The sequence below is a fragment of the Sulfitobacter alexandrii genome (assembly GCF_001886735.1).
Taxonomy (GTDB): domain Bacteria; phylum Pseudomonadota; class Alphaproteobacteria; order Rhodobacterales; family Rhodobacteraceae; genus Sulfitobacter; species Sulfitobacter alexandrii.
In genome coordinates, this window is record NZ_CP018076.1 from 3264352 (window position 1) to 3723974 (window position 459623).

General features: G+C 64.0%; 426 protein-coding genes, 4 tRNA genes, 3 rRNA genes, 7 pseudogenes and 1 riboswitch (2 of these 441 only partly in view). Of the genes and pseudogenes, 196 read left to right on the plus strand and 244 right to left on the minus strand.

Annotated features, from left to right (window positions below; all coding sequences use genetic code 11):
* From mrdA to BOO69_RS15990, 3 genes and pseudogenes are all read left to right on the plus strand, one after another.
* Positions 1-1354, plus strand: the 3' portion of a protein-coding gene (gene mrdA, locus BOO69_RS15980; RefSeq protein ID WP_071973071.1) for a penicillin-binding protein 2. Its footprint begins 590 nt before the window's first position; only the last 1354 of its 1944 coding nucleotides appear in the window; its start codon lies off the left edge, out of view; it ends in the stop codon at positions 1352-1354.
* On the plus strand, positions 1351-2490 hold the full coding sequence (gene rodA / locus BOO69_RS15985; RefSeq protein WP_071973072.1) for a rod shape-determining protein RodA: 1140 nt from the start codon (positions 1351-1353) through the stop codon (positions 2488-2490). The genes mrdA and rodA overlap by 4 nt, the downstream gene beginning before the upstream one ends.
* A gap of 3 nt (positions 2491-2493) precedes the next feature.
* Positions 2494-3425: pseudogene (locus BOO69_RS15990) on the plus strand (2-hydroxyacid dehydrogenase).
* 41 nt (positions 3426-3466) lie between these two features.
* On the opposite strand, the gene BOO69_RS15995 reads toward BOO69_RS15990, so the two are convergent.
* The 5 genes from BOO69_RS15995 to BOO69_RS16015 all read right to left on the minus strand — a co-directional run bounded on the left by BOO69_RS15995 (position 3467) and on the right by BOO69_RS16015 (position 9210).
* On the minus strand, positions 3467-5482 hold the full coding sequence (locus tag BOO69_RS15995; protein WP_071973073.1) for a M3 family metallopeptidase: 2016 nt from the start codon (positions 5480-5482) through the stop codon (positions 3467-3469).
* A gap of 59 nt (positions 5483-5541) precedes the next feature.
* Positions 5542-6594 (minus strand): HesA/MoeB/ThiF family protein, encoded by a 1053-nt coding sequence (locus BOO69_RS16000; protein WP_071973074.1) that lies wholly within the window; start codon positions 6592-6594, stop codon positions 5542-5544.
* Entirely contained in the window at positions 6594-7046 is a 453-nt protein-coding gene (gene dut, locus BOO69_RS16005) for a dUTP diphosphatase (protein ID WP_071973075.1), read from the minus strand. Before dut ends, BOO69_RS16000 begins: the two co-directional genes overlap by 1 nt.
* 8 nt (positions 7047-7054) lie before the next feature.
* Positions 7055-8248 carry a bifunctional phosphopantothenoylcysteine decarboxylase/phosphopantothenate--cysteine ligase CoaBC gene (gene coaBC / locus BOO69_RS16010; RefSeq protein WP_071973076.1) on the minus strand — a complete coding sequence of 398 codons (1194 nt, stop codon included), beginning with the start codon at positions 8246-8248 and terminating at the stop codon, positions 7055-7057.
* A gap of 83 nt (positions 8249-8331) precedes the next feature.
* Complete coding sequence (locus tag BOO69_RS16015) at positions 8332-9210, minus strand: RNA polymerase factor sigma-32 (protein WP_071973077.1); 879 nt, start codon at positions 9208-9210, stop codon at positions 8332-8334.
* A 96-nt stretch (positions 9211-9306) separates the two neighbouring features.
* Between BOO69_RS16015 and cobU the strand changes: the two genes are divergently transcribed.
* Genes cobU through BOO69_RS16035 form a run of 4 tightly spaced genes read left to right on the plus strand, consistent with a single transcriptional unit; the run spans position 9307 to position 12728 of the window.
* A complete protein-coding gene (gene cobU, locus BOO69_RS16020; protein ID WP_071973078.1) occupies positions 9307-9828 on the plus strand; it encodes a bifunctional adenosylcobinamide kinase/adenosylcobinamide-phosphate guanylyltransferase in 522 nt (173 codons plus the stop codon).
* Positions 9825-10406: a histidine phosphatase family protein gene (locus BOO69_RS16025; RefSeq protein WP_071973079.1), complete on the plus strand. Its 582-nt coding sequence runs from the start codon at positions 9825-9827 to the stop codon at positions 10404-10406. The genes cobU and BOO69_RS16025 overlap by 4 nt, the downstream gene beginning before the upstream one ends.
* A 58-nt stretch (positions 10407-10464) precedes the next feature.
* The gene (locus tag BOO69_RS16030; protein WP_071973080.1) at positions 10465-11157 is read left to right on the plus strand and encodes a glutathione S-transferase; all 693 of its coding nucleotides are present in this window, start codon (positions 10465-10467) and stop codon (positions 11155-11157) included.
* Between the two features lie 56 nt (positions 11158-11213).
* Positions 11214-12728 carry a YifB family Mg chelatase-like AAA ATPase gene (locus BOO69_RS16035; protein WP_071973081.1) on the plus strand — a complete coding sequence of 505 codons (1515 nt, stop codon included), beginning with the start codon at positions 11214-11216 and terminating at the stop codon, positions 12726-12728.
* Here the strand turns inward: BOO69_RS16035 and BOO69_RS16040 are convergent.
* From BOO69_RS16040 to rsmI, 4 genes are read right to left on the minus strand one after another with little or no spacing between them, the layout of a single operon-like run.
* Positions 12694-13620 (minus strand): alpha/beta hydrolase, encoded by a 927-nt coding sequence (locus tag BOO69_RS16040; RefSeq protein WP_071973082.1) that lies wholly within the window; start codon positions 13618-13620, stop codon positions 12694-12696. The genes BOO69_RS16035 and BOO69_RS16040 overlap by 35 nt on opposite strands.
* The gene (gshB, locus tag BOO69_RS16045) at positions 13617-14552 is read right to left on the minus strand and encodes a glutathione synthase (protein WP_071973083.1); all 936 of its coding nucleotides are present in this window, start codon (positions 14550-14552) and stop codon (positions 13617-13619) included. The genes BOO69_RS16040 and gshB overlap by 4 nt, the downstream gene beginning before the upstream one ends.
* A gap of 58 nt (positions 14553-14610) precedes the next feature.
* A complete protein-coding gene (locus BOO69_RS16050) occupies positions 14611-14988 on the minus strand; it encodes a YraN family protein (protein WP_071973084.1) in 378 nt (125 codons plus the stop codon).
* The gene (gene rsmI, locus BOO69_RS16055) at positions 14985-15848 is read right to left on the minus strand and encodes a 16S rRNA (cytidine(1402)-2'-O)-methyltransferase (protein WP_071973085.1); all 864 of its coding nucleotides are present in this window, start codon (positions 15846-15848) and stop codon (positions 14985-14987) included. The genes BOO69_RS16050 and rsmI overlap by 4 nt, the downstream gene beginning before the upstream one ends.
* 89 nt (positions 15849-15937) lie before the next feature.
* On the opposite strand from rsmI, the gene BOO69_RS16060 reads away from it, so the two are divergent.
* The 3 genes from BOO69_RS16060 (at position 15938) to murJ (ending at position 21572) form a co-directional block, all read left to right on the plus strand.
* Positions 15938-17122, plus strand: coding sequence for a penicillin-binding protein activator (locus BOO69_RS16060; RefSeq protein ID WP_071973086.1), 1185 nt, complete (start codon positions 15938-15940; stop codon positions 17120-17122).
* 13 nt (positions 17123-17135) lie between these two features.
* Positions 17136-19910 (plus strand): [protein-PII] uridylyltransferase, encoded by a 2775-nt coding sequence (locus BOO69_RS16065; RefSeq protein ID WP_071973872.1) that lies wholly within the window; start codon positions 17136-17138, stop codon positions 19908-19910.
* Between the two features lie 120 nt (positions 19911-20030).
* Positions 20031-21572: a murein biosynthesis integral membrane protein MurJ gene (gene murJ / locus BOO69_RS16070; RefSeq protein WP_071973087.1), complete on the plus strand. Its 1542-nt coding sequence runs from the start codon at positions 20031-20033 to the stop codon at positions 21570-21572.
* Between the two features lie 51 nt (positions 21573-21623).
* On the opposite strand, the gene BOO69_RS16075 is transcribed toward murJ, so the two are convergent.
* Complete coding sequence (locus BOO69_RS16075; protein ID WP_071973088.1) at positions 21624-22310, minus strand: rhomboid family intramembrane serine protease; 687 nt, start codon at positions 22308-22310, stop codon at positions 21624-21626.
* 73 nt (positions 22311-22383) lie between these two features.
* Here BOO69_RS16075 and trpS point away from each other — a divergent pair, with 73 nt between their 5' ends.
* Positions 22384-23403 carry a tryptophan--tRNA ligase gene (gene trpS, locus BOO69_RS16080; RefSeq protein ID WP_071973089.1) on the plus strand — a complete coding sequence of 340 codons (1020 nt, stop codon included), beginning with the start codon at positions 22384-22386 and terminating at the stop codon, positions 23401-23403.
* An 88-nt stretch (positions 23404-23491) separates the two neighbouring features.
* Positions 23492-25630, plus strand: a complete 2139-nt coding sequence (locus BOO69_RS16085; RefSeq protein ID WP_071973090.1) for a matrixin family metalloprotease — start codon at positions 23492-23494, stop codon at positions 25628-25630.
* Between the two features lie 9 nt (positions 25631-25639).
* On the opposite strand, the gene BOO69_RS16090 is transcribed toward BOO69_RS16085, so the two are convergent.
* The gene (locus tag BOO69_RS16090; protein ID WP_156874952.1) at positions 25640-27217 is read right to left on the minus strand and encodes a hypothetical protein; all 1578 of its coding nucleotides are present in this window, start codon (positions 27215-27217) and stop codon (positions 25640-25642) included.
* 144 nt (positions 27218-27361) lie between these two features.
* On the opposite strand from BOO69_RS16090, the gene BOO69_RS16095 reads away from it, so the two are divergent.
* Positions 27362-28552 (plus strand): phosphatase PAP2 family protein, encoded by a 1191-nt coding sequence (locus tag BOO69_RS16095; protein WP_071973092.1) that lies wholly within the window; start codon positions 27362-27364, stop codon positions 28550-28552.
* 7 nt (positions 28553-28559) lie between these two features.
* Here the strand turns inward: BOO69_RS16095 and BOO69_RS16100 are convergent, their stop codons facing one another.
* Positions 28560-30554 carry a S8 family serine peptidase gene (locus BOO69_RS16100; protein WP_071973093.1) on the minus strand — a complete coding sequence of 665 codons (1995 nt, stop codon included), beginning with the start codon at positions 30552-30554 and terminating at the stop codon, positions 28560-28562.
* 674 nt (positions 30555-31228) lie between these two features.
* On the opposite strand from BOO69_RS16100, the gene aspS reads away from it, so the two are divergent.
* Positions 31229-33082, plus strand: coding sequence for an aspartate--tRNA ligase (gene aspS / locus BOO69_RS16105; protein WP_071973094.1), 1854 nt, complete (start codon positions 31229-31231; stop codon positions 33080-33082).
* Between the two features lie 118 nt (positions 33083-33200).
* On the opposite strand, the gene BOO69_RS16110 is transcribed toward aspS, so the two are convergent.
* Positions 33201-33677 carry a hemerythrin domain-containing protein gene (locus BOO69_RS16110; RefSeq protein WP_071973095.1) on the minus strand — a complete coding sequence of 159 codons (477 nt, stop codon included), beginning with the start codon at positions 33675-33677 and terminating at the stop codon, positions 33201-33203.
* 142 nt (positions 33678-33819) lie between these two features.
* Here BOO69_RS16110 and BOO69_RS16115 point away from each other — a divergent pair, with 142 nt between their 5' ends.
* Both BOO69_RS16115 and BOO69_RS16120 read left to right on the plus strand, forming a co-directional pair.
* A complete protein-coding gene (locus BOO69_RS16115) occupies positions 33820-35205 on the plus strand; it encodes a DUF1800 domain-containing protein (RefSeq protein WP_071973096.1) in 1386 nt (461 codons plus the stop codon).
* 11 nt (positions 35206-35216) lie between these two features.
* Positions 35217-36380 carry a DUF1501 domain-containing protein gene (locus BOO69_RS16120; RefSeq protein ID WP_071973097.1) on the plus strand — a complete coding sequence of 388 codons (1164 nt, stop codon included), beginning with the start codon at positions 35217-35219 and terminating at the stop codon, positions 36378-36380.
* On the opposite strand, the gene BOO69_RS16125 is transcribed toward BOO69_RS16120, so the two are convergent.
* On the minus strand, positions 36377-36559 hold the full coding sequence (locus tag BOO69_RS16125) for a hypothetical protein (RefSeq protein WP_071973098.1): 183 nt from the start codon (positions 36557-36559) through the stop codon (positions 36377-36379). The genes BOO69_RS16120 and BOO69_RS16125 overlap by 4 nt on opposite strands.
* Positions 36560-36733: 174 nt before the next feature.
* On the opposite strand from BOO69_RS16125, the gene BOO69_RS16130 reads away from it, so the two are divergent.
* A complete protein-coding gene (locus tag BOO69_RS16130) occupies positions 36734-37459 on the plus strand; it encodes a GNAT family N-acetyltransferase (protein ID WP_071973873.1) in 726 nt (241 codons plus the stop codon).
* Positions 37460-37490: 31 nt separating this feature from the next.
* On the opposite strand, the gene BOO69_RS16135 is transcribed toward BOO69_RS16130, so the two are convergent.
* The gene (locus tag BOO69_RS16135; protein WP_071973099.1) at positions 37491-38210 is read right to left on the minus strand and encodes a response regulator; all 720 of its coding nucleotides are present in this window, start codon (positions 38208-38210) and stop codon (positions 37491-37493) included.
* 147 nt (positions 38211-38357) lie between these two features.
* Between BOO69_RS16135 and mce the strand changes: the two genes are divergently transcribed.
* Complete coding sequence (gene mce / locus BOO69_RS16140; protein ID WP_071973100.1) at positions 38358-38762, plus strand: methylmalonyl-CoA epimerase; 405 nt, start codon at positions 38358-38360, stop codon at positions 38760-38762.
* A gap of 3 nt (positions 38763-38765) precedes the next feature.
* A complete protein-coding gene (locus BOO69_RS16145) occupies positions 38766-39059 on the plus strand; it encodes a DUF1467 family protein (RefSeq protein ID WP_071973101.1) in 294 nt (97 codons plus the stop codon).
* Here BOO69_RS16145 and BOO69_RS16150 read toward each other — a convergent pair.
* The 5 genes from BOO69_RS16150 to BOO69_RS16170 form a co-directional block, all read right to left on the minus strand.
* Positions 39019-39726 carry an EI24 domain-containing protein gene (locus tag BOO69_RS16150; RefSeq protein ID WP_071973102.1) on the minus strand — a complete coding sequence of 236 codons (708 nt, stop codon included), beginning with the start codon at positions 39724-39726 and terminating at the stop codon, positions 39019-39021. The two genes, BOO69_RS16145 and BOO69_RS16150, sit on opposite strands and share 41 nt — an antisense overlap.
* A complete protein-coding gene (locus BOO69_RS16155) occupies positions 39711-40289 on the minus strand; it encodes a nitroreductase family protein (RefSeq protein ID WP_071973103.1) in 579 nt (192 codons plus the stop codon). Before BOO69_RS16155 ends, BOO69_RS16150 begins: the two co-directional genes overlap by 16 nt.
* Before the next feature lie 9 nt (positions 40290-40298).
* The gene (locus tag BOO69_RS16160) at positions 40299-41405 is read right to left on the minus strand and encodes a class II histone deacetylase (protein ID WP_071973104.1); all 1107 of its coding nucleotides are present in this window, start codon (positions 41403-41405) and stop codon (positions 40299-40301) included.
* Positions 41406-41486: 81 nt separating this feature from the next.
* Entirely contained in the window at positions 41487-41960 is a 474-nt protein-coding gene (locus BOO69_RS16165) for a VOC family protein (RefSeq protein ID WP_071973105.1), read from the minus strand.
* A gap of 149 nt (positions 41961-42109) precedes the next feature.
* Positions 42110-42186, minus strand: a tRNA-Met gene (locus tag BOO69_RS16170).
* Between the two features lie 412 nt (positions 42187-42598).
* On the opposite strand from BOO69_RS16170, the pseudogene BOO69_RS16180 reads away from it, so the two are divergent.
* Positions 42599-43461 (plus strand): annotated as a pseudogene (locus BOO69_RS16180) (IS3 family transposase); the annotation flags it as partial.
* A gap of 193 nt (positions 43462-43654) precedes the next feature.
* Here BOO69_RS16180 and rrf read toward each other — a convergent pair.
* The 7 genes from rrf to msrP form a co-directional block, all read right to left on the minus strand.
* Positions 43655-43769: ribosomal RNA gene (gene rrf, locus BOO69_RS16185) — 5S ribosomal RNA — on the minus strand.
* A 90-nt stretch (positions 43770-43859) separates the two neighbouring features.
* Positions 43860-46693: ribosomal RNA gene (locus BOO69_RS16190) — 23S ribosomal RNA — on the minus strand.
* Between the two features lie 417 nt (positions 46694-47110).
* Positions 47111-47187, minus strand: a tRNA-Ile gene (locus BOO69_RS16195).
* A gap of 22 nt (positions 47188-47209) precedes the next feature.
* A tRNA-Ala gene (locus tag BOO69_RS16200) sits at positions 47210-47285 on the minus strand.
* Positions 47286-47457: 172 nt separating this feature from the next.
* Positions 47458-48917: ribosomal RNA gene (locus tag BOO69_RS16205) — 16S ribosomal RNA — on the minus strand.
* Together the 16S, 23S and 5S rRNA genes with 2 tRNA genes alongside form the textbook arrangement of a ribosomal RNA operon.
* An 857-nt stretch (positions 48918-49774) precedes the next feature.
* Positions 49775-50389 (minus strand): protein-methionine-sulfoxide reductase heme-binding subunit MsrQ, encoded by a 615-nt coding sequence (gene msrQ / locus BOO69_RS16210; protein ID WP_156874953.1) that lies wholly within the window; start codon positions 50387-50389, stop codon positions 49775-49777.
* A gap of 70 nt (positions 50390-50459) precedes the next feature.
* Positions 50460-51368: a protein-methionine-sulfoxide reductase catalytic subunit MsrP gene (gene msrP / locus BOO69_RS16215; RefSeq protein ID WP_071973107.1), complete on the minus strand. Its 909-nt coding sequence runs from the start codon at positions 51366-51368 to the stop codon at positions 50460-50462.
* A gap of 346 nt (positions 51369-51714) precedes the next feature.
* Between msrP and BOO69_RS16220 the strand changes: the two genes are divergently transcribed.
* Entirely contained in the window at positions 51715-52194 is a 480-nt protein-coding gene (locus tag BOO69_RS16220; RefSeq protein ID WP_071973108.1) for a fasciclin domain-containing protein, read from the plus strand.
* A gap of 96 nt (positions 52195-52290) precedes the next feature.
* Here BOO69_RS16220 and clpB read toward each other — a convergent pair whose 3' ends face one another.
* Positions 52291-54906, minus strand: a complete 2616-nt coding sequence (gene clpB, locus BOO69_RS16225; protein ID WP_071973109.1) for an ATP-dependent chaperone ClpB — start codon at positions 54904-54906, stop codon at positions 52291-52293.
* A 373-nt stretch (positions 54907-55279) separates the two neighbouring features.
* Here clpB and BOO69_RS16230 point away from each other — a divergent pair, with 373 nt between their 5' ends.
* Complete coding sequence (locus BOO69_RS16230; protein ID WP_237267501.1) at positions 55280-55618, plus strand: orotidine 5-phosphate decarboxylase; 339 nt, start codon at positions 55280-55282, stop codon at positions 55616-55618.
* A 263-nt stretch (positions 55619-55881) separates the two neighbouring features.
* On the plus strand, positions 55882-56604 hold the full coding sequence (gene pyrF, locus BOO69_RS16235; protein WP_071973110.1) for an orotidine-5'-phosphate decarboxylase: 723 nt from the start codon (positions 55882-55884) through the stop codon (positions 56602-56604).
* 223 nt (positions 56605-56827) lie between these two features.
* Here the strand turns inward: pyrF and BOO69_RS16240 are convergent, their stop codons facing one another.
* Entirely contained in the window at positions 56828-57256 is a 429-nt protein-coding gene (locus BOO69_RS16240; protein ID WP_071973111.1) for an NUDIX hydrolase, read from the minus strand.
* A gap of 59 nt (positions 57257-57315) precedes the next feature.
* Between BOO69_RS16240 and BOO69_RS16245 the strand changes: the two genes are divergently transcribed.
* Positions 57316-58569, plus strand: a complete 1254-nt coding sequence (locus BOO69_RS16245) for a DNA polymerase IV (protein WP_071973112.1) — start codon at positions 57316-57318, stop codon at positions 58567-58569.
* A gap of 50 nt (positions 58570-58619) precedes the next feature.
* On the opposite strand, the gene BOO69_RS16250 is transcribed toward BOO69_RS16245, so the two are convergent.
* The gene (locus BOO69_RS16250; protein WP_071973876.1) at positions 58620-59480 is read right to left on the minus strand and encodes an N-formylglutamate amidohydrolase; all 861 of its coding nucleotides are present in this window, start codon (positions 59478-59480) and stop codon (positions 58620-58622) included.
* A 150-nt stretch (positions 59481-59630) separates the two neighbouring features.
* On the opposite strand from BOO69_RS16250, the gene BOO69_RS16255 reads away from it, so the two are divergent.
* Together BOO69_RS16255 and ykgO are read left to right on the plus strand one after the other, a co-directional pair.
* Positions 59631-59705: transfer RNA gene (locus BOO69_RS16255), tRNA-Val, on the plus strand.
* A gap of 89 nt (positions 59706-59794) precedes the next feature.
* The gene (gene ykgO, locus BOO69_RS23710) at positions 59795-59920 is read left to right on the plus strand and encodes a type B 50S ribosomal protein L36 (protein WP_005850168.1); all 126 of its coding nucleotides are present in this window, start codon (positions 59795-59797) and stop codon (positions 59918-59920) included.
* A 57-nt stretch (positions 59921-59977) separates the two neighbouring features.
* Here the strand turns inward: ykgO and BOO69_RS16265 are convergent, their stop codons facing one another.
* Entirely contained in the window at positions 59978-60556 is a 579-nt protein-coding gene (locus BOO69_RS16265) for a hypothetical protein (protein ID WP_083545549.1), read from the minus strand.
* 98 nt (positions 60557-60654) lie between these two features.
* Here BOO69_RS16265 and yghU point away from each other — a divergent pair, with 98 nt between their 5' ends.
* Positions 60655-61524, plus strand: coding sequence for a glutathione-dependent disulfide-bond oxidoreductase (gene yghU, locus BOO69_RS16270; protein ID WP_071973114.1), 870 nt, complete (start codon positions 60655-60657; stop codon positions 61522-61524).
* A gap of 34 nt (positions 61525-61558) precedes the next feature.
* Here the strand turns inward: yghU and BOO69_RS16275 are convergent, their stop codons facing one another.
* On the minus strand, positions 61559-63178 hold the full coding sequence (locus BOO69_RS16275) for an ABC transporter permease (protein WP_071973878.1): 1620 nt from the start codon (positions 63176-63178) through the stop codon (positions 61559-61561).
* 142 nt (positions 63179-63320) lie between these two features.
* Between BOO69_RS16275 and BOO69_RS16280 the strand changes: the two genes are divergently transcribed.
* Complete coding sequence (locus tag BOO69_RS16280) at positions 63321-64079, plus strand: glutaredoxin family protein (protein ID WP_071973879.1); 759 nt, start codon at positions 63321-63323, stop codon at positions 64077-64079.
* Between the two features lies 1 nt (position 64080).
* Here BOO69_RS16280 and BOO69_RS16285 read toward each other — a convergent pair whose 3' ends face one another.
* The 10 genes from BOO69_RS16285 to BOO69_RS16330 form a co-directional block, all read right to left on the minus strand.
* Positions 64081-65283: a phenylacetate--CoA ligase family protein gene (locus BOO69_RS16285; RefSeq protein WP_071973115.1), complete on the minus strand. Its 1203-nt coding sequence runs from the start codon at positions 65281-65283 to the stop codon at positions 64081-64083.
* An 83-nt stretch (positions 65284-65366) separates the two neighbouring features.
* Positions 65367-66203, minus strand: a complete 837-nt coding sequence (locus BOO69_RS16290) for an ABC transporter ATP-binding protein (RefSeq protein ID WP_071973116.1) — start codon at positions 66201-66203, stop codon at positions 65367-65369.
* A 69-nt stretch (positions 66204-66272) separates the two neighbouring features.
* Positions 66273-67556: an ABC transporter substrate-binding protein gene (locus BOO69_RS16295; protein WP_071973117.1), complete on the minus strand. Its 1284-nt coding sequence runs from the start codon at positions 67554-67556 to the stop codon at positions 66273-66275.
* A gap of 76 nt (positions 67557-67632) precedes the next feature.
* A complete protein-coding gene (locus BOO69_RS16300) occupies positions 67633-68709 on the minus strand; it encodes a branched-chain amino acid ABC transporter permease (RefSeq protein WP_071973118.1) in 1077 nt (358 codons plus the stop codon).
* A complete protein-coding gene (locus BOO69_RS16305) occupies positions 68709-69077 on the minus strand; it encodes a hypothetical protein (RefSeq protein WP_071973119.1) in 369 nt (122 codons plus the stop codon). Before BOO69_RS16305 ends, BOO69_RS16300 begins: the two co-directional genes overlap by 1 nt.
* A 28-nt stretch (positions 69078-69105) precedes the next feature.
* Complete coding sequence (locus BOO69_RS16310; RefSeq protein ID WP_071973120.1) at positions 69106-70113, minus strand: branched-chain amino acid ABC transporter permease; 1008 nt, start codon at positions 70111-70113, stop codon at positions 69106-69108.
* Positions 70113-70685, minus strand: coding sequence for a hypothetical protein (locus tag BOO69_RS16315; protein ID WP_071973121.1), 573 nt, complete (start codon positions 70683-70685; stop codon positions 70113-70115). Before BOO69_RS16315 ends, BOO69_RS16310 begins: the two co-directional genes overlap by 1 nt.
* Entirely contained in the window at positions 70678-71496 is an 819-nt protein-coding gene (locus tag BOO69_RS16320) for an ABC transporter ATP-binding protein (protein WP_071973122.1), read from the minus strand. The genes BOO69_RS16315 and BOO69_RS16320 overlap by 8 nt, the downstream gene beginning before the upstream one ends.
* Positions 71496-72023 carry a hypothetical protein gene (locus BOO69_RS16325; RefSeq protein ID WP_071973123.1) on the minus strand — a complete coding sequence of 176 codons (528 nt, stop codon included), beginning with the start codon at positions 72021-72023 and terminating at the stop codon, positions 71496-71498. Before BOO69_RS16325 ends, BOO69_RS16320 begins: the two co-directional genes overlap by 1 nt.
* Positions 72023-73999, minus strand: coding sequence for an AMP-binding protein (locus BOO69_RS16330; protein ID WP_071973880.1), 1977 nt, complete (start codon positions 73997-73999; stop codon positions 72023-72025). Before BOO69_RS16330 ends, BOO69_RS16325 begins: the two co-directional genes overlap by 1 nt.
* Before the next feature lie 193 nt (positions 74000-74192).
* Here BOO69_RS16330 and BOO69_RS16335 point away from each other — a divergent pair, with 193 nt between their 5' ends.
* From BOO69_RS16335 to BOO69_RS16345, 3 genes are read left to right on the plus strand one after another with little or no spacing between them, the layout of a single operon-like run.
* Positions 74193-76103, plus strand: a complete 1911-nt coding sequence (locus tag BOO69_RS16335) for a PAS-domain containing protein (RefSeq protein WP_071973124.1) — start codon at positions 74193-74195, stop codon at positions 76101-76103.
* Positions 76104-76105: 2 nt separating this feature from the next.
* A complete protein-coding gene (locus BOO69_RS16340) occupies positions 76106-76816 on the plus strand; it encodes a response regulator transcription factor (protein ID WP_071973881.1) in 711 nt (236 codons plus the stop codon).
* Positions 76807-77280: a GNAT family N-acetyltransferase gene (locus BOO69_RS16345; protein ID WP_071973125.1), complete on the plus strand. Its 474-nt coding sequence runs from the start codon at positions 76807-76809 to the stop codon at positions 77278-77280. Before BOO69_RS16340 ends, BOO69_RS16345 begins: the two co-directional genes overlap by 10 nt.
* Positions 77281-77283: 3 nt before the next feature.
* Here BOO69_RS16345 and BOO69_RS16350 read toward each other — a convergent pair whose 3' ends face one another.
* Positions 77284-78480, minus strand: coding sequence for a Zn-dependent hydrolase (locus tag BOO69_RS16350; RefSeq protein WP_071973126.1), 1197 nt, complete (start codon positions 78478-78480; stop codon positions 77284-77286).
* Between the two features lie 126 nt (positions 78481-78606).
* Positions 78607-81374, minus strand: a pseudogene (gene fdhF / locus BOO69_RS16355) (formate dehydrogenase subunit alpha).
* Between the two features lie 205 nt (positions 81375-81579).
* Between fdhF and BOO69_RS16360 the strand changes: the two are divergent.
* Both BOO69_RS16360 and BOO69_RS16365 read left to right on the plus strand, forming a co-directional pair.
* A complete protein-coding gene (locus tag BOO69_RS16360) occupies positions 81580-82233 on the plus strand; it encodes a histidine phosphatase family protein (protein WP_071973127.1) in 654 nt (217 codons plus the stop codon).
* A gap of 12 nt (positions 82234-82245) precedes the next feature.
* On the plus strand, positions 82246-82866 hold the full coding sequence (locus tag BOO69_RS16365) for a glutathione S-transferase family protein (RefSeq protein ID WP_083545553.1): 621 nt from the start codon (positions 82246-82248) through the stop codon (positions 82864-82866).
* A gap of 9 nt (positions 82867-82875) precedes the next feature.
* On the opposite strand, the gene BOO69_RS16370 is transcribed toward BOO69_RS16365, so the two are convergent.
* From BOO69_RS16370 to puuE, 11 genes are all read right to left on the minus strand, one after another.
* On the minus strand, positions 82876-83607 hold the full coding sequence (locus BOO69_RS16370) for an SDR family NAD(P)-dependent oxidoreductase (RefSeq protein ID WP_071973128.1): 732 nt from the start codon (positions 83605-83607) through the stop codon (positions 82876-82878).
* 2 nt (positions 83608-83609) lie between these two features.
* Positions 83610-84167 (minus strand): DUF3833 family protein, encoded by a 558-nt coding sequence (locus BOO69_RS16375; RefSeq protein ID WP_156874954.1) that lies wholly within the window; start codon positions 84165-84167, stop codon positions 83610-83612.
* The gene (locus BOO69_RS16380; RefSeq protein WP_418361296.1) at positions 84167-85393 is read right to left on the minus strand and encodes an MFS transporter; all 1227 of its coding nucleotides are present in this window, start codon (positions 85391-85393) and stop codon (positions 84167-84169) included. The genes BOO69_RS16375 and BOO69_RS16380 overlap by 1 nt, the downstream gene beginning before the upstream one ends.
* An 8-nt stretch (positions 85394-85401) precedes the next feature.
* Positions 85402-86160 carry a DUF1365 domain-containing protein gene (locus tag BOO69_RS16385; protein WP_071973131.1) on the minus strand — a complete coding sequence of 253 codons (759 nt, stop codon included), beginning with the start codon at positions 86158-86160 and terminating at the stop codon, positions 85402-85404.
* Positions 86157-87479 carry an NAD(P)/FAD-dependent oxidoreductase gene (locus BOO69_RS16390; RefSeq protein WP_071973132.1) on the minus strand — a complete coding sequence of 441 codons (1323 nt, stop codon included), beginning with the start codon at positions 87477-87479 and terminating at the stop codon, positions 86157-86159. Before BOO69_RS16390 ends, BOO69_RS16385 begins: the two co-directional genes overlap by 4 nt.
* Before the next feature lie 227 nt (positions 87480-87706).
* The gene (locus tag BOO69_RS16395; protein WP_071973133.1) at positions 87707-88942 is read right to left on the minus strand and encodes a DNA recombination protein RmuC; all 1236 of its coding nucleotides are present in this window, start codon (positions 88940-88942) and stop codon (positions 87707-87709) included.
* Entirely contained in the window at positions 88939-90783 is a 1845-nt protein-coding gene (gene mutL, locus BOO69_RS16400; protein ID WP_071973134.1) for a DNA mismatch repair endonuclease MutL, read from the minus strand. Before mutL ends, BOO69_RS16395 begins: the two co-directional genes overlap by 4 nt.
* Before the next feature lie 52 nt (positions 90784-90835).
* Positions 90836-92062, minus strand: a complete 1227-nt coding sequence (locus tag BOO69_RS16405) for a urate hydroxylase PuuD (RefSeq protein ID WP_071973135.1) — start codon at positions 92060-92062, stop codon at positions 90836-90838.
* 93 nt (positions 92063-92155) lie between these two features.
* Positions 92156-92659 (minus strand): ureidoglycolate lyase, encoded by a 504-nt coding sequence (locus tag BOO69_RS16410; RefSeq protein ID WP_071973136.1) that lies wholly within the window; start codon positions 92657-92659, stop codon positions 92156-92158.
* Positions 92656-93465 (minus strand): bifunctional allantoicase/(S)-ureidoglycine aminohydrolase, encoded by an 810-nt coding sequence (locus BOO69_RS16415; protein ID WP_071973137.1) that lies wholly within the window; start codon positions 93463-93465, stop codon positions 92656-92658. The genes BOO69_RS16410 and BOO69_RS16415 overlap by 4 nt, the downstream gene beginning before the upstream one ends.
* Positions 93462-94877, minus strand: coding sequence for an allantoinase PuuE (puuE, locus tag BOO69_RS16420; RefSeq protein ID WP_071973138.1), 1416 nt, complete (start codon positions 94875-94877; stop codon positions 93462-93464). The genes BOO69_RS16415 and puuE overlap by 4 nt, the downstream gene beginning before the upstream one ends.
* A gap of 494 nt (positions 94878-95371) precedes the next feature.
* Here puuE and uraH point away from each other — a divergent pair, with 494 nt between their 5' ends.
* On the plus strand, positions 95372-95731 hold the full coding sequence (gene uraH, locus BOO69_RS16425; RefSeq protein ID WP_071973139.1) for a hydroxyisourate hydrolase: 360 nt from the start codon (positions 95372-95374) through the stop codon (positions 95729-95731).
* Here the strand turns inward: uraH and BOO69_RS16430 are convergent.
* The 7 genes from BOO69_RS16430 to BOO69_RS16460 form a co-directional block, all read right to left on the minus strand.
* Entirely contained in the window at positions 95711-96640 is a 930-nt protein-coding gene (locus BOO69_RS16430) for a metal ABC transporter permease (RefSeq protein ID WP_071973140.1), read from the minus strand. The genes uraH and BOO69_RS16430 overlap by 21 nt on opposite strands.
* The gene (locus BOO69_RS16435; protein WP_071973141.1) at positions 96637-97839 is read right to left on the minus strand and encodes a metal ABC transporter permease; all 1203 of its coding nucleotides are present in this window, start codon (positions 97837-97839) and stop codon (positions 96637-96639) included. The genes BOO69_RS16430 and BOO69_RS16435 overlap by 4 nt, the downstream gene beginning before the upstream one ends.
* Positions 97836-98636 (minus strand): metal ABC transporter ATP-binding protein, encoded by an 801-nt coding sequence (locus BOO69_RS16440; protein WP_071973142.1) that lies wholly within the window; start codon positions 98634-98636, stop codon positions 97836-97838. The genes BOO69_RS16435 and BOO69_RS16440 overlap by 4 nt, the downstream gene beginning before the upstream one ends.
* A 3-nt stretch (positions 98637-98639) precedes the next feature.
* Positions 98640-99620, minus strand: coding sequence for a metal ABC transporter solute-binding protein, Zn/Mn family (locus BOO69_RS16445; RefSeq protein WP_071973143.1), 981 nt, complete (start codon positions 99618-99620; stop codon positions 98640-98642).
* Between the two features lie 70 nt (positions 99621-99690).
* Positions 99691-100629: a sensor histidine kinase gene (locus tag BOO69_RS16450; RefSeq protein ID WP_071973144.1), complete on the minus strand. Its 939-nt coding sequence runs from the start codon at positions 100627-100629 to the stop codon at positions 99691-99693.
* The gene (locus BOO69_RS16455; RefSeq protein WP_071973145.1) at positions 100614-101309 is read right to left on the minus strand and encodes a response regulator transcription factor; all 696 of its coding nucleotides are present in this window, start codon (positions 101307-101309) and stop codon (positions 100614-100616) included. Before BOO69_RS16455 ends, BOO69_RS16450 begins: the two co-directional genes overlap by 16 nt.
* Entirely contained in the window at positions 101306-102787 is a 1482-nt protein-coding gene (locus tag BOO69_RS16460) for a DUF4153 domain-containing protein (RefSeq protein WP_071973146.1), read from the minus strand. Before BOO69_RS16460 ends, BOO69_RS16455 begins: the two co-directional genes overlap by 4 nt.
* Positions 102788-102956: 169 nt before the next feature.
* Between BOO69_RS16460 and deoC the strand changes: the two genes are divergently transcribed.
* Positions 102957-103970 (plus strand): deoxyribose-phosphate aldolase, encoded by a 1014-nt coding sequence (gene deoC, locus BOO69_RS16465; RefSeq protein ID WP_071973147.1) that lies wholly within the window; start codon positions 102957-102959, stop codon positions 103968-103970.
* A gap of 59 nt (positions 103971-104029) precedes the next feature.
* The gene (locus BOO69_RS16470) at positions 104030-106375 is read left to right on the plus strand and encodes an aldehyde dehydrogenase family protein (RefSeq protein ID WP_071973883.1); all 2346 of its coding nucleotides are present in this window, start codon (positions 104030-104032) and stop codon (positions 106373-106375) included.
* 55 nt (positions 106376-106430) lie between these two features.
* On the opposite strand, the gene BOO69_RS16475 is transcribed toward BOO69_RS16470, so the two are convergent.
* The 6 genes from BOO69_RS16475 to BOO69_RS16500 all read right to left on the minus strand — a co-directional run bounded on the left by BOO69_RS16475 (position 106431) and on the right by BOO69_RS16500 (position 113636).
* The gene (locus BOO69_RS16475; RefSeq protein WP_071973148.1) at positions 106431-107747 is read right to left on the minus strand and encodes a M16 family metallopeptidase; all 1317 of its coding nucleotides are present in this window, start codon (positions 107745-107747) and stop codon (positions 106431-106433) included.
* Positions 107744-109084 carry a M16 family metallopeptidase gene (locus BOO69_RS16480; protein ID WP_071973149.1) on the minus strand — a complete coding sequence of 447 codons (1341 nt, stop codon included), beginning with the start codon at positions 109082-109084 and terminating at the stop codon, positions 107744-107746. The genes BOO69_RS16475 and BOO69_RS16480 overlap by 4 nt, the downstream gene beginning before the upstream one ends.
* 100 nt (positions 109085-109184) lie before the next feature.
* Positions 109185-109706, minus strand: a complete 522-nt coding sequence (locus BOO69_RS16485; protein WP_071973150.1) for a DUF3035 domain-containing protein — start codon at positions 109704-109706, stop codon at positions 109185-109187.
* A 51-nt stretch (positions 109707-109757) separates the two neighbouring features.
* Positions 109758-110255, minus strand: a complete 498-nt coding sequence (gene lspA / locus BOO69_RS16490; RefSeq protein ID WP_071973151.1) for a signal peptidase II — start codon at positions 110253-110255, stop codon at positions 109758-109760.
* Positions 110256-110268: 13 nt separating this feature from the next.
* Entirely contained in the window at positions 110269-111855 is a 1587-nt protein-coding gene (gene purH / locus BOO69_RS16495; protein ID WP_071973152.1) for a bifunctional phosphoribosylaminoimidazolecarboxamide formyltransferase/IMP cyclohydrolase, read from the minus strand.
* Between the two features lie 11 nt (positions 111856-111866).
* Positions 111867-113636, minus strand: coding sequence for a heparinase II/III family protein (locus tag BOO69_RS16500; protein ID WP_071973153.1), 1770 nt, complete (start codon positions 113634-113636; stop codon positions 111867-111869).
* 125 nt (positions 113637-113761) lie between these two features.
* Here BOO69_RS16500 and BOO69_RS16505 point away from each other — a divergent pair, with 125 nt between their 5' ends.
* Complete coding sequence (locus BOO69_RS16505; protein WP_237267503.1) at positions 113762-114541, plus strand: phosphate/phosphite/phosphonate ABC transporter substrate-binding protein; 780 nt, start codon at positions 113762-113764, stop codon at positions 114539-114541.
* 43 nt (positions 114542-114584) lie between these two features.
* On the opposite strand, the gene BOO69_RS16510 is transcribed toward BOO69_RS16505, so the two are convergent.
* Entirely contained in the window at positions 114585-115859 is a 1275-nt protein-coding gene (locus tag BOO69_RS16510; RefSeq protein WP_071973154.1) for an RsmB/NOP family class I SAM-dependent RNA methyltransferase, read from the minus strand.
* A gap of 179 nt (positions 115860-116038) precedes the next feature.
* On the opposite strand from BOO69_RS16510, the gene BOO69_RS16515 reads away from it, so the two are divergent.
* Positions 116039-116233, plus strand: coding sequence for a DUF1674 domain-containing protein (locus BOO69_RS16515; protein ID WP_071973885.1), 195 nt, complete (start codon positions 116039-116041; stop codon positions 116231-116233).
* A 9-nt stretch (positions 116234-116242) separates the two neighbouring features.
* Here the strand turns inward: BOO69_RS16515 and BOO69_RS16520 are convergent, their stop codons facing one another.
* Both BOO69_RS16520 and dapB read right to left on the minus strand, forming a co-directional pair.
* Positions 116243-116599 carry a dihydrodipicolinate reductase gene (locus BOO69_RS16520; RefSeq protein ID WP_071973155.1) on the minus strand — a complete coding sequence of 119 codons (357 nt, stop codon included), beginning with the start codon at positions 116597-116599 and terminating at the stop codon, positions 116243-116245.
* Positions 116600-116677: 78 nt separating this feature from the next.
* On the minus strand, positions 116678-117499 hold the full coding sequence (dapB, locus tag BOO69_RS16525; RefSeq protein ID WP_071973156.1) for a 4-hydroxy-tetrahydrodipicolinate reductase: 822 nt from the start codon (positions 117497-117499) through the stop codon (positions 116678-116680).
* An 81-nt stretch (positions 117500-117580) separates the two neighbouring features.
* On the opposite strand from dapB, the gene rbfA reads away from it, so the two are divergent.
* The 7 genes from rbfA (at position 117581) to BOO69_RS16560 (ending at position 122199) form a co-directional block, all read left to right on the plus strand.
* The gene (gene rbfA / locus BOO69_RS16530) at positions 117581-117988 is read left to right on the plus strand and encodes a 30S ribosome-binding factor RbfA (RefSeq protein ID WP_071973157.1); all 408 of its coding nucleotides are present in this window, start codon (positions 117581-117583) and stop codon (positions 117986-117988) included.
* Positions 117985-118719 (plus strand): phosphodiester glycosidase family protein, encoded by a 735-nt coding sequence (locus BOO69_RS16535; RefSeq protein WP_071973158.1) that lies wholly within the window; start codon positions 117985-117987, stop codon positions 118717-118719. Before rbfA ends, BOO69_RS16535 begins: the two co-directional genes overlap by 4 nt.
* An 80-nt stretch (positions 118720-118799) precedes the next feature.
* Positions 118800-119723: a tRNA pseudouridine(55) synthase TruB gene (gene truB / locus BOO69_RS16540; protein WP_071973159.1), complete on the plus strand. Its 924-nt coding sequence runs from the start codon at positions 118800-118802 to the stop codon at positions 119721-119723.
* 17 nt (positions 119724-119740) lie between these two features.
* Entirely contained in the window at positions 119741-120274 is a 534-nt protein-coding gene (locus tag BOO69_RS16545; RefSeq protein WP_071973160.1) for a DUF1643 domain-containing protein, read from the plus strand.
* Between the two features lie 98 nt (positions 120275-120372).
* Complete coding sequence (locus tag BOO69_RS16550; protein WP_071973161.1) at positions 120373-121281, plus strand: calcium-binding protein; 909 nt, start codon at positions 120373-120375, stop codon at positions 121279-121281.
* Positions 121282-121445: 164 nt separating this feature from the next.
* Positions 121446-121715 carry a 30S ribosomal protein S15 gene (gene rpsO, locus BOO69_RS16555; protein WP_071973162.1) on the plus strand — a complete coding sequence of 90 codons (270 nt, stop codon included), beginning with the start codon at positions 121446-121448 and terminating at the stop codon, positions 121713-121715.
* A 133-nt stretch (positions 121716-121848) separates the two neighbouring features.
* The gene (locus tag BOO69_RS16560) at positions 121849-122199 is read left to right on the plus strand and encodes a hypothetical protein (RefSeq protein WP_071973163.1); all 351 of its coding nucleotides are present in this window, start codon (positions 121849-121851) and stop codon (positions 122197-122199) included.
* A 6-nt stretch (positions 122200-122205) separates the two neighbouring features.
* Here BOO69_RS16560 and BOO69_RS16565 read toward each other — a convergent pair whose 3' ends face one another.
* A complete protein-coding gene (locus BOO69_RS16565; RefSeq protein ID WP_071973164.1) occupies positions 122206-122415 on the minus strand; it encodes a hypothetical protein in 210 nt (69 codons plus the stop codon).
* Between the two features lie 329 nt (positions 122416-122744).
* Between BOO69_RS16565 and pnp the strand changes: the two genes are divergently transcribed.
* The 3 genes from pnp to BOO69_RS16580 all read left to right on the plus strand — a co-directional run bounded on the left by pnp (position 122745) and on the right by BOO69_RS16580 (position 126328).
* Positions 122745-124880, plus strand: a complete 2136-nt coding sequence (gene pnp / locus BOO69_RS16570) for a polyribonucleotide nucleotidyltransferase (RefSeq protein WP_071973165.1) — start codon at positions 122745-122747, stop codon at positions 124878-124880.
* 159 nt (positions 124881-125039) lie between these two features.
* Positions 125040-125600 (plus strand): L,D-transpeptidase, encoded by a 561-nt coding sequence (locus tag BOO69_RS16575; RefSeq protein ID WP_237267505.1) that lies wholly within the window; start codon positions 125040-125042, stop codon positions 125598-125600.
* 20 nt (positions 125601-125620) lie between these two features.
* A complete protein-coding gene (locus BOO69_RS16580; RefSeq protein WP_071973166.1) occupies positions 125621-126328 on the plus strand; it encodes a glycosyltransferase family 25 protein in 708 nt (235 codons plus the stop codon).
* 12 nt (positions 126329-126340) lie between these two features.
* Here BOO69_RS16580 and BOO69_RS16585 read toward each other — a convergent pair whose 3' ends face one another.
* A complete protein-coding gene (locus tag BOO69_RS16585; RefSeq protein WP_071973167.1) occupies positions 126341-126751 on the minus strand; it encodes a nuclear transport factor 2 family protein in 411 nt (136 codons plus the stop codon).
* 60 nt (positions 126752-126811) lie between these two features.
* On the opposite strand from BOO69_RS16585, the gene BOO69_RS16590 reads away from it, so the two are divergent.
* A complete protein-coding gene (locus BOO69_RS16590; protein WP_071973168.1) occupies positions 126812-127459 on the plus strand; it encodes a pseudouridine synthase in 648 nt (215 codons plus the stop codon).
* A gap of 25 nt (positions 127460-127484) precedes the next feature.
* Here the strand turns inward: BOO69_RS16590 and BOO69_RS16595 are convergent, their stop codons facing one another.
* Complete coding sequence (locus BOO69_RS16595; protein WP_071973169.1) at positions 127485-128327, minus strand: alpha-1,2-fucosyltransferase; 843 nt, start codon at positions 128325-128327, stop codon at positions 127485-127487.
* 77 nt (positions 128328-128404) lie between these two features.
* Between BOO69_RS16595 and BOO69_RS16600 the strand changes: the two genes are divergently transcribed.
* Positions 128405-129070 carry an FkbM family methyltransferase gene (locus tag BOO69_RS16600; RefSeq protein WP_071973170.1) on the plus strand — a complete coding sequence of 222 codons (666 nt, stop codon included), beginning with the start codon at positions 128405-128407 and terminating at the stop codon, positions 129068-129070.
* A gap of 61 nt (positions 129071-129131) precedes the next feature.
* Here the strand turns inward: BOO69_RS16600 and BOO69_RS16605 are convergent, their stop codons facing one another.
* Positions 129132-130571, minus strand: coding sequence for an aldehyde dehydrogenase family protein (locus BOO69_RS16605; RefSeq protein WP_071973171.1), 1440 nt, complete (start codon positions 130569-130571; stop codon positions 129132-129134).
* Positions 130572-130723: 152 nt separating this feature from the next.
* On the opposite strand from BOO69_RS16605, the gene BOO69_RS16610 reads away from it, so the two are divergent.
* The gene (locus BOO69_RS16610; RefSeq protein ID WP_071973172.1) at positions 130724-131377 is read left to right on the plus strand and encodes a peroxiredoxin; all 654 of its coding nucleotides are present in this window, start codon (positions 130724-130726) and stop codon (positions 131375-131377) included.
* Positions 131378-131446: 69 nt separating this feature from the next.
* Here BOO69_RS16610 and rarD read toward each other — a convergent pair whose 3' ends face one another.
* The 11 genes from rarD to BOO69_RS16665 all read right to left on the minus strand — a co-directional run bounded on the left by rarD (position 131447) and on the right by BOO69_RS16665 (position 143970).
* Positions 131447-132367: an EamA family transporter RarD gene (gene rarD, locus BOO69_RS16615; protein ID WP_071973173.1), complete on the minus strand. Its 921-nt coding sequence runs from the start codon at positions 132365-132367 to the stop codon at positions 131447-131449.
* Between the two features lie 67 nt (positions 132368-132434).
* Positions 132435-134879, minus strand: coding sequence for a GcvT family protein (locus BOO69_RS16620; protein ID WP_071973174.1), 2445 nt, complete (start codon positions 134877-134879; stop codon positions 132435-132437).
* A complete protein-coding gene (locus BOO69_RS16625; protein ID WP_071973175.1) occupies positions 134876-135451 on the minus strand; it encodes a hypothetical protein in 576 nt (191 codons plus the stop codon). Before BOO69_RS16625 ends, BOO69_RS16620 begins: the two co-directional genes overlap by 4 nt.
* Positions 135452-135592: 141 nt before the next feature.
* Positions 135593-138043, minus strand: coding sequence for a GcvT family protein (locus BOO69_RS16630; protein WP_071973176.1), 2451 nt, complete (start codon positions 138041-138043; stop codon positions 135593-135595).
* A complete protein-coding gene (locus BOO69_RS16635) occupies positions 138036-138419 on the minus strand; it encodes a GFA family protein (protein ID WP_071973177.1) in 384 nt (127 codons plus the stop codon). Before BOO69_RS16635 ends, BOO69_RS16630 begins: the two co-directional genes overlap by 8 nt.
* Before the next feature lie 2 nt (positions 138420-138421).
* The gene (locus BOO69_RS16640) at positions 138422-139042 is read right to left on the minus strand and encodes a LysE family translocator (protein WP_071973178.1); all 621 of its coding nucleotides are present in this window, start codon (positions 139040-139042) and stop codon (positions 138422-138424) included.
* Positions 139043-139050: 8 nt separating this feature from the next.
* A complete protein-coding gene (locus tag BOO69_RS16645) occupies positions 139051-139623 on the minus strand; it encodes a helix-turn-helix domain-containing protein (protein ID WP_071973179.1) in 573 nt (190 codons plus the stop codon).
* Between the two features lie 64 nt (positions 139624-139687).
* Complete coding sequence (locus BOO69_RS16650) at positions 139688-140182, minus strand: GAF domain-containing protein (RefSeq protein WP_071973180.1); 495 nt, start codon at positions 140180-140182, stop codon at positions 139688-139690.
* On the minus strand, positions 140172-141731 hold the full coding sequence (locus BOO69_RS16655; protein ID WP_071973181.1) for a GTPase family protein: 1560 nt from the start codon (positions 141729-141731) through the stop codon (positions 140172-140174). Before BOO69_RS16655 ends, BOO69_RS16650 begins: the two co-directional genes overlap by 11 nt.
* Entirely contained in the window at positions 141715-142785 is a 1071-nt protein-coding gene (locus BOO69_RS16660; RefSeq protein WP_083545559.1) for a YcjF family protein, read from the minus strand. The genes BOO69_RS16655 and BOO69_RS16660 overlap by 17 nt, the downstream gene beginning before the upstream one ends.
* A gap of 12 nt (positions 142786-142797) precedes the next feature.
* On the minus strand, positions 142798-143970 hold the full coding sequence (locus BOO69_RS16665) for a thiolase family protein (RefSeq protein WP_071973887.1): 1173 nt from the start codon (positions 143968-143970) through the stop codon (positions 142798-142800).
* A gap of 88 nt (positions 143971-144058) precedes the next feature.
* On the opposite strand from BOO69_RS16665, the gene BOO69_RS16670 reads away from it, so the two are divergent.
* The 3 genes from BOO69_RS16670 to ggt all read left to right on the plus strand — a co-directional run bounded on the left by BOO69_RS16670 (position 144059) and on the right by ggt (position 146760).
* Positions 144059-144397 (plus strand): STAS domain-containing protein, encoded by a 339-nt coding sequence (locus BOO69_RS16670; RefSeq protein WP_071973183.1) that lies wholly within the window; start codon positions 144059-144061, stop codon positions 144395-144397.
* Positions 144398-144407: 10 nt separating this feature from the next.
* Complete coding sequence (locus BOO69_RS16675; protein WP_083545720.1) at positions 144408-144911, plus strand: ATP-binding protein; 504 nt, start codon at positions 144408-144410, stop codon at positions 144909-144911.
* 271 nt (positions 144912-145182) lie between these two features.
* Entirely contained in the window at positions 145183-146760 is a 1578-nt protein-coding gene (gene ggt / locus BOO69_RS16680; protein WP_071973185.1) for a gamma-glutamyltransferase, read from the plus strand.
* Positions 146761-146854: 94 nt separating this feature from the next.
* Here the strand turns inward: ggt and hspQ are convergent, their stop codons facing one another.
* Positions 146855-147181 (minus strand): heat shock protein HspQ, encoded by a 327-nt coding sequence (gene hspQ / locus BOO69_RS16685; RefSeq protein WP_071973186.1) that lies wholly within the window; start codon positions 147179-147181, stop codon positions 146855-146857.
* A gap of 85 nt (positions 147182-147266) precedes the next feature.
* Between hspQ and BOO69_RS16690 the strand changes: the two genes are divergently transcribed.
* Positions 147267-148148 (plus strand): AEC family transporter, encoded by an 882-nt coding sequence (locus BOO69_RS16690; RefSeq protein ID WP_071973187.1) that lies wholly within the window; start codon positions 147267-147269, stop codon positions 148146-148148.
* Between the two features lie 74 nt (positions 148149-148222).
* Positions 148223-148807 (plus strand): transglycosylase SLT domain-containing protein, encoded by a 585-nt coding sequence (locus BOO69_RS16695; protein WP_071973188.1) that lies wholly within the window; start codon positions 148223-148225, stop codon positions 148805-148807.
* 42 nt (positions 148808-148849) lie between these two features.
* On the opposite strand, the gene BOO69_RS16700 is transcribed toward BOO69_RS16695, so the two are convergent.
* From BOO69_RS16700 to BOO69_RS16720, 5 genes are all read right to left on the minus strand, one after another.
* Positions 148850-149449, minus strand: a complete 600-nt coding sequence (locus tag BOO69_RS16700; RefSeq protein WP_172839553.1) for a LolA family protein — start codon at positions 149447-149449, stop codon at positions 148850-148852.
* 80 nt (positions 149450-149529) lie between these two features.
* Positions 149530-150114, minus strand: coding sequence for an exopolysaccharide biosynthesis protein (locus BOO69_RS16705; RefSeq protein ID WP_071973189.1), 585 nt, complete (start codon positions 150112-150114; stop codon positions 149530-149532).
* Positions 150115-150246: 132 nt separating this feature from the next.
* A complete protein-coding gene (locus tag BOO69_RS16710) occupies positions 150247-153225 on the minus strand; it encodes a DNA translocase FtsK (RefSeq protein ID WP_071973190.1) in 2979 nt (992 codons plus the stop codon).
* Between the two features lie 17 nt (positions 153226-153242).
* The gene (locus BOO69_RS16715; RefSeq protein ID WP_071973191.1) at positions 153243-154430 is read right to left on the minus strand and encodes an aminotransferase class I/II-fold pyridoxal phosphate-dependent enzyme; all 1188 of its coding nucleotides are present in this window, start codon (positions 154428-154430) and stop codon (positions 153243-153245) included.
* Between the two features lie 117 nt (positions 154431-154547).
* A complete protein-coding gene (locus tag BOO69_RS16720) occupies positions 154548-155876 on the minus strand; it encodes an amidase (protein ID WP_071973192.1) in 1329 nt (442 codons plus the stop codon).
* Positions 155877-155955: 79 nt separating this feature from the next.
* Here BOO69_RS16720 and BOO69_RS16725 point away from each other — a divergent pair, with 79 nt between their 5' ends.
* Positions 155956-157182 (plus strand): FAD-dependent monooxygenase, encoded by a 1227-nt coding sequence (locus tag BOO69_RS16725; RefSeq protein WP_083545561.1) that lies wholly within the window; start codon positions 155956-155958, stop codon positions 157180-157182.
* Between the two features lie 37 nt (positions 157183-157219).
* On the opposite strand, the gene BOO69_RS16730 is transcribed toward BOO69_RS16725, so the two are convergent.
* The 5 genes from BOO69_RS16730 to BOO69_RS16750 all read right to left on the minus strand — a co-directional run bounded on the left by BOO69_RS16730 (position 157220) and on the right by BOO69_RS16750 (position 160779).
* Positions 157220-157402: a Trm112 family protein gene (locus BOO69_RS16730; protein WP_071973194.1), complete on the minus strand. Its 183-nt coding sequence runs from the start codon at positions 157400-157402 to the stop codon at positions 157220-157222.
* On the minus strand, positions 157399-158043 hold the full coding sequence (locus BOO69_RS16735; protein ID WP_071973195.1) for an LON peptidase substrate-binding domain-containing protein: 645 nt from the start codon (positions 158041-158043) through the stop codon (positions 157399-157401). The genes BOO69_RS16730 and BOO69_RS16735 overlap by 4 nt, the downstream gene beginning before the upstream one ends.
* Positions 158044-158070: 27 nt before the next feature.
* The gene (locus BOO69_RS16740) at positions 158071-158985 is read right to left on the minus strand and encodes a thioredoxin family protein (RefSeq protein ID WP_071973196.1); all 915 of its coding nucleotides are present in this window, start codon (positions 158983-158985) and stop codon (positions 158071-158073) included.
* 55 nt (positions 158986-159040) lie between these two features.
* On the minus strand, positions 159041-159829 hold the full coding sequence (locus BOO69_RS16745; protein WP_071973197.1) for an exodeoxyribonuclease III: 789 nt from the start codon (positions 159827-159829) through the stop codon (positions 159041-159043).
* Between the two features lie 263 nt (positions 159830-160092).
* Positions 160093-160779 carry a response regulator transcription factor gene (locus BOO69_RS16750; protein WP_071973198.1) on the minus strand — a complete coding sequence of 229 codons (687 nt, stop codon included), beginning with the start codon at positions 160777-160779 and terminating at the stop codon, positions 160093-160095.
* Positions 160780-160943: 164 nt separating this feature from the next.
* Between BOO69_RS16750 and ribA the strand changes: the two genes are divergently transcribed.
* Positions 160944-162032 carry a GTP cyclohydrolase II gene (gene ribA / locus BOO69_RS16755; protein WP_071973199.1) on the plus strand — a complete coding sequence of 363 codons (1089 nt, stop codon included), beginning with the start codon at positions 160944-160946 and terminating at the stop codon, positions 162030-162032.
* Complete coding sequence (locus BOO69_RS16760; RefSeq protein ID WP_071973200.1) at positions 162029-162523, plus strand: L,D-transpeptidase family protein; 495 nt, start codon at positions 162029-162031, stop codon at positions 162521-162523. The genes ribA and BOO69_RS16760 overlap by 4 nt, the downstream gene beginning before the upstream one ends.
* Before the next feature lie 10 nt (positions 162524-162533).
* Here the strand turns inward: BOO69_RS16760 and BOO69_RS16765 are convergent, their stop codons facing one another.
* Positions 162534-163187, minus strand: a complete 654-nt coding sequence (locus BOO69_RS16765) for a YggS family pyridoxal phosphate-dependent enzyme (RefSeq protein WP_071973201.1) — start codon at positions 163185-163187, stop codon at positions 162534-162536.
* Between the two features lie 103 nt (positions 163188-163290).
* Positions 163291-164265 carry a porin gene (locus BOO69_RS16770; RefSeq protein ID WP_071973202.1) on the minus strand — a complete coding sequence of 325 codons (975 nt, stop codon included), beginning with the start codon at positions 164263-164265 and terminating at the stop codon, positions 163291-163293.
* A 289-nt stretch (positions 164266-164554) separates the two neighbouring features.
* Here BOO69_RS16770 and BOO69_RS16775 point away from each other — a divergent pair, with 289 nt between their 5' ends.
* The 5 genes from BOO69_RS16775 to BOO69_RS16795 all read left to right on the plus strand — a co-directional run bounded on the left by BOO69_RS16775 (position 164555) and on the right by BOO69_RS16795 (position 169747).
* Positions 164555-165046 carry a DUF3576 domain-containing protein gene (locus BOO69_RS16775; protein ID WP_071973203.1) on the plus strand — a complete coding sequence of 164 codons (492 nt, stop codon included), beginning with the start codon at positions 164555-164557 and terminating at the stop codon, positions 165044-165046.
* A gap of 85 nt (positions 165047-165131) precedes the next feature.
* The gene (gene leuS, locus BOO69_RS16780; protein ID WP_071973204.1) at positions 165132-167678 is read left to right on the plus strand and encodes a leucine--tRNA ligase; all 2547 of its coding nucleotides are present in this window, start codon (positions 165132-165134) and stop codon (positions 167676-167678) included.
* On the plus strand, positions 167665-168147 hold the full coding sequence (lptE, locus tag BOO69_RS16785; RefSeq protein WP_071973205.1) for an LPS assembly lipoprotein LptE: 483 nt from the start codon (positions 167665-167667) through the stop codon (positions 168145-168147). Before leuS ends, lptE begins: the two co-directional genes overlap by 14 nt.
* Complete coding sequence (gene holA, locus BOO69_RS16790; protein WP_071973206.1) at positions 168144-169142, plus strand: DNA polymerase III subunit delta; 999 nt, start codon at positions 168144-168146, stop codon at positions 169140-169142. Before lptE ends, holA begins: the two co-directional genes overlap by 4 nt.
* 11 nt (positions 169143-169153) lie before the next feature.
* Positions 169154-169747 carry a glutathione S-transferase family protein gene (locus tag BOO69_RS16795; RefSeq protein ID WP_071973207.1) on the plus strand — a complete coding sequence of 198 codons (594 nt, stop codon included), beginning with the start codon at positions 169154-169156 and terminating at the stop codon, positions 169745-169747.
* 46 nt (positions 169748-169793) lie between these two features.
* On the opposite strand, the gene BOO69_RS16800 is transcribed toward BOO69_RS16795, so the two are convergent.
* Positions 169794-171002 (minus strand): TIGR03862 family flavoprotein, encoded by a 1209-nt coding sequence (locus BOO69_RS16800; RefSeq protein ID WP_071973208.1) that lies wholly within the window; start codon positions 171000-171002, stop codon positions 169794-169796.
* A gap of 147 nt (positions 171003-171149) precedes the next feature.
* Between BOO69_RS16800 and BOO69_RS23120 the strand changes: the two are divergent.
* From BOO69_RS23120 to BOO69_RS16815, 3 genes and pseudogenes are all read left to right on the plus strand, one after another.
* Positions 171150-171314: pseudogene (locus tag BOO69_RS23120) on the plus strand (IS1595 family transposase); the annotation flags it as partial.
* A gap of 224 nt (positions 171315-171538) precedes the next feature.
* Positions 171539-171814 (plus strand): hypothetical protein, encoded by a 276-nt coding sequence (locus tag BOO69_RS23125; protein WP_156874955.1) that lies wholly within the window; start codon positions 171539-171541, stop codon positions 171812-171814.
* A gap of 296 nt (positions 171815-172110) precedes the next feature.
* The gene (locus BOO69_RS16815; RefSeq protein WP_071973211.1) at positions 172111-172416 is read left to right on the plus strand and encodes an HNH endonuclease; all 306 of its coding nucleotides are present in this window, start codon (positions 172111-172113) and stop codon (positions 172414-172416) included.
* Between the two features lie 123 nt (positions 172417-172539).
* Here BOO69_RS16815 and BOO69_RS16820 read toward each other — a convergent pair whose 3' ends face one another.
* Positions 172540-173151: an enoyl-CoA hydratase/isomerase family protein gene (locus tag BOO69_RS16820; protein WP_071973212.1), complete on the minus strand. Its 612-nt coding sequence runs from the start codon at positions 173149-173151 to the stop codon at positions 172540-172542.
* Positions 173148-173897, minus strand: coding sequence for an SDR family oxidoreductase (locus BOO69_RS16825; protein ID WP_071973213.1), 750 nt, complete (start codon positions 173895-173897; stop codon positions 173148-173150). The genes BOO69_RS16820 and BOO69_RS16825 overlap by 4 nt, the downstream gene beginning before the upstream one ends.
* A 148-nt stretch (positions 173898-174045) precedes the next feature.
* Here BOO69_RS16825 and BOO69_RS16830 point away from each other — a divergent pair, with 148 nt between their 5' ends.
* From BOO69_RS16830 to lpxK, 6 genes are all read left to right on the plus strand, one after another.
* The gene (locus BOO69_RS16830) at positions 174046-175572 is read left to right on the plus strand and encodes a hypothetical protein (protein WP_071973214.1); all 1527 of its coding nucleotides are present in this window, start codon (positions 174046-174048) and stop codon (positions 175570-175572) included.
* A gap of 155 nt (positions 175573-175727) precedes the next feature.
* Positions 175728-177074 carry a TldD/PmbA family protein gene (locus BOO69_RS16835; protein ID WP_071973215.1) on the plus strand — a complete coding sequence of 449 codons (1347 nt, stop codon included), beginning with the start codon at positions 175728-175730 and terminating at the stop codon, positions 177072-177074.
* The gene (locus BOO69_RS16840) at positions 177061-177837 is read left to right on the plus strand and encodes a 3'(2'),5'-bisphosphate nucleotidase CysQ (RefSeq protein WP_071973216.1); all 777 of its coding nucleotides are present in this window, start codon (positions 177061-177063) and stop codon (positions 177835-177837) included. The genes BOO69_RS16835 and BOO69_RS16840 overlap by 14 nt, the downstream gene beginning before the upstream one ends.
* Positions 177838-177888: 51 nt before the next feature.
* Positions 177889-178131: a DUF4170 domain-containing protein gene (locus BOO69_RS16845; RefSeq protein ID WP_071973217.1), complete on the plus strand. Its 243-nt coding sequence runs from the start codon at positions 177889-177891 to the stop codon at positions 178129-178131.
* A 7-nt stretch (positions 178132-178138) separates the two neighbouring features.
* A complete protein-coding gene (locus tag BOO69_RS16850; protein ID WP_071973218.1) occupies positions 178139-179365 on the plus strand; it encodes a 3-deoxy-D-manno-octulosonic acid transferase in 1227 nt (408 codons plus the stop codon).
* The gene (gene lpxK / locus BOO69_RS16855) at positions 179365-180354 is read left to right on the plus strand and encodes a tetraacyldisaccharide 4'-kinase (RefSeq protein WP_172839554.1); all 990 of its coding nucleotides are present in this window, start codon (positions 179365-179367) and stop codon (positions 180352-180354) included. The genes BOO69_RS16850 and lpxK overlap by 1 nt, the downstream gene beginning before the upstream one ends.
* A gap of 16 nt (positions 180355-180370) precedes the next feature.
* Here the strand turns inward: lpxK and BOO69_RS16860 are convergent, their stop codons facing one another.
* The 3 genes from BOO69_RS16860 to BOO69_RS16870 are packed head-to-tail and all read right to left on the minus strand — an operon-like array spanning position 180371 to position 182681.
* Positions 180371-181483: a CaiB/BaiF CoA transferase family protein gene (locus BOO69_RS16860; protein WP_071973219.1), complete on the minus strand. Its 1113-nt coding sequence runs from the start codon at positions 181481-181483 to the stop codon at positions 180371-180373.
* The gene (locus BOO69_RS16865) at positions 181483-182154 is read right to left on the minus strand and encodes a DsbA family protein (protein WP_071973220.1); all 672 of its coding nucleotides are present in this window, start codon (positions 182152-182154) and stop codon (positions 181483-181485) included. Before BOO69_RS16865 ends, BOO69_RS16860 begins: the two co-directional genes overlap by 1 nt.
* A 20-nt stretch (positions 182155-182174) precedes the next feature.
* Positions 182175-182681, minus strand: a complete 507-nt coding sequence (locus BOO69_RS16870; protein WP_071973221.1) for a DUF721 domain-containing protein — start codon at positions 182679-182681, stop codon at positions 182175-182177.
* Positions 182682-182765: 84 nt separating this feature from the next.
* Here BOO69_RS16870 and mutY point away from each other — a divergent pair, with 84 nt between their 5' ends.
* From mutY to BOO69_RS16885, 3 genes are all read left to right on the plus strand, one after another.
* Positions 182766-183851 carry an A/G-specific adenine glycosylase gene (gene mutY, locus BOO69_RS16875; RefSeq protein ID WP_071973222.1) on the plus strand — a complete coding sequence of 362 codons (1086 nt, stop codon included), beginning with the start codon at positions 182766-182768 and terminating at the stop codon, positions 183849-183851.
* Positions 183852-183904: 53 nt separating this feature from the next.
* On the plus strand, positions 183905-185056 hold the full coding sequence (locus BOO69_RS16880) for an alkane 1-monooxygenase (protein ID WP_071973223.1): 1152 nt from the start codon (positions 183905-183907) through the stop codon (positions 185054-185056).
* An 86-nt stretch (positions 185057-185142) separates the two neighbouring features.
* The gene (locus tag BOO69_RS16885) at positions 185143-185961 is read left to right on the plus strand and encodes a DUF1194 domain-containing protein (RefSeq protein ID WP_071973224.1); all 819 of its coding nucleotides are present in this window, start codon (positions 185143-185145) and stop codon (positions 185959-185961) included.
* Between the two features lie 118 nt (positions 185962-186079).
* Here BOO69_RS16885 and BOO69_RS16890 read toward each other — a convergent pair whose 3' ends face one another.
* From BOO69_RS16890 to BOO69_RS16900, 3 genes are all read right to left on the minus strand, one after another.
* Positions 186080-187180 carry a site-specific DNA-methyltransferase gene (locus tag BOO69_RS16890; RefSeq protein ID WP_071973225.1) on the minus strand — a complete coding sequence of 367 codons (1101 nt, stop codon included), beginning with the start codon at positions 187178-187180 and terminating at the stop codon, positions 186080-186082.
* Between the two features lie 113 nt (positions 187181-187293).
* Positions 187294-187899, minus strand: a complete 606-nt coding sequence (locus BOO69_RS16895; protein WP_071973226.1) for a ribonuclease HII — start codon at positions 187897-187899, stop codon at positions 187294-187296.
* 151 nt (positions 187900-188050) lie between these two features.
* Entirely contained in the window at positions 188051-188575 is a 525-nt protein-coding gene (locus tag BOO69_RS16900; RefSeq protein WP_071973227.1) for a hypothetical protein, read from the minus strand.
* 165 nt (positions 188576-188740) lie between these two features.
* Between BOO69_RS16900 and BOO69_RS16905 the strand changes: the two genes are divergently transcribed.
* From BOO69_RS16905 to BOO69_RS16920, 4 genes are all read left to right on the plus strand, one after another.
* Positions 188741-189031, plus strand: a complete 291-nt coding sequence (locus tag BOO69_RS16905; protein ID WP_071973228.1) for a hypothetical protein — start codon at positions 188741-188743, stop codon at positions 189029-189031.
* A 1-nt stretch (position 189032) separates the two neighbouring features.
* Positions 189033-189707 (plus strand): winged helix-turn-helix domain-containing protein, encoded by a 675-nt coding sequence (locus tag BOO69_RS16910; protein ID WP_071973229.1) that lies wholly within the window; start codon positions 189033-189035, stop codon positions 189705-189707.
* Positions 189708-189779: 72 nt separating this feature from the next.
* Positions 189780-190556 (plus strand): HpcH/HpaI aldolase family protein, encoded by a 777-nt coding sequence (locus BOO69_RS16915; protein ID WP_071973230.1) that lies wholly within the window; start codon positions 189780-189782, stop codon positions 190554-190556.
* Positions 190553-191728, plus strand: coding sequence for an MFS transporter (locus BOO69_RS16920; protein WP_071973231.1), 1176 nt, complete (start codon positions 190553-190555; stop codon positions 191726-191728). Before BOO69_RS16915 ends, BOO69_RS16920 begins: the two co-directional genes overlap by 4 nt.
* On the opposite strand, the gene BOO69_RS16925 is transcribed toward BOO69_RS16920, so the two are convergent.
* Positions 191720-192868: a DUF3095 domain-containing protein gene (locus tag BOO69_RS16925; protein WP_071973232.1), complete on the minus strand. Its 1149-nt coding sequence runs from the start codon at positions 192866-192868 to the stop codon at positions 191720-191722. The genes BOO69_RS16920 and BOO69_RS16925 overlap by 9 nt on opposite strands.
* Positions 192869-193004: 136 nt before the next feature.
* On the opposite strand from BOO69_RS16925, the gene BOO69_RS16930 reads away from it, so the two are divergent.
* The gene (locus tag BOO69_RS16930) at positions 193005-194027 is read left to right on the plus strand and encodes an aspartate-semialdehyde dehydrogenase (RefSeq protein ID WP_071973233.1); all 1023 of its coding nucleotides are present in this window, start codon (positions 193005-193007) and stop codon (positions 194025-194027) included.
* 102 nt (positions 194028-194129) lie between these two features.
* Complete coding sequence (locus tag BOO69_RS16935; RefSeq protein WP_071973234.1) at positions 194130-195752, plus strand: DUF4139 domain-containing protein; 1623 nt, start codon at positions 194130-194132, stop codon at positions 195750-195752.
* Positions 195753-195786: 34 nt separating this feature from the next.
* On the opposite strand, the gene BOO69_RS16940 is transcribed toward BOO69_RS16935, so the two are convergent.
* Entirely contained in the window at positions 195787-196437 is a 651-nt protein-coding gene (locus BOO69_RS16940) for a carbonic anhydrase (RefSeq protein WP_071973235.1), read from the minus strand.
* Between the two features lie 147 nt (positions 196438-196584).
* On the opposite strand from BOO69_RS16940, the gene BOO69_RS16945 reads away from it, so the two are divergent.
* The 3 genes from BOO69_RS16945 to BOO69_RS16955 all read left to right on the plus strand — a co-directional run bounded on the left by BOO69_RS16945 (position 196585) and on the right by BOO69_RS16955 (position 199199).
* Positions 196585-196965 carry a hypothetical protein gene (locus tag BOO69_RS16945; RefSeq protein ID WP_071973236.1) on the plus strand — a complete coding sequence of 127 codons (381 nt, stop codon included), beginning with the start codon at positions 196585-196587 and terminating at the stop codon, positions 196963-196965.
* Positions 196966-197028: 63 nt separating this feature from the next.
* Positions 197029-198411, plus strand: coding sequence for a leucyl aminopeptidase family protein (locus tag BOO69_RS16950; RefSeq protein WP_071973237.1), 1383 nt, complete (start codon positions 197029-197031; stop codon positions 198409-198411).
* Entirely contained in the window at positions 198408-199199 is a 792-nt protein-coding gene (locus tag BOO69_RS16955; RefSeq protein ID WP_071973238.1) for a C40 family peptidase, read from the plus strand. Before BOO69_RS16950 ends, BOO69_RS16955 begins: the two co-directional genes overlap by 4 nt.
* A gap of 16 nt (positions 199200-199215) precedes the next feature.
* Here BOO69_RS16955 and BOO69_RS16960 read toward each other — a convergent pair whose 3' ends face one another.
* On the minus strand, positions 199216-199563 hold the full coding sequence (locus BOO69_RS16960; RefSeq protein ID WP_071973239.1) for a DUF2794 domain-containing protein: 348 nt from the start codon (positions 199561-199563) through the stop codon (positions 199216-199218).
* A 117-nt stretch (positions 199564-199680) separates the two neighbouring features.
* Between BOO69_RS16960 and paaI the strand changes: the two genes are divergently transcribed.
* Positions 199681-200121: a hydroxyphenylacetyl-CoA thioesterase PaaI gene (gene paaI / locus BOO69_RS16965; protein ID WP_071973240.1), complete on the plus strand. Its 441-nt coding sequence runs from the start codon at positions 199681-199683 to the stop codon at positions 200119-200121.
* Positions 200118-201428, plus strand: coding sequence for a phenylacetate--CoA ligase PaaK (gene paaK / locus BOO69_RS16970; RefSeq protein WP_071973241.1), 1311 nt, complete (start codon positions 200118-200120; stop codon positions 201426-201428). Before paaI ends, paaK begins: the two co-directional genes overlap by 4 nt.
* Positions 201429-201443: 15 nt before the next feature.
* Here paaK and BOO69_RS16975 read toward each other — a convergent pair whose 3' ends face one another.
* Positions 201444-201725, minus strand: coding sequence for an I78 family peptidase inhibitor (locus BOO69_RS16975; RefSeq protein ID WP_071973242.1), 282 nt, complete (start codon positions 201723-201725; stop codon positions 201444-201446).
* A 120-nt stretch (positions 201726-201845) separates the two neighbouring features.
* A complete protein-coding gene (locus BOO69_RS16980) occupies positions 201846-202463 on the minus strand; it encodes a TetR/AcrR family transcriptional regulator (RefSeq protein WP_071973243.1) in 618 nt (205 codons plus the stop codon).
* A gap of 113 nt (positions 202464-202576) precedes the next feature.
* On the opposite strand from BOO69_RS16980, the pseudogene BOO69_RS16985 reads away from it, so the two are divergent.
* The 6 genes and pseudogenes from BOO69_RS16985 (at position 202577) to BOO69_RS17010 (ending at position 207339) form a co-directional block, all read left to right on the plus strand.
* Positions 202577-203505: pseudogene (locus BOO69_RS16985) on the plus strand (AEC family transporter).
* Positions 203506-203550: 45 nt separating this feature from the next.
* Positions 203551-204384, plus strand: coding sequence for an S-formylglutathione hydrolase (gene fghA / locus BOO69_RS16990; protein ID WP_071973244.1), 834 nt, complete (start codon positions 203551-203553; stop codon positions 204382-204384).
* The gene (locus BOO69_RS16995; RefSeq protein ID WP_071973245.1) at positions 204381-204845 is read left to right on the plus strand and encodes a YaiI/YqxD family protein; all 465 of its coding nucleotides are present in this window, start codon (positions 204381-204383) and stop codon (positions 204843-204845) included. Before fghA ends, BOO69_RS16995 begins: the two co-directional genes overlap by 4 nt.
* 48 nt (positions 204846-204893) lie before the next feature.
* Positions 204894-205514 carry an HAD family hydrolase gene (locus tag BOO69_RS17000; protein WP_071973246.1) on the plus strand — a complete coding sequence of 207 codons (621 nt, stop codon included), beginning with the start codon at positions 204894-204896 and terminating at the stop codon, positions 205512-205514.
* Positions 205511-206431 carry an ornithine cyclodeaminase family protein gene (locus tag BOO69_RS17005; RefSeq protein WP_071973247.1) on the plus strand — a complete coding sequence of 307 codons (921 nt, stop codon included), beginning with the start codon at positions 205511-205513 and terminating at the stop codon, positions 206429-206431. Before BOO69_RS17000 ends, BOO69_RS17005 begins: the two co-directional genes overlap by 4 nt.
* Positions 206428-207339 carry an alpha/beta fold hydrolase gene (locus BOO69_RS17010; protein ID WP_071973248.1) on the plus strand — a complete coding sequence of 304 codons (912 nt, stop codon included), beginning with the start codon at positions 206428-206430 and terminating at the stop codon, positions 207337-207339. Before BOO69_RS17005 ends, BOO69_RS17010 begins: the two co-directional genes overlap by 4 nt.
* A 10-nt stretch (positions 207340-207349) precedes the next feature.
* Here the strand turns inward: BOO69_RS17010 and BOO69_RS17015 are convergent, their stop codons facing one another.
* Positions 207350-208591: an MFS transporter gene (locus BOO69_RS17015; RefSeq protein ID WP_071973249.1), complete on the minus strand. Its 1242-nt coding sequence runs from the start codon at positions 208589-208591 to the stop codon at positions 207350-207352.
* Between the two features lie 150 nt (positions 208592-208741).
* Here BOO69_RS17015 and zapE point away from each other — a divergent pair, with 150 nt between their 5' ends.
* On the plus strand, positions 208742-209800 hold the full coding sequence (gene zapE, locus BOO69_RS17020; RefSeq protein ID WP_071973250.1) for a cell division protein ZapE: 1059 nt from the start codon (positions 208742-208744) through the stop codon (positions 209798-209800).
* Positions 209801-209815: 15 nt separating this feature from the next.
* Here the strand turns inward: zapE and BOO69_RS17025 are convergent, their stop codons facing one another.
* The 6 genes from BOO69_RS17025 to BOO69_RS17050 all read right to left on the minus strand — a co-directional run bounded on the left by BOO69_RS17025 (position 209816) and on the right by BOO69_RS17050 (position 217003).
* Positions 209816-210004, minus strand: a complete 189-nt coding sequence (locus BOO69_RS17025) for a hypothetical protein (protein WP_071973251.1) — start codon at positions 210002-210004, stop codon at positions 209816-209818.
* 107 nt (positions 210005-210111) lie between these two features.
* Entirely contained in the window at positions 210112-211386 is a 1275-nt protein-coding gene (locus BOO69_RS17030) for a bifunctional folylpolyglutamate synthase/dihydrofolate synthase (protein ID WP_071973252.1), read from the minus strand.
* Positions 211383-212357 (minus strand): acetyl-CoA carboxylase, carboxyltransferase subunit beta, encoded by a 975-nt coding sequence (gene accD / locus BOO69_RS17035; protein WP_071973253.1) that lies wholly within the window; start codon positions 212355-212357, stop codon positions 211383-211385. Before accD ends, BOO69_RS17030 begins: the two co-directional genes overlap by 4 nt.
* 58 nt (positions 212358-212415) lie before the next feature.
* Positions 212416-213309, minus strand: a complete 894-nt coding sequence (locus BOO69_RS17040; protein WP_071973254.1) for a CPBP family intramembrane glutamic endopeptidase — start codon at positions 213307-213309, stop codon at positions 212416-212418.
* Entirely contained in the window at positions 213306-216413 is a 3108-nt protein-coding gene (locus BOO69_RS17045; RefSeq protein WP_071973255.1) for an ABC transporter transmembrane domain-containing protein, read from the minus strand. Before BOO69_RS17045 ends, BOO69_RS17040 begins: the two co-directional genes overlap by 4 nt.
* Before the next feature lie 191 nt (positions 216414-216604).
* Positions 216605-217003, minus strand: a complete 399-nt coding sequence (locus BOO69_RS17050; RefSeq protein ID WP_237267507.1) for a RidA family protein — start codon at positions 217001-217003, stop codon at positions 216605-216607.
* A gap of 86 nt (positions 217004-217089) precedes the next feature.
* Here BOO69_RS17050 and BOO69_RS17055 point away from each other — a divergent pair, with 86 nt between their 5' ends.
* The 5 genes from BOO69_RS17055 to BOO69_RS17075 all read left to right on the plus strand — a co-directional run bounded on the left by BOO69_RS17055 (position 217090) and on the right by BOO69_RS17075 (position 221490).
* Positions 217090-217809, plus strand: coding sequence for a helix-turn-helix transcriptional regulator (locus tag BOO69_RS17055; RefSeq protein WP_071973256.1), 720 nt, complete (start codon positions 217090-217092; stop codon positions 217807-217809).
* 89 nt (positions 217810-217898) lie between these two features.
* Positions 217899-219665, plus strand: a complete 1767-nt coding sequence (gene ilvD, locus BOO69_RS17060) for a dihydroxy-acid dehydratase (RefSeq protein WP_071973257.1) — start codon at positions 217899-217901, stop codon at positions 219663-219665.
* On the plus strand, positions 219646-220224 hold the full coding sequence (locus BOO69_RS17065) for a hypothetical protein (RefSeq protein ID WP_071973258.1): 579 nt from the start codon (positions 219646-219648) through the stop codon (positions 220222-220224). The genes ilvD and BOO69_RS17065 overlap by 20 nt, the downstream gene beginning before the upstream one ends.
* Before the next feature lie 109 nt (positions 220225-220333).
* Entirely contained in the window at positions 220334-221107 is a 774-nt protein-coding gene (locus BOO69_RS17070; RefSeq protein WP_071973259.1) for a DUF6478 family protein, read from the plus strand.
* A gap of 11 nt (positions 221108-221118) precedes the next feature.
* A complete protein-coding gene (locus BOO69_RS17075; RefSeq protein ID WP_071973260.1) occupies positions 221119-221490 on the plus strand; it encodes a hypothetical protein in 372 nt (123 codons plus the stop codon).
* 79 nt (positions 221491-221569) lie between these two features.
* Here the strand turns inward: BOO69_RS17075 and BOO69_RS17080 are convergent, their stop codons facing one another.
* Genes BOO69_RS17080 through gpmI form a run of 3 tightly spaced genes read right to left on the minus strand, consistent with a single transcriptional unit; the run spans position 221570 to position 225567 of the window.
* Complete coding sequence (locus tag BOO69_RS17080; RefSeq protein ID WP_071973261.1) at positions 221570-222907, minus strand: S41 family peptidase; 1338 nt, start codon at positions 222905-222907, stop codon at positions 221570-221572.
* A gap of 3 nt (positions 222908-222910) precedes the next feature.
* Positions 222911-224053: a murein hydrolase activator EnvC family protein gene (locus tag BOO69_RS17085; protein WP_071973262.1), complete on the minus strand. Its 1143-nt coding sequence runs from the start codon at positions 224051-224053 to the stop codon at positions 222911-222913.
* Complete coding sequence (gene gpmI / locus BOO69_RS17090; protein WP_071973263.1) at positions 224050-225567, minus strand: 2,3-bisphosphoglycerate-independent phosphoglycerate mutase; 1518 nt, start codon at positions 225565-225567, stop codon at positions 224050-224052. Before gpmI ends, BOO69_RS17085 begins: the two co-directional genes overlap by 4 nt.
* A gap of 302 nt (positions 225568-225869) precedes the next feature.
* Between gpmI and BOO69_RS17095 the strand changes: the two genes are divergently transcribed.
* The 4 genes from BOO69_RS17095 (at position 225870) to BOO69_RS17110 (ending at position 231071) form a co-directional block, all read left to right on the plus strand.
* Positions 225870-226049 carry a zinc-finger domain-containing protein gene (locus BOO69_RS17095; RefSeq protein WP_071973264.1) on the plus strand — a complete coding sequence of 60 codons (180 nt, stop codon included), beginning with the start codon at positions 225870-225872 and terminating at the stop codon, positions 226047-226049.
* A 27-nt stretch (positions 226050-226076) separates the two neighbouring features.
* Complete coding sequence (locus tag BOO69_RS17100) at positions 226077-226571, plus strand: hypothetical protein (RefSeq protein ID WP_071973265.1); 495 nt, start codon at positions 226077-226079, stop codon at positions 226569-226571.
* A 154-nt stretch (positions 226572-226725) separates the two neighbouring features.
* Positions 226726-229539 carry a DNA polymerase I gene (gene polA / locus BOO69_RS17105; protein ID WP_071973266.1) on the plus strand — a complete coding sequence of 938 codons (2814 nt, stop codon included), beginning with the start codon at positions 226726-226728 and terminating at the stop codon, positions 229537-229539.
* Positions 229540-229553: 14 nt separating this feature from the next.
* Positions 229554-231071, plus strand: a complete 1518-nt coding sequence (locus tag BOO69_RS17110; protein WP_156874956.1) for a fused MFS/spermidine synthase — start codon at positions 229554-229556, stop codon at positions 231069-231071.
* A 14-nt stretch (positions 231072-231085) separates the two neighbouring features.
* On the opposite strand, the gene BOO69_RS17115 is transcribed toward BOO69_RS17110, so the two are convergent.
* From BOO69_RS17115 to BOO69_RS17125, 3 genes are read right to left on the minus strand one after another with little or no spacing between them, the layout of a single operon-like run.
* Positions 231086-231313 carry a DUF2798 domain-containing protein gene (locus BOO69_RS17115; protein ID WP_071973267.1) on the minus strand — a complete coding sequence of 76 codons (228 nt, stop codon included), beginning with the start codon at positions 231311-231313 and terminating at the stop codon, positions 231086-231088.
* Positions 231310-232065, minus strand: coding sequence for a hydroxypyruvate isomerase family protein (locus BOO69_RS17120; RefSeq protein ID WP_071973268.1), 756 nt, complete (start codon positions 232063-232065; stop codon positions 231310-231312). The genes BOO69_RS17115 and BOO69_RS17120 overlap by 4 nt, the downstream gene beginning before the upstream one ends.
* 9 nt (positions 232066-232074) lie before the next feature.
* Positions 232075-232659 carry a DUF1285 domain-containing protein gene (locus BOO69_RS17125; RefSeq protein WP_071973269.1) on the minus strand — a complete coding sequence of 195 codons (585 nt, stop codon included), beginning with the start codon at positions 232657-232659 and terminating at the stop codon, positions 232075-232077.
* Positions 232660-232729: 70 nt separating this feature from the next.
* Between BOO69_RS17125 and BOO69_RS17130 the strand changes: the two genes are divergently transcribed.
* From BOO69_RS17130 to BOO69_RS17145, 4 genes are read left to right on the plus strand one after another with little or no spacing between them, the layout of a single operon-like run.
* Complete coding sequence (locus tag BOO69_RS17130; RefSeq protein ID WP_071973270.1) at positions 232730-233737, plus strand: AAA family ATPase; 1008 nt, start codon at positions 232730-232732, stop codon at positions 233735-233737.
* The gene (locus tag BOO69_RS17135) at positions 233734-234642 is read left to right on the plus strand and encodes a DUF58 domain-containing protein (RefSeq protein WP_237267509.1); all 909 of its coding nucleotides are present in this window, start codon (positions 233734-233736) and stop codon (positions 234640-234642) included. The genes BOO69_RS17130 and BOO69_RS17135 overlap by 4 nt, the downstream gene beginning before the upstream one ends.
* Positions 234639-237413: a DUF4159 domain-containing protein gene (locus tag BOO69_RS17140; protein ID WP_071973271.1), complete on the plus strand. Its 2775-nt coding sequence runs from the start codon at positions 234639-234641 to the stop codon at positions 237411-237413. The genes BOO69_RS17135 and BOO69_RS17140 overlap by 4 nt, the downstream gene beginning before the upstream one ends.
* Positions 237410-239455 (plus strand): hypothetical protein, encoded by a 2046-nt coding sequence (locus BOO69_RS17145; RefSeq protein WP_071973272.1) that lies wholly within the window; start codon positions 237410-237412, stop codon positions 239453-239455. Before BOO69_RS17140 ends, BOO69_RS17145 begins: the two co-directional genes overlap by 4 nt.
* Here BOO69_RS17145 and BOO69_RS17150 read toward each other — a convergent pair.
* The 4 genes from BOO69_RS17150 to BOO69_RS17165 form a co-directional block, all read right to left on the minus strand.
* Complete coding sequence (locus BOO69_RS17150; RefSeq protein WP_071973273.1) at positions 239452-240381, minus strand: nickel/cobalt transporter; 930 nt, start codon at positions 240379-240381, stop codon at positions 239452-239454. The genes BOO69_RS17145 and BOO69_RS17150 overlap by 4 nt on opposite strands.
* Complete coding sequence (locus tag BOO69_RS17155) at positions 240366-241016, minus strand: DUF1007 family protein (protein ID WP_071973274.1); 651 nt, start codon at positions 241014-241016, stop codon at positions 240366-240368. The genes BOO69_RS17150 and BOO69_RS17155 overlap by 16 nt, the downstream gene beginning before the upstream one ends.
* An 81-nt stretch (positions 241017-241097) precedes the next feature.
* Complete coding sequence (gene pbpC / locus BOO69_RS17160) at positions 241098-243122, minus strand: penicillin-binding protein 1C (protein ID WP_071973275.1); 2025 nt, start codon at positions 243120-243122, stop codon at positions 241098-241100.
* The gene (locus BOO69_RS17165) at positions 243119-248557 is read right to left on the minus strand and encodes an alpha-2-macroglobulin family protein (protein ID WP_071973893.1); all 5439 of its coding nucleotides are present in this window, start codon (positions 248555-248557) and stop codon (positions 243119-243121) included. The genes pbpC and BOO69_RS17165 overlap by 4 nt, the downstream gene beginning before the upstream one ends.
* Before the next feature lie 134 nt (positions 248558-248691).
* On the opposite strand from BOO69_RS17165, the gene BOO69_RS17170 reads away from it, so the two are divergent.
* Positions 248692-250857 (plus strand): response regulator, encoded by a 2166-nt coding sequence (locus tag BOO69_RS17170; protein WP_071973276.1) that lies wholly within the window; start codon positions 248692-248694, stop codon positions 250855-250857.
* On the opposite strand, the gene yaaA is transcribed toward BOO69_RS17170, so the two are convergent.
* On the minus strand, positions 250842-251621 hold the full coding sequence (yaaA, locus tag BOO69_RS17175) for a peroxide stress protein YaaA (RefSeq protein WP_071973277.1): 780 nt from the start codon (positions 251619-251621) through the stop codon (positions 250842-250844). The two genes, BOO69_RS17170 and yaaA, sit on opposite strands and share 16 nt — an antisense overlap.
* 157 nt (positions 251622-251778) lie before the next feature.
* On the opposite strand from yaaA, the gene BOO69_RS17180 reads away from it, so the two are divergent.
* Positions 251779-252396, plus strand: coding sequence for a glutathione S-transferase family protein (locus BOO69_RS17180; protein ID WP_071973278.1), 618 nt, complete (start codon positions 251779-251781; stop codon positions 252394-252396).
* Positions 252397-252402: 6 nt separating this feature from the next.
* On the opposite strand, the gene recQ is transcribed toward BOO69_RS17180, so the two are convergent.
* The 4 genes from recQ to BOO69_RS17200 all read right to left on the minus strand — a co-directional run bounded on the left by recQ (position 252403) and on the right by BOO69_RS17200 (position 256621).
* Entirely contained in the window at positions 252403-254457 is a 2055-nt protein-coding gene (gene recQ / locus BOO69_RS17185; protein WP_071973279.1) for a DNA helicase RecQ, read from the minus strand.
* Between the two features lie 75 nt (positions 254458-254532).
* Positions 254533-255546: a hypothetical protein gene (locus BOO69_RS17190; protein WP_071973280.1), complete on the minus strand. Its 1014-nt coding sequence runs from the start codon at positions 255544-255546 to the stop codon at positions 254533-254535.
* A gap of 31 nt (positions 255547-255577) precedes the next feature.
* Positions 255578-256195 carry a sulfotransferase domain-containing protein gene (locus BOO69_RS17195; protein ID WP_156874957.1) on the minus strand — a complete coding sequence of 206 codons (618 nt, stop codon included), beginning with the start codon at positions 256193-256195 and terminating at the stop codon, positions 255578-255580.
* A 138-nt stretch (positions 256196-256333) separates the two neighbouring features.
* Positions 256334-256621: a YggT family protein gene (locus BOO69_RS17200; RefSeq protein WP_071973282.1), complete on the minus strand. Its 288-nt coding sequence runs from the start codon at positions 256619-256621 to the stop codon at positions 256334-256336.
* Positions 256622-256744: 123 nt separating this feature from the next.
* Between BOO69_RS17200 and BOO69_RS17205 the strand changes: the two genes are divergently transcribed.
* Complete coding sequence (locus tag BOO69_RS17205) at positions 256745-257317, plus strand: acyl-CoA thioesterase (protein WP_071973283.1); 573 nt, start codon at positions 256745-256747, stop codon at positions 257315-257317.
* Here BOO69_RS17205 and BOO69_RS17210 read toward each other — a convergent pair.
* A complete protein-coding gene (locus BOO69_RS17210) occupies positions 257288-257614 on the minus strand; it encodes a BLUF domain-containing protein (protein ID WP_071973284.1) in 327 nt (108 codons plus the stop codon). The two genes, BOO69_RS17205 and BOO69_RS17210, sit on opposite strands and share 30 nt — an antisense overlap.
* A 167-nt stretch (positions 257615-257781) precedes the next feature.
* Between BOO69_RS17210 and BOO69_RS17215 the strand changes: the two genes are divergently transcribed.
* The 5 genes from BOO69_RS17215 (at position 257782) to arfB (ending at position 262475) form a co-directional block, all read left to right on the plus strand.
* On the plus strand, positions 257782-259155 hold the full coding sequence (locus BOO69_RS17215) for an MFS transporter (RefSeq protein WP_071973285.1): 1374 nt from the start codon (positions 257782-257784) through the stop codon (positions 259153-259155).
* Positions 259152-260090, plus strand: a complete 939-nt coding sequence (gene mepA, locus BOO69_RS17220) for a penicillin-insensitive murein endopeptidase (RefSeq protein ID WP_071973286.1) — start codon at positions 259152-259154, stop codon at positions 260088-260090. Before BOO69_RS17215 ends, mepA begins: the two co-directional genes overlap by 4 nt.
* A gap of 17 nt (positions 260091-260107) precedes the next feature.
* Entirely contained in the window at positions 260108-260950 is an 843-nt protein-coding gene (locus tag BOO69_RS17225) for an esterase-like activity of phytase family protein (RefSeq protein ID WP_172839555.1), read from the plus strand.
* Between the two features lie 93 nt (positions 260951-261043).
* Complete coding sequence (locus BOO69_RS17230) at positions 261044-261664, plus strand: queuosine precursor transporter (RefSeq protein ID WP_071973287.1); 621 nt, start codon at positions 261044-261046, stop codon at positions 261662-261664.
* Between the two features lie 388 nt (positions 261665-262052).
* On the plus strand, positions 262053-262475 hold the full coding sequence (arfB, locus tag BOO69_RS17235) for an alternative ribosome rescue aminoacyl-tRNA hydrolase ArfB (protein WP_071973288.1): 423 nt from the start codon (positions 262053-262055) through the stop codon (positions 262473-262475).
* Here the strand turns inward: arfB and cobF are convergent.
* From cobF to cbiE, 7 genes are read right to left on the minus strand one after another with little or no spacing between them, the layout of a single operon-like run.
* Positions 262472-263221 carry a precorrin-6A synthase (deacetylating) gene (gene cobF, locus BOO69_RS17240; protein WP_071973289.1) on the minus strand — a complete coding sequence of 250 codons (750 nt, stop codon included), beginning with the start codon at positions 263219-263221 and terminating at the stop codon, positions 262472-262474. The genes arfB and cobF overlap by 4 nt on opposite strands.
* The gene (locus tag BOO69_RS17245) at positions 263218-263520 is read right to left on the minus strand and encodes a DUF1636 family protein (protein WP_071973290.1); all 303 of its coding nucleotides are present in this window, start codon (positions 263518-263520) and stop codon (positions 263218-263220) included. Before BOO69_RS17245 ends, cobF begins: the two co-directional genes overlap by 4 nt.
* Positions 263517-264242 carry a uroporphyrinogen-III C-methyltransferase gene (cobA, locus tag BOO69_RS17250; protein WP_071973895.1) on the minus strand — a complete coding sequence of 242 codons (726 nt, stop codon included), beginning with the start codon at positions 264240-264242 and terminating at the stop codon, positions 263517-263519. Before cobA ends, BOO69_RS17245 begins: the two co-directional genes overlap by 4 nt.
* A complete protein-coding gene (locus tag BOO69_RS17255) occupies positions 264242-265564 on the minus strand; it encodes a cobyrinate a,c-diamide synthase (RefSeq protein WP_071973291.1) in 1323 nt (440 codons plus the stop codon). Before BOO69_RS17255 ends, cobA begins: the two co-directional genes overlap by 1 nt.
* Positions 265561-266346, minus strand: a complete 786-nt coding sequence (cobM, locus tag BOO69_RS17260) for a precorrin-4 C(11)-methyltransferase (protein ID WP_071973292.1) — start codon at positions 266344-266346, stop codon at positions 265561-265563. Before cobM ends, BOO69_RS17255 begins: the two co-directional genes overlap by 4 nt.
* A gap of 10 nt (positions 266347-266356) precedes the next feature.
* Complete coding sequence (locus BOO69_RS17265) at positions 266357-266740, minus strand: cobalamin biosynthesis protein (RefSeq protein ID WP_335743926.1); 384 nt, start codon at positions 266738-266740, stop codon at positions 266357-266359.
* Positions 266722-267903: a precorrin-6y C5,15-methyltransferase (decarboxylating) subunit CbiE gene (gene cbiE, locus BOO69_RS17270; protein WP_071973294.1), complete on the minus strand. Its 1182-nt coding sequence runs from the start codon at positions 267901-267903 to the stop codon at positions 266722-266724. The genes BOO69_RS17265 and cbiE overlap by 19 nt, the downstream gene beginning before the upstream one ends.
* A 1-nt stretch (position 267904) precedes the next feature.
* On the opposite strand from cbiE, the gene BOO69_RS17275 reads away from it, so the two are divergent.
* Positions 267905-268651, plus strand: coding sequence for a cobalt-precorrin-6A reductase (locus BOO69_RS17275; protein WP_071973295.1), 747 nt, complete (start codon positions 267905-267907; stop codon positions 268649-268651).
* Here BOO69_RS17275 and cobJ read toward each other — a convergent pair.
* The 18 genes from cobJ to BOO69_RS17365 all read right to left on the minus strand — a co-directional run bounded on the left by cobJ (position 268627) and on the right by BOO69_RS17365 (position 287605).
* Entirely contained in the window at positions 268627-269361 is a 735-nt protein-coding gene (gene cobJ / locus BOO69_RS17280) for a precorrin-3B C(17)-methyltransferase (RefSeq protein ID WP_071973296.1), read from the minus strand. The two genes, BOO69_RS17275 and cobJ, sit on opposite strands and share 25 nt — an antisense overlap.
* Positions 269358-270095, minus strand: coding sequence for a precorrin-2 C(20)-methyltransferase (locus tag BOO69_RS17285; RefSeq protein WP_071973297.1), 738 nt, complete (start codon positions 270093-270095; stop codon positions 269358-269360). The genes cobJ and BOO69_RS17285 overlap by 4 nt, the downstream gene beginning before the upstream one ends.
* 2 nt (positions 270096-270097) lie before the next feature.
* Positions 270098-270727, minus strand: a complete 630-nt coding sequence (locus BOO69_RS17290) for a precorrin-8X methylmutase (protein WP_071973298.1) — start codon at positions 270725-270727, stop codon at positions 270098-270100.
* On the minus strand, positions 270728-271855 hold the full coding sequence (gene cobG / locus BOO69_RS17295) for a precorrin-3B synthase (RefSeq protein ID WP_071973299.1): 1128 nt from the start codon (positions 271853-271855) through the stop codon (positions 270728-270730).
* Positions 271852-275094, minus strand: coding sequence for a cobaltochelatase subunit CobN (gene cobN / locus BOO69_RS17300; protein WP_071973300.1), 3243 nt, complete (start codon positions 275092-275094; stop codon positions 271852-271854). The genes cobG and cobN overlap by 4 nt, the downstream gene beginning before the upstream one ends.
* Positions 275095-275098: 4 nt before the next feature.
* Complete coding sequence (cobW, locus tag BOO69_RS17305; protein WP_071973301.1) at positions 275099-276133, minus strand: cobalamin biosynthesis protein CobW; 1035 nt, start codon at positions 276131-276133, stop codon at positions 275099-275101.
* Positions 276130-276504 (minus strand): DUF1636 family protein, encoded by a 375-nt coding sequence (locus tag BOO69_RS17310; RefSeq protein ID WP_071973302.1) that lies wholly within the window; start codon positions 276502-276504, stop codon positions 276130-276132. The genes cobW and BOO69_RS17310 overlap by 4 nt, the downstream gene beginning before the upstream one ends.
* Complete coding sequence (locus BOO69_RS17315) at positions 276501-276998, minus strand: hypothetical protein (protein WP_071973896.1); 498 nt, start codon at positions 276996-276998, stop codon at positions 276501-276503. Before BOO69_RS17315 ends, BOO69_RS17310 begins: the two co-directional genes overlap by 4 nt.
* 7 nt (positions 276999-277005) lie before the next feature.
* Positions 277006-277698 (minus strand): CbtA family protein, encoded by a 693-nt coding sequence (locus BOO69_RS17320; protein ID WP_071973303.1) that lies wholly within the window; start codon positions 277696-277698, stop codon positions 277006-277008.
* 182 nt (positions 277699-277880) lie between these two features.
* Positions 277881-278048, minus strand: coding sequence for a CbtB domain-containing protein (locus BOO69_RS17325; RefSeq protein ID WP_071973304.1), 168 nt, complete (start codon positions 278046-278048; stop codon positions 277881-277883).
* A 34-nt stretch (positions 278049-278082) separates the two neighbouring features.
* A riboswitch (cobalamin riboswitch) is annotated at positions 278083-278299 on the minus strand.
* Positions 278300-278411: 112 nt separating this feature from the next.
* A complete protein-coding gene (locus BOO69_RS17330) occupies positions 278412-279113 on the minus strand; it encodes a hypothetical protein (protein WP_156874958.1) in 702 nt (233 codons plus the stop codon).
* 190 nt (positions 279114-279303) lie between these two features.
* Positions 279304-280971, minus strand: coding sequence for a sulfatase-like hydrolase/transferase (locus BOO69_RS17335; RefSeq protein WP_071973306.1), 1668 nt, complete (start codon positions 280969-280971; stop codon positions 279304-279306).
* Between the two features lie 254 nt (positions 280972-281225).
* Complete coding sequence (locus BOO69_RS17340) at positions 281226-282890, minus strand: class I adenylate-forming enzyme family protein (RefSeq protein ID WP_071973307.1); 1665 nt, start codon at positions 282888-282890, stop codon at positions 281226-281228.
* A gap of 15 nt (positions 282891-282905) precedes the next feature.
* Entirely contained in the window at positions 282906-283694 is a 789-nt protein-coding gene (locus tag BOO69_RS17345) for an enoyl-CoA hydratase/isomerase family protein (RefSeq protein ID WP_071973308.1), read from the minus strand.
* 24 nt (positions 283695-283718) lie between these two features.
* Complete coding sequence (locus BOO69_RS17350; protein ID WP_156874959.1) at positions 283719-284513, minus strand: ABC transporter permease; 795 nt, start codon at positions 284511-284513, stop codon at positions 283719-283721.
* 1 nt (position 284514) lies between these two features.
* Positions 284515-285348, minus strand: coding sequence for an ABC transporter permease (locus BOO69_RS17355; RefSeq protein ID WP_071973309.1), 834 nt, complete (start codon positions 285346-285348; stop codon positions 284515-284517).
* A gap of 109 nt (positions 285349-285457) precedes the next feature.
* Complete coding sequence (locus BOO69_RS17360) at positions 285458-286513, minus strand: ABC transporter substrate-binding protein (RefSeq protein WP_071973310.1); 1056 nt, start codon at positions 286511-286513, stop codon at positions 285458-285460.
* 21 nt (positions 286514-286534) lie between these two features.
* The gene (locus BOO69_RS17365; protein WP_071973311.1) at positions 286535-287605 is read right to left on the minus strand and encodes an ABC transporter ATP-binding protein; all 1071 of its coding nucleotides are present in this window, start codon (positions 287603-287605) and stop codon (positions 286535-286537) included.
* Positions 287606-287640: 35 nt separating this feature from the next.
* On the opposite strand from BOO69_RS17365, the gene BOO69_RS17370 reads away from it, so the two are divergent.
* On the plus strand, positions 287641-288426 hold the full coding sequence (locus tag BOO69_RS17370; RefSeq protein ID WP_216636990.1) for a TetR/AcrR family transcriptional regulator: 786 nt from the start codon (positions 287641-287643) through the stop codon (positions 288424-288426).
* Between the two features lie 152 nt (positions 288427-288578).
* On the opposite strand, the gene BOO69_RS17375 is transcribed toward BOO69_RS17370, so the two are convergent.
* The 10 genes from BOO69_RS17375 to BOO69_RS17420 all read right to left on the minus strand — a co-directional run bounded on the left by BOO69_RS17375 (position 288579) and on the right by BOO69_RS17420 (position 300373).
* Positions 288579-289883 (minus strand): TRAP transporter large permease, encoded by a 1305-nt coding sequence (locus tag BOO69_RS17375; protein WP_071973313.1) that lies wholly within the window; start codon positions 289881-289883, stop codon positions 288579-288581.
* Positions 289884-289887: 4 nt separating this feature from the next.
* Positions 289888-290397 (minus strand): TRAP transporter small permease, encoded by a 510-nt coding sequence (locus BOO69_RS17380; protein ID WP_083545567.1) that lies wholly within the window; start codon positions 290395-290397, stop codon positions 289888-289890.
* A gap of 67 nt (positions 290398-290464) precedes the next feature.
* Positions 290465-291448, minus strand: coding sequence for a TRAP transporter substrate-binding protein (locus BOO69_RS17385; protein WP_083545569.1), 984 nt, complete (start codon positions 291446-291448; stop codon positions 290465-290467).
* Between the two features lie 65 nt (positions 291449-291513).
* Positions 291514-292353 carry an NAD-dependent epimerase/dehydratase family protein gene (locus BOO69_RS17390; protein WP_071973314.1) on the minus strand — a complete coding sequence of 280 codons (840 nt, stop codon included), beginning with the start codon at positions 292351-292353 and terminating at the stop codon, positions 291514-291516.
* Positions 292350-293564 (minus strand): pyridoxal phosphate-dependent aminotransferase, encoded by a 1215-nt coding sequence (locus tag BOO69_RS17395; protein ID WP_071973315.1) that lies wholly within the window; start codon positions 293562-293564, stop codon positions 292350-292352. Before BOO69_RS17395 ends, BOO69_RS17390 begins: the two co-directional genes overlap by 4 nt.
* Entirely contained in the window at positions 293561-294334 is a 774-nt protein-coding gene (locus BOO69_RS17400) for an HpcH/HpaI aldolase family protein (protein WP_071973316.1), read from the minus strand. The genes BOO69_RS17395 and BOO69_RS17400 overlap by 4 nt, the downstream gene beginning before the upstream one ends.
* Positions 294334-295542 (minus strand): NAD(P)/FAD-dependent oxidoreductase, encoded by a 1209-nt coding sequence (locus tag BOO69_RS17405; protein WP_071973317.1) that lies wholly within the window; start codon positions 295540-295542, stop codon positions 294334-294336. Before BOO69_RS17405 ends, BOO69_RS17400 begins: the two co-directional genes overlap by 1 nt.
* Entirely contained in the window at positions 295542-297251 is a 1710-nt protein-coding gene (locus BOO69_RS17410) for a hydantoinase B/oxoprolinase family protein (protein WP_071973318.1), read from the minus strand. Before BOO69_RS17410 ends, BOO69_RS17405 begins: the two co-directional genes overlap by 1 nt.
* A gap of 11 nt (positions 297252-297262) precedes the next feature.
* Positions 297263-299341: a hydantoinase/oxoprolinase family protein gene (locus tag BOO69_RS17415; RefSeq protein WP_071973319.1), complete on the minus strand. Its 2079-nt coding sequence runs from the start codon at positions 299339-299341 to the stop codon at positions 297263-297265.
* 138 nt (positions 299342-299479) lie between these two features.
* Positions 299480-300373, minus strand: coding sequence for a LysR family transcriptional regulator (locus tag BOO69_RS17420; RefSeq protein WP_172839556.1), 894 nt, complete (start codon positions 300371-300373; stop codon positions 299480-299482).
* A gap of 290 nt (positions 300374-300663) precedes the next feature.
* On the opposite strand from BOO69_RS17420, the gene BOO69_RS17425 reads away from it, so the two are divergent.
* Positions 300664-301569, plus strand: a complete 906-nt coding sequence (locus tag BOO69_RS17425) for a DMT family transporter (protein WP_237267511.1) — start codon at positions 300664-300666, stop codon at positions 301567-301569.
* Between the two features lie 9 nt (positions 301570-301578).
* Here BOO69_RS17425 and pncB read toward each other — a convergent pair whose 3' ends face one another.
* Entirely contained in the window at positions 301579-302871 is a 1293-nt protein-coding gene (gene pncB, locus BOO69_RS17430; RefSeq protein ID WP_071973321.1) for a nicotinate phosphoribosyltransferase, read from the minus strand.
* A gap of 80 nt (positions 302872-302951) precedes the next feature.
* Here pncB and BOO69_RS17435 point away from each other — a divergent pair, with 80 nt between their 5' ends.
* Together BOO69_RS17435 and BOO69_RS17440 are read left to right on the plus strand one after the other, a co-directional pair.
* The gene (locus BOO69_RS17435; protein ID WP_083545571.1) at positions 302952-303626 is read left to right on the plus strand and encodes an NYN domain-containing protein; all 675 of its coding nucleotides are present in this window, start codon (positions 302952-302954) and stop codon (positions 303624-303626) included.
* Positions 303627-303714: 88 nt separating this feature from the next.
* On the plus strand, positions 303715-304362 hold the full coding sequence (locus BOO69_RS17440) for a MarC family protein (protein ID WP_071973323.1): 648 nt from the start codon (positions 303715-303717) through the stop codon (positions 304360-304362).
* Positions 304363-304364: 2 nt separating this feature from the next.
* On the opposite strand, the gene pncA is transcribed toward BOO69_RS17440, so the two are convergent.
* Positions 304365-304958 (minus strand): bifunctional nicotinamidase/pyrazinamidase, encoded by a 594-nt coding sequence (pncA, locus tag BOO69_RS17445; RefSeq protein ID WP_083545573.1) that lies wholly within the window; start codon positions 304956-304958, stop codon positions 304365-304367.
* 88 nt (positions 304959-305046) lie between these two features.
* Between pncA and trhO the strand changes: the two genes are divergently transcribed.
* A complete protein-coding gene (gene trhO / locus BOO69_RS17450) occupies positions 305047-305937 on the plus strand; it encodes an oxygen-dependent tRNA uridine(34) hydroxylase TrhO (protein WP_071973325.1) in 891 nt (296 codons plus the stop codon).
* A gap of 99 nt (positions 305938-306036) precedes the next feature.
* Positions 306037-306144: pseudogene (locus BOO69_RS23450) on the plus strand (chemotaxis protein MotB); the annotation flags it as partial.
* A gap of 216 nt (positions 306145-306360) precedes the next feature.
* On the opposite strand, the gene BOO69_RS17460 reads toward BOO69_RS23450, so the two are convergent.
* Together BOO69_RS17460 and BOO69_RS23455 are read right to left on the minus strand one after the other, a co-directional pair.
* Complete coding sequence (locus BOO69_RS17460) at positions 306361-306720, minus strand: hypothetical protein (RefSeq protein WP_071973327.1); 360 nt, start codon at positions 306718-306720, stop codon at positions 306361-306363.
* Positions 306717-306983, minus strand: coding sequence for a rod-binding protein (locus tag BOO69_RS23455; RefSeq protein ID WP_418361310.1), 267 nt, complete (start codon positions 306981-306983; stop codon positions 306717-306719). The genes BOO69_RS17460 and BOO69_RS23455 overlap by 4 nt, the downstream gene beginning before the upstream one ends.
* Positions 306984-307057: 74 nt before the next feature.
* Between BOO69_RS23455 and BOO69_RS22875 the strand changes: the two genes are divergently transcribed.
* Both BOO69_RS22875 and BOO69_RS17480 read left to right on the plus strand, forming a co-directional pair.
* Positions 307058-309070, plus strand: a complete 2013-nt coding sequence (locus BOO69_RS22875) for a flagellar hook-length control protein FliK (protein WP_083545574.1) — start codon at positions 307058-307060, stop codon at positions 309068-309070.
* 12 nt (positions 309071-309082) lie between these two features.
* The gene (locus tag BOO69_RS17480) at positions 309083-309751 is read left to right on the plus strand and encodes a flagellar hook capping FlgD N-terminal domain-containing protein (RefSeq protein ID WP_071973330.1); all 669 of its coding nucleotides are present in this window, start codon (positions 309083-309085) and stop codon (positions 309749-309751) included.
* A gap of 31 nt (positions 309752-309782) precedes the next feature.
* On the opposite strand, the gene BOO69_RS17485 is transcribed toward BOO69_RS17480, so the two are convergent.
* The 5 genes from BOO69_RS17485 to BOO69_RS17505 form a co-directional block, all read right to left on the minus strand.
* The gene (locus BOO69_RS17485; RefSeq protein ID WP_071973331.1) at positions 309783-311111 is read right to left on the minus strand and encodes an NAD(P)/FAD-dependent oxidoreductase; all 1329 of its coding nucleotides are present in this window, start codon (positions 311109-311111) and stop codon (positions 309783-309785) included.
* Positions 311108-311929 carry an ABC transporter permease gene (locus BOO69_RS17490; RefSeq protein WP_071973332.1) on the minus strand — a complete coding sequence of 274 codons (822 nt, stop codon included), beginning with the start codon at positions 311927-311929 and terminating at the stop codon, positions 311108-311110. The genes BOO69_RS17485 and BOO69_RS17490 overlap by 4 nt, the downstream gene beginning before the upstream one ends.
* A complete protein-coding gene (locus BOO69_RS17495; RefSeq protein ID WP_071973333.1) occupies positions 311926-312801 on the minus strand; it encodes an ABC transporter permease subunit in 876 nt (291 codons plus the stop codon). Before BOO69_RS17495 ends, BOO69_RS17490 begins: the two co-directional genes overlap by 4 nt.
* Position 312802: 1 nt before the next feature.
* Positions 312803-313930, minus strand: a complete 1128-nt coding sequence (locus BOO69_RS17500) for an ABC transporter ATP-binding protein (protein WP_071973334.1) — start codon at positions 313928-313930, stop codon at positions 312803-312805.
* Between the two features lie 70 nt (positions 313931-314000).
* The gene (locus BOO69_RS17505) at positions 314001-315086 is read right to left on the minus strand and encodes a polyamine ABC transporter substrate-binding protein (protein WP_071973335.1); all 1086 of its coding nucleotides are present in this window, start codon (positions 315084-315086) and stop codon (positions 314001-314003) included.
* A 144-nt stretch (positions 315087-315230) separates the two neighbouring features.
* Between BOO69_RS17505 and BOO69_RS17510 the strand changes: the two genes are divergently transcribed.
* Positions 315231-315920 (plus strand): GntR family transcriptional regulator, encoded by a 690-nt coding sequence (locus BOO69_RS17510; protein WP_071973336.1) that lies wholly within the window; start codon positions 315231-315233, stop codon positions 315918-315920.
* An 84-nt stretch (positions 315921-316004) separates the two neighbouring features.
* Positions 316005-317402: an aspartate aminotransferase family protein gene (locus BOO69_RS17515; RefSeq protein WP_071973337.1), complete on the plus strand. Its 1398-nt coding sequence runs from the start codon at positions 316005-316007 to the stop codon at positions 317400-317402.
* 57 nt (positions 317403-317459) lie between these two features.
* Here BOO69_RS17515 and BOO69_RS17520 read toward each other — a convergent pair whose 3' ends face one another.
* The 6 genes from BOO69_RS17520 to dapE all read right to left on the minus strand — a co-directional run bounded on the left by BOO69_RS17520 (position 317460) and on the right by dapE (position 323991).
* The gene (locus BOO69_RS17520) at positions 317460-318629 is read right to left on the minus strand and encodes a lytic murein transglycosylase (RefSeq protein ID WP_237267514.1); all 1170 of its coding nucleotides are present in this window, start codon (positions 318627-318629) and stop codon (positions 317460-317462) included.
* Between the two features lie 169 nt (positions 318630-318798).
* The gene (locus BOO69_RS17525; protein ID WP_071973339.1) at positions 318799-319509 is read right to left on the minus strand and encodes a helix-turn-helix transcriptional regulator; all 711 of its coding nucleotides are present in this window, start codon (positions 319507-319509) and stop codon (positions 318799-318801) included.
* Positions 319510-319569: 60 nt separating this feature from the next.
* Entirely contained in the window at positions 319570-321831 is a 2262-nt protein-coding gene (gene rnr, locus BOO69_RS17530) for a ribonuclease R (RefSeq protein WP_071973340.1), read from the minus strand.
* The gene (locus BOO69_RS17535; protein WP_156874962.1) at positions 321828-322436 is read right to left on the minus strand and encodes a TIGR04282 family arsenosugar biosynthesis glycosyltransferase; all 609 of its coding nucleotides are present in this window, start codon (positions 322434-322436) and stop codon (positions 321828-321830) included. The genes rnr and BOO69_RS17535 overlap by 4 nt, the downstream gene beginning before the upstream one ends.
* The gene (locus tag BOO69_RS17540; RefSeq protein ID WP_071973341.1) at positions 322433-322849 is read right to left on the minus strand and encodes a GNAT family N-acetyltransferase; all 417 of its coding nucleotides are present in this window, start codon (positions 322847-322849) and stop codon (positions 322433-322435) included. The genes BOO69_RS17535 and BOO69_RS17540 overlap by 4 nt, the downstream gene beginning before the upstream one ends.
* On the minus strand, positions 322846-323991 hold the full coding sequence (gene dapE / locus BOO69_RS17545; protein WP_071973342.1) for a succinyl-diaminopimelate desuccinylase: 1146 nt from the start codon (positions 323989-323991) through the stop codon (positions 322846-322848). Before dapE ends, BOO69_RS17540 begins: the two co-directional genes overlap by 4 nt.
* Before the next feature lie 336 nt (positions 323992-324327).
* On the opposite strand from dapE, the gene BOO69_RS17550 reads away from it, so the two are divergent.
* Both BOO69_RS17550 and BOO69_RS17555 read left to right on the plus strand, forming a co-directional pair.
* Positions 324328-325848 (plus strand): Hint domain-containing protein, encoded by a 1521-nt coding sequence (locus tag BOO69_RS17550; protein WP_083545576.1) that lies wholly within the window; start codon positions 324328-324330, stop codon positions 325846-325848.
* A 1-nt stretch (position 325849) separates the two neighbouring features.
* Entirely contained in the window at positions 325850-326944 is a 1095-nt protein-coding gene (locus BOO69_RS17555) for a Hint domain-containing protein (protein WP_071973344.1), read from the plus strand.
* 12 nt (positions 326945-326956) lie between these two features.
* Here the strand turns inward: BOO69_RS17555 and BOO69_RS17560 are convergent, their stop codons facing one another.
* The 4 genes from BOO69_RS17560 to dapD all read right to left on the minus strand — a co-directional run bounded on the left by BOO69_RS17560 (position 326957) and on the right by dapD (position 329558).
* Entirely contained in the window at positions 326957-327283 is a 327-nt protein-coding gene (locus BOO69_RS17560; RefSeq protein ID WP_071973345.1) for a hypothetical protein, read from the minus strand.
* 45 nt (positions 327284-327328) lie between these two features.
* Positions 327329-328357, minus strand: coding sequence for a sodium:calcium antiporter (locus BOO69_RS17565; RefSeq protein WP_071973346.1), 1029 nt, complete (start codon positions 328355-328357; stop codon positions 327329-327331).
* A gap of 57 nt (positions 328358-328414) precedes the next feature.
* Positions 328415-328669, minus strand: a complete 255-nt coding sequence (locus tag BOO69_RS17570) for a GlsB/YeaQ/YmgE family stress response membrane protein (RefSeq protein WP_071973347.1) — start codon at positions 328667-328669, stop codon at positions 328415-328417.
* A 61-nt stretch (positions 328670-328730) separates the two neighbouring features.
* Entirely contained in the window at positions 328731-329558 is an 828-nt protein-coding gene (gene dapD, locus BOO69_RS17575) for a 2,3,4,5-tetrahydropyridine-2,6-dicarboxylate N-succinyltransferase (protein WP_071973348.1), read from the minus strand.
* A gap of 166 nt (positions 329559-329724) precedes the next feature.
* Between dapD and BOO69_RS17580 the strand changes: the two genes are divergently transcribed.
* Positions 329725-330570, plus strand: a complete 846-nt coding sequence (locus tag BOO69_RS17580; RefSeq protein ID WP_071973349.1) for an LOG family protein — start codon at positions 329725-329727, stop codon at positions 330568-330570.
* 25 nt (positions 330571-330595) lie between these two features.
* Positions 330596-331483: a DMT family transporter gene (locus BOO69_RS17585; RefSeq protein ID WP_071973350.1), complete on the plus strand. Its 888-nt coding sequence runs from the start codon at positions 330596-330598 to the stop codon at positions 331481-331483.
* On the opposite strand, the gene BOO69_RS17590 is transcribed toward BOO69_RS17585, so the two are convergent.
* On the minus strand, positions 331480-331692 hold the full coding sequence (locus BOO69_RS17590) for a hypothetical protein (RefSeq protein ID WP_071973351.1): 213 nt from the start codon (positions 331690-331692) through the stop codon (positions 331480-331482). The genes BOO69_RS17585 and BOO69_RS17590 overlap by 4 nt on opposite strands.
* A 204-nt stretch (positions 331693-331896) precedes the next feature.
* Between BOO69_RS17590 and BOO69_RS17595 the strand changes: the two genes are divergently transcribed.
* Positions 331897-332562, plus strand: coding sequence for a DUF4396 domain-containing protein (locus BOO69_RS17595; RefSeq protein ID WP_071973352.1), 666 nt, complete (start codon positions 331897-331899; stop codon positions 332560-332562).
* On the opposite strand, the gene rlmN is transcribed toward BOO69_RS17595, so the two are convergent.
* Complete coding sequence (gene rlmN / locus BOO69_RS17600) at positions 332552-333733, minus strand: dual-specificity RNA methyltransferase RlmN (RefSeq protein WP_071973353.1); 1182 nt, start codon at positions 333731-333733, stop codon at positions 332552-332554. The genes BOO69_RS17595 and rlmN overlap by 11 nt on opposite strands.
* Positions 333734-333945: 212 nt before the next feature.
* Here rlmN and BOO69_RS17605 point away from each other — a divergent pair, with 212 nt between their 5' ends.
* Complete coding sequence (locus BOO69_RS17605) at positions 333946-334281, plus strand: hypothetical protein (RefSeq protein WP_071973354.1); 336 nt, start codon at positions 333946-333948, stop codon at positions 334279-334281.
* 15 nt (positions 334282-334296) lie between these two features.
* Here BOO69_RS17605 and BOO69_RS17610 read toward each other — a convergent pair whose 3' ends face one another.
* Positions 334297-334824, minus strand: a complete 528-nt coding sequence (locus tag BOO69_RS17610) for an invasion associated locus B family protein (RefSeq protein ID WP_418361297.1) — start codon at positions 334822-334824, stop codon at positions 334297-334299.
* A 182-nt stretch (positions 334825-335006) separates the two neighbouring features.
* On the opposite strand from BOO69_RS17610, the gene BOO69_RS17615 reads away from it, so the two are divergent.
* Positions 335007-335987, plus strand: coding sequence for an asparaginase (locus BOO69_RS17615; RefSeq protein ID WP_071973356.1), 981 nt, complete (start codon positions 335007-335009; stop codon positions 335985-335987).
* Positions 335988-336057: 70 nt separating this feature from the next.
* On the opposite strand, the gene serB is transcribed toward BOO69_RS17615, so the two are convergent.
* Complete coding sequence (gene serB, locus BOO69_RS17620; protein ID WP_071973357.1) at positions 336058-336933, minus strand: phosphoserine phosphatase SerB; 876 nt, start codon at positions 336931-336933, stop codon at positions 336058-336060.
* A gap of 156 nt (positions 336934-337089) precedes the next feature.
* Here serB and BOO69_RS17625 point away from each other — a divergent pair, with 156 nt between their 5' ends.
* Together BOO69_RS17625 and serA are read left to right on the plus strand one after the other, a co-directional pair.
* Positions 337090-338229, plus strand: a complete 1140-nt coding sequence (locus BOO69_RS17625; protein ID WP_071973358.1) for a phosphoserine transaminase — start codon at positions 337090-337092, stop codon at positions 338227-338229.
* A 91-nt stretch (positions 338230-338320) separates the two neighbouring features.
* Entirely contained in the window at positions 338321-339916 is a 1596-nt protein-coding gene (serA, locus tag BOO69_RS17630; protein ID WP_071973359.1) for a phosphoglycerate dehydrogenase, read from the plus strand.
* A 42-nt stretch (positions 339917-339958) separates the two neighbouring features.
* On the opposite strand, the gene BOO69_RS17635 is transcribed toward serA, so the two are convergent.
* Positions 339959-340327, minus strand: a complete 369-nt coding sequence (locus BOO69_RS17635; protein WP_071973360.1) for a hypothetical protein — start codon at positions 340325-340327, stop codon at positions 339959-339961.
* Positions 340328-340512: 185 nt separating this feature from the next.
* Here BOO69_RS17635 and BOO69_RS17640 point away from each other — a divergent pair, with 185 nt between their 5' ends.
* Together BOO69_RS17640 and BOO69_RS17645 are read left to right on the plus strand one after the other, a co-directional pair.
* Positions 340513-341466 (plus strand): LysR family transcriptional regulator, encoded by a 954-nt coding sequence (locus BOO69_RS17640; protein WP_071973361.1) that lies wholly within the window; start codon positions 340513-340515, stop codon positions 341464-341466.
* Positions 341467-341504: 38 nt separating this feature from the next.
* Entirely contained in the window at positions 341505-342233 is a 729-nt protein-coding gene (locus BOO69_RS17645) for a metallophosphoesterase family protein (RefSeq protein ID WP_071973903.1), read from the plus strand.
* A gap of 14 nt (positions 342234-342247) precedes the next feature.
* Here BOO69_RS17645 and BOO69_RS17650 read toward each other — a convergent pair whose 3' ends face one another.
* From BOO69_RS17650 to BOO69_RS17665, 4 genes are all read right to left on the minus strand, one after another.
* On the minus strand, positions 342248-343243 hold the full coding sequence (locus BOO69_RS17650) for a phosphatase domain-containing protein (protein WP_071973362.1): 996 nt from the start codon (positions 343241-343243) through the stop codon (positions 342248-342250).
* A gap of 73 nt (positions 343244-343316) precedes the next feature.
* Positions 343317-344369 carry an L-threonine 3-dehydrogenase gene (gene tdh / locus BOO69_RS17655; RefSeq protein ID WP_071973363.1) on the minus strand — a complete coding sequence of 351 codons (1053 nt, stop codon included), beginning with the start codon at positions 344367-344369 and terminating at the stop codon, positions 343317-343319.
* A complete protein-coding gene (locus BOO69_RS17660) occupies positions 344366-345553 on the minus strand; it encodes a glycine C-acetyltransferase (RefSeq protein WP_071973364.1) in 1188 nt (395 codons plus the stop codon). The genes tdh and BOO69_RS17660 overlap by 4 nt, the downstream gene beginning before the upstream one ends.
* A 101-nt stretch (positions 345554-345654) precedes the next feature.
* Positions 345655-346221 carry a helix-turn-helix domain-containing protein gene (locus BOO69_RS17665; RefSeq protein ID WP_071973904.1) on the minus strand — a complete coding sequence of 189 codons (567 nt, stop codon included), beginning with the start codon at positions 346219-346221 and terminating at the stop codon, positions 345655-345657.
* 122 nt (positions 346222-346343) lie between these two features.
* Between BOO69_RS17665 and BOO69_RS17670 the strand changes: the two genes are divergently transcribed.
* Positions 346344-347525 (plus strand): acetyl-CoA C-acyltransferase family protein, encoded by a 1182-nt coding sequence (locus BOO69_RS17670; protein ID WP_071973365.1) that lies wholly within the window; start codon positions 346344-346346, stop codon positions 347523-347525.
* A 9-nt stretch (positions 347526-347534) separates the two neighbouring features.
* Here BOO69_RS17670 and BOO69_RS17675 read toward each other — a convergent pair.
* From BOO69_RS17675 to BOO69_RS17685, 3 genes and pseudogenes are all read right to left on the minus strand, one after another.
* Positions 347535-348649 (minus strand): annotated as a pseudogene (locus BOO69_RS17675) (acetoin utilization protein AcuC).
* A 116-nt stretch (positions 348650-348765) separates the two neighbouring features.
* Complete coding sequence (locus tag BOO69_RS17680; protein WP_237267515.1) at positions 348766-349215, minus strand: hypothetical protein; 450 nt, start codon at positions 349213-349215, stop codon at positions 348766-348768.
* 98 nt (positions 349216-349313) lie between these two features.
* Entirely contained in the window at positions 349314-349724 is a 411-nt protein-coding gene (locus BOO69_RS17685) for an HdeA/HdeB family chaperone (RefSeq protein ID WP_071973367.1), read from the minus strand.
* Positions 349725-349996: 272 nt separating this feature from the next.
* Here BOO69_RS17685 and BOO69_RS17690 point away from each other — a divergent pair, with 272 nt between their 5' ends.
* The 7 genes from BOO69_RS17690 (at position 349997) to BOO69_RS17720 (ending at position 356476) form a co-directional block, all read left to right on the plus strand.
* Positions 349997-350944, plus strand: a complete 948-nt coding sequence (locus BOO69_RS17690; RefSeq protein ID WP_071973368.1) for an ABC transporter permease — start codon at positions 349997-349999, stop codon at positions 350942-350944.
* Positions 350941-351756, plus strand: coding sequence for an ABC transporter permease (locus tag BOO69_RS17695; RefSeq protein WP_071973369.1), 816 nt, complete (start codon positions 350941-350943; stop codon positions 351754-351756). The genes BOO69_RS17690 and BOO69_RS17695 overlap by 4 nt, the downstream gene beginning before the upstream one ends.
* Positions 351753-353351 (plus strand): ABC transporter ATP-binding protein, encoded by a 1599-nt coding sequence (locus BOO69_RS17700; RefSeq protein WP_071973370.1) that lies wholly within the window; start codon positions 351753-351755, stop codon positions 353349-353351. The genes BOO69_RS17695 and BOO69_RS17700 overlap by 4 nt, the downstream gene beginning before the upstream one ends.
* Positions 353348-353815 carry a GNAT family N-acetyltransferase gene (locus tag BOO69_RS17705; protein ID WP_071973371.1) on the plus strand — a complete coding sequence of 156 codons (468 nt, stop codon included), beginning with the start codon at positions 353348-353350 and terminating at the stop codon, positions 353813-353815. The genes BOO69_RS17700 and BOO69_RS17705 overlap by 4 nt, the downstream gene beginning before the upstream one ends.
* A 65-nt stretch (positions 353816-353880) precedes the next feature.
* Entirely contained in the window at positions 353881-354627 is a 747-nt protein-coding gene (locus tag BOO69_RS17710; protein WP_071973372.1) for an SDR family oxidoreductase, read from the plus strand.
* Positions 354628-354687: 60 nt separating this feature from the next.
* On the plus strand, positions 354688-355677 hold the full coding sequence (locus BOO69_RS17715; RefSeq protein WP_071973905.1) for a P1 family peptidase: 990 nt from the start codon (positions 354688-354690) through the stop codon (positions 355675-355677).
* Positions 355670-356476, plus strand: coding sequence for an alpha/beta fold hydrolase (locus tag BOO69_RS17720; RefSeq protein WP_071973373.1), 807 nt, complete (start codon positions 355670-355672; stop codon positions 356474-356476). The genes BOO69_RS17715 and BOO69_RS17720 overlap by 8 nt, the downstream gene beginning before the upstream one ends.
* Here BOO69_RS17720 and maiA read toward each other — a convergent pair.
* Positions 356469-357116 (minus strand): maleylacetoacetate isomerase, encoded by a 648-nt coding sequence (gene maiA, locus BOO69_RS17725; protein WP_071973374.1) that lies wholly within the window; start codon positions 357114-357116, stop codon positions 356469-356471. The two genes, BOO69_RS17720 and maiA, sit on opposite strands and share 8 nt — an antisense overlap.
* Positions 357113-357805, minus strand: coding sequence for a fumarylacetoacetate hydrolase family protein (locus tag BOO69_RS17730; protein WP_071973375.1), 693 nt, complete (start codon positions 357803-357805; stop codon positions 357113-357115). The genes maiA and BOO69_RS17730 overlap by 4 nt, the downstream gene beginning before the upstream one ends.
* 119 nt (positions 357806-357924) lie before the next feature.
* On the opposite strand from BOO69_RS17730, the gene gmd reads away from it, so the two are divergent.
* The 4 genes from gmd to BOO69_RS17750 all read left to right on the plus strand — a co-directional run bounded on the left by gmd (position 357925) and on the right by BOO69_RS17750 (position 362755).
* Positions 357925-359043: a GDP-mannose 4,6-dehydratase gene (gene gmd, locus BOO69_RS17735; RefSeq protein ID WP_071973376.1), complete on the plus strand. Its 1119-nt coding sequence runs from the start codon at positions 357925-357927 to the stop codon at positions 359041-359043.
* A 3-nt stretch (positions 359044-359046) separates the two neighbouring features.
* Complete coding sequence (locus BOO69_RS17740; RefSeq protein ID WP_071973378.1) at positions 359047-359976, plus strand: GDP-L-fucose synthase family protein; 930 nt, start codon at positions 359047-359049, stop codon at positions 359974-359976.
* Positions 359973-361139, plus strand: coding sequence for a DegT/DnrJ/EryC1/StrS family aminotransferase (locus BOO69_RS17745; RefSeq protein ID WP_071973379.1), 1167 nt, complete (start codon positions 359973-359975; stop codon positions 361137-361139). Before BOO69_RS17740 ends, BOO69_RS17745 begins: the two co-directional genes overlap by 4 nt.
* 176 nt (positions 361140-361315) lie before the next feature.
* Complete coding sequence (locus tag BOO69_RS17750; RefSeq protein ID WP_071973380.1) at positions 361316-362755, plus strand: mannose-1-phosphate guanylyltransferase/mannose-6-phosphate isomerase; 1440 nt, start codon at positions 361316-361318, stop codon at positions 362753-362755.
* Positions 362756-362781: 26 nt separating this feature from the next.
* Here the strand turns inward: BOO69_RS17750 and rfbA are convergent, their stop codons facing one another.
* The 5 genes from rfbA to BOO69_RS17775 form a co-directional block, all read right to left on the minus strand.
* Entirely contained in the window at positions 362782-363654 is an 873-nt protein-coding gene (gene rfbA, locus BOO69_RS17755) for a glucose-1-phosphate thymidylyltransferase RfbA (RefSeq protein ID WP_071973381.1), read from the minus strand.
* Complete coding sequence (gene rfbD / locus BOO69_RS17760; RefSeq protein ID WP_071973382.1) at positions 363651-364502, minus strand: dTDP-4-dehydrorhamnose reductase; 852 nt, start codon at positions 364500-364502, stop codon at positions 363651-363653. The genes rfbA and rfbD overlap by 4 nt, the downstream gene beginning before the upstream one ends.
* Positions 364503-364525: 23 nt before the next feature.
* The gene (gene rfbB, locus BOO69_RS17765) at positions 364526-365566 is read right to left on the minus strand and encodes a dTDP-glucose 4,6-dehydratase (RefSeq protein ID WP_071973383.1); all 1041 of its coding nucleotides are present in this window, start codon (positions 365564-365566) and stop codon (positions 364526-364528) included.
* Positions 365563-366132, minus strand: coding sequence for a dTDP-4-dehydrorhamnose 3,5-epimerase (gene rfbC, locus BOO69_RS17770; RefSeq protein WP_172839557.1), 570 nt, complete (start codon positions 366130-366132; stop codon positions 365563-365565). The genes rfbB and rfbC overlap by 4 nt, the downstream gene beginning before the upstream one ends.
* A 110-nt stretch (positions 366133-366242) precedes the next feature.
* Positions 366243-367274 carry a DUF2793 domain-containing protein gene (locus BOO69_RS17775; protein WP_071973384.1) on the minus strand — a complete coding sequence of 344 codons (1032 nt, stop codon included), beginning with the start codon at positions 367272-367274 and terminating at the stop codon, positions 366243-366245.
* Positions 367275-367525: 251 nt separating this feature from the next.
* On the opposite strand from BOO69_RS17775, the gene BOO69_RS17780 reads away from it, so the two are divergent.
* The gene (locus tag BOO69_RS17780; RefSeq protein ID WP_172839558.1) at positions 367526-370216 is read left to right on the plus strand and encodes a calcium-binding protein; all 2691 of its coding nucleotides are present in this window, start codon (positions 367526-367528) and stop codon (positions 370214-370216) included.
* Here BOO69_RS17780 and BOO69_RS17785 read toward each other — a convergent pair.
* Together BOO69_RS17785 and BOO69_RS17790 are read right to left on the minus strand one after the other, a co-directional pair.
* Positions 370206-371429, minus strand: a complete 1224-nt coding sequence (locus BOO69_RS17785) for a glycosyltransferase (RefSeq protein WP_071973386.1) — start codon at positions 371427-371429, stop codon at positions 370206-370208. The two genes, BOO69_RS17780 and BOO69_RS17785, sit on opposite strands and share 11 nt — an antisense overlap.
* Complete coding sequence (locus tag BOO69_RS17790) at positions 371426-372739, minus strand: glycosyltransferase (protein ID WP_156874963.1); 1314 nt, start codon at positions 372737-372739, stop codon at positions 371426-371428. The genes BOO69_RS17785 and BOO69_RS17790 overlap by 4 nt, the downstream gene beginning before the upstream one ends.
* 97 nt (positions 372740-372836) lie before the next feature.
* On the opposite strand from BOO69_RS17790, the gene BOO69_RS17795 reads away from it, so the two are divergent.
* Entirely contained in the window at positions 372837-373784 is a 948-nt protein-coding gene (locus tag BOO69_RS17795) for a glycosyltransferase (protein ID WP_071973388.1), read from the plus strand.
* Positions 373771-374916, plus strand: a complete 1146-nt coding sequence (locus BOO69_RS17800; protein ID WP_216636991.1) for a glycosyltransferase family 4 protein — start codon at positions 373771-373773, stop codon at positions 374914-374916. The genes BOO69_RS17795 and BOO69_RS17800 overlap by 14 nt, the downstream gene beginning before the upstream one ends.
* Here BOO69_RS17800 and BOO69_RS17805 read toward each other — a convergent pair whose 3' ends face one another.
* Positions 374917-375588, minus strand: coding sequence for an ABC transporter ATP-binding protein (locus tag BOO69_RS17805; protein ID WP_071973390.1), 672 nt, complete (start codon positions 375586-375588; stop codon positions 374917-374919).
* A 9-nt stretch (positions 375589-375597) separates the two neighbouring features.
* Positions 375598-376689, minus strand: coding sequence for a KpsE/RkpR family capsule polysaccharide export protein (locus BOO69_RS17810; RefSeq protein WP_216636992.1), 1092 nt, complete (start codon positions 376687-376689; stop codon positions 375598-375600).
* Between the two features lie 620 nt (positions 376690-377309).
* Between BOO69_RS17810 and BOO69_RS17815 the strand changes: the two genes are divergently transcribed.
* The gene (locus BOO69_RS17815; RefSeq protein ID WP_071973391.1) at positions 377310-378113 is read left to right on the plus strand and encodes an ABC transporter permease; all 804 of its coding nucleotides are present in this window, start codon (positions 377310-377312) and stop codon (positions 378111-378113) included.
* Positions 378114-378212: 99 nt separating this feature from the next.
* Here the strand turns inward: BOO69_RS17815 and BOO69_RS17820 are convergent, their stop codons facing one another.
* Positions 378213-379127, minus strand: a complete 915-nt coding sequence (locus tag BOO69_RS17820) for a helix-turn-helix domain-containing protein (RefSeq protein ID WP_237267517.1) — start codon at positions 379125-379127, stop codon at positions 378213-378215.
* Positions 379128-379145: 18 nt separating this feature from the next.
* Here BOO69_RS17820 and BOO69_RS17825 point away from each other — a divergent pair, with 18 nt between their 5' ends.
* From BOO69_RS17825 to BOO69_RS17845, 5 genes are read left to right on the plus strand one after another with little or no spacing between them, the layout of a single operon-like run.
* Positions 379146-380699, plus strand: a complete 1554-nt coding sequence (locus BOO69_RS17825) for an ABC transporter substrate-binding protein (RefSeq protein WP_071973393.1) — start codon at positions 379146-379148, stop codon at positions 380697-380699.
* Between the two features lie 45 nt (positions 380700-380744).
* Positions 380745-381689, plus strand: a complete 945-nt coding sequence (locus BOO69_RS17830) for an ABC transporter permease (RefSeq protein WP_071973394.1) — start codon at positions 380745-380747, stop codon at positions 381687-381689.
* Positions 381679-382578, plus strand: coding sequence for an ABC transporter permease (locus BOO69_RS17835; RefSeq protein WP_083545582.1), 900 nt, complete (start codon positions 381679-381681; stop codon positions 382576-382578). Before BOO69_RS17830 ends, BOO69_RS17835 begins: the two co-directional genes overlap by 11 nt.
* Positions 382578-384617 (plus strand): dipeptide ABC transporter ATP-binding protein, encoded by a 2040-nt coding sequence (locus BOO69_RS17840; RefSeq protein WP_071973395.1) that lies wholly within the window; start codon positions 382578-382580, stop codon positions 384615-384617. Before BOO69_RS17835 ends, BOO69_RS17840 begins: the two co-directional genes overlap by 1 nt.
* Before the next feature lie 14 nt (positions 384618-384631).
* The gene (locus tag BOO69_RS17845) at positions 384632-386059 is read left to right on the plus strand and encodes a C69 family dipeptidase (RefSeq protein ID WP_071973396.1); all 1428 of its coding nucleotides are present in this window, start codon (positions 384632-384634) and stop codon (positions 386057-386059) included.
* Between the two features lie 32 nt (positions 386060-386091).
* Here the strand turns inward: BOO69_RS17845 and BOO69_RS17850 are convergent, their stop codons facing one another.
* The 5 genes from BOO69_RS17850 to BOO69_RS17870 all read right to left on the minus strand — a co-directional run bounded on the left by BOO69_RS17850 (position 386092) and on the right by BOO69_RS17870 (position 392944).
* The gene (locus tag BOO69_RS17850) at positions 386092-386949 is read right to left on the minus strand and encodes a sulfotransferase family protein (protein ID WP_071973397.1); all 858 of its coding nucleotides are present in this window, start codon (positions 386947-386949) and stop codon (positions 386092-386094) included.
* A 34-nt stretch (positions 386950-386983) separates the two neighbouring features.
* The gene (locus BOO69_RS17855) at positions 386984-388750 is read right to left on the minus strand and encodes a hypothetical protein (protein ID WP_071973398.1); all 1767 of its coding nucleotides are present in this window, start codon (positions 388748-388750) and stop codon (positions 386984-386986) included.
* 21 nt (positions 388751-388771) lie between these two features.
* Complete coding sequence (locus BOO69_RS17860) at positions 388772-389413, minus strand: CmcI family methyltransferase (RefSeq protein ID WP_071973399.1); 642 nt, start codon at positions 389411-389413, stop codon at positions 388772-388774.
* Between the two features lie 109 nt (positions 389414-389522).
* The gene (locus BOO69_RS17865) at positions 389523-391841 is read right to left on the minus strand and encodes a pre-peptidase C-terminal domain-containing protein (protein WP_071973400.1); all 2319 of its coding nucleotides are present in this window, start codon (positions 391839-391841) and stop codon (positions 389523-389525) included.
* A gap of 140 nt (positions 391842-391981) precedes the next feature.
* Positions 391982-392944, minus strand: coding sequence for a GlxA family transcriptional regulator (locus tag BOO69_RS17870; RefSeq protein WP_071973401.1), 963 nt, complete (start codon positions 392942-392944; stop codon positions 391982-391984).
* A gap of 81 nt (positions 392945-393025) precedes the next feature.
* Here BOO69_RS17870 and BOO69_RS17875 point away from each other — a divergent pair, with 81 nt between their 5' ends.
* The 3 genes from BOO69_RS17875 to BOO69_RS17885 are packed head-to-tail and all read left to right on the plus strand — an operon-like array spanning position 393026 to position 397010.
* Positions 393026-394186, plus strand: coding sequence for an acyl-CoA dehydrogenase family protein (locus tag BOO69_RS17875; protein WP_071973402.1), 1161 nt, complete (start codon positions 393026-393028; stop codon positions 394184-394186).
* Positions 394183-396222 carry an acetate--CoA ligase family protein gene (locus BOO69_RS17880; protein WP_071973403.1) on the plus strand — a complete coding sequence of 680 codons (2040 nt, stop codon included), beginning with the start codon at positions 394183-394185 and terminating at the stop codon, positions 396220-396222. The genes BOO69_RS17875 and BOO69_RS17880 overlap by 4 nt, the downstream gene beginning before the upstream one ends.
* A gap of 2 nt (positions 396223-396224) precedes the next feature.
* Complete coding sequence (locus tag BOO69_RS17885) at positions 396225-397010, plus strand: carnitinyl-CoA dehydratase (RefSeq protein ID WP_071973404.1); 786 nt, start codon at positions 396225-396227, stop codon at positions 397008-397010.
* 39 nt (positions 397011-397049) lie between these two features.
* Here BOO69_RS17885 and BOO69_RS17890 read toward each other — a convergent pair whose 3' ends face one another.
* The 4 genes from BOO69_RS17890 to BOO69_RS17905 all read right to left on the minus strand — a co-directional run bounded on the left by BOO69_RS17890 (position 397050) and on the right by BOO69_RS17905 (position 404054).
* Positions 397050-400211 carry a calcium-binding protein gene (locus BOO69_RS17890; RefSeq protein ID WP_071973405.1) on the minus strand — a complete coding sequence of 1054 codons (3162 nt, stop codon included), beginning with the start codon at positions 400209-400211 and terminating at the stop codon, positions 397050-397052.
* Positions 400212-400418: 207 nt separating this feature from the next.
* Entirely contained in the window at positions 400419-401912 is a 1494-nt protein-coding gene (locus tag BOO69_RS17895) for a heme biosynthesis protein HemY (RefSeq protein ID WP_071973406.1), read from the minus strand.
* A gap of 13 nt (positions 401913-401925) precedes the next feature.
* Positions 401926-403230: a COG4223 family protein gene (locus BOO69_RS22880; RefSeq protein WP_156874964.1), complete on the minus strand. Its 1305-nt coding sequence runs from the start codon at positions 403228-403230 to the stop codon at positions 401926-401928.
* 125 nt (positions 403231-403355) lie between these two features.
* Positions 403356-404054 carry a uroporphyrinogen-III synthase gene (locus BOO69_RS17905; RefSeq protein WP_172839560.1) on the minus strand — a complete coding sequence of 233 codons (699 nt, stop codon included), beginning with the start codon at positions 404052-404054 and terminating at the stop codon, positions 403356-403358.
* A 73-nt stretch (positions 404055-404127) separates the two neighbouring features.
* On the opposite strand from BOO69_RS17905, the gene tsaD reads away from it, so the two are divergent.
* The 4 genes from tsaD to BOO69_RS17925 are packed head-to-tail and all read left to right on the plus strand — an operon-like array spanning position 404128 to position 406853.
* Positions 404128-405210, plus strand: coding sequence for a tRNA (adenosine(37)-N6)-threonylcarbamoyltransferase complex transferase subunit TsaD (gene tsaD / locus BOO69_RS17910; RefSeq protein ID WP_071973408.1), 1083 nt, complete (start codon positions 404128-404130; stop codon positions 405208-405210).
* Positions 405207-406160, plus strand: a complete 954-nt coding sequence (locus tag BOO69_RS17915) for an NAD(P)H-dependent glycerol-3-phosphate dehydrogenase (RefSeq protein WP_071973409.1) — start codon at positions 405207-405209, stop codon at positions 406158-406160. The genes tsaD and BOO69_RS17915 overlap by 4 nt, the downstream gene beginning before the upstream one ends.
* 1 nt (position 406161) lies before the next feature.
* On the plus strand, positions 406162-406434 hold the full coding sequence (locus BOO69_RS17920; protein ID WP_071973410.1) for a YciI family protein: 273 nt from the start codon (positions 406162-406164) through the stop codon (positions 406432-406434).
* On the plus strand, positions 406434-406853 hold the full coding sequence (locus BOO69_RS17925; protein ID WP_071973411.1) for an EVE domain-containing protein: 420 nt from the start codon (positions 406434-406436) through the stop codon (positions 406851-406853). The genes BOO69_RS17920 and BOO69_RS17925 overlap by 1 nt, the downstream gene beginning before the upstream one ends.
* A gap of 358 nt (positions 406854-407211) precedes the next feature.
* Here BOO69_RS17925 and BOO69_RS17930 read toward each other — a convergent pair whose 3' ends face one another.
* The 4 genes from BOO69_RS17930 to BOO69_RS17945 form a co-directional block, all read right to left on the minus strand.
* Positions 407212-407553, minus strand: coding sequence for a DUF2853 family protein (locus BOO69_RS17930; RefSeq protein WP_071973412.1), 342 nt, complete (start codon positions 407551-407553; stop codon positions 407212-407214).
* A 163-nt stretch (positions 407554-407716) separates the two neighbouring features.
* Positions 407717-408466, minus strand: a complete 750-nt coding sequence (locus tag BOO69_RS17935; protein ID WP_156874965.1) for a PRC-barrel domain-containing protein — start codon at positions 408464-408466, stop codon at positions 407717-407719.
* Positions 408467-408626: 160 nt separating this feature from the next.
* Positions 408627-410015 (minus strand): adenosylhomocysteinase, encoded by a 1389-nt coding sequence (gene ahcY, locus BOO69_RS17940; protein WP_071973414.1) that lies wholly within the window; start codon positions 410013-410015, stop codon positions 408627-408629.
* A gap of 75 nt (positions 410016-410090) precedes the next feature.
* Positions 410091-410408, minus strand: coding sequence for an S-adenosyl-L-homocysteine hydrolase (locus BOO69_RS17945; RefSeq protein ID WP_156874966.1), 318 nt, complete (start codon positions 410406-410408; stop codon positions 410091-410093).
* 76 nt (positions 410409-410484) lie between these two features.
* Between BOO69_RS17945 and BOO69_RS17950 the strand changes: the two genes are divergently transcribed.
* Both BOO69_RS17950 and BOO69_RS17955 read left to right on the plus strand, forming a co-directional pair.
* A complete protein-coding gene (locus tag BOO69_RS17950) occupies positions 410485-411078 on the plus strand; it encodes an HD domain-containing protein (protein WP_071973909.1) in 594 nt (197 codons plus the stop codon).
* A 12-nt stretch (positions 411079-411090) separates the two neighbouring features.
* Positions 411091-411582, plus strand: a complete 492-nt coding sequence (locus BOO69_RS17955; RefSeq protein ID WP_071973416.1) for a GNAT family N-acetyltransferase — start codon at positions 411091-411093, stop codon at positions 411580-411582.
* 9 nt (positions 411583-411591) lie between these two features.
* Here the strand turns inward: BOO69_RS17955 and BOO69_RS17960 are convergent, their stop codons facing one another.
* Together BOO69_RS17960 and BOO69_RS17965 are read right to left on the minus strand one after the other, a co-directional pair.
* A complete protein-coding gene (locus BOO69_RS17960) occupies positions 411592-412143 on the minus strand; it encodes an ActR/PrrA/RegA family redox response regulator transcription factor (protein WP_071973417.1) in 552 nt (183 codons plus the stop codon).
* Positions 412144-412205: 62 nt separating this feature from the next.
* Positions 412206-412817: an SCO family protein gene (locus tag BOO69_RS17965; protein ID WP_172839561.1), complete on the minus strand. Its 612-nt coding sequence runs from the start codon at positions 412815-412817 to the stop codon at positions 412206-412208.
* Positions 412818-412916: 99 nt separating this feature from the next.
* On the opposite strand from BOO69_RS17965, the gene regB reads away from it, so the two are divergent.
* The 8 genes from regB to trxA all read left to right on the plus strand — a co-directional run bounded on the left by regB (position 412917) and on the right by trxA (position 424717).
* A complete protein-coding gene (regB, locus tag BOO69_RS17970; RefSeq protein ID WP_071973418.1) occupies positions 412917-414290 on the plus strand; it encodes a sensor histidine kinase RegB in 1374 nt (457 codons plus the stop codon).
* 73 nt (positions 414291-414363) lie between these two features.
* Positions 414364-415863, plus strand: coding sequence for a PAS-domain containing protein (locus BOO69_RS17975; RefSeq protein ID WP_083545591.1), 1500 nt, complete (start codon positions 414364-414366; stop codon positions 415861-415863).
* Positions 415864-415910: 47 nt separating this feature from the next.
* Positions 415911-416378: a tRNA (adenosine(37)-N6)-threonylcarbamoyltransferase complex ATPase subunit type 1 TsaE gene (tsaE, locus tag BOO69_RS17980; protein WP_071973419.1), complete on the plus strand. Its 468-nt coding sequence runs from the start codon at positions 415911-415913 to the stop codon at positions 416376-416378.
* Positions 416351-417367 carry an aminoglycoside phosphotransferase family protein gene (locus tag BOO69_RS17985; protein WP_237267519.1) on the plus strand — a complete coding sequence of 339 codons (1017 nt, stop codon included), beginning with the start codon at positions 416351-416353 and terminating at the stop codon, positions 417365-417367. Before tsaE ends, BOO69_RS17985 begins: the two co-directional genes overlap by 28 nt.
* The gene (locus tag BOO69_RS17990; RefSeq protein ID WP_071973421.1) at positions 417364-418050 is read left to right on the plus strand and encodes a nucleotidyltransferase family protein; all 687 of its coding nucleotides are present in this window, start codon (positions 417364-417366) and stop codon (positions 418048-418050) included. Before BOO69_RS17985 ends, BOO69_RS17990 begins: the two co-directional genes overlap by 4 nt.
* Complete coding sequence (gene addB, locus BOO69_RS17995; RefSeq protein ID WP_071973422.1) at positions 418043-420994, plus strand: double-strand break repair protein AddB; 2952 nt, start codon at positions 418043-418045, stop codon at positions 420992-420994. Before BOO69_RS17990 ends, addB begins: the two co-directional genes overlap by 8 nt.
* On the plus strand, positions 420952-424359 hold the full coding sequence (gene addA / locus BOO69_RS18000; RefSeq protein ID WP_071973423.1) for a double-strand break repair helicase AddA: 3408 nt from the start codon (positions 420952-420954) through the stop codon (positions 424357-424359). Before addB ends, addA begins: the two co-directional genes overlap by 43 nt.
* 37 nt (positions 424360-424396) lie before the next feature.
* Entirely contained in the window at positions 424397-424717 is a 321-nt protein-coding gene (gene trxA / locus BOO69_RS18005; protein WP_071973424.1) for a thioredoxin, read from the plus strand.
* Positions 424718-424762: 45 nt separating this feature from the next.
* On the opposite strand, the gene BOO69_RS18010 is transcribed toward trxA, so the two are convergent.
* Positions 424763-425668, minus strand: a complete 906-nt coding sequence (locus BOO69_RS18010) for a hypothetical protein (protein ID WP_071973425.1) — start codon at positions 425666-425668, stop codon at positions 424763-424765.
* Positions 425669-425763: 95 nt separating this feature from the next.
* On the opposite strand from BOO69_RS18010, the gene hslV reads away from it, so the two are divergent.
* On the plus strand, positions 425764-426327 hold the full coding sequence (gene hslV / locus BOO69_RS18015; protein ID WP_071973426.1) for an ATP-dependent protease subunit HslV: 564 nt from the start codon (positions 425764-425766) through the stop codon (positions 426325-426327).
* A 3-nt stretch (positions 426328-426330) separates the two neighbouring features.
* Here the strand turns inward: hslV and BOO69_RS18020 are convergent, their stop codons facing one another.
* Positions 426331-427494, minus strand: coding sequence for a patatin-like phospholipase family protein (locus BOO69_RS18020; protein ID WP_071973427.1), 1164 nt, complete (start codon positions 427492-427494; stop codon positions 426331-426333).
* Positions 427495-427589: 95 nt separating this feature from the next.
* Here BOO69_RS18020 and hslU point away from each other — a divergent pair, with 95 nt between their 5' ends.
* Complete coding sequence (gene hslU / locus BOO69_RS18025) at positions 427590-428897, plus strand: ATP-dependent protease ATPase subunit HslU (protein WP_071973428.1); 1308 nt, start codon at positions 427590-427592, stop codon at positions 428895-428897.
* Positions 428898-428945: 48 nt separating this feature from the next.
* Positions 428946-430163 (plus strand): MFS transporter, encoded by a 1218-nt coding sequence (locus tag BOO69_RS18030; protein WP_071973429.1) that lies wholly within the window; start codon positions 428946-428948, stop codon positions 430161-430163.
* Here the strand turns inward: BOO69_RS18030 and BOO69_RS18035 are convergent.
* From BOO69_RS18035 to BOO69_RS18045, 3 genes are all read right to left on the minus strand, one after another.
* Entirely contained in the window at positions 430160-430753 is a 594-nt protein-coding gene (locus BOO69_RS18035) for a Smr/MutS family protein (RefSeq protein WP_071973430.1), read from the minus strand. The genes BOO69_RS18030 and BOO69_RS18035 overlap by 4 nt on opposite strands.
* On the minus strand, positions 430750-431703 hold the full coding sequence (mltA, locus tag BOO69_RS18040) for a murein transglycosylase A (protein ID WP_156875001.1): 954 nt from the start codon (positions 431701-431703) through the stop codon (positions 430750-430752). The genes BOO69_RS18035 and mltA overlap by 4 nt, the downstream gene beginning before the upstream one ends.
* An 80-nt stretch (positions 431704-431783) precedes the next feature.
* The gene (locus BOO69_RS18045) at positions 431784-432443 is read right to left on the minus strand and encodes a Tim44/TimA family putative adaptor protein (protein ID WP_071973431.1); all 660 of its coding nucleotides are present in this window, start codon (positions 432441-432443) and stop codon (positions 431784-431786) included.
* 104 nt (positions 432444-432547) lie between these two features.
* Here BOO69_RS18045 and BOO69_RS18050 point away from each other — a divergent pair, with 104 nt between their 5' ends.
* Both BOO69_RS18050 and secB read left to right on the plus strand, forming a co-directional pair.
* Positions 432548-433051, plus strand: a complete 504-nt coding sequence (locus BOO69_RS18050; RefSeq protein ID WP_071973432.1) for an FxsA family protein — start codon at positions 432548-432550, stop codon at positions 433049-433051.
* A gap of 69 nt (positions 433052-433120) precedes the next feature.
* Positions 433121-433606, plus strand: coding sequence for a protein-export chaperone SecB (secB, locus tag BOO69_RS18055; RefSeq protein WP_071973433.1), 486 nt, complete (start codon positions 433121-433123; stop codon positions 433604-433606).
* Here secB and dnaQ read toward each other — a convergent pair.
* The 4 genes from dnaQ to BOO69_RS18075 are packed head-to-tail and all read right to left on the minus strand — an operon-like array spanning position 433603 to position 436301.
* Entirely contained in the window at positions 433603-434289 is a 687-nt protein-coding gene (dnaQ, locus tag BOO69_RS18060) for a DNA polymerase III subunit epsilon (RefSeq protein WP_071973434.1), read from the minus strand. The genes secB and dnaQ overlap by 4 nt on opposite strands.
* A complete protein-coding gene (coaE, locus tag BOO69_RS18065) occupies positions 434282-434875 on the minus strand; it encodes a dephospho-CoA kinase (protein WP_071973435.1) in 594 nt (197 codons plus the stop codon). The genes dnaQ and coaE overlap by 8 nt, the downstream gene beginning before the upstream one ends.
* On the minus strand, positions 434872-435705 hold the full coding sequence (locus BOO69_RS18070; protein ID WP_071973436.1) for a shikimate dehydrogenase: 834 nt from the start codon (positions 435703-435705) through the stop codon (positions 434872-434874). Before BOO69_RS18070 ends, coaE begins: the two co-directional genes overlap by 4 nt.
* A complete protein-coding gene (locus tag BOO69_RS18075) occupies positions 435702-436301 on the minus strand; it encodes a Maf family protein (RefSeq protein WP_071973437.1) in 600 nt (199 codons plus the stop codon). The genes BOO69_RS18070 and BOO69_RS18075 overlap by 4 nt, the downstream gene beginning before the upstream one ends.
* A gap of 405 nt (positions 436302-436706) precedes the next feature.
* Between BOO69_RS18075 and BOO69_RS18080 the strand changes: the two genes are divergently transcribed.
* The 7 genes from BOO69_RS18080 (at position 436707) to BOO69_RS18110 (ending at position 444057) form a co-directional block, all read left to right on the plus strand.
* Positions 436707-437156, plus strand: a complete 450-nt coding sequence (locus tag BOO69_RS18080) for a CopD family protein (protein WP_071973438.1) — start codon at positions 436707-436709, stop codon at positions 437154-437156.
* 129 nt (positions 437157-437285) lie between these two features.
* On the plus strand, positions 437286-438557 hold the full coding sequence (rho, locus tag BOO69_RS18085) for a transcription termination factor Rho (protein ID WP_071973439.1): 1272 nt from the start codon (positions 437286-437288) through the stop codon (positions 438555-438557).
* Positions 438558-438587: 30 nt separating this feature from the next.
* On the plus strand, positions 438588-439874 hold the full coding sequence (mnmE, locus tag BOO69_RS18090; protein ID WP_071973440.1) for a tRNA uridine-5-carboxymethylaminomethyl(34) synthesis GTPase MnmE: 1287 nt from the start codon (positions 438588-438590) through the stop codon (positions 439872-439874).
* Positions 439875-439887: 13 nt separating this feature from the next.
* Positions 439888-441750, plus strand: coding sequence for a tRNA uridine-5-carboxymethylaminomethyl(34) synthesis enzyme MnmG (gene mnmG, locus BOO69_RS18095; protein WP_071973913.1), 1863 nt, complete (start codon positions 439888-439890; stop codon positions 441748-441750).
* The gene (rsmG, locus tag BOO69_RS18100) at positions 441750-442355 is read left to right on the plus strand and encodes a 16S rRNA (guanine(527)-N(7))-methyltransferase RsmG (protein WP_071973441.1); all 606 of its coding nucleotides are present in this window, start codon (positions 441750-441752) and stop codon (positions 442353-442355) included. Before mnmG ends, rsmG begins: the two co-directional genes overlap by 1 nt.
* Entirely contained in the window at positions 442348-443148 is an 801-nt protein-coding gene (locus BOO69_RS18105; RefSeq protein ID WP_071973442.1) for a ParA family protein, read from the plus strand. The genes rsmG and BOO69_RS18105 overlap by 8 nt, the downstream gene beginning before the upstream one ends.
* Before the next feature lie 9 nt (positions 443149-443157).
* On the plus strand, positions 443158-444057 hold the full coding sequence (locus BOO69_RS18110; RefSeq protein ID WP_071973443.1) for a ParB/RepB/Spo0J family partition protein: 900 nt from the start codon (positions 443158-443160) through the stop codon (positions 444055-444057).
* Here the strand turns inward: BOO69_RS18110 and hemW are convergent.
* From hemW to rph, 3 genes are read right to left on the minus strand one after another with little or no spacing between them, the layout of a single operon-like run.
* Complete coding sequence (gene hemW / locus BOO69_RS18115; RefSeq protein WP_156874968.1) at positions 444054-445241, minus strand: radical SAM family heme chaperone HemW; 1188 nt, start codon at positions 445239-445241, stop codon at positions 444054-444056. The genes BOO69_RS18110 and hemW overlap by 4 nt on opposite strands.
* Entirely contained in the window at positions 445204-445815 is a 612-nt protein-coding gene (gene rdgB / locus BOO69_RS18120; RefSeq protein WP_071973445.1) for an RdgB/HAM1 family non-canonical purine NTP pyrophosphatase, read from the minus strand. Before rdgB ends, hemW begins: the two co-directional genes overlap by 38 nt.
* Positions 445812-446525: a ribonuclease PH gene (gene rph, locus BOO69_RS18125; protein ID WP_071973446.1), complete on the minus strand. Its 714-nt coding sequence runs from the start codon at positions 446523-446525 to the stop codon at positions 445812-445814. The genes rdgB and rph overlap by 4 nt, the downstream gene beginning before the upstream one ends.
* 126 nt (positions 446526-446651) lie before the next feature.
* Between rph and hrcA the strand changes: the two genes are divergently transcribed.
* Positions 446652-447686 carry a heat-inducible transcriptional repressor HrcA gene (gene hrcA, locus BOO69_RS18130; RefSeq protein ID WP_418361311.1) on the plus strand — a complete coding sequence of 345 codons (1035 nt, stop codon included), beginning with the start codon at positions 446652-446654 and terminating at the stop codon, positions 447684-447686.
* 9 nt (positions 447687-447695) lie between these two features.
* Positions 447696-448259, plus strand: a complete 564-nt coding sequence (locus BOO69_RS18135; protein WP_071973448.1) for a nucleotide exchange factor GrpE — start codon at positions 447696-447698, stop codon at positions 448257-448259.
* 47 nt (positions 448260-448306) lie between these two features.
* On the opposite strand, the gene mutS is transcribed toward BOO69_RS18135, so the two are convergent.
* Positions 448307-450958, minus strand: a complete 2652-nt coding sequence (gene mutS, locus BOO69_RS18140; protein ID WP_071973449.1) for a DNA mismatch repair protein MutS — start codon at positions 450956-450958, stop codon at positions 448307-448309.
* A gap of 98 nt (positions 450959-451056) precedes the next feature.
* On the opposite strand from mutS, the gene BOO69_RS18145 reads away from it, so the two are divergent.
* From BOO69_RS18145 to BOO69_RS18155, 3 genes are all read left to right on the plus strand, one after another.
* A complete protein-coding gene (locus tag BOO69_RS18145) occupies positions 451057-452823 on the plus strand; it encodes a glycosyltransferase family 61 protein (protein WP_083545593.1) in 1767 nt (588 codons plus the stop codon).
* Between the two features lie 75 nt (positions 452824-452898).
* Positions 452899-455157, plus strand: a complete 2259-nt coding sequence (locus BOO69_RS18150; RefSeq protein ID WP_071973451.1) for an NADP-dependent malic enzyme — start codon at positions 452899-452901, stop codon at positions 455155-455157.
* Positions 455154-456029: a ribokinase gene (locus BOO69_RS18155; RefSeq protein WP_071973452.1), complete on the plus strand. Its 876-nt coding sequence runs from the start codon at positions 455154-455156 to the stop codon at positions 456027-456029. The genes BOO69_RS18150 and BOO69_RS18155 overlap by 4 nt, the downstream gene beginning before the upstream one ends.
* A 1-nt stretch (position 456030) precedes the next feature.
* Here the strand turns inward: BOO69_RS18155 and msrA are convergent, their stop codons facing one another.
* Both msrA and pcaQ read right to left on the minus strand, forming a co-directional pair.
* Positions 456031-456696 (minus strand): peptide-methionine (S)-S-oxide reductase MsrA, encoded by a 666-nt coding sequence (gene msrA, locus BOO69_RS18160; protein WP_071973453.1) that lies wholly within the window; start codon positions 456694-456696, stop codon positions 456031-456033.
* 77 nt (positions 456697-456773) lie between these two features.
* Positions 456774-457739, minus strand: coding sequence for a pca operon transcription factor PcaQ (pcaQ, locus tag BOO69_RS18165; RefSeq protein ID WP_071973454.1), 966 nt, complete (start codon positions 457737-457739; stop codon positions 456774-456776).
* An 83-nt stretch (positions 457740-457822) separates the two neighbouring features.
* Between pcaQ and pcaC the strand changes: the two genes are divergently transcribed.
* The 4 genes in view from pcaC to BOO69_RS18185 are tightly spaced (at most 8 nt apart) and all read left to right on the plus strand, a layout consistent with a single transcriptional unit that may run on beyond the window.
* Positions 457823-458203 carry a 4-carboxymuconolactone decarboxylase gene (gene pcaC / locus BOO69_RS18170; protein ID WP_071973455.1) on the plus strand — a complete coding sequence of 127 codons (381 nt, stop codon included), beginning with the start codon at positions 457823-457825 and terminating at the stop codon, positions 458201-458203.
* Positions 458200-458943: a protocatechuate 3,4-dioxygenase subunit beta gene (gene pcaH / locus BOO69_RS18175; RefSeq protein WP_071973456.1), complete on the plus strand. Its 744-nt coding sequence runs from the start codon at positions 458200-458202 to the stop codon at positions 458941-458943. The genes pcaC and pcaH overlap by 4 nt, the downstream gene beginning before the upstream one ends.
* Before the next feature lie 2 nt (positions 458944-458945).
* Positions 458946-459560: a protocatechuate 3,4-dioxygenase subunit alpha gene (pcaG, locus tag BOO69_RS18180; RefSeq protein WP_071973457.1), complete on the plus strand. Its 615-nt coding sequence runs from the start codon at positions 458946-458948 to the stop codon at positions 459558-459560.
* Positions 459561-459568: 8 nt separating this feature from the next.
* A protein-coding gene (locus BOO69_RS18185) for a 3-oxoadipate:acetyl-CoA acetyltransferase (RefSeq protein WP_071973458.1) crosses the window boundary here: on the plus strand, positions 459569-459623 show its 5' end (the start). 782 nt of this gene lie beyond the right edge of the window; 55 of the gene's 837 nt are visible here — the first part of the coding sequence; its start codon is at positions 459569-459571; its stop codon lies beyond the right edge, outside the window.

Here is a 459623-nt window from a genome sequence, read left to right on the forward strand (position 1 = left end):
CCCGCGGTTCCAGATCGGCAAGATCAACGTTGAGGCCCGGCGCGAGGACATCCTGCGCGGCAAGGCGGGCACCAAGCAGGTGGAGGTCAACGCCACCGGACGGGTCATGCGGGAACTGTCCCGCCGCGAAGGGGAATCCGGCAAGGACATCCAGCTGACCGTGGATGCCAACCTGCAACGCTACGTGCAGGCCCGCCTGAGCGAGGAAAGCGCGGCGGTCGTCGTGATCGACTGCGAGAACGGCGATCTGGCCGCCATCGCCTCGGCCCCCTCCTACGATCCGAACCTGTTCATCGGCGGCATCTCCTCCAAGGATTACAACCCGTTGCTGGAGTCGAAATACCGCCCGCTGGTCAACAAGACGGTGCAGGGCACGTACCCGCCGGGATCGACCTTCAAGATGATGGTGGCGATGGCGGCCATCGAGGAAGGGATCATCGGCCCGGACGAGACCGTCTATTGCCCCGGCCATCTCGAGGTGGCGGGCCGGCGGTTCCACTGCTGGAAGCGCGCGGGGCATGGCTGGGTGGACCTCGAGAACTCGCTCAAGCAGTCCTGCGACGTGTACTACTACGACCTCGCCCTCAAGGTCGGGATCGAAAAGATCTCTGCCATGGCCAACCGCTTCGGCCTTGGCATCAAGCACGACCTCGCGCTGTCCTCCGTGGCGTCGGGGCTGACGCCGACGAAGGAATGGAAGCGCGCCACCCGCGGAGCGGACTGGGTGATCGGCGATACGGTCAACGCCTCCATCGGGCAGGGCTTCATGCTCGCCTCTCCGCTTCAGCTTGCCGTGATGAGCGCACGCATCGCCACGGGCCGTGCCGTGATGCCGCGCCTGGTCAAGACGATCGATGGCGTCGAACAGCCCAGCGGGGCCGGCGAGCCGCTGAACATGAACGAGAACAACCTGCGCAAGATGCGCAATGCGATGTTCGAGGTGGTCAACAACCGACGGGGGACCGCCTACCGGTCGCGGATCATCGCGGAGGAATTCCGGATGGCGGGCAAGACCGGGACAAGCCAGGTCCGCAACATCACCGCCGCCGAACGCGCCCGTGGCGTCAGCCGCAACGAGGACCTGCCGTGGGAACGGCGCGATCACGCGCTGTTCGTCAGCTTTGCCCCCTTCGACAAGCCGCGTTACGCCATATCGGTTCTGGTGGAACACGGCGGCGGCGGGTCGACCGCGGCAGCGCCCATCGCGCGTGACGTGATCCTTCAGGCGCTGGCGGGGGGCGATCCGCCGCTCGAAGCCTACCCGACCGCCGACCGCGGCCGGATCAAGACCCAGCAGCGCAAGCTGCGCGAGATGCAGCCCCAGGCGGCCCTGGACGGAAACGATCAGGCATGAGCTATCTCGAGTACACGGTCAAATCCGTCCCCACCGGCTTTCGCAAGATCCTGCACCTGAACTGGCCGCTTACCCTGCTCCTCGCATCGGTCTGCGGCATCGGCTTCCTGATGCTCTACTCCGTCGCGGGCGGATCCTTCAGCCCCTGGGCAGAGCCGCAGATGGAGCGTTTCGCGCTGGGTTTCGCGCTGATGCTGACCGTGGCGCTGATCCCGATCTGGCTGTGGCGCAACCTGTCCGGCCTGGCCTATGGCGTTTCACTCGTGCTGCTGATCGCGGTGGCCCTGATCGGTGACGAACGCAAGGGCTCGCAGCGGTGGATCGACCTCGGCTTCATGGATCTTCAGCCTTCGGAATTGATGAAGATCACGCTGGTGATGTTCCTGGCGGCCTATTACGACTGGCTGCCGGCCAAGAAGGTCTCGCGCCCCTTCTGGGTGCTGCTGCCGGTGCTGATCATCATGGTGCCGACCGCGCTGGTTCTGCGTCAGCCCGATCTCGGGACGGCGATCCTGCTGCTTACGGCGGGGGGCGGGCTGATGTTCCTGGCCGGGGTGCACTGGGCCTATTTCGCCGCCGTCATCGCCTCGGCCACCGGGCTGATCACCGCGGTATTCCAGTCGCGCGGGACGACGTGGCAACTGCTGAACGACTATCAGTACCGGCGCATCGACACGTTTCTCGACCCTGCGGCCGATCCGCTGGGCGCAGGCTATCACATCACGCAGTCCAAGATCGCGCTGGGGTCCGGTGGCTGGACCGGTCGCGGCTTCATGCAGGGCACGCAATCGCGGCTCAACTTCCTGCCGGAAAAGCATACGGACTTCATCTTCACCACCCTGGCCGAGGAGTTCGGATTCGTCGGCGGCTTCAGTCTGCTGGGCCTTTACGCGATGATCCTGCTGTTCTGCGTGGTCACCGCGGTCCTGAACAAGGACCGGTTCTCTTCCCTTCTGACGCTGGGCATCGCGCTGAACTTCTTTCTGTTCTTCGCCGTGAACATGTCGATGGTAATGGGGCTCGCACCGGTTGTCGGGGTGCCCCTTCCGCTTGTCAGCTATGGCGGTTCGGCCATGCTGGTCCTGCTGCTGGCTTTCGGGCTGGTCCAATCCGCCCATATCCACAGACCGAGGTAATCCATGACCGTGAATGTCCTGTTCGCCGCCAAGCAAGAGCGGTGGGAAACCTATGAGCAACCGCTGCGCAAGGCGCTGGCCGACGCCGGTGTCGACGCCCGGCTGGGCACCGACATCCCGCCTGCCGAGGTCGATTACATCGTCTATGCCCCAACAGCGATCTGCAGGATTTCACCCCTTATACGCGCGCCAAGGCCGTGCTGAACCTCTGGGCCGGCGTCGAGAACGTGGTGGGCAACGAGACACTGAAGATTCCGCTGGCCCGCATGGTGGACCCCGGCCTGACCCGGGGCATGGTGGAATGGGTCACGGGCCACGTGATGCGGTATCACCTCGGGCTGGACACGGACATCACCCGCACGGACGCCCGGTGGGAACCGCGCACGCCCCCGCTGGCGCCGGAACGCAAGGTGGTGATGCTGGGCATGGGGGCGCTCGGCAGTGCCGCGGCGGACGTTCTGAAAGACATCGGCTTTGATGTCTTCGGCTGGTCGCGCAGCCCCAAGGACGTGTCCGGTGTCACCTGCCTGCACGGCGAGGACGGACTGAAACAGGCCCTGTCCAAGGCCGAGATCGCCGTGCTGCTGCTGCCCGATACCCCGGCGACAGAGAACACGCTGAATGCCGAGACGCTCGCGCTGATGCCGAAGGGCGCCTGCATCATCAATCCGGGACGCGGCCCGCTGATCGACGATGATGCGCTGCTGGCCGCGCTCGACAGCGGCCAGATCGGCCACGCCACGCTGGACGTGTTCCGCACGGAACCGCTGCCGTCCGACCATCCCTACTGGGCCCACCCCAAGGTGACGGTGACGCCGCATATCGCCGCGGCCACCCGTGCGCGCACGGCATCCGAATCCATCGCCGAGAACGTGCGCCGGGGCGAGGCGGGAGAGGCGTTCCTGAACCTCGTCGACCGCGGCCTCGGATACTGAGCAGGCGCGCCTCGGTACGGTAACCGAAGCGCAGCGCCCGTTCAGGCCGCGATGAGCCCCCGCCCCCGCAGCAGGGCCTCGACCCCCGGCAACCGGCCGCGGAAGGCAGTGTAGAGCTCTGCCGCATCGCGACTGCCGCCGCTGGAGAGGATGTGCCGCTCCAGCGCCGCCGCCGTGTGGGGATCGAAGGCACCGCCGGCTTCCTCGAATGCCTCGAAGGCATCCGCGTCCATGACCTCCGACCACATGTAGCTGTAGTAGCCGCTGGAATATCCGTCGCCCGAAAAGACATGGGCGAACTGCGGGGTCGCGTGACGCATCCGGATCGCTTCGGGCATCCCGATTTCCGTCAGGATCTCGGCCTGCCGCGCCATCGGGTCCGCGGGCGCGGTGCCGTCGTGAAACGCGAGGTCCACCAAAGCGGAGGCGACGTATTCCACCGTCTGGAAGCCCATGTCGAACGTGCCTGCCGCCAGCACCTTGTCCAGCATGTCCCTCGGCATCGGTTCGCCCGTGCGGGCGTGGGTCGCGAATTCGGCCAGCACTTCGGGCACCTCGAGCCAGTGCTCGTACAGCTGGCTGGGCAGTTCCACGAAATCACGGGCGACAGAGGTGCCGCTGACGCTTTCATAGGTCACGTCGGAAAGCATCTGGTGCAGCGCGTGGCCGAATTCGTGAAACAGCGTGCACGCGTCGTCGTAGGACAACAACGCCGGATCGGACTTGGCAAAATTGCAGACGTTGATGACCACGGGGCGCTGTTCCTTGGGGAACTTCGCCTGGCCGCGCATGGCCGAACACCACGCGCCCGAACGCTTCGATCCGCGGGCGAAGTAATCTCCGATGAACACGGCGACATGCTCGCCATTTCGCGTCACGTCCCAAGCCCGGCAATCCGGGTGGTAGAGCGGCACGTCCAGAGGTGCGAATTCGAGCCCGAACAGGCGATTGGCACAGTCGAAGGCCGCGTCGATCATGCGGTCGAGCTGGAAGTAGGGCTTCATCGCGGCCTCGTCGAGGTCATGCTCCGCCGCGCGCCGCTTCTCCGCGTAGTAACGCCAGTCCCACGGGGCGAGATCGCCATTCACGCCATCGGCGTGCATCATGCCGGTCAGCACCTCCGCATCGGCCTCGGCCTGTGTTTTCGCAGGCGTCCAGACTTCCATCAGCAGGTCGCGCACGGCCTGCGGCGTCTTGGCCATTTCGGTTTCCAGCTTGTAGGTTGCGAAGGTCTCATACCCCAGCAGCTTGGCGCGCTCCTCGCGCAGGGCGAGGATCTCGGCCGCGATGGCGCGGTTGTCGGTCTCACCTCCACCAGCGCCCCGCGCCTCCCAGGCACGAAAGGCCCGCTCGCGCAGGTCGCGGCGGGGCGAGAACTGCAGGAACGGAACGATCAGCGACCGCGACAGGGTGACCACGGGGCCGTCGACGCCTTTTTCTTCGCCAGCGGCACGGGCGGCATCGACCACGAAGTCGGGCAGCCCTGTCAGGTCATCCTCGGTCAGTTCCATGTACCAGTTGCGCTCGTCGGCCAGCAGGTTCTGGGTAAACTGGGTGCCAAGCACCGCAAGCCGCCCCTTGATCTCCTTCATGCGGGCCGCCTCCTGTCCGTCCAGCGCGGCCCCTGCGCGCACGAAGCCACGGTGGGTCAGCATCAGCACGCGCGCCTGTTCATCCGTCAGGTCCAGATCGTCACGCTTTTCCCATACCTCGGCCACGCGGGCGAACAGCGCCTTGTTCGCCGAAATCTCCGAGAAATGGGCCGCCAGCTTGGGCGAGAAGTCCCGCTGAAGCTTTTCCCGCGCCGGGGTGCTGTCGGCCCCGGCGACGGTAAAGAACACGCCCAGCACCTTGTCCAGGGCGCGGCCCGCCGATTCCAGTGCCTCGATCGTGTTGGCGAAGTCGGCCGGATCGGGGTTTTCCGCGATTGCCGCGATTTCCGCGTTGTGCGCGGTCAGGGCCTCTTCCAGCGCGGGGGCGAAATCATCGTCGGAAATCCGGTCGAAAGGCGCGATGTCGAAGGGGGTTTGCCAGTCTTGCAGCAGCGGGTTTGTCATGGGGAACTCCTTTGTCCCCAAGCTAGGTCGCGGCGCGGCCAGTTACAATGCGCCCCGCATCAGGTGCCGGCCGTCCCGCCGCAGGTCGGGCAATCGGCCCGGCGCGTGATGGTGATGCTGCGGCTCTCTCCGAAAAGCGCGTCGTAGATCAGCATCTGCCCCCGCGCCGGTGTGCCCGCGCCAGTCAGCAGCTTGATCGCCTCGACCGCCATCATGGACCCGACGACGCCGGGCAGCGGCCCGATCACCCCGGCCTCGGCGCAGGACGGCGCGAGGTGCGGCGCGGGCGGCACATCGAAGACGCATTGGTAGCAGGGTGCACCCTGCGCCGGATCGAACACGGAAAGCTGGCCTTCCCACTGGCTCAATGCACCCGAGACCAGCGGCTTGCCCGCACGCACACAGGCCGCGTTGACAAGGTAGCGGGTATCGAAGTTGTCACAGCCATCAAGAACCAGATCGTAGTCCGAAACGAGGTCGTCCGCGATCTCGACCGTCATGCGGCGGTGGTAGGGCCGCAGCGTGACGAAGGGATTCTGCGCCTCCACCGCCTGCTGCGCGGAAAAGACCTTTGGCATCCCGATCGAGGAGTCGCGGTGGATCACCTGCCGCTGAAGGTTGGCGTTCTCGACGGTGTCATCATCAATGACACCGATGGTGCCGACACCCGCCGCGGCGAGGTATTGCAGGGCCGGTGAACCCAGCCCGCCCGCGCCGATCACCAGCACGCGCCCGTTCTTCAGCGCCTTCTGGCCCGCGCCGCCGACTTCGCGCAGGACGATGTGGCGCGCGTACCGGTTGAGTTCCGCGTCGGAAAACGCGCCGCGCCGGACCGGTCCGGCGTCTTCCGCCGCGCCGCCCGCCCGTCTGCGCAGGGCACGGATCAGGGCCCGGTAGGCCAGAAAGAGCGCCACCGCACCCCCCAGAAGCAGCCAGGGCGCCGCGCTGCCGCCGGTGTTGATCACCAGCGGATGGGTTGCGGGAAAGGTGACCTGTATGCCGAGCACCGCAAGGTAGAGCACGCCGAGCAGCGTCAGCCGCACCTGCCTCGGCGCCCCGATCAGCCCGCCCCCAAACCAGATGGCCGCGGCCATGACGGCGACCAGCAACATCAGGTGACCCCCGTCGAGCCGAACCCCCCGCTGCCGCGGGCGGTGTCGTCGAGATCCGTCGCGAGGGCAAATTCCGCCTGCACCACCGGCGCGACCACCATCTGGGCGATGCGCATCCCGTGCGTCACCTCGAACGGTTCCGCGCCGGTGTTCAGCAGAATGACACCGACAACGCCGCGATAGTCCGCGTCGATGGTGCCGGGACTGTTGGGCAGGGTCAGCCCGTGTTTCAGCGCGAGCCCGGATCGCGGCCTGATCTGCACCTCGAAGCCGGGCGGGATCGCCATGTGCAACCCGGTGGAGACCAGCGCGCGGCCTCCCTGCGGCACGATCACCGGGCCTTCGGGCAGGTTGGCGCGCAGATCCGCACCGGCGGCCTGATCGGTTTCATAGGACGGCAGGCCGATCGTATCGTCGGCGCCCTCGGCCCAGCGCATGCTGATCGTCACCATGCCCTGCCCTATCCCAGCGCCTGCGCGATGCGGCGCGCCAGTTTGCGCGCGACCTCGTCCTTGCCCGCGCGGTCCCATTTTTCCGCCCCGGCGTCCGTGATCAGGACCACCGCGTTCTCGGTCCCGCCCATGATACCCGTGGCCGGGGAAACATCGTTCGCGACGATCCAATCGCATCCCTTGCGCGCCCGCTTGGCGGTGGCGTTGTCGACCACGTCGTTGGTTTCGGCGGCAAATCCCACGACGAGGCCGGGCCGACCCTGCGTCATTTCGCTGACGGTCCTGAGGATGTCCGGGTTCTCGGCGAATGTCAGTTGGGGCAGACCATCGCTGGATTTCTTCAGCTTGCGGTCACTGGTCGAACTCACGCGCCAATCGGCCACCGCGGCGGCGAAGACAGCCGCATCCGCAGGCAGGGCGGCCTGCACCGCGTCGAGCATCTCCCGCGCCGTTTCGACGCGCTCCACCTCGACCCCCTCTGGCGGGGGGACGTCGGCGGGGCCGGTGACAAAGACGACCTCGGCTCCCAGTGCCGCCAGCGCCCGGCCCAGCGCGGCGCCCTGCGCGCCGGACGACCGGTTGGCGATATAGCGCACGGGGTCGATCGGCTCGTGCGTCGGGCCGGAGGTCACGAGGATGCGTTTGCCCTTGAGCGGTCCGTCGGCCAGCCGCATCTCTATCGCGGTCAGGATTTCCATCGGTTCGGCCATGCGTCCCGGGCCGAACTCCCCACAGGCCATGCCGCCTTCGTTCGGGCCGACCATGGCGATGCCGTCGCCTTTCAGCGTCGCGATGTTGCGTTGGGTGGCGGGGTGTTGCCACATGCGCACATTCATCGCCGGCGCCAGCAGCACCGGCGTATCGGTGGCCAGCAGAAGGGTGGAGGCGAGATCGTTCGCCAGACCATGCGCCATCTTTGCCATGAGATCTGCCGTCGCAGGGGCGACCACCACGAGGTCGGCCACGCGGCTTAGCTGGATATGGCCCATCTCGGCCTCGTCGTTCAGATCGAAGAGGCGCTGGAAAACCGGTTTGCCCGCCAACGCCGACACCGACAGGGGCGTGACGAATTCCGAGCCGGCGTCGGTCAGCACCGGTGTCACCTCGGCCCCCCGCTCGCGCAGGCGGCGGATCAGGTCGAGCGACTTGAAGGCGGCGATGCCGCCGCCGATGATCAGCAGAATATGTTTGCCTGCAAGCATAAGAATGTCCCCGCAAGGTCGCGCCTTGCCGGGACCATAAGCGGCGGGGCGGCGATGTGCCAGCCCCGGCCTGCCAGGTCATGTCAGGTCAGGAAATGCAGCACTTCGCGCGACTGGCCTTCGAGAGACTTGCGCATCTTGACGAACGCCGCCGCCTCAAGCTGGCGGACGCGCTCCTTCGACAGGCTCAGTTCCTCGCCCAGGCTTTCCAGCGTGCGGGGCTGGTCGCGCAGCTTGCGCTCCCGCACGATGAACTGTTCACGTTCGTTCAGTTCCTGCATCGCGGCGACGAGCCAGATGCGCAGCTGCTTGGTGTCGTGGCTGTCCTCGACCCTTTCGGCGGCCTGCATGCTGTCGTCCACCAGCGCGTCGATCCATTCGCGGCCTTCGTCCTCGGCCGACTGGGTCGCGTTCAATGAGTAGTCGGAGCCCGACAGGCGCCCTTCCATCATTTCCACGTCGTGCAGCGGCACCCCGATCTCGGTGGAGATCATCTGACGGAGCTGGTGGCGGTCCAGCGTCACTCCCGAGGCGGAAGCCTCACGCTCAAGCCGGGCCTGAACGCGCCTCATGTTGAAGAACAGTGACTTCTGCGAGGAGGTCGACCCGGTGCGGACCATGGACCAGTTGCGCATCACGTGGTCCTGAATGGACGCCTTGATCCACCAGACGGCGTAGGTGGAGAACCGGACCCCGCGATCGGGGTCGAACTTGTCCGCCGCCTTCATCAGTCCAAGGCCCGCTTCTTGAATGAGGTCGTTCATGGGCGCGCCGTAGCGCTTGAATTTTCCGGCCATCGATATGGCAAGCCGCATGTAGGCGGTGATGAGCCGATGCAGGGCTGCCTCGTCCCGGTTGTCCCGCCACGCGTAGGCCAGTTCAAGCTCCGTGTCGGCATCCAAAAGTTCCGCTTTCATCGCGGTTCGCGTAAGTGAAAATTCCCTGGCCGTTTGCATCGTCATAATCAAATACCCCCTGAAAGCATCGCACGTCTTGAGACCAACCTGTGACGAGGATACGCATGACCCGCCGCGTTGGTTCCGAATGAGGACAGAAAAATGTTGACCCGATCTGCACTTGTCCTAGGAGGCGCCGCTTCCGGAAAATCGGCCTGGGCCGAGGAAGTTCTGAAAAATGTCGGACAGCCAATGGTTTACGTCGCCACCGGGAGGATATTCGACGACGAGGTGGCACAAAAGGTCGCAGTCCACAAAAAGCGCCGGGACGCGCGGTGGCGCACCATCGAGGCCCCCCTGGACGTGGGGCCGGCGCTGGAATCCGTAGCGGCAGACGACAGCGTCCTGATCGACTGCGCGACCATGTGGCTGACCAACCACATGATGGACGGCAACGACCTGACAGCGGCGCAGGATGCGCTGCTGGCGGCGCTGCGGGCCTGTCCCGCGCGCTGGATCATCGTCTCGAACGAGGTCGGACAGGGGATCGTGCCCAATAACGCGCTTTCCCGGCGATTCCGCGAAGCGCAGGGCCGGCTCAACATCGTACTCGCGCGGGAGGCGGAAACGGTGGTCCAGGTGACCGCCGGACTGCCGCTTGCCCTGAAAGGACAGCTTCCATGACCACCTGGCACTGGGTCCGGCATGGCCCCACGCACGAAAAGACCTTCGTCGGCTGGCGCGATGTTCCGGCGGACCTCTCCGATGCGGCGCGCCTTGCGCGCCTGACCGGTTTCCTGCCCGATACCGCCCTGATCGTCTCGTCCGACCTCAGCCGGTCGATCACCACGGCGGATGCGCTCGAGGCGCCGCGCCGGCACCGCCTGCCACACCGGCATGACCTGCGGGAGCTTCATTTCGGCGACTGGGACGGCAAACATTTCACCGAGATCGAAAGGACGCATCCCGAACTGTCCCGGACCTATTGGGAAAGCCCCGGCGACGTGGCCGCGCCCGGCGGCGAAAGCTGGAACGAGGCCGCCGCGCGTGTCAGCGCCGCCGTCGACGCCCTGAACAGCCGTCACCCGGACGCCCATATCATCGCGGTGGCGCATTTCGGCGTGATCCTGACCCAGGTGCAACGCGCGCTCGGTGTGTCGGCGACCGAAGCGATGGCGCACAAGATCGACAACCTGTCCGTGACAGAGCTTCATCACCGGGCGGGAACCTGGCAGGTGCAGCGCATCAATCACCTCCCGTGATGGCCCAGCGCGCAATTTGGCGATTGCGCGGATTCTCGAAACAGGGCTAGCTGCGGTCATGACATACGACCTTTTCATCGGCGATCGCACCTTCTCAAGCTGGTCTCTCAGGGGCTGGCTGATGCTGGAAAAATTCAAGCTGCCTTACCGGACACACATGGTGGGGCTCTACTCGGGCACGATGGGCGCGGACCTTGCACCGCTGGCACCCGCCACGCTGGTCCCGGTCCTGCGATGCCCCGACGGCACCGTGGTAGGCGAAACCCTCGCCATGGCGGAAACCCTTGCGGAACGGCACCCGGACGCGGGCATGTGGCCGGAAGACCCCGCCGCCCGCGCGACGGCGCGTTGGCTGTGCGCCGCGATGACGTCGGGTTTCGGCGCGCTGCGGGGCAGCTGCCCCATGCAGCTTCAGCACGTCAACAAGGGCTTTGCCGTGACCGACGCCGTCCGCTCCGACCTCGACCGGGTCGAAGCACTGTGGACCCATGCGATGAACAACGCGCCGCTGCGGGGCCAGTGGCTGTTCGGCGCCTATTCGCTGGCGGATGTGTTCTATGCGCCGGTCGCGGCGCGGATCGTCGGGTATGACCTGCCGGTTTCCGACGCCGCCCGCCGTTACTGCGAGACGACGATCGGGGATCCCGCGTTCCGCGCATGGCGGGCAGAGGGCCTGAAAACCACCTATGACCCCTTCCCCTACGACCTGGGCACGGACACCGCGCCATGGCCGGACGACGCGCGGCGTTAACCATTCTTAAACCACCGCTGACTATCCCTTGACCAGTTTTTCCGAAGGGATGACAGATGGTCTCGCGCGCCTATACCGTTGCGTTTCAGGGCGTCGAGGCGCGCATGGTCGAGGTGCAGTGCGCCGTGACGGCGGGCCTGCCCGCCTTTTCCATCGTGGGCCTGCCGGACAAGGCCGTTTCCGAAGCGCGCGACCGGGTGCGCACGGCCCTGACGTCGATGGCCATCGCCCTGCCGTCCAAACGGATCACGGTGAATCTCAGCCCTGCGGATCTGCCGAAGGAAGGCAGCCATTTCGATCTGCCGATCGCCCTGTCGCTTCTGGCGGCGCTGGACATCCTGCCCGACGACGTCGTGCAGAACGTGGTCGCGCTCGGAGAACTGTCGCTCGACGGCTCGCTGGTTCCCGTGGTGGGGGCGCTGCCCGCCGCGATGGCGGCGGCGGAACAGGACCGCAGCCTGCTCTGCCCTGCCGGATCGGGCGCCGAGGCGGCATGGGTCGGCAACACCCAGGTGATCGCGGCCGGTTCGCTGGGCGATGTCGTGCGGCACTACACCGGGCAGGCCCCGCTTGCACCAGCCGAACCCGGAGAGGTGTCCGAACCGCCGCAGGGCCGTGACCTGCGCGACGTGAAGGGGCAGGAACGCGCGAAACGGGCTCTGGAAATCGCGGCCGCCGGGCGCCATCACCTGATGTTCGTGGGCACGCCGGGGTCGGGAAAGAGCATGCTGGCCGCGCGGCTGCCTTCCATCCTGCCACCGCTGACCCCGGCGGAGGCGCTGGAGACCTCGATGATCCATTCCCTCGCCGGCCTGCTGGACGAGGGCGGCATTTCCCGCGCCCGCCCTTTTCGCGAACCCCATCACACCGCGTCGATGGCGGCGATCATCGGTGGCGGGCGGCAGGCGCGGCCGGGCGAAGTCTCCCTCGCGCACAACGGCGTGCTGTTCATGGATGAGTTCCCCGAGTTTCCCCGAACGGTGCTGGAAACCCTGCGCCAGCCGATCGAAACCGGCGAAGTGATGATCGCGCGGGCCAACGCCCATGTGAAGTATCCTTGCCGTTTCATGCTGGTGGCCGCCGCGAACCCCTGCAAATGCGGATACCTCAGCGACCCCGCCCGCGCCTGCGCGCGGGTGCCCCAGTGCGGTGAAGACTACATGGGCCGCATTTCGGGCCCGCTGATGGACAGGTTCGACCTGCGGGTGGACGTGCCGCCGGTCGCCTTCAGCGACCTCGACCTGCCCGGCGGCGGCGAACGCTCCGCCGATGTGGCGGCACGTGTCGCCGCCGCCCGCGCGCTTCAGGCGGAACGGTTCGGGGATCACCCCGGCATGCTCGTGAACGCGGACGCGGAAGGCGACGTGCTGGAACGTGTCGCGACACCGGATGCCGAGGGCCGCGCCCTGCTGACCAAGGTCGCGGAACGGTTCCACCTGTCGGCCCGGGGTTATCACCGGGTGATCCGGGTCGCCCGCACCATCGCGGACCTCGACGGCTCGGAAACCGTGGGAAGACCCCATATCGCCGAATCCGTCAGCTTTCGCCTCGCGTCTCCAGCCGTTGCCTGATCCATCCCGCCACGTCGCGCAGGGATGCCCGCGCTTCGGGAAGGGTATTGTGGAAGATGGGCCAGACGTGCGGCAGGTCGTGCGCCTCGGCAAAGTCGACGTCGACCCCCTGCGCGCGCAGGTGCGCGGCCATGCGGCGGGAATCGTCCCGCAGGATCTCGGTGTCCGCCACTGTCAGCCAGACCGGCGCGGCGCCGGAGAAATCCGCGAACAGCGGGCTGACCGCGGGATCGTCAGGCTGGCAGCCCGCCAGATACATCTCGGCCAGTTCAGGGGCACGACCGGCGACGAGGATCGCCTCCGACCGGGCGTTCCGGCGGAAACTCTCACCGGAATAGGTCATGTCGGTGAGCGGCGAAAAGCAGAATGCACCGGCGGGGCGCGGCCCCCCTTCGCGCGCGAGGCTTGCCAGCAGGCCCAGCGCGAGGGTGCCGCCCGCGCTGTCCCCGCCCAGCACCACGCGGGACGGATCGGCGCCGGCGGCGATCAGCCCGTCCCAAGCGGCGCGCACGTCCTCGGCGGCGGCGGGAAAGGGTGCTTCGGGTGCCAGCCTGTAGCGCGGCAGGACGGCGCGTGCCCCCGACAGTGCCGCGATCCGTCCCAGCATCGCGGCGTGGGTCTGCGGACTGCCAAAGACGAAACCGCCGCCGTGGATATAGAGGATGATCGCGTCGGAGGAGACGGCGGGCGGCACCACTTCCAGCGCATCGATCCGGTGCTGCGCGAACTCCAGCACCAACCAGTGCTGGCGGGTACCGCGCGGGGCGTGGAAGAAGAAGCGCGCCTGCCGCTCCAGCGTCCCGCGCATCTGCTGGGGCTGTCGCACCCGCGCGAGGCGGGGTTTCTCGACCAGCCGCAGATAGGCGTTCAGAAAGGAGCGCCGCAGGCTCACCCGCGCCGCGCCTCCACCGCCTCCCAGATCTTGCCGGCGATGTTCACGCCGTCAAAACGTTCCAGTTCCTGAATGCCGGTGGGAGAGGTCACGTTGATCTCGGTCAGGTAGTCGCCGATCACGTCGATGCCGACAAAGACCTGGCCCTTTTCCCTGAGCAGCGGGCCGATCGCCGCGCAGATTTCCCGGTCACGGTCGGTCAGGCCGACCTTTTCGGGGCGTCCGCCGACGTGCATGTTCGACCGTGTCTCACCCTCTGCCGGGACCCGGTTGATGGCGCCCACGGCTTCCCCGTCGACGAGGATGACGCGTTTGTCGCCTTTCGACACGGCGGGCAGGAATTTCTGCACGATCAGCGGCTCGCGGGAGAATCCGGTGAACAGTTCGTGCAGCGAGCTCAGGTTGCGGTCGTTTTCGTCGAGGCGGAACACGCCCGCCCCGCCGTTGCCGTAGAGCGGTTTCAGGATGATGTCGCCATGCTTGGCCCGGAAGGCCTTGATGGTGTCGAGGTCGCGGGCGACGGTCGTCGGCGGGGTGAGCTGCGGGAAATCGAGCACCAGAAGCTTCTCGGGATAGTTGCGCACCCAGAAGGGATCGTTGACCACCAGCGTCGTGCCCTTCAGCCGGTCCAGCAGGTGAGTCGACGTGATGTAGTGCATGTCGAACGGGGGATCCTGACGCAGCCAGACCACGTCGAAGTCCGCGAGGTCCACCTCGCGGCGGGGACCGAACTGCGCATGATCGCCCTGAACCCGCTGGACGGTGAAATCATGCCCCCGTGCGGTGATCCGGCCTTCCTGGTAGGCCAGATGATCCGGTTCGTAGAAGAACAGCTCGTGGCCCCGCGCCTGGGCTTCCTCGGCCAGTCGGAAACTGCTGTCCGCGTTGATGTTCACATCCCCGATGGGGTCCATCTGAAAGGCTATTTTCATCGATCCGTCCCTGCTGCCTGCCCCTTAGATGGCGCAGCGGAACCGCGGGCGCAATGGGTCAGCCGTACCCGAAGGCGTTTTCGATGATCCGGGTCCGGCCCTGCCCGTCCACAAGCGCCACGTCGAAGCGCGCCGGTGTCAGGCTGCCCGCGGGCTCGGTGCCGAGGAATTCCTCTGCCGCGAGGCAGATGCGCTGCATCTGGCTGGACGAAAGGCTGGCCGCCGCGCGATCGAAGTCCCGCGCCTGTTTCACCTCGACAAAGACGATTCCGGCAGCGTCACGCAGGATCAGGTCGATTTCACCGCCCTTTCCGCGCCATCGCCTGCGCGCCAGGGTGAAACCACGGCGTTCGTAATCCTGTGCGATGCGGTTTTCCGCGGCGATACCCGCATGGTGGGCCATCGCCCCACTGTGGGTCCGGTCGGTGCCCGTCATCCATCGTCCTTTCCCAGTGCCAGCGCGGCCTGGTAGACCTTGCGCCGCGGCAGCGCGTGCGCCTGTGACACCATGTCGACCGCGTCACGCATGGACATGTCGCCCAGCGCCTTCCTGAGCTCCGTTTCTAGGTCGATCTCCTTAACAGTGTCTGAACGCAGGCGGTCTATCAGCACCACGATCTCGCCTCTTGCGGGGTGGGCCGCATGGCGATCGGCCAGATTTTCGAGCGTCTCGCGCTGAACTTCCTCGAATTTCTTGGTCAGTTCGCGACAGACCGCCGCCTGCCGGTCCGGGCCCAGCACTTCGGCCGCATCGCGCAGCATGGCGCCCAGCCGCTTGGGTGATTCGTAGAAGACCAGTGTTCCGGGCACCTCGCGCAGGGTTTCCAGTGCGGATTTGCGCGCCGCGGTGGCGTTCGGCAGGAAACCCGCGAAAAAGAAGGCGTCGGTGGGCAGCCCGCCCAGCGCCAGCGCGGTCGGCAGGGCCGAGGGGCCGGGCGCGCAGGTCAGGGGCAGATCGGCCGCGGCCACGGCGCGCGCCAGTTCGAAACCCGGATCGGCGATCAGCGGCATCCCGGCTTCCGACGCATAGGCCACGGACCGCCCCGACCGGATGTCTTCGACAAGCCGTCCCGTGACTCCCGTGCCGCTATGATCGTGCATCGCGATGATTCGGCGACTGCCGAGGGGGACGCCGTGAATATCCATCAGGCGCCTGAGGCTGCGGGTATCCTCTGCCGCCAGCACATCCGCGCTCGCCAGCACGTCGAGCGCCCTCAGGGTGATGTCGCGGGCCGTGCCGATGGGTACGCCGACGAAGTACAATCCCGCCGACAGGGGCACCTTCTCATAATTCACGCTGGACCCGCCTTTCCCACACTCTATGATCCCGCAGGACACACACCGGCGCCGCGACGCCGTCAGAACACCCGGGGAGTGAGTTCGACATGATTGCTTTTTTCGATGCAGGCCGCAAGAAGCTGCGGCTGCTGTTGCTGCCGCTGTTTGCCTTGATCCTCGCCGCCTGCGAGCCGATCGCCATGGGCGGCATCGCCAACAGCGGCGGGCCGAAGGTGGACACCAGTGCGCCGATCCCCGTGGCGCTGCTGGTGCCCCGAGGCGGGTCCGCCAGCGACAATCTGCTGGCGCAGAACCTCGAGAATGCGGCCCGGCTCGCCATTCGCGACCTTGACGGTGTGCAGGTGGACCTGCGGGTCTACGGCACCGCGGGCAATGCGGGCACTGCCGCCAGCATGGCCGCTCAGGCCGTGAACGAAGGGGCCAAGATCATCCTTGGCCCGGTCTATGCGGAATCCGCCAACGCGGCGGGTGTCGCCGTCGCATCTCAGGGGGTGAACGTGCTGTCGTTCTCCAACAACCCGACCATCGCCGGCGGCAACGTCTTCGTTCTCGGGCCGACCTTCGACACGACGGCGAACCGTCTGGTGGGCTATGCCAAGCGCACCGGGAAGGACCGCATCGTGGTCGTCAGCGGGCAGGACGTGGCGGGCCAACTGGGCCGCACCGCCATCGAGCGGGCCATCGCCGCCAACGGCGCAACCCTCGCAGGCAGCGTCGACTATGCGCTGAGCCAGGAATCGGTGATCGCGTCGATCCCGCGGGTCAAGGCCGCGGTCGAAGGCGGCAATGCCAATGCCGTGTTCCTCACGACCTCGTCCGCCAGTGCCCTGCCGTTGTTCGCGCAGCTCCTGCCCGAGGCCGGCATCCAGGGCCCCGCTACCCAGTACATCGGCCTGACCCGCTGGGACATCCCGCCGGCCACGCTGGCACTGCCCGGCGTTCAGGGCGGCTGGTTTGCGCTGCCCGACCCCGGCGCCACGGGCGTTTTCCGGCAGAAGTACAGCGCGGCCTACGGGTCGGAGCCGCATCCGCTGGCCGGGCTCGCCTTTGACGGCATCGCGGCGATCGGCGCATTGGCCAAGACCGGCAAGTCGTCGGCCCTGTCCGGCGCGTCGCTGACGCAAGGGGCCGGGTTCCGGGGCGCTTCGGGCATCTTCCGTCTGAACCGCGACGGCACCAACGACCGCGGGCTGGCCGTGGCCACCATCCGCAACCAGCAGGTCGTCGTGATCGACGCCGCGCCGCAGGCCTTCGGCGGCGCAGGTTTCTGACCCCGAAGTGTCCGTGACACTGACTGCACCAGCCACGGGCGCGGACACCGATCCGCGCCTGATCTGCGCGCCGGAACTGATCTTCGACGCCCCTGCCGTGCGCGCGGCGCTGGAAGACGTCTGCGCGTCGGCGGAGCCAGCCGCACGCCGGGCCGCCGCCGTCGACGTGCTGCGCAAGGCACAGGATCGCGGCCGGGCAGAAATCGCGCAGGGGTTCGCGGCCGCCCCGTTCGATGCGCGGGGCATGACACGCGCCTACACCTACCTGACGGACCACCTCGTGACCGCCGCGCTGGATGTCGCGACCCGCTATCTGCACCCCAATCCGAACCCGACCGATGGCGAACGCCTGTCGGTCATCGGGGTCGGAGGCTACGGACGCGGCGAGATGGCGCCCTTCTCGGACGTCGACCTGCTTTTCCTCATTCCCTACAAGGCCACGGCCTGGACCGAGAGCGTGGTGGAAAGCATGCTCTACATCCTCTGGGACATGAAGATGAAGGTGGGGCACGCCACACGGACCGTGCGCGACTGCATCCGGCTGGGGGCGGAGGATTTTACCATCCAGACCGCCCTTCTGGAACACCGCCACGTGGCCGGAGACCCCACGTTGGCAGCAACGCTGGACGAGAAACTGTCGAGCGAGCTTTTTACCGGCAAGGGGCGCGATTTCATCGAGGCCAAGCTGGAAGAGCGCGACAAGCGGCACCTCAAGCAGGGCCAGCGGTACGTGGTGGAGCCCAACGTCAAGGAAGGCAAAGGCGGCTTGCGCGATCTTCATTCGCTCTTCTGGATCGCCAAGCTGATCTACCACGTCGACCGGGTGTCGGACCTCGTCGACAGGGGCGTCTTTCGTCCGGACGAGTACAAGACCTTCCGCGAGGCGGAGGATTTTCTCTGGGCGGTGCGTGGGCATCTGCACCTGCTGGCAGGCCGCGCGACCGAGCAGCTGACCTTCGACGTCCAGGTGCAGGTGGCGGAGGCGATGGGATACCAGGACACGAGCGGCCGACGCGGGGTCGAGGTGTTCATGCAGGCGTATTTCCGTCATGCCACGGCCGTTGGCGATCTCACACGCATCTTCCTGTCGAGCCTCGAGGCGATCCACGTCAAGGCGGAGCCGCTGCTGGAGCGGTTCTTTCGCCGCCGTCCCAAGATCAAGGAAGGCTACGAGGTGGTGCACAACCGGATCGCCATCTCCGATGACAAGGCGTTCCTTTCCGACAAGCTGAACATGCTGCGCATCTTCGAGGAGGGGCTGCGCACCGGGATGCTCATCCACCCGGACGCCATGCGCCTGATCAAGGCAAATCTGCATCTCATCGACGACGAGCTGCGCGAGACGCCCGAGGCACAGCGGATCTTCTTCGACCTGCTGCTGAAGCACGGCAACCCCGAACGCGCGCTGCGGCGGATGAACGAACTGGGTGTTCTTGCCGCGTTCATTCCCGAGTTCGAACCGATCGTCGCGATGATGCAGTTCAACATGTATCACAGCTACACCGTGGACGAGCACACGATCCAGTGCATCGCCAACCTCGCCCGGATCGAGAAACAGGAACTGGTCGAGGAGCTTCCCGTCGCGTCCTCCATCCTCAAGCGAGGGGTGAACCGCAAGGTGATCTACACCGCCCTGCTGCTTCATGACATCGCCAAGGGCCGGCCGGAGGATCACTCCGTCCTCGGAGCCAAGATGGCGCGCAAGATCGCGCCCCGGCTGGGCCTGTCGCGCGCGGACGTGGACACCGTCGAATGGCTGGTACGCTATCACCTGCTGATGTCGGACATGGCGCAGAAGCGCGACATCGCTGATCCCCGTACCGTGCGTGACTTTGCCAAGGCGGTCCAGACGGTGCGCCGGCTGGATCTGCTGTGCGTGCTCACGGTCTGCGACATTCGCGGGGTCGGGCCGAACACCTGGAACAACTGGAAGGCGGTGCTGATCCGGGCCCTCTACCGGCAGACCAAGCGCGGCCTTCAGACGGGGCTGGAGGACATCAATCGCGAAAACCGGGGGGCCGAGGCCCGCAAGGCGTTGTCCGAGGCGCTGTCGGACTGGCCCGCGAAGGATCTGAAAGCCGAAAAGGCGCGCCATTATCCCCCGTACTGGCAGGGGCTGCACGTGACCGCCCACGTGGCATTCGCGAACATGCTCCGTGACATCGACGACGGCGAGGTGCGCATCGACCTGCATCCCGACGAAGACCGCGACGCCACCCGCGCCTGTTTCGTCATGGCGGACCATCCGGGCATCTTCTCGCGGTTGGCCGGTGCGCTTGCGCTGGTCGGGGCCAACGTGGTGGACGCGCGCAGCTACACCACGAAGGACGGTTTCGTGACAGATGCCTTCTGGATCCAGGATGCCGATGGCAATGCCTACGAGGCGGCCAAGCTGCCACGGCTTCGCCAGATGATCGCCAAGACCCTGCGGGGCGAGGTCGTCGCCCGCGATGCGCTGAAATCCCGCGACAAGGTCAAGAAACGGGAAAAGGCGTTCCGCGTACCTACCTCGATAACCTTCGACAACGAAGGCTCGGAAATCTACACGATCATCGAGGTCGACACCCGCGACCGGCCGGGCCTGCTCTATGATCTGACGCGAACCCTTGCCGCGGCCAATGTCTACATCGCCAATGCCGTGATCGCGACCTACGGGGCGCAGGTGGTCGACACCTTCTACGTCAAGGATATGTTCGGCCTGAAATACCACACGGTTTCAAAGCAGAAGATGCTTGAAAAGCGTCTGCGCGAGGCGATCGCGGACGGCGCGGAACGCGCGGACAAATAGCACCGCGACCGGGCGGCGGAGCGCCTGCGGAAAATCTGCACGACTGCTGCACGAGCGGCCCCATTGCGCGGTGGGCCTGCAGGGGATAGGCAGCGTGCAGCGCAATTCTCCGAGGCCAACATGAAACCCATCCGCCTTATGTCCGGCTTCTTTACCGTGGGGGTGTGGACCCTGCTCAGCCGCATTCTGGGGTTCCTGCGCGAGGTGCTGCTGCTGTCCCTGATCGGTCCGGGTCCGGTCATGGATGCCTTTGTCGCCGCCTTCCGCCTGCCCAACATGTTCCGACGGTTCTTTGCCGAAGGCGCCTTCAACGCGGCCTTCGTGCCCATGTTCGCCAAGAAGCTGGAAGGAGAGGAAGGCGCGGGGCGGTTTGCCCGCGATGCCTTCAACGGGTTGGGCATGGTGGTCCTGATCCTTACCGGACTGGGCATGGTCTTCATGCCCGCGCTGGTCTGGGCAACGGCCGAAGGTTTCACCGGCGATTCCCGTTTCGACATGACGGTGGATTTCGGCCGGATCGTCTTTCCCTACATCCTGTGCATGTCGCTTTCGGCGCTGTTCTCGGGCATCCTGAACGCCACGGGGCGTTTCGCCGTGGCGGCGGCGGCGCCGGTCCTGTTGAACATCTTCGTCATCGCGGCGATGACCACCGCCGCCGCGATCGGCGGCACGGTCGTGAACTGGCTGGTCTGGTCCATCCCGGTCGCGGGGATCGCCCAGCTTGCCCTGACGTGGCGGGCGGCCGCGCAGGCCGGCTTCGCGCTTGGGCCCGCTTGGCCCAGATGGACCCCCGACATGCGCAACATGATCGTCATCGCCCTGCCGGCCGCGCTGGCCTCGGGTGTCATGCAGATCAACCTCGTGGTCGGCCAGCTGGTGGCCAGCCAATACGACAGCGCGGTTTCATGGCTCTTCGCCGCCGACCGGCTGTACCAGCTGCCGCTTGGCGTGGTGGGCATCGCCGTGGGCGTCGTCCTGCTGCCCGACCTGTCGCGCCGCCTGCGGGCCGGGGATGACGCGGGCGCGCGCGGTGCGCTCAGCCGCGCGGCCGAGATCTCGCTCGCGCTAACCATCCCGTCCGCCGTAGCGCTCGTGGTCGTGCCGCTGGCGCTGGTCACGGTGCTGTTCCAGCGCGGCGCGTCCGACGTGGACGACAGCGCCGCCATCGCCACGGCGGTGACGATCTACGGGCTCGGCCTGCCCGCCTTCGTCCTGCAGAAGATCCTGCAGCCGATCTACTTCGCCCGCGAAGATACCCGGCGGCCTTTCTATTTCGCCCTCGTGGCAATGGTGGTGAACGCCGTTCTCGCGATCGGGCTTGCGCCACTGGTCGGATGGATCTCGCCGGCCATCGCGGCCACGGTCGCGGGTTGGGTGATGTTCGCCTGTCTGGCCATCGGGGTCCGCAGCTACGGCGAGGCGGCGAAATTCGACAGCCGCTTCCACGGCAGGATCTGGCGGATACTGGCGGCGTCGGCGGTGATGGGGGTGTGCCTCTGGGCCGCGAACGTCGCGTTCCAGCCGTTTCTCGGCATTCCGTGGTGGCGCGGTCTGACGCTGGTGGTCCTGATCCTCGTGGGCATCGTCAGCTACTTCGGCATCGGCCACCTGATCGGCGCCTTCAGGCTCTCGGAATTCAGACGTGCCCTGCGCCGCGGGTGAGCAGCCCCCGCTTCTTTATGCCAAAAATACTCCAATCCGGAGGTGCAGCCCTCACCGCCGCCTGAGACCAGCGCGCATCCGCGCCCATTCGCCCGGCGCCAACAGGAAACACAGGGCGAAACCGCAGAAAAACCCGGCAAGCTCGGCCACCCAGAGCATCCCGACCTCGAAGAAGACCCCCCAGATCAGTTGCAGCCCCATCAGCATTCCGATGAGAGAGAACGCCCGCGCCTGCTGTGCGCCGGTTCCCGCCAGCGACCGCCACAACACGAAGGAATAGGCCCCGATCAGCCCGTAGACATTGGGATAGGCGCCGGTCAGCCACATCGGGTCGTTTAGGAGCAGTCCATAGACGATCGCGCCACCGACCCCGGAAAGCACGAAGATGACGGCGAAAGCGGCCTGCCCCATCACCTCGGCCACCATCTTGCCCAGCGCGAGAAGCAGCACGACGGCAAAGATGCCGTGCGTGAAGCTGAGATGGACGAACGGATAACTGACCAGCCGAACCAGTTCGGACGGCGGGAACCTTCCGTTCGCGACCATCCAGTCGAATATCTGCCCGGAAAAGCCGTAGTCACGGATCAGACCCAGCCGCCAGCCCACCGCACCGGGACCGCCGATCAGTCCGGCCTCGCCAAGGCTCAGGCCCGCCTCGATGCCGGCGATGGCAAGAAAGAACAGGATCACGACCGGGGGCATCGGGTTTACCGGGGGCTGGAAATCGGGTGCGGACATGGGCGCTCCTTGACGGCATTGGCCCCCATGAGTAAGCCGTGGCCACCGCCATTTCCAGCCCCGGAGGTCATCCATGTCCCAGACAAGCTTTGCGCCGCGCGTATTTTCCGGGATCCAGCCGTCGGGCGGCCTGACGCTGGGCAACTACCTCGGTGCGATCAAGCGGTTCGTGTCGATGCAGGACGAGGCCTACGAGACGATCTACTGCATGGTGGACCTGCACGCGATCACGGCAAAATTCCTCGAGCCGGACGTGCTGCGCCGCAACACCCGCGAGCTGGCGGCGGGCTTCATCGCAAGCGGCATCTCGCCCGAGAAATCCATCCTGATCAACCAGTCGCAGGTGCCTGAACACGCGCAGCTGGCCTGGATCTTCAACTGCGTGGCGCGGATGGGCTGGATGGGTCGCATGACGCAGTGGAAGGACAAGGCCGGCAAGAACGCGGAAGCCGCGTCGCTGGGCCTGTTCGCCTACCCCGCGCTGATGGCCGCCGACATCCTGATCTACCACGCGACGCACGTGCCCGTTGGCGAGGACCAGAAGCAGCACCTCGAGCTGACACGCGACATCGCGGCCAAGTTCAACCACGACTATGGCGTCGATTTCTTTCCGCTGACCGAACCGGTGATCGAAGGCGCGGCCACCCGGGTCATGTCGCTGCGCGATGGCTCCAAGAAAATGAGCAAATCCGATCCCTCGGATGCGAGCCGTATCAACATGACCGACGACGCCGACGCGATCGCCAAGAAGATCCGCAAGGCCAAGACGGACCCGGACGCCCTGCCCTCCGATCCCGAAGGTCTGAAGGACCGCCCCGAAGCCCGCAACCTCGTCAACATCTACGCCGGCCTGTCGGAGCAGACGGTGGCGGAGGTCCTGTCAGAGGTCGGCGGTCAGCAATTCGGCACCTTCAAGCCGCGGCTTGCCGATCTTGCCGTGGCCAAGCTGGCGCCCATCTCTTCGGAGATGGCGCGATTGATGGGCGAACCGGACGAGATCGACCGCATTCTTGCACGCGGTGCCGAACAGGCCCGCGAGATCACCGCACCCATCCTCAAGAAGACGTACGACATCATCGGCATGGTGGGCTGACATTTCTGCCGTGGATCAAACCCAAGGTTCCTTAAATTGATCCACGGTGTTAGCCTCTCGCGGTAGCAAGTCATCTCCGGGAGCAGCCATGCCGACGATCGTCAGTGATTACACCGCCATCCTGTCAGATTCGAGCTGGTCGGGGGAACCGGGCACGCCCACCGTGGTCACCTATTCGTTCGAGGCGGTCGCACAGGATTACCTGGCTGGGGCAGGCTATTCGCAGGAATATCTCGACAGTTTCCAGCAGTTCACGAACGCGCAGCGGGCACTGACGCAATCCGCGCTTAATGCATGGGCGGAGGCCTCTGGCATCGTCTTTGTCGAGGTCGCGCCGGGCGAAGGCGAGATGCGCTTTGCCAACTACGATTTCACGCACGATCCGAACAATGGCGGCTTCAGCGGCTACGGCTACTATCCCGGCCGCTTCATTGGCCAGTACGGCGCCTTCGAGTCTGATCTGGGCGGCGACATCTTCATCAACACCAGCCGTATCGCCAACATGAGCTGGGGCCTCATCGCGCACGAGATCGGACACGCCATCGGGATGGAACACCCGTTCGACGGCGATCTGATCCTCGATGCGCCCTTCGACAACGGGGCCTACACGATCATGAGCTACAACCGGGGCTCGGTCAGCAGTCTTGGCACTTTCGATGTGCAGGCGGTTCAGCATCTCTACGGCACGCCCGACTTCACCCCTTCCACCACCGGCGGGATCACGAGTTTCAACGTCGATGCGGCGGCCCTGCGCGTGACCCAAAGCTGGGGCAACGCCGGATCGGGGATCGCCGGAACCGCACTGGCTGACGTGATCGACGCGGGCGGCGGGGATGACACGGTCGGCGGTTTCGGGGGCGACGACAACCTGTCGGGCGCCGGCGGAAACGATCTGATCAGCGGTGGCGGCGGCAACGACCGGATCGACGGCGGTGCCGGCGAAGACAGCATCCGGGCCGGAGAAGGCACGGACACGGTGATCGGCGGTGCCGACAACGACACCCTGATCGGCGGCGATGACAGCGCGGATTTCAGCGGGTCGGATGTGCTTGACTATACCGAGACCCGCAATGGGATCTTTGTCGATCTGGACCGGTTCACGGGCGGCACCTTCATCGCAGGTTTCGCGGAGGGCGCCGAGATCGGGACGGATCAAATCTACGGGTTTTCCAATATCCTCGGGGGATCGGGCAACGACACCCTTGAGGGCACGCGTTTCGACAACCTCATCGAGGGGCGGAACGGCGACGACGAGATCGAGGGCGGCAACGGAAGCGACACGCTGCGCGGTGGCATCGGGAACGACCTGATCCTGGGCGGGGAAATGGCCGACACCCTTCTGGGCGATGGCGGTTTCGACACGCTTCAGGGCGACGAAGGCAACGACCTGATCAACGGCGGCGCCGGTGCGGACCTGCTGCGCGGCGGCGCGGGCGACGACTTCATCATCGGTGAAGACGGGTTCGACAACATCTACGGCGATGCCGGGAACGACACGCTTTATGCCGGAAGCAGCGCCGACCGGGTCTTTGGCGGCGACGGAGACGACCTGATCCGCGGCGGCATCAATATCGGCGGTTCAGTGGATGGGCTTCAGGGGGATGCCGGAAATGACACGATCTACGGCGAAGGCGGCTTCGACCTGCTGAACGGCGGGACCGGCGACGACCTGCTGGACGGGGGCAATCAGGCCGACAATCTCTATGGCGAGGCGGGCAACGACACGCTGCTGGGCGGCAACGGTTTCGATCGGCTGTTCGGGGGCGACGGCGACGACCTGCTGGACGGCGGTACCGCCGGTGATGCGCTCTTGGGCGGCACCGGGCATGACACCATGCGGGGCGGCGACGGCAACGACAGGCTGCTCGGCGGAAGCGGCAACGACGACATCGAAGGCGGTATCGGTAACGATTCCCTTTATGGCAACGCGGGCTTCGACACGCTGACCGGCGGCGCGGGCGATGATCTGTTGCGCGGCGACTTCAACGGCGACACCTTCGTTTTCGCGGATGGGCACGGGCACGACACCATTATAGATTTCGACGCCCTGAGTGCGCTCGAGGTGATCGACTTTTCCGGGATCGGATCGTTCCGCGCCTTCATCGACATCATGCGCGTCGCGACGCAAGTCGGCACTTCGGTCGAGATCGCGACGGGCGCCGACAGTTCCGTCACCCTGTTGGGCGTCAACCGGGCCGATCTGGACGCGGGCGATTTCCTGTACTGACGCGCCGACTTATTTCCGCCCCGCCAGTGTCTGCCGCGCGCGGTCCAGATAGCCGGACTTGCGCAGGGTATTGGACGGGTAGCTGCGGTCGAAGAGATAGCGTTCCATGTCGAAGTCGGTCTCGATCGTCCTGAGCTCGTTCATCAGCCTGATGCTTTCGGCGGGCTTGTCCTGCGCCGCGTGCAGGCCGATCAGTTGCCGCCGCGGGGCGCGGTAGGCGGGCGACCGTTCCGCCGCCACGTTCGAGCTTGCCACCGCCTCTTCCGTCCGCTGAAGCGAAATGCACAGCAGCGAATGGTGCAGGTTGCACATGGCTTCGAACTTGGACAGGGCCGAGATGAATTTGCTCTGCCGTGACAGGGCGTAGGCCTGTTCCAGCTCGCCGCGCGCGGCGCGGCCCACCGACAAGGCTTGCAGGGCGAAGAGATTGTTCGGGTTCTCTCGCAGGGCGCGGCGGGCCAGGCCGATGGCACTTTCGTGACGCTCGAAAAGGATCGCCTGCACGTTCGCGCTGACGGCTGCCATCATGGGATCGCCCGGCGACAGCTCCTCCGCCCGCGCAAGCAGCGCCGAGATCTCCTCCAGCGTGGTCGCATCCTCGACGAGGAAGCCCTCCATGATCATCGAGGTCATCGCCCAGGCCTTGAGCGCGAGGTAAAGCCCCGCGTCCATCTCGTCATTCGCGAGGTCGAGAACCTCGAGACTGGACCGCATCTCGGCCGCGTCGAATGTCAGCACCTTGCGCAATGCCTTCTGGACATGGCCCGACCGGATGATCAGGGGGTCCTGTTCCCGCCGCAGTCCCGGCAGTTTTTCCAGTGTCAGGTCCGCCACGTTCCAGCAAAAGCGGCCGAGCACTTCCTGACTGTGCAGAAACGTGCTCAGGTCTTCGACAAAGCAGTGATCCGCATGCACGATCTCGTCTTTCACCGGGTCGATGATCTGCACGAGGATCGTGGCGCCATTCTCCTCTTCCTCGATGCTCGTCCGGATCACGAGATCGGCGGCGGTTTCGGAAATCGTCCTGCGCGAGACGGCGATGAAGTCGGTGATGATCTTGCCGATCTGGTCATTGACGATCTGCGGCTTGACGCGATCGGCGGTCGCAAGGTTCCACGGCTCGCCGCACTGGATGGTGACACGCCTCGGCATGTCCGCGTCGGGCCGGTTCGTCCCGCTTGGCCGTCCCAGCGTCATGCGCTTTTGCAACAGCCAGTCGGTGAACTCTGGATCGGCGATCACCAGCCCCTCGAGAAACTCCCGGCTTGCGTCGCCGCTGTGCAAGTCCGTTTCGATCAGGCCCGGTTCGAGCCAGACCGATGATCTGTCGGCCCCGAGGATTGTCGCGTGGGCGCCCAGACTGCGGCGGATGTCCACCAATGTCGTGCGCAGACTGCCGCGCGCCTGGTCGCTGGCGCGGTCGCTCCACAATTTTTCTTCCAGCCATCGGCGTGTGCGGGTGTGGTTGTCACTGGCCGCGAGCATGGCAAGAAGGCCCTTGGCCTTTTTCCCCCTCGGGGTCAGCGCCTCTCCCGTGGGCGCATGGATGCGGAAATCGCCCCGCAGTGTGAAACGTACCAGCGTCATGATCTTGTCCCGGGCCAAGTGCCCCGCGTGCAACCCCTTCAGGACCCGTGATTAAACCGTCAGGAACGGTCTCTCGCCGTGGTGCCTGTTGACCCGAGCCTAAGGGCAGGCTGTAGTTAACACAACGGTTCTCGGAGGGGTGGCATGACGGGTCTGGGCGCGCTCAACGGTCGGAATGGACGAAACGGCAGGAACGGCCGGAACGGTCGCAATGGCCGGAATGGACGGAATGGACGGGACGGCATCTTCTTTGCCGGAGGAGAGACCAGCGGCCAGCTCAGCACGGCGCTGATGACCACGTTCGAGGGGATCACGCGGCTTTGGGATTCCGCCTTGCACCGTCCCCGGACCAGCGCGCCGACCGCGGATCTGCCGGCCCTGTCGCCCGACCTTGCCGCGTTCGAACGTCACGAGGCATTTTTCCGCAACCATATCGTCGATTACAATCTCGACCGCCTGTTCGCCCCGCTGGTTCTGAATGCCCCGACGAACGTGGTTCTGAAAGAGGCAGGTGCGCAGACGCCATTGTTCACCCTGCCGCTGCCGCAGGGAACGCAGACCCACTGGCGCGAGACGCTGAACGCCTATCTCCGCGGCCAGATGCGGTTCGTCAAAAGCGCCGCAGCCTTGCGCGACGAGCGGTTCGACGAGATTCACGCCCAGCAGACGGACACGCTCAGTTTCTTCGGGGCGTTGATGTCGCTGGACGACAACCGGACGCCCTGGACACTCATGCTGCTGGACGCGCTCCTGCGGTTCGGCACCTACATCGAGATGCCGGTCAAGCTCCATCTCTCCGCCGCCCGACCGAACGAGATGTCGGGGTTCGTCCAGCCGATCATCCAGCCCCCCAGCCATGCCAGCTTTCCCAGCGGCCATTCAGTCGAGGCCTTTGCGGTCGCGACGGTGCTGCATGCCTTGTCCACCGACGTGCCCGGCGGCGGCCCCTACTCGGCGCAGTCCGCCTTTGCCGCGCAGCCCGCCCCGACCGAGGCCAGCCTGCTGATGCGGCTGGCGGCGCGCATCGCCGAAAACCGCACCGTCGCGGGCGTGCATTTTCCGGCCGACAGCTTTGCCGGGGCCGCCATGGGCATGGCGATTGGCGAATACGTCGTGAACGCGCTGAGCGGCGCGGGCGCGACCGGCGCCTACCGCCTTGAAACAGCGGGCATCGCTGCGCGGGACTTCAACTTTGACACCCTGGCCTTTTCCGGGCCCGACAAGGCGTTCGATCATGCGCCGGGGACGGTGGCGGTGGATGCGACGATCGTCTCGCCGCTTCTGCAGGACATCTGGGCGCGCGCGCGGGCAGAAATACGGATCGCGGACTTCTGATCCGATTTCAGCCGGATGGCGTTTGGGGTCGGACAAGCTCCCTGCTGAGGCGGGCGGCGGCACCGCTCGAGCCGGACAAACGCGTACCCGTGCCGGAATAGGTGCCCGACGCCCGCACGCCGTAGGTAAAGACCTGATCGACAACGCGGTGGTGCGTGGCCGCACCCGCGCCCGCCCATGGCGCACCGCGCGCGGCATAGGTCGCCTCGGTGATCTCGCCCAACACGTCCTTCTGCGCCCCGACCGCGTGGATGCGCGGATGGGTCGCGCAGGCGAAGGCGCTGCAGGTTCCCTCGTTGGTCAGCGGTTCCAGCACATCGCGACCGGGGTGGCCATCGATCACGACCGGCACGCCGATGCCCTCGAAGTAGGACTGCCGCCCGCCGATCGCGAACCCGGGCGCGATGTCTCCGCGCTGGATCTGCAACACCAGATCGACAGTATCGTCGGTGGTGTTGGTGATGCTCAGGCGCCAGTCTCCTGCCGGGGCGACCGGCAAGTTACTGTCGATGCGCCGGGTCGGCGCAATGGCGAGGTTGTAGAAGCCCAAGGTGTCCGCCCGCCCCGCGAAGGCCCTTTCGGGCGCGTGGTAGAGTCGTGCCGCCGCGCCCGTCCGATGCGGGCCGAGAGGCGGCACCGCTGCGCCGGGCGGCGGCGAGGCGCGGATCGCCTCACGACCATCGGGAGACAGCAGCGTCACTTCCAGCCCCTCGGGAAGGCTGGCAAGACGCGGCACGCCGGTGTTTCGCAGGGCGCGGATCTCGAGGAAATTCGGGACCGGGTCGTCCGGTTGCACCACCCAGACCAGCGGTTCGGAAGCGGCCCCCGGAGGCACGCTCAACCGCGCGACCTGCTGGCTGTTCAGGCTGTTGCCGTAGGCATAGACCACGTGCACTTCCTGGCCCAGCGCCTCGGCCAGGGAGACCTCGCGCGCCACCTGTGCTTCGAGGAACTTGCCGCCATCCTTCTGCCCCGCCAGCACGCCGTAACTGATGTTGATGACAAGGCGGGACCGGGGCGCGCGCCTGCGCGCCTCGGCGCAAAGCCAGCGCACCCCCTGGACGATAAAGCTTTCGCTGTAGCTTCCGGTGGTATCGACAGCCGCTTCGGGGGGCAGCTGAACCGCCATCAACGGTACGGAACACCCGTCGGGCGTGGCACAGTTGTCCTGCCCGAAGGCCAGATCCGCCACGGCCGTGCCGTGGGTGTGCGCGGGCGGAGCGCGCCGAAACGGATCCCAGACGTGCAGCGCCTCGTTGATGTCCTGATAGATCCGCATCTCGTCGCGCGGATCGTCCCGGATCATCGCGTCGATCTCCGGCTTCCGCAGGAACCGGCCCAGCTGGACCGCGTTCACGGGGGGAAACGGTGTGCTCGCCAGACATTCCCGAGACTGGAGCCAGATCGCCTCGAACCGGGTTTCGCCGGCGTTCGGGCCGGCGCGGTGGCGGAACGTGCTGTTCAGAAATCCGATATCGTTGTCGATGACTGCGCCGATCACGGGCGAATCGAGCGTATCCGCCCGCGACGCCTGACCGGCTTGCATGAAAGGCGCCGGACCGTTGCGCAGCAACACTGGCGCACCCACGTCGATCACCTCGAACAGGGCGTCGTGCCGGTGGTGGGCCGCCATGCTGCGGGCGATGGGCCGGTAGAGAAAGAACTCCAACGGTGCGTTCGCCACCAGCGCATGTTCGAGACCGATGAGCAGGTCGTCCAGGTCGAAGGCGAGGTCGGAGCCGGAAAGGAAACCGACCTCCGGCAGGGCCAGTATGCCTGCACTGTCGCATGGGACGGCGCCCTGCTGCATCTCGGCGACCCTTCCTTTCGAGGCACTCAGAAGCGGCCTGCGCAGCCGCACGAATACAGGTTCGTAGACCGCCATCGGCGTCCCGGATGCCACCCGACCAAGAGAGGGCGCAGGCCCGTCCACGGCCTCGTCCATCAGGTCGGCCCAGTGCAGATACCCGTCCCAGAAGTAGTCCTGCGTGTTTTCAACCATCGTCCACCGTCCTGGCCCCGGCAGGTGCCGGGTTTCGTCCGCAAGTCTGGGCGCGGCCGCCGCCTGCGGTCAAGCGGGTAGACCGCCGGGGCAAATGATTAACGGTTTACTGACGCGCGAAATCTCTGCCGTCAGGTAAACTGGCGTCGGCTGTCTAGGCTGGTGTTCGTGGCCCGAATGGAGGCAACACCGTCGTCCTGTTCCGGGCAGCGCAAAATGTCCGGGACAGGCTCGCGGCGGGGGCGCTTCATATTTCAATCCACGCGGGACATGTTCGCCTGGCGCACGCGGGATGCATTACATCTTGCGTGTGCCACCTCCCCACAGGGGATGACGGGGCGGTCGGGTCGAAACCCGGCGGCTGTCGTATGGTCGCGGCAATTTCGCCCTGCGGCCTGATGCCGGGTCCGACCGCGCATCGTTAAAGAGTTGGCATCACGATCCGTGGTGATTGAGACACGGAAGCGATGCCCCCCGACACCTCCCCGTCGGGGACGGCCGGGTCGGTCCAGAACGGACCGGCCCGGACCTTTTGCCGCCGCGCGGCACCGCGGCTGCGCGCCGCGACACCCGCCCCATGCAAAAAGGGAACTGCGTCGGCCCCCCGCACTTGACTTCCCCTGCGCCAAAAGGTGTACCTGCGCCAATTCATTCAGCCCTGAGGGGGACCGCACATGCACGCCTACCGCAGCCATACCTGCGCCGATCTGAACCTTGCCAACAAGGGCGAGGAGGTTCGTCTTGCCGGATGGGTTCACCGGGTGCGAGATCACGGCGGCGTCCTGTTCATCGACCTGCGCGATCACTACGGCATGACGCAGGTGCTGTGCGACCCCGACAGCCCGGTGTTCGCCGAGGTCGAGAAGGTGCGCGCCGAATGGTGCATCCGTATCGACGGGGTGGTCAAGGCGCGAGCCGAAGGGCTGGTGAACCCCAAGATCCCGACCGGCGAGATCGAAGTCTACATCCGCGGCATCGAGGTGCTTGGCCGTGTGAACGGCGACCTGCCCCTGCAGGTATTCGGGGATCAGGAATATCCCGAGGAAACGCGCCTACGCTATCGCTACCTCGACCTGCGCCGCGAAAAGATGCAGAACAACATGGTCCTGCGGTCGGACGTGGTGGCCTCCTTGCGCAAGCGCATGTGGGATCAGGGCTTCAAGGAATTCCAGACCCCGATCATCACCGCGTCGAGCCCCGAGGGCGCGCGCGATTTTCTGGTGCCCTCGCGCCTGCATCCGGGCAAGTTCTATGCCCTGCCGCAGGCCCCGCAGCAGTTCAAGCAGCTGCTGATGGTCTCCGGTTTCGACAAGTATTTCCAGATCGCGCCCTGCTTTCGTGACGAGGACCCCCGCGCCGACCGGTCGCCCACCGATTTCTACCAGCTCGACATGGAGATGTCCTTTGTCGAGCAGCAGGATGTGTTCGACACGATCCAGCCGGTCATCGCCGGCGTTTTCGAGGAATTCGGCGGCGGCAAGAAGGTGGACCAGACGTGGGAGCAGATATCCTACAAGGATGCCGCTCTCTGGTACGGGTCGGACAAGCCGGATCTGCGCAACCCCATCCGGATGCAGGTGGTGAGCGAACATTTCGCCGGGTCCGGTTTCGCCATCTTCGCCAAGCTTCTGGAACAGGAAGGCACCGAGGTTCGCGCCATTCCCGCGCCCACCGGCGGGTCGCGCAAGTTCTGCGACCGGATGAACGCCTTTGCCCAGAAGGAAGGGCTGCCCGGCATGGGCTATATCTTCTGGCGGGAAAAGACTGCCGACGCGGTCGCGCAGGAAATGGGCATCAGCGTCAAGGAAGCGCAGGCCAAGCTGAAATCGGGCGAAGTCGAAGGCGGCATGGAAGCCGCCGGACCGCTGGCCAAGAACATCGGACCGGAGCGGACCGAGGCGATCCGCCAGCAGCTTGGACTGGGGATCGGGGACGCGGCATTCTTCCTTGGCGGAAAGCCCAAGACGTTCGAACCGATTGCCGGGCGCGCCCGCAACATCATCGGCGAAGAACTCGGCCTGACGGAAAAGAACCGCTTCGCCTTTGCGTGGATCGTCGATTTCCCGATCTACGAGAAGGACGAGGAAACCGGCAAGATCGACTTTGAACACAATCCCTTCTCCATGCCGCAGGGCGGGATGGAGGCGTTGCAGGGCGATCCGCTGGACGTGCTCGGCTTCCAGTACGATCTGGCATGCAACGGCTACGAGCTGGTGTCGGGCGCCATCCGGAACCACCGGCCCGAGATCATGTTCAAGGCCTTCGAGATTGCAGGTTATGGCGAAGAGGAAGTGCGCAAGCGTTTCGGCGGCATGGTCAACGCGTTCCAGTACGGGGCACCCCCGCACGGCGGCTGCGCGGCCGGGATCGACCGCATCGTCATGCTGCTGGCCGAGGAACAGAACATCCGCGAGGTGATCCTGTTCCCCATGAACCAGCGCGCGGAAGACCTGATGATGAACGCGCCGAGCGAGCCCACGAGCGACCAGCTGATGGAGCTGGGACTTCGGGTGATTCCGCAGGATTGATGCCTCAGGGCACTGCTTGCCGCCTCCTTTTTCGGCGGCAAGCAGGGGCAGATCCCTGCGCAGGCCGTTTCCAGATCCATATAGACTGGATCAAGACGCGCCGTCGCCAGTGGCGTCGTCAGTCCTCCAGCGAATCTTCCTTCTTCTCGTCGATCAGATCGCGCTCTTCCTTCTTGCGCGCTTCGAAGCGTGCGCCGTAGCCTTCGATCTCTTTCTCGTCGATCACTTCCTTGGCGCGGGCAAAGACTTCGTCTTCCTCCTCGTCCATGTGATGTTCGTAATCGTGCTTGAGCGTCTTGAACTTCGTCAGCCACCCGGACGAAGACATGTCCATCTCGTTCAGCTCTTCCATCAGATCGTCTAGTTGCTGATGTTCGTGCACCGAATGGCGCGCGGCATCCTGGCCCCAGGTCTTTGAAATGAGCTTGGAATAGAAGGTCTCTTCCTCTGCCGCGGCGTGCGATTTCACATCGTGGTAGAATGAGTTCCAGGCGTTCTGACGCGCGGTGCTGTCCCCGCTTGTCTCGCCGATCTCTTTCAGAAGGGTGCGGTGCTGGTCGTGATCGGCTTTGATTGCGTCATAGATCGTGGGCATTGGACGTCCTTTCGTTCGATCCTGCCTAACGCGCTGGCGCACGGGCTGGTTCCCGGCCAAAAACGGCCTGCCCCCGAACAGGCCGGATGCAATTGGCCCCGCGACGCATTATTATGCGCGCAAGGTCGGCTCAGGAGATCACATGGGCTTTTCACCACATCTTGCCGAAAGGCGGTTCGGCTACGGGAGGTCGCCGGTCATCCCGGCGCCTGAGAGCACCGCGGCAATGCTCGACACCCTGCGCGGGCCCGACCTGATGGCAGAGCGTTTTCCGGTGCCCGGCTTTCGCCCGATCCAGGACGCCCACATCGTCAAGAGCCGGTTCGACTCCTTTGCCAAGAAGCCGACGACCCCGGCCGATCAGGCCGAGGACGCGCGGCGGAAATCGGATGCGATCGTGCATGACTTCCTCCGGCAGCGGTTCGACACCTTCGGCCAGCTTGAGCTGCGGCGCATTCATGGGCGCGACAGTTTCCGCGAAAGGCTGATCGCCTTCTGGGCAGATCACTTCACGGCACAGGGCAAGGCGGGACTGTTCAAGCTGGCGATCCCCGCCTACGTCGAAGAAGCGGTGCGGCCCCATGTGAACGGTCATTTTTCCGACCTTCTTGCCGCCTGCATCATGCATCCCGTGATGCTGGAATATCTGGACCAGAGCACCTCGATCGGCCCGAACAGCAAGCGCGGCCAACGCAAGGGCAACCGCCGGGGGCTGAACGAAAACCTCGCCCGCGAGCTTCTGGAGCTGCATACCCTGGGCGTCGGCGCGGCGTATTCGCAGGCGGACGTGCGCGAGATGGCGGAGCTGCTTACCGGCCTGTCACGGACGCGGGACTACAGCTTTGCCTTTCGCAAGGGCTGGGCCGAGCCGGGCAGTGAGACCATCCTCGGCAAATCCTATGATGGCCGGCCGGGTCTGGCACCTATCCGCGATGCGCTGCGCGATCTGGCTCTGCATCCGGACACGGCGGCGCACCTCGCGCGCAAGCTGGCGGTTCACTTCATTTCCGACAACCCGCCGGAGCGGACCATCGCGCGGCTGACGCAGGCCTACCTCGACAGCGAGGGGGATCTGATGGCCCTCTACGAGGCGCTGCTGACCGACCCCGCGTCATGGGATGCGCCCTTTACGAACATCCGCCCGCCCCAGGAATACATGAGCACCGCCCTGCGTGCGCTGGCGGTGCAGGCTGACCGGTTCGCGACACTGGAACCGAAAGAGACACGCCGATGGTTCCTGCGTCCGCTCAAGATCATGGGACAGGATTGGGACCGCGTTTCCGGGCCGGACGGCTGGCCCGAGGCGGACAGCGCGTGGGTCACGCCCCAAGGCGTCGCCGCGCGGCTCGACTGGGCCGTGAACGTCCCGGCCCGCCTTCTGCCGGAACTGCCGGATCCGCAGACCTTGCTGGAGGACGTCATCGGTCCGGACGTGACCGAGCCGCTCGAATTCGCCGCGACGGCCGCGGAAACCCGCGCGGTGGGGGTCGGGCTGATCCTCGCGTCCCCCGCCCTGCAGCGTCGGTAGGAGAGAGCCACGTGACGAGAAACGGATATTCCCGCAGACAATTCCTGACCCGTGCCGGCGTGATCGGGTGTTCGATCGCCGCCAGCCCGCTTTTCACGCCGATGAGCTTTGCGCAGGCGCCCTGGGACAAGCGCCTTGTCGTCATCATCCTGCGTGGCGGCATGGATGGTCTGGACGTTGTGCGCCCGGTCGGAGACCCCGCCTATGCCGCGCTGCGTCCAGGGATTGCGACGGCGGGCGCGCAAGACCTCGATGGATACTATGCGCTTCACCCGGCACTGTCGGGGCTGTTGCCGCTGTGGCAGCGCGGAGAGCTTGGGTTCGTACATGCCGTGTCCACCCCCTACCGGGACAAGCGCAGCCATTTCGATGGTCAGGACCTGCTCGAAGCCGGGACGGCCGACCTGGGGCAGGGTGTGCGGGACGGATGGCTCAACAGATTGCTTCAGGAAATCCCCGGCGTGGAGCGGGATACGGCCTATGCCATCGGCACCACGCCCCTGCCGGTGCTTGACGGGCCCGCCCCCGTGGCGAACTGGGCCCCGGAGGCCGACCTGCAGATCAGCCCGCAGGCGATGCGACTGGCCGAAATGGTGATGGAGGAAGACCCCGCCCTTCACGCGGCACTGGCCGAGGCACAGCTTCTGGCGGAGAACGGGCGCGACGGTAAGGGAGGCCGCGCCCATCGTCAGATCGCCCACTACGCGGCGGGCCGGTTGAAGGCCGACGCCCGTATCGCCGCGTTTTCGCTGGGCGGTTGGGATACGCACCGGGCGCAGCACCGCGTGCTGCCGCGCAGCTTAGCGACCCTGCAGGAGTCGATCCTTGCGCTGCGCGACGGGCTGGGCGCAGACATCTGGGGCAAGACGACCGTTCTTGCCATGACGGAATTCGGCCGCACGGCACGGGAAAACGGCGCGGGCGGAACGGACCACGGCACAGGCGGTCTGGCGATCCTCGCCGGTGGCGCCATCCGGGGCGGGCAGGTCAGCGGCCGCTGGCCCGGCCTCGAAGAGGGCGATCTCTATCAGCGGCGCGACCTGATGCCGACGGGCGACGTGCGCGCCGTTGCGGCCTGGCTGATAAGGGGCATGACGGGTGTGGACAGGGCCACGCTGGAGAACAGGGTATTTCCCGGCCTTGAGATGGGGAACGATCCCAAGCTGCTGGCCTAGAAGGACACAGAGCTGGTCATGTAGCTGCCGAGGTAGGCGACGAGCCCTGCCTCGCCGGCCTGGATCGACGCGGCGAGAACGATCAGAATGCCGATCAGCGACACGGTCAGAACGATCCAGTCCACCTGTCGTGGATCCGGATCCGTCTTCTTCCGAGTGATGCGGGTGATCCGTGACATCGGTCGGCCCTGGCTGGTGCTGCATTACCCACATCTGAGCAAAGGAATAAGGCGGAAATGAGCCTGGATGATGCCGGTTCGACGGCGAGCGCCCGGTATCCGTCGATCCCATCTGCCGCGCTGATCGTGCGATATGCTCTTCCCGAACGGCGTGGGCGCGCCTATCGTGCTGCCATGAATGGCCCATCATCCGACGCGCGTCCCGTGGGCGCGCCCCTCGCAAACTGGACACCGCCGCCCCGCCCCTCCGGCGAGGTTCTGACGGGGGCCTATGCGCGCCTTGCGCCCCTGTCGGCCGAGGGTCACGCGGCACTTCTGCACCGCGCCTTTGTCGAAAGCGACGCGGTCTGGGATTATTTGCCTTACGGGCCGTTCTCTTCGGCGGCCCAGTACTACCGCTGGGCGCGCGAACATGAAGGCCGGTCCGACCCGTTTTTCTACGCCATCAAGAACCTCGAAACCGGTGCCTGGGAGGGCGTTGCAAGCTTTTTGAACGTCGTACCGGGCGGAGGATCGATCGAGGTCGGCCACATCAACTTCAGCCCGGCACTTCAACGTACCCGAGCCGCCACCGACGCGATGTACCTGATGATGAAATGGGCCTTCGAGGCGGGGTATCGGCGGTACGAATGGAAATGCGATGCCCTGAACCGGCCGTCCCGGCGCGCTGCACAGCGTCTGGGGCTGAGCTACGAGGGCGTGTTCCGACAGGCGACAGTGGTCAAGGGGCGGAACCGAGACACCGCATGGTTCGCGGCCATCGATTCAGAATGGCCCGCGCTGAAAGAGGCCTTCGAAGCGTGGCTTGCCCCGGCCAACTTCGATGCGGACGGATCACAGAGAGAACGGCTTGCCGATCTGACCGGGCTGGTGCGCGCGGCAAGCGATCCGGCGCTTTGACACGGGCCGCAAAGGTTTTGTCCCGCGTTCGCTAGATTGCAACCTTTTCCGACATACGCTCTTGCAGCATCCCCGCCAGCGTTGCGGTTTCTGAGCGGGCAGCCTCGCCCAAAGCACGCTTTGCCGCGAGAGCGACCGCTGCGTCCTCCAGCTTCTTGTCGCCCGCCAGCCGTGCCACGCCGGTCAGGAACTGGGTGGCGTAATCCAGCGATCGGGGATCGGGCCATCGCTCGAGCACTTCGGCGATATGGGCGATATCATCCTGAAAGGCCATGCGGTCGGGCGTGACACCGGAGGTGTCGAGCAGGCGCGGCCCCGGGGGCTGACGATCATCCGGCAACAGCGATAGAAGCTTTGACTGGAAAGTGGCGATTGACAGGATCGGCTTGGCGAGGAAACCATCCGCGCCGGCGGCGAGCGCGTCCGCCTCGAGATGCGCATCCCCCGACACGGCCAGAAGCGCCTCGATGCGCGGGGTACCGCTTGCCAGTTCCGAAATCAGGTCGATACCGCTGCCGTCGGGCAGGCCCAGGTCGATCACGACGACGGAGGGCCGATAGACCTGCAGGTGGCGCCGGGCCGAGCGCAGGCAATCCGCCCGCCGGATGCGTGCGCCGGACCGCAGGCACAGAAGGCGCATCGCCTCGCAGGCGTACCTGCTGTCCTCGATCACCAGAACGGTGAGGCCAAGAAGTGGTCGCGCGCCGGTGGGTTGCGGAAGCTGCGCGGAAAAAGGATCGGTATCGTCCATTGTCGTCTCCCCTGCGGTGGCGAGTCGGACCGTAGCCAAGGATGCCTAACGCGCCGTTAATCCGATCCGGAACCGCGCGCGCAGGTGTCACATTGCCCTCGGAGAAGGGAGGAGTCATAACGCGGTGACACATCGGAAGGAGTCATCATGATCGGACGTTTGAACCACGTGGCCATCGCTGTTCCGGACCTCGAGGCCGCGGCGGAGCAGTACCGCAACGCATTGGGTGCCAACGTGGGCCCGGCGCAGGACGAGCCCGACCACGGCGTGACGGTAATTTTCATCGAGCTGCCGAACACCAAGATCGAGCTGCTTTATCCACTGGGCGAGAACTCCCCGATCCAGGGTTTCCTCGACAAGAATCCCTCGGGCGGCATCCACCATATCTGCTACGAGGTCGACGACATCATCGCCGCCCGCGATCACCTGAAATCCACGGGCGCGCGCGTGCTTGGCACAGGCGAGCCCAAGATCGGCGCGCATGGCAAGCCCGTCCTGTTCCTTCACCCGAAGGATTTCAACGGCGCGCTGGTCGAACTGGAACAGGTCTGAACCATGGGTATCGTATCGGGCCTTGTGCTCTATGCCGTGATCTGGTCGCTGACCTTCCTGATCGCCCTGCCGATCCGGGTTCAGACCCAGGGCGACCTGCAGGACATCGTGCCGGGCACCCATGCCGGAGCGCCGGAGCACCATCACCTGAAGAAGAAGGCGCTTTGGACCACCCTTGTGGCCGCCGTGATCTGGGCCATGGCCGCCACTGTGATCCTGTCGGATTGGATCAGCGTGGACGACGTGGAAAGCTGGTTCAGGGCCGGTGCCTGGTCAGGCCGTGGTACAGATGGGTGAACGTCGCGGCCCCCAGTATCGGGATCACCAGGTTCAGGAGCGGCACGGATAGAGGCACCGCCATAAGCGTGCCGGCAACCCAGATCGTGGCAAGATGCTCTCTCCGCAGGGCACGCGCCTCGACCCGCCCGACCCAACGGATCGCGACCATCGTGAAATATTCGCGCCCCAGCAGGAAGCCGTTCATCGCCCAGAAGATCACGGGAGCCAGCGGCGGGAACATCACGTAGAGAACGATCGCGAAGATATTCGCGACCAGCAACACGCCGAGAAAGTTGATCGTATCGAGCAATGCCTCGCCGAAAGAGGCCGATTCCGCCGGGGGGAGATCGGGATAGTGCCGCGCCTCCACCGCGTCTGCCACCTCGTCCAGAAACAGCGACGTGATGGCCGAGGCAACCGGGATCATCAGGAACACCGAAAGCCCCAGCAGCAGGAACGCCGCCCCCCAGGACAGCAGGTCATCGATCCACTGCACATCGCCCAGTATCGGAAGCCAGACCTCGTCGGGGGTGTATGTCTCGATCAGCCAGGTGAAACCCGCCGTGAACCCGATCAGCAGGACGAGCGACAACACCACCCCCAGAAGGAAAACCCGACGGAACCGGGGGTCGCCGATTTGCCCGATGGCGCGAAAGAAAGCGTCGAAAATCAGTCCGATGGCCATGTCGTGATGCTTTCGATGTCGGGGCGCGGGCGGTCCGGCGGGGTAGCTTTTTCGGTTCCGATATGGATTATTCCCGCGATCCGTTCGTGGTCCTCCAGCCCCAGCCCCTCGCGCATGAACCCGCGATCATGGGACGGCCAGCCGGAAAGCCAGTTGGCGCCCCAGCCACTCGCCAGGGCGGCGTTCAGAAGTGCGAGGCAGACCGCGCCGGCAGAATAGGTCTGTTCTATCGCCGGGATCTTGTCCGACGGCTTTTGAACCTCGATGACCGCGACCGCCAGCTGCCCCTCGTCGAACTGGCTGCGTCCCTTGGCGATCTCCTCCGCCGGCAGGTCCAGCGCGGCGCCCCGTACATCGACCACGGAAGACAGCCTTTCCATCGCTCGCCGGTCGAGCACGATGAATCGCCAGGGCTCCAGCTTGCCATGATCCGGCGTCCGTGCCGCGGCCGTCAGCAACGGCACGAGGCTGGCCCGGTCAGGAACCGGCTGACCAAGCGTCTTGGCCGGTCGAGACCGGCGGGTCTGCAGGAACTTCACCGCTTCGGGATTGGCGTCTGGCATGTTCGCTCCTCAAAGTCCGAGTTTGGCAGCCATGTCATCGATGGACCGGCGCAGGAAGGCATCGAAGGCTGGCGAAGGCTGGCGGATGTCGAATGATGGCAACATCGGATCGGGTGCCGCAACGGCACTGCCCGCGAGTGTCGCGATCGTGGCATGGCCGCAGAACGGCACGTAGGCTTCGGAATAACCGCCTTCGTGGACCAGCACCAGCCGCCCCTGGCAGAGGCGGTCCGCCGCATCCTTGATCCTTTGGGTCATGCCCGCGTAGGTCGCCGAGGTGGCCTGCATCCGCGCGAGGGGGTCCACCATGGACGCGTCGAAGCCGCAGGCGACGATGATGATGTCGGGTCTGAAAGCCTCCAGCGCGGGAATGGCGACCCGCTCCACCGCGTGCAGGTAGGCCGTGTGCCCGGAACCCGCGTGCATCGGCAAGTTGATGTTGGCGCCCTCACCCGCACCTTTTCCCCGATCCTCGATGCCGCCCGACGTTGGGGGATAGTTCCCTTCCTGATGGAACGAGATGGTGAGGACGTCGTCCCGGTCGTAGAAGATCTTTTCCGTCCCGTTGCCGTGGTGCACGTCCCAGTCCAGCACCGCGACCCGCTTGACCAGATTGTCCGCAAGCGCGGCCTCAATCGCGATGGCGATATTGGCCAGCAGACAGAACCCCATCGGCGCGGCGGGCTCGCAGTGATGGCCCGGTGGTCGGGTCAGCGCATAGGCGTTGGCCAGCGTACCCTTCGCGACGTCATGGACAGCGGCGCAGGCAAGCCCGGCGGACAGCGCGGCAATTTCGAAGCCGCCCCGGCCGAAGGGGGCGTGATGACCGATCTCTCCCCCGTGGGCTTCGGACAGGTCCTTGAACGCGTCGAGATATGACGCGGGGTGCACGCGCTCCAGCGTTTCCCGATCCGCCGGGGCGGCGCTGCGCTGGTCCAGCTCCGCGCTGAGCCCCGTGACATCCATCAGGTTCTTGAGACGTCGCTTGGTTTCCGGGCTTTCGGGCAAACCGCCGCTGACCTGTGGTTGCACCAGGCCCCCAACGGGAAGGGTCAGGGCATAATTGCCGCCTGCGTGCCAGAAACAGCGTTCATCCCAGTAAAATCCTGTTGCCATGGTGTTCCTCCGTCTCGCGCTTTGCGCAGAACCTGACGCAGCCCGCCATGATTGTCCATTGCAGGAAAGACGTTGCCCGGCTCAGGACGCCTCTTTCAGCAAGGCGTCGAGATCCAACCTGTCGTTGACCATCCGCAAGGCCCCGTCAGCATCCCGGGGCCAATCCCCTTCGGGCCGGTCGCGGTAGATCTCGACCCCGTTGTCGTCCGGGTCGCGCAGATAGATCGCTTCGCTCACCCCGTGGTCGGCCGCCCCTTCGAGCGGAATGCCGGCCAGCACGATCCGCTTCAGGACCACCGCAAGGCTACGCCGATCGGGATAGATGAATGCAGCATGGTACAGGCCCGTATGACCCGGCGGCGGCGCGGACGCCCCCCTGCTTTCCCAGGTGTTGAGCCCGATATGGTGGTGATAACCGCCCGCGGACAGAAACGCGGCCTGGTTTCCGTACTTCTGGGTCACCTCAAACCCCAGAATGTCGCGGTAGAACGCGATGGCGCGATCGAGGTCGCTGACCCGAAGGTGAACGTGACCGATGGTGGCATGATCCGGCATATTGGCCCCTTTCCTGTGTCCAAGAAAGGTAGGACGGGAACGCCGGAACCACGAGTCCCCGAAATGCAGGGACACCGTGCAAAAATGCGCCACCGCACCCCGGGCGCCGCAGGACCGGGGTAGCGTTGCGAGGTGTTCGGTGATTGTCTTGGTTGCGGGAGTAGGATTTGAACCTACGACCTTCAGGTTATGAGCCTGACGAGCTACCGGGCTGCTCCATCCCGCGCCAAGAACCGTTGTCTACGCCGGATTCGGCGGAACAGCAAGGGGGCAGCGGTGAAAAATTAGGATTTTTTTCTTCTCAAAATCAGTTGCTTGTGGAGAGCCCCCCAGATCGGACCGACGAGCCGGCAACTGCCGGGCCATTCGGGCTCACTGGCGGCGGTAGCGGTCTAAACGGAAGGGATACCGGAGGCGTGGATGGTCGCCGGCGACTCAACGCGTCACCAGAACGGGGTCGCAATGGGATCAATTTAAATGAGATTGCGGGGCATTCCTCCCCGGATCACTCGTTGAGACGAGGGGGGCTTTCGCGTGATGTCCTTTCACGCGCCTATGGCTGCGCCCTGCGGGTGACCTGCTCCCCTGAAAAGTCCGCGGTTTGAAGTTAGCCTGTTCTTCTAACGAGGAGACAGACGATGAAGAGAAGCCGGTTCAGCGAAGAGCAGATCATTGGCATCCTGAAGGAGCATCAGGCCGGGCTGGGCGCGAAGGAGCTGTGCCGCAAGCACGGCATCAGCGACGCAACCTTCTACAAGTGGCGCTCGAGATATGGCGGCATGGAGGTGTCGTACGCCCGGCGGCTGAAGGCGCTGGAGGCCGAGAACGCGAAACTGAAGAAGATGCTGGCAGAGCAGATGCTCGATGTCGCGGCGCTGAAGGAGATGCTGGGAAAAAACTTCTGAGGCCCGGTTCGAGGCGGCGTGCCGCGGATTGGGCCATCAAGGAAAAGAGCTATTCGCAGCGGCGGGCCTGTGCCCTGGCCGGGATCGACCCGCGCGTGTATCGGCGGCAGCCGACCAGGCCGGAGGACCGAGAGTTGCGCGAGCGGCTGCGGGAACTGTCCGGCGAGAGGCGAAGGTTTGGCTATCGGCGTCTGCACATCCTGTTGCGGCGGGAAGGCTGGGCGCTGAACTGGAAGAAGCTCTACCGGCTCTACCGGGAAGAAGGCCTAACAGTCCGTAAACGGGGCGGTCGCAAGCGGGCATTGGCAACCAGGGCGCCAATGGCGATCCCCCAAGGGCCGAACCAGCGCTGGTCTCTGGACTTCGTCTCGGACAGTCTGAGCGATGGCCGCCGCTTCGGCATCCTGTGCGTGATCGACGACTTCAGCCGCGAATGCCTGGCGACCGTCGTCGACACCTCGCTCTCCGGCCACCGCCTCGCCCGAGAGCTGGACCGGATCGCCGAGGTCAGAGGTCATCCCTGCATGGTGGTCAGCGACAACGGGACTGAGCTGACTTCGAATGCCATCCTGACGTGGCAGGAGGACCGTAAGGTCAAGGGTCTCGAGCCCGCCGCCGGTCGAGGGCATCCCTTATATTCTGCCCCACGCGGCATCTGCCTGATCGCAGAACCGGGTCAGCGGATACGCTTGGCGAGCAGCTGCGCCGACGGGTCTGTACTTGGGGTGCGGTGTTGTGAGGAGGTATGGGGTGTCATCGAAGAGAGATACGGATCAGAGGACTTGTTAGGTTTGGCGATGACCTACTCTCCCACGTCTTGAGACGCAGTACCATCGGCGCTACGGCACTTAACGGCTGGGTTCGGGATGGGACCAGGTGTTTTGCTCGCGCTATGATCACCAAACCAAACAAATCCTCTGAGTGTCCAAGTCATGCACAGTAACATGATGTGTATGCTTTTGATTGATAAGCAGAAGTCTCGCTTCTACTGGATCAAATCAAGCCTATCGAGCAATTAGTACCAGTCAACTGAACGTGTTACCACGCTTACATCTCTGGCCTATCGACGAGGTGGTCTACCTCGGCTCTCAGGGATACCTTGTTTTGAGGGGGGCTTCCCGCTTAGATGCCTTCAGCGGTTATCCTGTCCGATCATAGCTACCCTGCACTGCTGCTGGCGCAACAACAGGTCCACCAGTGGATCGTTCACCCCGGTCCTCTCGTACTAGGGGCAACTCCTCTCAAGTATCCTACACCCACGGAAGATAGGGACCGAACTGTCTCACGACGTTCTAAACCCAGCTCACGTACCTCTTTAAACGGCGAACAGCCGTACCCTTGGGACCTGCTCCAGCCCCAGGATGAGATGAGCCGACATCGAGGTGCCAAACACTGCCGTCGATATGGACTCTTGGGCAGTATCAGCCTGTTATCCCCGGCGTACCTTTTATCCGTTGAGCGATGGCCCTCCCACTTGGGACCACCGGATCACTATGGCCGTCTTTCGACTCTGCTCGACTTGTCAGTCTCGCAGTCAGGCTGGCTTCTGCCATTGCACTCAACGAGCGATTTCCGACCGCTCTGAGCCAACCTTCGCGCGCCTCCGTTACGATTTAGGAGGCGACCGCCCCAGTCAAACTACCCGCCACACAGGGTCCCGGATCCGGATAACGGACCGCGGTTAGACATCAAGCAGAACAAGGGTGGTATCTCAAGGGAGGCTCCACCGAGACTGGCGTCCCGGTTTCAAAGCCCACCACCTATCCTGCACATGTTCGGCCTAATGCCAGTGTGAAGCTGTAGTAAAGGTGCACGGGGTCTTTCCGTCTAACCGCGGGAAACCTGCATCTTGACAGGTAATTCAATTTCGCTGAGTCTATGTTGGAGACAGCGGGGAAGTCGTTACGCCATTCGTGCAGGTCGGAACTTACCCGACAAGGAATTTCGCTACCTTAGGACCGTTATAGTTACGGCCGCCGTTTACCTGGGCTTCAATTCAGAGCTCTCACCCCTCCTTTTAACCTTCAGGCACCGGGCAGGCGTCAGACCCTATACGTCGTCTTGCGACTTCGCAGAGCCCTGTGTTTTTAATAAACAGTCGCCACCCCCTGGTTTGTGCCCCCAGCCCCTAGTTGCCTAGGAACCGGGCCTCCTTCTCGCGAACTTACGGAGGTATTTTGCCGAGTTCCTTCAACATAGTTCTCTCAAGCGCCTTGGTATTCTCTACCAGTCCACCTGTGTCGGTTTAGGGTACGATCTAGCGATGGAGCTATTTCCAGGGACCTCTAAGCAGCCCATTCAATCCAGTAAGGATGAACTACCCTCGAGATCCGTCACTTCCATCTGGCCCAGGAATATTAACCTGGTTCCCATCGACTACGCCTTTCGGCCTCGCCTTAGGGGTCGGCTTACCCTGCTCAGATTAGCTTTAAGCAGGAACCCTTGGACTTTCGGCGAGAGTGTCTCTCACACTCTTTGTCGCTACTCATGTCATCATTCTCACTAGTGATCTCTCCACCGGATCGCTCACGCGCCGGCTTCACAGAAAACTCCGCGTCTCCAATATCCCCGAGGGGAGTAAGGAGACATGGAATTATGTCACACTACGCTCTGCTACCATGCAACTAGTGCATCCTCAGCTTCGGCTCATGGCTTGAGCCCCGTTACATCTTCGCCGCAAGACAGCTTGATTAGACCAGTGAGCTGTTACGCTATCTTTAAAGGATGGCTGCTTCTAAGCCAACCTCCTGGTTGTTTTGGCCGTCTCACCTGCTTTCCCACTTAGCCATGAATTAGGGGCCTTAGCTGGAGGTCAGGGTTGTTTCCCTCTTCACGACGGACGTTAGCATTCGCCGTGTGTCTGCCATCTAGTACTCCTCGGTATTCGGAGTTTGGTTAGGATCAGTAAGCCTGTGGGGCCCCATTACCCATCCAGTGCTCTACCCCCGAGGGTATTCGGATGACGCTCTACCTAAATAGATTTCGCAGAGAACCAGCTATCTCCGAGTTTGATTGGCCTTTCACCCCTAGGCACAGCTCATCCCGATCCTTTTCAACGGATGTGGGTTCGGTCCTCCAATAAGTGTTACCTCATCTTCAACCTGGCCATGCCTAGATCACTCGGTTTCGGGTCTGATCCCACGAACTCGACGCCCTATTAAGACTCGCTTTCGCTGCGCCTACACCTAACGGCTTAAGCTTGCTCGTGAGACCAAGTCGATGACCCATTATACAAAAGGTACGCTGTCAGGGCGTAAAGCCCCTCCAACTGATTGTAGGCGTTCGGTTTCAGGTACTGTTTCACTCCCCTCGTCGGGGTGCTTTTCACCTTTCCCTCACGGTACTGGTTCGCTATCGGTCAGTAAGGAGTACTTAGCCTTCGAAGGTGGTCCTCCGATCTTCAGACAGGATTTCACGTGTCCCGCCCTACTTAATACGTCCAATCATGCTTCTTATACGGGACTATCACCCACTCTGGTTGCGCATTCCAACGCATTCTAACCACACTCATGGCTCGGCTGGTCCCCGTTCGCTCGCCGCTACTAGGGGAGTATCAATTGATTTCCTTTCCTCCGGGTACTTAGATGTTTCAGTTCCCCGGGTTTGCTTTTCTAAACCTATGTATTCAGTCTAGAAATACCTGTTTCACCGCATTATTGATCGCCGCCGAAGCGGGTGACAATAACACAGTATCAGGTGGGTTGCCCCATTCAGAGATCCATGGATCAAGGCCTATTCTCGGCTCCCCATGGCTTATCGCAGAGTATCACGTCTTTCATCGCCTCTTACTGCCAAGGCATTCACCAAACGCCCTTTTCGCGCTTGATTTGATCCAGAAAAAGCAAGACTTGCGTCCTGCGCGACGGTCAGAAGCTGGTAAGAAACTGACCCTCCTTATCCTGGTTCAAAAGCATACTTTCCCGCCCGGGCGTGCGCCCGGACAATGAGACACGCTGATAGCCGCAGCCCGTGCAGGGTGCAGCGTCATGCCTCTGGTTAGTGTACTTGACTTGGACAACACGTTCGTTTCGGCAGGCATACGTCCGGTCGGCCGAGGAAACAGCCTTGCAAACGCTCGCTCCGGACCGAAGCCCGCAGCACCAAACCGAGGTCATTCCCTTACTCGGGACAACCAAACAGTGTTGTTATTGTATCTCTCTTTACGATGTCAATTCGTCCAGATTGGACGCGTAAGAACGCCTGAGCGTTCTTACGGATCTAATCCGTGTCATTTCTGCCAAGTGATGGTGGGTCGAGGAGGACTTGAACCTCCGACCTCACGCTTATCAGGCGTGCGCTCTAACCACCTGAGCTACCGACCCATCTTTCGGGGACCAGGCTAAGTGGTGGAGCCTAGGAGGATCGAACTCCTGACCTCCTGAATGCAAATCAGGCGCTCTCCCAGCTGAGCTAAGGCCCCATGCTTTGGAACCCAGCGCTTGTTGCGCGGGACCTAGTTTTCTGAAGAGATATGAGGACGGCTCGGTCCTGAGGGACATCTGTTGATGCCCTGATATGGACAGTTTTGATTACTGTCCTGCTAAGTTTTCCACGATCATGAGCGAGCTCGATGATGCCAGGAAAATCCTTAGAAAGGAGGTGATCCAGCCGCAGGTTCCCCTACGGCTACCTTGTTACGACTTCACCCCAGTCGCTGATCCTACCGTGGCCGCCTGCCTCCCGAAGGTTAGCGCAGCGTCGTCGGGTAGAACCAACTCCCATGGTGTGACGGGCGGTGTGTACAAGGCCCGGGAACGTATTCACCGCGTCATGCTGTTACGCGATTACTAGCGATTCCGACTTCATGGGGTCGAGTTGCAGACCCCAATCCGAACTGAGATAGCTTTTTGGGATTAACCCATTGTCACTACCATTGTAGCACGTGTGTAGCCCAACCCGTAAGGGCCATGAGGACTTGACGTCATCCACACCTTCCTCCCGCTTATCACGGGCAGTTTCTTTAGAGTGCCCAGCCGAACTGCTGGCAACTAAAGATGTGGGTTGCGCTCGTTGCCGGACTTAACCGAACATCTCACGACACGAGCTGACGACAGCCATGCAGCACCTGTCACTGCGTCCCCGAAGGGAACGTCCGATCTCTCGGAGTGGCACAGGATGTCAAGGGTTGGTAAGGTTCTGCGCGTTGCTTCGAATTAAACCACATGCTCCACCGCTTGTGCGGGCCCCCGTCAATTCCTTTGAGTTTTAATCTTGCGACCGTACTCCCCAGGCGGAATGCTTAATCCGTTAGGTGTGTCACCGAACAGTATACTGCCCGACGACTGGCATTCATCGTTTACGGTGTGGACTACCAGGGTATCTAATCCTGTTTGCTCCCCACACTTTCGCACCTCAGCGTCAGTATCGAGCCAGTGAGCCGCCTTCGCCACTGGTGTTCCTCCAAATATCTACGAATTTCACCTCTACACTTGGAATTCCACTCACCTCTCTCGAACTCTAGACCAGGAGTTTTGAAGGCAGTTCCAGGGTTGAGCCCTGGGATTTCACCCCCAACTTTCTGATCCGCCTACGTGCGCTTTACGCCCAGTAATTCCGAACAACGCTAACCCCCTCCGTATTACCGCGGCTGCTGGCACGGAGTTAGCCGGGGTTTCTTTACCAGGTACTGTCATTATCATCCCTGGCGAAAGTGCTTTACGACCCTAGGGCCTTCATCACACACGCGGCATGGCTAGATCAGGCTTTCGCCCATTGTCTAAGATTCCCCACTGCTGCCTCCCGTAGGAGTCTGGGCCGTGTCTCAGTCCCAGTGTTGCTGATCATCCTCTAAAACCAGCTATAGATCGTAGACTTGGTAGGCCATTACCCCACCAACTATCTAATCTAACGCGGGCCGATCCTTCTCCGATAAATCTTTCCCCCGAAGGGCGTATACGGTATTACTCATCGTTTCCAATGGCTATTCCGTAGAGAAGGGTACGTTCCCACGCGTTACTAACCCGTCCGCCGCTCACCCGAAGGTGCGCTCGACTTGCATGTGTTAGGCCTGCCGCCAGCGTTCGTTCTGAGCCAGGATCAAACTCTCAAGTTGAAATGCTGTTACCAGCATATCCTTGACGTCGAACCTCTGCACATCGTCCTGCATCCATTACTGAAAGATGCAGAACAGTCTCTGTTTGCGTGCTTCAGCTACAAAGTAGCGAAAGCCGTACAAACAGTGAAGCTGACACTCCATCATCGGCCGAAGCCTAAGAGCGCGATATACAGACGTTGATCCATCGAATGAACCAAACCGCCCACATATCTCTTCAGATACTATCAATTTCAAAGAGCGTAGAGACAAAACGAAATGAGATGCGCCCTAACTTCATGGCGCGCCCCGCCTCGCTTACCTCTGATTTTCTTATCCGCCTCGTTACCCTCCGACCGCGTCTCCGCTTCCGTCCGGCCCGTCTGGCGCCCCGTCGGTGCATCTCAGCGCCGCCGGTGAGGGGGGTTCTACGGTTAGTAGCGGGTACCCGCAACCCCTTTTTTCAGGAAATACGAATTTTTTGCGACAGGCCCGCACTTTTCAATGATTTCATAGGCTTGCATCAACAAAATTTCGGGAACCCGGCTTTTTGCGCAGCTTTTTTGCGCTGCCCATGGGTCAACTTTGGCAACCTATTTCCCACATATAGCGTTATCCACAGCGTTACCCCCAACCGGGGCCGAGACTCACGCCGTTTGCGCCAACATTTTCGCCGCTGATTCCGCGATTCACGCCACCACATGCGCGACTCCGCTGCCAAGTCGGGTGCGATTCACCGGAATCGCGGGTCCGACTCGCCGATTCCGGGGGAGGCTTTTTCGCAGAATGTCCGACCGAAGTGCGTTGAGCCCGTTCCAAAGCCGCAGCTGGACCCGGATTCGCCGCGTCCGCGAACCGAGCCCTTGGTGAATCGCCGTTCAGCTGCGGGACGCTCGCCTGCTTGCCAGAATCGGAAGGCGCAGACCGAGGAGCGCCATTATCACCGCCATGTAGACCAGCGGCTCCAGCTGGATGCCCTTCACCAGCCAGATGTAATGTACGCCGCCCAGAACCACGGCGGCATAGGTGAGCTTGTGCAGTTGCCGCCACCGGGGGCCGAGCTTGCGCACCGACCAGTTGTTCGAGGTGGCCGCCAACGGCACCAGCAGAACAAAGGCCGCCATCCCGATGGTGATGTAGGGCCGCTTTATGATGTCTTCTGCCACCCGCGACAGGGTCTGCACATCCAGAAAGGCCCACGTCAGCAGGTGCAGCGTGACGTAGGTGAACGCCAAAAGCCCGATGGCACGGCGAAACCGGATCAGGTTCACCCCGACGAACCGGCGCAGGGGCGTGATGCAGAGGCCGATGATGAGAAGCTGGAGCGCGATCTCTCCCAGCTCGTGCTCCAGCGCCTTGACCGGGTCGGGGCCGAGCCCCCCCGTTACCCCCTGGTAGAACAACCAGACCGCGGGGAGGAGATACACACTATATACAACCCAAGTCGGGATGCGCCGTGCAAGGCCGTTGATCCTGTCGACGATCCCGCTCACAGGGGCGCTCCGCAGTCCGTCCGCGCAGCGCGCCCGCCGCGCCCGCAGTTTATCTCCCCTTGCCCGGACATCAGAAGAACTTCGCCAGGTCCATGCCTTCGTACAGGCTGGCAACCTCGTCGCCGTAGCCGTTGAACATCAAGGTGTCCTTCCTGCCGGCAAAGAGCCCCCCACCCAACGGCCGCTCGGTGGCCTGAGACCATCGCGGATGGCTGACCTCGGGGTTCACGTTGCTGTAGAACCCGTATTCGCGCGGATTGGCCTTGTTCCAGGCCGTTGGCGGTTCGCTGTCCGTCAGCGAGATCCGGACGATCGACTTGATCGACTTGAAGCCGTACTTCCACGGCACCACCAGCCGCAGCGGTGCGCCGTTCTGGTTCGGGATGTCCTTGCCATAGATGCCGGTCGCCATGATGGTCAGCGGATGCATCGCCTCGTCAAGGCGCAGTCCTTCGACGTAGGGCCAATCGAGCACCGGGAACTTCACGCCCGGCATCTCGTCGGGGCGCAATGCCGTTTCAAAGGCAACGAACTTCGCCCCCGACTGTACGCCGGCCATGTCGAGCAGGTCCGCCAGTTCAAAACCGTTCCAGGGAACGACCATCGACCAAGCTTCCACGCAGCGGAACCGATAGATACGCTCCTCGACCGTCATCGCCTTCATGATGTCCTCGAAGGCATAGTCGCCCGGCTTGTCCACCAGGCCGTCGATCTTCACCGACCAGGGTTCAGTGGTCAGGGCATCCGCGTATCGGGCGGGGTCGCCCTTTCCGGTGCCGAATTCATAGTAGTTGTTGTAGCTCGTGATGTCTTCGAAGCTGTTCGGTTCCAGCGCGTCCTGCGCCATCGCGCGATGGCCGCCGATCCCGGCCAGACCGACACCCGCCACGGCACTCGCCATCAACTGTCTTCGGTTCAGGTATACCTTCTCCGGAGTGACGTCGCTTTCCTTCAGTGTGTTCTTCCACCGATGGGCCATTGGGGTCTCCTCAACTCGTTCCGTTACGCAATAGGTAGGCTTGCTGCCTGCCTGGACCAAAGACTTTCCCCTTCATTTCAGGCGAAACACCAAATTGTCACCTTGCGCAGCAGCGCCACTTGCCCGCCGCCGGTCACGGCACATTCACGAAAATCCGGTCGTTTCTCACTTTGATTTGAGTGGTCGCGGCAAAACCATCGGGCTTAGTTCCCGCGACGCTTCGGTCAATGCGCGGCAGTATCGCACAGGCGGGATTCCCCCGCCTTTTCCCGCAGCAGGCAAGCCTCATCTTGGGCGTCATTAGCGTTGCAGTGACACCAGCAACGACACCAGAGAGGAGAACGAAATGCTACGCAGAACCGTACTGACACTGACCGCCGCAGCCGCACTGGCCGGCACGACCACCTTCGCCTCGGCCCAGGACATGGATCTCGTGGATACCGCGTCGGACGCCGGCAACTTCACGACGCTGCTCGCAGCAGCAGAGGCCGCGGGCCTCGTGGAAACGCTGAAAGGTGAAGGCCCCTATACCGTGTTCGCCCCGACGGACGAGGCATTTGCCGCGCTTGAAGACGGTACGGTGGATTCCCTGCTGCTGCCCGAGAACAAGGACATGCTGACCAGCGTCCTGACCTACCACGTCGTGCCGGGCAAGGTCATGTCCACCGATCTGGAAAACGGGATGGAAGCGGAAACGGTCGAAGGTTCGACCGTCACCATCAACCTCGACAACGGCGTGATGGTGAATGACGCCACCGTCACGACCCCGGACATCGAGGCATCGAACGGCGTGATCCACGTGATCGACAAGGTGCTGATGCCCTGAACGGGCGCGAAACACTCCCGCCTGCCCGGCGGGAGGTGCCAAAACGAAAGGCCGGGGAAACCCCCGGCCTTTTTTCTTGCGCATATACAGTCCGGATCAGTGAACCGTGGCGTCGTTCGGCTTGGGCCGGTTGCTGGCCGCCACGCGGTCCCCGATGATCAGGCCATCAGCGCCCGCGGTCACGGTGATGGTGTCACCGTCCCGGATGTCGCCGGCAAGGATCATCTCGGCCAGCGGATCCTGCAGCGTGCGCTGGATGACCCGCTTGAGAGGTCTCGCCCCGAAGACGGGGTCGTACCCCTCGTCGCCCAGCCATTTCTTGGCGCCCTCATCGAGGTCGAGCACGATCTTGCGCCCAGCCAGCCGCTTGAGCAGACGCTGAAGCTGCACGTCCACGATCCCGGTCATGTTTTCCCGGCTCAAACGGTCGAAGATGATCGTTTCATCCAGCCGGTTCAGGAACTCGGGGCGGAAGTGCGCCCGGACGGCATCCATCACGTCACGCTTGGCCCGCGCCATGTCGCCGCCCTCGGGCAGCTGACTGAGCGCCTGCGCACCCAGGTTCGACGTCAGAACGATCAGCGTCTGCTTGAAGTCGACCCGGTGACCCTGTCCGTCGGTCAGAACACCGTCGTCCAGCACCTGAAGCAGAACGTTGAACACGTCCGGATGCGCCTTTTCGACCTCGTCGAAGAGCACGACCTGATAGGGCCGGCGCCGCACCGCTTCGGTCAGAACGCCACCCTCGTCATATCCGACATAGCCCGGAGGCGCACCGATCAGACGCGCGACGGAGTGTTTCTCCATGAACTCCGACATGTCGATGCGCACCATCGCGTTGTCGTCGTCGAACAGGAACTCCGCCACGGCCTTGGTCAGTTCGGTCTTGCCCACACCGGTCGGCCCGAGGAACAGGAAGCTGCCCAGAGGACGGTTTTCGTCGTTCAGACCCGCGCGCGCACGGCGTACCGCATTCGCGACCGCCTTCACGGCCGAGTCCTGGCCGATCACGCGGGCATGAAGCTGTTCTTCCATGCGCAGCAGCTTGTCGCGTTCGCCTTCCAGCATCTTGCCTGCGGGCACACCGGTCCAGCGTTCGACCACGCTTGCGATCTGCTCGGGGCGCACGGCCTCTTCGACCATCATCCCGTCCTCACGGGATTCGGCAGCCTCCAGTTCCTTTTCCAGCTGCGGGATCACGCCATAGGAAAGCTCACCCGCCTTGGCGAGATTGCCCTCCCGCTTGGCGATGTCGAGATCCGCGCGGGCACGGTCCAGCTTTTCCTTGAGGTCGCGGGCACCCGCCAGCTTGTCGCGCTCCGCCTGCCAGGCGGCAGTCATTTCTGCCGCACGTTCCTGCAGATCGGAAAGGTCCTTCTGCAGCGTGGCAAGCCGATCTTTCGACGCCTGGTCGTCTTCCAGCTTCAGTGCTTCCTCTTCGATCTGAAGCTGAAGAACCTGACGGTCCAGCGCATCGAGCTCCTCGGGCTTGCTGTCGACTTCCATGCGCAGACGGCTTGCAGCCTCGTCCATCAGGTCGATCGCCTTGTCCGGCAGGAACCGGTCGGTGATGTACCGATTGCTGAGCGTCGCCGCTGCCACGAGGGCGGAGTCGCTGATCCGAACGCCGTGATGCAGCTCGTACTTCTCCTTGATGCCCCGCAGGATCGACACGGTGTCCTCCACCGTCGGCTCCTGCACCATGACCGGCTGGAAGCGACGGGCCAGGGCCGCGTCCTTTTCCACGTACTTGCGGTATTCATCCAGGGTGGTCGCACCGACGCAGTGCAGCTCGCCCCGTGCAAGCGCAGGTTTCAACAGGTTGGAGGCATCCATCGCGCCATCGGTCTTGCCCGCGCCCACCAGCGTGTGCATCTCGTCGATGAAGAGGATGATCTCGCCCGCAGCTTCGGTCACCTCGGTCAGCACAGCCTTCAGCCGCTCCTCGAACTCGCCGCGGTACTTGGCGCCAGCGATCAGCGCGCCCATGTCGAGCGCAAGCAGCCGCTTGTTGCGCAGGCTCTCAGGCACGTCGCCGTCGACGATCCGCAAGGCAAGGCCTTCGGCGATGGCCGTCTTGCCGACGCCGGGCTCACCGATCAGCACCGGGTTGTTCTTCGTCCGACGGGACAGCACCTGCATCGCGCGACGAATTTCCTCGTCCCGCCCGATGATCGGGTCGATCCGGCCTTCCTCGGCCCGCTGGGTCAGGTCGGTGCTGTACTTCTTGAGGGCTTCGTAACCGTCCTCTGCGCTGGCCGTGTCGGCAGTACGCCCCTTGCGCACATCGTTGATGGCCGCATTCAGGGCCTGCGCGCTCACCTGCCCCGCCTCGAGCGCGGTTTTCGCAGGCGACTTCACCATGCAAAGCGCCATCAGCAGTCGCTCCACAGGGACGAAACTGTCGCCCGCCTTCTTGGCAAGCGCCTCGGCTTCGGCCAGCACCTTGGCGGTGGTATTGTCCAGATAGACCTGCGCGGCATCGCCGGTGACCTTCGGCAGTTTGCCCAAAGCCAGTGCAAGGTTCTCAGTCACGCGGCGCGCGTTCCCGCCGGCAGCCAAAATCAGGTTCGACGCGAACCCCTGCTCGTCGTCCAGCAATGCTTTCAGGATGTGTTCGGGGGCCAGCCGCTGATGACTTTCGCGAATGGCAATCGTCTGCGCCGCCTGAACGAAGCCGCGCGATCTTTCCGTGAACTTGCTCAAGTCCATGGGTCTCTCCTTTTGTAAAGCGTCCGTGGGCGGACGTGCCCGGCTTGGCGGCACACGTCCTGTCGGACCTCGATCTGAATTTGGGGAGACCGAACCGGTATTCAAGAGGTCAGACCCTGAATTACCACCCCGTCGCCACCACAACATGTTGGGGCAAAGCTGGACTGCATCCACTACCGGAACAGGCTGACTTCGTTGCACAATCCGGCGGTTATCAGCAAAACCGAGTTCTGCAAGAAAAATTTAATACCTGTCTACTTGACTGAAATCACGAAATAAATTATGTTTACCAACAAGGGAAAGCGAAAAATATGAAACCATTTCGCAACACAATCGTTGTTCATGAAAGCAAGAAAGACTTCATGCCATAACGATGATGACCCTTGAGGTGATAACCATGCAGAATTCGAGCATCCAACTTGCAGACGTGATCTATAACCCGGCCGAACAGACGTTCGAGGCATTGGTGACCGTGAACCGCGACGGCGTAACAAGGACATATCCCTGCGCAATCAACGCACCCATCACCATGACTTTCGAGCAGGCGGCCCAAGGGCTGCGCAAGCAGGCGGAGCGCCGTGACGCCAAAGGCGGCGGTATGTATTCCGAGCAAGTGCTTCGCGCCGCCAAGCAGCGTGCCGGCCGTCCCCGCTTTGACCCGCGTCGCTGGCTTGAAAGCCTTGTGGCCCTGCCGGGCAACCGCGCCGCCTGATCTGACACATAGTTTTTCGCGCGTCACCTGCCTGACCGCGAATGCAGGGTGCTGCATCTCTGTCCCGTAGCCACCCTGCCCTCAGAGACCAATGCCTGCCTGCACTGTCTCTGATACACTGGCCCGGATACCGTACATGCGGATCCGGGCCTTTTTTGTGCCGCGCCCGCCTGCTGGAAGAAGACGTGCCGCTTTTCACTGGACACGCGCCGTACAAAGGGACTACGACCCGGGCGTTTGTCCAAGCCAGAGAGGAATGCCAGATGACCGATGACCGTCTCATCGTCGCGCTCGACGTACCCGATGCGCTTTCGGGTCTATCCTTGGCGGAAAAGCTTGGCGACGCTGTCGGTTTCTACAAGATCGGCCTCGGCATGCTGACGGGCGGCGGGCTTGCCCTCGCGAACGAGCTCAAGCAGGAACACGGCAAGCGCATCTTTCTGGACATGAAACTGTTCGACATCGGCGCGACCGTCGAAGCGGCGGTGCGCGGACTTGCCCAGTTCGACCTCGACTTCCTGACCGTTCACGGTGATCCCTACGTCGTCTCGGCTGCCCGCGAAGGTGCAGCGGCACGCGAAACGAAGATCCTTGCGGTGACCATCCTCACCTCGCTGGACCGGGCCGACCTCGACGGCGCGCTCATGCGCGAAGGCGCCATCGCGGATATCGTTCAGGCCAGGGCCGGCCGCGCGTTCGAAGCCGGCGCCGACGGGATCATCTGTTCCCCGCACGAGGCGGCGCTGGTGCGCGGGCTGCCGGAAGCGGCTGGCAAACTGATCGTGACACCGGGGGTCCGGCCCGTCGGGAGCGACGCGGGAGACCAGAAACGCATCATGACGCCCGCCCAGGCCATCGCCTCAGGCGCGGACCACGTCGTCGTGGGCCGGCCGGTCTGGAAGGCCGCCGATCCACGCCAGGCGGTGGAGGACATTCTTGCCGAGATGCAAAGCCCCCAGGCTTCCCATCCAAACGGCAGGACCTAGCCGCGTGAATCCGAAGCGCAGGCTGCACAGATTTCAACCGCAGACTGTAACATAAATGACAACAACGGGCCGGCGGGCGGCAGGTCGGGAATTCCCGACTATGTGCAACCCTCCGCTTCATGGTACCTTGGGGAAGGTGATACTCCCCGACGAACTGGTTCTTCCTGAAGTTCGTCAACTCCCCCCCGCTTGGATGAGCGGGGGGCTTTCTTGAAAAGGATGGTCAGGCCTTTTCACTCCTGTTCCGCCCCAGAAACAGACGAAGCCGCGCCTGGAAGGCGGGAACCGCCTTGGGGTGCGCCAGAAACTCTTCCGGCGTCATCAGCGTCCACCGCTGCCCCTCATCGCCAAAGACGATATCCCCTGCGACCGCCGCGGGCTGCTCCGCCACGAAAAACCACTTCACCTGCCTGTCCTCGTGGAACGCCTGCCGCCAGATGACCGCCGTTTCCGGTACTTGCAGGCCAAGCTCCTCCCGGCATTCCCGCAAGGCGCAGCCGAGCGGAGTCTCCGCCCCCTCGCGACCGCCTCCGGGCAAATCCCAATACCCTGCAAAAGGCAGCCCCGGAATGTCGTCCCGCAAGATCACGACCAGTTTCGCACCGATGAAAAGCGCGAGCTTGGCACCGTCAAAGGCGTCTTCCTGCCCCATGTTCTTTCCTTTGCCCACACGCTACATTGGCAGATAACCCTTCTTATCCGTGTGCCAAGATGGCGAGCCTCTGTCGTGATTGCCTGAAAGAAATTCCTGCCGTGGCGCGGTGCACCGCCTGCGGCAGTCCGCGCATCCTGTCCCACCCGGAATTGATGGAACTGACCATCGCCCACATGGATTGCGACGCCTTCTACGCATCGGTCGAGAAGCGCGACAACCCGGCCCTTGCCGGCAAGCCGGTCATCATCGGCGGCGGTCGGCGCGGCGTGGTGTCCACCGCCTGCTACGTGGCCCGCATCAGGGGCGTGCGCTCTGCCATGCCGATGTTCAAGGCACTTCAACTCTGCCCCGAGGCCGTCATCATCAAGCCTCGCATGGACGCCTATGTCGAAGCCTCCCGCGCCATTCGCGCCATGATGGAGGATCTGACACCGGCGATCGAACCGCTCTCGCTGGATGAGGCCTTTCTTGACATGACCGGCACCACCCGGCTGCACGGCGCCGCCCCCGCCGTGATGCTGGCCAGACTGGTGCGCCGGATGAAGACCGAACTGGGCCTGACAGGTTCCATCGGACTGAGCCACAACAAGTTCCTGGCCAAGGTGGCATCCGACCTCGACAAGCCGCATGGCTTTTCCGTGATCGGGCGCGCCGAAACCGGTGCCTTTCTGCGGAACAAGCCCGTCAGCATGATCTGGGGCGTCGGTGCCGTCACCCAGGCGGCGCTGGAAAAGGCCGGTGTACGCACCTTCGCGGACCTTCTGCGCTGGGAAAAGGACGACCTGATCCTGCGCTTCGGCGGCATGGGGGAGCGCCTGTGGCACCTCGCCCGCGGACAGGACCACCGCCGGGTCTCCGCCCACGAACCGGTCAAGTCCATCTCAAAGGAAACGACCTTCGGAGAGGATACCGGCAATCCGGACATCCTCGACGGGCATATCTGGCGGTTGTCGGTACAGGTCGCGGACCGCGCCAAGGCGAAGGGAATGGCAGGCCGTATCGTGACGCTGAAGCTGAAGCGCGCGAACTTCAAGACGCTGACCCGGCGGGTGTCCCTGCCGGACCATACCCAGCTTGCGGACCGGATCTATCGCCACGCCCGCGCGCTGTTCGATCAGCTGGGCGATCCGGGGCCCTTCCGGCTGATCGGGGTCGGCATTTCCGACCTCGGAACGCCGGATGGCGCGGACCTTGCGGGCGATCTGCTCGACCCGCAGGCCAGCCAGCGCAGCCGCGCCGAACGCGCCACCGACAGCATCCGCAACCGATTCGGGGAACAGGCCATCGTCAAGGGACGCGCGCTGCGCTAAGCGGTTGCCATGCCCGGCTGGTGCGCAGGGACGGCACCTGTTCCGGACGGCTACTCCGCCGCCAGGGGCATCCGGCCCTGGCCGATCTGGGCAATCTCGCTCACGACCTGTCGCAATGCCGCGCGGATGGCTTCGAAATCGCCGTTCGGCCGGATCAGGTCTTCGTTCATGTAAAGAGAGCGGTCGATTTCCACCTGCACGGTGTGCTGCCCCCGCGAAGGTCTTCCGTAGGCCTGCGTGATATAGGCACCGGCAAACGGCGTGTTTCGCGTGACAACGAAACCGGCGGCGACAAAGGCCGCCTCGATCCTGTCCACGACCTCGGCCGTGGCGGAGGCGCCAAAGCGGTCGCCCAGGACAACGTCGGGCCGCCGCATGCCCGACCGCGCCACGCCGTCCATCGCCTCGTGCGGCATCGAATGGCAATCCAGAAGGACCGCCTGCCCGTGTCGCTGGTGCGCGGCATCCAGAAGCTTCTGCAGCATGTCGTGATAGGGCTGCCAGTACCGGTCGATGCGCCGCTGCGCTTCTTGCAGCGTGATCTTGCCCCGATAGATCGCCCGCCCGTTGGCAACCACGCGGGGCACGACCCCCAGCCCGGAGGCGACACGCGGGTTATGCCCCTGCCGACGCACGCCTTCTATCAGGGCGGGATCCAGTTCGTCCGAGGATCGGTTCAGATCGACGAAGGCACGCGGCGCCCCGGCCTTGATGAAGGCAGCCCCGAAACGCGGGGCGCAATCGAACAGCATATCCACGAAAGCGTCTTCCGAGGACCGGATTGCGTGTTCGTCCAGCACCGTGTTGCGCAGAAAGGACCAGGGATAGTCGCGCCCGGAATGGGGCGAGGCAAAGACCACGCAGGACCGGTTGCGATCCGGATGCAGAACTTCGTAGGCGGACTTTGGCATGGCAGCCCCTTTCGGTTCGAACATAGCGCAGAAACTTGAGATGCCAAAAGCCCTTGATCATGTGTCCGACTCCTTTTATAGCACCCCACACGGCGCGGGTTCTCGCGCCCCATTTTGTTTTGGGGCCGTACGTATCCCGTGTTTCAGTGTGGGTGATTAGCTCAGCGGTAGAGCACTTCGTTGACATCGAAGGGGTCACTGGTTCGATCCCAGTATCGCCCACCACCGAAATTCACCGGCCCGACCGCCCCGGCGTGTCTGGCTGCCCCGCAACCCGGCGCTGGTTCGCGCCAGACAGAAAGATGGAGATGGACATGAAAGTTCGCAACTCGCTCCGCTCGCTCAAGAACCGGCACCGTGATTGCCGCGTTGTGCGTCGCAAAGGCCGCGTTTACGTGATCAACAAGACGCAGCGCCGGTTCAAAGCCCGCCAGGGCTGAACTCAGTCAGCAATTGCATTTCAAGGCTGTCCTTCGGGGCAGCCTTTTTCTTTGGGGTCAGCACAGGCGCGGGCGCACCTCGTAGCGCGGGATGCGGTCGTCCGGTCCGTCCGGGTACGGGCCCGGCACGCTGAGCCACCGATCCTCCGGCGCCAGACGCAGCGTCTGGCACAGGCCCTGCGGCGCCGTGCGTATCGCCTCTGCATCCTCCAGGGCCTGGCGCAGGTCGATGACGTGACCCTGCCGCCGGCTGAGGCCCCTGATCCTGAACGTCAGCGGCGTTTCAAGGTCGAAGACCCGTGTTTCCGGCCCGAAAAGGCGCTTCTCCCCCTGCCATTCCCGGCCCGCTGCGATCGAGACGTTGAAGGTGCCGGGCGGCACCAGCACGCGAAAGAACTCTCCACCGTGCGCGTAGGCTGCAAGCGCCGCCGCATCGTCATCGACCGGGGTCAGCATCACGCGATAGTCCAGTCCCGGCGGTGTGCGCAGTTGCAGCGGAAAGACCGCCGGCAGACCGGTCCGGTTCCACATCAGCCCCGGTTCGGGTGCAGCGCGCGACGACGCCGCCAGAAGGGCGACCATCACGGTCAGAAGAACGCGGCACGCGGTGAGGTATCGGCAAAAAGGCATCGGCATCGTGATCTCGCAGCGCGTTGAAGGGTTTCGCCCGGCCTTGCCACCGGGGCGACAAGGAATAGGGTGCCAGAATAGCTGCAAACAGGAAAGGTCATCGCATGACAACCTACACGCCACCCGAGGTCTGGACACAGGACGAAGCAAGCGGCGGCCGCTTCGCATCCATCAACCGTCCTGTCGCGGGGCCTACTCATGACAAGGAGCTGCCGGTCGGCAAGCACCCCTTTCAGCTCTACTCGCTCGCCACGCCCAACGGGGTAAAGGTAACCGTCCTGTTCGAAGAGCTTCTTGCCGCGGGACATGCAGGTGCGGAATACGACGCCTGGATCATCGACATTTCCGAAGGCAACCAGTTCGGCTCCGGCTTCGTCGATGTGAACCCGAATTCCAAGATCCCGGCGCTGATGGATCATTCCGGCGACACGCCGCAACGCGTCTTCGAATCGGCGTCGATCATGATGCACCTCGCCGAGAAGTTCGGTGCCTTCGTCCCCGAGAACCCGTCGGACCGGACCGAGATGTTCAGCTGGCTTTTCTGGCAGATGGGCAGTGCGCCCTACCTCGGCGGCGGCTTTGGTCACTTCTATGCCTATGCGCCGGAAAAATGGAAGTATCCCATCGACCGCTTCACCATGGAAACCAAGCGCCAGCTCGACGTTCTGGACCGTCATCTGGCGGACAAGGAGTGGATGGCGGGCAGCTATTCCATCGCCGACATGGCGATCTGGGCATGGTACGGGCAGCTCGTTCTGGGGCGCCTGTATGACGCGGCGACGTTCCTCGACGTCAAATCGTACAAGAACGTCATGCGCTGGGCCGAGGCGATCGACGCGCGCCCGGCGGTCAAGCGGGGCCGCATGGTCAATCGTGCCTTCGGCGACGACCTGTCGATGCAATTGCATGAACGACATGACGCCAGCGACTTCGAGAACCGGACGCAGGACAAGCTGCAGGACGACAAGGGCTAAAAACTTCGAAAAAGGGTCTGGGCCGCAGCGCGCCTCAGACCCGCCTGCCCCGCCCGACCTGGCGGCAGATCAGGATCACCGGCAACAGCCCCATCGCGACGATCACGAGGCTGGGTACGGCAGCCCCGCCCAGCCGTTCATCGCTCGCCAGCCGATAGGCCTGAACGGCCAGCGTGTCGTAGTTGAACGGCCGCATGATGAGCGTCGCCGGAAGCTCCTTCATCACGTCCACGAAGACGATCAGCAGCGCCGTCAGCAGGCTTGGCGCGAGGATCGGCAGGTGAACCCGCCGCAGCGTGCCCATCGGCCCCTCGCCAAGCGATCGCGCGGCGGCGTCCATGTTGGCATGAACCATCGCCTGCCCGCCTTCGTAGGCCCCGAGTGCAGCAGCCATGAAGCGCACCATGTAGGCCGCCACCAGCAGCCAGATCGAGCCTGTGATCAACAGGCCGGTGGACACGTCGAAGGTGGCGCGCATCCAGGCGTCCAGCGCGTTGTCGAAGGCGGCAAAGGGCACCATCAGTCCCACCGCGATCACACCGCCCGGCACGGCGTACCCCAGCCGTGCGACATAGGCCGCGCCTCGGGACAGGCGGCCGGGCTGCAGCCTGCGAAAGAAGCCGACGCAGATTGCCGCAATCACGGTGACCACCGCTGCGACGCCCGCAAGCGTGACCGAGTTCCGGACAAAACCCAGGTAACGGGGGCTCAGCAGATCCTGCTCGGATCCGAGGCCCATGGTGAGAAGGATTACGATCGGCAGCACCGCGCCGAACGCGACGGGAATCCCGCACAGCACCACCGCCGCAAGGCTCGACCAGCCGCCAAGCTCGATCGGCGGCATGCTGGGCGCTCGGCGGGCGGGATCGTGGTACTTCGCCTTGCCGCGCTGAACCCGTTCCAGCATCGCAAGCAGCAGCGCAACCGACAGCAGGCACAGCGCCAGTTGTGCCGCGCCAGCCCGATCGTAAAGCGAGAACCAGGACGTATAGATGCCGGTGGCGAACGTCTGTACGCCGAAATAGGCCACGGTGCCGAAATCGGCGATGGTCTCCATCACCGCCAGCAAGACGCCGCCCGCGATCGCGGGCCGTGCAAGCGGGAGGCTGACCTTGAAAAAGGCGGCAAAGGCCGATGATCCCAGCGCCCGCGCGGCAAGGAAGGTCGTGCCGCTTTGCTGCAGGAACGCGGCGCGCGCCAGCAGGTACACATAGGGATAGAGGACGAGGATCAGCATGATCGCCGCCCCGCCGAGCGACCGCACATCCGGAAACCAGTATTCCCGGGGGCCCCAGCCCGTCATCTCGCGCAGGGTGGTTTGCACGATACCGGGGTGATCAAGGATGTAGGTGTAGGCATAGGCGAGCACGTAGGCCGGAAAGGCCAGCGGCAGCACCAGAACGATCTCGAAGAACCGCACGCCGGGAAAGCGTGTCATCGTCACCAGCCAGGCCGCACCGACGCCCACGGCAAAGGTTCCCAGCGCCACCAGCACCACCAGCTTGAACGTTGTCCAGGTATAGGCGCCCAGAACGGTCGAAACGAGGTGCCTCACCGTGTCGGTGCCGCCACTGAGCGCCGCGATCAGCACCGCGATCATGGGCAGCGCACAGGTCACCGCGACAAGCAACGCCACGGTCGCCAGCCCCCGCATCCGGTCCGTCCGGGCGGGGCGCTTTTGCACGGTCTGGGCAGGGGCATGGGTCATGCCCCTATTTCGATGATTTCAGTCAGGAATGCCAGACCTCCGCACCCGCCCAATGGAACAATTCAATCGGCTGGGTGGTTTCCCGGACATGAAGGATGATCGCCAGACCGACAGACAGACCGCCACGCTTTACCGCATGGTGATGCCCGATCACCTGTGTCCCTTCGGCCTCAAGGCGAAGGATCTGCTTGAGCGCGAAGGTTTCGAGGTCGAGGACCATCATCTGGAAACGCGCGAAGAGACCGACCGTTTCAAGGACCGCGAGAACGTCGAGACCACACCGCAGGTCTATATCGGCGGCCAACGGATCGGCGGATACGTCGAACTGCGGGTTCATCTGGGGCATGACGATGCCGAAGACGACGGCAAGAGCTACCGGCCGGTCATCGCGCTGTTCGCGATGGCTTTCGCCATGAGCATGGCGCTGTGCCTGCTGTCTTTCGGTACGGTGCTGACCATCATGGTTCTGCCCAAGTTCGTCGCCACCGCGATGTGCCTGCTGGCGCTGCAGAAACTGCAGGACGTGGAAAGTTTCTCCACCATGTTCCTCAACTACGACCTGCTGGCCCGCCGCTGGGTACGCTACGGCAAGATCTATCCCTACGCCGAAGGGCTGGCAGGGGTGCTCATGCTGGCCGGCGTTGCGACATGGCTTTCCGCGCCGGTTGCGTTTTTCATCGGCACGGTGGGGGCCGTATCGGTCTTCAAGGCGGTCTACATCGACAAGCGGGAATTGAAATGCGCCTGCGTCGGTGGAGACAGCAACGTGCCGCTTGGGTTCATTTCCCTTACCGAGAACCTCATGATGGTCGCCATGGCGATCTGGATGACCGCCACGGCACTGTAACTCAGTCGTAGCTGCGCTGATCCTCGATCACCAGGCCGTCCTTGGGCAGGGTGCCCGGATCGACGATCACGACCTCTCCTTTCAGCTTGAGCAGGCTGGCCACCGATTGCGCGTAAAGCGTCGCATCGCCCCCCGAAGCCTCGATGTGGACTGTCATCACGTCCTTCTCGCCGGCGCGGCTGGCGACCACGCGCGCCTTGTTGATCTCGTCGTGCTGGGCCACCAGCGCCGCCACCTGCTCGGGCCGGACGAACATCCCCTTGATCTTCGTCGTCTGGTCCGCGCGGCCCATCCAGCCCTTGATCCGGGTGTTGGTGCGTCCGCAGGGGCTTTGCCCCGGCATCAGGGCAGACAGATCCCCGGTGGCAAACCGGATCAGCGGATAGTCCGGATTCAGCGACGTCACGACAACCTCGCCCACCTCGCCCGGCGGAACGGGATCACCGGTGCCGGGCGTCACGATCTCGACGATCACCCCCTCGTCGACGATCATCCCCTCCATCGCTGCGCTTTCATACGCGACATTGCCCAGATCGGCGGTGGCGTAACACTGCAGGCAGGAAATGCCACGATCCGCGTAGTACTGGCGCAAGCTGGGAAACAGCGCACCGCCGCCGACCGCCGCCTTGGTGATGCCAAGGCTCACGCCCATCTCGTCCGCCTTCTCGAGGATGACCTTCAGATAGTCCGGCGTTCCGGCATAGGCTGTCGTGCCCACGTCGCGGGCAGCGGTGACCTGCAGTTCGGTTTGCCCGACGCCAGCGGGCAGCACCATCGCCCCCACCGCCCGCGCGCCGCTTTCGAACATATGGCCCGCCGGGGTCAGATGGTATCCAAAGCAATTCTGCACGATGTCATCGGGCCCCAGCCCCGCCGCGTGCAGGAACCGCCCCATCCTGAACCAGTCCGCGCTGCTGCCGCCGGGTTCATAGATCGGGCCCGGCGACTGGAACACGTGCGTGGCGTTGCGCACCGCCATCCCGCCGAAGGGAGGCGCCGCCTTCTGCCGGCCGGAGAGGTCGGATTTGCGCAGCACCGGCAGTTTCGGCAGATCCTCGGGCCCCGTCACGCGCGCAGCCGCTTCCCGCCAGGCGTCGTCGGCATCGCCGAGACCTGCAAGAACCTGCCGCAACTGCCCGGCCTGCGCCGTCGCCCGTTCATCCGCGCTGCGGGTTTCCAGTTCATCGAAATAGGATGCGGACATGATTTCGACCCTCGTGTTCCTTGAAAGAAGGGCATCGCGCCCGATTGACACTCGTTCGTCCCGGCGAGGCGTCTGCCTGCCGCTCAGGAAAGCCATCTCTTGCGGCGGCGGTAGCTGCGCACGTCGCGGTAGCTCTTGCGGCCCTCGTCGGACAAACCGAGGTAGAATTCCTTCACATCCTGATTCTCGCGCAGGTCGGCAGCCGGCCCGTCCATGACCACGCGCCCCGATTCGAGGATGTAGCCGTAATGCGCAAACCGGAGCGCCACATTGGTGTTCTGTTCGGCCAGAAGAAAGGTCACCCCCTCCTTCTCGTTGATCGTCTTCACGATCTCGAAGATCTGTTCGACCAGCTGCGGTGCGAGCCCCATCGATGGCTCGTCGAGCAGGATCGTCTCGGGCCGGGACATGAGCGCACGGCCCACGGCGCACATCTGCTGCTCTCCGCCCGAGGTATAGCCGGCCTGGCTCCGGCGGCGCTCCTTCAGGCGCGGAAAGTAATCATAAACCATTTCGAGGTCGGCGTTGATCTGCGCCGTGCCGTCGGTCCGCGTGTAGGCCCCCGTCAGCAGGTTCTCCTCGATCGTCAGGTGTTCAAAGCAATGGCGGCCTTCCATCACCTGCACGACACCCTTCTTCACCGTTTCCGCGGGGTCCGCATGGTGGATCGGTGCGCCGCGGTACTTGATCGACCCTTTCGTCACTTCCCCGCGTTCGGAGGCCAGCAATCCTGAAATCGCCTTGAGCGTGGTGGTCTTGCCTGCCCCGTTGCCGCCGAGCAGAGCGGTGATACCCCCCTTCGGCACGTTCAGGCTCACGCCTTTCAGCACGAGGATCACGTGGTTGTAGATCACCTCGATGTTGTTGACCTCCAGCACGTTGTCCACGGCCACATCGGTGGTATCAGTGTGATCCAGCATGATTTTCGTCTTTCAAACAGGGTCGGGTGGGTGCCCGGCCCGCGCCACTGCGCGGACCGGGCTGTCAGCTCAGTTGCAGCCGGGCTCGATGTTGTTCTCCGCGGCATAGGCGGCCGAATCTTCCTCGATCAGCGGCCCCACCACCTCGGCATCCGTTTCCGAGAAGTCGGAGATCAGCGTCCACTCCTTCGCTTCGGCATCCCACTGGGTCACACCGACGAGGCCGTTGCCGCCATGGTTCTCGCAGCTCACCTTGAAGGTCGGGCCAAAGCCCGGCAGGCCGAGTTCGGTCATCTTTTCCTCGGTGATGTCGAGGGCTTCCATGCCGTCACGCATCATCGCGGGCGTGATGTCCTTGGTGCCGTGGATTTCCATCGCGTTCTTGGCAGCCTCGGCGGCCAGCATCGCGGCGTAAAGCCCACGGTTGTAGAGCACCGTACCGATCTGGTCGCCAGCACCCGCGGCAAGCCCCTTGTCCACGACATGCGTCTTGATGTCGTCGAACACCGGGAAGTCGCTTCCCACGCCATGGAAGGTCAGCGCCTTGTAGCCGTCCGCGGCAGCACCGGCCGCCAGCACGTCGTTCTCCGAGCCGGACCACCAGATGCCGATGAAGTTCTCCATCGGGAACCGGATGTTCGCCGCTTCCTGAACGGCGACCTGGTTCATCACGCCCCAGCCGTACATGATGACGTAATCCGGCTTGTCACGGCGAATCTGAAGCCACTGTGACTTCTGCTCCTGACCCGGATGGTCCACCGGCACCTCGACGAATTCGAATCCATGCTTCTTGGACAGCTCCTGCAGCGTGCGGATCGGTTCCTTGCCGTAGGCGGAGTTGTGATAGACCAGCGCGATCTTCTTGCCGCTGAGGTCGCCACCGTTTTCCTTCAGCAGGTAGCTGATCGCCGCAGAGGCGCCATCCCAGTAGTTTGCGGGATAGTTGAAGGTATGCGTGAAGACGGCGCCGTTCTTGGCCGAGGTCCGACCGTAGCCCATGGTGTGCATCGGGATATCGTCGGCGGTGGTTTTCGGAATCAGCTGGTAGGTGATCCCCGTCGACAGTGGCTGATACACGAGGCCGCCGCTGTCCTTGAGGGATTCGTAGCACTCCACGCCCTTCTCGGTGTTATAGGCGGTCTCGCATTCCGGCACGCTGGTCATCACGCCGTTGATGCCACCGTCACGCTCGTTCAGCATGGTGAAGTAGTCGGCATAGCCATCCGCAAAGGGAATCCCGCCCGCGGCGTATGGGCCGGTCCGGTAGCTCAGCGACGGAAAGACGAGATCCGCCATCGCCGGGGCGGCGGCCATCATGCCCGCGACCGCCAGTGTTGCCAGTTTCAGTTTCATCGGTGTTTCCTCCCTTGGATTTTGTCCGACTTTCTTCTGCATTGGGTACGAGTTCTTTTTCGCACCATGGCCGCCCCTAGTGCGGGAAGGGCCACAATCTGAGTTTTTCCTTGGCCACCCGCCAAAGCTGGGCGATGCCGTGCGGCTCCGCGATCAGGAACAGGATGATGAGCGCCCCCACGATCACCAGCTGCAGGTGTGCCACGATATCCGTGGGCCAGCCCAGCCAATCCACGCCGACAACCTTCAGAAGGACCGGCAGCAGCACCAGGAAAGCCGCCCCCGCGAAGGAGCCGAAGATGCTGCCCAGCCCGCCGATGATGATCATGAACAAAACGAGGAAAGACTTCTGGATGCCGAAAGCCTCACCCACTTCGACCGCGCCAAGGTAAATGGCAAAGAACAGCGCCCCGGAAATCCCGATGAAGAACGACGAAATTGCAAAGGCGGTCAGCTTGGCTCGCAGCGGATTCACACCGATGATTTCCGCCGCAATGTCCATGTCACGGATCGCCATCCACTTGCGCCCCACAGACCCCCGGGTCAGGTTACGCGCCACCAGCGCGCTGAAGATGGTGAAGATCAGGCAGAAAACGTAGGTCGCCCAGGCCTCGGCATTGGGGCCGGTGATGACGATCCCGAACACGTCACGCTCGGGCGCGTTGATCTGGCCGGAGGCAGAGTAATTGTAGAACCACGGAAACCGGTTGAAGAGCCAGACGAGGAAGAACTGCGCCGCCAGTGTCGCCACCGCCAAGTAGAACCCCTTGATCCGCAGCGACGGCAGGCCGAACAGCACACCGACCCCCGCGGTGATCGCACCGGCAAGGATGACGTGAATGAACATGCTGACTTCGGGCATCGCGGTCATCAGCTTGTAGCAGGCATAGGCCCCCACGGCCATGAAACCGCCTGTCCCGAGGCTCACCTGTCCGCAGTATCCCACGAGGATGTTCAGTCCGATCGCGGCAATGGCGTAGATCAGAAAGGGCAGCAGCAGCGAATTCGCCCAGTAGTCATTGATGACGAAAGGGACCACCACGATCGCGACAAAGAGCACGATGTAGTAGCGGTACCGGTCGAACCGGATCGGAAAGGTCTGCTGATCCTCGGCATATGTCGTGCGAAAATCGCCCGCTTCACGGTAGAACATCAGCGTGCCCTTTCTTCAGATAGTGCTTCAAACCAGATCATTAGCAAGCACACTCCGGTAACGCCGGGTAAGGAATAGAGCACGAAGTCACCACTATCAGAGACCGAAAGAAGAACGCTGACGATCAGGAGAAGTGCGCCTATTCCAAGGGCGGCAAAGGTGAATAGACCCTTCAGAGGCGGATCGACCGAACGAGAAACAAACAAGGCGAGCACTGCGATTCCAAGGATAACCGTGCTGGCCGGCAGAGCGGCGGATGCCACCACAGAGTCCGGATTGTACGAAAGCGCCACACTCCATCCCAGATAGGCCATGACCATTGTCGCAAGTGTCGTAATCATGCCGACTGCGGCAGCAAGAGCGTACATCAGGAACCTCCTTGCGCTTTCCGAAACTTCAAACCCGCTCAATGATCCGCTCCCCGAACAGGCCCTGCGGCCGGAATACCAGGAACAGCAGTGCCAGCATGTAGGCAAACCAGTTCTCCGTCGCCCCGCCGAGGTAGGGCGCGCCGATCAGGAACTCGAACAGCTTCTCGCCCACCCCGATGATCAGCCCGCCCACGATCGCGCCGGGGATCGACGTGAACCCGCCCAGCATCAGCACCGGCAATGCCTTGAGCGCGATCAGCGACAGCGAGAACTGCACGCCGGACTTGGCCCCCCACATGATCCCCGCGACCAGAGCCACGAAACCGGCCAGCGACCAGACCAGCACCCAGATGAAGTTCAGCGACACGCCCACCGACAGCGCCGCCTGGTGGTCGTCGGCCACGGCACGCATGGCGCGGCCCTGCTTGGTGTACTGCGCGAACATCACGAGGCCGATCACCAGCACCGCCGCCACGATCGACGCGACGATATCCAGGTTGTCGATGAAGACGCCGGTGCCAAGGGCCTCGAACGTGGTCTCGTCCAGCCACATGTTCATGCCCTGCGGCAGGCAGGCCCCCTCGGCCGCGCAGACGTCCAGCGCCTTCAGCTCGGACCCCCACATCAGGTCCGCCACCCCTTCGAGGAAATAGGCCAGCCCGATGGTGGCCATGAACAGGATGATCGGCTCCTGCCCGACAAGGTGCCGGAAAACGAACTTCTGCACCGCCCAGGCGAGCACGATCATCACCACCACCGTCAGCAGGATCGCGACGAAACTGTGCACGGTCCAGCCAAAGCCGTGTACGTCCGTGCCGAAGACGGCGTTGATGAGGTGCGCAAAGGGCACCTGCCCGTTCTGGATGCCGACCAGCGTCATCGCGGCGAAAAGCGCCATGACGCCCTGCGCATAGTTGAAAATTCCCGAAGCCTTGTAGATCAGGACGAACCCGAGAGCCACGAGCGCGTAGAGCACCCCGGCCATCAGCCCGTTCAGCAGCACCTCGATGGTGTAGACCAGTTGTTCAGGCATCAGCTCATATCCCTTTCGCATCGCGTTGAGCCACTGCCGGACAGCAGCGCCATGAATACGGGTCCGCGCGTCTGGTCCAGCAGAAGCGTCACGTTGTAGTGCTGTCCGTTCCAGCCGCAGCCAAGATAGGTGGCTTGCGTGTCAGTCTGTAGGAAAGGCTCTCCCAACCGCTTGTCCGCGACCTGTGTCTCGGCCCAGGCCCGCAACGTGCCGAATGCCGCATCGCCAAAGCGGCCCGGGGTCGCATTGCCGCAGGCGACGAAATCCGGGGTGTCCGACACGGCGCCCATCGGTGCCGATATGCGCAGCAATACGGGCAGCTCCCCCTCCGGCGTCTCACCGGCCAGAAATACATCCGGGTTGCCGCACAGGCCGCTGTCGCACTCCACGACGGCGCCATCCTCGCCAACCTCTACCGGGGTCAAACCGTCGAGTTCGGCAAGCCGGCCGGTTTCGAGGTAGCGCAGGCAACCGTCCAGCATTGCCACCGCACCGTCCGCCCGCGCCACGGCCCCCCCGAGCAGGGCCGCGCCGACGATTCCGGCGATCCAGAGAGCGCAAAACCTACTCATGCGCCACCCCAAGGTAGGCGTCGATCACGTCCTGGTTGTTGCGTACCTCTGCCGGGGTGCCGTCGCCTATCTTCTTGCCGTAATCCATCACCACGACCCGGTCGGAGAGGTCCATGACCACGCCCATGTCATGTTCGATCAGCGCGATTGTGGTGCCGAATTCGTCGTTCACGTCGAGGATGAAGCGGCTCATGTCCTCCTTCTCCTCCACGTTCATGCCCGCCATCGGCTCGTCCAGCAGCAGGATCGACGGCTCCGCCGCCAGCGCCCGCGCCAGTTCGACCCGCTTTTTCAGGCCATAGGGCAGCCGCGCCACCGGCGTCTTGCGGATCGCCTGGATCTCGAGAAAGTCGATGATCTTTTCCGCGACTTCCCGGTTCTCGATCTCCTCGCGCTCCGCCTTTCCCTTCCAGATCGACTGCGCGAACATTCCGGTACTCATGTGCGGCAGGCGGCCGGTCATCACGTTGTCCAGCACGCTCATCCCCTCGAACAACGCGATGTTCTGGAACGTGCGGGCAATCCCCTGCTGCGCCACCTGGAACGGCTTCATCGTCGGGCGGCGCGCGCCCTTGTACCAGACCTCGCCCTCCTGCGGGACATAGAACCCGGAAATCACGTTCAGCATAGAGGATTTGCCGGCGCCGTTCGGCCCGATGATCGCGCGGATCTCTCCCTCGCGGATGTCGAAGGAAATATCCTTGATCGCCTCCACCCCGCCGAACCGCAGCGTGATGTTCTTCATCTCCATCACGACGCCGCCGATCTTGCGGCCATCGGCAGTGACGTAGCCTTCGGTCTGGTCAAGCATCACGACATCTCCGTTTCGCAAGGTACAAGTTCGTCCTTCCGCGCCAATCCGGCGTTCATGGCGGCGATGGGAAACGACGGCAGCCCCCAGACCACGGCCGACACGGCCCGTTCTTCGTCTATGGATTTTCGCAGCACCAGATTGAGCTCTTCGTCCTGGTTCGCCTGATCGGCGCAGACTTCATAGCCCCGCCCCTGCATCTTCTCGACAAGGCCCGGCATATCCGCCGTCATCGCCTCGGCCTTGCTGCGACGGCCTGCCCGTTCCTCGGCGCGCCGGTCGTCAGGCAGGACGTAATCGTCGCGAAATGCGACGATGCAGGAAACACCCCCCGCCGCGAGAGTCCTCCAGCGCAGGACATGTGTATCGGTTACAAGCCGCTCGCTTTCGGGCGGGTTTGCTCCTTCTTCAATCACCGGGAGGCACTCGTCGAGAAAGGCCTGCATGGCTTCATCCATGTCCGCGAACGCAGGGCCGGCAAAAACGGCTGCCAGTACGCCCATCACGGCGTTTCGGCTTGCGGCCATCACTCTGCCGCCTCCAGCACCGGCGCATCCGCGGCCTGGACCTCGGCATCCACGATCTTCAGCGTCGCCTTGATCGAGCCCTTGCGCCCGTCCTCGTAGGTCACTTCCGTCACCGTGCTGACCGTCTCTGACCCGTCATACAGCGCCGCGATGATGTCGTCGTATTTCTCACCGATGATCTTGCGGCGCACCTTGCGGGTGCGTGTCAGTTCGCCATCGTCCGCGTCCAGTTCCTTGTGCAGCACGACGAAGCGGTGCACCTGGCATCCCGACAGCATTTCGTCACTGGCGATGGAGGCGTTGACCTCCTCGACGTGGCTCTGGATCGTGGCCAGCACCTGCGGATGTTGTGCCAGCTCCTGGTAGGAGGCGTAGCCGATGTTGTTGCGCTCGGCCCAGTTGCCCACGGCCGACAGGTCGATATTGATGAACGCGGTGCATTCGTCGCGCCCATTGCCGAATACGACGGCTTCGAGGATGTTCGGATAGAACTTCAGCTTGTTCTCGACGTACTTGGGGGCGAACAGGGATCCATCCGCCATCTTGCCCACATCCTTGGCACGGTCGATGATGCGCAGGTGACCCGTGTCTTCCTCGATGAAACCGGCGTCACCCGTGGCGACCCAGCCCTCCGCATCCTTGGTCTCGGCCGTGCTTTCCGGGTTCTTGTAGTATTCCACGAACACCCCCGGCGACCGGTAGAAGACCTCGCCGTTTTCGGCGATCTTCAGTTCCACGCCGGGACAGCTCACCCCCACCGTGTCCGAACGCACCTCGCCATCGGGCTGCGCGGTGATGAATACCGTGGCCTCGGTCTGGCCATAGAGCTGCTTCAGGTTGATGCCCAGCGCGCGGTAGAAATCGAATATCTCCGGCCCGATCGCCTCGCCCGCGGTATAGCCCACGCGCACCCTGCTCAGGCCCAGCGTATTCTTGAGCGGCCCATAGATCATCACCTCGCCCAGCCGGTATTTCAGGCGGTCAAGGGTTCCGACCTTGCGGCCATCGAGGATCGCGGGGCCGACCTTGCGGGCATGGGCGAGGAACGTGTCGAACAGCCACTTCTTGAACCGGCCCGCGTCTTCCATCCGGATCATGACGTTGGTCAGCTGCGTCTCGAACACGCGGGGCGGCGCAAAGTAATAGGTGGGACCGATCTCGCGCAGGTCCACCTGCATCGTATCGGCGGACTCGGGACAGTTGGTGCAGAACCCGGTCCACAGTGCCTGCCCCACGGAAAAGATGAAATCGCCCACCCAGGCCATGGGCAGATAGGCCAGAATATCGTCGGTCTGCCGCAGCCCGTCGAACTGGGACGAGGATTTCGCCGTTTCAATGATATTGCGGTTCGACAGCACAACCCCCTTGGGCTTGCCGGTCGTACCGGACGTATAGAGCATCACGCCGGTGCTGTCGTAAGCGAGCTTGGCCTGCCGCGCCTCCATCTCCTTGATGTGCTTTTCCCGGTTTTCCCGCCCGATCTCCTGCACCCGGCTGTACTGGGCCAGGGCGGAATGATCGTATTTCCGCAACCCCCGCGGATCGAGATAGATCATCTGCTCGAAAGCGGGCAGCCGGTCCTGCACCTCGATGATCTTGTCCACCTGCTCCTGATCGCCCACCACCGCGAACCGCGCGCCGCAATGGTCCATCACGTAGGCCATCTCCTCGGCATTCGAATCCTGGTAAAGCGGGACCGGAATCGCCCCGACCATCTGCGCCGCCATCATCGCCCAGTAGAGGTAGGGGCGATTGCGCCCGATGATGGCGATGAAATCGCCCTCCCGGGCGCCCATTTCCATCAGACCCAGCGCCAGGGCCTCGACCTCGTCACGGGTCTGCGACCACGTCCAGCTCTGCCAGATGCCGTATTCCTTTTCACGGTAGGCAGGCGAATCCGCAAACTTCTCGGCGTTGCGGTGCAAAAGCGCCGGAACGGAAGCGGGTCCGTCGGCGCGCGTCAGCGGCTTGGCCAAATTTCGTTCCTCCCAGTGCCGCATTCCCGCGGCGCGATCACTTTGCGCGATTCTTTCACCCGTCAAAGGTGATGATCCGATGCTGTCGGTCAACTTTTTCCCGATGATTTCCAAATCCTTTCGAATTGTAACAGCGCCGAATTGCGCTTGGCGCAGGGGCGATGCCGGTGCTACCTCCACTCGGGGAGGGGCCATGCAGATCACCAACGACCAGACCAAGGCGATGACGACCGCGGGGCTGAACCTGATCGCCCAGGCGCTCACGATCTACGATTCGAACCTGCGCCTGGCCGTCTGCAACGCCCGTTTCCAGCAGATGTTCGACCTGCCGGACCGGCTGGTCACACCCGGCGCGACCTTCCGCGAAACGATCCATCACCTGGCGACCGAAGGCGAATACGGCGAGGTCGCCGACATAGACGCCTTCGTGCAGGAACGTGTCGAGCAGGCGCGTGCGTTCGAGCCGCACTACATGGAACGCACCCGTTCCAACGGGCACACCATCTCTGTCGAGGGGTCGCCCCTGCCGCAGGGCGGCTGGGTCACGGTCTATACCGACATCACCGCCGCAAAGAAACAGGAAACGCTGCTGCGGGCCCGTGCCGGTGCGCTGTCCAACCAGCTGCTCGCCCACGCCGAGCAACTGTCGCAGACCAACCGCGAACGTGCCGCGATGATCGCAGCGCTGGAGGAGACAAAGCGTCAGCTGACCGAAAGCGAGGCGCGCACCCGGCTCACGACAGAGATGATGCCCGCCCACATCGCCCACGTCGATGCCGGCGCACGCTATACCTATTCCAACCGCCGCCTCAGCAGCGTGATGCCGGGGCGGCCCCGCAACATCGTCGGCCTGCACATCTCCGAGGCGCTCGGCCCGCGCGCCTTTTCCCGGATCAAGCCGGCGCTGAACCGCGCGCTCGGCGGGGAACACGCCACCGTCGAATTCACCGACCCCGAAAGCGCGCGGCGCATCCGCGGCTCGTTCACCCCGGACGGGCAAAACGGCGCCTACGTGATGTCGATGGACATCACGGAAGAGACGCAGACCCGCGAGGCGCTGCAACAGACGCGCAAGCGGGAGCTGGCCGCACAGATGATCTCCGGCCTCGCGCACGACTTCTCGAACCTGCTGACCATCATCATGGGGCTGCAGGCGCGGCTCGCCCGGCTTCCCGGCATTCCGGCCGACGGCAGCACACTGATCGACGGCACGCTCGCCGCGGCGCGCCGGGGCGGGGCGCTGTTGTCCACCATCGCGGACATGACCGGGCCGGGCACCCTGCGGCCGACCCCTGTCGACCTCGACAGCCTGATCGGCGACCTACATACGCTGGCAGCCCCCACGCTGCCCGCACGTGTGAGGCTCTTCATCACCAACGAGGCGCCGGGCATCACGGCGCTGCTGGACCGCGGCCGCCTGAACGACAGCCTGCTGAACCTGATCCTGAATGCGCGCGATGCCATCGGGACCAGCGGCACGATCACGCTGACACAGCGGCTCGTGCACGACACCTGGATCGAATGGGTCGTGACCGACAGCGGGCCGGGTTTCTCGCCCTCCGCCCTCGAAAGGGGGCTGGACCCCTTCTTCACCACCAAGGGCAGCGAAGGCTCGGGCCTCGGACTGCCGATGGTCTACGACATGACGAAGTCGGCGGGGGGCGACCTGCGCCTTTCCAATGCCCCCGACGGCGGCGCGCAGGTGACACTTCGGCTGCCCTACCGCCTGGCGATCCCCGCAACCGGCGGCCTGGTGCTTCTGGTCGAGGACCACGACGATATTCGCGCCTCTGTCCGCGACATGCTGACCGGTCTGGGGCATTCGGTGATCGAAGCCACCAGCGCCGACGAGGCGACAGCCCTCCTGGCGGACCTGCCCGACATCGCCTTTGTCCTCTCGGACATCCAGCTCATGGGCGAAGCGACGGGGCTCGATCTCGCCCGGCGGATCGACGGCACGACACCGATCTGCCTGATGACCTCTCTTCCCGGAGATCACGAGATGTTCACCGAGGCACAGCGCCTTGCCCCCGTGCTGCGCAAACCCTTTGCCGAACAGGATCTGGCCGCGCTGATCCAGCCGGCCCTCCAACAGGGCAGATGAAGATGACCGCCAACGACCGCCCCCTCGTCACCATCCTCGACGACGAGCCTGAAATCCGCACCATGCTGGCCGAAGCGCTCGAGGAATCGGGTTTCGACACCCTCAGTTTCGGCCGTGCCCGCGCGTTCGAAGCCGCCCTCGCCCGGCACCGGCCCGATGTCTGCCTGGTGGACCTCAGCCTGCCCGACACCGACGGCCTGACGCTCGTGCACCGGCTGGCGCTGGAACAGGGCGCGATCGTCATCATCATCTCGGGCCGGGCCGAGGTGCAGGACAGGGTCACGGGCCTCGAGCTGGGAGCGGACGACTACATCATCAAGCCTTTCGAACCGGCCGAGGTGGTCGCGCGGATCCGCGCCCGCCTGCGCGGCGCCCGCCCCACGCCGCAATCCGGCAGCACCGCCCGCTTCAACGGGTGGACCGCCCACTTCGACCGCTACGTGCTGGAAAACGCCGAAGGCGAGGAAACGCCCTTTTCCCACGCCGAAGGCGAAGTCCTGCGCCTGTTTCTCGACAGCCCCAAACGGCTGATCAGCCGGGCGCAGATGCAGGAAAGCCTCGGCGGGGCAGCCTCCGAAAGTTTCGACCGCGCCATGGACGTGCGCATCTCGCGCCTGCGTACCAAGCTCAGCGAAGACCCGAAGAACCCGCAGCTCATCAAGACGATCTACGGCGCGGGCTACATCTTCCTTGGCGATGTGACATGGAACTGACACCCCGCAGGCTTCGGGCCCAAGACCCGGATCTGCCCGCGATCCTCGCCCTGATCCGACGCGCCTTCGCGCCGATGGAAGGGCGCATTGACCCGCCGTCATCCATGCTGCGCATGACGCTGGAGACCCTGCGCGCGGAAGCCGAAACGGCCGAGGTGTGGTCGCTGGGCGCGCCGCCGCTGGCCTGCGTGATCCTGACACCGAAACCGGCCGCCCTTTACCTCGGCAAGCTTGCCGTGGACCCGGACGCCCGGCGCCTCGGACTGGCCCGGCATCTGATCGACCACGCCGAACGGCGCGCAAGGGCGCTGCGCCTGCCGGCCGTCGAACTGCAGTGTCGCGTCGAACTGGTTGAAAACCACGCGCTCTTTGCCGCCTGCGGCTACGCGGAAACCGACCGCACCGCGCATCCCGGCTTCGACCGGCCGACCTCGATCACCTTTGCAAGGACCATCGGCAACTGACAGTCAGCCCAATACCGCCACGGCCCTGGCCAGCACCTCCACCCCGGCGACGAGATCCTCCTCGGCGGTGTCTTCCTCGAAAGCATGGCTGATCCCGTCGATCGATGGCACGAACAGCATCGCCACCGGCATCAGCCGCGACACGTTGGTCGCGTCGTGCAAAGCCCCCGACGGCATGGTCCGCCACTTGCCCGGGGCGACCGTCTCGGCCGCTTCCTCCAGTGCGCCGCGCAGGCGTCCGTCCATCCTGACCGGCTCCAGTCCCAAAAGCGGCCCGAAGGACATGTCCATCCCGCGGCTTTCCGCGACTTCCTGCGCCGTGTCGCGGATGATCGCTTCCATCCGCGCGAGCCGGTCCGGGTCGCCGTCGCGCCACTGCATGGAGAAGACGGCCCGCCCCGGCACGATGGAGGACGCGTTGGGATGCAGCGACAGGTGTCCGATCGTCCAGACCGTCGCGGGGGTCACCACGTTCCGGAACCGCTCGGCCAGCAGCGTGTTGAACGCCGACACCGCCTGGAAGGCATCCTTGCGCAGATGCATCGGGGTGGTTCCCGCGTGGTTCTGCTGGCCCCCGAAGGTGATCTTCATGTCGCGAATGCCCACGATGTCCGACACGACACCGATCTGTTCCCCGGCACTGTCCAGCGCCGGACCCTGCTCGATATGCATCTCGATGAAACCGGTGAACCGCGCGGGATCGACCGGACCGGTGACCATTTCAGACAATGCGGCCCGCGCGTCGGCCAGCGTGACGCCCGCGTGATCGGTCAGCCCGTCTGCCTCGGGCTGCGCCAGGTGCCCCGACCAGACGGCGGAACCGGTGGTGACGCCGAACCGCCCTTCCTCGTCCTGGAACGACACCACGGAAATCGCGGGCCCGCCCGCTTCCCGGCTGGCCCGCGCGACCTCCAGCGCCGCGATCACGCCCAGTGCACCGTCCAGCCAGCCCCCCTCGGGCTGGCTGTCGGAATGCGACCCCATCAGCAGGGATTGCCCCCCGGCCAGACCGAACAGGTTTCCCATCCCGTCGACCGCAACTTCCAGCCCGGCGTCCTCGAACCGCCCGGCGAGCCAGCGCCGTGCCGCGACGTCGCTCTCCGTATACGCAGGCCGCACCACGCCCTTGCCGACACCCGCCGCACCTATGGCCCGCAAGGCATGAAGGTCCGCCAGGAATCTGTCCCCATCGATCTGCATGACGCACCCCTTCTTTTTGCCCGAAATACTCCGGGGAGTTTGAGGGGCAGCGCCCCTCATCGGCAAGGATAAAATGGAATGCGCGCCCCAGGGGGCGCGCACCGGCAGATCACGCCTGCAAGCCGCTCACTCCGCCGCGACGGCATCCTCGACCGCTTCGACCCGCACGGCCGAGAACTTGAACTCCGGGATCTTGCCGTAGGGATCGACCGCCGGATTGGTCAGGATGTTCGCCGCCGCCTCGACGTAGGCGAACGGCAGGAATACCATGTCGGGCGACACGGCCCGATCCTCGCGTGCCATGATCTCGATGCTGCCGCGCTTGGTGCTCAGCCGCACGTGCTGGCCCGGGGTCACCCCCAACTTGCGCAGGGTGCTGGGATGCAGGGAACAGTTCGCCTCGGGCTCCAGGCCGTCCAGCACGCTGGACCGGCGCGTCATGGATCCGGTGTGCCAGTGTTCCAGCTGCCGCCCCGTCGTCAGGATCATCGGGAATTCGGCGTCCGGCACGTCATCCGGCGGAATGATCGACGCGGGCGTGAACCTTGCCCGGCCGTCAGGGCGCGGGAACCCCTCGGCAAAGACAATGGCCTGACCGGGATCGGTCTCGCTCAATGACGGGTAGGTCACGGCGTTCTCGCGCTCCAGCCGGGTCCAGGTGATGTTGTTGAGCGACCGCATGTTCAGCTTCATCTCGGCAAAGACATCCGCCGGGCTCTCGTAGGTCCAGCCGAGCCCCAGACGCTTGGCCAGTTCCACCTCGATCCACCAGTCCTCGCGCGCCTCGCCCGGAGGCGCCACCGCCGCACGGCCCATCTGGACCTGCCGGTTAGTGTTCGTCACCGTGCCCGATTTCTCGGCAAAGGCACTGGCAGGCAGGATCACGTCGGCGTAGTTCGCCGTTTCGGTGATGAATATGTCCTGCACCACGAGATGGTCCAACTTGGCCAGCGCGTCCCGCGCATGTTCGACATCCGGGTCGGACATCGCCGGGTTCTCCCCCAGTACGTACATGCCGCGGATGCTGCCCTCGTGGACCGCGTCCATGATCTCGGTCACCGTCAGGCCCTTCTCGGCGGAAAAATCCTCCGACTGCCAGACCTCGGTAAAGGCCGACCGCACGCCGTCGTCCATCACCGACTGATAGTCCGGCAGGAACATCGGGATCAGCCCCGCGTCCGACGCGCCCTGCACGTTGTTCTGCCCCCTGAGCGGGTGCAGTCCCGCGCCGGGCCGCCCGACCTGCCCGGTCATCAACGCAAGGCTGATCAGGCAACGGGAATTGTCGGTGCCATGGATGTGCTGACTGACGCCCATGCCCCAGAAGATCATCGCGGCCTTCGCGCCGGCAAAGGTCCGCGCCACATCGCGCAGGGTCTCGGCGTCGATGCCACAGATCGGTGCCATCTTCTCGGGGGGAAATCCTTGAGGTGTTCCTTCTCGGCTTCCCAGTTCTCGGTGTAGGCTTCGATGTACTGCTGGTCGTAGAGTCCTTCCTCCACGATCACGTGCATGATCGCGTTGAGCATGGACACGTCTGTGCCGGGCCGGAACTGGAGCATGTGGCTCGAGAACCGCTTGAGCGCCTGGCCGCGCGGGTCCATCACGATCAGTTTGCCGCCGCGCTTGGTGAACTGCTTGAAGTAGGTCGCGGCGACGGGGTGGTTCTCGATCGGGTTGCAGCCGATGGCGATGGCCACGTCGGCGTTCTCGATCTGATTGAACGTGGCGGTCACGGCCCCGCTTCCGACGTTTTCCATCAGGGCGGCAACCGATGACGCATGGCAAAGCCGGGTGCAGTGGTCGACGTTGTTGTGGCCGAAACCCTGCCGGATGAGCTTCTGGAACAGGTAGGCTTCCTCGTTCGTGCACTTGGCCGATCCGAAGCCAGCGACGCCCTTGCCGCCGATGTCCCTGAGCCCCTTGGCGGCGGCATCCAGCGCCTCGTCCCAGCTCGCTTCGCGAAAGAACTCGGACCAGTTCGCCGGGTCGACGTTCAGCCCCTTCGCCGGGGCGTCCTCACGCCGGATCAGCGGCTTGGTGAGACGATGAGGATGGTGGATGTAGTCGAAACCGAACCGCCCCTTCACGCACAGACGACCCTCGTTCGCCGGTCCGTTGATGCCTTCGACGTATTTGACCTTGCCGTCCTTGACCTTGAGCGAGATCTGGCAGCCCACGCCGCAGAAGGGGCAGATGCTGTCCACTTCGGAGTCGTAATCGGCTGAATCGCCGACCTGGTTTTCATCCACGACGGTCGCTTCCATCAACGCGCCGGTCGGGCACGCCTGAACGCATTCGCCGCAGGCCACGCAGGTAGAGGCCCCCATCGGATCGGCCATGTCGAACGTCGGATAGGCGTCGTGGCCCCGGCCCGACATGCCGATCACGTCGTTGACCTGCACCTCGCGGCACGCGCGCACGCACAGCCCGCACTGGATGCAGGCGTCAAGGTTGACCCGCATCGCGACATGGCTGTCGTCCAGCAGGGGAATGCGGCCTTCCTCCAGCTTCGGAAAGCGGCTGGCCTCGACGCCGTTCATCGCGGCCATGTCCCACATGTGGCTCGACTTGTCGTGACTGACCTCCCGCGCGGGATGGTCCGCCATCAGCAATTCCACGACCATCTTGCGCGCGCTCTCCGCGCGGGCGCTGTTCGTGGTGACAACCATGCCTTCCTGCGGTTCGCGGATGCAGCTTGCCGCCAGCACGCGCTCGCCCTCGATCTCGACCATGCAGGCGCGGCAGTTGCCGTCGGGACGGTAGCCGGGGGCGGGCTTGTGGCACAAATGCGGGATCTTCAGCCCGCGCCCGTTCGCGACCTCCCAGATTGTCAGGCCGGCCTCTGCCTCCACGGTTTCACCGTCGAGCGTGAATGTGATCTTCTCAGCCATGGCCGTCTCCTCGCATCTGCATCCGACGTATATCGAAAACCGCGCCCCCGCAGGAGTCCCAATCCCGACACACCCACCCGGTTTTGCGCCACGCGACGTTTCCGATAGGGGTCACGGTTTCACGCTCCCGGACGATCGCGGGTGAATACCGCACTTTCCCCCCGCTGCCGCGTCGCCTATCAAGACGGAAAAGATCAGGTGCCGCATGTCCCACATCACGCTTATCCGTCACGGTCAGGCGAATTCCCACGCCAAGGACGAACTGAGCTACGACAAGCTGAGTCCGCTGGGCCACGAACAGGCGGCATGGCTGGGCGCCTACCTGCGCCAGACCGAGGCACATCACACAAGGCTTTATACGGGTACGCTGACCCGGCACATCGAAACAGCCGAAGGCATGGACACCGGCCTCGAGCCGGTGCGCGATCCGCGGCTGAACGAGCTGGAATACTTCACGCTTGCCTCCCTGCTCGAGGCCCAGCACGGCATCGCCTTTCCCACCGAACAGGGCGCCTTTACCGCGCATCTGCCGTCGGTCTTCCAGCACTGGCAGGATGGCATGATCGAAGAAGCGCCGGAAACCTGGGACAATTTCCACAGCCGCATCGAGGACGCGCTGAGGGAAATCGCCGCCGGTCCGGGGCCCGCGCTGGTCGTCACCTCGGGCGGCCTGATCTCGATGGCGATGGCGCAGGCCATGGGGCTGGGCATCCCGGCGATGGCGCGCATCGCGCTGGCAATCATGCACACCTCCATGCACCGGCTGTTCCCGATCGGCGGGCACTGGTCGCCGGTGCTGTTCAATGCGGTGCCCCACCTCGACCGGCCCGACCGCCGCAGCGCGCAGACCCACATCTGAAAGGAAAGACGGATGCTGAAACTCTATTATACCCCCGGCACGATCTCCATCGCCGTGGCCATCACGCTCGAGGAAGCGGGCCTGGCCTACGAAACCGTCAAGGTCGACTTCGCAAGCGCCGAACAGACCAAGCCCGCCTACCTGGCCGTGAATCCTAAGGGACGCGTACCGGCCATGACGTCCGATGACGGCCGGATCATGACCGAAACCGGCGCATTGCTCGAATACGTCGCCGCCCTCGCCCCCGATGCCGGCCTCTTGCCTGCAGATGCGGTCACGGCTGTCCACATGCGCGGGGTGATGTACTACATCGCCTCCACCATGCATGTCGCCCACGCCCACAAGATGCGCGGCCATCGCTGGGCGGACGCGCAGGCCAGCTTCGACGACATGAAGGCGAAAGTTCCCCAAACGATGCGCGCCTGCGCCGAGTACGTCGAGGCCGAATGCCTGCGCGGCGACTATGTCTGCGGGGATGCGCTGACCATCGCCGACCCCTACCTGTTCATCGTCTGCAACTGGCTCAAGGGCGACGATGTCGTCCTGTCCGACTTCCCCCGCATCGAAGGATTCCTTGCACGGATGGAAGCGCGCGCCAGCGTCAGGAAGATGCGCGACACCGGGATGCTCTGACCCGCCGCGTCACGAGAAGATGCGGAAATAGAGCCAGTCCGGCAGGAACTGGCTGATGCGGAACACCAGCGAGAAGAGCCACGGAAAGCTCTTCTTGAAAGTGTCGGAGCCCATGTGCTCGATCACCTCCTGCGCGGCGTCTTCCGGTTCCATGATGAAGGGCATCCGGAAGTCGTTCTTGTCGGTCAGCTGCGTCTTGATGAAACCGGGGTTGATGACCTGCACCTGCACGCCCGTCTTTCGCAGGTCGGCGTGCATGCATTCGGCAAGCGACATGGTCCCGGCCTTGGACGCCGTGTAACCGATGGAACCGGGCAGACCGCGAAACCCCGTCAGGCTGGACGTGATGACGATATGGCCCCTGTCACGCGCCACCATCGCGGGCACCACCTGCCCCATGACCCGCATGAGCCCGGTGAAGTTCACGTCGGCCATGATCGTCGCCTGCTCGGCATTCCATTCCCGCGCGCTGAACGGCCAGTAGGCCCCGGCGAGGTAGACGATCCCGTCGATTTCGCCCACCGCCTCGGCCGCGGTCTTGACGCTGTCGTCATCCGAAACGTCGATCAGCTGGTAGCTGGCCTTGCCCGGCAGGTCCTTCACCAGCGCGGCCAGCTTGTCCTCCGACCGGGCCGACAGGATCACCTCGGCGCCGGCACGGCTCAGCTTGTGGGCCAGAGCGGCGCCCAGACCATCGCTGGCACCGACCAGCCAGTACCGTTTTGCCTGAAAGCTCTTCATGGTCACTCCTTCGGTCGTATCGTGGCGATCAGCTCCGCCACCTTGATTCCATACTTCCGGAACTGGCTGCGGTTCACGATGGTTCCTTGAGGCGTCAGGTACATCCAGTCCACGGTCTGCAGCCGGTGTCCGCCGCTCTCCGGCGGCAGGATGATCTCGTAGCGCAACTGCGCGGCGGATCCCGACAGGTGGCCGTGCCCCTCGCCGGGCACATCGTCGGCACGCACGGTGAACGCCCCGTCGGTGCCCAGCGCGATGCGCCATTCCCTGTCCTGAACCGACCCGTCGTTGTAGCGGAACCGCTCCGACATCACGCCATTGTCACCGGCCCACGAAATGTCGAAATCCGCGACGAAAGAACTGGTCACCCGGCCCATCGGTCCGAATATCACGCCCTCGCAGACCATTTGGCCGTTCAGGTGTGTCTTGAGGTCGAAGCCGGGGAAGCCCTCGCTGTAGTCGTCCGGGGTCTGGCCGGGAAATTCGGCAAAGCGGCGGCGCACCAGCACGACGAGGATCCCCAATACGATCCCGAGCGCTAGGAAAACAAACGCATCCATCAGGTTTCCTCAGTTGTCTTCACGCGACTCAGCAACCCGATCGCAAGCACCTTCAGCAGGCAGGGCACCCCTGCGTAGAAGATAATCAGCAAGCTGACAGCCTGCGGCGGGCTCTCTTCTGCGCCGCTGCGCAGTCCGGCCGCCTCAAGCAGGGGAAGTAGGGCGACCGCCGCGAATGCCAACGTGAATTTGGACACAAACGACCAAAGGCCGAACCCCTCTGCGGCCGAAGGCGAGATCCGCGCCATGCGCGTGGCGAACATGGCGGGCAAAAGGGTCAGATCCGCGCCAAGGACAGCCCCCGAGGCGACGCAGACGACGGCGAAGATCCAGACATCGCCCGGCCCCAGGAACAAGGCACCGCCGAAAGACAGGATTCCCAGAACCATCGCGGCCAGCAGAACCCGCTTCCCGCCGAACCGCTCGGCCATCATCCCCCAGAACGGCGCGGCCCCCGCGGCGGACAGAAAGAACAGCAACAGCAGCGGCCCCTCCCATCCCTGTGCCTCGAGCGCGATCTCGACATAGAAAAGGAAAAGCGTCGATGTCACGGCAACGGGCGCGGCGTTGAACAGAGCGATCAGCAGCAGTTGCCGCGCCTCCGGGTCGCGCAGCACGGTCCCGAACCCGGTGGCCGGGGGCAGCCCCGCGTCCCGCCATTCGCCTGCCATGGCCACCACACTGGCCAGCGCCAGCACCGCAAAGCCCGCCGCGAACCCGGCAAAGGGCGCGCCCATCACCGCGCCAAGGCCCACCGGCGCAACGGAGGCCACGCAGACACCCAGCAGCGCACCCGTCTCGCGCCAGCGGGCGAGCGACAGATGGCCCCGCCCCGGCAGGCTGTCCGCCTTGGAGACGCCCTGCGCATAAAAGCAGATGGTCAAGAAACTAAAGCCGGAGAATACCAGCGTCAGCATCAGGGCGAACCACGCAATCGGCAGAAAGGGCGGCGGCACCGCGAACAGCCCCAGCATGGCGGCGGCCATCACGCCGGCGCCGACCGTCACCGCCATGCCCCGATGGGCATGCAGGCGTTCGGACAACCGCCCCAGCAGGGGGTCCTGCACAACGTCGAGCAGGCGCAACCCGAAGAGCACCGCGCCCAATGCCGCAAGGGATACCCCGTACTCGTCCACGTAGAACTTCGGCGCGTGAATGTAGATCGGCAGACCGGCAGCCGACAGCAGGGCCGCGAACAGCGCATAGGCAGGCAGCCGCTGCGCCATGACCCGCATCAGCGGCTGACTTCGTTTTCGGGTGGCAGGGGGCGCGCACGGAACGCCGCGCCCTTCCACCAAAGCTTGACCGCCTGCCAGTGGATCAGCGCCAATACCCGCCGCGCCCCCAAGGGGCGCCGCAGCATCGCGCGCAGGATACCCGCGTTCGTCAGCGGCTTGCGCTTGCCGGTCAGCGTGGCGATCAGCCCGCCATTCCCGGCGGTGTAGTCGATCCAGATACCGATCCGGTCCGCCCGGATATCGAACCGAAAGGTATAGGATCCTTCGATCGGCTGGAACGGCGACACATGGAAGATCTTAGTCGCCGTCAGGTGATCTTCGGCTGTGATCGGCCGCAGGTCATCGTGATGGCAAAGATAGCAGTGGCGGTCGCCATAGGTGTTGGTCACCTCGGAAATCACGCAGGTCAGCGCGCCCTTTCCGTCGCGGCAAAGCCAGAAGCTCACGGGGTTGAAGACGAAGCCCAACACCCTTGGCTGCGCCAGAAGCTCGACGGTCGCGACGCCCGCGATCCCATGCGCCGCAAGCACCTCGCGCACCCATGCGGCCCCCCGCCCGTGGTGGGGGGCGCCGCCGTGATCCCGGTCCAGCAGGGACGTCAGCCCCGACCGGTTCCGCCGGAAAAGCAGCGGCGTCTTCGGCGCCTCCTCCGCATCGCACAAGACGTAGTCGATGGAATAGCGAAAGGCATTGTCGACCTCGCCCTTGCGCCCGTGAAAGGTATGGCCGGCGATATGATCGACCGTCCCGGTCATTCAGCGGCGATGGGCAGCGCCGCGGTACGCTCGATCATCCGGGCGACCTCCAGCGCGCTAGCAAGGCCGTCCTCGTGGAAACCGTTGCGCATCCAGGCCCCGCAGAACCACGTGTTGCGGTTGCCGTTCAGTGCCGCGATCCGCTTCTGCGCGTGCAGCGCCGGCAGGTCGTAGACCGGATGCCGCAGGGTCACCTGATCGTAGATCAGTTCTTCGCGGATCGTGCGCTTGGTGTTCAGCGTCACGAAATGCGGGTCGTCCATCGGAATCGGCTGAAGCGAATTCATCCAGTAGGTCAGGTCGATCCTGTCCGACTTCGAATCACGGTCCTCGGTATAGACCCACGAGGCCCAGGTGGATCGCCGTTTCGGCATCATCCGGTCGTCGGCATGCAGGGTGATGTCATTGGGCTGATATCGGATCGCCCCGAGGTTGGCGCGTTCCGCGGCGTCGGCGTCTGACAGCAGGGCCAGCGTGTCATCCGAATGGGTGGCAAAGACCACCTCGTCGAACCGTTCCCAGTCGCCGCCGGGTGATTTCACGTCGACACCGGGCAGCAGCCGGCGAACGGCCTGAACCGGCGCATTCAACCGGATGTCGACGCCCCGCGCGCGCATCGCGGTCTCCAGCCGGTCGACATAGCTGATGGAGCCGCCCTGCACCGTGTACCACTGATGCTGGCCGGAATAGCCCAGCAGGGCATGGTTCCGGAAGAAGTCCACCATCGCGTAGGCGGGAAAATCCATGATCTTTTCCGTCGGCGTGGACCAGATCGCCCCCGAGAGCGGCGACAGGTAATAGTCCTTGAAGTACCGCCCGGTGCCCAGCACCGACAGGAATTCTCCGATGGTGCGGTTCTGGTCCTCGTCAGCGAGCCGGGTCGCATGCTTGTTGAACCTGAAGATGTCCCGCAGCATCGCGATGAACCGCGGGTTCAGCATGTTCCGACGCTGGGCAAAGACCGCGTTGAGGTTGGTCAGCGCATATTCGATCCGCCCCCCGTCGATGGAGGCGCCGAAGCTCATGTTCGACTTCACCACCGGAACGTCCAGTTCCGCGAACAGCGCCGCAAGGTTGGGATAGTTCGCATAATTGAAAACGATGAACCCGGTATCGACCGGCTGGTCCCCGTTCCTGCCCGCCATCACCGTGCGGGCGTGGCCGCCCAGCCGCGAACCGCTTTCGAACAGAACGACGTCGTGCCGTTCGGCCAGACTGTGCGCCGCGCCCATGCCCGAAATTCCCGCGCCGATCACGGCAATTCTGCGCCGGGGCCGCGTGCCTTGCCTCGGCTCGATTGCTACAGCTTCAAATGGCATGTGGTGTTTTGATCCTGTCTTTCATTTCATCTGGCCGTTCTCCCCCGTAACTACGAGGGCGGAAGACCAAGAGTTGCAAAAAATCCCGCCGGGCGCAAAGCTCATCTGCCCGTGCTGTCGACACCCCGACAGGATCGCCCTTGTTTCACGCTTCTGGAATTAGACCGGATGTCGCGGGTTCAAGTTTCTGACGCACTTGTGACAGGTCCGTGTTCAGCCTGCCGGCGCTACTTCTTCTCCAGTGGCACGGCCATGCGCGGCGCCTCGTCCTTGGCCAGTTCCTCGAAATCGAAGTTGTGCAGGCGCCCGGCACGTTTCGCCGCCTTCTCCGAACTTATCATGATCTCGTCCACGTCCTTGCGCGCCTGTCCGAAGTGACGGTCAAGGTTGCCGACCCGTGTCACCAGCCGCTCGACATCGCCATGCAGGGCGCCAAGCTCCTTGCGGATGGCACCGGCCTGTTCGCGCATCCGCGCATCCTTGAGGATCGCGCGCATGGTGTTCAGCGTGGCCATGCAGGTGGTGGGCGACACGATCCAGACCCGCGCGGCGAACCCCTCGCGGATCAGTTCGGGAAAGTTTGCATGCAGTTCGGCATAGACGGCTTCGGACGGCAGGAACATCAGCGCACCGTCCGCAGTCTCACCCTCGACGATATACTTTTCCGAAATGTCGCGGATGTGCTTCTTGACCGCGACCTTCATCGAAGAGACCGCGTTCTTGAGATCCCAGTCGGTCTTGGCGTTGCGCAGCGCCTCGTAGGCTTCAAGCGGGAACTTGCTGTCGATCACGATGGGGCCCGGCGGATTGGGCAGGTGAATCAGGCAATCCGCCCGCTTGCCGTTGGGCAGCGTATGCTGAAGGCTGTAGCTGTCCGACGGCAGTTGCTTGGACACGATATCCCGCAGCTGGATCTCGCCGAAGGCGCCGCGTGTCTGCTTGTTGCTCAGGATATCCTGCAACGACAGCACGTCGCCCGACAGCTTGGTGATGTTGTCCTGCGCCTTGTCGATGGCGGCCAGCCGCTCCTGCAGTTGCGTCAGGCTGGTGGTCGTCTGCTTGGCCGAACCATGCAGGGTCTGGTTCATCCTCTCCTGCATCTCGGTCAAGGCCCTCTGGGACCGGGCGGCGTTGTCCGCCAGCCGTTCCTGCATCTGCAACTGGACGGTGTTCAGCCGCGTCTCGACCGACTGGATCAGCTGGCTTTGCGCATTGGCCTGTGTGTCCGAGACCATCTGCAATCCGCCGCGGAGCTGCTCCTGCCCCGCGCCAAGCTGCTGCACGTGGCCGCCCAGAACCTGTATCTGCTGCGACAGCGGTGCCGCGAGACGCGCTGTCCGCCCCGCTGCGCGCACCGCCGCGATCAGCAGGATCACGATCAGCACGACCAGCGCGGCCGCCCCAAGGACAGCCAGCCCAAGTGGATCATTCCACTGGTAGATTGTGCCGCCGATCTCGATCATGTGCGCCCGAACAGCCGTTCGATATCGGCCAGCTTGAGTTCCACGTAGGTGGGCCGCCCGTGGTTGCACTGGCCGGAATGGGGCGTCTCCTCCATCTCGCGCAGCAGGGCATTCATTTCTTCCGCCCGCATCCAGCGGCCCGACCGGATCGAACCGTGGCAGGCGATGCGGCTCAGGATCGCCTCGATCCGCGCCTGCAGGAGGGTGCTGTCGCTCTGGTCGGCCAGTTCGTCCAGAATATCCAGCAGCATCGCGCGCGCATCGACGGTCCCCAGGATCGCGGGCGTCTCGCGCACCGCAACGGCATTCCCGCCGAACGCCTCGATCCCCAGACCCAGCCGCGCCAGATCGTCGGCCACCTCCAGCAGGCGCGCGCAATCGCCCGCCGACAGTTCCACGATCTCGGGGATCAGCAGCGCCTGCGCCGCCACGCCATTCTCAGCCATCTGGCGCTTGAGCCTTTCATAGACCAGCCGTTCATGCGCGGCATGCTGATCTACGATGACCATGCCCGTCGCGGTCTGCGCGATGATATAATTCTCGTGCACCTGCCCGCGCGCGGTGCCCAGCGGATAGTCCGACGCAGGCGCGGCAGGCTCGGTCACCGGCTCGGCAGGGGTTTCCACCCGGCCCCACATGCCCGCGGTTTCGGCAAATCCGGCAGGGGCCTGCGCCTGATGCGCCGCCCCCCGTGCGCCAAGGCTGGGCCGGTCCATCTGGTAGACCCGCGCACCCGTGGGTTCCGGGCGCATGGCGCCAAGGGTCGCGCCCGCGACCGTGGTCGAGGCGCGGTGTCCCGCCTCCGCCAGCGCATGGCGCAGGGCGGATACGATCAGCCCGCGCGCCAGCCCCGGATCGCGGAAACGTACCTCGGACTTCGCCGGATGCACGTTGACGTCCACAAGCATCGGGTCGCAGTCGATGAACAGCGCCGCCGCCGGGTGCCGGTCTCGGCTCAGGAAATCGTGGTAGGCGCCGCGCAGCGCGCCGATCAGCAGCTTGTCCCGCACCGGGCGGCCATTGACGAAAAGATACTGCGCCACCGCCGAGCCCCTCGAATAGGTCGGCAGCGCCGCGAAACCGGTCAGATGCAGCCCCTCGCGCTGCGCGTCGACCGGCAGCGCGTTGTCGGCAAATTCGCGGCCCAGCACCTGCGCCAGACGGCCATGCAGCGCCTCGAACAAGTCTCCCTGTTCGGCATCGGCGCGAAAGACCTCGCGGCCCGGTCCGTCGCCGGACACGTCCCGCAGCGTGAAGCGGACAAAAGGTTCGGCCATGGCGAGCCGCTTGACCACATCGCCAATCGCCTGTGCCTCCGCCCGGTCGGTCCGCAGGAATTTCAGCCGCGCGGGCGTCGCATGGAAAAGGTCGCGCAGTACAACGATCGTACCGCCGTTCAACGCTGCCGGGCGCACGTCACCGTGCCGGCCGCCGCTGACGGTGATCTCGGCGCCCTCTTGCCCGGCGGCGCGGCTGCTGATCGACAGTCGGCCCACCGCCCCCAGCGATGGCAACGCTTCGCCTCTGAACCCGAAGGTGCGGATGTTCAGAAGATCCGAGCCGTCGATCTTGGACGTCGCATGACGCGACAGCGCCAGCACCAGATCGTCCGGGGTCATGCCGCAGCCGTCGTCGGTGACACGGATCAGGGTCTTGCCGCCGTCGGCATATTCCACCGTGATCCGCCGCGCGCCCGCGTCGATCGCGTTTTCGACCAGTTCCTTGACGGCCGACGCCGGCCGCTCCACCACCTCGCCCGCGGCGATGCGGTTGATCGCGGCGTCGTCCAGCTGCCGGATGACGGGGCGAATATCGGCTATTTTGGGGTTGGCGAATGACATAGCCCAAGACCTAGCATGGCACCGCGCGATTCTGCCAGTGGGAAACCGGACGTCAGCGGGCCGTCGCGGCCTCGTACCAAGCGACGATCTCTGCCCGCTCTACGGGCTGCATATAGCTGAGATTCGCAGGCGGCATGGCGTGTGTCAGACCCGCCTGAAGGTAGATCTGCCTCGCCGCCATCGCGATCTGGTGCTCCGTCTCCAGCCGCACGCCTTTGGGCGGCCAGTGCAGCCCCTCCCACGAAGGCTCCGCCGCGTGGCACATCGAACAGCGGCCCGTCACGATGTCCTGCACCCGGTCGAACCCGTCCGCCTGCGCGAACCGTTGCGCCGCCGGGCCGGTCGCCTCTGTCGGTTCATCCCCCCGGAACATCGGCGCGGTGGACAGCCACATGATCGCGATGAAAAGCAGTGCCGTGGCCAGCCAGGTCCAGATCGGGTCGCCCGTGCGGGCGTGCTTGCTGTTGAAATAGTGCCGGATCGTGACCCCCATCAGGAACACGAGGGACGCGATCAGCCAGTTCGCCTCGGACGCGAAGGCGAGCGGATAATGGTTCGACAGCATGAGGAAGATGACCGGCAGCGTCAGGTAATTGTTGTGCGTGCTGCGCTGCTTGGCGATCTTGCCGTATTTCGGATCGGGTTTCCGCCCCGCCTTGAGGTCCGCGACCACGATCCGCTGGTTCGGCATGATGATGAAGAACACGTTGGCCGACATGATCGTCGCGGTGAACGCTCCCAGGTGCAGCAGCGCGGCCCGCCCCGAGAAAACCGAGGTGTAGAACCACGCCATCCCGACGAGGATCACGTAAAGCAGGATCATCAGCCGCGTGTTGTCCTCGCCAAAGCGGCTTTTGCAGATGAGGTCATAGGCGATCCACCCGAAGGCGAGCGACGCGAGCGAGATCGCGACCGCCTGGAACGTCGACAGGTCCATGACCGCCGGATCGATCAGGTAGAACTCGGCCCCGAGATAGTAGACCAGCACCAGCAGGGCAAAACCGCTGAGCCAGGTGGAGTAACTTTCCCACTTGAACCACACCAGGTCGTCCGGCATCCGCTCGGGCGCGACAAGGTATTTCTGCACGTGGTAGAAACCGCCGCCATGCACCTGCCATTCCTCGCCGTCGGCGCCGGAAGCAAGGTCGCGGTCGCGATGCAGCCCGAGGTCCAGCGCGATGAAGTAGAAGGACGACCCGATCCAGGCAATGCCCACGATCACGTGGGTCCAGCGGACCGCGAACTCGATCCAGGCGGACATGGCGGCAAGGTCGTACATGGGTGTCCCCTTGGAAAAAAGGTGCCGGTTGCACCGTTGCGTCTGGATGTCCGGACCCGGAAGGAAGCTGGGCCGTCGCGCGGTCCGCGTGGCCTAGCCGGGGTGCGCGCGGATCACATAGGGCGGGTCGAGCGGCCATTCGTCAAGGTTCGGTGTATCGCCGATCCGGTCGACGACGGCGAACAGTCCGGGGGCGGCAAGCGGCGTCAGGACCCCGTGCCATGTGCCCCGGTGCAGGTTGATCCCCTGGTGCGGTGCGGTGAGAAAGGCACGGGGCACACCGGGCCGGTCTCCCTGGTCCGGGGCCACGATCACCAGGAATGGATGCGAGGTCATCGGCAGGAAGGCCTGCGAGCCGTCGGGATGCCGTTCGAGCAGGTCGAGGGTATAGGGCAGGCTGCGCGGCTCCGCGTCGAAGATGCTGATGCCCGCGCGGCCGTCGGGGCCGAAATCGAGCGCGGCGCGATCGTGGTGACGCCCGCACAGACCCGCGTTGATCAGCCGGTCGGGGGTGCCGGCGGCGTCCAGCACATCTCCGAAAGGGGCGAACGCCGCCGCCGACAGCTTCTGTGCGATGATCTCCTGCGCGTCGGTCATAGCGGCATGTGCCGGTTCACGTCCTTGTAGAGCAGATACCTGAAGGGGCCGTCGCCGGTGGCGATGCAGGCCTGCGGGCAGAACGCGCGCAACCACATGAAATCGCCGGGCCCGACGCCGACCCAATCCTTGTTCAACAGGTAATCCGCGGTGCCCTCCAGAACGTAGAGCCCGTGTTCCATCACGTGCGTCTCGGCAAAGGGGATGCGCCCGCCGTGCCGGAACGTCACGATGTTCACGTGCATGTCATGCCGCAGGTCCGAAGGATCGACGAACCGCGTGGTTGACCAGACCCCGTCGCAGTCCGGCATCTCGATCGGTGCCACCTCCTTGTCCGAGGTAACGAAAGCCTCCGGCGTATCCACGCCCTCGGCAGGCTTATAGCGTTTCCTGATCCAGTGAAATTGCGCCACGGACTCGCCGTCGTTCCAGACGGTCCAGACGGCATCGGGCGGGATGTAGGCGTAGCCGCCCGGCGCCATGATGTGCCGCTGCCCGTCGATGTTCAGCGTCACCTGTCCCTGCGCCACGAAGATCACCGACTGCGCCTCCGGGTCCGTTTCGGGCGCGTCTGACCCGCCACCGGGCCGCAATTCCACCGCGTATTGCGAAAAGGTCTCGGCGAAACCCGACAACGGCCGGGCCAGCACCCACATCCGCATGTCGCGCCAGCCGGGCAGGTAGCTGGTGACGATATCGCGCTGCGTCACGGCGGGAAGCACCGCATAGGCGGGGGTGAACACCGCCGTCCCTTCCGGATCGACCGACTGGTCCGGCAATCCGCCGGGGGGAAACGCGTAACTCATGACATGTCCTCCAACCGCAGCCGCGCGATGCGCTCCACCTGCCCGCAGGCGGTGGCGAATTCGGTCGCGGTGTCCTGTGCGATCCGCGTCTCGAAGGCGCGCAGGATTCCGGCCTTGTCATGGTCGCGGACCGCGATGATGAACGGAAAGCCGTGCTTGGCCACGTAATCGGCATTCAGCGCCTCGAACTTTGCCCGCTCGGCATCGGTCAGGGCATCCAGCCCCGCGCTGGCCTGCTCCGCCGTGCTTGCCTCGGTCAGGCGTTTGGCGTTCGCCAGCTTGCCCGCGAGGTCGGGGTGCGCCTGCAGGACATCCAGACGCTCCGCCTCACTGGCGGAACGGAACATCCGCGCCAGCGCGTTGTGCAGCCCTGCCGGACAATCATGGGCGGGGCCCAGTTCCAGCGCATGGGCCCTTTCGGCGATCCAGGGGGAATGCTCGAAGATGCCGCCGTAGGCCTCGACAAAGGCGTCACGGTCCATCTGGCTGGGCCGCACCCGATCCGGCTGCGGCGGATGCTCGGCGCGCCAATGATCCGCGATGTCGATGCGGCGGGGCGTCCAGACCCCTTCGAACCCCTTGATGTATTCCACGAACCGTTTCAGTGCCTGGATCCGGCCGGGCCGCCCCACCAGCCGGCAATGCAGACCGACCGACATCATCTTGGCCGCGCCTTGCGTGCCTTCGGCGTAGAGCGCATCGAAAGTATCGCGCAGGTAGGCATAGAACTGGTCACCGGAATTGAACCCCTGCGGCGTGGCGAAACGCATGTCGTTGCAGTCCAGCGTGTAGGGAATGATGAGCTGATCGCGCGGACCCACCCGCATCCAGTAGGGCAGATCGTCATCGTAGGTGTCGGAGACGTAGTCGAACAGACCCGTGCGCGCGGCCAGCGCCACGGTATTGACCGAGGTGCGCCCGCAGTACCACCCGCGTGGCGCTTCGCCCACCACCTCGGTGTGCAGCCGGATGGCCTCGTCCATGTCGGCCTGTTCCGCCTCGGCGGTATGGTCTTTGTAATCGATCCATTTCAGCCCGTGGCTGGCGATCTCCCAACCGGCGTCCCGCATCGCCTCCACCTGCCCGGGGGCGCGGGCGAGCGCGCTGGCCACGCCATAGACGGTCACCGGGATGCCGGCATCGGTGAACAGCCTGTGCAGCCGCCAGAACCCTGCCCGCGCGCCGTAATCATAGATGCTTTCCATGTTCCAGTGCCGCTGCCCCGGCCAGGGCTGCGCGCCGACGATCTCCGACAGGAAGGCTTCCGAGGCGGCATCGCCATGCAGCAGGCAGTTCTCGCCGCCCTCCTCGTAGTTCACCACGAATTGCACCGCGATACGCGCGCCTCCGGGCCATCGGGCATCGGGGGGCGTGGGGCCGTAGCCGTGGAAATCGCGGGGATAGCGGTTCATGTCGGATGTCCTTGTCTTGCGCGGCCCACACTGCACAAATCGCGGGGGAGGCGCAATTTTCCTTCTGCCGCAAACAGCGGTCGGGCTGCATCCGCAGGGGATGCAGCCCGATGCCAGATTGACTGCTGCGGCCTGTGTTTATGGATTAGACTGGGATTATTAGGCGCGGGCCAACCTGAGTGACTGCCGGGGCATGACGCGTTTCGCGAGACATTGCTGAATACATGGAGCTGACAAAAATCAACGTGGCGTCCCCCCAGACGACATATCGGAACCCCGATCATGCACGTATGGCGTGCAGATTGCGGGGTTGGACCCATATATAGGCAAAGGATGATTCGCAGGTCAAAGGAAAACGAATCACTTCGACCGGAAAATGCGAATCACCCGCGTTCATGGCCGGATTCGCGGCGTGCCCGCACCGACCCGGCATTGACGCCGAGGGGTGCGGCCTTATCCTGTGATGCGTTCCCGACCCTGCGCAGGAGACCTTGATGGCCGACGGATACCTGACGACCCATGTTCTGGATACCGCGATGGGCCAGCCCGCCCGCGCGCTGGCGGTGACGCTCTACCGGATCGAGGGCGACGCGCGGATCAGGCTGGCGGATATGCAGACCAATGCCGATGGGCGCACGGACACGCCGATCCTCCCGCGGGAGGGGTTCGCGCCCGGCACCTACGAACTGGTCTTTGCGGTCGGTGCCTACTTGGACCGGGTCGGCAGCCCGGCCGAAAGCCCGCGGTTCCTCGATGAGGTGCCGATCCGTTTCGGCATCTCCGACGCCACGGCGCACTACCACGTGCCGCTGCTGTTGTCGCCCTACGGGTATTCAACCTACCGGGGCAGCTGAGCCGCGCCGCCGGTGCGGTCCGCCCAGCGCCGCCAGCGCGAGGATCAGGCCGGATACCGTCGCGATCATCCCCGCGGCCGACACGCTGTCCTGCAGGCCGATCCACAGCGGGCCGTAGCCCGCCAGCACGTAGCCCAGGATCGCCGATAGGGTGGCAAAGCCGACGGACCAGGCGATCTGATGCTCCAGCCGGTTGGTCATCAGCCGGGCGGCGGCGGACGGACAGATGAACATCGCGATCACGATGATGCTGCCGACCGCGTCAAACGCGGCCACCGCGGCAATCGCGGATATGATGACGAGGGCCAGTCCCAGTGCCCCGGTGCGCAACCCGATGGTGCGCGCGAACCCCTCGTCGAACGTGCTGATCTTGAGAGGCCGCCAGAACAGCGCGATGAAAGCCGCCACGAGAACCAGCGTCGCCGCCATGCGCGGCAGTTCCACCGGGAGGGCACCCAGCGCCTGCGGGTCGAGCAACGAGCCCCAGCCCGTCGCGTCCAGCCAGATCAGGCTTTCGAGGTTGCCGTAAAGCGCGTGCTCCACGTCCAGATGCACGGAGGACGTGTCGGATTGCTCCAGCAGGAGCACGCCTGCCGCGAACATCGTGGTAAAGACGACCCCCATGGCCGCGCCGGTTTCGATCCCGCCAAGGCGGCGTACCGCCTCGATCGCACCCACGGCCAGCACCGCCGCCCCCGCGGCCCCCAGAAGCATCGGCAGGGTGCCGACCGAGCCGCCGATCAGAAAGGCGACGACGATTCCCGGCAAGACGACGTGGCTGATCGCATCGCCGATCAACGCTTGTCGCCGCAGCACGAGGAAATTGCCCGGCAGGGCGCAGGCCACGGCCACGCAGATACCCGTCAGCAACGGCACAAGGCTCAACGGAACGAATTCCTCACCGCTCATGCCGGCATCCCCACCTTGGGAAGGCGCGCGTCCACCTCGGCAAGCTGATCGGCGGTCAGCACCGTTTCGATGTCCGTCAGCCCGTCGTCCTGCGCCGCGGCGGCCTCGAACGCGGGGTCGCTACGGATCACCTGCCAGCGGCTTTCGTCACGCAGGGCGCGCGCGGCGCGGGCGCGTCCCCGGTCGGTCGGCACCCCGTCGGGCAACGCGAGCCCCCGCGCCTGCAAGAGCCGCAGCGTCATCCTTTCGTAGATCGGCTGGCCATGCGCCAATGCCAGCAGACCCTGACGCAGGTGCACCCGGCGCTGGTGCGCGCGGTGCCGGACAAGCGCGGACACGACCCCGCGCCCCGGCGCCGCCAGCAGCGAAAGTGCGAAAAGGGCAAACCCGACCAGAACGATGATCGGTCCGGTCGGCAGATCGGGGATGGCGGCGGACAGTGCCGCGCCGACATAGGCCGACACGCCGCCCACCGCCCCCGAGATCACGACGACCCGGTCGGTCCGTTCGGTCCAGAACCGCGCGGTGACCGGCGGTATGATGAGCAATGCCACGATCAGGATCAGGCCGACCAGCTTGAGCCCCACCACCGTCACCGCGAGGACCAGCCCCATCATCGCAAGGTCCGTGCGGGGCACGTTCTGGCCGATCGACGTCGCGTACTCCGGATCGAACGAGGCCAGCGTCAGCGGCCGGCGCATCAGGACCACCAGCGCGAGGGTCAGCGCGGCGGAAACGGCGATGATCAGCGCATCGCTGCGCAACATCCCCGCGGTGGAGCCGAGCAGGAAACCTTCCAGTCCGGCCTGCCGGCCCGAGGACATGGTCTGTATCACCGTCAGCAGCACGATACCGAAACCGAAGAAGACGGACAGCACCGACCCGATCGCGGCATCCTCGGCAAGTCGGGTCCGGCCGGAGAGCCAGGACACCAGCAGCAGACCTGCCACCGCAGACAGCGCCGCGCCCGACAAGAGCCCCACCAGATTGCGGCCGTCGCCGCCCAGCGTCACCATCACCATGAAGGCCAGCGCCACACCCGGCAGGGTCGCGTGGCTTATGGCATCGCTGACCAGTGCGCGCTTGCGCAGGAACAGAAAGGTGCCCCCGACGCCCGCCGCCATCCCCAGCAACGTCGCCCCCAGTGTCACGAGAGTGGCGTTGTAGCCCAGTTGCAGCAGCAGCGCTTCCGCGATCATGACAGGGCCAGCGCCTCCATCTGCGCGCCGGCCAGCCGTCCGCCGTAAGCGTTCTGCAGGTTCGCGGTGACAAAGGTGGTCGCCACCGGCCCTTCCGCGATCCGCCGGGTGTTGATGAGAAAGACGTTGTCGAAATAGTCCGTGACCGTTGACAGGTCATGGTGAACCGCCACCACCGTCTTGCCCGCGTCCCGCAGCGACTTGAGCACGCCGATGATCGCCTTTTCCGTCGCCGCATCGACCCCGGCGAAAGGTTCGTCCAGCAGGTAGAGATCCGCATCCTGCGCCAGCGCCCGCGCGAGGAAGACACGCTGCTGCTGCCCGCCGGACAACTGGCCGATCTGCCGGTCCGCGAAATCCTCCATCCCGACCCGCGCAAGGCAGTCCCCGGCCCGCGCACGGTGGGTGGGGCGAATGCGCCCCAGCAGACCCAGTTGCGGATAGAGCCCCATCAGCACGACGTCGATCACGCGCGTCGGGAAATCCCAGTCCACGCTGGCCCGTTGCGGCACGTAGGCGATGCGATGGCGCTGTTTTTCCACCGGCTTGCCGTAGACGGTCGCGGCGCCCGCCAGCGGCGTCAGGATGCCCAGCGCCGCCTTCAGCAGGGTGGACTTGCCCGCGCCGTTGGGGCCAATGATGGCCGTCATCCGCCCCGGTTCGACCGTCATGTCGACGGAGAAGATCGCGGGTTTCTGGCCGTAGGATACCGTCATACCACGCACCGCGAGCGGGCTGGAGTCGCGGTGATTCGCATCGGTTTCCGGCGGTCGTTCGGTGGCGAGCCTGAGGGACATGGATCAGCTTGCCCCGGACAGCTTGCCCGCCATGCCGCCGGCGGACAGATCCGCGCCCAGCGCCCGGGCGATGGTGGTGACGTTGTGGTCGATCATCCCGATGTAGGTTCCCTCGTAGGTACCCTCCTGCCCCATCGCATCCGAGTAGAGCGATCCGCCGATCACCACCTCGTGCCCCCGCGCGGCGGCGCCTTCGATGAGCGCGCGCATGTTGCGATCCGAGACCGATGTCTCGACGAAGACAGCGCCGATCCGGCGCTCCACCAGCAGGTCCACCAGTTCGGAGATCCGGTTCAGCCCCGCCTCGGAATTCGTGGAAATCCCTTGGATGCCGATCACCTCGAACCCGTATTCCCGGCCGAAATAGCTGAATGCGTCATGCGCCGTGACCAGCACGCGGGCCTCTTCGGGCACGCGGGCCAGCGCGTCGCGGGCATAGCCCGACAGCGTGGCAAGCTCGCGCCGGTAGTCCTGCGCGTTGGCGGCAAAGGTTTCGGCCATGTCGGGGCGCACGTCCGTGAGGGCGACAGCGATCTCGGTCACCACGTCGGACCAGATTTCGGGCGTCATCCAGACGTGCGGATCGTAGCGGCCCGCGTAGTCGGGATGTTCCAGCAGCCTGCCCTTGTCCAGCGCCTCGGCGACCGCCACGACACTGCGCTTGCCGCCCAGCTCCTCGAAGAACCGTTCCATCTGCGCCTCGAGGAAGAGACCGTGCCACAGGGTCAGGTCGGCCCGCGTCATCGCCACGATGTCGCTGCGGGTCTGGCGGTAGCCGTGCGGGTCGACGCCCGGTCCCATCAGGGCCCGGACTTCCACCGCGTCCCCGCCGACCCGGCGCGCGCCGTCGGCGATCATGCCAGTGGTCGCCACCACGTTCAGCACGGGCGCCGCGCGCAGCGCGCTCGCCGTCGCCAGCAGCGACAGGCCGCCCAGAAGGGTGGCGCGGCGGGTAAGGTTCAGGGTCCGGGGATCAATGCTCATGCCGCATATATGAGCGTGCTTTCGCGTTCCGTCAATGCAATTGCGAATTATTCGCAATATTGATCGAGCGTCAAAATGATATCTCGAACACCGCGCCACCCGGGGCGGGAAGGTGCGCGATGGTCCCCCCGTGCGCCCCGATCAGCGCCCGCACGATGGCCAGCCCCATGCCGGTGCCGCCCTGCGCGCGCGTGGTCGTGAAGAACGGATCGAAAAGGCGCGCCCGGTCGCCCTCGGCGACGCCGCGCCCGTTGTCGGACACCCTGAGCCTGCCTCCCGCCCAATCGAGCGTGATGCGGTCCGCACCGTGGCCCGCCGCGTTCTGCGACAGCTGCCGAAGTACCGCGACGAGGTCGTCCTCCGGCATCGGCACCTTGCCGTCGCGGCCCAGCGCGACCGACAACCCGGTGATCTGTGCGGCGGCGACGGACAGCAGCACCTCTCCGCCCTCGCGTGCGAGACCCGCCGCCGCGTGGCGGCGCAGGTCGCTCAGCAGCTGATCCATCCGCGCCGCGGAGTCCGCGATGGTCGCGGCCAAGGCACGGCGCTCATCGTCGGTCGCGTCCTCCAGCAGCTCCGCCGCCCCGGCGATGGCGGTGAGCGGCGATTTCATCTCGTGGGTGACGTGGTCGGCATAGGCCCTCATCGTGGCCGCCCGGTTCTGCAGGGTCGCCCCCATGTCGATCACGCTCTGCCCGAGTTCGGAGAATTCCGGGGTGCCGAAATGGGCGGGTGGCGGGCCGGCGCGCCCGGCCTTCATGTCACGGGCGTGTGCCGTCAGCGCGGTCACCGGGCGCAGCACCAGTCGCCACAGCAGAAACCCGAGGATCGCGGCCGAGACCACCGCCAGCCAGAGGATCAGCCATGCCGTTTCCGCCCAGCCGAGCACGTTGCCGGCGACCCGGAAATAGGTCAGCCCCAGCACGGGCACCGCGACGATGCCCGCCATGGCACCGGTCACGATCAGCGCCAGCGGCGGCCGCCACTTGCGTGTCACCTCCCCCGGCATGGACCCATCCTGATCCCGACGCCGTGAACCGTTTCGATGGCATCGGCGCAGCCTGCCTCGGCCAGCTTGGCGCGCAGGTTGCGCAGGTGGCTGTCGAGCGTGCGATCGGAGACGTGAACGTGCGCGCCGTAGACCGCATCGGTCAGCGTGGGCCGCGGCATCACCTGGTCGGGTCGGGTCATGAGATGAGACAGGATCTTCATCTCGCGTGCCGTGAGGGCCACGGCCTGCCCGTCCACGGCACACCCGTGACGCCCGGTATCCAGAACCAGCACACCCCGCGACAGCCCGGGTTCCTCCGCCGTCCGCCCACCGGCGCTGCGCCGCAGGATCGCGCCGATCCGCGCCGTGAGTTCACGCGGAGAGAAGGGCTTGCTCACGTAGTCGTCGCCGCCCAGTTCGAAGCCGAGCACCCGGTCGATCTCGTCGTCCCGCGCGGTCAGGAACAGCACCGGCGTCTGGTCCGTGCGTCGCAGCGCCCGGCACAGGGCGAGGCCATCCATTTGCGGCAGACCGATATCGAGCACGATCAGGTCATAACGCCCCGACTGCGCCTTGCTCAGGCCTTCGGCCCCGTCGCCGGCCTCGTCGCTTTTCATCCCGGCCTTGTCCAGCGCCATGCGGAGCACGGTACGGATCTGCGGGTCGTCGTCTACGATCAGGATATGCGGGGCGGTCATCGGCGGGCCTTCGACTGGATGACCGCAAGGCTATTGCGGGCGCGTGCGGTACGAAAGCCCCATTCGCGCCAGTCGCGCGGCGCGGCAATACGGTGGCCGCCGGGGCACAGCCGATGCCCCCGCGCGACTTCCGCCGCCGCGATCACCGGCCGGGCGGAAGGGCCCAGGCCGCAGAGATAGGAGTGGTCCTGCGTCACCGGGTGCGAGAGGTTGAAGCGCGCGATGACGGCGTCGAAGCTGACGAAGGCGCAGGCGTAGACCACGGCGAGCGCCATGCCGCCGCCGCGGACCATCAGCCACTGGTTGTCCCGGGACCCGCAGACCTGCCAGAAGATCAGCATGAGCCCCGCGGCCGTGAGCGCCATCCAGATCCCGGCGGCAAGACGCAGGTGGGTCAAGCCGTAGACACCGACGTAGAGGTCCAGCCGCACCAGCGACGACACGACAAGCGCCACGTTCTGCGCGACCCAGACCAGCAGTAGCGCCCGAAGCAGCCTGTCATGCGTGGCCCAGCGCCGTGTCAGCAAGGCGAACCCGCCTGCCAGAAGGCCGGTCACCACGAGCGGATAGGCGCCCCGGTGCGCATATTCGGCATAGGTGATCCCGTCGGGCAGTCCGACCCCGCCGTAGAGATAGACAAGGTCCAGCACGGTCTGCACCGCGAATACGGCATTGAACAGGACCAGCGCCCGCGCGGTGGAGGCGGGGTTGATGAGCCCCTCGCGCCGGGGGGTGGCGGGCCGCGCGCCGGGGGCGGCCGCCAGCCTTTCGCGCAGCGCGGTCAGGCGCAGGGCGGTCCAGACCAACGGCACGAGGCACAGCCAGAAGCCCAGCCGCTCTGCCTGCGGGAGTGCGGGATCGACGGCGGCGATGTCGGCCAACCAGCGGTCGGCCACCGGGTTGGCCATGAGCAGGAGGGCGATGAACACCAGTCCCAGCAGGATCGGCACCAGCCAATGCCGAATCGCCTGCCGTGCCCATCCCGCCATCCGTGCCCCGTCGGCGGTGCCGACGGCGTCGGTCGCATCGCGTATCGATTGCTGCAGGCCCAGCGGCCAAAGCCGAAGCACGGCGCGCGGCACCTGCGCCGGTATCAGCCCCGCGATCACCGCCAGCACCGCGGACCCGCCCGCCACGGCGATGGCGAACGACAGCGGTTGAACCAGTTCGACCAGCGGCAGAAAGGACAGCAGGCTGCCCGCTGCCGCGACCCGGAGGCGCCCGGGCTCCACGCGGCCCGCCGCGACCATCGCCACAAGGACCATCGCGACCCCGAACACCGCCAGCGACAGTCCAGGCGTCACCTGCCACACCATCGCGTCGCCGAGCGCGATCAGCGCCACCAGAAGCCCCGCGCGCCAGCCGGGGAGCCTCGACGCAGGGGTTCTGCCCCGCGCCGACGGCGGCGGTGGCGCGTTCAGCCACCAGCCGTCCTGCTGCATCGACAGGGGCACGCCCCGGATCAGGAATGTCTTCATCTTCTGGCCCTCGTTTCATTTCTTGCAACGCCCGTTCTGCCAGCCCGCCGTGCAGACTACCGGAGCCGTTCGTGCAGTTTTCGCGCAGGGGACGTGGCGGCAGCGCCGCTTGCCAAAGGGGCCGCGGGCATGGCACCTTCGTCTCCTGACCTCGAAGCGGAGAGACCCGATGGCACAGTCGCCAGCCCAGGCCCAGACAGACCTCGCCCGGACCGAGCGGACCCACCTGCCGCAGGTCGCCCTGCCCCGTAATCCGGGCATGCCGCTGGACCTGAACTGGGTACTGGGTGCGCGGGCGAACACCTCGGCGATCGAGCGGCGCGCGGCGGCCCTGCCCGCCCGCCGGTCGGTCAAGAAGGCGCATCAGGCGGCATGGCTGCTGCGCGCGGTCACCTGCATCGACCTGACCACGCTGTCGGGGGACGATACCGCGCGGCGTGTGGGACGGCTGTGCGCCAAGGCGCGGCAGCCGGTTTCCCCCGCGCTGCTGGACGCGCTGGGCATGGGGCCGATTACCACGGGCGCCGTCTGCGTCTACCACGAGATGATCGCGCCGGCGGTGGCCGCGCTCGACGGTACGGGGATTCCCGTCGCCGCTGTCTCCACCGGGTTTCCGGCGGGGCTTTCGCCGTTTGAACTGCGCCTCAAGGAGATCGAGATGAGCGTCGCCGCCGGGGCCAGTGAGATCGACATCGTGATCTCGCGCCGTCACGTGCTGTCGGGCGACTGGCAGGCATTGTACGACGAGATGCGCGCGATGCGCGAAGCCTGCGGCGAGGCGCACGTCAAGGCGATCCTTGCCACGGGCGAACTGGGATCGCTGCGGAATGTCGCGCGCGCCAGCCTCGTGTGCATGATGGCGGGCGCGGATTTCATCAAGACCTCGACCGGCAAGGAAAGCGTCAACGCCACCCTGCCCGTCAGCCTTGTGATGATCCGGGCGATCCGCGATTACCACGACCGCACCGGTATCCGCGTCGGCTACAAGCCAGCGGGCGGAATTTCCAAGGCCAAGGACGCGATCACCTACCTCGCGCTGATGAAGGAGGAGCTGGGCGACCGCTGGCTCAAGCCCGACCTCTTCCGCTTCGGCGCGTCATCGCTGCTGAACGACATCGAGCGGCAGCTGGAGCATCACGTCACCGGGCATTATTCGGCGGGCTACCGCCATGGGACCAGCTAGGCCTGTCCGCGGACAAGGTGATGAAATCGTTTACGAATAACCAACGGGAAAGCGCGCAGATGACCGTCTCCGAGATCTTCGACACCATGGACTACGGCCCCGCCCCCGAAAGCGCCGCGGATGCGCTGGCGTGGCTGGTCGACCAGGGCAGCCGCTTCGGCCATTTCATAGACGGGGAGTTCACGAAACCCGGCGAAGGCTTTGACAGCACCAACCCGGCGACCGGCGAGGTGCTGGCGACGCTGACGCAAGCGACGCAAGCCGACGTGGACGCCGCCGTGAAGGCTGCGCGCCGCGCGCAGCCCAAGTGGGAAAAGCTGGGGGGCCATGGCCGGGCGCGTCATCTCTACGCGCTGGCGCGGCTGTTGCAAAAGCACGCCCGGCTGTTCGCGGTGCTGGAAGTCCTCGACAACGGCAAGCCGATCCGGGAGGCGCGCGACATCGACGTGCCGCTGGCGCAACGCCACTTCTACTACCACGCCGGCATGGCGCAACTGATGGAGGCCGAGCTGCCCGACGCGCAGGCGCTGGGGGTCTGCGGGCAGATCATTCCGTGGAACTTCCCGCTGCTGATGCTGGCCTGGAAGGTCGCGCCCGCACTGGCGATGGGCAACACCGTGGTGCTGAAACCGGCGGAATATACCTCGCTGACGGCGCTACTGTTCGCCGACATATGCCGGCAGGCGGGGCTGCCGAAGGGTGTCGTGAACATCGTCACCGGCGACGGCGCGGTGGGCGAGATGATCGTCGGCCACGACGACATCGACAAGATCGCCTTTACCGGTTCCACCGCCGTGGGGCGCCGCATCCGCGAGGCGACGGCCGGCAGCGGCAAGGCGCTGACGCTCGAGCTCGGGGGCAAGTCGCCCTACATCGTCTTCGACGACGCCGACCTCGACAGCGCGGTCGAGGGGCTGGTGGATGCGATCTGGTTCAACCAGGGGCAGGTCTGCTGCGCGGGGTCGCGGCTGCTGGTGCATGAACCGGTGGCCGACGGCTTCTACGCCAAGCTGCGCGCGCGCATGGGCAAGCTGCGGGTCGGCGACCCGCTGGACAAGAGCGTGGACGTGGGTACGCTGGTGGACCCGGTGCAGCTGCGGATGGTCAGCGAGATGGTCGAGGCCAACAGCGCGGGCGAACGCTACGTGGCGGAGACCGACATGCCCGAGGGGGGCTGTTTCTACCCACCGACGCTGATCACCGGGCTGAACCCGGCGGACACGCTGATGCAGGAGGAGATCTTCGGCCCGGTGCTCGTCTCCACCACCTTCCGCACACCGTCGGAGGCGGTCAGCCTTGCCAACAACACGCGCTACGGGCTGGCGGCGACCGTCTGGTCCGAGAACATCAACCTCGCGCTGGACATCGCGCCGCAACTCGCGGCGGGCATCGTCTGGATCAACGGGACCAACCTGATGGATGCCGCCGCCGGTTTCGGCGGCGTGCGCGAAAGCGGTTTCGGGCGCGAGGGCGGGTGGGAAGGGCTGGCCGCCTACACCCGGCCCCGGACAACACCGAAACCGCTGAAGGCGATCGAGCCCTTCACCGGCGAAGGCGCACCGCAGGATCCCATCGACCGAACCGCGAAGCTGTACATCGGCGGCAAGCAGACGCGGCCCGACGGCGGCTATTCGGCGCCCGTCTGGGGCAAGTCCGGTGCGCTGCTGGGGCATGCGAGCCTCGCCAACCGCAAGGACGTGCGCAACGCGGTGGAGGCGGCGCAGGCGGCGAAGGGCTGGAGCAGAAGCACCGGCCACCTGCGGGCACAGATCATCTATTACCTGGCCGAGAACCTCGCGGCGCGGGCGGAGGAGTTCGCGCATCGCCTGGATACCCTGCAAGGCGGCAAGTCGGGCGCCAAGGAGGTGGAGGCCAGCATTCGGCGGCTCTTTACCTACGCCGCATGGGCCGACAAGTACGACGGGCAGGTGCATGGCGTTCCGATCCGGGGCGTGGCGCTGGCGATGAAGGAGCCCGTGGGCGTCATCGGCGCGCTTTGCCCTGCCGAGGCGCCGCTGCTCGGCCTCGTGTCGGTCATGGCGCCGGCCATCGCGATGGGGAACCGCGTGATCCTCGCGGCGTCCGAACCCTACCCGCTGGCGGCCACCGATTTCGTGCAGGTGCTGGAAACGTCGGATGTGCCCGCCGGGGTGGTGAACATCCTGACCGGACCCCATGCCGACCTTGCCGACACGCTGGCCCGGCACCTCGACATCGACGCGGTCTGGTCCTTCGGCGCGGCCGAGTTCAGCGCGACCGTGGAGAAGGGATCGGCATCGAACCTCAAGCGGACCTGGGTCAACAACGGCCAGGCCCGCGACTGGATGGGGCCGGAAGGCGAGGGCCACGCCTTCCTCAGGGCCGCGACCGAGGTGAAGAACATCTGGGTGCCGTACGGGGAGTGACGCCGCGGCGCGGGCCGGAGGATTCATCACCTCCTTCCCGGTCCTTCGCAGCCGGTCAGTTGCTGGTGGCGGAGTCCAGACCTTCGGGCTGTCCTACCACCACGAAGTGCAGGCCGTCGGGGTCCAGCAACTCTCCCGCGACACGCTTCACATCGTCCAGCGTCACCGCCTCCACCTTGTCGTTGCGGGTCGCGACATAATCGATCGGCAGGCCCAGCAATTGCATGCCGACAAGGATGTTCGCGATCGGCGCGTTGCCGTCGAACCGAAGCGGATAGGCGCCGGTGATATATGTCTTGGCCGCGTCGAGCTCTTCCTGCGTGACGCCGTCCGCCGCCGCCTTGGCCCATTCATCGCGGATCACCTCGATGGCGTCGGCGATGCGGTCGTTCGAGGAACTGACAGACCCCATGTAGACCTCGGCGAGGTCGCGGGACACGAGGTAGGAATACACACCGTAGGTCAGGCCGCGTTTCTCGCGCACCTCGTCCATCAGGCGGCTTTCGAAAGACCCTCCGCCCAGAACGTGATTGAGCAGCAACGCCGCGAAGAAATCCGGGTCATCCTGCGCGATACCCTTCTGACCGAAGACGGCGACGGACTGTGGCGTGGGGAAATCCACGACGGTCACGCCGCCGGGGATCGTCACGTCAGCACGCGGGGGCATCGGGGCCCCGGTCTCCGGCAGGTCGCCGAGCAGATCGTCGACCAGCTTGCCCAGTTCCTCGGGGGTTATGTCGCCCACCGCCCCGATATAGACGCGGTCGCGCGCCAGCACATCGTTCTTGGCCGTGACCAGATCGTCGCGGGTCAGGCCCGCCACGCTCTCCAGCGTTCCGTTCAGCGAAGTTGCGTAGGGATGGTCGCCAAAGGCGATCTGGTCGAAGGTGTCGCCGGCGATGTCGTCAGGATCCTTGGCATCCGACTGGATGATGGACAGGACCTGCCCGCGCACCCGGTCGATCGAAGACTGGTCGAACGTCGGTTCCTGAAGCGCCGCCCGCAGGAGCGCGACGGAGGCGTCCCGGTTTTCCGTCAGAAAGCGCGCGGAGACCGACACGTCGTCACGCGACGCGTCGAAGCCGAAAGAGGTCGCCAGCGCCTCGGACGCCTTGGAGAATTCGCGCGCATCCATGTCACCCGCGCCCTCTTCGAGCAGGGCGGTCATCAGGTTCACCGCACCCCGCTTGCCGGGCCGGTCCAGCGACGCGCCCCCCCGAAAGCGCAGCTCGAGCGCCACGAAGGGAATCGAATGGTCCTCGACCAGCCACGCGGTCAGGCCGCCGGGGCTTTCGACGGACTGTATGTTGACCTCTGCCCGCGCGGGCAGGGCGAGGATGATCGCGACGATCAGGCCGTAGAACAGTCTCATTGTGTGACCTCCGGTTTCATCAGCCAGCCGGTGACCGACCGTTTCCTGTCAAAGACGTCCCGCGCTGCGGCCATGATGTCGTCCGCGGTCACGGCTTCCAGCACGTCCGGCCAGTTCTGCACGTCCTCGACGCTCAGCCCGGTGGCCAGCGCCTGACCGTACCGGTTCGCGACGGAATCGGCGTCGTCGCGGGCATAGATCTGGCTGGCGCGGATCTGGAGCTTGATCCGGTCCAGCTGTTCGGCATCCACGCCCGTCTGCATGAAATCGGCCAATGCCGCGTCCATCGCGTCTTCGGCCTGTTGCAGACTGACCCCCGCGGCGGGCACCACGGCAAGGTCGAAGGTCGTGTCGTCAAGCGAGACCCCCCGGTAGAAGGCACCGGAATAGGTGACGAGCTGCTGGTCGAACTGCAGTTTCTCGGCAAGGAAGGACGTGGTGCCCCCGCCGAGGATCTCGGCCAGCAGGGTCAGGGCGGCGGCCTCCTTCTGGTCGCCGGGATCGCGTTCGGGCGCAAGGTAGGACCGGCTGACATAGGGCTGGGCGACGCGTTCGTCGCGGAAAATCAGCCGCCGCTCGGCGGTCTGGGGCGGCTCCTGCGTGCGCACCCGTTCCGGCAGGTCGGGGTTCGCGGGGATCACGCCGTAGTATTTCTCGGCCAGGCGGCGGACCTCGTCGGGCTGCACGTCACCGGAGACGACCAGGATGGCGTTGTTCGGCGAATAATAGGTCTGGTAGAAAGACAGCGCATCCTCGAGGTCCAGCGCTTCCATCTCGTGCATCCAGCCGATCACGGGGCTGCCGTAGCGGTGGTTGAGGTACTGCGCCGCGTTCATCTGTTCGCTCATCAGCGCGCCGGGGCTGTTTTCGGTCCGCTGCTTGCGTTCCTCGATGATCACGTCGCGTTCGGTGCTGATGTTTTCCGGGGTCAGGCGGATGTTGCGCATCCGATCGCTTTCCATCTCCATCATCAGTTCCAGCCGGTCGGCCGCCACGCGCTGGTAGTAAGCGGTGTAATCGTAGCTGGTGAAGGCGTTGTCGCGTCCGCCGTTGGCCGCGACCGTCGCCGAGAACTCTCCGGCTTCCATCTTGTCTGTGGCCTTGAACAGCAGGTGTTCGAGAAAGTGCGCCACCCCCGAAGATCCCTTGGGTTCGTCGGCAGAGCCGGCCCTGTACCAGACCATCTGCTGCACGACCGGCGCGCGATGGTCTTCGACGACGACGACATCCATGCCGTTGTCCAGGGTAAAGGTCGTCACCGCCTCGTTGTCCTTGGCCTGCGCCGCGACGGGCATGACAAGCGCAAGGACAGCGCCGAGAATGTGCAGTCTATTCATGGCCGCTCCTATAAGTCCGACAGGGACAGAGGTACGCATGCCGCCCGCATAATCAAGGCAACTCACAGATAAATGAGACAGGCGCGGCAGTCGCCCCGGCTCAGCCCGGATTGAAGCGGCGGTCGCGCGGCGGCGCGGAGGGGGTCCGCGCCCCGGCACGGCGCCACCGTTCCGCTTCGGCGGCGGGGTCGAGGGCCTGCCGGCGGTAGGCCTGGGCGTAGCGGTCCACCGGCACCAGCCGGATCTGGGTGAAGCGCCCCTTCCGGCGGCGGAAGTCCGCGTCGGCCTCGGCGAGGATCGCACGGATGCCCGGGGTCACGCCACGACGGCTGGCGTGGTTGACCAGCGCGCCGTCGCGCGCGTCGATGCCGCCCTGCTTCGCCTGCGGGTTGCCGCCGAAGGCGGTGATGCCCTCGTTCACGGCGGAACGATCGGTCAGGTTCGCCTGGCCCGGTGTCGGAGGCGGCAGCGTGTTGTAGCTGGCCGGCTCCTGCAGCGGCGCGGAGGGGGTGATCATGAATTCGTCCGGTCCCTTGGAGTCGGTCCGGAGGTCGCGCAATCCCTGGTTGGCGCAGGCCGAGAGAGCCAGCGGTATCAGGATCATGAGGACGGTACGGCGCATGGTGCGTCTCCTTTGGGTCTGCCCCTCAATATCGCAGGGGGGCGGGCAATGTCACTTAGGTTTTTTCCGCGGCTGCCGGGCGGCGGATTTCCCGTCGCTGCTGAAGAAGATCAGGCCCAGTGCGCCCGCGAAGATGAACACGTCGGCGATGTTGAACACGAAGGGATTGTCGATGCCGCAACAGGACATGTTCAGAAAGTCCAACACGTATCCGTAGAGCAGCCGGTCCAGCACGTTTGCCAGCGCGCCGCCCACCAGCAGGCCGCCGCTGATCCGGGCCAGCCGGGGTTGGGCGGACCGCATCAGCCAGACGGTGACGGCGACGCAGATTACCACGGCCAGCGCGATCAGGATCCACCGGCTGGATTCCGATCCGCCACCGAACAGCCCGAAATTGATGCCCCGGTTCTCGCCGTAGCGGAAGTTGACCAGCGGCGGCAGCACGTCGATCGACCGGATACGTGCCAATTCCATCGTGTGGATGACCAGGTACTTGCTGAGCTGGTCGATCACGAAGGCGAGAATGCCGGAGACGAGAAAGCTGCGCATGATCCCCTGCGCCTCAGTGCCGGAAGTGGCGCATGCCGGTGAATACCATGGCGAGACCGGCCTCGTCCGCCGCGGCGATCACCTCGTCGTCGCGCATCGACCCGCCCGGCTGGATGAGCGCGGTGGCCCCTGCCGCCGCCGCCGTCACCAGCCCGTCCGCGAAGGGGAAGAAGGCGTCGGACGCCACGACCGATCCCTGCGTCAGCGGCGCGGGCAGGCCCATTGCCTCGGCCATGTCCTGCGCCTTGCGCGCCGCGATCCGGGTGCTGTCCACGCGGCTCATCTGCCCAGCCCCTACGCCGACCGTCGCGCCATCCTTGACGTAGATGATCGCGTTCGACTTCACGTGTTTCGCCACGGTCCAGGCGAACAGCATGTCCGCCAGTTCCTGCTCCGAGGGTTGGCGCCTGGTGACCACCTTCAGATCGTCGCGCGTGATGCGGCCGATGTCCTTGTCCTGCACCAGCCAGCCGCCCGATACCTGCCGCACCGCCAGCGCCGCCGCGTCGTGCCGCGCAAGCCCGTCGGTCGTGAGCAGACGCAGGTTTTTCTTTTTGCCAAAAATACTCATGGCGTCTTCGTCGGCACCCGGCGCGATCACCACTTCGGTGAAAATCCCGCTGATGGCCTCGGCGGTTTCACCGTCCAGCGGCTGGTTCAGGGCGATGATGCCGCCGAAGGCCGAGGTGCGGTCGCAGTCGAAGGCGCGGGTGTAGGCCTCCACCATGGTCGCGCCGGTCGCCACGCCACAGGGGTTGGCATGCTTGATGATGGCGCAGGCGGGTCCGTTCTCGGGAGCGAATTCGCTGACCAGTTCAAAGGCGGCGTCCGTGTCGTTGATGTTGTTGTAGCTCAGTTCCTTGCCCTGGTGCTGACGCGCGGTCGCCACGCCCGCGGCGCCCGACCCGTCCGTGTAGAAGGCCGCGGCCTGGTGGGGGTTCTCGCCATAACGGAGTGTTTGCGACAGCGTGCCGCCAAAGGTGCGGCGGCGTGGCGTGCCCCCGACCTGCGCGGCCATCCAGGTGCTGACGGCGGTGTCGTAGGCGGCCGTGCGGGCATAGGCCGTCTGCGCGAGCCGCTGGCGCAGGGCGTAGGTCGTCTGCCCGCTGTTGGCTTCAAGCTCGTCGATCACGGCGGCGTAGTCCTCGGTATCCACCACGACGGTCACGAAGCCGTGGTTCTTGGCCGCGGAGCGGATCATCGCGGGACCGCCGATGTCGATGTTCTCGATCACCTCGTCATAGGCCGCCCCCTTGGCCACCGTCGCCTCGAAGGGATAGAGGTTGACCACCACGAGGTCGATGCCGCCGATGCCGTGTTCCTGCATCGCCGCGACATGGTCGTCCTTGTCGCGCAGTGCCAGCAGGCCGCCGTGGACCACCGGGTGCAGCGTCTTGACCCGACCGTCCATCATCTCGGGAAAGCCGGTCACCTCGGCCACGTCCTTCACGTCCAGCCCCGCATCGCGCAGCGCCCGGGCGGTGCCGCCAGTGGACAGGAGTTCGACCCCGTGGGCGGCAAGCGCCTGGCCGAGCTCCACCAGGCCGGTCTTGTCGGATACGGAAAGAAGGGCGCGTTTGACGGGGGAAAGATCGGGCATCTGGCAGGGTCCTATTGTTCGTCCGGGTCAGTATGATCCGCCAATGGATCGTCCATCGAGAGATCACGCACGCCAATCGCAGTTTCCTGCGCCTTGGACAAGGACCACCTGACCCGCGTGGCATAGGTAAAGGCCATCCCGGACAGCACGATCTGCTGCGTGGCGCGGGGTTTGAGACGCGTGGTTTCGAGGTAGGCGCCCGGTTCGAGCGAGAGATTATGCGTACCGTCGTGCCGGAACACCCAGATTTCCCCGCTCTTGAGCGCCATGGACACCGCCGCGCCGCCGAGATCCAGCGTCGCATCCACGTCGGGGTGCAGGTGAAAGCGGATGTCGAAGCGCAGGCCCTTGAGCTTCGCCGCGTCGAGCGCCTTGTCGAAACGGCGTTTCTCGGCATCCTCCAGCGCCAGCAACATGTCCTCGCCGGCCAGTCCCCGCCCGTCGAGCGTGAGTTCGAGGGTCCGCGCATGAGTCAGCCCGTGAGAGCGCACGTATCCGTTGTGCCCGCCCTGAAAGCGGATCCCGTCGCCGGCGGAACTGATCTCGACCGGGACATGGGTCGGCCCGTCGATCAAGGCTTCCCGGCCCGTGATGCGGTCGGGCTCCGCCAGCCGCGCGCTGGAGTAGCCCCCGAGGCACAGGGCGGAATGCGACGGTGTTGCCCGCCCCGCGCGGCGCCACTCCACGCCGAAGGACGCCCCCGATCCGCAATTGACGATCAGCGGGCGCCGTCCCGATGTGAGCTCGAAAGCCAGGGTGGAGGCATGGGCATTGCCCGAAGCCGGCCCGCCGGGCGGCGAGGCCGCGTCGATGACCACCGATGTCCGGCCGCCCGACAGCCGGGCATAGCCCATCGACAGCCCACCTGCCGGGGCCGCGCGCACCCTCGATGCCGCCAGGGCGTGGTCCAGCCACCCCTCGACCCCGCGGCCACCGCCGTGGAACCGGGCCAGCCCGCCGTCCGCGTGGCGCAGCGCGCGCAGGGTCGGCGCGATGCGGGCGATGGCGGCCAGGTGATCCTTTGGCGTGCCGCGTCCCGCATCGCTGAGCGCGGCCGCCGCCCATGTGAGCAGGGTGAAGACGGCCAGCAGTTCCTCGGGATTGCGGGTGGGCAGGCCGCCCTGCATGTCGATCTGGCTGCGGCATTCGCGCGACAGCGCCTTGATCGCGGGGTCGGCCAGCGCTTCCTGCCCCTCGAGCGCGAGGCCCGCGTAGATCAGGCCCGTCAACGCCTCGAAGCGCGGCAGGCCCGGTGCCGCGCCGTGCCAGCGCCGGGACAGGAATTGCGTCTGCTGGTCGAGAGACGTGTAGAACGCCCGGCTGTGTTCAGATTCCTGCCCCCGCAGGCAGAAGATCGCGTGGTTGATCCAGCGGATCAGCCGCCGGCCCGTCAGGTCCGGTGTCCACCCGGGGCCGCGCCCCTTGCCGAAGCGGTCGATCCAGTCCCAGAGCCAGTGCTGCGCGACCTGGCGCGCCGTGATGTCCCCCACCGCCGCGAGGTCGTCCAGCCAGGCGAAGCCGTGCAGCTCGGCGGCATAGGCGGCATCCGGTACGTCCAGTTCCCACAGCGTGTGGCCGGGCGCGTTGATGAGCGTGCCCGCGAAGAGGTAGTTGCCGCCGATCAGTTGCCGCCCCCGCGCATAGGAGCCGATGGTCCGCGGTTCGGGAGAGGAAACGAACCCCCGGACGTGGTTCTGCGCGCGCGGACGGGTCGCGGCACGGGCGTGCCACCTGTCGAGGAACCGCGCCCGTTGCGCGGTCAGGCCGGGGATGCTGAACATGTTTTGCTGCCCTTGACGCTCTGCTGGCGTTTGCGGGCAGCATAGCGTCTGACCCGTCGGGTGTCACCGCTTTTTGCCCCGCCGTTCCGGCACCGGCGTGAAAGGTCGCAAACGGGCTGTTCCCGATGCTGCGTCCTGCCTATCGTGGCGGCATGATCGCAAGCCTGATGATGTACCTCAGACCGGAGACGGAGGCGGCGCACCTGCGCTACTGGGACGCGCTGCGCCGCGCCTTGCGCGCGCGCGGCGTTCCGGCCCCCGCCGAGATGTGCAACGCGGCGGAAGCCTTCTCGGTCTGGACCGCGCCGGACCTTGTCTTGAGCCAGACCTGCGGGATGCCCTTCCGGACCCGTCTGCACGACCGGGTCACCCTTGTCGGCACACCGGATTTCGGCGTCGATGGCTGCCCGCCGGGATATTACCGCAGTGCCGTCGTCGTGCGGGCCGACGACGCGCGCCCGTCCCTGCGCGATTTTGCCGATGCGCGGTTCGCCTTCAACGATGCGGGATCGCAATCGGGCCTGGCCGCCATGCATGCCGTGGCCCTGGCGGAGGGTTTCTGGTTCGGCGACCGGCGGCAGACGGGCGGACACCGCGCCTCGGCCCTTGCGGTAGCCGAAGGCGAGGCGGACATCGCGGCGCTGGATGCGGTGACATGGCGGCTGATCCGGCGGTACGACCCTTTTGCGGCAGGGTTGCGGGTATTGACCTGGACCCCCCCGACGCCCGGCCTGCCCTATATCACGGGGCCGGGCATGGACCGTGCGCAGGTGTTCGACGCGGTGGTCGAGGCGATCGAACATCTGACGGAGGCCGATCGGGATGTGCTCGGCCTGCTGGGGCTGGTGGATATTCCGGCACGCGATTACCTTGCGATCCGCAATCCGCCACCCGGCGACCTGTGACAGCACGATGCGCCCCCCGCGCGGGAGCGCCGGTTGGCTTTCCTCAGCCCTGCTTGCGCAGGCAAGCGACGTAGAATCCGTCCATGCCGCCGATGTCCGCCCAGTAATCGGGGCGCAGGCGCAGACCGCCTTCGGCTGTCAGCCAGCCGCTGTCCACCCCCGGCACCATCGCCGCGTCGCGATCCACCTGCATGTCGGGGTGCCGCTGAAGTGCTTCGTCCACCTGGACCTCGCCCTCGTCCGGCAGCAGGCTGCAGGTGCAGAACACCATCCTGCCGCCCGGTTTCAGCAGGGACCATGCGTGGTCGATCAGCTCGGACTGGAGATCGATCAAATCGCCGAACTCGGACCCGTCCTTGGCATAGGGCAGGTCCGGATGGCGGCGCAGTGTCCCGGTGGCGGAACAGGGCGCATCCAGCAGGATGCCATCGTAAGTGCCGGTCACCGCGCGGGCGTCCTGGGTCAGCAGATCGGCCTTCAGCCTGGTCCGGTCCAGGTTCTCGCGCACACGCGCCATGCGACCTGCCGAGGTATCGACAGCCGTGACGGCCGCCCCCGCGGCGGCGAGTTGCATGGTCTTGCCGCCCGGCGCCGCGCAGAGGTCCAGTATCGTCTCGCCCGGTCGCGGCGCGAGAACCCGCACCGGCAGCGCGGCTGCAGCGTCCTGCACCCACCAGTCGCCCGCGGCGAACCCGGGCATCGCGGAGACCTGCCCCGCGTCCGTCACGCGGACGGAGCCGGTGGGCAGCAGCGTGCCGCCCGTCACCTCGGCCAGGGCCGCGGGGTCGCCCTTGGCCGTGATATCCAGCGGGGCCCCGGCGAAATGGGCCTGTTCCATCGCGGCGATGGCCTCGGCGCCCCAGGCCTCGACCAAGGGGCCGCGCAGCCATTTGGGCAGGCGCGGCGCGCGCAGCGCGGGCCACGCCTCCGGACCCTCGGCGGCGATCTTGCGCAGGACAGCGTTGGTCAGCCCCTTCAGGTGCCCCAGACTGCGGTGGCCGGACACGAGGTTCACCATCGTGTTGACGACGCCATGCGCAGCCCCACCCTGGCACAATTCGACCGTCCCGACCCGCAGGACGTTGCGCACCGTCAGCGGCGGCTGCTTGCGCAGGTGCTTTTGCAGCAGCCGGTCGGCGCGTTCGAGCCCGCGCAGGGTATCCTGCGCCAGCCGCTGCGCGCGGGCCCGGTCGTCGGGCGGCAGCCTGTCCAGGGTTCCGGCGGCCAGCAGTTCCGACATCAGGCGCGGCTCTTCCCCCAGGATCTGGTCGAGAAGGTAAACCGCGCTCCTGCGCGCCTCTGCGCCGGTGTCTGCCATGCCATCGCCTCTTGTGGTGGGGGGACCGGGTTGTCCTGCCCTCGGGGCGGCGTATATCAAAGGCATCAGCCGCTCAAGAGGATGCCATGTCAGAGCCCGTCGATATTCCGAACCCCGCACCGGCGCCCAAGCCGATCCCGGACACGCCGAACGATCCGACACCGACGCCCGAGCCGGACCTGCCCCCGCAGCCGCAGCCCGATCCCGCGCCGCGCCCTATTCCGCCTGCCGCGCAGCGCGCGCTGGCCGAGGCGGAGGCCCGCCGCCGCGAGGCCGCCGACCTGCGCCTGCCGCCCGAACTGGGTGGCCGCGACGGGCCCGAACCCGTCCGTTACGGTGACTGGGAGAAGAAGGGGATCGCGGTCGATTTCTGACGCCGCGCGTCAGCGCAGGCTGAAATCCGCGGAACGTCCCGTGCCCTTGTCCGAGGTGATGCGCATGTTGTTGCCATCCACCTTGACCTCCTGGCAGTTGTAGCCAAGGTCGTCGCCGCCCCATTCGAGACTGCGGCACAGGTACTCACCCTGCCATTCCCATTGGCCCGTGACCTCCCACGCGGCGCCTGTCCCCGCGATCTGGCCATCGGGCAGCACCTGAATCTTGACCAGCGGACGGGTCAGCGTCTTGCCCCCGACCAGCGCCATGAAATCGTCGCGGGTGGTGACCTTCTGGAAATCCGCCAGAGCGGGCAGCGCCGACGCGGTAAGCGCGGCGGCAAGTGTGATCGCAAGGGGTCGCATCGAACTCTCCTTTCAGCGTGAATTGCACTATACACGCCGAAAGAGGGCCCAAAGTTTCACAATAGCGTCAGCAGGCGGTCAGCCCGCGTCGCCGAGACCCAGCACATCCAGCATGTCGTATGCGCCCGGTGCCCGGCCGATGCCCCAAAGCGCGGCCTTGAGCGCGCCGCGGGCAAAGACCGATCTGTCGGAGGCGACGTGGCGCAAGATGATGCGCTCTCCGTCGGCGGCGAACATCACGTCGTGTTCGCCCACGATGTCGCCCCCCCGGATTGCCGTAAACCCGATGTCGCCGCGACGCCGTGCGCCGGTCATGCCGTCGCGCCCGCGATCCGAAACTTCGGCGAGGGACACGCCGCGCCCCGCCGCCGCAGCCTCGCCCAGCATCAGGGCGGTGCCGGAGGGTGCATCGACCTTCCTGTTGTGATGTGCCTCGATGATCTCGATGTCGAAGTCGGCGTCCAGCGCCGCGGCCACCCGGCGGGTAAGCTGGGTCAGCAGGTTGACGCCGAGGCTCATGTTGCCGGCGCGGACGATGACGGTCTTTTCCGCGAAGGGTGCCAGCTGCGCGATTTCCGCGTCGGTCATGCCGGTGGTCCCGATGACATGGACCGCCCCGGCGGCGGCGGCATGGGCCGCGAAATCCAGCGTTGCGGCGGGCGCGGTGAAATCGATCACGGCGTCGGCCGCGGAAATGGCGGCCTTCGCGTCGTCGGTCACACGGATCCCGATGTCGCCACCGCCCATGGCTGCCCCGACGTCCTGGCCCACCCAGGCGTGATCCGGCCGTTCCACCGCGCCGACAAGCCGCAGGCGGTCGGAGGCCTGCACCTGTCTGATCAGCATCTGGCCCATGCGCCCGGAAGCGCCGGTAATGGTTACGCCGGGAAGTTCTGCCATCTTGTGCACTCCTTTGCCGGGGCCGGTGTACCGCGCAATCGCCGCCTTGGCAAAACACTTGCAAGGGCTTAGATGAGGCCCATGGCCAGAAACAAGTTTCACGAGGGCACGGGCCCGTCCCAGCGCCAGTTGCGCGTCGGCGAAACGATTCGCCGCGCTCTGTCGGACGTTCTGGCGCGCGGCGACGTGCATGATGTCGATCTCAACCGGATGTCGGTGACCGTGGGCGAGGTGCGGGTCTCTCCCGATCTCAAGATCGCGACCGCCTATGTCCTGCCGCTTGGCGGTCAGGGCCAGGACGAGCTGATCGACCTGCTGGCACGGAACAAGGGCGAATTGCGCCGTCAGGTCGCCAAGAAGCTGACGCTCAAGTTCGCGCCGGACCTGCGATTCCGGCTGGACCAGACCTTTGACCAGATGGACGAGACGCGTCGCATGCTCAATCAGGATGTCGTACGGCGGGATGCCGACGCGGACAGCGACGAATGAAATTCCTGCTTTGGCTTGGCCTGGTCCTGGCCGCGGGGGGCGCGATGGCAACGGAATGCCGGCAGGAAGAATACGCCGGCAACCGCTATTCGATCTGCGAGGTGGACCTGACCCGCGAGCGGCTGGAGCTTTTCCTCGCCGACGAGGCAGGCAGCGTCTATGGCCATTTCGGCACCCTCGACAAGGCGCTTGCGGCGCGGGGGCAGAGGCTGGGCTTTGCCATGAACGCAGGCATGTATCACGACAACCGCGCGCCGGTCGGCTACTTCGTGGAAAACGGGCGTGTCGTGCAGGATGTGATCCAAAGCGAGGGGCCGGGCAATTTCGGTCTGCTGCCCAACGGCATCTTCTGCATCGGCGAGGGCCGCGCGGACGTGTTGGAAACCAAGGCGTTCCTCAGGTCGGAACCCGCCTGCCGCTATGCCACGCAATCGGGGCCCATGCTGGTGATCGACGGCGAGCTGCACCCCCGTTTCCTGAAGAACAGCACGTCCCGCTACATCCGCAACGGGGTCGGGACCACGGCGGACGGCACCCGGGCGATCTTTGTCATTTCCGACAACACGGTAACCTTTCACGAGTTCGGAAGCTATTTCCGGGATCGGCTGCAACTGCGCAACGCGCTCTATTTCGACGGCAACGTGTCACGCCTGAGAGCCCCCGCGCTGGGGCGCGACGATGCGGGTTTCACGACGATCGGTCCGATCGTCGGTGTGGTCGAAAGCGACTGACCGGACGCGCGGCCAGATAATTGCTGGGCACCGGCGGCGCCTGTCTGTATAGGCTCCCACGCGAAACAGACAGGTGAGACATGGCGCGCAAACGCAAGGGCAGAGATATTTCCGGATGGCTGGTGGTGGACAAGCCCGCCGGCCCCACCTCGACCGCCGTGGTCAACAAGGTCCGCTGGGCGCTCGACGCCCGCAAGGCCGGCCACGCCGGGACGCTCGACCCCGAGGCGACGGGCGTGCTGGCGGTGGCCCTTGGCGAGGCGACCAAGACGGTTCCCTACATCACCGACGCGCTGAAGGCCTATGAATTCACCGTGCGCCTTGGCATCGCCACCAACACCGACGATGCCGAGGGCGAAGAACTGGGCACCTCCGACCTGCGCCCCGACGACGCCGCGATCAAGGCGGCACTGTCCGATTTCGTGGGCGACATCGAACAGGTGCCGCCACAGTTCTCGGCCGTGAAGATCGACGGGCAGCGCGCCTACCAGCGTGCGCGCGACGGCGAATCGATGGACATCGCGGCACGTCCGCTGTTCGTGGAAAGCCTGCTGCTGATCGACCGGCCCGATGCGGACCACGTGACGCTCGAGATGGTCTGCGGCAAGGGCGGGTACGTGCGGTCCATCGCGCGCGACCTGGGCCAGAAGCTGGGATGTCTGGGCCACGTCCGCGACCTGCGACGGGTCTGGTCCGGCCCGTTCGACGCGGCCGACGGGCTGACACTGGCGCGGATCGAGGAACTGGCGCGCACACCAGAACTGGACGCGCATCTGCAGCCGCTGGAGGCCGGCCTCGACGACCTGCCGGAGGTCAAGGCGACCGCCGAGGGCGCCACCCGGCTGCGCAACGGCAACCCCGGCATGGTGATCGCGAGCGACATCGACTACGGCGAGGAATGCTGGGCCTCCTTCGAGGGGCGGGCGGTGGCCGTGGGGCGTTTCAAGGCAGGCGAGCTCCACCCCTCCCGCGTCTTCAACCTGCCCCAGGGCAGCGCCGACTGACGCCGCCGCACCCCCGCATGATCACCCGAAGCCACACCAAGGGCGACGCGCCCTCGACCGCCGTCTATTCCGACTGCGAGGGCTACCGCTACAGCCTCACGCGGACGTGGGACGCAAGCGCGCGGAAGGTCATGTTCGTAATGCTCAACCCTTCCACCGCGACGGAGGTCCAGAACGACCCGACCGTTGAGCGGTGCGAGCGGCGCGCGCGGCACCTCGGGTACGGCGGTTTCCGGGTGACCAACATCTTTGCCTGGCGCGCCACCGATCCGCGCGACATGCGCGCCGCCGCCGATCCGGTGGGGCCGGAGAACGACGCGACGCTGGCCGCAGGGTGCCTTTGGGCCGATCACGTGATCGCCGCGTGGGGCGTGCACGGGGCGCATATGGGACGGGGTCCGCTGGTTGCCGCCCGCCTGATGGCCAGCGGCAGGCCGCTCTTTCACCTCGGTCTTTCCAAAGAAGGGCATCCGCGCCACCCCCTCTACCTGCCCTACGCACGCACGCCGGTGCGCTGGCACGCACCCGGCACGCCTGAAACCGCGCGTTAACCACGCCGCCGGTTTGATTTTGACCGGTCGGCGGTTCTGTGGATGATGGCGCCGGGGTGGTGCGTGGTGCGCCCCTTGTGGTTCGGCGGTGTGCGGCGATGCTTTTTCTTGCGGGCTTGATGGGTCTGATGGCGGTAAGTGCCGTCGTGTACGTGGATATCGGCGGCGCGTCCGAGGGCGAAATCCTGTCCGGTACAGACGGGGATGATACGCTGACCGGCGGAGATGGCGACGACCAGATCGGGGCCTACGACGGCGACGACCTGGTTCATGCGGGCGCGGGAAACGACGATCTGCACGGCTCCGGCGGCAATGATACGATGGACGGCGGCACGGGCGACGACACCTTGCACGGCGACGACGGGGCGGACGACATCCTGGGCGGGGCCGACAACGACAGCATCGCCGGGCACAACGACGACGACGTGATCCACGGCGAGGCGGGTGACGACAGCCTGATCGGATCGGCCGGGGACGACGTGATCTATGGCGGCGCGGGCGACGACGCGCTCTTGGGCGGGCTGGACGACGATTTTCTGCACGGGGGCACGGGCCAGGACACCCTTTTCGGTGGCTGGGGCGACGACACGCTGTCGGGCATCGTGGACGACCCGCAGACTTTCGAGGTCGAGGACGGCGATGCCGGCGACTTTCTGAACGGCGGCGGCGGCGACGACGTGATCATAGCCGGCGAGGACGACATCGTGACCGCCGGCGACGGCGCCGACCAGGTGGTGCTGGGCGACTGGATGGACGGCGACGGCCCCGCGCAATTGCTGGATTTCGACCGGCAGGAGGATTCGCTGCTCTTTGTTTGGGACGACAGCGCGGAGGACGCGGAGGAGCCTCCGGTTGCCGTGATGCCCGATCCCGAGGATTCCGACTGGCTGCAGATCGTCATGGGCGACAGGGTGCTGGCCACCGTTGCCGCCGACACAGGGCTCACCCCCGGCGACATCGCGCTGATCCCCTACAGCACGGCGCAGGATCTGGGTTTCCTGCGCTGATCCCGGCCCGAAGGGCGAATAACCCTTTGCCAAAGCGCGGCGATTTTCCTATACGCCCCCATCGGCGCCGAATCCCTTTCGGTGTCGGTATCTCCATGGGCCTGAGCTGGACGACATCCCGGCCTGTGCCATTCCGATCAACCCTTTCAACGAAGGAGCCCCCGATGTCGATCACTGCAGAAGAAAAGACACGCCTGATCAAGGAATTCGGCGCCAAGGAAGGCGACACCGGTTCGCCCGAGGTGCAGGTTGCCGTACTCAGCTCGCGGATCGCGACGCTGACCGAGCACTTCAAGACCCACAAGAAGGACAACCACGGCCGCCGTGGCCTGCTCAAGATGGTGGCCACGCGCCGCAAGCTGCTGGACTACGTCAAGAGCAAGGATGAGGCACGCTATCAGGACCTGATCAAACGGCTGGGCCTGCGCCGCTAAACGCCGCGCCGCCGTTCGTCATGCCAAGGCCGCACCTTTCGGGGTGCGGCCTTTTGCTTGACCGCAGTGCTTCGTTGCGAAACGGGCCATGTTTTGCCACACTCATCCAAGGGCCTGAAAAGGGCGACTCGCGATGGAATACGCTTTGGACAGGGAAGAACGCATATACCTGGCCGGGGAATTCGCCCTCGGGCTTCTCGACGGTGACGAGAAGCAACGCTTCCTGCGCCTGATGCGAACCGACCCGGACCTGCGGGCGGAAGTTGGATTCTGGCAGGAATCGATGCCGCGCATGATCCCCGACACGGACGAACGCCCCTCGCCCCATGTGTTGCGCAGGTTGAAGACAGAGCTGTTCGGTGAACCCGAAAGGTCGCTCTGGCAGGATCTGATCGCCCCGGAGAACAGGGGACTGCTGGTCGGAATTGTCGCGCTGAAAGCCGCCGTGATCGCCGCCGTGCTCTGGCTGATCCTCGGCGGCTGAGGTCGCTCAGGCTTGGATGTAGTCCTGCCGCAGCGCCCGGCCCAGGTAGCCGGTCAGCAATACCGCGGTGACGACTGTGGCGCCCAACGCCGCCCCCAGTACAAGGCCGTCACCCTCGAACCCGTTAGCGCCCATGATGACACCAAGGGTCAGCAAAGGAATGTGCGACAGGGCAAAGCAGACCAACTGGATACGCCTAACGGAATTCTCTGACACTTTATCGCTCCCTCCGTCGGGTGGATCGTGAACGAAACACCGGCCCGAGGCCGATATTTCTGGCCGCAAGAATCGCAAACTCTAGCGTGTATTGCAACTGCCCTTTCCCGCACGCGCCGGATTTTGCGCGGGGTCCGGCCGCTTCGGATCGGTGGTTTCGTGACACGGAATCGCAGGACAGCTCTTGCTTCCATTCCCGCGCGAAACCTTGTAAGGGCGACAAATCTGAAAGCCGGCGCCCGGACTCCAGCGCCTGACAAAGAAGATACCGGAGTCAGAGGGAATTCGCCCTCTATGCAATGGCCCGCGGGCCAACACAGGATACGTAGATGTTTAACGTAACGACGAAATCAATGCAGTGGGGCGAGGAAACGCTCACGCTCGAAACTGGAAAGGTGGCCCGCCAGGCGGACGGGTCCGTGATTGCCACGCTGGGCGAAACCAGCGTGATGGCCAACGTGACTTTTGCACGCCAGCAGAAGCCCGGTCAGGATTTCTTTCCGCTGACCGTCCACTACCAGGAAAAATACTATGCCGCCGGCAAGGTGCCGGGTGGCTTCTTCAAGCGCGAAGCGCGTCCGACCGAAAAGGAAACGCTGACCGCGCGCCTGATCGACCGTCCGATCCGCCCGCTGTTCGTCCCCGGCTTCAAGAACGAAGTGCTGGTGATGTGCACCGTGCTCTCGCACGATCTGGTGAACGACCCCGACATGGTGGCGATGATCGCGGCCTCGGCTGCTCTGACGCTGTCCGGCGCGCCCTTCATGGGTCCGATCGCAGGGTGCCGCGTGGGCTTTGAGGATGGCGAATACGTCCTCAACCCCACCGTGGACGACATGCAGGATCTGCGCCTGAACCCCGACCAGCGCCTCGACCTCGTGGTCGCCGGCACCAAGGAAGCGGTGATGATGGTCGAATCCGAAGCTTACGAGCTGTCGGAAGAGGAAATGCTGGGCGCGGTGAAGTTCGCTCACGAGCAGATCCAGCCGGTGATCGACCTGATCATCGACCTTGCGGAAGAGGCCGCCAAGGAACCCTTCGATTTCCAGCCGGTCGACTACTCAGACCTCTACGAAGCCGTGAAATCGGCGGGTGAGACCGAGATGCGCGCGGCGTTCGCCATTGCCGACAAGCAGGAACGCACCGCGGCCGTCGCCGTCGCGCGCGAGACGATCAAGGAAAAGCTCACCGAAGAGCAGCTGGAAGACGGGAACCTCGGTTCTGCCATGAAGAAGCTCGAAGCTTCGATCCTGCGCGGTGACGTGGTCAAGACCGGCAAGCGTATCGACGGGCGCCGCACGGACGAGATCCGTGACATCGCGGCCGAAACCGGCGTCCTGCCGCGGACCCACGGGTCGGCGCTGTTCACGCGCGGCGAGACCCAGGGCCTGGTCATCACCACGCTGGGCACCGGCGACGACGAACAGTTCATCGACGCGCTGCACGGCAACTTCAAATCGAACTTCCTGCTGCACTACAACTTCCCGCCCTATTCGGTTGGTGAAGTCGGGCGTGTGGGCCCTCCGGGACGTCGCGAGATCGGTCACGGCAAGCTGGCATGGCGTGCCCTGCAGGCGGTTCTGCCCGCGGCGACCGACTTCCCCTATACCATCCGTGTCGTGTCCGAGATCACGGAATCGAACGGCTCGTCCTCGATGGCGTCGGTCTGCGGCGGTTCGCTGTCGATGATGGACGCGGGCGTTCCGCTGAAATCGGCCGTGGCCGGTGTGGCGATGGGCCTGATCCTGGAAGAGGACGGTTCCTACGCGATCCTGTCCGACATTCTGGGTGACGAGGACCACCTCGGCGACATGGACTTCAAGGTCGCGGGTACCGAAAACGGCATCACCTCGCTGCAGATGGACATCAAGGTCGCGGGCATCACGCCCGAGATCATGGAGAAGGCCCTCGCGCAGGCGAAAGATGGCCGGATCCACATCCTTGGCGAGATGAACAAGGCACTTTCGGGTGCGGCGGACTTCTCGGTTCACGCGCCGCGTATCGAGACGATGCAGATCCCGACCGACAAGATCCGTGAAGTGATCGGATCGGGCGGCAAGGTCATCCGCGAAATCGTCGAAGTGTCGGGCGCGAAGGTCGACATCAACGACGAGGGCATCATCAAGATCGCAAGCCCGAACGGCGACGCGATCAAGAAGGCCTATGACATGATCCATTCCATCGTGGCCGAGCCCGAAGAGGGTGCGGTTTATACCGGAACCGTGGTCAAGATCGTCGACTTCGGCGCCTTCGTGAACTTCTTCGGGAAGCGTGACGGTCTGGTGCACGTCAGCCAGATCGAGAACCGCCGCCTGAACCATCCGTCGGATGTTCTGAAGGAAGGCCAGGAAGTGAAGGTCAAGCTGTTGGGCTTCGACGATCGTGGCAAGGTCCGCCTGTCGATGAAAGTCGTCGACCAGGAGACCGGCGAAGAGATCAAGAAGGAAGAGAAGGTCGAGGACTGATCCTCCATTCCTCCTGAAAAGACCGAAGGCCCCTGCGCGATGCGCGGGGGCCTTTTGCGTTGCGGTACGCCGCGCCCCGAGACCGGGATTTCCGCATTTGCCCTGTGGCCCGGTCGGGTTATGTTGAGCGGAAATATGGACCGCGCGTGAGGACGACACATGGCATTGATGAACCGCCGCCACCTACTGATGACCGGCGCCGCCGCGCTTCTGGCCCCGTCGGCCGTTGCAGCCGCCGAAGGTTACCAGATTCCCAAGCACATGCAGGCACGGATCGTGCGCATCCGCGACGGTTTCGCCCCCGGCGAGATCCACGTCGATCCCGGTCAGTTCGCGCTTTACTGGACGCTCGATGGCGGCAAGGCGATCCGCTATCCCGTCGGTATCGGCAAGGAGGGGCGTTATTACTCGGGCACGTTCCGCGTGGGCCGGAAGGCGGAATGGCCGCGCTGGACGCCGACGAAGAACATGATCCGCCGGGAGCCTCATATCTACGCCAAGCATGCCGCCGGGATGCCGGGCGGAGGACCGAACCCGCTGGGGGCGCGCGCGCTGTACCTTTACAACGGGGGGCGCGATTCCCTGCTGCGCATCCACGGCACCCCGCAGCCGGAGAACGTCGGGCGCGCGGTGTCGAACGGCTGCGTCAGGATGATCAATGCCCATGTGATCGACCTGGCCAATCGCGTGCCGAACGGCACCCGCGTGGTGTTGCACTGACCCGCGGGGGTCTGCCCCGGATGCAATCGCTGATCATCCACATGGCCGGGCCGGGCGCGCGGGCCGACAACGTAGCACGCCTGTGCGAGGTCTTGCCGTCTGCCCGCATCGTGCCGGCCGTGAACGGACGCGAGGCGCTGGCGCAGGGCGGTGTCGCGGTCCACAGCGGCGACCGGCACGCGCCACGCTACCCCTTTCCCCTGTCGCCGGGAGAAGTGGGGTGCTTCCTCAGCCACCGCAAATGCTGGCAGGAGATCGCGGACGGGTCGGAGCCTTTCTCGCTGATTGCCGAGGACGATCTAGTAATCGACCGGCCGGTTTGGGACCGGGCGCTGGCGTTGATCGAGGCGGAAGCGACCGAGGACAGCTTCATCCGCCTCCCGGCGAAGAACCGCGAGACACCTGCTGCGGTGCTTGCCGAGGACACGGGGACCGCGCTGTTCCTGCCACGGGAGGTCGGCCTCCAGACGGTCTGCCAGGTGGTCGGGCGCGCGGCGGCGCGACGGTTGCTGGCCGCGACGGACGAGATGGATCGTCCGGTCGATACGACGCTGCAGATGCACTGGATCACCCGACAGCCGGTACACAGCGTCTGGCCCAGCGGCGTCGGCGAGATGCCGGGTGCGTCGACCATCCAGAAACGAACCGGTGCAGGCGGCAAGCTTGCGCGGGAATTGCGGCGCGCGATCTACCGGGCGCGGATCAGGGCACGACCGCAGCAGGCCTGAACGGCGGCGAGGTCAGGACAGCGCGTCCTTGAACTTCAGAAAGGCAGGATCCCGTGCGACACGGGCGTTCATCGCGTCCCGCAGCGCGCCCACCGACTTATGAGGGCGCATCACCACTTCGAAATGTGCGATCAGTCCGGCCTCATCGAGGGTGACGAGGTCGACCCCCACCGCGTCGAACTCCCCGATCTTGCACTGGAATTCCAATGCCCAATCCCGGCCCTCGCCCATGATGCGGCGATAGCGGAAGTCGGTGAACACCTGTCCCACATGGCCCAGCACAGCAGCGACGGCATCACGGCCGGTCCATGTCTTCCAGTAGGTCGGCGGCAGGAAGGTCACGTCGGTCGCCAGCAAAGGGGCGATGGCGTCGTGATCGCCCGAGGCGACGACGGTCTGCATTTTCTCGATCGTGGGGTGCATTCGCGGGGCTCGCTACGACGGGTGGGTTGAAAACGCAGTCTACATCTGAGACGGGAAGGAATGGAAACGGAATATGACCCGCCACAGGCGCCGCTGGCGATCCTGCACGAAGATGCGGAAGTGCTGCTGGTGGACAAGCCAAGCGGCCTGCTGAGCGTGCCGGGCAAGGGCCCGCATCTGGCCGATTGCCTGCTCGGACGGGTGCAGCAGGTGTTTCCCGACGCGCTGCTGGTGCACCGGCTGGACCGGGACACGTCGGGCGTGATGATCTTTGCCCTCACGCCCCATGCTCAGCGGCACCTCGGCCTCCAGTTCGAGAAACGCATGACGCGCAAGACCTACGTGGCGCGGGTCTGGGGCGTGCCGGAGGACACCTCCGGCAGAATCGACCTGCCTCTCATCGTCGATTGGCCGAACCGCCCGCGCCAGAAGGTCTGTCACGACACCGGCAAGCCCGCGTTGACCGAGTGGAAGCGGATCGGGGACGATGGCGAAACCGCCCGCATCCGGCTTTTCCCGAAGACGGGCCGCAGTCACCAGTTGCGGGTGCACATGTTGAGCATCGGGCACCCGATCCTGGGGGATCCCTTCTACGCCACCGGTCCGGCGCGCGACTATCCCCGGCTGATGCTGCACTCGGAGGAATTGCGCTTCAACCACCCGCAGGGCGGGCGGTCCACCAAGGTACGGTCAAAGGCGCCTTTCTAGCGCCGTTTGCCGGACATCCGGTGTGTCAGCCGATGGGAATCCAGTCGTCCGGCAGGATGTCGGGATTGCGCTGGTGATCGTTGGCGAACCAGCGGGCGGGCGCAGCGACCCGCCGGCCCGCGTGGGGGTTCAGCCACGCAGACCACCAGCTGAAGGTGGAATTGGCGATGACGTTGTGCTGGCACAGCGACATCAGGCGCATGTCCTCGTGCGCGGTGGCCCGTCCGTTGAGGTCGACCACCACCTTCTCGAACGGGATGGAGAGATTGTCGCGCGCCCAGTCGGGATCGTCCGAAAAGACGAAGACCGTCGGCGACACAGACAAGCCCTCGGTCACGGCGGCCAAGGCCGCGTCATAGTAAGCCTGGTCGCAGACGGCGGTCGCCCCGAGCGCCACGTAGTCGCCCCGCCGGACGTGCAGAGCGACGGAGGGACCGCTGGCAATCCGGTCCGCCATCGCCGCGTTGGCGGGCGACATCTGCGGCACCATGGTAAAGACGTCGCGCAGGTGATCCTTGATCCCGGCGAAGTATGTTTCGCTTTGCCAGTAGCCGTGAAGGTAGCTTTCGTCTCCCCATGTTTCGAAATCGGGATCGTATCCCAGCCCCTTTTCGCGCCGAAGACGCGGGGTTCCGCCAAGGTAGCGCCACAGGGTATAGGCGACCGGCCGGCGGCGGCGGTCTGGCGGCAGGTGGGCGGGCGCCACCACCGGCAGGTTGAAAATGCTGGTCAGATTGCCCTGGCCCTTCTCTTCTGCCCGGCGCGGATCCAGCGCAACCGGCACCTTCAGGCGAGCGGCCAACTGCGCCGCCGCGGCGTACTGGAACATCTGATTGCCGAGAAAGCCGTGCAGCCGGGTATAGATCATGGGTGCCTTTCGCCATTGCCTTGGGGCTTTCTATGCGAAAGATTGCGCCTTGCGCCAGATGCAAAGGAACCCCGGCCATGTCGATCTCGAGCGAACTGCACAAGATTTGGAAGCTCGCCACGGATCCGGAGTTCCGCGCCTACAAGCGTCAGGTGCGCGCCTTTTATGCCGCGCAGGGGCGGGGTACGCCGGAACGGTACCAAGGGTTGAAGCCCGGTGACACCGTGCTTGACGTGGGTGCCTATCGGGGCGACTGGGCCGAACGGATGACGACGCTCTACGGTGTGCGGGTCCATTGCTTCGAGCCGCATCCAAGGTTCGCGCGGCATCTTCATGACCGTTTCCGGGAACGGGAGGACGTAGCGGTCGAGGGTTATGCGATGGGCCGGTCGGCAGGCGTGCTCAAGCTGTCGGACGACGAGAACGCCTCCTCTGCCCTGGTCACCTCGGGCGACCCGGTCGAAGGCGAGGTCCGCCCGGCATCGGAGGTTTTCGACACGCTGGGCCTCGATCGCGTCGCCTGTATCAAGATGAACATCGAAGGCGGGGAATACGATCTGCTGCCGGCGATGATCGACGCGGGGCTGATGCCGCGCGTCGACCGGTTGACGGTGCAGTTCCACCGCTACGGACCCGAACAGGAAGCGCAACGCGACGCCATTCGCGCCGACCTGGCCCGAACGCACCGTTGTGCGTGGGAATACCCCTTCATATGGGAGGAATGGGTGCGTCTAGACGCCTGATCGCGCCCCGGCATGAAAAGGGCCGCCCCGGGGGCGGCCCTTTCGTCGGATGTGAGCGGGCTTATTCGGCGGCCCAGCCGGACACGGCCTTGATCTCGGTGAAATCCTCGATCCCGTAGAGACCGCCTTCGCGCCCGTTACCGGACCGCTTCATGCCGCCGAAGGGCGACCCGGCCGCACGGCTCTGGCCGTTCATCTCGACCATGCCCGAGCGCAGCCGGCGCGCCAGACGGTTGCGGCGCTCGCCATCCCCGCTCTGGACGTAGTTTGTCAGCCCGTAGACGGTGTCGTTGGCGATCTCGACCGCCTGTTCCTCGGTCTCGAACTTCATGATCGACAGGACCGGGCCGAAGATCTCCTCGCGTGCGATGGTCATGTCGGGTGTCACGTCGGCAAAGACGGTCGGCTTGACGAAGAAGCCGCGGTTCAGCCCGTCAGGCCGCCCGGTGCCTCCGGCCACCAGCCGCGCGCCTTCGTCGATGCCCTTCTGGATCAGGTCCTGGATCTTGTTGAACTGTACTTCGTTCACCACCGGACCGATGTGCCGGCCTTCTTCGGACGCGGGGCCGACGGTAACCTTGCCGGCCACTTCGCCCGCCTCCTCGACCGTCTTGTCGTAGATGCTTGCTTCGACCAGCATCCGGCTGGGCGCGTTGCAGGACTGGCCGGTGTTCTGCATCATGTGCATCACGCCGCGCTTGACCGCCTTCTCGTCCGCGTCCGCGAAGATGATGTTGGCGCCCTTGCCGCCCAGTTCCAGGTGGACCTTCTTGAGCGTGTCCGCCGCGTTCTTGGAAATCGCGGTGCCGGCACGTGTCGAACCGGTGAAGCTGATCATGTCCACGTCCTCATGTGCCGACAGCTGCGTGCCGACGCCGGCGCCGTCACCGTTCACCAGGTTGAAGACGCCCTTGGGGAAGCCGGCTTCGTGCATCAGCTCGGCAAAGATCATCGCGTCCAGCGGGCTTTCCTCGGAGGGCTTCAGCACCATGGTGCATCCCGCCACGACAGCGGCGCCGACCTTGAGCGTGATCTGGTTCATCGGCCAGTTCCAGGGCGTGATCAGACCGGCAACGCCGACCGCCTCGCGGATGATGCGGTCATTGGGGGCGTGATCGCCAAGGGGTGCCTCGAACTTGAAGTCCTTTGCAGCCTTGATGAAATTGTCGAGATGGTAGGTACCGGCGCCGACCTGGCTGGAGCGCGACATGTCGATGGGCGCGCCCATTTCCGTGCTCATCGCCTTGGCGAGGTCTTCGGCCCGCGTCTTGTAGACCTCGAGCAGCTTTTCGAGCAGCGCGATACGCTCTTCGGGCGGGGTCGCCATCCAGCCGGGCAGTGCCGCCTTGGCCGCGGCGACGGCCTTGTCGGTGTCTTCCTGTCCGCCGAGAGAGATCACCGCGCAGGGTTCCTCGGTGGAGGGGTCGATGACATGGTGATCGTTCTTCTTGGCGGGGGCGACCCATTCGCCGTTGATGTAGAATTCACGTTTCTCGAGCATTGGAAAACTCCTTGTTGTTCTGGCGGTCAGGGTGACCCTGCCCGGTTCGGCGCTACTCTGTCAGGGCCTGCGGGGGCCTGCAAGAGAGGGGATGGAAACTCCTGATTTAATCCTTACCTTAGGGGAAAGCAGAAATTCACCCGGAGGATATCATGGGCTTGCGCATCAACGACACGATTCCCGATCTGACCGTCGAAACCGATCAGGGCACCCTTTCGCTGCACGAATTCGTCGGTGACAACTGGATGGTCCTGTTCTCCCACCCGAAGGACTTTACCCCTGTCTGCACGACCGAGTTCGGTGCGGTCGCAAAGCTTGCCGACGAGTGGGAAAAGCGCGGCACCAAGGTGCTGGGCGTCAGCGTCGACGGGGTCGAGGACCACAAGAAGTGGAAAGGCGACATCGAGAAGGTCGGCGGCGCCAAGGCGGGCTTTCCGATCATCGCGGACGAGGGGCTGGAAGTGTCCAAGGCCTTCGACATGCTGCCCGCCGAAGCCTACATGCCCGATGGCCGCACGCCGAATGACAGCGCAACCGTGCGATCCGTCTTCATCATCGGGCCGGACAAGAAGCTCAAGCTGTCGATGACCTACCCGATGACAGTGGGCCGCAATTTCGCCGAGGTGCTGCGCGCGCTCGACGGGCTCCAGACCTCGACCGGAAAGGGCGTGGCGACGCCGGCCAACTGGAACGTGGGCGACGACGTCATCATCCCGACGTCGGTATCGGACGAGGATGCCAAGGCGAAGTTCGGCGAGTTCACGACCGTCCTCCCCTACCTGCGCACCACGAAGCTGTCGGGCTGACACCCGGCCCGCATCGCGCACAAGACGACAGCCCCCGGCTCCCGCGCGATCCGGGGGTTTTCGCTTGCGTCACCCCGCGCGGGCCGACCGCATTTGCCGCCACATCACGGTGGAATAGATCACCAGCGCCGCCCAGATCATCGGAAAGGCGATGGCGCGGGCCCGGCCGAACGGTTCCTCGAACACCAGCACGGCGCAAAGAAAGATCATCGTCGGCGCGATGTATTGCAGGATGCCGATGGTGGACAGGCGCAACAGCTTGGCGCCGTTGGCATAGATCATCAGCGGCACCGCCGTGACCACGCCACAGCCGATCAGAAGCCAGAAGTCGCGCCCCCCGTCAAAGCGGAAATGCGCGGTCCCCGTCGCGGCGAGGTAGCCGAGGTAGCCCACGGCAGGCGCGAGCAGGATCAGCACTTCGAGCAGGAAACCCTGGTTCGGCCCTATGGGCAGGCTTTTCTTGCACAGGGCATAGAACCCCCAGGAAACGGTCAGCCCCAGCGCCGCCCAGGGCATCCGCCCCGCGTCGACCGCCAGAACCAGGACCGCGCAGCCGGCCAGCGCGATGGCGACCATCTGCGCCCGGTTCAGGCGTTCCCCCAACAGCATCGACGCCAGGAAGATGCTGAACAGGGGATTGATGTAGTATCCCAGCGCCGCGTCGAGCGCGTGGCCCGAATTGATCGCCCAGACATAGATGCCCCAGTTGATCGAGATCAGCGCGGCGGTGACGCAGCCCATGGCCAGCATCCGCGGCGTGCGAAGCGCCTCGCGCAGGGTGTCGGTCCGGCGCAGCACGATCAGCACGGCTGCGGCGATCGGCACCGACCACAGGATACGGTGCGCGACCACCTCGGCCGCCGGAATGTGGGACAGCAGCTTCATGTAAAGCGGCAAGAAGCCCCAAAGCCCGTAGGCGGTGATCGCAAGGGCCAGACCCTGCGGGGTGTCCTCGTTCCCGGTGGGGGGCAGGGTATCTGGGTTGCGCATCCGGAAGTCTCCTCTGGTCCAGCCCTAGGCAAAGCGTCGGGCAGAGTGAAGGCCAACTTTGTACCCGTTACATTTTCGCCCGCGCACCTGCAGGATCGTACATCGGTTTCAGCGATGCTTCGGCGCGCACGCGCGTCCCCGCCACGTCGATCTCGTAGGTGGATGCCAGCAGATCGGCCGCCGTCTCGCCCCGGCAGGGCACGTAGCCCAGCCCGATCGCCCCGCCCAGCGCATGCCCGTATGCGCCGGAGCTGAGGAAGCCGACGATCCGGCCGTCCCTCAGGACCGGCTCGTTGTGGTACAGAAGCGGTTCGGGATCGGTCAGGCGGAACTGCATCATCCGCCGCTCCAGCCCGGCGTCGCGCTTGCGCAGCACCGCGTCGCGGCCGATGAAGTCGGGCTTGTCCGTCTTGACGGCGAAACCCAGCCCGGCCTCCAGCACATGGTCCTCGGAGGTGATGTCATGCCCGAAATGGCGGAACCCCTTTTCGATGCGGCAGGTGTCCATCATGTGCATGCCGCACAGACGCAGGCCCATCTCCTGTCCGGCCTCGGTCAGCACCTCGAACACATGGGCGGCCATGTCGGTGCCGACGTAAAGTTCCCACCCGAGTTCGCCCACATAGGTCACCCGATGCGCACGGGCCAGGCCCATGCCGATCTCGATGGGCTGCGCGGTGCCAAAGGGGTTCGTGTCGTTGCTGAAGTCGTTGGGCGACACGCGCTGAAGCAGTTCCCGCGACCTTGGGCCCATGACGGCCAGAACACCTTCGCCCGCCGTGACATCGGTGATGACGACGTCGAAGTCTCCCACGTTGCGGCGCATCCAGGTCTCGTCCGCCAGGCGCGTGGCGGCCGGGGTGACCACCAGATAGGCAAGCTCCGACAATCGCGTGACGGTCACGTCCGCCTCGATCCCGGCGTTGCGGTTGAGGAACTGCGTATAGACGATCCGCCCCACGGGCACGTCGTACTGCCCGCCGCCGATATGGTTGAGAAAGGCGGTCGCGTCGCGCCCCTCCACCCGGATCTTGCCGAAGGACGACATGTCGTACATGCCGACATTCTCCCGTACCGCCATGTGTTCGGCGGCGACGTTGGCAAAGAAGTTCTGCCGCTTCCAGCCATAGCGATAGACCGGATCCTGCCCGGGTTCCGCGAACCAGTTGGCACGTTCCCATCCCGCGAGTTCACCCATCACCGCGCCGCGTTCCAGCAGGTGCGCATGAAACGGGGTGCGGCGCACGCCCCGTGCCGTCGCCTTCTGCCGGTAGGGGTAATGATCGGCATAGAGCAGGCCGAGGGTTTCGGTGGACCGCTCCGCCAGATAGCGCCTGTTTCCCTGAAACGGCTGCATCCGGCTGATGTCCACATCGCCAAGGTCGAAGGGTTTCTCGCCCGTATCCATCCATTGCGCCAGCGCCATGCCCGCACCCCCCGCAGACTGGATCCCGATCGAGTTGAACCCGGCGGCCACCCAGACGTTGTCCATCTCGGGCGCGAGACCGAGGTGGTAGGCGTCGTCGGGCGTAAAGCTTTCCGGCCCGTTGAAGAACGTGTGGATACCGGTCTGCGCCAGAACCGGCATCCGGTTCACAGCCGCGTCGAGGATCGGTTCGAAATGATCGAAGTCCTCGGGCAGCTGGTCGAATTCGAAGTTCGCCGGTATGCCATTGAGGGACCATGGCTTTGCCACCGGCTCGAATGCGCCAAGAAGGATCTTGCCTGCGTCTTCCTTGTAGTACGCGCATTCGTCGGGCACCCGCAGGACAGGCAGCCGTGTCAGTCCGGGGATCGGCTCGGTCACGACGTAGAAATGTTCGCAGGCCTGAAGGGGCACGTTGACGCCCAGCATCCTGCCGACCTCGCGGCCCCACATGCCGCCGCAGTTCACCACCGCCTCGCAGGCGATGTGCCCGCTCTCGCCGCCCTGCTCCCACGTCACACCGGTGATGCGACGGCCTTCGCGCGTCACACCGGTGGCCCGGATGCCTTCGAGGATCTGGCCACCGCGCTGCCGCGCCCCCTTGGCCATGGCGAGCGCGATGTTGGCCGGGTCACCCTGCCCGTCCTTGTCCAGGTAGACGGCCCCGGTCACGTCACCGACGTTGAGATGGGGATACCGGTCCTTCACCTCCGCGGGACTGATCTCTTCCACGTCCACGCCGAAGGCGCGTGCCATCGCGGCCTGTCGTCTGATTTCCTCCAGCCGTTCACCGGTCAGCGCTGCCGTGATCGACCCGCAGCGCTTGAAACCCGTTGCGACCCCCGTCTCTTCCTGCAGGCTGCCGTAAAGCTCCTGACTGTACTTGGCGAGGCGGGTCATGTTGGCGCTCGCACGAAGCTGGGCGATCAGCCCGGCCGCGTGCCAGGTGGTGCCGGAGGTCAGTTGCTTGCGTTCCAGCAGCACGACGTCCTTCCATCCCAGTTTCGTCAGGTGATAGGCGACGGAACAGCCGATGACGCCGCCGCCGATAATGACGACGCGGGCGTGAGAGGGCACTTGGGTCATGGGTTTTCCTTGTCGAATGCGGCGCTCAGGTCGCGCCAGCCGTGAGGTGCTCTGCCCCGGTCATGCCAGGTACCGGAAAGGTCGAACAGCGATGAAAGTGCGGATTCCGTTTCGTCCCGCGTCACGTCGGCGGCGGGCCGCAGCACGATCTTTTCCAGACGGGCGGTACAGGTGACGGCGAAACCGGTATCGAACTCCGAGCGTCCTTCGGCCTGCAGCGCATAGCTGTCGCCATCGAGGTAGGCCAGCGTCAGCCGGAAGCTGTCAACCGTGCCGTAGCTGCCGTCGTAGATCGCCGCGGGGGCCTCCGTGTCCAACCCGCCATCGTCCTGCCAGTCCACCACCAACCCGTCGAGCGCGGCGGCATCCCGGCTGCGGAGGTCGGATCGGTGGATGTTCAGCCATTGGGTCGTCAGGTCGTGATGCCGCAGATACGGGGGATCGTCCGGGTAGTCGGGGTCGCGCTCTTCCAACGGTTCGGTGGTGATCGTGATGTCGAGCGCGATCCTGCCCTCGTTCAATGGGACTTCTGCAAACAGCACCATCCGTGCTTCGGCAACCCGCAGGGTCAACGGTTCGCTGCCGTTCCTTGTGCGGGTAAAACAGGGCGCTGACGGGTCAGAGGGTGTCACGGTGCGCGCCTTCGGCCGAGCGGGTCGCGGCCGTTCGCGGACAGCGCCGCGCGCCGGAACCGACGAGGTGGGTGTCGATGCTCATGCCTTCAACCTTTCGTTTTCGGGATCCCAAAGCGGCTTGTCCGGCTGCACCACGGCCGGACAGAGCCTGCCGAAGATATTGATCTGCACCTCCGTTCCCGGCTGCGCGAGGTCCGCGCGGATGGTGCCCAATGCGATGGAGCTGCCGACCCGGTAACCCCAGTCGCCACTCGTGGTCTCACCGACCACCTCGCCGTCGTGGAAGACGGTGGACATGTACGGCGCATCGTGATCGCCGGCATCGACCAGAAGGGTGACGAACCGCTTCTTCACACCCGCCTGCTTTTCCGCCAGCAGCGCGGCCTTGCCGGGGAAATCAACCGGTTTGTCGAGCTTCACGAACCGGTCCAGCCCCGCTTCGAGCATGGTGTAGTCCGTGGAAAGATCACCCTTCCATGCGCGGTATCCCTTTTCGATCCGCATGGCGTTCAGGGCCCACATGCCAAAGGGTTTCACCCCTGCCGCCAGCAAGGCGTCCCAGATGGGTGGCATCGCCTCGGGCGCCGCGTGGATTTCCCAACCGAGTTCCCCGGCGAAGGACACCCGCACCAGCGCGGCTTCCTGTCCGGCCACCGTGCCGGTCATGCTGACGGACAGCCAGGGGGCATTCAGGTCGTGCCCCGCGGTCAGCGGCGCAAGAACCTCGCGCGCCTTCGGCCCGGTGACAAGCAGGCAGTCCACTTCGTCCGAATGGTCGGTGACGGTGATGCCTTGCGGGGCCTGCCGGCGAAAGAACTCGGCGTCGTGCCACTGGGCGACCGCAGCCGTGATCAGGCCCACGTCGTCGGGCGCGTGCACCATCACGCTGGTCTCCGTCACGATCCGGCCCCGGTCATCGGCGAAATACGCCAGTCCGACGCGCCCCGGCCCCGGCAGGCGCGAGGCGGTCAATCCGTCGATGAACTCCCGCGCGCCCGGCCCTTCGACCTTGAGCCGGGTGAAACCGCTGATCGGCAACATGCCGCAGCCGTCGCGCACCGCTTCCACTTCCTCGCGGATACGCGGTGCCCATGGGCCATTGCGATCCCAGGTCTGGGTCGCTTCCTCGGAGGTGTCATCGCCGGGACGGGCGAACCAGTTTGCCCGCTCCCACCCGTTGTAGGCACCGAACTGTGCGCCCGCTTTTTCGAGCCGTCCATGCAGCGAGGACAGGCGCTTGTTCCGGCCTGCGGGCCAGGCGTGGCGCGGGAAATGCATGGCGTATTCGTGGCCGTAGGTCTCCAGCGCCTTGGCGAGGGTATAATCGTGATCGGCGTATCCGGTATAGCGGCGCGGATCGACCGCCCACATGTCCTGCTCGGTCTGGCCATGCATGATCCACTCGGACAGGACCTTGCCCGCGCCGCCGCCCTGGGCGATCCCGAAGGTAAAGCAATGCCCTTCGAAGGCATTGCGCACACCGGGCATCGGGCCGACCATCGGCAACCCGTCGGGCGCATAGGGGATCGGGCCGTTGATGTTGCGGCTGACCCCCGCGGTGCCGAGGATCGGCACCCGCGCCATCGCATCCTCGATGTAGTATTCCAGACGCTCAAGATCGTCGGGGTAAAGCTGGAAACTGAAATCCTCCGGCATCGGATCGTCCGGCGTGACCCAGTGAGCCTTGCAGTTCCGTTCGTAGGGACCGAGGTTCAGGCCGCTCTTGTCCTGCCGCAGATAATAGGACGTATCCACGTCGCGCAGCAGCGGCACCTTGTGGCCCTTCTCGCGGGTCCAGGCCTCGAGTTCGGCGATCGGTTCCGTGAGGAAGTACTGGTGCGACATGACGACCATCGGCACGGTGCGCCCGCCGAAGGGCTTGAACATTTCGCCCACCCGCTGGGCATAGTAGCCCGCGCAATTGACCACGTATTCGCAGCGGATATCGCCCTTGTGCGTCTTCACGATCCACTCGTCGCCATCGCGGTCGAGGCCAACAGCCGGGCAGAACCGTTCGATCCGCCCGCCCCCATCCCGCGCGCCCTTGGCCAGCGCCTGGGTCAGCTGTGCCGGGTCGATGTCGCCGTCCAGCGGATCCCACAAACCACCCTTCAGGTCGTGGGTTTCCATGAAGGGATGCTTCTCGCGCAGTTCCGCCGGTGTGCATACCGCCATGTCGAGGCCCTGGTATTGCCCCATGGCGGCGACGCGTTCGAATTCCTGCATCCGCTCCTTCGAATGGGCCAGCCGGACCGACCCGGTGACGTGATAGTTCATCGGGTAGCCCACGTCCTCGCCCAGCGTCCGGTAGAGCGCCGCGGCGTAGCGCTGCATGTTCATCACCGCCCACGACCCGGCGAAGTTGGGCACATTTCCGGCAGCGTGCCAGGTGGACCCAGCGGTCAGCTCGTTCTTTTCCAGCAGGACGCAATCGGTCCAACCCGCGCGGGCAAGGTGGAAGAGCGTGGAGGCGCCCACCACCCCGCCCCCGATGATGACCACGCGGGCGGTTGTCGGGAATTCACTCATCGTGCCGTACCTCCTGCCGGGACGTCCCCGGAATGTCGTAGTAATCGCCCTTGTCGGCGGTGAAGATATGCCGTTCCAGCAGCAACCCCGTGTCGCCGTCCAATGCCCCCAGGGCCACGCCGATCTCGTCTTCGTCGTTGCTTTTCCAGAACAGGAAAGATCCGCAGGTGGGACAGAACCCGCGCCTCGCGTTGTCCGATGCCGCATACCAGCGGACCGGTCCCTTCATGCTGAAGCCCTTCATCCAGACGTTGACCGAGGCCCAGTAGTGGCCCGACTGCTTGCGGCACTGGCTGCAGTGGCAGGCAGCCGGATCGCGCGCGGTGTCGGTGGCGGTGAACGTGATCTTGCCGCAGAGGCAGCTTCCCTTGAGCATGGTCAATTCCTGATCGGTGTGGTGGACGTACCCAAAAGGGCGCCGTAGACGACGAAGCAAAGCGCCATCACGCGCCGGACCCAGACATTGAAAACCGCCCCCAGCGCCGCACGGCCGATGCCCGCGCCAAGGGCCGTGAAGAAGGTATAGCTGAGCGCCGTCAGGGTCAGCGCCGTCGGCACGATGACCGTCATCTGTTCCCAGATCGGGACGTCCGGCTGCACGAACTGGGAAAAGGCGGCAAGGTATCCCGCCACGCTCTTGGGGTTGATGGTGGCGATGGCCAGCGCGCGGAAATAGACCGACGTCGCGGGCCTGTCCGATACCGTGACCGGCGTGCGCGCCGTCATCCAGCCGCGAACCCCGAGGTAGACGAGAAAGGCCGCGCCGATCCACTTGGCCACGGTGAAGGCGGTCTGCGACGCCGCGAGCAGCGCCGTGACGCCCAACGCGGACAAGAGCAGGAACAGTGTGGCCTGTGTAAGAATGGCCAGCACCGCCACGATACCGCGCCGGAACCCGATGGTCATGCCATTGGTGATGCAATTGACGGCATTCGGCCCCGGCGTGGTCACGAACACTACCCAGAACAGGGCAAAGACGGTCCAGGCTTCGAAACTCATGATGGCTCCTAGTAGACGGGCGGTGCGATCACCCAGATCGCGACAGCAGGCGTGTCGAAGGGGTTGGCCCAGCGGAAAGCCTCTCCGCGGATGCGGAAACTGTCACCGGGATTTAGGACATGGGTGGTCCCTTCGATCTCGATCTCGAGCCGGCCGGACACGAGGTATCCCACCTCCTGCGTGGGGCGCGTGACGCTTTCGGTGATGCGGCTGTGCGGCTGGAAAGTGGAATGGACCACCTCGAAATCGTCGGTCAGATCGGGGGACAGCAGTTCCTCGACCAGTCCCGCGATGTTGGAACCGATGGGCCGCCGGGCGCCCTGCCGTACCACATGGCCCGCTTCGTGCGCGGGGGCCGCGGCATGGCGGAACAGCATGGAGACGGACACCCCCAGACAGGCCGCGATGTGCCGCAGATCGGTGATCGACGGCTCCGAGATGCCCCGCTCCACCTGGCTGAGCCAGCCGACGGAACGGCCCAGCGCGGCGGACATCTGCACAAGGGTCAGATCCCGGCTCTTGCGCAGGGCGCGCAGATCGGCACCTAGCGATGATGTGGAATCCGGGTGGCTGTGCTGCATCTGGGGACTGATGAAAATTCAGGCTTCATTTTCACGCTACCACGGAAAATGAAAAATTCCAGCATTATTTCACGGCCCCGAAAACCGAGCGCAGGATGCCATCCAACGCGTCGGCATCCGCCTCTCCAAAGGCATCGGGCTGGTCGCTGTCGATATCGAAAACGCCGATCAGCCTGCCGCTGGCGTCCGCCACCGGCAGGACAAGTTCGGACCGGGTCGACGAGGCGCAGGCGATGTGGCCGGGAAAGGCATCCACGTCCGGGACAAGCTGGATCTCGCCCGTGCGCGCCGCCGCGCCGCAGACACCGCGGGAGAACGGGATGACAAGGCACCCGTGGCCGCCCTGGTAGGGTCCGATCTTGAGCAGTTCCGGCGCCACGACGCGGTAGAAGCCGGTCCAGTCGAAGCGGTCGTCTGCGTGGTGGACTTCGCAGGCGACCGTGGCCATCAGGGCAACGACATCGTCCTCCCCTTCCGTGAGGGAGGCGATGCTGGCGGCCAAGGCGCGATAGTCCACCTGCCCGCTGCCGGGCGTGGCCTCCCGGGTGTCATTCTTCATGCGTGTCTCTCCTGTCTTGAAAGCGTGATGCCAATCCCCGCAGGCCGCGCCTGACAAGGGCCGTTCCACGGCGAAGTTCGGTGACGGTGCCAGTCCGGTCGCCCGCCGCCCGGCGGGCGCGGTTGCGCTGGATCATCAGCGCCTCGGACAGTTGCCCGATCAGGGCGTCGGCGACCGCCGCAACGTTCCAGTCCGGCTCTACCGCGGAGACCGGGATCGGCATGGGCACGTCCAGTTCCTTTGCCACGGCCTTGACGACCTCGCCCACTTTCAGCGCCTCCTGCCGTGGCAGGGCATGTTCGGGATAGGGCCAGTCCGGCAGCAGCGTGTCGATACAGGACAGCACCATGACCGGGCGGGGCGTGCGCCGCGCGGGATCGGCGGCGGCGCGCCGAAGCCAGGCGTCCAGCGCCTTCGCGTCCAGCGCGCGCGCCGGCCGGTTGGCACGCAGCACCCAGAGCACCATATCCGCCGTATCCAGTGCTTCCTGGACAACTGCGTCGGTCGCTGCGGTCCCGTCGAGGCCGGGAAGGTCCAGCAGAAAGCAGTCCGCACCGCCCAGCACGATGGGATGTGCGGTGGCACGATCCGTTGTCGCCATGGCGTCCGTCTCGGCCCGGTCGAGGCGCAGCAACGCATTGATCAGCGTCGATTTGCCGGCGCTCGTCTGTCCCGCCACGGCGATGCGCAGCGGCGCATCCGGCGCCGCCAGCCTGAGATGATCGCGCGCACCGTCCGCCACCTGCATCTCGAGCAGTTCCGCGTCGGAAAACCGCAGCCGGCCCGAGTAGAGATCGACCGCCGCCTTCGCGACTTCCTCCAGCAGGATGATCTGACCCAGCGCCATGGCTTCGGCCGTGATATGGCCGGAATGACCGCCCGCCAGCAGGTTGTCGATTTCCTGCATGATGCCCACGGGCGGATTCTTGATCAGCCTGATCACCCGCCAAGCGCCGTATCCCGTCCGGGCCAGATGCCGTGCGCGATCGCGATTGCGCCAGATCCAGACAAGCGTGCGCAGCCGCACGCTATCCGAGAAAGGCACCGCCTCGCGCATATCGGCGCGGAATCGCGAGGCCACCCGCTCGATCAACAGCAGGGCCTCGGGCAGGGTGAAATCCAACGCGCCCTTGGCCCGCTCACCGGACCGCGCGGCCACGGTCTCCACCACTTCGCGCCCCAAGGTTTCGAGATCCGCCCAAGGCACCGCCACGTCGATACGCCGCCGGATCAGGTCACGCGCCGCGTCGAAGGCCGCGGTTTCCCGTTCGCCCCAGTCGGGATCGGGCTGCACCCCGTCCTCAGGCGGGAGCCCGGTATCGGAAACCTCCGCAGGGTTCCTGCGCCGGAGCCGCGCAATGCGCTTGACGAGGTAGACTGCGCCGCCGATGCCGATGCAGGCCGCGATGAACCACAGGAACCAGCCACGTTCATAGAGCCAGATGAACCCAAGGACCGATGTCACGGCAAAGGGCAGCGCCAGGGCGCCGATGGTGATCACCGCATCCCATCGCAGCAGTCGCGCGCGTATCCTACCGAGATCGGCCACGTACCGCTCCGTCCAGTGCATCACGGTAGACGCGGCGCAGATCCGCCGGCGCCATGGCTTCGCCTGTGCGGTGATGGTGCAGGAAATACGCGGCCGCCCGCCCCAGCGCAAAGGTGGTCGCGAAGCTGACCGTGCCCGACGCGGCCGCGACGGCGGTCTGGCCGACCAGCGGCACCAGTTTGCCCACCTGCCGCAACCCGAAGAGCGCCGCATAACGCGCCGCGACGCCGAAACCCAGCGCCCCAAGGAAGGAAGCCGACATCGACCGGGTCCATTTCTGTTCGTAGTGGCGGCCCAGTTCGGCCAGCATCCACGCTTGGGCGGCCGGCACGGAAACGGCACCGATCAGGGGCGCGACGTCGGATGTCCCCGCCAGCCCGGCGTAGAACAGCACCCTTCTGCGCACCCGATCGAAGGCCTTCCCCTCGGTGCTGCGGGCCGTCCGGGCCGCCAGCAGAAGGGCGGCCTGGGGCAGCACATCGGCGAGGGCCGCACGCAGGTCACCGAGATCCGGCTCCCCGCCGGGCGGCATGGCGACCTCGACCGCGTCGATCTTGCTGCCGGTTGCCGCGTCGAACTGGCGGCGGATGGCCGCCGCGGCGCGCGCACGGGCGGCGGCGTCGGGCACGAGATCCGCGCCCGTCAGACCGAGGATCACCGGCATCCTGCGCCGGTCGAGCACCTTTGCCAGCGCATCGGTCACCTCTCCCTGCACGGGGTCGTCGAGGCGCGCCAGCACGATGATCGCATGTGCCCGGCCCTCGCAGACGGCAATGTCGCCAGCCGGATCATAGCCCGTCTCGCCGAGGCCGCGCGTATCGAGGAACCGCAAGAGGGGCTGTTCCGGCGGATAGTCGAAGACTTCCGCGGTGCGGGTGCAGGGCATGAAGCCATTCCCCACTTCCGCACCGGAAAGACCAGTGAGGGCCTGAACGAGGCTCGACTTGCCCGCCCCCGTCTTGCCCAGCAGCCAGAGCACCGGGATCGCCGCATCGGGCAACTTGCCGGGCGCGGCACCTTCAGGCGGTTTCGGGCGGCGAAAGGGCAATCTCATCGGGCGAGGCGGTCAGAGCCGCTCGATCGCGATGGCGGTACCCTCGCCTCCACCGATGCAGATCGCGGCGATACCGCGCCGCAGGTTGCGTTTTTCCAGAGCGTTCAGAAGGGTGACCATGATGCGAGCGCCGGACGCGCCGATGGGATGGCCCAGGGCGCAGGCCCCGCCGTTGACGTTCACGATCTCGTGGTCGATCCCCATTTCGTGCATGAAAGCCATCGGCACCACGGCGAAAGCTTCGTTGACTTCCCAAAGGTCCACGTCTTCCTTCTGCCAGCCGATCCGGTCCAGCAGCTTTTGCGCGGCGGGAACAGGCGCGGTGGTGAAAAGCCCCGGTGCCTGCGCGTGGCTGGCATGACCGAGGATGCGGGCGCGCAGCTTGAGCCCCTGCGCCTGCGCCGCGTCCTCGGAGGCGAGGACGAGCGCCGCTGCCCCGTCGGATATGGAAGAGGAATTGGCCGCCGTCACGGTGCCGCCTTCGCGGAAGGCGGGCTTGAGCTGCGGGATCTTGTCGGGGCGCGCCTGACCGGGCTGTTCGTCAGCCGCAATCGTGTCGCTGCCCTTTCGCGATGTCACGTCGATCGCCGCGATCTCGGACGCGAAAGCGCCGCTCTCCTGCGCCGCGATGGCGCGGGACAGGGAAGCCAGCGCGTAGTCGTCCTGCCGCTCGCGGGTGAACTGGTATGTCTCTGCGCAATCCTCGGCGAAGGTGCCCATCAGGCGGCCCTTGTCGTAGGCGTCCTCGAGCCCGTCGAGGAACATGTGGTCGATCACCTGCCCGTGGCCCAGCCGCGCGCCGCCGCGCATCTTGGGCAGCATGTATGGCGCGTTGGTCATGCTTTCCATGCCGCCTGTCACCATCACGTCGGACTGCCCGAGCGCGATCTGATCGAAGCCCATCATCGCCGCCTTCATGCCGGAGCCGCACATCTTGTTCAGGGTGGTGGCGGGAACATCCTCGCCCAGGCCCGCCGCGAAACTTGCCTGCCGCGCGGGCGCCTGGCCCTGGCCGGCGGGCAGGACGCAGCCCATCAGCACTTCCTGCACCACGGCGGGGCCGGCATCCGCCAGCGCCGCCCTGATCGCGTGACCGCCGAGCTCTGCCGCCGTCAACCCCGCGAAGGCACCCTGAAAACCACCCATGGGGGTCCGCTGCGCCCCCGCTATCATGACTTGTCGCATCGCCATCTCCTTTTCCGGACAGAGTTACCCGATGCTAATCTTTGGACCATACGGTCGGGCATCAGCTTTTGGCTCTGGAGGCCTGTCTATGGAAGTTTCCATCAAAACAGAAGATGACTTCTGCGTCATCACCCTGCGCGACCGGCGGATCGACGCGGCGGTGGCGCTGGATTTCAAGGAAACCATGCGCCGCGCGACGCGGGACGGGCCGGCGCACATCATCCTCGATCTGGGTAGCGTGACGTTCATCGATTCCAGTGGTCTCGGCGCGATCGTGGCGACGATGAAGTTTCTCGCGCCGAACCGGTCGCTGATCCTGGCCGGCATGACTCCGCCGGTCGACAAGGTGTTCCGGCTGACGCGCATGGATACCGTCTTTGCGATCCATGCCACGGTGGATGACGCACTGGCCATGCAGCGCGTCTGACCCGATGATCATGGCCAGCCAGCCGGCCCCGGTGTCCGATATCCCATCGTTCCGATTCACCTTCGACGTCGACAGCAGCCAGATGGCGGTGCGTGGCGCCCTTCTGCGCCTGCGCGGCGCCTTGTCGCCGCTGTCGCTGGAGCCAGAGGAACTCGAGACACTCGAACTCGTCCTTGCGGAGATCCTCAACAACATCGTCGAGCATGCCTATGCAGACCACCGACCGGGTGACACGATCACCGTGAGCGGCGAGCATCGGACGGATGGCCTGCACCTGAGGATCAGGGACCGCGGCAAGGCGATGCCGAACGGCCAGCCGCCACTGGGCCGCCCCGCCTTCGGCATACCCCGATGCGGCGCGGAGAGACTGCCGGAAGGGGGTTTCGGCTGGCCCCTGATTCGCGATCTTGCCCGCGACCTGTGTTATCGCCGCCTCGACGGAGAGAACACGCTGGACCTGCGCGTTGCCATCGCCCGGCAATCGCGCGCGGACGGGTCGCCGCCGCGCTGCTGACAGCGGACCGGACCCGGCACGCGTGCCCGGATAGGCTGGCAGTCACAAAGAAGCCCCGCCACCGCGCCAAAACGCCTCATTATGATCATATTCACGCCACCGTTCCGGTACATCTTCGGCCTCGTAGCTGCATATGGCTTCCCTCGGCGTCGCGTTTAACAGCCCCCACCCAGTGCGCGGCGTCGAGGTACTTTCACTGTTTCCCGAACACATTGGCACCCGTGACGCGACACGCTAGGTTGCGCGCGAACAGACAATGTTGGGATACTCTATGCGCGATTTTCACCTCCCCGGACGGTCCCCCGTCATCGCAGCGAACGGCATGTGCGCCACGTCACATCCGCTGGCCGCCAAGACTGCGATCGACATCCTCGAAGGCGGAGGCAACGCCATGGACGCGGCGATCGGTGCCGGTGTCCTGCTGGGGATCTGCGAGCCCCAGATGACGGGAATCGGGGGGGATTGCTTTGTTCTCTACAAGCTTCCGGGCAGCGACGAGGTTCATGCTCTGAACGGGTCCGGACGGGCGCCTGCCGCCGCCGATGCAGCCCAGCTCCGCGACCGGGGGCAAAGCGCCGTGCCGGTCCACGGCGTCGAGGCGGTGACGGTGCCGGGGGCCATCGATGCCTTTTGCCACTTGTCGGAAACCGTGGGCAAAGCCGGGCTGGAGGCCGTCCTCGCCCCCGCGATCCGCTATGCGGAAGAAGGGGTTCCGGTGGCGCCGCGGGTTGCCTTCGACTGGGCGCAGGAGACCGAGAAACTCAAGGGCGCGGCCCGCGATCATTTCCTGCTGGACGGCAAGCCGCCGGTGGTGGGGCAGGTGTTTCGCGCGCCGGGTCAGGCTGAGGTTCTGCGCCGCGTGGCGAAAGACGGGCGGGACGCCTTTTACACCGGCGAGATCGCGGAGGACATGCTGCGGGCGCTGAACGAGATGGGCGGCGTCCACACGGCCGAGGATTTCGCGGCCGCCGCGGCGACGCAGAGCACGCCCATCGCCGCACCCTACAAGGGTATCGAAGTGGTCGAGCATCCGCCAAACGGACAGGGCGCGACGGCGCTGCTGATGCTCAACATTCTCGAACAGTTCGACATCGCGTCCATGGATCCCTTTGGCGCGGACCGGGTGCATATCGAAGCCGAAGCGACAAAGCTCGCCTATGACGCGCGCAACCGGTTCCTCGCGGACCCGGACCATACCGCGCGGCTGGAGCACATGCTGGCCGTGGAGACCGCCAAAAAGCTGGCGGCGCTGATCGACCCCAAGCGCGCGATGCCTTCGCCCGCCGCGCTGTCCGAACAGGTTCACAAGGATACGATCTACATCACGGTGGTGGACGGGGACGGGATGGCGGTTTCGCTGATCTATTCGATCTACCACGGTTTCGGATCGGGGATCGCGTCCGAGAAGTTCGGCATCCTGATGCAGAACCGGGGCGCCGGTTTCACGCTGGAGGAAGGCCACGCGAACGAGTTGAAGGGGGGCAAGCGGCCGATGCACACGATCATTCCCGGCATGATCCGCAGGAACGGCAAGGTCATCATGCCGTTCGGCGTGATGGGCGGGGCGTACCAGCCCTGCGGCCACGCGCGGTTCGCATCCAACCTCGAGGATTTCGGGATGGACCCGCAAACCGCCATCGACGCGCCGCGCGCGTTCTCCGACCAGGGCACGCTGAACGTCGAGCGCGGCTACCCCGACGCGGTGCGCGCCAAGCTGACGGAGATGGGACACACCGTTGCGGTGCCGAACACCGCCATCGGCGGGGCACAGGCGATCCTCATGCGGGAAGACGGCACCCTCGAAGGGGCGAGCGACCCTCGCAAGGACGGATGCGCCCTGGGCTTCTGAGCGGGAGAGACAGTGGGCGACGCGCGACCCTGCGCGCCATGGCGTTCTCGGGCAAGGCCCGGGAACGCTTCCGGCGACCGGCCGGGACGCGAGTTCAATTCAGCTGAAAGTGCAGCGGGTAGGCGCCATCGGTGAAAGGGCCAAAGAGGTCGGGGATGTCGGGATGATCCACCGGCTCACCTGAATAGTCCGCGACGAGATTCTGTTCGGACACATAGGCGACGTAATAGCTTTGATCGTTTTCGGCCAGCAGATGATAGAACGGCTGATCCTTGACCGGGCGGTTTTCCTTGGGAATGGATTCGTACCATTCTTCCGTGTTCGCGAATTCCGGATCGACGTCAAAGATCACCCCGCGAAACGGGTGTTTCTTGTGCCGGACAACCTGCCCGAGATGATATTTCGCGCGCGTACGTAGCATAACATTGCAGCCCCTACCTTTCGTTAGTAATCGGTTCAAGGGGCATTTGTCCAATCACGCCTGAATCGCCAAAGGAAACAGACTGTTGCCCCTTGCCCTGATGGTCCTTGAAATCGTGGCGCCGGTTTTCCTGCTTGCGGGCATCGGTTTCGTCTGGGTCAAGCTGGGGTTCGAATACCGGATCCAGTTCGTCACACAGCTGGCGATGACCCTGTCCGTCCCCTGCCTGATCTTCGTTTCCCTGATGCAGACGGAGATCGACCCGGCCGCGCTGACCGCACTGTCGCTGGCAAGTGTCGTGGCCTATGGCGCCATCAGCCTGGCGGCGGGGCTGCTGGTGGGTGTGATGCGACTGGACAGGCGCACCTACATGGCACCGCTGATCTTCGGCAACACCGGCAACCTGGGGCTGCCGCTGGCGCTGTTCGCATTCGGGGAGACCGGCCTTGGCTATGCTGTCGTGGTCTTTGCCATCATGGCGATCTGGTCCTTCACGTTCGGCATCTGGCTGGTCGCCGGCGCAGGCTCCCTTGGAAAGGTCCTGCGCGAACCGCTGGTCTGGGGCACGCTGCTGGGCGCGCTGTTTCTCTGGCAGGACTGGCAGACGCCGGTGTTCCTGACCAACACCCTGCGGCTGATCGGCCAGATCGCGATTCCGCTGATGCTGATCACGCTGGGAGTCGCGGTGGCGCGCCTGAGCCCCGGCGGCGTGATGCGGGCGATCTTCCTGTCGCTGGTCAAGCTCGCGCTTTGCGTCGGGATCTCCTGGGCCGCCGCGGAAGCCTTCGACCTCGACCGTATCGCCTTTGGCGTTCTGGTGTTGCAGGTTGCCACGCCGGTGGCCGTGACCTCCTACCTCCTGGCCGAGAAATACGGCGCCGATTCGCAGGCCGTCGCGGGCCTCGTGGTGGTCTCGACCCTCATGTCGGTCGGCGCATTGCCGCTTTTGCTCGCAATTCTGCTGTAAATTTGTGATGTGAACTGCCGCCGAAATACCGTATATTACCACAAAACAAAAAAACGACCGAGCGAGAGAGGCAGATGAGCAAAACTCTTCGCGCTATGATTATCGTACTGATGGTCGCCTCCTGCGGGGGCGGGCAATCGCCTGCGCCGCGCGACCTGGACAACGCCTGTACGATTCTCAGAGAGCGCCCAGAATACTACAAGGCGTTCCGCAACGTGGAACGCAAATGGGGTGTGCCGGTGCATGTGCAGATGGCCACCATCCACCAGGAAAGCAAGTTCGTGTCGGACGCGCGCACGCCGTTCAAATACGTGCTTGGCGTCATTCCGATGGGGCGCCAGTCCAGCGCCTTTGGCTATTCGCAGGCCCTGGATGCCACGTGGGACGAATACCGCAACGCGCAGAATCGACGGTCGGCAAAGCGCGACCGGATCAACGATGCGACGGACTTCATGGGCTGGTACATGAACCAGACCCGTGACAGGAACGGCATCGATCTGCACGACGCGCGCAACCAGTACCTCGCCTATCACGAGGGCCACACCGGGTTCGCGCGGGCCAGCTACAATCAGAAATCATGGCTGGTGGCGGTGGCCGGAAAGGTAGAGGCGCGGTCGCTGATGTATCAGCAGCAGATCGCTTCCTGCCGCCTGCGCTGAAGAACAAGGCCCCGGAGATCATCCGGGGCCCATCCTTCCGCTTTATCTTCTGGGTGCATTGCCGGGGCTGCCGGTATCGAAAAGGCTGTTGGGCAGCGACCCGCCGGTCTGAAGATCGCCCAGAACCACGGTGGTGGCCGTTCCGTTGCCATCGTTGATGATCCATTGCCGCAGTTCCACGGGGTTGCCGGTGAACTTCAGCTGGATGTTGCCGTATTGCGGATTTGCCGGATCCTGCGCCGTGACCACGGTGGCGGTGCCATCGTAGGAGTGGCCGGTGACCATGTTCGCGCGACCCAGATCCACCTGCGGCGCGAGGATGATGGACAGCGGGGTGCGAGACAGCGGATAGCTTTCGGCCGGCTGGTTCGACTTCTTGTCGTAGATCACCACGGTATTCGCGCCCGCAACGACCAACCCCGACTCGGGCGGGTTGTATTCGAACCGAACCTTGCCGGGGCGCTTGATGTAGATGGTCCCGGTGCTGATCGACCCGTCATTGTTGATCTGCGTGAACTCGCCCTTGGCCGTCTGAAGCTTGTTGAGATAGGCCGAGATGTCGTTCAGCGGCAATTTCTGCGCCGCGGCCGCAACCGGGCTGAGCAGCGCGAACGCCAGGGCGATGGATGTCATCAGTCGCATTGAGATCTTCCTGTGTTTTACGTTGATCCAGAGATAGGGCGGAATGGCCTGATATGCGATAACAGGCCGCGGTTTTCTGCCTAGAGCACCCAGATGTAGATGCCCCAGAGCGCGAGAACCGACGCCACCAGCCCCAGCGCCATGATGATACCGTCCTTGAGGGTCAGCGCGAGCCCCAGCGTCCCGACCGCCGACATCGGCAGGAGCGCGGCGAAGGGAATCAGCTCGGCCGGAGGCACGAAGGCGCAGAGTGCGACGATGATGATCGCGACGATGGTTTCCATCGGCGGGCCGGTCAGGATGGTCAGCCGGTTGCCCATGTGGGCGTCCATCCAGCGGGCCACCGGTCGCACACGCTCGACGGCCTTTTTCACCCGCCCGTCGTCGACCGCGCGCGATCTCAGCATGTCCGGCAACCACAGGTGTTTGCGCTGGAAGATCACCTGCACGGCGAAAACAGCGATGACGACCGCCATCAGTGTCGGCAGCAGGGGAATGCCGCCAAGCGGTGAGATCACGATGAGGGCAGGCAGCACGATCAGCGGGCCGAAACCGCGGCCGCCCAGCGCTTCGGTCACGTCGCCGATGGTCACGTCGTCGTCGCGGTCCGCCAGATCGTCCAAAGTGTCGAGGATATCGGAGACCGAAGTTTTCGGGTTGCTCATGGGTGCCTGCCTTTATCGGTTTACAACTTGCCCGGCCTTGCGAACGTTCCCTCGGGCCCACGAAAAAAGCCGCCGGAACCGTTCCGGCGGCTTGGGGTGCATGAGCGAACAGGGATTCCGAGGAGGTAAGCCTTAGCCCTGTTCCGGCACCAGTATTTCGCGTTTGCCCACGTGGTTGGCGGGCGAGACAAGACCCTCTTCCTCCATCTGTTCCACGAGCCGGGCGGCCTTGTTGTAGCCGATCGCCAGCTTGCGCTGGATGTAGGAGGTCGAGCACTTGCGGTCCTTGATCACGACCTGCACGGCCGTGTCATAAAGCGCGTCCTCGCCATCCGTGTTGCCGCCGGTGTTGAGGCCCAGAACGGCGTCGATGTCGCTTTCCTTGTCTTCCGCCGGCCCCTGAACCACGCCGGACACGTAGTCGGGTTCACCGAACTGCTTGAGGTGGTTGACGATTTCCTCGACTTCCTCGTCACTGACGAAGGGGCCGTGGCAACGGGTGATCTTGGCGCCGCCGGCCATGTAGAGCATGTCGCCCATCCCCAGAAGCTGTTCCGCCCCCATCTCGCCCAGGATCGTGCGGCTGTCGATCTTGGAGGTCACCTGGAAGGAGATCCGGGTGGGGAAGTTGGCCTTGATCGTGCCGGTGATCACGTCGACCGAGGGGCGCTGCGTCGCCATGATGAGGTGGATGCCCGACGCCCGAGCCATCTGCGCCAGACGCTGGATGCAGGCCTCGATCTCCTTGCCCGCGACCATCATCAGGTCTGCCATCTCGTCGACGATGACGACGATGTAGGGCAGCGCCTCGGGTGTGGTTTCCTCGGTCTCGAAGATCGGCTCTCCGGTGTCCTCGTCAAAGCCGGTCTGCACGGTGCGGCTGAACAGTTCGCCCTTGGCCAGGGCATCGCGCACGCGACCGTTGTAACCCTCGATGTTGCGCACGCCCATCTTGGACATCTTGCGGTAACGTTCCTCCATCTCGCCCACGGTCCACTTGAGCGCGACCACGGCCTTCTTCGGATCGGTCACCACGGGCGACAACAGGTGCGGGATGCCGTCATAGACCGACAGTTCCAGCATCTTGGGGTCGATCATGATCAAGCGGCATTCCTGCGGCGTCAGCTTGTACAGCAGCGACAGGATCATCGTGTTGATCGCGACGGACTTGCCCGAACCGGTGGTCCCCGCGATCAGCAGGTGGGGCATCTTGGCGAGGTTGGCGACGATGGGATCGCCGCCGATGTCCTTGCCCAGCGCCAGCGGGAGGCGGTGATTGCCATCGCCAAAATCGCGCGACGACAGGATCTCGCGCAGGATCACCTTTTCGCGGTTCTCGTTGGGCAGTTCGATGCCGATCACGCTGCGCCCCGGCACGGTGGAGACACGCGCTGACAGCGCCGCCATGGAACGCGCGATGTCGTCGGCGAGGCCGATCACCCGGCTGGCCTTAAGACCCGGTGCCGGTTCCAGTTCGTACATCGTGACCACGGGACCGGGACGCACCGCTACGATCTCGCCCTTGACGCCGTAGTCGTCGAGCACGGTTTCGAGCATGCGCGCATTTTCCTCGAGCGCTTCGTCGCTAAGGTGCAGGCGTTCGACCTTCTCGGGGCTTTCCAGCAGACTGAGCGGGGGCAGTTCGAAACCGGGATGGGTATCGTCGAACGTCAGGGTCGGCTGTGCCTCGGCCTGGGCTTTCTTCGATGGTTGCACCGGCTTGCGTACCGGCTGCTGCACCACCCGACGCGGTTCGGCCATGGGGATGCTGGGCGCCTCCGGCGCGGCCTGTCGCAGCGGCAGCGCGTCGGCGTCGGCATCGTATCCGTCATGGCCGTAGTCGTAGCTGTCGTCTTCGATCAGGTCGTCATCCTGCGCCATCGGCGCCTCGGCCACGGGAGCCGGGGCCGCCACCGGCGCCGGGGAAACGGGTGCCGCGGACCGTGCGGCGGCTGTCAGCGGCGGCTCGGCACGTACCGTCGGCCCGCCTGTGAGCGGTGGCTCGGGCGGCAGGTGAGCGGCGGGAGCCGTGTTCAGGACCAAAGGATCGGGCCCCCTGCCCCGCCCGCGGGTCAGCGGCGCGGTCACCGGCGTATGCACCGCCTTGGTGCTGCGGACGCGGTTCTTGATCACATCGGCGATCTTGGACTTGATCCGGTCGCTGCCCGGCTCTTCCTCTTCGACCACCACATCCGGCCAGGTCTCGACCAGCTCGGGCTCGGGCATCTGTTCGGGGCGCTTGATGAGGCCGGGCATGCGACCCAGCAGGCCCGCCTTGGGCGGCTCCGCCTCGGCGTGCAGGGCCGGTTCGGCCCGCGGCATGTTGCGCTGAACTGTCCGGGCCGACAGCTCCTGTTGCGCGGCGAAAGCGGCGTTCTCCTCGGCCTCTATCCGCAGGCGCTCACGACGCTCCGACTGGCGCGCCTGAAGGGTCTGCGCCGCCTGCACGGCACCCGTCGCCCCACGGCCCAAAAGGCTCATCATCGTGGCGTAGGCCATGATCGTTCCCACGAGTAGGAAGCGGGCGATACGGTTCAGTTCCGCCCTGTTGAACCCGAGCACGAAGGCGCCGAGCGCGACGATCCCGAAGCCCATGACCAGCGACATGAACTTGACCGTAAAGGCGGAGCCGATGGGCAGCACGGTCAGCAGCGCGCCCATGACGGTATCGCCGAACAGACCGCCCAGCCCGAAACTGTGGGTCTGAAGCCATTCCTGCCCCGGTGCCAGTGTCGCGGCGTAGATCGACCCCAGCGCAATGGCGATCGGCGCAAAGATCAGCCGGCCCAGTGCGCGGTCCTGCCCCCAGTGCAGGGCAAAGCGCATGCCCCAGGCAAGCAGGATCACCGCAATGCCCCACGCGCCCCATCCCACGATCATGAACAACGGTGCGGCGATGGACGCGCCCACGCGCCCCATCCAGTTCTGGACCGGCGCATCGGTCGACACCATCCAGTTGGGATCGTCGGGCGTGTAGCTGGCGATCATCATCGCGGCCATCACCCCCAGCATGATCAGCGCCAGACCCAACAGTTCCTTGCCGCGCTTTTCAAGCGCCTCGGTCATGTTGCTGTCCAGCAGGGGATCACGCCCACGGGTCTGATATGCCATTGTTCGTTTCCTCGTTCTCAGGTCGGATAGAGGCAATCGCGGATCAGCTCCAACCCGCGTGCCATTTCATCCTTGGGCGCCACCAGGGCGACCCGGATGTATTTCTTGCCGGGGTTTTCCACCCCTGCGACGTCCTGCGCGAGGTAGCCGCCGGGCAGCACCTTGACGCCGGTCTCTTTCCACAGCTTCAGCGCCGCCTCCTCGTCGTCCTCGACCGGAAGCCAGAGGAAGAAGCCCGCTTCCGGACTGGTATAGCCGGGCACGTTGCCCAGGATCCGGTCGGCGATGTGATACTTTTCGAGGTAGAGTGCGCGGTTCTCCTCCACGTGCGCTTCGTCGTCCCAAACGGCGGCGGCCGCCGCCTGAAGTGGCAACGGCAGGGGCGCGCCCGCATAGTTGCGCAGCTGCTTGATCTCGCGCATCGTGTCGGGGCCGGACGCCACGAAACCCGACCGCAGACCGGGCAGGTTCGACCGCTTGGACAGCGAGTGGAAAATCACGACGCGGTTGCGGTCGGCCCCCATTTCCTCGGCCACCTGCATCGCGCCGACGGGCGGCGTGTCGCGGTAGATCTCGGAATAGCATTCGTCGGCGAAAATCTTGAAATCGTGTTTCTCGGCCAGCTTGATGAGATCCGCCCAGTAATCTCGCGATGCGACAGCGCCCTGCGGGTTGGCCGGAGAGCAGATGTAACAGGCGGTGGTCCGATCCAGAATTGCCGGATCGACCGCATGGAAATCCGGCAGATGGCCCGTTTCTTCGGTCGCGTTCACCATGATCGGATCGGATGCGCCTGAAATGGCCCCGATCATGTAGACCTGATAGAAGGGATTGGGCATCAGGATCGCGGGCCGCGCCCCGTTTTTCGTTTCGGGGCAAAGCGCCATGACCGCATTGTAGAGCCCTTCGCGCGTGCCGTTCAGGGCCATGACATCGGTCTCGGGGTCCATTTCGACACCGTAACGCCGCTTGATCCAGTCCGCGATCGCGCGGCGCAGTTGCGGCGAACCGTCGTTCGGCGGGTAGCTGTTGAAGCCCTCGGCGGCTTCGACGATCTTGTCGGTCACCCACGCCGGAAAGGCATGTTTCGGTTCGCCGATGGTCATCTGAATCAACGGTCCACCACCTTCGTGCACGTCCAGAAGGGCGCGCAGGCGCGGCCACGCATGGGCCGGAAGGTTCGAAAACCGCTCAGGATAAAACATTGCTACTGCCTCGGATCGGGATCGTTCACGCCCCGTTTCGATCAAAGTACCGAACGTCCCGCCTGTCGTCCAGAAAAACCGGCGCGGCTACAGCATGTTGTGGTATTTAGGCCAACCTCAAGCCAGGGCTTCTTCTACTGCGGCGCCGACCCGCAAAAGCTGTTCTTCCATATTTGGTGGGCACATCAGCATGAGGCCACAAGAGGGTGTAGCGGTGGGCACCGTCAGGGCGGGAACGCCCATCAAATTGCCGATGCGCGTGTTGCGCAGCGTCAGCAGGTTTTCCGATACGTAGAAGTCATGGTCCTGCTGCAGCTTTTCAAGCTGCGGCGGCAGCAGCGCCGCGGTGGGCAGCAGCACGGCGTCGAAGCCCGCCACCGCCGCGTCGTAACCCGCGCGCAACGCGTCGAGCTTGGCCCATGCGGCAACGTAGTCGGGGCCGGAGAACCCCTTGCCCAGTCGGAACCGTTCGAGGATTTCGCGGTACATTTCCTGCGGGTTCGCCTCGATCACGTCGCGCCAGAGGCCGTAGGCTTCGACGGTGAACAGGCAGCCGCTGAGCGGCATGGCTTCCGTCACCTCGGGCACCTCGATCTCGACGATCTCGGCCCCGGCCTCGGCGAGCGTGGCAATCGCGGCTTCGAATGCGGCGGCGGGTGCGTCGCGCAGGTCTTCCAGCGCCACCGTTCGCAGCACGGCAAGGCGACGACCGGCGAGGTCGCTGTGCTGCAGATCAGCGGGCTTGGCCCCCTGCAGCGCGGCAAGCAGAAGGCCCGCGTCCTCGACCGAGCGGCAGAGCGGCCCCACTGTGTCGAACTTGAGCGCCAGCGGCACGACCCCTTCAAGGCTGAGCCGTCCCGACGTCGTCTTGAGCCCGACAAGGTCGTTCCAGGCGGCGGGCACCCGGACGGAACCGCCGGTATCGGATCCGATCGCGGCAGCGGCAAGCCCGAACGCCACCGAAGCGGCGGCGCCGGAAGACGATCCGCCCGAAACGGCGGCTTCGTCGTTCACGCAGGGTGGCGTTGCGGTACTCGGGTTGAAGCCCAGCCCGGAAAACGCCAGTTCGCTCATGTGCGTCTTGCCCAGACAGACAAGCCCCGCGGCGGTGGCATTGGCGAGCACGACCGCATCGCGATCCGGCACACGGCCCTTCAGCAGTTTCGATCCCGCCTCGGTCGCCGTTCCGGCCGTGTCGAAAAGATCCTTCCATGAGATCGGCACGCCGTCGAGCGGCGAAAGACGCTGGCCCGCCTTTGCGCGCGCGGCAGAGGCGGCGGCCTCCGACATGGCGCGTTCGGCGGTGACGCGTGCATAGATGCGGTCGCGCAGCGGATGCGCCGCGATGGCATCGAGATAGGTCTTGCACAAGGTGACCGGGTCGATCTCTCCCCTGCCGATGGCCCGCCCGAGGTCCGCCGCCGTCATCTTCAGCCAATCTTGCATGTCTCGTCCCCTTTTTCGGCAGACGGTAGCGACGAGAGCGCACATGGACAATCCCCGAGCGCGCGGCATATCTAGGCACATGGAATTCGATACCGATATCGCCATCGTCGGCGGCGGCCTCAACGGCCCGGTGCTGGCCCTCGCACTGGCAAGCGCCGGCCTGAAGGTGACCCTGATCGACCGGCTGAACGTGAAACTGCGGCGCAATGCGGCCTTTGACGGGCGGTCCTATGCGCTGGCGCTGTCCTCCACCCGGATGCTGGCCGGCCTTGGCCTGTGGCAGGGGATCGCGGACAAGGCCCAGCCGATGCTGGAAATCAAGGTGACGGACGGCCGGGCAGGTGAAGGCCCCTCGCCGTTCTTCATGCACTTCGACCATGCCGAGATCGAAGAAGGCCCGATGGGCTACATGGTCGAGGACCGGCACCTGCGGCGGCATCTGCTGGACGCCGTCGCATCGGATGACCGGATCACGCAGTTGAACGGCGAGACGGTGACAGGCCAGGCGGTCGATGCCACGGGCGCATCGCTGACCCTTGCCGGCAAGGGCACCTTGCGGGCGCGTCTGGTCGTGGGCGCCGACGGTCGCGGCACCGGCACGGGACGGCGCGCCGGGATCAGGCGTGTCGAGTGGAGTTATGGCCAGACCGCGCTTGTCTGCGCGATCGAACACGAGGCACCGCACCACGGGGTGGCGCACCAGTTGTTCATGCCCCCCGGCCCGCTGGCGATCCTGCCGCTGACCGGGAACCGGTCCTCCATCGTCTGGAGCGAGAGCGACACGGCGGCCCGGCGGATCGATGCCTTGCCCGACTCCGCCTATCTCGACGTGCTGCGCCCCCGCGTGGGTGACTTCATGGGCGCGATCAAGCTGGCAGGAGCGCGCTACAGCTATCCCCTCGGCCTGTCCCTGGCGATGCAGATGACGGCACCGCGCATCGCGCTGGTCGGAGATGCCGCCCACGGGGTGCATCCCATCGCGGGGCAGGGGCTGAATGCGGGACTGCGCGATGTCGCGGCGCTGGCCGAGGTCATCGCGGACGCGCGCCGCCGCGGCGAAGACATCGGATCTGAGGCTGCGCTGGCGCGATTCCAGGAATGGCGGCGCTTCGACAATGCCACGCTCGCGCTCGCGACGGACAGCTTCAACCGCCTGTTCTCGAACGACAATCCCCTGGTTCGGATGGCGCGTGACATCGGCATGGCCACCGTCAATGCCCTGCCCGGTCTTCGCCGTGGCTTCATCCGGGAAGCCGCCGGCCTGACCGGGGATCTGCCGCGGTTGATGCAGGGGAAATCACTGTAATCCAGTTTTGGACAGGTTCCGGGGTGGCCCCCGGCGTTCAGTCGAGGGTGCGGGCTTCGTCCACCAGCATGACGGGGATGCCGTTGCGGATCGGGTAGGCTAGACCGGCGGCCTTTGAAACCAGCTCCTGCCGTTCCGCGTCATACTCCAGCGTCGTCTGGCTTCGCGGGCAGATCAGCGCCTCGAGCATGCGACGGTCGAACTCCTGCGTGTCTGTCATTGCATCAACCCTTCGTCGTGCCCGCCGCGCATGGCATACTCTATCAACGTGACCAGCGTTTCTCGGCGAGTCTGAAGCGACGGGGCTTCGAGCAGCGCCTGTTTGTCCTCGGCATCGAAGTCGAGCATCATGGACAAAGAGTTGATCAGCAGCTCGTCCTCAGCCTCCTTCAGCGTGTTCCAATCGGCGGAAAGCCCGCGCGTTTCGAAATAGCGGCCCAGCAGGTCCATCAGTGGTTTGCGGCTGAAACCCGAGTCCTGCTCCTCCGTGCCGAGGTCACGCTCGAATCCGTCCCAGTTGACGTCGCATTTCCGGTAGGGACTGAAGCCTTCGACCTCGCGCACGACCCGGAACCGGGAAACGCCGCTGAGGGTAATCATGTAGCGGCCATCTTCGGTTTCGGAAAACTGGGTGATCCGGCCCGCACACCCGATGCTGTGCAGCCCGGAACCCGCCCGCCCGGGAACCTGGTTTGGCTGGATCATGCCGATCAACCGCCCGTCGGTCTTGAGGGCGTCCGCAATCATCTGGAGGTACCGCGGTTCGAAGATGTGCAACGGCAGCCGGGAACGGGGTAGAAGCAATGCTCCCGCCAGTGGAAAAATCGGGATCGTATCTGGCAGTTCTGTTTGCTTTATCATGCCCCTGCACCTAGCGCGCTGGCAAGCTCAGGCAAATATCATCGAACTCAATTTTCGCCGGCCGTTCAGCACCACGGGGTCGTTCGGCTTGAGCGCATCGAAGATGGTGAAAAGCTGTGTCTTTGCAGCACCTTCGTTCCACTCCCGGTCGCGGCGGAAAAGGTCGAGAAGATGCGACACCGCGCCCTCTGCGTCACCCTTGGCATAGAGTGCGCGGGCGAGGTCAAAGCGCGCCTGGTGATTGTCCGGCTCTGCCTCGACCGTGGCCGTGAGTTCGGCGACCGGACCGGCGTTCTCGGCCTGACGGGCAAGCTCAAGCTGGGCGTGGGCTGCCTCCAGTTCCGGCGCCCTCGAAATTTCGATCGGGGCCCCGTTCAGCAGCGCCTCGGCCTGGTCGAGTTCGCCCATGGCGATGTGGGCGCGCACCATGCCGCCGTAGGCGCCCGCGTGCTGCGGATCCTCGCCCAGAATGGCGGCAAAGGTCTGTGCCGCATCCTGCGCTGCGCCTTCGGCCAGCATTTCCTCGGCTGCTTCGACGGCATCGGCAAGCGCGTCGCCGGGGGCCTCGCCGCCCGCCGCCTTGATCACGCGGTCGACGAAAGCCCGCACCTCGGATTCCGGCAGCGCGCCCTGGAAGCCGTCGATCGGTTGCCCCTTGTGAAAGGCATAGACCGTCGGGATCGACTGAATCTGAAGCTGGCCCGCGATCCTCTGAGCCTCGTCGACGTTGACCTTGGCCATTTTCACCGCGCCCTTGGCGGCAGTCACGGCAGCTTCGAGTTGCGGTCCCAGCGTCTTGCAGGGGCCGCACCAAGGCGCCCAGAAATCCACGATCACCGGCACGGTTTGCGATGCCTCGACCACGTCGGCCATGAAGGTCGCTTCGGACACGTCCTTGATCAGGTCGGCATCGGGCGCGTTGGCGGTCAGGTTCAGTTCCATTGTCTATTCCTCGCTTGGCGGCGTTTCGGTTTATATGAGCGCTCGGGCGTCCGAATCAAAGGTCAAAGGTGGCAAAAACCGGGGCGTGATCGCTGGGTTGCTCCCAGCCCCGCACCGCCCTCTGGATATGGCTGGAGTGTCCGGCGCCCGCGATGTCGGGGGTGGCCCAGATATGATCTAGGCGGCGGCCCTTGTCCGCCGTGTCCCAGTCGGGGGATCGGTAGGACCACCAGCTATAGAGGTTGCCCTCGGGGATGTCCTTGCGGGTGACGTCCACCCAGCCGCCCGCGTCCTGCGTGGCACCCAGCGCTTCGACCTCAACCGGGGTATGGCTGACCACCTTCAGCAGCTTCTTGTGGTCCCAGACGTCATCCTCGCGCGGGGCGATGTTGAGATCGCCGACGAGAATGGCGTTACGCGGCTTCTCGGCGTGGAACCAGTCGCGCATCTCGGCCAGGTAATCCAGCTTCTGGCCGAATTTCTCGTTTATGGTGCGGTCGGGTTTGTCGCCCCCCGCGGGTACGTAAAAATTGTGGATCGTCGTTCCGTTCTCGAGCGTCGCAGCCACGTGCCGGGCATGACCAAGGGTTGCGAAATCCTTGTCACCCGCATCCTTCAGCGGCAGCTTGGACAGGATGGCGACGCCGTTGTAGCCCTTTTGCCCCCGTGCGACCATGTGGGTGTATCCCGCAGCCTTGAAAGCCTCCATCGGGATCTTGTCCACTGGGCTCTTGCACTCCTGAAGACACAGGATGTCCGGCCCGTGTTCGGCCAGCATTCTCAGAACGAGGCCTTCGCGCAGGCGAACGGAATTGATGTTCCAGGTGGCGAGGGTGAAGGGCATGGCGTTCTCCGTTTTTGACCGGAGGACAGGTTAACCGCTCCCCCCGGCAAGCGCCATGGGATCAGAGCCTCCCTGCCGGACTATCCGCCGGACGAGGTAGGATCTTAGCGGAAAAAAAGGCCGGGCAAGAAGCCCGGCCGAGTCCAACAGGGAGGTATGCACCAATACCCGGGCGCAAACTTCGGGGTTCAAACCGAGGTGCGGGTCATGAAAACCCCGCCTCTCAGGAGCCTAACGGCAGAGGTGCGGATTGGTTCCGCGCATCAGCTCATTAATCTGTAGCCTCCAGATTCCGTAACAAGAAGGCGGGCATTTGACGGATCCGGTTCTATTTTCTGGCGCAGGCGATAAATGTGAGTCTCGAGCGTGTGGGTCGTGACCCCCGCGTTGTAGCCCCAGACCTCGTGCAGCAGCACGTCGCGCGGCACCACCCCGTCGTTGGACCGGTACAGGAACTTGAGGATGTTGGTTTCCTTCTCCGTCAGGCGGACCTTCCTGTCGTCCTCGGTCACCAGCAGTTTCATCGAGGGCTTGAAGGTGTAGGGCCCGAGCTGGAAAACAGCATCTTCGGACTGTTCGTGCTGGCGCAATTGGGCACGGATGCGGGCAAGGAGGACGGGAAACTTGAAGGGTTTGGAGACATAGTCGTTGGCTCCCGCGTCAAGGCCGAGGATCGTGTCGGCATCCCCGTCATGACCGGTCAGCATCATGATGGGGCTTTTCACACCCTGCTTGCGCATCAGGCGGCACAGTTCCCGACCGTCGGTATCGGGCAGACCGACATCCAGAATCACGAGGTCGTAGATCGCCTCCCTGGCGCGGTTCATGGCGTCCGCGCCATTGCCGGCCTCGAACACGTCGAAGTCCTCGGTCATGATCAACTGTTCGCTCAGCGCCTCGCGCAGGTCCTCGTCATCGTCGACCAGAAGAATTTTCTTGAGCTGCGCCATCTTTAACCTCCACACGGTTTCGTTAAGAAGTGTGTCCAACACCCGTATTCGGCAAGGTGTGGCCCCCCGGTTTCACGGGCTCGTGTGGCAGAAGGCCGCAATGTTTCATTTTCGGCCGGCTTGGCATAGTTAGGTTTCAGCCGTCCCTCGGAGTTGTAACACGAATGGCCCTCGCCCCCGACATTACCGAACAGCTGGCGCGCGCGCGGGCGGACCTGCGCATGGGCCTCCCGATCGTCCTGACCGGAGAGACCCCGGTGCTCGTTCTCGCGGCGGAAACCCTTGTCGCGCAGCGGCTGGCAGACGTGCTGGCGCTGGGGGGCGAACCGGTGCTGGCCGTGACCGCACGCCGTGCAGGGACGCTCAAGGCGCATGCCTATGACGGCGACCTCGCGCGGATCGTGCTGCCGGCGGCGGCGACCCCCGCCTGGATTCAGAGCGTGGCAGACCCTGCGGACGACCTGCGCGCGCCGCTGAAAGGGCCCCTGAAAAGCGCCCGCGGCGGTGACGCGGCGGCACATCGGGCGGCGTTGCATCTCGTGAAATCGGCGCGGCTGCTGCCTGCCGCGCTGGTGCTGGACTTGCCCAACGCCGAAGAAATCGCCACCCGGCACGCCCTGACCAGTCTCGACCTCGCGGCGGCCGCTCCGGCACTGGCAGAGCGCAGTCCGCTGCATCCCGTGGTCAACGCACGCCTCCCGATGGAAGTGTCCGAAGCGGGACGGTTGCACATCTTCCGCCCCGAAGACGGTGGCGAGGAACATTACGCCATTGAGATCGGTCGCCCGGATCGGGGCGCGCCGGTGCTGGCGCGGCTGCATTCGGCCTGCTTTACCGGCGATCTCATGGGCAGTCTCAAGTGTGACTGCGGCCCCCAGCTTCGCGCGGCACTCGCCCAGATGGGCGCAGAGGGAAACGGCGTACTGCTTTACCTGAACCAGGAAGGGCGCGGGATCGGGCTGGCCAACAAGATGCGGGCCTACTCCCTGCAGGACCAGGGGTTCGACACGGTCGAGGCGAACCACCGCCTGGGTTTCGAAGATGACGAACGCGACTTTCGGCTCGGAGCGGACATCCTGAAATCGATGGGGTTCTCCGCCGTGCGGCTGCTTACCAACAACCCCCGCAAAGTGGAGATGATGGAGGCGTCCGGCATCTCGGTCGACGAGCGGGTGCCGTTGGCCGTCGGGGAAAATCGCCACAACGCCGCCTATCTCGCGACGAAAGCGGCGAAGTCCGGACATCTGCTGTGACCCCCGGCGACATGGTGCTGACACCGAAAGGCCTGCGCTTTGCCGGAAGGTACTGGCCCTGCACCATCGGGCGCGGCGGTGTGAGTGCCGCCAAGCGGGAAGGCGATGGCGCGACACCGCGCGGCGTACATCGCATCGTCGGGATGCTTTACCGTCCTGACAGAATGGCTCCGCCGACCGACTGGGCCGTGCCGATCGGGCCGGGCGACCTTTGGTCGGACGATCCGGCTGCGCCGGACTACAACATGATGGTCCGGGCCCCCTATCCCCACAGTCACGAGGTGCTGCGACGCGCCGATCCGCTCTACGATCTCGTGATCCTGACGGACTGGAACTGGCCCTACGCCATCTCCGGACGGGGTTCGGCGATCTTTATCCACCAGTGGCGACGGCCGGGCTATCCGACCGAAGGCTGCATCGCGCTGCGGCGGGCGGATCTGCATGCCATCGCGCCGATGATCCGGCACCGTACGCGGCTGATCGTGCCCTAGGCGTGGCGGGTCAGCCCTTCACTCGTTCCCCGAAGATGGCCGAACCGACCCGGACGTGAGTCGCACCGAGCGCGACGGCACGTTCGAAATCGGCGCTCATGCCCATCGACAGACCCTCGAGCCCGTTACGGGCGGCGATCTTGGCCAGCAGCGCGAAATGCAACGCGGGCTCCTCGTCAATCGGGGGGATGCACATCAGACCTTTCACCGGCAGGTCCAGTTCCCGGCATTCCCGTACAAAATCATCCGCCTGAGCCGGCAGGACGCCGGCCTTCTGGTCTTCCTCGCCGGTGTTCACCTGGATGAAAAGGTCGGGGCACCGGCCTTCTTCCTGCGCGAGACGGGCAAGGGTCCGCGCCAGCTTGGGCCGGTCCACGGAATGGATCGCGTCAAAGAGCGTGACCGCCTGGCGCGCCTTGTTGGTTTGCAGCGGGCCGATGAGATGGAGGTCGATGTCGGCAAAGTCTTCGCGGAAACCGGGCCATTTGCCAGCGGCCTCCTGCACCTTGTTCTCGCCAAAGCAGCGGTGGCCCTGCTCAAGCACGTGGCGCACCCGGTCGTTGGGCTGCACCTTGCTGACCGCGATCAGAGTGACCGACCCGGCCGCGCGTCCGGCGTCAACCTCGGCCTTCGCCAACTTGGTGGTGATGTCGTCCAGCCCCATGATCTTCCCCTTGCTGTCGTCAGGGGCAGACAACAACAACACGGCAGAAATGAAAAGGGGCAGACCCGAAGGCCTGCCCCAAACTCACGTGTACGAGTTCAACTTAGAAGTTGAAGCGCACACCGAAGTCGACCAGCGTGGTGTCGAAGCCGGTGGAGGAGATACCACCGCGCAGCGAGGTGCCGCCGCCCAGGTCGTGGTTGAAGTCGACACCGTAGGAGGTGTCGGTGAAGTAGTCTGCGTCTGCGACGTAGACTTCGACGTCGGTTGCTGCGCCAACGTCAAAGCGGCCAGCCAGAACCCAGTGGTCGCCGGTGCCGCCGATGACGCCGGTGTCGTCGCCGTTCTTGGCGTATGCCAGGGTCACGTCTGCCGGGCCGAAGGAACCGCCAACAGTTGCTGCCCACTCGGTGTCACCAACGATGTCGGAGTCCTGAGCTGCCAGAGCGAAGGTCCAGCCGTTCCAGGTGTAGGCAACGAAGCCGGCGATACGGTCGCCAACGTCGGAAGCCGACACGTGCACGGACAGGTCGCCTGCGGAGTACAGAACTTCGACGCCGTTCAGACCGGCTGCGCCGTTGCTGTCGGAGTCGTATGCGTCGCCGCGGAAGTTGTACGCGGTGTAGTCATAGGAGTGACCGGTCAGACCCAGGTCGATGGGATACATGCCGGGCATGAATTCCAGCGCGCCGTAGATGTTGCCGACACCGACTTCCAGGCCACCGGAGCGCGCGAAGAAGCGAACGCCGTTGATGCCGGTTTCCTGACGACCGCGGTAATCGATGTCACCGTCGCCGTCTGCGTCGATCGGGGTTTCCGGAGCTGCGGACACACCGTTTGCCAGACCGTCGTTGTCCTGCTGGATGCGAACGCGCGCACCGAAGACGACGCCAGCGTCGGATTCTGCGGTTGCGTCGATCTGCAGGCGGAAACGGCTGGTGACGTCGGTGGAGTCGACGCCTGCTGCCGTGTCACGGTACAGGATACCGAAGCGACCGTAGCCGCCGAAAGTAACGTCTGCTGCTGCAACGCCTGCGGTCGCGACCAGGGCGGTTGTAGCGAAGAGAACTTTTTTCATGAGTTTTCCCTCGGTTTGAATTCATATGCCCAGACCGGGGAATCCGGAAAGGGTATGAAGGGTGTTTGCACCCAAGCCCCCCGCTCTGGCAAGAAGCCTGAAACCTTCCGAGCCATTGCCGCAGCCAATGGTGCAGCTTTGCCACAGTTTTGTCGCCGCCCCACCCTCTTCGGGGTAGAGCGGGGCCACGAAAGCCATATTCGACAGGGGAATCGCGGTGCTACATATGCCTTGCCGTGGGTCCGGCACTTGGGTAGACCATTGTGCAAACAGGCAAAGGAAAGCTGAAATGGCGTACAGGACCGTTTGCAAAGGTGCGGTTGCACTTCTCATCATCGCGAGCCTCGGTGCGTGCGGCAGCCTAGGGCGCGAGGCGACGGCGCGGCCTGAAACCTACACCAACCCCAATAACCCCAACAACATCGAGACGAACCCGGACAATACCATCTGGTCCCTGTTCAACCGCAAGAGCGGCGATACAACCGTTTCTGTGAACAAGTATCTGTGGTCCGCTTCCCTCGAGGTGCTGGATTTCCTGCCGGTACAGTCCATCGACCCGTTCACCGGCGTGATCGTCACCGGCTACGGCACCCCGCCCGGCGGCGGATCGGCCTACCGCGCGACGGTGCTGATCGACGATCCCGCGCTGGATGCCCGGTCCTTGAACCTTGCACTGCAGACGCGCAATGGCCGCACGGTCAATACGGCGACCACCCGGGCGGTCGAGGATGCGATCCTGTCGCGGGCACGCGAAATGCGCATTGCCGACAACAAGTTCTGAACCCGACCCCTCCAACGACTCTTTCCGCGCCGGGCCCTGTGAGATGAACGGCCCGGCGCGATCCGTTTGAACGAAGGCACCCGCCATGACCCGCTATACCCCCGCTGAAATCGAAGCCCGTTGGCAGGCCGCCTGGGAAAAGGACGGCATCTTCAAGGCCGTGCGCGACGCCGACAGGCCCAAGTACTACGTGCTCGAGATGTTTCCCTATCCTTCGGGGCGCATCCACATGGGGCATGTGCGCAACTACACGATGGGCGACGTGATCGCACGCTACAAGATCGCCACGGGACATAACGTGCTGCATCCGATGGGATGGGACGCCTTCGGCATGCCTGCCGAAAACGCCGCCATGGCCATCGGCGGCCACCCCAAGGACTGGACCTACGGCAATATCGACGACATGCGCGGCCAGATGAAACCGCTGGGGCTGTCGATCGACTGGTCGCGGGAATTCGCCACCTGCGATCCCGAATACTATGGCCAGCAGCAGGCGCTTTTCCTCGACTTCCTCGAAGCCGGTCTCGTCTACCGCAAGAATGCGGTCGTCAACTGGGACCCGGTGGACATGACCGTGCTCGCCAACGAACAGGTGGAGAACGGGCGCGGCTGGCGGTCCGGCGCGCTGGTGGAGCGGCGTGAGCTGACCCAGTGGTTCTTCAAGATCTCCGATCATTCCGAAGAGCTGCTGGACGCGCTCGACAGTCTCGACAACTGGCCCGCCAAGGTAAAACTGATGCAGGCCAACTGGATCGGGAAATCGCGGGGCCTCCAGTTCGCCTTTTCCACGGTCGACGCGCCGGAGGGGCATGACAGGATCGACGTCTACACGACCCGGCCCGACACGCTGATGGGGGCGAGTTTCGTCGGCATCTCGCCGGATCACCCGCTGGCCAAGGTGCTCGAGCGGAACAACCCGGAAATCGCCGCCTTCTGCGCCGAATGCCGCAAGGGCGGCACGACGGAGGAAGCCATCGAGACCGCCGAGAAGCTTGGATACGACACCGGGATCACGGTACGCCATCCCTTCGACACGGCCTACGAGATGCCGGTCTACATCGCGAACTTCATCCTGATGGATTACGGCACGGGCGCGATCTTCGGCTGTCCCGCACATGACCAGCGCGATTTCGAATTCGCGACGAAATACGGCCTGCCGATCATTTCGACTTTCCTGCCTTCCGAGGAATCGCCAGAGGATCTGGACGCGGCCTTTGTTCCGCCGAAGACCGAAAAGGTCTTCTACAATCGCGGGTTCGCCGGGGAGCAGTGGCAGACCGGGCTCGAGGCCATCGACGCCGCCATCACCTTTTGCGAGGAAAACGGCGTGGGCCAGGGCGTCACGAAGTTCCGGCTGCGCGACTGGGGCCTGAGCCGCCAGCGCTACTGGGGCTGCCCGATTCCGGTGGTACATTGCGACAGCTGCGGCGTGGTTCCGGAAAAGAAGGAGAACCTGCCGATCGAACTGCCCTACGATGTCACCTTCGATGTTCCGGGCAACCCGCTGGACCGCCACCCCACCTGGCGCGACTGCGCCTGCCCCGCCTGCGGAGCGGCCGCGCGTCGCGAGACGGACACGATGGACACCTTCGTCGATTCGTCGTGGTATTTCGCGCGGTTCACCGCACCTCGCGCGAAGACCCCGACGAACATGGCGGATGCGCAATACTGGATGAACGTCGATCAGTACATCGGCGGTATCGAACACGCGATCCTGCACCTGCTGTATTCCCGCTTCTTCGCCCGTGCGATGCACCTCACCGGGCACCTGCCGGCCAGCGCGATCGAGCCTTTCGATGCGTTGTTCACCCAAGGGATGGTGACCCACGAGATCTACCAGACCCGCGACGACAGGGGCCGCCCGGTGTACCACCTGCCGGAGGACGTGACCGACGGAAAGCTCGCCGACGGGACGGAGGTCGAGATCATCCCCTCGGCCAAGATGTCGAAATCCAAGAAGAACGTGGTCGATCCGCTGAATATCATCTCCAACTACGGAGCGGACACCGCACGCTGGTTCGTCCTTAGCGATTCGCCCCCTGAACGCGACGTGGAGTGGACGGCGTCAGGTGCCGAAGCGGCCTTCAAGCACCTTTCCCGCGTGTGGAACATCAGCGACCGTATCGCCGCGATGTCTCCGGGCGCCACCGGCGAGGATGACGAAGGTCTGCTCCGCCAGATGCACAAGACGATTCACGACGTGACGATGGGTGTCGAATCCTTCGGTTTCAACGCGGCGATTGCCAAACTCTACGCCTTTACCGCCACCTTGCAGAAATCGAAGGCAGGCCAGGCCGCCCAGCGCGAGGCGATCATGACCCTCGCACAACTGATGGCACCGATGACACCGCACCTGTCCGAAGCGGTCTGGCAACAGCAGGGCGGCACGGGTCTTGTCGCGACGGCCCACTGGCCCGTGGCGGACGAGGCCATGTTGGTGGACGATACCGTGACGCTACCGATCCAGATCAACGGCAAGCGCCGTGCAGAGATCAAGGTGGCGGCGGACCTGCCGAAAGAAGAGGTTGAAAAGATCGCGCTGGCCCATGAAGCTGTGATCAGGACCCTGGACGGGGCCACCCCCAAGAAGGTCATCGTCGTGCCCGGACGTATCGTGAATGTCGTTGCTTGACCGTCGCAGCATCCTGCTGGCCCCGCTGGCCCTGGCCGCCTGCGGGTTCACGCCGGTCTACGGCCCCGGCGGCAGCGGCAGCGCGCTGCGAAACCGGGTCCTCGTGGACGAACCCGACGACCGGAATGGCTACCTGCTCACCCGGGAGATCGAGGAACGGCTGGGGCGTCCGAGCCCGGCTCGATTCGGGCTGGCGGTAACGATCGCCACCGTGGAGGAAGGGCTGGCAATCGATCCGGCGGGGAACACCACCCGCTTCAACCTTTTGGGCGCCGCCGACTTCGCCCTGCGCGATCTTCAGGGCGGTCAGATCGTCACGTCCGGCCGCGTCGAGAATTTCACCGGTTATTCGGCGACCGGAACCACCGTTGCCACGCTGGCCAGCGCGCAGGACGCACAGGAACGGCTGATGCGGATCCTTGCCGAACAGATTATCGCGCGGCTCTACGCTGCGCAGATCCCCGCATGAAGCTGTCCCCCCGCGAGGCCAACGGATATTTCGCCAAGCCCGACAAGGGGAAAGCCGGGCTGCTGATTTTCGGCAGCGATGCGATGCGTGTCGCCCTGAAACGGCAGGAATTCCTGAAAGCCCTGCTGGGCCCCGATGCGGAAGAGGAAATGCGGCTGACCCGTATTCAGGCCGCGGACCTGCGCCGCGATCCGGCGATGCTGCTGGACGCGATCAAGGCCGTGGGGTTTTTCTCCGGTCCGAGGGCGGCCTTTGTCGAGGATGCGAACGACAACGTGGCCAAACCGCTGCTGGAGGCCCTGGCCGATTGGCATCCCGGCGATGCGCAGATCGTGGTGTCCGGCGGCGACCTCAAGAAGACATCGAAGGTTCGGAAGGCTTTCGAAAGCCACCCCAATGCCTACGCGGCGGCCATCTACGATAATCCACCCGACCGGGCCGAGATCGAGCGGCTGCTGGCCGAAGCCGGTCTGCGCCCCGAGCCGGATGCCATGGGGGCGCTGGGTGAACTGGCCCGTACGCTGGACCCCGGAGACTTTCGCCAGACAATCGAGAAGCTGTCGCTTTACAAGCTGAACGATCCGGAGCCGCTGAGCTTGGACGATGTGAGCGCCTGCGCACCCACCTCAACCGAGGCGGAGGTGGACGACATCCTGCACGTGGTCGCAGAGGCCCGCGCCGGAGAGATCGGACCCGTGATGAACAAGCTGCAGGGCCAGGGCGTCAACCCGGTGACCCTGACGATCATGGCGATTCGCCATTTCCGCACGCTCTACCGGATTGCCGCGTCACCGGGCGCGCCCGTGTATGGCGTGCGCGACAGGGATCGCGCCATGCGGCAGGCCCGCGCCTGGGGGGCGGCCAAGCTGGAGACCGCGCTTGCGGTGCTGACGGACACGGATCTGACCCTGCGCTCCGCCGCGCAGACGGCACCGGCGCTCGCGCTGGTGGAACGCGCCTTTATCCGCCTCGCCATGCTGGGCGCTCAACGCTGAAAGGACTGAAGATGTACAAAGTGATCGGTTCAACGAAATCCCGGGCCTTCCGGGTCATGTGGATGCTGGAAGAAATGGGCCTGCCCTATCAGCAGGTGGATGCCGGGCCGCGGTCGGAAGAGGCGATGAAATACAACCCGCTGGGCAAGATCCCGGCACTGGTCGACGGCGACGCTGTGTTGACCGACTCGGTGGCGATCATGACCTACCTTGGCGACAAGCACGGCAAGCTGACTGCGCCCGCCGGAACCGTCGACCGCGCCCGGCAGGATGCGATGACCTTTTGGCTGATCGACGAATTCGACGCGATTCTCTGGGCAGCGGCCAAGCACAGCTTTGTCTTTCCCGAGGACCGCCGCGTGCCGGAGATCAAGGACAGCCTGAAGTCGGAGTTTCTGCGGTCTGCCGATGTGCTTGCCGACAGGCTGGAGGGGCCATTCCTGATGGGTGACCAGATGACCCATGCCGACATTCTCGCCTGTCATTGCGTGAACTGGTCCATCGGGGCGAAATTTCCCCGCGTCAACGACAAGCTGGGCGCCTGGGCGGCGGAGATGCGGGACCGTCCCGCGTTCAAGGCAGCACAGGAAAAGGTCGCCGGATAGGGCCCGTTTCGGTCTGCAGGTCTGCCGGCGATGAGCTTGGCGCCCGTCAGGTGCCGCCAAGCCCCGTCGGACCTGATCGGTCGCGTGACCAGTCCGCGGCCTTTTGCCCTGCCCAACGTCCCGTGGCGAGGCAGGCCGAGATCAGATAGCCTCCGGTGGGCGCTTCCCAGTCCAGCATTTCGCCCGCCACGAAGACCCCCGGCAGGTCGCGCAGCATCAGGTTGCCGTCGAGCGCGCCGAACGGAACGCCACCGGCCGTCGAGATCGCCTCGTCCATCGGCCGCAGTCCCTCGTGGCGGATTGGCAGCGCCTTGAGCAGGCGCGCCGTGGCGCGCAGCCCCTCTGGCAGGGGGCGTGCCATTTCCTGAACCAAGGCAATCTGCGCGGGCGTGAGAGTCAGCACCTTGCGCATATGGTTCGACAGGCTCGCCTTGCCGCGCGGCCTCGCCAGCCGTGCCGTGACCTCCGGCACCGGGAGATCCGGCAGCAGATCGAGAAAAAGGTCATGCCCCTCTCGCACGCCCCGCGATACCGAGTAGATTCCGCCACCTTCCAGCCCGCGGACGGAAAGGCTCGCCTCCCCGCGCGACACGTGGGGCCCGGCGGACCACGACACGCCCTTGATCGGCGCCCCGAAGTGCCGGGCCATGTGACCCGACCAGTTGATCGCCACACCGGCGTTCGCGGGCGCGAAGGGCGCGATCGGGATCCCCTGCTCCTGCAGGATCGCCGCCCAGGCCCCGGTCGATCCAAGGCGGCGCCAGCTCGCGCCGCCGAGGGCCAGCACCGTCACGTCCGGCGTCAGGGTCTCGGTCCCTTCCGGTGTGAGAAAGGCCAATTCCCCGTTCCGCCACCCTTGCCAATCCCGCCGGGTGCGGATCGTCACGCCCAGTTCGTCCAGGCGCCCCAGCCAGGCCCGGAGCAGTGGAGACGCCTTCATCGCCTTGGGAAACACGCGGCCCGTCGATCCGGTGAAGACCTCCTGCCCCAACCCCTCCGCCCAGCGCCAAACGGCTTGCGTATCGAAGGCCGACAGGATCGGGGCGAGTTTCCCGCGTGCCTCGGCAAAGGCCTCGAGGAAGGGTGTTTCGGGCTCGTCCTTGGTGAGGTTGAGCCCCGATTTTCCCGCCATCAGAAACTTGCGCCCGACCGACGGCTTCGCGTCGCACAGCGTGACCCGGTGCCCCGCCGCGCCCAGCGTCTCCGCGGCCATGAGCCCCGCCGGGCCCGCGCCGATCACCACGGCATGGGTCATTGCGGTGCCCGTGGGATCGTGGGCAGGGCAGAAAGGCCAATATCCGTCATCGGCATCTTGTCTCGGAGGGCAAACACGCCATCCTCATGCCTGCCCGGCCCCGGAGTATCAAGGATTTTACATGAACGAGAACATGTCGCGCATGTCCACCACGTCAGCGCCCAATACCTTTACCAGTATGCGAACCACGCTGCTTGGCTGGAAGACAACCGCCGCACCGACAACGGGACGCTGGCGCAGATTGTGGTAAGCAATGCGATGGGTTCGCCAGTATTGCGCCAATGGAAGGGCTACTGGCAGCGGGCGGATTGATGCACAATAGCTGGTGGGGGTGAAGCGTGAACAACACTAGACCTGCCAAGTGATTCATGGTAAACGAAAAATTGAGGCGGTCAGGTCACTACACCTGCCGCCTCTATTTCGAACTAGCCGTCGGGGGCTAGAGTTTGTGATCACCCCTTCTTTTTACACGGGTGAGCAACAGGGTCAAGTCTCCTGATGGCGTCAGTCCAACGCCAAAAAAGGAGATTTATCCAATGGCAAGCTACCTTCTCTCTTACGATCTTAATGGCCCGAATCCGTCTCACAAGGATATGGACGACCTGATCCGCTCGATATCTTCAAAAGCGGGCAGGGTTCTCGAAACAGTATGGTGGGTTGATTATGACGGGTCTGCGGTTCAACTTCGTGACCGCCTTCTCTCCACTCTCCGCAGCGAGGATCGTCTTTTTGTATGCGCTTGCAAGGACGCTGCATGGTTCAATACCCTGTTGAATGATGGTTCCCTCAAACAAGCAATAGAAGCCGCATAAAACAAGGCGACATATTGACTCGGCTGGCCCTACGGGGCCAGCCACAGCCGCCCCTCGTGCCTCACCAACCCACGCTTCTTCAAGTTCCACAGGCAGATGTACACGCGATGATAGGCCCGCTTATAAGTTAGCTGCTGCTTGCGCGCCTGCACCGCTCGCGCAATGTCAGCGCCGGTCTGCGGCCCATCCCTGAGCGCCTCCATCACCATCCGGCGCAACTCGCCCTTGCGGAAATCCTTGGGCGGCTTGGCGTGTTAAGCGCAAGCGGTTCGGCCCCGGAGTATCAAGGATTTTATATGAGCGAGACCGCGCCGCATCCGACCTGCCCGCTTTGCGGCCGCGAGATTCCGCCCGATGTGCCGCAGTCGTTGCACCATCTTGTGCCGAAGCTCCGCGGCGGCAAGGGCGGGCCGACCGTGCTGATGCACCACATCTGCCACCGCGAAGTGCACGCCACGCTGACCGAGACGGAACTGGCACGCAACTACAACACGCCCGAGGCACTTCGTGCGCACCCGAGGCTGGCAAAATTCGCAGCATGGGTGGCAAAGCGCCCACCCGGTTTCAGATCGAAGGTTCCCGGCGGCACGCGCAATCGCTAGTTGACGCCGCGACGCAGGAAAAGCAGGGTCCGCGAAACCCGAGGAGAACCCGATGCGCACCATCCTGATCCTGACGACCGTCCTGATGCTGGCCGCCTGCGACGTGCCATTCGTGCCGCTGATCTAGGTGCTGAACATCCGCTTGATCCCGGCGGCGATGTCGGGCTTGGCGGCCACCGTGTCCGCGACGATCATGCGGGCGTGATCCATGAGCGCCTCCGCGTCGATGATCCGGTCGATCAGGCCAAAGGCAAGCGCTTCGTCCGCGGTGATCTTCTGCCCTCCCATCAGGATCAGCTTGGTCCGGGCAGGTCCGATCAGCGCGGCCATGCGGGCGGGATCGGAGGGTTGCGGCAGGAAGCCGAGCTTCATCACCGGGTAGAAGAACTTTGCCGTCGGCACGGCGATCCGGATGTCGCAGGCCAGCGCCATTCCCATCGCGCCGCCCGCCAGCGTTCCGTTCAGGGCCGCGACGGTCAGGCCCGGAAGGCCCGCGATCGCACCCGAAAGCCGCTCCCAGACGTCGGAGGTGGCGAGCCCCGCGCGGGCGGCTTCGAGGTCGGCACCGGCGCTGAACACGCGCCCCTTGCCCGTCAGGATCACGGCCCGCGCCTCTTGTGCGGCCTCCATCACCTCGGCGAGCTCGGTCAGCATCGCATGGGTCAGCGAATTCGCCTTTTCGGGGCGGTCGATGGTGACAGTCCAGATGTCGTCGGAGCGGTCACAGGAAATCATGCGAGGCCCACCGCACCGCGAATTTCGTCGTCCCGCAGCGATATTTCGCCGCCCTTGAAGCGGTCGGCATCGGGGCCGCACATCCACAGAAGGCACTTGGCGGGCCAGTCCGGCGGAATGTGGTCCGACCAGTCGAGCCTGCTCACCGGGTTGATACCCGACGCCTTGATCTCGCGCTGCATCTGGGTCGCGACGGTGCCCGGCGACAGGCCGATGGCGCGGATCCCGTGCTGTGCCTCCTCGGTGTCGAGGCAGCGGTTCAGCATGTTCACGGCGGCCTTGGATGCGCAGTAGTGGCTCCAGCCTTCGATCGCGTTGTGCGCGGCCCCGGAAGAGATGGTCAGCACCGATCCGCCGCCGGTTTCGCGCATGATCGGCAGCACGGCGTGGATGCAGTTGAAGACGCCCTTGAGATTGATGTCGATCACCTGGCCCCAGTCATCGGGATCGGCTTCCGCCAGATGCGAGATCGGCTCGATCACGCCCGCGTTGTTGACGAGCACATCGAGCCCGCCGAAGGCGCTCTGTGTCGTGGCCACGGCCGACGATACCTCGCCGTAGCGCGCCACGTTGCAGGGGATCGCGATGGCCTTTTCGCCGATTTCCCCGACGAGGTCGGCAAGGGCATCCTGCGACCGGGCGAGCAGCGCGACGTTCGCCCCCGCCGCGGCGAAGACACGCGCGCTCTCGGCCCCGATGCCCCGGCTGGCACCCGTGATCATCACTGTCTTCCCGGTCATGTCCATGAAATCGCTCCTTGGTTCGGGGGATGTTTTGCATAGCGTCCGTGCCCTGTGGTAAAGCTGTGAAATGGGATGGTCCAGCCCCGACGACCCTTGACCCCGCGCGCCCGTTGTCGGAGGCTCCGGCCAGATTTGCGATAAGGATATTCTCATGTTTCGTATGAATTCAGCCTCCCTCGGCTTCGCAGTGCCTGCGATGCTTCTGTCCACCGCGGCCTGGGCCGACCTTACGCCGACGCAGGTCTGGGGAGATTGGCGGCAGTACATGGAGAACATGGGCTACGGCATCACCGCCACCGAGAACGACGCGGGGGGCACGCTGACGGTCAGCGACCTCGCGCTGGACATGCCCATGCCCGAAGAGGGCGGCGCCGTCTCGATGAACATCGGCACCCTCGAGTTCAGGGGCAACGGCGACGGCACCGTGGCCATCGTGATGCCGGACACGCTTCCCATGTCGATTTCCGCCACAGGCACGGAGACCGACCCCGGTTTCACCATGAACATGGATTACGCGCAGACCGATCACAGCATCGTCGTCAGCGGGAGCCCCGAAAACATGACCTATGCCTACGACGCGGGCACCGTCGGGCTGAAGCTGAAGGAGCTCATCGTCGACGGGCAGAGCTACGGCGCGGAGAACGCAAGGATCGACGTGGTCGCCAACGACTTCACCAGCCGGACGACGATGACGATCGGTGACACCAGGGGCTACGAGCAGACCGGCCAGATCGGCGGCGTCACCTATGATGTGTTCGTCCACAACCCCGAGCAGAGCGGCCAGCTTTCCTTCAAGGGCAGTATGTCGGACCTGACGCTCGAAGGGAACGGGACCATCCCGCTGACCACCGTGGATGCGGCGGACATGGCGGCGATGATCGCCGCGGGGTTCGACATGTCGGGGACCATCACCTACGGGTCGGGCAACACCGGGATCAATTTCGTGGACGAGGAGCAAGGCGATTTCTCGGCCGCGACGTCTTCGCAGGGTGGCGAACTGAGCGTGGCGATGGGCCCCGAGGGCCTGGCCTATGCCGGTTCCCAGAAGGACACGGAGATGAACCTGAAGGTGGCGGAACTGCCCTTCCCCATCGACATCAGCATGGCCCGGACGGGATTCAAACTGGAAGCGCCCGTGGTAAAGTCGGACGAAGCACAGGATTTCGCCTTTGGCATCACGCTCGGCGATTTCGTCATGTCGGACATGATCTGGGGTATCTTCGATCCGACGGGTCAATTGCCCCGCGATCCCGCGACGGTCGAGCTGGACCTGAGCGGTCAGGCGAAACTGCTGGTCGACTACATGGCCGCCGACGCGGCGACGCAGATGGCCGGCCCTCCGGGCGAGGTCGAGGCGCTGAGCGTCAACAAGCTTCTGGTGGATGCCGCCGGTGCGCGGCTTGAAGGCCAAGGCGATGTGACCTTCGACAATTCGGACATGACGACCATGCCCGGCATGCCCAAGCCCGTGGGCGCGATCGATCTGTCTCTCGAGGGCGGCAACGGCCTTCTTGAGAAGCTGGTGGCCATGGGACTGCTCCCGCAGGAGCAGGCGATGGGCGCGCGGATGATGATGGGACTGTTCGCGGTGCCGGGAAGCGAGCCCGATACGCTCACATCGAAGATCGAGTTCACCGAAGACGGACAAGTGCTGGCGAACGGTCAACGCATCAAGTGATGCGATCCGCGAGATCTGCAGAGGGGCGCGGCCTGGGCCGCGCCCCTCTGTCGTTGCGGCCCGTTCCTTGCAGGCGCGGCGTTGGGTCGGTGGCGCCCTTGCTCTCGACGGCGTAGGGCATTACCTCTGCGCGGACCCCGATTGGAGCCTGCCACATGTCACAGCCACTCGACGCGCTGACCGGATCGCTATTGCTTGCCGCGGAAAAGGCCGGTGCCGACGCTGCGGATGCCAAGGCCGTGCGGGCCACCTCCGTGTCGGTCGATGTGCGCGGCGGCACGCTCGAACAGGCAGAACGGTCCGAGGGAACGGACATCGGCCTGCGCGTTTTCATCGGCAGGCGCACCGCCACGGTTTCGGCCTCGGACACCTCGGAACGGACGATTGCCGAGATGGCGGAGCGGGCGGTCGCCATGGCGCGGGAAGCGCCGGAAGACCCCTACGCCGGGCTTGCGGAGCCTGAGCAATTGGCGCGGAACTGGGATGCCGAAGCCTTGGAACTGGTCGATCCCGCCGCGGAACCCTCCCCCGAAGACCTGCAGAACGATGCCGCCGCGACCGAAGCCGCCGCACTGGCGGTAAAAGGGGTAAGCCAGGTGCAGTCCGCATCCGCGGGATACAGCGCGCAGCAGATCTTCTTTGCCGCCACGAACGGGTTCGGGGGCGGTTTCGGCCGGACCAATCGGGGACTGTCGTGCGTGGCCATCGCGGGCAGCGGCACGGGGATGGAGCGCGACTACGACGGTGACAACCGCATCTTCCAGTCGGACCTGAGGGATGCAGGTGAGATCGGCCGCACCGCCGCCGAGCGGGCACTGGCCCGGCTGAATGCCCGCAAGCCGCCCACCGGCACCTATCCGGTCCTGTTCGACGAACGGATCGCCTCTTCGTTGATCGGCCATCTCCTTGGTGCGGTGAACGGCAACGCCATCGCACGCGGCGCGTCTTTCCTGCGCCACGCGCTCGGGGAGTCCGTGCTGCCGGATCACCTGTCGCTGATCGAGGATCCGCACCGCAAGCGCGTCGGCGGCTCGCGTCCCTTCGACGGCGAGGGCCTGCCGACGCAGCGCCGCGCGATCGTCGAGAATGGCGTTCTCAAGGGCTGGACGCTGGACCTTGCGAACGCCCGAAAGCTGGGGATGGCGCCCACGGGAAATGCGGGCCGGGGCACGTCCTCAGGGCCGTCGCCCACCACCTTCAACGTCGCGCTGACGCAGGGAGACGCCAGCCGCGAAGACCTGATCCGCGACATGGGCACCGGGCTGATCGTCACATCGATGATCGGATCGACCATCAACCCGAACACGGGGGACTATTCCCGCGGGGCGAGCGGCCTGTGGGTCGAGAACGGCGAGATCACCCATGCCATCAACGAATGCACCATCGCGGGCAACCTGCGCGAGATGCTGCGCGCGATCGTCCCCGCGAACGACGCCCGGCCCCACCTGAGCCGCGTGGTGCCTTCGCTGCTCGTGCCGGGAATGACCCTTGCCGGCGCATGATCTGCCTCTGCTGATCGACGCCGCCCGCGTTGCCGGGCGGGTCGCGACAGGCTTTGCCGGCAAGACCGCGCGCCGGTGGGACAAGCCCGACGACGCCGGCCCGGTGACCGAGGCCGACCTGGCGGTGAACGATGTCCTGCAGACCACCCTGCGCCTTGCCCGCCCCGATTACGGCTGGCTGTCCGAAGAGACCGAGGACAACGCACAGCGACTGGGCAAGGAAAGCGTCTTCATCATCGACCCGATCGACGGCACGCGCAGTTTCGTCGAAGGCTCCAATACCTGGGCACATTCGCTTGCGGTGGCCGATGGTGGCGAAATCACCGCGGCGGTTGTTTTCCTGCCCATGCGCGACAAGCTCTATGCCGCCGCCAAGGGGCAGGGTGCCACGCTCAACGGCGCAACCCTGCGCGCGGCCCGGCAGCCGGACCTGTCACAAACCACGGTGCTGGCTGCGAAACCGGCGCTGATGGATCACCTGTGGCATTCCGGCAGCGCGCCGACGTTCAAGCGCAGCTACCGGCCTTCGCTGGCTTACCGTCTCGCGCTGGTTGGCGAAGGGCGTTTCGACGCGATGCTCACCCTGCGCCGCAGCTGGGAATGGGACATCGCCGCTGGCGCGCTGATCGTGTCGGAGGCGGGTGGCGTCTGCTCGGACCAGAAGGGCGCACCGCTGGTCTTCAACAACGCGGACCCGCGCCTGAACGGCGTGGTGGCGGGAGGCGGGCCGACCCAGGCTGCGCTGATCGCCGCCCTTGCCTGAAACGCGCCATCTGGTACGACAGGAACACTCCCACGTGACAAAGGAAATCCAATGACACAGCGCTTGCATCTCGTCTTTGGCGGCGAACTGGTGAAACCCACGGAAACGGCGTTCAAGAACGTCGAGGACATTCACATCGTCGGCATCTTCCCGAACTACGCCACGGCCTTCGACGCCTGGAAGAACGAGGCGCAGCGCACGGTGGACAACGCGCATATGCGCTATTTCATCGCCCATCTCCATCGTCTGCGGGACGAGGAAACACCGGCATCCCCGACCGAAGAGCTGGGCTGACCCCGACATGAGCCGATCGCTGGGGCTTGCAGCGTACCGCGCCATGATCCGGCGCGGCGGCGGCGAGGTGGTGCCGCCGGATCAGGCCAGACCTCCGGGCGAGCTTGTCTGGATCCACGCGGCCGAAGGCGGGAACATGCTGGCCATTCAGGATCTCGCCATGCGTCTCTGCGCCGTGAGAGCCGGTCTGAACGTCCTGATTACCCTGCCCGAGCATGAGGACACGGCGGCGCTGGCAAGGACCGAGAGCCAGGTGATCGTGCAGACCGTACCGGCGGAACACATGGCGGCGGTCAAGGCGTTTCACGCCCATTGGCAGCCGGATTGCTGCATCTGGGTCTGGGGTGCCCTGCGCCCGAACCTCGTCCTCGAGACAGGATCGCAGGGTTGCCCCCAGTTCCTGATCGACGCGGACAGCCGTGGTTTCGACCGACGCCGCGACCGGTGGCTGTCGGATCTGACATACCGGTTGCTGTCGGAGTTCGATTTCGTGCTGGCGCGGTCCGAGGCAGGGCTGCAGCGGCTTCTGACCCTCGGCTTGCCGCGCCGCAAGGTCGAGGTCACTTCGCCCCTCGTCGCCGGGGGGCAGGCGCTGCCCTGCGTCGAATCCGACCTGACCGATCTGTCCGCCGTGATCGCCGGCAGGCCGATCTGGTTCGCGGCCCAGTTGCAGGCCAAGGAATTTCCCACGATCCTGTCGGCGCACCGGCAGGCCGTGCGCCTGTCGCACAGGCTTCTCCTCGTCCTGCAACCCGCCGACCCGGCCAAGGGCGCCGAAGCGGTGGAGCTTTCCCAGTCGCGCGGCTTTGCCACGGCAAACTGGAGCGATGGCACCTTCCCCGACGAGACGACGCAGGTTCTGATAACCGAGGACAGCGGCGACCGGGGGCTTTTCTTCCGGCTCGCACCGGTGTCGTTCCTCGGCTCGTCCCTCGTGCAGGGCGAAAGCGGGTGCGATCCGTTCGACGCCGCGGCACTCGGGTCGGCGGTACTCTATGGTCCCAAGGTGCGGGATTTCATGGGTTCCTACACGCGGCTGGCGGCGGCCGGGGCGGCACGGATCGTCAATGACGCGGACGCGCTCGGCACCGCCGTGTCGCGGCTGATCGCACCGGATCAGGCTGCCACCATGGCACATGCAGGTTGGGACGTGATCAGTCAGGGTGCGGCGCTGATGGACCGCGTGACCGATCTGGTGCAGGATGCGCTCGACGACAAGCTGAGGGCAGGCTGATGCGCGCACCGGGCTTCTGGCACAGGGCGCGGCCCGACTGGCGCGCGCGGCTGTTGCAACCGCTGGGCGGCCTCTACGCCCGCGCGACGGCGCGTCGCCTGGCGCGAGGTGACCGTGCGAAGCTCTCGATCCCGGTCGTTTGTGTCGGCAACATCAACGCGGGAGGCACGGGCAAGACGCCGACCGTCATGGCGGTGGTCGAACGGCTGAGGGACCGGTTTCACACGCCGCATGTCGTCTCGCGGGGATACGGCGGTACGCTGGAGGGACCGGTCCGGGTGGACCCTGCCCGACACACTGCCGCACAGGTTGGAGACGAACCGCTGCTGCTGGCCGCCTTCGCCGAAGTCTGGGTCGCGCGCGACCGTGCCGCGGGTGCGCGGGCAGCGGTCGCGGACGGGGCCAGCGTGGTCGTCCTCGACGACGGTTTTCAGAATCCGGCCCTGCACCACGACCTCGCCATCGTGGTGGTCGATGCGGAGAAGGGCTTTGGCAACGGCCTCTGCCTGCCCGCCGGCCCGCTGCGGGAACCGGTGGCCACCGGTCTGCGGCGCGCCGACTTGCTGCTGTCGATCGGGGATGACGCCGCGCAGGCGCGGTTCACCCCCCCATCCCTGCCCGCCGATGTGCCGCATGTGCGCGCCACCCTCGCACCCTTGCAGACCGGGATGAGCTGGGACGACACGACCGCGCTTGCCTTTGCCGGGATCGGGCATCCGGAGAAGTTCTTTGCCACGCTGAGAGGCCTGGGGGCGACCCTTGTGCATGCCGAGGCGCTTGACGATCACCAGCCTCTGACATCCGCCCTGATGACCCGGCTGGAAGCAGACGCCGCGGCCCGCGGCGCACAGCTGGTAACCACGGAAAAGGACGCGGTCAGGCTGCCGGCTGCCTTCCGGAGCAAGGTCATCACCCTGCCCGTGCGTCTTCGGATGGCAGAGGACAACGCGCTCTTCTCGGCGCTCGACGCGCTGCCGAGACCGGACTGACAGGCCCTGATCCTCTTCAGTTGTCCTCGCCCAGTTTGGGGGCGGGACGGTGCAACGCGAGCGTAGCGTCCGAAAATTTGAAGGGAGACCGCAGGCCGGGCACCCCGTCCAGTTCGATCTGCATGCCGCGTGCCACGACCTGAGGGTCCGCCATCACGTCCGAAAGATCATTGATCGGGCCGGCGGGCACGTTGTTCGCCTCGCAGGCCGCGAGAAGGTCGTCACGGCTGCGCTGGCGGGTGGCCCCATTCAGGCGGCGGATCATCTCGGGCCGGTTGGCGACCCGATCGGCATTCTTGGCGTAGTCCGGCGACTCCGCCATGTCGTCCAGCCCCAGCAACCGGCACAGGCGCTGGTATTGCCCATCGTTGCCGGTGGCGATGATGATATGCCCGTCGGAACACTCGAACACCTCGTAGGGCGTCAGGTTGGGATGCGCGTTGCCCATGCGACCCGGCGGCTTGCCCGTGGTGAGGTAGTTCATCGCCTGATTGCCCATGATCGACACGGCGCAATCCAGAAGCGCCATGTCGATGTGCTGCCCCTTGCCGGTGCGACCGCGCTGATGGACGGCGGCGAGGATTGCAGTGGTCGCGTAGATGCCGGTGAAGATGTCGGTGATCGCCATGCCCGATTTCTGCGGCTGACGGTCGGGTTCACCGGTGATGGACATCAGGCCCGACATGCCCTGGATGATGAAGTCGTATCCGGCACGGTGCGCGTAGGGACCGGTATGGCCGAAACCGGTGATCGAACAATAGATCAGGTGCGGGAATTCGGCCTGCAAACTGGCGTAGTCCAGGCCGTACTTTGCCAGACCGCCGGTCTTGAAGTTCTCGATCAGGATATCGGCATCCGCCAGCAAAGCCTTTACCTTCGCCACACCTTCCTCGGTACGGAAATCGACGGTGATCGACGCCTTGCCGCGGTTGGTGGAGTGGAAATAGCTGGCTGACTGGTCCTCGTCCCGCGTGACGAAGGGTGGGCCCCACTGGCGCGTGTCATCGCCGGCGGGGCTTTCGACCTTGATGACCTCGCAGCCGAGATCGGAAAGGGTCTGACCGGCCCAGGGCCCGGCCAGGACCCTGGCCAGTTCGACGACCTTCAGACCTGCAAGGGGTGCCTCCATCAGCCTTCGAGCTCTGCGTCGATCAGCGCCTTGAAGTCTGCATAGGGCATGTTCGACTGCTTGGTGCCGTTGATGATGAAGCTCGGGGTCGAGGTCACGTCGTCCCCTTCACGGTTCTTGGTTTCCCATGCGACGAGGGTCTGTGCCTTGTCCGCGTCCTGCAGGCAGGCGTTCAGGGTCTCGTTGTCCATCCCGGCCAGACGTCCGATCTTGCGCAGTCCCTCGACGATGGCGGTGGGTTCTCCCGCGCGGGCCCATTCGGATTGCCCCTTGTAGATCAGGTCGGCGATACCGAAGAACTTCTCTTGCCCGCCGCAGCGGGCGACCATCGACGCCCAGAGACCGGGACGGTCGAAATAGACCTCGCGGTAGATCATCCTGACCTTGCCGGTGTCGATGTATTCGGACTTGAGCTGCTTGAAGGGGCCCTGGTGGAAAGCCGCACAATGCGGACAGGTGAACGACGCGTATTCGATGATGGTCACGGGTGCATTCTCATCGCCCAGCGCCATTTCCTGAATGGATGACGTGTCGACATCAGCATCCGTCGATTGCGCGTTGGCCGCCCCGACGATGACGGTGGAGCCGGGCTGCGACAGGTTGCTTGTCAGGGCCCAGCCGCCGAGGCCGGCGACGGCGAAACCGCCCAGAATCAGATTTCTACGTTTCATGTGGTATTCCTTTGCTGCTGTCAGCGATTGTTCCTGTTGAATATGTTCTCGCCCAGACGTGCAAGAGCATCGCGCAACCCGTTGTCCGCCACCTGACCGGCGGTCGCCTCCGCTTTCCTGCGCAGTTCGGGGTCGGGCTCGGCCGTGGCGGCGGGCTTGCGGTGGCCGAACGCCACCCCGCCTTCGGCGAAACCGGTCGCAGCGGTCTGGGTGATGCGCACGCGCGCGATGGCGTTGTAGCCGTAGACCGCGTTCACCTTGGCACGCAGCTGTTCCTTTTGCATTTCGAGCACCGGCGCATGCGCCCCGGTAGTCAGCAAGGTCAATGTCGCGCCGAGACCGCCGCGGCCATAGCCGACCTCGACCGGCTCACTGATCGCGGCGATCTCCTCTCCGGCGATTTCCGGCCATTGCGTGAGCAGACGGGACTGGGCGAATCCCCGCGATTCAGACGCCTTGCGGATCTGGCCGGACAGGAGGCTGTCGGTACGCTTGAACCCATAGGTTCCGGTGCGGCGAGGTGGCATGGTCTTGTAACTCCGATCGTGACGCATACCATAGCGACCTGCTGCGACATCACCACCCCAACACCGCCCGAGGACCCATAAACATTGCGTGAAACAGCTTTCCCCGGCGACCTGCCGCGCATTCTGCTGGACTGGTACGATATCCACGCCCGCGAGATGCCGTGGCGCACCGGACCGGCAGACCGCGAGGCGGGCGTGCTGCCAGACCCCTACCGCGTCTGGCTGAGCGAGATCATGCTTCAACAGACCACTGTCGTTACCGTGCGGGACTATTTCGCCCGCTTTGTCGCCCGATGGCCCACCGTCGCCGATCTTGCCGCCGCCGAGGACGCCGAGGTGATGGGCGAGTGGGCCGGACTGGGATACTATGCCCGGGCCCGCAACTTGTTGAAATGCGCGCGTGCGGTGGTGGAACGGCACGGCGGCAATTTTCCCGCCGACCACGACTCGCTGCTCGCCCTGCCGGGCATCGGCCCCTATACCGCGGCAGCCGTATCCTCCATCGCCTTCGATCTGCAGCGGACCGTTCTCGACGGTAACGTGGAGCGGGTGATGGCGCGGCTGCACGATATCCACACCCCGTTGCCAGCCGCGAAGCCCGAGTTGATGGCCCGCGCGAAGGAACTGACCCCGGCCCACAGACCGGGCGACTACGCCCAGGCAGTGATGGACCTGGGCGCGACGATCTGTACACCGAGGTCGCCCGCCTGCGGCATATGCCCATGGCGCGATCCCTGCGCCGCACGGGCCGAGGGCACCGCCCCGCTGCTGCCGAAGAAGACGCCGAAGAAACCCAAGCCCGTGCGCCACGGCACCGTTTACCTGGCACAGCGGACGGACGGGGCATGGCTGCTCGAGACGCGGCCGGAAAAGGGCCTTCTGGGCGGCATGCTGGGCTGGCCCGGATCGGACTGGCTGGACGTGTCGGAGGATCGCCCCGCCGGCATCCCGCCGGTCACGGCAGACTGGCAGGTCGCGGCGGGCGAGGTGCGGCACACCTTCACCCATTTCCACCTTGTGCTCGCGATCAGGATTGCACGGGTCGGCATGGACGCCGAACCGGCGCGTGGCCAATTCGTGTCCCGCAGCGAATTCCGCCCCTCCGATCTGCCCACGGTCATGCGAAAGGCGTTCGATTTGTCGCAGGCGGCGCTTACGGCGGGTCTTTGACCCAAGGCCGACCTGCGCTAAGGAAGGACGTACGAGGCAACGAGATCCACCCCATGGCCCTTGAAGGCACCATCCTGCCGCCCACGGAACTGGCCCGCGCGACACGCGCGTTGCCCTTCTGGCTGTCGCTGGGCCTGATCCCGCTGGCCTGGGTCACTGCCCTTTACGGCGGCTGGACGGTAATCCTGTTGCCGCTGACGACGTGGTACCTCTTCACCCTTCTGGACGCCGTCGTGGGCCTGAACCTCGACAACGCGGATCTTTCGGCGACGGAAAGCGATCTCTTCTGGTACAGGCTGGTCACGCTGATCTGGGTGCCGGCACAGTTCCTGACCCTGTTCGGGCTGGTCTGGTACGTGCCCCAGGCCGAACATCTGAGCGGTTTCGAACGGTTCATGGTGTTCTTCGGCGTCGGTGTGATCACGGGCACGGTGGGGATCAACTACTCCCACGAGCTGATGCACCAGAAGAACCGACTGGAACGGTTCCTTGCCGACGCGCTGCTGGCCATGGTGCTCTACTCCCATTTCCGGTCGGAACATCTGCTGGTGCACCACCGCTATGTCGCGACGCCCCGTGACACGGTGACCGCGCGCTATAACGAGGGGTTCCATCGCTTCTATCCCCGCGTTCTGCGCGAATCGCTGATCTCTGCCTTTCGGGCCGAAAAGGCGATGCTCGCCCGCAAGGGGTTGCCCTGGACCGATCGCGGGAATCCCTTCTTCAAATACTGGGGGCTGCAGCTTTCATGCCTGGTCCTGGCGCTTCTGCTTGGTGGCTGGTCAGGGCTGCTCCTGTTCCTTGTTCAGGCAGGGGTCGCGATCTGGCAGCTTGAGCTGGTGAACTACATCGAGCACTACGGCCTGACGCGCAAGCACCTGGGCGATGGCAGGTACGAGCACGTACAGCCGCGCCATTCGTGGAACGCGGCGCACAAGGCATCGAACTGGCTGCTCATCAACCTGCAACGCCACTCCGATCATCACTACAAGCCTGACCGCCGGTTCCCCGTTCTGCAGAACTACGGTGCCGATGCGGCCCCGCAACTCCCGCACGGCTACCCGGTGATGACCATGGCGGCGATGTGCCCGCCGGTGTGGCGGCGCATCATGAACCCGCGCGTGCGCAAGTGGCGCGCGATGTACTATCCCGAGATCACGGACTGGACGCCCTACAACAAACACACCACCCCGCTCCCCCGCTGACGTCCGCGATCACCGTCGGTTGAATTGATCGTGAACCGGTGCGCCGGGCGATTTACAGGGCAAGGGTGACGCCCTAGCGTTCCTGCATGATTGATCGTCTGCGCCTGATCCCGGGCCTGCTGGCCGTTGTGCTTGCCCTGACCGCCGGGGCCGGTCGCCCCGCCGACGCGCAAACGGTCGAGGTCGACCTCGAGCTGGTGCTGATGGTCGATGTGTCCCGCTCCATGTCGCAGGCGGAACTGGAACTGCAACGCCGCGGCTATGCCGAAGCCCTGGGGTCGACCGAAGTCTTCGCAGCCGTGCAATCCGGTCTTTTGCAGAATGTGGCACTGACATACGTGGAATGGGCCGGAACGCAGCAGGTCGTCGTCGACTGGCGCGTCGTCACCACCCGACAGGACCTGCAGGATTTCGCCAGACAGCTGACGACCAAGCAGGATCCCGGCCTGCGCCGCACCTCGATTTCGGGGGCGCTGGCCTTTGGCGCGAGCATGATCGAGCGGAACCAGTACGCCGGCCTACGGCGTGTGATCGACATCTCGGGCGACGGGCCCAACAACCTCGGACCGGGGGTCACGTTCGCGCGGGACGATGTTCTTGCCCGGGGCATCACGATCAATGGCCTGCCGCTGATGACCGATGACGGAGCCTATTCACAATTCAATCTTCCCGACCTCGACGTCTACTACCAGAGTTGCGTGATCGGCGGGCCGGGGGCCTTCGTCATTCCCGTGGTCCAGTGGAGCGATTTCGGAGATGCGGTAAAGCGCAAGCTGGTGCTGGAGATCGCCGGTTACGAACCCGACCCGCAGGTCATTCCGGCACAGGCCCGCGATCCGCGTGATTGCAGGGTCGGCGAAAAGATCTGGGAGGATTTCTTTGGCAGTCGCGGCTTCCTGCCCTAGCCGCCCGGCAAAAAAAGACCCCGCCATGACGGCGGGGCCAAGGTGAGTGCCCTTGAAGGCGGACCTTCATGAGGAAGGCCGCAGGCACCGGCGGTGTTCAAAAACTGGATGGGAGGCCTCAGTTGGCCAATTCGGCCCTGATCTGCTGGCGCAACAGGTCGATGGGGATTTTCTTGCCATCGCGGGAAAAGCACCAGTAGGTCCAGCCGTTGCAGCTGGGCGCGCCTTCGAGAGCGGCGCCTACCTGGTGGATCGATCCCTTTACATCGTCACCGATCAGGGTGCCGTCGGCACGCACCTTGGCCTTGTGCCGGTTGTTCATGGAATAGAGGTTCTCGCCCGGACGCAGCATGCCACGTTCGACCAGCTGTCCGAAGGGAATGCGGGGTTCGGCGCGTTTCGACGTCGAGGTCTGCAACGCTTCCCGGTCGTAGCGGCGGACATTCGCGATCCGTTTTGCCGCCACCTTGCGGTAGGCCTCCTCGCGCTCGATACCGATGAAATCGCGGCCGAGCATCTTGGCCACGGCGCCCGTCGTCCCGGTGCCGAAGAACGGATCGAGCACGACGTCGCCCGGATTTGTCGAGCCGACCAGAACCCGGTGAAGCAGGCTTTCGGGCTTCTGCGTCGGATGCGCCTTGTCACCAGCATCGTCCTTAAGCCGTTCATGGCCGTTGCAGATCGGCAGAACCCAGTCGCTCCGCATCTGGATACCTTCGTTCAGGGCCTTCAGCGCCTCGTAGTTGAAGGTGTATTTCGCGTTCTCGTCCTTGCCCGCCCAGATCATCGTTTCGTGCGCATTGGTGAACCGCTTGCCACGGAAGTTCGGCATGGGGTTGGACTTGCGCCAGACGACGTCGTTGAGAATCCAGAAACCCTCGTCCTGAAGCGCGGCACCGACACGGAAGATGTTGTGATAGCTGCCGATCACCCAGATCGCGCCATTCGGCTTCAGCAGGCGGCGGGCGGCCTTGAGCCAGGCACGGGTGAAATCATCGTATGCCTTGAAACTGGCGAACTGGTCCCATTCGTCGTCGACGGCGTCTACCTTGGAATTGTCGGGCCGCATCAGGTCACCGCGCAATTGAAGGTTGTACGGCGGATCAGCAAATATCAAGTCGATGCTGTTGGCCGGCAACGCGTTCATCATGTCGATGCAATCGCCGGCAAGGATTTCGTTCAAGGGAAGTGCCACCGCACCCTTTGTCATCGTCTTCATATGTCTGCCTCTGTCCCCGGTGCTTTTGCACTCGTTGGTTGAGAGGCAGGATGAGTCAAAGCAGATTCGCGGTCAATTTCTTTTTTGAATCAACTGCTTAACGAATTGTCTTGCTACAACATATTGTGTACGGGCCTGAACGAACGTCTATGGTGAGGGGTCACACCGAGATTTTGAAGCGCCGCGATGTGGCTTTTTGATCCATATCCCATGTTGGTCTCCCAGCCGTATCCGGGGTGCTGTTGCGCAAGGGACAACATGACACAATCGCGACATATTTTTGCCATTATTGAGGCCGCGGAAATGCTCTGAGAGCGCGCGTCCCCCTTGATGACCGTCTCGGCCGGAAGCGCCAGATCACGCGGCAGCATGTTACCATCGACCAGCACGTAATCCGGCGGGATCCTCAGCCCTGCCAGCGCCCGCATCATCGCGAGATGGCTGGCGCGCAGGATGTTCATGCTGTCGATCTCCGCCACGGTCGCATGGGCGATGCTGACATCGGCAACCTGCATGATCTCGTCGTAGAGCCGGGCACGGGCCTTGGGGGTGAGTTTCTTCGAATCGTTCAGGCCCGCCGGGATGCGGGCCGGATCCAGCACCACGGCAGCAGCGGTCACCGGACCGGCCAGGGGGCCGCGGCCCACCTCGTCCACACCGGCAATGCGGCGGAAGCCCCGCAGGCGGGCGGCCGTTTCGAATGTGTAGTCGGGCGTCATGGCGCTTCAAAAACGCAAGTCGGCCCGCGCCGCAAGAGCCGGACCTGTCGAAACGGTCGCGTTCGGATCAAATTGTGGGGGAGGCGCCCGAACACCTCCCCCACGTCCCGCGGGCCAGGGACCTGTCCCGCGGGATTGACCTGCGGAGTTGTTATCCGCGGGCCAATCTGTATCCCGCATCCCGAAGACAGCGCGCCTCGTAGCCGGTGCGCAGGCCATTGGGGGTGCCGAACTTGTACTGGCAGTTCTGGGGCAGGGATTTCATGTAACGGAAGTTGCGCTGAAGGCAGCGTTCGCCGAACATCTGCACCTTGCCGCGCCGGGTCTCGAAGTTCTGGAAGCATTGCTGCGGCAGAAGCTTGCTGTTCACGTGACGGGGCAGCGGACGCGGCTGCAGGTTATAGCGCGGCGGTTCGTGGCGGGGCTGGTGAACAAGGGGCGGCCGGTGACGCGGCGGCGCGGAACGCGGCGGCGCATAGACCGGCGACGGCTGGCGATGTACCCGCTGCTGCTTTTTCTTGTTGTTGTCATGAATGATCTTGCCGACGACGGCGACGCCAAGAATGGCGGCCAGCGCGCGAACGGTATCGCGGTCACCGGCATGGGCGGGCACGGCGCCTATGGCGGTGATCGCGATAGACGCGGCGGCGATGGTTGCGATGAAGCGGCGGTACATGGCGTGGTCCTTTCCTGTTGGCGCAGACGGGACCCGCCTGCTGATGGGATCAACCTGGGGTCAGGGGGTCCAGACAGGCAATAACAGGGGGATGTTATTGGATAGCAGCAGCCCCAAACCCCTTTGGATATTGAATATCATGCGGCAAAGGCGCAGAGATGACGTATGAGACACATCATCCTTCCCCTTCTGTCTGCGGCACTGATCGCCGTCGCCCTGCCCGCCTCTGCGGCAGGCTGCTACGCCGACTACAAGGCCAAGCAGGACAACCCGCTGCGCCTGCATTACGGAGTGGCGCAGATCAACGGACCCTGCGATGCGGGCAACGCCAAGGCGGAGCTTTCCAGCCGTCTTGCAGCACAGGGATGGACCCTGCTCAACATCCTTTCGGTCTTTGGCGAGGAAGGGCTGGCACAGAGGAGAGACAGTGCAGGATCAAATTACCTCCGCTTCTGACATGCGCCGCTTCGGCGGGCGCATCGTGGGTTCCGGGATCGCGGCCATCGTGGCCGCGCTGCTGATCGCGGCAGGCCTGCTGTTCTGGTCCCTGCCCGACGCCAATGCGTTCAACGCCGAAGTGACCCGGATCTTCATCGAGAACGACGATCTGACCTCCGGCGCGGAGATCAAGCTGCTGGAGATTCTCGCCCAGTCCGGCACCGCCTTTTCCGAGACGCTGACAAGCTACCGCATGGTGATCTTCGTGCTGCTGGTGTTCGCTACCGCAATGCTCGTGGCGGCATTGGTGTTCCTCATCATGCTGGTGGGGTTCAATCGCCGGATGGCACAGATCGAACGGGCAGGCATCCAGGTGAATTCGCTGCTGATCAGCCGCGAGGAGAATACCGTCTACCTCAACAACCTCGGCTTCAAGCTGACCGACGCCGCGATGGAGACGATGAGCGTGCTGGCGGAGGCAAGGATGGACGATGACGTGCTGTCGGGGTCCGAGATCGAGGGCGTCATTTCGGGCCGGAATGCCGCCGATTGCGACGAGGCGGCAGGCGCGACCCGGATCAAGCGGCTGCGCGATACGCTGGGCAACCAGATCGTTTCCGAACTGCTGGTCAAGAACATCGCGCGGCGCGGCTACATGCTGGCCATCGACAAGGATGTGATCAAGGTGATCTGAGGCGCGCTGCACGGTCTGGTCAAGACTGCCGCCCCGACGTAGGGTCCGGCGGAAACTGCAAGGACCGTCCAGATGCCCGCCCCCATCAATCCCTTCAAGAAGTCCCTGAAAGCCGGCGAAACCGTCTTTGGCTGCTGGCTCGGTCTGGCCGACACGTTCAGCGCCGAACTGATGGGAGGGGCCGGCTTTGACTGGCTGCTGATCGACGGCGAACACGCGCCCAACGACCTGCGGTCGATTCTGGCGCAGCTTCAGGTGCTGTCCGCCTCGCCCAGCCACGCCATCGTGCGGGTGCCGATCGGCGAAACCTACCTCATCAAGCAGGTGCTGGACGCCGGCGCGCAGACCATTCTCGTTCCGATGGTCGAAAGCGCGGCGCAGGCCCGCAAGCTGGTGCGCGACGTCACCTATCCCCCCCACGGGGATCGCGGTGTCGGCTATGCCCTGACCCGGGCCGCCCGTTTCTCCCGCACCACGGACTACGGCACCACGGCCGACGCCGAGACCTGCCTGCTGGTGCAGGTGGAAAACCGAAAGGGCCTTGCCGCGCTCGACGAGATACTTGACGTCCAAGGCGTGGACGGGGTGTTCATCGGCCCCGCCGATCTGGCGGCAGACATGGGTCATATGGGCAACGCCCAGCATCCCGATGTTCAGGGCGCGATCATGGATGCGCTGCGCCGCATCCGTGCGGCAGGAAAAGCGCCCGGCATCCTTTCCACCCGCGACGAGATGACGAGGGACGCGCTCGACGCCGGGGCGCAATTCGTTGCCGTCGGTGCGGATGTGCTGTTGCTGAACAGCGCGGCACTGGCGCTGGCTCAAAAGTGGAAAAAGCCAACGCGATGAATACCGGTCTTGTCCTGCTGGCGCTGGCCTATGTGCTCAGCCAATTTTTCCGTGCCTTCCTTGCTGTCCTCGCCAAGATCCTCGAACTTGATATCGGGGCGACTCCCGATGATCTCGCCTTTGCGTCCGGGCTGTGGTTCATCGCTTTCGCGGCGGCCCAGATCCCCATCGGCGCCTCTCTCGACAGCCTGGGGCCGCGCCGGACGGCGGGCTGGCTGATGCTGCTGGGCTGCGGCGGCGGGGCGGCGGTGTTTGCCATGGCCACGGGGCCGGCGCTCATCGCGGTCGCCATGGCGATGATCGGCGTGGGTTGCGCGCCGGTTCTGATGGCGTCCTATTACATCTTCGCGCGCGAACATCCACCAGCGCAATTCGCCGTGCTCGCGTCCGTCATGGTGGGGGTCGGCAGCCTCGGGAATCTGGTGGCATCCTACCCCATGGCCCTGTCGGCAGAGCTTCTGGGCTGGCGCACGTCGCTCTGGGGTCTGGGCGCGCTCTCGGCGATGATCGCCCTCGCCATTCTCGTCTGGGTGCGGGATCCGGCCAAGATCGAGGGCGAGGCCAAGGGATCGCTGGGCCAGCTTTTCAAGCTGAAGGCGCTTTGGTTCATCTTTCCACTCATGGGGGTCAACTATGCCCTACCGGGCGCCATCCGGGGGCTTTGGATCGGTCCCTACCTGACGGATGTCTTCGGCGCAGACACCGGGGCCGTCGGCCTCGCCAGCCTGTTGATGGGAATTGCCATGATCTCGGGGGCACTGGCCTACGGTTTTGCCGACAGGTTTTTCCCGTCGCGCAAGTGGATGCTGGCCGGCGGCGCGATGGTGACCAGCCTCGCGACCTTTACCATGATCCTGCTTCCGGCCCAGTCCCTCGTTCTTTCGGTCGTCCTGATCTGTGCCATCGGCTTCTTTGGCGGCGGTTACGCGGTGATCATGGCGCATGGCCGCAGCTTTCTGCCGCCACAGCTCATCGGGCGGGGCGTGACGATGCTGAACCTTTTCAGCATCGGCGGCGTCGGGGTGATGCAGTTCGCCTCCGGCCGGGTCTATTACAGCTATGCCGGAACGGGCGACGCGGTGCTGCCCTATGTCATGGTGTTCCTGTTGCTGGGCTGCTGCCTGGTATCGGGGTTGTTTCTCTATCTCTTCAGCCGGGACAAGTCAGACTGAGCGGCCTTTCATCCTCGAAGCGGCAAGGGCGTAACCGCCCGCGGCGCCGTCGATGAAATGCACGTGATCGTCCGTCATGATTGACGGCACGATGCAGGTCATCATCGCCTGATCCTGCGCGGCGATGCCGTAGCGGATCAGCCCGTCGGCCCCGGCCTTGCTCAATACGTCTTCGATCTGATCCCGAGTCGCGGGATTGCAATCCAACGTCATCTTCAGTCCGTCGTCGCGCTTGCGGAAATCCGCGTTTTCGCCCACGACGCGGGCATAGCGGCGGGCATCGAAACCACCCAGCCTGATCCCCGTGCGGATCAGCAGCCACGCGACGAAGGATTCGAACAGCGCCTTGCGCCGCGCCGAGCCCAACGAACCGGTCCCGTGGGTCGCGTGTGCCTCCAGCGCGGCTCCCTCTGGCGGCCAGTCGGAGCCCGGGCCGCTGGCCGGTGCGGGGTGGCCGCCCCGATCAAGGTTTTCGGTCAGGCTGACGATGCGGTCGTAGACCCGGGCGACCTCATCTGCATCGGCGTCCGGTTCGGGCAACACGAGGATCGACAGGATGGTGCCGTTGCGCGCGGTCATGTTCGACCAGCGGCACGACAGGCCGGTCAGATCGGGCAAGGCTCCTCTGGCGGCGGGTTCGACGGCATAGTCGCCGGCTTTCATGCGCGTTTCCGCCCAGTTCAGGCCGCCGCCGTCGAACATCGCGTAGTCGACGCCCCGTGACACCTCGAACCTTGCAACCCGCACGTCGTGGCCTGCCCTGCGGGCATCCGCGACCGGCACCAGCGCCACCCGCATCTCGATGGCGAATTCCTCCTGCGCCCAGCGCGCGCACCGCGCCAGGGCATCCCGCGCCGCGGCTTCGTCCCGTGGCGGAACGGCAAAACCGGCGCCGTCCCCGCCGAACACGAAAGGAAAAGCGGATCCTTCGAGCGCGTTCATCATCGCCGAGATCACGGCAGCGCCCACCATGTTCACGGTCTTGTACCGGCCCTCGGCGATCAGCCCGGTCGAATTGACAATATCCGCCGTGCCGAGCCACCAGTCCTGCGGCAGCGGCGTGAACCTGTCGCCTTGGGTCAGCTGATCGAAATCGCTGACGCGGGCCAGTTGGTCATAGAAGGTACCACCGTCGGTCAAATGCGTTTTCCTGTGGCTTCGCCCGACATTAGCACGCGCAATACCACACAGACCAGCCATGACAGGCGGGGGGCCTTTCCCCCGCGGGACAAGCAGTGTATGTGCCGCCCAACCTTTTTAATATCGGAGAATTCAGATGGGTTATCGCATCGCCGTCGTGGGCGCCACTGGCAATGTGGGCCGCGAAATGCTGAACATTCTGGCCGAGCGCCAGTTCCCCGTGGACGAGATCGTGGCTCTGGCCAGCCGCAAATCCATGGGCACGGAGGTCAGCTTCGGAGACAAGACGCTCAAATGCAAGGACCTGGACACCTTCGATTTCACCGGCTGGGACATGGCACTGTTCGCCGTGGGGTCCGAGGCGACCAAGAAGTACGCACCGAATGCGGCCAAGGCAGGCTGCGTGGTGATCGACAACTCGTCGCTCTACCGCTACGATTCGGACGTGCCGCTGATCGTGCCCGAGGTGAACCCCGAGGCCGTTCACGGCTACTCGAAGCGTAACATCATCGCCAATCCCAACTGCTCCACCGCGCAGATGGTCGTCGCGCTCAAGCCGCTGCATGACAGGGCCAAGATCAAGCGCGTCGTGGTCAGCACCTACCAGTCGGTGTCGGGCGCGGGCAAGGAAGGCATCGATGAATTGTGGGATCAGACCAAGTCGATCTACAATCCGGTCGATGACAAACCGGCCAAGAAGTTCACCAAGCAGATCGCCTTCAACGTGATTCCGCACATCGACGTCTTCATGGAAGACGGCTCCACCAAGGAAGAGTGGAAGATGGTTTCGGAAACGAAGAAGATCGTGGACCCGGCGATCAAGGTCACGGCGACCTGCGTGCGCGTGCCCGTCTTCGTGGGCCACGCCGAGGCCATCAACATCGAGTTCGAAGATCACCTCGACGAGGAAGAGGCACGCGACATCCTGCGCGAGGCACCCGGCATCATGGTGATCGACAAGCGCGAGGACGGTGGCTATGTCACGCCGATCGAATGTGTCGGCGATTTCGCGACCTTCATCAGCCGTATCCGTCAGGACAGCACCATCGACAACGGCCTGAACCTGTGGTGCGTCAGCGACAACCTGCGCAAGGGCGCCGCCCTGAACGCGGTCCAGATCGCCGAGCTGCTGGGCCGAGAAGTTCTCAAGAAGGGCTGAGCGGGCTTTCGCTGCGCAAGGGATCAGGGGCCTTCGGGCCCCTTTTCTTTTGCGGTGCCGGCTTGCAGACTGCGATCAGTACCAAATCACAGGAAATACCCCATGCGTGTTGTCGTCCTCTGCCTGCTGAGCCTGCCCGCCGTGGCCCAAGCCGAGACTTTCACCCTGTCCAGCGCCCCGACTTCCGCCGTGGTCTATGGCTACGGGGCGCAAGTAACACGGGAGGTTTCAGTCACCGTGCCCGCCGGGACACATGACCTGGTCCTGCCGGACCTGCCGGCCTGGATGCGGGGCGATATGCTGCGTGTCAGCGTGGATGGTGCGCGGCTCGGGTCGACACAGTTCCGGTCGTCCGCCGTGCCCCCCCAGCCCGAGCGGGAAACCCCGGAAGTGGCCGCCGCGAAAGAGCGGATCGAGGCCGCGGAACGCGCGCTGACCGCGCTGGACGATCGGGTGGCCGAAGCCCGCCTCGCGGCAGCCGCCGCAGAGGCCAAGGCGGGTTTTCTGGGCGCGCTCGGCACGAACGAGGGGCTGCCGTCGGATGTGGCGACGCTGGCCGATATCGCGCGCCTGGTCGAGACGGAGACCCTGGCAGCCGAACAGGCGGCACTGACGGCCCGCCAACGCGCCCGCGACATCGAAATGGATCGCGACGACCTGGTCGAGGAACTGGAGGACGCCAAGGCCGCGCTCGCCGCTCTGACCCCACCCGCCAAGGAAGTCTCGCAGCTGACGCTTTCGGTGACCGCCGAGACCGAAGGCGACGTGACCCTGTCGCTGAGCTATCCCGTCGATGCGGGGTGGCGCCCGGTCTACGACCTCTATCTCCGGGGGGAGGAGCCGGCCACGCTGGACATCGTACGCGGTGCGATGATCGCGCAATACAGCGGCGAGAACTGGGATGATGTCTCCATCACGCTGTCCACGCTCGAACCTGCCTCCCAGATCAGCCCGACAACGGTGCGACCGCAACTCCGCCGCATCGAGGAACCGGAACCGCCGCGGCCGATGTCCAGCATGCGCAAGGATGCGGAGGGGCTGGCCGCCGCCGAACCGGTGATGGAAGCCCCCGTGATGGCCGACAATGCCGTCGCCACCTCGTTCGACGGGCCGGGTGTCACCTATTCCGTGACGCAACCGCTCGATCTGGCCAGCGGAGTGGACGCGACACGCGTGAACCTGGACCGGCTCAGCTTCGATGCACGGCGGTTCGCCCACGCCGCGCCCGCCTTCGACCGAACAGCCTACCTGATGGCCGAATTCACCAACACGACGCAGGAACCGTTGCTGGCCGCCAGCGAGGCGGCACTTTATATCGACAACACGCTTGTCGGGCGCAGCCCCTTTCCACAGGTTCCGGCAGGCGCGGAGGGTGACGTGCCGTTCGGCCCCATCGATGACCTTCAGCTAAGCTACACCATCCTCGACCAGTCCGAAGGCGATCGCGGGATCATCAGCCGCTCCAACGCGCAGCGCCAGCGGGTTCGCATGGACGTCGAGAACCTCGGCACGCGAGACTGGACCGTCGAAGTGCAGGCTGCCGTGCCTTACACCATTCAGGACGATCTCAGCATCCAATGGACAGCGACACCCCAACCGGACGAACGCAACGTCGAGGACCTGCGTGGGGTGCTGCAATGGAACATCGATGTGCCCGCCGGCGAAACCCGCGAGATCGAGATCCAGCAAGAACTGAACTGGCCGGACGGCATGGTCCTGCGCTGACGCGCCGCCACGCCCCCGGACAGATCGTCAACCGTCAGACAGGCTGGAACTGGCCTGTTTCTGCGCTGAAGTACTCCAACCCGCCTTCGGCGATGTCGGTCCAGAGACCATGCATGGTCAGTTGCCCGTTCTGCACGAGTTCCGCGAGGAACGGGAAGGTCATCAGGTTGTCGAGAGAGGTCATCACCGCGAGCTTCTCAAGCTGGCGCTCCTGCTCGACCCCTTCGGGCAGCTTGGCGACATCGTCGTAACGCGGACGCAGGATATCCATCCAGCGGCCGACGAAACTGTCCTTCGCTTCCATTTCCGGGGCCTTGCCCTGGCACATGTCGATGCAGCCCTTGACGCCGCCGCAGTTGGAATGGCCGAGCACGATGAGATGGGCAACCTTCAGCACGCGGACCGCGTATTCGACCGCCGCGGAGGTGCCGTGGTGATCGCCATCAGGCTCGTACGGGGGGACGAGGTTGGCGATGTTGCGGTGGATGAAGAATTCGCCCTGATCGGCACCGAAAATGGAGGTGACGTGCACCCGGCTGTCGCAGCAGGAAATGACCATCGCGCGGGGACGCTGGCCTTCGTCGGCCAGACGGCGATACCACGAGGCATTGTCGGCATAGCTGGTCGCCTTCCAGCCATGATACCGCTGTATCAGGTATCCCGGTAGTGGTTTCGCCCTGTGCATCGCGCTGATCCTTCCGTCTTGTGTGGGCGACAGTTAGCTCAAATCACCGGTGAATTCGAGCGAAAACATGCGCCCGTTTCAACGCTTTTCAAACACTTGTGGGACATCAAGCCCGACAGCCGTGGGGGCGACAAAAGGGGTGAGGGGATGCATGTTCTGCAAATGAATCCGGTGGAAAAGGTACGGGTCGACGCGGCCCAGCTCGAAGCGCTCTATGCGCAGCTCGGTCCTGCCGAGGCCGAGGACGTCCTGTGCCGCGCGCTCGAGGACGTGGCGTTGCGGCTTGGACATTGCGTCAGCCTGTTCGAGCAGGGCAGCCTTGCGGACTTGCGCAAGAACGCGAGGACACTGATCGCGGTTGGCGATCAGATCGGGATGCTGGCGCTGAACCGGGTGGCGACGGACGTGGTCGGCTGCATTGACCGCCGCGACGACGTGGCCCTTGCCGCCACCTTGTCGCGTCTGCTTCGGGTCGGGGAACGGTCGCTCTGCGCGGTCTGGAACACCGGCGACAATGCGATCAGATGACTTGCGGGCCAAGCAGGAAAGGATAGGCTGCGCGTCAATCCGCAATGACAAAGAAGGCCTTCCATGCCCTGCACATTCGTTTCGAAAACCGACGAGACCACGCCCCTGCATGTCCTGTCCGAGGAAGCGCTGACCGACTGGTGCGCCGACCAGCCCGATGCAGTGCAGAACTGGGTCCGGACGAACGGGTTCACCGGGGCGCTCGGTCAGGCGCTGGCGATCGCGGACAAGGACGGCAAACCGCAGATGGCACTGGCAGGCTTCGGGAGCGAAAAGTCACGCGCGCGCGGGCGGTTTCATCTCGCGGCTGTTGCTTCACAGTTGCCCCGGGGCAGTTACGAGATCGCCAGCGGGCTGCCTGACGAGAGCGCCGAGATCGAGGCGCTGGGCTGGCTGCTCGCCGGCTATGCCTTTGACCGGTACCGCGACCAGTCACCACTGCGCGCCCGGCTCGTTGCACCGGAAGGTGTCGATGCCGCGCGGATCGAAGCCATCGCCGCAGGCGAAATCCTGACACGCAACCTCATCAACACGCCTGCCTCCGACATGGGGCCGCCGGACCTGGCCGATTCAGCGCAGGCGCTGGCAAAGCAGTTCGGCGCCGGGATCGAGGTGATCGTGGGCGACGACCTCCTGACCCGCAATTTTCCCATGATCCACACCGTCGGCCGCGCGGCGGACCGCGCCCCGCGTCTCATCGACATGCGGTGGGGCGAAACCGGTCCGAAGCTGACGCTGGTCGGCAAAGGCGTGTGCTTCGACACCGGCGGTCTGAACCTGAAGCCCGGCGCGTCCATGGGCCTGATGAAGAAGGACATGGGGGGCGCTGCCGCCGCCCTCGGGCTCGCGCATATGATCATGGCCACCGGTCTGGACGTGCAGCTGCGCGTACTGATCCCGGCGGTCGAGAACTCCGTTTCCGGCAATGCGTTTCGGCCGCAGGATATCTTGACCTCCCGCAAGGGGCTGACGGTGGAAATCAACAACACCGACGCGGAAGGCCGGCTGGTGCTGGCCGACGCCCTGGCCTACGCGGACGAAGACGCGCCGGACCAGATCATCTCGATGGCGACGCTGACCGGCGCGGCGCGGGTGGCGGTCGGGCCTGACCTTGCCCCCTATTTCAGCGATGACCCGATCTTCGTTTCGGCGCTGGAAGCCGCCGCCGCCGCGACCGCCGATCCGGTCTGGCGCATGCCCTTTCACGCCCCTTACGAAAGCATGATCGAACCGGGGATCGCCGATCTCGACAATGCGCCGAAGGGAGGCTTCGCGGGCTGCATCACCGCGGCCCTCTTCCTGCGCCGCTTCGTTACCGAAAGCCCCTATGCCCATTTCGACATCTACGGCTGGCAGCCGGCAGCCGCCCCGGCCCGACCGCAGGGTGGCGTCGGTCAGGCGACACGCGCATTGCATGCCGCGGTGATGCCGCTGCTGAACCGATGAGCGATCCGCGCCTGTCGCCTATTCCCGAACTGACGACACGGTCGGAGCCCGGCCAGGTCGTCGCCCCGGTTGCGGACCTTTGCCGCAGCCCGGGCGGGCCGCGTGACCGGCAGCTGCTTTTCGGTGATCGGCTGACGCGGCTGGGCGCGGACACGGCGGGGTTCACCTACGTTCAGGCCGAAAAGGATGGCTACTGCGGTCATGTCCGTACCACGGGATTGGGCCCTGCTCGGAAGGCGACCCATTGGGTCATCTCGCCCGCGACCCATGTCTATTCGGAGGCGAGTTTCAAATCACCGGAGGTTTGCAGCCTGAGTTTCGGAAGCGCGTTGACCGTTACCGGCACGGTGGAGGGCTACGCCAAGACCGCCGAAGGCTTCGTCCCGCTGAAACACCTGCGCGAAGCGAACCAGCGTTTCGACGACCCTGTGGCTGTCGCGGAACTGTTTCTCGGCACGCCGTACCTTTGGGGTGGCAACAGCCGCTGGGGCATCGACTGCTCAGGTCTCGTGCAGGCGGCGCTTCTGGCCTGTGGCATCCCCTGCCCGGGCGACAGCGACCAGCAACTGATCCTGGGAGAAGCCGCGACGGCGCCCTACCGTCGCAATGACCTGCTGTTCTGGAAAGGACACGTGGCGCTGGTCCGCGATTCAGAGACGCTGATCCACGCCAACGCGCATGCCATGCTGACGGCGATCGAGCCGATCGGGGCCGCGATCGACAGGATCAGCGCTCAGGGCGATGGCGCCGTCACCGCGCACCGGCGGCCCGAACTCGGGGTCAGTTGACCCCGACCGACCGGGGTCAATCGATGGCGCGGATCAGCTTGCGCTCCAGCACACGCAAAACGGCGCCGAGGTCGTGCCCGCGTCTCAGGATCTGACCATTCGCGCCGATGACAGAATACATACCCTGCTTGTTTCGCAACTTGGGACGTTTCTCGATCCGGTAGAGCGGTATCTCGGCCGTGCGCCGGAACACCGAAAATACCGCGACATCGCGCAGGCAGGAGATCCCGTAGTCGCGCCACTCGCCCGCCGCCACCATCCGGCCATAGACTGAAAGAATCTGGGACAGTTCGGTGCGGTGAAACGCAACCTGCTCGACAGGACGCTCAAAGGGGGTGACTTCCGGGGGGATTTGCACTGTCATGCCAATACAGTTGCGCCCTTGGCCAGCCAAATCAAGAGCCCCGTCTCGGGATTATCGTTGAAAGCGTTACATTGTTGTGCAATCTTGCCGCATATTGAAACATAAAGAGTCGCCCGAATGACCCCACAGGAACGCGCGGAGAAATCCACGGAGATCATGTTCGCGGCCGATCGCGCCTCGTCGAGCCTTGGAATGCGGATCGAGGCGGTCGCGCCGGGGCAGGCGACACTGTCGATGAAGGTCAGGGCCGAGATGTTGAACGGCCATCACATCTGCCACGGCGGATACATCTTCACGCTTGCGGACAGCGCCTTTGCCTTCGCCTGCAACAGCTACAATCAGCTGGTTGTGGCCCAGCAGAACCAGATCACCTTTCTCAGCCCGGGAAGGGCCGACGAAGTTCTGACAGCAAGGGCTGTCGAAACGTCGCGCACGGGGCGATCGGGCATCTATGACGTCACCGTCACCGGCGAAGACGGCCGCACCGTCGCGCTGTTCCGCGGCCTGTCCCGCAGCGTCAAGGGGCAGCATTTTCCAGAGGAAGGGAGCCAGGAATGAAAGATCTCACGCCAGCGAAATCCACCCTCGATCCCATCGAGATCGCGAGCAGGGACGAGATCGAGTCGCTGCAGCTGGAGCGACTGAAATGGTCCTTGCGCCATGCCTACGAGAACGTGCCCTTCTACCGGTCCAGCTTTGACGCGGCCGGCGTGCACCCGGATGATCTAAAATCGCTCGCCGATCTCGCGAAGTTTCCGTTCACGGTAAAGACGGATCTGCGCGACAATTATCCCTTCGGCATGTTCGCCGTCCCGCGCGAGCAGGTCGCGCGCATCCATGCGTCCTCCGGCACGACGGGACAGCCGACGGTCGTGGGCTACACCCAGGGGGATCTGGACAACTGGGCCAGCGTTGTCGCCCGGTCGCTGCGCGCGGCGGGGATGACCCGCGGGGACATGCTGCACAACGCCTATGGCTACGGGTTGTTCACCGGCGGTCTGGGCATCCACCTCGGCGCGGATGCGCTGGGGCTGTCGACCTACCCCATTTCAGGGGGCATGACCCCGCGGCAGGTGCGCCTGATCGAAGATTTCAAACCGAAGGGCATCACCGTCACCCCTTCCTACGCGCTGTCGATCCTCGACGAGTTCGCGGCACAGGGAATGGACCCGCGCAAAAGCTCGCTCGAAGTCGGCATCTTCGGCGCCGAACCGTGGACGAACGCCATGCGGCTGGAGATCGAACAGGCATTCGACATGCACGCCGTAGACATCTACGGCCTGTCAGAGGTGATGGGGCCCGGTGTCTCGATGGAATGCGTCGAAACCAAGGATGGGCTGCATATCTGGGAGGATCACTTCTTTCCCGAGATCGTGAACCCGGAAACCGGCGAACCGGTGGCCGACGGGGAACAGGGTGAACTGGTCTTTACCTCGCTCACGAAGGAAGCGTTCCCGATCATTCGGTATCGGACACGGGACCTTACCCGCCTGCTGCCCGGCACCGCCCGGACGATGCGCCGGATGGAAAAGGTGACCGGGAGGTCTGACGACATGATCATCCTTCGCGGCGTCAACGTCTTTCCCACCCAGATCGAAGAGGCACTGATGGCGACCAGCGGCCTCGCGCCGCACTTTCAGATCGAACTGTCCCGGCCGGACCGCATGGATCAGATGCGTATCCTGTGCGAGTGCGCCGACAACTCCGTCTCCGGGGAGCAGCGCGCCGCGGCGGCCAAGGCACTGTCCGCGCAGATCAAGCAGACGGTAGGCATCAGCGTTTCCGTCGAGGTCGCCGATGTCGGCGGCGTGCCACGGTCGGAGGGCAAGGCGGTGCGCATCCTCGACAAGCGGCCCAAGGCCTGACCCCTCGGGTCAAGGTCAGCCGCACTTGATGTCGATGATCGTGTCGGTTTCGTCCAGCACGACATTCACGCGATCCGGGTTGAAATCCATCGTCACCGGGTCGCCCAGCCGGTACTGGCGCTTCGGCTCGGGGATCGAAAGGGCCACGACAGCGTCCTGTCCGATCATGCCGGCATAGGATGCGGCGTTGCAGGTGTCGGGGCCATCCGCATTGCCGCGGGCGGCCTCTCCGCCACCGGGCTGAGGTCCGCATGCCGCGAGCGTCGCAGCCGTGATCAAGGCCAATGGTGTCTTCATGTCCTGCTCCTTTGTCGTGGTCTAGAATGGATCAACCCGTGCACCGGGCTTCGGGTTCGCGCCGTTCTTTCCGTCCCCATACCCGATCATGGGAACCGGCGAACGAGACTGCCCGACGGATCACGTGCCATACCGGGCCAGAAAGGTCTCCACCGCGCCGTTGACAACCCTGTCCATCTCGGCCTCCGAGACCGACTTGATAACGCCAAAGACGAGACGGGGCCAGATATCCGCCTTGCACAGTTCGCCGAACTGGTCGGCGGCCAGCGGAAAATCGTCGATACGCAATTCCCCCCGCGCCGCCGCGCTTTTGAAATAGGTCATCATCTCGGCCCGGATCACCACCGGACCCGTGGCGTAGAACTTTTGACCCAGTTCGGGGAACCGGTCGGCTTCCGCGACGCAGATGCGAAACACCTGCTGCCCGAAAGTCGACGTGAGAAACCTCAGCAGGTGCCGCCCCGCCTGCCCCAGCACCGCACGAGGCGGCGCGTGCATGTCGATGCTCTTGATCGCCTCTTCGCTCTGCCTCACGCATTCGGCGGTGGCGACCTCAAGGAACAGCAGGCGCTTGTCGGGAAAGTAGCTGTAGAGCGTCGCCTTCGACACTGCGGCCACGCGGGCGATCTCGTCGACGCTGGCCCCTTCGAATCCGTCCGCCATGAAAACGGTGCGCGCGCCTTCGAGAACCTGATCGTACTTGCGGCCCTTCCGGACCTTGGAGGAGATGGCGTTCATGGATGCTCCGGCGGCTGAGGCACCACAATATAAACCGAATCGTTCAGTTCCAAGCGGTATTCGGTCCACTGCGGTGCTTGCGCCAAACCCTTTTGCTGGATACCCCTTTCAGCATGCTGGCGATCTTCCTGAAAACCCTTCCCTTCTTTGCCCTGATCGGGCTGGGCTTCTGGGCCGGGCGCACACGGTTCTTCAGCGCGGAAGCGACCGCATACCTGACCAAGTTCGTTTTCTACTTCGCCCTGTCGGCCATGCTCTTCAGGTTCTCCGCGAACCTGTCGCTGGCCGAGGTCTGGGACACACGCCTCGTGGTGGCCTACCTGTGGGGAACGACCTTCGTCTACGGGGTGGCCACGCTGGTCGGTTTCCTGCGGGGCCTTGATGTGCCGACCACGGCGATCGAGGCGCAATGCGCGGCGATCGGGAACACGGGGTTCCTGGGGATTCCGATGCTGACCCTTCTTCTGGGGACCGAGGCGATCGGGCCGATGCTGCTGGCGCTGGCCATCGACCTGGTCGTCTTTTCGAGCCTGATCGTGATCCTCATCACGGGCGCCCGGGGGGTCTCAGCCCGCTGCAGACGATCAGGCCCATCGGGGTGGGATTGCTGCGCAACCCGATGATCGTCGCCATCAGCATGGGCTTTGTCTGGTCGGGGCTGAACATCCCGATACCCGACCCGATGAACGACTTTCTCGCCATTCTGGGCGGCGCCGCCACGCCGGGGGCGCTGTTTGCCATCGGTGCCTCGCTGGCCCTGACCCGGCCGGACAAGCTGCACATCGCGGGTTGGCTCAGCTTCTGCAAGCTGGTGCTGCACCCGTTGTTCGTCGGCTTCGCCGCGCTGTTCCTGTTCGGCGTCGACCCGTTCAAGGCCGGGGTCCTGATCGCGGTTTCGGCGCTGCCGGTCGCGGGTAACGTCTACATGCTGGCACAGCACTACAACGTCGCGGCCGTCCGGGCCTCCACCGCGATACTGATTTCCACTGCCCTGAGCATCCTGACGGTCAGCCTCGTGGTGGGCTGGGTCGGACAGCTCTGACAACCCGACACACCCAAAGGTACAGTCACTTCGAAAGGAAGACAGATGAAAACGATCTCGGAAAACGCGTGCTTCGGCGGATCGCAGGGCGTCTACACGCATGCCTCGACCACCTGCAATTGCGACATGACCTTCGGGTTGTTCCTGCCCGCCGAGGCGCGGGACGGGCCCGTTCCCGTGTTGTGGTATCTGTCGGGCCTGACCTGCACCCATGAAAACGCCATGACGAAGGCCGGCGCACAGGGGTGGGCCGCCGAGCAAGGCATCGCGCTGGTCTTTCCCGATACCTCGCCCCGCGGGGACGACGTGGCCGACGATGAAGCCTATGACCTCGGCAAGGGTGCGGGGTTCTACGTGAACGCGACCGAGGATCCCTGGAAACCGCACTTCCGCATGTGGGACTACGTGGCCGAGGAATTGCCCGCGCTGATCGGGGAGCAGTTCGCCGTCGATCTGGACCGGCAGGCGATCACAGGCCATTCCATGGGCGGGCACGGCGCACTGACGCTGGCGATGAGCCTGCCGGGCCGCTACCGTTCCGTGTCGGCCTTTGCGCCCATTGCCAACCCCAGCGCCAGCGACTGGGGCAAGAAACAGCTTGGGGCCTACCTGGGCGACGATCAGGCCGCATGGGCGCGCCATGACGCGACCCTTCTGATGGCGGAAAAGGGCTTTGACGGTCCCGTGCTGATCGATCAGGGCGCATCGGACCAGTTCCTCGACCTGCTCAAGCCCGAAGCGCTGGCAGCCGCGATCGCCGAGAAGCGGCAACAGGCGACCTTCCGGATGCAGCCGGGATACGATCACAGCTACTTCTTCGTTTCCACCTTCATGGAAGATCACGTGACCTTCCACGCAGAGGCGCTCTGGTCAGCATGACTGCGCTCTACATCGATGCGGACGCCTGCCCGGTCAAGGCCGAGGCGGAGCGGGTGGCAACGCGCCACGGCGTTCGGATGTTCATCGTGTCCAACGGCGGCCTGCGGCCATCGCAGAACCCGCTGGTCGAGACGGTAATCGTCCCCGATGGACCCGACGTGGCGGACATGTGGATCGCCGAGCGGGCGGGCGTGGGCGACGTCGTGGTCACGGGCGACATCCCGCTGGCGGCGAAATGCGTTGCGGCGGGGGCAAGGGTGCTGAAACATAACGGCGAGGCGCTGACCGCGGCCAACATCGGGAACGTGCTTGCCACGCGCGACCTGATGGCGGACCTGCGCGCCGCCGACCCGTTTCGGCAGGGTGGCGGCAAGAGCTTTACAAAGGCCGACCGCTCCCGTTTTCTGGATGCGCTGGAGCGCACCCTGCGGGCCGCGGCACAGCAGCAGAAACAATTGTAGGCCGCGCCCACCGGTGAACGGTGGCCCGGCGCGGGGAGTGAAAAACGGATGAAACCGCAAGCTGTCGTTTTCGACATCGGGAACGTGCTGATCCACTGGGACCCCCTGCCGGTCTACGACCGGCTGATTGGCCCGGACCGCCGGCAGGCGCTGTTCGGTGACGTGGACCTTTTCGACATGAATCGCCGCGTGGACATGGGCGAACCCTTTGCCGCACTGGTCCGTGCCACCGCCGACGCCCATCCGGACTGGCGTGACGAGATCATGCTGTGGGAGAAGCACTGGATCGACATGGCGACCCCCGCGATAGACAGGTCGGTCCGGCTGATGAACGCGTTGCAGGCGAAGGGAATTCCGGTCTTTTCGCTGACCAACTTCGGCGTGGAAACCTATGATCTGGCGGCGGGCCATTACCCTTTCATGCGGGCCTTCGACCGGGATTTCATTTCGGGGCACCTGAAGATGATGAAGCCCGATCCGGCGATTTTTGCCCATGTCGAAGAGACCAGCGGCATTGCGCCCGCCGGCCTGCTGTTCACGGACGACAGCGCCGTGAACATCGCGGCGGCCGCCACCCGTGGATGGCAAACCCACCTGTTCGAGGGCCCCGAAGGCTGGGCCGCCCGGCTTGTCGCCGAAGAACTGCTGACCGAGGAGGAAGCACGATGACCGAAGCCGCCAACATTCCGTTCGAGGCCGGAGAGGCATTGCTGGACTGGATCGGGCTGACCGACGCACTGGCGGCAGGCCACGATCTGCTAAAGGCCGAGATCGCGGACACGTTCCTGTACCGGGGCAAGGATACGCTGCTCAACCGGGCAGCCTGGATCGACGGGCTGGGCATAGCGGTGAAATCCGCCACGGTCTTTCCGGGCAACCCTTCCCATGGCCGCGCAATGGTGAACGGCGGTCTGTGCCTCTACGGCGATGACACCGGGCAACTGGCGGCGATCATCGACTTCCACCTCGTCACCAAATGGAAAACAGCGGGAGACAGCCTGCTGGCCGCGCGCAGGCTGGCACGGCCCGACAGCCGCGCCATCCTGATCGTGGGCGCAGGAACGCAAGGTCGGGCATTGCACGCCGCCTATTCCGCGGTCTTTCCGGACGCGGACTTCACCATCTGGAACCGGACGGAGGAAAACGCGCGAAAGATGGCCGCGGAACTGCCGGGACTGCAGGTCGCGACGGATCTCGAAGCTGCGGTGCGCGCCGCCGATATCGTCACCAGCGCGACCATGTCGACGGAACCCCTGATCCGGGGGGACTGGCTGCAGCCCGGCCAGCACATCGACCTGATCGGCGCCTACCGGCCCGACATGCGCGAAGCGGACGACACCGCCATGCAGCGCGCGCGGATTTTCGTGGACAGTTTCGACACAACCATCGACCATATCGGAGAGATCGACATCCCGCTGAAATCAGGCGCGATCACAAGGGATGCGCTTGTCGCGGATTACTACGACCTATCACGGATGACCCGCGAAAGTGCCGATGAGATTACCCTGTTCAAGAACGGCGGCGGCGCGCATCTGGACCTGATGACGAGCCGCTACATTCTCGACCGCTGGAACGCGCAACGGTGATCTGGGTCCTGCTGGCGCTGGCGATCGTTGCGGCGACGCCGCCACTGGTGGAACGATATCGAAAGCCGATGGACGATACGGCACGCGGCTCTGCACCGGGCCGGTTGGTTCAACTGCCCATGGGGGTGATTCATTTCCAATGGCACGGCCCGGCAAACGGACCCGTCTGCATCTGCATACATGGCCTGACGACCCCCAGTTTCGTGTGGGGCGGCCTGAACCGCGGCTTGACCCGGATGGGCTACCGCGTGCTGACCTACGATCTTTATGGCCGGGGATATTCCGACCGGCCGGGGCAGCCGCAGGACCGGGCGTTCTTTCTGGAGCAACTTCGCGCGCTTCTGGCGCATGAAGGTGTCGAGCGCGACATCACCGTGATCGGCTATTCGATGGGGGGCGCGATCGGCACGGCCTTTGCCGCTGCGCATCCCGAACGGGTCAGACGCCTCGTCCTGCTGGCCCCGGCCGGCATGGGGCTGTCGCGCGGCAGAATGATGCGCTTCATCATGGAAACGCCGGTGATCGGCGACTGGCTGATGCTCGCTCTCTTTCCCCGTCTGCACCGCAAGAACGTCCGGGCGGAGCGTGACCTGCCCAGCGCCGTGCCGCACATCACCGACCTCCAGCTCGCCGAACTGGACTACCGCGGGTTCACGCCCGCTGTGCTGGCCAGTCTGCGCGGCATCCTTTCGGACACGATGGAAGCCGAACACCGGAAACTGCACGCGGCGGGCTTGCCCGTGCTGGCCATCTGGGGAGAAGAGGACAAGGTGATCCCGGCAGAATGCATCGGCACCCTCGCGGCGTGGAGCCGCAACGCGGAACACGAAGTGATCGAAGGGGCAGGTCACGGACTGACCTATACCCATGCGGATGAGATCCTCGACATCCTGAAAACAAGGCTCTGACGCCTGCGTCTCAGGCCGTCACCAACCCTTCGAGCCGCTTCTCGCGGATCGGCAGGTGGACGATGGCACTGAAAGCGCCGACGGCAACGCCGATCCACCAGACGGCTTCGTAATTGCCGTAGGCGTCGTACATCCGGCCGCCGAGCCAGACACCCATGAAACTGCCGAGCTGGTGGCTGAAGAACACGATCCCGTAAAGGGTGCCCATGTACCGCAGCCCGTAGATATGCGCCACGAGGCCCGAGGTCAGCGGCACCGTCGCCAGCCAGAGCGCACCCATCCCGACCGAGAACAGGATCACCGTCGCCGGCGTGATCGGGAACATGATGAACAGGGCGGCGATGACCGTGCGACCGACGTAGATGCCCGCCAGCAGGTATTTCTTGGAGTACCGCTTGCCCGCCCAGCCCGCCGCCAGCGTGCCGGCGATGTTCGCCAGGCCGATCAGCGAGATCGCGACGGCCCCGAGGGCAGAGGTGGTCGTGATACCGATGTTGTGCAGCACACCGCCCGCAAGGATCGGGCCGCACATCTCGGTCACGAAGGCCGGGAAATGGGCGGTGATGAAGGCAAGCTGGTAGCCGCAGGAAAAGAATCCGAGGAAGATCAGCGTATAGGACGGGTCGCGGAACGCCTTGACCAGGATCTGCCCCAGGCTTTCCTCCAGCTCCGCCCTGCTGGCCATGGCCGGGGCCCGCATCATGGGCAGCAGAAGGATCATCGACAGGATGACGGCGGCAAAGACAAGAAACGTGCTTTGCCAGCTGAGGAAGGTCAGCATCCATTCCGCCGTCGGCGCACCGAAGACCTGCCCGGCCGACCCCGCCGCGGTGACGATGGCCAGTGACATCGACCGGTTGTCATCGGACGCGGCACGGCCCACGACGGCAAGGATCACGCCGAATCCCGTCCCGGCGATGCCGAAGCCGACGAGCCACGCATAGGTCTGGTGTTCCAGCGGAGTCGTGGAGTTCGCGGACAGCATCAACCCCGCCGCATAGACAATCGCACCGATGATGATGGCGCGCCTGTCACCGATCTTTTCCGCCACCGCGCCGAAAATTGGCTGCCCGATTCCCCAGGCAAGGTTCTGGATCGCGATGGCGAGCGAGAATTCCGTTCTCAGCCAGGCGAATTCCTCGGCGATGGGGATCTGGAAAACGCCGAACGAGGCGCGGATTGCGAAGCTCACCATGATGATGATGCACCCGACAACGAGAACGGGTGTGAAGATGGGTGTCCGTTCCTGCATGTCCGGTCCGCCGATGAAATCACGGTCAACGTACCCAAACGGTATGCCGCGTCAAATGTTCAAATGTGTCGATACAACCGCGTATCTTGCAGGTTCGGCCGCGGTCGAGGTCGCTTTCCATCGCCCGGATTGCGCTGTAAGGATTTGGTCATGCCAACGCTGGAAGACACCTACAACGATCTGATCGATCAGGGAAAGCTGGTCGCGGACCCCGCGCAGGAAGCGGTCCTGTCCGAGTTCGACCGCATTCGCAAGGCGCTGCTGCAGCCTGCAAAGAAGGGCCTGTTCCGCAAGGCGCCCGAGCCGCCGAAGGGCCTGTACCTCTGGGGAGGCGTGGGGCGGGGAAAATCCATGCTCATGGACATGTTCGTTGCGCACCTTGACGGGATCCCGTCGCGGCGGGTTCATTTCCATGCCTTCATGCAGGAAATCCACGCCGCCATGCACGAGGCGCGAAAGACCGGCGTGGACGATGCCATCGCGCCTGTCGCCGCCGAAGTGGCCGATAGCGTGAGGCTGCTGGCGTTCGACGAAATGCAGATCACCGACATCACCGACGCGATGATCGTCGGGCGGCTGTTCCAGGCGCTTTTCGCCGCCGGCGTCGTCGTCGTGACCACGTCGAACCGGGTGCCGGACGACCTTTACAAGGACGGGCTGAACCGCGACATTTTCCTCCCCTTCATCGAACTGATCAAGGAACGGATGGTCGTCCACGAACTGGCGAGCCCGCGGGACTATCGCCAGGACCGGCTGGCCGGCAGCCAGGTCTATTTCACGCCGGTGAACGCCGAAAGCCGTGCGGCGATGGATGCCGTCTGGAACGATCTGGCCGGTGGCCCGGGGGAGCCGCTGGTGCTCAAGGTTAAGGGCCGTGAGGTCGAGATTCCGGCCTATCGAAACGGCATGGCACGGGCGGGTTTCCACGCCTTGTGCGGCAGACCCCTGGGCGCGGCGGATTATCTCGCGCTGGCGGAGGCAGTGCGCGTCCTGCTGCTGGACGATATCCCGACGATGGGCCGTAGCAACTTCAACGAGGCGAAGCGGTTCGTGACCCTGATCGACGCCCTGTACGAGGCGCGGGTCCGTCTGATCTGCTCGGCTGCCGCAGCGCCGGAGATGCTCTACCTCGAAGGCGAAGGCACGTTCGAGTTCGAGCGTACCGCGTCTCGTCTCAGGGAAATGCAGGCCGAGGACTGGGGCCGATAGGCCCGGCCGAAGTTCTCAGCTGTCGGTGGACAGGTAGAGCTCACCCTCGGTGCCGGAGACGTCGGGGTGGTAAGGTGCATTGTCCTGATACAGGAACCAGAGGCCGCCGGCGATGATCGCCAGGCCCACGACGATGAAGATCGCCTGCGACAGGGCCTTGTCGTCTTTTGGTGTCCGGTGCACGGAATTGGAATGATGTGCCAAGATACTGCTCCGAGGTCGTCCTTTTGCGTGGCGTGGGTACACACGATATGTGCCAATCCATACCACATCTGGCCGCCAAGTGAGCAACGGTGTCGAAATATCGCCGGTTAGCTGTTTTCGCGCAACACCGCGCCCGCAAGGTAGAGCGATCCGCAGATCAGGATCCGCGCATGGGGATCCTGACGGACGATATCGGCCAGTGCCGTCGCCACGTCGGGGGACTCGGTCGCCTCCATCCCGACTGCGCGGGCGGCGCTGGCGGTCTCGGCCGCCGATAGGGTCGCCGCTTCGCCGGGAATGGATACTGCGTGCAGCATCTTCGCATGGGCCGCGAGGGGACGCAGGTAACCGCCGATGTCCTTGGTGTTCAGCATCCCGCATATCAGGTAGGTGGGCCGTGCGCTTCCCTCGGCCAGATGTGCCGCGATGGCTTCTCCGGCTGCGGGATTGTGGCCCCCATCCAGCCAGAGGTCCGCATCGCCTGCGATCGCGACAAGCGGCCCCTGTCTGAGCCGCTGCATCCGGGCCGGCCAATACGCGCGGGTGACGGCGGCCTCGCACGCCATTTCGTTCATCCCGAGGTGCCGCAGTACCGCCAGGGCAGCACCCGCATTCATCACCTGGTGCGCGCCGGGCAGGTTGGGCAGCGGCAGGTCCAGCAGGCCGTTCTCGTCCTGGTACACCATGCGCCCGCCTTCCCGGCCCACATGCCAGTGCTGGCCGCAAGCCAGAAGGGGGGCTCCCAGCCGGGCCGCCTGCGCCTCGATGACTTCGAGGCCAGCTTCCTCCTGGGGGCCCACGATGCAGGGCACGCGACGCTTGATGATACCTGCCTTCTCGCCGGCGATCTGTGCGAGGGTTTCACCCAGGTACTGCTGGTGATCCACCGATACCGGCGTAATGACGCAAAGCGCGGGGTCATCGATGACATTGGTCGCATCAAGACGCCCGCCCAGCCCGACTTCGAGAAGGGTGTAATCGGCGGGGGTACGGGAGAATGCCAGCAAGGCGGCCGCGGTCGTGATCTCGAAATACGTGATGCTGCCGCCGCCGTTCGCGGCATAGCATTCGTCCAACACCTCGGTCAGCGCGTCTTCATCGATCAACGCGCCGGCCAGGCGGATACGTTCGTGAAACCGGGCGAGATGCGGGGAGGTGTAGGCGTGCACGCGCTTTCCGGCGGCTTCCAGACCCGCGCGGATCATCGCCTGTGTCGATCCCTTGCCGTTGGTCCCGGCGATGTGAATGACGGGGGGCAGCGCGTTTTGCGGGTTCCCCAATGCGTCGAGCAGACGCCACATCCGGTCGAGCGTAAGGTCGATGATCTTGGGGTGAAGCGCCATCATCCGGGCAAGGATGGCGTCCGATGTGGGGCCGGTCATTTCTTCTCGGCTTTGGGTGCGGCCTTCTTCGGCGCTTCCTTGGGCTGGGGCTCGGCATCGGTCAGCGCGTGGGCCAGATCGCCGCCTTCCTGCGGCGGGGGCAGGTCACCGCGTACGGCGGGTGGCAGACCCAGCAGCATCCGGGTGATGCTGATCAGTTCCTCGCGCAGTTCGGTCCGGGGTGTCACCCGATCCAGCATGCCGTGGTCCAGCAGGTATTCCGCGCGCTGGAAACCGTCGGGGAGTTTTTCGCGGATGGTCTGTTCGATGACGCGGGGGCCGGCAAAGCAGATCAGCGCGTTCGGCTCCGCGATCTGCACGTCGCCGAGCATGGCGTAGCTGGCGGTCACACCGCCCGTGGTGGGGTGGGTCAGCACGACGATATAGGGCAGCCCGGCCTCTTTCAGCATCTGGATCGCGACCGTGGTGCGCGGCATCTGCATCAGGCTCAGGATGCCCTCTTGCATGCGGGCGCCGCCCGCGGCGGAGAACAGGATCAGCGGGCGCTTCAGCTTGACCGCTTCCTGCGCCGCCGCGATGATCGCATTGCCCACGTACATGCCCATAGACCCGGCCATGAACGAAAAATCCTGACAGGCCGCGACGATGGGCGTGCGGCCGATCTCGCCGGTGGCGACAAGCATCGCCTCGGGCTCGCCGGTCTCCCGCTGTGCCGCCTTGAGCCGGTCGGGATACCGCTTCTGATCGCGGAACTGCAGCGGATCGGCCGGGGGCACCGGCACCTTGATGTCGGTGAAGACTCCGCCGTCGAACAGCGCGCGGAAGCGGTCACGCGGGCTGATCTGCATGTGGTGGCCGCAGTTGGTGCAGACGTTCAGATTGTCCGACACTTCGCGATGGAACAGCATCGTGCCACACTCGTCGCACTTGGTCCACAGGTTGTCCGGCGTTTCGCGACGCGAAAAGATCGAATTGATCCGCGGGCGGACATAGTTCGTGATCCAGTTCATATCAGGCCCCTGACGACGTGTTTGCCCACCAGATAAGCCCCGAACGCGGTAAATGCAATCAACGGCGGATCGCGACCCGGGCGCCCAGCCAGAACACGATCATCAGGGCGAAGTCCACCGGCAGCCATGCCGCGAGCAGCTCGGCATCCTGCAGACCGAACGGGGCAAGGTAAAGGGCGAGCCCCGAGAGGTCGTCGGGCAGCGACACGATCAGAAGGGCGGAGAAGTTGTTGCAGAAGTGGACCGCGATGGCGGGGCCAAGCGACCCCGACCGCGCGGTGAGATCCGCCATGAGCACGCCGAACACCCCTGCCCAGAGCGCGATCAAGGCGGCATTCGGCCCCGCTGCCTCCGGAAGATAGTGGCCCAGCGCAAACAGGGCCGAGGGCGCGATCATCCAGATCAGCGGCGACCGGAACCGCGCCGCCAGTTGTTGCTGCACGTAGCCGCGAAAGATGATCTCCTCGGCGCTGACCTGCACCAGCACGGCCAGCAGCGACAACGGCAGCAGCACCAGCCATTCCGTCAGCGGAAGATTGGGAACGAGGTCGCCCCCCATGTCCCAGGGCGGCAAGAGCGCGATCGCGATGCCGAGACCGAACAGCATAACCGTCACCGCCCGGAAATCCGCCCAGGCCATCCGGATCGGACCGATCAGGCTGCGTATGGGCCTGCGGTGCAGCAGCCGCACCACGAGCGCGGCGCTCAGGGTCATGAACAGGAAACTGGCCAGCAGCAGGTACATTGCCAGCGGTGACGACCCCGACAGCAACGCCTGGTAGAGCGCACCGCTGCGGGTGCCGGCGATCGCGTATATCGTGGCGAAATAGAGTTTATTGCAGGCGAGATAGGCGCCTAAGCCCAGGATGAGGCCGGCAGCGAAGCGCCAGAGTTCCGACCTTTGCCGCGCGGGCGCGACGAAACCGTCCAGCGGCGCATAGGCGCCGGTCATTGTGGCGATTCCCCCGCCAGTGCGGGTGGCGTCGGGGGGCCGTATTCGCGCGGCACGTCGAGACCTGCGGCGCGCAAGATCTCCGCCGCGCCGGTCAAATGCCCGGCAACGGTGCGCAACTGGGTCAGCAGGAGGGTCTTGTCGCTTTCCAGCACCGACCGGAACTGGTCGGCACCGATGCGCAGGAACTGGCAGGGTTCCGTCGCCACGAGGTTCATCTGCCGAGGTTCGTCGAGGATGATCGACAGGTCACCCATAAGGCGGCCGGGCTCCACGTCCGCGACATGGTGGTTCGTGCCGTCCTCGCCGGTCAAGACGATTTCCGCCTTGCCGGAAAGACACAGATAGGCCGCATCCGCCCGCTCTCCGGTCGAGAAGATCACCTGCCCCTTGTCGGCGCTGTACCATTGGGCCGCGAAAGCCAGCAGGCGCTGTTGTCTTGGATCCAGCGTACTGAACAGGCCATTGCGCGCGATGATCCGCAACTTGCGCCTCAGGTCGTCCGACGCATCCTCGTTGATCTCGGTCTCCTCGGTCTCCGATGTGCCGTTGAGGCGGCCGTGATGAATTTCCACATGCATGTCGTAGGCTTCGACATCCGCGAAGCTGTCGTTCAGGAAGATCTGGGTGGTATGGGGCAGCAGGTCGCTCAGCCGGTCGCTGATCTGTTTCTGCGTTTCCGCGTCCGCCCCGGCGAGAACCTGATTGAAAACCAGCACGTCCGGCTGCTTGATCACGGCACGGCCGAAGGCGGCCCGTTCCTGAAATTGGGCGGGCAGGTTCGGCCCGCCGATGTCGGTCGGCACGTCGAACAGGTTCACCGATACCATCTGCTTGAGGTCATGCGCCTCCATCACCTCGACCACCGCATCGCGCACGAGGTCCGCCTGCAGTCCGGCCATACCCGAGAACCGGCCGTAGATCACATTTTCCAGGATGGTCAGCCGCGGAAGGTAGTTTTCCGGCGCGATCTCGATGAACAGATCGTTCGCCTGTTCTCGAAGCTGCGCCCCGCGTGACTTGCGGATGGAGAGAATCTCGCGCTTGAAGCTCTCCGGAAAACCGGGCCCGATCTGCTCGGCGGTAAAGGCGAAGGGAACCGTCAGCAACAGCGCGAATTCTTCGGCCGTGAGGGCGGCATCGCCCTTGTCCCGCCGGCGCTGGGCGATATCCACCAGTTGATCGTAGAGTGTCTCCTCGATCCCGAGCGCGGTGAATAGCGGATGATCCGTTCCGTCCCGACCGAACGTGTCGTGCAGGGTTTCGATCAGTGTCTGGGAAATCGCGATGCCCTGCTCGGCCAGTCCCTGATCTATGATCATGCTCAGGAACCCGCCTTCCTCCACCAGTCCCTTCTGGCTGATCACCCGGCGCGGCGCGGCGAACATCAGGTTTCCCCCCAGCGGCACGGCGGGGTTGAACACCTCCGGGTCGAAACGGTGAATCGCCTTGTCCAGCCCATCGGCCTTGAGACGCTGGTGGACCTCGTCACGCAACCCCACGATACGGCGGGCAAGCTCGGGATGCTTGTCCGGATCCATCCGGGAATCCAGCATGCTGAGAAAGATGACGTCCGCCGTACCCAGCGCCGAGGTGATCTTGTACCAGAAATCGAAAACCTCTTCGCGGGTCCTTAGATCCGCCACGGTAGGGTCGAGCCATTCCGCCTTGGTACTGTCGGCGCTGTTGCCGGAGCGCCGTGCCTCTATCGTGGCCCGGTCGAGCTTCTTGGGATCCCACAGAACCGTGGCGGGCCGGGTCATCAGCGGCATCAGCAGGTTGTTCCCGACCGTCCCCTGGAACAGGTAGGGCTGCGCCCCGGCATAGCCGACCCGCGCGGCGATGACCGATTGGTGCAACTCCGTCAGATCGTGACCCGCCATCCTGATCTGTCCGCGCGTCGGCAGGACCTCCCGCGTGAGAAGGTCGGCCAGCGCCATCCGCTCGGACTGGTTCTTGACCTCGACCGCCACGCGACTGCCGGCGGGCATGGTAAAACTGAGATCCTGCAACACGGTCGATCCATCCTCGTCGCGCAGGGTGACCCTGTCGAACTCGATGTCTCCGCGCAGATGCGGGATCTCTTCGGGTGTGCCGGTGAACAGCCGCTCGTCGATCATTTTCGGCGGGTTGAACCGTTCGAGAACGACTTCCCAGCGGACGGCCATGTCCTGCGTCTGGTTGTAGTAGGTGAGCAGTTCCTTCCAGGGACTGGAAAGGTCCTTGTAGGCCGCAAGCGCCGCGACCAGCGCGCCGACCGTGATCTGCCCCTGTATCGCCAGATAGCCGCCGACGGCATAGAAGAAAAAGGGCGTGAGCTGGGTGATGAAGTTGTTGAGGAACTTCATGAAGAATTTCTTTTGGTAGATGCGGAAGCGCACGTCGAAAAGACGGCCCAGACGATCGGTGAAGGCCGACAGCCGGTACCGCCAGCCGCCGTTGGTGCGCAGATCACCGATGCCCGCCGCCGTTTCGCCGATCTCGGCCGAGAACTGGCGCACTTCCTTGATCCGGACCTTGTTCAGTTCGTTGATCTGCCTCTGCAGCATCGGGATGATCCAGGCCTGTAGCGGGATCAGGGCCACCCCCGCCAATCCGAACCAGAAACTCTGCAGGAAGAGAAAGATCACGATGATCAGCATCTGCCCCGCCTGGAAGACCGGCTGGGCGATGAAGTCACCCATCAGGCCGCCCATCGGCTCCGCTTCGGACGTGACCATGCTGACAAGCTCGCCCTGCGATGTCTTGCGGAAATAGCTGCGCGGAAACAGCATCATGCGGCTGATGAGCTGGTAGCGGAAGCGTCTCAGCAGACGCTCGGCCAAGACACCTTTCATCGTGTTGAGCCGCATCTTGAGCAGGCCATGCACGATCACCGCGGCGAGATAGGCAAAGCACAGCGCCAGCAGAAACTGAACCTGCGTGATTTCGAAACCGAAGACGCGGACGGTGTCGCTCTCGGCGCCGATGGCATCGTTGATGATGCGCTTTGGCAGTTCAAGCGTGGCGTAGAGAAACGGAAATGTGAAAAGCGTAAAGGCCAGCAGATAGAGCTGATCACGGCGGGAAAACTTCCAGATGAACGAGAAAATGCTGGGTTCCATGCACCGGACTTTCGCTGGGGACCCATCGCGCCGACGGGGTCGCCGCAACTTATGCCCCAGACCCGGTCATTACAACATCGCCGGCGTCTGTTCACCGCGCTGTCACCGGCCAGTGACAGGGCGGCGCGGACCGGGGATTAAGCGATGCGGTCGCGGACATTGAGCGTGCGCGACCGCTCCTGGTGTCTTTCTCAGTCCGCTGCCGTCGCCTCGATCTCGAACAACATGCCGGGAAGGGCTAGCCGCGTGACGCCCAGCAGGGTCATCGGCGGCGCGACGTCATGGCCGCCGAAGCGTGCCCCGAGCAGGTCGAAGTTCTGCAGCGCCGCATCGACATCCGTGGCATAGATGCCCAATCGGATCACGTTGGCGAGCGTCATCCCGGCCCCTTTCACCACCGTTTCCAGATTGTCGAGCGCGAGGCCGATCTGCGCCCGCATGTCGCCCTCGTGCCGGAGGTTTCCGGCGTCGTCCACAGAGGTCTGACCCGAACAGATAAACTGGCGGGTCATGCCCCCGATCAGTTCTGCTTGATTGTATCCCAGTTTCACCGACCAATCGCTGGGGTTCACGGCCTGTCGTTGCATCATCCTGAATTCCTTTATCGCGGGTTGATGTGATCGGTATGAAACGAAATAGTGCCAAGTCCTGTCACCATTCATGCTATGCTCGTCCCATGACAGCCCGAGCCAGACAGGAAAACATCGTCCGCAGTTTGCGGCGCAGTGGCGCGACAACCGTGGATGCACTGGCTGCGGAGGTCGGTGCCTCCCGCCGGACCGTGCTGCGCGACCTGTGTGCCTTGCGGGACGAGGGATTCGTCATTCATTCGGATGTGGGGCGCGGTGGCGGGCTGCGGCTTGACCCCCGGTCGATGCAGACCACCGCACGGCTTTCCGTGCCCGAGGTGTTCGCCCTGCTGATCAGCGTCGCGTCGATGCGGGCGGCGGGACGTCTGCCGTTCTCGGCACTGGCCGACTCGGGCCTTGCCCGGATCGAAAGAGCATTGCCGGCGGACAAGCTGCGCGACTTGCGCCAGTTTCTCGATTGTCTGCATGTGGGCAAGCTGTCCCCTCTGCAGGATCTGACCGACATGGGGCCGATGGACCCCGGGTTGCTGCCGGCTTTCGAGACCGCCTTTCTGGAACGGCGGCTGATCCGGTTCGACTACCGTGACGCCAAGGGCAACGCGACCCGGCGACAGGTGGAGCCTCAGGCCATGTTGATCCTGCCGCCGCTTTGGTACCTGGTGGCATGGGATCCGACGCGCGAGGATTTCCGCCATTTCCGCATGGACCGCATCGGCGGTCCGGAGGCCATCGAGGGCACGCGGTTCGACCGCCGCCGTGTGCCGTTCGAGGACGATGTCTGCCCCTATCGGGAGCTGGCGCGATAGCCGCATCGGCTGGCTGATGGCGTTCGATGCTTGCAGGGCTGACTTTGCAGGACTATTCCGGTTGCGAATGTGTTTCAGGGAGCCACCAGATGTCCAGCAACCAGCGCTTTGACAAATCCAAACTGCCGAGCCGCCACGTGACCGAAGGGCCGGCGCGCGCGCCACACCGGTCCTACTACTACGCCATGGGCATGACGGACGAGGAGATCCATCAGCCGCTGGTCGGTGTCGCGACCTGCTGGAACGAGGCAGCCCCCTGCAACATCGCGCTGAACCGCCAGGCACAGGCCGTCAAGCTGGGCGTGAAGGCCGAACAGGGCACGCCGCGCGAGTTCACCACCATCACGGTGACCGACGGTATCGCCATGGGTCACGAGGGCATGCGGTCCTCTCTCGCCTCCCGCGAGGCGATTGCCGATACCGTGGAACTGACCATGCGCGGCCATTGCTACGACGCGATCGTCGGCCTCGCGGGGTGTGACAAGTCGCTGCCCGGCATGATGATGGCCATGCTGCGTCTGAACGTGCCGTCGGTGTTCCTGTACGGGGGGTCGATCCTGCCGGGCAAGGTGCCCAGCGGGGCAAAGGTGCCCGAAAGCTTCGCCTCGCGTGACCTGACGGTGCAGGACATGTTCGAGGCCGTCGGCAATTTCCAGAACGGCACCATGACCGAGGCCGAGCTGGAAATCCTCGAGCGGGTCGCCTGCCCTTCCGCCGGGGCTTGCGGTGGTCAGTTCACCGCCAACACCATGGCCTGCGTGTCCGAGGCGATCGGCCTTGCGCTGCCCAACTCCTCCGGCATGCCGGCGCCCTACGAGTCCCGCGACGAGTACGGCAAGGCATCCGGCGCGGCGGTGATGAACCTGATCGAGAAGAACATCCGGGCGCGCGACATCTGCACGCGTCAGGCCTTCGAGAACGCGGCACGCATCGTGGCCTGCACAGGGGGATCGACGAATGCCGGCCTTCACCTGCCCGCAATGGCCCACGAAGCGGGGATCGAATTCTACCTCGATGACGTCTGCGAGATCTTCCGCGACACACCCTATTTCGTCGACATGAAGCCCGGCGGCTCGCATGTGGCCAAAGACCTCTACGAGGCAGGCGGCGTTCCCGTCGTCATGAACGAGCTCCGCAAGGCCGGGCTGATCCACGAGGATTGCATGACCGCCACCGGCTACTCCATGGGCGAGGTGCTGGATCAGGTGACACGCGAGGCGGACGGCAAGGTGATCCATTCCGTCGCCAATCCGATCAGCAAGACCGGCGGCGTCGTGGGCCTCAAGGGCAACCTCGCCCCGGAAGGCGCCATCGTGAAGATCGCGGGAATGGGCGAGGACGACATCGTTTTCACCGGGCCGGCGCTGGTGTTCGAATGCGAGCAGGATGCCTTCGAGGCCGTCCAGAACCGGACCTATTCAGAGGGCGACGTGTTCGTGATCCGCAACGAGGGTCCGGCCGGCGGCCCCGGCATGCGCGAGATGCTTGCCACCACCGCAGCCCTGTCCGGACAGGGCATGGGCAAGAAAGTGGCCCTGATCACCGATGGCCGTTTCTCGGGCGCCACGCGGGGCTTCTGCGTGGGTCACGTGGGACCGGAAGCGGCCCATGGCGGACCGATTGCGTTGCTCGAGAACGGCGACAAGATCACCATCAACGCCATCGAGGGGACGATCTCCGTCGATCTGACCGACGAGGAACTGGCACAGCGCAAGGCCAAGTGGAAAGGCCCGAGGCCGACGAACTACGCGTCCGGCGCGCTGTGGAAATATGCGCAGCTGGTGGGGCCGACCTACCTCGGGGCGGTGACGCACCCGGGGGCCAAGGCGGAAACCCATGAATACATGGAGCTTTAAGGCCCCGCTTGCCGCGATCTCGCTGACCGTCCTGGCCGCCTGCGAAGGCGGTCCGGGCGGCAACCCTTTCGCGGCGGCGCTGGGGTCCGAGCCGAAACCGCTGTCGCAGGCCGACATGGCAAGGGGCAAGGTGACACTGGTGGCCCCTAGGGGCTTCTGCATCGACAGCGCCAGCCTGAAGGACCGCTTTGCCCTCATGGCACGGTGCGACCGTCTGGGCGCCCCCTCGGCCGCGGGGGCGGCCCCGCTGGGTGTCATCACGGTCAGCGTGTCCGATGCCAGTCCCGGCGGGGCGTTGCCCGATCCGCAAACCATTGGCGCGGCGCACGGTCTCACGGCGGTGTCAGCCGTAACGCGTGAAGACGACAGCGTGATCTTCCGCGCCACCGGGCCGGCGCCCACCGACGAACTGGACGGCACGCACTGGCGCGCAACGGCGCTGGTCAATGGCCAGATGCTGGGCGTGGCGCTTTACGGCCCCAAGGGCGCTGCCGACGTGCAGGACGAGGGGCGCGACGTGATCTCTGCCCTGATCGCACGCACCCGCGGGGGCGCCTGATTGTCGCCGGATCGACAACATCCGGACCGCTGGCGCATGATTGTGGCCAATTCGTTTGAACGAACCAGTGCCTCTGGGTAAGGTGCCAGAAAAACAAAGGCTTCGGCAGATGTCCAAACTCGGATTCGGCTTTCTGGATGGAAAGGTGTTCTCGCGCAATATCCAGCGCTGGGCGCGCGCGGCGCGGCTTGCCGGCAAGACGGAACTGCCGCAACTGCGCCGCCAACGGAACCGGGCGCGGATGCTGAAATTCCACCTCGACAAGCTGATCCATACCGCGGACGAGCGACTGGCACTGCCGATGATCGGCTCGACCAGCTTTCCCAAGCCGCACAATGCCGACTGGGCGTGGCGACCGGAGCTTTGGCGCGGGCCGCTTTCGACGCCGGGATTGAGTTCGGTACAGACAAAGAGCCTGCTCGGGAACGAGGTCACGCTGTTTCATGATTGCGACTATTCAGAACTGACCCTGCGACAGCTGCGCAACCTGCGGGAGGCGGACCTGGCCCCCTATGGCCTGCGGCTGGACGTCTTCAAGTTCGACGGATCGTTCCTGTCGCTGGTCATCGACCTGCCCGAGGAAGGCGTGATCGGGCTGAAGCGCACCCATCTTCTGCGCATGGACGCCATCGTCGAACTGGAGATGCCGCTGGAGATCTTTGCCCGGCTGAACATCCGGCACGGGCCGAACACCGAACAGATCGTCCGCGAACTGCCGCTGAACGAGGAAAACCACCGCGTCGAATTCGACCTGGCCTATTCCAATCTGAACGAGAAGCGGGTGGAACGGGCGTGGGTCGACGTGATCTTCGAAGGACCGCAGATGAATCAGGTGATCCTGCGCGACCTCACGTTCTCCCGCCGCCCCCGCGCGCAGCTTTGAGGAGCCTAGACATGCCTACCCTGGAACTGACCAAGACGAAGATGCGGCAGGGCGTCTGGCAGGGCGTCATCACCGGTGCCGGCGACGACATGCCAAAAGTACAGATTACCCACCAGAACCGGAACGTCGAAAGCTTCGAGCTTGTGCACAACGAAAAGGCGGACCACTGGTTGCTGTCCGTGACGATCCCTCCGGAAGCGATATCGGACGGGGTGCAGACGCTGATGATCCGCGATGCCACGGCCGAAACCGATATCGGTCACATCACGCTGATGGCAGGCGAGGTGCTTGGCGATGATATTCGGGCCGAGGTGGACCTGCTGCGGGCGGAACTCGACATGTTGAAGCGCGCGTTTCGGCGGCACTGCGTCGAGACCGCCTGACCCCGGACACCTCTGCAACCTTACAATAAAAAAGGCCCGCCGTCGGGGCGGGCCTTGAAGACGTTCAGATGGGCCGGGATCAGTCGTTCGGACCGAGCGCCGACAGGCCCTTCAGAATGTCGATGGCATAAGCCAGCTGGTAATCCTCGTCCCGGAGTTCGGCGGATTTCTCGGCCTTGGCGCGGTCTTCCTCGATCTGCTTGATCTGGTCCTCGGTCAGGCTGTCGTTGTTCAGGCTGCCGCGCAGGTCCGCCTCGGACCGAAGCAGGCGGCGCGGTGTGTCCTCCTCCTCTTCGGATTCAGGCCGGATCGGGGGTTGGGCCACGATGATGTCGGGCGAGACGCCAAGGGCCTGAATGGACCGGCCAGAAGGGGTATAATACCGCGCGGTCGTCAGGCGCATCGCGCCATCGCCCCGCAGCGGCATGACCGTCTGCACCGACCCCTTGCCGAAACTCTTTGTGCCGATAACCACGGCGCGGCGGTGATCCTGAAGCGCGCCGGCCACGATCTCGGATGCAGAGGCGGACCCGCCGTTGATCAGCACCACCAGTGGCTTGCCCATGCTCAGATCGCCGGGCGTCGCGTTGACCCTGTCGCCATCGTCGGCATCCCGGCCCCGCGTGCTGACGATCTCGCCCTCTTCGAGAAATGCGTCGGACACGGCAATGGCCTGGTTCAGAAGCCCGCCGGGATTGTTGCGCAGATCGATCACGAAGCCGTTCACGTTCTCGATGCCGCCGGCTTTCTCCACCTGCTCCTCGATGGCTTCCTTCATCTTCGGATAAGTTTGCTCGTTGAAAGTCGAAAGCCTCAGCACAACCGTGTCGCCCTCGATCCGGGACCGCACGACCGTCAGTTCGATGGTGTCCCGGACGATGGAAACGTCGAACGGCTCCTGTTCGCCTTCGCGCACCACCGTGATCACGATCTCCGATCCGACGGGCCCGCGCATCAGCTCGACCGCATCATCCAGCGCGAGACCTAGCAGGCTTTCGCCGTCGACGTGCGTGATGAAGTCTCCGGCTTCGACCCCGGCCTCGTCGGCAGGGGTACCGTCGATGGGCGAGACCACCTTGACGAAACCATCCTCCTGCGTGACCTCGATCCCGAGACCGCCGAACTCGCCGCGGGTCTGCTCCCGCATCTTGAGGGCATCCTTCGGAGAGAGGTAGCTCGAATGCGGATCAAGCGACGTGAGCATGCCGTTGATGGCCGCTTCGATCAGGTCGCTGCTGTCCACTTCCTCCACGTACTGTGCGCGAATACGTTCGAAGATGTCACCGAACAGGTCCAGTTGCTCGTAGACGTTTTCGGTCTTGGCCGCTTCCTGCGCAAGCAGGGGGGCCGCGATCTGGGTCGTGGCGACCACGCCAGCGACCGTGCCGCCCAGGGCGACCATCAAGAACTTCTTCATTGCCTATTCATCCTTCTCGGTCCGGAACCACCCTTCTGGGTCCTGTGGAATGTTGTCTCTTCTTACTTCTATATAGAGCGTTTCTGTGCGGTCAGTGCCAGAGCCATCACGATCAGGTGACAATCTCGCGCCGCTTTCTGCCGGGTCCGGCGATGGTCTTTCTCCCATCAGACCGATCGGCGTGCCGCCCGCGATGACCTGTCCCGCCTCACCGTAGACCACATCGAGGCCCGCGAAAACGAAGAGCGTGCGTGCCTCGGGTTCGAGAATCACGACGTTGCCGAAGTCGAGAAGCGGGCCGGTGTAGCGGATGGTCGCCGCGGTGGGGCTGGTGACGATCGCGCGGGCCCGTGTGGCCATGATGATTCCGGGGCGCTCCACGCCTGCGGCGTCGGCCTGCCCGGCCCGCCGCAGGACCACTCCCTGCACCGGAAGATCCAGATCGCCGATCTGGCCCTGCAGGGTGACGGGCGCCGGTTCGACCTCGTCCGTCACGATTTCGGACAGACCCGAAGCGAACCCGTCCAGCGTTTCGGTGGACGCGATGAGGATCGCGGTTCGTACAGGATCGGCCGTGAACCGCGTCGGCAGGTCTGTGCGGTTGGCCATCGCCTGGTTCAGGGCGGTCCGCGCCGCCTGCACCTGGGTCAGCCCGTCCTGAAGACGTTCCGCGGCATCGACCTGCAACAGGCGCAGGGTCTTCACGTCCTCGAGGTCGCGGCGCAGGGCATCGGCCTGGCGGTTCAATGCCGGGGTCAGCTCGGCCAGCAGCATCCCGGCGCGCGCGGTCCCCACCGGACCATCGGGATGCAGGAAGGCCGTGGGCGATGGGGTGCCTCCGATGGTTTGCAGGACGCCGAACAGCTGCGCAACCTCACCGTCGCGGGATTGAAGCTTTTTCGACAGCTGCGCTTCGTTGATGGCCGCCTGGCGAAGACCGTCGCGCATGGCGCCCAGCCCCTTCTCGAAGGCCTGAATCGTTTCGGTCAGCGCCTGTACCCGGTCACGCGCCCCTTCCGCCTTGTCCAGCATCCCCGCGGCGGCCTCGAGCTCCTTTGCTGCCGCGCGCGCCTCCGTCATCGCAGCGGTCTGCGCCAGACCGCCAAGCGGCCACACCAGCAGCAGAAGGGCAAGGATCCGCATCATGACAACAGGCTTTTCCCGGTCATTTCCTCGGGCTGCGGCAGCCCCATGAGGTCGAGCACCGTCGGGGCCAGATCAGCAAGGCGGCCATCGGACACATGCGCATCGGGTTGCGCGCCGATCACCGCGACGGGCACCGGGTTCAGCGTGTGCGCCGTGTGAGCGCCGCCGGTTTCGGGGTCGATCATGGTTTCGCAGTTGCCGTGATCCGCCGTCAGGATCATCGCGCCGCCCGCAGCCTGCAAAGCCTCCATCACGCGCGCAAGGCCCGCGTCCACGGCTTCGCAGGCGGCGATTGCAGCGTCCAGATCGCCGGTGTGGCCGACCATGTCGGGATTGGCGTAGTTCACCACGATCAGGTCATAGCCATCCTCGATCGCCTGCACGAACCGATCCGTCACTTCGTCGGCCGACATCTCGGGCTTCTGGTCATAGGTCGCCACGTCCGGAGATTTCGGCATGTACCGGTCCTCGCCCTGCGAGACCGCTTCCTCGCCGCCGTTGAGGAAGAATGTCACGTGGGGGTATTTCTCCGTCTCGGCCAGGCGGAACTGGCGCTTGCCATGCTGCGCGACCCAGGCACCCAGCGTGTTGGGCAGCTCGGGCTTGTGATACATCGTCGTCAAGTAGGCTGCGTGCGCATCGGAATATTTTGCCATGCCCATGCAAGCCGCCCAGTCGGGCCGCGCGCCCGTCTTGAACGCGTCGAACGCGGGATCGGCAATGGCCGCCATGATCTCGCGCGCACGGTCTGCGCGGAAGTTCAGGCAGAAGAACCCGTCACCGTCCGAGGCCCCTGCGTAGTCGCCGATGATCGTGGGCAGGATGAACTCGTCGTCGGTACCGTTGTCGTAGGCTGCCTCGACCGCTGCCTGCGAGCTTTCCGCTTGGGCGCCCTTTCCGCGCGTGATCGCGTCAAAGGCAGCCTGCACCCGATCCCAGCGGTTATCCCTGTCCATGGCGTAGTAGCGGCCCGTGACCGTCCCGATGCGCGCACCCTGCGGCAGGTGCGCGATCAGGGTTTCGAAGTAGGTCAGCGCCGACCGCGGCGCAACGTCCCGTCCGTCGGTCAAGGCGTGGATCATCACCGGAACACCGGCCGCGCAAAGCGCACCCGCCGCCGCGATCATATGGGTCACGTGGCCGTGCACGCCACCATCCGACACCACGCCCATGACATGGGCCGTGCCGCCGGTCTTCTTCATCGCGGCGATGAAATCGAGCAGTGGCGGGTTCTTGGAAAAGTCCCCCTTTTCGATCGCAAGGTCGATCTGGCCGAGATCCATCGCCACCACCCGGCCCGCGCCGATATTCGTATGGCCGACCTCCGAATTGCCCATCTGGCCGCTTGGCAGCCCGACGTCGGGGCCATGGGTAATCAGCGTGGCATTCGGGCAGCCGGACATGATGCGATCATAGGTCGGCGTCCGTGCCAGGGCCGGCGCGTTGCCCTCGCGTTCCTCGCGCAAACCCCAACCGTCGAGGATACACAGAACCACGGGTTTAGGGCTGGTCATCTGGGGGCTGCTCCATCTTTGTTTTGAGGGCCTTTTAGCCTTTGTGGCGGCTGCCGTGAACCTCTTTCCTGTCACATTCGCAGGATGCGAGGCAACCGGATCGCCGCTGGCAAGGCGGATTGGCCAGGGCGACCGACGTTGCCGTCGCGGCGCGGTGACCTGCGTGCCGCCCGCGCCCGCCCCGTATGAGCGGCCTGTTACGCATCCGGAGCCGCAGCTATCGCGGTGGCAGGTCTTGTTCATGTTCCGCGCTTTGGGCATAACGGCCTCAGCAACAGCCCCTTGATCGAGGACCGCCCCAGATGAGCCAGCCTGCGCCCGAGACCCGGATCGTGAACACCTATCGGATCGCCTGCGACGGCGGCGAGGGAGGGCTCGGTCATCCGCGTGTCTGGCTGCAGATCCCGCGCGATACCGGTTGGGTCGAATGCGGCTACTGCGACTGCAAGTTCATTCACAGCGATTTCGAAGGCAAGGTCTGACAGATTTTCGACCGGTCGGGACAGAATGTGACTGAATTCGAGAAGGCATCGTCATTCTACGACCGGATCCGGGAGCAGGTTCGGTCGGAAGACACGCTCTACAATCAGAGAATCATCTGGCTCATTTCCATGCAGGCGTTTCTCTTTGCAACGCTCGGCCTCATCCTGCAGGCTTACCTGTCGAATGAGATCAACCAGTCCAGCCCCCTGCTCACCGGCAGCTTTGTCCTGATTTCGATCACGGGAATCCTTGTCGCCATGGTATCGAACCGGGTTCTTTCCAATGGCCGCGTGGCTCTCAACGGGTTGCGCGACGCCTGGGACGACTTTGCCGAAGGCCTCGGCCCTGAGACCCTCGCGCTCCTTCCCCACCCGCGGGGGAAGCATGAAAAATCGGCGCGCCAGAACATCTGGTCGCGCGGTATCAGCTCCGGCAACCTGCCTGCGATCTTTGCGTTCGTCTGGCTGTGTTTCCTCGCATTCCTGATCGTGGAACGTCTGGATTTGACGCGCTTTCCCTGACGGGCGTTGTCCCGTCCCGCACTGCGCCATGCCTTGATCGTGGGATCGGAGCCCTACGATACACAGCGCCGGCTGCGCCCGTGCGACACATCCACACTGGCAGCAGGCTGCAGGGCGCGGTACTAGGTTTGAGCGGAAGAAGAGGAGCGCATCCATGTCCGGTACATTCGGCAAAGGCCATCACCTGCATCTGATCGACGGCTCGGCTTTCATCTTTCGTGCATACCACGCGCTGCCACCGCTGACCCGCAAGTCCGACGGGCTGCCGATCGGAGCCGTGTCAGGCTTCTGCAACATGATCTTCAAGATGGTCGAGGACAACACCGGCCCCGACGCGCCGACCCATGTGGCCGTCATCTTCGACAAGGGCAGCCACACCTTCCGCAACGACATGTACGACCTCTACAAGGCCAATCGCGAGGCGATGCCCGAGGATCTGCGCCCGCAAATCCCCCTCACCCGGCAGGCGACCGAGGCCTTCAACATCGCGTGCAAGGAACTGGAGGGTTTCGAGGCCGACGACATCATCGCGACCCTGGCACGGCAGGCCCGCGAGGCCGGCGGACGCTGCACCATCATAAGCTCGGACAAGGACCTGATGCAGCTGGTGGGCGACGGCGTCGAGATGCTGGACGCGATGAAGAATACGCGCATCGACCGCGACGGCGTCTTCGACAAGTTCGGCGTCTACCCGGACCGCGTGGTGGACGTGCAGGCGCTGGCAGGCGACAGCGTGGACAACGTTCCGGGCGCGCCCGGTATCGGGATCAAGACCGCGGCATTGCTGATAAATGAATACGGCGACCTCGATGCCCTGCTCGAGCGTGCCGAAGAGATCAAGCAGCCCAAGCGGCGTCAGACGCTGATCGAACACGCCGATCAGATCCGGTTGAGCCGCAAGCTGGTGCTGCTGGACGACCGGACCCCGCTGGACTTCACCCTCGACGATCTCGAAGTGCGCGAACCCGATTCCGACAAGCTGTTGGCCTTCCTCGCCGAGATGGAGTTCCGCACGCTGACCAAGCGGGTGGCCGAGAAGATGGGCGCCGAGATGCCCACCATCGAGGATACCCCCGCCCTGCCCGACGCGCCGCAGGTGGACGACGTCCCCTTCGACACCGACAACTACGAACAGGTCGGCGATGCCGGGACGCTGGAGAAATGGCTCGACGCGATCTACGAGGCCGGCCATGTGGCCATCGACACGGAAACAACCGGCCTGAACGAGATGACAGCCGACCTGGTGGGCATCTCGCTCGCCGTGGAGCCCGGCAAGGCCTGCTACATCCCGCTGATCCACAAGGCCAACAGGGGCGACGACCTGTTCGGGTCGGACGACCTTGCCGAGGGGCAGATGGATCTGGACACCTGCCTTGGTATGCTCAAGCCCGTTCTGGAGGATCCCAGCATCCTGAAGATCGGCCAGAACATGAAGTACGACGTCAAGATACTGGCCCAGGTGGGTATCGCCATGGCCCCCATCGACGACACGATGCTGATGTCCTACGCACAGCACGCGGGGCTGCATGGCCACGGGATGGACGCGCTGTCGGAACGTTACCTCGACCATACGCCGATCCCGATCAAGCCTTTGCTGGGGTCCGGCAAATCGGCGATCACCTTTGACAAGGTGCCCCTGGAAGACGCGGTCAAATATGCGGCGGAAGATGCCGACATCACCCTTCGACTGTGGAAGCTGCTGAAACCCCAGTTGCACGCGGCACAGGTCACCAAGGTATACGAGACCCTGGAACGCCCGCTGGTTCCAGTCCTTGCCGACATGGAACGTGCCGGCATCAAGGTGGACCGCGATACGCTGTCCCGGATGTCCAACGCCTTTTCACAGAAGATGGCGGGGCTGGAGGACGAGATATTCGGGCTGGCGGGCCGAAAGTTCAGCGTGGGCTCGCCCAAGCAGATCGGTGAAATCCTCTTCGACGAAATGAGCCTCGATCTCCCGGACGGCAAGAAGCCCGCCAAGGGCAAATCGGGCGCCTGGAGTACCGGGGCCGATGTGCTGGAGGATCTGGCAACGGTGCATGACCTGCCGCGCCGCATCCTCGACTGGCGCCAGCTGGACAAGCTGAAGTCGACCTATACGGACGCGCTCCAGAACCACATCAACAAGGACACCGGGCGCGTTCACACCTCCTATTCCATCGCGGGCGCCTCCACGGGGCGGCTCGCTTCGACCGATCCGAACCTGCAGAACATTCCGATCCGATCCGAGGAAGGCCGCCGCATCCGCGAGGCCTTCGTGGCCGAGGAGGGCAAGACGCTCGTCGCGCTCGATTATTCCCAGATCGAACTGCGGATCCTTGCCCATATCGCGGACATCCCGGAACTGAAGCAGGCCTTTGCGGACGACATCGACATTCACGCCCTTACCGCGTCCGAGATGTTCAACGTTCCCCTGCCCGAGATGACCCCGGACATCCGCCGGCAGGCAAAGGCCATCAACTTCGGTGTGATCTACGGCATCTCGGGGTTCGGGCTTGCCCGGAACCTGCGGATTCCCCGTGCCGAGGCCCAGGGTTTCATCGACCGGTACTTCGAACGTTTCCCCGGCATCCGGACTTACATGGACGACACCAAGGCCTTCGCCAAGAAGCACGGCTACGTGCAGACGCTTTTCGGGCGCAGGATCCATACGCCCGAAATCGGAGCGAAAGGTCCGCGCGCCGGGTTCGCCGCCCGTGCGGCGATCAACGCACCGATCCAGGGCACCGCGGCTGACGTGATCCGCCGCGCGATGATCCGCATGCCCGACGCCATCCGCAACCTGCCAGCCCGAATGCTGCTGCAGGTCCACGACGAACTTCTGTTCGAGGTGGAGCAGGGCGCAGAGGAAGAATTGATCTCGACCGCCCGCAAGGTCATGGAAGATGCAAACGAACCGGTGGTCCGGCTGGACGTGAAACTGACGGTCGATGCCGGTCAGGGCAGCAACTGGGCCGAAGCCCACTAGGCCCTCCATGATCTATGGGCGGCGGTTGCACGCGCCGTTCCCTGCCGCCCCGGCCAATACGCCCCGACCTGCCACAGGAGCCCGTCATCCGCTTTTCAGTCACAATCGTTCTGATCCTCGTCCTGTCCGCGGTAGGACTGACCTACGAGATCGCCGCGGGCCGCGTGCTGGCGCCGTTTTTCGGCACGTCACTGCTGACCTGGACAACGGTGATCGCAACCGTATTGGGCGGGTTCTCTCTGGGCAGCGCGTTGGGGGGGATCGTCGCGGAACGGCCCCGCGCCAAGGCCCTGCGGGATGTCCGCACGGCGCTTGTGGCAACGGCGGTCCTGATGGCCGTGTCCCCAACCCTGCTGGGGATCGTGCATGCCTCGGGCGCACGGGGCACGGGCGGCATGATGCTGAGCGTGATCCTGGTTTTCTTTCCCGCGTCCGTCTGCGTCACCATCCCTTCCCCGCTGCTGGCGAAGCTGGCGATAGAGGCCCGTCCGGGGCGCGAGGGGTCGTCGCTTGGCTTCGTGCTGGCCGCCGGTTCGGTCGGCGCGATCCTTGGCGCTGTGCTCGCCGGGTTCGTGACACTGCCGCTGATCGGGGCCACGGCCACCTTCGCGGTCTGCGGTGCCGCAGCTCTGCTGTGCCTGCCCTTCCTGCGCGGCGCGGACAGGGGCACGCCCGGGGTGACCATCGCCGCAGCCGGCTTCGTCGCTTTCGCCGGAATCGCCGGCAATCCGGCCTGCCAGTACGAATCCGGTCTGTCGTGCCTTCATGTGTCCCAGCGGGGCCCCGAAGTGCGGCTGATCTCGGACGGGACGATCCAGGCCGCGGAAATCGTCGGGCCGGAAACGGAGGGCGTTGACCAGGTCGACCTCGCCCTCAGCTATACCGACTGGCTCTGGGCACGCATGAACCGCGACCTCGCGCAGGATGCGTCGGTTCTGTTCATCGGCGGCGGGGGCTACAGCCTGCCGACAAAGCTGCTGTCCTCGCGGCCTGCCGCGCGCGCGGTGGCGGTGGAGATCGACCCGCTGGTGACCGAGGTGGTCAGGCGGCACATGCCCCGCGCCTCGGAGATGATCGAGCGCACCGGTTTCGTCGCACCGGCTGACGCGGACGAGGACGGCCGGCTTCGGATTGTCCACGCGGACGGTCGCGTGTTTCTGAACGAAACCGAAGGCCGTTTCGACGCTGCGGTGATGGATGCGTTTTCGTCGGGTTCCGTTCCGGCGCACCTTGTCACCGTCGAAACCTTTGCCAGGCTGCGGCAGATCGTGGATGGGCCGGTCTACGTCAATCTGCTGGACGCGCCCGACGGGCCCCTGGCGCGCGGCGTGCAGGCCATCCTGCGCGACGTCTATCCTCATGTTCTGGCCGTTCGAGGCGAAGTGAACGCGCGAGGACGCACCAACGTCCTGTTTGCAGCCTCTCCGTCACCGCTGGCGACGCTGCCCCCCGGCCCAGACGGATATGCTCCGGCGCAAATCGCGGATGCCCGCGCCTTCACCGACGACCGGGGATGGGTCGGGCACCGGTAAGGCGCGTTCCCGGCCTATCCCTCGCGCACCAGCCGGGCCACGAGCCGCCGCGTCAGCGGCGCCACGACCAGCACGGCCGGAAAGGCGATGGCCCAGCTTGTCATCCATGCGCCCATCCAGAGCAGGAAAACGCCGTCGCCCAAGCCCGTCGCCCGCAAGGTCGCGATGCCCGAGACCATGCAGGACATCAGTCCCGACAGTATCAGGCCAAACAGGATCGAGGCGTATCTCGCGGGGATCATGAACGGTTCATCCAGCTGAGCGTTTTTTCCGTGGGGCCACCCGGGTGGTATTCCGCGCTGACATATCCCCGATACCCGGTGGCCTCAAGACGCGCGAAGAGCTTTGCGAAATCGACCTGACCGCTTCCCGGCGCACTGCGGTCAGGGCTGTCGCCGATCTGCACGTGAACGACGAAATCGCGATAGGCGTCAAGGACCGCCACCGCATCGCCGTGGATCATCTGGGCGTGATAACTGTCGTATTGCAGCGCCACGTTGGGCAACGCCAGTTCGGTCAGGATGTCCGAGGCAACTGCGTAATCATTCAGGAAATACCCCGGCATCGCGACCGGGTTCAGCGGCTCGATCGTCAGTGTCATGCCGCTTGGTGCTTCTGCGGCAGCCCACCGCAGATTATCGATGAATGTGGCACGCGCCGTGTCGCCCTCGGCCTCTCCCGCCATGACGTGGATCATCGGTACGCCCAGTGCCCCGGCATAGCGGAAAGCCCGGCGCATGTCGTGCCGGAACCTGTCGACCATGTCCGGTTGCGCCGCGAACCCCCGGGCGCCGCCGGTGTAATTCGGCGGCGGGGCGTTGATGAGGATCAGCGACAGACCGTTCCTGCCAAGCGCCGCCTGAGTCTCCGGCGCCGGGGTGTCATACGGAAACAGGATCTCCACCGCATCGAATCCTGCCTGTGCCGCGGCATCGAAACGGTCGAGAAACGGCAGCTCTGGCCACAGAAGGCTCAGGTTGGCGGCAAATTTCATGTCACTGTGTCACTGCCCCTGTGGCAACTCCTCAGAGGGGATGATGCCAAAGAACTTGCCGCCTGACCACAGGCCAAACCAGCCGTCGCGATGCTCGCCCATGTCCACCAGCCGGTAAAAGCTCTTGCGGTCGATCAGCGCTTCGAGGTTGCGGCGCACGAGGACGTAAGGGGAAGGTTCGCCGGTCTCGTGGTCCCGTGCCACACGGATGGGATGGTCCGGGCCTGCCGTCACGTGGTCCTCGACGTTCGTGACGAAATGGAGCGCTTGATCTTCGCCCTGTCCCTCGGCCTCGAAATCGATGGCGACGAAGGGCGCGTCCTCGACCGTGATCCCGACCTTTTCAACGGGCGTCTTCAGGAAATAGTCGTCGTTTTCCCGCCAGAGAATCGAGGCGAACAGCTTGACCAGTCCCGGTCGGTTGATCGGCGTTCCCTCGTGCATCCATGTCCCATCCCGAAGAATCTGCATGTCCATGTCGCCGGTGAAGGGCGGATCCCATTTCTCCAGCGGTGGCTGTCCGCGCGTTTTTGCCGCTTTTGCAGACTCTGCGAGGCTTTCCGCCGAGGGGGTCACGGTTTTTTGTCCACTCATTGCTTTTGCCATTCCCGGTTTGAGAGATACACTTAGACTCAACCGATATAATTCAGGGAACGCGAATGTCATGAGTGATGCGGAAGACATGGTCGGCGAGATCGAAACGCTCGGCATCAAGCTTGCAGAGGCGAAGGACTCCATCACCCGGCGGTTCATCGGCCAGGAACGCGTTGTCGAACTGACCCTGACCGCACTTTTGTGCGGCGGTCACGGGCTGCTGATCGGCCTGCCCGGCCTCGGCAAGACCCGGCTGGTGGAAACGCTGAGCACGGTGATGGGGCTGGATGGCAACCGGGTTCAGTTCACGCCGGACCTGATGCCGGCCGATATTCTGGGGTCGGAGGTGCTGGACACCGCAGAGGACGGATCACGGCGTTTCCGCTTCATCGAAGGGCCGGTGTTCTGCCAGCTTCTGATGGCAGACGAGATCAACCGCGCCAGTCCGCGCACGCAATCCGCCCTGCTGCAGGCGATGCAGGAGAAGACCGTTACCGTCGCGGGCCAAAGCCGCCCTCTGGGCGTTCCCTTCCACGTTCTGGCCACGCAGAACCCGATCGAGCAGGAAGGCACCTATCCCCTGCCCGAAGCCCAGCTGGACCGTTTCCTTGTGCAGATCGACGTCGCCTATCCGGACCGGGCGACCGAACGTGACATCCTGCTGGCCACCACGGGAGAGACCGAGGCGCAGTCAACGGCGGTGTTCACCTCCGCTGAACTGCTGGCGGCGCAGCGTCTGCTGCGGCGGATGCCGATCGGCGAATCCGTGGTCGAGCTCATTCTCGACCTCGTCCGCGCCTTCCGTCCGGAAGAGGACGGGGCCAGCACCCGCGTGCGTGAAACGGTCGCCTGGGGGCCGGGACCGCGCGCCGCACAATCCCTGATGCTCGCGGTGCGGGCGCGCGCCCTGCTGCAGGGCAGGCTCGCCCCTTCGGCAGAAGACGTGATCGACATGGCGCGCCCCGTTCTGACGCACCGCATGGCGCTCAACTTTGCGGCGCGCGCGCGGGGCGACAGCCTCAGGAGTCTGATCGAGGAAACGGCGGCCACCCTGTCCGGGACCAAGGCGGCAGCGTGACGGAACCCCGCATCTCCGGGGCCTATTCACCCGCGACCCTGCGGGCAGGTGCCGAGGAGGAAGCCGCGCGCCTGCCGGCCCTGCTCGCGCGCGCGGAGCATCTGGCGGGTGCGGTTCTGCTGGGTGCCCACGGGCGCCGGCGGGCCGGGACAGGCGATGATTTCTGGCAGTACCGCCCTGCGCAGATCGGCGACAGCCGCCGGATGATCGACTATCGGCGCAGCGCTATGGGCGACCATGAGTTCGTGCGCGAGCGTGAGTGGCAGATCGCGCAATCCGTCATGCTGTGGGTCGATCAGGGCGCGTCAATGCGGTTTGCCAGCGACCCCAAGCTTCCGCAAAAATCCGATCGTGTGCGGCTTCTGGGCCTGGCGCTGGCCATCATGTTGCTCAGGGGCGGCGAGCGCGTCGGCCTGACCGGCACCCGGCTGCCGCCCCGCAGCGGCAACCCGCAGCTTCTGCGCCTTGCACAGGTGTTCTGCGAGGACGAAGAGGTGGACTACAGCCCGCCGGAGCATCGCGCGATGATACCCCACGCCCGTGCCGTTTTCATTTCTGACTTCATGGGCGACATGGCCGGTGTCCAGCTTGCCCTGACCAAGGCAGCGGACCGGGGTGTGCGCGGCGTGCTCTACCATGTGCTCGATCCGTCGGAAGAAGCCTTTCCCTTCCGCGGTCGCACCATCTTCGAAAGCGTGGGCGGCACGCTGCGGCATGAAACGCTCAAGGCGAATGACCTGCGCGACAGATACCTCGCGCGGCTGGCCGAGCGGAAGGCAGAACTCCAACGCCTGTGCGCCCTGACCGGCTGGCGCTACGGGATCCATCATACGGACGCGTCCGCCCAATCGGCGCTTCTGTGGCTTTATTCGGCGCTGGACGCCCGTGCCGGGATGGCGGCATGACGGTTCTGGGTGGAATAGGGTTCACGGCTCCCTGGCTGCTGGTCGCTCTGGCGGCGCTGCCGATCCTCTGGCTGATCCTGCGCGCCGTTCCGCCCGCCCCGATCCGCCGGCGGTTTCCCGGCGTGGCGCTGCTGCTGGGGCTGAAGGACGACGAAAGCGTATCCGACCGGACGCCATGGTGGTTGCTGCTGCTTCGGATGCTGGCCGTCGCGGCGATCATCCTTGGCCTTGCCGGGCCGGTCCTGAACCCGCAGGAAGACCGGGCCCAGGGCGACGGGCCGTTGCTGATCGTGCTCGACGGCACTTGGGCGGGGGCAACCCGCTGGCCCCAGCAGATGGAGGCGGTGGAGGCACAGCTTTCCCGCGCGGCGCGGTCAGGCCGGACGGTCGCGATGCTCGCGCTGACCCGACCGGATGAACCCGCTTTCCAGGCCGCTGACGTGTGGCGCAGCCGTCTGCCGGGATTCACTCCCGCCCCGTGGCAGCCATCCGCCGCGGACATCGAAAGGGCGATGGCGATCATCGACGGGATGGATGGGTTCGACACGCTTTGGTTCAGCGATGCGCTGGACTACGAAGGCCGGGACGACGTGCTCGAGGCGCTGCGCGCCCAGGGCGACGTGGAAGTGTACCAGACGGCGGCCAACGTGCTGGCGATCAGCCCGGCGACCTACGCCGACAACGTGGTCAGCCTGCAAGTGACCCGCGCGGCGGCCGGCCCTGCACGGGACGTCACGATACAGGCCGAGGGACGCGACCCCGCCGGAAACGCCCGCATCCTCGCGACCGCGACAGGCACCTTCGCAGACGGTGAAACCACCGGGACCGCGGAAATTTCGCTCCCCGCAGAGCTGAGATCTCGCATCACCGGCTTCGTCATTGCCGGGCAGCGCTCCGCGGGGGCGGTGACACTGGTGGACGACGCCCTGCGCCGGAGAGAGGTCGCACTCATCGGTGGGCGCAACGACCGCGAGGCGCTGCAACTGCTTTCCCCGCTGCATTATATCGAACAGGCGCTGGCCCCGTCGGCAGACCTGATCGACGGGTCGATCTCCGATGTGCTTCCGGCGAACCCCGACGTGATCGTGCTGGCAGATATCGCGACGCTGTCCGCCGCCGAAGCGGAGCCCCTGACCGAGTGGATCGAGAACGGGGGCATGCTGGTCCGTTTTGCGGGGCCGCGCATCGCCGCCAGCGATGTCAGCCGCATCGACGAGGATCCGCTGATGCCGGTACGGCTGCGCGCCGGCGGGCGCAGCGTGGGGGGCGCGATGAGCTGGGGCGAGCCAAAGTCGCTGGCGCCCTTCCGCGACACATCCCCATTCTTCGGTCTGCCGGTCCCTGACGACGTCACCGTGACGGCCCAAGTGGTCGCGCAGCCCGATCCGACTCTCGCAGACCGGGTCATCGCCTCGTTGAGCGACGGCACGCCGCTGGTCACGCGCAAGACCGTGGGTCAGGGCCAGATCGTGCTGTTCCACGTGACCGCGACAGCGGAATGGTCCACCCTGCCCCTGTCCGGGCTCTTCGTGCAGATGATGGAACGGCTGGCGGTTGCGTCGTCCGCCGCCCAGCCGGAAGCGGGCGATCTCGAAGGCACCACCTGGACACCGTTGCGGATCATGGACGGTTACGGTGTGCTGTCGGACGCGGGCACGCTGCCCGGCGTGGACGGTCCCGAACTGGTCAGCGGCACGGCCGGCCCCGATTTGCAGCCGGGCATCTACGCCAACGCCGACCGGCGGCTGGCGCGGAACGTCTTTACCGCCGACAGCACCCTGACCCCTGCGGGCTGGCCCGCGGACGTGCCCCTGCGCGGGCTTGCCGTTCCCCCGGAACAGCCGGTGGCGGGTTGGCTGCTGAGTCTCGCGATCCTTCTGCTGCTGGCCGATGTCGTCGCGTCGCTGGCCCTGTCGGGGCGCCTGCTGGGCCGTCGCAGCGGCGCCATCGCGGGCGCCCTGCTGCTGAGCCTGTGCCTGCCGTTGCACCCGGCGGACGCACAAACCACCGAGGAAGACGCATTCGCGCTTGCGGCCACCAACGAAGTGACACTGGCACATGTCGTCACCGGCGACGACGAGGCGGACGAGATCGCCGCCGCCGGCTTGCAGGGATTGTCGGATGTCCTGTTCTTCCGCACCTCCGTCGAGCCGGCGCCGCCCACTGCCGTGAACCTCGAAACGGACGAGCTTGCGTTCTTTCCGATCCTCTACTGGCCGATCACCCCGAACCAGCCCCGCCCATCGTCCGAGGCCTATTCCAAGCTGAACACCTACCTGCGCTCCGGCGGGATGATCCTGTTCGACACGCGCGATGCCGACATCGCGGGTCTGAGCGGCACCAGTCAGAACGGGCGCAAGCTGCAGGAACTGGCAGCACCGCTGGACATTCCGCCGCTGGAACCTCTGCCGGCCGATCATGTGCTCACCCGAACCTTCTACCTGCTGCAGGACTTTCCGGGCCGGTACAACAGCAGGGACGTCTGGGTGGAGGCATCACCGCCGGACGCCGAACAGATCGAGGGCATGCCGTTCCGCAACCTGAACGACGGGGTGACTCCGGTCGTGATCGGCGGCAACGACTGGGCAGCCGCCTGGGCCGTGCGCAGCGACGGCGCGCCGCTGCTGCCCATCGGACGCGGCTACGCCGGTGAACGCCAGCGCGAACTGGCGAACCGGTTCGGGGTCAACCTCATCATGCACGTGCTGACCGGAAACTATAAGTCGGATCAGGTCCATGTGCCTGCCCTGCTGGATCGGCTGGGCCAATGACCGCCTCCGTCGTGTTCGACCCCCTCGTGCCGCTGGCACTTCTGCTCGTGGTGGCGATCATCGCGGCGATTTCCGTTGTACTCGCGATCCTGAGGGGTCTGAACGGATGGGGTCTTCGCGCGGCGGCGGCTCTGGTTGTGCTGGGGGCGCTGGCCAATCCTTCCTACCAGCAGGAAGACCGCGCGCCGCTGACCGATATCGTCTTTCTGGTAGAGGACGAGAGTGCCAGCCAGGATCTGGGCGACCGTGCCGCCCAGTCGGGCGCGGCGGCCAACGCGCTTGCCGCACAGATTGCCGCGCGGCCCAACACCGAGCTGAGACGTATCGCCGTGCCTGACGGGGCCGGCGATGCCGGTACGGAGCTGGTCACCGCGCTGTCCAACGCGATGGCGGAGGAACCGCGCGCACGCATCGCCGGCATCCTCGCCATTTCGGATGGTCGCATCCATGACGCCGATGTGCCGATCGACCTGCCCGCCCCGCTGCACCTGCTGATGAGCGGCGAACAGACCGACTGGGACCGCCGCCTGACCGTCCGCAACGCACCGGCCTTCGCGATCATCGGTGAACCGGTGACCCTGACCCTTCGGATCGACGACCTGGGCGCCGCCCCCGAGAACGACACCCTGGTGCAGCTCGACATCTCCGTCGACGGGGATGAACCCCAAAGCTTTCAGGTGCCGATCGGCGAAGACCTGGAACTGCCGATCACCCTGCCCCACGGCGGCCGCAACGTGATCCAGTTCACCCTGCCCGAAGCCGAAGGCGAGTTGACGGATCGCAACAACACCGCGCTAATCCAGATGAACGGCGTGCGCGACCGGCTGCGGGTGCTTCTGGTGTCCGGCGAACCCCATCCCGGCGGCCGCACCTGGCGGAACCTGCTGAAGTCCGACAGCTCGGTGGACCTCGTGCACTTCACCATCCTTCGGCCACCGGAGAAACAGGACGGGGTGCCGGTGAACGAATTGTCGCTGATCGCCTTCCCGACCCGTGAACTGTTCATGGAGAAGATCGAGGATTTCGACCTCATCATCTTCGATCGCTACAAGCGCCGGGGCATCCTTCCGTCCCTGTATCTCGAGAACGTCGCGAACTACATTCGCCAGGGGGGTGCCGTGCTGGTGGCCGCCGGGCCGGATTTCGCCACAGCCGACAGCCTTTTCCGTTCGCCGCTGGGGGCTGTTCTCCCCGCGACGCCGACGACCGCACGGGTGATAGAGGAACCTTACCTGCCCAAGGTGACGGATGTCGGCAAGCGCCACCCCGTCACCGCAGACCTGCCGTCCTCTGGTGACTGGGGCCGCTGGTTGCGCCAGATCGACGTGACCGATCCGCAGGGCAACGTGGTGATGGAAGGTGTCGATGAACGTCCGCTGCTGGTATTAAACCGGGTCGAGGAAGGCCGGGTGGCCCTTCTGGCATCCGACCATGCCTGGCTCTGGAATCGCGGATACGAAGGCGGCGGTCCGCAGCTTGAATTGCTCAGGCGCCTCGCGCACTGGATGATGAAGGAGCCGGAGCTCGAAGAAGAAGCCCTGACCGCCACCGCCGAAGGCCAGACCATGCGGATCCGCCGCCGGACGCTGGACGAGACGGTGCCGCCGGTCACGGTCACCGCGCCCGATGGCAGCACCATGGAGCTGACGCTGGAAGAAACGTCGCCCGGCGTGTTCGAAACGGTTTTCGAGGGGCCGGAGATCGGGCTCTACCGACTGTCCAATGGCGACCAGAACGCGGTCATCGGCCTTGGGCCCGCCGCGCCGCGCGAGTTCGTCGAGACGATTGCCAGTGACGAAACCATGCGCCCGCTCGTGGACAGCCTGCGCGGCGGCGTTGCCCGCCTTGAGGATGGTCTGCCGCGCCTGCGTGACGTGCGCCCGGGCCGGCCGGCCGCCGGGCGCGGCTGGCTGGGGCTGACCCCACGCGATGCCTTCGAGACACGCGACGTGACCCAGACGCCGCTGTTGCCGGGTTGGCTGGTTCTGCTGCTGTCCGCGGCCCTGATCACGGGCGCGTGGCTGCGCGAGGGGCGGCGCTAGAGCGCGCGGAGCAGCAGGCCACCTGCGAGGAATACCACGATCGTACCGGCCAGCACCTCGAGCAGGGCGGAAACCCGCGCCAGCCGGGTGGACCCGGTGATGCCTGCCAGAAGGCCGCCGCGCAGGCCGCCGGCCGCCATGCCCACACCCACCGTGACAATGGCCGTCCCAAGCGCCATCGCGAACGTCCCGCCGATTCCGAGGCCACCGATGCCCATCTGCCAGGTGATCACCAGGACGAACAGGGCCCCGGTGCAGGGACGGATGGCAATGCCCGCGATCAGGCCCAGTGCCGCGCGCAGGGAATGGGCTTGGCGCACCTGGTCAAGTGTCGGGCCATGCGCATGCCCGCATTCCTTGCAGATCTCGCCGCCCTCGGCATGGGGATGGTGCCGATGATCGTGGTCATGCCCGTGGCCTTCGGATGCCTGCAGGGCCGTCGGGAGCTTTCGCCCGCCGCGCCACACAAGCCACAGGCCGATGGCGGTGATCGCGGCATAGCTGGCCGGGGCCATGATGTCCTCGGTCACGCCCACCAGCGTTTCGCGTCCGAGATCCAGCAGCAACACGCCCGCGTAAACCAGGGCGATGGCCGTTACCGCCTGACCCAATGACGACAGCAGGGCGATGATCGAAAGACGCAGGACCGGCACGTCGCTGCCCATGCCATAGCCACCGATCAGGACCTTGCCGTGACCCGGGCCCGCCGCATGCGCCAGCCCGTAGGCGAAGCAGGCACCAAGAAGGGCCAGCACCGCCCCGTCATCGCCCGCCCGCGCGCCGCGCAGGGCCCCCGCAATGGTGTTCTGGAACGAGCGCTGCATCTGCGCCGCCCAGAAAGCAAGCTGGTCGAACCCGCCGGTGAACCAGATCGCCGCGAGTGTCAGCAGCGTTCCGATTGCGGCAATGGTCAGGACTCGCCGCATGTCACGATCACGATCGAGGCGAGATCCTCGCCGATGTTCGGCAGGCCGGCTTCATCGGGGTTGGTATCGGCGTCCAGCTCCGCCAGTTGGTCGCGGACGGCCATCAGGCCCTTGGTGAGGTCGGGCATCCTGACCCGGCTGCGGCATCCCTCGCGCCCGCTGACGGTGACCGGCAGCGTGACGTCGTAGGCGGTATAATACGTTCTGTCGTAGGGTTTCGCCTCGTAAGCCGGATTCTCGGCCGACGCCCCTTCGACATCGCGGAAATGGGTGGTGATGATGCGACCGTCCCGCAGCACTGCCGAATAGTCGCGCGGCCCGGACAGCCGCAGATCGGTGTCGCCCTGCACGATTTCCAGATCCCCGTTGAATCCCTCGATCCACTGCATGTCGAAGCCGGTCAGCCGGGCCTGTTCGGCTTCGGTGAGCTTGCCATCGAAATCCTGATCGAGCTCCATGTCCTCGGTCACCAGCAGGGAATAGAATTCGTCGTAGGCCCATGTCACCTCGACCTGAGCCAACCGCCCTTCCGCGTCGAAGTGGAACGCCAGCCCGGTGTCCGCGAAGATATGCGGATGGGCGATTGCCCGCGTCGCGGACAGGCAGAGCAAGACAAGGGCAAGAAGGCGTTTCATCGCTGCAAGTCCTAGCGCAAGCTGAAACGGCCAGCAATGCCGCGGGCGGGCCCGTGGCGGGCTTTGGCCGGGCCTTCACATTCAGTCCAGCCGCACCTCGACCTCGGCGCCGCGGCCCCGTGCGTCGATCACGCTGATGCGGGAATATCCCGGCCCCAGTCCCGGCAGGATCGCATCGCGCCGCCGGAGTTGGGTGAGTACCGGGGCACCGTTCACGAGCACCGTCATCGGCAGCACCCCCGACCGCCATTTCAGCGGAATGCCGTCGCCGCTTCGCCGCAGGGTCGCGCCATCGGGCGGGAAGGTTACCGTCGGCGCATGCTGATCGCCGCTGAACACGGCGTCGCGGGTCCGAAACCGTTGCAATGGCTTCGGCAAGGCTGACGTGCTGACGATCAGCGTCTCCGGCGGCGGCGGCGGGAGCGGAGTGCGCGCGGTGGCGATCCTGCCGAAGGTCTCGAACAGGATCGGCGCCGCAAGATCCCCCCCGAAGGCCCCCGGCACCGACGTGCCGTCCGGCCGTCCCAGCCAGACGCCGACCACATGCGCCCCGTCATAGCCGATGGCCCAGGCGTCCCGGTGCCCATAGGATGTCCCCGTCTTGTAGGCGATCTGGCCCGGCCCCGCCGCAGTACCCGCCGGGGGCGTGACGCCGGACAGGATGTGCCCCACCTGCCATGCCGCCGCCCGGGACATGAAGCGATGCCGCGACAATGGTTCGGCCTCCTGCCGCCAGATCAGCCCGCGCGCCTCGCCGCCAGCCGCCAGTCCGGCGTAAAGCTGCACTAGATCGTTGAGCGTCAGACCGACGCCGCCCAGCGCAACGGCCAGGCCGGGTTTGCCCGAAACCCGGGGTGTCGCCCCGCCCTGCCGCAGGCTCGCCATCAGGCGGGCCGGGCCCAGTTCGTGGGTCAGCAGGACCGGTGGGATGTTCAGCGACAGCCGCAGCGCCTCGCGCACCGTCACCTCGCCGCGGAAGAAGCCATCGAAGTTCTGCGGCGCGTAATTGCCGAAAGCCACCGGCGAATCGTCGATCAGCGTGTCGGGATGTGCCAACCCCTGGTCGAACGCGAGGCCGTAGATGAAAGGTTTGAGCGTCGAGCCGGGCGAGCGGACGGCACGGGTCATGTCGACAAAGCCCAGCGCACCGTCTGCCGCCTCGTAGGCAGGCGAGCCGACCGAGGCCAGGACTTCGCCGCTGCGGTGATCGGCAACGACAATGGCAGCAGAGACGCCACGCGGCTGCCCTTCGACCGACCGGCGGGCGAGCGCGGCGACATGGCGTTGCAACGTCGCATCCAGCGTCAGGTCGTGGCGCGGGGCCAACGGGTCTTCCTGACGCAGCGCGTCGGTCAGATGCGGGGCGAGGCGAACCATCGGTTTCATCGCGGCGGGGATCGCGGCGTTCAGATCGCGCTCGGGCGCGTCGACGCGCGCCAGAACCCGGTCGCGCGCGGCACGCGCGGCTTTCGGGTGGCGATCCGGGCGGCGGGTTTCCGGCGACTGCGGCAAGGCCACCATCAGCGCCGCTTCTGCCTGGTTCAGGCGCGCGGGCGCCTTGCCGAACCAAGCGAGGGTCCCCGCCCGGAGACCTTCGAGCGGGCCGCCATAGGGCGCATGGTTGAGATAGAGTTCGAGTATCTGCGCCTTTGTCAGCCGCCTTTCCAAGGCAAGGGCAACCCGGATTTGCCGCAGCTTGCCGGGCCAGCGCCCGGTCCCCGAGTTTTCGAGCAGGCGCGCCACCTGCATCGTCAGGGTCGAGCCGCCCGAGCGGACTTCGCCGGTGCGCACGGCCTGCATCGCGGCCCGCACCAAGGCAATCGGATCCACGCCGCGATGCCGAAAGAACCTCTTGTCTTCGTAGGCGATCAGCATGTCGAGAAAGTCACGGTCCACGCGATCGATCGTGAGCGCCAGACGGATGCGGCCGTTCTCGACGGGGAACACGCGCATCAATGTGCCGTGCCGGTCGTGAACTTCGACCGAACTCTCTGCCAGGACGGGCGGGAGCACCGCCGTCGCCACCCAGCGGTCGAACGCGTCACGCAGACCGGCTGCCGTTCCGAGAACGACAACCAGCGCGAACAGGCCATAGCGCCCGATCATGGCGTGACCGTCACCTCGCCGGTATTCGTGTTGGCGCGATATTCGGGCCGGTACATGTCCTCGACCGTGGCCGCAGGGTGGTGATAGGTGCCCGGCGTTACCGCACGCACCATGTAGGCCAGCCTGAACGGTTCCGTGCTGCCGTAGTTGACCGCCCCGATGAACCGGTCGCTGCGGAACTCGGCGTTTTCGGCTTCTGCGGTTTCCAGCCAGTCGATCCCGCCGATCTCGCCGCCGCGCAGCAGATTGGGGTTGTCGATCTCGAACCCGGCGGGCAACGGATCGTCCACGATCAGCCGCGCGCCAACGTCCTCGAACGGCGTCACAGTTATCACCGCGACCATTCTTGTCCCCGACGCCACGGGAAAGCTGACCGGCGCGCCATCGGGGGTGAAGTAACTGCGCTCGATCGCGTAGCCGTATCCGTCCGCGGATGGCGGAACTTCGGGCACGCCGAAGGCCGTCATCGTGATGTCCACGGGTGTGCTGCTGATGTTTTCGATCACGGACAGGCCGGACTGCCGGTCGCTCAACCGCTTGATGACCGGACCGCGGGCTTCCTGGCCATCGACCCGAAGGCTCGGCACCGCATCGGGAGAGGCGAGCGCATGGGCAGCCATCACGATCTGTGCCGCTTCCTGCGTGGACAGGCGACGTTCGCCGTTCTGTACCCACGAGATCAGCGTGGCGGGCTCCACCGCGTTGCTGCCGGCCTCCGCGCTCAGCTTGAGCACGGCAGCCGTGTCGCGCAGATTGGTCCCGAAGTCGGCGCGATAGGTCCGCTCCCGATCCCGGTCGCGCAGCAGCAGCATCCCCGCGCGGCGGAACATGGCATCGGCGCGCACCGGGTCACCGTAGGCGGCAAGCGCCGCGCCCAGCTGTGCCGCCGCCAGAGGGGTGGCAAAGTCGTTCATCTTGGTATCGGCATAATAGCGCAGGTCGCCCATGTTCGCAGCACCTTCGCGGGCGAGCACCAACAGCGCATAAGCCACGTCCTCGCCCCCGCTGTCGAAATCCGGGGCATAGGAAATGCGGTTGCGCAAGTTGTCCATGGCAAGGCCGAACGCCTCATCGGGCACGGCGTACCCCTCGGCCCGCGCACGCGACAGGAAATCGGTGACATAGGCATCGAGCCAGAATTCACCCGAGGCCGCCTGCCAAAGGCCGAACGCCCCGTTGCTTGCCTGACGTGTCAGCACGCGCGCGATGGCCTTGTCGATCTTGGCGCGGATACGCTCCGGCTCTCCCAGACCCGCGGCCTCGGCCATGGAGGAAAGGTACAGTAGCGGCATGGTGGAAGAGGTCACCTGTTCCGTGCAGCCGTAGGGGTAGCTGTCGAGCTGTCGCAGCAATCCCGGCACGTCGAAACGCGCCAGCGGTCCTGCCGTCAGTGTCGCCTCTCCCGTTCCGGGGCGAAGACCCGAAAAGACGTTGCCATCGAAGGTGAAGGTCTCCCCCACCCCAAGCGCGAACTTGCGGGTGATCGAGGTTTCAGGATCGTTGTCGCGCACCGGCATCGTCAGCACCTTGCGCAAGGTTGCACCATCCGGTGTCTGCAGGCTGACCGTGATCAGCGGATCGCCGATCTCCCTGCCGGTGACGGGGATCTCCACGCGCGTGGTCCCGTCGCGGGACAGGGCGATGGTGCGGGGCACCTCGCCCAACGCCACGGCTGCATCTGCCAGGACGGTCAGGGGCATGTCGCCCGGCTGCCCTTCGGCATGCACGAATTCGAGCAACAGCCGGCTTTCGTCGCCCGGCGCGAGGAACCGGGGCAACGACGCCGTGACCACGACCGGATCGCGGGCGATCACCTCGGCGTCCGCATCGCCTACCGCGGTGTCGGACCAGGCCACGGCCATCAGGCGGATCGTGCCGTTGAAGGACGGTTTGATGATTTCAACCTCGGCCCGGCCATCGGGCCCCACCTGCACCGGACCGGCGAAATAGGCCATCAGCTTTTCGGTCGGCGGGGGGGATTGTATCTGCGCCCCGCCCGACGCGTCCCCGCCCGACCTGACGACGCCCATCGCGCCGTTCATGCCGTCGATCAGCCGCCCGTAGACATCGCGCATCTCGACCCCAAGCCGCCGCTGGCCGAAATAATGCCCCTCCACATCCGGCGGATCGAAACGGGTGAGGTTCAGGATACCCTGATCCACCGCTGCAAGCGTGACGTAGGCCGTCTCTCCCGGCTGCACGCCGTCCACGAGAACCGCCGCCCGCAGGGTACCCGCCTGTCCGTCCGTCATTTCCGGCGCGTCCAGGGAGACCTGAAGTTTCTTCTTGCCCGGCACAACCGCAGCGTAGGCCAGCCCGAGACTGCGCGCGGGGTTCAATCCCGCCGACACATCCATGCCGCGAAGGACCGAGGCCGACACGTAGGCACCGCTGCCCCAGTCTTCGGTCACGGTCAGGCGCGTGGTGTTCTCCCCTGCTGTCACCGGCACGACCTTCCGTTCGATCACCCGGTTGGAAAGCACCGTCACCAGCGCGACCCCGCTGCCCTCTGCCACGAGCCTGACGTCGACAGGGTCGCCGACGGCGAATGTCTCAGCGTTCAGCGACATCCGGAGCCGGTCGGGCGTGTCCGTCTCGCCCCCGTCGCCGTACCAGCCCGAACTGAACTTTACCGACGAGACAGCGTAGTTCGCACTGGCGTGTTCGACGATCAGTTCATACTCGCCCCATTCCGTCGGAGCGCTGATCTGAACGGGTTCGGCACCCAGGCTGGCCTCTCCCGTCTCGGTGCGGATGCGGCGGACCGTGGGCTCCCACTGCCAGTCGCCGTACTGCTGGTACCACTGGTAGCGCGTTTCGATCCTGTTCACCGTCCAGCGGATCTGCATCGGCGTGGCATCGCCCGCTGGCGTGACGGCGACCAGATCGAAGCTGGCATCGGCCCCTTCCGGCAACGTGCCTTCGAAACGCGGCCTGATGCCGATCATGGTCGCCTCTGGTGCGATCGCCTGCGTCAGGCGCCGCTCCACCGGGCGGCCCGACCCTTCGGAGACCTGTACGATGATCTCGGCTTCCAGCGGCAGGCCCGGGTCTTCTTCCAGCGGGGGGAAGCTCAGTGGCAGCACCGCCTTACCCGCGGCGTCGGTCACGGCATCGTCGAGCGCTGACGTCCGGGTGCCGAAGGACAGATCGTGAGGACCGAAGAGGTAGCCGTCCCAGCCCGGCAAGGACCGCTTGGCACGCAGACGCAGGTCGCCGCGCACCGGCAGATCGGCACCCGGGGCGCCGAACAGGTAACGAACGCCGACCTGCAGGGGTGGCGTGCTGCCTAGGCGCAGGGGCGCGTCGGGGAGCGTCAGCTCGAAATCCAGCCTCTCCGGCAGGAAATCCTCTACCAGCACGGTCTGACTGGCCAGCGGGGGGGCGTCGACGTCCGACATGATATCGATCCGCCAGACTCCGCGCGGGACGTCTGCGCCAAGCGGGAGGGCGAAGACATGCCCACCTGCCTTCGGATCCTGGCTGAGCGTGCGGCTGTATTCCACGCCATCGGGCCGCCTCAGAATCGCCGTGACGGGCAGGCCGGTCACCGCAGCGGCCTTGCCATCCCGGGTGAGCGCCGTGGCGTAGATCGTCTCTCCCACTCTGTAGGCACCCCGGTCCGTTGTCAGGAAAGTATCGATGGGCGGCGCGGGCGGATTGCCCTCGACCCCCCGGTCGGAAAGGTCGAAAGCCGGGTCCGTCAGCGGAAGAAAAGCGATGTCGTCCGTGCCGTCCTCGGCCATCAGCAAAGCCGGGGCGGCGGCACCCGATCCGCGCGTCAGCCCCGCCGGAAAGGTCACGAAACCCTGATCGTCGGTTGTCGCCGTGCCCAGAACCGCGTTGGCGCGGGAGACGAGGCTGAGGGTCACACCGGCGCGCGGGGCAGCGTCGGCCAGGCGGCGCACGGCGACCTGCATCCCGTCCACACCCGACCAGCTCGACAGCCCGAGATCGGACAGAACGAACCATTGGGTTGCCGCCGGATCATCGTAGGGATCAGCCCCCGGCACGGAGGCACTGAGCGTGTAGATGCCGGCGGGCTGATCGACGAGAACGTCACCCAACGGCAGACGCGTGGTCATGTCCTCGTTCAGCTCGCTTCGCGTCTCCCCCGTACCGCGCCAGACCTCCTGCGCAAGTTCGGTGGTGAATTGCTCGGCCTCGTACTGGCTGAGCGGTCGGCCGAAATAGTTCTCGCGGATGGTTCGTACGAGATTGCGGTCGCTCACCCGATGCAGGACAAGGTCCAGCTTGGTCACGTTGACGGTTTCGACCGGAAGCGCCGCATCGGCAGCGCGGGGCAGCACGTAGGCGCGGCCCGGAAAACGGACAAGGGGATCGCGGTCACGCACGTAAAGCGCGAGGCGCACATCCTTGTGCAGTGTCTCGCCGCTTTGCGCCGGCAGCCCCGCGCGAAACGTCATGTCGTAGCGGGCACCGTGTTCCACACCGTCGATGCACAGCTGGTTGTCGTCCGCCTGCACCACGAGCCCGCGCCCGTCCGTACGGACAAAGGGTTCGTAATCCTGTCCAGCCTGGATCAGCGGCTCCGAGAACTCGGCACAGATGCGCGGAGCGGCGGCGTTGTTGTCGATCCGGTGCTCGGTGATGCGGAACCCGTACTTGCCGATTGCCTCGTCCAACGCGATTTCCAGGTCGTCCCGCGGCGCCTTTTCCAGCGCAAGGCGCAGCGCCGGGATCATGTCGCGACCACGTCGGTTTTCCTCAAGCGCCTCTGCCAGCACGCTCAGGGACTCCGCTTGCAGCGCGGGGGAGCCGGCCCTCAGGTAGGCATTGGTCGCGGCCCGAAGGGCGACACGCTTGCGCTCGACCTCTTCGGTGCCGCGCACCTGCCCAGCCCGGTCGAGCGACAGCCGCGCCATCCGTACCCAAAGATCAGCCCGGTCCGTCGCCGCGACCGCTTTGCCGGCCCAGCCCAGCGCGCGTTCCGTGTCGCCGGACTGCTCGGCGGCCGTCATCGCGGCAATCAGGTCATCGACCGTCTCCGACCCGAAAGAGAAACGCCGGGCATTGCTGGAAACAAGGGCCGCGGCATTGTTGAGGTCGCGTTCATCCAGGAATGACAGTTCGGCGGCCCGAGACGCCGCCGCCGCGCGCACGGCAGGATCGGTCGCGATCTTGCGCGCCGACATCGCACCTTCATAGGGCTGACGGTCGGACACCGCGGACTTGGGAAAGCACGAATTGGACCGCGCGTTATAGGTAAAGGCGACACAGGCCTCCTGTGCCGAACAGGCGCGCTGGCACGCATCCTGGGTGGTGTCGAAAAGGTTGGTCAGGTCGGAGCCGTAGAAATCCACGTCGCGCGAGAACAGGAACCGGTGGTCCGGCACGGCGGATTGTGCCGACGCCTGTCCGGCCAGCACGAAGAGCATCAACAGCGACAGTCGAACGGCGCGGAAAAACGGCATGGCAAACTCCTTTTCGAAATGCCGCCATGCTTGCATGGCATCCGATTCCCGGCAAGGCTGCGCGTCCGTTAGCGGGATGTTCACCAAGCCCTCCCAGATTGCTCCGGACCCCAGCATTGCTCACCGGATCGCAGATGAATCTTGCCAGCAAACTGACCGAGGAACGGCGGAACCGCCTCGCAGCGGAGCGGATGCTCGAACTCAAGCAGGCCGAACTGTTCGCCGCCAACCGCAAGCTCGGACTTCACGCCCAGCAACTGTCCGAAAAGATCGTCGAGACCCGGGCGGAGGTCGAGACCATGCGCGGTGAAAACCAGCGCGTCAAATCGGATCTCTTTGCGGCCAATCGCAAGATCGCCCTGACGGAGCGGCGGCTGTGGCAATCCATCGAGACCATCAGCGACGGGTTCGCCCTGTTCAACGGCGACAATGAACTGATCATGGCGAACCGGTCTTTCCTGTCGATCTTCGACGGGTTGGAGAGCATCGCGCCCGGCGTGAACTATGTCTCCATCCTGCAGGCCCTCACCGACGAAGGTATCGTCAACACCGAGGGTCTCTCGCCGGTCGAATGGCGGCGGATGATGACCGAGCGCCTGAACGACCCCGCACCCCGGCCCAAGGTGATCCGCCTGTGGAACGATCAGTATTTCAAGCTGGTCGACCAAAGGGGCGCCGGTGGTGATCTGGTGACGCTCGGGCTCAACATTACGACGACGGTGAACTACGAAAGGCAGCTTGAGGAGGCCCGCGTGCGGGCGGAAAGCGCGACACGGACCAAGTCTTCGTTTCTCGCCAACATGAGCCATGAAATCCGCACGCCGATGAACGGTGTCGTGGGAATGGCGGAGGTGCTGGCCGATACCGATCTCACCGAGGAACAGCGGCTCTATGTCGAGACGATCAGGAACTCGGGCGAAGCGTTGCTGATCATCATCAACGATGTTCTGGATTATTCGAAGATCGAGGCCATGAAGCTCGAGCTTCACCCCGAACCGTTCGACCTGGAGCGCGCGATTCACGAAGTGATGATGCTGCTTCAGCTTCAGGCACGCGAGAAGGAGCTGGATCTTCTTCTGGACTACGACATCTTCATGCCCACCCAGTTGATTGGCGATCCGGGTCGCATCCGGCAGGTGATGACGAACCTGATCGGCAATGCGGTCAAGTTCACCGCCAGCGGCCATGTCCTGATCCGGGTGACGGGCGTGCCGGGCTCGGAGGGAATGGAGAACCGGGTACACATTACCGTGGAAGATACCGGCATAGGTATTCCGAGAGACCAGCTTGCCCATGTCTTCGGTGAATTCAACCAAGTCGAGAACGAGCGCAACCGCCAATTCGACGGCACCGGTCTGGGCCTCGCCATCTGCCAGCGGCTGGTCGGCATGATGGGAGGCCGGATATGGGTCATGTCCGACGAAGGCGCGGGCGCCTGTTTCGGCTTCGAATTGACTTTGCCGACCGGCGCAACGGGTCCGCAGGAGCCGCCGATCGCGTCACCGGCGATCAGACACGTGATGGTGGTGGACGACATTGCGACGAACCGCAACATCCTTGACCGGCAGCTCGGGCAGCTGGGCATTACCGTCACCGCCTGCAGCAGCGGGGCGGAGGCGCTGGAGACAGTCAATGCCGGAATGGATCTGGTCCTGACCGATCACAACATGCCGGGAATGGATGGGCTTGAACTGGCCCGCGCCTTGCGGGCGGGCGGCCATACCATGCCCATACTCATGCTCAGTTCGAACCCCGATCACGCAGAGCAGGATCCCGCCTGCGGGCTGATACAGGGCTTGCTGCAGAAGCCCGTGCCACGGGCCGAGCTGTTTGCGCGAATGGCCGAGATCGCGGGAGCAGGTCAGCGCCTGTCGGCCCCGTCCGGCCTGCGCCCTATGCGCATTCTCGCGGCGGAAGACAATCGCACGAACCAGCTTGTCTTCAGCAAGATGGTGGGGAACCTCGAGGTCGATCTCACTTTTGCCAACAACGGCGAAGAGGCCGTTCGCCTGTTCCGCGAAATCAGGCCGGACCTGATCTTCATGGATATCTCCATGCCCGGCATGGACGGCAAAGACGCTACGCAGGAGATCCGGCGCATCGAGGAAGCCGAGGGCGGCCACGTACCGATCATCGCAATGACCGCGCACGCCATGGAAGGGGACGACAGGGGAATACTGGCCGCAGGGCTGGACCACTACCTGACCAAACCGCTGCGCAAGAGCGATATCATCGCACGTATAGAGGGAGCGATCAGGCCCGGGATGCTACCGCCGCTTTCGGGTCAGGACGTGGGATAAGGCCGCACGAATACGGGCTTGTCCGGCGTCGACGCATCAGGCTGCCACGCGTAGCCACCGGTATCGAAATCGCGGATTGCCTCGGGGTCAGTGATACGCTTCTGCACGATGAAACGCGCCATGGCTCCACGTGCTTTCTTGGCGAAGAAGCTGACGATTTTCGGACCCTTGCCGTCGCCCTTGTCCTCCATGAACTGCGGCGTGATCACCCTCAGCTTCAACGCGCCGGGAGCGACCGCGCCGAAGTATTCCTGGCTGGCGCAATTCACCAGCACATCGGTGCCGATGACCTCCGCCTGGGCGTTCAACGCCTTCGACAGACCATCCCGCCAGTAGTCGTAAAGGGAGTTCCCCCTTCGTGTCTTCAGCTTGCTGCCCATTTCAAGGCGATAGGGCTGGATGGCGTCCAGCGGGCGCAACAACCCGTAAAGGCCGGAAAGGATGCGCAGGTGGTCCTGTGCCCAGGCCAGTTCGTCAGCGTCGAGACTTCCGGCCTCCAATCCCTGGTAGGTGTCGCCGGCAAAGGCCAGCGCGGCCGGACGGGTTGCTTCCGCTGCCGGTGTATCCTCAAAGGCCTGGAAACGGTCCCGGTTCAGACGGGCGAGGTCGTCGGACAGATCCATCAGGTCCTTCAACTTGCTCAACGTCAGATTGCGCGCGGTCTTTGCCAGCCGCACGGCGTCCTCCTGGAAATCCGGCGCGGTCGTCTGCACCTCACGCGCGTCCCAGTCGAGTCTCTTTGCAGGCGAAATAACAACAAGCATCGGCATTCCTTCGTTTTCGCGCTGGACCTAGCCCGGCCTGCCCGGAAGGTCCAGAAACCGCAGGGCGTTTTTTGCGGGATGCGCCTGGGCCCTGCTGACAGAAACTGTCGCGACCACGCGGTATCAGCGGGCATCACGCCAGCGAAAGGAAATCGGCATGCTTACCTTTTACCACGGACCCCACACACGGTCCTCCCGCATCGTTCGACTACTGATCGAGATGGATATTCTCGAGCAGGTCGATGTGCGCGTCGTCGGACTTGTCAGGCGCGGTGGCGAGGGCGCCCCGGACCCGGCGAACCCGCATCCGGAAGGCAAGGTGCCATTGCTTGTCCACGACGGCGAGATGATCCGCGAAAGCAACGCGATCATCCTGTATCTCACCGACCTGTTCGACAGTCCTCTCGGCGTACCCGTGGGTGATCCCCTGCGCGGCCCCTACCTCAGCTGGCTTGCGTACTATGGCAATGTCATGGAGCCGGTTCTGTTCTGCAGCTTTGCCGGAATCGATCATCCTGCGATGCAGGCGACCTTTCGCGGTCTCGACGAAATGTACGCGCGTCTTGCCGAGGCGCTGACCGACCGGCCCTACCTGCTGGGGGACCGGTTCAGCGCAGCGGACCTCCTGCTTGTCTCCGCCTTCACCTTCGCACCGCAACTCGTGCCAGACATTCCGGCAATCCGGAACTGGGTCGATCGGTGCGGTGACCGGCCTTCCACCGCGAAGCTCGAGCACTTCGAGAGCAGGCTGACCGGGAACAGCGCCGCGGAATAGGGGGGCCTACCGCTCCGACAGGATGTCGAGAAACGCCGCGCCGAACCGTTCGGCGCGGCGTTCGCCGATCAGGCGGGCCAATGCGGCATCATCGGGGTTGTGCAACCGGGCGACCTTGGCAAGTTGGGACGCCGAGCAGCTGAGCGGCTTGTCGGTACCGCCTTCGCCCCGCGCCAGATCGGCCTGGACCTGCAACAGCTTGTCATAGACGGACCCTTCGGTGCGCCCGGCAAGCTTGCGCCGCGTGGGGTGCATCCGTTCGGCATCGCCGTTGATGACTCGCAGGAATTCCGCGCCGTAGGTCTCGAGCTTCTTGGCGCCAACACCCCCGATCCGTGCCATCCCGTCCAGATTGCCGGGGCGAGTCTCGGCCATTTCGATCAGCGTCCGGTCGGTAAAGATGATATACGCGGGCACCTTGGCCGCTTCGGCCAGCGCGCGGCGTTTCGCCTTGAGCGCGGACAGCAGGGGGGCGTCCTCTTCGCTGACCATCGCCTTGACCGCGGGGCGGCGCGGACCCCCCGCTGCCGCGATGGTATCGCGGCGAAGCTCGATCTCGGCCTCTCCCCGCAGGATCGGCAGCGCCGCATCGGTCATCCGCAGGGCGCCATGCCGTTCCGGGTCCGGCCGGATCAGATCGTGACCCATCATCTGGCGAAACACGGCCTGCCACTGGCGCCGGTCGTATTCACCACCGACACCGAAAGTCGGCAGGTCATCGTGTCCCCGCGCCTTCACCTTGTCGGTCCCTATCCCCAGCAGGATGTCGATCAGGTGGCCCGAACCGAACCATTCATCTGTCCGCAGAATGGCGGACAGCGCCTTGCGCACCGCCGTGGTGCCGTCGAATACCTCCGGTGGCGTGTCGCACAAGTCGCAGTTGCCGCAGGCGACGTCATGTTCGTCGAAGTAGGACAACAACTTCTTTCGGCGGCAGGTCAGCGCCTCGGCCAGGCCAAGCAGGGCGTTGAGCCTGGCATGATCCGCCGCACGGCGTTCCGGCGGGGCCAGCCCTTCGTCGATCTGGGACCGGCGCAGGCGAATGTCGTCCGGGCCGAAAAGCGTCAGGGTCTCCGCAGGCGCGCCGTCGCGCCCCGCGCGTCCGATTTCCTGATAATAGGCCTCGATCGACTTGGGCAGGTCCGCGTGGGCCACCCAGCGGATATCGGGCTTGTCCACGCCCATCCCGAAGGCCACCGTGGCGCAGACGATCAAGCCGTCCTCCTGCTGGAACTGCCGTTCGGCGATACGACGGTCCTCCGCATCCATGCCGCCGTGGTAGTGGATTGCCCGCCGGCCGGCCTGACCGAGGGCGCGCGCGATGCCCTCGGTCTTGGCGCGGGTGCCGCAGTAGACGATACCGGACTGTCCGGGCCGCGCGGCGGCGAAATTCAGGATCTGGTCGCGCGGCTTGTTCTTGGCGGCAAAGGCAAGGTGGATATTCGGCCGATCGAAACCGCGCAGGAAGGCGCGGGGGGGCTTGCCGTCGAACAGCTTCTGCACGATTTCCGTGCGGGTTTCCGCATCCGCCGTGGCCGTAAAGGCGGCCAGCGGCACGTCCAGCGCACGCCGCAGTTCACCGATGCGCAGGTAGTCGGGCCGGAAATCGTGGCCCCACTGGCTGACGCAATGCGCCTCGTCCACGGCGATCAGGTTCACGCCCACCCGTCGCAGCATGCTGGTGACGGATCCCGCGGCAAGCCGTTCCGGCGCCATGTAGAGCAGCCGCAGCGTGCCCGCTTCGAGGCCCTGCCACACGGCATCCGTTTCTTCGGGCGTGTTGCCGCTTGTCAGGGCGCCGGCGCCGACGCCTGCCTCCTGCAGCGCGCGGACCTGATCCCGCATCAGCGCGATCAGGGGCGAAATCACCACGGTCACCCCTTCGCGCATCAGCGCGGGAAGCTGGAAGCACAAGGACTTTCCGCCGCCCGTCGGCATGATCGCCAGCACGTTCTCGCCCTGTGTCACCGCTTCCACGATTTCTTCCTGACCCGGACGAAAGCCATCGAAGCCGAATACGTCGCGAAGCAGGCGAGTGGCGGGGTGATCTTGCGTTTTCATGGGGGTCACCGGCGGTCCTGAGGCATGGCCGCAAAATTTCACAGACGGGAATCGGGGACAAGGCCTGTGGGGCGATTATCGGGCCCCGCGGCGCTCTTCGAGGATCATGGCCATCACCGCGTCGAGGTCGTACGCCCGGATGAGATCGGCGGTCTCAGCCATGATGGCGCGCACGGTGTCTGTCGCTTCGGCGAAAGCGCGCGGTCCGTGGGCAGTTTCAAGAAGGGTTAGCTTGTCCATCACCCGCGTTTGCCAATACCCCGCGACATAGGCGGAGACATGACTGTCCGGCGGGAAATCACCTTCCGTGGCGGGACCACCGGTCATGTGCAGAATATCGATTTCTTCCAGGGGCAGCACATTCAGCAGCAGCGAACGGTGGCGACAGTTCATCCCGTCGGGCAGCCATTGGAAGTCGCCGTGCGCCCCGATGGCGGTTGCCAGTCCGGCCATGTTGGATTCGAGCACCGCCTTGCTGCGTAGGGGATGGCCCCGGAAATGCGCCGCGATGCGAAGCAGGTGGTCGCGCCAGGTCGCCACGAACGCGTCATCCTGCGGTAGCAGCAGCACACCCCCGTTCACGTATGTGTGGGTGTTCTGCCGGATTTCGACATCGTCGGATTGCAACGCGGCCATCTGGCTTTGCGTCTCTGTCCAGAGATGCCGCAGCGGCGCGAGATCGAGGGCGCTTTCGATCTCCGCCCATTGTGCCTCCGTGACCCGCACATTGCCCGCAGGCGCCCCGGCCATGCGGTTTGGCGGGATCGCCAGGAGCGGCTTCACATCGCTCAGGAAACAGATGTCGTTGTCGACCAGAAGGATCCGCTCTTCCTCGCCGCGGGCCTCCGCGCCGAGAAGAGTGTTTCCGGTGGGGACGAAGGCGAGCTCCGGATCCGGATTCACCATCTGCCAGCGCACGCCCATTTTGGCGAAAAAGCCGAGAAGCGTCTCGGGCGGGTCGCCGATCAGCAAAACCTCCAACGGAGCGGTCGGCGCCACGCGCCGCGCCCAGGACGCACTGAGAAGAAGGACCCCGCAAAGATACTTGGGACTGTCGGGCCGGCAATCGAGAACGGTCCGTATCAGCATGAGAGCAGCCTTCGCATGTTCATAGCGCCCGTCAGGAATCGAGCTCGAAAATCTGGTCGAGATAGGCGATGTCGCGATCGGGCAGGCTGTCGGCAAAGCCACCCACGATGCCCCTGCGCACCTTCGCCGAACCGTTTTTCGGGCGCAGCCAATTCTTCGGAAACGTTCCGGATTGCTCCACCTTCCTCATGTTGTCGAAGCACGCGGCTTCTTCCGCGCGGGCAAGCTCTTCTGGCGTGAGCGCGATGTCAAGATGAGAGGTCAGGCGCGACAGGACCCCCCCGAAATCCCGGTGCGCCTCTTCGTAGGTCACCTTGAGGGCGATATCGCGCGCGCAGAGGGTTGCCCATATCTGTCTGAACCGATGCAATGGCTCGGCTCCGAACCAGGGGTGCCGGATGAAGTCGCTGATGCTGCCGTCGAAGTCGAAGGCGTGGCCGTAGCGGCCGGTCACCTGATGGTAGAGGCTGACCATCACGTCGCGCGGATCACGCTCCAGATAGACGATCGGTCCGGCTTGGCGATACCGTTCCACACGCGCATCGAGCGAAAAATCATGGGGTGCCATTGCGCTGCTGTTGAATTCGAAACCATCGTGGTGGAACGCGATGCTGTCCGCCTTCCCCACTGCCGTCAGCGCATAGCGCAACCACGATCGCCCGGACTTGGGATAGGAGATGAAGGTTCTGGCCACTGCCGGCTCCAAGTAACGACACAGACCTGTTGAAACCACAGTTGCGTCCGGCAGTCCAACCCTTTGCGTCGCGGCCGACGCCCTGCGGATGCCCTAGTAGAAGGCCGCAGCGTTGTTGATGAGCACGATGCGGATCACGGCCACGCCGATCAGAACGATCAACGGGGCAAGGTCCAGTCCGCCCATCGGCGGAATGATCCGGCGCACCCGGGAATAGACGGGTTCCAGCAGCCGGTTCAGGCCATCCCAGATCTGCGCGACGAGCGGTTGCCGCAGGTTCAGGACCTGGAAGTTGATCAGCCATGACATGATGACATGCGCGATCACGACGAAATAGACGATGTTCAGCAACAACATCAGGATTTGGAACAGCGACGTCATCTCGGGCCCTTTCTTGCGGTGAAGGCAGAGGTAAGCGCAGACGGTCCGAGACTCAAGAGTGCCGCGAGGTCGCGGTTGACGGGCGGCGCAGATGTTGCACTTCGGAAGCAAAGGAGTCCGCCCATGTTCCCGTTCGCCCGCGTCGTCTGGCATGTGATCAAGGCTACCCGCCAGCCGCCGCTCTCCAGCCTGACCGATACGCACGTCAGCCGGCACATGTGCTGGCCCCATGACCTCGATTTCTGGCTGGAGCTGAACAATGGCCGTGCGCTGTCGCTCTACGATATCGGCCGCAGCGCCATGGCGCAGCGCGCCGGGCTGATCGGGGTTCTGCGGCGCAAGCGCTGGGGTCTGACCATGGCCGGGTCATCCACACGCTTTCGCAGGCGGATCCACGGTTTCGAACGGTTCGAAATGCGCAGCCGAGCCGTCTGCTGGGACGACCGGTTCATCTATCTGGAACAATCGATGTGGAAGGCGAACGGCGAGTGCGCCAGCCACGTGCTGTACCGCGCGGCGGTGACGGACAGCAACGGCATCGTCCCGCCACATGACCTGCTGGACGCGATGGGACTGCAAGAGGTATCGCCCGCCATGCCGCCGTGGATCGTCGAATGGTGCAAGACCGAAGCCCTGCGCCCCTGGCCCCCGATGCAAGATCAGGACCTAGACATTCATCGCATTGATGACGCTTGAAAAATCGAGATTCTCGACCCGCTTCATCGACCAGTCCCGAAAGGCTCGGGCATCGATCCGTTTTTCGTCGATGATCTTGAAACCGCTATGGCGAGGGTCGCTCTGGATCGCCGCCACGAGATCGCGGACGGCAATCTCCTCGCCTTCCAGCAGCTGACAGAAGTTCCGTCCGTTGTAGGTGAGCGCGCCCGTGATGTCCCGTTCGGCGTTTCTGGTCCGGGAAGTTTCCACGATGCTGTCGATTTCAGCCGGGTCGAGATTGGGTTGCGCAGTGCTGAAATAGAGCAGTCGGAGCATGTAGGGTCTTTCGCAAATTCTAACGTGTCGGGAGACATAAGCCGCGCCTTTCGCATTGCAAACCGATTGTTGCAACAGGCAATGCTCCGATCGGTAAACGGCAAAGCATTTCTTGCGGTGCGAGCGCCTTCCTGCTCTACCCTTCGGCAAGGGAACGGGGAACGGGCATGGCGACAATCACACCGCGCAAGCGCATCTGGGGCTGGTATTTCTTCGACTGGGCAAGCCAGCCCTACAACACGCTGATGCTGACTTTCATCTTCGGCCCCTATTTCGCCCAGACCGCCACCGCGGCGCTGGTCGCCGACGGCATGGCCGTCGAGGTGGCCAAGGCGCAGGCGCAGGCCTATTGGGGTTATGGATTGACCGTGACCGGCATCCTGATCGCCGTGCTGGCGCCGGTCCTCGGCGCCATCGCGGACAGTTCGGGCAAGCGGATGCCCTGGATCTGGGTGTTCTCCGCGCTTTACGTCATTGGTGCAGGCGCGCTCTGGTGGACCGCGCCGCAGGACTTCTCGATCCTCTGGGCGCTGTTTTTCTTCGGCATCGGGCTGATCGGGATGGAGTTCGCCACCATCTTCACCAATTCCTACCTTCCCGAGCTCGACCCCGATCCCGGCGAACGCGGACGCATTTCAGGATCGGGTTGGGCGTTCGGCTATGTCGGCGGCGTGGTGGCGTTGATCCTGATGATCGGCCTGTTCCAGGCGGGCGACACCGGCAGGACGATGGCGGGCCTCACGCCGCTGTTCGGACTGGACACCGCGACCGAGGCGGATACCCGCGTCGTCGGCCCGCTGACCGCCGTCTGGTACGCCGTGTTCATGATCCCCTTCTTTCTCTACACCCGCGACCTGCCCAAGGCGGACGCGAAGCGGTATCAGCTTGGCAAAGGATTGTCCGACCTCGTCCGCACGCTTCGAAACCTGCCCCGGCACCCGTCGCTGATGGCCTACCTCGGGTCGTCGATGTTCTACCGTGACGGTCTGAACGGGATGTACACATTCGGCGGCATCTACGCCTTGGGCGTCCTGAACTGGAGCATCATCGACATCGGTATCTTCGGTATCCTGGCCGCCATCTCCGGGGCGGTCTTCTGCTGGGTCGGCGGCCGCGTCGACCGGCGCGTGGGACCGATGCCGGTCATCATCTTCTGCTGTGTGACCCTGATCCTGACCGCTGTCCTGATCATCTCGCTCACGCCGACCTCGGTGCTGGGGATCGACGTTGGCGACAACTCGGCCCTGCCCGACATCTGCTTCTATCTCGCGGGGGCGCTGATCGGCGCCGCCGGGGGCGCGCTTCAGGCTTCTTCGCGCAACATGCTGACCCGGCAGGGCAACCCCGATCGCATGACCGAAAGCTTCGGGCTCTATGCCCTCTCGGGCAAGGCGACCTCCTTTCTCGCGCCTGCCATGATCGCGGTCACCAGCGACCTGACCGGCAGCCAAAGATTGGGCATCACCCCCGTGGTGGGGCTGTTCATTCTCGGGCTGATCCTGTTAGCATGGGTCAGGCCAAACGGAGATTTCGCAAAATGATCCTGACCCGAACCCTCGGTATCGTGGCGCTCGCCCTTACCCTCGCGTCCTGCGGGGGCGGTTCGCGCGACATCAGCGGCGCACCCGAGGTGCTGCCCACCATAGGATCTTCCGGAGGCGCCCTTTCCAACGTCGAGGCGAAGCGCCTGTTCGGCGCCAAGAGCTTTGCATCTTCGCAATCGCCCGCCGCTTACGGCAGCTACGCCAAGGGATGCATGGCCGGCGGCGCGCAGCTGCCTGAAACCGGGCCGACCTGGCAGGCAATGCGCCTGTCGCGCAACCGGAACTGGGCCCATCCCGAAACCATCGACATGGTCAAGAAGCTGTCGGCCTATGCCGCGACCCAACCGGGTTGGGCCGGGCTTTACGTCGGTGACATGAGCCAACCGCGTGGTGGACCGATGCTGACCGGGCACGCCAGCCACCAGATCGGGCTGGATGCCGATATCTGGATGCTTCCGCCGAAGTCTCTGTCGCTCAGCCGCCAGCAGCGCGAGAGCATTTCCTCGATCTCCATGCGCCGGGCGAACGGCGCCTACGTGAACAGTTCGTGGACACAGGCGCACCACAACATTCTCAAGGCAGCGGCCAAGGATCCGCGCGTCGAACGCATCTTTGTCTTTCCGGGGGCCAAGGTGCAGATGTGCGCGGACGAGAAGGGCGACCGCAGCTACCTGCGCAAGATCCGCCCCTGGTACGGTCACCATTATCATTTTCACGTCCGGCTGGCCTGTCCCAAGGGCGCGCGCGGATGCGTGAACCAGGCCCCGCCGCCGCCGGGCGATGGCTGTGCCGACGCCGTTCAGTGGCAGCAGAACATCCTGAATCCGCCGCTGCCAAAAAAGCGCGACCCGAATGCGCCTGCCCCCAAGCCGAAGCGTGAACTGGTGCTGGCGGACCTGCCGGCGCAATGCAAATCCGTCCTCGAAGACTGATCCCGCTGACCATCGCAATGGTCCTGGCCTCCGCGCTCCTTGCGCGGGCGGATACGCTGACCCTTGTATCGGAAACCGTGTGGCGCGAGCCAGGTAAGTGGTTCGGCGGTTTTTCCGGCCTCGAGACCAGCGCCGACGGCCAGACGGCAGATCTGGTTACCGACAGGGCAACGCTGGTCCGGATCCGCCTGACCCGCGAGGCGGGCCGCATCGTCGCTATCACCACCCTGCGGCATACGCCGATCACCTATCTAGACGGCACGCCCGCCAAGGGCGACGCGGCGGATGTCGAAGGGCTGGCAATCACCGACGACGGCGCCGCCTATGTGTCGTTCGAACACGATCATCGTGTCGGGCGATTGAACCTCGACACCGGGGCGGCGGGGCGCCTCCCCGACCATCCGGACTTCGCGGGGTTTCCAGACAACGGGGGGCTGGAGGCTCTGGCGGTTCACACCGACGGACGGGTGTTTGCCGTACCCGAAAGCCGCGGGGGACGTAACGGCGGGTATCCCGTCTATGTTTTCGACGGCCGCGAGTGGAACATCGGCACCGTGATCCCCGGCCGCGGCCCCTTCCGTCCGGTCGGGGCCGACTTCGGCCCGGACGGTTTGTTGTATCTGCTGGAACGGGCGGTGACGCCGCTGGGTTTCCGCAGCCGCATCCGCCGCTTCGACCCCGCCGCGGAAAATCTTGCAGAAGTCACGCTGCTGACCTCGGCGCCCGGCAGGTTCGACAACCTCGAATCCATCAGCCTCTGGCAGGACGCCGACGGGAAGACACGGATCACCGCGATCTCGGACGACAACTTCTTTCCCATCCAGCGAACGCAGATCGTCGAATTCATGCTGACCGAATAGCTTGCAACATCGCCGCTTTGGCACTAGAGGGCCCCTGTCCGGGTGACCTTATCCGGACCAAGTCGCCGCACCCTTGCAAAAAACGGTTCAAACATGACACGCACACATCTTCCCGGCATCATTGCCATGGCCGCCATCGTCGTGGCCTCGAACATTCTCGTCCAGTTCCTGTTCGGCCAATGGCTGACCTGGGGCGCCTTCACCTATCCGCTGGCCTTTTTCGTTACCGACATCATGAACCGGGTCTACGGCGCCAGCGCCGCCCGTCGCGTGGTTATGGTAGGCTTTGTCGTCGGCCTGGCCTGCTCGCTCGTCGGGACACAGATCATGGGCGAATTCGGGCCGCTGGTCACACTGCGCGTTGCCATCGGCTCCGCCGTCGCGTTTCTGGCAGCGCAGATGATTGATGTTTCGATCTTCGCGGCCCTGCGCGGCGGCACCTGGTGGCGGGCCCCGCTGGTCAGCACCCTGATCGGAAGCAGCATCGACACCGCGCTGTTCTTTACCATCGCCTTTTCGACCAGCCTCAGCTTCCTTCACCCGGCCACGAATGTGTCCTGGGCGTCGGAACCGCTTCCCCTGCTGGGCGCGGGGCCGGTCGTACCGCTCTGGGTGTCACTGGCAGTCGCGGATTGGGCGGTGAAACTGTCCATCGCGCTTGTCGCCCTGATCCCCTTCCGCATCGTCACGGCAAGGCTGATGCGGTCGGCCTGACCCGGCGGCTTGAGGTAGGCCGTCCGAAAAACCCGGCGCGACGGCCCCCATGTATAAAAATGAAGCCCGTGTGGCGGGGCCGCGCGGGCGGATCACACGCTCCGCAAGAAATCGCTTTGCGTTTGCAGAAACCTGTGCAACCCTCAAGGTGAGTTCAACAAATGAAAAGGAGGTGATCCAGTGTCAAGAAAGGTATTGGAGCGAGGTGTCGGAACAGCTCGGAGAACCTCCTGCTAGGGCAGCCCCTGACAGAAGAGATTCCGAGTGGACTGATGGTCTAACCGACCCACCTCCTCAATCCATTCGCCAAAGCTACGATTGGGCCGCTCCTGCCGGGGCGGCCCTTTTCGATGTTCAAATCCCGCCCGCCAGATGCGAGAATGCGAAAATGCTCAGGATCACCGACAAGGTCGCCATTCAGGACTGGGAAATCACCGAAAGCTTCGTACGCTCCTCGGGGCCCGGCGGGCAGAACGTGAACAAGGTCGCCACCGCGGTCGAACTGAGGTTCGAGGCCGCGACGTCCCCGTCCCTCACCGGCCCCGTCAAGACACGCCTGCGTCGGCTGGCGGGCCGACGCTGGACGAACGAAGGTGCCCTGATCCTGCAATGCGACGAAACCCGCAGCCAGGCGCGCAACCGCGACATCGCGCGGGACCGCCTGGCAGAGCTGATCAGGAAGGCTCTCACGCCTCCCAAGCGCCGGATCCCGACCCGCCCGACGCTGGGATCAAAGAAGCGGCGGCTGAAGTCAAAGAAGGTGCGAGGCGAGGTGAAAGCCCTGCGCGGGAAGGTCGATCCGAACGACTAATGTCGGCGCAGGATGTAGATGTCCATGATCCATCCGTGCCGCTCTCGTGCTTCGGCCCGCATCCGCACGATCCGTTCAGACACGTCGGCCAACGGCCCCGCACACGTAATCTCCTCGGCCATGCCGACGTAAGCCCCCCACCAGATGTGCAGGCCGGCCGGATCAAGAGCTGTGAAGGCGCAATCGCCGTCCAGCATCACGGCGAGCGTGTCGACGCCAACGGGCCAGCCTTCGTTGCGCAACCTCCGCCCAGTCGTCACCAGAAAGGGTGCCCCGATTTCGTTGATCGGGATGGCATGGGTCGCCGTGAGCGCCTGAAGCGAGGTGATACCGGGGATTACCGCGACCCGCGGCGCGGGTCGCAACCGGGCGGCGATCCGCAGCGTGCTGTCATAGAGCGAAGGATCGCCCCAGACCAACAGCGCAATGCGGGAAGCCTCCGGGTATTCCGCCATTGCAGCTTTCCAGGCGCCCGCGATCTCGTCATGCCAGTCATCCACCCTCTGCCGGTAGTCCGCGGTGCGTTCGTCCCGCACCGGCAGATCGAATTCGACGATGCGCGTGCCCTTTCCTGTGAGCACCTCGTCGCAAATCGCGCGCCGCAACTCCGCCAGGTCGGCCTTTCCGGGCCCCTTCCTCGGGATCAGGATCATGTCCTGAGCATTCATCGCGCGGATGGCTTGCAGCGTCAGGTGCTCCGGGTTGCCGGTGCCGATGCCGATCAGGGTCAGGTCGATTGCACTCATCCCGGTATCCGCGCGATGGCTTTCATCCGCAGATCGCCCAGAACACGCGCGTCGGCAAACGTCCCGTCGGCGGAATCGGCGTATAGCGCGGCAAAGCGGCGAAGGTCGCCGATGTCTTCTGTCGTGATATCGCCGAACAGGTAGGCGACCTTGCCCGCGTCCCGGAAGGCGACGGTCTGCGGCCGGGTGCAGCCCGACATGCAATCGATCCGCCGCACGGTCTCGGAAGGCAGATCCCGTCGCACCGCCTCGAGCAGCGCAGGACCATCGGGGCATGATCCGCAGACGTACACCGTCATGTGCCCGGCTCCGCGAGTGCCCCGTAGAAGATCAGCGCCGGCGTCGTGCTGGTCGTCGTCTCGAGGTAGGTGGCAAGCGTGGACAGGGTGAACCACTGAACCTTCTCCGCAGGGGTCGAGACCGCTTCGGCCAGAAGCGCGGGGGTGTCCGGCGACATGCCATGTTCCAGCAGGCGCGTGGCGAGGCCGGGAAAGGTCCGCTTGCCCATGTAGATTACCGTCGTGGCGAGAGGATCGGCGAGAGCCGCCATGTTCACGTCCGCTGGAAGCTCACCCGTCACGTCCGCGCCGGTGATGAATTGAACGCGCCGCGCCGTCAGTCGCCGGGTCAGCGGAATGCCCGCGGCGGCGGCCGCAGCGGAGGCGGACGTGACGCCGGGAATGATCTCGAATGGGATGCCCGCGGCACGCAGGGCCGTGATCTCTTCCTCCAGTCGGCCAAACATGCCGCTGTCGCCGGATTTCAGCCGGACAACACGCATTCCCGCTGCCGCGTGATCGACCAAGACCCGGCTCACGTGATCCTGCTTGGGGGACGCGCGACCGGCGCGTTTTCCCACGCCGATCAAGTCGGCATCGGCATTTGCATGCTCAAGGATCGGGCCGGAGCTGAGGTCGTCGAACAGGATCACTTCCGCCGTCCGAAGCCGGTCCACCGCCTTGACGGTCAGAAGCTCAGGATCACCGGGCCCGGACGACACGAAGGAAACGAAGCCGCTCATCATCCATCCCCGATCATGTGAAAGAACGTGCCGGTGGCAACGCCGCCCCCATCGAAACGGCGCACTGAACCGGTTTCGGGCACCTCCAGATCGTTGCTGTCGGTGATCCGCGCCAGCGGTTCATCCGGTTCATCGAGAATGGTCGCATAATGGAACTCGTGGCCGCGCAGACGGCCCCGTATGGTTTGCCCGGGGATGGCGGCATTCAGATCCGCCTTGCGGTATCCCAGGTGCATCTTTCGCTTGGCAAAGGAGGTTTCAAGGCCCAGGAGCCCCGCCATTTCGTGCCGCGTGCCGTCCTTGTCCACCAAGCCGGCGCCCATCGCCATGTACCCGCCACACTCTCCATGAACCGGGCGCGTCTTCGCGAACGACTGCAGGCTGTGACGGAACCGATCCGCCGCCGCCAGCGCGCCGGCATGCAGTTCGGGATAGCCTCCCGGCAACCAGCAGACATCGGCGTCCGGGTCCGGCCCCTCGTCCGCCAAGGGCGAGAACGGCACGACCTCGGCCCCGGCAGTACGCCACCCGGCGAGCAGATGCGGATAGACAAAGGCGAAGGCATTGTCCTGCGCCAGCGCGATCCGTTGGCCGGGCGGCTGGATGGCCGCAGGGGGCGGTGCGCTGTGAAGGGTTCCTGCCGCCGCCGCGCGCAACGCATCGAGGTCCACATGGCCCGCGATGAACTCCGCCGCTTCCGACAGGATCTGCGGCAGATTTTCCTGCTCGCCCGCCTGCACGAGGCCAAGGTGACGCTCTGGCAACTCGATTCCGTTCTGCCTTGGCAGAGAGCCGAGCACCCTTATGCCGACCTCGTCCATGCCCGCGCGTACCAGCGTTTCGTGCCGGGGCGAGGCCACGCGGTTCAACACGACCCCGGCCAGTGACACGTCCGGGCGCATGTCGCGGAATCCCCGCGCGGTCGCGGCCACTGATTGCGCCGCGCCGGAAACGTCCAGCACCAGCACCACCGGCCAGCCCATGTGCGCCGCGATGTCGGCGCTCGCGCCGTTGCCGCAGGCGCCCGGAACCGCGACACCGTCGAACAGGCCCATCGATCCTTCGGCGAGGACCAGATCGGCACCACGCGCGTTGCCCACCAGACCGTCGATGACCGCGCGGTCCATTGACCAGCTGTCGAGATTGAAGGACGCCAGACCAGACGCGGCCGTATGGAACGCAGGATCAATATAGTCCGGGCCGCTCTTGAAGGGCTGCACGTTCACCCCCCGCGCGCGGAAGGCTGCCAGCAGCCCCAGCATCAGCGTCGTCTTGCCGGTACCCGACGACGGAGCGGATATCATCAGGCCGGGTGGAATCATTCCGCCGTCTCCGGGAAACGGGGGTCCGTGCCCACTGGCCTGAAGCGACGATCGTAATCTTCCGCGTAGAGCCGGCTCTCTGCAAAATCCTCGGCCCCGATGGCATGGCCGACAAGGATGAGGGCAGTGCGCTCCATCTCTTCTCCGATGGCGGTCTGCAACGTGGCGAGTGTCGCCCGCACGACCCGTTGATCCGGCCAGCTGGCGCGCCAGACGACAGCCACGGGGCAATCCGCGCCATAATGCGGCGTCAGCTCGGTCACGACCCGGTCCAGCACATGGACCGACAGGTGGATCGCGAGCGTCGCCCCGGTACGGGCAAAGTTTTCCAGTGTCTCTCCTTCGGGCATGGCCGTCGCGCGGCCGGAAGTGCGGGTCAGCACAACCGATTGCACGACGCCCGGAAGGGTCAGTTCAGCGTTCAGCGCCGCGGCAGCGGCGGCAAAGGAAGGTACCCCCGGGGTCACGTCGTAGGGGATGTCCAGCGCGCGCAAACGGCGCAGCTGTTCCCCCATCGCCGACCAGACCGACAGGTCGCCGGAGTGCAGACGCGCCACATCGTGCCCTGCGGCATGAGCGCGGGCGATTTCCTCCATGATGTCGTCCAACGACATCCGGGCGGTGTTGACGATACGCGCACCTTCGGGGCAATGGGCCAGCAGCGCTTCGGGCACCAGCGACCCCGCGTACAGGCATACCGGACACGCCGCGATCAGGTCGCGCCCCCGCAAGGTGATCAGGTCGGCGGCCCCCGGCCCTGCCCCGATGAAATGAACCGTCATGCTATTCCTCTCAACTTTCCGCCAACGCAGCCGTGGCCATACCATCGCGTGACACGACACGCGGTGCAACCAGACGGGCCTGTGGACCGGCGGCGGCCAGCGCAGCCGCTTCTGCCAGAGACCCTGTGCCGAACCTGTCCTGTATCCGCTCTGACTGGGTGGGCGTTATCATCTGGCCCAGGTCTTCGACAGTCACCCCGAGGCCCGGCACGCCAAGAACCTGGGCGAACTCGCGAAAAACGGCCTCCCGAGCCTTGGCGGCTTCCGTTACCACCGCGTCGATCCGGACGTCATCTGACACGTCCAGCACCTGCTGCAGCGCATCCTGAAGGCTGGCCAGATCGGCCGCCGCGCGAAATCCGATACCCACGACCTTCATAGCGTCACGCTCCATTGAACCACCGGGCGCAGCGGTTGCCAGCCGCGCATCCGCCCCAGCGGAGCGGCCTCGGCCAGTTCGATGCGAAGCAGGCTCCCGCCTTTCTCGGCCTGAAGCCGGGCGAACCGCGCTTCGGTTTCCAGCGTGACACCGTTGGCAACCAACCGGGTGCCACCCGGCAACTGCGAGAACAGGCTGTCGAAAAGCGCATCGCTGCCGCCCCCTCCCACAAAGACGGCGTCGGGCGCGGTTCGGTCCCCGATCATGCCTGCCGCATCCCCGTGATGCACCGCAAGACGGTGAGCGATGCCGAAACGATCCGCGTTGGACGCGATGTTTTCGACCCGCGCCGCGTGCTTTTCAAACGCCTCTGCGCGGCCGCCCGCCAGACACCACTCCACCGAAATGGAGCCGGAGCCGGCCCCGATGTCCCACAGTGTTTCACCGGGGCGCGGGCCAAGCGCGGACAGGGTCAGCGCGCGCACGGGGCGCTTCGTGATCTGCCCATCATTCGCAAAGAGATCGTCCGGCAGGCCGGAACTGCGCGGCAGGCCGACATCTTCGGGCAGTGCCACTGCCACCGCGACCGGAGCGGAAATATCGGCAATGTCGAACATAGCTGCCGTCGTCTCGCGCATCCGCTGCTCTGCGCCGCCCATGCGTTCGCAGACCGTGAGCCGCGCCGCACCCGCACCTTCGGCGGTCAACCATCGTGCCAGCTCCGCGGGTGCCGCGCCATCCCGCACAAGGCAAATCATACGGCGGCGCGGCGCGAGGACGCCCCGCAACTGGGCGATCGGCGCGGCGTGCAGACCGTGGCACGTCACGTCTTCCAAGCGCCAGCCAAGGGCGCCCGCCACAAGCGAAAAGGTAGAGGCGGCGGGCAGCACGCGCCACTCACCCGGCGCCAGATGCGACGACAAGCTGCCACCGGCACCGAACCAGAACGGATCCCCGGAAGCCAGCACCACGACCTGTCGCCCCCGGACCTCGAGCACGGGGTCGATCGCGAAAGGTACGGGCCACGCCCGGCCCCGCTCACGCGCGCCGGCGAGTTCGAGGTGCCTCGGACCGCCAAAGATGACCTCGGCGGCGTCGATCGCAGCCCGACTTGCGGGGGGCAGTTGCGCTGCGCTATCGTGCGGCATCCCCACGATACTGAGCCACGGATCACCCATCATGAACATCCTTCTGCTGGGCGGCACGACCGAGGCAAGCGAGATGGCCCTGACGCTGGCGCGGGCCGGGATCGACGCGACGTTCTCCTACGCCGGAAGAACCAAGGCGCCCGTGGCCCAGCCCCTGCCCCAACGGACGGGCGGCTTTGGCGGCGTGGCGGGGTTGGAAAGCTATCTGCACGATCACGCCATCACGCACGTGATCGACGCGACCCATCCTTTTGCCGCGGGCATGAGCCGGAATGCCCACGCGGCCTGCGTCAGCACGGGCACCCCCCTGATGCGGCTGGAGCGACCTGCCTGGCAGCCCGGTCCCGGAGACGACTGGCGGTTCGTCCCGACCGTGGAGGATCTGCCCGGCGCGCTGCCGGACGCACCCTGCCGGGCGTTTCTTGCCATCGGCAAGCAACAGATCGGCCTGTTCGCAGGCCGCCCGCAACATCATTACATGCTGCGGCTCGTCGACCCGCCAGACGCACCGTTGCCGTTGCCCGACACCACGATCGTCATCGCGCGCGGCCCCTTCACGGCACAGGGCGATACCGCCCTGATGCAAGAACACCGTATCACGCATGTTCTTTGCAAGAATGCCGGGGGCAGCGGCGCCCGTGCCAAACTGGATGCCGCGCGCGCGCTCGGGTTGCCGGTGATCATGGCGCACCGGCCCCTTCTTCCCGGCGACACCGTCGCGCATGACGTGGAAAAGGTGATGAACTGGCTGGGTCACGACGCGGAGCGCGGCGTGTAGACGTACCGTCCTACCATCCGGGTTTCCGAATTTCCGACCAGGACCACCGTTTGCATATCTGCCATCTCGGCCGTCGCTTCGGCCAGTGTGACGGTTTTCAGCGCCTCGTCCGGGCGGCTGATGGCGCGGGCGAACGTGACCAGACGCTCAGGCGCGCATTCTTCACGCAGGATCGCCAGCGCGTCGCCGAACTGGTGCGGGCGGGATCTGGATCGGGGGTTGTAGAAGGCCATGGCGAAATCCGCCTGCGCGGCGAGCCTCAGCCGACGTTCGATCACCGCCCAGGGCTTGAGGTTGTCGCTGAGGTTGATCGCGCAGAAATCGTGGCCCAAGGGTGCACCCGCGCGCGCCGCGGCGGCCAGCATCGCGGTGATGCCGGGCAGCACCCGAATATCCGACCCCGCGAATTCCGGCTTTGCCTCCAAGGCCTCGAACACGGCGGAGGCCATGGCGAAAACGCCCGGATCGCCACCGGATACCACCGCCACCCGTCGTCCCTCGGCGGCCAGCCGCAGCGCGTGGGTCGCGCGGTCGATCTCGACCCGGTTGTCACTGGGGTGCAGGGTCAGACCGTCGCGCGGGGCGACACGTTTGACATACGGAATATAGCCTATGACGTCCGTCGCCTCGGCCAGCATGGCCGAGACCTCGGGCGTTACCAGATCCTCGCGCCCCGGCCCCAGCCCCGCGATGGCGACCCAGCCGCTCATGCGTCCAGCTCCGCCTCCGGACGACGGCCCTGTCCGTGCACAAGCACGATCGCGAAATATGGGCAATCGTCGTCGTCCACCTCTGCCAGACGCGCGACACGCTGGCCGGGCATCGTGCCTTTCTCGACAAGCCACGCGTCCTCAAGCCGACCGGTCCGCTCGAGCGCGGCGCGCACGCGGGGCATGTTGCGCCCCGTCTTCATGATGACCAGCGCATCCGCGCGTTCCATGTGGGCGACGAGATCGGCGTCGGGCAGTGTCCCCATGAGGACCGACATCACGTCGTCTCCCCAGGTGAAAGGCATGTCGAGCGCGTTCCAGCACCCCACCATACCGGGTATCGCCGGCAGAACCTCCACCTCGGCCCGACCCTGCAACCGGGTGTGCAGATGCATGAAGGAGCCGTAGAAGAAGGGGTCGCCCTCGCAAAGCACGACGACCTCGTGTTTCCGTGCGAGGTCCGCCAGACGGTCGGCCCACTCTGCATAGAAATCCACGAGCAGCTTTCGATACTCCGCACTGTCAAAGCGCAGCTCGGTCGTGACCGGATACTCCATCGGATACTCGATGACGTCGTCTCGCAGCATGTCCCGGACGATGGTCCGCGCCTGTCCCGCACGGCCCTTCTTGCGAAAGAACGCCAGGTGACGCGCGCCGCGGATCACGCGGTCCGACTTGACGCTCATGAGTTCGGGGTCGCCGGGGCCGAGCCCGGCACAGATGATCCTGCCCATCGTCATTCCACCCTGCTGGCAAGCGCGTTGACCGCCGCCACCGTGATCGCCGAGCCTCCCAGCCGGCCCTCCACGATCATTGACGGGACCGGAAGATCGGCCATCAGGGCGTCCTTGCTTTCCGCCGCGCCGATGAACCCCACGGGGCAGCCGATGATCGCGGCCGGCCGCGGGCACGCCGGATCTTCGAGCATGTTCAGCAGGTGGAACAGCGCGGTCGGCGCGTTCCCGATGGCGACCAGCGCGCCGGCCAGATGGGGCCGCCACAGTTCCAGCGCCGCGGCAGAACGGGTGTTCGCCATATCGGCGGCCAGGTCCGGCACGCGCGGATCGCGCAGGGTGCAGATCACCTCGTTTTCACGCGGCAGCCGTTTGCGGGTGATGCCCTCGCTCACCATGTAGGCATCGCAGAGGATGGGGGCACCGTCCTCCAGCGCGGCCCGTGCCGCAATCGCCATCCCCGGCGAGAAGCGCACGAACTGTTCCAGACCGACCATCCCGGCCGCATGAATCATCCGGACCGCGACGATCTCCTCCTCGGGCGTGAAGCGGGACAGCGCGGCCTCGGACCGGATCGTGGCAAAGGACTGGCGGTAAATCTCCGCACCGTCTGTGATGTAGCTATGGGGCATTCAAATCGCCTTGATGATGTCTTCCGGGGAGAGCGCTCGGGCATCCGGTGCGTCTCCGGCGCAGCCCCGGCGAACCAGGTCGAACCCTTCCTTTGTCGCCGTCACGGTCAAAGGGGCGGGGCCGGCGTGCGCGCACCCCTTGGCACAACCCGACATGTGCAGGAAGCTGCCCGGGGGCACATGAGGCGCAAGCGTACGTGCCGTGGCGCGGGTGCGGGCCAGCCCCTGGGAACAGCGCGGTGCGCCGGTGCAGGCCACGACCCGCAGCAGCGGATCGTCCGGATCGGTGATCAGACCCCGGACTTTTGGCAGCCTGCGCGCGCTTTCGACCAGCAGCATGCGCCAGGGCGTCATCCGCAGACCGCCTTGCTTGGCAAGGCTGGCCAGCGTCTTGACCTCCAGTTGTCCGAAGGCGAGGCCGACCATCGCACCCAGCGGCGTGAAACCCGGCCGCGGCGCATAGACCTGCCGCTGGCGCGGTACGATGAAACCGCCCGGCAGCGTGACACCCGAAGCCAGCAACGCGGCCATTCGCTTGTGATCGCCACGGTTCTGCATGAACCATTCGACGAGGGCCATCGCTTCGGCCACCACCGTTTCCGACGCGACAGGCTTGCCCTTGTCGAAACCGTCGGCAACCAAAATCAATCCCCCGCCCGCGTCACGCTCCATCCTGACATCGGCCGACGCGGTCTGCAGGACCGGCACACGGCCCGTGTCGACTGCGAACCCGAACTTGCCCGGTATCGGCGGCGCATCGGGCGAGGACAGCGCCACAGTCAGATCGGCGGCGAAACCGTCGGTCTCCTCTCCGGTCTGCCAGAACGGGGTCACCATCACGTTGCGACGGCCTTCGATCTCGGCGTCGGCATCCACGAGCGACATCGCCGCGAGGCCCCGGATCAATGGCTCGTGCATGTCTTCCCGAACGCCGCGGATCTGGATGTTGCCCCGGCTGGACAGATCGATGAGACCGTTCCCGTGGGCTGCCGCCAAGGTGGCGATACCGTCCGCCTGGGCACGGCGCAGGCGCCCGTTGAAGGGACGCACACGCACCACAAGGCCGTCGCCGGACATCATCGGCCGAAGCGCACCGGGGCAGTAACCCTTGACCACCGGGGCGCTCATTCGGCGGCATCCATCTGGGCCGAGATGGAGTTGCGCCGCGTCACCCACAGGCCGGCATCCCGCAGCGCCGCGAAACGTGCGCGCATTTCCTCGAGTGCCTTTGGATTTTCGCGTTCCATAAACTCCACCAGATCGTCCCGGCCCAGCGTCGCATCGAAATATAGGTCGAAAAGATGCGCAGGCACGGCCCGCGTCAGATGCGCGAAGGCGGCCAGATTGTCCAGCGTTGCGGTGACTTCGGCCGCGCCCCTGAAGCCGTGGCGCATCATGCCGCTGGCCCAGTCGGGATTCGCCGCGCGCGCGCGGACCACGCGGGCGATCTCCTCTGCCATGGTGCGGGCACGCGGCGCGCCGATGACGGTGCTGTCTACATGGTACAGGGCAGGCTTCGACACGCCCAGATGGGCCATCGCGGCGGCAAAGCCGCCCTCGTGGCTGGCATAGTCGGACGCGAGCAGCACGTCGCTTTCCATCAGGTCCTGCACATGGGCAAAACCATCCGCCCCCTGAAGCCGCGTTTCCAGCGCGGCACGGTCCTGATGCGCTTCGCCCTTTGCGTCGATCGCCCATTCGGAAGCCTTCAGCCACGCCTCTCCGGCGGCGGCGCGGCCCGCGTCGGAATAGTCGAGCATCGCTGCTTCCATGTTCATGCCGTAGAGGCCGGGCTTGGGCCCGAAGACGCGCGGCGTGCGGGTCAGGTAGGGGTTCATGTCGGGCGCTTCCGCGCGTTCCGCCAGCGCGGCGGACCCCGCCTCGAACAGTTGTGACAGGCCGGGGAAAACGTCGCGGAAAAGGCCGGAGACCCTCAGCGTGACATCGATGCGCGGCCGATCCAGCATGGTGAGCGGAAGTATCTCGAAACCGGATACCCGCTCGGACCCGGTGTCCCATTTCGGCGAAAGGCCGGCCAAGTGCATCGCCATCGCGACTTCCTCGCCCGCCGTCCGCATGGTTGCCGAGCCCCAGAGATCGACCACCAGACCGCGCGGATAGTCGCCCTGATCCTGCAGGTGCCGGCGGATCAGTTCCTCGGCCAGCTTGACGCCCTGCGCATGGGCGGCGCGGGTCGGGACACTGCGGGGGTCCACGGCGTAAAGGTTACGGCCCGTGGGCAGCACGTCCGAGCGTCCGCGGTAAGGAGAGCCCGATGGCCCCGAGGCCACGCGCCTGCCGTCCAGCGCCGTCAGCAGGCCGGCGGTCTCGCCTTCGCCCAAGCCGAAGACATGCAGGCCGTCGCCGTACTGGCTTTCCTTGATGTCGCAGACGAAGCGGTCGATCCGGGTGATCGCCTCGGCAGCGCTGGTCGCCTCGTCGATGCCGAGGTCATTTTCCACACCCGCCGCCCGGGCTTCGGACCGGATCGTTTCGATCAGCCGATCGCGGCGGGCTGGGTCCAGCCCGTCCGCTGTCGAGTATTCGTCGAGCAGACGTTCGAGTTGCAACAGCGCCGACGGAGTTTCGCTTTCCTTCATTGGCGGCGGCAGATGGCCCAGCGTCACCGCACCGATGCGCCGCTTGGCCTGCGCCGCTTCGCCCGGATCGTTGACGATGAAGGGATAGATCACCGGCAGGGGGCCGGTCAGCGCTTCGGGCCAACACTCACCCGAAAGCGCGACTGCCTTTCCTGGCAGCCACTCCAGCGTGCCGTGCGCGCCGACATGCACCAGCGCATCAAGCCCGAGCGACCGCAGCCAGAGATAGAACGCCACGTAGGAATGACGCGGAACGCGGGCAAGATCATGGTAGTCGGTATCGCGTGCCGCGATACTGCCCCGCTCCGGTTGAAGCGCCACCAGCGCGTTGCCGCATCGAAGCGCCGGAAAGTGAAGAGCTCCGTCGCGGTACAGGGGGTCATGCTCCAACGGGCCCCAGGCGGTATCCAGATCGTTCAGCAGCGTTTCGGGAAGATCGGCCAGAGCGGCCGCATAATCATCGACGGACCACGAGATGGTGCTGTTGGCGAGGGACTGCCCGAAACCTGTAGAAGCTTCCACGGCATAGCCCGCATCGATCAGCGCCGGCAGCATCGCCTCGACCGAAGCCAGCGCGTCCAACCCCACCGCGTGGGCGATCTGGTCCGCCCGTCCGGGATAGGTTGACAGTACGATTGCCAGTTTGCGGTCCTGCACGGGGGTCCGCGCCAGACTGTGCCAGCCTGCCACACGGTCCACCACCGCCCTGATCCGATCCGCATCCGCGCGATGGGCAAAGCGGGCGTATTGCAGGTGCGGATCTTTCTTTTCAGGTGCCTTGAAGCTGACCACACCGGCGAACAGGCGCCCGTCCACTTCGGGCAGGACCACGTGCATGGCCAGATCGGCGGGCGACAGGCCACGCTCCGCCTCGGCCCATTCCTTGCGCCGGGCGGTGGACAGCGCAACCTGGAATACCGGGCACCCTGTTCCGTCCAGCGGAGATGTCCCGTCTTCCCCCCGCCCGGAAAAAGCCGTGGCATTCACGATGGCGCAGGGTGACAGCCGGCGCAGCGTATCGGACAGGAACGCGCGTGCGCCGTCGGTCTTGAGCGACGGCACGAACAGGCCGACGACGGTAAAGCCGCGGTCGCGCAGGGCGGCGATCAGCGCGTCGACCGGGGCCGTGTCGGCGGCGGTCAGGTAGCTGCGGTAGAACGTCACCGCGACCACATCGCCGGCTGCATCGGCAAAGGGGATCACCCCCTTGTCGGGATCGTAAAAGCCACAGTCCGGCACGGTCTTGGACCCTGCGACCGGACCGGCATAGAACCCGGCGGCCAGGGCGAGCTGCGCCAGCGCCGCCTGCGCGGCAACTGCGCCCCCCGCATCACACAGGTGCGACAACCGACGCAGGGTCGAGACCGGCAAAGTCGAATGCGCATCAAGCGCCGGGTCCTCGCGCCCGTCCGCTGGCAGGATCGCCAGCGCGATGTTGTTGCGGCGGGCAAAATCCTGAACCTGCATGACGCCGTAGGGCCAGTAATTCTCGCCTCCGATCAGCCGGATCAGGATCCCTTTCGCGCCGGTCAGCGTCTGCTCGACGTAATTGTCCACCGACGCCGGATGTCTCAGGGCGACAAGATTGCACAGCCGCAGCGTGGGCAATTTCCCCTCCGGCCCGCCGCCGCGATGCCAGCCCGCCGCGAAGGCGCCGAGGTCACTGTCGGAAAACGACAGCACCACGAGGTCCGCAGGCGTCTGCCCCGGATCGAAAGGTGTGTCGCTGTCCTCGAGGCCATGGCTTTCGCGAAAGACGACGTGCATGGCGTCAGGCCCCCAGAACGCCCCGGATGGCGGCGGCGTCGATGTGGTCGTGCTCCGCGATCACCACCAGGTGACCCTGCCGGGCATCGGCACCCCATGGACGGTCGAACTGCTGCCTCACCCGCGCACCGACCGCCTGCACAAGCAGCCGCATCGGCTTTCCCTTGACCGCGACATAGCCTTTCACGCGCAGGATATGCTGCTCCGTCGCCAGTTTTTCGATCGCGGAAACCAACGTATCGACATCTTCGACTTCGGGCATCGGCACGACGATGGTTTCGAAATCGTCGTGTTCATGATCGTCCGCGCCGTCGTGGTGCGATGGGCGCGCGGCAAGGTCGTCTTCGGCAGCGGCGTTGAGCCCCAGAACAACCTTGGGGTCGATCACCCCCTCGGTCATCGGAAGTATCCGGATGGGTCGGGGGCTTTCCGCTTCGATGATCTCTCGCGCCCGGGCCAGACCCTCTTCGCCCGCAAGATCGGCCTTGGACATGAGGATGATGTCAGCGCAGGAAATCTGGTCTTCGAACACTTCGGAAAGCGGTGTCTCGTGGTCGAGGCTGTCGTCGGCCTTGCGCTGCGCATCGACGGCAGCTTCGTCCGCAGCGAAACGGCCCGCGGCCACGGCCTCGGCATCGGCCAGCGCAATCACGCCGTCGACGGTGATCCGCGAGCGGATCGCGGGCCAATCGAAGGCTTTGAGCAGCGGCTTGGGCAGGGCCAGCCCGGATGTTTCGATCAGGATGTGGTCAGGGCGCGTCGGCAGCGCCATCAGGGCTTCGATCGTCGGGATGAAGTCGTCAGCCACGGTGCAGCAGATGCAGCCGTTCGCAAGCTCGACGATATTCTCCTCGGGGCAATCGGGAATCGCGCAGGATTTCAGGATGTCGCCATCGACGCCCACGGTCCCGAACTCGTTCACGAGCACGGCCAGACGACGGCCACCTGCGTTGGTCATCAGGTGGCGGATCAGGGTGGTCTTGCCGGCCCCCAGGAATCCAGTGATCACTGTAACCGGAATCTTGCTCAGATCGTTCATTCGGCGGCCTCCATAGGCAGGGAAAGGGGGGGAACACGCGCAAGGCTCTGCTTGCGGAAGATCACGGGCCGCTCGCGCCAGGGCACCAGCCCGTCGGACGTCGCGGCATAGGCGGTGGCGCCGGCCAGGATGTCGGGAGCGTCGGCCACGGAAAGCCGACCGTAGACATAGGTCCATTTACCCGGCTCGGACAGCGCGACGGCAGCGCCTTGGCTGCAGGCGGAAAGACAGGCCACGCCGACGATCTCGACACCCTCGGGCGCGCCCGCGTCGGTCAGCGCGGCGTGCAGAAGGGCGCCGGGGCGCGGCGCGTCTTCCTCCAGAACCTCGCCCGCTCGGCAGGTGGTGCAGACATAAAGCGTGGCGGTCATTGCACATCCACCCTCGTGATCGCCGAAACGGGCTTCCCGCCAACGACCAGCGGATGGTGATCGTTGCTGTTCAGGGTCACTTCTATGTCGACATTGCCCTCCGGCAGACCATCGAGATGGGTCCACGCGCCGTAGATACGCCCCAGCTTGACCCCGTTCGCATAGACATGGGCATGGCCCTGGCCGGGCCGATGGTCGCGGCTGGCGTTTTCCGGCGAGAATTCGAAGTTCTCGACCATGACATGCAGGTTGTAGCCCGCCATCGGGTCGGGGGTGACCGCGATCCGAACCTCCGGCGCGTTCTCTGCCGAAAGCTCTATCGGGGTTTCATGCTGCGCCGCGTGATCGCCGCTGTCGTGGGCCATGCCTGCATGATGCGCCGGATCGGCGTGGTCATGACCGTCGAAGGTGATCCCGTTGCCCGCCGCGAAGGCAAAGCCGAGACCGCCGCCGAAGATCAGCCCGATAACGAAAAGTGCAAGCGTCCTGTTCATCGCGCCCTCATGCCGCCTGCGCGGCATGTTCCCCTTCGCGCTGCCAGAAGTAGCCCGCGAAGGAACCGAGCAGCACCCACGCCGCCAGACCGATGCCCAGCGCCCGTGCGGCGAAAAGCGCACCGATCTCGGTCGGGACGGGGCCGGTAAAGGTCTCCGGCTCGGGCGCGCCGATCAGGTGCGGCGCCGCGAGAAGCAAGGCCGCAGCGCCCCATGCCGCCCAGTTCTGCCCGAAGGCCAGAAGCCAGAGCGCTATGCAGGCGCTGATCGCGGTGCCGAACCACCAGATTTGCCGAAGCGTCACGTCGGCGGCGGCTACGCCCGGCACCTCCGGGGCGAGGGAGAAACCGGGCGCCAGATGGAAAGCCACGAAACCGGCAACCCCCCAGAGGATACCCCAACGCCCGTCGATCCGCGCGCCACGATCCTCGCCAAAGCTCATCGCGGCCACGAGAATCAACGCGTAGCCGGTGTAGGTCAGCATGGTGAAAATCACGCTCAGCCCGTCCCGCATCAGGTCGAAGCCCGGCAGGGCCGGATGGGCGCTGACCGCCTCGGCGCCAAAATGCACCAGTTCGCCGCTCTCGTAGAGCTCGGCATGCAGCAGCACCGGCTGCACGAACATCAACTGGAGCAGGCCGATGATCGCACCCGAAAGCGCACCGGCGAAAAGAGCGGAAATCAGAAACCGTGACGTCATGACGAGTCCTATAAATCTTTGCAGGCAACGCGACGACATCCCATCAATACGAACACGCCGCCGGATTACGGCAGCGTTCTAGGCTGATAGACGGGTCGGTCCGCGTTGCGTTTCTTGCCACCGGGCCGTGCTTGGGTCAGCGCAAGGCGTCGCTTTGCGCCGGTCCCTCGCGGCCTTGCGGATCAGTGGCAGGGAAAACCTGTCGCATGGCGCACGTCATGCGCGGCATCATGCAGCGCGGCGGCCTGTACGTGCCCGGTCAGCGTGATCAGCGCGATGCCCAGCGCGGCGGCGAACACCGCGGGAACGAAGCGGCTGGCGCTCAGCGACTTGGCGGTCAATGTGGTCATGGTCTTCTCCTTACCGTCACACCCGACGGCCCGTTTGCGTTTCACATGCCTGGCAGGTCTCCTGGCTCGCGAGTCGATGCCCTTGCCCGCCTTCCCTGACCGGATGGTCAAGTGGCACGTTGGACAAGGGCTCTCCGCTTACAGTCGCGGGGGCGGCTTCCGCTTCGGACCGGCTGGCCCTTACGGAATTCCCTGTTCGGTTCCACACCCGATCGGGCGCTTTCGGGAACACCAAGCCGGATCAATGTCGCATTTCACCCGTTTCAAGGCAAGGCTCATTCACGACCGGTCATGCTTCAAATGCGCAGCGCGCGCCTTAACAGACAGTCGGGAGATCGGCGGATCGGACAAAACCGGCGCAATTCATGGCGCCGTGCGCGGACCGCACCAGTTAAAGTCGCGCATCACCGACTCGCCCTGCTCGATCAGGCCCAAGCGTTTCGGCGCCTTGACCTCGACGATGTCCCGGTAGGTCGACCGGCTTTGGTCGTATGAGGCCGTGCAGGTCTGGTCGATGACATGAGTACGACCCTCCGCGTGGATCTCGACCGCATCGCATCCGTTGCTTTTCGCGCCAAACAGGCCGCGCCCGTCGTACACACGCCACGAAGCGTTCGCAGGATTCGCGCAGGTCTCGCCAGCCTGCACCCAAAGCCCGGTCGGCACCGGCAGGGGGCCTTGGCCATGAACGGCGGAGTCGCCTTGAGCAGCCCCCCGTTCGGTCGCGCAGCGCACGAGATCGACCGGTTCGCCCTCTTGCGTCTTGAATGTCAGTCGGTCCGGACCCGCCCGTTGGGTCAGTCGATAGTATGTCCGTTCCCGGTCGCCGATTTCTGCAGCGCCTTCGAGTTGCAGGAAATCGGCGGCCACGAAGGTCACGGGACCGGTCCGGTCAACCTCGCGGACAATCGCGTCACCGGCAAAGGTGTCGATCCGGTCCGCCGAAATGTCGATTTGCGTGATAGATGTGCCTGTACGCGCGCACTCGTTCTCAGAAACATCCCAGCTGCCCTGTACCTCCGCTGGCAAGAACTGGGCAGCAACGGGGGCCGCCGAAACTGCCATCGCAGCGCCACAAAGGGCTGAAATCCAAAGCCGCATGGCCTCTCTCCCATTTTGTCCGCTGTCGGGACAACGAGGCGGCTTGCATTTCGTTCGAGCACGATCAGGTGATTTCGAGTCCGGCGGCCCCTTTGCGGAGCATGTTCTTTGGCCTTGCAGTTGCCCGCCCTCGAGAACCGCAACAGTCCCGGTCTCAGCGCTCGCGTTTGTCGGTGGCTTTGCGGCCGATGTATTTGGCAGCGGTATCGTTGGAGGCTTCAGTGGCATCCACGACACCGATCAACACGCCGGTGCGCGGGCCGGCGGTGCGGTATTTGATGAACGATGCATTCGACATCGTCGTGCGCGCCGATGGGCGGCGCGCCCATGCGTTCAGCTTGTCGTACATGCGTGCGATGGTATCCGCCTGCGCGGCGTCGTTGCCCAGATCGGTCAGCTCATCCGGATCAGCTTGCAGATCGAACAGCATCGGGCGGTGCCCGCTTTCAAAGTGGATCATCTTCCAGTTGTGATCGGCAACCATGAACATGCGCGACTGATCGGGGTGCAGGTCCAGCCGCGCGGCCAAGGGGGTGGCCGAATAGTCGTATTCGCAGATACTGCAATCGCGGGCCGGCGCAGGCCCGCCGCGCAACATCGGCAGCAGCGAATGGCCCTCGAGGATATGATCCAGCGCCGCCGCGTCCCCGCCCGCCACGTCCACGAAGGTGGGTGCAAGGTCGATACACTCCACCAGCGCATCGCTGCTGGTGCCACGGGTCGCGTCAGCCTCCTCTGACGGGTCATAGATGATCATCGGCACCTTGACGGAGGCGTCGTGGAAAAAGGTCTTCTCGCCCAGCCAGTGATCGCCCAGAAAATCCCCGTGATCGGAGGTGATGACAATCATCGTGTCCTCCATCCGGCCCGTCTCTTCCAACCAGTCGAACAGCACGCCCATCTGATCGTCGCATTGCTTGATCAGCCCCATGTAGGCGGTCAGCACCTTGTCGCGGATGTCGTCGCGGGCAAACGCCTTGCCCACGGGCGCGTTCTGGAAGCCCTTGAAAACGGGATGGTCGGTTTCGCGTTCGGCGCTGCTGCGCACCGGCGGCAGGAAATCGGCGGGACCGTACATGCTGGCATAGGGTTCAGGGACGATATAGGGCCAATGCGGCTTGATATAGCTCAGGTGGCAGCACCACGGTTCATCGCCCTGCGCCTTGATGAACTCGATCCCGCGGCGGGTCAGATAGGGGGTTTCGCTGTCTTCCTCGCGGATATTGGCGGGGCTGTCGGAGTTCTGCAGAAACCAGCCAGAGAGCACATTGCCGTCGTCGTCGATGCCGGAGTTGGCATAGTCGTGCCAGGGGTTGTCGCTCTCATAGCCCTTGCCGCGCAGGTAATCGTTGTACTTGAGCGCCCCGCCCGGATCGTAGAAGCCGTCCGGCCCTTCGGGGCGCATGCCGTCGTCGCGTTCCCAGATGTCGAACCCGCATTCGACCACGCGCGCGCCGATCTTGCTGTCCGGTTCCAGCCCCAGCCGCCGCATGCCCTCGGCGTCAGCGGCCATATGGGTCTTGCCGACCAGCCAGCAGCCCATGCCCAGATCGCGCAGATGGTCGCCCATGGTGCGCTCGCCCACCTTGAGCGGCACATTGTTCCAGGACGCGCCATGGCTGTGAACATAGCGTCCCGTATAGGTCGACATGCGTGACGGGCCGCACAGCGGCGACTGGATGCGGGCATTGTCAAACCGCACGCCGCGCGCCGCGATCCGGTCGATATTCGGAGTTTCCAGATGCGGATGGCCGTAGCAGCTTAGGTAATCCCAGCGCAGCTGGTCGAACATGATGAACAGGATATTTCTGGGCTTGGCCATCGAAAAGTCCCCTAGATTGCGCGCTGCGCGGGTTGAAATACAGGATTCCGGGACGTCGCAGCTACCGTCTCGTGAGCGATGGCACCATAGGGCCAATCGATGGCCAGGACAAAGATCATGTCCGCTGTAATACCCGTTTCGACCAGACTTTCCAGAGGCCGCACCTTTGAACCGGGCGGGCATGGTCGCGGCCGCGCGGCATCGCGCGTGGTTCGTTGGTCAACAGGTCGCGCCCTGACGCCGCGAGCGGGGGTTCACCCCGCCACGGCATCCTTGTCTTCGTCCGGGAGCCACCGCCCCTCGACCCGATCCCACGATCCGGCACGCGGGTCTGCTCCTTCGGGCAGGATCGCATTCTTGCGGATCTTGTTCGACACGGTTCGCGGAAACGTATCGACATAGGCGATGAACCGGGGTGTCTTGAATTTCGCCAACCGCCCCGCGCAATGTTCGATCACGGCCTCGGGCGGAATGTCCGCAGGGGTCTTGCCATCGGCCAGCAGCAGATAGACTTTGACTTCCTCGCCGCGGCCCGGCTCTGGTACGCCCACAGCGGCGCTTTCAATCACGCCCGGCATGGCATTCATCACCGCCTCGACCTCCTGCGCGGCGATGTTTTCGCCAGACCGGCGGATCATGTCCTTTATCCGCCCCACGATCTGAAAGAACCCGTCGTCGTCCTGACGGAACAGATCGCCGGTCCGGAACCATCGCCCCGAAAAACCTTCGGCATTGGCCTGTGGGCGCTTGTAATACCCCCACAGGATGCCGCGCCCCGCCACCCAAAGCTCTCCGATCTCGCCCCGGGGAACATCCGTCCCGCTGTCATCGACGATCCGCACCTCGCGAAAGGCGGTGGGCAGCCCGCAGGTGCGTTCAAATGCCTTCTCGCCCGCGGCCTCGGGCACCATCAGCGCGCCGCCGACCTCCGTCATGCCAAAGCTTTCGCGCGCCACGCAGCCAAAGCGGCGCTCAACCTCCCGCCGGGCGTCCTCCCGCCAGCCGAAGATCGAAACGTACTTGAGATGCAGTGCCTTGTCCTTTTCACCCTCCGGCCAGGCCTTGAGCGCGGGTTCGGGAAAGATGCAATAATGGATCTCTTCCTCGACAAGGATGTCATAGGCCCGGCTGAGGCTGATGCGCGGCGCGATCTTGGCCGTACCCCCAAGGCACATGGTCATCAGGAACTGCCACTGGGGGTCCATGTAGTTGAAGGGTGCCCAGATCAACACATTGCGCACATCGCCTGCCGCCCCGCGCCAATGCGCGGCCAGCGAACCGAGCAGCACCCAGTAATCGTGGCTGAGCATGCATCCCTTGGGAAACCCGGTGGTCCCTGACGTGTACTGAAGGTTCAGCATGTCGGTCCTCGACAGCGCCGAAGGGGCGGTGAAATCCGCCGCGCCGTCCCGCAACAGGGCGTCCCAGTCAAGTGTGCCCTCGCGCGTGCCGCCGTGCAGGATGATCCGGGACGTGTCCATCAATGGCGGCAGTTCCGCCATCCCGTCCAGCGCCGGCAATGCCGTATCGTCGATCACCAGGAACTGCGCATCGGCATCGGTCAGCACGAATTTCAGCTCTTGCTGGGTATAGTGGATGTTCACGGGGATCATCACCGCCCCGATCCGCCCCAGCGCCACCCAGGTCAGCGGATAGGCGGGCACATTCGGGAGCATGACCGCCACGTGGGTGCCCTTGCGGATGCCTTGCGCCAGCAAGGAGGAAGCCAGCTTGCGGCTCGCCTCGGCGAATTCGGCGTAGCTGATCGTCTGGCCTGTTTCCAGCCACTTGGCCAGGGTCGTGTCACCGTTTTCCGCTGCCGCCCCGTCGACCAGCGCAGCCAATGTCTCGGGATAAGTCGCAGCCTCGGCCGTGGCGCGGCGCGCTTTCATGGCCGCGATTCCGTAGTCGCTGGTCATTTTTCTGTCTCCGTCTCAATCGTCCGCCAAGGGAAGGGACTGGTGCTCGCCGCGCGACATGAGCGCTGCCCGCTGCAACCGGTAAAGATGCGAGGTCAGGTTCAACGCTTCGTTCCGCGACAGGTCCATCGCGCGCTTGGTCACTTCCATCTCGACCCGGACCGAGATCGGCGGCAGGGACGCGATCCGGTCGGCCAGTTCGCGGGCGCGGGTCATCAACTGGTCCTGCGGCACCACCTCGTTGAAAAGATCGTGTTTCAGCGCCTCTTCGGCAGGCATCCGTTCGCCCAGCAGCACCATCCACATGGCCACGGCGGGCGGCACCTGCTTGGCCAACTGGGTGGACCCCCCTGCCCCCGCCATGCCATAGGCGATTTCGGGCAAACCGATGAAGGCATTGGGCGACGCGACCCGGATATCGGTCAGGTTCAGCATGTAGATCGCGCCCATTCCCACGGCAGGACCGTTGATGGCCCCCACGATGGGCTTGAACCGCTCCAGCGACCTCAATTCGCGCTCCCAGCCGGGGCGCAGGTGTGCCTCCTCCTCGGTAGAGGGAAAGAAATGCGCCGACATCGCCTTGTCCTGGGTTTGGTGTCCGTGCGGGTTCTTGATGTCGTCCCCCGCGCAAAACGCCTTGTCCCCGGCGCCGGTCAGAATGCCGACATGCACCGATCTGTCGGCACAGAATTCCCTGACCGCGTCGTGCAGTTCCTTGTGCATCTCGGGGGTAAAGGCGTTCACCTTGCCGTTCTCGATGGTGAAGGTCGCAACCGGACCGTCCTTTTCGTATCTGATGCCCATGGGGTCCTCTCGGTCTGTTATGTTTCAGGGGGCCAGCGTCGCGACTGCGCGTCGGCGCAGGATTTCGGCGCAGGCCATGGCGATGGTTGTGACGACGATCAGAAGCCCGGACACCGCCGCAACGACGGGGCTGATGTCCAGCCGCAGGTCGGCCCAGATCCGCATCGGCAGCGTCTCGCTCCCCTTCATCAGGAACTGGGCGATGATCAGTTCGTCGAAACTGACGAAGAAGGCAAAGATGGCCGCCGCCACGATGGCCGGGATCAGCGGCGGCAGGGTGGCGACGCGGAAAGCGCGCACCGGCCCCGCGCCCAGTACCCGCGCGGCGCGTTCGATGGTCGGGTCGATCTGGCGGATCGCCGCGCTGGTGATCAGGACGACAAAGGGCATGGCGACGGCGGCATGGGCAAAGGCCAGCGCGATCTCGCTGTCCGTGAGGTTCATCCGCAGCGCGAGAATGAAGACGCCAAGCGCGATGAAGATATGCGGGATCACGATCGGCACCGTCGCGGCATAAGTCAGCGGGGATTGCATCCGCTGCGGCGAGCGGCTGATCGCCAGTCCGGCCAAGGTGCCGCATGTGGTGGAGATCAGCGTCGACAGCACCGCGACCCGGAAAGAGGTGATCGTCGCGGCGATCCAGATCGGGTCCGTGAAATAGGCGCGATACCAGCGCACCCCGAAATCCTCTGGCGGGAAGCGCAGGAACTCGCTGCTTGCAAAGGATACCGGGATCACGATGACAACCGGAAAGATCATGTAAGCCACGATCAGCCAGAAATACCCGGTCAGCAAAAGCGAGGGTTTCAACGTCTGCATGTCACAGTCCTCCCTTCAGGATGCGTCGCGCCAGCATCCGGCCGCCAGCGCGCAGCAGCACGATCATGGCCACCGTCAGCACCAGAAGCACGACACCGAGGGCTGCGGCGAAGCTCCAGTTCAGGCGCTGCACCTGAAATTCGATCAGGTTGGCGATCATCCTGTCCTGCCGGCCGCCCAGAAGGGCCGGTGTGATGAAGAAGCCCATGGAGAGCATGAATATGATGACCAGACCGGTGAGCGTCCCGTCCAGACTGAGGGGCAGAAACACCCGCGCCAGCGCCTGCCTCGGCCTTGCGCCAAGCACCCGCGCCGCGCGGATCAGGTCGAGGTCGATCTCGGTCATCGCGGCGTAGCAGGTCAGGATCTGGATCGGCAGCAGGATCTGGACCATCGCCGCCAGCACCGCCCCCGAGGTGAACAGCATCTGCACCGGTTCGGTTGTGAAACCAAGCGCGGCCAGTGCCTCGTTCACGAGGCCGTCTCGGCCCAGCACGACGATCCAGGCATATGTGCGGATCAGGATGGACATCCACATCGGGATCAGGATCAGGAAGAGCAGTATGGTCTGCCGCCGGCGTGGCTGAAGATTGATGAAGAACGCCACGGGGTAGCCGATCACAGTGCACAGCACCGCGACCGCCAGCGACACCCGTATCGTGCGCCACATCACGTCTAGATAGACGCCCCTCTCGAACAGCCGTTGGAAGTGCTTGGTGGAAAATTCCGGGTCGAACACGCTTGCCCTGAACAGGTCGAAAGAGGGCAGCACGATGAATGCAGCAAGCAAAAGCGCGGCGGGGAGAAACAGCCACAGGATCGGACGCATTTTCATGATCGGTTCTTTCCGCCTTCAAATTCGGCGGCGCGGCTTTGGGTCGCGCGCGCCCCGGATCGGTCGAATGGCGGCGGAACGGGCATCGTCCATCCCGCCGTCAAGGTTGCTACTCAAGCAGCCATTCGTCGAAGCGTTCGCGAATCTCGTCGAGGTTCTCGGCCCAGAACGTATCGTTGGCGACGAACTGCACATCCGCGTTTGCCGGATATGTCGGCATCGTCTTCGCCACGTCCTCGGGCATCGCGTCAAAGAGACCCGGCGCGAAGTTCGGATAGGGCAGCTGCTTGACGTACTCCAGCTCAAGGTCGGGCCGCATGGTGCGCACGCGGATCCAGTCGTGCGCGGCCTCGTAATTGGGCGCGTTCTTCGGAATGCCCACATAGCTGGTGTGCAGCGCACCGCCGTTCCATACGATCTCGGCCGGGATCCCGCTTTCCTGCAGCTTGGCCACCCGCCCGTTATAGGTGCTGGAGTAGAACACCTCGCCGTCGGACAAGAGCTGCACCGACTGCGCGCCGGAGGACCACCAGACCGGGATGTGCGGCTTGATCTCGTCCAGCTTGGCAAAGGCCCGGTCCAGGCCCTCTTCGGTGCCGAGAACATCATAGAGATCCTCGCGGGCCACGCCGTCGGCCAGCAAGGCGAATTCCAGCGTGTACTGCGGTTGCGGATTCAGGGACCGCGGGCCGGGGAACGTTTCCACGTCCCAGAAATCCGCCCAGCTCTCCATCTTCCTGCCTTCGGGGTTCTTGTCCGTTCGCTGCACCAGCACGGTAGAATAGGCGGCGGCAACGACACCGAATTCCTTCTTGGCCTGTTCGGGCAGTTCGCCGTCAGGGTCGAGAAGGTCATAGTCGATGGGGGCAAGCAGGTCGTCCTTTACCCCGATGGGGTAGTTCGCCGCCGAGACTTCCATCGCGTCGTACAGCATCTTTCCGCTGGCCAGCATGGTGCGTACCTCCAGCAGGATATTGCTTTCAGCCGCGATGAATTTGGTTTTCCAACCGGTCGTTTCCTCGAAGGCGGGCAGGAACACCTTCTCGGTGATCTCCTTGACCACACCGCCGGAGCCGGCGATCGTCAGGACCTGGTCCTGCGCAAATGCCGGCTGGGCCAGCGCCAGCAGCGCCGCTGTGCCGAGTGCCAATTTCGTATGTTTCATTTCACTCCTCCTTGGTGGGGGTCACGCCGTGTCGAGCGTAACCGGGACGGCGTCGTTGGGATCAAAGCCAAGCCTGACCTGTTCGCCGCTTTTCATCAGACCGCTGCCCGGACCCCTGTGATCCTGAAAGACGAGCGGCGCGCCACCGGAAGATACGGCAGCGTATTGTACGTGATCGCCCTTGAAGATGACCTCGGTCAGCTTGGCATCGAAAACCAAACCGCCTTCTTGCGAAGCATTCACCGGCCTGATCTTCTCTGGCCGGACAGAAAGCCCTGTGCGCGCCGGGTCCCTGTCGCCGATTGCGGGCAACCGACAGTCCAGACCCGCGATTTCCCAGGTGCCTCCCTGCGCCGCCTGAATGCGGAACAGATTGGTGTTTCCGATGAATTCGGCCACGTACTGGGAATTGGGACGGTCGTAGATTTCCTTTGGGCTGCCGACCTGCGCGATCCGGCCGGCCCGCATCACCGCGACACGGTCCGACAGGGTCAGCGCCTCGCCCTGATCGTGGGTGACAAAGATGATCGTACAGCCGATCTGCGCGTGGTAGCGCTTGATCTCGAGCTGCATCTGCTCGCGCAGCTTCAGGTCCAGCGCACTGAGCGGTTCGTCCATCAGCAGCACCGGCGGATCGAAAACGACCGCACGCGCAAATGCGACGCGCTGGCGCTGTCCGCCCGACAGCTCGTTCGGCCTCCGCGCGGCAAAATCCGACAGGTGGACCATCTCGAGCGCCTCGCCGACCTTGCGCTTCAGCTCGTCTCCGCCCACGCCCCGGAGGCGCAGCGGAAAGGCGACATTCTCGAAAACGCTCAGATGGGGGAACAGCGAATAGCTTTGAAACACCATGCCGACGTTCCGCTTCTCCGGCGGCAGCCCGCCCACCGACCGGTCGCCGATGAACACCTCACCTTCGGTCGCATCTGCAAAGCCCGCCAGAATGTTCAGCGCCGTCGTCTTGCCGGATCCCGAAGGCCCCAGAAAGGTGACGAATTCCCCCGGCGCCACGTCCAGGTCGAATTTATCCAGGGCAATAACCCTGCCGTACCTCTTGGTGACGTTTTTGAACCGGGGGCCAGCATTTGCCATTTCTATTGCACTTCTCTCGGCGTAATATGACATCAATGTCATTTATGACACTACCGTCAGTTTTGGGTGAGTCAATGGATAAGTTTAACATTCTTGAAACGGGCCAACCGCTGTCGGATAAGTCATTGATGGAATCCGCCGAAGCCCCCAACCTGATCGAGATTCTCGATGCACGTGCCGAAAACGCGCGCGACCGGCCGAAGCGGCAACGCACCCGCCTGGCGTTGCTGGCTGCCACTGCGCACGAACTTGAGGAAAACGGCTATGCCAAGCTGACCATTGAGGGGATCGTGAAGCGCGCCGGGCTGGCGCGGGGGACATTCTACCTCTACTTTCCGAACCGGGCGGAGGCCGCCGTCGCCGTGCGCCGCAGCTTTACCGCAACGCTGCGCAAGTTCCGCCCGCGCGGTGCGGGCAGCCTTTCACGGCACGAGGCCATCTACCGGATGAATCGTTTCTACGTAGCCTTCTATGCCAGCAATGCCCGCCTACTGGCCGGCAACAGCGCCCTGTTCAACGATCGGCCCGACCTCGTCGCGTCACGAGATGCCATCAACCAACGCTGGGCCATCATCCTCCTGCGGGACATCCGCAGGCGTGAACCGGACTGCTGGTTCCTTGAGGTGGATGAACGAAAGGCGCTGCTTGCCCTGCGCTTTGTCATCCTCATGGCAGATGAAGCCTTGAGAATGACCTATATCGACCCGCCGCCGACGATCCGCGAACTGGACCAGACACAGGAAGACGTGACCGAGGTGCTGACGACGCTCTGGTACAGATGCATCTACGGCCGCGATGCAGAAACGCTGCAGCCGGTCTGACAGTTGGTGCGCGGCGAGATGCCAAGACAGCCAAGGCCGCGATCTCTCGACGCGTCCGACCGGCGTCGGTCAGTGCCCGCTCCCCTTGGAACACCTCCTATTCCTAAGGTAGTGCTCTCCACATCTCCCGGACAAATCCGAAGGGTGCTTGTCTAACCCAGCATCAGGTTGGGCAGAAAGGTCACGAGACCGGGAAACAGGTAGATGAGCAAGATCGCGAAGAGCAGAAGGCACATGAACGGAAACGTCGCGCGCGCGACGCGGCCGATGCTATGGCCGGTGAGACTTCTCAAGACGATCAGGTTGAACCCTACCGGAGGCGTGATCTGTGCGCATTCGATCACGATTACGGCGTAGATGCCGAACCAGATCGGATCGATGCCTGCCGCCTCGATCATCGGAAGGACGACGGCGCTGGACAGAACGAGGATGGAGATGCCCTCGAGGAAGCACCCCATGACAAGGAAGAATACCGTCAGGACGATGATCAGGCCACCCGGCCCAAGGTTCATCGACTGAACCCATTCGGCGGCGGCACGCGGGATATTGGCGAATCCGACGGCAACAGAAAGGCATGCGGCGCAGGCGATGATAAAGGAGATCATGCAGGAAATGCGCGTTGCGGACATCAGGCTTTCCAGGAACATTGTCTGTGTCAGCGTCCCGTTGATCAGCGCCAGCAGCAATGCGCCGAAGATGCCGACTGTCGCGGCTTCTGTCGGGGTGGCGAACCCGCCGTAGATCGACCCGATGATGGCCACGATCAAGGCGACGACGGGGATCAACTCGCGCGAAGCGCGCAGCTTTTCGCGAAGGGTCGTCCTTTCCGACGCGGTCCCCTGCCGGTCGGGATTTCGAAGCGACCAGATCGCGATGTAGGCCGAGAACAACGTGATCAACACCAGCCCCGGCACGACCCCGGCGATGAACAGCCGCGCGACGGATTGCTGCGCGATGACCCCGTAGACGATCATGATGATGGAAGGCGGTATCAGCAGACCGAAGGTGCCAGACCCGGCGAGCGAACCGATCATCATGTTGCTGTCGTAGTTCCGCGCCTTGAGTTCGGGAATGCTCATCCGCCCGACGGTGGCCGCCGTGACGGCAGACGAACCCGAGACGGCAGCCATGACACCGCAGCCGAATACGTTGATGTGCATGAGCCCGCCCGGCAGGCGCGACACCCAGGGAGACAGCCCTCTGAAAAGGCTCGATGACAGGCCTGAGCGCATCAGGATTTCGCCCATCCAGACAAAGAGCGGCAGCGCGGTCAGCGCCCAATTCCAGCTGGCATCCCACATCGTCGATGCCATGATCGATCCGGCGTCGATCGGGACGAAGAAGTGGAAGATCACCAGCCCTGTGGCAAGGAGCGAGAGCGAAATCCAGACGCCGGACCCTAGGAACACCAGAAGGCAGAACGCAAGAACAAGAAAGGCAAACTGAATCTGATCCATCGCTCTACTCGACCGTGCTGTCGGCGTTTGTTTCGTAATCCGCGGGGTTGCCGGACAGAACCAGCGTTGTCTGCTCGAGAATGGAGAGCAGCATCACCCAGAGCCCGAGGCAGATCGCCGACTGCGGAATCCAGAGCGGAACCGCGAGCAGCCCGGGGCTCAGATCGCCGAAACGGTAGGTATCGTAGGTGAAGGCGGTCACGTGCCACGCCGCGTATCCTACCGTCAGAGCAGCAAAAACGCAGGCCCAGATCTCAAACGCGCGGCGCAGAGTTTTCGGGGCGAAGTCTGCCACCAGTGCAAGGCGAACGTGTCCACCCATCACGAAGGTATGCGCGAGGGCAAGAAAGGTTGCTGCAGCAAGGAAGAACCCCGACAACTCGGTCGTCTCGACCGGCCTTCCGAATTGCCGCGCGACGATCTGGATTGCGGTCGCCACTGCGATTCCAGCGAGAAACGCCGCGGCCAGCCATCCGCAGAAGTTCGCAAGTTTCCTGACAGTTCGACGCAGCATATGCCCATTCCCCCGTGTGACCAATCAGTGCGGCACCAGACCGGTGCCGCACAGTTTTCCAGCCGAACTAGTTGCTGGCGGCGAGGTAGTTGTTCAGGACCTCGACCTCTTCGGAGGATGCCGACGCGCTCCATTCCTCGATCATCGCCTTGCCGATATCTTCCAGCTTTGCCTGAAGCTCGGGGGAAGCATCTGTCACGGTCATGCCCGCATCGACGAGTTCCTGGCGCTTGCTGTCGGTGGCTTCCTTGCTCATCGCCCAGGCACGCTCGGTCGCGGCTTCGCCTGCGGCGAGGATGGCCTCTTGAAGTTCCGGCGAAAGGCGGCTGAGCGCGCGTTCGTTCACGATGATCCCGTTCTTGTTGTGCATCGAGCCGGTGTAGGTGAAGTGAGAAACGTAGTCCCAAGCCTGAATGTCGGTGCCTGTCTGGCCCGAGGTGAACAGCGCCTCGATCAACCCCGTCGAAAAGGCCTGAGGCACTTCGGCGAAAGGCAGGATCGTGGCCTGGAAGCCCAGCAGGTCACCCATGCGCTGGGTTGCAGGAGAGTAGATCCGCAGCTTCACGCCTTCGAACTGCGAACCGTCGGTTACGGGAAACTTGGTGTAGAACCCCTGCCCCGGCCACGGCGCATAGCTGATCACCTTCATGCCGCCTTCGCCGAAGGCCTCGTCAAACCAGGGCTTCTGCGCCTCCATCAAATTCCATGCGGCGTCGTAGTTGCTGGCCACGTTGGGCAGGCTGTCGAGCGTGTACATCGGGCTTTCGTTGCCGTAGACCCCAAACCGGATTTCACCCAGCTGAATCTGCCCCGACTGGACTGCGCGGCGGATCGCGTCGAGCTTGATCAGCTCGCCGTTGGGCCGCAGGTCGATTTTCAACTCACCATTGCTGGCTGCCTCGACCTCTTCGATGAAAGCGCGGATGTTCTTGGTAAAGAAACTGTCCGCTGGGTAGCCCGAAGCCATGACCCAAGTTGTTTCCGCCAGTGCGGGGCCGGAGAAAGTAACGGCCGCGGCGAGTGCTGCGCCCATGGTCTTGAAAAAATTCATCTTGATGGTCTCCTTTGGGTTGGGTGGCTGTCGTGCCGGGATGGCGAATGTTCTCGTGCTTTTCCTCAGCTCTTGCCTGTGTCTTCGGCGTTCAGCTTCATCTGTGCGACACCGCTATTTCCCAGTTCCACGGCAGAAAACGCGCCGCCGTGGTGCGTGTTGGCTGGATCATGCGGATCAAGCGGGCCGTCTGCGGCAAAGATTTCCTTGGCGTAGCGTTCGGCGTTGTCCTTGGGACGGTAGCCAAGGTGGCGGGCGCCTGAATTGTCGACCGGCGCACGGTCATTGTCCGATACGCCATAGACAATCGAGAAGCCGGTGATCTGCGTCGTGATCGCACGTTCGACCAGATGGATCAGATCATCGTAGCTGAGCCATGAACCCACTGCCCTGCTGTTGGACACCTGTGCACAGGACAGGATGCGCATGCACACGGATTCGACCCCGCGCTTGTCCCAGTAGAGGCTTGCCAGATCTTCGGCAAAACACTTCGCCAGCCCATAGAACGTGTCGGGCCGATGGGCGGCGTCGATCCCGATGGACTCCGTTTTCCTGTGCATTCCGACGGCATGGATCGACGACGCATAGACCACGCGGCGCACCCCGTTGCGATAGGCCGCCTCCCAGATGTTGTAGGCCCCGATGAAGTTCGGCCCCAGCAAGGTCTCGAAGGGGGCCTCGTCACCGATGGCACCGAAATGGATGACCATGTCGGCACCTTCGAGCAGGGCTACCATAGCGTCGAGATCGGCAAGGTCCGCTTTCACATATGTCTCGTTCGGCGCGAGGTCTTGCACGCTCTCCCGGAGGTCGGTCGAGACGAACTCGTCGCACATCGCCGCCAGAGGTGCGCGCAGATACGAACCCAGCCGCCCCGCCGCACCTGTCAGCACGAGTTTTTTCATGTCTTAAGTCCTTTCAGTTCCGAGACAGCGGCGGCGATGCGATCCATGGCATCGGCAAGCACGGTTTCCGCGGCTGCCGTGGATATGCGGAAGAAGGGCGAAAGGTCGTAGGCGGACCCCGGCACGGCAGCAACGCCTGCGTCTTCCAGCAACCACGCGGTGACGTCGTTGTCGTCTTTCAGCGTCCGGCCATCGGGACGCGTGGCACCGATCAGCGCCGCACAGCCGATGAAGGCGTAGAAGGCCCCACCCGGCGGATCGAGGGTCAGTCCCGGGATATCTGCCACGCGGCGTACCACCAGATCGCGACGGGCTTCGAACGCTTCCCGGAACCGCTTCACATCATCCTGCGGGCCTTCCAGCGCCGCAGCGGCAGCGGCCTGCGCGATTGAACAGACGCCTGAACTGATCTGGCTCTGCACCTTGGTCATGGCGGCGATAAGATCCTTCGGCCCGGCCCCGTAGCCGACCCGCCAGCCGGTCATGGCATAGGCCTTGGAGACGCCATTCACGGTAAGCGTCCGGTCTTTCAGATCCGGGCACAGCGCCGCGAATGACCGGAAAACGCGACCGTCGAAGAGGATGTGTTCATAGATCTCGTCCGAAAGCACGAGAACACGCGGATGATCCGCCAGAACCGCGCCAAGCGCCAACACATCGGCATCAGAATAGACGGCGCCCGACGGATTTGACGGCTGGTTCAGCAGCAGCCAACGCGTTCTCGGCGTGATCGCGGCGCGCAGGGCTTCCGGTCCAAGCAGGAACCCTTCGGACGCCGGGCATGGCAGGGCGACAGTTACCCCGCCGAGGATGGCGACAATGTCTTTGTACTGACCGAAATAGGGTGCGCAAAGCAGCACCTCGTCCCCCGGTTCGAGAGTGGCCATGAAGGCGTTGAAGAGCACCTGCTTGGCACCGTTCGAAACGATGACCTCGTCGGGGGTATGTTCCAACCCGTTCTCGCGGCGCAACTTGTCGGCCACGGCGCGGCGCATCCGGAGCGTGCCGCCTGTCGGCGGGTATTTTGTGTCTCCGGCCTTGGCGGCCTGATGTGCCGCTTCCTTGATATGGTCGGGCGTGTCGAAGTCCGGCTCGCCGATCCCAAGGTCTATGACGTCCTCGCCGCGGGCGCGGGCGTCCTGTGCGGCCTGGCTGACCCAAGCGGAGGCCGATGCCTTGACGGCGGCGAGACGCGATGCGGCAAAGCTCATGACCGATACTCTTTCACCTGCGCCAGCAGCGCGTCAGACGCGCGGGCCAGCAATACCGTGTCGGTGCCGCAGGCGACGAAGCTGAAGCCTTCGTCCAGCAACTGTGCCGCAAAGCGCGCATCCTGCACGAGCGTGCCGACGGGCATCCCCGCGTCGATCAACTTGCGCGCTGCGGGCCGGATGAGGTTCCACACCGCCTCGTCCATGGGCCGGCCCAGCTTGCCGATATCGGCCCCGATGTCCGCCGGGCCAAAGAAGATGCCGGTGACGCCATCGACTGCGGCGATTTCTTCTGCCCGCTCCACGGCGGCCCGCGTCTCCAACTGGAGCAGAACAGCGGTTTCCTCTTCCACACGTCCGACGTAATCCGTGCACCGGCCAAACCGGGTCGCCCGTGTCGCGCCGGAAACACCTCGGACGCCGCGGGGCGGATAGCGTGTCGCGGCAACGGCGGCCTTCGCCTCTTCGACGGTCTGGATCATCGGAAAGAGGAGCCCCGGTGCGCCCAGATCGAGGAGCCGCTTTACCACCACCGCGTCGTTCCATTCGACCCGGACGATGGCGGTGGTCGACGTGGCAGCAAAGGCCTGCAATTGACCGAGCACGCTGAAGTAGTCGTTCGGGCTGTGCTCCATATCGACCAAGGCCCAGTCGAACCCGGCGGTCGAAACAACTTCAGCCGCGAAATTGCTCGAGAGGCTGATCCAGAGACCGATCTGTTGTTCGCCACGGCGCAGGGCCTGCGTGAACGGGTTGGGCGGGTATTTCATCAGATCACTGCTTTCTCGACCATGGGCTTGCCTTGCGCCACGCGGTCGTATCCGAAGGGTGTCATGTCAAAGGTCCGGTACGCGCCGTAGGTCAGCATCTCCGCGAGGCCACGCCCCATCGCCGGCGACTGCTGAAGCCCGTGCCCCGAGAACCCGTTGATGAAATGGAAGTTGGCGACCTCAGGGTGCGGTCCGAGGATCGCGTTCTGATCGAGCGTGTTGTAATCGTAGTGCCCCGCCCATTCAGTGATGACGCGGATTGCCTCGAACTGAGGAATTCGCGTCGCGATCGCTGGCCATGCGTGATCTTCCCAGCGCGCCTGATCCATCGTGAAATCCGCTGGATCGACGGCGGGGTCGGGATCGGGCGCGCACCCCGCGAGATAGGTCTGCGGTCCGTCCTGGCGGACGTGGACACCTGACGGATCGATGGTCAACGGCAGGTCACGATCAAGCGGCTTTTCGGCGGAAAAGACCCATGTAAACCGCTTGCGCGGCTCGACCGGCAAGGCGATGCCTGCCATCGCCGCCACACCCGCGCCGCGCGGTCCCGACGCGTTCACAAGCTGACCACAGGAAATCACCTCGCCGGTGGCGAGGGTGACACTTTCGACCCGCGTGCCGGCGGCATTCCTGTTGATCGCGACGACCTCGTTCTGGATGTATTCGATGCCCCGCGAACGCGCGGACCGGCGGAACCAGTCGAAAAGTGTCCCGCCATCCCAATAGCCTTCGTCCTTGCGGTTGATCGAACCCAGGATGATATCGTCGAGCTGATAGAACGGATACCGTTCGGCAATCTCATCGGCGCTGAGCAATTCCGTCTCGGCCCCGGCGCCACGCTGGATGATCTGGTTCTCCCGCAGGACATTGGCGAAACGCTCGTTATCCGCGAGGTAGAGGTAGCCAAAGTTCTGGACACTCAGTTTGGGTGCGCGTTCGTCGCCCATGCGGTCGGGCAGGTTCTTGATGAACTCAGCCGTGAACTGGCTGATGCGCACGTTCAGGGGGTCGGAAAACTGCTGGCGAATGCAACTGTTCGTGTGGGCGGTCGCGCATGCCTCAAAGGTCATGTCCCGCTCCACCACCAGAACGCGGCCATCGAAGTCGGCGGATTCCGTCAGGAACCAGGCCGTCGCGGACCCCATGATCGCGCCACCGATGATGACGACATCATAGTTGCCGTGCCGGGGTGACTCGTTCGCCATCAGAGCGCCTCACCCTTGCGAACCGCTTCGGCAACGGCGTCGATGTCGGACTGGTCAAGCCCGTAGACTTCTGCCGCCACCTTGTCCGAGATATAGCCGCGCGCGAGGTCTTGCCGGACCTGTGCCTTGTCTCGCTGAGCCGGGTCGCCGTAACCCGCGCCGCCGGGAAAGGCCATCATCACCTTGCGCCCGTGCGGCACGAACTGCTTGCCCTTGACGCGCATCGCCGTGCCGTCATCCTGGGCGATCGTGGTTGGTGCACCATCGCTTCCGCCATTGCGCCCGCGTGCAGGATGCTGCCCCCGGTCGAACATCGCCTGGATGTCGAACTCGTGCCCCTCCATTGCGCCAACTTCCATGTATTGCCCCAAACCGCCGCGCATCTTGCCGGCGCCGCCGCTGTCGGGCCGAAGTTCCTTGCGCCAGATGATCACGGGGCCTGCATGTTCCGTCGCCTCGATCGGCATGGTCATGACACCCGACGGGAAGGCGGTCGCATTCAATCCGTCAAGTTCGGGCCTTGCCCCCGAGCCGCCCGAGTTGAAGGTCAGCACTTCGGACCGGCGGGCGTCCTTGGGCGCAGGCGCGTCGGTCCGTGGCCGGAGGGACACCTGGAAGTTGCACAGGCATCCCGCGCCTTCCGCCGGCACCAGCCCCGGCACGATTTTGTCGAAGGCGTCAAACGCGGTATCCGGGACGAAATGCCCGACGATATGGCGCAGCGCGACCGGCGCGGGATGCTGCGCATTCACGATCGTATCCTCTGGCGCGATCACCTCGAACGGTGCCAGGGACGCATGGTTGTTCGGAATTTCCGGCGCGATGGCGACCTTCAGCGCGTAACAGGCATATGCCTTGGTATAGACCAGCGGACAGTTGATGCCCTTCTTGTCGACGCCCGAGGAGCCTGCAAAATCCGTCACGATCCGGTCCTCTTCGACCGTTACCCGTACTTTCAGGGTGATCGGCACGTCGAACCCGTCGACCGTCATCTCGCCATCCGCCGACGTCCGCGGCAGCGCGGCGATCCGTTCCAGCGTCGCCAGACGGGAGTTTTCGAGGATGAAATCGGCGATCCCGTCCAGATCCGACAGGTTGAACTCGTGCATCATGTCGATGAGACGCCGGTGCCCGATCTCGTTACAGGTTGCCAAGGCGTACATATCACCGATCAGCTGGTCGGGTTCGCGCACGTTGCCGCGCACGATCTTGACGAGCGTCTCGTCCACGTCACCACGTTCGGCGAACTTCATGATCGGAAGGTAGAGACCCTCTTCGTAAACGCTTTGTCCGTCGGCCCCGAACCCGCGCCCGCCGATATCGACGATATGCGCGGTGCAGGCGAAGAAGCCGATCAGCTTGCCATCGAGGAAAGACGGCGTGACCATGGTGATGTCGTGCAGATGCCCGGTGCCTTCCCAAGGATCGTTGGTGATGTAGACATCACCTTCGAACATGTTCTGCCGACCGATGCGGCGAATGAAATGCGCCACCGCGTCGGCCATCGCGTTGACGTGTCCCGGCGTGCCGGTCACGGCCTGCGCCAGCATCCTGCCCTGGATATCGTAGACCCCCGCCGAGAGGTCACCCGCCTCGCGCACGGATGTCGAAAAAGCGGTCCGGACCAGCGCCTGCGCCTGTTCCTCCACGACCGAGATCAACCGGTTCCACATGACCTGAAAGGCGACGTCAGAATGAGAGCGTGACATGTCGGTGTTCCTTACTGCTTGAGTGTCAGGTCAATGCAACCATCGGGTTGCCGAACCGCGTTGCGGCTTGACGGCACGATGATCGTGGTTTCGGCTTCTACGACGGCGGCGGGACCAGCGGCCCGATCACCCGCTTCTAGGTCTTCGCGCTGGTAGACCTGCGCATCGACAAATCCGCCTGCGGCGACGTCGAAAACCTTTCTGCTGCCGTTCAGTTTGGCCGCCCTCCCGCCTGTGGACGCGTCGACCCGATCGACCTTTTCGGGAGGAGTCGTCGCGTTGACCGACCAGACCGTGATTTCGACATCAAGCCCCGTGACCGGACGGCCGAACAGCTTGGTGTAATCCTCTTCGAAGCGGGCAAGGAACGTCGCGGCATCCGGTTCCATGGCCTGCGCCTCTGTCAGCACCACGGGGATTTCCCAGCCCTGTCCGACATAGCGCATGTAGACCTTGAACTCAGCCAGGATATCGGCGGAAGCGTCACAGGTGCGGACAAAGCCGGTCGATTCCTCTTTCAGCTCTGTCAGCAGGTCCCGGATGCGCTCCGGGTCGAAATCGGCAAGGCGCATGTAGACGGAGCGGTTCGCCTCGAAGCTGAAAGGCGCCCGCAAGAAGCCGATTGCGGAGCCCACCCCGGCACCGGGCGGCACGATCAGCCGGTCGATACCAAGTTTTTCGCAAAGCCGTCCGGCGTGCAGCGGCGCGGCCCCGCCGAAGGCGATCATCGTATATTCGCTGAGATCCTCGCCGTTCTCGACCGCATGCACGCGCGCGGCATTCGCCATGTTTTCGTCGACCACCTCGGCGACGCCATGCGCGGCCTCGATCGGGTCCATCGACAGTGCGGTCCCGATATGAGCGGCAAGGGCGCTTTCCGACGCGTCCCGGTGCAGCTTGATCGACCCGCCCGCGAAATTGTCGGGATCGAGTTTCCCCAGCACGAGATCCGCATCGGTCACGCCCGGACGCTCGCCCCCGCGGCCATAGCATGCAGGCCCCGGTTCGGACCCCGCGCTTTCCGGTCCGACGCGGATTTGGCGCATTGCGTCCACATGGGCAAGCGACCCGCCGCCCGCCCCGATTTCGACCATGTCGATCACAGGTATCGAGATCGGCATGCCGGAACCCTTCTTGAACCGATAGGTCCGCGCGACTTCGAATACCCGCGCGGTCTTGGGGGTCTGGTTCTTGATCAGGCAGATCTTGGCGGTCGTTCCGCCCATGTCGAAGCTGAGCACCTTGTCGAGCCCGTATTGGGCCGCCACGTGGGCTGCGAATACAGCACCCCCGGCCGGGCCGGATTCGACCAGCCGCACGGGGAATTCAGCGGCGCTGGCGATGGAGATGATGCCACCGCCGGAATGCATCAGGAAGATGCGGCAATCGACGCCCTCGTTTTTCAGCCGGTCTTCCAGCCGCCGCAGGTAGGACGCCATGAGCGGCTTGATATAGGCGTTCGCCACCACCGTGTTGAAGCGTTCGTATTCGCGCATCTGGGGCGAGACTTCGGAAGACAGCGACACGGCGACATCCGGAAGCCGTTCTGCCAGCACGTCGCGCACCATCTGTTCGTGCGCGGGATTGAGATAGGAATGGATAAAGCCGACGGCGATGCTTTCGAATTGGGCTTCGGCGATCCGGTCGACCAGAGCTTCGATCTCTGCCCGGTCAAGGGGGATCATGATTTCGCCCTTGGCGTTGACCCGTTCGCCCAAGGTGAAGCGGTACTGTCTGGGCAGCAGCGGTTCGGGAAGTTTCAGGTTCAGATCGTACTGTTCGAAGCGGCTTTCGGTCCGCATCTCGATCACATCGCGGAAACCTTCGGTGGTGATCAGCGCCGTCTTGGCCCCGCGCCGTTCGATCAGCGCATTGGTCGCCAGCGTCGTTCCGTGGATGATCTGGCCGATCTCGCCCGCGTCGATGCCGGCCTTGGCACAGACCTGCTGCATGCCGTCGATGATCGCATCCTCAGGCGCGCCATAGGTCGTGAGCACCTTGGTCGAGAACCGTTCGCCCCGCCGTTCAAGCACGACATCCGTGAATGTACCGCCAATATCGACGCCAAGCCGGGTTTCAAACGATGCCATTTTCGATGCTCCAGAGCTGCGTTTCGGTGCCGCGTCACCCCGCCGTCCGAGGTCCGGACCGGTGACGTCATCTGGCAACTCTCGTGGAACTTTCACGATTGGGCAAATTGTTTGAATTTCTCAAGGCGATCAAAAAAATTAATCGTCCCGCTCTGCCGAGATCTGCGCGGCAAGCTCCGCCGCGAACCGCACGAAACCGGGCGCGCGGGCCGTGTCGAACCTTGCGTGAAATTCAAGCGCTGTCGGCAGCCAGTCGCAGGGGACTTCGACCAACGCGGAGTCCCGGACGCGATTGCGGGCCAGCGCCTTGGGGAGCAAGGCAACGCCCATGCTGTCGATGGCCATTTGCAAGGCGGATGCGAGACTGCTGGAATAGACCAATCGATCCATCCGGTAGCTTCGTGCCTCGCAATGCGCCACGAGTTCGCGTGCAGCAGAGGATTGCCGCGAATGGATCAGGACCGGGCCTTTCATGACCTCGGCCAACGTGGAATGGCCTTCGAGACGGCGCGAGACATCCGGCGCGGCGAACCATGAATAAGGGTAGGTTCCGATCGGAACAGCCGCCCCCTCGTTGATCGACGAAGGCCCCGCCGTCAGGATGAGATCGGTCTGCCCTTCCGAAAGGCGCCGCGCCACTTCGGTCGACAGATCGACATCGAGCTGTACTGTCACCGTCGGGTACTCTTCCCGGAACCGCCTCAGGAAGGGGTGAAGCCATGTGCAAGCGATGAGTTCCGTCACGCCGAGCCGGAGCCGATGGGAAATCAGGTCCTTCCGATCCGCGACACTCACGAACGCCTCTGCCGCCCGCAACACCTGCCGGGCGGCAACCAGCAATTCCTGCCCTTTGTCGGTCAGGCGGACCGACCCGGGGGTCCGATGCATGAGCACCACCCCCAGGTGTTGCTCAAGCGTGGCGATCCGGTTCGAGATGTTCGGTTGCGTTGTCCCCAGCACCTCCGCCGCCTTTCGAAAGGAGCCCACGTCCACCACGCAGACAAAACCTTCGAGTTGTTTCAGAGTTACCATTTTGCCGATCATGTCTCATTGGGGTTGTTGCATCAAGAAGCGGGGGACGTTGTCGAAAGCGCGAAGCGTCGGCTGGCAAACCGTGTCTCGTGATGTTTGAAGGATGATAGCGACGCATTGTGACTTCGGAAATCCAATCCTCGTCAGTGGAGGCGATTAACGCAACAGTCCTCTCCGCCGAGGATGTTCTTCAGGCTGGCAGAGCGTGCTTGCAGGATTACTTGTGGTCCTGCGCACGGCAGAGGCGCATAACGGGCGGACGATCCCCCGAAATTCAGGAGCCGCCCGACTTGAACCGCACGACCCTTGCGATCCTTTATTCCCTGTTGGCCCTGCTGCTCTTCGACGGGATGGGTCTGATCATCAAACTTCTCTCCCATGACTATACCGCCGCCGAGCTGTCGGCCTACCGCAACATCGTTGGACTGATACCCGCGCTGCTGGTTCTATGGACCTCCCGAGACTGGCACGCCAAGGGTCGCAGCATGCGGATGCGGCAGTGGAAACTGGCGTTGCTGCGCGGTGTGATCCTGACCTTCGCGCAGTATTTCTTCTACCTTTCACTCGGCTTGCTCACATTCGCCACGGCGTCGACCATTTCATATGCCAACGCGGTTTTCGTCACGGCGCTGGCGATACCGTTGCTCGGTGAAAAGGTCGGGATGGTCCGATGGGCCGCCGTGCTCATCGGCTTTGCCGGGGTGGTCATGATCGTGGGTCCGGGGCGTGATACCTTTTCTCTCTCCGCGCTCCTGCCGCTTGGCGCCGCACTGTGCTATGCGTTGACGGCGGTCACCGCGCGGATGATGGACGAGGGTCCGTCGACCGCATTGATAAACCTCTATTCCACCGGGGTCGCGGCGCTGGGGGCGATGGTGCTGGCGATGGCAACGGGGGGGTTCACGCCGATCCGCGACACCACGGACCTGCTCTGGATCGCCGCGATGGGCGGGCTTGGGGGGTTCGCCGTGCTTGTCCTTGTCACTGCGTACCGAATGACGGAACAGAGCAACCTCGCGCCGTTCAGCTACTTCGGCATTCCATTGGCCTTTGTGCTCGGATGGCTCTTTTTCGGCGAGGCACCGTGGGAAGAACTCTTCCCGGGCGCTTTCCTGCTGTCCGGAGGCGGACTGCTGATCATCTGGCGCGAACGGCAGATGAACGAGAAACTGCGGAACGCAACCACCCCCAGGTAGAGGTGGCGGTCAAACCACCATTTCCTGCGCCTCCTGCGGGCCGACACCGAAGACCCGCTTGTAGCGTTCGATCTCGTCGGCCGGGCCCATCGCCTTGTTCGGATTGTCCGACAGCTTCACCGTCGGCCTGCCGTTCGCCGCGATCGCCTTGCAGACAAGCGAAAACGGCGCCAGCGCATCGTTCTCGACGAGGCCGCGGAAATCGTTCGTCAGCAGGGTGCCCCAGCCGAACGAGACATTGACCTTGCCCGCGAACCTGTCGTGCAGTTCGCGTATCTTGTCCACGTCCAGACCGTCCGAGAAGATCACCCTTTTCTGCCGCGGATCCTCGCCACGCGATTTCCACCAATCGATGGCGATCTGCGCAGCCGTCGCCGGATCACCGCTGTCCACGCGGATACCGGTCCAGCCCGCCAGCCAGTCGGGCGCGTTGTCCAGAAAACCTTTGGTCCCGTAGGTATCTGGCAGGATGATGCGAAGGTTGCCATCGTGTTCGTCATGCCAGTCCGACAGGACGTCGTAGGGGGCCTGAGCCAGTGCCGCGTCATCCTCCGCCAGGGCGGCATAGACCATGGGCAGTTCGTGTGCGTTGGTGCCGATCGCCTCGAGTTCGCGGCTCATGGCGATCTTGCAGTTCGACGTACCGGTGAATGCCTTGCCCAATCCTTCCTGCATGGCCTGAACGCACCAGTCCTGCCAGAGATAGCTGTGCCGCCGACGGGTGCCGAAATCGGCGACGGACAGGTCCGGTATCTTGCGCAACTGCTCGATCTTTTCCCAGACACGGGTCATGGCGCGGGCATAAAGCACCTGCAGTTCGAAACGGCCCATGGTATCCAGCACCGCGCGGCCACGCAGTTCCATGAGCACGGCGAGCGCGGGTATCTCCCACAACATGACTTCGTGCCACTTTCCCTCGAACGTCAGCTCGTACTGGTCGCCTCGCCGTTCGAGGTGGTAGGGCGGCAGGCGCAGACCCTCGAACCATTCCATGAAGTCGGGGCGGAACATCTGCCGCTTTCCGTAGAACGTATTGCCGCGCAGCCACGTGCTTTCCCCCCGGCTGAGGCTGAGCGACCGGATGTGGTCCAGTTGCTCGCGCAGTTCGCGTTCGTCGATCAGCTTGGCAAGGGGCACATGATCGGAGCGGTTGATGAGCGAGAAAGTGACCTGCGTGTCAGGCCTGTTCCGAAAAATGGACTGGCACATCAACAACTTGTAGAAATCCGTGTCGATCAGGGACCGGACGATGGGGTCGATCTTCCACTTGTGGTTCCAGACACGGGTTGCGATATCCACCATCAGATGTTCCTCAGAATTGCCATCCCCTTGTGACAAAGACTGCGGGACGGGGGCAAGGCCAAAGATAAAGGCGGGAAATCATGGAGTTGCTTTCTAGTTTGACGCCGGGGCAAGTCTTGTTTCCCGTTGTGCTGGGGCTCGCCGCCTTCGGCTATGTCCGATGCCTGACCCTCGCGCCATGGTTGACGCTGCTCGGTTCATTCGCACTCGCCGGCCTGATCTCCCTGTCCTTCCCGCTTGACCAGGAGAATGGACCGGTCTGGGGCGTGGTCGCATTGCTGGTCCTTGTCGCGTTTCTCTTGTCGAGGCGTGGGCGCGCGCCCGGACCGGCCCGCGCTGCAGCCGCAAATCAGGTGAAGGCGAAGGATCGCAAGGATATCGTGATCGACGGGACCAATGTGCTTTACTGGGATGGCGAAGCGGCAGAGCTGGCAAGCCTGCGCATCGTGGTTGGTGCGCTGCTTGACCGGGGCTGGGCGCCGGTGGTGTTTCTCGACGCTTCATCGCGCCATCACCTCAAGGACAAGAGCCTGGACGAACAGGCCTTTGCAAAGTCGCTTGGGCTGCCCCGGAACCGGGTCATGGTCTGCCCGGCGGGAACGGAGGCCGACGCCTTCCTGCTGAAATACGCGCGAGAGCATGATATGCCGGTGGTGTCGAACGACCGGTTTCGGGATCGCGCCCAGATCGCGGGCAAACTGCGGATGGTGCGCGGCATATTTGCCAACGGTAAGCCGATCTTCGACGGACTCTAGCCGCGGCTGGCTTTTGCCGTTCCGTGTCGCGCCCAATCCCGGTAAGCCGGGATGACATCCGAATTTGCCAAACACGAAGGCCCTCCCTATGGACTGGCAGAACCTGATCCGCGAACTCATCACGCTCGTGGTCGTGATCGACCCGATCGGCAGTATCCCGATCTTCCTTTACGCCACGGCGCATGTTCCGAAACACCTGCATCGCAGCTTTGCCCTGCGCGCGGTTCTGGTGGCGGGTGTCGTGTTGCTGGCGTTCCTGGTCGGTGGGCAATTCCTGCTCGAATCGCTTGGCCTGCGATTGGGGTCTTTTCAGGTGGCCGGTGGCCTGATCCTGTTCCTCTTTGCCCTGACCATGATCTTTGGAGAAAGCAAGCCGGAGCAGGAAGTGGCAAGTGCGGAGCGTGACCATCTGGCAGGTGCGGTTTTTCCGTTAGCCATGCCGTCGATCGCGTCGCCGGGCGCGATGCTGGCCATCGTCATCCTGACCGACAATCACTCCAACCCCGTTTCGGACCAGGTGATCACCGGGGCGCTTCTGGTGCTCGTCCTGCTCCTGACGCTGATCCTGCTGCTGCTTGCCTCGCGGATCGGCAGATTGATCGGCGTCACCGGTTCCAGCGTGATCAGTCGGGTGATGGGAATCGTTCTGGCGACGGTAGCGGTCGATTCGACGCTTGGCGGGCTGGAGGCGCTGGGGCTGTTGGATCTTGCGAACTCGGAAAGCCCGCTGAACTAGGTTCACACCAGGGTCACGCCGCTTTCCTTCATCGCCGCGCGGGCAGCGTCCAGGGAGCCGTCAAGGTCGATCGCTCGGCAGAGATCCTGCCGGACCGTCACGTCGAATCCCAGACCGGCTGCGTCCACCGCCGAGAAATTGACGCAGAAATCCAGCGCCAGGCCGACCATCGTCAGCTTCTGGATACCGCGCGTCCGCAGGTAGCCTTCAAGACCGGTCGGAGTCTCGTGATCGTTTTCGAAGAACGCGGAATAGCTGTCGATGGCCGCGTTGTATCCCTTGCGAATGATGAGGTCCGCGCGGTCCTGTGCCAGACCTTCGTGGAACTGCGCGCCAAGGCTGCCCTGGATGCAGTGATCCGGCCAGAGCACCTGCGGACCGTAAGGCATGTCGATCACGTCGTAAGGGGCGCGGTCGTCGTGTGCGCTGGCAAACGAGGAATGCCCGGCGGGATGCCAGTCCTGCGTCAGGATCACCGCGTCGAAGTCCGCCATCAGGTCGGTAATACCCGATACGACAAGATCGCCCTCGGGCACCTCGAGCGCGCCGCCGGGGCAGAAGTCCTTCTGGACGTCGATCACGATAAGGGCTTGCATCGGGTCACTCCGGTTCTGGCTGGGCACGAAGCCTTTTACCGCAGCCCCCCCTTGCGCAACAGCCCCCCTCGGGCCTATTTCCGCCTCCATGCACACCATCGCCGCCCTGTATCACTTTACGCGCTTCGAGGATCCCGCCGCGCTCAAGCCCGCGCTGCTGGACCTGTGCCTCGCGCATCGGGTCAAGGGCACGTTGCTGCTGGCGCAGGAAGGCGTGAACGGCACCATCGCGGGCCCGCGTGAGGGCATCGACGCGGTCATCGCCCATCTGCGCGGTCTGCCCGGCTGCGCCGGGCTGGAATGGAAAGAGGCGACATCCGAAACACCGCCCTTCCCCCGGATGAAGGTGCGGCTGAAGCGCGAAATCGTGACGATGGGCCAGCCGGATGTCGATCCGCGCGCGCGCGTGGGCCACTATGTGGAGCCGCGGGACTGGAACGATCTGATCCGGGATCCGGGGGTGGCGGTGATCGACACACGAAACGATTACGAAGTGGCGATCGGAACCTTCGAGGGCGCGATCGATCCCGAAACCGCAAGTTTCGGAGAATTCCCCGCCTGGTGGGAAGCCAACAAGCACCGCTTTCACAACAAGAAGATCGCGATGTTCTGCACCGGCGGAATCCGCTGCGAGAAATCGACCAATTACCTGCTGGGCCAAGGGGTCGAGGACGTCTTTCACCTCAAAGGCGGCATCCTGAAATATCTCGAGGACGTCCCGGAAGCCGACAGCGCCTGGCAGGGAGACTGCTTTGTCTTCGATGCGCGTGTCAGCGTCGGCCACGGCCTGAGAGAGGGGCCCCACATGCTGTGCCACGGCTGCCGTCAGCCGATCCTTCCCGAGGACAGGAACCGCCCCGAGTACGAAGAGGGCGTGAGTTGCCATCATTGCGCCCACCGTACCACCGAGGCGGACAAGGCGCGGTTCAGAGAGAGGCAGAAGCAGCTGCGGCTCGCAGCCCGGCGGCGCCTGCCCTGATCCCCCGAAGCGGGCCTAAACTCCGGAAAACTTGACCTGTTAAGCGGGCGGTAAAGCTCTGCCTCTACCCATGTTCGCGGGTGAATAGAGGTGGTGGAGATGAGTGCGCAGGCCAATGCGCGGCCGATCATCATCAAACGCAAGAAGATTGTCGGCGGCGGCGGACACCATGGAGGTGCCTGGAAAGTCGCCATAAGCATGTTCCTTCAGTCTGGGACGCTTTGCGCCCGTGGAGTCTCACCCCCCTTGGGGGACCTTTCATGGCATTCTGACCCGTGCATGCGCCCCTGCAGCAGGGGGTGCGCCATCCGACCTCGGATGCATCACCTACATGCGTTTTGCGCTGTTAACGTCTGCTGAATGCGCAGCAGCCTTGTTGCGAGACTTTGAGATGATTTTGCCGCGTCTCCCCTGCGGCCTGCATCACGCGCGACGCTCCACCGACGGGCCATCCTGGATTTCGATCGTCCGTTTTCTTCCGTCCGCCCCGTAGGTTTCCAATCCGTCGCGCACCTGCCGCAGTTCGGCCATCCGTGCCGCAACCGACCTGATCCCATCAAGGGCACCGTCCAGAAGATGCTGGTTGCGTCGAACCTTCACATCGAGATGCCTCAAACGCCCGGCGTTGCCGGGAGGTATCGCATTGATCTCTTCGATCAGGGCTTCCTTGGGGTCGAGCAAATCTGCCAGCCGTCCGAGGTTTCCTGTCAGGAGCGCCTCGCGCTCCTCGTCAAGCAGGTGATCCAATGCCTCGATCCGTTCCGTTGCGCCGGGATGGGTCATCGGTCTCTCTCCTTCAGCGCCTGGTAGAGCGATTCGGCCAGACCGAGTCCGCCCGCGCGCACCATCGCAGCGGCCTGTTCCTGCAGGAGAAAGGATGAAAACTGATCCTCGCCGGCGCCACCGCCAAAGTGATCACGCGACTTTCCGACACCCGCAGCATTCAGCATTTCAGCCAGGAACGTGGTTTCGAGCTGTTCGGCCGCCTGCCTGAGCTTCAGGTCGGCCGTGCCGGGCAAGGATTTCCGAAAAGGGGCTTGGCTGATTTCCACGTGGGCGCTCCTCAAACTAAGTTCAATTTTCGGGAGGATGCACGGCAAGCGGTAAAAAAGCGGTAAGGATGTTGCGTCATACGGTGCCGGTCGGCGAAGAAGTCCCGGAGGCCAAGTTGAACATTTTCCCAGCGCAGACCCCGACCCGGTTGTCGGATGAACCCCAAGCGCGTGCCGGGGCAAATCTGCGCGACGCTGCGCAGGTCGGCGGGACCGGTCCAGTTGCGGTCGCAGACTTCAACGAGACCTTCGAAAACCTCCTGCAAAGCCTTGCAGCCCCGCCATCGACTGACGGGGCCACAAATGCAGACGCCGAAAAGGCGGACGCGACGGAAGATGCGCCGGAGGAACCGTCCGGCCCTTCGGTCATGGAAACCGAGACGCAAGGAGATTCGCCGCAGGCTTCACGCAAAGAACCTCCCCAAGAGGCCGTACACCCGATGCCTGACCATCCCTCGCTTCCTCTCGCCGTACCGTCCGCCGAAAGGGCCCGCGTACACGCGGCCGAAGTGACCCCGGAGGCCAACGGCCTGCCTGCGGCCCATACTCATGCGGCGCAAGGGCAACCGACGCCACGAAAGGCGCAACAGATTCGACCGGAGGCGCATCAGTCGACAGCTTCGCGCGTGTCCTCCAGCCCTGCACCCCATGCTGGGGAGGGCGCTGCAACAAAGACCAGGATTGACTGGCAGGCAGAACCCCGCGCTTCGGCAGAAATCGACCCGGCGCCACCAAAAACGAGGCAACTGGCGGAGCGGGCAGTCGTTCATTCCGTTCAGGTCGCGGCCGTCGGGACCGCGATGTCATACCCGAAATCGCTGGCGGAGCGGGCGGTGACCGGACAGATGGCAGGGGCTAACCGCGCCCCAGTCTTGGCGGTCGGCTTGCCCGGCCGGCTGCCTATGACACACGACACCGAAAAACTGCCCTCAGCGATGACCTCGCGGATGTCGGAGGCCCTGATCGGCTCTTCCTCCGCCCTCCGACAGGTCGCTGGCCCTGAACATCGGTGGGCAGACGCAGCCAACCCTAAAGGGACCACCCTTGCCAATTCGCAAGTGGCCAAGGACGTGCCCGTACCGGTGGCACCAGGGCATCTGCGGTCCAAGGCGGGGGAGCCTTTTGGTGCGCCCAACGCAGGAACAGACGCCCCCTCTCCAAAACCATCGGGGATCGAATTGGCCATGCCGCGCGCCTCTGTCTCACAGGCCCGGAACGTATCTAGCCACGTTGAGACAACGCCGAAGGAAGCTTTTCCGCTCTTGGGTCGAACGCGAGCGACCACCGAGGCAGGTAGCGACAGCACGTTCATTAGAAGTCGTCCCGATCAATCCTTAGGCCCCGCGCGGGGTTTCACTGCGCCGCCGCCAAGGGAACCAATTGCAATCAGTTTTCAAAAGGCGGCGCCGGGGCAACCCGTCGCAAACCTCGGTAGCGACACCGCGAAAAGCCCCCAAGACACCAGCCCCCACCGTGGCACACCGACACAACCGAAGATCACCTTTGCGACGGCGCACCCGGTGGCGCCGCAACCGGGTCCTGCCATCGGGTCGTCTACCGTCAAAGGTGACATCCGCGAGACGGTAACGGGCCCGGTCGATATCGTTCCGGTGGAGGCTGGAAGTCCCCGGCCCGTCGACACCTTGCCCGCAGTACAGGGCCAGCCGGTCAGCGCTCCGCAGCGCGCCGACATGCCGATGCATATAGCCCGACAGGTCGCGGAAGCCTTGCAAGGCATCGGACAGCAACCGGTCGAAATTTCACTCACCCCCGAGGAGCTGGGCCGCGTGCGCCTGTCGCTGTCGGCCTCGGACTCCGGCATGATTGTCCATGTGGTCGCCGATCGAGCGGAAACGCTGGATCTCATGCGGCGGCACATCACGGAGCTTTCGGAGGAGTTCAGGCAGCTCGGCTATGCCGATGTCCGCTTCAGCTTCGCGGGAGGTGGAGAGCAGCACGGTCATCGTCCCCCACGAGCCGACGTGCTCGCGCCTGACGGGGAGCTTCCCGAAGCATCGGGCACCATTGCCGAAATCGCCCTGTCGATCACGCCAGACACGGGCGTCGACATCAGACTTTAACCGGAGAAAGCCATGATCTCACCCACCGCTTCTGCCTTCGCCCCGGGTACGCAAAGCCCTGCTCCCGGCACGCGTGGCTCGGTCCTGTCCTCGGATTTCGAAACTTTTCTGAAGATGCTGACGGCCCAGGCAAGATTCCAGGATCCTTTGGAGCCGCTGGACTCGTCCCAGTACGCCGCACAGCTGGCGCAGTTCTCTATGGTGGAACAGCAGGTTCTTTCAAACGACCTGTTGCAAGCCCTTTCCGGACAGTTGAGCGCGGGGGGGATGGCACAGATGTCGGGATGGATCGGGATGGAGGCGCTCAGCACGGCGCCGGTATATTTCGACGGCAGTCCGATCACCATCACCCCGAATCCGGCCGCCATCTCGGACGAGGTTTTCCTCGTGGTCTACGATGACACCGGAACCGAGGTGCAGCGCAGCGCCCTGCCGATATCTGCGGAACCTTTCGAGTGGGCAGGAGTCGCCGATGACGGCAGCCCGTTTGCAAACGGCCTTTACACGCTCGAAATCGAAAGCCGTGCGGACGGGGAGGTGGTGCTGACGGACCCGGTCGAGACCTACAACCGCATAACCGAAGCGCGTGTCCAGGACGGGCAGACCATCCTGATACTGGAAGGCGGCGCAGCCGTGCTGGCAAGTGCCGTAAGCGGGCTGCGCGACCCGGACGCCACCTGAACCTCAGCCATTGGCAGAGAGGGCCAATTCGCTATCGATCAGACAGGCTGAACCCGAGGTAGGCAAACGGCATGATCGCACGGCGATAGGCACCCAGCTCGAACTTCTGCAAGGGACGTTGAACCGCCTGCGGATAGATCCGACGCGGTTCCCTGTCCTGCACGAGGTCCGCGAGCAAGGCGCCCGAATAGCTGGCCATCGCCACGCCGTTTCCGTGATAGCACAGGCTCGCAAACATTCCGGGCTGATCGGGCACCTGTCCGACAAATGGCATCCTGTCCCGGGCGATGCACACCATGCCCGACCAATTGTACGGGGTCTCGACCTCGCTCCAGGCCGGGAACATGCGGTCGAAATCCGCCCGCGCCCTTTGCATCGCCCGCCGCTCGGACCCCTGATTGGCCATCAGCCCCCCGCGCACGCCGAACAGCATCCGATTGTCCGGCATCAGACGAAAGTAATGCAGCAGATGCCGCGTATCATAAGAGGCCTGCCCGCTTGTCCAACCTTGAGCCCCGAGTTCCTGCTGCGAAAGGGGGCGTGTCACGATGACACTGGATTGCGTCGGCATGTAGCGCGCCGCCAGCCACGCCGGCAGATCTTCGGACGAATAGCCATTGGTCCCGATAATCACGCGTTGCGCCTCGATCCGCCCGGACGGCGTTTCCAGCGTGAAGCCGGACCCGTGCCTGGTGACGGACGTCACGGGTGTCTCATGGTGGATCCGGGCGCCCGCGGTTTCGGCAGCAGCGGCCAGCCCCTTGATGTACTTGCGCGGATTGAGCCCGAAACCGATGGGCACGGTCAGCGCACCGTGGAAGCCAGCACTCATCCCCTCCCCCTCGAGATCCTTGGCAGGGGTCAGCCGCGCCTCCGCGCCGTAGTTATCGGCATAGTAGGCGACCCGCTCTTCCATCTCGTCGAAGTCCTTGGGCCGATGCGCGAACTGCGTCTCGCCGTCGGAATGGCGATCGACCTCTACGCCGTATTTCTCCAACAGATCCTCGACAAACCGGATGGAGGCAAGTTCCGTCTGCCGCCAGGCCCGGCGCCCGTCCTCGCCAAACCGCGTCTCGAGCGCCGCGTCGTCCAGCATCCCGCCCCCAAGGCAGCAGAACCCGCCGTTGCGGCCCGACGCCCCCCAGCCCACATACCGCGCATCCACGACAACGGTATCCACGCCGTCTTCGGCCAGTTGCAAGGCGGCTGAGATACCCGTGAAGCCGGCGCCGATGATCGCCACGTCGCAGCTTGTGTCGCCCTGCAGCGCCGGCCGATCCGGGATGTCGCAGGTCTGATCCCACCAGCAGCCGTTCCGCGGCCCGTCGGAATAGGCGAAGTCTCCGTAGATACGCTTCATGCCGGGGCACGCTCCGCCGCGCGCATGTCCGCTTCGGCCCTCACGGCGTTCCGTTTCGTCACGAGCGAGGCGGTGATCACCCCGACGGCGACGATCGAAATCATGATCGTGGAAAGGGCGTTGATCTCGGGCGAGACGCCCAGCCGTACAGCCGAGAATATCTTGATCGGCAGTGTCGTCGCTGACGGACCGGCCGTGAACGAAGCGATCACGAGGTCATCGAGCGAGAGAGTGAATGCCAGCAACCAACCGGAAATCACCGCAGGCGCAATGATCGGCAGTGTCACAAGACGAAATGCATCCCAGCCAGAACATCCCAGATCTAGTGCCGCCTCTTCGAGCGAACGGTCGAAGGTCACCAGCCGCGACGAAACGACAACCGAAACGTAGCACATGGAAAATGTCGTATGCGCCAGCACGATGGTAAGGACACCTCGATCCAGCCCGATGCCGATGAAAAGCAACAGAAGGGACAGGCCGGTTATGACCTCGGGCATGACAAGAGGTGCGTAGATCATGCCCGAAAACAGTGTCCTCCCCATGAACCGCCCACCGCGCACCAGAACGTACGCAGCCATCGTCCCCAATAGGGTCGCCAGCGTGGACGACATGACCGCGACCTTGATCGTGACCCAGGCCGCATCGAGGAAGGCCTCGTTCCGGACAAGCTCGCCATACCATCGGGTGGAGAACCCGGCCCAGACCGTCACCAGCTTGGAGGCGTTGAAACTGTAAATGATCAGGATGATCATCGGCAGGTAGAGAAACGCAAAGCCGAAGGTCAGCGACGTGACGTTGAACCATGACATCCGCTTCATTGCTCTGCCTCCGCCTGCTTCTGCTGGTTTCGCTGAAACAGCACGATCGGAATGATCAGGATCAGCAGAAGTACCACGGCCACCGCGGACGCCACGGGCCAGTCGCGATTGTTGAAGAACTCCTCCCACAGCACCTTGCCGATCATCAGCGTGCCCGATCCGCCCAGAAGCGAGGGAATGACGAACTCGCCCAGCGCGGGAATGAACACCAGGAAGGACCCGGCGATGATCCCGTTGCGAGACAACGGCACCGTCACCAGCCAGAACGCCTGAAGCCGCGAGCAGCCCAGATCCTCCGCCGCTTCGTTCAGGGATTCATCCAGCCGGTCGAGTGCCGCGTAGATCGGCAGGATCATGAAGGGCAGGTAGGTATAGACGATACCGATATAGACGGCGGTATTCGTATTGAGGATCTGCAACGGTTCGCTGATCAGCCCCAGTGACGTGAGAAATTGGTTCAGCAACCCTTCGTTGCTGAGAATGCCCATCCACGCGTAGACCCGGATCAGGAAAGACGTCCAGAACGGCAGGATCACCAGCATCATCAGCGTCGCGCGCCATTCCTCCGGTGCCTTGGCCATACCGTAGGCGATCGGATATCCGACCATCAGGGTGATCAGCGTCGACAGGAACGCGATCTGAAGAGAACTGAGGTAGGCTTTCCAGTAGAGATCATCCTCGGTCAGGAAGATGAAGTTCTCGAAATCGAAGGCCGCGAACATCTCGCCGATCCCGTCCCGCATGGTCGGGGTGTAGGGCGGGATCGCCAGTGCCAGATCCGACAACGAAATCTTGAAGACGATGATGAACGGAACGAGGAACAGCGCCAGCAGCCACGCGTAGGGGACGGCAATCAGGGCGAAGCGGCGCATATCAATGCTCCAACAGGACGCCGGCGGTGGCACTCCAGGAAACCCAAACCGGGTCTTCCCAGGTAATGTCACGACGGGCGATGCGACGGGTATTTGCCGTCTGCGCCTTGATCACCTGTCCGCCCGGCAATTGTACGTGGTACGTGCTGAGGTTACCGAGGTACGCGATGTCCAGCACCTTGCCCTCCAGCGCGTTCGGGGCGTCTTCCGGTTTTTCCTTGGTGATCCGGATCTTTTCAGGCCGGATGGCCAGGTGCGCCTGCTGACCCTCGCTGAAACCGGTCTTGCTTTCGGCCCGCAGGGGCGGCTGACCGTCGATCCAGTCGAGCGCATAGGTATTCTCGCCCATCGGTCGCGCCTTCGCGTCGATGATGTTCACATCCCCGATGAAGTCGGCCACGTAGACCGAATTCGGATACTCGTAGATGTTCGCGGGGGTGGCCACCTGAATCACGCGGCCTTCGTCCATCACGGCAACCCGGCTGGCCACGGTCATCGCTTCCTCCTGATCGTGCGTCACGATCACGAATGTGGTGCCGGTGCTCTCCTGGATATCCATCAACTCGAACTGGGTATCTTGGCGCAGCTTCTTGTCCAGCGCGCCCAGCGGTTCATCCAGCAGCAAAAGTTTCGGTGCCTTGGCAAGCGACCGCGCCAGGGCGACCCGCTGGCGCTGGCCGCCGGAAATCTGGTGGGGCTTGCGGCGGGCGAACTTCTCGAGTCGGGTGAGCTTGAGCATCTCGGTCACCCGCGAATCGATCTCTTCCTTGCTCTTTCGGTCGCGCCGCAGGCCGAAGGCGATGTTGTCCCAGACCGACAGGTGCGGAAACAGCGCGTAGGACTGGAACATCATGTTCACCGCGCGCTTGTTCGGCGGCACGTGCCCGATGTCCTTGCCCGACAGTTCGATCCGCCCTTCGCTGATGGATTCGAACCCCGCGAGCATCCGCATCATCGTGGTCTTGCCACACCCCGAGGGCCCGAGAAGGGCAAAGAACTCCCGCTCGAATATGTCCAGCGTAAGGTCGTCGATGGCAACGAACTCGCCGAAACGCTTGGTAACGTTCTGGAAACGGATCAGGGGCTGCTGGTCTGGATCATCCCAAGGGGCAAAAACGGTCTGGGTCAATTCAATTCATCCTTGCGCAACATGGGCCAAGATAAAGGGCGGGGCCCCAAGGCCCCGCCCCGAAAATCGGTCAGGTTCCCGACTTGATCTTCGTCCACATGCGGGTCACGGTCCGCTGCACCTTGGGGTCGTAGGGCGACGTGGTGTAGAGGTTCTCAAGCGTTTCCTCGTTCGGGTAGATCGCCGGATCGCCGATCACGTCCTCTTCGAGGTACTCCTGCGAAGCCTTGTTGCCGTTGGCGTAGTAGACGTAGTTGGATGCCGTCGCCATGTTCTGCGCATCCAGAATGAAGTTGATGAACTGGTGCGCGCCATCGGGGTTCGGCGCATCGACCGGGATCGCCATGTTGTCGAACCACATCAGGGCCCCTTCGGACGGCGCGTTGTATTCGATCTCGACCCCGTTGTCCGCTTCTGCCGCACGGTCCCGCGCCTGCAGGATGTCGCCGGACCAGCCAAACGCCACGCAGATGTCGCCGTTCGCCAGCGCGTTGATGTATTCGGAGCTGTGGAACTTCTGCACGTAGGGGGCCACGGCGCTCAGCACGGGCTCGGCCTTTTCGATGGTTTCCACGTCCTGTGCATCCGGATCCTCGCCGATATAGGCCAGCGCCGCCGGGATCATTTCCGCCGGGGCATCAAGGAAGTGGACGCCGCAGGTGGACAGCTTTTCCATGTTGGCCGGATCGAAGATCAGGGCAAGCGACCCGACAGGTGCATCTTCACCGAGGACTTCCTTGACCTTGTTGATGTTCACACCGATGCCGGTCGTGCCCCACATGTAGTTGACTGCATAGGCGTTCTCGGCGTCGTATTTCTTCAGCCGGTCCTCAATCACGTCCCAGAGGTTGTCCTTGTTGGGCAGCTTGGACATGTCCAGTTTCTGGAACGCGCCCGCCTGGATCTGGCGCTGCAGGAATGTGCCGGAGGGAACCACGACGTCGTAGCCCGACCCGCCGGCCAGCATCTTCGTCTCGAGCACTTCGTTGCTGTCGAAAACGTCGTAGACCAGATCGATCCCGGTTTCCTGTTCGAATTTTTCCAGCAGGCTTTCGTCGATGTAGTCCGACCAGTTGTAGACCCGGACCTCCTGCGCGGTGGCTGCGGTTGCCATGACGGCGACAGCGGCGATGCTGCCGAGAATGCGATTGTTCATTTGGTTCTCCCATATGTAACCGGGTTAACCCCGGCTTCTGGCGAATTTGATCAAGTTTTGCCTCTCCGGGCAATATCAGATATGTTTTCACGCACTGCATCCTGGTGCAAGGTGCTGACTTTGGGCAAATAAGAGGCGCTTAGAATGAAGAACGAGGTGGTAAGTCTCCGGAACATGGCCGCCACGGATGAAGCCGGCAAAACGCCTGCGCATCAGCAGGTATACGAGCAATTGCGCGTGATGATTCTCTTTGGCGATCTCGCGCCGGGACAGGCCGTGACGATCCAAGGCCTGATCGAAGCTCTGGGCGCCGGGATGACACCGGTCCGCGAAGCCCTGCGCCGCCTGATCGCCGAAGGTGCCCTGATTCACCAGGGCAACCGCCGGGTGTCCGTTCCCGATCTGACCGCTTCGGGTCTGGAAGAACTGCACTTCATGCGCCGCACTCTGGAACCGGAGCTGACCCGTCGGGCGGCACGACGCATGACTGCCGGCGTGCTCGACCGGCTTCGGTCCTGTGATTCGGATCTCAACACCGCCATAGAGTTGGGCGATATCGGCGGCTACCTGACACATAACTACCAATTCCACGCACAGATTTACGCCGCTGCCGGCGCGCCGATCATCACCGCCACGGTAGATCGTCTATGGCTGCGATTCGGCCCGTCATTGCGCGTCGTTTGCGGCCGATACGGTACGTCCAGCCTGCCGGACAAGCACTCGGACCTGATCGGCGCGCTGTCCGATGGCAACGCCGAGGCGGCCGCGGACGCCATGGCCGAGGATGTCGATCAAGGCATGCAGCAAATCCGCGCTGCCCTGTCGGAGGCCTGACCCGGAAAGCGATTCGATTGACTTCACAGAATTTGATCATATTCTGCCGGCAATCCCGAAACGTCTGTTCGAAAGGGTCAAACCATGCCGACCATCACCAATCATCTGCCCACCGCCGAATTGCAGGCGCTCGACGCTGCCCACCACATGCATCCGTTCACTACGAATGACGATCTGGGCAAGAAGGGCGCGCGCGTGATTACCCGCGCCAAGGGCGTGTACCTTACGGACAGCGACGGCAACGAGATTCTGGATGCCATGGCGGGCCTGTGGTGCGTGAACCTGGGATACGGCCGACCCGAGATGGGACAGGTCGCGGCGCGCCAGATGAACGAACTGCCCTATTACAATACCTTTTTCCAGACATCGCATGTGCCCGCGATCGCCCTCGCCGCCAAGCTGGCCGAGCTTGCGCCCGGAGACCTGAACCATGTGTTCTTTGCCGGCTCGGGGTCGGAAGCGAACGATACCAATCTGCGCATGGTGCGGACCTACTGGGCACAGAAGGGTCAGCCGGAAAAAAGTCACATCATCAGCCGCAAGAACGCCTATCACGGCTCTTCCGTGGGGTCGGGCAGCCTTGGCGGCATGACCTACATGCACGAACAGGGCGGTATGCCCATTCCCGGCATCCATCACATCGGCCAGCCCGACTGGTGGTCGGAAGGCGGAGACCACACGCCCGAGGAGTTCGGGCTCGCGCGGGCACAGGAACTGGAAGCGAAGATCCTCGAACTCGGCGCGGACAAGGTCGCGGCGTTCATCGCCGAACCGATTCAGGGTGCCGGTGGCGTGATCATCCCGCCCAGCACCTACTGGCCCGAGATCCAGCGGATCTGCAACAAGCACGACGTGCTGCTGATCGCCGACGAGGTGATCTGCGGGTTCGGCCGGACCGGCAACTGGTTCGGCTCCCAGACCATGGAGATCACCCCCGACATCATGACCATCGCCAAGGGCCTGAGCTCGGGCTATGCGCCCATCGGCGGTTCCATCGTGTCTGACAAGATCGCCGCCGTGATCGGCGCCTGCGAATTCAACCACGGCTACACCTATTCCGGGCACCCGGTCTGCGCTGCCGTCGCGCTGGAAAACCTGCGGATCATGGAAGAGGAAAATCTTCTCGACCACATCCGCAATACGGCGATCCCCGCTTTGCACGGAGCGTTGCAGAACCTTGGTGAACACCCGCTGGTCGGGGCGGTGAACGTGTCGGGCATGATGGCGTCGTTGCCCCTGACCCCGCACAAGGAGAGCCGGGCGAAATTCGCAACCGAAGGGGGCGCTGTCGGCTACATCTGCCGCGAGCATTGCTTTGCCAACAATCTGGTGATGCGTCACGTCGGGGACCGCATGATCATCTCGCCGCCGCTGGTGATCACGCCCGAGGAGATCGACGTTTTCGAAACCCGCGCCAAGCTCGCGCTCGATGCGACCTACAAGGATCTCAAGGAAAAGGACATGCTCAAGGCCGCGTCCTGAGCCTGCCTCGGCGGCGGGTGGCATGTGGCCGCGTTGGCCACATGCCATCCGCTCTCGCTATAACGCGCGCAGCCGGTCCAGCACATCCAGTGATGGATACCCGTCGGGCCGGATGCCCTGATCGGCCTGAAAGCGCCGGATCGCATCGACGGTCAGCGGGCCCATCTTCGCATCGATCTTTTCCGTATCGAAACCCGCGCTGGTCAGCCGCTTCTGCAATTCGATCCGCTCGTCGAAGGTCAGCACCCTCAGGTGCCGGGGCCAGTCATTTTCAAACGCCGGCCCCCCCTTGATCCGATCGGCCAGATGGCCCACCGCGACCACGTAGGCATCGGCGGTATTGTAGGTCTCCAGCGCCTCGAAGTTCGCAAACACGAGAAAGGCCACGCCCTCTGCCCCTCCCGGCAGCAGGACGGATGCCAGCCCATAGTCCTTGACGGCCGTTCCGCTCGGCCGGGTGACGCCCAGCGTCGCCCATTCGCTCGGCATCTTGCGCAGCGACCGCCGTGCCATCGAGAAATCGAAGTCCTCAGGAACCTTCACTTCGACACCCCAGGGCTGGCCCCGCTTCCATCCATGATGTTTCAGGTAGGCTGCCGTGGATGCCAGGGCATCGGCAGGATCGTCGCCCCAGATGTCGCGCTTGCCGTCACCATCGTGATCGACCGCATGGTCCTGGAATGAAGTCGGCATGAACTGGGTGTGACCCATCGCACCGGCCCAGGATCCGTTGAGCTCGGCCTTCGTGGTGTCCCCCTCCTGCAGGATGCGAAGCGCCGCGAGCAACTGATCCTCGAAGAACTCGGCGCGCCGCCCATCGTAGGCCAGCGTGGCCATGGAATTCAGCACCGGATCCGCACCCCTGAAGGTGCCATAGGCACTTTCGAGCCCCCAGATGGCGACAATGATCTCCTTCTCGACGCCATAGGCTTCCTCGATCCGGCTCAGCGTGCTGTTCCATTTGGCCAGCGCCGCCTTGCCGTTGGCGATCCGCACGTCTGACACCGCGGTGTCGAGATAATCCCAGATCGTCTTGGTGAATTCGGCCTGGTTGCGGTCGCGCCGGACGACCTCGGCATTATAGGTGACGTCACGCAGGGCGCGATCGTAAAGCGCGCCTTCGATACCTTCTTGCAGGGCACGGGGGCGAAAGGCAGTGACCCACGCGCGCAGACCGGCGGTGGAACCGCTGATGCCTTCCGCATCTGCCGGAGTCACGTCGGCCACTCTGCGCTCTGGCGGGCGGTGCGATATGTCCGGCGCCACCTGCGCTGACACTGCGCTGGCGAGGAACGCCATCAAGATGGAAAGGAGTATTCGTCCGAGCATCGCCTGATGTCCCCGCTGTCGCCTCGCGCGACGGTAGCCGTCTTTTGTCCCGCGAAAAAGAGCAGGATCAGGAATGGTCCGGTACGCGTGCGCGGGCTTCCGCCCTCAGCCGCGCGGTATAGTCTCGCAACATCGGAACCCGCCGGGGCCGAAAGCTCTTGCCGGTGGAGCGCAGATCATCCATGCGGTCCAGCCGGAACGCCCGGAAATCCTGTCGCAGGTGGCACCAGGCCAGCAACATGCTCGTGTCCTGCATGTAGACAAGCCCCAGTGGATCGACCTCTCGGACCGACGCGGCCCCCGCCGCGTCCACATACGAAAAGGAAACGGTTTCCTCCGCCCATGTGGCGGCGCGCAGTTCTGCGACATTGATACGTGGTGGCGCGGGGGGATCGAACCGTCGCGCGTCCAGGATCGCGTGCTGCAGCCTGTGCCCTTGGCGCGGCGGCACACGGGCGGTCAGTTTTGCCAGCGCCGTCCTTGCCGCTGCCGCGAGGGCCGGGTCGCCGATCACCGTCACGTTGCGAAGCCCCAGCACCAGCGCTTCGAGTTCGTCATCCTCGAAACCGAGCGGCGGCAGCGCCGCATCCTCGATCAGCGTATAACCGAAACCGGCCTCTCCATCGATGACCGCGCCCAGACTCCTCAGGGCATCTATGTCGCGGTAGACCGTGCGCACCGATACCTCCAGTTCGTCCGCCAGCTGCTGCGCGCGAACGGGCGCCGGCAATCGCCGCAGCGCGGTCATCATCTGGAACAGGCGGTGCGTTCGGGTCATGCCCGATCCTACGCCGTCCTGTCAGGAATAGACAGCATGCACGATCACGTCCTGCGTGGGCTATTTCGGTCGCCGCGTGCGGGAAACCTTTCGTTTGATCTTGTCCTTCTTGCGCTTCGCCTTGGTCGATTTGCGGCGCGGGCTGCGGCCCGCGGGGCTCTGACGTTGCTGCGTGACCTTCTGACCGTCGATATCGACAAGTTCCAGCGCGATGCCGCCAGTGACCGGCACGGCCTCCGCCAGTTTCACGGTAACCTTCTGCCCGATCCCGATCATGGTGCCGGTATCCGATCCCATGAGGGTCTGGGCTTCGCGGTCGTAATGGAAGTACTCGCGGCCCAGCGCACGCATCGGCAAGAGACCGTCGGCGCCCGTTTCGTCCAGTTTCACGAAGGCCCCGAAGCGGGCCACACCGCTGATCCGTCCGGTGAACTCACTCCCCACTCGCTCCGACAGGTAGGAGGCAAGGTAGCGGTCCGTCGTGTCCCTTTCCGCCGTCATCGACCGGCGTTCGGTGTCCGAGATATGGGCCCCGGTCTGGTCCAGCGTCTCCATGTCGTCGGGGGTCAGCCCGTCCTTCCCCCATCCATGGGCCGTGATGAGTGCCCGATGCACGATCAGGTCGGCATAGCGCCGGATCGGAGAGGTGAAATGCGCATAGGACCGAAGGGCAAGGCCGAAGTGACCGATGTGTTCCGGGCCATAGTAGGCCTGTGTCATCGATCGCAACGTGCTGAGGTTGATCAGCTCAGCATCGTCGGTCCCGGCCGCATCGTTCAGCAGCCGGTTGAGATGCGCGGTCTGCAGAACCTGCCCCTTGGCCAGCGTATATCCCGCCGCCTCCGCCGTCTCTCGCAGCGCATCGAGCTTTTCCTGCGAGGGTTCCTCGTGGATGCGGTAAAGCAGGGGCGTCTTCTTGGCCGCCAATGTCTCGGCGGCGGCGACATTCGCCAGCACCATGTACTCCTCGATCAGCCGGTGGGCATCCAGCCGGTCCTTGAAGTTGACGGATTTCACCGTCCCGTCTTCGGACAGCTCGATGCGCCGTTCGGGCAGGTCGAGGTCAAGGGGTTGTCGCTCGGCGCGCGCGGCCTTCAGCGCAGCATAGGCGGCATACAGCGGTTTCAGCACCGGCTCCAACAGCGGTCCGGTCCGATCGTTGGGATTGCCGTCGATGGCATCCTGCACCTCTTCGTAATGCAGCGAGGCAGGCGAACGCATCAGCCCCCGGTGAAACGAGTGGCCCAGTTTGTTGCCGCGTGAATCCAGCACCATTCGGACAGCGATGCAGGCGCGCGGCACACCTTGGTGCAAGGAACAAAGGTCGCCGGAAAGACGGTCCGGCAGCATGGGCACCACGCGGTCGGGAAAATAGGTGGAGTTGCCCCGCTTGCGCGCCTCGCGGTCCAGCGCGGAGCCGGGCGTGACGTAATGCGCCACGTCGGCGATGGCGACCCAGATCACGTGACCGCCTTCGTTCGCGGGATCCTCATCGGCATGGGCATAGCAGGCGTCGTCGTGGTCGCGCGCGTCGGATGGGTCGATCGTGATCAGCGGCAGATCGCGGAGATCTTCGCGCCCCTTGAGGCCAGCGGGCTTTTTCGAATCCGCTTCCGCGATGGCGTCGTCCGGGAAATGGTCGGGGATCCCGTGCTGGTGAATCGCGATCAGGGAAACCGCCTTGGGGGCGGAAGGATCGCCCAGCCGCTCCACGATCCGGGCCTTGGGCAGCCCCAGACGGCCCTTGGGCCCCGCCTGCTCCGCTTCGACCAGTTCGCCGTCCTTTGCACCGTGCGTCGCGCCCTCCGCCACGATCCACTCGCGGTCCGCCCCCTTGTCGATGGGCACGATCCGCCCGCCTTCGCTGCCCTTGCGGAAGATGCCCATCACACGTTTCGGGTTGGTCCCGATACGCCGGATCAGGCGCGCTTCGTAATTGTGGGTGTCTTCCTTCACCACGCTCAATCGCGCGAGAATGCGGTCTCCTTCGCCCAAAGCCGGATCGGAGGCACGCGGGATCACCAGCACGATCGGCTCGACCCCTTCTCCCTGCCATTCCATTGGCTTCGCGAAAAGGTCGCCATCCTTGTCCGCGTGGCTGACCACGAGAACGGACACCGGTGGCAAACGGTCGGGGTCCTGGTAGCTGCGTTTGCGCTTTTCCAGGTGCCCTTCCGCTTCCAGCTCCTTGAGCTGTCGTTTCAGGTCGATGCGCGCCGCCCCCTTGATCCCGAACGCCTTCGCGATGTCACGCTTTGCGGTCAGGGTGGGGTTTCGTTCGATCCAGTCGAGGATCTCGGCTTTGGTGGGAATGTTGCTCATTCTCCTGAGCTAGCACGCGCCCCACCCGGCGTCATGTTCAAATCGTCCGCGGTATCCACGTCACCCAAGGTGTCGCAAAAGGCAATCCGGTGGTCCGGAAGGGTCGCAAGGCTGTCGGAAAGGGTGTGCGAGGTCGACCAGCGCACGCCCCGAAAGAAACCGGCGGGCTGACGCGCGGGATGCTTCAGGCCGATCAGCCAGAAACCACCGTCCGTTGCAGGCCCGAACACCGCGTCATGATCGCCCAACTTCGCAAAGGCTTGCGCGATGTGCGTCGGCATGACGCCGGGGATATCGGCGCCGATCAGGCAGGCTGGGGCGCCCTCGGCGCGGGCCAGCATCCGCGCCATCCGCAGCCCCAGATCGCCGCCGCCCTGCGGCAACCGCGGCAGGTCGGCGGGCCAGACACGGCTGCCCAGCCCCTCCCTGTCGGGTGAAACCGCCACCACGACCTGCCAGCGCGAGTCCCTGAGACGCCGCAGAAGGCGGCGGGTCTGGTGACGGAACCACCACGCCGCCGCCACCATCCCGATGTCACGGCCAAGCCTCGTCTTGACCCTGCCGGGACGCGGCTCCTTGACCATGACGATGAGCGTGGGTTTCAAAGCTCTCTCACCATGTCGCGGTGGGGTATGCCCGCATCATCGTAGACGGGCCCGACAGGAATGAAGCCGAGTGCCCTGTAGAAACCGATCGCATGGGTCTGCGCACCCAGCCGCGCCCGTGAGGCCCGCCCCTCCGCCTCGGCAAGGGCTGCGCGGATAAGGGCAGCACCAAGCCCGGTGCCCCGGTGGGACTTCAGCACGCAGACCCGCCCGATCTTTGCAACGTCGCCGGCAAAGAGGACACGGGCGGTGCCGACCGGCACATCACCATCACGCGCCAGCAGGTGCAGGCAATCCTTGTCCAGGCCGTCGATTTCCTCCGCCTCGGTCACGCCCTGTTCATCGATAAAGACGGCCCTGCGAAGATCGAGGCAGGTTTCGATGTCATCGGTGCAGGCAACCGTCACCGTCATGCGAAGTAGTCTTTCAGGATGCGCGCGTAGATCGCCTTGAGCTGGTGGATCTGCTCCACGGCCACGTGCTCGTCGACCTGGTGCATGGACTGGCCGACGAGACCAAACTCCACCACGGGGCAGTGCGCCTTGATGAACCGGGCGTCGGAAGTGCCGCCAGTCGTCGACAGTTCCGGCTTGACGCCGGTTTCCGCCGCGACCGCATCTGACACGAGGGCAGACAATTCACCGGGTGGCGTGATGAAGCTTTCGCCGGACACCTTGATCGTCATCTTGATGTCCACACCGTAGGCATCGCGCACCCGGGACGCCTCCTCTTCCAGCCACTCCGTCAGGCTGGCGCCGGTATGGCTATCGTTGAAGCGGATGTTCACCGTCGCAGAGCAGTTCCGCGGGATCACGTTGGTGGCGGGGTTGCCTGTGTCCACCGTCACGACGGCCAGCGTCGAAGGGTCGAAATGGTCGGTGCCCGCGTCCAACGTATGGCTGGCCAGCCGGTCCATCAGCCGCATCATCGCCGGAAGCGGATTGTTGGCGCGGTGCGGATAGGCGGAATGGCCCTGCGTGCCGATCACCTCGAACCATGCCGTCATCGACCCCCGCCTGCCAATCTTGATCATGTCGCCCATGCGGTCCGGGCAGGTCGGTTCGCCCACCAGGCAGACGTCCATCCGCTCCCCATTCTCGGCCATGAAATCGAGTATCGCGGCGGTGCCATCCACGCTGTCGCCTTCTTCGTCCCCGGTGATGGTCAGCACGACCGACCCGTCGGGCGGTGTTTCCTTCACGAAGTCGATCGCGGCCGAGACGAAGGCCGCCACGCCGGACTTCATGTCGGTGGTGCCCCGCCCGTACATGATGCCGTCCCGGATCTCGGCGCCGAAGGGGGGCATTGTCCAGTGATCGGGGTTGCCGATCGGCACCACGTCCGTATGGCCATTGAACCCGAACGACCTGCCGTTTCCCCTGGACCCCCAGCGGGCAAAGAGGTTGCGGATACCGCCCCGATCCGCCCATGCACAGTCGAAACCTGCATCGGACAGCATCTCGTGAATGATCTCCAGCGCGCCATCGTTCTTTGGCGTCACGGAAGCACAGCGCACCAGCCGTGCGGTCAGCTGGACGGGGTCTGTCGCGGCCATTCCGGTCTCCTTCGGGGGGGTTTCATCCTGAACCAGCCCCTTTTGTGACCAAAAAGGCGCGGTGCCAAGGGGGGCGCATCACGAAATGCTTAACAGCCTCGCGCGAATGGTGTTAAAGTTGTGGCAACAATATGACCCGAGGCAGGGCATCAGCAGCAGTCGCAGGACCGGACACCTGAAAACAGGGCCAGACCTGCATCCGTTTTCCGAACCGCACGTGCTTTTTGCGTGCAGTGCTGACCAGTGCCGCCTCGACCCAAGGGCAGAGGCAGTGGCGTGGTAGCAGCATCAGAACTTCCCATCGAAACGGTCCGCGAGGGCACAAGCGCCACGGATATGGCGCAGACCATCTTCGGCGACGGGGTCACCGTGGTCGGGGCGACCTACTACGGCGACATCGACAGCGCGGGCACCTACAGCGGCGGCGATAACGTAGCACCCGGTGTGACCCCGGGCGACAGCGGGGTGATCCTCTCCACTGGGAACGCGCAGGACTTCACCAACTCCTGGGGCCAATCGAACCAGCAAACCGATACATCCACCAATACATCGGGAACGGATAACTACAGACCCTACAACAACGTTGCGGGCGCCCGAACCTACGACGCGGCGACACTGGACGTGGATTTCATTCCGGACAGCAGCATCATGACGATGCAGTTCGTGTTCTCGTCCGAGGAATACCCAGAATTCGAAAACTCGATCTACCAGGACTTCGTCGGCGTCTGGGTCAACGGTTCGCTGGTCCCGATGGACGTGGGCAACGGTGACGTGGACCCCGGCAACGTGAACACGGCCAACAACATCAACATGTACGTGAACAACCAGGCCGACCAGTTCAATACGGAGATGGACGGTTTCACCATCACGCTGACGCTCACGATGTACGTCAATCCCGGCATCGTGAACTCGCTGCGCATCGCCATCGCGGACGTCTCCGACAGCAACTACGATTCCAACCTCCTCATCGCCGCGGACTCTGTCCAGACCGACCTGATCGCGATGTCCGACAACGTCGACCTGTTCCCGGATGGCGAACGCGAAATCGACGTCCTCGGCAACGACATCAACGAGGGTGGAGGCACGCTGACCATCACCCACATCAACGGTGTCGCGGTCAGCGCGGGCGATACGATCACGTTGCCAACCGGCCAGACCGTGCGTCTGAACGCTAACGGCACCTTCACCGTGACCGGTGACGGCGATGTGGAGAATTTCAATTTCACCTACACGATCGACAACGGCACCAACACGGATGTCGGCTTTGTCAACGCGACCGGCGTGCCCTGTTTCGTCGCAGGCACCCTGATCGCCACACCCGACGGAGAACGGCCCGCCGAAACGCTTCAACCCGGCGATCTGGTCCTGACAAAAGACGACGGCCCGCAGCCGCTGCGCTGGCGCGGCACCCGCACCGTAGCGGCCCAGGGGGATTTCGCGCCGATCCACATTCGCGCGAACACCTTTGGACAACATCGCGACCTGCTGGTCTCTCCGCTGCACCGCATCCTGATCCGCGACAATCTCGCGGAGCTGCTCTTCGGCGAGGCGGAGGTTCTGGTCGCCGCGCGCGATCTGGTCAACGACCGTTCGGTGGTCCGACGCACCGGCAAGGAGGTGACTTATGTTCACCTGCTGTTCGACCGCCACCAGGTGCTTTTCTCGGAAGGTCTGGAAACGGAAAGCTTCCTGCCGGGGCCGCAAACACGGCGCAGCTTCGAGAAGGACATCGTCGACGAGATCTGCGCCATTTTTCCGGAGATCGACCCGGAAACCGGCGCCGGCTACTCCCCCGCCGCGCGGCGAACCCTCAAGCGGTTCGAAGCGGACCTGCTGCGCGTGACAAAGGCGGCATGACATGACCTGGCTCGCCCTCTGCGATCACGACGACCGCCGCCTGTCCATTCGGGGGCTGGGCAGCGACAAGCAGGATGAACCCTGCATCCCGGACGATCCCCGCAGCCTGCTGGTACGGGGATCGATCATGTTCGAAACCAGGCTGTCCGCAGACGGGCGGCCGCAACTCCTGTTCGGCTACAACACCACCTATCCATGGCAGCGCAGCCTGACCTTTCAGGCGATCCCGGGCGGGGGCGTCGCGATGGTGCAGGTCCAAGGCAGATCGATCACCCACGCCGCGATCCAGCGCAAGGACGCGGGTCGGACCGATGTGGTGCGCATCACATATTCATGGGACAGCCGCGCCAGATGGGGCCGCATGACGCTGGAACAGCCCGAAGACACGACCCTGACAAGCGTCTACATCGACAACCCCCGTCCCCTGACCCTCGATGATGCTCGCAACCTGATGCTGGGTACCGGCGGCGGCACCTTTGCACCCGACATGATCTTTGCCGCGTTGTCGGACAGGATTGAACCGATCGGCCCGATGCCGAGCCTGCTGCCCGGCACGCCGCTGGCCACGCCATGGGGATACAAGCCTGCCGACACGCTTCAACGCGGAGATACGGTTCTGACCCGCGGCGCAGGCGTCGTGCCGGTGCTGCACAACGTGCATCGCACGGTGCCCGCGCGTGGCAGTTATCGCCCGGTCCGCCTGCGCGCGCCGTACTTCGGCTTGCAGCAGGACATCGTGGTCTCTCCCGATCAGCGTCTGATCATCGACGGACCGGAAGTGGAGTACCTCTTCGGGCAGGAAGCGGTTCTGGTGCCAGCGCGTCATCTGGTCAACGGGTTCGCCGCGCTGGAGGAGCCATGCGGCCCCACGATCAGCTACAGCCAGCTTCTGCTGCCGAGCCACGAGCCGCTGCTGGCCGGGGGAACCGCGCTGGAAAGCCTCTACATCGGGCGGATCCGGCGAAACGGCCAGAACCTGCACGCCAGCCTGTTGCAAAGTCTGGATCGCAGCAGTCTCCCGGAACACGGAAAACCCGCGTACCATGTTCTGAAATGGCATGACGCCATTCACCTGGCCCGGCAACGCGCGGCCTGACCGGACCGATTCTCAGTCGAAGAAGGGGGTCATCTGGGCGACGATGACTGAATTTTCTTCCAGCGCGCGGGCCATCAGCGCCCGCTCGTCCGCGTCGATTTCGTGCCCCTCGGCCTCGCGTTCCGCCAACGTGCCATATCCGGTCACGTCCAGCGGGTTCGTGTCCGCCTGTTTGAGGATGGCCACGGTCTCGCGCACGGCTTCGGCCTCGTCGATGCCCGAGGCAAAGCACATCAGTGCCGCGCCGGTTGCCTTTTCAGGCAATCCATCCCCCTGCTTCCGGCCGATTTCGACCAAAAGCGTATAGACCTGCTGCTTGCTCTGAGCGTTCTTTGCCATGCGCGCAATTGGCGGCGCGGAAGGGGCAATGTCAAGCGGCGGCTCTCAGGCGGTGAGTTCCACCACCAGTGCCGTTGCGTAGATCCCCATGATCAGTACGCTTTCAATCCCGATCCGCGCCGGACCGGCCCGTTGCCGCAGGATCAGACCCCCAAGCAGGACGGCCGTCATCATCAACCCGGTTGCCAGCCAGTAGAGGTCATGCAGTTCGACCGCATGGAAGATCGACCCGTCGCGGTACGCGATGTCCGACGCCACGAGAAACAGCGTATCGAAGGTGTTGCCGCCGATGATCCCGCCGACCGCCAGCTGCAACGCACCGCGACGCACGGCGACCAGCGTGGTGACGAGTTCGGGCAGCGAGGTGACGACGGCCGTGATCAGCGATCCGACAAGGCTGGAGGACAGCGCGAACCGCGTGATGAATGTGCCACCGACCTGGCTGATGACCCACCCGCCGCAGCCCATCAGCACCACCAGAACGGCAAACTTTGTCGCAGGGCCGCGGGCGGAGCGGCCGGCCTCCTTGTCATCTTCCGGTTCGTCTTCGCGGGTTTCCGGTGTCTTGACCGGGCGCCACATCGGTTCCTCGCTGATGTTCGACGCCAGTCGCGTGCCGGCGAGGTAGGCCAGAAACATCAGAACCGAAACGGGATGAATCCCCAGATAGGCGATATCCGGGCCTGCCATGGCACCGATCGGCAAGCTCAGCAGCACGATCAGCATGACCGCCTGGAACAGGTTGGCCGGTTCGGCCGCGGCGTGTTCGAGGTTCGCCCGCTTGTGGAGCAGGTCAGCGACCGCGAGAAAGAGCGTCTGGGCCGCGATGCCCCCGACGGCGTTGGAAAAGGCGAAGCTGGCATCGCCGGAGAGCGCGGCGTTTACCGAAACGACGATGCCGGCCAGCGACGTCGCGCCGCCAAGGATCAGGCCGCCTGTCAGGGCCTCCCCCATCTGGGTCCGGTCCGCGATAACGTCGGCAAGCTGTGTTGCCTTGATTGACGCGAGCACGACGACCACGATCGCCGCCGCGAAAACAAGCAGCAGCAGATGGAGAGGCAGGTCAGAAATCATGCGATGTGTCGCCTGACGGGCCTGGTCCGCCTTGGCCCGTCAGAAAGCGATGCCGGATCAGGCGCGGCCGCGGATCGCGCGGATGATCGCGATCAGCAGGCAGGCACCGACGAACCCGACGAAAAGCTGTCCGATCCATCCACCAAGGGTGGAATCGAAAATGAACAGCAGGATGGCATTGAACAGCATCGCACCGACGATGCCCATGAAGATGTTCAGCAGAAGGCCGTGGTCGCCCTTCATGAATTTCTCCGCCAGCCAGCCGGCAATGCCGCCAACGATGATGGATGCGATCCAACCCAAGCCTGTCATGTGGTTACTCCCCTGAACAAATTCTGGGGAACAACCGACAGTCGGGACAATGGTTCCATCTTCAGGTGCGCAGCAGGTCGTTGATCGAGGTTTTTGCGCGTGTGCGCTCATCCACCCGCTTGACGATGACCGCGCAGTAGAGATTGACGTTGTTCTTGGACGGCATGGTACCAGCCACCACGACAGAGCCCGACGGCACTTCGCCGTACATGATCTCGCCGGTTTCGCGGTCCACGATCTTGGTCGACTGGCCGATGAAGACACCCATCCCCAGCACCGAGCCCTCGCGCACGATGCAGCCTTCGACCACCTCGGAGCGCGCCCCGATGAAGCAGTTGTCCTCGATGATGGTGGGGCCTGCCTGCATCGGCTCGAGCACGCCGCCGATCCCGACGCCGCCCGACAGGTGAACGTTCTTGCCGATCTGGGCACAGGATCCGACAGTCGCCCATGTATCGACCATGGTGCCACTGTCCACGTAGGCGCCGATGTTGACAAATGACGGCATCAGGACCACGCCGGGTGCGATGTAGGCCGAGCGCCGCACGACACAATTCGGTACGGCCCGGAAACCGGCGGTCTTCCAGTCGTCCGGCCCCCAGCCCTTGAACTTGCTGTCGACCTTGTCCCACCAGCCGGCACCCTGTGGTCCGCCTTCCTGATGCTCCATGTCCTTGATCCGGAAGCCCAGAAGCACCGCCTTCTTGGCCCACTGGTTCACGTGCCAGCTGCCGTCATCCTGCTTTTCCGCGACCCGCAGCTTGCCGGAGTCGAGCGCGTTCAGTGTCTCTTCGATCGCGTCGCGTACTCCGCCAGTGGTGGCGGAGCTGATCTGGTCACGGGTGTCCCAGGCGTTTTCGATGGCGGTTTCAAGCTGGGCGTTGGACATGGGGCGCACTCCTGCAGAAGAAAGTCTTTGTCGGCCTATACCTGCGTGCCGGGGTCCGCGCAACGTCCCAAGCCGCCGGTCCCCTCCGGCTCGACATTGCCCGCGACCCATTGCAACTTCGCTCCAACCACGCCACGCTGGCTTGCCACCTGATCCGGAGACCCAGATGAAAGACGACGATCGCCGCCACCCCCTGCGTCATGCGTCGAGCGACCGCCGGGCGGCGGAAACCGTGCCCGATACCGCGCAGACGCGCGCGCCGGCCTATCGTCTGGCATTCACCGACGACGACTTCATGTGCCGCGAAGAGTTGCGCCCGGTCCGGTTGCAGCTCGAACTGCTGAAACCGCAACTCATGCTCGACGCGGAAGGTGTGGACAGCACCATCGTGCTGTTCGGAGGCGCGCGCATACCCGCCCCGTCCGAACGCCACACCGCCCGGACGGAAACCCTGGCGGAACTCTCCCGGTTCTATGACGAAACGCGCGAATTCGCCCGTCTGATGACGCTGAAATCCATGGAGGGCGACGGCCGTGACGGTGTCATCGTCACCGGCGGAGGGCCCGGTGTGATGGAAGCCGGCAACCGCGGTGCGCTGGAGGCCGGCGGCCGGTCTGTCGGGCTGAACATCGTTCTCCCGTTTGAACAGGCCCCGAACGAGTACGTGACGCCGGAACTGTGTTTCAACTTCCACTATTTCGCGATCCGCAAGATGCATTTCCTGATGCGGGCCAAGGCGATCTGCGTGTTTCCCGGCGGTTTCGGCACCATGGACGAGATGTTCGAGGCCCTGACACTCATCCAGACCGGCCGGATGGAACCCGTTCCTTTCCTCCTTTTCGGCCGCGCCTTCTGGGAAAAGATCATCAACTGGGAGGCGCTGGCAGACGCGGGCACGATCTCGGCCGAAGATCTGGATCTGTTCAGCTTTGTCGAGACCGCGGCCGAAGCGATGGACCTGATCGAGAACTGGAAGGTCACGCCACCGCGTGAGAAAATTCCGGGGCGCTAGGCCAGTCGCGTTCATCGGGGGAACCATGCAAGACGACAAGTCCGCCCTGAAGGCGACGCTCATCGTGGTATTCACGGGTGTCTTGTGGGGCTTCTACTGGCTTCCGGTCAGGACATTGGCGGGCATGGGTCTTGCCGGTCCATGGGGCACAGCGGCGATCACCGCGGCAGCCACGGTGTTCCTTGCACCCGTCGCTTTGCGGGGCCAAAGCCTCCTGTGCCGTGAACGTCGGCGTGCCATCGCGTTCGTCGCGCTGGGGGGCGCGGCCTTTTCTCTCTATTCCGTCGCTCTGGTCTACGGTCGCGTCGCGATCATCATCCTGTTGTTCTTTCTGACCCCGGTGTGGAGCACACTCATCGCCCGATACGTCATGGGGTGGCGCACCCCCATCCTGAGGTACTTTGCCATCGCCTTCGGCCTTGCCGGGTTGGGTGTGATGCTCGGCGCGCAGGGTCAGGTGCCGCTTCCGCGCAACACGGGCGAGTGGATTGCGCTGTTGTCGGGGATGCTGTGGGCAGTCGCCACAACCGGTATCCGCGCCACTCCGGAGCTGCCCGCGCCCCAGGCGGCTTTCGTATTCGCCGGCGGCGCCACGGTGACGACGCTGTGCATCGGACCCCTGCTGTCTCCGTGGCAGTCGCCCGATGGATCGCCCCTCGCGATGTTGGCGATCGTGCTGGGCACGGGCGGTCTGTGGTGGGGCCTGTCCATGGCAAGCCTGATGTGGGCGACCGTCAGGCTGGACCCGGCACGCGTCGGCATTCTCCTGATGGCCGAAGTGCTCATCGGCGCGGCCTCTGCGGCGGTGTTGGCGTCCGAAGCCCTGTCCCCGCTTGAAATGATCGGTGGCGCGCTGGTGCTCTGCGCGGGGCTGCTCGAAGTCTGGCCGGTCAGGCGTGTGCGCCGGAACTAGGCGCGTGATTCAACCGGAAGGAACCCGACTTCGACGTGATGCGGCAGGGTCTCGACGATCTGGCCCCGGTCGGTATCCCTGATCGCGTATCCGTAGCCCGCCAGACGGTGCTTCCATTCGCGGTTGGAAAGGGCAACCGCGCGTTCCCTCAGCACCAGGTCCATGACCTGCGCGGTGATGAAGGGATCCTTGTTGATCATAACAGACATCTTCTGTCTCCTGATTGGGTTTCTACAGGAAACAATCTTGGGAAAGACCATGGCCCAATTCGTTCGGGATCTGGGCGGACAAGAGGTCTTTTCGGGAATTTGATGCCTTATTCCCGTCTTGGTTGGAGATTCCGGGCATGAGGCATCTTGGAACCGTGTTCGGCATGAACCGTTGAACAGGTAGCAAGACGAAAGACAGTCCCTTTGGAAACGCTTAAGACAGTTCTCGACAGTCCCGTATTCCTGATCGCCTGGGCGGCGCTGATGGTGCCCAGCATGCTCATCCTCTGGCGCGACCTGCGGCAGAACAATGCGCACCTCGGATCCCTCATGAAGGTCGTCTGGAGCCTGACTGTCCTCTACTCCGGTCCGGTCGGCCTGCTTATCTACTGGGTCAGCGGCCGAAAGGAGATTTCGGATGACGCGGACTGGCGACGCGGTTTCCGGTCCGTCGCGCATTGCTACTCCGGCTGCGGCATGGGGGAAATCGTGGGGGTGATGGTCGCGGTCGGCCTCTTCGCCGCAGGCAATCTTTCAACCGCTTTCGTGACGTTCACCCTCGCCTATCTTGCCGGTGTCGCCCTGACGATCGGCCCCCTGATGCAGGACGGCGTGGCATTCCGCCAGGCGATCCACGATGCCCTGATTTCAGAGACACCATCCATCGCGGTGATGGAGATCGTGGCCATCGGTGCCGATCTCCTGCTTGCCGGGCAGGCAACGATGGGTGACGTGAGGTTCTGGTCGTCCATCATCGTCTCGCTGACGCTCGGGCTTCTGGCGGCCTATCCGGTCAACCTGCTGCTGATCCGGATGGGCATCAAGGAGGGCATGATGGACCCCCGCGACACGGAGATGTCTACGAGCTGATTCCCGCGTCCGCCTCGATCTGCCGCCGCGACTTGCGCGCCCGTTCGGTGGCTGACTTGAGCTGACCGCAAGCGGCCATGATGTCCTCTCCGCGCGGCGTGCGAATCGGAGAAGCATACCCCGCCTTGTAGATGATGTCGGCAAAGGCCCGGATGCGGTTGTTGCTCGACCGCCTGTAAGGGGCGCCGGGCCATTCGTTGAACGGGATCAGGTTCACCTTGGCGGGGATGTCTTCGATCAGCTTCACCAGCCGCCGGGCGTCCTCGTCGCTGTCGTTCACACCGTCCAGCATCACGTATTCAAAAGTGATCCGCTCCGAATTGCTGACCTTGGGATAGCTCTTGAGCGCCTCCAGCAGCTCGGCGATGTTCCAACGCTTGTTGATCGGGACCAGTTTGTCCCGCACTTCATCGGTGGTGGCGTGAAACGAAACGGCCAGTTGGCAGCCGATCTCTTCCGCGGTCCGCCAGATTTCCGGCACCACCCCGGAGGTGGACAGCGTGATCCGGCGGCGCGACAGCTGGATACCTTCCGCGTCCATGGCGATCTTCATCGCATCGCGCACGTTCTCGAAATTATAAAGCGGTTCGCCCATGCCCATCAGAACGATGTTCGACAGAAGGCGGGTTTCGTCCTTGGTTGCACCGGGCACAGGCCATTCGCCCAAATCGTCGCGGGCAACCATCACCTGCCCGATGATCTCGGCCGCGGTAAGATTGCGGACCAGTTTCTGCGTCCCGGTGTGACAGAAGGAGCATGTCAGCGTGCACCCGACCTGAGAAGAGACGCAGAGCGTGCCGCGCCCCTCCTCGGGGATATAGACCACCTCCACCTCGTGACCGCCCGCGATCCGGACAAGGTACTTGCGCGTGCCGTCCGTGCTCACCTGGCGGGTGACGACTTCCGGAACCTCGATCACGAACTTCTCTGCCAGCTCCGCGCGGTAGGCCTTGGCCAGGTTGGTCATCGACGCGAAATCGCGCACGCCCCACTGATAGATCCACTGCCAGATCTGGCCCACGCGCATCTTGGCCTGCTTCTCGGGCGTGCCATGCGCGATCAGCACCTCTCGCATCCGCTCGCGCGTCATGCCGACGAGGTTGATCGGCCCCTCCGGCAGCTTGCGCGGAATGGTATGGACGTCCTGTGTAATCGGCGCGGTGGCGGTCATGATCGACTCTCCTCGGGTGGATGCGTCTCTATATAGAATATGCGGGCAATTGCAAAAGGGTCATGGCGACCCCCGGTTCGAAGGTAAGGTTATCCGGACTTGTCCGATGCCGACGTCGGGCCGAAGCTTGTCCTGCCCGGCTCTGCACCGGTGGTCTCGATTAAGACCCCTTTCCCGGCGCAAGGGCCCATCATTCTTGGAAAGGTATAGTCATGTCCATACTGTACGGATTTGCCCTGACGTCGTTCACCGCCATGATCGTGATCCTTGGCGACTACCTGATAAAATCCGCGGTCGATCAGGGTCAGGCAGCGGCTTCGCCCCTCGTCGTCCTCGGCTGCACGCTTTATGCCGCTTCGGCCCTGATCTGGTATTTCGCCCTGCAGCACGTCACGCTTTCCCAAGCCGGAGTAGGGTTTTCCATGATCACCCTCGTCGCCCTCTGTGCCATCGGCGTGCTGCGGTTCGGCGAAACCCTGCAGATCAGGGAATTCGCCGGGATCGGCTGCGCATTGGCAGCCATGATCCTGATGGTACGGGTGACCTGACGGGTCGCGCGCCGTTCAACCGCCGCAGCGCTTGGCGGCATCTTCGACAGCCGCGGTAAAGCCCAGCAACGAGAAGGTGTCCTTGGTATCCGTGCCACGGCCCGACTCGCCCGACACGACGGCATCGGCCCCCCGCTTCATCGCTGTGATGATCTTGGCATCGTCTTCGGTCGTCGCGGGCCAGGCCCATTCACCTTCGGTGAAGAGTTCGAAGGTGGTCCCGGAAATGTCCATCGTCACCGTCGAGCCGGACTTGAAAGGATAGCCGCCGGTAAAGGCGACCTGCCCCTTGGCGCCCGCGGAGGGACGATAGAACACCATCAGGAGGGTCTGACCGCGGTTCACGGCAACGACCCGGCCATCGCGAGAGTTCACGGTTTCCTTCGGCGTGGACACACCCCAGCACTCTGTCGGGTTGTCCTCGACGAACACGCTCCAGTCGGTCTTGGCCGCCACGCGGTTCGTGCTCTGATCCTGAGCGGCGGCGCCCGACGCTGCTGCCAACGCGGCCAGCCCCACGATGACACCGAAATTCCTTATCATTCCCATCTGTCCAGCCTCCAGCTGTCCTTGACCTCAACTCAATCGCAAGCCTTGATGGCGGCGTTGTCTGGCCGCTCTCCTGCAAGTGCCTGTTATCTTTTCGACAACAAGCATAATAACGCGAAACAGGCGACAGACGAAACCCTGATTGGCAGGAATTCGCGCACGAATCGGAGGAAATCATGACCCAACCCAGCCCCTTCGCCGAAATCTGGCGTGGCCCCTTTCTGGAAAGCGTCCATTCCGGCCACGCGGTGATCTGCGACGACACCGGCCAGATCGTCGAGGCCTGGGGCGATCCGGCAACCGTGATCCTGCCGCGCAGCTCTTCCAAGATGATCCAGGCCCTGCCGCTTCTCACCTCCGGGGCCGCCGACAAGGCCCGGCTCGGCACCGAACAGCTGGCACTCGCCTGTGCCTCGCACAACGGCGCGGCGATCCACACCGACCGGGTCGAGACATGGCTTTCCACGCTCGGGCTGGACGACTCCGATTTTCGCTGCGGCCCGCAGGAACCGGACGACCGCGAGGCGCGCGATGGGCTGATACGGGCAGGACAGTCTCCCTGCCAGGTACACAACAACTGCTCCGGCAAGCACGCCGGATTCCTGACACTGAACAAGCACCTCGGAGGCGGGGCCGATTACGTCGATCCCGCGCATCCCGTGCAGCGCGCGTGCCTCGCCGCGTTCGAGGAGGTGACGGGCGAATCCTCGCCGGGCTATGGCATCGACGGCTGCTCCGCCCCGAACTTCGCTTGCAGCCTGCAAGGCATGGCGCGCGCCATGGCGGGCTTCGCCGCCGCGCCCGAAGGATCGGCCGAAGCGCGGCTGCATCAGGCAATGCGCCTGCATCCCGAACTGGTGGCCGGAGAAGGCCGCGCCTGCACCGAACTGATGCGCGCGATGGACGGCAAGGTCGCCCTGAAGACGGGCGCCGAAGGGTTCTTCATCGCGATCCTGCCCGAACAGAAACTGGGCATCGCCCTCAAGGCTGCCTGCGGCACCACCCGTGCCGCCGAATGCGCCATCGCCGCGATCCTCGTGCGCCTCGGCGTTCTGGACCCGAACCATCCCGCCACCCTGAAGCGCATGAACGCGCCGATCACGAACCGCCGCGACATCGTGACCGGCGTGCTGAAACCCGCGGCCGACCTGCTCTGATTCTTTTTGCAGGAAAATACTCCGGGGGAGTCCGAAGGACGGGGGCAGCGCCCCCACCGGATCGCCGCTGTCAGGCGGCGAAATCCGCTTTCGCGTAGCCCTGAACGTACAGCAGCGCGGTCAGGTCACCGAAATTCACCCGCACATTGCATTGCGCGGCAACGGCAGGCTTTGCGTGCAGCGCCACGCCAAGGCCGGCACGCGTCAACATGCCCAGATCGTTCGCCCCGTCCCCGACGGCGATCACGTCCGCTTCGGCAATGCCCAGCCGCGCCGTGATCTGCTCCAGCGCATCGACCTTGGCCTGTTTCCCCAGAATGGGCATCCCCACCTCACCGCTCAACACGCCCTTGTCGGCCAGCAGGGTATTGGCGCGATGCTCGTCGAAACCCAGCAGGGCCGCGACCTTTGCCGTGAAGGCCGTGAAGCCGCCGGAGACCAGCGCCGCATGACCGCCCTGCGCCTTCATCGTCGCCACCAGTGTCGGCCCCCCCGGCATAAGTGTGATCCGTTCTGACAGCACCTTTTCGATCACCGACTCCGGCAGCCCTTTAAGCAGGCCGACCCGCTCACGCAGGGCACCCTCAAAATCCAGCTCGCCATTCATCGCGCGCGCCGTGATGTCCTTGACCCTTGCCCCGACACCCGCCTCATCGGCCAGCTCGTCGATGCATTCCTGCTGGATCATCGTGCTGTCCATATCGGCCAGCAGCATCCGCTTGCGGCGGTTTGCGGTCGGCACGACAACCAGATCGACGCCCATCTTCTGACAGTCCTCCCAGACCGCCTCGAAATTGTCAGGCTGCCGCGCGATCCCGAATTCCGCCGCTTCGTCCGGCGCCAGCCAGACCGCGTCACCGCCACCCCAGGCATTGCGCAGGCTGTCGATCAGCGCAGGATCGAGTTTGGGATCGCGGGGCGAGCTCAGCAGGACGGCTGTAAGCATGCAAAGTTTCCGATCGGCGTCATGAACGTCGCAATTGCGCGACAAGGCGGCGTTCTAGACGCGTTTTCCAGATTGCACCAGACCGGGCGACCCCTTAAACGCAGCCGTGGGACACCCTTCCCCAACGAAGGGCGCATATCTGAGAGGGTAGCATCAATGGCTATTACTGCACCGGCAACGCGGCCGGCAAATCCGCGTTTTTCTTCCGGCCCCTGTGCCAAGATCCCCACATTCGACCTGACCAAGCTCGCGTCTGCGCCCCTGGGCCGCAGCCATCGCGCAGCACCGGGCAAGGCCAAGCTGCTGGAGGCGATCGAGACCACCCGCGAGGTGCTCGGCGTTCCTGCCGACTATCGCATCGGCATCGTGCCCGCTTCCGATACGGGCGCTTTCGAGATGGCGATGTGGTCCCTGCTGGGCGAACGCCCGGCCGAAATGGTCGCCTGGGAATCTTTCGGCGCGGGCTGGGTCACCGACGTGGTCAAACAGCTCAAGATCGAAGCGACAGTGCACGAGGCCGACTATGGCCAGATCGTGGACATGGCGGCGCTCAACTACGACCACGATGTCTGTTTCACCTGGAACGGCACCACCTCCGGCGTGCGGATGCCGAACGGCGACGCCATTCCCGCCGACCGCAAGGGGCTGACGCTTTGCGACGCGACCTCCGCAGCCTTCGCGCAGGACCTGCCGTGGGACAAGCTGGATGTGACCACCTTCTCCTGGCAGAAGGTGCTGGGCGGTGAGGCCGCGCACGGCATGCTGATCCTGTCCCCCCGCGCCGTCGAACGGCTGGAAAGCTACACCCCCGCATGGCCGCTGCCCAAGATCTTCCGGATGACCAAGGGCGGCAAGCTGAACGAGGGCATCTTCAAGGGTGAGACGATCAACACGCCCTCCATGCTCTGTGTCGAGGATTACCTGCTGGCGCTCGACTGGGCCAAATCCGTGGGCGGACTGAAGGGTCTGATGGCGAGAGCCGATGCCAACGCGAAGGTGATCTTCGATTTCTGCGAGGCGAACGACTGGATCGCGAACCTGGCCGAAGACCCGGCCACGCGTTCGAACACGTCGGTCTGCCTGAAGTTCACCGATGACCGCATCACCGACGGCGCCGCCTTTGCCAAGGCCGTCGCCAAGCGGCTGGCGGACGAGGGCGTGGCGCTGGACATCGGTGCCTACCGGGACGCGCCTCCGGGCCTGCGTATCTGGTGCGGCGGCACGGTCGAGACTTCGGACATCGAGGCGATGTTGCCTTGGCTCTCCTGGGCGTTCGAGGCCGAAATCTCCGCTTGATCCATCCCTGCGCAGCGACTGCGCACATTCTTTCTTTCCAGTTCAGCCTGCGCCGTAGCTGCGCAGCGCTATCAGACAAGGACCAACAGACATGGCTCCCAAAGTACTCATTTCCGACAAGCTTTCCGACGCTGCCGTCCAGATTTTCCGCGACCGCGGTATCGATGTCGATTTCCAGCCCGATCTCGGCAAGGACAAGGACAAGCTGGCCGAGGTCATCGGCAACTACGATGGTCTCGCCATCCGCTCCGCGACCAAGGTCACCGAAAAGATCCTCGCCAATGCGCCGAACCTCAAGGTGATCGGTCGCGCGGGGATCGGCACCGACAACATCGACAAGGACGAAGCCTCGAAGAAGGGCGTGATCGTCATGAACACGCCTTTCGGCAACATGATCACCACCGCCGAACATGCCATCGCCATGATGTTCGCCGTGGCACGGCAGATCCCCGAAGCGTCCGCATCCACCCACGCGGGCAAATGGGAAAAATCCAAGTTCATGGGTGTCGAGCTGACCGGCAAGACGCTGGGCGTGATCGGCGCGGGCAACATCGGCGGAATCGTCTGCGACCGCGCGCGCGGCCTCAAGATGAAGGTCATCGCCTACGACCCCTTCCTCGGGGACGAAAAGGCCAAGAAGATGGGCGTCGAGAAGGTCGAGCTGGAAGATCTGCTCAAGCGCGCCGATTTCATCACCCTGCATGTTCCCTATACCGAGCAGACGGCGAACATCCTCAGCCGCGAGAACCTCGCCAAGACCAAGAAGGGCGTCCGTATCATCAACTGCGCCCGGGGCGGTCTGGTGGACGAGGAAGCACTGGCCGAGATGTTGAAATCGGGCCACGTCGCGGGGGCAGCCTTCGACGTCTTTGCCGAGGAACCGGCCACAGAGAACCCGCTTTTCAACCTGCCCAACGTGGTCTGCACGCCGCACCTCGGCGCCGCCACCACCGAAGCGCAGGAGAACGTCGCGCTCCAGGTGGCCGAGCAGATGTCGGATTACCTGCTGACAGGCGCCGTCAGCAACGCGCTGAACATGCCTTCCGTCACGGCCGAAGAGGCCAAGGTCATGGGGCCCTGGGTCAAGCTGGCCGGCCACCTCGGCGCGTTCATCGGCCAGATGACGGACGAGCCGATCAAGGCCATCAACATCCTTTACGACGGCTCGGTCGGCCAGATGAACCTCGAGGCGCTGAACTGCGGCGTCGTCGCGGGCATCATGAAGCGCGCCAATCCCGACGTGAACATGGTGTCGGCCCCCGTGGTCGCACGCGAGAAGGGCATCCAGATCAGCACGACCAACCAGGACAAGTCGGGCGTCTTTGACGGCTACATCAAGGTGACGGTGGTCACGGACAAGCGGGAGCGTTCCATCGCGGGCACCGTCTTCTCGGACGGAAAGCCGCGCTTCATCCAGATCAAGGGCATCACCATCGACGCCGAGATCGGTCAGCACATGCTTTACACCACGAACGAGGATGTTCCCGGCATCATCGGCGCGCTGGGCCAGACGATGGGCGAAAACGGCGTGAACATCGCCAACTTCACCCTCGGCCGTTCCGCCGCAAAGGGCGAGGCGATCGCGCTGCTCTACGTTGACGAGGTCGTCCCGGACCCGGTCATCAAGAAGTTGCACGACACCGGTCTGTTCAAGCAGATCAAGCCGCTGCAATTCGATGTAGCCTGACGGATCACCAAGGGGCGCCCCGACCGGGGCGCCCTTTTTGATTCAGGCCGCGCGGTTGCGCAGCACCACTGCCAGAAACAGGAGCATGGCCGCGACCGTGATCATTGATCCGATCTTGGCAAGCGCTTCCGTGCCGCCCGACAGCACGATGGCGATGCCCGGCACCAGGACGAGCAGCCCGACCACGGAAACGGCAAAGTGGATCATGGCCAGCCGGCTTTGCGCGGCGCCGGGCACCGCGTGATAATAAAGGGCAAACAGCGTCATGCTGACCCAACCGATCAGGTTGAGATGCCCATGCGCGGGAGAAAGGCCATGATCCTGCGTGGCCGACATCTGAATGCCCCAAACCATCCCGACCAGTCCCGATAACACCCCCATCACCAAGAAATAGAACGCCAGACCCTTCATTTGCCCTACCTATCCAACCAGTTTCAAACCCACGCGCACAACGCATCGTCCGTAAAAGAGGGCTGCCTCGCAGAAGCGAGAAGCAGCCCCCGGAAAGAATGACTTTTTTGCAAAATCGTGCTGATCTTGTGCCATGAATTTCTCCATATAAAAAATTGATTTAATATATTATCATTATAAGCAGCATGAATTTTGGCAGTTTTGATCTGAATTTGCTGCGCGTACTCGACGCGTTGCTGGAAACCCGCTCGGCGACCCACGCGGGCCAGCGCATCGGGCTATCGCAACCGGCGGTATCCGCCGCGCTGTCGCGGTTGCGTGCCGCGTTGAACGACCCCTTGCTGGTAAGGATCGGTCCCCGGCTGGAACCGACCGACTATGCCCTGTCACTTGCCGAGCCGCTGCGGACACTGCTGGATCAGACCGAGACCATCCTGTCGGGCCCGCAGCGTTTCGATCCCAGCATCGCGGACGACCGTTTTCGCCTGTCGGGCAGCGATTTCTTTGCCGAAATGCTGATGCCGCAGCTGGCAGAGAAGATCGCACAGGAAGCACCCGGCGTGCGCATTCAGCTGGTCGATCTGGTGCCGGACAACTATGCGGGCGCACTGGAACGACAGGATGTTGACCTGGCCATGGTCCCCCAGATGGACGGCCCGTCCTGGATGGAATGGCAGCCGATGTTCCGTGCGCGTTTTTCCGTGATCGCGCGGCGCGGACACCCGCGGCTGGCAGCCTTGCCCACGCCCGGTGAGATCGACATCGACACCTTCTGCGATCTCAGCCATGTCCTGTTTTCACCGGAAGGGAACCTTGCGGCGATGGCTGACGCCGCACTGGCCAAGGTCGGCCGGAAGCGACGTGTCGTCATGACGCTTCCGGTCATGTACGGTGTCTGCAGCGCCGTTGCGGAAACCGATTACGTTGCGGTTGTCCCCGAGCAATTGGCAAGAAAGATCAGCACAAAGCTGAACCTGCAGGTCTTGCCGCCGCCCGTGACCATGCCGGAGCCGATGATTGGCATGATCTGGCACCGGCGGCGCACCAACGCAGCCGCACACGGCTGGATCCGGGGGGTCATCGCAGATATCCTGGCGCCGCTCGACGACTACCCGCAAGTGGATGGATACAGCCGCTAGGGCTTTTCTTGCGAACCGGCCTGCGCTACCTGCTGCGCATGACCGATCCCATTTACGCCATCGGCGACATTCATGGCCAGTTGCACGAACTGCAGCGCGCTCTTTCCCTGATCGAAAGGGACGGCGGTCCGGAGGCGCGGATCGTCTTTCTCGGCGACTACACCGACCGCGGGCCGGACAGCCGAGGCGTGCTCGACCGGCTCGTCCAAGGTCAGAAGGCGGGCAGCCCGTGGACCTTCATCAAGGGGAACCACGACCGCATGTTCGAATGGTTCATGCAGGACTATCCCCGGCACGAGGCCTATCTGCCGATAAATCTGTACTGGCTGCACGAAAGGCTCGGCGGCGACACGACGCTGGCCTCCTACGGCGTGGAATTCACCTCGCGGAACCGCATGCTTGCCGTGCATCGTGCAGCGCGCGAAGCGGTCCCGCAAGACCACCTGGATTTTCTTGCGAACCTCGATCTGTCTTTTCAGACCGATGATCTTTTCTTTTGCCATGCCGGCATCAGGCCCGGTGTCCCGCTGGACAAACAGGACGAGGAAGATCTGCTCTGGATCCGCGGCGAATTCCATGACGAGACGGCGCCGCACCCGAAGCTGATCGTCCATGGGCACACGCCGATATCGGCAGCACGGCACTATGGCAACCGGATCAACCTCGACAGCGGCGCGGGCTACGGAGAGCGGCTGTCGGTCGCGGTCTTCGAAGGACGAGAAAGCTGGCTGCTGACCGATGATGGGCGCGTGCCGCTGACACCCTGATCCGGCACCGCCATTCAGTCCGCGGCTGGCGCTGCGCGAAGAACACGCGCGAATCCGTCGAATGTCCGGCCATGCAACAACGGGACGCGCAGGCTGATTTCCTGCATCGCGGCAAGATCTTCAGGTCCCGGTCCCTGTCCGGGTTCGCGCAGCACGACGGCCCTGATCCGCCCGGAATGCCGGGCGACGGCGTCCCGGTAAACGATGGCGTCATGCTGCCCCGTGTCACCGACGAGGATGAAGGACAATGCCGGATTGGCGGCGAGTATCACGTCGATGCTCGCGCCCTTGTGGTCGCCATGGGTCCCGGTGATGAACTGTGTCTCACCCAGGCCGAAATCGCGCAGGAACTTGGGACCCTCCACCAGACCGGCAGCGGCGAAGATTCGACGGAGGAAATGGTGCAGGTTCCACGGGCTTGAACTGACATAATAGACCGGGTTGCGTTCACCATCGGACAGCGCCGCCATGAAAGGCGGTGCGTCCTCGAACACTTCCCGGGTCAGTGCGTTGCCGGTCAGGGACGTCCAGAGATTGCGCGGCAGCGAATAGGCACCGGTTCGCAGCATCGTGTCGTCGATGTCCGATATCACGCCATACGCCGCATCCGGGTGCGCGATCAGGACAGGACAGGTCGCGGTGGCCTCGTGGCCCGTGATGTCCACCGTGACCTCCACCCAGCCGCTTTCCTCGCCGCGCGGCAGCAACAGGGTGAAATACCCCTCCTCATCCGACAGGGTGGTGACACCGCGTGCCTTCACCTCCACGCCCGCCACCTCGGACGTCAGGAACAGCGACACCATCTGGCGAAAATTGATCCATGCGGACTGGTCGGCCTCGGGCTGGTTCCGACGCAAACCGGTCAGCACCCGACCCCTGACCACCAGATGCTCGGGCGTGGCGTAGCCGGCGTAGGGGTCGATGACCCGTCGCCGGTTACGGGGCCCCCGCAACCGGTCAACGGCGCGCTCTGCCACGAGGGCAAGACGATGCAACTTGCGTCCGATCATGCCGCCCTTACTTGCACCCGTGGAGGGGCCATGCAACCGGCCGGCGTGCCGCCAATGCCCGGCCGCGAGGGAGTCACGCGTGGCGCGCGCCGGTCCAGTCGAGGACGACCTTGCCGGCTTCTCCGGACTTCATTGCGGCGAATCCGGTTTCGAAATCCGCCGCGGCAAAACGGTGGGTGATGATGGCAGAGACATCCAGCCCGTTCTCCAGCATCGCGATCATCTTGTACCATGTCTCGAAGATCTCGCGGCCATAGACACCCTTGATTGTGATGGCCTTGAACACGATGCGGCTCCAGTCCACCGGGGACTTTCCCGGCGGAATGCCCAGCATGGCGATCCGGCCGCCCATGGTCATCGCCTCGACCATCTGATCGAGAGCAGCCTGCGCACCGGACATTTCCATGCCGACATCGAAACCCTGCTTCATCTTGAGCCGGGCAATCACGTCACCCAGATCTTCCTCGGCCACGTTCACCGGGACGACGTCGGCGACCTTTGTCGCCAGTTCCAGCCGTGCCGGATTGATGTCGGTGATCGCCACATGGCGCGCCCCGACGTGCCGCGCAACGGCAGCCGCCATGATCCCGATCGGGCCCGCCCCGGTGATCAGCACGTCCTCCCCCACCAGGTCGAAACTGAGCGCCGTGTGGACGGCGTTGCCGAGCGGGTCGAGAATGGCCCCGATGTCATCGCTGATCGTATCCGGCAACGGCACGACGTTGAATGCGGGCAGGCGAAGATACTCCGCGAACGCGCCCTGCTCGTTCACTCCGATACCGCGTGTCGCCGGATCCAGATGGAATTTTCCGGCGCGCGACTGGCGCGACTGCTTTCCGATCAGATGTCCTTCGCCCGAACACCGCTGTCCGATTTCCAGCCCCTCGACGTTGCGCCCGACCTCGACGATCTCGCCCGCGAATTCGTGTCCGGTAATCATCGGCACCGGCACCGTGCCCGCGGCCCAGTCGTCCCAATTCCAGATGTGGATGTCCGTGCCGCAGATCCCGGTCTTTTTGATCCGGATCAGCACGTCGTCTGGACCGATCTCGGGCACCGGGGCGTGCGTCAACCACAGGCCCTCGCGCGGGTGCAACTTGCTCAGGGCCATCATTTCATTGGTCATGACAGCACACCACAGGCTTTGCCCGCCACGTCGAAGGCCGCAAGGGCACGATCAAGCTCGGCCCTCGTGAGCGCCGCGTTCATCTGGGTCCGGATGCGCGCCGCCCCTCGGGGAACGACCGGAAAGAAAAATCCGCTCACGTAGACGCCTTCGTCAAACAAGCGCGCCGCCATGTCCTGCGCCAGCTGGGCCTCGCCCAGCATGACCGGGACGATGGGATGCTCGCCGGGCAGCAGGTCGAAACCCAGCCGTTCCAGCCCCGCGCGCCAATATGCCGTATTTTCGAACAGCCGCGCGCGCAGGTCGTCGCCCGCCTCCACCAGATCCAGCGCCTTGAGACCGGCCATGACGATCGCCGGCGGAAGCGAGTTCGAGAACAGGTACGGGCGCGCACGCTGTCGAAGGAGATCGATCACGGCCTGCGGCCCGGCGATGTAGCCCCCGATCGCACCGCCCAGCGCCTTGCCCAGCGTGCCGGTCAGCAGGTCCACATCCACCCCGAAATGCGCAGGCGTCCCGGCCCCTTTCGGCCCCATGAAGCCGGTGGCGTGGCAATCGTCCACCATCACCAAGGCCTCGTATTTCCTTGCCAGCGCCGAAATCTCGGGGAGTTTCGCAAGGTAGCCGTCCATGCTGAAGACGCCGTCGGTCGCGATCAGGATGAAACGTGCCCCTTCCTCGCGGGCCAGTTTCAGCTGCCCTTCGAGATCGTGCATGTCGCTGTTGGCATAGCGATAGCGCTTGGCCTTGCAAAGCCGGATGCCGTCGATGATCGACGCATGGTTGAGCGCGTCCGAGACGATGGCATCCTCCGGACCAAAAAGCGGCTCGAATAGGCCCCCGTTGGCATCGAAGCAGGCGGCAAAGAGGATCGAGTCGTCCTTGCCGAGATAGGCGGCCAGACGTTGCTCCAGTTCCCGGTGGATGTCCTGCGTCCCGCAGATGAACCGTACCGAAGCCATGCCGAAGCCTTTCGGGTCCATCGCGTCCCTTGCGGCGGCGATCAGCTCGGGATGGTCGGCAAGTCCGAGATAGTTGTTGGCGCAGAGGTTGATCATCGCCCGCCCGCCGACGTCGATGGTCGCCGCCTGCGGCGACGTGATCAGCCGCTCCTTCTTCATCATCCCGTCCGCCTCGATCTGCGTCAGGATGTCGTCGATGTGCTTGAGGTAGGCTTCGGTCATGGCAATGTCCTTTTTCCTGCCCTCTAACATGGCGCTGCGGACAGGAAAACACAAAATTCCATTATAACAGAATTTTTCCGCTTTAGCAGAAAGCAGGCCCTTCAGCCGTAGTGAACCACGAGAAAGGCGCGCAACGGCCCATCAGGCGCGGCGATACAGTGCGCGACATCGGCGGGATAGCGCGCCGTGTCCGCCGGCTTCAGGGTTTCCGTGCTGTTGCCGCTGGTCAGGGTGGCGCAGCCATCGATCACTGTCAGATGCTCGCGGGCCCCCTGGGCATGCGGGTCGCTGTCCAGTGCGCCGCCGCCGTCGATATGCAGTTCATAGACCTCGTGCCGGCCCGCGTCCTCCGGTGGCGACAGGATGCGGATCCGGCATCCGGTGCCGAGGTTGGTGATCGTCGGCACATCCTGAGCCCTGAGCAGGTCGATCCGCGTTCCCTGCAGTCCCTGGTCCAGAAGGCCTGCGAAATCGACCTGAAGGGCACGGGTCAGATTCCACAGTGTCGCGATCGTCGGCGACGATTCACCACGCTCGATCTGGCTGACCATGGACCGGGATACGCCCGACAGTTTCGCCACCGCGTCGAGCGACAGCCCCTGGCCCAGCCGCGCCTCTTTCAACCGGGCGGGCAGCTTGGTCAGCAGGGTGTCGGGCTTTTCCGTCATGACGGATGGATTGGCCCCGCTTCGGGTGAAAGTCAACGTCCGGGCCTTTCGCGGAACCGAAAACGGCCCCTGACATCCGGATCAACCTGCGCCATATTCGCCCAAACACAGAAGGAAGCATCATGACAAAAGACATCGTTATCCTGGGCGGCGCACGTACTGCGATCGGTACTTTCGGCGGCTCGCTGGCCGACACTCCGCCCATCGACCTGGGCAGCACGGCGGCAAAGGCCGCGATGGAGCGGGCGGGTGTCGCACCCGACCGCATCGGACACGTCGCCTTCGGGCATGTCATCAACACGGAACCGCGCGACATGTACCTGTCGCGGGTCGCTTCCATGCAGGCCGGCGTGCCGGAGAACGTTCCGGCGATGAACGTGAACCGACTCTGCGGGTCGGGGGTTCAGGCCATCGTGTCGGTGGCGCAATCGCTGATGCTGGGGGATGCGGACTTCGGATTGGCCGGCGGGGCCGAAAACATGTCGCGCTCGCCCTACCTGCTTCAGAATGCCCGCTGGGGCCAGAAGATGGGCGACGTCAAATCCGTCGACATGATGCTCGGGACGCTGAACTGCCCCTTCGGGAGCGGTCACATGGGCGTCACCGCCGAAAACGTCGCGGCGGAGCATGACATCAGCCGGGCGGACATGGACGCTTTCGCGCTGCAAAGCCAGGAGCGCGCAAGGGCGGCGATCGAGGCCGGGCATTTCAAGGACCAGATCACGCCGGTCGACGTGAAGGTCAAACGCGACACGGTCGCCTTCGAGGTCGATGAGCATCCCAAAGCGACCACGGCAGAGGCCCTTGCCGGACTGCGTCCGGTGTTCAAGAAGGACGGCGCCGTCACGGCAGGCAATGCCAGCGGTATCAACGACGGGGCCGCCGCCGTGGTGCTGGCCACCGCGGACGCCGCCGAAAAGGCGGGGCTGACCCCGCGCGCCCGCATCCTGGGCTACGCCCACGCCGGGGTGCGGCCCGAGGTCATGGGCATCGGTCCGGTACCGGCGGTCGAGAACCTGCTGGCCCGGACGGGCCTGAGCGCAGAGGATTTCGACGTGATCGAAAGCAACGAAGCCTTTGCCGCCCAGGCGGTTGCGGTTTCACGGAAGCTGGGTTTCGATCCTGCCAGGGTGAACCCGAATGGCGGTGCCATCGCCCTGGGCCACCCTGTCGGCGCGACTGGCGCGATCATCACCGTGAAGGCGCTTTATGAACTGGAGCGGATCGGCGGCAAGCGGGCCCTCGTGACCATGTGCATCGGCGGCGGTCAGGGCATCGCGCTGGCCATCGAACGGATGGGCTGAGAACAGGGATCAGACCGGGGCGCGGCGGTTGAGGTGTTCCAACGCCGCCGCGACCTCGTCGCGCACGGGGCCCGGTCGGGGCATATCCTGCAACGTGGTGAACCAATGCTCCGGGGGATTCTTCCCCCGCCGGTTGCCATCGAAACGCAATGCGCGGAGCACCGCTTCGGCCTTTGCCGGCAGAACCCGCGGGATCGGGCGGTCGTTGAGCGTGCCCCAGATGCCTGTCCACATCCGGCCTACCGACCATGGATTGTATCCCCCGCCCCCGAGGACGAGCAGACGTGGCGCAAGCAGCATGATCGCACGCAGAATTTCCCAATGGGCGTTGTTGCTCAGATGCATGTGAGACAGCGGGTCTTCCTCCAGCCCGTCGGCGCCGCACAGGAAAACGATCGCGTCCGGCTGAAAAGCCCGCACGCGGGGCAGCAGGAACTCGTCCCGGAAACAGGCCATTTCGGTATCGTTGAAACCACGCGGCACCGGTAGGTTGAAGGCATTGCCCCCGCCATCGTTGTCCAGCGGGCCGGTGCGGGGCCACAGACGGTCTTCGTGAACCGAGATCAACATGCAATCGGGATCGCCGGCGAACCCGGCCTCGACACCGTCGGGATGGTGGGCGTCGATGTCCAAGTATGCGATCCGCCGGACACCGTTGTGGCGCAACGACAGCATGGCGAGGACGGGATCGTTCAGATAGCAGAAACCGTTCGCGCGATCGGGCATCCCGTGATGCGTACCGCCCGCGGGGCTGTACACGATCCCCCCTTCCTCAGCAGCTCTCCGGCAAGGATCGACCCGCCGGCAGCGGTGGCAGGACGGCTGAAAATCTCCGGGAAAACGGGATTGGTCACACTGCCGATGTCATGGTGCTTCAGATCGTCAGCGGTCGCTGCCTGAGCCTGCTCCACCCGCTGCAGGGCTGCCACGTAGCGCGGTGTATGCCACCGTGTCAGTGCCGCGGGCTTCGCCTTGGGCGAGCGGATGAACTGGTCCCGGTCCAGCCAGCCCAAGGCACGGGACAGGTCCATGACCGTGGACACCCGTGGCACGCGAAGCGGGTGCCATCTTCCATACGAAGAATGGCGATAGATGTCGTGTCCGATGAAAGCAGGTTGGCTCATCGGCCAGATCTAGCGGTGCGACGCCGATTTGCCACGGGCGATACGGCCTGCGAACTTGCGGTGCGACATGAAAAAGGGCACCGCGAGGTGCCCTTCGTCGTTGAATGAGCCAGACGTCACTTCGTGCCGTTCAGGCCTGCTGCGGCTTCCGACACCATGGCGTCGAGGTTCTGATCGCAAGCCACCATGAACGCTTCCATGGCCGCTTCGTCCATCGGTTCAGCCGTCATGTTGGATGCAACCGTATTGCCGCCGGTCGGTTCCACCGCCTTGGCTTCACCCGCGATCACGCTTCCCGCGTCGGCGGCGCCATCGGTGGCTTCGGCTGCGGTGGTGTCACCAGCCGAATCTTCGACCGCCTTGGGCTCGCCGCTCATGCCCATGCCGTCCATTCCGCCGTGCACTTCGGCAATCGCCATCGCGGCGACGGTCATCTGATCTTCGGGGGAAAGGGCCTTGTACTCCGCACAGGTCATGGAGGCACTCATCTCCGTCTGTGCGAAAGCGGGGGCCGCGACTGTCGCCGACAGACCGGCTACCGCGATGATCTTTACCAGATTATTCATTACCATTCTCCATATTGAGGTATGACAATGAAACCGGCATCTCGCGGTTTGGTTCCCGGAGCGCGCACCGAGCGCGCTCCGGGGGTCGATATCAGAGATTAACGTGTGCCGGAAAGACCTGCTGCGGCTTCGGTCACCATTGCGTCCCAGTTGCGCGAGCAGACACGGTTGAGACGGCGGATGTCCTCGGACATGCGCGCCAGATCATCGTCAGCCGGCGCGATCGACGTGGAGTTTGCCGAGCCTTCGACCGATGCGGAGGTGTTGCTCTCCTCCTCGGTTTCCATGTCCGCGGGTTGGTTCGCGGTCGCCGTGCCGTCGCTGCCTTCGGTATTGGAATCCATGTCAGCCAGAACCATCATCGCGACCTTGTCACGGTCCGCGCCGCCCAGTTCGTTGTACTGTTCGCAAGTCATGGTGGATACATCCATGTGCGCGGCGGCAAATGCCGGTGCGGCAAGCGTGCCTGCAAGACCGGCGACAGCAAGTGTTTTCACAACAAATTTCATTTGTAATCTCCTTGTTTGACGTTGCAGACACAACGGACCCCGCAAATGAGGGTTCCATCCAAACGTGTGGAACTTTCTGCCAAATCGCCCTCATATGCCGTAACCACCTGATTCCATTGCACAAGAATCTGGGGGATATTTCCGGGAATACTTGGGCAACGGGGGAGGAATCCATCGTAGGCTGTCCCTTCACGGCAAAGTGGCATCCGGCAAGAATGCCCTGATCCTTATTCTCTGGACGGGTCGGGCGGCTGCGCATAACCTCCCGAAAAATGATCCGATACACCCTCAAGAGACTGCTCTCCCTTCTGCTGAGCCTTGCCGTCGCGTCACTGGTCATTTTCGCGGTGATCGAGGTGGCACCCGGCGATCCGGCGTCCTTCATGCTGGGAATGAACGCCCAGCCCGAAACCCTCGCCGCGCTGCGCACGGAGCTTGGTTTGGATCAGTCCAAGGTACAGCGCTATCTGTCGTGGGTCGGCGGGATGCTGACGGGGGATTTCGGCACCTCCTACACCTACCGGACGCCGGTGATTGGCATGGTCGCGGATCGGCTGTGGGTGTCGCTGCCGCTTGCACTTTATGCGCTGTTGCTCAGCACGGCGGTCGCCTTTCCCGCGGGGCTGTTCGCCGCCTCGCGCCGCGGGCAGGCGGGTGACATCGGCGTGATGGGCGCGACGCAACTGGGCGTGGCCGTTCCGAATTTCTGGTTCGCCATGATGCTGGTGCTGGTGTTTGCCATCAACCTGCGCTGGTTCGCGGCGGGCGGCTTCGTCGGGTGGGACAGCGGCTTCTGGGCGGGTATTCACGCACTCACCCTCCCGGCCGTCGCGCTCGCATTGCCGCAAGCGGCGATCCTCGCGCGGGTCATGCGATCCTCCCTGCTGGATGTGCTGGGCGAGGATTTCATGCGGACGGCGCGGGCAAAGGGGCTGAGCGAGCGTCAGGCACTCTGGCGTCACGGGCTGCGCAATGCGCTGATCCCGGTCCTGACGATCATCGGGTTGCAGTTCTCCTTCCTCCTGGCCGGGTCGATCATCATCGAACAGGTATTCTACCTTCCCGGCCTGGGGCGCCTGGTCTTCCAGTCGATCTCGGCCCGGGACCTGATCGTCGTGGAATCGGTGGTCATGCTGCTGGTCTTTTCCGTGATCCTCGTGAACTTCCTCGTGGATCTCGCCTATGCCGCGGTCGATCCGAGACTGAGATCGCGGACATGAGACGCAACCTGATCCTTGGCGCAGCGCTTTCCGCGCTTTTCGTGCTGGCGGCACTGATCAGCTTTGTCTGGACGCCTTACGATTACGCCGCGCTGGACATCCCGAACAAGCTTCAGGCGCCGAATGCCACCCATCTTCTGGGCACCGATCATTTCGGTCGCGACATCCTGAGCATGATCATGGTCGGCGCCCGGACCTCCATTGCCGTTGCACTGGTGGCGGTGGGGATCGGCATGGGCCTGGGCATTCCACTGGGCCTCTGGGCCGCGGCGCGAAAGGGCAGCTGGCTGGACGAACTGATCATGCGTGGCAACGATCTGGTCTTTGCCTTTCCAAGCATCGTCATCGCCATCCTCATCACGGCGATCTTCGGCGCAGGGGCGATCAACGCGATCATCGCCATCGGGATCTTCAACATACCCGTGTTTGCCCGGATCACCCGTGGGGCCGCCCTGTCGTTGTGGCAGCGGGAGTTCATTCTTGCGGCACGGGTGGCGGGCAAGTCCGCCGCGCGCATTTCCGCCGAACATATCCTGCCCAACGTCACCAACCTGCTGATCGTGCAAGGAACGATCCAGTTCTCGCTCGGCATCCTCGCAGAAGCGGCCCTTAGCTACGTGGGTCTTGGCGCACAGCCGCCCACCCCTTCGTGGGGCAGGATGCTCGCAGATGCCCAGACGCTCGTCAGCATCGCACCGCACATGGCGCTGGTTCCCGGATTCGCGATCATCCTGACAGTCCTCGGACTCAACCTGCTGGGAGACGGGATGCGCGACTATCTCGATCCCCGCCTCCGGGTGGTGCGCACATGAGCCTGCTTTCCATCCAGAAACTGTCGCTGTCGATCTACGGTCTCGACATCCTGCGGGACGTGACCCTGTCGATCGAACAGGGCGAGATCATCGCCATCACGGGAGAAAGCGGTTCGGGCAAATCGCTGACCGCCTTGGCCACCATGCAACTGCTGCCCAAGGGAACCCTGACGCGGGGCCGCATCATGTTCCGCGACATGGATCTGGCCAAGCAGGGCGAACGGACGCTCTGCGGCATCCGCGGGAACGAGATCGGCATGGTCTTCCAGGAACCGATGACGGCACTGAATCCGGTTCAGACCATCGGCGCCCAGGTGGCCGAGACCATCCGCATTCATGAAAGGGGCATTTCCCGCGCCGCCGCCGAGGAAAGGGCGGCGGAAACGCTGACGCGGGTGGGTCTGCCGCAGGACCGGTTTCCCCTCAGCCGGTATCCGCATGAACTGTCCGGGGGACAGCGCCAGCGGGTGGTGATCGCCATGGCCATCGCGCTGCGTCCACGCCTGCTGATCGCGGACGAACCGACCACCGCGCTCGATGTCACGACGCAGGCACAAATCCTGGAATTGCTGCAAAACCTTGCGCGGACCGACGGCATGGGCCTGATGATGATCACCCATGATCTTGCCGTGGTGGCGGACATGGCGGACCGTATCGTCGTCATGCGCAACGGCGAGGTCGTGGAGGAAGGCCAGACCGGGCAATTGCTCAAGCACATGAGCCATCCCTACACCAGGATGCTCTTTGCCGCTTCGGGTCACCGTGTCACGCTGCCCAAGGTGACCGCGAAAACACCGCTGCTGGAGGTGACGGACGTCTGCCGTGACTACCGCCTGCCTCGCAAGACCCTGTTCGGCCCCGTCTCGCACTTCCGCGCCGTCGACGATGTATCCTTTACCATCCACAAGGGCGAACGGCTGGGCCTCGTGGGGGAATCGGGCTGCGGCAAGTCCACGCTGACCCGCGCGCTTCTGGGGCTCGAACCGGTGCAGGCGGGCAGCATCACGCTGGATGGCGATCCGGTCTTTTCCGGCAATGCCCCCAATCTGGCGGTCCGACGCAAGATGCAGGTGGTGTTCCAGGATCCCTTCGGCAGCTTCAACCCCCGGCATCGGGTGGACCGGCTGGTGACGGAGCCGTTCCACCTGCTGCCCGACCCGCCGACGGGCGCCGCACGGGTCCGCGCGATAGACGAGGCACTGACCGCCGTCGGGCTTGGGCCTGCTGACGCGCGCAAATACATCCACGAATTCTCGGGGGGTCAACGGCAACGCATCGCCATCGCCCGTGCATTGATCATCCGGCCCGAACTGATCCTCTTCGACGAAGCCGTGAGCGCTCTGGACGTTTCGGTGCGCGCCCAGATTCTCGACCTGCTGGCGGATCTCTGCGGTGCATACGATCTGACCTATCTCTTCATATCGCACGATCTGTCGGTGGTGCGCACGGTCACGGATCGTGTCCTTGTCATGAAGGCGGGCAAGATCGTCGAGGAAGGTCCGACGGACCGGACATTCGAGAATCCGCAGCATCCCTACACCCGCACCCTGATAGACGCAGCACCCGTGCTGCCGCCGCTGCAGGACGCCGTATGACCGGCAGGATCACCATCGTCCCCGTTCCCGAATCCCGACGGGCGGTCCTGGACGGCATGGCGCGAACGTACTTTCAGGAAGTGCTGCCGAACGGGCCGGCCTTCTTTCCCAACGCACTGGACCGCTATTGGATCGAGCCGGGACGCCATCCCTACCTGATCGAGCTGGACGGAACGCCGATCGGCTTCGCACTCGTCTGGAACCACCCCGACGGGACGCATGAGATGACCGAATTCACCATCCGGCCGGATCACCGGCACCGGGGGATCGGGACGCAGGCAGCCGAGATGATCTTTCAGGCTCTGGGCGGCGACTGGGTGCTGGGCGTCGGAAAGAACCCGCCCGGCGCGATGGATTTCTGGCAGCAATGCCTCGAGGCCTGCGAGGGCGTCTGCGAGATCACCTTGCGTCCTCCCCGGACCGCCCGACAGGCGGGAAGTTTCTCTTTTCGCGTGGAACGCTGACCGGGCTTGGCAAGCCACCGCACAGGTTGCACACTGAGACGCGACCGATTGGGGAGGCAAAACAAATGCGACTCACCGGCAAGACAGCGATCATCACCGGTGGCGCCTCCGGATTCGGCGCCGGTATCGTGCGCCGTTTCATCCAGGAAGGCGCGCGCGTGATGATCGCCGACATCAACGCGGCCGCGGCCCGCGATTTCAGAACGGAAATGGGCGACCACGCCGTCGCACACACGGTCGATGTCGGCGACGGCGCGTCGGTAAACGAAATGGCCCGGACCGCGGTGGATACGTTCGGGCACGTCGACATCCTCGTCAACAACGCGGGGGTGACCCACCTTCCGGCACCGCTGGACGAGGTTTCCGAAGAGGACTTCGACCGTGTCTGCCGGGTCAACATGAAATCCGTCTACCTCACGGCCCGCGCACTCGTCCCGCACATGAAGGAGCGGCAGGCAGGGGCGATCCTGAACATCGCCTCCACCGCGGGGGTATCTCCGCGGCCCAACCTGAACTGGTACAACGCATCGAAGGGCTGGATGATCACCGCCAGCAAGGCCATGGCGGTCGAACTTGCGCCCGTCGGCATCCGTGTGAACGCCTTGAACCCCGTCGCGGGGGAGACCCCTCTGCTCAGGAGTTTCATGGGGGAGGACACGCCCGAGATGCGTGCGAAATTCCTGTCGACCATTCCGCTCGGTCGCTTCTCGACGCCGCAGGACATGGGCAATGCCGCGCTGTTCCTCTGCTCGGACGAGGCCAGCATGATCACCGGCACCGCCCTGGAGGTCGACGGCGGCCGCTGCATATGAGATGCAGGTCGCGGCTGGCCCCGCTTCGGACCATCCCATGTAAACGACGGTGTGAAGATCATGAATACAGGCCCACGGAACCTCATCACCGACGTGCGCGGCCTGCGCGTCGGCAATGCCCATGATGATGCCCTGAAATCCGGCACCACCGTGGTCGTGGGCGATGCGCCCTTCGTCGCATCGGTGCATGTCATGGGCGGCGCCCCCGGCACGCGCGAAACCGACCTGCTGGCACCGGACAAATCGGTTGAGGCCGTGGATGCCCTCGTACTTTCCGGCGGATCGGCCTATGGGCTCGACGCCTGTTCGGGCGTGGTGGACGGTCTGCGCGCCGCCGGTCGCGGCTACGCCATTGGTCCGGCCATCATCCCGCTCGTGCCCGGCGCGATCATCTTCGACCTGCTGAACGGGGGCGACAAGAATTGGGTCGAGAACCCTTATCGCGCCCTGGGGCGGCAAGCGCTCGACGCCGCGGCGACGTCATTCGACCTCGGCACCGCCGGTGCGGGGACAGGCGCGCTGAGCGCGATGATGAAAGGCGGGCTCGGGTCGGCGTCGCTCGTTCTGCCGGACGGCAGCACCGTCGGCGCCCTTGTCGCGGCCAACCCGGTCGGGGCGGTCACCACCCCGGGCGACCGGCATTTCTATGCCGCGCCTTTCGAGATCGGGGCGGAATTCGGCGGCCTGGGGCCGGATCCGGCGTCCGGCCTCGGCATGTCCCTCGACAGTCGCAAGAGGCAGGCGATGTCCCCGCGCGAGAACACGACCATTGCCATCGTCGCCACGGACGCGGCACTGACCAAGTCGCAGTGCCAGCGCGTCGCTGTTGCCGCCCATGACGGGATCGGCCGGGCCACCGTGCCCGCACATACGCCCCACGATGGCGATCTCGTCTTCGCGCTCAGCACCGGAGAGGCCGGCGCTGGAGACGTGATGCTGATCGGCCATGCCGCCGCGCTCTGCCTGTCCCGCGCCATCGCGCGCGCCATCTTTCACGCCTCGCCGCGATCCGGCGATCTTCTGCCCTGCTGGAGCGATCTGAATGCCTGACCTGACCCTCGATGACGTGACCCTGCACTACGAGGTGGATGGCGACGGACCGCCGCTGGTCCTGCTCGCCGGGATGCTGAGCGACAGCGCCGCCTGGACCCCGCTGGTTCCGCTGCTGCGCGACGGTTTCACCGTCATCCGACCCGACAACCGCACGACGGGACGCACCACGCCATGGGATGCCCCCGCAAGGATGCCTCAGATGGTGGCCGACGTGATCGCGTTGATGGATCACCTTGGCCATCCGCGATTTCACGTGGCCGGACATTCCATGGGCGGGCTCATGACGCTGGAGCTGGCCGGTCTGTTCCCTGGCCGTGTGGCCAGCGCCACGGTCATGGCTTCGGGCCGGGTGCGCAGCCCGCGCACCACAGCGGTGTTCGAGGCCCTGCTTGCCATCCGGCGGATGCCGAAGGGCGAGGAAGCGTGGTTGCGCGCGCTCTACCCGTGGATCTTCGGCCCCGGGTTCTTCACCGATCCCGCAAATGCCGAGGCGGCGCTGGAAGCCGCGCAGGCCTATCCCTATGCCCAGACGGTCGATGCGATGGCGCACCAGCTCGAAGGGTTCAAGGCCTTCCGGCCAGAGGCGCGCCTGTCGGATATCGCCTGCGCCACGCTGGTGCTCTATGCCGCACAGGACATACTCGTGCCACCCGATCTCGCCCGGCCGGGGTTCGAGGGGATCGCCGATTTGCGCGAGGAAACGGTGGCCGACGCGGGACATTCCATCGTCTGGGACGCGCCGCAGGCTGTCGCCTCACATCTCGGCGCTTTCCTCAAGTCGCATCCGATCAGATAGCATCCGGCTGGTTGGCCGGCGCGGCACGCTCCAGCGCCGGGAGCGACATGCAGTTCTCGTGGATACGCAGGATCGTGGGACAACCGGTCATGTCCACGTCGAACCGCGCGTTGTTGAGCACCTGCGCATAGAGGCAGAGGTCGGCCATACCGACGATGTCGCCGTGGCAGAATTCGCCTGTCTCGGGCTCCGCCGCGAGCCGTGCCTCCAGCGCCTGCATCCCCGCGCCGGCCCATTTGCGGAACCAGGCGGCCTTGGCATCCGCATCAGCGCCGAACTCCGCCTCGATGTGCTTGAGGATGCGCAGATTGTTCACCGGGTGAATGTCCAGCGCGATGATATGCGCCAGGCTGCGGACCCGCGCCCGACCCCAGGGGTCGCCGGGCAGCAGGGGCGGCTCCGGATGCACCTCGTCCAGCCATTCGAGGATCGCCATCGACTGCGGCAGGGCGCCTTGGGGCGTGACGAGTGTTGGCACAAGCCCGGACGGGTTCAGTGCGAGATGATCGGCGCTTGCCTGTTCGCCCTTCAGCAGCGACAGCGGAACATAGTCGTAGTCCAGCCCCTTGAGATTCAGGGCCGCGCGCACCCGCACCGAGGTGGAAGACCGAAAGTAGTTGTGCAGGATCAGGTCGCTCACGAGCGCGGTCCGATCGTCACTTCCAATTCGCCGATTCCGTCGACACCGCCCGTGATGACATCGCCGGTCACCACGGCCCCGACGCCGGCGGGTGTGCCGGTCATGATGATGTCGCCGGGGGCAAGGGTCATGGCGTGGCTCAGGATGGACACGTGTTCGCGCACCGACCAGATCAGGTCGGACAGGTCCGCGTCCTGCCGGATCGTGCCGTTCACCGCCAGCCAGATGCGCCCTTTCTCGACGCTGGGAACATCCGCCATCGGCTTGATGGGCGCGATCGGCGCCGACTGATCGAAAGCCTTGCCCCAGTCCCACGGGCGGCCCATGTCCTTCGCCTCCCCCTGAAGATCGCGGCGGGTCATGTCGAGCCCGACGGAAGCGCCCCAGACGTGATCCATCACATCATCTTCGGCGATCCGTGCGCCCCCCTTGCCGATGGCGATGATCAGTTCGATCTCGTAGTGCAGGTTTTCCGTCAGCGGCGGATAGGGAATGGTGCAGGGCGTGTCGACGGCCGCATCCGCCGGCTTGGTAAAGAAGAAGGGCGCCTCGCGGGTCGGATCCTTGCCCATTTCGCGCGCGTGCGCTTCATAGTTGCGACCGACACAGAAGATCCTGCGCACCGGAAAGCGCGCGTCGCTGGCCTGCACGGCGAGACTGGCCTGACGGGGGGGATCGAATACATACATGGGCAAGCTCCTTTGATTGGGGTAACGAACACCGCCTGCCCGGCGCCGTCAATGCCGAGCGTATTGGCCTGAGCCACCCGATGCCATAGAAGGGCAGAAAGAGACGTCAGGAAGGTCACATGAAGAAAGCACTCATCACCGGCGTCACCGGACAGGACGGCTCCTATCTGGCGGAGTTCCTGCTGGAAAAGGGCTACGAGGTGCACGGAATCAAGCGGCGCGCATCGCTGTTCAATACCCAGCGGATCGATCACATCTTTCAGGATCCCCACGAACGGAACCGTAACTTCCACCTCCATTACGGTGACCTGACCGATACCTCGAACCTGACCCGCATCCTGGCCGAAGTGCAGCCGGACGAAGTATACAACCTCGGTGCGCAGAGCCATGTGGCCGTCAGTTTCGAGGCACCCGAGTATACCGCCGACGTGGATGCGAACGGCGCGCTTCGCCTGCTCGAGGCCATCCGCTTTCTCAAGCTGGATCAGAAGACACGGTTCTACCAGGCATCCACATCCGAGCTTTACGGTCTGGTGCAGGAAACCCCGCAGACGGAAACCACGCCGTTCCATCCGCGCAGCCCTTATGCCGTGGCCAAGATGTATGCCTACTGGATCACGGTGAACTACCGCGAAGCCTACGGCATGTATGCCTGCAACGGCATCCTGTTCAATCACGAGAGCCCCCGCCGGGGCGAGACCTTTGTGACACGCAAGATCACCCGTGGCCTGTGCAACATCGCGCAGGGGCTGGAACCCTGCCTGTACATGGGAAACATCGACGCGCTGCGCGACTGGGGCCACGCCAAGGACTATGTGAGGATGCAGTGGCTGATGCTGCAGCAGGACAAGGCCGAGGATTTCGTGATCGCCACCGGGGTCCAGTATTCCGTCCGCCAGTTCATCGAATGGTCGGCGGCGGAACTGGGTCTGACCCTGCGCTTCGAAGGGAGCGGCGTGGACGAGATCGGCATCGTGGACGGCATTACCGGTGACAAGGCCCCTGCCCTGCGCGAGGGCGACGTGATCTTTCGGATCGACCCGCGATACTTCCGTCCGGCAGAGGTCGAGACCCTCTTGGGCGACCCGTCCAAGGCTCGGGAAAAGCTGGGCTGGACCCCGCAGATCACGGCCCGGGAAATGTGCGCGGAGATGGTCGCCAACGATCTGCGCAATGCCCAGCGGGAGCGCGTGCTGAAGGATCACGGCTACGATCCGCAGATGTCGCGGGAGGACTGAGCGGTGGCAGGCAGACTCCTTCTTACCGGGGCGGGCGGGATGGTGGGCCGCAATATCCGCGACCATACGGCTGCGCAGGGATGGGAGATCCTGGCCCCCGGTTCCGCGCAGCTTGACCTCACGGATCCGCACGAGACCGCCGATTTCATCGCGACGCAGAAGCCCGACGTGATCGTTCATGCCGCGGGGCGCGTGGGCGGTATCCAGGCGAACATGGCGCATCCGGTGGCCTTCCTGGAACAGAATGTCGCCATTGGCCGCAACGTCATCATGGGGGCGAGGACAGCAGGCGTGATGCGGCTCATCAACCTGGCATCCACCTGCATGTACCCCGCACAGGCCGAAAATCCCTTGCGGGAGGAAAGCATCCTGACCGGCCCGCTCGAACCCACGAACGAGGGCTATGCCATCGCCAAGATCATGGCCATGAAGCTGTGCGACTATATCCGCGCCGAAGATCCCGATGCGCTATACAAGACCCTGATCCCCTGCAACCTGTACGGGCCCTACGACAAATTCGACCCAAAGGCGTCGCACCTTCTGCCGGCCATCATCCACAAGGTTCACGAAGCGAAACGGACGGGCGCCGAAACGGTGGAGATCTGGGGTGACGGGACGGCGCGGCGCGAATTCATGTACGCCGGAGATCTCGCCGATGCCGTGTGGAAGGCGGTCGAGACTCCAGAGGTCCTGCCGGGGGCCATGAACGTCGGTCTGGGTCACGACCATGCGATCAACGACTATTACGCCACGGTCGCCGAGGTGATCGGCTGGCAGGGGGAGTTCACGCACGACCTGTCCCGCCCGGTGGGCATGAAGCAGAAACTCTGCGCGATCGATCGGCAGACGACATGGGGTTGGCAGGCCCCCACCCCGCTGCGCGAGGGAATTGCCAGAACCTACCGCCATTACCTGGAGCATCACGCGACATGAGCTTTAAATACCCCCTTGCCACGTCTTCATGGGACGACGCGGAATATGCCGCCCTCGACCGCGTGATCGAATCCGACATGTTCTCCATGGGCCCGGAGGTGCGGGCCTATGAAACCGAGTTCGCCGACCTTTTCGGGTCGAAGTTCGCGGTCATGGTCAACTCTGGCTCGTCCGCGAACCTGCTGATGACCGCGGCGCTCTTCTTTACCCGGAATCCCGCGCTGAAGCTCAACCGGGGGGAAGAGGTGATCGTGCCCGCGGTCAGCTGGTCGACGACCTATTATCCCCTGTCGCAGTATGGCCTGCGGCTGAAGTTCGTCGACATCGACCGCGAAACGCTGAACTACGATCTGGCCGCGCTGGAGGCCGCGATCACCGACAGGACGCGCGCGCTGATGGTGGTGAACCTGCTGGGCAACCCGAATGATTTTGCCCGTCTCAAGGCGCTGACGGAACCGCGCGGGATCGTCATGATCGAAGACAACTGCGAATCCATGGGAGCGACCTTCGAAAACCGCCAGGCCGGTACGTTCGGTGTGATGGGCAGCTATTCCTCGTTCTTCTCGCACCACATATCGACCATGGAGGGCGGCATGGTGGTGACCGATGACGAAGAACTCTATCACGTCATGCTTTCGCTGCGTGCCCACGGCTGGACGAGGAATCTGCCCAAGTTCAACCACGTCACCGGAGAGAAGTCCGATGACCCGTTCGAAGAAAGCTTTCGCTTCGTCCTGCCCGGATACAACCTGCGTCCCCTGGAAATGTCCGGCGCGCTGGGGCGCGAACAGATCCGCAAGCTGCCTGCGCTGATCGAGGGCCGCCGCGCGAACGGCGCGATGGTGCAGGACATGCTGAACGATCATCCGCGCTTCATGATCCAGCGGGAGATCGGCGAATCCAGCTGGTTCGGCTTCTCCCTTGTCCTGCGCGAAGACCATGCAGGACAGCGCGCGCAAATGGTCCGCGACCTCGGGGAAAAGGGGTTCGAATGCCGCCCCATCGTCGCCGGGAACTTTGCCAAGAACGAGGTCATGCAGCATATCGACCATGAAATTCACGGTACGCTCAGCAACGCCGACTACATCGACGCCAACGGGCTGTTCGTGGGAAATCACCACTATCCCCTGCCCGAAGCCATCAGGGAACTTGCCTCTCTGTGACCTTGCGGTGCGATTGTTTCCATTTTTCGCTGTCGGCGGCATTGTTTTCGTTTCGGCGACAATGGACGCCGTGTGATGCTTGGGATGCCTGATAAATCAGGCCGCCTCGGCACGCCGCCATATTCCCGCCGCTATCAACGCGTTAGAGTCGCGCCGACAAGAAGAAGGACAAAGTGATGACAGATCGCGAAATCACGCCGGTTATCCTTTGCGGGGGGTCGGGCACGCGGCTTTGGCCCGTGTCGCGCAAGAGTTTCCCCAAGCAGTTCATTTCCCTTATCGGTGAGGGGAGCCTCTACCAGCAGTCCAGCACGCGGCTTTCGGGTCCGGGGTACGGTGCCCCGATGATCGTCACCAACTCGGACTTCCGGTTCATCGCGACCCAGCAGTTGGCCGAAGCGGGTTTGGATCCGGGCGCTGTGCTGATTGAGCCGCAGGCCCGCAACACGGCCCCTGCCCTGCTGGCGGCGGCACTAGTCCGGATGCAGTCCGATCCGGATGCCCTTATGCTCGCCGCGCCGTCGGACCATTACATCACCCAAGCCGACAAGTTCCGGGAAAGCGTCCAGCGCGGCGTCGATGCGGCGATCGCGGGACAGATCGTGACCTTCGGCATTTTGCCCGATCGCCCCGAAACCGGTTACGGCTATCTGGAAGTCGGCGAAGGCAGCCATGGCGCAGCCGTTCCGCTGAAGCGCTTCGTGGAGAAGCCCAAGCTGGCTGACGCAGAACGGATGCTGTCTGCGGGCGGCTATCTGTGGAATGCCGGAATCTTCATGTATACCGCCCGGACGTTGGTGGACGCCTACGCCGCCCACGCTCCGCAGATGCTCGAACATGTGCAGGCTGCCGTCGATGGTGCCCGGCCCGATCTGGGTTTCCTGCGGCTCGACCCCGAAGCCTGGGCCCGCTGCGAGGACATCTCCGTCGACTTCGCGATCATGGAAAAGGTTTCGAACCTCAGCGTGATCGAACACCATGGCGATTGGTCCGATCTGGGTGGCTGGACCGCAGTTCATCAACATGCCGATACGGATGCGAATGGAGTCGCGCTTCAAGGTGCGGCGATGGCTCTGGATTGCACGAACAGCCTTCTCAGGTCCGAGAACGCGGGTCAGCAGATCGTGGGTCTGGGACTGGACGGGATCGTTGCCGTCGCAATGCCCGATGCCGTGTTGATTGCCCACCGCGACCGTGTTGCCGACGTGGGCAATGTCGTCAAGGAGATGCGAAAACGGGATATCCCGCAGGCCGACACCTTTCCCAAGGATCACCGCCCTTGGGGGTTCTTCGAGACGTTGATTTTGGGCGGGCGGTTTCAGGTGAAACGGATCGTGGTAACGCCCGGCGCCGCGCTGAGCCTGCAAAGTCACGTACACCGCTCGGAGCACTGGATCGTCGTCGCGGGAACCGCGAGGGTCACCATCGACGACAAGGTCCAGCTCGTCTGCGAGAACGAATCCGTCTTCATTCCGCTGGGGGCCGTGCATCGCATGGAAAACCCCGGCAAGGTGCCCATGGAACTGATCGAGGTACAGACCGGCAGCTATCTGGGCGAGGACGACATCATCCGCTACGAAGATGTCTACGCGCGCGGCCAGGGCGCAAAAGGCTAGCGCCCCCTCGCCCTGATGCCCGCTGCCTACTTCTGCAAGGATGCGAGGTAGGCCCCATAGCCGTTCTTGCGGAAGAGCTCGGCCCGTTCGGTCAGGGCCGCATCGTCGATCCAGCCCAGGTCGTGCGCGATCTCCTCGAGGCACCCGGTCTGAAGGCCTTGCCGGCTGGTCAGCGTGCGGACGAAGTTGCCCGCGTCCAGAAGGCTTGCATGGGTTCCGGTATCGAGCCAGGCATAACCACGCCCCATGCGATTCACCCTCAGCGCACCTTTTTCAAGATACATCTCGAGCAGCGTCGTGATCTCCAGTTCGCCACGTGCCGACGGTTTGACCTGTCGTGCCAGGCGCGGTGCATCGGCATCGAGGAAATAGAGCCCGGTGACCGCATAGTTCGAGGCGGGCTTCTCCGGCTTCTCGATGATGGACTGCGCGACGCCATTCTTGTCGAAGCCGACCACGCCGTACCTTTCGGGATCCGAGACATGGTAGCCAAAGACCGTCCCGCCGCTTTCCTGCGCATCGGCATCGGCCAGCAGCTCGGGCAGCCCGTGGCCGAAAAAGATGTTGTCCCCAAGAACCATGGCGGAAGGGGCACCATCGAGGAAATCTTCCGCGAGGATATACGCCTGCGCCAGCCCGTCGGGGCTGGGCTGGGTGATATAGGTCAGGGAAATCCCCCACTGGCTGCCATCGCCAAGCGTCCGCTTGAATTGTTCCTGATCCTGCGGTGTCGTGATCATCGCGATCTCGCGGATGCCGGCCAGCATCAGCACGGAAATCGGGTAATAGATCATGGGCTTGTCGTAGATCGGCAGCAGCTGCTTGCTGACGCCCATGGTGATCGGATAAAGCCGCGTGCCGGAGCCGCCGGCCAGAATGATGCCTTTGCGCTTTGTCATTTCGATGCTCCAATATCTTTCAGAATATGTGTGAGGGTCGCTTTCCAGTCGGGACGGGAAATGCCGAAGCGGCGTTCCGTCTCGCTGCAATCCAGCCGGGAGTTCAGGGGCCGTGCCGCCGGTGTGGGATAGTCCGAAGACGGAATGTCCGTCACGGTGCAGGTCAACCCGGCCGTTTCAAAGATCGCCCGCGCAAAATCCGCCCAACTGCAGTCAGGGTCGCCGGAAAAATGATAGGTCCCCGATTTGCCGGGGTCGGCGGCCAGTTGGCCAGCGATGGCGTGGCATGCGGCGGCGATTTCACGCGCGCCCGTCGGCCCGCCGATCTGATCCGCAACGATCGTCAGCGCATCTCGTTCGGCCCCCAGCCGCAACATCGTCTTGACGAAGTTGTTGCCATGCGCGGACACCACCCAGGACGTCCGAAGGATGGCATGGACGCCGCCAGCGTCGCGAACCGCCTGCTCCCCCACGAGCTTGGACCGCCCATAGGCGCCCAAGGGGCCGGTCGGATCATCCGGCGTCCACGGCTGCTGCCCATCCCCGGCAAAGACATAGTCCGTCGAGATGTGGACGAAGGGAATCCCCAGATCGGCGCAGGCCCGCGCCATGGCGCCCGGCGCTTCGCCGTTGATGACGGTGGCGAGGTCTTCTTCGGTTTCCGCCTTGTCCACGGCCGTATAGGCGGCGGCGTTGATGACCGCCGCGGGTTTCTCGGCGGCGATCAGCCGGGCGCAGGCGTCGGGCTGCACAAGATCCGCAGCATCGCGCCCGACACATTTCGTGTTGTCCAGCCGTGCCAGTTCACGGGCGACCTGCCCGGTTTCACCGAAAACGAGAATGGTCATCGGACCTCCTTCGGTTGAGGGATTCAGCCTTTGACGCCCAGCCGCTTGCCGACGCCGTCGCGCGCCTGCAGTGCCCGCCACCAGTCTTCATTGTCGAGGTACCACTGCACTGTCCGCTCCAGGCCCTCGTCCAGCGTGACGGACGGTCGCCATCCCAATTCGGTCCGAATGCGCGTCGGATCGATTGCATAGCGTAAGTCGTGCCCAGCGCGATCTTCCACAAAGGTGATCTGCTCTTCGTACTTGGTGCTCTTGGGGCGCTTTTCGTCAAGGATACCGCAGATTTTCCGCACGATGTCGATGTTGCGGGCCTCGTTCTCGCCGCCGATGTTGTAGCTGCGTCCCAACACGCCCTTTTCCAGCACCAGCAACAGCGCATCGGCGTGGTCTTCGACGAACAGCCAGTCGCGCACGTTGATTCCCTGACCGTAGACCGGCAGGGGCTTGCCCGCGAGCGCGTTCAGGATCACGACGGGAATCAGCTTTTCCGGAAAGTGGAAGGGCCCGTAGTTGTTGGAGCAATTTGTGAGAACCACGGGCAGCCCGTAGGTTTCGTGCCAGGCCCTGACAAGGTGATCGCTTGACGCTTTCGACGCGGAATAAGGCGACCGGGGGTCGTAGGGCGTATCCTCCGTGAACATGCCGGTATCCCCCAACGAGCCGAAGACCTCGTCGGTCGAGATGTGGTGAAAACGGAAGCCTTCCGGCTTCCCCGCGCCCACCCAGTAGGCGCGGGCGGCTTCCAGCATGTTGTAAGTCCCGGTGATGTTCGTTTCGATGAAATCTCCGGGGCCGTCGATCGAACGGTCCACGTGGCTTTCCGCCGCCAGATGCATCACCGCATCCGGCGCGTGCTTTGCAAAGGTATCGTCCAGCGCCGGGCGGTCGCGGATATCGACCTGCTCGAAACTGTAGAGAGGATTGTCTTTCACGCTGTCCAGATTCTCGAGGCAGCCGGCGTAGGTCAGCGCGTCGACATTGATGACTTCGTGACCTCGTTCAACGGCAAGGCGCACCACCGCCGATCCGATGAAACCGGCGCCGCCTGTAACCAGAATTTTCATGCTGTACCTTCATAAGTGAATGGGCTGTCGAAATCTGCGAGCAGCGGTGCCTTGCCGTCTTTCTCCGACAGCACCGCTTCCCCGGTAAGACCCCAATCGATGCCGATGTCGGGATCGTTGAAGCGAACCGCGCCGTCACATTCGGGCGCGTAGTAATCGCTGCACTTGTAGATGATTTCGGTATCCGGCGCGCGCGTGGCGAAACCGTGCAGGAACCCGGCTGGAATCAGCAGTTGCAGACCGTTTTCGGCTGTCAGTTCATAGCCCACCCACTCACCGTAGGTCGGGCTGCCCTTGCGAATGTCCACGGCAACGTCGAACAGCGCACCACGCCCGCAGCGGACCAGCTTGCCCTGCGCGTGCGGCGGAGACTGGAAATGCAGACCGCGCACGGTATTCACTGCAGCCGAGACAGAATGGTTGTCCTGTACGAAATCAAGGTCGATGCCCTGATCCGCAAGCTTCTTTCGATTCCATGTTTCAGAGAAAAAGCCCCGGTTGTCACCGAACCGGGGCGGATTGACCAAGACCACTCCGGGGAGTTTGGTCTGCGTAATGAAGTCCACAAAATTGCTCCGTCATTCTCAATCGTCCTGCCTTTAGCAAGCAGGTCCGAGAATGTCACGGTGCGAGTCAAAGCACCGCCGCACTTTCCGGCGATGCTTGGGCGTTTTGCCTATGAAACGACGGCGCGGTCCGTGACCCGCCGCCAGCTTGCGCCGTCGGAGAATGCCGGAACCGCCCCACCGGCCTCGTTCGTGACGAAGACCTGCGCCCCCGCTCCGGCGGCTGCGGCGTCCGGCAAAGTAGCGACAGTGTAATCCATCAGCTGAACCGGACCGAAATGGCTTGTCACCATGCTGAGCATGTCGATCTTCAGGACATCCTGGGCACCCGCTTCGTTCCGCAGCTTGAAATCGCCGGCGCCGGTGATCTTGAATTTCCAGTCACCGCCGGACGGGTCATCCGTCATGATGAAAGACGCGCCGCCGCTGCCACCCGTATTGCGCACCTGAACGCTGGGGGCGTCGTGCGCAAGGACCAGCAGGTTTCGCGTGCCGGACGCTTCGCCGATCGTGATCGTGCCGGTCACGGGCTCGATATGGATCGCGCGTAGGAAGGAGGTGCCGTCAGCGCTGACCTTGATGGTGAAATCGTCGGCCCCGGTCGTTCCGATCTCGGCGCGCCCCGCAAAGCCCGTCTGGAAGAGTACGCTGGCGGTGTCCCCCTCGGCGGCCTTGTTCAGCTTGAGCTGGTGACCCGACCCATCATGCGTGAACAAGGTGGCATCGGACGATACCGCAAGGCGGTTCGTGCCGTCCGCAGACGCGTTGATGCCGACACTTTCAAGGTTCTGCAACTCGGCGAGCGCGGGCGCCACCCAAACCGTCCCGTCAAAGCGCAGCGTTTCGCCGGTTGGCGTCACGTCTGCCCGCCAGCCCGGACGGGGTGCGAAGAACTGCCAGGTGCTGTCGACCCAGATCGCGATATCATGTTCCTGCCCCGCCCATGCCGCGGTCGCGCCCGGCCCGACGATATGGCGATCCCCTTCTTCAGGCAGGGCGGGCGGCGTGTCGAGCGTCGCGCTCAACACCGAAAGCTGGGTCACCGCGTCAAGGATGCGCAGGGCTTCGTTGTGCGTGACATGTTTTTGCGCCTGTGCAGGCTGAAGGTAGGGCAACGCGAGGCTCGGGGAGGTCTCTGACATCCGGGTATCCTTTGCAGGGTGTGTCCATGACGATGGCCCGGAGGATTGGCAAGCGGGGGTAAACAACAGCCGCGCCAACGCGCGGTCTGCCTGAATTTGATGCAACGGCGAACATCTAAAATGGCGCGCAACTTCCCCGCAAAGGCCACAATCCCTCAAGCGGGAACTTACTTTCCTCTGCCAAACAACGCTCCGGGTAAATGGGAGCGGGTGGCATGGTACGTGCAGTCTTTGCTGTGGAAGGTCCCCTTGTGGCGTCTCAGCGCGGGGCGACAGTCGGGATCACCGACCTTCAGATCGTCGAGACCGGATCGGGGACGAATCTCTATGCCGCTACGAGGGGCGGGGGATGGCTGACCGCCTTCGACGTGGGGCAGGCTGCGGGGGAAACCCGGCAACAGGGTGCTTTCGCCTTGGCCGACCGGTATCTGAGCCTCGAATCGACCGAGCTCGTCCTGCGGGAGACGGCAAACAGTCCACAGCTTTTCATGGCGGGCCTGAATGCCGGTTCTCTCGAGGGCGTTCGGCTGGACGCCGACGGGCAGGGCCCGGCCTTTGACGGTACGGTCAGCGTTTCGGCCAGCGGATGGAGCCTCGGCCAGTTTTCCGAAGTCGAGCTGATCGGAAATGGCCCCAGCGGATTGGCGGCCTTGCGCGGCGGTGGCCTCGTCAATCTGTCGTTTGGGGCGGGCAACACCCTGAACGTCAACGCGATCAACCAAGGCAGCGCCATGGACAACCACCGTGCGACCGACCTTCAGACGGCCGTTCACAATGGTCAGACCTATGCCTTTGCAAGCTACGGTTCGGCGGACACCGTCAGCATGTTCCGGCAGGACTCGGGCGGCCGGCTTCGCCATGTCACGGATGTGAGCGTCGGCGACGGCCTCTGGATCGATCGGCCCGGCGCGATGGCGGTCTCGGAAGCAGCGGACGGCCACCTCTATCTGGTCGTCGCCGCGTCGGGCAGCGACTCCCTTTCGGTTCTTCAGGTGTCCGCGAACGGAATGCGACCCGTGGATCAGGTGGTCGACGGGCTCGACACCCGTTTCGCGGATGTCAGTCACGTGACCAGCGTGACGGTGGGCGGACAGGATTTCATCCTCGCCGCCGGTTCCGACGCGGGCCTGTCGCTGTTCGCAATGTTGCCGGGCGGCCGCCTGCAACACATCCACAGCATGGAGGCGACCGCCGCGGCACCGCTCAACGGCATCACCGCGCTCTCTGCGCTGGCCACGCCCCAGGGATTGCGCATCTGGGTAGCCACGGAGGGGGCGCCTTACCTTTCGGAATTCAGTGTCAGCCTCGCGACGATGGGCGCCAGCCTGGTCGCGACCGCCACGGGCGGTGGCCTCGCCGGAACGGGACGGGACGACGTGCTGGCGGGTCTGGCCGGCGCGGACAACATCACGGGCGGCGGTGGTGACGATATCCTGATGGACGGTGCCGCCGAGGATACCCTGACCGGCGGTTCTGGCGCCGATCTTTTCATCCTGACGCAGGACGGCGTCCGCGACATCATCCGGGATTTCCAGCTGGGTCAGGATCGTATCGACCTGTCCGATTTCGGCCAGCTTGCCGGTATCGGGGCGCTGCGGGTTCAGCAACGCAGCTGGGGGGCGGAGATCATCATCGGCGACGAGGTTCTCGAAGTGCGATCTGCCAACGGCGCACCCCTGAATGCGCGTGACTTCAATCCGCTGAACCTGATCACCGGTGGCAGGCTCGAAACCGATCCGGACGCATACGATGATACGCCCGCACCGACACCGACACCGACACCGCCGCCGGTGTCAAACCCGGCCGGCACACAATTGCCGGGCGTCCCGCCAGTGCACCCGATCTGGTATGCGGAACCGGTATGGACCCTAATACGCCGACAGGGCGATCTGAACGCATCCAACGCGGCGGACAGCATTCGCACGACCGGCGAAGCGGACGGGATATTCGGCAACGCGGGCAACGACACGATCGAATCCGGGGCCGGCGACGACCGGGTCAGCGGTGACGGCGGCAACGACCTGATCCACGGCGGCGGCGATGACGATATGCTCTTGGGCGGCGGCGGCTTCGATACGATCACCGGCGGCGATGGCGAAGATTCCCTGTCGGGGGGCGATGGCGCCGACTCCATCCTTGGCGGCAACGGGAACGACATCATCCTCGGGGGCGCCGGGTACGACTGGATCTACGGCGGAGCAGGCAACGACACGATCTGGTCCGGCACAACGCCCGACCGGGTCTTCGGTGGTGATGGCGACGACTGGATCAGCGCGGGCAGCAACTATGGTCTCACGGTAGATGGAATCTTCGGAGAGGCGGGCAACGATACCCTGTTCGGCAACGCCGGTTTCGACCTCTTGAACGGCGGCGACGGGGACGACCTGCTCGATGGCGGCCACCAATCGGACAATCTCTACGGTGAGGCTGGGAACGACACACTCCTCGGCGGTCTGGGTTTCGATCGCCTTTTCGGTGGTACGGGCAACGACATGCTGTCCGGAGGCGACAGCGGAGACGGGCATTTCGGTCAGGAAGGCAATGACACCCTTTGGGGCGGCGAGGGCAGCGACCGCTTTTTCGGCGGAAGCGGTGACGATATCATCGACGGCGGCACCGGGAACGACACCCTGTATGGGAATGCCGGCTTCGACACGCTGATCGGCGGGGCTGGAAACGATACGCTGATGGGAAATTTCAACGCGGACAGGTTCGTGTTCGCCGACAACCACGGCCATGACGTGATCCTTGATTTCGATGCCACGAACGCACTGGAACTGATCGATCTGTCGGCGGTGTCGGGGTTCGCAAGCTTCTCGGATGTCGTTGGCCACACCCGCCAGGCCGGTGGGGACGTGATCATCGAAACCGGCGGCAACAGTTCGATCCGGCTACTTCAGACCGATCTCGCGGACCTCGACGCGAGCGACTTCATTTTCTGAGATCGCTCAGCGTGTCCCGGACCAGCCCATCGAAAGCCAGCGCCTGGTCGTCGAAGCTGGCCACGTCGACCGCGGTCTGCAAGCGCGATCCGTTCTCAAGGGCCTCCTCGATCTGGGCCTTGAGCAGACCGGCCGGGGCTCCGATGGGAATCAGCTTTTCGGGGGCGACCGCACCATGTTCGGTCGTGCCGCCGCTATCCGTCTGGATCACGGAGATCCCACGCGCCAGCGCCTCGCGGATGGCCAGACCAAAGGTCTCCTTCCACTGGGACATGAAAAGAAGCACGTCAATTTCCGCATAGAAATCGTCCATCTTCTCCTGAACGAATCGCGGGCGCACTTCCCAGGAGCCCGGCAACTTGTCGAAGCGATGATCCTTCCACCAACTGCCGTCCAGCGAACCATCCACAAGGACAACCCGAAAGTCGTCGCGGTCTAGCTCTGCAAAAGCCCGCCGGATCAGGGGCCAACCCTTGATCTGCGATGGGCCACCGACGAAACCAAATGTCAGCCGACTGTCCCTTTCCCTCCGCGCCGCCTGTCGCTCAAAGAACCCTTCCCCGGGAAGGTGAACACCGTTTTCCCAGACGACACCGCTTCCCGGTGCGAGGCCGGACGCCTCGCACAGGTCACGCGCAAACTTGCTGGGATAGGTGATACGCGCAGCCTTGCCGGCCACCTGCCGCAGCTGGTCAAAGCGCATCTTGGCGGACCAGAAGTTGTCCACGCAGCCCTTGCATTGCTCAATGCGGACGGGGAACTGACCGCAATATTGCTGGTCCACCTTGATCATGAACTGGCGGTCGCAGATCCACCAGAAGTCGTGAACGCTCAGGATGACCGGGACGCCCTGGGATTGGGCCGCGGTAACGATGCCGGTACCCATGTCCTGGATGCAATGTGCGTGCACGAGGTCCGGCTCGAGCGTGGCAATGAGTTCCGCAAGGCGAGAGGTCACGCTGGGATTGTCGTAAAGCTCGCCATAGCTGCGGCTGGCGGGAATGTTGATCAGGTAGTTGGTGATCCCGGCTTGTTCGGACTTTATGATGACATAGGGCGCCAGATCCTGTCGGCAGCACATCGAAACGGCGGTGACGCGGTAGCCGTGATTGCGCACGAGTGCTTTCGCGACCTGTTCGGCCACCACCGTCGCACCCCCATAGGAAAACGGCGCGAAAAAGACATTCGCCAACAGGAGGTGGGGTCCGCTCATCCCTCTACCCACTCCAGAATTTCGGGCGAGATGATGTGTGCGCCGTCCGACCCATGCCAGTGCGCTTCCAGTTCTGCCCGGGCGGCCTGCCCCATGCGGCGCTGCAACCCGGGATCCTCTGCCAGCGCCCGCAGCGCCTCGATCCAGTCGGCCGGTCCAGCCGAGACAAAGCCGGTCTCGCCGTGTTTCACCACCGCCGCCAGATCGCCCACGGTGCCCACCAGCGACGGGACGGCAACGGCAGAGGCATCCAGCACCCGCACGGCGGACTTGCAGCGGTTGAAGATGTCGTCGCACAGCGGCATCACCGCGCAGTTCGCCCGCGCCAGTGCTTCCAGGTACAGGGGATATGTGCCGAACTTGGTCGTTTCGACCTGTTCGATCAGCCCGTCCGGCAGATGCTCGGGTTTGAAGTGACCGATCAGCATCAAGCGGCGGTTCGGGTCGGCCATGATGAATTCCGCAAGCGGATCGATGATCTCTGCCAGGTCAACCTCGTGTCCCTGCGAACCGCTGGCAAAAGCGACCCGAAATATCCCGTCATCACCCGGACGCGTCGCCATGGCATGCCGGCCCGCATCGAGCGTCTCCTGATCCGCGAAATTGCGGCGCATGTAGACCGGTCTGGCGCTGTAAAGCTCGGTATGGGCCACGAGCCCCGGGGTGGAGACCTGCAGGATATCGGCGCCGTTCATCATGCCGAGATACTTGGGCGCCTCGGACAGGAAATGCGCTTTCAGCTTTTCGCCCACCGAATCCATGTTGCGGTAAGTCTCGTAGGCCGAGACCGAAAAAAGAGGATCGTCCAGATCGTAAAGCACCGGCAGTCGGAGCCGACGCGCCTCGTAGCGGAACATCTCGGTCACGGGCATGGATTGCAGACGATATTCCATCAGATGCGTGGCGTTCTGCATGATGCGCGAGGCGCGGGGCACGTCCTGATAGTGCGAGAATTCGAATTCGACCCCCCGCCCCTGCCAGAAGGCCGCCAGCTGCTCGACCCGGTATTTTCGGCACTGGGGCAGGTTGAGATCACCGATCATCGCGATCTGCCGCCGCTTTTGCAGCACGGCAGGCGCGGTCGTGATGTGAAACGCGTCTTTCCGGGCAAGATCCTGCCAGACACCGTGCAGATATTGATCCTCGGACCGCGGATGCCCCTGCGCTGTCAGCCCGACGGTTCCGGCGCCCACCTGTCTGAGCTTCATCGCCGTATAGGTACGCGCCTTTCGGAATGCTTCTTTCGGACCTTCTTCGCGATAGCTCGAAATGAACCGTCGAACGAGGTTCAGTCTGAAAAGTCTTGCCACGAAAGTGTTCCCTTGAGCTTTCCGCCGCAGCACGGATAGTCTAGTTCAGCCCGAATATCTACCTCATTCGTGGTTCTGGACCGGACGGACATACCGCATGACGCTGCCCGAAATCTCCACTCCGTCTACGGGCGTCGACCTGTTGATGGGGGTCCGAAACGGGGCGGCGTTCCTACCCGGACAATTGGAAAGCATCGCGTCGCAGACCTTTTCAAACTGGCGGGTGGTCTTCAGTGACGATGGCTCGACGGATGGCACGCGGTCGATACTCGACCAGTTCCTGCAGGAGCATCCCGGCAAGGTCATCGTCAGAGAAGGGCCGCAACAGGGGTTTTCCGCCAACTTCATGCAGCTGATCCGGGATCTGCCCGGTACGCCGGGCCATGTCGGCTTTGCCGATCAGGATGACATCTGGATGACGGATAAGCTGTCGCGTGGCATCACCGCACTCGACGACGGGGATGAAGGCCCGAAACTCTACGCGGCGCGCAGCTTTTACTGGCAGCCCGCCATGGATCAGCGGCAACCCTCGCCGCCCATCCTCAAGCCCTGCTGTTTTCGCAACGCGCTGATCGAGAACGTCGCTTCGGGAAACACGATTCTCCTCAATCCCGCCGCCGCCCGGCTGGCCCGCGAGGCGGCCCGGCGAACGGATCGGGTCTTCGCCCATGACTGGTGGCTCTACCTTCTGGTCTCGGGGGCGGGGGGCAGGATCATCTTCGACAACGGCCCGCCGTGCCTGCTGTACCGCCAGCACGGCGGCAATGTGATCGGCGCGGGCAACAGCCTGCCACAGCAGGTAAGGCGCAAGCTGGCGGTCCTGCGGGGCGCGTTCTCAGACCGGCTTCAAAGCAACATCAAGGCACTGGATGAGGTACGCGACCTGCTCACCGACGAAAACCGCCGCATCCTTGATGACTTTGCCGAAGCGCGTACCGCATCGATGCTGCCGCGCCTTGTCGGCCTGCGACGTATCCGACCATACCGCCAAAGTCTTCTGGGCAACATCGGGTTCTGGGGGGCTGCCAGCCTTGGCCGCATCTGACGCACCACCACGGGTATTGCTGGTCGGTGGCGCGGGGATCCCTTCGGGCGTGCCGCGCCACATATGTCACTTGGCAAAGGCCTTTGAAGGGACCGCGGATGTCACGGTCGTCAGTGAAGCAGACCTGGGCGGATACAGCGCGCTGGCCGAAATGGGAACGCGGCATGTCGTGCTCGACGGTCTCAGCAGCAGGCTGTCGCTGCGGCACATGTGGCGCGGCTGGTGGGGGTTCCTCAGGTTCCTGCGGCAGTCACGCGCCGATCTGACCTGGATTCACCCTCGCTTTCCGTCGCTCATGGGTCGGGCGGCATTGGCCTTGCGGCTCTGGCGGCCTGCCGGTGCGACTGCCTTCACGATCCACGGGCTCCCCTACGGCAAGGGGCACAAACCCCATGCCAGCTTCCTGTCACTGATGCTGGAAAAGGCACTGTTGCGGACCTGCCCGCCGATCAACCTGATCTTCCTTTCTCAGGATATGGCCGACCGCGCGCGCATCAGGCTGGGTGCGCGCAATCTGGCGCGGCACAACGTACACGTACTGCCGAATTGTTCCGATCTTGGGACGCTTCCAGCTTTCACCCGGCCGGCTGACCCCACCCTGGTCATGACCGGCCGCGCTGGACGGCAGAAGAACTACGCCGCTGCCATCGGGCTGATGAACCACCTGCCGGACGATACCGCGCTGATCCTGTGCGGCACCGGAACCGATACCGCGGCCTTTCAACGGGAAATCCGCGCGCAGCTTGCTGACGATGTGGCTTCCCGCGTCTTCTGTACCGGTCCTGTCCGGGACGTCCGCCCCCTGTTGCGGGCCGCCGATGCCTACCTTCTCACCTCCCGCTACGAAGGGACACCCATCGGCACCCTCGAAGCGTTCGAGGCCGGCCTTCCCATTGTCCTTGCCGACTTCGAAGGGGCAAGGGCGCTTGTGGATCGGCACCCCATGGGACTGGTCATCGACACTGCCGAGCCCGAAACCGCCGGCCTGCGAATCGCAGACTTCCTGCGCCGCGCCCGCATGTCGGATCCGGCGCTCCGCCAAGACATAAGGCGGGTCTGGGAACGCGAATGGTCACCCGAGGTTTTCGGGGATCGCGCGCGGAACCTGCTGCATCGCATGCTCGCAGGCTGATCACCGGTTCGGCGGTGTCTGGGCCATCTGCATCTCGTGCAGTTCCAACGCCTCTTCGATGTCTTCGAAGAACTGGATATCCCCGTTCTCAAGGACGGCGGCCATGTTGCACATCCGGCGCACCATTGGGGGGGAGTGCGTCACGACGATCGCCCCTGACCGCTCCATCCGGTCATCGAATACCGCGGCGGATTTCGCACGGAAAGATCCGTCGCCGACCGCGGTCACCTCGTCCACGAGGTAGGTATCAAAGGGGATGCCCATGGATACGCCGAAGGAAAGGCGCGCCCGCATGCCCGACGAATAGGTCCGCAGCGGCATGTGCATGTGTCCGCCGAGTTCGGCAAACTCCGTCACGAACTCCAGCAGGCTGTCGGTGTCATACCCATAGAGCCGCGCGACGAAGCGGGTGTTCTGCGCACCGGTCAGGTCGGGGTGAAAGGAACCCGCGAAACCCACAGGGTAGGAAATGCTTCCGGTGGACAGAACCCGCCCTGACGTGGGCCGGATCGTTCCGGCGATCAACTTCAACAGCGTGCTCTTGCCCGCGCCGTTGCGGCCCAGCAGGGCAACCGACGCCCCTGTCGGAAAGGTCGCGGTCAGGTTCTCCACGATGGTCTGATAGCCTTTCCGGGTGCGAAAATACTTGGTCAGATTCTCCAGATGAATCATCGCGCGCCCCTACTTGCGGTCACGCAAGCTGTAGAAGACGAGGCACAGGATCGCCCAGGCGAAGAAACAGAAAAGCAAAAGAAACGCCATGATCTTGATCCGCTTCGGATACTCCGCCTTCTCGGCCAGGGTCGGTTTTACATGCGCGGCGAGGTATCGGCTTTGCTTGCGCACTTCGGCCAAGGCCCCGTCATGGGCGGCAAGTGCTGCGGTATAGGCCTGCTCGGCGAACTCACGATCGACGATCAGACCTTCGTATTCCCCAACGAGGTTCGCGAAAGCCTCGCCGCTGCCGCCGTCTTCACCGATACCAAGCTTGCGCCGTTCGGACGCGATCCGCGCATTGATGACTTCGATCCGGCGCTGGGCCTGTGTGACACGGGGGTCACTTTCGCTCGTCGTGTCATCCAGAAGGTCATATTCGATCAAGGCATCGGCAAGCTGCTGCTGCAGCGTGACCAGCAGACCCATCTGGTTCTGGGTGTCGATGCTGGGGTCGACGATCTGCGTACGATTCCGGAACTCGGTCAGAGTACGGCGCGCTTCCTTCAGCCGTTCGACGGCGTTCTCGAGCTCTTCCTCGGTATACTTGATCGAATCCTCGCGCGCGATATTGGACAAGGCGTTGATCATCGACGCACATTCATCAAGGATCGCCTGCGCGATGTTCTGGGCGTCCACCGGGTTGAACGCCAATACTTCAAGATCGATGAGGCCAGTACCGCTGTCATAGACGATCGAGATCATGCGGTCCCAATGATCCTGGAGATCTTCGATCGTGCCGGACGGGTCAAAGGCAAAGAACGGATCCTGTTCGACACTGACACGGGACCAGATCTCGCGGAGGTCCACCTCGGCATTGACCTTGCGGACGAGTTCCTGACTGGACAGGAACGCGAACAGGATATCCGTGTCGGATGAACTTGACCCAGACAGCTCCGTAATGCCCCCGAGCAGTTCGATCGCCGATCCTTTTTCCTCGGTCCGGACGGAAAATCCCACGTCAGACGCGAACTGATCCGCTGCACGGGTCCACAGGTAGAAAGCGGTGAAGAACGCCGGCACAAGCACGACGAACACGAAGGACGCCATCAGGAACATGTGCCTGCCCTTCGTCTTGGCGGGGACTGCAGGTTTGCCCACCGGAATCTTTTCGGCGCCAGGTTGCTGACGGGGCGGCGCGGGCTCGGCCAGATCAGTATCGACCTGCGCACGCTGCGCCTGGTTGGCAGGGGCCGCCTGTGCCGGTGGCGCCTGCCTCTGCGGCTGCGGTGTCTGCGGGTTCGCTTGAGGCGCGGGCGCGGCAGGCCTCGCTGCCGGGGGTTTCTGACCGGGTTGAGCGGCCTGGGCGGCGGGTGCCGGTTTCGCTTGCTGAGCGCCTGCGTTCTGTCCTACCGGCGCAGGGGCCGGTGCCGGCTTTGCCGGCTGAGGTTGCGCTGCAGCGGCCGGGGCGGCCGGTTTTGGGGCAGCGGCAGTTTTGGACTCTGCGTCAGGAGATGGCCGCTCTGCCTTGTCGGCGGTATCCTTGGTGGCCTTGGGGTCCGGTTCCCTGGCCTCGGCTGCCGTCTGTTCGGCCCTTTCCGGCCGAGCTTTACCGGACTGCTTCGGAGTCTGCTCTTTGGTGTCAGCCATCGGGGATCTTTTCTGTTGCAAGAACTTGCCTTATCCTTCGTACCGTTACATCAGAACGCGGATGGTATCCAGACAGGAGGGACGACACGATGTCGTCAAGTCAAACCGCCATCCTGCGCGAGCAGCGAACATCCTTCGCGTCGTTCAGGGCGATTACTGCGCTTATCCTTCGAGAGATCACGACCACCTACGGGCGTTCGCCCGGCGGGTACATCTGGGCCGTTCTTGAACCCGCGGCGGGGATCGCACTGCTGACGCTCATCTTTTCGATCGGTTTCAGGTCTCCGCCCCTCGGCACCGTCTTCGCGCTTTTCTATGCGACCGGCATCCTGCCGCTTCTGATGTATATGGACCTGTCGGCGAAACTTACTCAGACAATGAACTTCAGCCGCGCGCTTCTTGCCTATCCGCGTGTAACATTCCTGGACGCCCTCATCGCCCGGCTCGCCCTCAATCTGGTCACGCTGCTGTCGGTCCAATGCATCGTCGTGGGATTCATCCTGCTGATATCGGACGTGCCGACCACCTTCGATTATTCGAAGATCGCGCTGGCCTACGGCATGCTGATTTCCATAGCGATCGGCGTGGGGACCCTGAACTGCTTTCTGACGTTGTCCTATCCGATATGGGCAACCGCCTGGGCGATTCTGAACCGACCGCTGTTCCTGATCTCCGGGGTCTTCTTCCTGTTTGAGGCGATCCCCGAGAAATACGCAAAGTTCCTTTGGTACAACCCGCTCGTTCACATCATCGGAATGATGCGGGATGGCTATTATCCATTCTACAAGCCGTCGTATGTGTCGGTCGCCTATCCGATGCTGGTGTCGATCATCACCCTGATGACCGGCCTCTTCCTGCTCAGGCGGTATCACCGGGACATGATGGACAAGTGATCGCGGCCGGGCGACACTGATCCGCCTCCACTGCACCAGGCCGCCTGCGAACCAATTGAAGGAACTGAGCGCGCGCGCCGTCTCAGGCGCGCGAACCGGTCACGGCTCGTCGACCTCGAAGACAAGGCTGCCTTCAGCGATCTGGTTCGTGATCACCTGAACAAGCTCGCGGGACAGGTGGTGGGAGTCGGGGTGGTAGAAGCCCGTCTCCATCAATGCCTTGCGCAGGTCGATGCGCTTTCCCAGGAAATCCAGCGCCACCTTCGACGCGCCGGGCTTGCGGCCGCGCCGGGTCGGACCACCGGTCTGTATCCCCACCAGCCGGGTCAGCCGGTGCTGATGACTGGGATAGAGAATCGCCTGGGTGATCGACCGTTTCTCCAGCGTCTCGTATTCGGTGATGTAGATACGGTCGGCGAGGTTGTAGACGAGACCCTCATACTTGTTGATCCCCATGGTCCGACGTGTATCCGCGTCGCGCAGCATCTCGATATTCTTCCAGAAGTACTGTTCCCCCTGCGCGTAGATCACGGCGAGCGAGCGGGTCACGAGGCCCTTGTTCCCGAAGGAATAGAAGTAGCGGTAGTAATAGCCGAGATACTTGTCGAGCCGCTGGCTGTGACACTGGATCGCCGCAAGGTGGTCCGCGATGCCCAGGTCCTGGCGCAGGCCCTCCGGCTGCCGCCTCAGCACGATGATCTGTTCGAGCTGATGCGTGTCCATCATCATCTCGGCCTCGCTGACGCCGAAGAAATCGCAGATGCGCCGCATGTTGCTGCGCGACGGCCTCGTGCGGCCGCTGAGGTACTTGTTGAACTGCTGGCGATTGATCCCCAGCCGGCGGCAGACCTCGGCGATCGAGGATTTGTAGCTGCACAGGAGCGAGAGGTTGTTGGCGAATTGAGAAACCATGACCCTATCGCACAGTGAAGCCAATCGGGTGTCAAGTAGCGCAAGGCGGCGAAGTTGCCGAAGCTGCAATCTTGTGTTCCGTTCGGGCCAAACAAAAACCAAGAACAGGGAACAACAGCCATGAACAATTACAAATTGTCCCGCCGGGGCTTCCTGGCATCGGGCGTCGCATTGGGCGCGCTCGGTCTTGCCGCCGGACGACCCACCCCGGTCTTTGCCCAGCAGGACAGCGTGCTGCGCCTGCGGCTCGACGGCGACAACAAGATCCTCGATCCCGGCTACATGATCGGCGGCACCGAGGTCGAGGCGCAGAAGCAGTGCCTCCCCTTCCTCGCACAGTACACCCGTGATGGCGACACCTTCGGCTGGGAGCCGACCTATTACGTCACCAAGCTGGAACAGCGCACCCCCACGGAGATCGACTTCGAACTGACCGAGGGGCTGGTCTGGTCGAACGGCTACGGCCCGCTGAAGGCATCGGACGTCAAGTATTCCTACGAACGCATGAAAGGCACCGACTGGGGCGGCTACTTCGACGCGCTGGACCACGTCGAGGTGACGGGCGACCGGACAGGCACGATCGTGCTGAACAAGCCTTTCGCGCCCTTCTTCATGGTGACGCTCTGCCACGGGCCGGGCGCCATTCTCTGCGAGAAGGCGGTCGAGGACGCGGGCGGCAAGTTCACCACCAGCTTCCCGGCGGTCTGCGGGCCCTATACCTACGACTCCGTCCCGGGCCAGAACGCCACCTTCACGCTGAACCCCGAATGGACGGGGCCGAAGCCGGCCTATGACAAGGTCGTCCTGAACGTCATCTCCGAGGTCAAGGCGGCGGAACTGGCCTTCGAAGCAGGCGAGATCGACTGCACTGAACTGGGATCCGACACGCTGGCGCGCTACGCCACCCAACAGCCCGAAGGCAGCGAGATCACGACCGCGGGCGAGTTGCAGTACATGTGGATGGGCATGAACACCGAGCATCCCAAGCTGCAGAACAAGACCGTCCGGCAGGCGATCCAGCATGCCATCGACGTGGACTCGATCCTCGCCGGTGCCTTCTCGGGTACCTCGGCCAAGTCCCACGGCATCGTCTGCCCCGGCCTGATCGGCCACCGCGACGCCAACAAGTCCTACAGCTATGACCCGGCGAAGGCGCAGCAGCTCATGGCCGAATCGGGCGAGAGCGGCCTGACGCTCAGCCTGCGGACGCTGAACACGCAGGAACGCATGCTGACTGCGCAGATCATCCAGGCGAACCTTGCGGTGATCGGCATCACGGTAGAGATCCTGCCGCTCGACAGCGGACCGTTCTGGGAAATGGGCATGGAATCCGCAGGCGACACTTGGAAAGACCTGCAGCTCTGGACCATGCGCTTCGCCGGCACGCCGGATCCTTACGAGGCGGCGCAGTGGTTCGTTTCCTCGCAGGTCGGCATCTGGAACTGGGAGCGCTGGACCGATCCGGAGTACGACCGGCTCTACGACGAGGGGCTGGCCGAAACTGATCCCGCAAAGCGCGACGAGATCTACATCCGGATGCAGGACATCATGGAAGAGACAGGCGCCTACGTCTGGATCAACCACGAACCCGAGGTCTATATCCACGACGCGGACATCGAGATCAGCGCAGCCCCCTCGGGCGAGCTGGATTACCGCCGGTTCAAGCCGGCCTGATGCAAAGCCCCCTGCGCCGCGCGGCGCGGGGGGCCGACTTGTCCCATGATTGCCTATCTCCTCAAACGCCTTGGCCTGTCGGTCGCCGTCATCTGCGCGGTGGCGATCATGCTGTTCGGCCTGCTGCAACTGATCCCCGGCGACCCGGTGACCATCGCGCTGGGGCCGCGCGCATCGCCCGAGGCGGTGCAGCGCTATGCAGAGAAGATGCACCTCGATGAACCCGTGTGGATGCAATTCGCGATCTTCGCGCGGAACGTGGCGACGGGTGATCTGGGCGTCGACGTCTTCAACGACCGTCCCGTGGCCGCCATCATCGGAGAGCGCATCGGCTTCACCCTGGTGCTGATCGGTACGGCGATGGGCTGGGCGGTGCTGCTGGGCATGCCGCTGGGCTGTCTCGCGGCTATCCGGCCCGGATCATGGCTCGACCGGATCACCGGCGTGCTCTCGGTCGGTACCATCGCGGTGCCCTCCTTCCTCGTCTCGATCTGGGCACTGCTGATCTTCTCGGTCAACCTGCGCTGGCTGCCGGCCATCGGCTCGGGAGAGCCGGGCGACATCGCCGACCAGGCGACGCACCTGATCCTGCCCGCCTTCGCCGTGGGGCTGAGCTGGGTCGGATACCTTGCCCGCATGGTCCGCGCCTCCATGCTCGAGGTCATGGGAGAGACCTACATCCGCTCCGCCCGCGCCTTCGGACTGACCGAGCGCAAGGTGGTCTATGGCTACGCGCTCCGGGTCGCGATCCTGCCGACGATCACACTGATCGGCATGGGGTTCGGCGGTCTGATCTCGGCCGCCGTCTTCGCCGAGATCATCTTTGCCCGCCCGGGCCTCGGCAAGCTGATCTTCGACAGCGTCATGGCGCGCAACTTTCCCGTGGTGCAGGGGGCGGTGATCGTGGCGACATCGCTCTACATCTTCGTCGTGCTCTTTGCCGACCTGCTGATCGCCTGGCTCGACCCGAGGGTGCGCGATGCCCTCTGATCCTCAGATCCTTCCCGCGGCGCCCGAGCGTGCCGAAAGCCTTGGCCGCGAGCGGCGCGAAAAACTGCGGGCCTTCGCGCGCAACCCACAGGGGGTCATCGGGCTGATCCTCGTGGTGGTTTTCGTCTGCAGCGCCGTCTTCGCGCCGCTTCTTGCGCCTTACGATCCGCTTGCCATGGACATCCCCGCGCGCCTTTCCGGCCCCACCTTGGCGCATCCCGCCGGCACCGACCAGCTGGGCCGCGACACGCTTTCGCGCATCCTCTACGGCGGGCGCGTGGCGCTGCTGGTGGCGGCGGTGGGGGTCTCGGCCTCGCTCGTCCTGGGCCTGCTGCTGGGCATGATCGCGGGCTTCGGGCCGCGCTGGCTGGACAACCTGCTGCTGCTGATCTTCGACGCGGTGCGGTCCTTTCCGACGATCATCATGGCGCTGGGCACCGTTGCCTTGCTGGGCCCCAGCATCCAGCTCGTGCTGGCCATCATCATCGTCACCTCGATCCCGCAATACGCCCGCGTCGCGCGCACGGCGACCATGTCCCTGCGCGGGACCGAGTTCATCCAGGCCGAACGCTCGCTCGGTGCCTCCCTGCCCCGCATCCTGTGGCACCACGTCCTGCCGAACATCCTCGGCCCGCTGATGATCCTCGCGGCGATGGACGTGCCGGTCGTCGTCTCGGTCGAGGCGGGGCTGAGCTTTCTCGGCCTCGGGGTGCTGCCGCCCACGGCAAGCTGGGGCACGCTGCTGAACGAAGGTTACCTCGTCATCCGCGACGCGCCCTGGATGGTGGTGGCGACGGGTATCCCGCTGATCCTGACGACGCTTGGCTTCACCTTCCTCGGCGAGGCGCTGCGCGATATCTTCGATCCGCGGATCGGGCGGGGCCGGTAATGGACAACCTGCTCGACATACGCGGCCTGTCGGTCGATTTCCGCAGCGCGCGGGGTCGCATCAAGGCGCTGCGCAACATTTCGCTCGGCGTGCGCCGCAACCGCATCCTCGGCATCGTGGGCGAAAGCGGCTCGGGCAAGAGCACCGTGCTCTGGTCGATCCTCGGCCTGCTGGCGGGCAACGCCGAGGTGACGGCGGGCGAGATCCTCTTCGAGGACCGCGACATGCTGGACCTCTCGCGCAGGGAAATGCGCGCGCGGCGCGGCGAGGATATCTCGGTCGTGTTCCAGGATCCCATGACCTCGCAGATCCCGGTACTGAGCTACGCGCGGCAGATGCGCGATATCCTCTACCGGCGCGACACTTCCGCCGCCGAGAAGCGCAGGCAGGCGGTGGAGATCATGGGCAAGGTCGGCATCCCCGACCCCGAGGCGCGCGTCGACCAGTTTCCGCACCAGTTCTCCGGCGGGATGCGCCAGCGCGCCGGCATCGGCATGGCGCTGATGACCGGGCCCAAGCTGCTGCTCGCGGACGAGCCGACCACCGCGCTCGACGTGACGATGGAGGCGCAGATCATCCACCTGCTACAGGAGCTTCAGCGCGAGCTGGAAGCGACCGTGGTGGTGGTGTCGCACAACCTCGGCCTGATCGCCGAACTCTGCGACGACGTGGCGGTGATGTACGCGGGCGAAGTGGTCGAGACCGGCGAGGTGCGCGCGATCTTCCACAACGCGCGGCACCCCTATACCCGCGCCCTGCTGGAATGTGATCCGGCAAGGGTCGAGGGGCGGAGCCGCCGCCTGCCCATCATCCCCGGCGAAATACCCGGCCTGATCGACCCGCCCAAGGCCTGCGTCTTTGCCGACCGCTGCCAGAAGGTCATGGAGATCTGCCACCGCGAGGTCCCACCCGAAGCGGTACGCCCGGACGGCGGCATCGCCCGTTGTCACCTGCTCGAGGGACCAGGCCACGATCCGTCATGGCCGCCGCCGAACGACGTGCTCACCGTCCCACAGGGCGAGGCGCCCGCGGAGGCCCGCCAACCGTCCCACGCCCCCCTGCTGGAAGTGCGCGACCTCAACGTACGCTTCCCCGTCCGCCGCGGCCTTACCGGCACCTTGAGACGGGCGCAGCACGTCAATGCCGTGCTCGACGTCAGCCTCGACGTGCGCGCGGGCGAGACCGTGGGGCTGGTCGGCGAAAGCGGCTCCGGCAAGACGACGCTGGGGCGGGCGATCCTGCATCTCGTCGCCTCTCAGGGCGGCAGCATCAAGTTCGACGGTCGAGAACTGCGCGGGATGAAGGAGGCCTCCTTCAAGCCCCTGCGCCGCGACATGGCGATGATGTTTCAGGATCCGATCGGCTCGCTCTCGCCGCGCAAATCGGTGCGCGCGCTGATCACCGAGCCATTGCAGATCCACGGCATCCGGGACGTCGACCCCGACCGCGAGGCCGAACGGCTGGCAGAGATGGTCCGCCTGCCCCGCGCCCTGCTCTCGCGCTATCCGCACGAGTTGTCGGGCGGCCAGGCCCGCCGCGTGGGCGTGGCCCGGGCGCTGGCGCTGAACCCGCGGCTGATCATCGCGGACGAACCCACCGCCGGGCTCGATGTCTCGGTCCAGGGCGAGATCCTGAACCTCATGGCGGACCTGCAGGCGGAGCACGACCTCGGCTATCTGGTCATCACGCACAATCTGCCCGTGGTGCGCCACATCAGCGACCGGCTGGCGATCATGTACCTCGGCCGGATCGTGGAAATCGGCGGGGCGGAAGAAATTTTTGAAAGCCCGCGCCATCCCTATACGGAAACGCTGATCAACGGCATCCCGCAGCCCGACCCCGACAAGCGCCGCGCCATTACGGCGGCCACGGGCGAAGTGCCGAGCCTGCTTAATCGCCCCAAGGGGTGCGATTTCGTGACCCGCTGCCCCTATGCCCGTTCGTTGTGCCACGACGTGAAACCGCCCCACGAGACGGACACGCGGGGCCGGACATTCGCCTGCCATTACCCCTTGGGCGAAGGCGCCCGGAAAGACTGAAGAAGGAAGTTGACGTGAGCTACGGCATCTACATCGGCCGCAACCATACGGCGACCGGCATCCCCTACCTTGCCGGCTACGGCGACGAACCCTCGAGCCATTGGCTCGAGATCGTGCCGCGCCGCGAACATGCCGAGGATGCCACGATCACTGTCGGCGTCACCCCGCAGGCGGACATGCCGGGGCATCTGACAGAGATCCCGCAGGCCCGCGAGACGGCCCGTGCCCTGCGCGTCAGCTACAGCTACTACCTCGGGGTGCCTGCCCCGCTGACGAACGGCGGGCTGAACGAACACGGCGTCGCGGTACGCGACATCTGGTCGACCTCCAGCGCCGCGCTGATCGAGATGACGCCGAAGGACCAGACCGGTCCCAACTACTCCGACCTCGCCCGCATCGTCGTGGACCGCGCCCGCACCGCCCGCGAAGGCGTCGACCTGATCGCCGGGCTGATCGCGGAGCACGGCTATTCCACCTACGGCGGCAATTCCCACATCATCGCCGATCCCGACGAGGCCTGGGTGGTGATCGAGTTCGCGGGGGGCCGCGGCCTCTGGGTGGCGGAGCGGTTGGGCGACGACAGCATTCGCGCCTCGCGCCCCGGTTACATCGGTGTAATTCCAAATGAGCCGAACGAAGATTTCCTCTTCCCGCCGCACTTCATCTCCACCGCCGTCGAACTGGGATGGTACGACCCGAAAGAAGGCCCCTTCGACGTGAACCGCATCTACGGCGACGGCAAGAGCCCTTGGGAGGGCGCCGCCTGGATCGAGGCGGAGATGCGCAAGCGTGCCGCCCGACCCGAGAAGATCGGCCTTGAGGACGTCTTCTGGTCGATCTCCACCGAACGGCTGACCGGCGATACAGCCGGCTACGGCCAGGTCGTGCCGTTGGTCCACCCGGCACATGCGGAGCTTCGGATGCTCTGGCACGCGCCCGTGGGCCCGGTGACGGCGCCCTTGGTCCCCGTCTGGATGGGCCAGACCGCGATTCCGCCGGCCTACGGGCGGCACCGCTACCTCACCACCGGCGAAAGTGCGCGCTTTCTGGATCGCCGCAAGGAAGAGAAGACCCCCGATGCCGTCTCAAGAGTGCCCCAAGGCGTCGAAAGCGGCGATTCGGCAGTTTACGAGTTCAAGCGGCTGATGCACCTCGCCTTCCAGAAGCAGGATCCCATCCTGACCGAGGTGGACCGGCACTGGCGCAATGTCGAGGCACGGATCGCGGCCGAACTGCCCCGGATAGAGAAGATCGCCGGTATCCTCTGCGAGGCCAACGAGCCCGATCTCGCGGCAGTTGTCCTGACCGAATTCAGCACGAAATGGTTCGACGCCACCTTGGCGGACTGCAAGGCCCTCACCTCGGCGATCCACGCGCGGATGCGTCTCGCCGGCGAACTCAACATGTCACAGACGCCGCTCTCGCCCGCCCAGCTGTGGTGAACACTGCCGTGAAGCGTTCCGTCGCTTGCTGATCAGCCCCACTTCTCGGGAAGGGTGAAACCTTCGGCTTCGATCTCCCCCCGGATCCGCCTGATGTCCTCGGCGAACAGTTCGGGAAAGAACGCCGGCATTTCGTGCTTGATGCTTTCGGTAAACCGGCGATCCAGAATGGCCTGCGGGTACTTGAAGGCCGGGATGCGCAGGAATTCCTCGATCTGGCGCAGCGTGCCCCGCTGGTCTGCGTGGATGTCCTCGTAGAAGATCACCTTGCGCTGCTGCGGTTCCAGCCCCTCGCGGAGCGTGCGAAGAACCTGCCCGTATTCGGCATTGCGCCAGATATGCGGGCGGCGAACGAATTCGTTGAAGTCGTCCGGCCCCCAGCTGTTGAGCTTGTCCGCGCCGCCGGTGATCTGAAGGTGGAACTTGGTATGGCTCCACAAGCGCTTGATCGGGTCGCGCATGGTATAGAGAACACGAAGGTTGTCGCACTTCGCCGATATCTGCGGCCAGGCTTCGACGGGCAGCTGTGCATTGAGATTCGAGAAATCGCAGGCATAGATCTCGCGGTCCCGCATCTGGAAGAGGTTGCGATACCAGAAATCATCGACAGGACGGTCAAGGTAGGCGCTGACCCAGTGCAGGTTCTTCTGGATCGCGTCGATATTCGCCTTTTCCGGATCGTAGCGCATCAGATACCGGTTCTTGGCTTCGGCCAGCCGGTATTTCTCGCTCAGCATGTTCTTGTCGACATACTTGTGGTAGAAGTAGTGGATTTCCTTCTCCAGAGCGAAATACAGCGCCGGGTGCTGTGCCAGAACGGCATAAAGCCAGGTTGTTCCCGCTTTCATCGCTCCGATGCTCAGAAAGAGGTTGTTGAAGGTCTTGGCCATGGATGGATTTCCGATCTGACGTCTTCTGGGCCGCTCAGGCGGCTTTGGCATTGGTGAACCGGCTCAGCATGGCGCGGTACATACGATGATAGACATCGCGTTTGAAGTGGTTGAGATCGATCATGTCCTCGGTCCCGTCGATCAGCGATGCGGGGTCCAACAGCATGACATTCGACCGGCCTTTCGCCACCGCATTCAGCGTCGCGTTGAGACGCTGGTGAAACGGATGCGGCGGTTTCGACGGGTCCGCAAAATGCAGAGGGCCGCGTTCGGCGGCGAGGATCATCACCACCTGCGCGGTGGGGGGAAGGCGATCGAGGATGAGGTTGTATCTTCGTTCCATCTCATCCTGAGACAGGATTCCCTCGTGTTCATACTCCTCGCACAGGACGTTCAGACGCTCGCGCTGCTGATCGGTCTTGGCGATGGCTTTCCGCAGATCCGCGCGCTCGACGAGATTGTGGTTCTGTGCCCCGACCAGCCAGTACGGCACACGAAGACCTGTCTCACGATGGCGGTAGACCGGAATGTCGGCATCAGCCCAGAAGCTCAGGAAGTACAGCCCCTGCCCCGGCCCCATGTTCAGAATGTCCGTATCAAAGTCCCGTGGCGCATAGCCCAGCGCGCTTGCCGCCTCGGTCTGTGCAGGCGTCAACCCGCCTTCCAGTTCGGGCATCAGGAACGACGAGTGGTCCCTGCGGAACATCTGTCCGTTCCGGGGCTCGTTGAACTCCTCGACGATGGTGCCGGAATGCAGGGTAAAATAATGCAGCAGGCTTGCCAGATCGCAGCCGCCGCGGGCAAAGATATGGTCGAAGGTCAGGTCCGCCCCGGGGCTGGGCGCATCCATGTCCTCGATGTTGGCGGGGGTGATCCAGTCCACCTCGATCGCGGTATCCTGCACGTCCGACAGCACCTCGCCCACCACCGACAGCTTCGGCCTGCCGAGAAACGCATAGACCCAATGCTCGATATACATGTTCAACGTGCGACAGGAGAAACAGAAGTGTTCGAGCGTGCGTGTGTTGTTGACCCGGCGTGTCATGTAGAACCCGACGAACCCGTAGTCGCCAAAGTCGTCCCGGACGCGGATCAGCGCGGCGTCGGTCGTGTTGTGCGCCAGACGCTGGCTCAGTTCGCGCCGGGCGGTTTCCGGATCGTCCGAAAGCCGGTTCTTGGTAAAGTTCAGCTGGTTTGTCCGGTTCACCAGTTCGACGGCCCGGTCCAGGTGCGCTTCGACATCGTACTCGATAAACACTTTGACGTTCGACTGGCGCAGGAATGCCGTGGTATCTCCGCCCGTCACTTTCGCCGCCTCGGCCTTTTTCTCGGTGACCTTGTATTGCGCAAGCCGTGACAGTTGGCTGTCGTCCTTGCCCTTCAATTGCGGTGCATCGCGAAGTCCGGCGATCACATCGGGCAGCGCGCAGTTCAGGCCGGGGTTGGCATGTTCCGCCTGTGCAAGGTTCATCGGGTTGTCGTCGAGAAACAGGGTCGACGCGGCCCGAAGCCCGATGGTTTCAAGCATCGCCTTGATCCTCGGGCCTTTGGGGGTCCAGTCGATACTGGGGAAGATGAAGTAGTCCCACAGACCCTTCTCGCGCAGCAATTCCTCGATCGGTTCGTGATCGTTCTTGGAGCAGATCGCGCTCATGATGCCGCGCTTGGCGAGGTCGATCACCAGTTGATGATGATCGTCCCGGTAGGAAATGCCCCCTTCGGTCAGCGTTCCATCCCAGAAGGTTTCGTCCAGGTCCCAGATGATCAGCCTGATGTTCTCGGCGAATTCCGGTGTCTTCATGCCAAACTTCCCAAATACCGCTTACAGCTTGCGCAGATACCCGTTCGGGTTCGTGGTGGCGTTGGTGCCGAACATGTCGCAATAGCTCGTGTCGATCTCGTAGACACCGGGATTGTTGTCCAGATACTCTTCCAACGCACGGCTGGGACCGCCATCGAATTTGTCGCCTAGGTCCAGCTCGGCCAGGATGGCATCTTCCATGATCAGATATTCGCCCTTCTGGAGGTGCTGTTCAAAGAATTTGAGAACACCCATGCAGGCCGAATAGGTATGCGCACTGTCTTCGCAGATCAGCCAGGGGCGCGGCAGATCGAACAGGTTGTTGCGCTGCCACGTACCTTCCATATCCATCACGTTGCCCTGAACGAAACGGATGCCATCGAACCGGCTGTCGACCTCGGGGGGACTGCGGTCGATGGTGACCACCTGCATGTCCAGGTCGTACATCCTGGCGATGTCACGCATCAGCAGGGCGGAACCACCGTGCTTGGTTCCGATCTCGACGTAGGTGGCTGGTTTGACGGCATTGATCAGGTGCAGGAACAACGCGATGTCGAGAGGGGATTTGTTGCACATGACATCGCGGTAATGGTACTGCATGACGCCTTTGAAGAAGGCCCCCAATTGCGGGCGTGTGTAGGGCGTCTTGAAGGATCGGACCATCGAATAACCTCAATGCTCAGTGCAAAAAATAATTCCCCCCTGTCATAGGGGGGAATTCGGGAAAGGTGAAGTCGCCCGGACGGTTCCGGCTGGCAAACTTCCGCGCTGCTCAGAAAATGAAATCGCTCGCATCCAGATCGGCGATCTGAACACCGTTGAGCCGGATGGAGTTGCCCCCGCCGGTATTGATGACCACGGCGTTTCCGACCTGAGAGGCGGCGTTCAGAACCTGATTGAGATTGTTCATCGTTGACAGACCGCTGAAATCGATTCGCTCGTTCGCGCTGAACTCGTCGAAGTCGCCGATCGTGTCGTTCCCGTGGCCGTTCTGGAACACGAAGGTATCACCGTTGAAGAAGCCGAACATCAGGTCGTTCCCGGCACCGCCGTTGATGGTGTCGAACCCGCTGTCGGCATAGATCGTGTCATTCCCGGCACCGGACAGGATGAGGTCGTTGCCGGAACCGCCGAAGAACCGGTCGTCACCGTCGCCGCCATAGATCGTGTCGTTGCCCTGCTGGCCGAAGTGGCCGTCCGGCCCGTCGCCGCCGTTCAGCACATCGTCGCCGGTGCCGCCGAACAGACGGTCGAAACCGGCGCCGCCGATCAGGGTGTCGTTGCCAGCGTCGCCATAGAGGTTGTCGGCCTGGTTGCCGCCATCCAGAACGTCGTCGCCATCACCGCCCCGCAGCAGGTCGAAGCCGCCTTCGCCCCGCAGGGTGTCGTTACCGGCACCGCCATCCAGCAATTCCGTGGACGTACCGATATTGAGCCCGCCGAGAATGAGATCGTTGCCGGCACCGCCGAACATGTAGTCGTTCGTGTTGCCGCCCTGTATCGTATCATCGCCCTCTTCGCCGAAAAGCTGGTCGAAACCATCCGAGCCGATGATCAGGTCATTGCCCGCGCCGCCGTAAAGCGAATCCGCGCCGTTGCCGCCATCGATCGTGTCGTCGCCGGCACCGGCATGGATGGTGTCGAAACCGCCGAACCCGGCAAGCTGGTTGTTGAACTCGTTCCCGAAGATGAGATCCGCCGAAACGCCACCCACCGCATTCTCGATGATGACGCCAGCCGCGATCGTAAAGCCGCCTCGCGTACCATCGACGGCCGAGACGAACCCGCCGCCGCCTTCCTCGAGCTGGAGCGTGGCATCGCGCAGGTCGATGACCGCCGATCCCGCGCCGTTGTGCCGGATGGTGTCCACCCCGCCGGTATCCCAGATCGTGGACCAGAAGACGCCTGCGCCGGTTCCCGTGGGCAAAACGTAGTCGTTGTTGCCGTTGTTGTGGTTGGTGTTCGCGCCGTAGAGCCCTTGAAGCACCGCGATATCCAGCGCCATCGGGCCCGCCGCGTAGCCATAGGGCGTTCCGGTGCCATCGCCGGTTCCCGCTGCGGGGGCAGACCCGGGTGTCCCGGTATGATAGGCGGGGTTGTAGGACATCATGGTGAAGACGCCCTGGTTGATGTTGAAATCGCCAAAGTCGTTCCGGGCACTGCCGACACCCGGCATCACGGATGAATCTCCCCCTGTGTCATGCGGATGCGCAAGGCCGAGACCGTGCAGCAGTTCGTGCATGATCGTGAAATACCCGAAACCCCCTTCCGTCAGGTCGCCGCCTGCAAAGCGGTCCCAGAGGTTGCCCGCGAACTGACCGACACCGTCATTGCCCTCGCCGCCGTATCCCGGCGGGTTGAACCGGCCATAGACGCCATCGAGCTCGTTCGTGTCGAGGATGAGCTCCCAATCCGCACCATCACCGGAGTTTACGACGTTGAAGGTGAGGTTCGTGACGGCCTCCAGCGCCTCGAAGGCGCGCAGGAACTGCTGACGTTCGTAGGCATTGAACCCTTCGGAAGTGATTCCATCGGCGGTGTAGCCGGCTTCGCCGAAGTAGACGGTGATCACATTGTGATCGAAACGCGTATCCCAAGAAAGCGCATCCAGCAACGGGCTGGTGAAATCCGGAGAATCCTCCCAAGTGTCGTTGGGATTGAACTGAACTTCCTGCACCGTGAGCGTGTAGGTACCGGTTGCGGAGCCATAGGCTTCGGCGGAGATGTAGAACACGCCCCCTGTCTCGGATAGGTAGCTCATCAGGGAGTTGAGGCCCGGCCCGCCATCGTCGTCGGTCTGGAGGAGGTTGCCCTGAGCGTCGTAGAGGCGCAGCAACGGGTCACTCAAGGTGCCGCCGCCCAACGAAGACCCGTTCAGGGTGATCTGGATGCTTTGACCGGCGGTCAGGGTGATTCGGAACCAGTCGTTGTCGCCCGCTGTATCGATCGTGTTCACGATGCTCTGGCCGACGTTGATCGTACCGGCTGACCCGGGAGTTTCACCGATATCGGGGCCGATCGCCGGCGCAGTATCCGCAGGCAAACCATCCGAACCGCCGGGAAGCGCGCTGGAATCGTCTTTGTCGGCCATGCAGGAATCACAGCCGCAGAAAGACGCAGTCGGATCGTGCTCCGGGCTCTCGCCGGAACGGGCAAATACGATAGACATGGAAGGGTCCCCCAAAAGAGAAATTGACAAACTAATAATGCGCCCTAAGTTTTAATGCCTTTTCAGGAACCTGGCAATTGATCATCGACATACCTGCGGCTTTGACTGGGCGTCATGTCGAACCGTTCCCGAAAGGCTCGGGTCATTGCACTGGCATCGCGGTAGCCACATCTCAGGGCAACTTCGGCCAGGGGCAGGGTCGTCGTCTCGGCCAACCGGCGTGCGAGGTTCAGGCGCAGCACCCGGTAAAGCTGCTGAGGTGTCATATCGAAATCCTTCCGGATCGCCAGTTCCAACGTCCTTTGTGAACAGCGGATCGCGCCCGCCACCTTCGGCAGGGGAAGCGGCGCTTCGATATTGTCCTGCATCACGGCAACCGCGCGGCGGGACAGCCGGGTACGGGCGGTGACCGCGGGCACTGACGGGGTCGCACCGGGTGCCATGAACAATTGTTCCACCTCGAGCGCGAGCGCCGGTCCGTGGGCCTGCACGATCAAGTGGAGGATCAGGTCGAAGCTGGCCATCGCCCCCGAGCAGGAGATCCGGTTGCCATCGACGACATACCGCTCCCGCGCGACTGTCAGTTCGGGAAAGGCCTCGGCAAAGGCGGTCAGTTCTTCCCAATGGATCGTCGCGATCCGCCCGTTGAGAAGACCTGCAGCGGCCAGCAGCCAGCTGCCCATGTCCAGCCCGGCCAGCGTGGTGAACCGCACCGCGGCCGACCGCAGGCCGCGCAGCACCCTGTCCGTGACATAGGCCCTCACCCCGTAGGACGGCATCACCACCAGCAGTTCGCCGGACGCATCCTTGAGAGCCGCGTCAGGTACGATGCGCAGCCCGCTGGAACTCTGCGCCGGGGCGCCAGATACCGTCAGATACTCCCACCGATAGCTCGTGCGCCGACCAAGATCATTCGCGGCCCGCAACGGCTCCACCAGGTTGGCAAGGCAGTGGTTCGAAAAGCCGTCGAACAGCAACACGCCGATCCTGGTAATGTCCCGATCCGAATTTTTCCAACTCTGCATAGTTTGACCATAACTCCGCACATCACTCCGCTATAGGCACGATAGCGTTTCCGCAACAACGATTGCGCGAGGAAGCTACCGATGAATTTTGGATTGACCGACGAACAGGAGATGATCGTTTCCACCGTGCGAAGCTTTGTGGAAAAGGAAATCTACCCGCACGAGGCCGAAGTCGAACGGACGGGCCAAGTGCCGCACGAGCTGGGCGAAGAGATCAAGAAGAAGGTGATCGACCTCGGGTTCTACGCCTGCAATTTTCCCGAGGAGGTCGGCGGGGCCGGACTGGGTCACGTGGATTTTGCGCTGGTGGAACGAGAGCTCGGCCGGGGGTCGATGGCGCTGACGCACTTCTTCGGTCGGCCGCAGAATATCCTGATGGCCTGCGAGGGGGACCAGAAGGAACGCTATCTCCTGCCCGCCGTTCGCGGTGAAAGGATGGACGCCCTGGCGATGACCGAACCGGATGCGGGATCGGACGTCCGGGGCATGAAATGTTTCGCCAGGCGTGATGGCGGCGATTGGGTCGTGAACGGCACCAAGCATTTCATCTCGGGCGCTGACCACGCCGATTTCATCATCGTCTTCATCGCCACGGGCGAGGACGACACACCAAAAGGCCCCAAGAAACGCATCACCGCTTTCCTGGTGGACCGGGGCACGCCGGGCTTCACCATCCGCGAGGGCTACAAGTCCGTCAGCCACCGCGGCTACAAGAACATGGTGCTTGAGTTCGACGATTGCCGCCTGCCGGACAGCCAGGTGCTTGGCGAGGTCGATGGCGGCTTTGCCGTGATGAACGAATGGCTCTATGCGACACGGATCACCGTCGCGACGATGAGCGTGGGACGCGCCCGCCGCGTCTTCGACTATGCCCTGAACTACGCGGCAGAGCGCAAGCAGTTCGGCCAGCAGATCGGGAAATTTCAGGGCGTCAGCTTTCAGATCGCCGACATGATCACCGAGATCGACGCGGCCGACTGGTTGACCCTGGCGTCTGCCTGGCGGCTGGACCAGGGGCTGCCCGCGAACCGCGAGATCGCCTCGGCGAAAGTCTATGCCAGCGAAATGCTTGCCCGGGTCACGGATGCCACCCTTCAGATTTTCGGTGGCATGGGACTGATGGACGATTTTCCGATCGAGCGTTTCTGGCGCGACGCACGGGTCGAACGAATCTGGGACGGCACATCGGAAATCCAGCGCCACATCATCTCGCGCGAGCTTCTGAGGCCCCTGGGCGCATGAAAGCCGATCTCACACGGCTGCTTCAGCCCCGGTCCATCGCGGTTGTCGGCGGCGGTGCATGGTGCCGCGCGATCGTTGCGCAATGCCAGAAGATGGGTTTCGACGGCGCGATCTGGCCGGTGCATCCCAGCGCCGATACGATGGCCGGATTGCCGGTCTACCGCGACATCGCCTCCCTGCCGGCAGCGCCGGACGCGACGTTCATCGGGGTGAACCGGACCGCAACCGTGGATATCGCCGCCCAACTGTCCGCGCGGAACGCGGGCGGTGCGGTCTGTTTCGCGTCCGGGTTCATGGAAGCCCAGGCCGAAGATGCCGAAGGCATGGATCATCAGGCGGCACTGTTGCGCGCGGCAGGTGATATGCCGTTTCTCGGGCCGAATTGCTACGGCTTCATCAATCTGCTGGACGGCGCGCTATTGTGGCCGGACCAGCACGGCGGCAAGCGGACCGACCGGGGCGTGGCGATCATCACGCAAAGCTCCAACATCGCGATCAACCTGACCATGCAATCCCGCGCCCTGCCGCTGGCTTACGTGGTCACGGCGGGCAACCAGGCACAGTGCGGCATTTCCGATATCGGCATGGCGGTCTTGAAGGATCCGCGCGTGACCGCGCTGGGACTGCACATCGAAGGCATCGACGACCTGCGCAAGTTCGAGGCCCTCGCGGAATATGCGCGGCAGATGGGCAAGCAGATCGTGGCGATCAAGGTTGGCAAGTCCGTGCAGGCGCAACACGCGACCGTGTCGCATACGGCATCTCTTGCAGGGCAGGACGCGGGCGCCGGCGCGCTGCTGCGCCGGCTCGGCATCGCGCGCGTCGCGGACCTCCCGACCTTTCTCGAGACGCTGAAACTGTTGCACATGGCCGGTCCTCTGGACAGCAGGCGGATTGCAACGATCAGCTGTTCGGGGGGCGAGGCGAGCCTTGCCGCCGACACGGGCCTCGACGCCGGCCTTCAATTTCCGCCCCTTGGCGAAGAACAGAAGACCGCTCTGCGCGCGGCATTGGGTCCGCGTGTCGCGCTGGCCAATCCACTGGACTATCACACCTACATCTGGCGCGACGTTCCAGCCATGATGGCCACCTTCGCGGCGATGGCCGATCCGGGCAATGCGATCACACTGCTGATCGTCGACTTTCCGCGTAGCGATCGATGCGACCCATCAGATTGGGATTGCGTGATCGAGGCCGTGATCGGCGCGGCGGAGCGGACCGGCGCACGATACGGCATGGTCTCCACCCTGCCCGAACTGATGCCGGAAAGCGTTGCGGAAACGCTGATGGATCACGGTATCATTCCCTTTTGCGGACTGACCGAAGCACTCAACGCCTGCGCTCACGCGGCACGTACCAGCCCTGTGGCGGCGGACCCGGTGCATATCGCGCCTCCTGCCCGGGTCCCCGCGCTGATTGCGGAGGGTGATGCAAAGCGACTTCTGGCCGAACATGGCCTCCGCGTTCCCGTGGCGCAGCGCTGCCAAGGCACCGAGGCCGCGGTTCAGGCCGCCACGCGGATCGGGTATCCCGTCGTGCTCAAGGGTGAAGGCATCGCTCACAAGACCGAAGCCGGGGCGGTACGGCTCGACCTCGGCTCGGCTGAAGCCGTTGCAGCCGCCGCCGAGGCGATGTCCGTCGACAGCTTTCTGGTCGAGGAGATGGTCAACGGCACGCTGGCCGAACTTCTGGTCGGCGTCGTTCATGACCCGGCACATGGCTTCATCCTGACGATCGGGGCCGGCGGCACGGCGGCGGAGGTGCTGGACGACACGGTGTCCCTGCTGATACCCGCGGCACAAGAAGCGGTCGCGCAGGCCATCGGGTCATTGCGGATCGCGCCCCTCCTGCGTGGGTATCGCGGCAAGCCGGCGGTTGCCATGGACAGGATCCTTGACGCGGTCATGGCCGTACAGGCCTTCGTGATGGCGCAGGAGGGTGGCTTGCAGGAGGTCGAGATCAATCCCCTGCTCTGCACGATGGACGATGCAATCGCCGCCGATGCGCTGCTGCGGCTGGACCAGACAAAGGACTGAACATGCCAGAAAATCCGATCAAGACCCACCGCGACGGTGCCGTTCTCGAAGTGACGCTCGACCGGCCCAAGGCAAATGCCATCGACTTGCAGACCTCCCGCGTGATGGGAGAGGTCTTTGCCGAGTTCCGCGACGACCCGGCCCTTCGGGTGGCCATCATCACCGGCGGCGGAGACAAGTTCTTTTGTCCGGGGTGGGATCTCAAGGCCGCCTCGGAAGGCGACGCGGTCGACGGGGATTATGGCGTCGGCGGGTTCGGAGGGCTTCAGGAACTGAGGGATCTGAACAAGCCGGTCATCGCCGCGGTCAACGGGATCGCCTGTGGTGGCGGTCTTGAACTGGCGCTGAGCGCGGACATGATCCTCGCCGCGGAACACGCAACATTCGCATTGCCGGAAATCCGTTCAGGCACGGTGGCAGATGCGGCATCCGTCAAGCTGCCCAAGCGCATCCCCTATCACGTCGCGATGGAACTGCTGCTCACGGGCCGTTGGTTCGACGCGACGGAGGCCAAGGGATGGGGGCTCGTGAACGAGATTCTGCCCGCGGATCAGTTGATGGACCGCGCGCGGGAACTGGCCCGTCTGCTGGCTTCGGGGCCGCCGCTGGTCTACGCCGCGATCAAGGAAATCGTTCGAGACGCTGAAGACGCCAAGTTCCAGGACACGATGAACCGGATCACCCGGCGGCAGCTGCGCACCGTAGATGTGCTGTATTCGTCGGAAGACCAGCTCGAAGGGGCCCGCGCTTTCGCCGAGAAACGCGATCCGGTCTGGAAAGGGAAATGAAGGTCCGGGGGCACCGCGGCGCGGCGCCCCCGTTTCCTGTCAGCTGAACAGGAAGTCGCTGGCATCCAGGTCGGAGATGTTGACCCCCAGCAGCAGGATCGAGTTGCCGTTGCCGGTGTCGATCACCGTGCTTCCGCCGACTGTCGAGGCTGCGGCAAGCGCTTCGCCGATAGTGTTGATGGAGGACAGGCCCGAGAAATCCAGAACCTCGTTCCCGCTGAAGGCGTCGAACCCGACAACGGTGTCGTTGCCGTGCATGTCCGCAAAGACAAAGGTGTCGCCGTTGAAGTCGCCGCGCAGGATGTCGTCACCCGCGCCGCCGTCCAGCGTATCGAAACCCGCGTTTCCGTAAAGCGAGTCGTTCCCCTCGCCGCCCATCATCAGGTCGTTGCCGGAACCGCCCAGCAGACGGTCGTTACCTTCGCCGCCCATCATAGTGTCGTTACCGCTTTCACCCAGCAGGGCATCGCCAGTCGTGCCGCCGTCAAGGGAGTCGTCGCCCTCGCCACCGAACAGGCGATCGAAGCCGTTGCCACCCAGCAGAGTATCGTTCCCGGCATCGCCATAGAGGTTGTCCGCCTGGTTGCCGCCGTCGAGCAGGTCGTCGCCGTCACCACCATTCAGCACGTCGAAGCCGCCGTCGCCGAAGATGGTATCGTTCCCGGCGTCGCCGTTCAGGCCATCGACCGAGCCGCCGAAGTTCAGGCCGCCCCGGATCAGGTCGTCGCCGTCACCGCCAAAGACACGGTCGGCGCTGTCGCCGGACAGCAGCGTGTCGTTGCCCGCATCGCCGTACAGGTAGTCGAAACCGCTTTCACCGAGAATCCGGTCGTTGCCGTTGCCGCCCATCAGGCTGTCAGCGCCGAAGCCGCCATTGATGAAGTCGTCACCGTCACCGCCCATGATCGTGTCAAAGCCGCCGTCGCCGATCAGCGCGTCACCGTCGGCGCCGCCGTCGATCACGTCATTGCCGACACCGCCACGGATCACGTCGCGGCCGCCTTCGCCGAGCAGCGTGTCGTTGCCGTTTTCGCCGGCGATCGTGTCATTCCCATCGTGCCCTTCGACACGGTCGTTGCCGGACGAACCGACGACGAGGTCGTTGTTCCGGCTGCCGCGCACGGATTCGATGTTCGACAGCGATGCGTTGAACGCCGTGCCATCGACGGTGCCCGTGGTGACACCCGTTTCCATGTTGACGCGCAGGCCGGACACCTGAAGGTTGCCATCGTCAAAACGGACGCGGTCGAAACCGTCGCCGCCGTTGATCGAGTCATTGCCGCCCACCAGTACGAAACTGTCGTTGTCGCTGCTGCCGACCATGATGTCAGCCAGCAGGGTGCCGCGCAGTTCGTTCACACGCCCCGGGCCCGCAATCGTTTCGACGTTGCCGAAGCCATCGTTCAGGATCGTGCCGGTGGCGAGGTTCACGTTCACACCGCTGGTGTTCGGATCGCCGCGCACGAAGAAGTCGAGCCGCACGAAACCGCCCGTGCCGATGACGTAGTTGTCCGCACCACGGTAGCCGTTCAGCACGAGGAAGCCGTCATCGGCGCCCGAGACGTTGAACGTGTCGCTATGCCGGCTGCCGAAAATCAGCAGGCCTTCGTTCTGCATCGCATTGGCCGCGCCGATCACGGTCGTCGTGCCGCCAGACGCCTTGGTGATCGAAGCGGTATTGGCGTTGCCGTTGATGTTCACCGTGATGCCGGCATCAAGGTCGTAGTGTTCGATGCTGACGAAACCCACGTCCGCGTTGCTCAGGTTGACGATGTCATTTCCAGTACCTGCCAGAATTTGATCGAAGCCGCCGTTGTTCGAGCCCGCCGAAATGGAATCGTTGCCGTTGCCACCGATCAGCGTGTCGTTGCCGTTGCCGCCGGTCAGCGTGTCGTCACCGCCGCGACCGTCCAGTTCGACACCGCCGTCGGCGCCCACGATGTTATCCGCGTTGTTCGATCCGCGGATGCGCTCGATTCCCGAAAACGACGTGTTGAGGGAGGCGCCGTTGGCGAAGCCGGTGGCGATGCCGTTCTGCATGTCGACGAAAAGGTTCGTGACGTTCGCACCGCTGTCAAAGCGCAGACGGTCGATCCCGCCGCCGCCGTCGATGCTGTCATTCCCGGCCAGACCGATGAAGCTTTCGTTGTTGTCGCTCCCGATCATCGTATCGCTGAATTGCGTGCCGCGGACTTCCCAGACGGAGCCGGTGCCGGAGATCGATTCCTGGTTGCCGAAGCCGTCGTTGCCAACGACGCCGGTCGCAAGGTTGACGATCACCCCGCTGCGCACCTCGTTGGAGCGGAAGTCGAGCCGCACGTCGCCGGTGCTGGCATTGATGACGTAGTTGTCCACGCCATCCAGTCCGCGCAGGGCCATCCACCCCCCGTTGGCGACGGTCACATTGAAAGTGTCCGCAAAATTCGTTCCCGTGATCTGGAAACCGTCAGCGCGCATTGCACCGGCCACATCCAGGATGGAGGTGGTGCCGTTCACACCCTTGTTGATGGTCGAGAAGTTGGTGTTGCCGTTGATGTTCGCCGTGATGCCCGCATTGAGATCACGGTGATCGAGTTCGACATAGCCCTGCTGAACCTCGACGAGGTTCACCGTGTCGTTGCCCGCGCCGGTCATGATATAGTCGAAATCGGTGTTGTCGCCGGGATTGATGGAGTCGTTTCCGGCCCCACCCACAAGCTCGTCGCTGCCGTCCCCGCCGACGATGGTGTCATTGCCGCTGCCGCCGACGATGGTGTCGTTGAAATCCGACCCGACTGCCGTGACAGGGACGGTCACCCCGTCGATGTAGGCGTCGATGCCTTCGACGGAGTTGCTGCCGTCGAGGTTGATGGGCTGCAGGTTGAGAAGGTTGTTGAACGGAACCTCGTTGTCGTTCGTCAGCAATTCGTCCATGGCGCTGATGAAGGTCGCAAGGCCCCATGCCGCGTTGCTGAACGATGCGACGACGTTGCCGTTCTGATCCCTGATCTCGAGGCTGTTGACGATACCCGTCAAGGTGACTTCGGGGTTGGAGAATCCGCTGCCCGTGATCGTCGTCGTCCACCCTGTCAGCGGGTTGCGGACGTTGATTTCGGTCGAAGACCAACTTTGCAGATCGACGTCGAACTCATTGTCGATCGGATCGTAGAAAGCCTGTTCGAAGAGATCGGCGGTTGAGCGGAAAAACTGGACGTTCAGCATGAAAAGTCACCCTCTGAAAAGATACATAACTTTCGTAGGGTTTCCGCTCGCACATTTCTAGGAAAAATTGCCTTCGTTTTCAGCGTTTTCCGTTTTTCTACCTTTGGTTGAAGCAGTATTCGGAGGATTTCGGGCGCCGTTGTCTGACGGAACGGCATCGGACAAGGTCGGACCGGCAGGCGCTAGCGGCCTCACCCCTCGGATCGATCAGGGCGTCGCCTGTGCGTCGGCCTTCCTGCTGCCATCTTCGTCAAGCAACTCCGCGTCCTCGATATCGCTGCGGGTGGCGACCTTTCCGCCACCATCCGCGCCCGTATCGTCCTGCGGCGCGCCGACGATGAGCGGCAGCATCTGGACACCGCCCGGCATCGCGACCTCGGACATCGGCGGTGTTTTCCAGGCAAGCGTGTCGAAGCTCTTGCAGTTCTCGCAGATCGGTTTCCAGTTGGCGTGGATATGCTGGCAGTTCTCGCAAATCCACTGCGGGCCCCGAGAAACGGTCAGGGCGCGGGCCAGCCAGCCCTTTACCACCGTGTCCGATGCCCCCTCTCCGCGTTCGATGGCAGCCATCAACGTGACGGAACGCGCGGTCGGATCTTCCTCTGCCAGCTTGCCCAGGGCGCGGCGGGCGGCGGGAAAGTCCTCGTTCGCGATGTGCAGTTCGGTCAGCAGCATCCTTGTTTCGGGGTGGTCGGGCTGCGACCGGGTCAGGGCACCGAACCGCTTGATCCGGGCCGCGGGTTTCTCGTCCGGCTCGATGGCAGCAAAGGCCGCGGCGAGGTCGGGATGCGGATGAACGCTCCATGCCTTGGTAAGAACCCGCGAGGCATAGCGGGGCTTCTTCTGGTCGCTGTACCCCTGCGCGGCCATGACTGCCGCCGGAATCAGATCGGGCGACAGGCGATTGGCCTCGATGGCCTCCTCGCGCGCTTCGATGTCGTTGCCCTCGGCAAAGACTTCGCGCGCTTCGGACAAGGCCAGCACTGCATCGCGGCGCTTGTGCACGTCGCGGGGCAACTGACCGTTCTTCAACTTGGTGCTCAGCGTCTTGCGGGCACCGGCCCAGTCCTCCTTCTCGGCCTGCAGACGCAAAAGCACATCGCCGGTTTCCTCGTGCTTGGGCTTCAGGGCAAAGGCCTTCTCCGCGAGTTGCAGCGCCGTTTCCGTGTCGCCCTCTGCCAGCTTCTGCTTCATGATTCCGCGAACGCCGACGAACCGGGTCTTCTCGTCCGCGACAAGCTTTCTGTAGGTTTCCTCGGCCTTTCGCCGGTCACCGGCCAGCTCGGCAGCCTGCGCGGTCAGCAGGTTGGTCAGGGCGGGGCGGTTCAGGTACTTGTCCGCCTTGGCGGCCTTGGCCATGGCAACCCTACCCTCGCCGCTGGCCAGCGCCATCAGCCCATCCGACAGCGCCTCATAGCCCTTGCGTTCGCGATTCCGGTCAAAGTAACGGCTCAGCGCTGTCTCGTCCCCGTTCAGGAAATGCCAGGTCGCGACCAGCAGCGACATGAGCTTGAGCAACAGCCAGACAGCCAGGATCAGCAGGATCACGGCGACGACCGACTGGAACGGGCCGAAGCTGTACTCGGTTCCCATCAGCGTCACCTGGACGCCTCCCTGGCTTTCCAGCAGGTATCCGGCACCCCAGGCAAGCGCCCCGACAACGGCGACGAAAACGACAATCTTAATCAACGACCACAGCATAATCGGGGTATCCTCAGTTTGCCGTCAGGCTTTGCGACAGGTCTTCCACTCCGGCTTCCGCGCCGGCGCGTGCGCGCGCATCGGCGATCCAGTCGGACATGGCAGACTGGGCCTCGTCGGGCAAAGAGTCAATTTCGCCCAGCGCGTCGGACACCCGACCGTCACGCAGGGCCGCCTCGGCACGTGACAGGATGGCGTCGGGATCAGAGCCTTCGCGCGGCTGCACCGACCGCGCGCCAAGCTGGCGGCGCAGGAACGCGGTCACCCCGCCGTTTTCCTCGCCGCTCTGGCCGCTGGCGCGCGCCGCCGCGAGCGCATCGCGCGCTGCATCCGGAAAACGGTTCTGCAGGCTGCTCAGGGTCGCGACACCTTCGGCGGCCCCCTCGACGAGCGGTTCGGGCAGATCGCTGACCCCCGCATCCCTGAGGTCGCTCACGACACCTTCATAGGCCGATCCGGTGCTGATCGCTGCCGTCATCTTGCTGACGCCGGCCTGGATCGCCGCGGCACGGGCGGCTGCGGCGGTGGCGTCCTCTATGCTCTGCGCATTCGCGAGCAATCTTTCGATCTCGGATTGTTGCCGCTCGAGCGCCGCGCGCATCTCTTCCAGATCGTCGGCGGACTCAGATCCGTCGCCGGAAGCGGCTGCCGGACGGTCTTCCAGCGCCGCGATACGCGTCTCGAACGATTGAACGGTCTCGGACAGTTGCGCAAGCTGCTGTTCGACGCCGCTCAGATCCGGTTCCGGCGGGGCGGCTTCCTGCAGGGCCGCGATGTCCTGCGCCTGGCTGTCCAGCCGAGCCTGCATATCCCCGGTTTCGGTCCGCAGGTTCATAAAGTTGGCCTCGGCCGCGGCAAAGCCCAGCGCGGCTGCGACGGCGCCGCCAAGAAGAAACGGCCAGAAGATGCTGCCGGTTCGCCGGGTCGCCGGAGGCGGACTACTGACCGGCTCCGGGGATTTCGGCGGCGGCGTGGCTTCGGTGGTCTTGGCGATCACCTTCCGGGTGGGCTGAAAGGCGGACTTCGGATCGCGCGTGATCGGATCCGCTTGTTCCGTTTCCGGTTTCCGGGTTTCCGCGGGCTTGGAAGCCGCGACGTTGGTTGCCGTCCCGACCGTGCTGCTGGCCCCGGCGCTGACCGTCTGGGCAGGTGCATCGGCCTTGGTCCCCGTCGATTTGGCCGATCCCTTTGCGGCAGCCGCGGTGGCGCTGGACGGGGACGCCTGCTTTGTCGTGTCGGTCGTCCCGGTATCGGTCGCGGCGGAGGCTTTGGTGGCTTGTTCCTTGGCCGGGCTGGGCGTGGGCACCGCGTTATCCACAGACTGCTTTTCCGACCCGCTCTTCGCGTCTGCCTTTTTACCGCTCGCCACTTGACCCACCTTTCCGATTCTGACCTTGCCGGTCAGCTAGACCTGTCAACCTTACCCGGCAACCGCGCCCGGCTTCAAGACAAGCGGCTTCCGGACAACAGCTTTTCGACCGCTCGGCGCATTTCCCCGGCAGAAGGGCTTGGTACGGTCTGAACCGATGCGAAGCTCCCTGCCGGCAGCACCTCGGACACGGCCGGGCTGATCGCGACGGCGTGGGTATGGCCCAACTCCGCAGCTTGCGCGACAAGATGTGATGCGGTCCGAAGTGAAAACAAGGGCGCGACGACAGGTGATCCACCGCTCAGTGCCGCCTGCGCCTCATCGCTGAGGGGACACAGTTCCTGATCGTACAGGGGCACCGAAACGGCATCCATGCCCCAGTCCCGCAGCGCCCCGGCAATATCCATGCGCAGATGGCGGCCACCGAGGTGAATCACCAGCCCTTCGATGCGGGGCAGCTCGGCAAGCAGTTCCTCCGCCGTGGCGCTGACCTGCCGGACATCCCAGCCCCTTGCCCGTGCGGCGGCGGCGGTCGCCTCGCCCACGCAATAGGCGGGCCGGTCCCCGCCGTCCGGCGCGAAACGGACAGCCTGAGCCGAGGTAAGGATCACACCCCGGATTCCCGCAAGGTCAACTGGCGCGCCGGTTCCAACGATCCGAAGCAGCGGGGAAACGATCACCTGCGCCCGCGCGGCAATTTCGGGCGCCAGTGACGCATGAAAGGCAGTCGAGCTTTCCGTGGGCCGGGTCAGCAGCAGGATTGGCGCGCTCATGGTCGGTCCCGGGCATTGTTTGACGGTTGAACCAGTGTTACCTGCCGGGAAACAACCCTGCAACGGTAGGACCATGGCGCGTTCTCTTACGATCCTAGGACTGGAAAGCAGCTGCGACGATACCGCGGCGGCAGTCGTGCGGACCGCCCCGGATGGCGCGAAGGTGCTTTCCTCCATCGTTTTCGGCCAGGCGGAACTGCACGCGGCCTACGGCGGCGTCGTTCCGGAAATCGCCGCCCGTGCCCACGCTGAAAAGCTGGATATCTGCGTGGAGCAGGCCTTGGATCGCGCCGGGATCAGGCTGATGGATGTTGACGGCATCGCGGTGACTGCCGGGCCCGGCCTGATCGGAGGAGTTGTATCCGGCGTGATGTGCGCCAAGGGCCTCGCGGCTGCGACCGGCAAACCCTTGTACGGCGTGAACCACCTTGCCGGTCATGCACTCACGCCGCGCCTGACCGACGATGTCGCCTATCCCTATCTCATGCTGCTGGTCTCCGGCGGGCATTGCCAATTCCTGCTGGTTTCAGGACCGGATGATTTCAGGCGACTGGGCGGGACGATCGACGACGCCCCCGGAGAGGCATTCGACAAGATCGCCCGCCTGATCGGACTGCCGCAGCCCGGTGGACCGGCGATCGAAGCCGCCGCCCAGACCGGAAACCCGATGCGCTTTGCCTTCCCCCGCCCGCTTCTGGACCGTCCGGGGTGCGACATGTCGTTCTCGGGCCTGAAAACCGCGGTACTACGGACCCGTGACAGCCTGATCGGCGATCAGGGCGGATTGACCCGACAGGACCAGGCCGATCTCGCGGCAGGATTTCAGGCGGCGGTGGTCGATGTCCTGGCCGAGAAGAGCGCCCGGGCGTTCCAGGCCGTCGCCCCTGTCGGCAGCTTCTGCGTGGCGGGCGGCGTGGCAGCCAACCAGTCCATCCGTGCGGCACTGGAAAAGGTCTCCGCCAACTGCGGCGCGGGCTTCATTGCGCCGCCCCTTGCGCTGTGCACGGACAACGCCGCGATGATCGCTTTCGCGGCGGCGGAACAGGCAGGTCTGCGGGGGCCGGATGACCTGACACTGGCGGCGCGGCCCCGGTGGCCGTTGGACCGCGCGCAGGCGCCGATGCTGGGCAGCGGCAAGAAGGGGGCAAAGGCATGAGCGTTTCCGTTCTTGGCGCAGGCGCATTCGGCACTGCCTTGGCGATCTCGCTGTGTGGCAGGGGGCCCGTCACCCTGTGGGGGCGGGATATCGGGGAAATGCGGACCACCCGGGTCAACGCGGCGCGCCTTCCCGACTGCCCGTTGCCCGATGCACTTTGGATTACCGATGATATTGCGGAGGCCGCAGCCGCGACGACCATCCTTCTCGCGGTGCCGATGCAGAAACTGCGCGGCTTTCTGACCGATCATGCCGCCCTGCTGCAGGGCAAGCGACTGGTCGCCTGCTGCAAGGGAATGGAGATCGACACAGGGCTCGGACCGGTTTCGATCATTGCCGAGGAGGTTCCCACCGCCACCGCCGCGATCCTCACCGGGCCCAGTTTTGCAGCCGACATCGCGCGCGGCCTGCCGACGGCACTGACCCTCGGTTGCGCCGACGAAGCGGCGGCGAAAGCGCTCCAGCAGGCTCTGACGACCGAAAATCTGCGTCTTTACCGCACGGTGGATACCGTGGGCGCGGAATTGGGCGGCGCGCTCAAGAACGTGATCGCGATCGCTTGCGGCGCAGCGATGGGTGCCGGCCTCGGAGAAAGCGCACGGGCCGCCTTGCTGACCCGCGGATTCGCGGAAATGCAGCGCTTGGCGCGCACCCTCGACGCCGAGCCGGACACGCTTGCCGGGCTGTCGGGGTTCGGCGATCTGGTGCTCACCTGTACATCCGATCAGTCGCGCAATTATCGGCTTGGTCTGTCAATCGGCGAGGGTCGTCAGTTCGACCGGACAGTCACGGTCGAAGGGGCGGCGACGGCCCTTGCGGTTCATGCACTTGCGCAGAGGTCCGGGCTCGATCTCCCTATCACCGCCGTGGTTGCGGGGCTGGTCGAGAACAGGCAAGATGTGACCAGCGCCATGACGTCCCTGTTGGCGCGGCCGTTGAAGGAAGAATAGGATGTTTGTCGTTCTCATGGCAAAGGACAAGTCTGGCGCGCAGGACATTCGCGCAGAGAACCGTCCGGCCCACCTGGAATACCTCAAGTCCACCGACATGGTCGCGCAGGCCGGGCCGCTGCTGGACGATGACGGGGCGATGGTTGGCTCGCTTATCATCCTCGACGTGCCGGACATGGCCACTGCAGACGATTGGGCGGCGAAAGATCCCTATGCGAAGGCCGGGCTTTTCGCCGAAGTGACACTGACACGCTGGAACAGGGTCATCGGCTGATGGCGTTCTGGCTGTTCAAGTCCGAACCGAACACGTGGGGTTGGGACGATCAGGTTTCCAAGGGCGACACCGGTGAGGAATGGGACGGTGTGCGCAACTACCAAGCGCGCAACTTCATGCGGGAGATGAAGGTCGGTGATCTCGGCTTCTTCTATCATTCGATGAAAGAGAAATCGGTGGTCGGGATCGTCGAGATCATCCGGGAGGCCCATCCAGACAGCACGACGGACGACGACCGCTGGGAGTGCGTGGACATCAAGGCTGTGCGCCCGTTCAATCGCAGCGTTTCTCTGGACGAGATCAAGGCCGACGACAGGTTGGCCGACATGGTGCTTGTCAAGAACTCGCGACTGTCCGTGCAACCGGTGACGGACGAGGAGTGGCGCATCATCTGCGCGCTTGGCGATACCGACCCATAGAAGCGCAGCTGAACGTCCGTTGTTCGGCAAAGCTGCCGTCACTGCCGAACCCGATTTCGAAAAGATCCCATCGGACCCGGATCTGGAACGGCGACGCCGGTGCCACACGGCCCCGTGGATCGAAGATGATGTTTTCAGAACTGAAAAAAGGGCCTGGCTCGAAAGCCAGAACCCTTCTCACCCGTGCGCTCCCTTTACCCCGGCACACGTATCGAAATCCGTTCTGGCCATCCTGGCCGATGCCGGGAACCTAGCCGAAATATCGGCTCCGGATCAACAAAACGATGCGCAGGATGCAATCGAAAAACGAGACGTCCGCTTAACCACGTTCAGCCAAGCGTCTGGCACGAAATGGAAATCAGCCGTAGACAGCTTCCTTTCCGAAGTGCTTGGTCAGCATGTAGTAGATCACGGCGCGATACTTGTTCCGCTCGGACTTGCCGTAGGTTTCGATTACCGAATGGATCGCCTCCATCAGGTTGGGACCATCCGGCAGTCCGAGTTTCTTCATCAGGAAATTCTTTTTCACCAGCTCCAATTCGCTTTCCTGGCTGCTGGCGACGGTCTGGGCATCCGCGTCGTAGATCGACGGGCCACAACCGATGGTCACCTTGGTCAACAGGTCCATATCCGGGGTCATGCCACACTTGTTTCTCAGATCGTCAGCGTATTTCGCGATCCATTCGTCCCGTTTGCCCATTTGATTTCTCCCACCTTGGACTTCAATTCAGGCCGGTTTCGGCCTTGGCAGGGACCGTATCCATATATGCAGACACGACAAAGAAAAAATTTCGAATGTTCCACGCGAACGAAAAGGGGCGCCGCAGGGGCGCCCCTTCCACTGGTCTTTGGTCCGCGGGCTCTCAGATGGGCTGGTCGGCAGAAAGCTCGGTCACGCTGTCCATGTCGACTTCCGGCATCAGGTTCAGCTCTTCCTGCGTTGTATCCGAAAGTTGCAGCGTCCCGTCGGCGCCTTGGGTCAGCCGGTCGAGCGGTACGGCCACGTCATGCTGACCGAAGCCAAGGAAACCGCCCATGCCGATCACGACGGCAATCTCGTCGCCGTCGCGGATGACGGAATCGACGTCACCGACATCGTTGCCGTTGGCTTCGATCACGGACTGACCTACCACGTCGGCCACGGTCATACCGGAAAAGCCATCGACCATCTCGGCGTCAGGCGCGGCCTCGTCGGTTTGCGCATCAGCGGTCATTTCGGTTTCGTTCTGCTCTGCACCGGCGTCAGACTGAGCGTCGGCAGTCTCCGAGGCGTCGGTATCGGCAACATCCGCGTCCGTTTGGGCCGTGGTCTCCGGGGCCGTCACAGCCGCGTCATCGGACGCGGTTTCCGTGTCGGTTGCACTGTCGTAGGCATCTTCCGCGCCTTCGGCAATCGCGGCACTCGTGTCATCCATGGCCTCGCCGACTTCTTCGGCGGTGTTGCTCAATACCTCACCCGTGTTGTCGAGCGCGTTGTCCACGGTCGTCGAGGTTTCGGTATCTGCGGAAACATCTGCATTCGCGTCGGCGTTCATGTCGGTCTGCGCCCAGGCCGTGGCGGCGGATGTGATGGCAATCGCGGCGACGGTGCTTTTCAATGTGAGTCGCTTCATCTTGATCTCCAATGGTTGTGTGTCAGTCGAATTTGCCGATTCAACCACGGCTGAGAGCGCATTGTTCCCGGCGCGAGCGCCTGTTTTCTGCAACGGCAAGAAAACGCCGCCCGGCTTGGACCGGGCGGCGTCTGGATCGCTCAGAAATGGGGGATGCCGATCAGTAGCGGTAATGTTCCGGCTTGAATGGGCCTTCGGGTGTCACGCCGATGTATGCCGCCTGATCGGGGTTCAGCTTGCTCAGCTTCACGCCGATCCGGTCGAGGTGCAGACGCGCAACCTTTTCATCCAGATGCTTCGGCAGGATATAGACGCCGGGCTTGTACTCCTCGCCCTTGGTCCACAGTTCGATCTGCGCCAGAACCTGGTTGGTGAAGGATGCCGACATCACGAAGGACGGGTGACCTGTGGCGTTGCCGAGGTTCAGCAGACGGCCTTCGGACAGCAGGATCAGACGATTGCCGTTCGGCATCTCGATCATGTCCACCTGTTCCTTGATGTTCGTCCACTTGTGGTTCTTCAGCGCGGCGACCTGAATCTCGTTGTCGAAGTGACCGATGTTGCCGACGATCGCCATGTCCTTCATCTCGCGCATGTGCTCGATGCGGATGACGTCCTTGTTGCCCGTGGTAGTGACGAAAATGTCAGCCGTCGCGACCACGTCTTCCAAGGTGGTGACCTGAAAGCCGTCCATTGCCGCCTGCAGAGCGCAGATCGGATCGACCTCCGTGACGATCACACGCGCGCCAGCCCCCTTGAGCGACGCTGCGGAACCTTTGCCGACGTCGCCGTATCCCATGACCACGGCAACCTTGCCGGCCATCATGGTATCGGTGGCGCGACGAATGCCATCGACCAGCGATTCCTTGCAGCCGTACTTGTTGTCAAACTTGGACTTCGTGACGCTGTCGTTCACGTTGATCGCGGGGAAAGGCAGGTGCCCTTTCTTGTGCAGGTCGTAAAGGCGGTGAACACCGGTCGTGGTTTCTTCGGACACGCCCTTGATCTGGTCACGGACCTTGGTGAACCAGCCGGGGCTTTCCTTCATCCGCTTCGCGATCTGCTTCTTGATGACCTCTTCCTCTTCCGACTGCGGTACAGGAATGACGTCTTCACCGGCCTCGGCGCGGGCGCCCAACAGGACATAGAGCGTCGCATCGCCGCCGTCGTCGAGGATCATGTTCGGCCCGTCCTCGAACATGAAGGACTTGTCGAGGTAGTCCCAGTGCTCCTCGAGGCTCTGGCCTTTCACGGCAAAGACGGGCGTGCCGCCCTCGGCAATCGCGGCGGCCGCGTGATCCTGGGTCGAGAAGATGTTGCAGGACGCCCAGCGCACGTCGGCACCCAAGGCGACCAGTGTTTCGATCAGCACGGCAGTCTGGATCGTCATATGCAAAGACCCAACGATCCGGGCACCGCTCAGAGGCTTGCTGCTGCCATACTCCTCGCGGCAGGCCATGAGGCCCGGCATCTCGGTTTCCGCGATGTCGAGTTCCTTGCGACCGTAGGCCGCCAGATTAATGTCTTTAACGATATAGTCCTTGGCCATGAAACACCTCTGCACCTTTGTTTAAAAGGGCGAGTAGCACCATTTCATGGGGTTCTCAACACGCTTCGGCAGCGGTCAGCGGTTGAGCATTGCCAATTGCTTGGGAGATTCCGCGCCAGCCATCCAATTCTCGCCTTGGGCGATGACGCAGGCGCTACCATCGGCCAGGAGCTTGACCATGGTCCACGTGCCGGAACGGTCGGATGCCCACATCTGCTCCCCCTTGGCGGAAGGCTCGGAAACGGGGGTTTCACCGTACCAGTCGACAAGCGATGCTTTCATTTCAGCGGCAGGCATGCAGACATCCTGCGTGCCATCATCCTGTGCATTGGCCAGGGTCGCGGAAAGGCCAAGAACAGCAGCAAGTGAAAGTGTCGAAATAACGGGTTTCATGATCATCTCCTTCGCGGATAGAACGGCGGAGCAAATGAAAAGTTCCAACCCTGTCAGATGGATGGAGAACAATCCGATGGCCCAACCGCCCCGCGCATGGCAGCGCATGCTTTCAGGACGCCGGCTCGACCTTCTGGATCCGACCCCCATGGATGTCGAAATCGAGGACATCGCGCACGGTCTCGCCTTCGTGGCGCGGTGGAACGGACAGACCAAGGGCGATCACGCCTATTCCGTCGCGGAGCACTCCCTGCTCGTGGAAACGCTTTTCGGTCGGCTCAACCCGCAAACCGGATCGAAATGGCGGCTCGCGGCCTTGCTTCACGATGCGCCGGAATACGTGATCGGCGACATGATCTCTCCGGTCAAAGCGGCGGTCGGGCCGGGCTATGGCGCATTGGACGAACGATTGACCGCGGCCATCCATATCCGCTTCGGTCTGCCAGCGGTCCTGCCGGCATCCGTCAAGAAACAGATCAAGCGGGCCGACAGGATCAGCGCCTACATGGAGGCGACCCAGATCGCCGGATTCTCCACCGCCGAAGCAACGAAGTTCTTCGGACAACCAGATCAAGCCGTAACGGAGGGTCTGGATATCGTGCTGCGCCCACCCGTGGAAACGCGCAACGCCTTTACCGCGCGACACACGGCCCTGATGGCCGAACTCTGATCCCGCCCGCGCATGGTCCAGCCCATCCATATCCGACGCGCCGCGCCCGCCGATGCCCGTGCATTGGCCGAACTTCTGCAGGAAATCGTCGACGCAGGCGGCACCACGGCGCTGACCGGGCAGATCACCCGAAAGGACATCGTGGAATGGATGCGCACGTCCGCGCGTGCCGCATGGCACGTTGCCGAAGATAACAGCGGAGAGATCCTTGGCTTTCAGTGGATCGAGCCGATGGTCGAAGACCCGGAACATGCTGCCGAGATCGCCACGTTCGCGCGGAAAGGCAAAACCGGAATGGGCATCGGCTCCCGACTGTTCGAAGCGACCGAAACGGCGGCGCGGCAGCTGGGTTACCGGTGGATCAGGGCCAACATCCGTGCCGACAACGAGGGCGGGCTGATCTACTATCAAAGCCGAGGGTTCGAGGACTACGGCCGCATCGAGAACTACCGTATGGCCGACGGAACGGTCGTGGACAAACGGCTCAAACGCTTCGACCTCTGACCGCGCCGGTCAGCGTGGCGAGCGTTTGGCGAGAATGCGCTGAAGCGTGCGCCGATGCATGTTCAGCCTCCGTGCGGTCTCGGACACGTTGCGATCGCACAGTTCATAGACCCGCTGAATGTGTTCCCACCGCACGCGATCCGCGCTCATCGGGTTTTCCGGCGGCGGCGGCATGTCGTCGCCGGTCGCCAGCAAGGCGTTGGTGATATCGTTCGCATCGGCCGGTTTGGAAAGGTAGTCCGTCGCGCCGATCTTGACCGCGGCGACAGCAGTGGCGATCGCCCCGTACCCTGTCAGCACCACGACACGCGCGTCTTGCCGCCGCTCTCGCAGTACCTCCACGACGTCCAGCCCGTTCCCGTCCTCCAGCCGCAGGTCGATCACGGCATAGGCCGGCGGTCTGGCGGTCGCGATCGCCTTTCCTCCGGCAACGCTGTCGGACGTCTCGACGTCGAAGCCACGTTTTTCCATCGCCTTCGCGAGGCGGCGCAGAAAGGGTTCGTCGTCATCGACAAGCAGCAAGGTCCTGTCCGGACCGAGATCATGTTGCGGTTCAGTCATCTAGGTTGCCCTGCAGTTCCCATGCCAGTGAATATGATCCGCGTTTTCAAACGGTCAAATGCTCAGGCATTGTCGATGAAACATTGCAGTTTGTCAGCCATCTCCTCAGGCGTCACCTCGCGGCGGAAATAGTCGACGAAGCCATCTTCGGGCATCACCAGGTAGCTGAATGTCGAATGATCGACCAGATACTCTCCATCCTGGGGAGGGTGCGCCTTGTAGTAGGTCCGGTACGCCTGGCTCGCCTGTTTCACCTGGGATTCCGATCCGGTGAGCCCGATCATGCGGGGATGCATCGCCTCGGCGAAATCGCCGACGACCTCCGGCGTGTCACGCGCCGGATCGATGGAAATGAAGACCGGCGTCACCGTCGTACCGCGTTCCTCCAGAATTTCGACCGCCTGCGCATTCCGGTCCACATCCAACGGGCAGACATCGGGACAGAAGGTGTAGCCGAAGTAGATCAGGGCGGGTTCGGTGATGACATCCTGATCGGTTACGGTTTCGCCGTCGGCATTGACCAGCTCGAACGGGCCACCGATATCACCAGCCACTGTGGAGGATCTGCACTGCGCGAACCGGTCCGCCCCGGTGGAACGTGTCGTCAACCAGAACGTGGCCCCCAGGAAAACCACCGCGACGGCCGCCGCGCCAAGTGCCATTGTACGTTTCATCATCTTCTCCTGCGCCAATTGCGCACCTTGATCGTTCCCGGGTGCAGACCTACGCTACCTGATCTGACATGCAACGGCCAAAGAGCAAAAGGTGCGCTGATGACGCAGGCCAATATCCGCCCCCTTTCGGGCCGCACCCGCGCGAACTGGATCCGCCTGCGCACCATGATCGTCCTGCGGTGGGTGGCGATCATCGGACAACTCGTGGCCATTACGGTGGCCCAGGTCATGTTCGGCCTGCAATTGGCCCTCAGCCTTTGCTATTTTGCCGTCGGCGTTTCGATCATCGGCAACCTGATCGCGACATTCGTGTTTCCCGAGAACAAGCGCCTGACAGAGCGGGAAAATCTCGCGATGATCATGTTCGATCTGCTTCAGATCGCTTTTCTGCTGTACCTGACCGGCGGGCTGAACAACCCCTTCGCCCTCCTCCTTCTGGGTCCGGTCACCATCTCGGCCACCGCGCTCAGCCTTCGGTCCACCGTGCTGCTGTGCACCACCGCCATCGTTTTAGTTACGGTGCTGGCCTTCAGCCACCTGCCGCTGATCAATAGCGAGGGCGAGGTCCTGAAGATCCCGGCCTTGTTCAATTTCGGGCAATGGACGGCGCTCGTGATCGCCATCATCTTCACAAGCGCCTATTCCCGTCGCGTGACGTCCGAAGTGCACTCGATGGGGGACGCGCTTGCAGCGACGCAGATGGCACTCGCCCGCGAGCAGAAACTGACCGATCTCGGCGGGGTCGTGGCGGCGGCAGCCCACGAACTGGGCACGCCCTTGGCCACCATCAAGCTGACAAGCTCGGAACTCCTCAACGATCTCAGGGATCACCCGGAACTGGCGGAGGATGCCGCGCTGATCCGCGACCAGGCCGACCGCTGCCGGGACATCCTGCGCGACATGGGGCGGGCTGGTAAGGATGACCTGCACCTGCGGCAGGCCCCGCTCGAGGCGGTGGTGGCAGAAGCTGCGGAGCCGCACGTGGACCGCGGTATAAAAGTGATCCGCCAGCATGCGCCCGCTCGTGACGGCGCACGGGACCAGCCCACCATACTCCGCAAACCCGAGATCATTCACGGCCTTCGGAACCTGATCCAGAACGGTGTGGACTTTGCCAGCGAAACGGTCTGGATCGAAACCGACTGGACGGACGAGCTGATTTCCATCCGGATCATCGATGATGGCCCCGGGTTTCCGCCGGATGTCCTCGGTCGGATCGGCGATCCCTTCGTGCGCCAGCGCAAGGTCAGTCAGATCATGGGGGCAAGGCCGGAGTACGAAGGCATGGGGCTCGGGCTTTTCATCGCGAAGACCCTGTTGGAGCGATCGGGCGCCCGGCTGCGTTTCGCCAACGGGCCGGAGCATCCGCCAAGCGGTGCCGTGGTCGAAGTCATCTGGCCGGTAGAAAAGCTGATCTCCCAGGCGCAGACGGCAAGCGCGCCGCTGGGTGCAAACCAGCGCATCATCGCCTGACCTCGGGCGATCTGGCCGTCAATCAGCCTTAACGGAGTCTTAATCTTGGTAGGCAAGACTCCGTTAATCTTCCATGGCTGGATCGGAACCTGTCGTGCTGTCCTCACCTGAAATCGCTGTCGCGATGCTCGCCGCAGGTGTCGCTGCTTCGGTCGGCCTCTATTGGTCCGGTCGGCAAGCCGGCCGAAAGACAGAAACGGGCGCGGCCAGCCAAGAGCCGCTGTCGATGCTCTTCGATGCGGGCGTATTGCATCACGGTACCGCAACCGCGCTGCGCCGTTTCGCGCTGATTCCGGGGGCACACCTGTGGGACGACCTGCACGAAACCCTCGCGCATCGGTTTCCCGCTTTTCCGGATGCTCCCGGCGACGGTGAAGCCGGGTGCATCACGCTGCATGCCGACGACGCAGACGACATCCAGCGGGTCGAGATTTCCTGGCGCGGGCCGCTGTGCTGGGTCACCTGTTCGGATCGGGCACCGTCTGTCGCCGGGGGACATGATCCTGCAGCAACGGCCTCGAAACTGGCGTCGGAAACCACGCCGCATCCTGCGTGGCAAACGGATCGGAAAGGCGACGTTATCTGGCACAACACAGCGTACCAAAGCCTTTTCCAGAAAGTCCACGGTCGGCTGCCCGACAAGGGGGACCGGCTATTCGATCCAACTTCCGCAGAAGGTGGGACGCGGGCGGCCCTGCACCCGACGCAGGGCGACCCGATCTGGTTCGAACTCATCTCGCAGGACAGAGACGGTTGGACCATGCATCACGCCACCTCGATCGATGCATTGGTCAAGGCGGAGGACGCCCAGCGGAGCTTCGTTCAGACCCTGGCAAAGACATTTGCGCATCTGCCGATCGGGCTCGCCGTCTTCGATCGCGACGATCAGCTCTTCCTGTTCAATCCCGCGATGCTGGAGCTGTCGGCGCTGCCGGTCGCATTTCTGACTGCGCGACCCACGATGTTGTCATTCTTCGATCAACTGCGGGAGAACAGACGCATGCCCGAACCCAAGAACTACGGCGCCTGGAGAAAGGAGATCATGGAACTGGTGGCGGCCGCCGCTGACGGTCGATACCGGGAGACGTGGTCACTGGAAGACGGGCGCACGTACTCCGTCCAGGGTCGGCCCCATCCCGACGGGGCGACCGTGTTCCTTTTCGAGGATATCAGCGCGGAAATCAGCCTGACACGCAACTTTCGGTCTGAACTGGAAATGACCCAGCACCTGCTGGACAAGGTCGAGGATGCCATGGCCGTGTTTTCGCCGTCCGGCATCCTCACCTTCTGCAACCGGGCCTATCGGGATCTGTGGCAGCAGAAACCGGATGCGGCTTTCGCCGATGTCACGATCGCAGATTGCGTGGCCATATGGCGTCAAACGGCGACAACAGACCTTGGCTGGCAACGGCTTCTGACGATGCCGGGCAGAAAGGGACCGCGGGAGCCTTTGAACGGCACAGTCACGCTCCACAGCGGTCTGCGCCTGTCCTGCGTCTGCGAGCCCATCGCCTCCGGCGGAACACTGATGAGGTTCCGCGCTGTGCAGGAGGTTGCGACCGCCCTTGCATGACATGCCTTTTGCCTTGCAGCCGACCTCACCTTGGCTATGCATGAGCCATGACCACCCGATCCCGCAGCTTCACCTTCGCCGATGCGGAACAAACCGCCCGTCAGGCCGCGCTGCTGGCGCAGGTCCTGCGTCGGGGTGACGTAATCCTCCTGAGCGGCGATGTAGGTGCTGGAAAGACGCATTTCGCGCGGTCTGCGATCCAGTCCCTGCTGACCCTGCCCGAGGATGTGCCTTCGCCGACTTTCACGCTCGTGCAGACGTACGACACCGGGGATGCGGAGCTCTGGCATGCGGATCTCTACCGCCTCGCTTCGGTGCAGGAGGTCGAGGAATTGGGGTTGATCGACGCTTTCGAAACCGCAATCTGCCTCGTGGAATGGCCCGATCGTCTGGGAGAACTTGCACCGTCTTCGGCCCTTTCGCTGACATTTTCGCAAGGCCAGCTGCCCGATAGTCGAAGCGTCGTCGCCACGTGGCAGGACGACGGATGGACGGAAAGGGTCATGGCATGGTGACGGAAGGTGCGCGCGCCGCGCTGGCCGACAACTTTCTGGCGGAAAATGGCTGGGCGGACGCGGCCCGCACCCGGATCGCCGGTGACGCCTCGAACAGATCATACGATCGTCTGCTGCGCGCCGACGGGACCACCGCCATCCTGATGGACGCGCCACCTGATACCGGCGAAGACGTCCGGCCCTTTGTCCGGATCGCAATGCATCTGCGGCAGAACGGGCTGAGCGCGCCGGAAATCCTTGCCGTCGAGGAACGGTCCGGATTCCTGCTGCTCGAAGACCTTGGCGACGATCTCTTCGCGCGGCTGATGCAGGCCGATCCGGCCCGGGAAACGTCTCTGTACCGGGCCGCCGTGGATGTGCTGATCTCGCTTCACGGGTGCGAACCCATGCCGCTCGCGGCCTGCGATGCCCAATGGCTGTCGGACATGACGGAACCCCTGTTCGAATGGTACTTGCCGAAGGACACCAGCGGTCTGCGCACTGCATTCAAAGCCGTGTTCGACCCGTTGGCACAGGCCGTCGCAGCGGCCCCGCACGTGACGATCCTGCGGGACTATCACGCACAGAACCTTCTGTGGCTACCCGAAAGAACGGGCGTCGCCCGCGTAGGCCTTCTGGATTTTCAGGATGCGCTGGCGGGGCACCGTGCGTACGACCTCGTATCCATCCTGCAGGACGCCAGACGAGACGTTTCGACCGAATTAGAGACGGATATGCTGGCATATTACCTGGACCGCGTACCGGTTGATCCGACCACCTTCAGACGGGATTATGCGGTTCTGGGCGTGCAGCGGAACCTGCGCATCCTCGGCATCTTCGCCCGGCTGGCGAAGCGGGACGGCAAAGCCTCTTATGTTGATCTTGTACCGCGGGTCTGGAACTATGTTCAACGCAACCTCGCGCACCCTGAACTCAAGCCTCTGGCCGAGGTACTCGCAGACGTGCCGGCACCCACACGCGCGTTTCTGGAGCAGTTGAAAGCCAGATGACCAGCCTGCCCCTCATGTTGTTCGCCGCCGGTTTCGGCACCCGGATGAAGCCGCTCACCGACACGCTGCCGAAGCCACTGATCGAAGTAGCGGGAAAGCCGCTGATCGATCACGCGCTGGCGTTGGGACGGTCTGCCGGCTGTGCGCCTATCGTCGCCAACCTGCATTACCGGGCCGACCAGCTTCAGCAGCACCTTGCGGAAAGCGACGTCATCCTGCTGACCGAATGGCCAGACATACTGGATACCGGTGGCGGCCTGCGCAACGCGCGCGATGTGCTGGGGCAGGATACCGTCGTGACGATGAACACGGATGCCGTCTGGTCGGGGCCTAATCCAATCGATCTTTTGCGCGATGCCTGGAACCCCGATCTGATGGATGCGCTGCTGATCGCGATACCTCTGGCCCAGGCCAAGGGATACGACGGCAAGGGAGATTTCACCATGGACCCCGACGGGCGGCTGACGCGGGGGCCCGGACTGCTCTATGGTGGGGTGCAGATCATCAAGACGGCGCTGCTTTCCGGGATTCCCGACCGTGCATTCTCGCTGAACGTCCTGTGGGACCGGATGGGTCAACGAAACCGCCTCTATGGTCTGAGGTACCCCGGCCTGTGGTGCGACGTCGGTCATCCGGCCGGCATCGGGGTGGCCGAGGACATGCTGGCGAACCCCCATGTTTGAACCGACGGACAGGCCACGCGTCTTCGGATTGGCACCCGGGGTCGATTTTCCGGCAGGGCTTGTGGCCGGCATGCGGGACCGTCTGGCCGGTCAACCGCCCGAGACGATTGCGAGGACCGTCCTCATCGTCAACAGCCAGCGCACCAGGCATCGGCTGCGACAGGTGTTCGATGCCGGGCCGCCGGGCTTCATGCCGCGCATTTCGCTGGTCACCGAACTGGGTCATCTCCTGCCGGGCCACATGATCCCCGAGGCCATTTCACCCCTGCGAAAGCGGCTCGAACTGACGAAGCTTGTTTCCGGTCTGCTCGACGCCGACCCAAGCCTCGCGCCGCGAAGCTCGCTTTACGATCTCGCCAACAGCCTGGCAGCCCTGATGGACGAAATGCAGGGCGAAGGGGTGACGGCCGATGATATTGCAGCGCTCGATGTCAGTGACCAATCGGGGCATTGGGGCCGTGCGCAGCAGTTCATCGCACTGGCGCAGCAGTACCTCGACCAAACCGTATCGACGCCCGATGTGGAGACGCGACAGCGCAGGATCGTCACCGATCTGGTCAGAAACTGGCAGGAAAGCCCGCCTGACCATCCGGTGCTGCTCGCGGGGTCCACGGGGTCAAGGGGGACCACGGCCATGTTGATGCAGGCGATCGCGCACCTGCCGCAGGGGGCCGTCGTGCTGCCGGGTTACGATTTCGAAATGCCGACCGGAGTCTGGCAGGATCTGGACGACGAGACCATGGCCGAGGATCATCCTCAGTACCGGTTCAGGGCGCTCATGCGGGCGCTGGACCTGCCCAGCGCGCAGATCCGTCCCTGGTGCGATACCGCTCCCTCCAGCAGCGCCCGAAACGCGCTGATTTCCCTTTCCCTGCGCCCGGCACCCGTGACGCACGCCTGGTTGACCGAGGGGCCGACGCTGGGCGACCTGCGGGAGCCGACAGCGAGGATGACCCTGTTGGAGGCGCCGACGCCGAGGATCGAGGCGCAGGCCATCGCCGCCCGTCTGCGCGTCGCGGTCGAAGAGGGCAAAACCGCTGCCCTGATTACGCCGGACCGGATGCTGACCCGACAGGTGACATCGGCACTGGATCGCTGGAACATCCTGCCTGACGACAGCGCCGGAACGCCATTGCAGCTGTCACCCCCCGGCCGCTTCCTGCGCCATGTCGCGGACCTCTTCGGTCGAAAACTGGATGCAGCCGCGCTTCTGACGCTGTTGAAACATCCGTTGACCCACAGCGCGGCAGACAGGAACACCCACCAGCTCCATACCCAGCGTCTGGAGATGCAAATTCGCCGCGATGGCCTGCCGTATCCAGATCCGGCGGGACTGTTTTCGATTGCCAACAAGATCGCGGGCCGGATGGCTGAACCGGACGAATTCATCGACTGGGCGAACTGGGTCGCCGATACCTTCTGCGACATGGAAATCGGAGACGAGCGGAGCCTCTCCTGCTGGACCGAAGGACATCTTGCCCTGGCCGAGCGGATCGCTGCAGGTCGGTCCTCCGGCAAAGCGTCGGAATTGTGGAAGCAGGCATCGGGCCGAACGGCACTTGCGCTGATGGAAACGCTCACGACAGAGGCCAGCCATGGCGGCGCGCTTTCGGCACGTGACTACGCCGATCTCCTTTCCGCACTCCTGTCGGAGCAGGAGGTGAGGGATCTCGAAGGCCCGCATCCCGACGTGATGATCTGGGGGACGTTGGAAGCGCGGGTACAGGGCGCCGACCTCGTGATCCTGGGTGGGCTGAACGATGGAAGCTGGCCGGAATCGCCGCCGCCGGATCCATGGCTGAACCGCCAGATGCGCCTGCAGGCCGGGTTGCTGTTGCCGGAACGGCGCATCGGCCTGTCCGCGCATGACTATCAGCAGGCCATCGCCGCACCGGAAGTCTGGCTCAGCAGGTCGATCCGATCGGACGAAGCGGAAACCGTGCCATCACGCTGGCTGAACCGCTTGGAAAACCTGCTTTGCGGCCTGCCGGAACAGGGAGGCCCGGACGCCTGGAACGAGATGCGCAGCCGCGGAAAACACTGGCTCGCTCAGGTCAACGCCCTCGAAAGGATTGATCGGGTGCCGCCTGCGGTACGCCCGTCGCCCCGGCCACCGATCGCTGCCCGACCGAGAGCCCTTTCGGTTACGGAGATAAAGCGGCTCATTCGCGACCCTTACGCCATCTACGCGAAACACACGTTGCGGCTGCGCCCGATCAACCCGCTGGTGCAATCGCCCGATGCGCCGGTGCGTGGGATCGTGCTTCACGAAATCATGGAGCGTTTCATTTCCGAAGTGCGCGCCGACCCCGTCCGGCTGACGAAGGCGGTGTTGCTTGAAACCTCCCGCACGGTCCTGGAGAAAGCCGCGCCGTGGCCCGCGGCCCGCGTAATGTGGCTTGCGCGCATCGAACGGGTTGCCGACTGGTTCATCGCGCAGGAGCGTCTGCGTCAGGCCCATGCGGTTCCCGCCAGTTTCGAGACGGTCGGGTCGTACAAGTTCGAGGACCTGGGCTTTACGCTGACCGGATATGCCGACCGGATCGACCGTAATGAGAGCGGTGAGGCGCTGATCTATGACTACAAGACCGGCAGCCCACCCAGCGCGAAAGAACAGACCTACTTCGACAAGCAGCTTCTGATAGAGGCAGCGATGGTAGAGGAGGGCGGCTTTGCCGATGTCGGGGCGAGACCGGTCGCCCATGCCGCCTTTATCGGGTTGGGCAGCAAGCCGCAGGAAGTCCCCGCACCGCTGGAAGACGAACCGCCATCTGTCGTGATGGCCGGCCTCCGCTCGCTGGTCCGGCACTATTTCGACCCTAACCAGGGCTTTACGGCACGGCGGCTCGTCAAGACCGAGGAAGCGCCGGGAGACTACGATCAATTGGCCCGCTTCGGCGAATGGGACGGAACCACCGCATCGACACCGGAGGACCTGACGTGATTTTCGACGACGCCACGCGCGCCCAGATCGACGCGGCCCGTCCCGATGCCTCTACCTGGCTGGCGGCCAATGCGGGGTCAGGCAAGACGCGCGTGCTGACAGACCGGGTCGCGCGGCTCTTGCTCACCGGTGTCCAGCCGGACAAGATCCTTTGCCTGACCTATACCAAAGCCGCCGCGTCGGAGATGCAGAACCGTCTCTTCCGGCGGCTGGGTGAATGGGCCATGCTCAAGGACGACGACCTGCGACAGGCGATGGCGCAGTTGGGCATGGAAGCGACCCTGTCGCCCGAGAATCTGCGCACGGCCCGCACCCTATTCGCGCTCGCCATCGAAGCGCCGGGTGGCCTGAAGATCCAGACGATCCACTCCTTCTGTGCGTCCCTGCTGAGGCGGTTTCCGCTCGAAGCCGGGGTCAGCCCGCAGTTCAAGGAAGTGGAGGATCGCGCCGCCGATCTGCTGCGGGCGGAGATCGTGGACCAGATGGCGTCCGACAGCGGTGCCGATCATATCTCGCAGGTGGCCCGGTTCTATACCGGCGAGGATTTCGCCGGGCTGACCCGACGGATCGTCGGCCTGCGCGACCAGTTCGACCAGGATATCGGCAAGGAAAGGTTGCTGACCTTGCTGAACCAATCCCCTGACTTGTCTTGGGACAGGGTCAAATCGCTGGTCTTTCTCGGTGGCGAAGAAGCCCTGATAGAAGACATTGTCCCGCACCTTTTGGAAAAGGAGGGAAACGACAGAAAGGCAGGTGAAATCCTGCGGACCGTCGAACGGTTTGACGTTACCGCGCTGCCCGCGCTGGAAGGCGTGTTCCTGACCAAGAGCGGCCAGTCACCGTTCACGGCAAAAATCGGCAGCTTCCCGACCAAACCCACGCAGGCGGTCATCGCCGCGCAGATTCCGGCGCTGAACGATCTGATGAAACGCGTCGAGGCCGCCCGCCCGGCTCGGCTTGCACTGGAACTGGCCGAGCGATCCGCCGTGCTGCACCGATTTGCGCGGGAATTCCTGCGCCGCTACGAAAACGCGAAACAGCGTCGCGGCTGGCTTGACTTCGACGATCTGATCGACAAGGCGCGTGCCCTGTTGCACGATCCGGCGGTGGCGGCGTGGGTCCTGTACCGGATCGACGGCGGCATCGACCATATTCTGGTGGACGAGGCGCAGGATACCTCCCCCCGCCAATGGGACGTGATCGAGAAACTGGCGGACGAATTCAACAGCGGCCAGGGCGCCCGGCCAAACGAGGATCGGACGCTGTTCGTGGTGGGCGACAAGAAACAGTCGATTTATTCGTTCCAAGGCGCCGATCCCCGCGAATTCGACAGCAAGGCAACAAGTTTCGAAGCTGCATTCGAGTCGGCCGGGAAGACCTTTCAGCGCCGCAGTCTCGACTATTCCTTCCGGTCTTCGAGCGCCATCCTGCGTCTCGTAGACACGGCTTTCGACCCGAGGCAGACGGAGGGCTTCGAAGATCCGACCGCGCATCTGGCCTTCAAGGACGCGTTGCCGGGGCGCGTCGACCTCTGGCCGTTGGTCGAAAAGGCCGAGCCAGACGAGGATCGGCCGTGGACCGATCCGCTGGACCGGCGAAGTGCGCGCCATCACACTGTCGTGTTGGCAGAGAAGATCGCGGATCGGATCAGCCTGCTGACCCGCAACGAACATTACATCCCGGACGACAGGAACGGGCGGTATTTTCGCCGCCGTATCCAGCCCGGTGATTTCCTTGTTCTGGTGCAACGCCGCTCGGCCCTGTTTTCCGAGATCATCCGCGCCTGCAAGGCCAAGGGACTTGCCATCGCCGGGGCTGACCGGCTCAAGGTCGGCGCGGAACTCGCGGTAAAGGATCTCGGCGCGCTTCTTTCCTTTCTGGCAACGCCCGACGACGACCTGTCGCTTGCCACCGCGCTCAAGTCGCCGCTTTTCGGCTGGTCGGAACAGGCGCTGTTCGACCTGGCCCATCGCCGCAGCGAACCCAGCCTCTGGCAGGCTTTGCGGGGCCGGACGGCCGATCACGGCGAAACGGTCGCCATCCTGCGCGACCTGCGGGCACAGATCGACTTTCTTCGACCTTATGACCTCATCGAGAGGATTCTGACGCGCCATGATGGGCGCAAGCGCCTGCTGTCCCGGTTGGGGCCGGAAGCCGAAGACGGCATCAACGCCATGCTGACGCAGGCATTGGCCTACGAGCGGAACGAGATTCCGAGCCTCACGGGTTTCATCGAATGGATGCAGACCGATGACCTGGAAATCAAGCGGCAGATCGATTCAGCATCGAACCAGATCAGGGTGATGACGGTCCATGGCTCGAAAGGTCTGGAAGCGCCGATCGTCATTCTGCCGGACACCGGCCAGCGGCCCATCACGATCAAGGACGAGATCATTCCCCTTGAGGGCGTGCCGGTCTGGAAACCGGTTTCCGCCGAGATGCCGGACCAGGTCCAGCAGGCCATCGAAGGGATGAAGAGCGCCCAGTTCGATGAACGACTGCGGCTTCTTTACGTTGCGATGACCCGTGCAGAGAAATGGCTGATCGTAGCGGCGGCCGGGGATCTGCCGAAGGACGGGTCGAGCTGGTACCAGATCGTCGAAGGGGCGCTGGGTCACATCAACGCCGTACCCGTGGATGACGCCGGCACGCTCAGGTTCCAGGAAGGGAACTGGGATGGCTCGGAGCCTCTTTCCGTGCCGGATCCCGGCGATGACCTTCCCCCGCTGGATCCGGCGCTGGCGCGCGGTATCGACACGTTTTCCCATCCCGCGCTTGTCTGGTCGCCTTCTGATCTTGGTGGGGCCAAGGCGCTTCCCGGCGAAGCGGGCGCCGACATGAACGAGGCGTTGTCATACGGCGTTATGGTGCACCAGATGCTCGAGACGCTGGCGGACCTGCCATCTGAAACACGGACCACGGCCGCAACGAGGATGGTCAGCCGCAGCATCGACCCCGACATGCATCAGGCCGCCCTGGCCGAGGCACTGGCGGTCCTGCAAGAGCCGGCGCTTGCCCCGATCTTCGCCGCCGGGACACTTTCCGAGGTGCAGTTGACCGCCCCCGTCGGCGACGCCCGTTTCAACGGGATCATCGACCGTCTGGTATTGTCGCCGGGCCGGGCGCTCGTGGTGGATTTCAAGACGAACCGCGTCGTTCCGGACAGTATCGACAACTGCCCTGAGGGTATCCTTCAGCAGATGGGCGCCTATCACCGAATGCTGTCTGCGGTGTATCCGGATCGCGAGATTCATACGGCCGTGCTGTGGACCGCCACAAGGACCCTGATGCACCTGCCGCACGATATCGTGTTATCCGCCCTCGACCGCTCGCCCTATCTTGACGCGCAGGGTCCGCGTTCATAGGTTCAGAACTCAAACGAATTCCTGTCAGGAGAGCAGCATGGCAACCGTCGCGGTCACAGACGATACATTCGACGCCGAAGTAAAAAACTCGCCCATCCCGGTCGTGGTGGATTTCTGGGCTGAATGGTGCGGCCCTTGCAAGCAGATCGGACCGGCGCTGGAAGAACTGTCGTCCGAGATGGACGGCAAGGTCAAGATCGTGAAGGTGGACGTGGATTCGAACCCGAACTCACCCGCTCAGATGGGTGTACGGGGCATTCCCGCGCTGTTCATCTTCAAGGACGGCGAAGTCGTGTCGAACATTGCGGGCGCCCGTCCCAAGGCGGCACTGCAAAGCTGGATCGAAGACTCCATCTGACCCAACGCGAATGGCAAGTTTGCAGGGGCGTCCTTTCGGGCGCCCCTATTGCATTGGCCAACCGAAACGTCGGAATCGCGCGGCGATCCTTTCTGCGGCGTCATCCCGGCCAGCGTTTATCGATTGCTCTTGCCAGAACCACCAAACGTATTTCACGAAATCAGGCCGATGCGTGGCAACTTGTGCGAAGCACTCCTCGAGCCTGTCCATTTCCGCCCGGATGGCGATGTGGTGAAAATCGATCCGGGCGAACAGCAAGGCGGGTTTGCGGAAGAAATATCCAAAGAAGGCCGCGCTTGAGTTCTGCGTGACCACGTAATCGCAATCCCGCAGGTGCGTTTCCATCTCGCCCCGCGCTACAGTGAGCCGGGGGTGGGCACGCTCCATGCTTTGCAGAGCTGACAGCTCGTCTTTCGTGTACTCCTCCTTGGGATGCAGCGTTGCCACGACGTTCCTTTGGGTGTCGTAGCGCAGGCAGTGCCCGATCATGTCCAGCGGTGAACAGGCCTGAAACGAGCGTCGGCGGGTCAGACGTCCCTGAAGGGGTACGTACACATAGCCCGTCCCCCTGGCCTGCTGCGGGCCCTTGCCGAACTGGCGCCTCCCCCAGAACCGGTGGAACCGCACGGCATCCGGCGCATGGATAGACGGATCGAACGCGGCTTGCGCGACGTCCCAGTTCCAGCGTTCCGCGGTCGCCTCTATCTGCCAGAACGGGTATTGATATACCCGCCTGAACACCAGGCCGCGCCGGTCGGGCGGCGGCGCCATGTGAGTCAGCGTGAACCGTTCCCCAGCGTCGGGCTGTTCCGAAATGTCACGAGATTCGACCCTGAACCGGGCGTTTTCGGCCACTTTGATCACGAGATTGATAAAATTGTGTTCGCCCGCCCTTGCACTGCGAAGCAATGGTGCTTCGAGCCGGATCTCCAGTGTTCTGCTGTCGGTCATTTTCGTTTACTGCCTTGCCCAAGACCCGGCAGCCTCTTGTCTGCCCGTTTTATGGGGGCCATATACACCACAGGCAACGCGCAGGACAAAAGAACATGGCAGAAGACTCATTTCCCGGATGGCACGGCACAACGATCATCGGTGTCCGCAAGAATGGCAAGGTGGTCGTGGCCGGTGACGGCCAGGTCAGCCTGGGCCAGACCGTGATCAAAGGTACGGCGCGCAAGGTCCGACGCCTGTCGCCCGGCGGGTTCGAGGTGGTCGCGGGCTTTGCCGGGTCGACCGCTGACGCTTTTGCCCTTCTGGAAAGGCTCGAAGCCAAGCTCGAAGCGACCCCCGGCCAACTGCAGCGCGCCAGCGTGGAACTCGCCAAGGACTGGCGTACCGACAAATACCTTCAAAAGCTCGAGGCGATGCTGATCGTCACGGATGGCAAGGACCTTCTGGTGATTACCGGCGCCGGTGACGTGCTGGAACCCGAACACGGTATCGCCGCGATCGGCTCTGGCGGGAATTATGCCCTTGCCGCGGCACGGGGAATGATCGACAGCGACCGCGACGCCGAGCAGATCGCGCGCGATGCAATGTCCATCGCGGCCGATATCTGTGTCTATACAAACGGCAACCTGACAGTCGAAGCGATCGGCGACGGCGCCTGAGCGTCACGCCTTCAGCGTCGTATCCCACGAACCCGACCTGCCACGGGCCGTACCGAGCGCGCGTGCCTTGCCGATATATTCCGGGCCGAAGGGACGGCGAGGGTCGTAACCGAGGTCTCGGTTTATGCTGGTGACCTTCAGCGGCAAACCACGCCTCCGCGCGAATTGCAGGGTCTCCGTCAAGTCGCCGACTGCGGCATTGCGGCTGAGGATCGACAGCGCGCGTGCTCCGACCTCCACCCCACGGTCCCTTGTCATCTTGAACCGCGGGTCGAGGGATTCGTTGAAAATGATGTAGATCGCGGGCTTCCAGCCCGGCAAAACGTCCTGACCCGTTTGCAGTACAGCGGTTGGCACCGTCAGGATCTCGCTGGTGACGGCACCGTCGGCATGCAGTTCTTCGAACCGCCGGCCACCCACCTCGACCTTGATCCGTTGCGCGGAAAACACCGCGGGTATGCTTGCCGAAGCGGTCAGAACCTGCCGGAACAGCGCCAGACGTTCCGGGTGGCTGGACGCGGCAATCCGGCCAAGATCCCAGATATAGCCTCTCTCGCTGTCAAGCGACGTGGTCTGGACCAGGAGCCTCGCCCCCGAGCGATGTCGCTGGGCGACCTGGTCCACCAACGTCGCGTCGACGTAGGTCGCAACGATCTGGGCAAGCGCACCCTGGGGATAGAGGCTTTGGCCCATGATGGCGCGAAGAGGATTGCGCGGTCCCGCCAGGCTTTCGAGACTTTCGGGCGTGAAGATCTGTTTCAAACCCCCATCTCCTTGCACGCCGAGAAACGCGTAAGGCGCGATCAGCGCCCCCGCCGAGACGCCGGTGACCAGATCGAACATCGGGCGTGTGCCATTCCGTTCCCACCCCAAGAGGAAACCCGCGCCGAATGCACCGCCGGACCCGCCACCCGACAACGCCAGCCAGTTCGGACGCCCCTGTGATCGAGGCAAGGGCCGGAAGAATGCGGCGAGAGCCGCGGGGTCAGCATCCGCAGCGATGCGGATCCTGTCGAACCCGGGCACTTCCGCCACCGCGGCGGCAGAAGCGGAATAGGGAATGCGGCTTTCGCCGGCGCAGCCCGACAACAGCGCCGCCGCTCCGGTCAGCATAAGGCAGCGGCGGTCGATGGCGCCCGAACGGTCCGATACTGTCAACTTTGCCATCGTTCTCGCCGTCGCTGCCGAAAATCATGCGCTCCTGAAGGTTTTCAATACCCCGCCGAACACCTATGTCAACGAAACACAGACACGGAGCCAGAATGACCGACCTTACTCCCCGCGAGATCGTTTCCGAGCTCGACCGCTTCATCATCGGACAGAAAGACGCCAAGCGCGCGGTGGCGGTGGCATTGCGCAATCGCTGGCGGCGCAAGCAATTGGGCGACGACCTGCGCGACGAGGTCTATCCCAAGAACATCCTGATGATCGGCCCCACGGGCGTCGGCAAGACAGAGATCAGCCGCCGGCTGGCCCGATTGGCGCGAGCGCCGTTTCTCAAGGTCGAAGCGACCAAGTTCACCGAGGTCGGTTATGTCGGGCGGGACGTGGAACAGATCATCCGCGACCTGCTGGACTCCTCCATCGCGATGACCCGTGAATTCATGCGCGAGGACGTCAAGACGGCTGCGCACAAGGCTGCCGAGGATCGCGTCATCGACGCCATCGCCGGAACCGACGCCCGCGACGGCACCCGCGAGATGTTTCGCAAGAAGCTGAAGAACGGCGAGCTGGATGATACGGTCATCGATCTCGAAGTGGCCGACACGTCGAACCCGTTCCAGATGATGGATATACCCGGCCAACCCGGCGGCGGGGCGGGGATGATGAATATCGGCGACCTGTTCGGCAAGGCCATGGGCGGTCGAAAGACCAAGAAGCGCCTGACGGTCGCGCAAAGCTACGAGATCCTCATCGGGGAAGAAGCCGACAAGCTGCTGGACGACGAAACCGTGAACCGGAACGCCATCGAGGCGGTCGAACAGAATGGCATCGTCTTTCTGGACGAGATCGACAAGGTCTGCGCCCGGTCGGACGCCCGCGGCGGCGACGTAAGCCGCGAGGGTGTCCAGCGCGACCTGCTGCCGCTGATCGAAGGCACGACGGTCAGCACGAAGTACGGGCCGGTCAAGACGGACCATATCCTGTTCATCGCCTCCGGCGCATTCCATATCGCCAAACCATCCGACCTGCTGCCCGAACTGCAAGGGCGGCTGCCGATCCGGGTCGAACTGCGCGCCCTGACCGAGGAGGATTTCGTCCGGATCCTGACGGAGACCGACAACGCCCTGACGCTGCAATACACCGCGCTCATGGGCACCGAGGACGTCAAGGTCAGCTTCACCCCCGAAGGGATCGCCGCCCTGGCCAAGATCGCTGCGGATGTGAACCAGTCGGTCGAGAACATCGGCGCCCGGCGGCTCTATACAGTGATGGAAAGGGTGTTCGAGGAACTGTCCTACAATGCGCCTGACCGGGCCGGTGAAGAGATCGAGGTCAACGCCGACTTCGTCGAGGAGAACCTTGGCGAGCTGACCCGGTCCACCGACCTCAGCCGCTACGTGCTCTGAAGGTGTTTTAGGCCTTTTCATTTTTTCATGCCCCGCCGATGAAGGGGCATGAACTATCTGAAATTTCTGCGCCTCAACTGGCTGTTTCTCCTCGCGGGCTTTCTGCTGACCTTTACCTCGTCGTATGGGCAAACGTACTTCATTTCCCTCTTCGCCGGCGAGATAAAGGCCGATTTCGGTCTCAGCGACGGGCAGTGGGGCGGCATCTATACCGTCGGAACGACCCTTTCGGCCGTCACGATGATCTGGGCCGGCGTTCTCACGGACCGCTTTCGGGTGAGGGTTCTGGCTCTTGGCGTGATGCTGGCGCTTGCGACGGCCTGCGTTCTGATGGCGCTCAACACGTCGTGGCTTCTCCTGATCTTTGTGATCTTTGCGCTGCGGCTGACGGGGCAGGGCATGATGTCCCAGCTCGGGGCGGTTGCGATGGTCCGCTGGTTCGAGGCTTCGCGCGGCAAGGCGCTGTCGCTTGCATCCATGGGGTTTGCGGTGGGCCAGGCCGTCCTGCCGGTGGTGTTCGTCGGTCTTTTCGCGGTGGCGGAGTGGCGCAGTCTGTGGGTGCTTGCAGGCGGTCTGATCGTCCTGACGATTCCGGTCATCCTTATCCTTCTCAGGCAGGAACGCACGCCGCAGTCCATGGCGGACGAGGCGCAGGTCGCGGGCATGAACGGCGTCCACTGGACCCGGGCACAAATGCTGAAGTCGGGTCTTTTCTTTCTCATGATCCCGATGATCGTAGGTCCGGCGGCCTGGGGAACTGCGCTGTTCTTCCAGCAGGTGCACCTGACCGAGGTGAAGGGATGGGAACTGGTCGCCTTCGTCGCGCTGATGCCGATCTACACCCTCAGTTCCGTGGGGGCGACCTTTGCCTCCGGCTGGGCCATCGACCGTTTCGGCGTCAGCCGGATCGTGCCCATCCAGATGTTGCCATTTGCCGTGTCCTTTGCCGTTCTCGCTTTTGCGGACACAATCTTTGCCGCGGGCATCGGGCTGGTCATTTTCGGGCTGGGGCAGGGCATGCAGAGCACGGCCACGTCCACCTTCTGGGCGGAGTACTATGGCACCAGATACATCGGATCGATCAAGTCGGTCGCGGCCGCATTGATGGTATTTGGATCTGCAATCGGGCCCGGCATCACGGGACTGCTGATAGACTTGGGCATCAGCTTTCCAGAGCAGATGCTGCCGATCTCGCTCTACTACCTGATCGCAGCCGGGATGGCGACATACGGGATCATCCGGTATTTTCCCACGCTGCGCCGCTAGCGTTGGCGCCTGAGATAGACGTAGTAGGCGCCGCCGCCGCCGTGGCTGATGTGAGCGGGAGAGACTTGCAGGACAAGGGCGGCCAAAGGCGGCGTTGCCAGCCACTGGGGCACCTGATGGCGAAGCACACCGTGGCGGACGGGGATCGGCCCGCCGTCGTCGCGCGCCTTGCCTTTGCCGGTAATGACCAGAACCAACCTTTTTCCGCTGCGATGCGCCGACTGGATAAAGCGGTTGAGCGCGGGATGGGCCCGATCCAGTGTCATCCCGTGAAGGTCGATCCTGCCTTCGGGTCTGAGCTTGCCCCGCTTCATCCGTGCAAAGGACTTCTGGTCCATCTGGACTGCGGCGCTGCGAAACTGGTCCGAAAGGGAAGGGACGAGGTCGTGCGTGTTCCGCCGCGGTTTGGGTGCAGGTTTGCCCATCGCCGTTACGGTCGGCTTCCTGATCTCCGGTGGAACGGGGGCCGGCGGGTCGATTTCCGGCGTGAACAGCGACTTGAGGTCCAGCTTTTCCGTCCGGTCCGTGACCCTTCGCCACAGTTCGAGGTCGTCGTCGTTCAGCCGTGGTTTTCGTGCCGGACGTTTCATATCGCGCTTTCGGGCAGAAGCGCATAGGCGCGCTGGATCGGCATCAGCACCATCATGCGGCCCGGATCGCGCAACTTTCCCGCTTCCAGCCCCGCGCGGTCGCCGGTGCCAAAGAACACGTCGGCCCGCTGGGCACCCTTGATCGCACTTCCCGTATCCTGCGCGATCATCAGGCGGCGCAACGGCTTTTCACCGTCCTTCTCGATCCAGACCGGCGCGCCCAGTTTGACAAAGGAAGGATCGACCGCGATGGACCGCATTGCCGTGACGCTGCGGTTCATCGCCCCCAAGGGCCCCTTGTCGGCCGGGACTTCGCTGATTTCGCGGAAGAAAACGTAAGATGGATTGTGATACAGCAGCTCGCGCCCGTCCTCGGGATTGCGCCGGACCCAGTTCTTGATGACCTGTGCGCTCACCTGATGGGGCTGATAGACGCCGCGGCGGACCAGTTCGACCCCGATCGACTTGTAAGGGTGCCCGTTTGCACCGCGATAACCCACGCGAACGTAGCGCCCATCCGGCAGACGGATGCGTCCGGACCCCTGGATCTGGAGAAAGAACAATTCGACGGGATCATCCACCCAGGCGATCTCGAGGCCCCGACCGGCGAGCACCTCGCCATCGAGAATTTCGCGGCGGGTCAGCCAGGGGTTCTGCGCCAGGGCTTCGTCCGGCATCTGGTAAACCGGATAGCGAAATCGGTCGGACCGGTAGAGATCGCCGTCAAGCTCAGGCTCGAAATAGCCCGTGAACAAGGCGTCCTGGCCATCTTCGATCAAAACGGGCCGGAAGAAGAGTTCGAAGAACTGGCGCGGATCGGGATCAGTCTGGGCAAACCTGCAAACCGCGGTCCAGTCGACCTCGTCCATGTCGCGGCACGTGTTCAGAAAGGTTTCCAACGCGGATGCATGGTCGTCGTTTTCCCAGCCGTCGAGCTGGTCGAAATCCATCACGGTATAGGTGACATCATTCGCAAAAGCGGCGGTCACCGCCGCGACCCCCGCCCATGCCGAAACCAGAACCGCATGGATCAGCCGTCTGTGGAAACGAGCATCCAATTCGGATCATCCGAGCCCATGATGCGCGCAAAGACCCAAGTGTCTTTCTGCCGCTTGATTTCCTTGGTGCTACCTTCGACGATGTCGCCTGCGGAGTCGCGGACAGCGGAGGTAAGTTCGGCGACGAACCGGATCGTAAGTTCGGCTTCGTTGGTGTCCTCGTCAAGTTTCGCGTCGACCAGTTCGGTTTCGCGAACGCCGATGAAATGCGCCTCGATGGTCAGGCCCTGGTCTTCGCGGGCGGCAACGCCGTCGACGAAACTCTCGTAGATTTCCTCGCTCAGGAACGGCTGGATCTGGGCCAGTTCACCCTTCTCGTATCCCATGACGATCATCTCGTAAGCGCCGCGCGCCCCGCTGAGGAAATCGCTGACACCAAAGGACGGTTCGATCCTTTTCATCCGTGCCAGCGCCTTGCCGGCATCGCTGTCTTCGGGCAGATGGTCCGCGATGTCGAGATCCGGCCCGCCTTCGATGACCTCCAGTGCGGGCCCGGTACGGCGTTGCGGCGACTGATCGGTTACCGGCGGCTTCTCAAAGCCCTCGCGTGTCCCCAGCACGTTTCTGAGCCGCAGGATCAGAAATACGGCAATCCCGGCCAAAACGAGAAGCTGTATCAAGGGTGAATTCATTGGAACCTCTTGCGGGTGAAACATGGAAACACGACGGTTGAGCACTTATGTAGGTGCTTGACCGGGGCGAGTCCACTCTGCCTCCCAGATAAGGACCCTACCGTATGTGGCTATTGATCGCATTCCTTGCCATTCCGCTGATCGAGATCACGCTTTTCATCCAGATCGGTGGTGCCATCGGCCTGGGCTGGACACTGGCGATCGTGGTGGTCACGGCCATCCTTGGCGCATCGCTCGCCCGGTCCCAAGGGGCAATCGCATTGGGCCAGTTGCGCAGTTCCTTCTCCGACATGCGTGATCCGACGGAGCCTTTGGCACATGGGGCCATGATCCTTTTCGCCGGGGCGCTGCTGCTGACACCGGGTTTCTTCACCGATGCGGTCGGTTTCTCCCTGCTGATCCCCGGTGTGCGGCGGGCCGCGTTCGAGTTCCTGCGCACGCGGATCAAAGTTCAGAGCTTTTCCTCGCATCCCGGCGCCGGGCCCGACCCGCGCCACTCTCCCCGGCACGGTCCCATGCGGGGCAGTGATGTGATCGAAGGCGAGTATCACGAGATCGACGAGACGGACCGCAAGTCAGGCAAGCCCTCGGGATGGACCCGGCACTAGCCAAGGCATTGAGCGCTGTCGCGCAACCTGATAAGCCCGACCGCAACCAACATCTGCGAGGAAAAACAAATGGCCGAAGAGGCACCGAAACAACCGACCGCGCCGTCGATGCGCGTACTGGGCCAGTTCATCCGGGACATGTCGTTCGAAAACATCATGGCTCAGAAGGGCGCGCCGACCGACGTCCAGCCCGACGTGCAGGTTCAGGTCAACCTTGATGCCAAGAAACGTCCGACCGAGCATCAGTTCGAAACGGCGATCAAGCTGAATGTCACGTCCAAGAACAAGGGCGGCGACCAGACGCTTTTCGTGCTGGAACTGGATTATGTCGGCATCTTCCACATCGAGAACGTGCCGGACGACCAGATCCATCCGTTCCTTCTGATCGAGTGCCCGCGCATGATCTTCCCGTTCCTGCGTCGGGTTGTCAGCGACATCACGCGCGACGGGGGTTTCCCGCCGCTGAACCTGGAAAACATCGACTTCATGTCGATGTACCGCAACGAGGTCGCGCGCCGTCAGCAGGCGGAAACCCCGCCCAAGGCCGACGCCTAGATCTGACGCCAGAGAACGTCGTCGCCCAGCTTGCCGATGAATTCGGCGTGGGCGGCGGCCTCGCGTTCGGACAGACGTGGATCAAGCGGGCGGGGACGGGGTTTCGGCACCCAGTCCGTGTGGGGTTCATCCGCAGTGCGTTGAGGTTGTGCCGACAAGGCAAAGTCGGGCTGCCGGCCCCCGATAAGCTCAAGATAGACTTCCGCGAGGATTTCGCTGTCGAGCAGCGCGCCGTGCAGCGTTCTCGATGAATTGTCGATGTTGAACCGTCGGCACAGGGCATCGAGCGAAGCCGGGGAACCGGGAAAGCGCTTCTTTGCTATCGCCAGGGTGTCGATTGCCTGTTCCCACGGAATCTGCGGGAGGTTCATCCATTTCAGTTCGGCATTGAGAAACTTGATGTCAAAGGCGGCGTTGTGAATGACAAGCTTGGCGTCACCGATGAAATCGAGGAAAGCGCGGCCGATTTCGGCGAACTTGGGTTTGTCGCGCAGAAAGTCGTCACCAAGGCCGTGCACCTGGAAGGCTTCCTCAGGCATGCTGCGTTCGGGATTAATGTACTGGTGATAGGTCCGCCCGGTAGCTACATGACCCATCAGCTCCACCGCACCGATCTCGACGATACGGTCCCCGGTCTCGGGATCGAACCCGGTGGTTTCGGTATCAAGCACGATCTCACGCATTGTTCAGCTCCTTCCGGATGGTCCTGACCACCTCCTGCACCTGCTGGCGGGCGTGTTCAATGGTGTCCGTTTCGATCACGAAATCTGCAAGCGCCCGTTTTTCCTCTGCCGGCATCTGCTTGGCCCTGATGGCCTCGAACTGCTCGGGCGTCATCGTCCCCCGTGCCAGAACGCGCTCGCGCTGGGTGGTGTCGTCCGTGTAGACGCAGACTGTCGCGTCCACGCGGGCCTGTCCGCCGGTTTCGAAAAGCAGGGGGATGTCCATCACGACGATATCGGCATCGGCCTGCACGAGGAAATCCGCCCGGTCACGGCCGACCAGCGGATGCACGATACCCTCGATCGTCTTCAATGCGCCGGGATCGCGCGCGATGATCTGCTTGAGCACCTCGCGAGAGATTGCGCCGTCGCGGAGCGCTTCGGGAAATACAGCGGACAACGGGGCGACCGCCGCTCCGCCCACGTCATACAGGCGGTGCACGGCGGCGTCCGCATCCCAGACGGCGCAGCCTTCTGCCGCGAACATTCTTGCAGTGGTCGACTTGCCCATGCCGATCGACCCGGTGAGACCCAGCGTGAACATCAGCGCAGCGCCGCCGCACGTGTGGCCCGGTCAACTTCGGGCCGTTTGCCGAACCAGCGCTCGAATCCCGGCACCGCCTGATGAAGCAGCATGCCCAATCCATCCACGGTAACGCATCCCATCTCCTCCGCCGTTTCCAGAAGGCGGGTCTTGAGTGGCGCATAGACAAGGTCTGTCACCACGGTGCCCGGCTGCAAACCGTCGAGGGGCACACGCATCTCGCTTTTGCCGATCATTCCAAGCAATGTCGTGTTTACCACCAGATGCGCGTGATCCAGCATATTGCCTGCCTGAACCCAGTCATAGACACGAATCCGGCTGCCGAAATCGGTCTTGAGCTTGTCCGATCGAACTCTTGTGCGGTTCGACAGCAGGATCTCGGGCACGCCCGCGTCAAGCAGCGACGCGATCACGGCACGGGCCGCGCCGCCTGCACCGAGGACTGCCGCAGGCCCCGAGCGCGGATCCCAGTTCGGCGCACCGTTTCTCAGATTCTCTATGAATCCATAGCCGTCGGTGTTGTCCGCGTGGATCTTGCCGTCCTTCCGGAAGATGAGCGTGTTTGCCGCACCGATCAGGATGGCCCGGTCTGTGACCAGGTCAGCAATGGACATGACCGCTTCCTTGTGCGGAATCGTGACATTCACCCCGACGAAACCCATGGCAGGAAGCGTGCGTATCACGGTTTCCAGATCCTGGGGGGCGACATCCATCGGAATATAGTATCCGGCCAGCCCGTAGGTCTTGAGCCAGTGCGCCTGCAATTGCGGGGACTTGGAATGTGCGATCGGCGATCCGATCACTCCCGCCAGCGGAATTTTCGGCAAGGTCATGTGGCAAGGTCTCCGCGCAGGGCAAGGTAGTTGAGCATCTCCAGAAGTGGCATACCCAGAACGTGAAAGTAATCCCCTTCGATCGAGGTGAAAAGCCGCGCGCCTTCCTCTTCCAGCTTGTAGCACCCGACCGCGTGACGGATGCTGTTCCAGTTCCGGGAGACGTAGTCGCGCAGGTAGATGTCGGACAGATCGCGCATCCTCAGCCGTACCGTGCCGACATGACGCCATACCGGTTCACCGCTTTCATAAAGAACCGCGGCCGCATGAAGCGCGTGTCTGTCGCCCCGCAGGTTCGTGAGCTGGGAAATCGCGTCCGCTTCGCTCTCCGGCTTTGACATCAAGGTTCCCCGGTGATCCAGCACCTGATCGCACCCGATGACGAGCGCGCCCGGGTTTTTCTCGCTGATCCGGCGTGCTTTCATTTCCGCCAGTGCATCCGCGATGTCCCTTGGCGGGGCACCTTCCGCGATGAGCGCGTTCTTGATCATTTCTTCGTCGATCCGCGCGACCTCCACCTTGTGAGCGACATTCACCTGCTGAAGCAGCTTGGTACGGATCGAAGACGCTGAGGCGAGGATGATCGGCAAAGACATGGGGATAAACCTGTGCAGGACGTTTAGGAAAAATTAGGGAAATATCCTCGGTAAGAACAGTCCCCTCCAACCATCCCCATTTCAGCGTTTTCTCGGGCAGATATGCCGCCGCGATCCACGGGTGGACAAGCAAAACTTTCGTCAGGGGAAGAATCGAATTACGCAAAAACTGTCCCGGCTGATATCCACATGTCAACTTGGATGCAGGGTCGCTTTTGCTGTGGTTTCAGCCCCGTTTTTCCTGCTTGACGACAGGTTATGCACAGGGGTCGAAGGCCAGCTTCGCATTGTGGAAGGAACCCGGTAAAAGTTGCTAATCCACAGGATCCGGCGTCCCTACATACAACATCATCTTTCTTCTTTTCTTTATTATTAATAGAAGGTCTCGGGTAACCGGAGCTGGACATGTCTGATCTTCTTGCCATCACCTATCCCTGGATCAAGGGCCTGCACATCATCTCGGTGATCTCATGGATGGCTGCCCTGTTCTATCTGCCCAGATTGTTTGTCCATCATACAGAGAAGGCAGGCATCAGCGGGGGAACCCACGAGATTTTCACGCTGATGGAATACAAGCTTGCAACGGTCATCATGCGACCGGCCATGATCGCGACCTGGATTTTCGGTATCGCTCTGGTCTTCACGCCGGGTATCGTCGATTGGGGCGCCGTATGGCCGTACACCAAGGCAGCTGGCGTAATCGCCATGACCGGATTTCATGAATGGCTGATGGCGAGGATGCGAGATTTCGGGCAGGGGCGCAATTCACTGACCGGGCGCCAGTACCGCCTGATGAACGAGGTACCGACGGTTCTCATGATCCTGATCGTGTTCTCCGTGGTGGTGAAGTTCTGATCCGATTGACTTGGCCCGCGCCGGCGCCTATATCAGGGCGACGCTCCGTCCGGGGTGATTGCCTAGCTTTGACATTTCAACGATGACCAGCCGTTGCGCCACAGGCGTCGATGCTGCACGGGATTTAACATGACAACCGACACACTGAACCTCGCCGACCTCAAGGCACAGACGCCCAAGAACCTGCTGGCCATGGCCGAAGAGCTGGAGATCGAGAACGCATCCACCATGCGCAAGGGCGAGATGATGTTCCAGATCCTCCGGGAACGGGCAGACGAGGGATGGGAAATCTCGGGCGACGGTGTGCTCGAAGTTCTTCAGGACGGCTTTGGTTTCCTTCGCTCGCCTGAGGCGAACTATCTTCCCGGTCCTGACGACATCTATGTGTCGCCCGACATGATCCGCCAGTGGTCCCTGCGGACCGGGGACACCATCGAAGGTCTCATCAAGGCGCCGGACGACAACGAACGCTACTTTGCCCTGACCGAGGTCACGAAGATCAATTTCGAGGAGCCCGAGAAAGCGCGGCACAAGGTGGCCTTCGAGAACCTCACACCGCTTTATCCCGACGAGCGGCTGACAATGGAAGTGGACGATCCCACCATCAAGGACCGGTCGGCCAGGATCATCGACCTGGTATCGCCCATCGGCAAGGGCCAGCGGTCGTTGATCGTCGCTCCGCCCCGGACAGGCAAGACGGTGCTTCTTCAGAATATCGCGAACTCCATCGAGAAGAATCATCCGGAGTGCTATCTGATCGTTCTGCTGATTGATGAACGCCCCGAGGAAGTGACCGACATGCAGAGGTCGGTCAAAGGTGAAGTCGTATCGTCGACGTTCGACGAACCTGCGACACGTCACGTCGCGGTGTCTGACATGGTCATCGAGAAGGCCAAAAGGCTTGTTGAGCACAAGCGAGATGTCGTCATCCTGCTGGATTCGATCACGCGACTGGGCCGGGCGTTCAACACCGTTGTGCCCTCTTCCGGGAAGGTGTTGACCGGCGGTGTGGATGCGAACGCGCTGCAACGGCCGAAACGCTTCTTCGGTGCGGCACGGAATATCGAGGAGGGCGGCAGCCTTACCATCATCGCGACAGCGCTGATCGACACCGGTAGCCGGATGGACGAGGTGATCTTTGAAGAATTCAAGGGTACGGGTAACTCGGAAATCGTGCTCGACCGCAAGATCGCGGACAAGCGCGTTTTCCCTGCCATCGATATCCTCAAGTCGGGCACCCGCAAGGAAGACCTGCTGGTCGACAAGACCGATCTGCAGAAAACCTTTGTTCTGCGGCGGATCCTGAACCCGATGGGTACAACGGATGCGATCGAGTTCCTGATCGGTAAACTGAAACAGACCAAGACGAATTCCGACTTCTTTGACTCGATGAATACCTGATTTCCTTTATATATCAGTTGGTTAAAGAGAATGGAGACAATCTTCGCCCAAGCGACTGTCATGGGCCGGGCTGGTGTTGCGGTGGTCCGCGTCTCCGGACCGGCGGCATTCCAGATCGGCGCATCCCTTGCTGGCTCGGTGCCCGGACACCGCCAATCGGGTGTGAGATACCTTCGCGACGACGCGGGTGAAGTGCTGGACCAGGCGCTCGTGCTCGCTTTCGAGGGGCCCCACAGTTTCACTGGCGAAGATGTCGTGGAGTTTCACCTCCACGGGAGCATCGCGGTCATTCGTGCCGTTCTCGGGCGGCTTAGTGAATTCGAAAATTGCCGGCTTGCCGACCCCGGAGAATTTTCCCGCAGGGCCATGGAAAACGGCCGGATGGATCTTGCTCAGATCGAGGGTCTTGGTGACCTGATCGAGGCCGAGACCGAGGCGCAGCGGAAGCAAGCGATGCGGGGTCTGACCGGAAAGCTCGCGCAACGGGTCGAGGAATGGCGGAGTGATCTGATCCGTGCTGCATCCCTTTTGACGGTGACCATCGATTTCGCCGACGAGGATGTCCCTGTCGATGTGTCCGATGAAGTTGCGGAATTGCTTCAGACAGTTCTTGAGGGTGTCGAGAACGAACTGGAAGGTGTGAACGCGGCTGAGCGTATCCGGTCCGGGTTCGAGGTTGCAATCGTCGGTCCGGCAAACGCGGGTAAGTCGACGCTGTTAAACGCGCTTGCGGGGCGCGATGCTGCGATTACCTCTGAAGTGGCTGGAACAACCCGTGATGTGATCGAGGTGCGGATGGATATAGGAGGTCTGCCCGTGACCTTTCTGGATACGGCCGGGCTGCGGGAGACGGCAGACAGCGTCGAGCGGATTGGCGTGCAACGCGCCTTGGAAAGAAGCCTTGCTGCAGATCTTCGTATTTTTCTGAACGAAGAGGGCGAAGAACTGATCGTGGCGCCGTTCCCCGAGGATATCGTGCTTCGCCCGAAGGCCGACCTGAGATCGGACAAGACCGATGCGATCTCAGGGCATACCGGGGAGGGGGTTGCGCAGCTCATCTCCAGAATTCAGCGTATCTTGGAAACGCGTGTGCAGGGTGCCGGACTTGCCACCCAAGAGAGGCATCGCGTCGCATTGGTGCATGCGCGGGAATCCCTCATTTCTGCAATAACCATGGCATTCAGCGGGTCTTCGCATTATGATTTCGCTGCAGAGGAATTGCGTCTGGTGATTCACGCCCTAGAAGGTTTGATCGGGCGTGTGGATGTCGAAAATTTCCTCGACGAGATTTTTGCGAACTTTTGCATTGGCAAATGATGGAGTGTTTCACGTGAAACATTTTGAGGTTGTTGTCATTGGCGGTGGCCATGCCGGGACAGAAGCGGCCCATGCGTCGGCGCGTATGGGGGCGGCGACTGCGCTGGTCACCATGCGGCGCGAGGATATTGGCGTCATGTCGTGCAATCCCGCCATCGGAGGGCTTGGGAAAGGCCACCTCGTCCGCGAGATCGACGCGATGGACGGTGTCATGGGAAGGGTGGCGGACGCGGCCGGGATCCAGTTTCGACTGCTCAATCGTCGAAAAGGACCAGCGGTCCAAGGCCCGCGCACACAGGCCGACCGAAAGCTCTATCGCCAAGCAATGTTGAGGGAAACGATCGCTCAACCAAACCTTGAGATCATCGAAGGAGAAGTCGTCGATCTGCTCATGAAAGGTGGTGTCGCTTCCGGCGTCGTCCTCGCGACGGGCGAGGAAATTTCGGCGAAGGCCGTCGTCCTGACGTCAGGTACGTTCTTGAGGGGCCTCATTCACATCGGTGACGTATCCTATTCGGGCGGACGAATGGGCGACAGGCCGTCGGTACAATTGGCCGACCGGTTGGATCAGTTCGACCTTAGAATGGGCCGGTTGAAAACCGGGACGCCACCGCGGCTCGACGGGCGGACAATCGATTGGTCGGGCTTGCAGATGCAGCCCGGGGATGACGATCCGGTTCTGTTTTCCTTCTTGTCGGAGCGTCCGGCCGCACGCCAGATATCCTGCGGGATCACCCACACGAACAACGCGACGCACGACATCATCAGGGCAAACCTCGCGCGGTCGGCGATGTACGGCGGAATGATCGAAGGAACCGGCCCAAGATACTGTCCCTCGATCGAGGACAAGGTTGTAAGGTTCGCGGACAAGGTTTCGCACCAGATCTTTCTAGAACCAGAAGGGATCGACGATCATACGATCTACCCCAACGGAATTTCGACATCTCTGCCTGAAGACATTCAGGAGTTGTATGTCCGCTCCATTAAGGGTTTGGAGGAAGTAGAGATCCTTCAGCCCGGTTATGCCATCGAATACGATTACGTCGATCCACGAAGCCTCGATCCAACCCTCGAGTTGAAGAATGTTCCCGGGCTGTTTCTCGCAGGCCAAATCAACGGTACGACGGGGTATGAGGAGGCCGCGGCGCAAGGCCTGGTTGCCGGGTTGAACGCGGTGCAGCGTGCTCGCGGTGGCGCAGATATCCTCTTCAGCCGCGCGCAAAGCTACATTGGTGTGATGATCGACGACCTCACGACACGGGGCGTCACCGAGCCCTATCGGATGTTCACATCCCGTGCAGAGTTCCGGCTGTCGCTCCGCGCGGATAATGCTGACCAGCGGCTGACGCCGCTCGCAATCGAAATCGGCTGCGTTTCCGATAATCGGGCCGACCGTTTCAACGAAAAGATGAGCCAATTGACGGCTGCCAAGGATTTGCTCTCCAAGCGGACCTTTACACCCAAAGAGTTGAGCGTCGTCGGGATCGGCTTGGGCAAAGATGGCGGCCGCCGATCCGGCCTTCAACTTCTGTCGTTTCCGGACGTCAATTTTGGCGACATGACGCCGTTGATCCCGGAACTTGATGAGTTTTCGCCCGCGATCGGTCAGCAGGTCCAGTATGACGCGCTTTACGCAAATTATCTGGATCGGCAGGCACGGGACATCAACTCCTTGCAGAAGGATGAGGCGCATAAAATTCCCGCCGATTTCGATTACGAGGGTCTTGATGGCCTATCCAACGAGTTGACCGCCAAGTTGATCAACGCGAAACCCGCAAATCTGGCGCAGGCAGCCCGGATAGAAGGTATGACGCCGGCTGCCTTGCTTCTGTTGCTGTCCCGGCTGCGGCGGCAGGACGCACGGAAGAGGGCGTAATGCAATTTGACCATCAAGATGTTTCACGTGAAACATCGGATCGACTGGAGACCTTCGCCCAGCTGGTACGGAAGTGGACGGCCAAGATCAATCTGATCTCCCGCAATACCGTGGGTGAGATCTGGGATCGCCATATCCGCGATTCCATGCAGTTGCTCGATCTTGCTCCTGACTTTGATCATTGGGCCGATCTGGGGAGCGGCGGAGGGTTTCCCGGCGTCGTCATCGCAATTCTCGCGAAGGAAGGGTCCGCCAGACCAAAGTTTACGTTGGTCGAAAGTGATCTGAGAAAAGCTGCGTTCCTGAGGACAGCGGTTCGCGAACTCGACCTGGATGCAACTGTCCTGGCAGAGCGCATCGAAAACCTGTCACCCTTGAACGCGAACGTGCTGTCCGCAAGGGCTCTGGCGGATTTGACGACGCTTGTCTCATTCGCCGATGTCCACCTCGCGCCAACTGGCACGGCAATATTCCCCAAGGGTCGGAATTGGCGAGAGGAGCACAGGAAAGCGCAGGAAGCGTGGTCGTACTCGCTTTCCCCGGTAGATAGCCGGACTGACGAGGATGCCGCCATTTTGATCATCAAGGATATCAAGCGTGTCTGATTTGTCCCGGCCTGAAGGCCCGAAGATAATTGCGGTTGCCAATCAGAAGGGCGGTGTCGGCAAGACGACCACTTCGATCAATCTCGCCGCGGCACTCGTCGAGCTTGGCAAGCGCGTGTTGCTTGTCGATCTCGACCCACAAGGCAATGCGTCCACCGGACTTGGCGTCGAAAATGACGAGAGGGACTATACCACGTACGAACTCTTGCTCGAAGACGTCGATCTGGATGAAGTGGTTCAAGGTACAGACATTGATGGGCTTTTCATCGTACCCGCAACGGTAGACCTCAGCTCCGCGGATATCGAATTGATCTCCAATGAAAAGCGAAGCTTCCTTTTGCACGATGCCCTTCGGCAGACCGCGATGGACGCGTTTGCCTTTGACTACATCCTGATCGATTGCCCACCGTCTTTGAACCTGCTGACTGTGAATGCCATGATCGCGGCGCATTCGGTGCTGGTTCCTCTCCAAAGTGAGTTTTTTGCCTTGGAAGGGTTATCGCAGCTGATGCTGACCATCCGCGAAGTTCGACAGAGCGGAAACAAGGATTTGCGGATCGAAGGCGTCGTGCTGACAATGTATGACCGCCGGAACAATCTTTCGCAGCAGGTCGAAAGCGATGCGCGCAGCAATCTTGGCGACCTGGTGTTTCAGACCGTCATTCCGAGAAACGTCAGGGTCAGCGAAGCGCCCAGTTTCGCGATGCCGGTCTTGTCTTATGATACGACATCAAAGGGTGCGTCGGCCTACCGGTCGCTCGCCAAAGAACTGATCAATAACAATACAATCTGAGGGAATCGCATGTCGGATAAGCAGGAACGTAAACGCGGGCTGGGGCGGGGTCTTTCCGCATTGATGTCAGACGTCACCGAAACGGAACGTCAGGCGGCACAGGGGGTCGCCGCGGCGGAGCGTTTCGTGCCGATCGAGCAAATCTCGCCAAATCCGGAGCAGCCCCGCAAGAGATTCGGCCAATCGGAGCTTGATGACCTCGCTTCCTCCATCAAGGAGAAAGGCGTCATCCAGCCGCTGATCGTCCGGCGGCGCTCCGATGACAGTTTCGAGATCGTGGCGGGTGAACGTCGCTGGCGTGCTGCACAGCTTGCGCAGCTTCATGAATTGCCTGTCATCGTGCGGGAGTTTTCCGATGTCGAAGTGCTTGAAGTTGCCATCATCGAGAATATCCAGCGCGCTGACCTGAATGCGATCGAAGAGGCGGCCGGCTATCGCCAACTGATGGACAAGTTCGGGCATACCCAGGAGAAAATGGCCGAAGCCCTGGGCAAGAGCCGCAGCCATATTGCGAACCTCCTGCGTCTGCTCAGCCTTCCGGAAGGCGTGATCGACCTGGTTCGATCCGGCGAATTGAGTGCTGGCCACGCCCGCGCACTTATCCCCGCCACTGACCCGATGAAATTGGCTCAGGCGGTGATCAAAGGCGGACTGTCCGTTCGGGCGACCGAAGCCTTGGTCAAGAAATCACTGCAAGAGACATCCGGTCAGCCCGACAAGACGCAAAGCAAACAGCAAAAAGACGAGAAGGATGCGGATACCAAGGCGCTTGAGGGGGATCTGTCCGCGTCGTTGGGGATGAAGGTCACGCTAGATCACAAGCCGGGCCAGGAGTCAGGCCAATTGACCGTCAAATACGATTCTCTTGACCAACTGGACGAACTCTGCCGGATACTGGGTGGAAATTAATCTGGCAGCAAGGCTTCCAATACCGAATTCAGAACGATAAAGCCTTGATCTGTAACGTTAATTCTCTCATCTGAGTGCTCGACCATCCCGATATCGATGAGATGGTCGAGCGCGCCCGGATCAACGGGAGCACCTGCAATCGCCGCATAGCGCTTCAGGTCTATTCCTTCCTTTAGCCTAAGACCCATCAGCAGGTATTCGGTCGCCTGATCGGTATTCGTGAGCAGGGCGCGAGGCTTCTCCGACGTTCCTTTACCAACGCCCGACAACCACCGGCCGGGCTGAAGGTGACACTCGGTCGCCCATTTCGATCCGGCGAGGGTCAGCCGTCCATGCGCCCCCGGACCAATGCCGACATAATCGCCGTAGCGCCAATATATAAGATTGTGCCGGGATTGCGCACCGTCACGGGCGTGGTTCGATACCTCGTAGGCCGGCATGCCGTTCTCGCCACACAGGTCTTGCGTCAAGGCATAGAGATCAGCACCAAGATCCTCGTCGGGCAAGCCACGCAATTTTCCGCGGGCATAGCGATCGCCGAAGGCAGTGCCGGATTCAATCGTGAGCTGGTACAGGGAAAGGTGATCGACCGCGAGTGACAGCGCCTGCTTGAGCTCCTTCCGCCAGTCTTCCAACGTCTGGTCCTGCCGGGCGTAGATCAGATCGAAACTGACCCGGTCGAACTGATTGCGGGCAATATCAAAAGCGGTCAGGGCCTCTTCGACAGTGTGAAGTCGCCCAAGTCGGCGCAAATCCCTGTCGTTCAAAGCCTGTATCCCCATGGACACCCGGTTCACACCCGCTTGTCCGAATGCGGTGAACCGGCCAGCCTCCACCGACCCCGGATTGGCTTCGAGCGTAATTTCCAGGTCATTTGCCGTGGGCCAATGACCTTTTATCGCGGTAATGATGTCGGCAACCGTATCCGGATCCATCAGGCTGGGCGTCCCGCCGCCAAAGAAGACGGCGTTCAGGACGCGACCCCTTGTTTCGGCCGCCGCGCGTTCCAATTCCGTCAGGTAGGCATTGCGCCAGGCACGATGATCGATCGCGCGGCTTACGTGGCTGTTGAAATCGCAATAGGGGCACTTCGCTTCGCAGAACGGCCAATGGATATAAAGACCGAATCCCCCGTTTTGCCAATCTTCAGTCAAAGCAGCCCTTGATAAGCTTGGCGAAGACATCCGCGCGGTGGCTGATCGCGTTTTTTTGATCCGCGGTCATTTCGGCAAAGGTCTGTTCGTGCCCGTCCGGTTGGAACATCGGATCATACCCATGCCCGAGCTCTCCGCGGATCGGCCAGACCAGGGTTCCGCTGACCTTGCCCTCGAACACTTCATCATGACCATCGGGCCATGCCAGTACCATGGTGGCCCGAAAGCGGGCACTGCGGGGATGCGGCGCGCCCGCTTTCTCGAGCAGGTCATGAGTCTTTTGCATCGCCATCATGAAATCACGGCCTTGGGGAGTCTCGGCCCAATCGGCGGTGTAAACGCCGGGTGCGTTATCGAGCGCCTCGACCTCTATCCCGGAATCGTCGGAAAGCGCAGGGATGCCGGCGGCCTTGGCAGCCGCGTGCGCCTTGATCCTCGCGTTACCCACGAAGGTGTCTTCGATCTCTTCCGGTTCCGGCAGGTTCATCTCCGCCGCGCCGACAACGCTGACCCGGTAGGGGGCGAACAGTTGTCTCAGCTCTTCGAGCTTCCCGGCGTTGTGGGTGGCAAAGAGAACGCGTTCGTCGGTGAACTTGCGGGTCATGCCGTTACGGACTTCTGAACAGCGACGAGTTCGGAGACGCCTTTTTCGGCCAGATCCATGAGCTGGTTCATCTGATCCCGGGAATAGGTCGACCCTTCAGCACTCATCTGCACCTCGATCAGCTTGCCGCCCCCGGTCATGATGAAGTTGCCGTCAACACCTGCCTCCGAATCCTCGGGATAATCCAGATCCAGCACGGGCTGTCCGGCGTAAATACCACAGCTTACCGCAGCGACAGGATCGACAAGCGGATCGGAGATCACATCGCCCGCCTTCATCAGCTTGTTGACGGCAAGCCGAAGCGCGATCCACCCCCCCGTGATGGAGGCGCAACGCGTGCCCCCGTCAGCCTGAAGGACATCGCAGTCGATGGTGATCTGACGTTCTCCGAGAGCGACACGATCAACCCCTGCACGCAAGGCACGGCCGATCAGGCGCTGGATTTCCACCGTGCGACCGCCCTGCTTGCCCATCGCCGACTCGCGGCGCATCCGCGTGTTCGTCGCGCGGGGCAGCATCCCGTATTCGGCCGTGACCCAGCCAAGGCCCGAGCCCTTGATGAACGGCGGCACGCGGTCCTCTATGGTCGCGGTGCACAGAACGTGGGTGTCTCCCACCTTGATCAGCGCGGACCCTTCCGCATGTTTGGTAAAACCGACCTCAACAGAGACGTCGCGCATTTGATCGAGTTTCCGGCCTGAAGGTCGCATGTTTCATCCTCTTTGAACTGCATTGGGCATAGCGCCGTGACGCGTCAGGATGCAACCCCGATTGACGTTTGCGCAAAGCCTACCTTTATTAAGGGCATGAACGAAACTTCGGATCTTCTCAAAGAGATGAACGATAGATCCCGCGAGGTATTCCGGCGGGTGGTCGAGGGCTATCTGGCAAGTGGTGATCCCGTCGGATCGCGGACGCTGACCCGCGATTTCAGCGAAAAGGTGAGCGCGGCGACCATTCGCAACGTCATGCAGGATCTTGAATACCTCGGCCTGTTGGGTTCCCCCCATGTCAGTGCCGGTCGGATACCCACGCAGCTGGGTCTTCGCATGTTCGTGGATGGCATGATCGAGCTCGGCGATCCGACCGAAACGGACCGCGAAAAAATCGATGCCACGCTCGGCGACAACGCATCCGATGTCGGCGGGCTTCTGGACCGTGTGGGATCAGCGCTGTCCGGCGTGACCCAGGGGGCGTCGCTGGTGCTGACGCCAAAGCACGAGGCGCCGATCAAGCATATCGAATTCGTATCGCTGTCCCATGACCGGGCGTTGGTGGTTCTGGTGTTTTCCGACGGGCACGTTGAAAACCGCCTGTTCACGCCACCGATAGGTCAGACCCCCAGTTCGATGCGCGAGGCCGCGAATTTTCTCAACTCGCTGGTCGAAGGCAAGACGCTGACCGAACTGCAACGGAGCATCGCCCGAACGATCGCGGAGCGCCGTCAGGAAATCGACATTCTGGCGCAGCAGCTGGTGGAGAGCGGTCTCGCGCTCTGGACCGGTGAGGACGAGAATTCGGAACGGCTGATCGTCCGGGGCCGCTCGCACCTTTTGGGTACCGACGCCGAGGAGGAAGACCTCGCACGCATCCGCTCGCTGTTCGATGATCTGGAACGCAAGCGCGACATTGCCGAGTTTCTGGAGCTTGCCCAGACCGGCGAGGGCGTGCGCATTTTTATCGGCTCGGAGAACAAACTTTTCTCACTTTCGGGTTCCTCTCTGGTCGTTTCCCCTTATATGAACGCTGATCGAAAGGTGATTGGGGCCGTCGGCGTGATCGGTCCCACCCGATTGAACTACGGTCGTATTGTACCGATTGTAAATTACACTGCGCAACTGGTCGGCAAGCTGATTTCCGACCGGAGCTAGAGGGGAAAAATGGCTGAGCCTAAGAACGATGATTTTCTCGACGATATCGACGCGGCGGAACAGGACGAGTTCGCCGACACAATTGCGGAGATCGACGACGAAGCGTTGGAACTGGATCAATTGCGGGCAGAGCGCGATCAGCTGAAGGACCGTTTCATGCGCGCGCTCGCGGACGCCGAAAACGCGCGCAAGCGGTCGGACAAGGACCGCCGCGAGGCAGAGAATTACGGCGGGTCAAAGCTGGCCCGTGACATGCTGCCGGTCTACGACAACATGAAGCGCGCGCTGGAAGCGGCGACTGACGAACAGCGCGAAGTTTCCGGCCCGCTTCTGGAAGGCGTGGAGTTGACGATGCGTGAACTCCTGAATGTCTTCAAGAAACACGGAATCGAGATCATCGCGCCCGAGGTCGGGGACCGCTTCGATCCGAAACTGCACCAGGCGATGTTCGAGGCCCCTGTGCCGGATACCAAGGCGGGCGATATCATTCAGGTCGCTGCCGAAGGTTTCATGTTGCACGACCGCCTTCTGCGCCCCGCGCAGGTTGGCGTCTCATCCATGACGGGCAGCTAGGCTGGCAAACGCTGGATTCGTGTATTTATTGAACAATGAAGGGGCGGTCAGGTTTTGGCCGCCTCTTTCAGTTTGTACAGCAGATCAAGCGCCTCGCGCGGGCTCAGCTCGTCCGGAATTATTGCGGCGAGTTGTTCGTCCACGATGGATTTCTGTTGTGGTTTCGGGGCGGCTGCCGGACTGACCGAGAACAGCGGCAGGTCGTCGATCAGGGTCTTCTGGGTCGCGCCGCCTTCGCGTTCGCCCTTTTCCAGTGCGTCCAGAACGACCCGAGCGCGGGCGATGACCGAATCCGGCAGCCCGGCAAGCTGCGCGACCTGTACGCCGTAGGACCGATCGGCGGCGCCAATGCGCACCTCGTGCAGGAAAATGACGGTTCCGTCCCACTCCTTGACCGCGACAGTCGCGTTTTCGACGCCGTCCAGCTTGTTGGAGAGCGCTGTCATCTCGTGGTAGTGGGTTGCGAAAAGGGCGCGGCACCGGTTTGCATCGTGCAGGTATTCGAGCGTGGCCCAGGCAATGGACAACCCATCGTAGGTTGCCGTACCTCGGCCGATTTCGTCTAGGATCACCAGCGCGCGGTCATCCGCCTGATTGAGGATCGCAGCGGTTTCCACCATTTCGACCATGAAAGTCGACCGTCCGCGCGCGAGGTCATCGGACGCCCCGACGCGGCTGAACAACTGACTGATCAATCCGATATGCGCGCGATCGGCCGGCACGAAACTACCCATCTGTGCCATCAGCGCGATCAACGCGTTCTGACGCAGGAAGGTCGATTTGCCTGCCATGTTCGGACCTGTCAGCAACCAGATGTGCGCGCCATCTCCCTCGATCCCGAGGTCGCAATCGTTGGCCACGAAAGAGTCACCCGATTGCTGGCGCATCGCCCGCTCGACCACGGGATGCCGACCGCCCTGAATGTCGAAGGCGCGGCTGTCGTCCACCATCGGCCTGACCCAGTTCTCCGCCTGCGCCAGATCGGCCAGCCCGAATGCAAGATCGATCTCGGCCAGCCCGGATGCGGCGGTGCCGATTTCCGCGGCATGGGACAGCACGGTGTGCCTCAAATTCTCGAAAATGCGCTTTTCGATGTCCAACGCGTGATTGCCGGCATTAAGGATCTTGGTCTCCATTTCCGACAGTTCCACGGTCGTGAACCGAACCTGGTTTGCCGTGGTTTGACGATGAACGAAGCGGTCCGACAGTGGCGGCGACATCATCCTTTCCGCATGGGTTGCAGTGGTTTCGATGAAGTAGCCCAGCACGTTGTTATGCTTGATCTTCAGAGAAGAAATCCCCGTGTCAGACACGTATTGCTGCTGCATGCCCGCGATCACGCCCCGACCCTCGTCGCGCAGCTTGCGCGCATCGTCGAGTTCTTCTTCGTAGCCCGGCGCGACGAATCCGCCATCACGGACCAGCAGGGGCGGCTCGGCGATCAAGGACTGGTCCAGAAGATCTACGATGTCTTCGTGTCCTTTCAGTGATGCGGCTGCTTCCGCCAGCAGCGACGGCAGTTCGAGAGTGCCGAGCCTTTCTGCAAGCAGGGCTGCTTCGGACAAACCGTTCCGGATCGCGGCCAGATCGCGCGGCCCGCCCCGATCGAGCGACAGACGCGACAAGGCGCGGTCGAGGTCGGGAACCTTGCGCAAAGACTCCCTGACGGTCTGTGTGATCCTCGAGCTATCGAATGCGAACGATACGGCGTCCAGACGGCGCTGGATCGTGTCCAGAACCCGTGATGGGCTCGATATGCGCCGTTCGAGCAGGCGCGCGCCGGCTGCGGTACAGGTGCGGTCCATGATGGCCAGAAGCGAACCTGCCCGTCCGCCGCCCAGCGCATGGGTCAGCTCGAGATTTCGCCGGGTCGATGCATCGATCTGGACGTTCCGGGCCTCATTCTCCTTTTGGGGATGCCGCAGAAGGGGCAGCTTTCCCTTCTGCGTGATCTCCAGATAGTCGATCAACGCGCCCATGGCCGAGACTTCCGCCCGGCTGAAGCTGCCGAACGACTCCAGGGTCTCGACATTGTAGAGCGCGCAGATCCGCTTTTCCGCGTTGCTGCTGTCGAAGGCGGATCGCGCGAGACCGGTCAGGGCGATGCCGAACTCCGCCTCGAGATGGCGGTGATTCTGTTCGCGGGCTTCGGACACGATCAGTTCCGCGGGGGCGAGGCGCGCCAGTTCCGGGCCCAGCCGCACCGCGGGCAGGGCCATGACCTGCAGGAATCCTGTCGAAATATCGACCCAGGCGAGCGCGGCTTCGTCACGGACTTCTGCAAAGGCGGCGAGATAGTTGTGCTGCCGCGCATCGAGAAGCGTTTCCTCCGTCAATGTTCCTGGCGTCACCAGCCGTACAACGTCGCGTTTCACAACCGATTTGCTGCCGCGCTTCTTGGCTTCGGCCGGGCTCTCCATCTGTTCACAGATCGCTACCCGAAATCCCTTGCGGATCAGGGTCAGCAGGTATCCTTCCGCGGCATGGACCGGGACGCCGCACATCGGGATGTCGTCACCGGCGTGCTTGCCGCGCTTGGTCAGGGCGATGTCAAGCGCTTCTGCCGCCGCGACGGCATCGTCAAAGAACATCTCGTAGAAATCGCCCATGCGATAGAACAGCAGGGCGTCGGCATAGTCGGCCTTCAACTCCAGGTACTGCGCCATCATCGGCGTTATCTTGTCGCTGCTCACCTGCATTCCCCCTTGATTGTGTGTCTGTACAAAAACAGCCGGCGCAGCGAAAGGGGCGCCGTCGTCCTTGATGCTAGACGGGTTGGCTTGGCGTGCTAGAAACGATGCCGAACCCCATATGGCAGAAAGATGTCGATCCCTTGCGCAACAAGATCGAACTGAAATTCCCCCCTGACGCCCTTTTCATGAATCCCTGGGTCGATCCGGGGTTCAGCGTGCTGGCCCGGCCGGAGTTCGTCTGGCGACCGATGCCGCGCACCATCATCGAAGGGTTTCCGGCTTCGGCGCACGAGGAAATGAATCGCAAGATCACGTCCTTTCTGGGTGTGGTGAAGAAACAGAAGGTATTTCGCAAGGCACTGGAGTTCAGCGCGGTTCCGGCGGTGCTGGAAAAGGCAAGCTTCCGAAAGTCCTACGTGATGGCATCCGACCGGTTGCTGCTCAGCGGTGCGGCGGGAACCCGGCTGATCAATCGCTATCGATGGGAAAACGAGGACACGGAATTCGACGTGGACATGACGTTAGACGCCTATCTGGCCAATTGTCGCGAGCAGAACAGATCACGTCAGCTTCCGCTTCATTCAGGTGGGTTGTCGCCCGACATTCCCTTTGCGGTGGAGTGTCGCAATACCTTCAATTTCTATCACTTCCTGACCGAAGCACTGCCGCAGCTTACACTCCTCGACGGTCTCGATTTCCGGGGCAATATCTATTTCCATTTTCCGAACGCCGAAGAGAAACACCGCCCCTTCACCGAAGCGTTCGTTGAGACACTGTTCCCCGAGTTCGCGGGCCGTGTCTTCTTTGAACGGGCGCCCAAGGATTACGAACGGGTCATAACGGCCTACGATTTCCTTGGCGGTCATGCGCAGCTTCCCGAAGCGATGCTCGAGGGTATCGCGTCCTTTGCGCCCGCGACCGTCCAGCAGGAAGAAGATATTCTGCACACCCGGTTCAACGCCAACCTTGCGATGAATTCCGTCAGCACGATGCTTCTGAAACTGCGCAGCAGGGCGCTGGCGGCGATCGAGGGGCAGGAATTCCCGCATCTGCCGAAGCGGTTCTTCGTCGGTCGGGACAGCAGGCAAAGCCGGGATCGGCACATGGCGGGCGAAGACCAGCTTTTCGAACACCTCAGCCTCTTCGACTTCGAGTACGTGGTGTTCGAGAACCTGCATCCGATCGAGCAGATCGCGCTCATGGCCAATGCCGAGATGATGATCTCGTACCACGGCGCAGGTTTTGCGAATATGCTGTTCGCAAATCCGCAGGCGCATGTGATCGAGATCGGCACGTTGCAAACCGCCCAATTCCGATGGGGCGACTTCTGGCCTTTGGCCAACGCTGCACAATGCCGTTACATCAGCTTCTTCGCCGATTTCAACTCGGAAGACCCTTTGATAGAGCCGCATTTCGCAAAGGACAGCATCGTTCCCGTGGCCATATCCGAACCGGCGGTCGCGCAGATCATGGCCTTCGTCGTGAGCGTGCTGGGCCACGTGCCTGAACTGAATTCCGTCAATGCCCTGGGTCGTCTTTCCCGCGAACTGCTTCAGGCAGGATCGGCCGACCGTGCGGTCGCGGTCCTTGAACGGCACGGCCCGCTGGTGACGGAAGATGTCGAACTTTGCCTGTTGAAGGCGGATTGCCACAAGGATCTGGATGAACCCAAGTCCGAACTGGTCGCGTTAGACAAGGCGTTCAAGGCCGATCCGTCGCGATGGCAGACCCTCGTCCGCATCATCTGGTGTGCCAACCGATGCGAGCGTCCCCAGGTCATCCGATGGGCGGTCTCGCGGCTGAGGTCGGATTTCCCCGAACGGCACGCTGCTTTCGTCAAGAACCACGAATGGGTGCGCTACATTGCCTGATCCCATAACGGGCCCCGCGATTGTGCGCGGGCCGTTTCACGTCTATTAGTCCGAAAAACCCAAAGGGCCCTTTCAGTGTCAAGCAATCGTATCACCTCCGAAGAAGCACTTGCGTTCCATCTCGAGCCGAGTCCGGGTAAGTTCGAAATCACGGCGACCGTTCCGATGACCACCCAACGGGACCTTAGCCTTGCCTATTCGCCGGGCGTTGCCGTTCCCTGCGAGGCGATTGCCCAGAATCCGGAGACAGCCTACGATTATACCAACAAGGGCAACCTTGTAGCCGTGGTGTCCAACGGGACGGCGGTGCTGGGTCTGGGAAACCTCGGCGCGCTGGCGTCCAAGCCGGTGATGGAAGGCAAATCGGTTCTGTTCAAGCGTTTCGCGGACGTGAACTCCATCGACATCGAACTCGATACCGAAGACACCGAAGCGTTCATCAATGCCGTGCGCCTGATGGGTCCGACATTCGGCGGCATCAACCTCGAAGATATCAAGGCGCCTGAATGTTTCATCATCGAGCAGCGCCTCAAGGAAGAGATGGACATTCCGGTGTTCCATGACGATCAGCACGGAACGGCGGTGATCTGTGCTGCCGGTCTTATCAATGCGCTGCATCTCTCGGGGAAGAAGATAGAGGACGTGCGTATCGTCCTGAATGGTGCCGGTGCGGCCGGGATCGCCTGTCTCGAACTGCTGAAGGCCATGGGGGCGCGGCACAACAATTGCATCATGTGCGACACCAAGGGCGTCATCTACCAAGGTCGGACCGAGGGGATGAACCAATGGAAGTCTGCCCATGCCGCGCAGACGGAGCTGCGCACGCTGGAAGAGGCGATGAAGGGCGCAGATGTCTTTTTGGGCGTCAGTGTGAAGGGCGCGGTCACGCCTGCGATGGTCGAAAGCATGGCGGACAACCCGGTGATCTTCGCCATGGCGAACCCGGATCCCGAAATCACCCCGGAAGAGGCCCACGCCGTTCGCATGGATGCCATCGTGGCGACCGGGCGCAGCGACTACCCGAACCAGGTGAACAATGTCCTAGGCTTTCCCTATCTCTTTCGCGGGGCGCTGGATATCCACGCCCGCGCCATCAACGACGAGATGAAGATCGCCTGCGCCCATGCCCTGGCAAATCTTGCGCGCGAAGATGTCCCCGATGAAGTTGCGGTCGCCTATGGCAAGACCCTGACCTTCGGGCGGGACTACATCATTCCGACACCCTTCGATCCGCGATTGATCCACCGTATTCCACCCGCCGTGGCGCGGGCGGGGATGGACACAGGTGCGGCGCGGCGTCCGATCATCGACATGGACGCCTACGAGCTCAACCTGAAATCGCGGATGGACCCGACGGCCAACATCCTGCGTGGTATCAACGCGCGGGCACGTAACAACCAGGCGCGCATGATTTTCGCCGAAGGTGACGACCCGAGGGTGCTGCGCGCGGCGGTCATGTACCAACGCGCCGGTCTGGGCAAGGCGCTGGTCGTCGGACGAGAGGCGGACGTAAAGGCCAAGCTGGATGCGGCTGGCATGGACGACGCGGTGCGCGAGCTCGAGGTCGTCAACGCGGCGAATACGCAGCATCTGGATACCTACAAGGACTATCTCTATCGAAAGCTCCAGCGCAGGGGGTTCGACAACAAGGACATTCATCGGCTCGCCGCTCGGGACCGCCACGTTTTCGGCGCGCTGATGCTGGCCCACGGTCACGGAGACGGACTTGTGACCGGCGTGACCCGGAAATCCGCGCATGTGCTGGAAAGGTTGAACCACGTCTTCGAGGCCAACGCCGAGCATGGCGCGGCAGGGTTCACCGCGCTGCTGCACAAGGGGCGGATCGTGTTCATTGCCGATACGCTCGTGCACGAATGGCCGGATGAAAACGATCTGGCCAACATCGCCGAAAGCGGCGCCGCCGTCGCACGGCACATGGGCCTGGAACCGCGGGTGGCCTTTGTCAGCTTCTCGACCTTCGGCTATCCGGTGTCCGAGCGTGCGGAAAAAATGCACCTCGCGCCCGAAATCCTGGACACCCGCGGTGTCGATTTCGAATACGAAGGCGAAATGACCGTCGATGTCGCACTGAACGTCAACGCGCAGAAACAGTACCCGTTTTCGCGGCTGACCGGCCCGGCGAACATCCTGATCGTACCTGCGCGCCACTCGGCCAGCATCTCGGTCAAGCTGATGCAGGAGATGGCGGGTGCCACGGTGATCGGTCCGATCCTGACCGGCTTGGACAAGAGCATCCAGATCTGTTCTACCACATCGACGGCCAACGATATCCTGAACATGGCAATCCTCGCGGCCTGCAAGGTCGGCGAATGATCTGGAACCTCGGTTCGATCAATGCGGATAACTTCTATCGTCTGCCGCATCTGCCCGGACCGGGCGAAACCATAGCCGCGACCGAGTTGCGGCAGGGTCTTGGCGGCAAAGGTGCCAACATGTCCGTCGCCGCGGCCCGGGCGGCTGCACGGGTCATGCACATCGGCGCGGTTGGTCAGGATGGCGCCTGGGCGCTGCAGCGGCTGCTGGAATACGGGGTTGAGACCGCGCACATAACCGTCATCGATACCGCGACCGGTCATGCCAACATCCACGTCGACGCCGCGGGGGAAAACAACATCGTGCTGTTCCCCGGCGCCAATCACATGGTTACCGACCAGATGATCGGCGCGGCGCTGGCCGAAGCGTCGCCGGGTGATTTCCTGTTGATGCAGAACGAAACGCTGGGCCAGCCCTTTGCCGCGGAGACGGCCAAGCTGCTGGGGATGCGTGTCGCCTATGCCGCTGCCCCATTCAGCGCGGAGAGCGTGACCCGGCTTCTGGACAGGATTGACCTGCTGGTCCTGAACGCGGTCGAGGCGGGGCAACTGGAAAAGGAGACCGGGACGGAGTTGCGCGACCTTCCCGTTGCCGATGTGATCGTCACCCTCGGCGGTGACGGATGCCGTTGGATTTCAACCGCCACCCATGAAGAGAGACGGTTTCCCGCTTTCTCGACGCAGGTGGTGGACACCACCGGGGCCGGAGACACCTTTACCGGGTACCTGATCGCCGGGCTGGACAGAGGCATGAAAATGGCCGAGGCGATCGAACTGGCGCAGAAGGCCGGTGCGCTGATGGTCGCACGTCAGGGCACCGCCGATGTGATCCCGGACCTCAAGGATATCCAGGATCACGATTTCGGAGCGTGATCTATCCGACGAAGGGCGCGTCGCTTCCCCAAAGCTCCTTGACCCGCTGGTCCCGACCGCAGCCATTGCGGTAGCGTTTATAGGCGACGGACTTCTTGACACCGATGCCGACACTGCTGAACGCCAGCCGGTCGCTGCTCTTGTAGTAGTCCTGATGATAGTCGCCCGCGGGATAGAAGGGCGTGTCGCCCAGTATGGGTGTCACGATATTCTGTCCCAGCTCCGCCTGTGCTTCTGCCTTGACCCTTTCCGCGGCTGCCTTCTGCTGCGGCCCGTCCGCAAAGATCGCGGTGCGGTAACTGTTGCCCCGGTCACAGAACTGTCCGCCAGCGTCGGTCGGATCGATCGAGCGGAAAAAGAGGTACAGCAGGCTGTCCACGCTCACCACATCGGGGTCGAACCGGATCTGGACCGCTTCGTAATGCCCGGTGCCGCCTGCCGTCACCTGATCGTAGGTGGGGTTGGCGACGGTTCCGCCGGCAAAACCTGAGACAGCTTCCTGTACACCGCGCACGGATTCGAAATCGGCTTCGACACACCAGAAGCAGCCGCCTGCAACGGTAAGTGTCTGTGTCTCCGCGGCCCGTGCTTGCCCGGTCTGAACAACCAGTCCGAGCGCAATCAGCGCGCCGAGGGCCAATGCCTTGATCTGTGTCAATCGCTTCATGGTGACCTCCCTTTCCAACGGCGATAGCCCAACGCTGGACCTGTACGTCAGGTAGTACAAGCCGGGTTCGATCAAGGTCACGTCGTGGTGAAACCGCGTGATCGGTGCGGGGCCGGATGGTGCCGACCCTCATCCAACGTGTCTGCCAGTGCCTGTCGGAACAGCCTCAGCGCCGGTGTCGGCTCCTCCTCGGATCGGGTCATCATGCCGACCGGACCGGACATGCTGTCGGTATCGATGGGCAGGATCGACACGCGGCCTGCCGCAACATCCCGTGCAACGACGCCTTGGCTTATGATCCAAACCGCATGCGCCGGGCCCAGCATCATCGCGCGGCCGAAGGCGGCGGAAACGGTTTCCAGCAGGCGCGGGAAGGCGGCGATGCCCTTTTCGATCATGAACCGATCGACCAAAGGCCGGATCGCGGCGTTCGGCGGCGGATACAGCACCCGATGTTCCGCCAGGGCAGACGCATCGCGCACACCTTCCGCGGGGTGATGGCGGGCCGCGGCAAAGACGACCCGCTCGGAATAGAGCTGGGTGAAACTGATACCGTTCATGCGGTCGGGCGATCCCATGCGGCCGATCACCAGATCGAGGTCACCCGCGCGCAGACCGTCGATCGAAGTGGCGATCGGCCCTTCGATCACGGTCACCGGCGTGGCGGGGGACAGACGTTCGAACTGCAGGATCACGTCCGGCAACAGGTCGGCAGAGACAGACGGCAGCGTGCCGATCCTCAACGGCGCGGCGCGACCGGCGCTCAGCGCGGCAAGACTGGTCAAGCCGTGGTCAACCGCAGCGAGGCCCTGCTCGGCGAATTGCCGAAAGACGGCCCCCTCGCGCGTCAGGGCGATTCCGGCCCTTCCCCGGTGCAGAAGCGTGACGCCAAGTATATGTTCGAGATCCGCAAGGGTCTTGGAAACGGTCGGCTGGGTCAGGAACATCCTTTCGGCCGCACCTTTCAGACTGCCGCACCTCACCGTTTCGACAAATGCCGAAAGGTGACGCATCTTGATCCGACGGGTCTGTTTGAATTCCATTCTGGAAATCATAAAGCATACGAAGTCATTTTGAATGCCTTTCTCATGGCTTTAGGCTGAAAGCCTAGAACGAGGAGGCGAGGATGTCGGAGAAGTACGAAAAAGGGATGCTCGTGCGTCGGCAGGTGCTGGGCGATGCCCACGTCGACCGTGCGGAAGCGAGCAGGGTCGATTTCGACGCGCCGTTCCAAGAAATGATCACCGAGGGCGCTTGGGGAACACTCTGGGCGGACGACACGATTTCGCGCAGGGAAAGGTCGATGCTGACCCTGGCCCTGCTGGCCGCCATGGGAAATTTCGACGAGATCCCCATGCACATTCGCGCCAGCCGCACGACCGGAGCCGAACCGCGTGACGTGTTGCAGGCCTTCATGCATGTTGCCATCTATGCGGGCGTGCCAAAAGCCAACCACGCCATCAAGCTCGCCAAGCAGACCTATGCGGAACTCGGAGTCGACCTATGACAGAAACTCGAACGCCGAACCTGGGTGGATTTGTGCCGCGTGACCGCAGCTGGCACCCGGATGCGCTGACCCCGCCGTACAAGACGAGCGTCAAGCGCAGCCCGCAGGCGGCGCTTCTTTCGTTTCCGACCACGCTGAGCGAGGAAACCTCGCCGATGTTCGGGCACGGGATGATCGGGGCGCTGGATAACGACCTCATCCACAACTACGCGCAATCGGGTCAAAGCGCGATCGGACCCCGAATCATCGTGCACGGTCGTGTTCTGGACGAGATGGGACGGCCCGTGCCGGGCGCGCTGCTGGAGTTCTGGCAGGCCAACGCGGGGGGCCGCTATCGGCACAAGAAGGAAAAGTACCAGGCGGCGTTGGACCCGAATTTCGGCGGCTGCGGTCGCACGATCACGGGGAACGACGGTGCCTACGAGTTTCGTACGGTGATGCCGGGGCCTTATCCCTGGCCGAACGGCATGAATGACTGGCGACCGGCACATATCCACTTCTCGGTCTTCGGTCACGGTTTCGCCCAGCGCCTGATCACGCAGATGTACTTTGAAGGTGATCCGCTGATCCCGCTGTGCCCCATCGTCGGGGTGCTGAAATCGCAGGAGGCCATCGACCAGCTGACCGCGCTGCTCGACATGCATCGCACGGTGCCGATGGACGCGCGTGCCTACAAGTTCGATATCGTGTTGCGGGGGCGGCGTCAGACATACTTCGAAAACCGGGCGGAGGGGCTTTGAGCATGGTGCAGAGACTGGATTACCTGAAAGAAAGCCCAAGCCAGACGGCCGGACCCTATGTTCACATCGGCTGCACCCCGAATTTTACCGGCATCGACATCTATGGCGGCGACCTCGGCACAAAGATGAAGACCGGCCCGGTCAAGGGTCAGGAGATCGTGATCAAGGGAACGGTCTTCGACGGCACGGGGACACCGCTGCGGGACGCGATGATCGAAATCTGGCAACCTGATGCCGCGGGGCTGTTTCCGTCGTTGAACGAGACAAGGGGCAAGGCAGACCCGAATTTCACCGGATGGGGCCGCTCGCCGGGTGACATGGAAACGGGCGAGTTTTCGTTCGATACCGTGAAGCCGGGCGCGGTGCCCATGCCCGATGGCCGGATGCAGGCACCCCACGTAACCGCCTGGATCGTGGCGCGGGGGATCAACATCGGTCTGCACACGCGGATCTACTTCGAAGATGAGGCCGAAGCGAACAGCGCCGACCCCTTGCTGAGCGGGATCGAACACCAGAATCGGGTTCCGACCCTGCTCGCCAGGAAAGAAGCTGACGGGGTCTATCGGTTCGACATCCACTTGCAGGGTCCGAACGAAACCATCTTTTTCGATATCTAGGGGGCCGCGTGAACAAACCCTGCATCATTTGCGTGGCCATCACCGGGTCAGTACCAACCAAGG

Coding starts and splice junctions, on each gene's coding strand:
- BOO69_RS18080 (WP_071973438.1), top strand. CDS start 436,707: ATGTCTGATCTTCTTGCCATCACCTATCCCTGGATCAAGGGCCTGCAC.
- BOO69_RS17045 (WP_071973255.1), bottom strand. CDS start 216,413: ATGGAACCCAGCATTTTCTCGTTCATCTGGAAGTTTTCCCGCCGTGAT.
- BOO69_RS16405 (WP_071973135.1), bottom strand. CDS start 92,062: ATGTACGACCTTGCCGCCATGTCCGCCTGGATCGAGTTCGCGGTCCGC.
- BOO69_RS17150 (WP_071973273.1), bottom strand. CDS start 240,381: ATGCGGCGAGTCCTGACCATTGCCGCAATCGGAACGCTGCTGACACTC.
- BOO69_RS17840 (WP_071973395.1), top strand. CDS start 382,578: ATGGACAACCTGCTCGACATACGCGGCCTGTCGGTCGATTTCCGCAGC.
- zapE (WP_071973250.1), top strand. CDS start 208,742: ATGCCAACGCTGGAAGACACCTACAACGATCTGATCGATCAGGGAAAG.
- BOO69_RS17000 (WP_071973246.1), top strand. CDS start 204,894: ATGAAACCGCAAGCTGTCGTTTTCGACATCGGGAACGTGCTGATCCAC.
- BOO69_RS17945 (WP_156874966.1), bottom strand. CDS start 410,408: ATGAAACCCGTTATTTCGACACTTTCACTTGCTGCTGTTCTTGGCCTT.
- BOO69_RS17930 (WP_071973412.1), bottom strand. CDS start 407,553: ATGGGCAAACGGGACGAATGGATCGCGAAATACGCTGACGATCTGAGA.
- BOO69_RS16675 (WP_083545720.1), top strand. CDS start 144,408: ATGGCCAGCCAGCCGGCCCCGGTGTCCGATATCCCATCGTTCCGATTC.
- lptE (WP_071973205.1), top strand. CDS start 167,665: ATGTCGTTGCTTGACCGTCGCAGCATCCTGCTGGCCCCGCTGGCCCTG.
- BOO69_RS17805 (WP_071973390.1), bottom strand. CDS start 375,588: ATGATTCATCTGGAGAATCTGACCAAGTATTTTCGCACCCGGAAAGGC.
- pbpC (WP_071973275.1), bottom strand. CDS start 243,122: ATGATCGGGCGCTATGGCCTGTTCGCGCTGGTTGTCGTTCTCGGAACG.
- BOO69_RS16830 (WP_071973214.1), top strand. CDS start 174,046: ATGTTTCGTATGAATTCAGCCTCCCTCGGCTTCGCAGTGCCTGCGATG.
- BOO69_RS16955 (WP_071973238.1), top strand. CDS start 198,408: ATGAGCGATCCGCGCCTGTCGCCTATTCCCGAACTGACGACACGGTCG.
- dut (WP_071973075.1), bottom strand. CDS start 7,046: ATGGTGACGATCAGCATGCGCTGGGCCGAGGGCGCCGACGATACGATC.
- BOO69_RS17955 (WP_071973416.1), top strand. CDS start 411,091: ATGGTCCAGCCCATCCATATCCGACGCGCCGCGCCCGCCGATGCCCGT.
- BOO69_RS17510 (WP_071973336.1), top strand. CDS start 315,231: ATGAAGAACGAGGTGGTAAGTCTCCGGAACATGGCCGCCACGGATGAA.
- gpmI (WP_071973263.1), bottom strand. CDS start 225,567: ATGACCAGCCCTAAACCCGTGGTTCTGTGTATCCTCGACGGTTGGGGT.
- BOO69_RS17330 (WP_156874958.1), bottom strand. CDS start 279,113: ATGGCAGTTTCGGCGGCCCCCGTTGCTGCCCAGTTCTTGCCAGCGGAG.
- BOO69_RS16290 (WP_071973116.1), bottom strand. CDS start 66,203: ATGCTGGATCACACTGATACCACCGATGTGGCCGTGGACAACGTGCTG.
- BOO69_RS17565 (WP_071973346.1), bottom strand. CDS start 328,357: ATGATTTCTGACCTGCCTCTCCATCTGCTGCTGCTTGTTTTCGCGGCG.
- BOO69_RS17120 (WP_071973268.1), bottom strand. CDS start 232,065: ATGAAATTTGCCGCCAACCTGAGCCTTCTGTGGCCAGAGCTGCCGTTT.
- BOO69_RS16335 (WP_071973124.1), top strand. CDS start 74,193: ATGCAGATCACCAACGACCAGACCAAGGCGATGACGACCGCGGGGCTG.
- BOO69_RS16975 (WP_071973242.1), bottom strand. CDS start 201,725: ATGAAGACACCATTGGCCTTGATCACGGCTGCGACGCTCGCGGCATGC.
- rpsO (WP_071973162.1), top strand. CDS start 121,446: ATGTCGATCACTGCAGAAGAAAAGACACGCCTGATCAAGGAATTCGGC.
- BOO69_RS17320 (WP_071973303.1), bottom strand. CDS start 277,698: ATGACGTCACGGTTTCTGATTTCCGCTCTTTTCGCCGGTGCGCTTTCG.
- BOO69_RS17905 (WP_172839560.1), bottom strand. CDS start 404,054: ATGAGCGCGCCAATCCTGCTGCTGACCCGGCCCACGGAAAGCTCGACT.
- ribA (WP_071973199.1), top strand. CDS start 160,944: ATGGCCCTCGCCCCCGACATTACCGAACAGCTGGCGCGCGCGCGGGCG.
- BOO69_RS17730 (WP_071973375.1), bottom strand. CDS start 357,805: ATGTATGTATTCGATCCCCCCCGTCAGGCCAGTCTCGCCGTGCAGGCC.
- BOO69_RS16430 (WP_071973140.1), bottom strand. CDS start 96,640: ATGAGCGGTGAGGAATTCGTTCCGTTGAGCCTTGTGCCGTTGCTGACG.
- BOO69_RS17030 (WP_071973252.1), bottom strand. CDS start 211,386: ATGACCGGCCCCACATCGGACGCCATCCTTGCCCGGATGATGGCGCTT.
- BOO69_RS17145 (WP_071973272.1), top strand. CDS start 237,410: ATGACCGCCTCCGTCGTGTTCGACCCCCTCGTGCCGCTGGCACTTCTG.
- BOO69_RS16035 (WP_071973081.1), top strand. CDS start 11,214: ATGGTCTCGCGCGCCTATACCGTTGCGTTTCAGGGCGTCGAGGCGCGC.
- BOO69_RS16665 (WP_071973887.1), bottom strand. CDS start 143,970: ATGCGACAAGTCATGATAGCGGGGGCGCAGCGGACCCCCATGGGTGGT.
- BOO69_RS16130 (WP_071973873.1), top strand. CDS start 36,734: ATGAATGGCCCATCATCCGACGCGCGTCCCGTGGGCGCGCCCCTCGCA.
- BOO69_RS16935 (WP_071973234.1), top strand. CDS start 194,130: ATGCGTGTTGTCGTCCTCTGCCTGCTGAGCCTGCCCGCCGTGGCCCAA.
- BOO69_RS16575 (WP_237267505.1), top strand. CDS start 125,040: ATGGCATTGATGAACCGCCGCCACCTACTGATGACCGGCGCCGCCGCG.
- rsmG (WP_071973441.1), top strand. CDS start 441,750: ATGCAATTTGACCATCAAGATGTTTCACGTGAAACATCGGATCGACTG.
- BOO69_RS16150 (WP_071973102.1), bottom strand. CDS start 39,726: ATGGCCATCGGACTGATTTTCGACGCTTTCTTTCGCGCCATCGGGCAA.
- gmd (WP_071973376.1), top strand. CDS start 357,925: ATGAAGAAAGCACTCATCACCGGCGTCACCGGACAGGACGGCTCCTAT.
- BOO69_RS17680 (WP_237267515.1), bottom strand. CDS start 349,215: ATGAATAATCTGGTAAAGATCATCGCGGTAGCCGGTCTGTCGGCGACA.
- BOO69_RS17830 (WP_071973394.1), top strand. CDS start 380,745: ATGATTGCCTATCTCCTCAAACGCCTTGGCCTGTCGGTCGCCGTCATC.
- BOO69_RS16520 (WP_071973155.1), bottom strand. CDS start 116,599: ATGCGACCCCTTGCGATCACACTTGCCGCCGCGCTTACCGCGTCGGCG.
- BOO69_RS16505 (WP_237267503.1), top strand. CDS start 113,762: ATGCTGCGTCCTGCCTATCGTGGCGGCATGATCGCAAGCCTGATGATG.
- tsaD (WP_071973408.1), top strand. CDS start 404,128: ATGGCGCGTTCTCTTACGATCCTAGGACTGGAAAGCAGCTGCGACGAT.
- rfbD (WP_071973382.1), bottom strand. CDS start 364,502: ATGACCATTCTCGTTTTCGGTGAAACCGGGCAGGTCGCCCGTGAACTG.
- BOO69_RS16440 (WP_071973142.1), bottom strand. CDS start 98,636: ATGTCCCTCAGGCTCGCCACCGAACGACCGCCGGAAACCGATGCGAAT.
- BOO69_RS17785 (WP_071973386.1), bottom strand. CDS start 371,429: ATGAGCGGACCCCACCTCCTGTTGGCGAATGTCTTTTTCGCGCCGTTT.
- deoC (WP_071973147.1), top strand. CDS start 102,957: ATGGCACAGTCGCCAGCCCAGGCCCAGACAGACCTCGCCCGGACCGAG.
- BOO69_RS17490 (WP_071973332.1), bottom strand. CDS start 311,929: ATGAAGCGGATGTCATGGTTCAACGTCACGTCGCTGACCTTCGGCTTT.
- paaI (WP_071973240.1), top strand. CDS start 199,681: ATGACCCCACAGGAACGCGCGGAGAAATCCACGGAGATCATGTTCGCG.
- BOO69_RS17810 (WP_216636992.1), bottom strand. CDS start 376,689: ATGTTCCTGATGGCGTCCTTCGTGTTCGTCGTGCTTGTGCCGGCGTTC.
- BOO69_RS17080 (WP_071973261.1), bottom strand. CDS start 222,907: ATGAAGAAGTTCTTGATGGTCGCCCTGGGCGGCACGGTCGCTGGCGTG.
- BOO69_RS16610 (WP_071973172.1), top strand. CDS start 130,724: ATGGGCTTGCGCATCAACGACACGATTCCCGATCTGACCGTCGAAACC.
- BOO69_RS17040 (WP_071973254.1), bottom strand. CDS start 213,309: ATGACCGGCGCCTATGCGCCGCTGGACGGTTTCGTCGCGCCCGCGCGG.
- BOO69_RS17985 (WP_237267519.1), top strand. CDS start 416,351: ATGGACGGAAAGGGTCATGGCATGGTGACGGAAGGTGCGCGCGCCGCG.
- mce (WP_071973100.1), top strand. CDS start 38,358: ATGATCGGACGTTTGAACCACGTGGCCATCGCTGTTCCGGACCTCGAG.
- cobJ (WP_071973296.1), bottom strand. CDS start 269,361: ATGAGCGGCTGGGTCGCCATCGCGGGGCTGGGGCCGGGGCGCGAGGAT.
- BOO69_RS16980 (WP_071973243.1), bottom strand. CDS start 202,463: ATGAACGCCATCTCCTCCAAGGTCCGGAAGGGCCGCAAGTACGATCAG.
- BOO69_RS17485 (WP_071973331.1), bottom strand. CDS start 311,111: ATGAAGCGTATCTACGGAGACTTCGCCTATTCCGACGGGCCGCGGAAC.
- BOO69_RS17440 (WP_071973323.1), top strand. CDS start 303,715: ATGGACTGGCAGAACCTGATCCGCGAACTCATCACGCTCGTGGTCGTG.
- rbfA (WP_071973157.1), top strand. CDS start 117,581: ATGGCCAGAAACAAGTTTCACGAGGGCACGGGCCCGTCCCAGCGCCAG.
- BOO69_RS17815 (WP_071973391.1), top strand. CDS start 377,310: ATGTCGTCAAGTCAAACCGCCATCCTGCGCGAGCAGCGAACATCCTTC.
- BOO69_RS16605 (WP_071973171.1), bottom strand. CDS start 130,571: ATGCTCGAGAAACGTGAATTCTACATCAACGGCGAATGGGTCGCCCCC.
- pcaH (WP_071973456.1), top strand. CDS start 458,200: ATGACAGAAACTCGAACGCCGAACCTGGGTGGATTTGTGCCGCGTGAC.
- BOO69_RS17325 (WP_071973304.1), bottom strand. CDS start 278,048: ATGACCACATTGACCGCCAAGTCGCTGAGCGCCAGCCGCTTCGTTCCC.
- BOO69_RS17885 (WP_071973404.1), top strand. CDS start 396,225: ATGCCAGAAAATCCGATCAAGACCCACCGCGACGGTGCCGTTCTCGAA.
- puuE (WP_071973138.1), bottom strand. CDS start 94,877: ATGAACCGCTATCCCCGCGATTTCCACGGCTACGGCCCCACGCCCCCC.
- rlmN (WP_071973353.1), bottom strand. CDS start 333,733: ATGACCGCCACCGCGCCGATTACACAGGACGTCCATACCATTCCGCGC.
- mltA (WP_156875001.1), bottom strand. CDS start 431,703: ATGGATTTCGACCAGCTCGACGGCTGGGAAAACGACGACCATGCATCC.
- BOO69_RS17375 (WP_071973313.1), bottom strand. CDS start 289,883: ATGGATCAGATTCAGTTTGCCTTTCTTGTTCTTGCGTTCTGCCTTCTG.
- BOO69_RS16960 (WP_071973239.1), bottom strand. CDS start 199,563: ATGACAGTGCAAATCCCCCCGGAAGTCACCCCCTTTGAGCGTCCTGTC.
- rodA (WP_071973072.1), top strand. CDS start 1,351: ATGAGCTATCTCGAGTACACGGTCAAATCCGTCCCCACCGGCTTTCGC.
- BOO69_RS17990 (WP_071973421.1), top strand. CDS start 417,364: ATGACCAGCCTGCCCCTCATGTTGTTCGCCGCCGGTTTCGGCACCCGG.
- msrA (WP_071973453.1), bottom strand. CDS start 456,696: ATGAAGCGATTGACACAGATCAAGGCATTGGCCCTCGGCGCGCTGATT.
- BOO69_RS17570 (WP_071973347.1), bottom strand. CDS start 328,669: ATGACAGGCTTGGGTTGGATCGCATCCATCATCGTTGGCGGCATTGCC.
- BOO69_RS16860 (WP_071973219.1), bottom strand. CDS start 181,483: ATGGAGGCACCCCTTGCAGGTCTGAAGGTCGTCGAACTGGCCAGGGTC.
- BOO69_RS17775 (WP_071973384.1), bottom strand. CDS start 367,274: ATGTCAGAGACCTCCCCGAGCCTCGCGTTGCCCTACCTTCAGCCTGCA.
- BOO69_RS18145 (WP_083545593.1), top strand. CDS start 451,057: ATGCCGAACCCCATATGGCAGAAAGATGTCGATCCCTTGCGCAACAAG.
- BOO69_RS17370 (WP_216636990.1), top strand. CDS start 287,641: ATGTCATTTATGACACTACCGTCAGTTTTGGGTGAGTCAATGGATAAG.
- BOO69_RS16695 (WP_071973188.1), top strand. CDS start 148,223: ATGAGCAAAACTCTTCGCGCTATGATTATCGTACTGATGGTCGCCTCC.
- truB (WP_071973159.1), top strand. CDS start 118,800: ATGGCGCGCAAACGCAAGGGCAGAGATATTTCCGGATGGCTGGTGGTG.
- BOO69_RS16645 (WP_071973179.1), bottom strand. CDS start 139,623: ATGCAGCACAGCCACCCGGATTCCACATCATCGCTAGGTGCCGATCTG.
- BOO69_RS16000 (WP_071973074.1), bottom strand. CDS start 6,594: ATGTTGCTGGTCGCCGTCATGGCCGCGGCCATCTGGTTTGGGGGCGGG.
- accD (WP_071973253.1), bottom strand. CDS start 212,357: ATGAACTGGATCACGAACTATGTCCGCCCGCGGATCAATTCGATCTTT.
- mepA (WP_071973286.1), top strand. CDS start 259,152: ATGATCCTGACCCGAACCCTCGGTATCGTGGCGCTCGCCCTTACCCTC.
- BOO69_RS16865 (WP_071973220.1), bottom strand. CDS start 182,154: ATGAAACGTAGAAATCTGATTCTGGGCGGTTTCGCCGTCGCCGGCCTC.
- BOO69_RS16455 (WP_071973145.1), bottom strand. CDS start 101,309: ATGACCGCCCCGCATATCCTGATCGTAGACGACGACCCGCAGATCCGT.
- BOO69_RS16115 (WP_071973096.1), top strand. CDS start 33,820: ATGGGCTTTTCACCACATCTTGCCGAAAGGCGGTTCGGCTACGGGAGG.
- BOO69_RS16650 (WP_071973180.1), bottom strand. CDS start 140,182: ATGAAGAATGACACCCGGGAGGCCACGCCCGGCAGCGGGCAGGTGGAC.
- tsaE (WP_071973419.1), top strand. CDS start 415,911: ATGACCACCCGATCCCGCAGCTTCACCTTCGCCGATGCGGAACAAACC.
- leuS (WP_071973204.1), top strand. CDS start 165,132: ATGACCCGCTATACCCCCGCTGAAATCGAAGCCCGTTGGCAGGCCGCC.
- BOO69_RS17880 (WP_071973403.1), top strand. CDS start 394,183: ATGAAAGCCGATCTCACACGGCTGCTTCAGCCCCGGTCCATCGCGGTT.
- BOO69_RS17615 (WP_071973356.1), top strand. CDS start 335,007: ATGACCCAACCCAGCCCCTTCGCCGAAATCTGGCGTGGCCCCTTTCTG.
- BOO69_RS16280 (WP_071973879.1), top strand. CDS start 63,321: ATGAAGGATGATCGCCAGACCGACAGACAGACCGCCACGCTTTACCGC.
- BOO69_RS18020 (WP_071973427.1), bottom strand. CDS start 427,494: ATGGCAAAGTTGACAGTATCGGACCGTTCGGGCGCCATCGACCGCCGC.
- BOO69_RS16745 (WP_071973197.1), bottom strand. CDS start 159,829: ATGCCCTTCACCCTCGCCACCTGGAACATCAATTCCGTTCGCCTGCGC.
- BOO69_RS17190 (WP_071973280.1), bottom strand. CDS start 255,546: ATGCTGATACGGACCGTTCTCGATTGCCGGCCCGACAGTCCCAAGTAT.
- BOO69_RS17130 (WP_071973270.1), top strand. CDS start 232,730: ATGAGTGATGCGGAAGACATGGTCGGCGAGATCGAAACGCTCGGCATC.
- rph (WP_071973446.1), bottom strand. CDS start 446,525: ATGCGACCTTCAGGCCGGAAACTCGATCAAATGCGCGACGTCTCTGTT.
- BOO69_RS17365 (WP_071973311.1), bottom strand. CDS start 287,605: ATGGCAAATGCTGGCCCCCGGTTCAAAAACGTCACCAAGAGGTACGGC.
- BOO69_RS17085 (WP_071973262.1), bottom strand. CDS start 224,053: ATGATGCGGATCCTTGCCCTTCTGCTGCTGGTGTGGCCGCTTGGCGGT.
- BOO69_RS17180 (WP_071973278.1), top strand. CDS start 251,779: ATGCTTACCTTTTACCACGGACCCCACACACGGTCCTCCCGCATCGTT.
- BOO69_RS16705 (WP_071973189.1), bottom strand. CDS start 150,114: ATGAGCAACCCGAAAACTTCGGTCTCCGATATCCTCGACACTTTGGAC.
- BOO69_RS16940 (WP_071973235.1), bottom strand. CDS start 196,437: ATGCACAGGGCGAAACCACTACCGGGATACCTGATACAGCGGTATCAT.
- BOO69_RS16905 (WP_071973228.1), top strand. CDS start 188,741: ATGAGACACATCATCCTTCCCCTTCTGTCTGCGGCACTGATCGCCGTC.
- BOO69_RS16445 (WP_071973143.1), bottom strand. CDS start 99,620: ATGAGCATTGATCCCCGGACCCTGAACCTTACCCGCCGCGCCACCCTT.
- BOO69_RS17125 (WP_071973269.1), bottom strand. CDS start 232,659: ATGAGTGGACAAAAAACCGTGACCCCCTCGGCGGAAAGCCTCGCAGAG.
- BOO69_RS17070 (WP_071973259.1), top strand. CDS start 220,334: ATGTCCAAACTCGGATTCGGCTTTCTGGATGGAAAGGTGTTCTCGCGC.
- BOO69_RS17650 (WP_071973362.1), bottom strand. CDS start 343,243: ATGATCGGACGCAAGTTGCATCGTCTTGCCCTCGTGGCAGAGCGCGCC.
- BOO69_RS17110 (WP_156874956.1), top strand. CDS start 229,554: ATGGGCGGCGGTTGCACGCGCCGTTCCCTGCCGCCCCGGCCAATACGC.
- BOO69_RS17215 (WP_071973285.1), top strand. CDS start 257,782: ATGGCGACAATCACACCGCGCAAGCGCATCTGGGGCTGGTATTTCTTC.
- cobA (WP_071973895.1), bottom strand. CDS start 264,242: ATGAGCGGCTTCGTTTCCTTCGTGTCGTCCGGGCCCGGTGATCCTGAG.
- BOO69_RS17410 (WP_071973318.1), bottom strand. CDS start 297,251: ATGTCACGCTCTCATTCTGACGTCGCCTTTCAGGTCATGTGGAACCGG.
- BOO69_RS16360 (WP_071973127.1), top strand. CDS start 81,580: ATGTCCCACATCACGCTTATCCGTCACGGTCAGGCGAATTCCCACGCC.
- BOO69_RS17245 (WP_071973290.1), bottom strand. CDS start 263,520: ATGACGGTGTACGTCTGCGGATCATGCCCCGATGGTCCTGCGCTGCTC.
- BOO69_RS17610 (WP_418361297.1), bottom strand. CDS start 334,824: ATGATAAGGAATTTCGGTGTCATCGTGGGGCTGGCCGCGTTGGCAGCA.
- BOO69_RS17640 (WP_071973361.1), top strand. CDS start 340,513: ATGAATTTTGGCAGTTTTGATCTGAATTTGCTGCGCGTACTCGACGCG.
- BOO69_RS16275 (WP_071973878.1), bottom strand. CDS start 63,178: ATGCGGGGGCTGGCGACCGTGGCGTTGCTTGTCGCGGTGACCTGTGCG.
- BOO69_RS17925 (WP_071973411.1), top strand. CDS start 406,434: ATGGCGTTCTGGCTGTTCAAGTCCGAACCGAACACGTGGGGTTGGGAC.
- BOO69_RS17625 (WP_071973358.1), top strand. CDS start 337,090: ATGGCTATTACTGCACCGGCAACGCGGCCGGCAAATCCGCGTTTTTCT.
- BOO69_RS18010 (WP_071973425.1), bottom strand. CDS start 425,668: ATGACCGACAGCAGAACACTGGAGATCCGGCTCGAAGCACCATTGCTT.
- cobF (WP_071973289.1), bottom strand. CDS start 263,221: ATGAGTGCAATCGACCTGACCCTGATCGGCATCGGCACCGGCAACCCG.
- uraH (WP_071973139.1), top strand. CDS start 95,372: ATGGCCGACGGATACCTGACGACCCATGTTCTGGATACCGCGATGGGC.
- BOO69_RS17745 (WP_071973379.1), top strand. CDS start 359,973: ATGAGCTTTAAATACCCCCTTGCCACGTCTTCATGGGACGACGCGGAA.
- rfbB (WP_071973383.1), bottom strand. CDS start 365,566: ATGAAAATTCTGGTTACAGGCGGCGCCGGTTTCATCGGATCGGCGGTG.
- BOO69_RS17835 (WP_083545582.1), top strand. CDS start 381,679: ATGCCCTCTGATCCTCAGATCCTTCCCGCGGCGCCCGAGCGTGCCGAA.
- BOO69_RS18050 (WP_071973432.1), top strand. CDS start 432,548: ATGTGGCTATTGATCGCATTCCTTGCCATTCCGCTGATCGAGATCACG.
- aspS (WP_071973094.1), top strand. CDS start 31,229: ATGCACGCCTACCGCAGCCATACCTGCGCCGATCTGAACCTTGCCAAC.
- BOO69_RS17495 (WP_071973333.1), bottom strand. CDS start 312,801: ATGCGCCGCTTCGCCCTGATTGCCGTCCCCTACGCGTGGCTGCTGGCG.
- BOO69_RS16845 (WP_071973217.1), top strand. CDS start 177,889: ATGACACAGCGCTTGCATCTCGTCTTTGGCGGCGAACTGGTGAAACCC.
- BOO69_RS17700 (WP_071973370.1), top strand. CDS start 351,753: ATGAGCCTGCTTTCCATCCAGAAACTGTCGCTGTCGATCTACGGTCTC.
- BOO69_RS17275 (WP_071973295.1), top strand. CDS start 267,905: ATGAACATCCTTCTGCTGGGCGGCACGACCGAGGCAAGCGAGATGGCC.
- BOO69_RS17935 (WP_156874965.1), bottom strand. CDS start 408,466: ATGAAGCGACTCACATTGAAAAGCACCGTCGCCGCGATTGCCATCACA.
- BOO69_RS16715 (WP_071973191.1), bottom strand. CDS start 154,430: ATGTTTTATCCTGAGCGGTTTTCGAACCTTCCGGCCCATGCGTGGCCG.
- BOO69_RS16325 (WP_071973123.1), bottom strand. CDS start 72,023: ATGGCCGCAAGCCGAAACGCCGTGATGGGCGTACTGGCAGCCGTTTTT.
- BOO69_RS16835 (WP_071973215.1), top strand. CDS start 175,728: ATGTCACAGCCACTCGACGCGCTGACCGGATCGCTATTGCTTGCCGCG.
- BOO69_RS16025 (WP_071973079.1), top strand. CDS start 9,825: ATGACCACCTGGCACTGGGTCCGGCATGGCCCCACGCACGAAAAGACC.
- BOO69_RS16870 (WP_071973221.1), bottom strand. CDS start 182,681: ATGCCACCTCGCCGCACCGGAACCTATGGGTTCAAGCGTACCGACAGC.
- BOO69_RS16915 (WP_071973230.1), top strand. CDS start 189,780: ATGCCCGCCCCCATCAATCCCTTCAAGAAGTCCCTGAAAGCCGGCGAA.
- BOO69_RS17855 (WP_071973398.1), bottom strand. CDS start 388,750: ATGAAGACACCGGAATTCGCCGAGAACATCAGGCTGATCATCTGGGAC.
- BOO69_RS18135 (WP_071973448.1), top strand. CDS start 447,696: ATGGCTGAGCCTAAGAACGATGATTTTCTCGACGATATCGACGCGGCG.
- BOO69_RS17720 (WP_071973373.1), top strand. CDS start 355,670: ATGCCTGACCTGACCCTCGATGACGTGACCCTGCACTACGAGGTGGAT.
- BOO69_RS17750 (WP_071973380.1), top strand. CDS start 361,316: ATGACAGATCGCGAAATCACGCCGGTTATCCTTTGCGGGGGGTCGGGC.
- BOO69_RS16390 (WP_071973132.1), bottom strand. CDS start 87,479: ATGCCATTTGAAGCTGTAGCAATCGAGCCGAGGCAAGGCACGCGGCCC.
- BOO69_RS17560 (WP_071973345.1), bottom strand. CDS start 327,283: ATGGCAAAGAACGCTCAGAGCAAGCAGCAGGTCTATACGCTTTTGGTC.
- BOO69_RS17795 (WP_071973388.1), top strand. CDS start 372,837: ATGACGCTGCCCGAAATCTCCACTCCGTCTACGGGCGTCGACCTGTTG.
- trpS (WP_071973089.1), top strand. CDS start 22,384: ATGTCCCAGACAAGCTTTGCGCCGCGCGTATTTTCCGGGATCCAGCCG.
- BOO69_RS17975 (WP_083545591.1), top strand. CDS start 414,364: ATGGCTGGATCGGAACCTGTCGTGCTGTCCTCACCTGAAATCGCTGTC.
- BOO69_RS17695 (WP_071973369.1), top strand. CDS start 350,941: ATGAGACGCAACCTGATCCTTGGCGCAGCGCTTTCCGCGCTTTTCGTG.
- serA (WP_071973359.1), top strand. CDS start 338,321: ATGGCTCCCAAAGTACTCATTTCCGACAAGCTTTCCGACGCTGCCGTC.
- BOO69_RS16085 (WP_071973090.1), top strand. CDS start 23,492: ATGCCGACGATCGTCAGTGATTACACCGCCATCCTGTCAGATTCGAGC.
- BOO69_RS17290 (WP_071973298.1), bottom strand. CDS start 270,727: ATGCCCCATAGCTACATCACAGACGGTGCGGAGATTTACCGCCAGTCC.
- BOO69_RS16545 (WP_071973160.1), top strand. CDS start 119,741: ATGATCACCCGAAGCCACACCAAGGGCGACGCGCCCTCGACCGCCGTC.
- trxA (WP_071973424.1), top strand. CDS start 424,397: ATGGCAACCGTCGCGGTCACAGACGATACATTCGACGCCGAAGTAAAA.
- BOO69_RS17075 (WP_071973260.1), top strand. CDS start 221,119: ATGCCTACCCTGGAACTGACCAAGACGAAGATGCGGCAGGGCGTCTGG.
- regB (WP_071973418.1), top strand. CDS start 412,917: ATGACGCAGGCCAATATCCGCCCCCTTTCGGGCCGCACCCGCGCGAAC.
- BOO69_RS16560 (WP_071973163.1), top strand. CDS start 121,849: ATGGAATACGCTTTGGACAGGGAAGAACGCATATACCTGGCCGGGGAA.
- BOO69_RS16910 (WP_071973229.1), top strand. CDS start 189,033: ATGCGCCGCTTCGGCGGGCGCATCGTGGGTTCCGGGATCGCGGCCATC.
- BOO69_RS16895 (WP_071973226.1), bottom strand. CDS start 187,899: ATGACGCCCGACTACACATTCGAAACGGCCGCCCGCCTGCGGGGCTTC.
- BOO69_RS16415 (WP_071973137.1), bottom strand. CDS start 93,465: ATGAGTTACGCGTTTCCCCCCGGCGGATTGCCGGACCAGTCGGTCGAT.
- BOO69_RS18110 (WP_071973443.1), top strand. CDS start 443,158: ATGTCGGATAAGCAGGAACGTAAACGCGGGCTGGGGCGGGGTCTTTCC.
- gshB (WP_071973083.1), bottom strand. CDS start 14,552: ATGAAAATAGCCTTTCAGATGGACCCCATCGGGGATGTGAACATCAAC.
- BOO69_RS16050 (WP_071973084.1), bottom strand. CDS start 14,988: ATGACGGGCACCGACCGGACCCACAGTGGGGCGATGGCCCACCATGCG.
- BOO69_RS16890 (WP_071973225.1), bottom strand. CDS start 187,180: ATGAAGACGATGACAAAGGGTGCGGTGGCACTTCCCTTGAACGAAATC.
- BOO69_RS16245 (WP_071973112.1), top strand. CDS start 57,316: ATGGCGAGCCTCTGTCGTGATTGCCTGAAAGAAATTCCTGCCGTGGCG.
- BOO69_RS17690 (WP_071973368.1), top strand. CDS start 349,997: ATGATCCGATACACCCTCAAGAGACTGCTCTCCCTTCTGCTGAGCCTT.
- BOO69_RS16410 (WP_071973136.1), bottom strand. CDS start 92,659: ATGACCGACGCGCAGGAGATCATCGCACAGAAGCTGTCGGCGGCGGCG.
- BOO69_RS16385 (WP_071973131.1), bottom strand. CDS start 86,160: ATGACCGGGACGGTCGATCATATCGCCGGCCATACCTTTCACGGGCGC.
- BOO69_RS16535 (WP_071973158.1), top strand. CDS start 117,985: ATGAAATTCCTGCTTTGGCTTGGCCTGGTCCTGGCCGCGGGGGGCGCG.
- BOO69_RS17660 (WP_071973364.1), bottom strand. CDS start 345,553: ATGACCGAAGCCTACCTCAAGCACATCGACGACATCCTGACGCAGATC.
- BOO69_RS16030 (WP_071973080.1), top strand. CDS start 10,465: ATGACATACGACCTTTTCATCGGCGATCGCACCTTCTCAAGCTGGTCT.
- BOO69_RS16630 (WP_071973176.1), bottom strand. CDS start 138,043: ATGAGTGAATTCCCGACAACCGCCCGCGTGGTCATCATCGGGGGCGGG.
- BOO69_RS18045 (WP_071973431.1), bottom strand. CDS start 432,443: ATGAATTCACCCTTGATACAGCTTCTCGTTTTGGCCGGGATTGCCGTA.
- ykgO (WP_005850168.1), top strand. CDS start 59,795: ATGAAAGTTCGCAACTCGCTCCGCTCGCTCAAGAACCGGCACCGTGAT.
- paaK (WP_071973241.1), top strand. CDS start 200,118: ATGAAAGATCTCACGCCAGCGAAATCCACCCTCGATCCCATCGAGATC.
- BOO69_RS17825 (WP_071973393.1), top strand. CDS start 379,146: ATGAACAATTACAAATTGTCCCGCCGGGGCTTCCTGGCATCGGGCGTC.
- BOO69_RS17415 (WP_071973319.1), bottom strand. CDS start 299,341: ATGGCATCGTTTGAAACCCGGCTTGGCGTCGATATTGGCGGTACATTC.
- BOO69_RS16735 (WP_071973195.1), bottom strand. CDS start 158,043: ATGATAAAGCAAACAGAACTGCCAGATACGATCCCGATTTTTCCACTG.
- yghU (WP_071973114.1), top strand. CDS start 60,655: ATGACAACCTACACGCCACCCGAGGTCTGGACACAGGACGAAGCAAGC.
- arfB (WP_071973288.1), top strand. CDS start 262,053: ATGCTCAGGATCACCGACAAGGTCGCCATTCAGGACTGGGAAATCACC.
- rdgB (WP_071973445.1), bottom strand. CDS start 445,815: ATGACCCGCAAGTTCACCGACGAACGCGTTCTCTTTGCCACCCACAAC.
- BOO69_RS18070 (WP_071973436.1), bottom strand. CDS start 435,705: ATGACCTTGCCGAAAATTCCGCTGGCGGGAGTGATCGGATCGCCGATC.
- BOO69_RS17050 (WP_237267507.1), bottom strand. CDS start 217,003: ATGATGCAACGACAGGCCGTGAACCCCAGCGATTGGTCGGTGAAACTG.
- pnp (WP_071973165.1), top strand. CDS start 122,745: ATGTTTAACGTAACGACGAAATCAATGCAGTGGGGCGAGGAAACGCTC.
- BOO69_RS17405 (WP_071973317.1), bottom strand. CDS start 295,542: ATGGCGAACGAGTCACCCCGGCACGGCAACTATGATGTCGTCATCATC.
- BOO69_RS17230 (WP_071973287.1), top strand. CDS start 261,044: ATGACACGCACACATCTTCCCGGCATCATTGCCATGGCCGCCATCGTC.
- BOO69_RS22875 (WP_083545574.1), top strand. CDS start 307,058: ATGTTGCGTCATACGGTGCCGGTCGGCGAAGAAGTCCCGGAGGCCAAG.
- BOO69_RS16880 (WP_071973223.1), top strand. CDS start 183,905: ATGGCCCTTGAAGGCACCATCCTGCCGCCCACGGAACTGGCCCGCGCG.
- BOO69_RS17580 (WP_071973349.1), top strand. CDS start 329,725: ATGAAAGACGACGATCGCCGCCACCCCCTGCGTCATGCGTCGAGCGAC.
- BOO69_RS17310 (WP_071973302.1), bottom strand. CDS start 276,504: ATGACCGCCACGCTTTATGTCTGCACCACCTGCCGAGCGGGCGAGGTT.
- BOO69_RS17115 (WP_071973267.1), bottom strand. CDS start 231,313: ATGATCCCCGCGAGATACGCCTCGATCCTGTTTGGCCTGATACTGTCG.
- cbiE (WP_071973294.1), bottom strand. CDS start 267,903: ATGGGTGATCCGTGGCTCAGTATCGTGGGGATGCCGCACGATAGCGCA.
- BOO69_RS15995 (WP_071973073.1), bottom strand. CDS start 5,482: ATGACAAACCCGCTGCTGCAAGACTGGCAAACCCCCTTCGACATCGCG.
- BOO69_RS16730 (WP_071973194.1), bottom strand. CDS start 157,402: ATGACAGACACGCAGGAGTTCGACCGTCGCATGCTCGAGGCGCTGATC.
- BOO69_RS17140 (WP_071973271.1), top strand. CDS start 234,639: ATGACGGTTCTGGGTGGAATAGGGTTCACGGCTCCCTGGCTGCTGGTC.
- BOO69_RS17505 (WP_071973335.1), bottom strand. CDS start 315,086: ATGAACAATCGCATTCTCGGCAGCATCGCCGCTGTCGCCGTCATGGCA.
- BOO69_RS16460 (WP_071973146.1), bottom strand. CDS start 102,787: ATGAAGACATTCCTGATCCGGGGCGTGCCCCTGTCGATGCAGCAGGAC.
- BOO69_RS16345 (WP_071973125.1), top strand. CDS start 76,807: ATGGAACTGACACCCCGCAGGCTTCGGGCCCAAGACCCGGATCTGCCC.
- BOO69_RS17585 (WP_071973350.1), top strand. CDS start 330,596: ATGCAAGACGACAAGTCCGCCCTGAAGGCGACGCTCATCGTGGTATTC.
- BOO69_RS17225 (WP_172839555.1), top strand. CDS start 260,108: ATGGTCCTGGCCTCCGCGCTCCTTGCGCGGGCGGATACGCTGACCCTT.
- pcaQ (WP_071973454.1), bottom strand. CDS start 457,739: ATGGAATTCAAACAGACCCGTCGGATCAAGATGCGTCACCTTTCGGCA.
- coaBC (WP_071973076.1), bottom strand. CDS start 8,248: ATGCTTGCAGGCAAACATATTCTGCTGATCATCGGCGGCGGCATCGCC.
- BOO69_RS17860 (WP_071973399.1), bottom strand. CDS start 389,413: ATGGTCCGATCCTTCAAGACGCCCTACACACGCCCGCAATTGGGGGCC.
- BOO69_RS16485 (WP_071973150.1), bottom strand. CDS start 109,706: ATGCGCCGTACCGTCCTCATGATCCTGATACCGCTGGCTCTCTCGGCC.
- BOO69_RS16580 (WP_071973166.1), top strand. CDS start 125,621: ATGCAATCGCTGATCATCCACATGGCCGGGCCGGGCGCGCGGGCCGAC.
- BOO69_RS17665 (WP_071973904.1), bottom strand. CDS start 346,221: ATGACGGAAAAGCCCGACACCCTGCTGACCAAGCTGCCCGCCCGGTTG.
- BOO69_RS16585 (WP_071973167.1), bottom strand. CDS start 126,751: ATGCACCCCACGATCGAGAAAATGCAGACCGTCGTCGCCTCGGGCGAT.
- BOO69_RS16265 (WP_083545549.1), bottom strand. CDS start 60,556: ATGCCGATGCCTTTTTGCCGATACCTCACCGCGTGCCGCGTTCTTCTG.
- cobU (WP_071973078.1), top strand. CDS start 9,307: ATGTTGACCCGATCTGCACTTGTCCTAGGAGGCGCCGCTTCCGGAAAA.
- BOO69_RS16770 (WP_071973202.1), bottom strand. CDS start 164,265: ATGAAAAAAGTTCTCTTCGCTACAACCGCCCTGGTCGCGACCGCAGGC.
- BOO69_RS17065 (WP_071973258.1), top strand. CDS start 219,646: ATGAATACATGGAGCTTTAAGGCCCCGCTTGCCGCGATCTCGCTGACC.
- pncA (WP_083545573.1), bottom strand. CDS start 304,958: ATGCAAGCCCTTATCGTGATCGACGTCCAGAAGGACTTCTGCCCCGGC.
- BOO69_RS17155 (WP_071973274.1), bottom strand. CDS start 241,016: ATGAAACGCCTTCTTGCCCTTGTCTTGCTCTGCCTGTCCGCGACGCGG.
- mnmE (WP_071973440.1), top strand. CDS start 438,588: ATGGAGACAATCTTCGCCCAAGCGACTGTCATGGGCCGGGCTGGTGTT.
- BOO69_RS16310 (WP_071973120.1), bottom strand. CDS start 70,113: ATGCCTGAACAACTGGTCTACACCATCGAGGTGCTGCTGAACGGGCTG.
- dnaQ (WP_071973434.1), bottom strand. CDS start 434,289: ATGCGTGAGATCGTGCTTGATACCGAAACCACCGGGTTCGATCCCGAG.
- BOO69_RS17965 (WP_172839561.1), bottom strand. CDS start 412,817: ATGAAACGTACAATGGCACTTGGCGCGGCGGCCGTCGCGGTGGTTTTC.
- hrcA (WP_418361311.1), top strand. CDS start 446,652: ATGAACGATAGATCCCGCGAGGTATTCCGGCGGGTGGTCGAGGGCTAT.
- BOO69_RS17555 (WP_071973344.1), top strand. CDS start 325,850: ATGACCTGGCTCGCCCTCTGCGATCACGACGACCGCCGCCTGTCCATT.
- mutL (WP_071973134.1), bottom strand. CDS start 90,783: ATGTCATTCGCCAACCCCAAAATAGCCGATATTCGCCCCGTCATCCGG.
- BOO69_RS17095 (WP_071973264.1), top strand. CDS start 225,870: ATGAGCCAGCCTGCGCCCGAGACCCGGATCGTGAACACCTATCGGATC.
- BOO69_RS16475 (WP_071973148.1), bottom strand. CDS start 107,747: ATGAGACTGTTCTACGGCCTGATCGTCGCGATCATCCTCGCCCTGCCC.
- BOO69_RS16480 (WP_071973149.1), bottom strand. CDS start 109,084: ATGAATAGACTGCACATTCTCGGCGCTGTCCTTGCGCTTGTCATGCCC.
- BOO69_RS16700 (WP_172839553.1), bottom strand. CDS start 149,449: ATGCGACTGATGACATCCATCGCCCTGGCGTTCGCGCTGCTCAGCCCG.
- BOO69_RS17360 (WP_071973310.1), bottom strand. CDS start 286,513: ATGAAACATACGAAATTGGCACTCGGCACAGCGGCGCTGCTGGCGCTG.
- BOO69_RS16550 (WP_071973161.1), top strand. CDS start 120,373: ATGCTTTTTCTTGCGGGCTTGATGGGTCTGATGGCGGTAAGTGCCGTC.
- purH (WP_071973152.1), bottom strand. CDS start 111,855: ATGCCCGATCTTTCCCCCGTCAAACGCGCCCTTCTTTCCGTATCCGAC.
- BOO69_RS16135 (WP_071973099.1), bottom strand. CDS start 38,210: ATGGACGATACCGATCCTTTTTCCGCGCAGCTTCCGCAACCCACCGGC.
- BOO69_RS18035 (WP_071973430.1), bottom strand. CDS start 430,753: ATGAAACGTCCGGCACGAAAACCACGGCTGAACGACGACGACCTCGAA.
- BOO69_RS17685 (WP_071973367.1), bottom strand. CDS start 349,724: ATGAAATTTGTTGTGAAAACACTTGCTGTCGCCGGTCTTGCAGGCACG.
- BOO69_RS17915 (WP_071973409.1), top strand. CDS start 405,207: ATGAGCGTTTCCGTTCTTGGCGCAGGCGCATTCGGCACTGCCTTGGCG.
- ilvD (WP_071973257.1), top strand. CDS start 217,899: ATGTCCAGCAACCAGCGCTTTGACAAATCCAAACTGCCGAGCCGCCAC.
- BOO69_RS17875 (WP_071973402.1), top strand. CDS start 393,026: ATGAATTTTGGATTGACCGACGAACAGGAGATGATCGTTTCCACCGTG.
- BOO69_RS16300 (WP_071973118.1), bottom strand. CDS start 68,709: ATGTTCTACCGTGAAGCGGGCGATTTTCGCACGACATATGCCGAGGAT.
- BOO69_RS16620 (WP_071973174.1), bottom strand. CDS start 134,879: ATGACCCAAGTGCCCTCTCACGCCCGCGTCGTCATTATCGGCGGCGGC.
- BOO69_RS17890 (WP_071973405.1), bottom strand. CDS start 400,211: ATGCTGAACGTCCAGTTTTTCCGCTCAACCGCCGATCTCTTCGAACAG.
- BOO69_RS17715 (WP_071973905.1), top strand. CDS start 354,688: ATGAATACAGGCCCACGGAACCTCATCACCGACGTGCGCGGCCTGCGC.
- BOO69_RS16820 (WP_071973212.1), bottom strand. CDS start 173,151: ATGATTTCCTGTGACCGCTCCGACGACATCTGGACTGTCACCATCGAC.
- BOO69_RS17255 (WP_071973291.1), bottom strand. CDS start 265,564: ATGATTCCACCCGGCCTGATGATATCCGCTCCGTCGTCGGGTACCGGC.
- BOO69_RS17525 (WP_071973339.1), bottom strand. CDS start 319,509: ATGACCCGAACGCACCGCCTGTTCCAGATGATGACCGCGCTGCGGCGA.
- BOO69_RS16165 (WP_071973105.1), bottom strand. CDS start 41,960: ATGCCGGATCATGCCACCATCGGTCACGTTCACCTTCGGGTCAGCGAC.
- pncB (WP_071973321.1), bottom strand. CDS start 302,871: ATGGTGGATATCGCAACCCGTGTCTGGAACCACAAGTGGAAGATCGAC.
- BOO69_RS16230 (WP_237267501.1), top strand. CDS start 55,280: ATGATGACCCTTGAGGTGATAACCATGCAGAATTCGAGCATCCAACTT.
- BOO69_RS16100 (WP_071973093.1), bottom strand. CDS start 30,554: ATGGTTGAAAACACGCAGGACTACTTCTGGGACGGGTATCTGCACTGG.
- BOO69_RS17355 (WP_071973309.1), bottom strand. CDS start 285,348: ATGAAAATGCGTCCGATCCTGTGGCTGTTTCTCCCCGCCGCGCTTTTG.
- BOO69_RS17515 (WP_071973337.1), top strand. CDS start 316,005: ATGCCGACCATCACCAATCATCTGCCCACCGCCGAATTGCAGGCGCTC.
- BOO69_RS16640 (WP_071973178.1), bottom strand. CDS start 139,042: ATGAGTTTCGAAGCCTGGACCGTCTTTGCCCTGTTCTGGGTAGTGTTC.
- BOO69_RS17205 (WP_071973283.1), top strand. CDS start 256,745: ATGTTCCCGTTCGCCCGCGTCGTCTGGCATGTGATCAAGGCTACCCGC.
- BOO69_RS17015 (WP_071973249.1), bottom strand. CDS start 208,591: ATGCAGGAACGGACACCCATCTTCACACCCGTTCTCGTTGTCGGGTGC.
- BOO69_RS17870 (WP_071973401.1), bottom strand. CDS start 392,944: ATGCAGAGTTGGAAAAATTCGGATCGGGACATTACCAGGATCGGCGTG.
- BOO69_RS16900 (WP_071973227.1), bottom strand. CDS start 188,575: ATGTACCGCCGCTTCATCGCAACCATCGCCGCCGCGTCTATCGCGATC.
- BOO69_RS17170 (WP_071973276.1), top strand. CDS start 248,692: ATGAATCTTGCCAGCAAACTGACCGAGGAACGGCGGAACCGCCTCGCA.
- hemW (WP_156874968.1), bottom strand. CDS start 445,241: ATGTCTTCGCCAAGCTTATCAAGGGCTGCTTTGACTGAAGATTGGCAA.
- BOO69_RS16375 (WP_156874954.1), bottom strand. CDS start 84,167: ATGGATGCGTTTGTTTTCCTAGCGCTCGGGATCGTATTGGGGATCCTC.
- BOO69_RS17435 (WP_083545571.1), top strand. CDS start 302,952: ATGGAGTTGCTTTCTAGTTTGACGCCGGGGCAAGTCTTGTTTCCCGTT.
- murJ (WP_071973087.1), top strand. CDS start 20,031: ATGAAACCCATCCGCCTTATGTCCGGCTTCTTTACCGTGGGGGTGTGG.
- polA (WP_071973266.1), top strand. CDS start 226,726: ATGTCCGGTACATTCGGCAAAGGCCATCACCTGCATCTGATCGACGGC.
- BOO69_RS16795 (WP_071973207.1), top strand. CDS start 169,154: ATGTACAAAGTGATCGGTTCAACGAAATCCCGGGCCTTCCGGGTCATG.
- BOO69_RS16250 (WP_071973876.1), bottom strand. CDS start 59,480: ATGCCAAAGTCCGCCTACGAAGTTCTGCATCCGGATCGCAACCGGTCC.
- fghA (WP_071973244.1), top strand. CDS start 203,551: ATGAAAACGATCTCGGAAAACGCGTGCTTCGGCGGATCGCAGGGCGTC.
- rarD (WP_071973173.1), bottom strand. CDS start 132,367: ATGCGCAACCCAGATACCCTGCCCCCCACCGGGAACGAGGACACCCCG.
- msrP (WP_071973107.1), bottom strand. CDS start 51,368: ATGGCCCATCGGTGGAAGAACACACTGAAGGAAAGCGACGTCACTCCG.
- BOO69_RS16930 (WP_071973233.1), top strand. CDS start 193,005: ATGGGTTATCGCATCGCCGTCGTGGGCGCCACTGGCAATGTGGGCCGC.
- BOO69_RS17550 (WP_083545576.1), top strand. CDS start 324,328: ATGGCGCAGACCATCTTCGGCGACGGGGTCACCGTGGTCGGGGCGACC.
- ggt (WP_071973185.1), top strand. CDS start 145,183: ATGCGCGATTTTCACCTCCCCGGACGGTCCCCCGTCATCGCAGCGAAC.
- BOO69_RS16095 (WP_071973092.1), top strand. CDS start 27,362: ATGACGGGTCTGGGCGCGCTCAACGGTCGGAATGGACGAAACGGCAGG.
- BOO69_RS16015 (WP_071973077.1), bottom strand. CDS start 9,210: ATGACGATGCAAACGGCCAGGGAATTTTCACTTACGCGAACCGCGATG.
- BOO69_RS17705 (WP_071973371.1), top strand. CDS start 353,348: ATGACCGGCAGGATCACCATCGTCCCCGTTCCCGAATCCCGACGGGCG.
- BOO69_RS17055 (WP_071973256.1), top strand. CDS start 217,090: ATGACAGCCCGAGCCAGACAGGAAAACATCGTCCGCAGTTTGCGGCGC.
- BOO69_RS17350 (WP_156874959.1), bottom strand. CDS start 284,513: ATGCAGACGTTGAAACCCTCGCTTTTGCTGACCGGGTATTTCTGGCTG.
- BOO69_RS16470 (WP_071973883.1), top strand. CDS start 104,030: ATGACCGTCTCCGAGATCTTCGACACCATGGACTACGGCCCCGCCCCC.
- BOO69_RS16710 (WP_071973190.1), bottom strand. CDS start 153,225: ATGGCATATCAGACCCGTGGGCGTGATCCCCTGCTGGACAGCAACATG.
- BOO69_RS17920 (WP_071973410.1), top strand. CDS start 406,162: ATGTTTGTCGTTCTCATGGCAAAGGACAAGTCTGGCGCGCAGGACATT.
- BOO69_RS16370 (WP_071973128.1), bottom strand. CDS start 83,607: ATGAAGAGCTTTCAGGCAAAACGGTACTGGCTGGTCGGTGCCAGCGAT.
- BOO69_RS17400 (WP_071973316.1), bottom strand. CDS start 294,334: ATGAAATACCCGCCCAACCCGTTCACGCAGGCCCTGCGCCGTGGCGAA.
- BOO69_RS16775 (WP_071973203.1), top strand. CDS start 164,555: ATGGCGTACAGGACCGTTTGCAAAGGTGCGGTTGCACTTCTCATCATC.
- BOO69_RS16295 (WP_071973117.1), bottom strand. CDS start 67,556: ATGAAACTGAAACTGGCAACACTGGCGGTCGCGGGCATGATGGCCGCC.
- BOO69_RS16145 (WP_071973101.1), top strand. CDS start 38,766: ATGGGTATCGTATCGGGCCTTGTGCTCTATGCCGTGATCTGGTCGCTG.
- cobW (WP_071973301.1), bottom strand. CDS start 276,133: ATGAACGATCTGAGCAAGATTCCGGTTACAGTGATCACTGGATTCCTG.
- BOO69_RS23125 (WP_156874955.1), top strand. CDS start 171,539: ATGGCAAGCTACCTTCTCTCTTACGATCTTAATGGCCCGAATCCGTCT.
- dapB (WP_071973156.1), bottom strand. CDS start 117,499: ATGGCAGAACTTCCCGGCGTAACCATTACCGGCGCTTCCGGGCGCATG.
- BOO69_RS16995 (WP_071973245.1), top strand. CDS start 204,381: ATGACTGCGCTCTACATCGATGCGGACGCCTGCCCGGTCAAGGCCGAG.
- dapD (WP_071973348.1), bottom strand. CDS start 329,558: ATGTCCAACGCCCAGCTTGAAACCGCCATCGAAAACGCCTGGGACACC.
- BOO69_RS16635 (WP_071973177.1), bottom strand. CDS start 138,419: ATGCTCAAGGGAAGCTGCCTCTGCGGCAAGATCACGTTCACCGCCACC.
- BOO69_RS16380 (WP_418361296.1), bottom strand. CDS start 85,393: ATGGCGCAGCGGCTGCCTGCCTATGCGCTGTTCGCGGCCCTGCTGTCG.
- rnr (WP_071973340.1), bottom strand. CDS start 321,831: ATGAGCAACATTCCCACCAAAGCCGAGATCCTCGACTGGATCGAACGA.
- ahcY (WP_071973414.1), bottom strand. CDS start 410,015: ATGGCCAAGGACTATATCGTTAAAGACATTAATCTGGCGGCCTACGGT.
- BOO69_RS16670 (WP_071973183.1), top strand. CDS start 144,059: ATGGAAGTTTCCATCAAAACAGAAGATGACTTCTGCGTCATCACCCTG.
- addB (WP_071973422.1), top strand. CDS start 418,043: ATGTTTGAACCGACGGACAGGCCACGCGTCTTCGGATTGGCACCCGGG.
- BOO69_RS16750 (WP_071973198.1), bottom strand. CDS start 160,779: ATGGCGCAGCTCAAGAAAATTCTTCTGGTCGACGATGACGAGGACCTG.
- BOO69_RS16510 (WP_071973154.1), bottom strand. CDS start 115,859: ATGGCAGACACCGGCGCAGAGGCGCGCAGGAGCGCGGTTTACCTTCTC.
- BOO69_RS18075 (WP_071973437.1), bottom strand. CDS start 436,301: ATGTCTTTGCCGATCATCCTCGCCTCAGCGTCTTCGATCCGTACCAAG.
- BOO69_RS17315 (WP_071973896.1), bottom strand. CDS start 276,998: ATGAACAGGACGCTTGCACTTTTCGTTATCGGGCTGATCTTCGGCGGC.
- recQ (WP_071973279.1), bottom strand. CDS start 254,457: ATGAAAACGCAAGATCACCCCGCCACTCGCCTGCTTCGCGACGTATTC.
- BOO69_RS17635 (WP_071973360.1), bottom strand. CDS start 340,327: ATGAAGGGTCTGGCGTTCTATTTCTTGGTGATGGGGGTGTTATCGGGA.
- BOO69_RS17200 (WP_071973282.1), bottom strand. CDS start 256,621: ATGACGTCGCTGTTCCAAATCCTGATGTTGTTGCTGAACATCGTCTAT.
- BOO69_RS16590 (WP_071973168.1), top strand. CDS start 126,812: ATGGAAACGGAATATGACCCGCCACAGGCGCCGCTGGCGATCCTGCAC.
- cobG (WP_071973299.1), bottom strand. CDS start 271,855: ATGAGCGCCCCGGTGGTCAAGGGTTACTGCCCCGGTGCGCTTCGGCCG.
- BOO69_RS17950 (WP_071973909.1), top strand. CDS start 410,485: ATGGCCCAACCGCCCCGCGCATGGCAGCGCATGCTTTCAGGACGCCGG.
- rho (WP_071973439.1), top strand. CDS start 437,286: ATGACAACCGACACACTGAACCTCGCCGACCTCAAGGCACAGACGCCC.
- BOO69_RS17645 (WP_071973903.1), top strand. CDS start 341,505: ATGACCGATCCCATTTACGCCATCGGCGACATTCATGGCCAGTTGCAC.
- BOO69_RS16815 (WP_071973211.1), top strand. CDS start 172,111: ATGAGCGAGACCGCGCCGCATCCGACCTGCCCGCTTTGCGGCCGCGAG.
- BOO69_RS16450 (WP_071973144.1), bottom strand. CDS start 100,629: ATGCCGGGGGAGGTGACACGCAAGTGGCGGCCGCCGCTGGCGCTGATC.
- lpxK (WP_172839554.1), top strand. CDS start 179,365: ATGCGCGCACCGGGCTTCTGGCACAGGGCGCGGCCCGACTGGCGCGCG.
- BOO69_RS17460 (WP_071973327.1), bottom strand. CDS start 306,720: ATGACCCATCCCGGCGCAACGGAACGGATCGAGGCATTGGATCACCTG.
- BOO69_RS16075 (WP_071973088.1), bottom strand. CDS start 22,310: ATGTCCGCACCCGATTTCCAGCCCCCGGTAAACCCGATGCCCCCGGTC.
- BOO69_RS17480 (WP_071973330.1), top strand. CDS start 309,083: ATGATCTCACCCACCGCTTCTGCCTTCGCCCCGGGTACGCAAAGCCCT.
- BOO69_RS16395 (WP_071973133.1), bottom strand. CDS start 88,942: ATGATCGAGATCGGCGGCACAATCTACCAGTGGAATGATCCACTTGGG.
- holA (WP_071973206.1), top strand. CDS start 168,144: ATGAAGCTGTCCCCCCGCGAGGCCAACGGATATTTCGCCAAGCCCGAC.
- BOO69_RS18155 (WP_071973452.1), top strand. CDS start 455,154: ATGATCTGGAACCTCGGTTCGATCAATGCGGATAACTTCTATCGTCTG.
- BOO69_RS17340 (WP_071973307.1), bottom strand. CDS start 282,890: ATGACCAGCGACTACGGAATCGCGGCCATGAAAGCGCGCCGCGCCACG.
- cobM (WP_071973292.1), bottom strand. CDS start 266,346: ATGACGGTTCATTTCATCGGGGCAGGGCCGGGGGCCGCCGACCTGATC.
- BOO69_RS17005 (WP_071973247.1), top strand. CDS start 205,511: ATGACCGAAGCCGCCAACATTCCGTTCGAGGCCGGAGAGGCATTGCTG.
- BOO69_RS17210 (WP_071973284.1), bottom strand. CDS start 257,614: ATGCTCCGACTGCTCTATTTCAGCACTGCGCAACCCAATCTCGACCCG.
- BOO69_RS16285 (WP_071973115.1), bottom strand. CDS start 65,283: ATGTCCGCATCCTATTTCGATGAACTGGAAACCCGCAGCGCGGATGAA.
- BOO69_RS17345 (WP_071973308.1), bottom strand. CDS start 283,694: ATGGGCATCAGATACGAAAAGGACGGTCCGGTTGCGACCTTCACCATC.
- hslU (WP_071973428.1), top strand. CDS start 427,590: ATGACCGACCTTACTCCCCGCGAGATCGTTTCCGAGCTCGACCGCTTC.
- BOO69_RS16340 (WP_071973881.1), top strand. CDS start 76,106: ATGACCGCCAACGACCGCCCCCTCGTCACCATCCTCGACGACGAGCCT.
- BOO69_RS17395 (WP_071973315.1), bottom strand. CDS start 293,564: ATGAGCTTTGCCGCATCGCGTCTCGCCGCCGTCAAGGCATCGGCCTCC.
- BOO69_RS16240 (WP_071973111.1), bottom strand. CDS start 57,256: ATGGGGCAGGAAGACGCCTTTGACGGTGCCAAGCTCGCGCTTTTCATC.
- BOO69_RS16740 (WP_071973196.1), bottom strand. CDS start 158,985: ATGGAACTGAACCTGACCGCCAACGCGCCCGATGCCGACCTGATCAAG.
- BOO69_RS17390 (WP_071973314.1), bottom strand. CDS start 292,353: ATGAAAAAACTCGTGCTGACAGGTGCGGCGGGGCGGCTGGGTTCGTAT.
- BOO69_RS17540 (WP_071973341.1), bottom strand. CDS start 322,849: ATGACGGTGACGGTTGCCTGCACCGATGACATCGAAACCTGCCTCGAT.
- BOO69_RS16885 (WP_071973224.1), top strand. CDS start 185,143: ATGATTGATCGTCTGCGCCTGATCCCGGGCCTGCTGGCCGTTGTGCTT.
- cobN (WP_071973300.1), bottom strand. CDS start 275,094: ATGCACGTCGTCTTTCGCGAAAGCCATGGCCTCGAGGACAGCGACACA.
- BOO69_RS16305 (WP_071973119.1), bottom strand. CDS start 69,077: ATGTACGCTCTTGCTGCCGCAGTCGGCATGATTACGACACTTGCGACA.
- trhO (WP_071973325.1), top strand. CDS start 305,047: ATGCACACCATCGCCGCCCTGTATCACTTTACGCGCTTCGAGGATCCC.
- pyrF (WP_071973110.1), top strand. CDS start 55,882: ATGACCGATGACCGTCTCATCGTCGCGCTCGACGTACCCGATGCGCTT.
- BOO69_RS17670 (WP_071973365.1), top strand. CDS start 346,344: ATGACAAAAGACATCGTTATCCTGGGCGGCGCACGTACTGCGATCGGT.
- secB (WP_071973433.1), top strand. CDS start 433,121: ATGGCCGAAGAGGCACCGAAACAACCGACCGCGCCGTCGATGCGCGTA.
- BOO69_RS16660 (WP_083545559.1), bottom strand. CDS start 142,785: ATGAGATTGCCCTTTCGCCGCCCGAAACCGCCTGAAGGTGCCGCGCCC.
- BOO69_RS16365 (WP_083545553.1), top strand. CDS start 82,246: ATGCTGAAACTCTATTATACCCCCGGCACGATCTCCATCGCCGTGGCC.
- rfbA (WP_071973381.1), bottom strand. CDS start 363,654: ATGACAAAGCGCAAAGGCATCATTCTGGCCGGCGGCTCCGGCACGCGG.
- dapE (WP_071973342.1), bottom strand. CDS start 323,991: ATGGCCGCGACAGACCCCGTCCAGCTGACCGCACGGCTGGTGCGCTGT.
- BOO69_RS16435 (WP_071973141.1), bottom strand. CDS start 97,839: ATGATCGCGGAAGCGCTGCTGCTGCAACTGGGCTACAACGCCACTCTC.
- BOO69_RS16850 (WP_071973218.1), top strand. CDS start 178,139: ATGAGCCGATCGCTGGGGCTTGCAGCGTACCGCGCCATGATCCGGCGC.
- BOO69_RS16595 (WP_071973169.1), bottom strand. CDS start 128,327: ATGATCTATACCCGGCTGCACGGCTTTCTCGGCAATCAGATGTTCCAG.
- pcaG (WP_071973457.1), top strand. CDS start 458,946: ATGGTGCAGAGACTGGATTACCTGAAAGAAAGCCCAAGCCAGACGGCC.
- BOO69_RS16800 (WP_071973208.1), bottom strand. CDS start 171,002: ATGACCCATGCCGTGGTGATCGGCGCGGGCCCGGCGGGGCTCATGGCC.
- lspA (WP_071973151.1), bottom strand. CDS start 110,255: ATGCGCAGCTTTCTCGTCTCCGGCATTCTCGCCTTCGTGATCGACCAG.
- BOO69_RS16725 (WP_083545561.1), top strand. CDS start 155,956: ATGGAATTCGATACCGATATCGCCATCGTCGGCGGCGGCCTCAACGGC.
- BOO69_RS16950 (WP_071973237.1), top strand. CDS start 197,029: ATGCCCTGCACATTCGTTTCGAAAACCGACGAGACCACGCCCCTGCAT.
- yaaA (WP_071973277.1), bottom strand. CDS start 251,621: ATGCTTGTTGTTATTTCGCCTGCAAAGAGACTCGACTGGGACGCGCGT.
- pcaC (WP_071973455.1), top strand. CDS start 457,823: ATGTCGGAGAAGTACGAAAAAGGGATGCTCGTGCGTCGGCAGGTGCTG.
- BOO69_RS17605 (WP_071973354.1), top strand. CDS start 333,946: ATGTCCATACTGTACGGATTTGCCCTGACGTCGTTCACCGCCATGATC.
- BOO69_RS16765 (WP_071973201.1), bottom strand. CDS start 163,187: ATGGGGCTGGACGACATCACCACCAAGTTGGCGAAGGCCGAGGTTGAC.
- BOO69_RS17895 (WP_071973406.1), bottom strand. CDS start 401,912: ATGCTGTGGTCGTTGATTAAGATTGTCGTTTTCGTCGCCGTTGTCGGG.
- addA (WP_071973423.1), top strand. CDS start 420,952: ATGGGACGGAACCACCGCATCGACACCGGAGGACCTGACGTGATTTTC.
- BOO69_RS17285 (WP_071973297.1), bottom strand. CDS start 270,095: ATGGGCAGGATCATCTGTGCCGGGCTCGGCCCCGGCGACCCCGAACTC.
- BOO69_RS16220 (WP_071973108.1), top strand. CDS start 51,715: ATGCTACGCAGAACCGTACTGACACTGACCGCCGCAGCCGCACTGGCC.
- BOO69_RS16600 (WP_071973170.1), top strand. CDS start 128,405: ATGTCGATCTCGAGCGAACTGCACAAGATTTGGAAGCTCGCCACGGAT.
- BOO69_RS16920 (WP_071973231.1), top strand. CDS start 190,553: ATGAATACCGGTCTTGTCCTGCTGGCGCTGGCCTATGTGCTCAGCCAA.
- BOO69_RS17710 (WP_071973372.1), top strand. CDS start 353,881: ATGCGACTCACCGGCAAGACAGCGATCATCACCGGTGGCGCCTCCGGA.
- mutS (WP_071973449.1), bottom strand. CDS start 450,958: ATGCAGGTGAGCAGCGACAAGATAACGCCGATGATGGCGCAGTACCTG.
- BOO69_RS16825 (WP_071973213.1), bottom strand. CDS start 173,897: ATGGACATGACCGGGAAGACAGTGATGATCACGGGTGCCAGCCGGGGC.
- BOO69_RS17380 (WP_083545567.1), bottom strand. CDS start 290,397: ATGCTGCGTCGAACTGTCAGGAAACTTGCGAACTTCTGCGGATGGCTG.
- BOO69_RS16155 (WP_071973103.1), bottom strand. CDS start 40,289: ATGCCAGACGCCAATCCCGAAGCGGTGAAGTTCCTGCAGACCCGCCGG.
- serB (WP_071973357.1), bottom strand. CDS start 336,933: ATGCTTACAGCCGTCCTGCTGAGCTCGCCCCGCGATCCCAAACTCGAT.
- BOO69_RS17420 (WP_172839556.1), bottom strand. CDS start 300,373: ATGGTAACTCTGAAACAACTCGAAGGTTTTGTCTGCGTGGTGGACGTG.
- BOO69_RS17335 (WP_071973306.1), bottom strand. CDS start 280,971: ATGGCCAAGCCCAGAAATATCCTGTTCATCATGTTCGACCAGCTGCGC.
- BOO69_RS16720 (WP_071973192.1), bottom strand. CDS start 155,876: ATGCAAGATTGGCTGAAGATGACGGCGGCGGACCTCGGGCGGGCCATC.
- BOO69_RS16125 (WP_071973098.1), bottom strand. CDS start 36,559: ATGTCACGGATCACCCGCATCACTCGGAAGAAGACGGATCCGGATCCA.
- clpB (WP_071973109.1), bottom strand. CDS start 54,906: ATGGACTTGAGCAAGTTCACGGAAAGATCGCGCGGCTTCGTTCAGGCG.
- BOO69_RS17960 (WP_071973417.1), bottom strand. CDS start 412,143: ATGACTGAACCGCAACATGATCTCGGTCCGGACAGGACCTTGCTGCTT.
- tdh (WP_071973363.1), bottom strand. CDS start 344,369: ATGACCAATGAAATGATGGCCCTGAGCAAGTTGCACCCGCGCGAGGGC.
- BOO69_RS16315 (WP_071973121.1), bottom strand. CDS start 70,685: ATGAGTAGGTTTTGCGCTCTCTGGATCGCCGGAATCGTCGGCGCGGCC.
- BOO69_RS16320 (WP_071973122.1), bottom strand. CDS start 71,496: ATGCTTGACCAGACCGAAGGCTACGTCACTGCCGATGGCCGCAAGATC.
- BOO69_RS16350 (WP_071973126.1), bottom strand. CDS start 78,480: ATGCAGATCGATGGGGACAGATTCCTGGCGGACCTTCATGCCTTGCGG.
- BOO69_RS17865 (WP_071973400.1), bottom strand. CDS start 391,841: ATGGCCGACAAAGACGATTCCAGCGCGCTTCCCGGCGGTTCGGATGGT.
- BOO69_RS16160 (WP_071973104.1), bottom strand. CDS start 41,405: ATGGCAACAGGATTTTACTGGGATGAACGCTGTTTCTGGCACGCAGGC.
- hspQ (WP_071973186.1), bottom strand. CDS start 147,181: ATGCTACGTACGCGCGCGAAATATCATCTCGGGCAGGTTGTCCGGCAC.
- BOO69_RS16500 (WP_071973153.1), bottom strand. CDS start 113,636: ATGTTCAGCATCCCCGGCCTGACCGCGCAACGGGCGCGGTTCCTCGAC.
- BOO69_RS18030 (WP_071973429.1), top strand. CDS start 428,946: ATGAACTATCTGAAATTTCTGCGCCTCAACTGGCTGTTTCTCCTCGCG.
- BOO69_RS16060 (WP_071973086.1), top strand. CDS start 15,938: ATGATTGCTTTTTTCGATGCAGGCCGCAAGAAGCTGCGGCTGCTGTTG.
- BOO69_RS16090 (WP_156874952.1), bottom strand. CDS start 27,217: ATGACGCTGGTACGTTTCACACTGCGGGGCGATTTCCGCATCCATGCG.
- hslV (WP_071973426.1), top strand. CDS start 425,764: ATGGCAGAAGACTCATTTCCCGGATGGCACGGCACAACGATCATCGGT.
- BOO69_RS17165 (WP_071973893.1), bottom strand. CDS start 248,557: ATGCCGTTTTTCCGCGCCGTTCGACTGTCGCTGTTGATGCTCTTCGTG.
- BOO69_RS17850 (WP_071973397.1), bottom strand. CDS start 386,949: ATGGCCAAGACCTTCAACAACCTCTTTCTGAGCATCGGAGCGATGAAA.
- BOO69_RS16945 (WP_071973236.1), top strand. CDS start 196,585: ATGCATGTTCTGCAAATGAATCCGGTGGAAAAGGTACGGGTCGACGCG.
- BOO69_RS16110 (WP_071973095.1), bottom strand. CDS start 33,677: ATGCCCACGATCTATGACGCAATCAAAGCCGATCACGACCAGCACCGC.
- BOO69_RS17590 (WP_071973351.1), bottom strand. CDS start 331,692: ATGTCTGTTATGATCAACAAGGATCCCTTCATCACCGCGCAGGTCATG.
- BOO69_RS17385 (WP_083545569.1), bottom strand. CDS start 291,448: ATGAATTTTTTCAAGACCATGGGCGCAGCACTCGCCGCGGCCGTTACT.
- BOO69_RS17265 (WP_335743926.1), bottom strand. CDS start 266,740: ATGGAGCGTGACGCTATGAAGGTCGTGGGTATCGGATTTCGCGCGGCG.